Origin of the sequence: Bradyrhizobium sp. 40 (assembly GCF_023100925.1) — a bacterium.
Classification (GTDB): domain Bacteria; phylum Pseudomonadota; class Alphaproteobacteria; order Rhizobiales; family Xanthobacteraceae; genus Bradyrhizobium.
In genome coordinates, this window is sequence record NZ_CP064688.1 from 1 (window position 1) to 454,132 (window position 454,132).

General features: G+C 64.0%; 417 protein-coding genes, 5 tRNA genes, 3 pseudogenes and 1 riboswitch (1 of these 426 cut by a window edge). Of the genes and pseudogenes, 212 read left to right on the forward strand and 213 right to left on the reverse strand.

Features of this window, described 5'->3' with window-relative positions; all coding sequences use genetic code 11:
• Positions 1–855, forward strand: a complete 855-nt coding sequence (locus tag IVB40_RS00005) for a ParA family protein (RefSeq protein WP_007598621.1) — start codon at positions 1–3, stop codon at positions 853–855.
• Between the two features lie 141 nt (positions 856–996).
• Positions 997–1,881, forward strand: a complete 885-nt coding sequence (locus IVB40_RS00010; RefSeq protein ID WP_247817777.1) for a ParB/RepB/Spo0J family partition protein — start codon at positions 997–999, stop codon at positions 1,879–1,881.
• A gap of 154 nt (positions 1,882–2,035) precedes the next feature.
• Here IVB40_RS00010 and holA read toward each other — a convergent pair whose 3' ends face one another.
• Genes holA through leuS form a run of 3 tightly spaced genes read right to left on the reverse strand, consistent with a single transcriptional unit; the run spans position 2,036 to position 6,274 of the window.
• A complete protein-coding gene (holA, locus tag IVB40_RS00015) occupies positions 2,036–3,064 on the reverse strand; it encodes a DNA polymerase III subunit delta (RefSeq protein ID WP_027566255.1) in 1,029 nt (342 codons plus the stop codon).
• A gap of 47 nt (positions 3,065–3,111) precedes the next feature.
• Positions 3,112–3,663: an LPS assembly lipoprotein LptE gene (lptE, locus tag IVB40_RS00020; protein ID WP_027566256.1), complete on the reverse strand. Its 552-nt coding sequence runs from the start codon at positions 3,661–3,663 to the stop codon at positions 3,112–3,114.
• Positions 3,650–6,274 carry a leucine--tRNA ligase gene (gene leuS / locus IVB40_RS00025; RefSeq protein WP_247817778.1) on the reverse strand — a complete coding sequence of 875 codons (2,625 nt, stop codon included), beginning with the start codon at positions 6,272–6,274 and terminating at the stop codon, positions 3,650–3,652. The genes lptE and leuS overlap by 14 nt, the downstream gene beginning before the upstream one ends.
• 191 nt (positions 6,275–6,465) lie before the next feature.
• Between leuS and IVB40_RS00030 the strand changes: the two genes are divergently transcribed.
• Complete coding sequence (locus tag IVB40_RS00030; protein ID WP_247817779.1) at positions 6,466–7,512, forward strand: GGDEF domain-containing protein; 1,047 nt, start codon at positions 6,466–6,468, stop codon at positions 7,510–7,512.
• Between the two features lie 3 nt (positions 7,513–7,515).
• Here IVB40_RS00030 and IVB40_RS00035 read toward each other — a convergent pair whose 3' ends face one another.
• Complete coding sequence (locus IVB40_RS00035) at positions 7,516–9,213, reverse strand: diguanylate cyclase (protein WP_027566259.1); 1,698 nt, start codon at positions 9,211–9,213, stop codon at positions 7,516–7,518.
• A 108-nt stretch (positions 9,214–9,321) separates the two neighbouring features.
• On the opposite strand from IVB40_RS00035, the gene IVB40_RS00040 reads away from it, so the two are divergent.
• Complete coding sequence (locus IVB40_RS00040) at positions 9,322–10,011, forward strand: YggS family pyridoxal phosphate-dependent enzyme (protein WP_247817780.1); 690 nt, start codon at positions 9,322–9,324, stop codon at positions 10,009–10,011.
• A 137-nt stretch (positions 10,012–10,148) separates the two neighbouring features.
• On the opposite strand, the gene IVB40_RS00045 is transcribed toward IVB40_RS00040, so the two are convergent.
• Both IVB40_RS00045 and IVB40_RS00050 read right to left on the reverse strand, forming a co-directional pair.
• The gene (locus IVB40_RS00045) at positions 10,149–10,922 is read right to left on the reverse strand and encodes a fumarylacetoacetate hydrolase family protein (RefSeq protein ID WP_247817781.1); all 774 of its coding nucleotides are present in this window, start codon (positions 10,920–10,922) and stop codon (positions 10,149–10,151) included.
• Between the two features lie 6 nt (positions 10,923–10,928).
• Positions 10,929–11,465, reverse strand: a complete 537-nt coding sequence (locus tag IVB40_RS00050; protein WP_247817782.1) for a L,D-transpeptidase family protein — start codon at positions 11,463–11,465, stop codon at positions 10,929–10,931.
• A gap of 235 nt (positions 11,466–11,700) precedes the next feature.
• Between IVB40_RS00050 and IVB40_RS00055 the strand changes: the two genes are divergently transcribed.
• On the forward strand, positions 11,701–12,387 hold the full coding sequence (locus IVB40_RS00055) for a response regulator transcription factor (RefSeq protein WP_007598630.1): 687 nt from the start codon (positions 11,701–11,703) through the stop codon (positions 12,385–12,387).
• Positions 12,388–12,445: 58 nt separating this feature from the next.
• Positions 12,446–12,889, forward strand: coding sequence for a cyclic nucleotide-binding domain-containing protein (locus IVB40_RS00060; protein WP_007598631.1), 444 nt, complete (start codon positions 12,446–12,448; stop codon positions 12,887–12,889).
• A gap of 123 nt (positions 12,890–13,012) precedes the next feature.
• Here IVB40_RS00060 and xth read toward each other — a convergent pair whose 3' ends face one another.
• The 12 genes from xth to IVB40_RS00120 all read right to left on the reverse strand — a co-directional run bounded on the left by xth (position 13,013) and on the right by IVB40_RS00120 (position 24,932).
• Entirely contained in the window at positions 13,013–13,828 is an 816-nt protein-coding gene (xth, locus tag IVB40_RS00065) for an exodeoxyribonuclease III (protein ID WP_247817783.1), read from the reverse strand.
• 181 nt (positions 13,829–14,009) lie between these two features.
• Positions 14,010–14,765, reverse strand: a complete 756-nt coding sequence (locus tag IVB40_RS00070; protein ID WP_027566264.1) for an outer membrane lipoprotein carrier protein LolA — start codon at positions 14,763–14,765, stop codon at positions 14,010–14,012.
• 151 nt (positions 14,766–14,916) lie between these two features.
• Positions 14,917–17,394 (reverse strand): DNA translocase FtsK, encoded by a 2,478-nt coding sequence (locus tag IVB40_RS00075; protein WP_247461166.1) that lies wholly within the window; start codon positions 17,392–17,394, stop codon positions 14,917–14,919.
• Between the two features lie 9 nt (positions 17,395–17,403).
• Positions 17,404–18,618 carry an aminotransferase class I/II-fold pyridoxal phosphate-dependent enzyme gene (locus IVB40_RS00080; RefSeq protein ID WP_247405213.1) on the reverse strand — a complete coding sequence of 405 codons (1,215 nt, stop codon included), beginning with the start codon at positions 18,616–18,618 and terminating at the stop codon, positions 17,404–17,406.
• A 310-nt stretch (positions 18,619–18,928) separates the two neighbouring features.
• Entirely contained in the window at positions 18,929–19,333 is a 405-nt protein-coding gene (locus tag IVB40_RS00085; protein WP_247357348.1) for a GFA family protein, read from the reverse strand.
• Positions 19,334–19,550: 217 nt separating this feature from the next.
• Positions 19,551–20,999 (reverse strand): ammonium transporter, encoded by a 1,449-nt coding sequence (locus IVB40_RS00090; protein WP_027514843.1) that lies wholly within the window; start codon positions 20,997–20,999, stop codon positions 19,551–19,553.
• A 38-nt stretch (positions 21,000–21,037) separates the two neighbouring features.
• Entirely contained in the window at positions 21,038–21,376 is a 339-nt protein-coding gene (locus IVB40_RS00095) for a P-II family nitrogen regulator (protein ID WP_007598642.1), read from the reverse strand.
• A 435-nt stretch (positions 21,377–21,811) separates the two neighbouring features.
• Positions 21,812–22,414 (reverse strand): ATP-dependent Clp protease proteolytic subunit, encoded by a 603-nt coding sequence (locus tag IVB40_RS00100; protein ID WP_247817784.1) that lies wholly within the window; start codon positions 22,412–22,414, stop codon positions 21,812–21,814.
• Positions 22,415–22,457: 43 nt separating this feature from the next.
• Positions 22,458–22,814: a hypothetical protein gene (locus IVB40_RS00105; protein ID WP_247817785.1), complete on the reverse strand. Its 357-nt coding sequence runs from the start codon at positions 22,812–22,814 to the stop codon at positions 22,458–22,460.
• Positions 22,811–23,125 carry a metalloregulator ArsR/SmtB family transcription factor gene (locus tag IVB40_RS00110; RefSeq protein WP_247405224.1) on the reverse strand — a complete coding sequence of 105 codons (315 nt, stop codon included), beginning with the start codon at positions 23,123–23,125 and terminating at the stop codon, positions 22,811–22,813. Before IVB40_RS00110 ends, IVB40_RS00105 begins: the two co-directional genes overlap by 4 nt.
• Before the next feature lie 41 nt (positions 23,126–23,166).
• Positions 23,167–24,468 carry an ammonium transporter gene (locus tag IVB40_RS00115; protein ID WP_027566271.1) on the reverse strand — a complete coding sequence of 434 codons (1,302 nt, stop codon included), beginning with the start codon at positions 24,466–24,468 and terminating at the stop codon, positions 23,167–23,169.
• A gap of 125 nt (positions 24,469–24,593) precedes the next feature.
• Complete coding sequence (locus IVB40_RS00120) at positions 24,594–24,932, reverse strand: P-II family nitrogen regulator (RefSeq protein WP_007598647.1); 339 nt, start codon at positions 24,930–24,932, stop codon at positions 24,594–24,596.
• A 237-nt stretch (positions 24,933–25,169) separates the two neighbouring features.
• Here IVB40_RS00120 and IVB40_RS00125 point away from each other — a divergent pair, with 237 nt between their 5' ends.
• Positions 25,170–26,060 carry a DUF4339 domain-containing protein gene (locus IVB40_RS00125; RefSeq protein ID WP_247817786.1) on the forward strand — a complete coding sequence of 297 codons (891 nt, stop codon included), beginning with the start codon at positions 25,170–25,172 and terminating at the stop codon, positions 26,058–26,060.
• A 40-nt stretch (positions 26,061–26,100) separates the two neighbouring features.
• Here the strand turns inward: IVB40_RS00125 and tesB are convergent, their stop codons facing one another.
• Positions 26,101–26,964 carry an acyl-CoA thioesterase II gene (gene tesB / locus IVB40_RS00130; RefSeq protein WP_027566273.1) on the reverse strand — a complete coding sequence of 288 codons (864 nt, stop codon included), beginning with the start codon at positions 26,962–26,964 and terminating at the stop codon, positions 26,101–26,103.
• Positions 26,965–27,113: 149 nt separating this feature from the next.
• Here tesB and IVB40_RS00135 point away from each other — a divergent pair, with 149 nt between their 5' ends.
• On the forward strand, positions 27,114–28,334 hold the full coding sequence (locus IVB40_RS00135; RefSeq protein WP_027566274.1) for a ubiquinone biosynthesis hydroxylase: 1,221 nt from the start codon (positions 27,114–27,116) through the stop codon (positions 28,332–28,334).
• Positions 28,335–28,403: 69 nt separating this feature from the next.
• Here IVB40_RS00135 and IVB40_RS00140 read toward each other — a convergent pair whose 3' ends face one another.
• Both IVB40_RS00140 and IVB40_RS00145 read right to left on the reverse strand, forming a co-directional pair.
• The gene (locus tag IVB40_RS00140) at positions 28,404–28,601 is read right to left on the reverse strand and encodes a Trm112 family protein (RefSeq protein WP_027514851.1); all 198 of its coding nucleotides are present in this window, start codon (positions 28,599–28,601) and stop codon (positions 28,404–28,406) included.
• A 61-nt stretch (positions 28,602–28,662) separates the two neighbouring features.
• Entirely contained in the window at positions 28,663–29,193 is a 531-nt protein-coding gene (locus tag IVB40_RS00145; RefSeq protein WP_247285012.1) for a TetR/AcrR family transcriptional regulator, read from the reverse strand.
• A 107-nt stretch (positions 29,194–29,300) separates the two neighbouring features.
• Here IVB40_RS00145 and IVB40_RS00150 point away from each other — a divergent pair, with 107 nt between their 5' ends.
• From IVB40_RS00150 to IVB40_RS00175, 6 genes are all read left to right on the forward strand, one after another.
• The gene (locus IVB40_RS00150) at positions 29,301–29,651 is read left to right on the forward strand and encodes a hypothetical protein (protein WP_247285011.1); all 351 of its coding nucleotides are present in this window, start codon (positions 29,301–29,303) and stop codon (positions 29,649–29,651) included.
• Positions 29,652–29,691: 40 nt separating this feature from the next.
• Positions 29,692–30,495, forward strand: coding sequence for a crotonase/enoyl-CoA hydratase family protein (locus IVB40_RS00155; protein ID WP_247817787.1), 804 nt, complete (start codon positions 29,692–29,694; stop codon positions 30,493–30,495).
• On the forward strand, positions 30,492–30,938 hold the full coding sequence (locus tag IVB40_RS00160; protein ID WP_247817788.1) for a PaaI family thioesterase: 447 nt from the start codon (positions 30,492–30,494) through the stop codon (positions 30,936–30,938). The genes IVB40_RS00155 and IVB40_RS00160 overlap by 4 nt, the downstream gene beginning before the upstream one ends.
• Positions 30,939–30,941: 3 nt before the next feature.
• The gene (locus IVB40_RS00165) at positions 30,942–31,739 is read left to right on the forward strand and encodes an NAD(P)H-binding protein (protein ID WP_247817789.1); all 798 of its coding nucleotides are present in this window, start codon (positions 30,942–30,944) and stop codon (positions 31,737–31,739) included.
• 177 nt (positions 31,740–31,916) lie between these two features.
• Positions 31,917–32,195: a PepSY domain-containing protein gene (locus IVB40_RS00170; RefSeq protein ID WP_027566280.1), complete on the forward strand. Its 279-nt coding sequence runs from the start codon at positions 31,917–31,919 to the stop codon at positions 32,193–32,195.
• 63 nt (positions 32,196–32,258) lie between these two features.
• Positions 32,259–32,852, forward strand: coding sequence for a cytochrome b/b6 domain-containing protein (locus IVB40_RS00175; protein WP_247817790.1), 594 nt, complete (start codon positions 32,259–32,261; stop codon positions 32,850–32,852).
• A 19-nt stretch (positions 32,853–32,871) separates the two neighbouring features.
• Here the strand turns inward: IVB40_RS00175 and IVB40_RS00180 are convergent, their stop codons facing one another.
• Positions 32,872–33,549 carry an LON peptidase substrate-binding domain-containing protein gene (locus tag IVB40_RS00180; RefSeq protein ID WP_247405251.1) on the reverse strand — a complete coding sequence of 226 codons (678 nt, stop codon included), beginning with the start codon at positions 33,547–33,549 and terminating at the stop codon, positions 32,872–32,874.
• Between the two features lie 68 nt (positions 33,550–33,617).
• A complete protein-coding gene (trxA, locus tag IVB40_RS00185; RefSeq protein WP_027566282.1) occupies positions 33,618–34,541 on the reverse strand; it encodes a thioredoxin in 924 nt (307 codons plus the stop codon).
• A 275-nt stretch (positions 34,542–34,816) separates the two neighbouring features.
• On the opposite strand from trxA, the gene IVB40_RS00190 reads away from it, so the two are divergent.
• The 4 genes from IVB40_RS00190 to IVB40_RS00205 all read left to right on the forward strand — a co-directional run bounded on the left by IVB40_RS00190 (position 34,817) and on the right by IVB40_RS00205 (position 38,401).
• Positions 34,817–34,891, forward strand: a tRNA-Gly gene (locus tag IVB40_RS00190).
• 76 nt (positions 34,892–34,967) lie between these two features.
• Positions 34,968–35,954: an NAD(P)-dependent oxidoreductase gene (locus tag IVB40_RS00195; RefSeq protein WP_247817791.1), complete on the forward strand. Its 987-nt coding sequence runs from the start codon at positions 34,968–34,970 to the stop codon at positions 35,952–35,954.
• Between the two features lie 377 nt (positions 35,955–36,331).
• Positions 36,332–37,624 (forward strand): PQQ-dependent sugar dehydrogenase, encoded by a 1,293-nt coding sequence (locus tag IVB40_RS00200; RefSeq protein WP_247357336.1) that lies wholly within the window; start codon positions 36,332–36,334, stop codon positions 37,622–37,624.
• Between the two features lie 183 nt (positions 37,625–37,807).
• A complete protein-coding gene (locus IVB40_RS00205) occupies positions 37,808–38,401 on the forward strand; it encodes a c-type cytochrome (protein ID WP_211394972.1) in 594 nt (197 codons plus the stop codon).
• 12 nt (positions 38,402–38,413) lie between these two features.
• Here the strand turns inward: IVB40_RS00205 and panE are convergent, their stop codons facing one another.
• From panE to IVB40_RS00225, 4 genes are all read right to left on the reverse strand, one after another.
• Positions 38,414–39,337, reverse strand: a complete 924-nt coding sequence (gene panE / locus IVB40_RS00210) for a 2-dehydropantoate 2-reductase (RefSeq protein WP_247405300.1) — start codon at positions 39,335–39,337, stop codon at positions 38,414–38,416.
• Positions 39,338–39,538: 201 nt separating this feature from the next.
• Positions 39,539–40,153: a 2-hydroxychromene-2-carboxylate isomerase gene (locus IVB40_RS00215; RefSeq protein WP_247817792.1), complete on the reverse strand. Its 615-nt coding sequence runs from the start codon at positions 40,151–40,153 to the stop codon at positions 39,539–39,541.
• A gap of 86 nt (positions 40,154–40,239) precedes the next feature.
• A complete protein-coding gene (locus IVB40_RS00220; RefSeq protein WP_247817793.1) occupies positions 40,240–41,589 on the reverse strand; it encodes an MATE family efflux transporter in 1,350 nt (449 codons plus the stop codon).
• Positions 41,590–41,678: 89 nt separating this feature from the next.
• Positions 41,679–42,260, reverse strand: a complete 582-nt coding sequence (locus tag IVB40_RS00225; protein ID WP_247817794.1) for a DUF2239 family protein — start codon at positions 42,258–42,260, stop codon at positions 41,679–41,681.
• A gap of 166 nt (positions 42,261–42,426) precedes the next feature.
• Between IVB40_RS00225 and IVB40_RS00230 the strand changes: the two genes are divergently transcribed.
• Positions 42,427–43,092, forward strand: a complete 666-nt coding sequence (locus IVB40_RS00230) for a glutathione S-transferase (RefSeq protein WP_247284999.1) — start codon at positions 42,427–42,429, stop codon at positions 43,090–43,092.
• A 9-nt stretch (positions 43,093–43,101) separates the two neighbouring features.
• On the opposite strand, the gene IVB40_RS00235 is transcribed toward IVB40_RS00230, so the two are convergent.
• On the reverse strand, positions 43,102–44,397 hold the full coding sequence (locus IVB40_RS00235) for an MFS transporter (RefSeq protein WP_247817795.1): 1,296 nt from the start codon (positions 44,395–44,397) through the stop codon (positions 43,102–43,104).
• 111 nt (positions 44,398–44,508) lie between these two features.
• Positions 44,509–46,260, reverse strand: a complete 1,752-nt coding sequence (gene ggt / locus IVB40_RS00240) for a gamma-glutamyltransferase (protein ID WP_247817796.1) — start codon at positions 46,258–46,260, stop codon at positions 44,509–44,511.
• A 99-nt stretch (positions 46,261–46,359) separates the two neighbouring features.
• On the opposite strand from ggt, the gene IVB40_RS00245 reads away from it, so the two are divergent.
• A complete protein-coding gene (locus IVB40_RS00245) occupies positions 46,360–47,745 on the forward strand; it encodes an MFS transporter (protein WP_247817797.1) in 1,386 nt (461 codons plus the stop codon).
• A 139-nt stretch (positions 47,746–47,884) separates the two neighbouring features.
• Here IVB40_RS00245 and purH read toward each other — a convergent pair whose 3' ends face one another.
• From purH to IVB40_RS00260, 3 genes are all read right to left on the reverse strand, one after another.
• Positions 47,885–49,477 carry a bifunctional phosphoribosylaminoimidazolecarboxamide formyltransferase/IMP cyclohydrolase gene (purH, locus tag IVB40_RS00250; protein WP_247429930.1) on the reverse strand — a complete coding sequence of 531 codons (1,593 nt, stop codon included), beginning with the start codon at positions 49,475–49,477 and terminating at the stop codon, positions 47,885–47,887.
• A gap of 25 nt (positions 49,478–49,502) precedes the next feature.
• Positions 49,503–49,584: riboswitch (ZMP/ZTP riboswitch) on the reverse strand.
• A 59-nt stretch (positions 49,585–49,643) separates the two neighbouring features.
• Positions 49,644–51,362, reverse strand: a complete 1,719-nt coding sequence (locus IVB40_RS00255) for a heparinase II/III family protein (RefSeq protein ID WP_247285459.1) — start codon at positions 51,360–51,362, stop codon at positions 49,644–49,646.
• A 156-nt stretch (positions 51,363–51,518) separates the two neighbouring features.
• Positions 51,519–52,865: an RsmB/NOP family class I SAM-dependent RNA methyltransferase gene (locus IVB40_RS00260; RefSeq protein ID WP_247817798.1), complete on the reverse strand. Its 1,347-nt coding sequence runs from the start codon at positions 52,863–52,865 to the stop codon at positions 51,519–51,521.
• A 187-nt stretch (positions 52,866–53,052) separates the two neighbouring features.
• Here IVB40_RS00260 and IVB40_RS00265 point away from each other — a divergent pair, with 187 nt between their 5' ends.
• Positions 53,053–53,262, forward strand: a complete 210-nt coding sequence (locus IVB40_RS00265) for a DUF1674 domain-containing protein (protein WP_027566297.1) — start codon at positions 53,053–53,055, stop codon at positions 53,260–53,262.
• 57 nt (positions 53,263–53,319) lie between these two features.
• The gene (locus tag IVB40_RS00270; RefSeq protein WP_247817799.1) at positions 53,320–53,910 is read left to right on the forward strand and encodes a thermonuclease family protein; all 591 of its coding nucleotides are present in this window, start codon (positions 53,320–53,322) and stop codon (positions 53,908–53,910) included.
• Positions 53,911–53,965: 55 nt separating this feature from the next.
• On the opposite strand, the gene IVB40_RS00275 is transcribed toward IVB40_RS00270, so the two are convergent.
• Together IVB40_RS00275 and acs are read right to left on the reverse strand one after the other, a co-directional pair.
• Positions 53,966–54,481, reverse strand: coding sequence for a L,D-transpeptidase (locus tag IVB40_RS00275; RefSeq protein ID WP_027566299.1), 516 nt, complete (start codon positions 54,479–54,481; stop codon positions 53,966–53,968).
• 466 nt (positions 54,482–54,947) lie between these two features.
• Positions 54,948–56,894, reverse strand: coding sequence for an acetate--CoA ligase (gene acs / locus IVB40_RS00280; protein ID WP_247429951.1), 1,947 nt, complete (start codon positions 56,892–56,894; stop codon positions 54,948–54,950).
• Between the two features lie 397 nt (positions 56,895–57,291).
• Between acs and IVB40_RS00285 the strand changes: the two genes are divergently transcribed.
• Positions 57,292–58,461 carry a DNA topoisomerase IB gene (locus IVB40_RS00285; protein WP_247817800.1) on the forward strand — a complete coding sequence of 390 codons (1,170 nt, stop codon included), beginning with the start codon at positions 57,292–57,294 and terminating at the stop codon, positions 58,459–58,461.
• Positions 58,462–58,471: 10 nt separating this feature from the next.
• Here the strand turns inward: IVB40_RS00285 and IVB40_RS00290 are convergent, their stop codons facing one another.
• Positions 58,472–58,927: an SRPBCC domain-containing protein gene (locus IVB40_RS00290; protein WP_247817801.1), complete on the reverse strand. Its 456-nt coding sequence runs from the start codon at positions 58,925–58,927 to the stop codon at positions 58,472–58,474.
• Between the two features lie 100 nt (positions 58,928–59,027).
• Between IVB40_RS00290 and IVB40_RS00295 the strand changes: the two genes are divergently transcribed.
• A complete protein-coding gene (locus IVB40_RS00295; protein WP_247817802.1) occupies positions 59,028–60,122 on the forward strand; it encodes an adenylate/guanylate cyclase domain-containing protein in 1,095 nt (364 codons plus the stop codon).
• Positions 60,123–60,203: 81 nt separating this feature from the next.
• Here IVB40_RS00295 and IVB40_RS00300 read toward each other — a convergent pair whose 3' ends face one another.
• The 3 genes from IVB40_RS00300 to tsaD are packed head-to-tail and all read right to left on the reverse strand — an operon-like array spanning position 60,204 to position 62,676.
• Complete coding sequence (locus IVB40_RS00300) at positions 60,204–60,617, reverse strand: EVE domain-containing protein (RefSeq protein WP_247405333.1); 414 nt, start codon at positions 60,615–60,617, stop codon at positions 60,204–60,206.
• Positions 60,618–60,619: 2 nt separating this feature from the next.
• Complete coding sequence (locus IVB40_RS00305) at positions 60,620–61,600, reverse strand: NAD(P)H-dependent glycerol-3-phosphate dehydrogenase (RefSeq protein WP_247461115.1); 981 nt, start codon at positions 61,598–61,600, stop codon at positions 60,620–60,622.
• A 2-nt stretch (positions 61,601–61,602) separates the two neighbouring features.
• Positions 61,603–62,676 (reverse strand): tRNA (adenosine(37)-N6)-threonylcarbamoyltransferase complex transferase subunit TsaD, encoded by a 1,074-nt coding sequence (tsaD, locus tag IVB40_RS00310; RefSeq protein ID WP_247817803.1) that lies wholly within the window; start codon positions 62,674–62,676, stop codon positions 61,603–61,605.
• A 164-nt stretch (positions 62,677–62,840) separates the two neighbouring features.
• Here tsaD and IVB40_RS00315 point away from each other — a divergent pair, with 164 nt between their 5' ends.
• The 4 genes from IVB40_RS00315 to IVB40_RS00330 all read left to right on the forward strand — a co-directional run bounded on the left by IVB40_RS00315 (position 62,841) and on the right by IVB40_RS00330 (position 66,925).
• Entirely contained in the window at positions 62,841–63,587 is a 747-nt protein-coding gene (locus IVB40_RS00315) for a uroporphyrinogen-III synthase (protein WP_247819637.1), read from the forward strand.
• A gap of 69 nt (positions 63,588–63,656) precedes the next feature.
• Positions 63,657–64,913, forward strand: coding sequence for a hypothetical protein (locus tag IVB40_RS00320; protein WP_247817804.1), 1,257 nt, complete (start codon positions 63,657–63,659; stop codon positions 64,911–64,913).
• Between the two features lie 36 nt (positions 64,914–64,949).
• Positions 64,950–66,749, forward strand: coding sequence for a heme biosynthesis HemY N-terminal domain-containing protein (locus IVB40_RS00325; RefSeq protein ID WP_247817805.1), 1,800 nt, complete (start codon positions 64,950–64,952; stop codon positions 66,747–66,749).
• Positions 66,750–66,849: 100 nt separating this feature from the next.
• Positions 66,850–66,925, forward strand: a tRNA-Thr gene (locus IVB40_RS00330).
• Between the two features lie 143 nt (positions 66,926–67,068).
• Here IVB40_RS00330 and IVB40_RS00335 read toward each other — a convergent pair.
• Positions 67,069–67,566 carry a hypothetical protein gene (locus IVB40_RS00335; RefSeq protein WP_247817806.1) on the reverse strand — a complete coding sequence of 166 codons (498 nt, stop codon included), beginning with the start codon at positions 67,564–67,566 and terminating at the stop codon, positions 67,069–67,071.
• A 177-nt stretch (positions 67,567–67,743) separates the two neighbouring features.
• On the opposite strand from IVB40_RS00335, the gene IVB40_RS00340 reads away from it, so the two are divergent.
• Both IVB40_RS00340 and IVB40_RS00345 read left to right on the forward strand, forming a co-directional pair.
• The gene (locus IVB40_RS00340; protein ID WP_247817807.1) at positions 67,744–69,513 is read left to right on the forward strand and encodes a hypothetical protein; all 1,770 of its coding nucleotides are present in this window, start codon (positions 67,744–67,746) and stop codon (positions 69,511–69,513) included.
• A 103-nt stretch (positions 69,514–69,616) separates the two neighbouring features.
• Complete coding sequence (locus IVB40_RS00345; protein ID WP_247817808.1) at positions 69,617–70,006, forward strand: hypothetical protein; 390 nt, start codon at positions 69,617–69,619, stop codon at positions 70,004–70,006.
• 75 nt (positions 70,007–70,081) lie between these two features.
• On the opposite strand, the gene IVB40_RS00350 is transcribed toward IVB40_RS00345, so the two are convergent.
• Positions 70,082–71,128: a polysaccharide deacetylase family protein gene (locus IVB40_RS00350; protein WP_247817809.1), complete on the reverse strand. Its 1,047-nt coding sequence runs from the start codon at positions 71,126–71,128 to the stop codon at positions 70,082–70,084.
• A 253-nt stretch (positions 71,129–71,381) separates the two neighbouring features.
• Here IVB40_RS00350 and IVB40_RS00355 point away from each other — a divergent pair, with 253 nt between their 5' ends.
• Positions 71,382–71,723 carry a hypothetical protein gene (locus tag IVB40_RS00355; protein ID WP_247358098.1) on the forward strand — a complete coding sequence of 114 codons (342 nt, stop codon included), beginning with the start codon at positions 71,382–71,384 and terminating at the stop codon, positions 71,721–71,723.
• 166 nt (positions 71,724–71,889) lie between these two features.
• Positions 71,890–72,102: a hypothetical protein gene (locus tag IVB40_RS00360; RefSeq protein ID WP_007604145.1), complete on the forward strand. Its 213-nt coding sequence runs from the start codon at positions 71,890–71,892 to the stop codon at positions 72,100–72,102.
• A 26-nt stretch (positions 72,103–72,128) separates the two neighbouring features.
• Here the strand turns inward: IVB40_RS00360 and IVB40_RS00365 are convergent, their stop codons facing one another.
• Positions 72,129–73,817 carry an MFS transporter gene (locus IVB40_RS00365; RefSeq protein WP_247817810.1) on the reverse strand — a complete coding sequence of 563 codons (1,689 nt, stop codon included), beginning with the start codon at positions 73,815–73,817 and terminating at the stop codon, positions 72,129–72,131.
• A gap of 172 nt (positions 73,818–73,989) precedes the next feature.
• On the opposite strand from IVB40_RS00365, the gene IVB40_RS00370 reads away from it, so the two are divergent.
• From IVB40_RS00370 to IVB40_RS00400, 7 genes are all read left to right on the forward strand, one after another.
• Positions 73,990–75,357, forward strand: a complete 1,368-nt coding sequence (locus tag IVB40_RS00370) for a hydrolase (protein WP_247817811.1) — start codon at positions 73,990–73,992, stop codon at positions 75,355–75,357.
• A gap of 34 nt (positions 75,358–75,391) precedes the next feature.
• On the forward strand, positions 75,392–76,759 hold the full coding sequence (locus IVB40_RS00375; RefSeq protein WP_247357309.1) for a cytochrome P450: 1,368 nt from the start codon (positions 75,392–75,394) through the stop codon (positions 76,757–76,759).
• Between the two features lie 50 nt (positions 76,760–76,809).
• A complete protein-coding gene (locus IVB40_RS00380; RefSeq protein WP_247357308.1) occupies positions 76,810–78,219 on the forward strand; it encodes an adenylate/guanylate cyclase domain-containing protein in 1,410 nt (469 codons plus the stop codon).
• A 279-nt stretch (positions 78,220–78,498) separates the two neighbouring features.
• Entirely contained in the window at positions 78,499–78,987 is a 489-nt protein-coding gene (locus IVB40_RS00385; RefSeq protein WP_027566318.1) for a TerB family tellurite resistance protein, read from the forward strand.
• 225 nt (positions 78,988–79,212) lie between these two features.
• Positions 79,213–79,992 (forward strand): SDR family oxidoreductase, encoded by a 780-nt coding sequence (locus IVB40_RS00390; protein ID WP_027566319.1) that lies wholly within the window; start codon positions 79,213–79,215, stop codon positions 79,990–79,992.
• 127 nt (positions 79,993–80,119) lie between these two features.
• On the forward strand, positions 80,120–80,914 hold the full coding sequence (locus IVB40_RS00395) for a glutamine amidotransferase (RefSeq protein ID WP_247817812.1): 795 nt from the start codon (positions 80,120–80,122) through the stop codon (positions 80,912–80,914).
• A gap of 99 nt (positions 80,915–81,013) precedes the next feature.
• Positions 81,014–81,826 carry an enoyl-CoA hydratase gene (locus IVB40_RS00400; RefSeq protein ID WP_027566321.1) on the forward strand — a complete coding sequence of 271 codons (813 nt, stop codon included), beginning with the start codon at positions 81,014–81,016 and terminating at the stop codon, positions 81,824–81,826.
• 115 nt (positions 81,827–81,941) lie between these two features.
• Here the strand turns inward: IVB40_RS00400 and IVB40_RS00405 are convergent.
• A tRNA-Ala gene (locus IVB40_RS00405) sits at positions 81,942–82,017 on the reverse strand.
• Positions 82,018–82,205: 188 nt separating this feature from the next.
• On the opposite strand from IVB40_RS00405, the gene IVB40_RS00410 reads away from it, so the two are divergent.
• Genes IVB40_RS00410 through IVB40_RS00420 form a run of 3 tightly spaced genes read left to right on the forward strand, consistent with a single transcriptional unit; the run spans position 82,206 to position 83,756 of the window.
• Entirely contained in the window at positions 82,206–82,496 is a 291-nt protein-coding gene (locus IVB40_RS00410) for a YggT family protein (RefSeq protein WP_007598721.1), read from the forward strand.
• A 20-nt stretch (positions 82,497–82,516) separates the two neighbouring features.
• Complete coding sequence (locus IVB40_RS00415) at positions 82,517–82,861, forward strand: DUF167 domain-containing protein (RefSeq protein WP_027566322.1); 345 nt, start codon at positions 82,517–82,519, stop codon at positions 82,859–82,861.
• A 10-nt stretch (positions 82,862–82,871) separates the two neighbouring features.
• Positions 82,872–83,756: a bifunctional methylenetetrahydrofolate dehydrogenase/methenyltetrahydrofolate cyclohydrolase gene (locus IVB40_RS00420; RefSeq protein WP_247817813.1), complete on the forward strand. Its 885-nt coding sequence runs from the start codon at positions 82,872–82,874 to the stop codon at positions 83,754–83,756.
• A gap of 122 nt (positions 83,757–83,878) precedes the next feature.
• Here the strand turns inward: IVB40_RS00420 and ppa are convergent, their stop codons facing one another.
• Together ppa and IVB40_RS00430 are read right to left on the reverse strand one after the other, a co-directional pair.
• Complete coding sequence (ppa, locus tag IVB40_RS00425) at positions 83,879–84,415, reverse strand: inorganic diphosphatase (protein WP_027566324.1); 537 nt, start codon at positions 84,413–84,415, stop codon at positions 83,879–83,881.
• A 177-nt stretch (positions 84,416–84,592) separates the two neighbouring features.
• Positions 84,593–85,102, reverse strand: a complete 510-nt coding sequence (locus tag IVB40_RS00430; protein ID WP_007598725.1) for a GNAT family N-acetyltransferase — start codon at positions 85,100–85,102, stop codon at positions 84,593–84,595.
• A gap of 262 nt (positions 85,103–85,364) precedes the next feature.
• Here IVB40_RS00430 and IVB40_RS00435 point away from each other — a divergent pair, with 262 nt between their 5' ends.
• From IVB40_RS00435 to IVB40_RS00450, 4 genes and pseudogenes are all read left to right on the forward strand, one after another.
• Positions 85,365–86,264: an alpha/beta fold hydrolase gene (locus IVB40_RS00435; protein WP_247817814.1), complete on the forward strand. Its 900-nt coding sequence runs from the start codon at positions 85,365–85,367 to the stop codon at positions 86,262–86,264.
• Positions 86,261–86,728 (forward strand): annotated as a pseudogene (locus IVB40_RS00440) (DUF2269 domain-containing protein). Before IVB40_RS00435 ends, IVB40_RS00440 begins: the two are co-directional and overlap by 4 nt.
• Positions 86,729–86,736: 8 nt before the next feature.
• The gene (locus IVB40_RS00445) at positions 86,737–88,056 is read left to right on the forward strand and encodes an SDR family oxidoreductase (RefSeq protein ID WP_247817815.1); all 1,320 of its coding nucleotides are present in this window, start codon (positions 86,737–86,739) and stop codon (positions 88,054–88,056) included.
• Positions 88,056–88,463 carry a DCC1-like thiol-disulfide oxidoreductase family protein gene (locus tag IVB40_RS00450; protein ID WP_247817816.1) on the forward strand — a complete coding sequence of 136 codons (408 nt, stop codon included), beginning with the start codon at positions 88,056–88,058 and terminating at the stop codon, positions 88,461–88,463. The genes IVB40_RS00445 and IVB40_RS00450 overlap by 1 nt, the downstream gene beginning before the upstream one ends.
• A gap of 7 nt (positions 88,464–88,470) precedes the next feature.
• Here IVB40_RS00450 and IVB40_RS00455 read toward each other — a convergent pair whose 3' ends face one another.
• From IVB40_RS00455 to IVB40_RS00495, 9 genes are all read right to left on the reverse strand, one after another.
• The gene (locus IVB40_RS00455; protein ID WP_247817817.1) at positions 88,471–89,703 is read right to left on the reverse strand and encodes a type II restriction endonuclease; all 1,233 of its coding nucleotides are present in this window, start codon (positions 89,701–89,703) and stop codon (positions 88,471–88,473) included.
• A complete protein-coding gene (locus tag IVB40_RS00460; RefSeq protein ID WP_346283272.1) occupies positions 89,700–90,161 on the reverse strand; it encodes a very short patch repair endonuclease in 462 nt (153 codons plus the stop codon). Before IVB40_RS00460 ends, IVB40_RS00455 begins: the two co-directional genes overlap by 4 nt.
• The gene (gene dcm, locus IVB40_RS00465) at positions 90,154–91,416 is read right to left on the reverse strand and encodes a DNA (cytosine-5-)-methyltransferase (protein ID WP_247817818.1); all 1,263 of its coding nucleotides are present in this window, start codon (positions 91,414–91,416) and stop codon (positions 90,154–90,156) included. Before dcm ends, IVB40_RS00460 begins: the two co-directional genes overlap by 8 nt.
• Positions 91,417–91,510: 94 nt before the next feature.
• A complete protein-coding gene (locus IVB40_RS00470; RefSeq protein ID WP_247817819.1) occupies positions 91,511–92,755 on the reverse strand; it encodes an NAD(P)/FAD-dependent oxidoreductase in 1,245 nt (414 codons plus the stop codon).
• Positions 92,756–92,928: 173 nt separating this feature from the next.
• Positions 92,929–94,755 carry a translational GTPase TypA gene (gene typA / locus IVB40_RS00475; RefSeq protein ID WP_007598731.1) on the reverse strand — a complete coding sequence of 609 codons (1,827 nt, stop codon included), beginning with the start codon at positions 94,753–94,755 and terminating at the stop codon, positions 92,929–92,931.
• Between the two features lie 256 nt (positions 94,756–95,011).
• Positions 95,012–95,281, reverse strand: coding sequence for a hypothetical protein (locus tag IVB40_RS00480; protein WP_247357300.1), 270 nt, complete (start codon positions 95,279–95,281; stop codon positions 95,012–95,014).
• On the reverse strand, positions 95,278–96,708 hold the full coding sequence (locus IVB40_RS00485; protein WP_247817820.1) for a radical SAM protein: 1,431 nt from the start codon (positions 96,706–96,708) through the stop codon (positions 95,278–95,280). Before IVB40_RS00485 ends, IVB40_RS00480 begins: the two co-directional genes overlap by 4 nt.
• Positions 96,689–97,405: a prolipoprotein diacylglyceryl transferase family protein gene (locus tag IVB40_RS00490; RefSeq protein WP_247817821.1), complete on the reverse strand. Its 717-nt coding sequence runs from the start codon at positions 97,403–97,405 to the stop codon at positions 96,689–96,691. Before IVB40_RS00490 ends, IVB40_RS00485 begins: the two co-directional genes overlap by 20 nt.
• Before the next feature lie 79 nt (positions 97,406–97,484).
• Positions 97,485–98,249 carry a Crp/Fnr family transcriptional regulator gene (locus IVB40_RS00495; protein WP_027566332.1) on the reverse strand — a complete coding sequence of 255 codons (765 nt, stop codon included), beginning with the start codon at positions 98,247–98,249 and terminating at the stop codon, positions 97,485–97,487.
• A gap of 157 nt (positions 98,250–98,406) precedes the next feature.
• On the opposite strand from IVB40_RS00495, the gene IVB40_RS00500 reads away from it, so the two are divergent.
• The gene (locus IVB40_RS00500; RefSeq protein ID WP_027566333.1) at positions 98,407–98,808 is read left to right on the forward strand and encodes a response regulator; all 402 of its coding nucleotides are present in this window, start codon (positions 98,407–98,409) and stop codon (positions 98,806–98,808) included.
• A 10-nt stretch (positions 98,809–98,818) separates the two neighbouring features.
• Here the strand turns inward: IVB40_RS00500 and IVB40_RS00505 are convergent, their stop codons facing one another.
• Positions 98,819–100,360 carry an alkaline phosphatase D family protein gene (locus IVB40_RS00505; protein ID WP_247817822.1) on the reverse strand — a complete coding sequence of 514 codons (1,542 nt, stop codon included), beginning with the start codon at positions 100,358–100,360 and terminating at the stop codon, positions 98,819–98,821.
• 104 nt (positions 100,361–100,464) lie between these two features.
• Positions 100,465–101,910, reverse strand: a complete 1,446-nt coding sequence (locus IVB40_RS00510) for a TAXI family TRAP transporter solute-binding subunit (RefSeq protein WP_247817823.1) — start codon at positions 101,908–101,910, stop codon at positions 100,465–100,467.
• 154 nt (positions 101,911–102,064) lie between these two features.
• Between IVB40_RS00510 and IVB40_RS00515 the strand changes: the two genes are divergently transcribed.
• Positions 102,065–102,367 (forward strand): 4a-hydroxytetrahydrobiopterin dehydratase, encoded by a 303-nt coding sequence (locus IVB40_RS00515; protein WP_247817824.1) that lies wholly within the window; start codon positions 102,065–102,067, stop codon positions 102,365–102,367.
• 91 nt (positions 102,368–102,458) lie between these two features.
• A complete protein-coding gene (locus tag IVB40_RS00520) occupies positions 102,459–102,848 on the forward strand; it encodes a YkvA family protein (RefSeq protein ID WP_247357298.1) in 390 nt (129 codons plus the stop codon).
• 169 nt (positions 102,849–103,017) lie between these two features.
• Here IVB40_RS00520 and IVB40_RS00525 read toward each other — a convergent pair whose 3' ends face one another.
• Positions 103,018–103,992 carry an NADPH:quinone oxidoreductase family protein gene (locus tag IVB40_RS00525; RefSeq protein ID WP_247817825.1) on the reverse strand — a complete coding sequence of 325 codons (975 nt, stop codon included), beginning with the start codon at positions 103,990–103,992 and terminating at the stop codon, positions 103,018–103,020.
• A gap of 232 nt (positions 103,993–104,224) precedes the next feature.
• On the opposite strand from IVB40_RS00525, the gene IVB40_RS00530 reads away from it, so the two are divergent.
• The 6 genes from IVB40_RS00530 (at position 104,225) to argG (ending at position 110,112) form a co-directional block, all read left to right on the forward strand.
• Positions 104,225–105,064: an SDR family oxidoreductase gene (locus tag IVB40_RS00530; RefSeq protein ID WP_247817826.1), complete on the forward strand. Its 840-nt coding sequence runs from the start codon at positions 104,225–104,227 to the stop codon at positions 105,062–105,064.
• A gap of 117 nt (positions 105,065–105,181) precedes the next feature.
• Positions 105,182–105,844, forward strand: coding sequence for an invasion associated locus B family protein (locus IVB40_RS00535; protein ID WP_247817827.1), 663 nt, complete (start codon positions 105,182–105,184; stop codon positions 105,842–105,844).
• A 173-nt stretch (positions 105,845–106,017) separates the two neighbouring features.
• A complete protein-coding gene (gene rlmN, locus IVB40_RS00540; RefSeq protein WP_247817828.1) occupies positions 106,018–107,220 on the forward strand; it encodes a 23S rRNA (adenine(2503)-C(2))-methyltransferase RlmN in 1,203 nt (400 codons plus the stop codon).
• A 132-nt stretch (positions 107,221–107,352) separates the two neighbouring features.
• The gene (locus IVB40_RS00545; RefSeq protein ID WP_247430143.1) at positions 107,353–107,847 is read left to right on the forward strand and encodes a hypothetical protein; all 495 of its coding nucleotides are present in this window, start codon (positions 107,353–107,355) and stop codon (positions 107,845–107,847) included.
• 56 nt (positions 107,848–107,903) lie between these two features.
• Positions 107,904–108,680, forward strand: coding sequence for a phosphatase PAP2 family protein (locus IVB40_RS00550; protein WP_247461068.1), 777 nt, complete (start codon positions 107,904–107,906; stop codon positions 108,678–108,680).
• A 94-nt stretch (positions 108,681–108,774) separates the two neighbouring features.
• Positions 108,775–110,112, forward strand: coding sequence for an argininosuccinate synthase (gene argG, locus IVB40_RS00555; protein WP_247817829.1), 1,338 nt, complete (start codon positions 108,775–108,777; stop codon positions 110,110–110,112).
• A gap of 163 nt (positions 110,113–110,275) precedes the next feature.
• On the opposite strand, the gene IVB40_RS00560 is transcribed toward argG, so the two are convergent.
• The 11 genes from IVB40_RS00560 to sdhC all read right to left on the reverse strand — a co-directional run bounded on the left by IVB40_RS00560 (position 110,276) and on the right by sdhC (position 122,471).
• A complete protein-coding gene (locus IVB40_RS00560; protein ID WP_247817830.1) occupies positions 110,276–112,297 on the reverse strand; it encodes an OmpA family protein in 2,022 nt (673 codons plus the stop codon).
• A 185-nt stretch (positions 112,298–112,482) separates the two neighbouring features.
• Complete coding sequence (locus tag IVB40_RS00565) at positions 112,483–112,725, reverse strand: hypothetical protein (RefSeq protein WP_007604217.1); 243 nt, start codon at positions 112,723–112,725, stop codon at positions 112,483–112,485.
• The gene (locus IVB40_RS00570; protein WP_027566347.1) at positions 112,725–113,210 is read right to left on the reverse strand and encodes a pyridoxamine 5'-phosphate oxidase family protein; all 486 of its coding nucleotides are present in this window, start codon (positions 113,208–113,210) and stop codon (positions 112,725–112,727) included. Before IVB40_RS00570 ends, IVB40_RS00565 begins: the two co-directional genes overlap by 1 nt.
• A 72-nt stretch (positions 113,211–113,282) precedes the next feature.
• A complete protein-coding gene (locus tag IVB40_RS00575; RefSeq protein ID WP_007598770.1) occupies positions 113,283–113,669 on the reverse strand; it encodes a VOC family protein in 387 nt (128 codons plus the stop codon).
• A gap of 21 nt (positions 113,670–113,690) precedes the next feature.
• Positions 113,691–114,515, reverse strand: a complete 825-nt coding sequence (locus IVB40_RS00580; RefSeq protein WP_247817831.1) for an FkbM family methyltransferase — start codon at positions 114,513–114,515, stop codon at positions 113,691–113,693.
• 107 nt (positions 114,516–114,622) lie between these two features.
• The gene (locus tag IVB40_RS00585; RefSeq protein ID WP_247817832.1) at positions 114,623–116,578 is read right to left on the reverse strand and encodes an ABC transporter ATP-binding protein/permease; all 1,956 of its coding nucleotides are present in this window, start codon (positions 116,576–116,578) and stop codon (positions 114,623–114,625) included.
• A 53-nt stretch (positions 116,579–116,631) separates the two neighbouring features.
• Positions 116,632–118,806 (reverse strand): hybrid sensor histidine kinase/response regulator, encoded by a 2,175-nt coding sequence (locus tag IVB40_RS00590; protein WP_247817833.1) that lies wholly within the window; start codon positions 118,804–118,806, stop codon positions 116,632–116,634.
• Positions 118,807–118,995: 189 nt separating this feature from the next.
• Positions 118,996–119,778 (reverse strand): succinate dehydrogenase iron-sulfur subunit, encoded by a 783-nt coding sequence (locus tag IVB40_RS00595; protein WP_247817834.1) that lies wholly within the window; start codon positions 119,776–119,778, stop codon positions 118,996–118,998.
• 42 nt (positions 119,779–119,820) lie between these two features.
• Positions 119,821–121,656: a succinate dehydrogenase flavoprotein subunit gene (sdhA, locus tag IVB40_RS00600; RefSeq protein ID WP_247400591.1), complete on the reverse strand. Its 1,836-nt coding sequence runs from the start codon at positions 121,654–121,656 to the stop codon at positions 119,821–119,823.
• A gap of 3 nt (positions 121,657–121,659) precedes the next feature.
• Positions 121,660–122,076 carry a succinate dehydrogenase, hydrophobic membrane anchor protein gene (sdhD, locus tag IVB40_RS00605; protein WP_007598776.1) on the reverse strand — a complete coding sequence of 139 codons (417 nt, stop codon included), beginning with the start codon at positions 122,074–122,076 and terminating at the stop codon, positions 121,660–121,662.
• Positions 122,073–122,471 (reverse strand): succinate dehydrogenase, cytochrome b556 subunit, encoded by a 399-nt coding sequence (sdhC, locus tag IVB40_RS00610; protein WP_027566353.1) that lies wholly within the window; start codon positions 122,469–122,471, stop codon positions 122,073–122,075. The genes sdhD and sdhC overlap by 4 nt, the downstream gene beginning before the upstream one ends.
• Positions 122,472–122,988: 517 nt before the next feature.
• Here sdhC and IVB40_RS00615 point away from each other — a divergent pair.
• Entirely contained in the window at positions 122,989–123,849 is an 861-nt protein-coding gene (locus IVB40_RS00615) for a sulfite exporter TauE/SafE family protein (RefSeq protein WP_247817835.1), read from the forward strand.
• 126 nt (positions 123,850–123,975) lie between these two features.
• On the opposite strand, the gene IVB40_RS00620 is transcribed toward IVB40_RS00615, so the two are convergent.
• Positions 123,976–125,505 (reverse strand): malonyl-CoA synthase, encoded by a 1,530-nt coding sequence (locus tag IVB40_RS00620; RefSeq protein WP_247817836.1) that lies wholly within the window; start codon positions 125,503–125,505, stop codon positions 123,976–123,978.
• Between the two features lie 113 nt (positions 125,506–125,618).
• Here IVB40_RS00620 and IVB40_RS00625 point away from each other — a divergent pair, with 113 nt between their 5' ends.
• The 4 genes from IVB40_RS00625 (at position 125,619) to IVB40_RS00640 (ending at position 128,846) form a co-directional block, all read left to right on the forward strand.
• Positions 125,619–126,380, forward strand: coding sequence for an SDR family NAD(P)-dependent oxidoreductase (locus IVB40_RS00625; protein ID WP_247817837.1), 762 nt, complete (start codon positions 125,619–125,621; stop codon positions 126,378–126,380).
• 301 nt (positions 126,381–126,681) lie between these two features.
• On the forward strand, positions 126,682–127,236 hold the full coding sequence (locus IVB40_RS00630) for a fasciclin domain-containing protein (RefSeq protein WP_027566357.1): 555 nt from the start codon (positions 126,682–126,684) through the stop codon (positions 127,234–127,236).
• 182 nt (positions 127,237–127,418) lie between these two features.
• Positions 127,419–128,048 (forward strand): cytochrome b/b6 domain-containing protein, encoded by a 630-nt coding sequence (locus tag IVB40_RS00635; RefSeq protein WP_247358199.1) that lies wholly within the window; start codon positions 127,419–127,421, stop codon positions 128,046–128,048.
• A 15-nt stretch (positions 128,049–128,063) separates the two neighbouring features.
• The gene (locus IVB40_RS00640) at positions 128,064–128,846 is read left to right on the forward strand and encodes a molybdopterin-dependent oxidoreductase (protein WP_247817838.1); all 783 of its coding nucleotides are present in this window, start codon (positions 128,064–128,066) and stop codon (positions 128,844–128,846) included.
• Positions 128,847–128,983: 137 nt separating this feature from the next.
• Here the strand turns inward: IVB40_RS00640 and IVB40_RS00645 are convergent, their stop codons facing one another.
• Positions 128,984–130,174, reverse strand: coding sequence for a YbfB/YjiJ family MFS transporter (locus IVB40_RS00645; protein ID WP_247817839.1), 1,191 nt, complete (start codon positions 130,172–130,174; stop codon positions 128,984–128,986).
• A 131-nt stretch (positions 130,175–130,305) separates the two neighbouring features.
• On the opposite strand from IVB40_RS00645, the gene leuB reads away from it, so the two are divergent.
• The gene (gene leuB, locus IVB40_RS00650) at positions 130,306–131,418 is read left to right on the forward strand and encodes a 3-isopropylmalate dehydrogenase (protein ID WP_247817840.1); all 1,113 of its coding nucleotides are present in this window, start codon (positions 130,306–130,308) and stop codon (positions 131,416–131,418) included.
• Positions 131,419–131,537: 119 nt separating this feature from the next.
• On the opposite strand, the gene IVB40_RS00655 is transcribed toward leuB, so the two are convergent.
• Complete coding sequence (locus IVB40_RS00655) at positions 131,538–131,924, reverse strand: hypothetical protein (RefSeq protein ID WP_027566362.1); 387 nt, start codon at positions 131,922–131,924, stop codon at positions 131,538–131,540.
• A gap of 156 nt (positions 131,925–132,080) precedes the next feature.
• Positions 132,081–132,869, reverse strand: coding sequence for a hypothetical protein (locus IVB40_RS00660; protein WP_247817841.1), 789 nt, complete (start codon positions 132,867–132,869; stop codon positions 132,081–132,083).
• A gap of 116 nt (positions 132,870–132,985) precedes the next feature.
• Between IVB40_RS00660 and IVB40_RS00665 the strand changes: the two genes are divergently transcribed.
• Positions 132,986–134,020, forward strand: a complete 1,035-nt coding sequence (locus IVB40_RS00665; RefSeq protein ID WP_027566364.1) for an aspartate-semialdehyde dehydrogenase — start codon at positions 132,986–132,988, stop codon at positions 134,018–134,020.
• Positions 134,021–134,135: 115 nt separating this feature from the next.
• Here the strand turns inward: IVB40_RS00665 and IVB40_RS00670 are convergent, their stop codons facing one another.
• Complete coding sequence (locus tag IVB40_RS00670) at positions 134,136–134,780, reverse strand: carbonic anhydrase (RefSeq protein ID WP_027566365.1); 645 nt, start codon at positions 134,778–134,780, stop codon at positions 134,136–134,138.
• Between the two features lie 111 nt (positions 134,781–134,891).
• Here IVB40_RS00670 and IVB40_RS00675 point away from each other — a divergent pair, with 111 nt between their 5' ends.
• The gene (locus IVB40_RS00675; protein ID WP_247817842.1) at positions 134,892–135,773 is read left to right on the forward strand and encodes a CoA ester lyase; all 882 of its coding nucleotides are present in this window, start codon (positions 134,892–134,894) and stop codon (positions 135,771–135,773) included.
• An 89-nt stretch (positions 135,774–135,862) separates the two neighbouring features.
• Here IVB40_RS00675 and IVB40_RS00680 read toward each other — a convergent pair whose 3' ends face one another.
• Positions 135,863–136,834 carry an AraC family transcriptional regulator gene (locus IVB40_RS00680; RefSeq protein ID WP_247817843.1) on the reverse strand — a complete coding sequence of 324 codons (972 nt, stop codon included), beginning with the start codon at positions 136,832–136,834 and terminating at the stop codon, positions 135,863–135,865.
• 523 nt (positions 136,835–137,357) lie between these two features.
• Here IVB40_RS00680 and IVB40_RS00685 point away from each other — a divergent pair.
• Positions 137,358–139,034 carry a PAS domain-containing methyl-accepting chemotaxis protein gene (locus IVB40_RS00685; protein ID WP_247817844.1) on the forward strand — a complete coding sequence of 559 codons (1,677 nt, stop codon included), beginning with the start codon at positions 137,358–137,360 and terminating at the stop codon, positions 139,032–139,034.
• Between the two features lie 129 nt (positions 139,035–139,163).
• On the opposite strand, the gene IVB40_RS00690 is transcribed toward IVB40_RS00685, so the two are convergent.
• From IVB40_RS00690 to IVB40_RS00705, 4 genes are all read right to left on the reverse strand, one after another.
• A complete protein-coding gene (locus IVB40_RS00690; RefSeq protein ID WP_027566369.1) occupies positions 139,164–139,583 on the reverse strand; it encodes a hypothetical protein in 420 nt (139 codons plus the stop codon).
• Between the two features lie 271 nt (positions 139,584–139,854).
• The gene (locus tag IVB40_RS00695) at positions 139,855–140,640 is read right to left on the reverse strand and encodes a hypothetical protein (protein ID WP_247817845.1); all 786 of its coding nucleotides are present in this window, start codon (positions 140,638–140,640) and stop codon (positions 139,855–139,857) included.
• Between the two features lie 80 nt (positions 140,641–140,720).
• Entirely contained in the window at positions 140,721–141,326 is a 606-nt protein-coding gene (gene leuD / locus IVB40_RS00700; RefSeq protein WP_247439366.1) for a 3-isopropylmalate dehydratase small subunit, read from the reverse strand.
• 89 nt (positions 141,327–141,415) lie between these two features.
• A complete protein-coding gene (locus tag IVB40_RS00705; protein WP_247284941.1) occupies positions 141,416–141,817 on the reverse strand; it encodes a metallopeptidase family protein in 402 nt (133 codons plus the stop codon).
• A gap of 155 nt (positions 141,818–141,972) precedes the next feature.
• Here IVB40_RS00705 and IVB40_RS00710 point away from each other — a divergent pair, with 155 nt between their 5' ends.
• The 3 genes from IVB40_RS00710 (at position 141,973) to IVB40_RS00720 (ending at position 143,278) form a co-directional block, all read left to right on the forward strand.
• The gene (locus tag IVB40_RS00710; protein ID WP_247819639.1) at positions 141,973–142,254 is read left to right on the forward strand and encodes a hypothetical protein; all 282 of its coding nucleotides are present in this window, start codon (positions 141,973–141,975) and stop codon (positions 142,252–142,254) included.
• Between the two features lie 41 nt (positions 142,255–142,295).
• A complete protein-coding gene (locus IVB40_RS00715) occupies positions 142,296–142,553 on the forward strand; it encodes a hypothetical protein (RefSeq protein WP_027514972.1) in 258 nt (85 codons plus the stop codon).
• A 155-nt stretch (positions 142,554–142,708) separates the two neighbouring features.
• Positions 142,709–143,278: a hypothetical protein gene (locus tag IVB40_RS00720; RefSeq protein WP_247817846.1), complete on the forward strand. Its 570-nt coding sequence runs from the start codon at positions 142,709–142,711 to the stop codon at positions 143,276–143,278.
• 122 nt (positions 143,279–143,400) lie between these two features.
• Here IVB40_RS00720 and IVB40_RS00725 read toward each other — a convergent pair whose 3' ends face one another.
• From IVB40_RS00725 to ffh, 7 genes are all read right to left on the reverse strand, one after another.
• Positions 143,401–143,610: a hypothetical protein gene (locus tag IVB40_RS00725; RefSeq protein WP_027566374.1), complete on the reverse strand. Its 210-nt coding sequence runs from the start codon at positions 143,608–143,610 to the stop codon at positions 143,401–143,403.
• Positions 143,611–143,705: 95 nt separating this feature from the next.
• Entirely contained in the window at positions 143,706–145,112 is a 1,407-nt protein-coding gene (leuC, locus tag IVB40_RS00730) for a 3-isopropylmalate dehydratase large subunit (protein ID WP_027566375.1), read from the reverse strand.
• A 324-nt stretch (positions 145,113–145,436) separates the two neighbouring features.
• Positions 145,437–145,823, reverse strand: a complete 387-nt coding sequence (gene rplS / locus IVB40_RS00735) for a 50S ribosomal protein L19 (RefSeq protein ID WP_007598824.1) — start codon at positions 145,821–145,823, stop codon at positions 145,437–145,439.
• A gap of 110 nt (positions 145,824–145,933) precedes the next feature.
• On the reverse strand, positions 145,934–146,689 hold the full coding sequence (gene trmD, locus IVB40_RS00740) for a tRNA (guanosine(37)-N1)-methyltransferase TrmD (protein ID WP_247817847.1): 756 nt from the start codon (positions 146,687–146,689) through the stop codon (positions 145,934–145,936).
• A 117-nt stretch (positions 146,690–146,806) separates the two neighbouring features.
• A complete protein-coding gene (gene rimM / locus IVB40_RS00745; RefSeq protein WP_027566377.1) occupies positions 146,807–147,364 on the reverse strand; it encodes a ribosome maturation factor RimM in 558 nt (185 codons plus the stop codon).
• Between the two features lie 9 nt (positions 147,365–147,373).
• Entirely contained in the window at positions 147,374–147,706 is a 333-nt protein-coding gene (rpsP, locus tag IVB40_RS00750; protein ID WP_007598827.1) for a 30S ribosomal protein S16, read from the reverse strand.
• A gap of 86 nt (positions 147,707–147,792) precedes the next feature.
• Positions 147,793–149,340: a signal recognition particle protein gene (gene ffh, locus IVB40_RS00755; RefSeq protein ID WP_027566378.1), complete on the reverse strand. Its 1,548-nt coding sequence runs from the start codon at positions 149,338–149,340 to the stop codon at positions 147,793–147,795.
• A 332-nt stretch (positions 149,341–149,672) separates the two neighbouring features.
• On the opposite strand from ffh, the gene IVB40_RS00760 reads away from it, so the two are divergent.
• The gene (locus IVB40_RS00760) at positions 149,673–150,737 is read left to right on the forward strand and encodes an MBL fold metallo-hydrolase (RefSeq protein ID WP_027566379.1); all 1,065 of its coding nucleotides are present in this window, start codon (positions 149,673–149,675) and stop codon (positions 150,735–150,737) included.
• Between the two features lie 41 nt (positions 150,738–150,778).
• Here the strand turns inward: IVB40_RS00760 and IVB40_RS00765 are convergent, their stop codons facing one another.
• Positions 150,779–151,498 (reverse strand): SIMPL domain-containing protein, encoded by a 720-nt coding sequence (locus tag IVB40_RS00765; protein WP_027566380.1) that lies wholly within the window; start codon positions 151,496–151,498, stop codon positions 150,779–150,781.
• 5 nt (positions 151,499–151,503) lie between these two features.
• Entirely contained in the window at positions 151,504–152,280 is a 777-nt protein-coding gene (locus IVB40_RS00770) for a GyrI-like domain-containing protein (RefSeq protein ID WP_027566381.1), read from the reverse strand.
• Between the two features lie 219 nt (positions 152,281–152,499).
• Here IVB40_RS00770 and dapF point away from each other — a divergent pair, with 219 nt between their 5' ends.
• Entirely contained in the window at positions 152,500–153,375 is an 876-nt protein-coding gene (gene dapF / locus IVB40_RS00775) for a diaminopimelate epimerase (RefSeq protein ID WP_247358183.1), read from the forward strand.
• Complete coding sequence (gene mtaB, locus IVB40_RS00780; RefSeq protein WP_247817848.1) at positions 153,375–154,628, forward strand: tRNA (N(6)-L-threonylcarbamoyladenosine(37)-C(2))-methylthiotransferase MtaB; 1,254 nt, start codon at positions 153,375–153,377, stop codon at positions 154,626–154,628. Before dapF ends, mtaB begins: the two co-directional genes overlap by 1 nt.
• Before the next feature lie 211 nt (positions 154,629–154,839).
• Here the strand turns inward: mtaB and IVB40_RS00785 are convergent, their stop codons facing one another.
• Both IVB40_RS00785 and IVB40_RS00790 read right to left on the reverse strand, forming a co-directional pair.
• Positions 154,840–155,949 carry a DUF2336 domain-containing protein gene (locus IVB40_RS00785; RefSeq protein ID WP_247817849.1) on the reverse strand — a complete coding sequence of 370 codons (1,110 nt, stop codon included), beginning with the start codon at positions 155,947–155,949 and terminating at the stop codon, positions 154,840–154,842.
• A gap of 136 nt (positions 155,950–156,085) precedes the next feature.
• Entirely contained in the window at positions 156,086–156,787 is a 702-nt protein-coding gene (locus tag IVB40_RS00790) for an RNA pseudouridine synthase (protein ID WP_247400617.1), read from the reverse strand.
• Between the two features lie 60 nt (positions 156,788–156,847).
• Between IVB40_RS00790 and ftsY the strand changes: the two genes are divergently transcribed.
• On the forward strand, positions 156,848–157,795 hold the full coding sequence (gene ftsY / locus IVB40_RS00795) for a signal recognition particle-docking protein FtsY (RefSeq protein ID WP_027566386.1): 948 nt from the start codon (positions 156,848–156,850) through the stop codon (positions 157,793–157,795).
• Between the two features lie 3 nt (positions 157,796–157,798).
• The gene (locus IVB40_RS00800) at positions 157,799–158,401 is read left to right on the forward strand and encodes a septation protein A (protein WP_007598838.1); all 603 of its coding nucleotides are present in this window, start codon (positions 157,799–157,801) and stop codon (positions 158,399–158,401) included.
• Between the two features lie 192 nt (positions 158,402–158,593).
• Here IVB40_RS00800 and IVB40_RS00805 read toward each other — a convergent pair whose 3' ends face one another.
• From IVB40_RS00805 to ccmA, 5 genes are all read right to left on the reverse strand, one after another.
• Positions 158,594–159,190 (reverse strand): DsbE family thiol:disulfide interchange protein, encoded by a 597-nt coding sequence (locus tag IVB40_RS00805; protein ID WP_247817850.1) that lies wholly within the window; start codon positions 159,188–159,190, stop codon positions 158,594–158,596.
• Between the two features lie 10 nt (positions 159,191–159,200).
• Complete coding sequence (gene ccmD / locus IVB40_RS00810) at positions 159,201–159,386, reverse strand: heme exporter protein CcmD (RefSeq protein ID WP_247817851.1); 186 nt, start codon at positions 159,384–159,386, stop codon at positions 159,201–159,203.
• Complete coding sequence (locus tag IVB40_RS00815) at positions 159,383–160,171, reverse strand: heme ABC transporter permease (protein WP_247817852.1); 789 nt, start codon at positions 160,169–160,171, stop codon at positions 159,383–159,385. The genes ccmD and IVB40_RS00815 overlap by 4 nt, the downstream gene beginning before the upstream one ends.
• A 91-nt stretch (positions 160,172–160,262) precedes the next feature.
• Positions 160,263–160,931 carry a heme exporter protein CcmB gene (gene ccmB / locus IVB40_RS00820; RefSeq protein WP_007598845.1) on the reverse strand — a complete coding sequence of 223 codons (669 nt, stop codon included), beginning with the start codon at positions 160,929–160,931 and terminating at the stop codon, positions 160,263–160,265.
• Positions 160,932–161,163: 232 nt separating this feature from the next.
• Positions 161,164–161,766 (reverse strand): heme ABC exporter ATP-binding protein CcmA, encoded by a 603-nt coding sequence (ccmA, locus tag IVB40_RS00825; RefSeq protein ID WP_247817853.1) that lies wholly within the window; start codon positions 161,764–161,766, stop codon positions 161,164–161,166.
• A gap of 242 nt (positions 161,767–162,008) precedes the next feature.
• On the opposite strand from ccmA, the gene acnA reads away from it, so the two are divergent.
• The 3 genes from acnA to IVB40_RS00840 all read left to right on the forward strand — a co-directional run bounded on the left by acnA (position 162,009) and on the right by IVB40_RS00840 (position 166,705).
• Complete coding sequence (gene acnA / locus IVB40_RS00830) at positions 162,009–164,729, forward strand: aconitate hydratase AcnA (protein WP_247817854.1); 2,721 nt, start codon at positions 162,009–162,011, stop codon at positions 164,727–164,729.
• 233 nt (positions 164,730–164,962) lie between these two features.
• Positions 164,963–165,739: a DUF1223 domain-containing protein gene (locus IVB40_RS00835; protein WP_247284924.1), complete on the forward strand. Its 777-nt coding sequence runs from the start codon at positions 164,963–164,965 to the stop codon at positions 165,737–165,739.
• Between the two features lie 597 nt (positions 165,740–166,336).
• Complete coding sequence (locus IVB40_RS00840) at positions 166,337–166,705, forward strand: DUF2794 domain-containing protein (protein WP_027566393.1); 369 nt, start codon at positions 166,337–166,339, stop codon at positions 166,703–166,705.
• A gap of 112 nt (positions 166,706–166,817) precedes the next feature.
• Here IVB40_RS00840 and IVB40_RS00845 read toward each other — a convergent pair whose 3' ends face one another.
• The 4 genes from IVB40_RS00845 to IVB40_RS00860 form a co-directional block, all read right to left on the reverse strand.
• On the reverse strand, positions 166,818–167,348 hold the full coding sequence (locus IVB40_RS00845; RefSeq protein ID WP_247817855.1) for a GNAT family N-acetyltransferase: 531 nt from the start codon (positions 167,346–167,348) through the stop codon (positions 166,818–166,820).
• 223 nt (positions 167,349–167,571) lie between these two features.
• Positions 167,572–168,363: a Bax inhibitor-1/YccA family protein gene (locus tag IVB40_RS00850; RefSeq protein WP_007598855.1), complete on the reverse strand. Its 792-nt coding sequence runs from the start codon at positions 168,361–168,363 to the stop codon at positions 167,572–167,574.
• Between the two features lie 270 nt (positions 168,364–168,633).
• Positions 168,634–171,204: an FtsX-like permease family protein gene (locus IVB40_RS00855; RefSeq protein ID WP_247817856.1), complete on the reverse strand. Its 2,571-nt coding sequence runs from the start codon at positions 171,202–171,204 to the stop codon at positions 168,634–168,636.
• Positions 171,201–171,923 carry an ABC transporter ATP-binding protein gene (locus IVB40_RS00860; protein ID WP_027566396.1) on the reverse strand — a complete coding sequence of 241 codons (723 nt, stop codon included), beginning with the start codon at positions 171,921–171,923 and terminating at the stop codon, positions 171,201–171,203. Before IVB40_RS00860 ends, IVB40_RS00855 begins: the two co-directional genes overlap by 4 nt.
• A gap of 55 nt (positions 171,924–171,978) precedes the next feature.
• Between IVB40_RS00860 and IVB40_RS00865 the strand changes: the two genes are divergently transcribed.
• From IVB40_RS00865 to IVB40_RS00920, 12 genes are all read left to right on the forward strand, one after another.
• Positions 171,979–172,626 carry an arylesterase gene (locus IVB40_RS00865; RefSeq protein WP_247817857.1) on the forward strand — a complete coding sequence of 216 codons (648 nt, stop codon included), beginning with the start codon at positions 171,979–171,981 and terminating at the stop codon, positions 172,624–172,626.
• A 174-nt stretch (positions 172,627–172,800) separates the two neighbouring features.
• Positions 172,801–173,337 (forward strand): RNA 2',3'-cyclic phosphodiesterase, encoded by a 537-nt coding sequence (gene thpR / locus IVB40_RS00870; RefSeq protein WP_007598862.1) that lies wholly within the window; start codon positions 172,801–172,803, stop codon positions 173,335–173,337.
• A 207-nt stretch (positions 173,338–173,544) separates the two neighbouring features.
• Positions 173,545–174,729 (forward strand): cell division protein ZapE, encoded by a 1,185-nt coding sequence (gene zapE / locus IVB40_RS00875; RefSeq protein WP_247817858.1) that lies wholly within the window; start codon positions 173,545–173,547, stop codon positions 174,727–174,729.
• Positions 174,730–174,931: 202 nt separating this feature from the next.
• Positions 174,932–175,900 (forward strand): malate dehydrogenase, encoded by a 969-nt coding sequence (gene mdh, locus IVB40_RS00880; protein WP_007598869.1) that lies wholly within the window; start codon positions 174,932–174,934, stop codon positions 175,898–175,900.
• Between the two features lie 218 nt (positions 175,901–176,118).
• On the forward strand, positions 176,119–177,315 hold the full coding sequence (sucC, locus tag IVB40_RS00885; protein ID WP_027566399.1) for an ADP-forming succinate--CoA ligase subunit beta: 1,197 nt from the start codon (positions 176,119–176,121) through the stop codon (positions 177,313–177,315).
• A gap of 4 nt (positions 177,316–177,319) precedes the next feature.
• Entirely contained in the window at positions 177,320–177,799 is a 480-nt protein-coding gene (locus tag IVB40_RS00890) for a DUF1579 family protein (RefSeq protein ID WP_247817859.1), read from the forward strand.
• A gap of 34 nt (positions 177,800–177,833) precedes the next feature.
• Positions 177,834–178,718 carry a succinate--CoA ligase subunit alpha gene (gene sucD / locus IVB40_RS00895; RefSeq protein WP_027515000.1) on the forward strand — a complete coding sequence of 295 codons (885 nt, stop codon included), beginning with the start codon at positions 177,834–177,836 and terminating at the stop codon, positions 178,716–178,718.
• Positions 178,719–178,855: 137 nt separating this feature from the next.
• Complete coding sequence (locus IVB40_RS00900; protein ID WP_247817860.1) at positions 178,856–181,825, forward strand: 2-oxoglutarate dehydrogenase E1 component; 2,970 nt, start codon at positions 178,856–178,858, stop codon at positions 181,823–181,825.
• Positions 181,826–181,990: 165 nt separating this feature from the next.
• Complete coding sequence (gene odhB, locus IVB40_RS00905; protein WP_247817861.1) at positions 181,991–183,235, forward strand: 2-oxoglutarate dehydrogenase complex dihydrolipoyllysine-residue succinyltransferase; 1,245 nt, start codon at positions 181,991–181,993, stop codon at positions 183,233–183,235.
• 64 nt (positions 183,236–183,299) lie between these two features.
• Positions 183,300–184,049, forward strand: coding sequence for an SDR family oxidoreductase (locus IVB40_RS00910; RefSeq protein ID WP_247439426.1), 750 nt, complete (start codon positions 183,300–183,302; stop codon positions 184,047–184,049).
• 56 nt (positions 184,050–184,105) lie between these two features.
• On the forward strand, positions 184,106–185,503 hold the full coding sequence (lpdA, locus tag IVB40_RS00915; protein WP_247358169.1) for a dihydrolipoyl dehydrogenase: 1,398 nt from the start codon (positions 184,106–184,108) through the stop codon (positions 185,501–185,503).
• Positions 185,504–185,536: 33 nt separating this feature from the next.
• Entirely contained in the window at positions 185,537–186,067 is a 531-nt protein-coding gene (locus IVB40_RS00920) for a hypothetical protein (RefSeq protein ID WP_247817862.1), read from the forward strand.
• A 153-nt stretch (positions 186,068–186,220) separates the two neighbouring features.
• Here the strand turns inward: IVB40_RS00920 and IVB40_RS00925 are convergent, their stop codons facing one another.
• A complete protein-coding gene (locus tag IVB40_RS00925) occupies positions 186,221–186,811 on the reverse strand; it encodes a DUF4337 domain-containing protein (RefSeq protein ID WP_247817863.1) in 591 nt (196 codons plus the stop codon).
• Between the two features lie 117 nt (positions 186,812–186,928).
• On the opposite strand from IVB40_RS00925, the gene IVB40_RS00930 reads away from it, so the two are divergent.
• Positions 186,929–187,501, forward strand: coding sequence for a hypothetical protein (locus tag IVB40_RS00930; RefSeq protein ID WP_027566408.1), 573 nt, complete (start codon positions 186,929–186,931; stop codon positions 187,499–187,501).
• 4 nt (positions 187,502–187,505) lie between these two features.
• Here IVB40_RS00930 and IVB40_RS00935 read toward each other — a convergent pair whose 3' ends face one another.
• Positions 187,506–188,471, reverse strand: a complete 966-nt coding sequence (locus IVB40_RS00935; RefSeq protein WP_247817864.1) for a tyrosine recombinase XerC — start codon at positions 188,469–188,471, stop codon at positions 187,506–187,508.
• 110 nt (positions 188,472–188,581) lie between these two features.
• Here IVB40_RS00935 and IVB40_RS00940 point away from each other — a divergent pair, with 110 nt between their 5' ends.
• Positions 188,582–190,792, forward strand: coding sequence for a primosomal protein N' (locus tag IVB40_RS00940; RefSeq protein WP_247817865.1), 2,211 nt, complete (start codon positions 188,582–188,584; stop codon positions 190,790–190,792).
• Positions 190,793–190,899: 107 nt separating this feature from the next.
• Here the strand turns inward: IVB40_RS00940 and IVB40_RS00945 are convergent, their stop codons facing one another.
• A complete protein-coding gene (locus IVB40_RS00945; RefSeq protein WP_027566411.1) occupies positions 190,900–191,409 on the reverse strand; it encodes a septal ring lytic transglycosylase RlpA family protein in 510 nt (169 codons plus the stop codon).
• A 646-nt stretch (positions 191,410–192,055) separates the two neighbouring features.
• Here IVB40_RS00945 and IVB40_RS00950 point away from each other — a divergent pair.
• The 6 genes from IVB40_RS00950 (at position 192,056) to IVB40_RS00975 (ending at position 198,943) form a co-directional block, all read left to right on the forward strand.
• The gene (locus IVB40_RS00950) at positions 192,056–192,616 is read left to right on the forward strand and encodes a F0F1 ATP synthase subunit delta (protein WP_027566412.1); all 561 of its coding nucleotides are present in this window, start codon (positions 192,056–192,058) and stop codon (positions 192,614–192,616) included.
• The gene (gene atpA, locus IVB40_RS00955) at positions 192,616–194,145 is read left to right on the forward strand and encodes a F0F1 ATP synthase subunit alpha (protein ID WP_007604342.1); all 1,530 of its coding nucleotides are present in this window, start codon (positions 192,616–192,618) and stop codon (positions 194,143–194,145) included. The genes IVB40_RS00950 and atpA overlap by 1 nt, the downstream gene beginning before the upstream one ends.
• Before the next feature lie 153 nt (positions 194,146–194,298).
• Positions 194,299–195,174 carry a F0F1 ATP synthase subunit gamma gene (locus IVB40_RS00960; RefSeq protein ID WP_027515012.1) on the forward strand — a complete coding sequence of 292 codons (876 nt, stop codon included), beginning with the start codon at positions 194,299–194,301 and terminating at the stop codon, positions 195,172–195,174.
• 52 nt (positions 195,175–195,226) lie between these two features.
• A complete protein-coding gene (atpD, locus tag IVB40_RS00965) occupies positions 195,227–196,669 on the forward strand; it encodes a F0F1 ATP synthase subunit beta (protein ID WP_027566414.1) in 1,443 nt (480 codons plus the stop codon).
• Positions 196,670–196,755: 86 nt separating this feature from the next.
• Positions 196,756–197,163 carry a F0F1 ATP synthase subunit epsilon gene (locus IVB40_RS00970; protein WP_027566415.1) on the forward strand — a complete coding sequence of 136 codons (408 nt, stop codon included), beginning with the start codon at positions 196,756–196,758 and terminating at the stop codon, positions 197,161–197,163.
• A 151-nt stretch (positions 197,164–197,314) separates the two neighbouring features.
• Complete coding sequence (locus IVB40_RS00975) at positions 197,315–198,943, forward strand: adenylate/guanylate cyclase domain-containing protein (RefSeq protein ID WP_247817866.1); 1,629 nt, start codon at positions 197,315–197,317, stop codon at positions 198,941–198,943.
• A 77-nt stretch (positions 198,944–199,020) separates the two neighbouring features.
• Here IVB40_RS00975 and IVB40_RS00980 read toward each other — a convergent pair whose 3' ends face one another.
• From IVB40_RS00980 to proB, 10 genes are all read right to left on the reverse strand, one after another.
• The gene (locus IVB40_RS00980; protein WP_247817867.1) at positions 199,021–199,521 is read right to left on the reverse strand and encodes an RNA pyrophosphohydrolase; all 501 of its coding nucleotides are present in this window, start codon (positions 199,519–199,521) and stop codon (positions 199,021–199,023) included.
• Between the two features lie 64 nt (positions 199,522–199,585).
• Complete coding sequence (locus tag IVB40_RS00985; protein WP_247817868.1) at positions 199,586–200,089, reverse strand: RNA pyrophosphohydrolase; 504 nt, start codon at positions 200,087–200,089, stop codon at positions 199,586–199,588.
• 75 nt (positions 200,090–200,164) lie between these two features.
• A complete protein-coding gene (locus tag IVB40_RS00990) occupies positions 200,165–201,397 on the reverse strand; it encodes a divergent polysaccharide deacetylase family protein (protein WP_247358162.1) in 1,233 nt (410 codons plus the stop codon).
• A 144-nt stretch (positions 201,398–201,541) separates the two neighbouring features.
• A complete protein-coding gene (locus IVB40_RS00995) occupies positions 201,542–202,897 on the reverse strand; it encodes a S41 family peptidase (protein ID WP_018459850.1) in 1,356 nt (451 codons plus the stop codon).
• Positions 202,894–204,240 carry a peptidoglycan DD-metalloendopeptidase family protein gene (locus IVB40_RS01000; RefSeq protein ID WP_247817869.1) on the reverse strand — a complete coding sequence of 449 codons (1,347 nt, stop codon included), beginning with the start codon at positions 204,238–204,240 and terminating at the stop codon, positions 202,894–202,896. The genes IVB40_RS00995 and IVB40_RS01000 overlap by 4 nt, the downstream gene beginning before the upstream one ends.
• Before the next feature lie 33 nt (positions 204,241–204,273).
• Positions 204,274–204,756, reverse strand: a complete 483-nt coding sequence (rlmH, locus tag IVB40_RS01005) for a 23S rRNA (pseudouridine(1915)-N(3))-methyltransferase RlmH (RefSeq protein WP_027566421.1) — start codon at positions 204,754–204,756, stop codon at positions 204,274–204,276.
• Between the two features lie 96 nt (positions 204,757–204,852).
• Positions 204,853–205,209 carry a ribosome silencing factor gene (gene rsfS, locus IVB40_RS01010; RefSeq protein ID WP_007604366.1) on the reverse strand — a complete coding sequence of 119 codons (357 nt, stop codon included), beginning with the start codon at positions 205,207–205,209 and terminating at the stop codon, positions 204,853–204,855.
• 238 nt (positions 205,210–205,447) lie between these two features.
• The gene (locus IVB40_RS01015; protein WP_027566423.1) at positions 205,448–206,092 is read right to left on the reverse strand and encodes a nicotinate-nucleotide adenylyltransferase; all 645 of its coding nucleotides are present in this window, start codon (positions 206,090–206,092) and stop codon (positions 205,448–205,450) included.
• A 20-nt stretch (positions 206,093–206,112) separates the two neighbouring features.
• Positions 206,113–207,408 carry a glutamate-5-semialdehyde dehydrogenase gene (locus IVB40_RS01020; protein ID WP_027566424.1) on the reverse strand — a complete coding sequence of 432 codons (1,296 nt, stop codon included), beginning with the start codon at positions 207,406–207,408 and terminating at the stop codon, positions 206,113–206,115.
• A 227-nt stretch (positions 207,409–207,635) separates the two neighbouring features.
• The gene (gene proB, locus IVB40_RS01025; RefSeq protein ID WP_247817870.1) at positions 207,636–208,757 is read right to left on the reverse strand and encodes a glutamate 5-kinase; all 1,122 of its coding nucleotides are present in this window, start codon (positions 208,755–208,757) and stop codon (positions 207,636–207,638) included.
• Between the two features lie 166 nt (positions 208,758–208,923).
• Here proB and IVB40_RS01030 point away from each other — a divergent pair, with 166 nt between their 5' ends.
• Entirely contained in the window at positions 208,924–209,889 is a 966-nt protein-coding gene (locus IVB40_RS01030; protein WP_247817871.1) for a Bug family tripartite tricarboxylate transporter substrate binding protein, read from the forward strand.
• Positions 209,890–210,021: 132 nt separating this feature from the next.
• Here IVB40_RS01030 and IVB40_RS01035 read toward each other — a convergent pair whose 3' ends face one another.
• The 3 genes from IVB40_RS01035 to IVB40_RS01045 all read right to left on the reverse strand — a co-directional run bounded on the left by IVB40_RS01035 (position 210,022) and on the right by IVB40_RS01045 (position 213,472).
• Entirely contained in the window at positions 210,022–211,656 is a 1,635-nt protein-coding gene (locus tag IVB40_RS01035) for an alkaline phosphatase family protein (RefSeq protein WP_247817872.1), read from the reverse strand.
• 194 nt (positions 211,657–211,850) lie between these two features.
• A complete protein-coding gene (obgE, locus tag IVB40_RS01040) occupies positions 211,851–212,891 on the reverse strand; it encodes a GTPase ObgE (protein WP_027566428.1) in 1,041 nt (346 codons plus the stop codon).
• Positions 212,892–212,992: 101 nt separating this feature from the next.
• Entirely contained in the window at positions 212,993–213,472 is a 480-nt protein-coding gene (locus tag IVB40_RS01045) for a MaoC family dehydratase (RefSeq protein ID WP_247817873.1), read from the reverse strand.
• 272 nt (positions 213,473–213,744) lie between these two features.
• On the opposite strand from IVB40_RS01045, the gene IVB40_RS01050 reads away from it, so the two are divergent.
• A complete protein-coding gene (locus tag IVB40_RS01050; protein WP_247439453.1) occupies positions 213,745–214,659 on the forward strand; it encodes a DMT family transporter in 915 nt (304 codons plus the stop codon).
• Positions 214,660–214,804: 145 nt separating this feature from the next.
• On the opposite strand, the gene IVB40_RS01055 is transcribed toward IVB40_RS01050, so the two are convergent.
• The 3 genes from IVB40_RS01055 to rplU all read right to left on the reverse strand — a co-directional run bounded on the left by IVB40_RS01055 (position 214,805) and on the right by rplU (position 216,313).
• Complete coding sequence (locus IVB40_RS01055) at positions 214,805–215,398, reverse strand: GNAT family N-acetyltransferase (RefSeq protein WP_247400646.1); 594 nt, start codon at positions 215,396–215,398, stop codon at positions 214,805–214,807.
• A gap of 155 nt (positions 215,399–215,553) precedes the next feature.
• Positions 215,554–215,823 (reverse strand): 50S ribosomal protein L27, encoded by a 270-nt coding sequence (rpmA, locus tag IVB40_RS01060; protein ID WP_018459863.1) that lies wholly within the window; start codon positions 215,821–215,823, stop codon positions 215,554–215,556.
• Positions 215,824–215,920: 97 nt separating this feature from the next.
• Complete coding sequence (gene rplU, locus IVB40_RS01065; protein ID WP_027566432.1) at positions 215,921–216,313, reverse strand: 50S ribosomal protein L21; 393 nt, start codon at positions 216,311–216,313, stop codon at positions 215,921–215,923.
• Positions 216,314–216,646: 333 nt separating this feature from the next.
• Between rplU and IVB40_RS01070 the strand changes: the two genes are divergently transcribed.
• Together IVB40_RS01070 and IVB40_RS01075 are read left to right on the forward strand one after the other, a co-directional pair.
• A complete protein-coding gene (locus IVB40_RS01070; RefSeq protein ID WP_247817874.1) occupies positions 216,647–217,792 on the forward strand; it encodes an ROK family protein in 1,146 nt (381 codons plus the stop codon).
• Between the two features lie 450 nt (positions 217,793–218,242).
• Positions 218,243–218,332 (forward strand) — tRNA-Ser (locus tag IVB40_RS01075).
• Between the two features lie 44 nt (positions 218,333–218,376).
• Here IVB40_RS01075 and IVB40_RS01080 read toward each other — a convergent pair.
• The gene (locus IVB40_RS01080) at positions 218,377–219,288 is read right to left on the reverse strand and encodes a LysR family transcriptional regulator (protein ID WP_247817875.1); all 912 of its coding nucleotides are present in this window, start codon (positions 219,286–219,288) and stop codon (positions 218,377–218,379) included.
• 113 nt (positions 219,289–219,401) lie between these two features.
• On the opposite strand from IVB40_RS01080, the gene IVB40_RS01085 reads away from it, so the two are divergent.
• The 3 genes from IVB40_RS01085 (at position 219,402) to IVB40_RS01095 (ending at position 223,162) form a co-directional block, all read left to right on the forward strand.
• A complete protein-coding gene (locus tag IVB40_RS01085; protein ID WP_247817876.1) occupies positions 219,402–221,042 on the forward strand; it encodes an FAD-dependent oxidoreductase in 1,641 nt (546 codons plus the stop codon).
• 212 nt (positions 221,043–221,254) lie between these two features.
• The gene (locus tag IVB40_RS01090; protein WP_247817877.1) at positions 221,255–222,121 is read left to right on the forward strand and encodes a tripartite tricarboxylate transporter substrate binding protein; all 867 of its coding nucleotides are present in this window, start codon (positions 221,255–221,257) and stop codon (positions 222,119–222,121) included.
• Between the two features lie 180 nt (positions 222,122–222,301).
• Positions 222,302–223,162 carry a DMT family transporter gene (locus IVB40_RS01095; RefSeq protein WP_247817878.1) on the forward strand — a complete coding sequence of 287 codons (861 nt, stop codon included), beginning with the start codon at positions 222,302–222,304 and terminating at the stop codon, positions 223,160–223,162.
• 7 nt (positions 223,163–223,169) lie between these two features.
• Here the strand turns inward: IVB40_RS01095 and IVB40_RS01100 are convergent, their stop codons facing one another.
• Complete coding sequence (locus tag IVB40_RS01100; RefSeq protein WP_247817879.1) at positions 223,170–224,384, reverse strand: EAL domain-containing response regulator; 1,215 nt, start codon at positions 224,382–224,384, stop codon at positions 223,170–223,172.
• 628 nt (positions 224,385–225,012) lie between these two features.
• The gene (locus tag IVB40_RS01105) at positions 225,013–226,176 is read right to left on the reverse strand and encodes a hypothetical protein (protein ID WP_247817880.1); all 1,164 of its coding nucleotides are present in this window, start codon (positions 226,174–226,176) and stop codon (positions 225,013–225,015) included.
• Between the two features lie 340 nt (positions 226,177–226,516).
• Between IVB40_RS01105 and IVB40_RS01110 the strand changes: the two genes are divergently transcribed.
• Positions 226,517–227,140, forward strand: coding sequence for a helix-turn-helix transcriptional regulator (locus IVB40_RS01110; protein WP_247817881.1), 624 nt, complete (start codon positions 226,517–226,519; stop codon positions 227,138–227,140).
• An 83-nt stretch (positions 227,141–227,223) separates the two neighbouring features.
• On the opposite strand, the gene IVB40_RS01115 is transcribed toward IVB40_RS01110, so the two are convergent.
• From IVB40_RS01115 to IVB40_RS01125, 3 genes are all read right to left on the reverse strand, one after another.
• Entirely contained in the window at positions 227,224–227,472 is a 249-nt protein-coding gene (locus IVB40_RS01115) for a hypothetical protein (RefSeq protein ID WP_027566442.1), read from the reverse strand.
• 123 nt (positions 227,473–227,595) lie between these two features.
• A complete protein-coding gene (locus IVB40_RS01120) occupies positions 227,596–227,973 on the reverse strand; it encodes an Hpt domain-containing protein (protein WP_247358145.1) in 378 nt (125 codons plus the stop codon).
• 158 nt (positions 227,974–228,131) lie between these two features.
• Positions 228,132–228,830, reverse strand: a complete 699-nt coding sequence (locus IVB40_RS01125) for a Crp/Fnr family transcriptional regulator (protein ID WP_197031102.1) — start codon at positions 228,828–228,830, stop codon at positions 228,132–228,134.
• Positions 228,831–229,566: 736 nt separating this feature from the next.
• Here IVB40_RS01125 and IVB40_RS01130 point away from each other — a divergent pair.
• The 7 genes from IVB40_RS01130 to IVB40_RS01160 all read left to right on the forward strand — a co-directional run bounded on the left by IVB40_RS01130 (position 229,567) and on the right by IVB40_RS01160 (position 236,019).
• Positions 229,567–229,989 (forward strand): response regulator, encoded by a 423-nt coding sequence (locus tag IVB40_RS01130; protein ID WP_197031107.1) that lies wholly within the window; start codon positions 229,567–229,569, stop codon positions 229,987–229,989.
• 424 nt (positions 229,990–230,413) lie between these two features.
• Positions 230,414–233,200, forward strand: a complete 2,787-nt coding sequence (locus tag IVB40_RS01135; RefSeq protein WP_247817882.1) for a hybrid sensor histidine kinase/response regulator — start codon at positions 230,414–230,416, stop codon at positions 233,198–233,200.
• A 24-nt stretch (positions 233,201–233,224) separates the two neighbouring features.
• Positions 233,225–233,698, forward strand: coding sequence for a chemotaxis protein CheW (locus IVB40_RS01140; protein WP_247807541.1), 474 nt, complete (start codon positions 233,225–233,227; stop codon positions 233,696–233,698).
• A 31-nt stretch (positions 233,699–233,729) separates the two neighbouring features.
• Positions 233,730–234,116, forward strand: coding sequence for a response regulator (locus IVB40_RS01145; RefSeq protein WP_027568377.1), 387 nt, complete (start codon positions 233,730–233,732; stop codon positions 234,114–234,116).
• Positions 234,117–234,176: 60 nt separating this feature from the next.
• Positions 234,177–235,058 carry a protein-glutamate O-methyltransferase CheR gene (locus IVB40_RS01150; RefSeq protein WP_247817883.1) on the forward strand — a complete coding sequence of 294 codons (882 nt, stop codon included), beginning with the start codon at positions 234,177–234,179 and terminating at the stop codon, positions 235,056–235,058.
• A 2-nt stretch (positions 235,059–235,060) separates the two neighbouring features.
• A complete protein-coding gene (locus tag IVB40_RS01155; protein WP_027568375.1) occupies positions 235,061–235,375 on the forward strand; it encodes a hypothetical protein in 315 nt (104 codons plus the stop codon).
• A 140-nt stretch (positions 235,376–235,515) separates the two neighbouring features.
• A complete protein-coding gene (locus tag IVB40_RS01160; protein WP_027568374.1) occupies positions 235,516–236,019 on the forward strand; it encodes a response regulator in 504 nt (167 codons plus the stop codon).
• 54 nt (positions 236,020–236,073) lie between these two features.
• Here the strand turns inward: IVB40_RS01160 and IVB40_RS01165 are convergent.
• Positions 236,074–236,327, reverse strand: a pseudogene (locus tag IVB40_RS01165) (hypothetical protein).
• 185 nt (positions 236,328–236,512) lie between these two features.
• On the opposite strand from IVB40_RS01165, the gene IVB40_RS01170 reads away from it, so the two are divergent.
• Positions 236,513–237,148, forward strand: a complete 636-nt coding sequence (locus IVB40_RS01170) for a response regulator (protein ID WP_007604420.1) — start codon at positions 236,513–236,515, stop codon at positions 237,146–237,148.
• A gap of 122 nt (positions 237,149–237,270) precedes the next feature.
• On the opposite strand, the gene IVB40_RS01175 is transcribed toward IVB40_RS01170, so the two are convergent.
• From IVB40_RS01175 to IVB40_RS01185, 3 genes are all read right to left on the reverse strand, one after another.
• Positions 237,271–240,867 carry a PAS domain S-box protein gene (locus IVB40_RS01175; protein WP_247817884.1) on the reverse strand — a complete coding sequence of 1,199 codons (3,597 nt, stop codon included), beginning with the start codon at positions 240,865–240,867 and terminating at the stop codon, positions 237,271–237,273.
• Positions 240,845–241,273: a response regulator gene (locus tag IVB40_RS01180; RefSeq protein ID WP_247432811.1), complete on the reverse strand. Its 429-nt coding sequence runs from the start codon at positions 241,271–241,273 to the stop codon at positions 240,845–240,847. The genes IVB40_RS01175 and IVB40_RS01180 overlap by 23 nt, the downstream gene beginning before the upstream one ends.
• A gap of 199 nt (positions 241,274–241,472) precedes the next feature.
• On the reverse strand, positions 241,473–242,189 hold the full coding sequence (locus tag IVB40_RS01185) for a GntR family transcriptional regulator (protein WP_247284743.1): 717 nt from the start codon (positions 242,187–242,189) through the stop codon (positions 241,473–241,475).
• A gap of 94 nt (positions 242,190–242,283) precedes the next feature.
• On the opposite strand from IVB40_RS01185, the gene IVB40_RS01190 reads away from it, so the two are divergent.
• From IVB40_RS01190 to IVB40_RS01215, 6 genes are all read left to right on the forward strand, one after another.
• Positions 242,284–243,303: an ABC transporter substrate-binding protein gene (locus tag IVB40_RS01190; RefSeq protein WP_247363181.1), complete on the forward strand. Its 1,020-nt coding sequence runs from the start codon at positions 242,284–242,286 to the stop codon at positions 243,301–243,303.
• Complete coding sequence (locus IVB40_RS01195) at positions 243,303–244,064, forward strand: ABC transporter ATP-binding protein (RefSeq protein WP_027568369.1); 762 nt, start codon at positions 243,303–243,305, stop codon at positions 244,062–244,064. Before IVB40_RS01190 ends, IVB40_RS01195 begins: the two co-directional genes overlap by 1 nt.
• Positions 244,065–244,075: 11 nt before the next feature.
• On the forward strand, positions 244,076–244,933 hold the full coding sequence (locus IVB40_RS01200; protein WP_027568368.1) for an ABC transporter permease: 858 nt from the start codon (positions 244,076–244,078) through the stop codon (positions 244,931–244,933).
• Complete coding sequence (gene araD, locus IVB40_RS01205) at positions 244,930–246,669, forward strand: L-arabinonate dehydratase (RefSeq protein WP_247817885.1); 1,740 nt, start codon at positions 244,930–244,932, stop codon at positions 246,667–246,669. Before IVB40_RS01200 ends, araD begins: the two co-directional genes overlap by 4 nt.
• 10 nt (positions 246,670–246,679) lie before the next feature.
• Positions 246,680–247,399, forward strand: a complete 720-nt coding sequence (locus IVB40_RS01210; protein WP_247817886.1) for a ribonuclease activity regulator RraA — start codon at positions 246,680–246,682, stop codon at positions 247,397–247,399.
• Between the two features lie 77 nt (positions 247,400–247,476).
• Positions 247,477–248,568, forward strand: coding sequence for an SMP-30/gluconolactonase/LRE family protein (locus IVB40_RS01215; protein ID WP_247817887.1), 1,092 nt, complete (start codon positions 247,477–247,479; stop codon positions 248,566–248,568).
• A 181-nt stretch (positions 248,569–248,749) separates the two neighbouring features.
• On the opposite strand, the gene IVB40_RS01220 is transcribed toward IVB40_RS01215, so the two are convergent.
• Complete coding sequence (locus IVB40_RS01220) at positions 248,750–250,855, reverse strand: S9 family peptidase (RefSeq protein WP_247817888.1); 2,106 nt, start codon at positions 250,853–250,855, stop codon at positions 248,750–248,752.
• Between the two features lie 151 nt (positions 250,856–251,006).
• Between IVB40_RS01220 and IVB40_RS01225 the strand changes: the two genes are divergently transcribed.
• Together IVB40_RS01225 and IVB40_RS01230 are read left to right on the forward strand one after the other, a co-directional pair.
• Entirely contained in the window at positions 251,007–252,443 is a 1,437-nt protein-coding gene (locus IVB40_RS01225) for an MBOAT family O-acyltransferase (RefSeq protein ID WP_247817889.1), read from the forward strand.
• Positions 252,443–253,549 carry a hypothetical protein gene (locus tag IVB40_RS01230; RefSeq protein ID WP_247817890.1) on the forward strand — a complete coding sequence of 369 codons (1,107 nt, stop codon included), beginning with the start codon at positions 252,443–252,445 and terminating at the stop codon, positions 253,547–253,549. The genes IVB40_RS01225 and IVB40_RS01230 overlap by 1 nt, the downstream gene beginning before the upstream one ends.
• Before the next feature lie 211 nt (positions 253,550–253,760).
• Here the strand turns inward: IVB40_RS01230 and IVB40_RS01235 are convergent, their stop codons facing one another.
• From IVB40_RS01235 to IVB40_RS01245, 3 genes are all read right to left on the reverse strand, one after another.
• The gene (locus IVB40_RS01235; protein ID WP_247817891.1) at positions 253,761–254,948 is read right to left on the reverse strand and encodes an aminotransferase class V-fold PLP-dependent enzyme; all 1,188 of its coding nucleotides are present in this window, start codon (positions 254,946–254,948) and stop codon (positions 253,761–253,763) included.
• A 107-nt stretch (positions 254,949–255,055) separates the two neighbouring features.
• The gene (locus IVB40_RS01240) at positions 255,056–255,796 is read right to left on the reverse strand and encodes a thermonuclease family protein (protein ID WP_247363174.1); all 741 of its coding nucleotides are present in this window, start codon (positions 255,794–255,796) and stop codon (positions 255,056–255,058) included.
• A 211-nt stretch (positions 255,797–256,007) separates the two neighbouring features.
• Entirely contained in the window at positions 256,008–257,735 is a 1,728-nt protein-coding gene (locus IVB40_RS01245; protein ID WP_247817892.1) for a hypothetical protein, read from the reverse strand.
• Between the two features lie 425 nt (positions 257,736–258,160).
• On the opposite strand from IVB40_RS01245, the gene IVB40_RS01250 reads away from it, so the two are divergent.
• Positions 258,161–259,009 (forward strand): caspase family protein, encoded by an 849-nt coding sequence (locus IVB40_RS01250; protein WP_247284754.1) that lies wholly within the window; start codon positions 258,161–258,163, stop codon positions 259,007–259,009.
• Positions 259,010–259,261: 252 nt separating this feature from the next.
• Here the strand turns inward: IVB40_RS01250 and IVB40_RS01255 are convergent, their stop codons facing one another.
• From IVB40_RS01255 to IVB40_RS35735, 3 genes are all read right to left on the reverse strand, one after another.
• A complete protein-coding gene (locus IVB40_RS01255; protein WP_247817893.1) occupies positions 259,262–260,149 on the reverse strand; it encodes an HlyD family efflux transporter periplasmic adaptor subunit in 888 nt (295 codons plus the stop codon).
• A gap of 317 nt (positions 260,150–260,466) precedes the next feature.
• Entirely contained in the window at positions 260,467–261,591 is a 1,125-nt protein-coding gene (locus IVB40_RS01260) for a beta-propeller fold lactonase family protein (protein WP_247817894.1), read from the reverse strand.
• Positions 261,592–261,713: 122 nt separating this feature from the next.
• Positions 261,714–261,845 carry a hypothetical protein gene (locus tag IVB40_RS35735; protein WP_256379024.1) on the reverse strand — a complete coding sequence of 44 codons (132 nt, stop codon included), beginning with the start codon at positions 261,843–261,845 and terminating at the stop codon, positions 261,714–261,716.
• 138 nt (positions 261,846–261,983) lie between these two features.
• On the opposite strand from IVB40_RS35735, the gene IVB40_RS01265 reads away from it, so the two are divergent.
• Positions 261,984–262,160 carry a hypothetical protein gene (locus tag IVB40_RS01265; protein WP_155809827.1) on the forward strand — a complete coding sequence of 59 codons (177 nt, stop codon included), beginning with the start codon at positions 261,984–261,986 and terminating at the stop codon, positions 262,158–262,160.
• A 96-nt stretch (positions 262,161–262,256) separates the two neighbouring features.
• On the forward strand, positions 262,257–262,379 hold the full coding sequence (locus IVB40_RS35740; RefSeq protein ID WP_256379023.1) for a hypothetical protein: 123 nt from the start codon (positions 262,257–262,259) through the stop codon (positions 262,377–262,379).
• A gap of 70 nt (positions 262,380–262,449) precedes the next feature.
• Here IVB40_RS35740 and IVB40_RS01270 read toward each other — a convergent pair whose 3' ends face one another.
• The 5 genes from IVB40_RS01270 to IVB40_RS01290 form a co-directional block, all read right to left on the reverse strand.
• Positions 262,450–262,809, reverse strand: a complete 360-nt coding sequence (locus IVB40_RS01270) for a hypothetical protein (protein ID WP_247432770.1) — start codon at positions 262,807–262,809, stop codon at positions 262,450–262,452.
• Between the two features lie 202 nt (positions 262,810–263,011).
• Positions 263,012–263,929: an MBL fold metallo-hydrolase gene (locus tag IVB40_RS01275; protein WP_247817895.1), complete on the reverse strand. Its 918-nt coding sequence runs from the start codon at positions 263,927–263,929 to the stop codon at positions 263,012–263,014.
• A gap of 92 nt (positions 263,930–264,021) precedes the next feature.
• Complete coding sequence (locus IVB40_RS01280) at positions 264,022–265,227, reverse strand: NAD(P)/FAD-dependent oxidoreductase (RefSeq protein WP_247817896.1); 1,206 nt, start codon at positions 265,225–265,227, stop codon at positions 264,022–264,024.
• 101 nt (positions 265,228–265,328) lie between these two features.
• On the reverse strand, positions 265,329–265,619 hold the full coding sequence (locus IVB40_RS01285; RefSeq protein ID WP_027568351.1) for a hypothetical protein: 291 nt from the start codon (positions 265,617–265,619) through the stop codon (positions 265,329–265,331).
• Positions 265,620–265,717: 98 nt separating this feature from the next.
• Positions 265,718–266,677: an AraC family transcriptional regulator gene (locus tag IVB40_RS01290; protein ID WP_247817897.1), complete on the reverse strand. Its 960-nt coding sequence runs from the start codon at positions 266,675–266,677 to the stop codon at positions 265,718–265,720.
• On the opposite strand from IVB40_RS01290, the gene IVB40_RS01295 reads away from it, so the two are divergent.
• Positions 266,655–267,023, forward strand: coding sequence for a hypothetical protein (locus IVB40_RS01295; RefSeq protein WP_247817898.1), 369 nt, complete (start codon positions 266,655–266,657; stop codon positions 267,021–267,023). The genes IVB40_RS01290 and IVB40_RS01295 overlap by 23 nt on opposite strands.
• On the opposite strand, the gene IVB40_RS01300 is transcribed toward IVB40_RS01295, so the two are convergent.
• Both IVB40_RS01300 and IVB40_RS01305 read right to left on the reverse strand, forming a co-directional pair.
• Positions 267,020–269,683, reverse strand: coding sequence for an EAL domain-containing protein (locus IVB40_RS01300; RefSeq protein WP_027568348.1), 2,664 nt, complete (start codon positions 269,681–269,683; stop codon positions 267,020–267,022). The two genes, IVB40_RS01295 and IVB40_RS01300, sit on opposite strands and share 4 nt — an antisense overlap.
• A gap of 138 nt (positions 269,684–269,821) precedes the next feature.
• Positions 269,822–270,538 (reverse strand): hypothetical protein, encoded by a 717-nt coding sequence (locus tag IVB40_RS01305; protein WP_247817899.1) that lies wholly within the window; start codon positions 270,536–270,538, stop codon positions 269,822–269,824.
• Positions 270,539–270,723: 185 nt separating this feature from the next.
• Between IVB40_RS01305 and IVB40_RS01310 the strand changes: the two genes are divergently transcribed.
• Both IVB40_RS01310 and IVB40_RS01315 read left to right on the forward strand, forming a co-directional pair.
• Positions 270,724–271,743, forward strand: coding sequence for a LysM peptidoglycan-binding domain-containing protein (locus IVB40_RS01310; RefSeq protein ID WP_247817900.1), 1,020 nt, complete (start codon positions 270,724–270,726; stop codon positions 271,741–271,743).
• Between the two features lie 144 nt (positions 271,744–271,887).
• A complete protein-coding gene (locus tag IVB40_RS01315; protein WP_247817901.1) occupies positions 271,888–273,177 on the forward strand; it encodes a Spy/CpxP family protein refolding chaperone in 1,290 nt (429 codons plus the stop codon).
• Here IVB40_RS01315 and IVB40_RS01320 read toward each other — a convergent pair whose 3' ends face one another.
• From IVB40_RS01320 to IVB40_RS01330, 3 genes are all read right to left on the reverse strand, one after another.
• Positions 273,178–274,005: a hypothetical protein gene (locus tag IVB40_RS01320; RefSeq protein WP_247817902.1), complete on the reverse strand. Its 828-nt coding sequence runs from the start codon at positions 274,003–274,005 to the stop codon at positions 273,178–273,180.
• 249 nt (positions 274,006–274,254) lie between these two features.
• Positions 274,255–276,702, reverse strand: coding sequence for an adenylate/guanylate cyclase domain-containing protein (locus tag IVB40_RS01325; RefSeq protein WP_247817903.1), 2,448 nt, complete (start codon positions 276,700–276,702; stop codon positions 274,255–274,257).
• A gap of 269 nt (positions 276,703–276,971) precedes the next feature.
• On the reverse strand, positions 276,972–279,050 hold the full coding sequence (locus IVB40_RS01330; RefSeq protein ID WP_247817904.1) for an AsmA family protein: 2,079 nt from the start codon (positions 279,048–279,050) through the stop codon (positions 276,972–276,974).
• A 235-nt stretch (positions 279,051–279,285) separates the two neighbouring features.
• Here IVB40_RS01330 and IVB40_RS01335 point away from each other — a divergent pair, with 235 nt between their 5' ends.
• A complete protein-coding gene (locus IVB40_RS01335; protein WP_027568341.1) occupies positions 279,286–279,960 on the forward strand; it encodes a Crp/Fnr family transcriptional regulator in 675 nt (224 codons plus the stop codon).
• A 204-nt stretch (positions 279,961–280,164) separates the two neighbouring features.
• Here IVB40_RS01335 and IVB40_RS01340 read toward each other — a convergent pair whose 3' ends face one another.
• The 4 genes from IVB40_RS01340 to IVB40_RS01355 all read right to left on the reverse strand — a co-directional run bounded on the left by IVB40_RS01340 (position 280,165) and on the right by IVB40_RS01355 (position 286,725).
• Complete coding sequence (locus IVB40_RS01340) at positions 280,165–283,314, reverse strand: efflux RND transporter permease subunit (protein ID WP_027568340.1); 3,150 nt, start codon at positions 283,312–283,314, stop codon at positions 280,165–280,167.
• Positions 283,314–284,243: an efflux RND transporter periplasmic adaptor subunit gene (locus tag IVB40_RS01345; protein ID WP_027515083.1), complete on the reverse strand. Its 930-nt coding sequence runs from the start codon at positions 284,241–284,243 to the stop codon at positions 283,314–283,316. The genes IVB40_RS01340 and IVB40_RS01345 overlap by 1 nt, the downstream gene beginning before the upstream one ends.
• A gap of 158 nt (positions 284,244–284,401) precedes the next feature.
• On the reverse strand, positions 284,402–285,073 hold the full coding sequence (locus IVB40_RS01350) for an OmpA family protein (RefSeq protein WP_247817905.1): 672 nt from the start codon (positions 285,071–285,073) through the stop codon (positions 284,402–284,404).
• Positions 285,074–285,219: 146 nt separating this feature from the next.
• The gene (locus tag IVB40_RS01355; protein ID WP_247284773.1) at positions 285,220–286,725 is read right to left on the reverse strand and encodes a caspase family protein; all 1,506 of its coding nucleotides are present in this window, start codon (positions 286,723–286,725) and stop codon (positions 285,220–285,222) included.
• Positions 286,726–287,099: 374 nt separating this feature from the next.
• On the opposite strand from IVB40_RS01355, the gene IVB40_RS01360 reads away from it, so the two are divergent.
• Positions 287,100–287,906: an N-acyl homoserine lactonase family protein gene (locus IVB40_RS01360; protein WP_247817906.1), complete on the forward strand. Its 807-nt coding sequence runs from the start codon at positions 287,100–287,102 to the stop codon at positions 287,904–287,906.
• On the opposite strand, the gene IVB40_RS01365 is transcribed toward IVB40_RS01360, so the two are convergent.
• Positions 287,907–288,449: a MarR family transcriptional regulator gene (locus IVB40_RS01365; RefSeq protein WP_247284774.1), complete on the reverse strand. Its 543-nt coding sequence runs from the start codon at positions 288,447–288,449 to the stop codon at positions 287,907–287,909.
• Between the two features lie 110 nt (positions 288,450–288,559).
• Between IVB40_RS01365 and IVB40_RS01370 the strand changes: the two genes are divergently transcribed.
• The 5 genes from IVB40_RS01370 (at position 288,560) to fahA (ending at position 294,217) form a co-directional block, all read left to right on the forward strand.
• Positions 288,560–290,200 carry an FAD-dependent oxidoreductase gene (locus tag IVB40_RS01370; RefSeq protein WP_247817907.1) on the forward strand — a complete coding sequence of 547 codons (1,641 nt, stop codon included), beginning with the start codon at positions 288,560–288,562 and terminating at the stop codon, positions 290,198–290,200.
• Between the two features lie 13 nt (positions 290,201–290,213).
• Complete coding sequence (locus tag IVB40_RS01375; RefSeq protein ID WP_247396352.1) at positions 290,214–290,441, forward strand: DUF2783 domain-containing protein; 228 nt, start codon at positions 290,214–290,216, stop codon at positions 290,439–290,441.
• A gap of 19 nt (positions 290,442–290,460) precedes the next feature.
• Positions 290,461–291,423 (forward strand): MBL fold metallo-hydrolase, encoded by a 963-nt coding sequence (locus IVB40_RS01380; protein WP_247817908.1) that lies wholly within the window; start codon positions 290,461–290,463, stop codon positions 291,421–291,423.
• Positions 291,420–292,766, forward strand: a complete 1,347-nt coding sequence (gene hmgA, locus IVB40_RS01385) for a homogentisate 1,2-dioxygenase (protein WP_247817909.1) — start codon at positions 291,420–291,422, stop codon at positions 292,764–292,766. Before IVB40_RS01380 ends, hmgA begins: the two co-directional genes overlap by 4 nt.
• Positions 292,767–292,942: 176 nt before the next feature.
• Entirely contained in the window at positions 292,943–294,217 is a 1,275-nt protein-coding gene (gene fahA, locus IVB40_RS01390; RefSeq protein WP_247817910.1) for a fumarylacetoacetase, read from the forward strand.
• A 119-nt stretch (positions 294,218–294,336) separates the two neighbouring features.
• Here fahA and IVB40_RS01395 read toward each other — a convergent pair whose 3' ends face one another.
• Both IVB40_RS01395 and IVB40_RS01400 read right to left on the reverse strand, forming a co-directional pair.
• On the reverse strand, positions 294,337–294,648 hold the full coding sequence (locus IVB40_RS01395; protein WP_247817911.1) for a DUF1272 domain-containing protein: 312 nt from the start codon (positions 294,646–294,648) through the stop codon (positions 294,337–294,339).
• A gap of 73 nt (positions 294,649–294,721) precedes the next feature.
• Positions 294,722–295,201 carry an Lrp/AsnC family transcriptional regulator gene (locus IVB40_RS01400; RefSeq protein WP_247817912.1) on the reverse strand — a complete coding sequence of 160 codons (480 nt, stop codon included), beginning with the start codon at positions 295,199–295,201 and terminating at the stop codon, positions 294,722–294,724.
• Positions 295,202–295,322: 121 nt separating this feature from the next.
• Between IVB40_RS01400 and hppD the strand changes: the two genes are divergently transcribed.
• Positions 295,323–296,438 carry a 4-hydroxyphenylpyruvate dioxygenase gene (hppD, locus tag IVB40_RS01405; RefSeq protein ID WP_247819640.1) on the forward strand — a complete coding sequence of 372 codons (1,116 nt, stop codon included), beginning with the start codon at positions 295,323–295,325 and terminating at the stop codon, positions 296,436–296,438.
• Positions 296,439–296,628: 190 nt separating this feature from the next.
• Here hppD and IVB40_RS01410 read toward each other — a convergent pair whose 3' ends face one another.
• From IVB40_RS01410 to IVB40_RS01425, 4 genes are all read right to left on the reverse strand, one after another.
• On the reverse strand, positions 296,629–297,741 hold the full coding sequence (locus IVB40_RS01410; RefSeq protein ID WP_247817913.1) for a CaiB/BaiF CoA-transferase family protein: 1,113 nt from the start codon (positions 297,739–297,741) through the stop codon (positions 296,629–296,631).
• A gap of 207 nt (positions 297,742–297,948) precedes the next feature.
• Positions 297,949–298,749, reverse strand: a complete 801-nt coding sequence (locus IVB40_RS01415) for a xanthine dehydrogenase family protein subunit M (RefSeq protein WP_247363145.1) — start codon at positions 298,747–298,749, stop codon at positions 297,949–297,951.
• A gap of 13 nt (positions 298,750–298,762) precedes the next feature.
• On the reverse strand, positions 298,763–301,105 hold the full coding sequence (locus IVB40_RS01420) for a xanthine dehydrogenase family protein molybdopterin-binding subunit (protein WP_247817914.1): 2,343 nt from the start codon (positions 301,103–301,105) through the stop codon (positions 298,763–298,765).
• An 84-nt stretch (positions 301,106–301,189) separates the two neighbouring features.
• Positions 301,190–301,675: a (2Fe-2S)-binding protein gene (locus IVB40_RS01425; protein ID WP_007599059.1), complete on the reverse strand. Its 486-nt coding sequence runs from the start codon at positions 301,673–301,675 to the stop codon at positions 301,190–301,192.
• Positions 301,676–302,027: 352 nt separating this feature from the next.
• On the opposite strand from IVB40_RS01425, the gene IVB40_RS01430 reads away from it, so the two are divergent.
• The gene (locus IVB40_RS01430) at positions 302,028–304,067 is read left to right on the forward strand and encodes a HAMP domain-containing methyl-accepting chemotaxis protein (protein ID WP_027568324.1); all 2,040 of its coding nucleotides are present in this window, start codon (positions 302,028–302,030) and stop codon (positions 304,065–304,067) included.
• 184 nt (positions 304,068–304,251) lie between these two features.
• Positions 304,252–306,285 carry a HAMP domain-containing methyl-accepting chemotaxis protein gene (locus IVB40_RS01435; protein ID WP_247817915.1) on the forward strand — a complete coding sequence of 678 codons (2,034 nt, stop codon included), beginning with the start codon at positions 304,252–304,254 and terminating at the stop codon, positions 306,283–306,285.
• A gap of 154 nt (positions 306,286–306,439) precedes the next feature.
• On the opposite strand, the gene IVB40_RS01440 is transcribed toward IVB40_RS01435, so the two are convergent.
• On the reverse strand, positions 306,440–306,778 hold the full coding sequence (locus IVB40_RS01440) for a DUF3175 domain-containing protein (RefSeq protein WP_027568042.1): 339 nt from the start codon (positions 306,776–306,778) through the stop codon (positions 306,440–306,442).
• A 182-nt stretch (positions 306,779–306,960) separates the two neighbouring features.
• Between IVB40_RS01440 and IVB40_RS01445 the strand changes: the two genes are divergently transcribed.
• The 3 genes from IVB40_RS01445 to IVB40_RS01455 all read left to right on the forward strand — a co-directional run bounded on the left by IVB40_RS01445 (position 306,961) and on the right by IVB40_RS01455 (position 310,975).
• Entirely contained in the window at positions 306,961–308,448 is a 1,488-nt protein-coding gene (locus IVB40_RS01445; RefSeq protein ID WP_027568041.1) for an MFS transporter, read from the forward strand.
• 3 nt (positions 308,449–308,451) lie between these two features.
• Positions 308,452–309,273, forward strand: a complete 822-nt coding sequence (gene otsB / locus IVB40_RS01450) for a trehalose-phosphatase (protein ID WP_247284786.1) — start codon at positions 308,452–308,454, stop codon at positions 309,271–309,273.
• Between the two features lie 238 nt (positions 309,274–309,511).
• On the forward strand, positions 309,512–310,975 hold the full coding sequence (locus tag IVB40_RS01455) for a trehalose-6-phosphate synthase (protein WP_247468271.1): 1,464 nt from the start codon (positions 309,512–309,514) through the stop codon (positions 310,973–310,975).
• 50 nt (positions 310,976–311,025) lie between these two features.
• Here the strand turns inward: IVB40_RS01455 and IVB40_RS01460 are convergent, their stop codons facing one another.
• Complete coding sequence (locus tag IVB40_RS01460) at positions 311,026–311,367, reverse strand: hypothetical protein (protein WP_247817916.1); 342 nt, start codon at positions 311,365–311,367, stop codon at positions 311,026–311,028.
• A gap of 196 nt (positions 311,368–311,563) precedes the next feature.
• Between IVB40_RS01460 and IVB40_RS01465 the strand changes: the two genes are divergently transcribed.
• Positions 311,564–311,653: transfer RNA gene (locus tag IVB40_RS01465), tRNA-Ser, on the forward strand.
• A 508-nt stretch (positions 311,654–312,161) separates the two neighbouring features.
• The gene (locus IVB40_RS01470; RefSeq protein WP_247817917.1) at positions 312,162–312,647 is read left to right on the forward strand and encodes a hypothetical protein; all 486 of its coding nucleotides are present in this window, start codon (positions 312,162–312,164) and stop codon (positions 312,645–312,647) included.
• Between the two features lie 16 nt (positions 312,648–312,663).
• Here IVB40_RS01470 and IVB40_RS01475 read toward each other — a convergent pair whose 3' ends face one another.
• The 3 genes from IVB40_RS01475 to IVB40_RS01480 form a co-directional block, all read right to left on the reverse strand.
• Complete coding sequence (locus IVB40_RS01475) at positions 312,664–313,107, reverse strand: helix-turn-helix transcriptional regulator (RefSeq protein ID WP_346283273.1); 444 nt, start codon at positions 313,105–313,107, stop codon at positions 312,664–312,666.
• A 161-nt stretch (positions 313,108–313,268) separates the two neighbouring features.
• Positions 313,269–313,550, reverse strand: coding sequence for an HGGxSTG domain-containing protein (locus IVB40_RS35835; RefSeq protein WP_346283274.1), 282 nt, complete (start codon positions 313,548–313,550; stop codon positions 313,269–313,271).
• A gap of 386 nt (positions 313,551–313,936) precedes the next feature.
• Complete coding sequence (locus IVB40_RS01480) at positions 313,937–314,437, reverse strand: hypothetical protein (RefSeq protein ID WP_247817918.1); 501 nt, start codon at positions 314,435–314,437, stop codon at positions 313,937–313,939.
• Positions 314,438–314,812: 375 nt separating this feature from the next.
• On the opposite strand from IVB40_RS01480, the gene dsr1 reads away from it, so the two are divergent.
• Together dsr1 and IVB40_RS35850 are read left to right on the forward strand one after the other, a co-directional pair.
• Complete coding sequence (gene dsr1 / locus IVB40_RS01485) at positions 314,813–318,628, forward strand: anti-phage defense-associated sirtuin Dsr1 (RefSeq protein WP_247817919.1); 3,816 nt, start codon at positions 314,813–314,815, stop codon at positions 318,626–318,628.
• A 361-nt stretch (positions 318,629–318,989) separates the two neighbouring features.
• Complete coding sequence (locus tag IVB40_RS35850) at positions 318,990–320,426, forward strand: alpha/beta fold hydrolase (protein ID WP_346283275.1); 1,437 nt, start codon at positions 318,990–318,992, stop codon at positions 320,424–320,426.
• 685 nt (positions 320,427–321,111) lie between these two features.
• Here the strand turns inward: IVB40_RS35850 and IVB40_RS01500 are convergent.
• Entirely contained in the window at positions 321,112–321,441 is a 330-nt protein-coding gene (locus IVB40_RS01500) for a nuclear transport factor 2 family protein (protein ID WP_346283276.1), read from the reverse strand.
• Positions 321,442–321,900: 459 nt separating this feature from the next.
• Here IVB40_RS01500 and IVB40_RS01505 point away from each other — a divergent pair, with 459 nt between their 5' ends.
• From IVB40_RS01505 to IVB40_RS01545, 10 genes are all read left to right on the forward strand, one after another.
• Positions 321,901–322,917 carry an ABC transporter substrate-binding protein gene (locus tag IVB40_RS01505; RefSeq protein ID WP_247817920.1) on the forward strand — a complete coding sequence of 339 codons (1,017 nt, stop codon included), beginning with the start codon at positions 321,901–321,903 and terminating at the stop codon, positions 322,915–322,917.
• 30 nt (positions 322,918–322,947) lie between these two features.
• Complete coding sequence (locus IVB40_RS01510; RefSeq protein WP_247289165.1) at positions 322,948–323,961, forward strand: ABC transporter substrate-binding protein; 1,014 nt, start codon at positions 322,948–322,950, stop codon at positions 323,959–323,961.
• Complete coding sequence (locus IVB40_RS01515) at positions 323,945–325,540, forward strand: ATP-binding protein (protein WP_247289166.1); 1,596 nt, start codon at positions 323,945–323,947, stop codon at positions 325,538–325,540. The genes IVB40_RS01510 and IVB40_RS01515 overlap by 17 nt, the downstream gene beginning before the upstream one ends.
• Positions 325,537–325,902, forward strand: a complete 366-nt coding sequence (locus IVB40_RS01520) for a response regulator (RefSeq protein WP_247289167.1) — start codon at positions 325,537–325,539, stop codon at positions 325,900–325,902. The genes IVB40_RS01515 and IVB40_RS01520 overlap by 4 nt, the downstream gene beginning before the upstream one ends.
• 56 nt (positions 325,903–325,958) lie before the next feature.
• Positions 325,959–327,044 (forward strand): response regulator, encoded by a 1,086-nt coding sequence (locus IVB40_RS01525; protein WP_247289168.1) that lies wholly within the window; start codon positions 325,959–325,961, stop codon positions 327,042–327,044.
• A 1,194-nt stretch (positions 327,045–328,238) separates the two neighbouring features.
• Complete coding sequence (locus IVB40_RS01530) at positions 328,239–328,709, forward strand: nuclear transport factor 2 family protein (protein ID WP_247289169.1); 471 nt, start codon at positions 328,239–328,241, stop codon at positions 328,707–328,709.
• A gap of 353 nt (positions 328,710–329,062) precedes the next feature.
• Positions 329,063–330,061 carry an ABC transporter substrate-binding protein gene (locus IVB40_RS01535; protein ID WP_247817921.1) on the forward strand — a complete coding sequence of 333 codons (999 nt, stop codon included), beginning with the start codon at positions 329,063–329,065 and terminating at the stop codon, positions 330,059–330,061.
• Between the two features lie 10 nt (positions 330,062–330,071).
• Positions 330,072–330,206 (forward strand): hypothetical protein, encoded by a 135-nt coding sequence (locus IVB40_RS35745; protein ID WP_256379033.1) that lies wholly within the window; start codon positions 330,072–330,074, stop codon positions 330,204–330,206.
• 352 nt (positions 330,207–330,558) lie between these two features.
• Positions 330,559–331,260, forward strand: a complete 702-nt coding sequence (locus IVB40_RS01540) for a DUF1326 domain-containing protein (RefSeq protein ID WP_247289171.1) — start codon at positions 330,559–330,561, stop codon at positions 331,258–331,260.
• A 109-nt stretch (positions 331,261–331,369) separates the two neighbouring features.
• Positions 331,370–332,014 carry a DUF2182 domain-containing protein gene (locus IVB40_RS01545; protein ID WP_247289172.1) on the forward strand — a complete coding sequence of 215 codons (645 nt, stop codon included), beginning with the start codon at positions 331,370–331,372 and terminating at the stop codon, positions 332,012–332,014.
• 417 nt (positions 332,015–332,431) lie between these two features.
• Here the strand turns inward: IVB40_RS01545 and IVB40_RS01550 are convergent, their stop codons facing one another.
• Entirely contained in the window at positions 332,432–332,644 is a 213-nt protein-coding gene (locus IVB40_RS01550) for a hypothetical protein (protein ID WP_247817922.1), read from the reverse strand.
• Positions 332,645–332,713: 69 nt separating this feature from the next.
• Between IVB40_RS01550 and IVB40_RS01555 the strand changes: the two genes are divergently transcribed.
• On the forward strand, positions 332,714–332,953 hold the full coding sequence (locus IVB40_RS01555; RefSeq protein ID WP_247817923.1) for a hypothetical protein: 240 nt from the start codon (positions 332,714–332,716) through the stop codon (positions 332,951–332,953).
• Positions 332,954–333,120: 167 nt separating this feature from the next.
• Here IVB40_RS01555 and IVB40_RS01560 read toward each other — a convergent pair whose 3' ends face one another.
• The 3 genes from IVB40_RS01560 to IVB40_RS01570 are packed head-to-tail and all read right to left on the reverse strand — an operon-like array spanning position 333,121 to position 339,942.
• On the reverse strand, positions 333,121–333,390 hold the full coding sequence (locus IVB40_RS01560; RefSeq protein WP_247817924.1) for a hypothetical protein: 270 nt from the start codon (positions 333,388–333,390) through the stop codon (positions 333,121–333,123).
• 21 nt (positions 333,391–333,411) lie between these two features.
• On the reverse strand, positions 333,412–338,112 hold the full coding sequence (locus IVB40_RS01565; protein ID WP_247817925.1) for a cytochrome P450: 4,701 nt from the start codon (positions 338,110–338,112) through the stop codon (positions 333,412–333,414).
• Between the two features lie 48 nt (positions 338,113–338,160).
• Positions 338,161–339,942, reverse strand: a complete 1,782-nt coding sequence (locus IVB40_RS01570; protein ID WP_247817926.1) for a hypothetical protein — start codon at positions 339,940–339,942, stop codon at positions 338,161–338,163.
• 226 nt (positions 339,943–340,168) lie between these two features.
• Between IVB40_RS01570 and IVB40_RS01575 the strand changes: the two genes are divergently transcribed.
• The 7 genes from IVB40_RS01575 (at position 340,169) to recQ (ending at position 349,840) form a co-directional block, all read left to right on the forward strand.
• Positions 340,169–340,432, forward strand: a complete 264-nt coding sequence (locus IVB40_RS01575) for a hypothetical protein (protein WP_247817927.1) — start codon at positions 340,169–340,171, stop codon at positions 340,430–340,432.
• A 92-nt stretch (positions 340,433–340,524) separates the two neighbouring features.
• Positions 340,525–341,397, forward strand: a complete 873-nt coding sequence (locus IVB40_RS01580; protein ID WP_247817928.1) for a hypothetical protein — start codon at positions 340,525–340,527, stop codon at positions 341,395–341,397.
• Between the two features lie 1,157 nt (positions 341,398–342,554).
• The gene (locus tag IVB40_RS01585) at positions 342,555–344,129 is read left to right on the forward strand and encodes an amidase family protein (RefSeq protein WP_247817929.1); all 1,575 of its coding nucleotides are present in this window, start codon (positions 342,555–342,557) and stop codon (positions 344,127–344,129) included.
• Positions 344,130–344,508: 379 nt separating this feature from the next.
• Positions 344,509–345,810 (forward strand): O-acetylhomoserine aminocarboxypropyltransferase/cysteine synthase family protein, encoded by a 1,302-nt coding sequence (locus IVB40_RS01590; protein ID WP_247817930.1) that lies wholly within the window; start codon positions 344,509–344,511, stop codon positions 345,808–345,810.
• A 12-nt stretch (positions 345,811–345,822) separates the two neighbouring features.
• Complete coding sequence (locus IVB40_RS01595) at positions 345,823–346,824, forward strand: homoserine O-succinyltransferase (RefSeq protein ID WP_247817931.1); 1,002 nt, start codon at positions 345,823–345,825, stop codon at positions 346,822–346,824.
• A gap of 104 nt (positions 346,825–346,928) precedes the next feature.
• Positions 346,929–347,672: a polysaccharide deacetylase family protein gene (locus IVB40_RS01600; RefSeq protein WP_346283277.1), complete on the forward strand. Its 744-nt coding sequence runs from the start codon at positions 346,929–346,931 to the stop codon at positions 347,670–347,672.
• 302 nt (positions 347,673–347,974) lie between these two features.
• Positions 347,975–349,840, forward strand: coding sequence for a DNA helicase RecQ (gene recQ, locus IVB40_RS01605; protein WP_247817932.1), 1,866 nt, complete (start codon positions 347,975–347,977; stop codon positions 349,838–349,840).
• Between the two features lie 51 nt (positions 349,841–349,891).
• Here the strand turns inward: recQ and IVB40_RS01610 are convergent, their stop codons facing one another.
• Complete coding sequence (locus IVB40_RS01610) at positions 349,892–350,905, reverse strand: 1-aminocyclopropane-1-carboxylate deaminase (RefSeq protein WP_247282931.1); 1,014 nt, start codon at positions 350,903–350,905, stop codon at positions 349,892–349,894.
• Between the two features lie 163 nt (positions 350,906–351,068).
• Between IVB40_RS01610 and IVB40_RS01615 the strand changes: the two genes are divergently transcribed.
• From IVB40_RS01615 to IVB40_RS01625, 3 genes are all read left to right on the forward strand, one after another.
• On the forward strand, positions 351,069–351,533 hold the full coding sequence (locus IVB40_RS01615; protein WP_247817933.1) for an Lrp/AsnC ligand binding domain-containing protein: 465 nt from the start codon (positions 351,069–351,071) through the stop codon (positions 351,531–351,533).
• A 45-nt stretch (positions 351,534–351,578) separates the two neighbouring features.
• Positions 351,579–352,739: a PLP-dependent cysteine synthase family protein gene (locus IVB40_RS01620; protein ID WP_247817934.1), complete on the forward strand. Its 1,161-nt coding sequence runs from the start codon at positions 351,579–351,581 to the stop codon at positions 352,737–352,739.
• A gap of 110 nt (positions 352,740–352,849) precedes the next feature.
• Positions 352,850–353,410, forward strand: coding sequence for a carboxymuconolactone decarboxylase family protein (locus IVB40_RS01625; protein WP_247817935.1), 561 nt, complete (start codon positions 352,850–352,852; stop codon positions 353,408–353,410).
• A gap of 13 nt (positions 353,411–353,423) precedes the next feature.
• On the opposite strand, the gene IVB40_RS01630 is transcribed toward IVB40_RS01625, so the two are convergent.
• The gene (locus tag IVB40_RS01630) at positions 353,424–355,007 is read right to left on the reverse strand and encodes a sensor domain-containing diguanylate cyclase (RefSeq protein ID WP_247817936.1); all 1,584 of its coding nucleotides are present in this window, start codon (positions 355,005–355,007) and stop codon (positions 353,424–353,426) included.
• 440 nt (positions 355,008–355,447) lie between these two features.
• Between IVB40_RS01630 and IVB40_RS01635 the strand changes: the two genes are divergently transcribed.
• A complete protein-coding gene (locus IVB40_RS01635) occupies positions 355,448–355,693 on the forward strand; it encodes a hypothetical protein (protein WP_027568028.1) in 246 nt (81 codons plus the stop codon).
• A gap of 48 nt (positions 355,694–355,741) precedes the next feature.
• Here IVB40_RS01635 and IVB40_RS01640 read toward each other — a convergent pair whose 3' ends face one another.
• Positions 355,742–356,677, reverse strand: a complete 936-nt coding sequence (locus IVB40_RS01640) for an alpha/beta hydrolase (protein WP_247817937.1) — start codon at positions 356,675–356,677, stop codon at positions 355,742–355,744.
• A 201-nt stretch (positions 356,678–356,878) separates the two neighbouring features.
• Here IVB40_RS01640 and IVB40_RS01645 point away from each other — a divergent pair.
• Positions 356,879–357,633: pseudogene (locus tag IVB40_RS01645) on the forward strand (branched-chain amino acid aminotransferase).
• Positions 357,634–357,794: 161 nt separating this feature from the next.
• On the opposite strand, the gene phaR reads toward IVB40_RS01645, so the two are convergent.
• Entirely contained in the window at positions 357,795–358,391 is a 597-nt protein-coding gene (gene phaR, locus IVB40_RS01650) for a polyhydroxyalkanoate synthesis repressor PhaR (RefSeq protein ID WP_027568025.1), read from the reverse strand.
• Positions 358,392–358,694: 303 nt separating this feature from the next.
• Here phaR and IVB40_RS01655 point away from each other — a divergent pair, with 303 nt between their 5' ends.
• The 3 genes from IVB40_RS01655 to IVB40_RS01665 all read left to right on the forward strand — a co-directional run bounded on the left by IVB40_RS01655 (position 358,695) and on the right by IVB40_RS01665 (position 361,838).
• Positions 358,695–359,873 carry an acetyl-CoA C-acetyltransferase gene (locus tag IVB40_RS01655; protein ID WP_027515119.1) on the forward strand — a complete coding sequence of 393 codons (1,179 nt, stop codon included), beginning with the start codon at positions 358,695–358,697 and terminating at the stop codon, positions 359,871–359,873.
• Positions 359,874–360,114: 241 nt separating this feature from the next.
• Positions 360,115–360,840: an acetoacetyl-CoA reductase gene (gene phbB / locus IVB40_RS01660; protein WP_247432561.1), complete on the forward strand. Its 726-nt coding sequence runs from the start codon at positions 360,115–360,117 to the stop codon at positions 360,838–360,840.
• Between the two features lie 128 nt (positions 360,841–360,968).
• Complete coding sequence (locus IVB40_RS01665; protein ID WP_247282946.1) at positions 360,969–361,838, forward strand: EamA family transporter; 870 nt, start codon at positions 360,969–360,971, stop codon at positions 361,836–361,838.
• A gap of 34 nt (positions 361,839–361,872) precedes the next feature.
• Here the strand turns inward: IVB40_RS01665 and IVB40_RS01670 are convergent, their stop codons facing one another.
• Complete coding sequence (locus tag IVB40_RS01670; RefSeq protein WP_247282948.1) at positions 361,873–362,295, reverse strand: cupin domain-containing protein; 423 nt, start codon at positions 362,293–362,295, stop codon at positions 361,873–361,875.
• 37 nt (positions 362,296–362,332) lie between these two features.
• Positions 362,333–363,100: a hydroxyacylglutathione hydrolase gene (gene gloB, locus IVB40_RS01675; RefSeq protein WP_247817938.1), complete on the reverse strand. Its 768-nt coding sequence runs from the start codon at positions 363,098–363,100 to the stop codon at positions 362,333–362,335.
• A 108-nt stretch (positions 363,101–363,208) separates the two neighbouring features.
• On the opposite strand from gloB, the gene IVB40_RS01680 reads away from it, so the two are divergent.
• Positions 363,209–363,955: a methyltransferase domain-containing protein gene (locus IVB40_RS01680; protein WP_007599158.1), complete on the forward strand. Its 747-nt coding sequence runs from the start codon at positions 363,209–363,211 to the stop codon at positions 363,953–363,955.
• Between the two features lie 71 nt (positions 363,956–364,026).
• Here IVB40_RS01680 and IVB40_RS01685 read toward each other — a convergent pair whose 3' ends face one another.
• Positions 364,027–364,821 carry a DUF4167 domain-containing protein gene (locus tag IVB40_RS01685; RefSeq protein WP_247432555.1) on the reverse strand — a complete coding sequence of 265 codons (795 nt, stop codon included), beginning with the start codon at positions 364,819–364,821 and terminating at the stop codon, positions 364,027–364,029.
• Positions 364,822–365,283: 462 nt separating this feature from the next.
• On the reverse strand, positions 365,284–366,192 hold the full coding sequence (prmC, locus tag IVB40_RS01690) for a peptide chain release factor N(5)-glutamine methyltransferase (protein ID WP_247817939.1): 909 nt from the start codon (positions 366,190–366,192) through the stop codon (positions 365,284–365,286).
• Positions 366,193–366,269: 77 nt separating this feature from the next.
• On the opposite strand from prmC, the gene IVB40_RS01695 reads away from it, so the two are divergent.
• Positions 366,270–366,689 carry an HIT family protein gene (locus tag IVB40_RS01695; RefSeq protein ID WP_247432549.1) on the forward strand — a complete coding sequence of 140 codons (420 nt, stop codon included), beginning with the start codon at positions 366,270–366,272 and terminating at the stop codon, positions 366,687–366,689.
• Here IVB40_RS01695 and IVB40_RS01700 read toward each other — a convergent pair.
• The 4 genes from IVB40_RS01700 to IVB40_RS01715 all read right to left on the reverse strand — a co-directional run bounded on the left by IVB40_RS01700 (position 366,686) and on the right by IVB40_RS01715 (position 371,550).
• Positions 366,686–367,384, reverse strand: a complete 699-nt coding sequence (locus IVB40_RS01700) for an ABC transporter ATP-binding protein (RefSeq protein ID WP_247817940.1) — start codon at positions 367,382–367,384, stop codon at positions 366,686–366,688. The genes IVB40_RS01695 and IVB40_RS01700 overlap by 4 nt on opposite strands.
• Positions 367,381–369,228, reverse strand: a complete 1,848-nt coding sequence (locus IVB40_RS01705) for a branched-chain amino acid ABC transporter ATP-binding protein/permease (RefSeq protein WP_247282959.1) — start codon at positions 369,226–369,228, stop codon at positions 367,381–367,383. Before IVB40_RS01705 ends, IVB40_RS01700 begins: the two co-directional genes overlap by 4 nt.
• A gap of 11 nt (positions 369,229–369,239) precedes the next feature.
• Positions 369,240–370,115, reverse strand: a complete 876-nt coding sequence (locus IVB40_RS01710) for a branched-chain amino acid ABC transporter permease (RefSeq protein WP_247282961.1) — start codon at positions 370,113–370,115, stop codon at positions 369,240–369,242.
• A gap of 100 nt (positions 370,116–370,215) precedes the next feature.
• Positions 370,216–371,550, reverse strand: coding sequence for a substrate-binding protein (locus IVB40_RS01715; RefSeq protein WP_247817941.1), 1,335 nt, complete (start codon positions 371,548–371,550; stop codon positions 370,216–370,218).
• A gap of 335 nt (positions 371,551–371,885) precedes the next feature.
• On the opposite strand from IVB40_RS01715, the gene IVB40_RS01720 reads away from it, so the two are divergent.
• Both IVB40_RS01720 and IVB40_RS01725 read left to right on the forward strand, forming a co-directional pair.
• Entirely contained in the window at positions 371,886–372,419 is a 534-nt protein-coding gene (locus IVB40_RS01720) for a hypothetical protein (RefSeq protein WP_247282963.1), read from the forward strand.
• Between the two features lie 112 nt (positions 372,420–372,531).
• Positions 372,532–373,002, forward strand: a complete 471-nt coding sequence (locus IVB40_RS01725) for a MarR family winged helix-turn-helix transcriptional regulator (RefSeq protein WP_247819642.1) — start codon at positions 372,532–372,534, stop codon at positions 373,000–373,002.
• 22 nt (positions 373,003–373,024) lie between these two features.
• Here the strand turns inward: IVB40_RS01725 and prfA are convergent, their stop codons facing one another.
• The 3 genes from prfA to IVB40_RS01740 all read right to left on the reverse strand — a co-directional run bounded on the left by prfA (position 373,025) and on the right by IVB40_RS01740 (position 377,959).
• Positions 373,025–374,110: a peptide chain release factor 1 gene (gene prfA, locus IVB40_RS01730; RefSeq protein WP_247817942.1), complete on the reverse strand. Its 1,086-nt coding sequence runs from the start codon at positions 374,108–374,110 to the stop codon at positions 373,025–373,027.
• Positions 374,111–374,166: 56 nt separating this feature from the next.
• Positions 374,167–376,434, reverse strand: a complete 2,268-nt coding sequence (gene ptsP, locus IVB40_RS01735; RefSeq protein WP_247817943.1) for a phosphoenolpyruvate--protein phosphotransferase — start codon at positions 376,432–376,434, stop codon at positions 374,167–374,169.
• Between the two features lie 268 nt (positions 376,435–376,702).
• Complete coding sequence (locus tag IVB40_RS01740; RefSeq protein WP_247363095.1) at positions 376,703–377,959, reverse strand: aspartate kinase; 1,257 nt, start codon at positions 377,957–377,959, stop codon at positions 376,703–376,705.
• Between the two features lie 150 nt (positions 377,960–378,109).
• Between IVB40_RS01740 and IVB40_RS01745 the strand changes: the two genes are divergently transcribed.
• The 3 genes from IVB40_RS01745 to IVB40_RS01755 all read left to right on the forward strand — a co-directional run bounded on the left by IVB40_RS01745 (position 378,110) and on the right by IVB40_RS01755 (position 380,541).
• Positions 378,110–378,577, forward strand: a complete 468-nt coding sequence (locus IVB40_RS01745; RefSeq protein ID WP_027515137.1) for a PH domain-containing protein — start codon at positions 378,110–378,112, stop codon at positions 378,575–378,577.
• 15 nt (positions 378,578–378,592) lie between these two features.
• On the forward strand, positions 378,593–379,366 hold the full coding sequence (gene ubiG / locus IVB40_RS01750) for a bifunctional 2-polyprenyl-6-hydroxyphenol methylase/3-demethylubiquinol 3-O-methyltransferase UbiG (RefSeq protein WP_247817944.1): 774 nt from the start codon (positions 378,593–378,595) through the stop codon (positions 379,364–379,366).
• A 275-nt stretch (positions 379,367–379,641) separates the two neighbouring features.
• Positions 379,642–380,541: an EamA family transporter gene (locus IVB40_RS01755; RefSeq protein ID WP_027568006.1), complete on the forward strand. Its 900-nt coding sequence runs from the start codon at positions 379,642–379,644 to the stop codon at positions 380,539–380,541.
• Here the strand turns inward: IVB40_RS01755 and IVB40_RS01760 are convergent.
• From IVB40_RS01760 to IVB40_RS01775, 4 genes are read right to left on the reverse strand one after another with little or no spacing between them, the layout of a single operon-like run.
• On the reverse strand, positions 380,538–381,023 hold the full coding sequence (locus IVB40_RS01760) for a DUF1178 family protein (RefSeq protein WP_247405697.1): 486 nt from the start codon (positions 381,021–381,023) through the stop codon (positions 380,538–380,540). The two genes, IVB40_RS01755 and IVB40_RS01760, sit on opposite strands and share 4 nt — an antisense overlap.
• On the reverse strand, positions 381,020–381,898 hold the full coding sequence (locus IVB40_RS01765) for a carbon-nitrogen hydrolase family protein (RefSeq protein ID WP_247817945.1): 879 nt from the start codon (positions 381,896–381,898) through the stop codon (positions 381,020–381,022). Before IVB40_RS01765 ends, IVB40_RS01760 begins: the two co-directional genes overlap by 4 nt.
• Positions 381,895–382,170, reverse strand: a complete 276-nt coding sequence (gene grxC, locus IVB40_RS01770; RefSeq protein ID WP_247819643.1) for a glutaredoxin 3 — start codon at positions 382,168–382,170, stop codon at positions 381,895–381,897. The genes IVB40_RS01765 and grxC overlap by 4 nt, the downstream gene beginning before the upstream one ends.
• Positions 382,171–382,217: 47 nt before the next feature.
• The gene (locus tag IVB40_RS01775) at positions 382,218–383,015 is read right to left on the reverse strand and encodes a ComF family protein (protein ID WP_247817946.1); all 798 of its coding nucleotides are present in this window, start codon (positions 383,013–383,015) and stop codon (positions 382,218–382,220) included.
• 64 nt (positions 383,016–383,079) lie between these two features.
• Here IVB40_RS01775 and IVB40_RS01780 point away from each other — a divergent pair, with 64 nt between their 5' ends.
• On the forward strand, positions 383,080–383,928 hold the full coding sequence (locus IVB40_RS01780; RefSeq protein WP_247817947.1) for a methyltransferase domain-containing protein: 849 nt from the start codon (positions 383,080–383,082) through the stop codon (positions 383,926–383,928).
• 114 nt (positions 383,929–384,042) lie between these two features.
• On the opposite strand, the gene IVB40_RS01785 is transcribed toward IVB40_RS01780, so the two are convergent.
• A complete protein-coding gene (locus tag IVB40_RS01785) occupies positions 384,043–384,453 on the reverse strand; it encodes a (deoxy)nucleoside triphosphate pyrophosphohydrolase (RefSeq protein ID WP_247282980.1) in 411 nt (136 codons plus the stop codon).
• 139 nt (positions 384,454–384,592) lie between these two features.
• On the opposite strand from IVB40_RS01785, the gene IVB40_RS01790 reads away from it, so the two are divergent.
• The gene (locus tag IVB40_RS01790) at positions 384,593–385,948 is read left to right on the forward strand and encodes a TadE/TadG family type IV pilus assembly protein (RefSeq protein WP_027567999.1); all 1,356 of its coding nucleotides are present in this window, start codon (positions 384,593–384,595) and stop codon (positions 385,946–385,948) included.
• Between the two features lie 14 nt (positions 385,949–385,962).
• Here IVB40_RS01790 and argJ read toward each other — a convergent pair whose 3' ends face one another.
• Both argJ and IVB40_RS01800 read right to left on the reverse strand, forming a co-directional pair.
• A complete protein-coding gene (argJ, locus tag IVB40_RS01795) occupies positions 385,963–387,204 on the reverse strand; it encodes a bifunctional glutamate N-acetyltransferase/amino-acid acetyltransferase ArgJ (protein ID WP_247817948.1) in 1,242 nt (413 codons plus the stop codon).
• Positions 387,205–387,307: 103 nt separating this feature from the next.
• Entirely contained in the window at positions 387,308–388,255 is a 948-nt protein-coding gene (locus IVB40_RS01800; RefSeq protein ID WP_027567997.1) for a peptidylprolyl isomerase, read from the reverse strand.
• A 361-nt stretch (positions 388,256–388,616) separates the two neighbouring features.
• On the opposite strand from IVB40_RS01800, the gene secA reads away from it, so the two are divergent.
• The gene (gene secA / locus IVB40_RS01805; RefSeq protein ID WP_027567996.1) at positions 388,617–391,457 is read left to right on the forward strand and encodes a preprotein translocase subunit SecA; all 2,841 of its coding nucleotides are present in this window, start codon (positions 388,617–388,619) and stop codon (positions 391,455–391,457) included.
• A 221-nt stretch (positions 391,458–391,678) separates the two neighbouring features.
• Here secA and IVB40_RS01810 read toward each other — a convergent pair whose 3' ends face one another.
• Positions 391,679–392,113, reverse strand: coding sequence for a MarR family transcriptional regulator (locus tag IVB40_RS01810; RefSeq protein ID WP_007599198.1), 435 nt, complete (start codon positions 392,111–392,113; stop codon positions 391,679–391,681).
• Between the two features lie 179 nt (positions 392,114–392,292).
• Here IVB40_RS01810 and IVB40_RS01815 point away from each other — a divergent pair, with 179 nt between their 5' ends.
• The 7 genes from IVB40_RS01815 (at position 392,293) to IVB40_RS01845 (ending at position 399,898) form a co-directional block, all read left to right on the forward strand.
• Positions 392,293–393,480, forward strand: coding sequence for a substrate-binding domain-containing protein (locus IVB40_RS01815; protein WP_247817949.1), 1,188 nt, complete (start codon positions 392,293–392,295; stop codon positions 393,478–393,480).
• 175 nt (positions 393,481–393,655) lie between these two features.
• Positions 393,656–395,170 (forward strand): amidase, encoded by a 1,515-nt coding sequence (locus IVB40_RS01820; RefSeq protein WP_247817950.1) that lies wholly within the window; start codon positions 393,656–393,658, stop codon positions 395,168–395,170.
• A 138-nt stretch (positions 395,171–395,308) separates the two neighbouring features.
• The gene (locus tag IVB40_RS01825) at positions 395,309–396,166 is read left to right on the forward strand and encodes a branched-chain amino acid ABC transporter permease (protein ID WP_063992465.1); all 858 of its coding nucleotides are present in this window, start codon (positions 395,309–395,311) and stop codon (positions 396,164–396,166) included.
• A gap of 4 nt (positions 396,167–396,170) precedes the next feature.
• On the forward strand, positions 396,171–397,388 hold the full coding sequence (locus tag IVB40_RS01830) for a substrate-binding protein (RefSeq protein ID WP_007599205.1): 1,218 nt from the start codon (positions 396,171–396,173) through the stop codon (positions 397,386–397,388).
• 6 nt (positions 397,389–397,394) lie between these two features.
• Entirely contained in the window at positions 397,395–398,489 is a 1,095-nt protein-coding gene (locus tag IVB40_RS01835) for a branched-chain amino acid ABC transporter permease (RefSeq protein ID WP_247817951.1), read from the forward strand.
• Complete coding sequence (locus IVB40_RS01840; RefSeq protein WP_027567990.1) at positions 398,476–399,210, forward strand: ABC transporter ATP-binding protein; 735 nt, start codon at positions 398,476–398,478, stop codon at positions 399,208–399,210. The genes IVB40_RS01835 and IVB40_RS01840 overlap by 14 nt, the downstream gene beginning before the upstream one ends.
• Positions 399,203–399,898 carry an ABC transporter ATP-binding protein gene (locus IVB40_RS01845; protein ID WP_007599215.1) on the forward strand — a complete coding sequence of 232 codons (696 nt, stop codon included), beginning with the start codon at positions 399,203–399,205 and terminating at the stop codon, positions 399,896–399,898. The genes IVB40_RS01840 and IVB40_RS01845 overlap by 8 nt, the downstream gene beginning before the upstream one ends.
• 188 nt (positions 399,899–400,086) lie before the next feature.
• Here IVB40_RS01845 and IVB40_RS01850 read toward each other — a convergent pair whose 3' ends face one another.
• From IVB40_RS01850 to IVB40_RS01865, 4 genes are all read right to left on the reverse strand, one after another.
• Positions 400,087–401,631 (reverse strand): murein L,D-transpeptidase family protein, encoded by a 1,545-nt coding sequence (locus IVB40_RS01850; RefSeq protein WP_247817952.1) that lies wholly within the window; start codon positions 401,629–401,631, stop codon positions 400,087–400,089.
• A gap of 407 nt (positions 401,632–402,038) precedes the next feature.
• Complete coding sequence (locus IVB40_RS01855; RefSeq protein WP_007599220.1) at positions 402,039–403,001, reverse strand: acetyl-CoA carboxylase carboxyltransferase subunit alpha; 963 nt, start codon at positions 402,999–403,001, stop codon at positions 402,039–402,041.
• Between the two features lie 201 nt (positions 403,002–403,202).
• Positions 403,203–404,171, reverse strand: a complete 969-nt coding sequence (gene xerD / locus IVB40_RS01860; RefSeq protein WP_247283005.1) for a site-specific tyrosine recombinase XerD — start codon at positions 404,169–404,171, stop codon at positions 403,203–403,205.
• A gap of 17 nt (positions 404,172–404,188) precedes the next feature.
• On the reverse strand, positions 404,189–404,335 hold the full coding sequence (locus IVB40_RS01865) for a hypothetical protein (protein WP_035669499.1): 147 nt from the start codon (positions 404,333–404,335) through the stop codon (positions 404,189–404,191).
• Between the two features lie 185 nt (positions 404,336–404,520).
• Between IVB40_RS01865 and IVB40_RS01870 the strand changes: the two genes are divergently transcribed.
• The 3 genes from IVB40_RS01870 to IVB40_RS01880 all read left to right on the forward strand — a co-directional run bounded on the left by IVB40_RS01870 (position 404,521) and on the right by IVB40_RS01880 (position 407,686).
• Positions 404,521–405,144 (forward strand): shikimate kinase, encoded by a 624-nt coding sequence (locus IVB40_RS01870; RefSeq protein WP_247363073.1) that lies wholly within the window; start codon positions 404,521–404,523, stop codon positions 405,142–405,144.
• Entirely contained in the window at positions 405,141–406,289 is a 1,149-nt protein-coding gene (aroB, locus tag IVB40_RS01875; RefSeq protein WP_247817953.1) for a 3-dehydroquinate synthase, read from the forward strand. Before IVB40_RS01870 ends, aroB begins: the two co-directional genes overlap by 4 nt.
• A gap of 92 nt (positions 406,290–406,381) precedes the next feature.
• Positions 406,382–407,686 (forward strand): HlyC/CorC family transporter, encoded by a 1,305-nt coding sequence (locus tag IVB40_RS01880; protein WP_007599226.1) that lies wholly within the window; start codon positions 406,382–406,384, stop codon positions 407,684–407,686.
• A 123-nt stretch (positions 407,687–407,809) separates the two neighbouring features.
• Here IVB40_RS01880 and IVB40_RS01885 read toward each other — a convergent pair whose 3' ends face one another.
• Complete coding sequence (locus IVB40_RS01885; protein ID WP_026232423.1) at positions 407,810–408,085, reverse strand: BolA family protein; 276 nt, start codon at positions 408,083–408,085, stop codon at positions 407,810–407,812.
• A gap of 152 nt (positions 408,086–408,237) precedes the next feature.
• On the opposite strand from IVB40_RS01885, the gene IVB40_RS01890 reads away from it, so the two are divergent.
• Entirely contained in the window at positions 408,238–408,873 is a 636-nt protein-coding gene (locus IVB40_RS01890; RefSeq protein WP_027515160.1) for a DnaJ domain-containing protein, read from the forward strand.
• A 198-nt stretch (positions 408,874–409,071) separates the two neighbouring features.
• Here the strand turns inward: IVB40_RS01890 and IVB40_RS01895 are convergent, their stop codons facing one another.
• Entirely contained in the window at positions 409,072–410,166 is a 1,095-nt protein-coding gene (locus IVB40_RS01895) for a citrate synthase/methylcitrate synthase (RefSeq protein ID WP_247817954.1), read from the reverse strand.
• A gap of 75 nt (positions 410,167–410,241) precedes the next feature.
• Here IVB40_RS01895 and IVB40_RS01900 point away from each other — a divergent pair, with 75 nt between their 5' ends.
• Positions 410,242–411,471 (forward strand): citrate synthase family protein, encoded by a 1,230-nt coding sequence (locus IVB40_RS01900; RefSeq protein WP_247817955.1) that lies wholly within the window; start codon positions 410,242–410,244, stop codon positions 411,469–411,471.
• Between the two features lie 132 nt (positions 411,472–411,603).
• Here IVB40_RS01900 and IVB40_RS01905 read toward each other — a convergent pair whose 3' ends face one another.
• Positions 411,604–412,263, reverse strand: a complete 660-nt coding sequence (locus IVB40_RS01905) for a DedA family protein (RefSeq protein WP_247817956.1) — start codon at positions 412,261–412,263, stop codon at positions 411,604–411,606.
• A gap of 309 nt (positions 412,264–412,572) precedes the next feature.
• Between IVB40_RS01905 and cobS the strand changes: the two genes are divergently transcribed.
• From cobS to IVB40_RS01930, 5 genes are all read left to right on the forward strand, one after another.
• Positions 412,573–413,571, forward strand: coding sequence for a cobaltochelatase subunit CobS (cobS, locus tag IVB40_RS01910; protein ID WP_007599232.1), 999 nt, complete (start codon positions 412,573–412,575; stop codon positions 413,569–413,571).
• A gap of 162 nt (positions 413,572–413,733) precedes the next feature.
• Complete coding sequence (gene cobT / locus IVB40_RS01915; protein WP_027567980.1) at positions 413,734–415,638, forward strand: cobaltochelatase subunit CobT; 1,905 nt, start codon at positions 413,734–413,736, stop codon at positions 415,636–415,638.
• Positions 415,635–416,714 (forward strand): esterase-like activity of phytase family protein, encoded by a 1,080-nt coding sequence (locus tag IVB40_RS01920; protein WP_247817957.1) that lies wholly within the window; start codon positions 415,635–415,637, stop codon positions 416,712–416,714. The genes cobT and IVB40_RS01920 overlap by 4 nt, the downstream gene beginning before the upstream one ends.
• Before the next feature lie 121 nt (positions 416,715–416,835).
• On the forward strand, positions 416,836–417,948 hold the full coding sequence (locus tag IVB40_RS01925; protein ID WP_247817958.1) for an NADH:flavin oxidoreductase/NADH oxidase: 1,113 nt from the start codon (positions 416,836–416,838) through the stop codon (positions 417,946–417,948).
• A gap of 283 nt (positions 417,949–418,231) precedes the next feature.
• Positions 418,232–418,639: a hypothetical protein gene (locus IVB40_RS01930; protein ID WP_247363061.1), complete on the forward strand. Its 408-nt coding sequence runs from the start codon at positions 418,232–418,234 to the stop codon at positions 418,637–418,639.
• Between the two features lie 10 nt (positions 418,640–418,649).
• Here the strand turns inward: IVB40_RS01930 and IVB40_RS01935 are convergent, their stop codons facing one another.
• The 3 genes from IVB40_RS01935 to IVB40_RS01945 all read right to left on the reverse strand — a co-directional run bounded on the left by IVB40_RS01935 (position 418,650) and on the right by IVB40_RS01945 (position 421,233).
• Positions 418,650–418,895 (reverse strand): PilZ domain-containing protein, encoded by a 246-nt coding sequence (locus tag IVB40_RS01935; RefSeq protein ID WP_007599245.1) that lies wholly within the window; start codon positions 418,893–418,895, stop codon positions 418,650–418,652.
• A gap of 268 nt (positions 418,896–419,163) precedes the next feature.
• Positions 419,164–420,501 carry a DUF2235 domain-containing protein gene (locus IVB40_RS01940; protein WP_247817959.1) on the reverse strand — a complete coding sequence of 446 codons (1,338 nt, stop codon included), beginning with the start codon at positions 420,499–420,501 and terminating at the stop codon, positions 419,164–419,166.
• Positions 420,502–420,798: 297 nt separating this feature from the next.
• Complete coding sequence (locus IVB40_RS01945) at positions 420,799–421,233, reverse strand: hypothetical protein (protein WP_247817960.1); 435 nt, start codon at positions 421,231–421,233, stop codon at positions 420,799–420,801.
• Positions 421,234–421,289: 56 nt separating this feature from the next.
• Between IVB40_RS01945 and IVB40_RS01950 the strand changes: the two genes are divergently transcribed.
• From IVB40_RS01950 to IVB40_RS01970, 5 genes are all read left to right on the forward strand, one after another.
• The gene (locus tag IVB40_RS01950) at positions 421,290–421,547 is read left to right on the forward strand and encodes a hypothetical protein (protein ID WP_027567974.1); all 258 of its coding nucleotides are present in this window, start codon (positions 421,290–421,292) and stop codon (positions 421,545–421,547) included.
• 1 nt (position 421,548) lies between these two features.
• Positions 421,549–421,845, forward strand: coding sequence for a hypothetical protein (locus IVB40_RS01955; protein ID WP_027567973.1), 297 nt, complete (start codon positions 421,549–421,551; stop codon positions 421,843–421,845).
• A gap of 187 nt (positions 421,846–422,032) precedes the next feature.
• A complete protein-coding gene (locus tag IVB40_RS01960; protein ID WP_007599254.1) occupies positions 422,033–422,311 on the forward strand; it encodes a DUF1488 family protein in 279 nt (92 codons plus the stop codon).
• A 160-nt stretch (positions 422,312–422,471) separates the two neighbouring features.
• Positions 422,472–423,380 (forward strand): hypothetical protein, encoded by a 909-nt coding sequence (locus IVB40_RS01965; protein ID WP_247817961.1) that lies wholly within the window; start codon positions 422,472–422,474, stop codon positions 423,378–423,380.
• 2 nt (positions 423,381–423,382) lie between these two features.
• Positions 423,383–424,969, forward strand: a complete 1,587-nt coding sequence (locus IVB40_RS01970; protein WP_247817962.1) for a DUF262 domain-containing protein — start codon at positions 423,383–423,385, stop codon at positions 424,967–424,969.
• A 133-nt stretch (positions 424,970–425,102) separates the two neighbouring features.
• On the opposite strand, the gene rpmB is transcribed toward IVB40_RS01970, so the two are convergent.
• Positions 425,103–425,414 carry a 50S ribosomal protein L28 gene (gene rpmB / locus IVB40_RS01975; protein ID WP_027567969.1) on the reverse strand — a complete coding sequence of 104 codons (312 nt, stop codon included), beginning with the start codon at positions 425,412–425,414 and terminating at the stop codon, positions 425,103–425,105.
• A gap of 601 nt (positions 425,415–426,015) precedes the next feature.
• Here rpmB and IVB40_RS01980 point away from each other — a divergent pair.
• The 5 genes from IVB40_RS01980 (at position 426,016) to IVB40_RS02000 (ending at position 432,803) form a co-directional block, all read left to right on the forward strand.
• Entirely contained in the window at positions 426,016–426,825 is an 810-nt protein-coding gene (locus IVB40_RS01980; RefSeq protein ID WP_247817963.1) for a DUF3108 domain-containing protein, read from the forward strand.
• Positions 426,826–427,430: 605 nt separating this feature from the next.
• A complete protein-coding gene (locus tag IVB40_RS01985) occupies positions 427,431–430,847 on the forward strand; it encodes a helicase-related protein (RefSeq protein ID WP_247817964.1) in 3,417 nt (1,138 codons plus the stop codon).
• Positions 430,848–430,869: 22 nt separating this feature from the next.
• On the forward strand, positions 430,870–431,139 hold the full coding sequence (locus tag IVB40_RS01990; RefSeq protein ID WP_081747864.1) for an RNA-binding S4 domain-containing protein: 270 nt from the start codon (positions 430,870–430,872) through the stop codon (positions 431,137–431,139).
• A gap of 132 nt (positions 431,140–431,271) precedes the next feature.
• Entirely contained in the window at positions 431,272–431,610 is a 339-nt protein-coding gene (gene fdxA, locus IVB40_RS01995; protein WP_027567965.1) for a ferredoxin FdxA, read from the forward strand.
• A gap of 344 nt (positions 431,611–431,954) precedes the next feature.
• The gene (locus IVB40_RS02000; RefSeq protein WP_247363047.1) at positions 431,955–432,803 is read left to right on the forward strand and encodes a CarD family transcriptional regulator; all 849 of its coding nucleotides are present in this window, start codon (positions 431,955–431,957) and stop codon (positions 432,801–432,803) included.
• A gap of 116 nt (positions 432,804–432,919) precedes the next feature.
• Here IVB40_RS02000 and IVB40_RS02005 read toward each other — a convergent pair whose 3' ends face one another.
• Positions 432,920–433,291, reverse strand: a complete 372-nt coding sequence (locus tag IVB40_RS02005) for a helix-turn-helix domain-containing protein (RefSeq protein ID WP_247817965.1) — start codon at positions 433,289–433,291, stop codon at positions 432,920–432,922.
• Between the two features lie 109 nt (positions 433,292–433,400).
• Here IVB40_RS02005 and IVB40_RS02010 point away from each other — a divergent pair, with 109 nt between their 5' ends.
• Complete coding sequence (locus tag IVB40_RS02010; RefSeq protein ID WP_247817966.1) at positions 433,401–434,111, forward strand: glutathione S-transferase family protein; 711 nt, start codon at positions 433,401–433,403, stop codon at positions 434,109–434,111.
• Between the two features lie 37 nt (positions 434,112–434,148).
• Here IVB40_RS02010 and IVB40_RS02015 read toward each other — a convergent pair whose 3' ends face one another.
• The 7 genes from IVB40_RS02015 to cyoA are packed head-to-tail and all read right to left on the reverse strand — an operon-like array spanning position 434,149 to position 441,082.
• The gene (locus IVB40_RS02015; protein ID WP_027515183.1) at positions 434,149–434,682 is read right to left on the reverse strand and encodes a response regulator transcription factor; all 534 of its coding nucleotides are present in this window, start codon (positions 434,680–434,682) and stop codon (positions 434,149–434,151) included.
• Positions 434,672–436,048: an ATP-binding protein gene (locus tag IVB40_RS02020; protein ID WP_247817967.1), complete on the reverse strand. Its 1,377-nt coding sequence runs from the start codon at positions 436,046–436,048 to the stop codon at positions 434,672–434,674. Before IVB40_RS02020 ends, IVB40_RS02015 begins: the two co-directional genes overlap by 11 nt.
• Entirely contained in the window at positions 436,020–436,880 is an 861-nt protein-coding gene (locus tag IVB40_RS02025) for an SURF1 family protein (protein ID WP_247817968.1), read from the reverse strand. The genes IVB40_RS02020 and IVB40_RS02025 overlap by 29 nt, the downstream gene beginning before the upstream one ends.
• A 13-nt stretch (positions 436,881–436,893) precedes the next feature.
• Positions 436,894–437,286 (reverse strand): cytochrome o ubiquinol oxidase subunit IV, encoded by a 393-nt coding sequence (gene cyoD / locus IVB40_RS02030; RefSeq protein WP_247817969.1) that lies wholly within the window; start codon positions 437,284–437,286, stop codon positions 436,894–436,896.
• Positions 437,283–437,912 (reverse strand): cytochrome o ubiquinol oxidase subunit III, encoded by a 630-nt coding sequence (gene cyoC, locus IVB40_RS02035; RefSeq protein ID WP_247817970.1) that lies wholly within the window; start codon positions 437,910–437,912, stop codon positions 437,283–437,285. The genes cyoD and cyoC overlap by 4 nt, the downstream gene beginning before the upstream one ends.
• Entirely contained in the window at positions 437,913–439,910 is a 1,998-nt protein-coding gene (gene cyoB / locus IVB40_RS02040) for a cytochrome o ubiquinol oxidase subunit I (protein ID WP_247405786.1), read from the reverse strand.
• A gap of 11 nt (positions 439,911–439,921) precedes the next feature.
• Positions 439,922–441,082, reverse strand: coding sequence for a ubiquinol oxidase subunit II (gene cyoA / locus IVB40_RS02045; protein WP_247432450.1), 1,161 nt, complete (start codon positions 441,080–441,082; stop codon positions 439,922–439,924).
• 182 nt (positions 441,083–441,264) lie between these two features.
• Between cyoA and IVB40_RS02050 the strand changes: the two genes are divergently transcribed.
• Positions 441,265–442,590, forward strand: coding sequence for an MFS transporter (locus IVB40_RS02050; protein ID WP_027567954.1), 1,326 nt, complete (start codon positions 441,265–441,267; stop codon positions 442,588–442,590).
• A 122-nt stretch (positions 442,591–442,712) separates the two neighbouring features.
• Here the strand turns inward: IVB40_RS02050 and IVB40_RS02055 are convergent, their stop codons facing one another.
• Together IVB40_RS02055 and IVB40_RS02060 are read right to left on the reverse strand one after the other, a co-directional pair.
• Positions 442,713–444,104 carry a M48 family metalloprotease gene (locus tag IVB40_RS02055; RefSeq protein ID WP_247819644.1) on the reverse strand — a complete coding sequence of 464 codons (1,392 nt, stop codon included), beginning with the start codon at positions 444,102–444,104 and terminating at the stop codon, positions 442,713–442,715.
• A gap of 134 nt (positions 444,105–444,238) precedes the next feature.
• Positions 444,239–445,084, reverse strand: a complete 846-nt coding sequence (locus tag IVB40_RS02060) for a thermonuclease family protein (protein ID WP_247819645.1) — start codon at positions 445,082–445,084, stop codon at positions 444,239–444,241.
• A 270-nt stretch (positions 445,085–445,354) separates the two neighbouring features.
• Between IVB40_RS02060 and IVB40_RS02065 the strand changes: the two genes are divergently transcribed.
• The 3 genes from IVB40_RS02065 (at position 445,355) to IVB40_RS02075 (ending at position 448,229) form a co-directional block, all read left to right on the forward strand.
• On the forward strand, positions 445,355–446,560 hold the full coding sequence (locus tag IVB40_RS02065) for an ABC transporter substrate-binding protein (RefSeq protein WP_247817971.1): 1,206 nt from the start codon (positions 445,355–445,357) through the stop codon (positions 446,558–446,560).
• A 125-nt stretch (positions 446,561–446,685) separates the two neighbouring features.
• Positions 446,686–447,477, forward strand: a complete 792-nt coding sequence (locus tag IVB40_RS02070) for an enoyl-CoA hydratase (RefSeq protein WP_247817972.1) — start codon at positions 446,686–446,688, stop codon at positions 447,475–447,477.
• A gap of 2 nt (positions 447,478–447,479) precedes the next feature.
• Positions 447,480–448,229, forward strand: a complete 750-nt coding sequence (locus IVB40_RS02075; RefSeq protein ID WP_247283050.1) for a hypothetical protein — start codon at positions 447,480–447,482, stop codon at positions 448,227–448,229.
• Positions 448,230–448,406: 177 nt separating this feature from the next.
• Here IVB40_RS02075 and IVB40_RS02080 read toward each other — a convergent pair whose 3' ends face one another.
• From IVB40_RS02080 to IVB40_RS02090, 3 genes are read right to left on the reverse strand one after another with little or no spacing between them, the layout of a single operon-like run.
• Positions 448,407–449,225: an enoyl-CoA hydratase/isomerase family protein gene (locus IVB40_RS02080; protein ID WP_247817973.1), complete on the reverse strand. Its 819-nt coding sequence runs from the start codon at positions 449,223–449,225 to the stop codon at positions 448,407–448,409.
• Positions 449,226–449,240: 15 nt separating this feature from the next.
• Entirely contained in the window at positions 449,241–450,401 is a 1,161-nt protein-coding gene (locus IVB40_RS02085) for an acyl-CoA dehydrogenase family protein (protein WP_008133127.1), read from the reverse strand.
• 17 nt (positions 450,402–450,418) lie between these two features.
• Positions 450,419–451,483, reverse strand: a complete 1,065-nt coding sequence (locus tag IVB40_RS02090; RefSeq protein WP_027567947.1) for an acyl-CoA dehydrogenase family protein — start codon at positions 451,481–451,483, stop codon at positions 450,419–450,421.
• A gap of 236 nt (positions 451,484–451,719) precedes the next feature.
• Here IVB40_RS02090 and IVB40_RS02095 point away from each other — a divergent pair, with 236 nt between their 5' ends.
• A complete protein-coding gene (locus tag IVB40_RS02095) occupies positions 451,720–452,505 on the forward strand; it encodes an SDR family oxidoreductase (RefSeq protein ID WP_247817974.1) in 786 nt (261 codons plus the stop codon).
• Between the two features lie 180 nt (positions 452,506–452,685).
• On the opposite strand, the gene IVB40_RS02100 is transcribed toward IVB40_RS02095, so the two are convergent.
• A complete protein-coding gene (locus tag IVB40_RS02100; protein ID WP_196236584.1) occupies positions 452,686–452,958 on the reverse strand; it encodes a GlsB/YeaQ/YmgE family stress response membrane protein in 273 nt (90 codons plus the stop codon).
• A gap of 31 nt (positions 452,959–452,989) precedes the next feature.
• Positions 452,990–453,571 (reverse strand): YidB family protein, encoded by a 582-nt coding sequence (locus IVB40_RS02105; RefSeq protein ID WP_247283058.1) that lies wholly within the window; start codon positions 453,569–453,571, stop codon positions 452,990–452,992.
• Between the two features lie 159 nt (positions 453,572–453,730).
• Between IVB40_RS02105 and IVB40_RS02110 the strand changes: the two genes are divergently transcribed.
• Positions 453,731–454,132, forward strand: the 5' end (the start) of a protein-coding gene (locus tag IVB40_RS02110) for a 2-dehydropantoate 2-reductase (RefSeq protein ID WP_247432431.1). It continues 600 nt past the right edge of the window; 402 of the gene's 1,002 nt are visible here — the first part of the coding sequence; it begins with the start codon at positions 453,731–453,733; its stop codon lies beyond the right edge, outside the window.

Sequence of the window (454,132 nt, forward strand, 5' to 3'; positions counted from 1 at the left end):
ATGAGCGTGATTGACGAACCGCAGCAGGAACAGACCGCCGCCGTCCCGCAGGGCCATCCGCGCATCCTGGCGCTGGCGAATCAGAAGGGCGGCGTGGGAAAAACAACCACGGCGATCAATCTCGGCACGGCGCTCGCTGCGATCGGCGAACGTGTCCTGATCGTCGATCTCGATCCGCAGGGCAACGCCTCGACCGGCCTCGGCATTGATCGCCGCAACCGCTCCTGCTCGACCTATGACGTTCTGGTAGGCGAGGCGAGCCTGCGGGAAGCGGTGGTGTCGACGGCAGTGCCGCGGCTGCATATCGCGCCCTCGACCATGGATCTCTCCGGCCTCGAGCTCGAGCTCGGCACCACGCCCGGTCGTGCGTACAAGCTGCGTGACGCGATCAGCGCGCTCAACAACAACGTCTCTCCCGACGCCGATTACACCTACGTGCTGATCGACTGTCCGCCCTCGCTCAATCTGATCACCGTGAACGCGATGGCGGCTTCCGACGCAATCCTGGTGCCGCTGCAGTGCGAGTTCTTCGCGCTCGAAGGTCTGTCGCAATTGCTGCAGACGGTGGAGCAGGTGCGCTCGACGCTCAATCCGAACCTGTCGATCCACGGCATCGTGCTGACCATGTTCGACTCGCGCAACAATCTCTCGAACCAGGTCGTGGCCGACGTCCGGCAGTTCATGGGCGAGAAGGTCTACAAGACCATGATCCCGCGCAACGTGCGCATCTCGGAGGCGCCATCCTACGGCAAGCCGGTGCTGGTCTACGATCTCAAATGCGTCGGCAGCGAAGCTTACTTGCGGCTCGCCACCGAAGTGATCCAGCGCGAGCGCGAGCTGCGGACGACGCATTAGAGGTGCTGTAGGGTGGGCAAAGGCGTCTTCGCTGTGCCCACCATCTTCCGCACATGACTAACTGGTGGGCACGCTTCGCTTTGCCCACCCTGCGACAATTCAGTTCTGGAGTGCTGCACCGTGAATCCAAGGGAGCTGGCGATGGCCGACGAAGCGCGTTCGCGACTGGGCCGGGGTCTTGCGAGTCTGATCGGTGACGTCGGCGGCGAGGCTCAGCATGTCGATCGCCCGCGCGCGCAACGCAAGGTGCCGATCGAGTTCATCAAGCCCAATCCGCGCAACCCGCGTCGCACCTTTTCGGAAGGCGAGCTCAGGGAGCTCAGCGATTCGATCAGGCAGCACGGCGTGATCCAGCCGATCGTGGTCCGCCCGGTGAAGGGGGCGCAGGACCGCTTCGAGATCATCGCCGGCGAGCGGCGCTGGCGCGCGTCGCAAATGGCCGGCCTGCACGAAGTGCCGATCGTTCCCGTCGACATCAGCGACAGCGATGCGCTGGAGTTCGCGATCGTCGAGAACGTGCAGCGCGAAGACCTCAACCCGATGGAAGAGGCGCTCGGCTATCACGCGCTCGCCAATGAGTTCAAACGCAGCCAGGACGACATTGCCAAAGTCGTCGGCAAGAGCCGCAGCCATATCGCCAACATGATGCGGCTGACGAAGCTTCCAGCCGAGGTGCAAGCGTTGATCACGAGCGGCGAGCTGACCGCAGGTCATGCCCGCGCGCTGATCGGCGTGCCTGATCCGGTCGCCGCTGCCAAGCGCATCGTCGACGAAGGCCTCAACGTCCGCCAGACCGAGGCGCTGGCGCATGAAGAGGGCGTGCCGGAGCGCAAGCCGCAGAAGGCACGCACGGGGGCGAAGGAAAAGGACCCCGATACAGTCGACCTCGAGAAGCGCGTCAGCGACGCGCTCGGGCTCAAGGTCACGGTGAGCCACCGCGACCCCGGTGGCTCCGTGCAAATCAACTACCGTAACCTCGATCAGCTCGACGAGGTGATGCGGCGGCTGGCGAAGGGCGCGCTGTAGCCGCTTGGTGTCGTCCCGGCGAAAGCCAGGACCTCATGCCGATCCATACGTCATTGCGAGCGCAGCGAAGCAATCCAGAATCTTTCCGCGGAGAGATTCTGGATTGCTTCGTCGCAAGGGCTCCTCGCAATGACGAGCGGACAGAGCGGGAAGCTCAGCCCCGCCGCTTCGCGTTTGCGGCGATCGCCATCAGCGTGCGCTGGGCGATGGCGGCGGCGAGGGTGGATTGCTTGCGGGTGTCGAGCGCGGCGGTCGCGAGCTGCTCGATGATGACGGCGAGCCGCGCCACGCTGAAATTACGCAGTGCGGTTTCGACCGCGGGCTTTCGCGAAAAATGCAGGCGCGGATAACCGCTGTCGAGCACGGCGGAAGCGGGGGTGCCGTCGGCGATCGCGAGCGCCGATTTGTGCAGCCACGCCGCCTGGCGCTGCGCCGCGGAGATGATCACGCCGGGGTAGGTGCCGGCGATCATGGCTTTGGCAAACTCGTTCTCGACGATCTCGGGCCGCCCGGCGAAGGCGCCATCGACGATCGGATCGAGTTTCAGCTCCGACGCATCGGCGACCACGGCCATCACGTCATCCAGCGTGATCTCGCCCTTGCCGTGGGCATAGAGCGTGAGCTTGCGCAGCTCGTTGCGCGAGGCCTGCCGGTCGCCGCCGAGGAACGACATCAGCGCCGCGCGGGCGTCCTGCGCGATGCGCAAATTGGCGATGCGGAGCTCGTCTTCCATCAGCTTGGCGAGGTCGCGCTCGGTATCGGGATAGCAAGCGATCGCGACGGCCGTCTTGGCGCGTTCGCAGGCCTTGCGCAGCGGCGATTCCGGGCGCAGCTCACCGGCCTCGATCACGATGCGGCAATCCCTGACGCCCATCTCCGCCAAGGTGTCGATAGCACTGGCAAAGCTGCGCGAGCCGGCGCGCACGCGGATGGCGCGGCGGCCGCCGAACAGCGGCACCGTCATGGCCTCGTCGACGAGGCGCGACGGCTCGGCGGAGAGCTCGTCGCCATCGACCTTGACCAGCGAGAAAGGATCGTTGGGATCGTCGACAGCCGAGGCGATCAGCGCATCTGCGCGTTCGCGGACCAGTCCGGCGTCAGGACCGTAGAGCAGGATGATCGGACGGCCCGCATCGGGGCGGGCGAGATAGGCGTCGATCTCTTTTCCGCGCAGCGCGACCATGGTGCCTGGGATTCGTTAGTCCGGGCGAACCGGGATGACGGGATGAATTAAGTGCCCGCGGTGAAGAACGAGGCGAGGCGAGTCGTGATGTTCTCGGCGATCTCGTTGGCGGCACGATCCTCGGCATCACGTACCGCGCGGTTGCGGCTGAAACGCTGATAGGAGCCGGGCATGTCGTAGGTCACGCGGGAGAAGGTGGTGCCGGTCATCACCGATTTGCCGCTGACGACCTCGATCAGATTGTACTGGGCGTCGAGGCCGTAGTTTTCACTGCTCGGCAGGCCGGTGTTGGGGTCGACGATCAACGACGACTTGCCGCTCGTGAAGCGGATCTCCAGGCGGTGGGTCGGCGGCATGCCGGTGGCGGTGCCATAGAGCCTGAAGGCCAGCGCGTTGCGAACCTCGACGCCGACGCGGGCTTCGCGCGAGGCATTGGACTTGGCGATCGGGGGCAGATCGACCCCCATCAGCTTCTCGCGCAGGCCGGGCGTGCCGTCGGTGTGCTCGGCATACATCGGGTGGAAGCAGCCGGCCGTCATGGCCGCCAGTGCGGCGACCGCCAGCAAGCGGGCTGCGATGCGGATCCTAGCCGACAACATTCACGATCCTCTTGGGGACGATAATCACCTTGCGGACGGGCTTGCCGTCCAAGGCCAGTTTTACCGCATCGAGGGCCAAAACGGCAGCCTCGATTTCCGGATTCTCGGCCGCTGTTGCAACTGTGACCTCGCCCCGCTTCTTGCCGTTGACCTGAACCACCAGGGTCACACTGTCTTCAACCAGCAAATCGCGTTCGATTTGGGGCCAATCGGCCTCGGAAACCAGCCCGCTGTGGCCGAGAACCTGCCAACACTCCTCGGCCAGATGCGGCATCATCGGGGAGAACAGCTGGACCAGGATCTGGCCGGCCTCCCGGATCGTCCAGGCCAAATCTGGGGCCGGCTGGCCGGGACGCTGCAAGATCTCCGCAAACGCATTGGTGAATTCACGGATATGGGCGAGGCAGACGTTGAAGTGCAGCCGCTCGATCCCGGTGGTGACCTTGTCCAGCGCGCCATGGGCGGCTTTGCGCAAGGCGATGGCGTCCGGGCCGAAGCTGGCCGGCCGGGCCGCCGGCGCACTCTTGCCGTGTTCCGCGGAATCGTTCACCAGCCGCCATAGCCGCTGCACGAAGCGCGAGGCGCCCTGGACGCGCTCATCGCTCCAGATCACGTCCCGCTCGGGCGGGGAATCCGACAGCATGAACCAGCGCGCGACGTCGGCGCCGTAGGTTTCGATGATGTCGTCGGGGTCGACCGTGTTCTTCTTCGACTTCGACATCTTCTCGATCGGGCCGATCTGGATGTCTTCGCCTGACGTCAGTAGCGTCGCGCGGCGGCCATTGGCGCCGGTCTCGACCTTCACCTCGACCGGCTGGACGAAGGTGCCGTCGGCCTTCTGGTAGGTCTCGTGCACCACCATGCCCTGCGTGAACATGCCGGCGAACGGCTCGTCCAGTGCGATGTGCCCGGTCGCCTTCATCGCGCGCGTGAAGAAGCGGCTGTAGAGCAGATGCAGGATCGCGTGCTCGACGCCGCCGATATACTGGTCGACCGGCAGCATCCGGTTGGCGACCTCTGGCGTCGTCGGCGCGTTCTCGTTCCAGGGATCGGTGAAGCGCGCAAAGTACCAGGACGAGTCCACGAAAGTGTCCATGGTGTCGGTTTCACGCTGCGCCTTGCCACCGCATTGCGGACAGGTGACGTGCTTCCAGGTCGGGTGATGATCGAGCGCGTTGCCTGGCTTGTCGAAGCTCACATCCTCCGGCAGCACCACGGGGAGGTCGGCATCCGGCACCGGCACCACGTCGCACTTCGGACAGTGGATGACGGGGATCGGACAGCCCCAATAACGCTGGCGTGAAATGCCCCAGTCGCGCAGGCGGAAATTGACCTGACGCTCGCCGACCGGCGCGTTGCCGCGCAGCTCGGTCTCGAGACGCTTCGCCACCTCGTCCTTGGCCTGATCGATGGTCATGCCGTCGAGGAAGCGCGAATTGATCATGCGGCCGTCACCGTCATAGGCGGTATCGGTGATGACAAAGCTCTTGGGATCCTGGCCTTCGGGGCACACCACCGGCGTGTTGCCGAGAGCGTACTTGTTGACGAAATCGAGATCGCGTTGGTCGTGGGCGGGGCAGCCGAAAATGGCGCCGGTGCCGTATTCCATCAGCACGAAGTTGGCGACGTAGACCGGCAGCTTCCAGCTCGGATCGAACGGGTGGACCGCGCGGATGCCGGTGTCAAAGCCCTGCTTCTCGGCCGTGTCGATGATCTCCTGCGCCGTGCCCATCCGCTTGATCTCGCCGATGAACGCGGCGAGCGCAGGGTTTTTGGCGGCGGCCGCTTGCGCCAGCGGATGATCGGCCGAGATCGCCATGAATTTCGCGCCGAACAGCGTGTCGGGGCGCGTCGTGAAAATCTTCAGCTCGCTCTCGCCGGACGGCGTCGTCGCCGCGTCGAGCGCGAAGCGGATCAACAGCCCCTCGGACCGGCCGATCCAGTTGCGCTGCATCAGCCGCACCTTGTCGGGCCAGCGATCCAGCGTATCCAGCGCCGACAGCAGCTCCTGCGAGTACTTCGTGATCTTGAAGACCCACTGGTTCATTTCCCGTTGCTCGACAACGGCACCCGAACGCCAGCCTTTGCCGTCGATCACCTGCTCGTTGGCGAGCACGGTCATGTCGACGGGGTCCCAGTTCACCTTGCGCTTTTCGCGCTCGGCGAGGCCTTCGCGCAGGAAGTCCAGAAACAGCTTCTGCTGGTGCTTGTAGTAGCTGGGATCGCAGGTCGCGATCTCGCGGCTCCAGTCCAGCGACAGCCCGATCGAGCGGAGCTGCTTCTTCATCGCGGCGATGTTGTCGTAGGTCCAGGCCTTCGGCGCGACCTTGCGCTCGATCGCGGCGTTCTCGGCCGGCAGGCCGAAAGCGTCCCAGCCCATCGGGTGCAGCACGTTGAAACCCTTGGCGCGCATGAAGCGGGCCAGTACGTCGCCAAGCGTGTAATTGCGGACATGGCCGATATGGATGCGCCCCGACGGGTAGGGGAACATCTCCAGCACATAGTATTTCGGCCGCGGATCGTCGTTCCTGGAGACGAAGATCGCCTGTTGGTCCCAGGCGGCTTGCCAGCGCGGTTCGGCGTCGCGGGCGTTGTAGCGTTCGGAGGTCATGGAATCGTTGGGTTTTGGTGGATCTGGCCGTCTAAAGACGGCGGACTAGGCCATAGAAGTCCTCAAGGGGTCAATGGGTTGCCGCAATTTGGGAACCTTCGGCGCTGCACCGCATAACTACTGAGGCCGCGTTGGGGCGTGATTAGGGGTCGATGCGAGTTTGCGGCCAACCAAAATTCTCAAGACTTGTGATGGACGCCAGCTTCGACGATCCCGATTACGACTATGCCGCGTCCGTTGCCGAACGGGCGATGCGGACCATGGCCGAACAGCGGATCCCTGCCACGCCGGCCAATTTCGCCGTCTGGTTCCAGTATTTCGCGGGAAGCCATGACGATCTGCGCAACGCGATCGATCTCCTGATCGATCACAATCGGCCCTTCGACGTCAGGACCAATCAGGATCTGTTCGAGACCTACGTCGCGCCCCAGGTGAGTGCCATCGTCGTCGACACGTCCGAGCGGCTCCACACCCTTATGGGCACGGCGAAGGATTTTCTTGCAACTGCGATTGCCGACAATCACTCCCAGATGCAGGCGATCAACGAGGTCGCGGACCAGGGCAAGGCCTGTGTCGATCCCAAAACGCTGGTCGCCCAGCTCATGAACGAGCTGGGACGCGCCGCCACCCGCGCGACGCGGCTCGAGGCAGGCTTTGCGGAAAAGACCCGCGAGCTCGACGTGATCCGCGCCTCCCTTTCCAAATCCGAGGAGCGTGCCCGGACCGATACGCTCACAGGCCTCGCCAACCGCCGGGCGCTCGATGAATTCCTGCGCAAGGCGCAGGCGACTGCGGACTGGGGCGAGCCGCTCAGCATGCTGATGCTCGACATCGACCACTTCAAGACCTTCAACGACAGTTTCGGCCACGGCGTCGGCGACCAAGTGCTGCGCCTGATGGCCAAGGTGCTGCGCGAAAAGGTCCGCGAGCAGGACCTATCGGCCCGCTATGGCGGCGAGGAGCTGATCGCGGTGTTGCCGGATGCCGATCTCGCCGCCTGCGCCGAGATCGCCGAGCGCATCAGGCGCGCGATCGCGGAATGCAGGATCACGCGCCGGTCGACCGGCGAGGTCCTGCCCCATATCAGCGTATCGATCGGTGTCGCGCAGTACCGGCCCGGCGAAGCGATCACCGATTTCATCGAGCGCTGCGATCGCGCGCTCTATCTCGCCAAGAACAGCGGCCGCAATCGCGTGGTCACCGAGAACGAACTCGATCGCACCGGGGCTGCGGGTTAGCCCTCAACCCGCCATCATCATTTCCGCCGCACCGTTGTCGATCACCGTGATGCCGTGCTCGACGACGTTGTTGCGGCCGCGGTGCTTGGCGGCGTAGAGCGCGGCATCGGCGGCTTCGATCAAATCGCCGGGACGCAAGCTTTCGTTGGGCTTGGTCGCGGCAACGCCGATCGAGACGGTGACGATCATGTGGTCGGAGGTGATGTGCGGCAGGCACAGCTTCAGCACGGCCGCGCGCGCCTGTTCGCCGATTTCGACGGCGCGCGCCACGTCGGTGTTCGGCAGCAACAAGCAGAATTCCTCGCCGCCGTAGCGGGCCGCGAAGCCCATCGTGTCGGCGGCGATGCCGGACAGCGACTCGCCGAGCCTGGTCAGGCAGGAATCGCCTTCGAGATGGCCATAGGTGTCGTTGAACAGCTTGAAATGGTCGACGTCGATCATCAGAAGCGCGAGGTCGCTGCCATATTGCTGCGCGCGCATCCATTCGAAATCGAGGCGGCTCTGGAAGCCGCGGCGGTTGGCGAGCCCCGACAACATGTCGATCGAGGCCATCACCGTGAGCCGGTCATTGCTCGCCATCAGCTCGCGTTCGCGCTGGCTGAGCTGCGCGGCCATCGCGTTGAACGCGCGGGCCAGCGGCACGAATTCGGACGGCAGGCGATTGCGCGCGGCACGCGCCGACAGATCGCCCTCGCCCAGACGCTTGGCCATGTCGGCGAGCATCCTGATCGGCTTGATCACCAGTTTCTCGGCTGCGATCAGCGCCCCGAGCAGCACGAACAGCACGACGAAAGCGAGCTGAAGATAGGCGGTGCGGATGTCGCGGCTCACGGCTGCGGACACCTTGTCCTCGTCGATGCTGGCGATCAGGCGGGCATTGGTCCCGGCGATGCGGATAAAGCTGACCGCGCGGCGGGAGCCGTCGGCTGCGAGGAAAGAGAGTGAGCCTTCGTCCTGGTCAGACCTCAGCGCCTTGTCGGCGATCGCGGACATCAGCGGCATGTTGTCGAGCGGACGTCCGATCGCGCTGTGCTGGTCGGCCGGTGCGGCCAGCACGGTACCCGCGCTGTCGACCAGCACGGCCGTGATGCCGGCGCGACCACCCAGATTGCTCATGACCTTCGACATCCAGTCGAGGTTGACGGTGGCGAGCACGACGGCATCTGCTACGCCGCTGAAGGCGGATACCGGGTAAACCGCCATGACGGTCGGTGTCGGCACGGGGCGCGACAGGATGAAGTCACTCAGCACGAAGCGGCCGGTTTCCTGCGCCTGCTGGAAGTACGGCCGGTCACTGAGGTCGAGGCCGACATACATGTTGTTGGTGGCGCACTGGATGCGTCCGTCCTGGCCGGCGATCAGAAGCGTACGGATCCAGGGGAGATTCGACGGCAGGCTCGCGCGCAGGACGTCGCAGCTCTTGCTGATGCCGCCGGCGGAGGCGCGGATGAAAGCTTCCGATTTCAGGATGGTCTCGACCGACGAGATCACCTCGCGCTGCGCATCGGCGCTGTGCCTTGCAACGGTGGTGAATTCGGTCGTGGCCTGCGCGATCTGCCGCGTGCGCGTGTCTTCGAGCGAGCGGATGCGCTCGAACATCAAAGGCGTCACCAGAATCACCGCGAGCAACGCAAGCCGCGCCCGGATTCCGAGAACCTGCTTGAGTTTCGCTCGTTTGCGGTTGAAACTGACGTTTGCCATCTTCGCTGCCCACCCCGCGGCTAAGGTAAAGCAAAGGGTTCAAAAACTCTTTCTTGAACTCGGTAAAATTAGAACTAGCTCCGCAACAATCAGCTCCGATGCGACATCATGACCGAAGCCAACGCCGCACCACTAACCGGCCATTCACCAAACGCGCTCGCCGCGGTCGAAGCCGAAATCGCGCGCGCCTGCAAGGATGCGCGGCGCGAACGTGCCTCCGTGACGCTGATCGCGGTGTCGAAAACTTTCGCCGCGGATGCAATTACCCCGGTGATCGACGCCGGACAGCGCGTATTCGGCGAGAATCGCGTGCAGGAGGCCAAAGGCAAGTGGCCCGCGTTAACTTCTGTTTACCCCGATATCGCGCTGCATCTGATCGGGCCGCTGCAATCCAACAAGGCGAAAGAGGCGGTCGCGCTGTTCGGTGCCATCCATTCGGTCGACCGCCCGAGCATTTGCCAGGCGTTAGCCAAGGAAATCGAATCCCAGAACAAGCACCCCGAATTGTTCGTCCAGATCAATATCGGTGAGGAGCCGCAGAAGGCCGGCATCGCCCCCGGCGAGGCCGATGCTTTCATCGCGAGCTGCCGCGACACCTACGGGCTAACGATCTCGGGGTTGATGTGCATCCCTCCGGTAGATGAGCCGCCGGCGGCGCATTTCGCGCTGACGGCCAAAATAGCCGCGCGAAATGGATTGAAGAAGCTCTCGATGGGCATGAGCGCGGATTATGCGACCGCGATCATGCTCGGCGCCACCCATGTGCGCGTGGGAAGTGCGATCTTCGGGCATCGGTGAGAGCATCATTGTTGGCAGGGCCCCCTACGAACTCTCGAATTCGTCATTGCGAGCGCAGCGAAGCAATCCAGAATCTTTCCGCGAAGGGACTCTGGATTGCTTCGCTGCGCTCGCAATGACGGCGGTGTCTGGACGGCTCAAGAGAAACTCACCGACACCGTCCCCAGCAAGCCGAAATCCGCCGTGAACTGATCACCGGCCTGGATCGGCAGCGGCGGATGGCACGTGCCCGTGGTCACCACCTCTCCTGCCCGCAAGGTGATGCCGAGGCCACGCAGCTCGTTGGCCAGCCAGACCAGGGCAATTCGGGGATCGCCGAGCACGTTCTTGCCGTGGCCGAGATAGCGCTGGCCACGCAACGTGATCTGCGGCCGCTCCTCGACGAGATCCATGGCGCGCCAGTTCGCATGCGTTGCTGCGCCCAGCACGAACAGATGCGCACAGGCGTTGTCGGCGATCAGCTGCGCCTCGCCGGCGCCGGCGAAATCGGCAAAGCGCGAATCGGGAATCTCGATCGCAGGATGCAAGCTGTCCACGGCGGCGAGCACCTCGTCGACGGTATACGGCGCCGCGCGCGGCGGCAGATCGCGTCCCATGCGGAAAGCGAACTCGGGTTCGCCGACGCGCATCGCGTTGCCTTTCATCGAGGCGGTGCCGCCATCGGCGATCACGGTGTCGCTCATGATCCGGCCGGCCAGCGGTCCCGCGACATTGATGTGCTTCTGTCCGGACTCGCTCGTCGCCGCGATCTTCCAGCCGAACAATGTTCCGCCGAGCGCTGCCTGCACGGCATAGCCCTCGGCGCGGCTCTGTGGCCGCAACCGTGGCTCCAGCGCGTCAAACTTGGTGCCGTCGCGCCAATGTCGGATGAGGACGCGCGATGCGGTGGCGATCTGATCCCTGTCGAGCATGTGTCCTCACTCGATGATGATTTTTGTTTTTGGTCCCAGCCGCTGCAGCAATTGTCGCATCGCCGCTTTGGTCATCGAGACGCAGCCTGCGGTCGGGCCGAAATTGTCGCGCGCCAGATGCAAGAACACCGCACTGCCCCGGCCGGCGATGCGCGGCCTCGTGTTGTGGTCGATTTCGATGACGAAGTCATAGAGATGGTCGGTCCGCTTGAGCCGGTCACCGCCCTGCCCCTCGCCGAGCCGGATTCCCTGATTGTAGTGACGGTCTTTGGGATCCTCGCACCAGGCGTCCTCGCCGGTGATGATCCGGGCCGGCAGAAAGGTCTGCGGGCGGCTGTGCCGGTCGCCCCGCCACCACAATCGCCTGGGACGGAAGCTGCCCCTCGGGGTGCCGCCATCGCCCTCGCGCTTGTTCGCCAGAATGCCGCCGCGTCCGAGCGCCACCGGAATCGTCAGCGCTCCCGCGGTCAGCCACCCCCGGCGCGGATTCCCGGCGGCAGCCTTAACGCGGATCGCCGACAGCGGCCCGGCGCTCCGGTTCATGGTGTAACTAGCTGAAGCAGCTTTATTTTTCATATGAACGTGCGATGTCGAATTCATTACAGGACATTCATCAAAACGGCCTGCTATTCTGGGTTAGAGTGGTTCTGGCTTGTGAATCGGTAACAGCCCACTACTTCAAGACGAACAATAATAATAATTGCGACCCCTAAACTTCCCTCTCGGCTGGGTGCAGCATGGATGCGCGCCGCGCCGGACCCCAAAAGGATGACCCCCTATGGCCAATGCCCGCAAGATCCTGATCGTGGATGACGATACCGATCTGCGCGATACGTTGGTGGAGCAATTGTCGCTGCACGAAGAATTTGAAGCCTCCGCGGTCGATACCGGCGCCAAGGGCGCGAGCGCCGCGAAGGCCAATGCCCCCGATCTCGTCCTGATGGATGTTGGCCTGCCCGACACGGATGGCCGCGAAGTGGTCCGTTCATTGCGCAAGGGCGGGTTCAAGGCTCCGATCATCATGCTCACCGGGCATGACACCGATTCCGACACGATTTTGGGGCTGGAATCCGGCGCCAACGATTATGTCGCAAAACCCTTCCGCTTCGCCGTGCTGCTGGCGCGCATCCGCGCCCAGCTCCGGCAGCACGAAGCCAGCGAGGACGCCGTGTTCTCGGTCGGCCCCTACTCTTTCCGGCCCGGCTCCAAGATGCTGACCGCCGCCAACGCGCGCAAAGTCCGGCTGACGGAGAAGGAAACCGCGATCCTCCGCTTCCTCTACCGGGCCGGCCAGATGCCGGTCTCGCGCGAGACCCTGCTCCAGGAGGTTTGGGGCTACAATTCCGGCGTCACCACCCACACGCTGGAAACCCACATCTACCGGCTTCGCCAGAAGATCGAGAAGGACGCCGCCAACCCGGAAATCCTGGTCACGGAAGCCGGTGGCTACAAGCTGGTGCCGTGATACGCTTCTGGGGCGTGCGAATCGTTTTAGATTGCATGCCCTTGAGCCCCGGACCTGAATGTCAATCGACGACGATGTAGCGCTTCTCGAGCGTGTCCCGACACTGCGCCTGTTGGGAGACGCTTCGTTGCGCATGCTGGCGATCGGCTCCGAGCAGCGTGACTTCGTCCGCGGCGACGTCTTGTTCAATCTCGGCGACGATGCCGATGCCGGCTTCGTGGTCCAGCGCGGCGCCTTCCGGGTCGACGACGGCGCCGGCGCGGAGATGATCGCAAGTCCCGGTGCGCTGATCGGCGAGCTCGCGCTGATCGTGCCGATGAAGCGGCCGTCGAGCGCGATTGCGATCGAGCACGCCTCCGTCATCCGCGTCGCGCGCAGCCTGTTTCAGCGCGTGCTCGAAAGCGACCCCGCCGCCGCCGTTCGTCTGCGCGATGAATTCGCGGTGCGCTCCAGCCAGATCGCCAGCGATATATTGATGGCGGGTGCGAAGCTGACGAGTTGACGTCGTCCTGGCGAAAGCCAAGACCCATTACCCCAAATGTTTCTGGCCTGGTGCGATTGCCGGCGTCCTCGCGCAACGACGACGACTGGTGGTAATGGGCCCTGGCCTTCGCCAGGGCGACGATCATAGATCCAGCGTCACCGTAACCGGCACATGGTCCGACGGCCGCTCCCAGCTGCGCGCCTCGCGCAGAATCTTGAAATCACTGACCGCATCTTTCAGCGCGCGCGAGACCCAGATGTGGTCGAGCCTGCGGCCGCGGTCGCCGACGGTCCAATCGGCGGAGCGGTAGCTCCACCACGTGTAGACCTTTTCCGACATCGGAATGCGCTCCCGCGCGACGTCGACCCACTCGCCGGCGGCGAGCGCGGCTTGCAGCTTCTCGGTTTCGATGGGCGTGTGCGATACCACCTTCAGAAGCTGCTTGTGCGACCAGACGTCGTTCTCATGCGGGGCGACGTTGAGATCGCCGACCAGGATGTGGCGGTCCTCGCCGCGCGGATGCAGCGGCTCGCACGCCTTCATCTCGTCGAGGAAGCGGAGCTTGTGGTCGAATTTCTCGTTCAGCGCGGAATCGGGAATGTCGCCGCCGGCCGGCACGTAGAAATTATGCACCACCAGCGGTTTTGCGATCCCAGCCTTCTCGCCGAACGATACCGAGATGTGGCGTGAATCCACCTTGTCGCAGAAGGTGCGGATATCCTTCGACTCGAACGGGATCTTCGAGACGATGGCGACGCCGTGATAACCCTTCTGCCCGTTCAGCGCGACATGCTCGTAACCGAGCCGCTTGAAGCGCTTCAGCGGAAAGGCGTCGTCGATGCACTTGGTCTCCTGGAGACACAGCACGTCCGGCCGCGCGCCCTTGAGAAATTTTGCGACCAGATCGATGCGCAGCCGCACCGAATTGATGTTCCAGGTTGTCAGGGAAAAACGCATGAGGGATGCGTCTTAGCATGGATTGGGCGTACGCAAATGCGTGTCCACAGGTCTCGTAAGGTGGGCAAAGCGACTTGTCCGCCGTAGCTCGAAGAGCGAAGGCGGAAGCGTGCCCACCATAGTGGCTTAGGATGAGAGATGGTGGCACGGCGCAAGTGCGCTTTTGCCCACCCTATGGCACTCAGCCCGGCGACGGGCCGTAATTGGTAAAATCGATCTTGAACATGCCGGGATCGAGCTTCTTGCTCGTGTCCAGATTGTAGACCGCGATCGTGGTGTCGTAGCCCTGCGGGTCGGTGACGGTCCACTGCTTCAACTGGCCGTCCTTGGCGCCGAACATCAGCAGGAGGCGACTGGTGCCGACCAGCGCCTGCTTCTCCTCGATGGTGACGCTGACGAAGACGTCGTCGGCCGAGACGTTGACGACGTTGGTGTCCTTCATCAGGTCGATGCGGTCGGACAGCAGGAAACGCAGCGGTGTCTGCGACAGCGGATAGACGTCCTGCGTCGCGAGCTTGCGGTCGCGCACCACCAGCGACGAGCCGTCGGCGACGATGTCGATCGGGCTCGGCGCGTCATATTCGAAGCGCACCTTGCCCGGCTTCTGGATGTAGAAGTCGCCTTGCGTCTTGCTGCCGTCGGGGCCGACCTGGACGAAATTCCCGACCAGCGTCGACAATGACGACAAATAGGCGCTGACCTTGGCCGCCTGCGCCTTCTGGTTCGCATCGAAGGTCTGGAAGATGCTGCTCGGCACGTTGCGGCGCGGATCCGGAATCACCGGATTCGGCGGCGTCTGGGTCGCGCCGGTGACCGCGGGCCCTCCACCGGCCGGACCGCCATCGCGGCCCTTCGGCGCAGGCTTCGGCACGGGAACGGTCTGCGCGAATGACGCCGTGATCACCATCGCGGCGGTGACGAGAATCACGCCGGCCATGCGCGCGCTCCGCGCGGCGACAATGGCAGCGAATCGAATGTCCGGATGTCTGATCAACGCGTCGTCCTGTGTGGCTGGGCGCCCTTTTAGCGTGATTTCGGCCAAAAGCAGATAACGTTTTTGCGTGAATGATGGCTTGAGGCGGCTCGCCTCACATATGGCTGTCTTCTTCCTCGACCAGAATCTCGCGCTTGCCGGCGTGGTTGGCGGGTCCGACGATACCCTCCAGTTCCATGCGCTCCATCAGCGATGCGGCGCGGTTATAGCCGATCTGCAGGCGACGCTGGATGTAGCTGGTCGAGGCCTTGCGGTCGCGTTTGACGATCGCAACAGCCTGCGAGAACAGATCGCCGCCGCCATCCGCGCCCATGGCGGACGCGTCGAACACCGCGCCGTCCTCGTCCTCGCTGGGTTCTTCGGCTGTGACGGCTTCGAGATATTCCGGCTGTCCCTGCGTCTTGAGGTGGCGCACCACCTTCTCGACTTCCTCGTCCGACGCGAAAGGTCCGTGCACGCGGCTGATGCGACCGCCGCCGGCCATGTAGAGCATGTCGCCCTGGCCGAGCAGCTGCTCGGCGCCCATCTCGCCGAGAATCGTACGGCTGTCGATCTTGGACGTCACCTGGAACGCGATGCGGGTCGGGAAGTTCGCCTTGATGGTGCCGGTGATGACGTCGACCGATGGACGCTGCGTTGCGAGGATCACGTGCAGGCCGGCGGCGCGCGCCATCTGCGCGAGGCGCTGCACCGCGCCTTCGATGTCCTTGCCGGCGACCATCATCAGGTCGGCCATTTCGTCCACGATGATGACGATGTAGGGCAGCGGGTCGAGCGAGAGCTTCTCTTCCTCGTAGATTGCCTTGCCGGTTTCCTTGTCGAAGCCGGTGTGCACCGTGCGCGTCGGCTCTTCGCCCTTGGCCTTCAACTCGAGCAAGCGCGTGTTGTAACCGTCGATGTTGCGCACACCGAGCTTTGCCATGTTCTTGTAGCGCTCTTCCATCTCGCGCACGGCCCATTTCAGCGCGACCACCGCCTTCTTCGGGTCGGTCACGACGGGCGTGAGCAGATGGGGAATGCCGTCATAGACGGAGAGTTCGAGCATCTTCGGATCGACCATGATCAGGCGGCACTGGTCCGGGCGCAGTCGATAGACCAGGCTGAGGATCATGGTGTTGATGGCGACCGACTTGCCGGAGCCGGTGGTACCGGCGATCAGCATGTGCGGTGTGCGTGCGAGGTCGATGATGACGGGATCACCGCCGATGGTCTTGCCGAGGCAGAGCGGCAGTTTCGCAACCGAATCGACGGTCTCCTTGGCGACCAGCAGCTCGCGCAGATAGACCTTTTCGCGATGCGCGTTCGGCAGCTCGATGCCGATGGCATTGCGTCCGGGCACGACGGCGACGCGCGCCGACAGCGCGCTCATTGAACGTGCAATGTCGTCGGAAAGGCCGATCACGCGCGACGACTTGATACCCGGCGCCGGCTCCAGCTCGTACAGCGTGACCACGGGACCCGGATGGGCCTTCACGATCTCGCCGCGAACGCCGAAATCCTGCAGCACGCCTTCGAGCGCGCGCGAATTGGTTTCCAGCTCGGCCTTGCTGAGCGGCTGGCGATCGCCGGCCTTCGGCGCGGCCAGCACCGACACGGACGGAAGCTCGAACTTGTCGGAGGATTTCTTGGAAGCGGCCTTGGGCGCAGCCTTCTTGCGCGGAGCGCGGGCGGCGGGTTCCTCCTCCTCTTCCTCGTCTTCCTCGACCTCTTCGTGCTCGTCGTCGTAGTCCTCGTCCTGGGCCTGCGGCGAGATCGAGGGCGCGGCGCGGCCGCCACCGAGCTTCGGCTCCTGGCGGCTGAATGCAACGGCCTTGGTCTTCGGTCCGCTTGAGACCAGCGAGCGGTAGGCAGCGCCAAGCAACCAGATCAGCCGCGCCTTCGTGCTCATCAATGCGTGGAACAGCCAGCCCAGCGATACCGAACCGCGATCGCTCTCATCGTCCTGGTCGAGCGGCTTGTCGTCGTCCTCGATCTCCGCGAGTTCGTCGTCATGCTCGCGTGCGCCAAGGCCGCAGGCGATCAGGAAGGTCGCCGCCATCGCGGCGAACAGGATCGTGCCGAGCACCATGCGATAGATCATGCCCGGCGGTCCGAAGATCACCGCAGGCGCGCGAACCAGCGCATCGCCGACAACGCCGCCGAGGCCGGTCGGCAGCGGCCAGGCGCCGCCATGTGGCCAGCAGCTGACGAAGCCCGCCGCGATCACCGTGCAGAGAATCCAGGAGCCGAGCCGCAGTGCCTCGCGGTCGAACGGACGATGGGTCAGCATGCGCCAGCCCCAGACCGCGACCGTCAGAACCAGCATGATCGCGCCGAGCCCGAGAATCTGCATCGCAAGGTCGGCGCCGATCGCGCCGGCATAGCCGAGAATGTTGCGGATCGGCCGCGACGTTGCGTGGCTGAGGCTGGGATCCTGCACCGACCAGGTCATCAGCGCCGCCGAGGCGACGCCCGACAATGCGATCAGGCCGAGACCGCTGAGCTCGCGCACGCGCCGCGCCAGCCCTTCGCGGATCGAGGGCGGCAGATGGCCGACCAAGGGAATGACACGTTCGATTGTCGACATGCTCACGGGCCCCGCCTAACCCAGAGTCTCGACCAGGCGGTGCAGCGCCTGCGCCGTGGTCTCGCCATCCTGCACCAGCGCAAGGCGAATGTAGCCCGCGCCGGGATTGAAGCCGTCGGGCTGGAGCCTCGCCAGATAGCTGCCGGGCACCACGCGCACGCCTGCTTCCTTGAAGAGTTTCAGGCACACGGACACATCGTCGCCGATTTCGGACGTGTTGAGCCAGACGCAGAAGCCGGCGTCGGGCCGGCGATAGCCGTAACGACCGCCGATGATCTGGTCGGCGAGATCGAACTTGATCCGGTAGAGCCTGCGGTTCTCCTCGACATGCGCCTCGTCGCCGTAAGCGACGGTCGCGACATGCTGGAGCGGCACCGGCACCTGCGGCGCCGCGATGTTGCGCAGCTCGAGGAACATGCCGATGAGTTTTTTGTCGCCGGCGGCGAAGCCGACGCGCAAGCCCGGCAGGTTGGAGCGCTTCGACAGCGACTGGAACGCAACCACGCGGGTGAAATCAGGGCCGGCGCATTCAAGCGCGCTGCCGGGAGCTTCGCGGGTGTAGATCTCCGAATAGCACTCGTCGCTGAGGATCACGAAGCCGTAGCGGTCGGCGAGCTGCTTCAGGCGCGTGAAATAACCGCGCGAGGCGACCGAGCCCTGCGGGTTGGCGGGCGAAGCCAGATAGAACGCCACCGTGCGCGCGAGCGTCGCCTCGTCGATGGCGTCGAGATCGGGCAGGAAGCCGTTCTCGGCCGTGGTCGGCAGGTAGACCGGCTCGCAAGCGGCGGCGCGGGCGCCGGCGCCATAGACCGGATAGAACGGGTTCGGCATCAGGATCGCGGGCTTGCCGGGACGCGGGCCGACATAGCGCGCGGCCGCGATCGCGGCGAGGAACAGGCCTTCGCGGCTGCCATTGAGGACGAGAATCTCGCTCTCGGGATCGAGGGTGCGCGGCAGCTTGAAGCGCGACGACAGCCAGGCGCCTGCAGCCTTGCGGAACGGGTCGGTGCCCTTGTTCGCGGGGTAACGGCCGAAATCGGCGATGTGCTTGGCCAGCACCGGGCCGACGAAATCGGGCACGGGATGCTGGGGCTCGCCGACGGCAAGCGAAATCAAAGGCTTGCCGGGCTGATGCGGCGCCAGCAGTTCGTTCAGCCGGACGAAGGGAGAGCGTTCGCTATCGGAGCTTCCGCTGTCCTGCGGCGTACGGGATGAAGCGGTCATAGCCATTCTGGACGCCAGCACTCTTGGAACAGCCGGTCGCGACCAAGGCGCCGGCGGGAAGCGGTTCAGTTCACCATAGATAGGGCGAGGTTAAGACGCGATTAACCATCGGTTCGCCGGCTCCGTCCAGAGCAGGAATAATGAGGCCGGATAACAACGGGATGCGCGGGGGGTCTTGCCTCTCCCCCTTGCGGGAGAGGTCGCGCCGGAGGCGCGGGTGAGGGTTCTCTCCAAACAGCGACTGTCCCGATGTTGAGGCGCCCTCTCCCCAGCCCTCCCCCGCATGCGGGGGAGGGAGCGCGCCGTCATCGCGGCTCTAGTGCGCCGGCAGCTTCTCGAATGTCGCCATGCCCGCGGGGATCGCGTGGAAGTCCTGCTTGTCGCAGGTGTAGATCGCCATCTGGGGATGGAACTGTTTGGGGTCGTCCAGCGTGCCGACCTTCAGGATCGCGGCTGGCAGTCCGGGAACCTTGGTCACCAGATGGGTGCCGCATTCGCCGCAGAACTCGCGCGTCACGGCGCGCTCGAGGTCCTTGCGGGTGAACTGCTTGGGCTGCCCAGTGATGTAGCTGAAGCCGGCCGCCGGCATCGCGATGAAAGTGTTGGGCGCGCCGCCCGAGATGTACTGGCACTCGCGGCAATGACACTGCGCCTGCATCATCGGGTCGCCCTCGGCGACATAGCGCACTTCGCCGCAATAGCATCCGCCTTCCAAACGCATGACGACCTCCCGATTGTTGTTTCTTGTGGTCGATATTTCTGCGCCGGCGGTGTGGAATGGCAATCTTTTTCTTTTTGCGTTTCTTCCGGCCGGCCGGACAAAAAGAAAGGGGCTCCAACTTGCGCTGGAGCCCCTCAACGGTCGGGACATTGCCGGGTATGTGCCCCAAACCGTAGTTGTGGGCGCGACCCCCGAGGAGGCCGCGCCCGGGGGAGACTTACATGTTGTAGGCGCGCTCGGTGTGCTCGGTGATGTCGAGGCCTTCACGCTCGCTCTCGACATTGGCGCGGAGGCCAACGATCACATCGACGACCTTGTAGAGGATCGCCGAACCGATACCCGACCACACCAGCGTGGTGCCGACGCCCCAGACCTGGGAGATCATCTGCGCCGCGAAGTCGTAATCGGCAACCTTCGGCGGGATCGCGGTGTAGTCGATGATGCCCGCACCACCCAGCGCCGGATTGACGAGGATGCCGGTGCCGAGGGCGCCGACAATGCCGCCGACGCAGTGCACGCCGAACACATCGAGGGAGTCGTCGTAGCCGAGCGCGTTCTTCACGACGGTGCAGAAGAACAGGCAGACCACGCCGACCACGAGGCCGAGGACGATCGCACCCATCACGCCGGAGAAGCCGGCGGCAGGCGTGACGGCCACGAGGCCCGCGACAGCGCCGGAGATGACGCCGAGCACCGACGGGTGACCCTTGATGATCCACTCCGCGAACATCCACGACAGCGCTGCGGCTGCGGTGGCGACGAAGGAGTTGGTCATGGCAAGCGCCGCGCCGCCGTTGGCTTCGAGGTTGGAGCCGGCGTTGAAGCCGAACCAGCCGACCCAGAGCAGCGAGGCGCCGATCATCGACATCGTCAGCGAGTGCGGAGCCATCAGCTCCTTGCCGTAGCCGACGCGCTTCCCGATCAGCAGGGCGCCGACGAGGCCTGCGATGCCGGCGTTGATGTGCACCACGGTGCCGCCGGCGAAGTCGATCGCGCCCTTCTTGAAGATCCAGCCTGCGTCGGCGTTGATCTCGTCGAGCTTGGCCTGCGCCGCGGTCTTCGCCGCGCCATCAGCCGCAGCAGCCAGAGCCTTGGCAGCGTCCTGGATCATGTCCGGGCCGGGCCAGTACCAGACCATGTGCGCGATCGGGAAGTAGATCAGGGTGACCCAGAGCGGGACGAACAGCGCGAGCGCCGCGAACTTCATGCGCTCGGCGAAGGCGCCGACGATGAGGGCTGGCGTGATCGCCGCGAAGGTCATCTGGAAGCACATATAGATGAGCTCCGAGATGTTGGCGTCGACCGAGAAGGTCGCGGCCTTCGAGTCGGTGGTGACGCCCATCATGAAGGCCTTGGAGAAGCCGCCGATGAAGTCCGAGCCGCCGGTGAAGGTGAGGCTGTAGCCGTACACGGCCCAGATCACGGTGACGACGCAGACGGTGTAGAACACCTGCATCAGGACCGAGAGCATGTTCTTGGAGCGGACGAGGCCGCCGTAGAACAGCGCGAGGCCGGGGATCGTCATCAACAGCACGAGCACTGTCGATGTCAGCATCCAGGCGTTGTCTCCCTTGTTGACCGTTGGCTCGGCGTAGGCTGCGGTCGCAGCGAACAGGCCGACTGCGAGAGCCGCCAATCCCGCGCCATAGGGACGCTTAAACGTCATTTCATTTACTCCTGATTGAATTTTGATTGAGCGCGAAATCAAAGGGCCGCAGCATCGGCCTCGCCGGTGCGGATACGAACCGCATGGTCGAGATTGATGACGAAGATCTTGCCGTCGCCGATCTGTCCGGTTTTCGCGGCGGTCGTGATGGCGTCGATGGTCTTGTCGACCTGGTCGGAGGCGACAGCGACCTCGATCTTGATCTTGGGCAGGAAGCTCACGGCATATTCGGCGCCGCGATAGATTTCCGTATGGCCCTTCTGGCGGCCATATCCCTTGACTTCCGTCACCGTGAGACCGTGAACGCCGATGGCGGTCAGGGCGTCGCGGACTTCTTCCAGCTTGAATGGCTTAATAATCGCCATAACAATTTTCATGGGTCCTATCCCCGCTTGGGCCCGGTCCGGACGTGGCCGGGCGTTTCTCGACTGGTTCGCCACGAGGGAGAAAGTTCACTACGCGGGCACAGCCAGGACCCATAGAATCAAATGCCGTGCCAGATCGGGCGCGTTGCCTAACGGGCTATGAAAACGGGTGTTTTCGCGTTCGACGCGTATTGCGGTGCAGTGCGCTATTACGCCGCGCTCAATACCTGACCATGGCTGATTAAAATAAAGGCACGTCAAGCTGCCGACACATTGGTGCTCATGCGTCGGGCAGCAGAAAGGTATTTCCGTAAGGCGGACGCCTATTGCAGGGTTTGTCGTGCTGCGAAATATCGGACCCCTCGCACTTGTGCTCACGGAATACGCGCAACCGGCCAACCAGCTTGGGCGAGGCGAGGCTTGCCGGACGGTCGCCGGCAGAAACCGTCAGGCGGCGCTGCGTTCCGCGAACACCCGGTCGATCAACCCCCAGTCGACCGCCTGCTGCGCGGTCATGAAGTGGTCGCGGTCCAGGGTTCGTTCCACGTCCGGCTCGGGGCGCCCGCAATGTTGGGCATAGAGCCGGATGATGCGCCGCTTGGTTTCCTGCATCTCGGTGGCATGGATCAGGATGTCGGACGCCTGGCCCTGAAAGCCGCCGAGCGGCTGATGAACGTGAAGGCTCGCATTGGGCAGGGCGGCGCGGTGACCGGCCTCGCCGGCCATCAGCAGGAACGAGCCCATCGAGCGCGCGGTGCCCATGCATAGCGTATGCACCGGCGCCTTGATGAATTGCATGGTGTCGTACATCGCAAGGCCAGCGGTGACCACGCCGCCATAGGAATTGATGTAGAGATTGATCGGCTTGTTCGGATTCTCCGCCTCCAGGAACAAGAGCTGCGCGCAGACCAGTCCGGACATCGCATCGTTGACCTCGCCGTTGAGGAATATGATGCGCTCGCGCAGCAGGCGCGAATAGATGTCGAAGGATCGTTCGCCGCGGGCGGATTGTTCGACGACCATAGGGACGAGCTGAAGCATGTCGCGCATCGGCGACCTCCGTTTCTGCGGGGTGATGACGTGGTGTCGGGTGTTAGGCGGCCGCGCGCATCAGGCAGCCATTGCTGTTGGCCGGCTGCGGCAGCTTCATGCCGATATCGCAGGCTTGCTGGATGATGCGAAAGCGGGTGCCGCCGTCCTCGTTCGGCTCGATCCGGAAGATGACATGGCTTTCGCGAAACGGCGGTTCGGAATCGCGAAGCCGATAGCGCACCTCTTGACCCGGGATCGATGTCTCCGGCTCGGCGCCCGCAAGATCGCAATCCGGCAGCCAGCGCTCGCGCAAAGCCGGAATGGTCACCGCGCGCCAGACCTTGGCCGGCGGCGCATCGAATTGATATTCGAGCACGAGCGCCGCGTCGGAGGGATCAGGCTTCACGGGGTCACTCATTGATCCATCTCCTTCAAGAGATCGGCGAGGGCATCCATGCGTTTCGGCCAATAGGCGCGGTAGCGCGCAAGCCAGGCCCCGATGGCAACGATTCCTTCGGGATCGACCTCGTAATTCACAAAGCGGCCCTGCCGCTGTTCGCGCACCAGGCCTGCCCCGCGCAGCACGGCGAGATGCTGCGACATCGCCGGTTGGCTGATCTCCAATCCGTCGCGCAAGGCGCTCGCATTCAGGCTTCCGCCGGCAAGCTTTTCAAAGACCTTGCGGCGGGTCGGATCGGCCAGCGCCTTGAAGATATCGGCTTCCATCATGGCAACACATAAGCATGGGCTTATGTGTTGCGCAAGCCCAATTACTGCAGCGCCTCGCCGTGCTGCGAAATATCCAGTCCTTCGAGCTCGTGCTCGCGGGAGACGCGCAATGGCACGAACAGGCCGACCAGCTTGAGCAGGACGAAGCTCACGCCGGCCGACCAGGCGAAGGTGACGGCGACCCCATACAGCTGGATCAGAAGCTGCTGCGGATGGCCCTCGAGCAGGCCGGCGGTGCCGCCGATCGCGCTGGTTGCGAACACGCCGGCCAGCAGGGTCCCGGTCATCCCGCCGATGCCGTGGACGCCGAACACGTCGAGCGAATCGTCATAGTCGAAGCGGTGCTTCAGCCAGGTGCAGGCCCAGTAGCAGACGAGGCCTGCGATCACGCCGATGACGATACCGTGCCAGGGCGCCACGAAACCCGAGGCCGGCGTGATGGTGCCGAGGCCGGCGACCGCGCCGGAGATCATGCCGAGCACGGATGGCTTGCGCCGCGTCGACCATTCGATCGCACCCCAGGTCAGCGCGCCGGAGCAGGCTGCGAGATGGGTCGCGATGATCGCCAGCACCGCGCGCGAATTGGCTGCGCCCGCCGAGCCGCCGTTGAAGCCGAACCAGCCGACCCACAACAGGCCGGTGCCCATCACCGCAAGCGACAGATCGAACGGCGAGAGATTTTCGGTGCCGTAGCCATGACGGCGTCCCATCACCTTCGCCGCGACGAGGCCGGCGGTGCCGGCCGACAGATGCACCACGAGGCCGCCGGCGAAATCCAGCACGCCCATGCTGGCGAGGAAGCCGCCGCCCCAGACCCAATGCGCCAGTGGAATGTATACGAAGATGAACCATGCCACGGAGAACAGCAGATAAGCGGAGAACCGCATCCGGTCAGCCACCGCGCCCGCGACCAGCGCCACCGTGATGATCGCAAACGTCATCTGGTACAGCATGAACAGCGCTTCCGGGATCGTCTTCGCGGCCGGGTTGACGCTGTCCATGGTCATGCCGGCGAGAAACCAGCGGTCGAGCGTGCCGATCCACGGGCCGTCGCCGACGAAGCACAGCGAATAGCCGAACGCGACCCAGAGAATGGAGATGATCGTCACCGCGGCGAGGCTCTGCGCCATGGTCGCGAGCACGTTCTTCTTGCGCACCATGCCGGAATAGAACAGCGCGAGCCCCGGGATCGTCATCATCAGCACCAGCGCGGTGGCGACGATCATCCAGGCAGTGTCGGCGGTGTTGATCTCGGAGCCCGCGGCACGCGCCGGCGAAGCCATGATCGACACAAGTCCGATCGGCGCGGCGATAGCAGCCGCGCGGCGCAACAATCCCGCCATGTCGTTTCCCCCAGCTATTGATTGCGTCGCACGCTGTGGCGCCGTTGCCCGGTGCGATCGAAGAAGAGCGTTTTCGAGCGAAGCGGATACCGGTTCGCGAAAAGAAAAGGCGTCAAAGCAAAAATCTAGAGCGCGTCGCTGTCGGTCTCGCCGGTGCGAATGCGGGTCGCGTGGTCGATTGGCGTGACGAAGATCTTGCCGTCGCCGATCTGGCCGGTGCGCGCGGTCGCGGTGATGACGGCGACGGCCTTCTCGGCGATATCGGAGGCAACCGCGATCTCGATCCGCAGCTTCGGCAGGAAATTCACGACATATTCGGCGCCGCGATAAATCTCGGTGTGGCCCTTCTGGCGGCCATAGCCCTTCACTTCGGTCACGGTCATGCCGTGGACGCCGATCGCCGTCAGCGCCTGGCGGACTTCATCGAGCTTGAAGGGTTTGATGATCGCGACGACGAGTTTCATGGTCAGGCCTATTCCCCGGGTGCGCTGCGCCGTATGTCCCCGGCGCAGCGTCAATCTGGCATCTTTCCGGGCAAATGGCATAAAAAACTTGCAGATTGAAGCGGAAAATCGTTGGGCGATGTGAACGACCGCCTCTGTACAGGGCAGCCGTTCATCCTCCACAATGCGTTTTTGGAATGGATGCGATGAACCCAAGCGTCGCGGCCGGTACAAAACTATGTTCGAGGGGGACGTTTCATGGCGAGTTGGTTCTACGCATCCGAGGGTAAGCAGCAGGGCCCCTATCCGGAAGGGCAATTCCGCGATCTCGTTGCCCAGGGTGTCGTGCGTCCGGATACGCTGGTGTGGTCGGAAGGCATGGCCGGCTGGCAGAAGGCCGCCGAAATCCCCGGCCTGATCGGCGGCGGCGGTGCGCCCCCGATGATGCCGGCTGGCGGCCCGCCGATGATGGGCTCCGGAGGCTACGGCGGCGGTGGCGGCGGAGGATCGCTGGCGGTCGATTTCGGCATCCTCGAGTTCACGTGGCGCAGCATCGTGATGCTGATCGGCATGTGCTTCATCATCCCGGTGCCGTGGGTGTTCGTCTGGTACACGAAATGGATCGTGTCCTGCGTGAAGGTCCCCGGGCGGCCCAATCTCAGCTTCACCGGGAATGCGATGGCGCTGGTGCCCTGGTATTTCGGCTTCATCGTTCTGGCGATCGTGATCGGGTTGATCGGTGTCCCCTTGCTGAGCAATTTGCTGTTCATCGCCCAGATCGCTCTCTACTGGCTCCTGATCAAATGGATGGTCGCGAACCTCGCCTCCAACGGGCAGCCGCTCGGCCTGAGCTTCACCGGCACGGTCTGGGCCTATGTCGGCTGGAGCCTGCTGTTCGCGATCTCCATCATCACCATCATCGGCTGGGCCTGGGTCGCCGCGGCTCAGATCCGCTGGTTCTGCCGCAGCATCGAAGGCACGCGGCGCGAGATCGTCTTCAACGGCAGCGGTCTCGGGATTCTCTGGCGCGGCATCGTGGCCGCATTCCTGTGCGGCTTCATCATCCCGATCCCGTGGGTGTATCGCTGGATCATGAACTGGTTCGCGTCGGAGACCGTCCTGGCTCCGCGGGGATCGCTCCGGGCCTGACCGCGAGAGGCATAAGCGCGATCGATCGTGCTTATGCCTCCTAGGCTCTCCGCTCGCGCACCGAGCCTTCCTGCGCGACGGAAGCCACCAGCGTGCCGTCGGGCTTGAAGATCGAACCACGGGTCAAGCCGCGGCCGCTTCGCGCGCTCGGCGAATCCTGTGCGTAGAGCAGCCATTCGTCGGCGCGGAACGGGCGGTGAAACCACATCGCGTGGTCGAGGCTCGCCGGCATCATGCGCTTGTCGAACAGGGTACGGCCGTAGCGCGCCATGATCGCATCGAGCAGCGAGAAGTCGGACGCGTAGGCCAGCGCGCACATGTGCAGCGCCGGATCGTCCGGCAGCGTCGCCGCGGTCTTGATCCAGACATGGATGCGGCCGTCCTCGATCCTGTCACCGAAATATCGGCCGAGCTCGACCGGGCGCAGCTCGATCGGACGGTCGGATTCATAGTAGCGGCGGATGAACTCCGGCATCTCCTTGAACATCGGCTGCTTCGCGACCTCCTCGGCCGTGAGCTTCTCCGGCGGCGGCACGTCGGGCATCTTGTCCTGGTGATCGAACGCGCTCTCTTCCTCGGCATGGAACGACACCATGATCGAGAAGATCGCGTTGCCGTGCTGGATCGCGGTGACGCGCCGCGTCGAGTAGCTCTTGCCGTCGCGCAGACGCTCGACTTGGTAGATGATCGGAATCTGCGGATCGCCCGGCAGGATGAAATAGCAATGCAGCGAATGCGGCAGCCGGCCCTCGACGGTGCGGCACGCCGCAACCATCGCCTGCCCGATCACTTGGCCGCCGAATACCCGTTGCCAGCTGGTCTTCGGACTGTTGCCACGGAACAGGTTCACCTCGAGCTGTTCGAGGTCGAGGATCGAGATGAGGTCGATCAGGCTCTTGGACATGGAATTCAGCTTTCGCCTTGCCGCCCGGCTTCGCTGCTCCGGAATGACACAATGGGGGCGTTCCGCCCTTGTTTCACCGCACTGTTTCGCCCACCTCAAGTCTGGTAGCAAGACCAAGAAAACGCGAAAGACTTAGCCGGGAATTGGGTATGTCGGTACAGGGTAGCATTGTCATTGGTGGCGGCGCGTTTGCGGGCCTGGCGCTAGCCCTGGCGCTGCGCCAGGGGCTCGGCCCCGAGATCCCCGTCATCGTCGCCGACCCGGCGCTCGGGACACGTCCGAGCCGGGACCCGCGCGCGACCGCGATCGTGGCGGCCTGCCGCCGCTTGTTCGAGGCAATCGGCGCCTGGGACGACGTCAGGGGCGAGGCGCAGCCGATCCTCGACATGGTCGTCACCGATTCCAAGCTGGAAGACGCCACCCGCCCGGCGTTCCTCAACTTTGCCGGCGATGTCGCGCCGGGCGAGCCCTTCGCGCATATGGTCGAGAACCGCCGCCTGATCGATGCGCTGGTGGTACGCGCCGAGGCCGAGGGCATCGATCTCCGCGCAACCACCGTGTCGTCTTACGACGCGCGGGCCGAAGGTATCGACGTGACGCTCGGCGACGGCAGCGTGATTGCAGCGAGCCTCCTGGTCGCGGCCGACGGTGCGAAGTCGAAACTGCGCGAGCGCGCCGGCATCGCCACCCATGGCTGGGAATACGATCAATCCGGCATCGTCGTCACCGTCGGCCATGAGCGCGATCACGAGGGCCGCGCCGAAGAGCATTTTCTGCCGGCGGGTCCGTTCGCGATCCTGCCGCTTTCGGGCAAGCGCTCCTCGCTGGTATGGACCGAGCGCCGCAGCGAAGCCGCGCGTATCGTTGCGTTGAGCGATGAGGAATTTCACGGCGAGCTCGAGCAGCGCTTCGGCCTGCATCTCGGCGAGGTGAAGGCGCTCGACAAGCCGCGCGCGTTTCCGCTGTCCTATTTCGTCGCACGCTCCTTCATTGCCCAGCGACTCGCGCTGGTCGGCGATTCCGCCCACGTCATCCATCCCATTGCGGGCCAGGGTCTCAACATGGGGCTGAAGGACGTCGCCGCGCTGGCCGAGGTCGTCGTGGATGCCGCGCGGCTCGGCATGGATCTCGGCGCCGCCGACGTGCTCGAGCGCTACCAGCGCTGGCGCCGCTTCGACACCATGGCGATGGGCGTTGCCACCAACTCGCTGAACTTCCTGTTCTCCAACCAATCGACGCTGCTGCGCACTGTGCGCGACATCGGCCTCGGCCTGGTCGATCGCGCCCCGCCGCTGAAGAACCTGTTCATCCGCCAGGCCGCGGGTTTGACCGGTGAGATACCGCGGTTGTTGAAGGGCGAGGCGTTGTAGAATTTTCGGTAGCCCGGATTTCGCTGCGCTCCATCCGGGCTACAAGTCTCTCAACGGGCCACAAGTCTCTCAATCGATCTTGCGGGCCTCTTCCGGCAGCATGATCGGGATGCCGTCGCGGATCGGATAGGCCAGCCTGGCGCTGCGCGAGATCAGCTCCTGCTTTGCAGAATCGAACTCCAGCGGACCCTTGGTCAGCGGACAGACCAGAATCTCCAGCAATTTGGGATCGACACTGGCTTCGGGGCGTTCGGTGGGCGCGTTCATGGGGGTCTCCGGCGGTCGGTTGCCTCTAGCATAAAAATTCGTGGCAGCCCATCGCGTCGCCTCAAGCGGAAACCATCCGCAGGATCTCGTCGAGCAGGCCCTCGAGCCGTGCGGCGGGCAATGGCGGGCCCGACAGGGCGAACCCGAGAAACGTCCAGTACAGGATTTGCGCGCGGGCTCGCGCCGTCGCCGCCTCGAACCCGCGCTTCCTCAGCAGCTCCTCGATATAGTCGAGCCTGCGCCGGTCGATGGCACGCACCGCCGTCTGTGCCGCCGCATCGAAGGCCGCCCAGTTCCGCACCGCGCGCTCGAGCTCGAGCCGCGCGCCAAAGGTCCTGCGCAGCAGCGCTTTCAGCGGCTCGTCGCTGTCCGTCTCGACCTCGGCGATGATCTGCTCGGCCGCGATCTCGCGCCAGCGCTTCAAGAGAGCAGCATGGAACGCGCCGAGATCGGCGAAATGCCAATAGAAGCTGCCGCGCGAGACCCCCATGGCTTTCGCCAGCGGATCGGCCTTCAGCGCGGTGAAGCCGTCTCGCGCGAGCGCCTTCAGGCCCTGTTTGATCCAGTCGTCGGCGGTCAGCTGTTCGGTCATGTCGGGTTCCGGATGCAAACCATACACTAGTGTATTGACAGCCGGCAGGCCAGCGCCTATCTCACCATACATAACTGTATGGACGAGATTTGCAGGGAGCTTTGACGATGCGTGATCTCTTGCTCCAGTGTGCCGGGGTCGTGACCATTGCCGTGGCCCTCGTTCATGGCATTCTCGGCGAGACCAAGGTCTTTGCCCGCGCTCGCATCGAGCCGGAACGGCTCCGCACCCTGATCCGCCTGGTCTGGCAGGCCTCTACCGTCGCCTGGATCGGCGGCGGTGTGCTCCTGATCGCGGCGCCTGGAATGCAATCGGAGTCGGCGCGCCACTGGATCGTCGTCACCATGGCCGGTGTGTTCGGCTTCTCCGCTCTCGCCAACGCATGGGCCACCCGCGGCCGGCATTTTGGATGGATGGCGCTCAGCGCCGTCGTCGTCATGGCGGTCGCCGGCTACTGAGCGACGCGCCGACAAGCCACGGACCCACCGGAGCAGTGTCATGGAAAATCGTGTCCGGCTGACCATCGATAACGGCGTCGCCCATGTCCGGCTCAATCGCCCCGACAAGATGAATGCGCTAGACTCGGCGATGTTCGCGGCGATCATCGAGACCGGTACGCAGCTTGGTGCGCGCGACGACATCCGCGCCGTCGTCCTGTCCGGCGAAGGGCGTGCATTCTGCGCGGGCCTCGACCTCGATCGGCTCGTCGCCACCGCGAACGGCGAAGCGCTGATTCCGTCGATCGACCTGACGCGGCGAACGCATGGCATCGCTAATTATGCCCAGCACCTGGTCTGGCTCTGGCGTGAGTTGCCGGTGCCTGTGATCGCAGCGGTTCATGGCGTCGCCTTCGGCGGCGGCTTCCAGCTCGCGCTCGGTGCAGACCTCCGCTATCTCGCACCCGCAACGAAACTCGCAATCATCGAGACGAAATGGGGCCTCGTGCCCCATATGTGCGGCACGCAATTGATGCGTCACCTTGCGCGCGACGACGTTGTTCGCGAGCTGACCTATACGGGCCGCGTCTTCTCGGCCGAACAGGCGCTTGCGTATGGCTTTGCGACGCAGCTCGCTGAAGATCCTGTCGGGGCCGCGCTGGCAACGGCGCATGAAATTGCCGGCCGCAGCCCCGCTGCGATCCGCGCGGCCAAGCGGCTGCTCAATCTTTCTGCGGCCTCCGACGTGGCGACGGGGCTTGCGGCGGAGACCGCCGAGCAGGCAGCCCTGCTCGGATCTGCCAACCATTTAGAGGCCGTGGCGAGCAATCTCGACAACCGGACTCCACGATGGAGCATGACGTGAGCGAAAGCTTCGGATTTGATCTGCCAATGCTCGGCGCTGTGAACGCATCCGCGGCGTTCAACCCCCTCGCTGGCTTTGAAGTGGTTGCGGCCGGCAACGGCGAAGCGACCATCCGCATGACATGGCGTGACGACTTCAGCCAATATTCCGGGCATCTGCACGCCGGCCTGATTGCAGCTCTGCTCGACACCGCCTGCGGCTTTGCTGCCGCGACCTTGGCGGGCTCGGTCACCGCGTCTCATTTTTCCATGAACTGCCTCAAACCGGCCATCGGTCGCCTTTTCATCGCCAAGGGAATGACCCTTCGTGCCGGGCGCCGGCAGGCGTTCGCCCGTGCCGAGCTGTTCGCAGCAGATGAGCATGGCGAACTGTCGCTCGTAGCAACGGGCGAGACCGTCCTCATTCCGACCGGCGAGCCGCCGCGCAAGATTGGCAGGGGCTGACATATGCCGGTCACGCTGGTCACCGGAGGCACGGGTCATCTCGGTCGCGATATCGTCGATCGTCTCGTTCAGGACAGGCGACGCGTCCGGGTTTTTGCGCGAACGCCGGGCGCGCGGCCGGATGTGGAATGGGCGAACGGAGACCTCGCGACAGGCGCGGGACTGCGAGAGGCGTTGAGGGAGGTCGACACGGTCATCAATGCGGCGACCTATTCGCCGATCGCGCGGCGTGGCGGCGTTCGCCCGATAGACTTCTACAGGTCGCCCTCTGCCGTGGACGTCGAGGGCACCGAGCGGCTGTTGCAGCTCTGCGGGCGGGCCGGGGTGCAGCACTTCCTTCACGTCTCGATCGTCGGCCTCGACGAGGCGACGTTGCCCTACGCCCGGGTCAAGCTGGCCGGCGAGCGGCTGGTGCGTGCGTCGGCCCTGTCATGGTCCGTGGTTCGCGCAATGCCGTTCTACTATTTGCTCGACAAGTTCCTCTCGGGCCTCGCCTGGCTTCCGCTCTGGCCGGTGCCGACCACGACGTTCGATCCCGTCGACACGTCCGATGTGGCCGCTCATGTCGTGACTTGCGCGTTCGACGGGCTGCGCGGCGAGCGCACGGAGATTGGCGGCCCCGAAGCGCTCGATCTCGTTACCTTCGCCCGCCAATATCAGGATGCGAGGAAACTGCATCGAAGGATCCTGCCGATCGGCCTTTCGGATGCGAAGGCGCGGGGCATGGGTTTTGTCGTCAGCCGCGGCGTGAGAGGACGTCTCTCTTGGTCGGATTGGCTGCGCGCAAACCGTGAGACGTAAGGCCGCAGTGTCGTCTCAAATGCGCGCTGCATACGGAGAGCGCTGATCTTTTTCGGATCGTTAGAATAACTCTAAAGCGAGCCGGCCGCGAACCGCATTGACTTCATCATGTGCTTTGCTTCCTTCGGTCCCGCTTCGCCCCAGGGCGTAGCGCCCACGACAGAAGAGGAGACGTTCGTGAAGGTTATTCGTGTTGTTGCCGTTGCATTGACGATCGGGATTGGGATGGGATCGGCCGCCTCGGCCGACGGTTTCAAGGACTGCACCAAGCTCGACAAGGCGTCGTGGAAGCCGGCGAGCGAAGCGGAAGCCAAGGCCAAGGCGCTCGGCTACGAAGTGCGGCGCTCCAAGATCGAAGGCTCGTGCTACGAGGTCTACGGCGTCAAGGAAGGCAAGCTTTACGAGCTGTTCTACAGCCCCGAAGATCTCAGCCTGAAGCACACGATTGCGAAGTAGACCGCGCCAGATGGTCTGCGCGCAAATGGTCTGCGCAAAGTCATGCCTGAGGGTGGTCCTCGCTTGATCGAAGAAACGGTGCCGCACGCACGCGGGGAGTCCAACCGGACCCCCGCGGGTCGAACCGCTTCGCGGACAGTCGCGGTCTGGGACCTGCCGCTGCGGCTCTGGCACTGGGCGCTCGCGGCTTGCGTTCTGGCCGCGTGGTTCACGCCGACCATCTATGACGGACTTCACCGCATCATCGGTTATACGGTGCTCGGGCTTGTTGCCTTCCGTCTGGTCTGGGGCCTTTGGGGAAGCCGCTATTCGCGCTTCCGCATGGTCGGCGTCAGGCTTCGGGCCGCGCCGAATTATCTCTGGAATCTGCGCCGCGGCATCACCGGCCGCTATATCGGGCTCAATCCCGCCGGCACGTTGATGCTGGTGGCGCTGCTGGTCTCGCTCGCGGTCTCGACGATATCAGGCGCGATGTCGGTGACCGTGACCTTTTTCGGCGTCTGGTGGGTCGAGGACACCCACCACTATTCATCTGACGCGGTTATCGTCCTGGTCGTGCTGCACGTCTTGGGCGTGCTGATGATGGGGCGTCTTCAGGGGGAGAACCTGATCAGCGCGATGATCACCGGACGCAAGCGCATCCGGCATCATTCCTGAGCAGGCGCGCAGGCACCTGTCACTGCAGCGGCGGATCGCCACTGGTGCGCTTCTTCGCGAGGTCCATCTCGGTCACCGCGATCAAAATTTCGGCGCGGGTCTTCAGGTCGGGCGCTTCCAGCATCGCTTGCTTCTCGGCCACGCCATAGGGCGACATCATCGCCAGCGCGTTGACGAGCGCTTCGTTGGGGGCGGTCTCGACGCCCTCCCAGTCGACCTTGAGGTTGTTGGCCTTCAAAAAATCCGCCAGCACCGTCAGCAGTGCCTCGCGATCGACCTCGTCCTCGCCCATGCGCGGCGTGAAGTCGTCGACGAAGGCAAAGAAATCCACCTTGCACTGCCGGTAGGCGGTGAGCACTTCGAGCTCCTCGACGACTTTGAAGCGCGAGACGCCGGTGAGCTCGAGGATGTAGCGGCCGTCGCCGGATTCGGCGAGCTGGGTGATGCGGCCGACACAGCCGACGCTGAACAGCGAAGGCTTGTCGGAATTCTTGGGAGAGTGCGCGATGTCGGGCTGGATCATGCCGATCAGGCGATGGCCGTCGCGGAAGGCATCGTCGATCATCGCGAGGTAGCGCGGCTCGAAGATGTTGAGCGGCATCTGCCCGCGCGGCAGCAGCAGCGCGCCCGGCAGCGGAAACACCGGAAGGATCTCCGGAAGGTCAGCGGGCCCGCGATATTCGATGTTGATCGGCATCTGGTCCCCATTGTCCGCATCAAGTCATGATGCCTAACGCTCCGCCGGCCGTGATGGATCAATCATCGTCAGGAAAACAGGATGATCGACAAGCGCTTGCGTCCCTCGACGGTTGCATCGTCGGTGCCGCCCCAGGCCTCGAAGAACTGCACCAGCTGCTTGCGGGCGCCGTCGTCGTTCCATTTGCGGTCGCGCTTGACGATCGCGAGCAGCTGCTCGGTGGCCGCGGCCCGGTTGCCTTGCGCGTTCAGCGCGATCGCGAGGTCGAATCGGGCCTGATGATCGAGCGGGTCTGCGGCGACTTTCTGTTCCAACTCGGCGACGGGCCCGAGCTGCTCCGCCTGCTCGGCGAGATCGATCGCGGTCTGCACGGCTTTCACAGCCGGGTCGTTGCGCTTGGATTCCGGCACCATGGCGAGCGTCTGCTTGGCCTGCTCCATCGCACCGGAGACCGCGTAGCATTTCGCGAGCCCGGCAAGGGCGGCGATGTTGGTCGATTCGTGCTGCAGCACTTCCGCGTAGATCTGCGCGGCCGCGGCGGCATCGCCCTCGGCGAGCACGGCCTCGGCCTCCTGGAGGATTTCCGCGACATTCGGCTCACCCGGCGCGGTCACGCCCTTGGTCAGCTTCTCGATGAAGGCGTTGAGCTGGCTCTCCGGGACCGCGCCCATGAAGCCGTCTGCCGGCTGGCCGTTGACGAAGGCGATCACCGCCGGAATCGACTGGATGCCCATCTGGCCCGGGATCGCCGGATGCTGGTCGATGTTCATCTTGACCAGCTTGACCTTGCCCTTGGCGGCCTTGACCGCTTTTTCCAGCAAGGGCGTGAGCTGCTTGCAGGGGCCGCACCACTCCGCCCAGAAGTCGATCAGCACCGGCTGGTGCTTCGATTCCTCGATGACGTCCTTCACGAAGGTCTGGGTGGTCGTGTCCTTGATCAGATCGGCGGCAGCCGGGCCCGCTGCTCCGTTACCTTGGTCGATGATCGTCACGGGATCCCCTCGTCTGATGTATGGAATTGGCGGCTCTTTAGCACGCCGCCAATTCATATGCTTCGCTGTTGGCCCTAAATTGGGCCGAGACGGCCGAATTTCAATCCATGCGCGCCGATTCGGCGGTTCCGGGACCTTTTTGGGTCATTTGGCCGCGTTCGGGTCGATATCGGGCCTCCGATCGCGAATCTATGCCGCCGGTAGCTGTTGCATTCCCCTCCCGCTTTTGGCATACGACAGCCGTTGCCGGCGCAGTCATGCGACCGACACAGGATGCGGGTGTAGCTCAGTGGTAGAGCACGACCTTGCCAAGGTCGGGGTCGAGGGTTCGAGCCCCTTCGCCCGCTCCAATTTTTCCCAAAGCATCCAGCCGGACCGGACGGGCACGTGGTTTTCCACGCCGCTGGCGGCTGTATTGGGTCACGAATGACGATTCTGGTTACCGGCAGCGCGGGCCATCTTGGCGAGGCCCTTCTCCGCACGCTCCGCGGGCGCGGTTCGCCTGCGCGGGGCATCGACCTGAAGGCGTCGCCCTTCACCGACGCCGTCGGTTCGATCGTCGATCCCGATTTCGTGCGGCACCAGATGGACGGCGTCACCGCGGTGATCCACACCGCGACGCTGCACAAGCCGCATGTGGCGACCCACAGCAAGCAAGATTTCATCGACACCAATGTCACCGGCACGCTCAACCTGCTTGAGGCGGCCGCAGCCGCCGGCGTGCGCAGTTTTGTTTTCACCAGCACCACCAGCGCGTTCGGCTCGCAACTCCGCTCCGACGCGGGCCAAGCCGCGGTGTGGGTCACCGAGGACCTGGCGCCGATCCCGAAGAACGTCTACGGCACGACCAAACTGATGGCCGAAACTCTCTGCGAGCTGTTCTGTCGCGAGCGCGGCCTGCCCGTCGTGGTCTTGAGGACCTCGCGCTTCTTCCCGGAAGACGATGACGATCCGGCGATGCGGTCGGCTTACCCGCCGGAGAACGCGCAGGCCAACGAGCTGCTCTATCGCCGGCTGGATATCGCGGACGCGGTGAACGCCCATCTCCTCGCCGCAGAGCGCGCGCCGGACATCGGGTTTGCCCGCTACATCCTGTCGGCCACGAGCCCGTTCGAGCAACGCCATCTCGCGGCGCTGGCACGTGACGCGGCCGGTGTCGTGCGCGAGCTCTATCCGGATTGTGCGGAGCTCTTTGCTGCGCGCGGCTGGCGGCTATTCCCCGCGATCGACCGCGTCTATGTCAATGAGCGTGCGCGGCGCGAACTAGGCTGGCGGCCCGAATTCGACTTCGCGCATGTCCTGAAATGCCTTCGCGATGACCGTGATTTTCGCAGCACGCTCGCGCGCGATGTCGGCTCGAAAGGCTATCATGAGACGATTTTCGACGATGGTCCCTACCCCGTCGCCCCTTAGCCGCCACCTTCGCGAATTCGCTCGACGCGTCAAATGTCTACCCGGCGCCACCGGCAGCAAGGCGGCCAGAGCATTTCTACTGTGCATGGGGTTGTTTCGCGTTTTTTTGTTCCGGACCTCCTGCTGCCTGCAAATTAGCTGCGCGTGATCTTGATTCCGCGCTGCAGCGAGAGCGGTGTCGTCGCGGCATTCGCCATCATTGACTTTACGTCTCAATTTTTACTGAGCGCTATCGCGGCGCACGCGGCGCGCTTCTCACCGCTCGCAGATGTGCTAACCTTCTGCGTCTGTCCTCTCGACAGAGTCCGAACTTCGCCTCTCGATAGCAAAATAAAATAAATGTGCAGCCCTGACGGCTGCCTTAGGGGAGTGACGCGATGAAATTCCATCGATCCGTCTTTCAATCCGCCTTTCAATCCGTCCTGGCGCTTGCAGCGGTTGCCCTTCTCGCGGGGACAAGCGCCGGTCACGCGCAGCAGCAGGACAAGAACAAGCCGCTGAAGAAATACGAATCCGGCACCAAGGAGTTCTGGACCCATCCGCCGGACGACTGGTTCCTCGGCGACGAGACCGAGGCGCAGAAGGGCCTGGCGCCGCCGTCCGGTCCGCCGACCGGCGCGTCCGATTCCGAGCTCGCCAACATCGTCAAGAAGGTCAAGCTGCCACCGGGCTTCAAGATGGAGGTCTACGCCTCCGGTGTGCTGGCCGCGCGGCAGATGGCCTGGGGTGACAAGGGCACGCTGTTCGTCGGTTCGTTCGGCCTCGGCAACGTCTACGCCATCAAGGACAACAACGGAAAGAAAGAGGTCAAGACCATCCTCAAGGGGCTGAACATGCCCACGGGTCTGGCCGTCAAGGACGGTGCGCTCTACGTCATCGCGGTCGACAAGCTGATCCGCTACGACGACATCGAAAACAAGCTCGACAATCCCGGCGAGGGCAAGGTCGTCTATGACGACATGCCGTCCTATGCCGCGCATGGCTGGAAGTACATCGCGGTCGACAAGGAAGGCTGGTTCTACATTCCGTTCGGACCGCCCTTCAACATCGGCGTTCCCCCGACCAGCGTGTCGCAGATCCGCCGCGTCGATCCCAAGACCGGCAATGCGGAAATCTATGCGCTCGGCGTTCGCAACTCGGTCGGCGGCGACGTCGATCCGCGCACCGGCAAGTTCTGGTTCACCGAGAATGCCCGCGATTGGATCAGCGACGATCTTCCCTCGGACAAGCTGAACATGATCAGCAAGATCGGCGAGCACTTCGGCTATCCCTACTGCCACCAGGGTGACCTGCCGGATACCAAGTTCGCGATGGGCCACAAATGCTCCGAGTTCACGCCGCCCGTGCTGAACCTCGGCGCTCACGTCGCTCCGCTCGGCATGAAGTTCTATACCGGCGACCAATTCCCGGCCGAGTACAAGAACAACATCCTGATCGCCGAGCACGGCTCCTGGAATCGTCACAAGTACCAGGGCGGCCGCATCATGCGCGTGATCGTCGGTCCCGACGGCAAGAACGCCAAGCAGGAGGTGTTCGCCTCCGGCTGGATCGAGGGCGACCAGGGCTATCTCGGCCGTCCCGACGATATCATCCTCGCCAAGGACGGCTCGATCCTCGTCGCCGACGATTGGGCCGGCGCGATCTACCGCATCAGCTACAGCAAGAAGTAGCCTAAGACGACACAAGGCTGCGGTGCCGAGGGGCGCCGCAGCCTTTCTCATTTCAATTTCGCACGCTGTCGTTCCTGCTTACGTAGAAGTCCGGAACCCATAGTGACGAACGGGGGTTATCGAACTCCGGGCACGCGCTTCGCCGCCCCGGAATGAGCGTTCGACAGATCGGAAATTCCAATCATGCGCCGGCAGTTCATCTCGCACGCAATCAGCGCGGTTGCGCTTCTCGCGCTCGGTTCTCTCCCGACAAGCGCCGCGGACAATGCCGCGATCAAGGAGAAGGCCGCCGTCTGCGCCGGTTGTCACGGTGAGAATGGCATCTCGCAGACCGAGAACATTCCTTCGCTCGCCGGCCAGCCCGATCAGTTCCTGCAATGGCAGCTGGTGTTTTTCCGCGCCGGCTCGCGCAAGAACGACCAGATGCAGCCCATTGCCGAGGAAATCACCAACGAGGACGTCCGCAATCTCGGCGCCTATTTCGCCGCGCTGACGCCGCCGACAGCGGCGGAGGACAAGGATCCGGACCTGTCGAAAAAGGGCGCCCAGGTCGCCGTCGGCCGCCGCTGCGCCTCATGTCATACGGATAGCTTTGCCGGCACCAAGGCCGTTGCGCGGCTCGCGGGCCAGCGCGAGGAATACCTCGTCAAGGCGCTGCACGACTACAAGAGCAGCCAGCGCGTCGGCGGTGGAGGCGCTGCGATGGCCGATGTCGCCTATCACATGAGTGATGAGGAAATCACCGCCGTCTCGCACTATCTCGCGTATTTCAAATAGCTGAAGCTGCGGTTAGCTAGCTCGCTGCTTCTCATACGCCTTCAAATGCGTGTAGGCGATGCGCAGCTTCGGGACTGGCACCTTGGCGGCGTCGGCGCGCGCGATGAGGTCGCCGATGACGTGATCGGCTTCGACCGGCAGGCCGGCCTTGACGTCACGGAACATCGAGGCCGTCATCGGCGAGCCCTCGGTGGTGAGGTTGCCCTTCACGCGCTCGAAGAACGGCCCGCCCGGCGTGTAGCCAGACGCGGCGGCGATCGCGCTGGTCTCGTCCAGCATGCCGAGCAGGAAATCCCTGCCGCCGGGAGCGGCGAGGATGTTGCCGACAGAGGTACGCATCAGGCTGGTGGACGCCGCCAGCGAGGAGAGGAACACCCACTTCTCCCACATGTCCTGCATGATGTTCTGGCTGGCCGTTGCACCATTGATGCCGCTCTTGAAGGCCTCGTCGATCGCCTTGACCCGATCCGACAGCTTGCCATCGCGCTCGCCGTAATTGATCGACTGCATCGGCTGGAGCTGCACCACCTCGCGCTTCTCGTCGAGCGTTGCGGCGATGGCGCAGAGGCCACCGAGCACGCGCTCCTTGCCGAACTTGTCGTCGAGGATGTCGAGATGCTTCATGCCGTTGAGCATCGGGATGATCGCCGTATTCGGCCCGACTGCTGCCGCGAACGACTTGATTGCGTCGTCGAGGTCGAAGGCCTTGCAGCTGAGCAGCACGACGTCGAACTTGTCCTTGAGCGCGTCGGCCTGAACGGTCGGCGGATTTTTCAAGGTCACGTCGCCGTTCGGGCTCTTGATGACGAGGCCGGCGCTCGCGAGCTCGCTGGCGCGCCGCGGCCGAACCAGGAAGGTGACGTCGCGGCCGGCCTGCAACAGCCTGCCACCAAAATAGCCGCCGATGGCGCCAGCGCCGACCACGAGGATACGCATGGGATCGTCCTTATTGTTTCTTGCCGTCGTCGTTGTTTCTTGCCGTCGTCCTGGCGAAAGCCAACCCATTACCCCGACTGCCTATTGTCGGGCAAGTTGGAGCCCCAGCTCGTCACAGCCACACCCTTCGGTGATTATGGGTCCTGGCTTCCGCCAGGACGACGTTGGAGATGATGGCTCGATCTGTCCATCATACGAAAATCACTTCCCCGACACCATCTCCTCGACCTCGCGCAACTGCTCCTTGCCGAAGAACATCTCGTCGCCGACAAAGAAGGTCGGCGAGCCGAACGCACCGCGCGCGACGGCGTCCTCGGTGTTCTTGATCAGTCTGCCCTTCACCTCGGGTTCCCCGGCGCGGGTGAACAGCTTTTGCGCGTCGAGGCCGGAGGACGCCAGCGCCTTCGCCGCGATTTCCGGATCGTCCATCTTCTTCGGCTCGCGCCACATGTGGTGGAAGGCGGCCTCGACATAGATCTCGAACACGCCTTCGAGCTGCGCCGCGATTGCCGCGCGCATCAGGTTCAGCGTGTTGACCGGGAAGAACGGATTCCAGACATAGGGCTGCACCTTGAAGCGCTTGACGAAGCGCTCGGTCTCGACCGCCTGGAATTCCCGCTTGTTCTTGACGCCGGCAAGCGTCTCGGCCGGCGACTTGTTGTTGGTCGACTTGAAGATGCCGCCGAGCAGGATCGGCACGTACTCGAACTTGACGCCGATGCGCTGCTCGATCGCCGGAATCGCGAGATGACTGAGATAGGCATTTGGACTGCCGAAATCGAACAGGAATTGCGGGGCTGTGCGGGTCAAAATCATTCTCCCTGAGGTCGCTTTTTCGCATTGTGGCGTAGCGCGGCCCGCGGGTCCACCTTTTAATGACGGTCATAATCTCTTGATGTTCGTCAGGACAGACGCCGGATCGTCCGCTTGCGCCACACCAGAAGGTAATAGCCCATCTGCAACAGGAACATGGCGCAGAACACGATCGGATAGGCGGCCCACACACCCTCAAGGCCGATCGTACGGCTCAGGATCACCGCGGACGGTAGTTCGATTGCTCCGATGGCGAAGATCGCGAGCAGCATTGGCGTCAGTGCCACGCCGGCAGCGCGCATCGCGCCGGAAAACACCGTCGCCAGGCCGAACGGCACCGAGCTCCACAGTGCGATGTTGAGCAAGCCCTTCGCCAGATCGAGCACGGTATCATCAGTGATGAACATGCCGAGCACGGCGCGCGGCGCGAGATAGATCAGCGCCACCAGCCCGCCCGTCAGGACGATGTTGAACGCCAGTCCGGTGCGCACGATGCCGTTGAGCCCCGCTCTGTCGCCGCGGCCGACCGCTTGGGCACCGAGTATCGAGACCGCGATTGAAATCGACATCGCCGTGAACTGCGTGTAGCCCATCACCTGGTTGACCGCGCCATAGGCTGCGGTTGCGTTCGAGCCGAAGCCGTTGACGAGGCCGAGCAGCACCAGCTCGGCGATCGCCATCACCACCATACCAATCGCGCTCGGCAGTCCAATGCCGAGGATCTGTCCCAGCACCACACGATTGAGCCGCAGATGGCGCAGCAGTGCAGCGTCCGGTGCCAACTCATGTTTTCTTCGCAGCAGATAGGCCGCCAGCGCGATCAGCGTCAGAACGTTGGCGATCGCCGCGGCCCAGGCCGGGCTGGTGATGCCGGCCGCCGGCAATCCGAACGACCCGCGGATCAGAATCGGCGTCAGAATCAAGCCGATCGCAGTCGACAAGGCCAGCGCCAGCAGCGGCGTCAGCGCGTCGCCGACGCCGCGGATCATCGCCGTCGTCAGCAAGAAGACGAAGCCGAGCGGCATGGTGAGCAGCATGACGCGGGCATAGGCGCTGGCCTGGTCGAGAATGTCCGGAGGCGTTGCGAGCATCGTCATCAATTGGCGGCTGAAGATCCCGCCGATCAGTGCAATTGCAATCGAGAGCAGCAGGCCGATCGCGAGCGTCGTGCCCACGATGAGCTTGATCCGGCCCTGCTCGCCCGCACCATAGGCCTGGCCGATCAGCACCGTGGCGCCGGTGCTCAGCCCCATGACGAAGGCGAACAGGAAGAACATCACCGGAAAGAACACCGAGACCGATGCGAGCGCGTCGATCCCGATCATCTGGCCGAGATAGACGTTGCTGACGGTGCCGAACAGCGATTGCAGCGCGTTGCTCAGCATCAACGGTGCGAGGAAGCGCAGAAAACTTTTCCAGAGCGGCTTGGCGGCGGACATGGATTAGCCTTTCATCAGGGCGTGCGAAACCGTCGCCACGCGAAGTGCGCGTGGCCTGGCCGTCGATGGGGTTGGGAGAAGGCGCGCGCCTAAGCGCGATCACTATAGGCGAGCTTGACGATGTGGTCGCGGATGTCGGCGGGCCAATCTGCGATCAGTCCGGTGAAACGCCGCCGGTCATCCGCAAACAACGCGCGCGATGCCTCCTCGAACTGCGGCAGATTGCCGGCCATGGTCGACATGAAGTGATAGGCCGCATCGCGCGCCTGCCGCTCGCGGTCCTTGTCGCCGCTGGCGCGCCGCGCCTCTTCGACAAGTTTCCGCAGCGCGACCGAAGCGCCGCCTGGCTGCGCGCTGAGCCACTCCCAGTGCCGCGGCAGCAGCGTCACCTCGCGCGCGACCACGCCGAGCCTCGGCCGGCCGCGGCCGCGCGGTTCGCTCGGCGATGGGGTCTCCTCGACCGGCGGCGGCACAAGCTTCGCGAGCCGCGCCAGCACCTCGCGGTCCCCACCGCGCAGATCGAAGTCGATCGACCGGCCCGTGGCGTCCTCGAAGACGACGATGGGCTCGTCCGGCCGCTCCGCCATCCGCTTGATGACCAGCGCGACCTCTCCGGCTGGCCCGGAGACCAGACGGCGATGCCCTTGGAAAGCGGTGAAAGTCTTCTGCATTGGAATCATTGCCAAATTGGTCACGGTGGCGACGTTAATACCCGGGTGAATTACAAAGGTCAATATATCCGGATAAAAATATCCGACCGGATGGCTCGACATTGTGTTCCCGGGCTGGCACGAACGCGCGGCCGATCGACCATGCCTAGCCCCGAGGACCATGCGAATGCTGACCGTTCATCACCTCAACAATTCCCGCTCGCAGCGCGTGCTGTGGCTGCTCGAGGAGTTGGGCGTGCCCTACGAGATCGTGCGCTACGAGCGCCAGCCTGACATGCGCGCGCCGAAGGAGCTTCGCGCCATCCATCCGCTCGGCAAGTCGCCCGTCATCACCGACAACGGCAACACTATCGCCGAGTCAGGCGCGATCATCGAATATCTCATCGCCACCTACGGCAACGGCCGGCTGGTCCCGCCGCCGAACACGCCGGAGCGGCTGCGTTTCACCTATTGGCTGCACTATGCGGAGGGCTCTGCGATGCAGCCGCTGCTGCTCAAGCTGCTGTTCACCCTGATGCCGAAGCGTGCGCCGGCGTTGCTCCGCCCGCTGGTGCGCAAGGTTTCGAACCAGGCGCTCACCGCATTGGTCAATCCGCAGCTCAAGCAGCACATGGACTATTGGGAAGGCGAGCTTGCGAAGAGCGAGTGGTTCGCCGGCAACGAGTTCACCGCCGCCGACATCCAGATGAGCTTTCCGCTCGAAGCAGCCCAGGCGCGCGGCGGGCTCGAACTCGGCCATCCCAAGGCGATGGCGTTCCTGGAGCGCATTCACGCGCGGCCAGCGTACAGCCGCGCCCTCGAAAAGGGCGGGCCGTATCAGGTCGGACGATAGCTGCCTGCATTAGTCCGCGTGCAGCACGCGCCCGCGCGTCTCCGGCAGCGCGAAGGCGGCGATGAAGAACAGCGCGTAAGCCACCACCGCGAACATCGCGATCGCATTCGCAAGCGACGTCGTCGCCGATAGCGCTCCGACCAGGAACGGAAACAGCGCGCCGATGCCGCGGCCGAAATTGTAGCAGAACCCCTGGCCAGAGCCGCGCAGTCGCGTTGGATAAAGCTCGGTCAGGAACGCGCCGACGCCGGAGAAATAGCCCGAGGCGAAAAAGCCGAGCGGGAAGCCGAGCACCCACAGGATTTCGTTGGTGAGCGGTAGCTGCGTGTAAAGCAGCACAACCGCGATCGCGCCGATCGAGAAGGTCAGAAAGAGATTGCGTCGTCCGATCCGGTCGGCGAGCCAGGCGCCGGTGAGATAGCCGATGAAGGAGCCGATGATCAGCGTCGACAGATAGCCGGTCGAGCCGACGATCGACAGATGCCGCTCCTTGGTCAAAAACTGCGGCACCCAGAAGGTGACGGCGTAGTAGCCGCCCTGGCAGCCCGTCGCCATCAGCGACGCCAGGATCGTGGTCTTCAGGATCGGGCCCGAGAAAATTTCCCAGAGCGCCGGACGATTGCCGCTCGCGGCCTGCTTGGCGCGGGCCTCAGCCGCGATCTCCGGCTCGGTCACGGAGCGGCGGATGTAGAACACCAGCAGCGCCGGCAGCGCGCCGATCACGAACATCCAGCGCCACGCTGTCTCCGCCGGCAAAGCCGAGAACAGGATCGCCTGCGACAGCACTGCAAGGCCCCAGCCGACGGCCCAGCCCGACTGCACCGAGCCGACCGCACGCCCGCGATATTGCGGCCGGATCGCTTCACCCATCAGCACGGCGCCCGCCGCCCACTCTCCGCCGAAGCCGAGGCCCAGCACCGCGCGCGCGATCAGGAGCTGTTCGAAATTCTGCACGACCGCGCAGACCAGCGAGAAGAACGAGAACCAGATGATGGTGATCTGGAGCGTTCTGACCCGGCCGATATGGTCGGAGAGATAGCCGCCGAGCCAGCCGCCGATGGCGGAGGCCAGCAGCGTCACGGTGCCGGCGAGCCCGGCCGATCCCGCATCGACCTTCCACAGCGCGATGATGGTGCCGATCACCAGCGGATAGATCATGAAGTCCATGCCGTCGAGCGCCCAGCCTGCGGCGCAGGCCCAGAACGTCCGCCGCTCCGGCGCGTTCATGTCGCGGTAGAAGGCAAGAAGGCTGGTGTCCTCGATCTCGGCGCGTTCGATGCGCTGGTTCGGATCAACTGTGGTCATGTGCGTTTCCCGACAGTGTTTTCTTTCGTAGTTTCTTTAGCCTCGCGGTGGTAGCACGCGCGGCGGCGCGCGCAAGCCGGCCACCGGCCTTCGCGCCATGCAAGGACAGAGTTACTGCCCCGCTGCTTCCGCACCTCGGCTACGCGGATCAGGCGCGCCGAGCGGACCATTGGCGGTCACCGCGATCGAATTCGCCGATGTCTGCCCCATCGGCGCGACGATGAGATGATCCATCGCCTTCAGCTCGAGCAGCACATGATCGGGGAAGCCGCCCTCGACCCGGACCTCGTCGGGCAACCATTGGTGATGCAGCCGCGGTGCGGCCACGGCAGCCGCGACGTCCATTTTGTAATCGAGGACGTTGACGATCACCTGGAGCACGGTCGAGATGATCCGGCTGCCGCCCGGCGAGCCCGTCACCAGAACCGGCTTGCCGTCCTTCAGGACGATGGTCGGCGACATCGAGGACAGCGGCCGCTTGCCCGGCCCGGGCAAATTGGCCTCGAAGCCGACAAGGCCATAGGCATTGGAAGCGCCGACCGCCGCTGTGAAATCGTCAAGCTCGTTGTTGAGCAGCACGCCGGTGCCGTCGGCGACGAGGCCGACGCCGTAGCTGAAGTTCAGCGTATAGGTGTTGCTGACGGCGTTGCCGCTGCAGTCGACGACGGAAAAATGCGTGGTGTTGCTGCCCTCATGCGGTGAGGTCGCGGTGGAAACGAGCTGTTTCGACGGCGTGGCGCGATCGGCGGAGATGGTTGCCCGCAGCTTCGCGGCGTAGTCTTTGGCGGTGAGCGTCCCGATCGGCGCGTTGACGAAGGCGGGATCGCCGAGATAGCGCGCCCGGTCCGCATAAGCGCGCTTCATGGCCTCGATCAGCAGATGCAGCGAGGCCGGCGATCCCTGCTTCAGATCAGCGAGCTGAAAACCTTCGAGAATATTGAGCGTCTCCACCAGCACCACGCCGCCCGACGACGGCAACGGCATCGACACGATGTCATAGCCGCGATAAGTGCCGCGCACCGGCGCGCGGATGACCGCCTGATAGGATTTCAAATCGGCCGGCGTCATGATGCCGCCCGCGTCAGCCACGGCCTTGGCGAGTTTCTCAGCGACCGGCCCCTCATAGAAACCGCGCGGGCCCTGTGCGGCGACGGCCGACAGCGTTTCGGCGAGGTCGCTCTGCACCAGCCTGTCGCCTTCGCCGAGCGGCGTGCCATCGGGCCGCGAGAAGATCCTGGCCGAGGAGGGCCAACGCACCAGCCGCTTGTGCCAGCCCGGCAGCGTGTCGGCAATGTCGTCGCCGACGAGGAAGCCATCGCGGGCGAGCGCGATCGCGGGCTCGAGCAGTTGCGCCAGCGTGAACCGGCCCGAGCCATATTTTTCCAGGGCCAGCGCAAGACCCGCGACCGTGCCGGGCACGCCGACGCCGAGCGCGGAATCCCGCGACTTCGCCGCGTCGGGCTTGCCGTCGGCGCCGAGGAAGATCTCCGGCGTGGTCGCGTCCGGCGCGGTCTCGCGATAGTCGATCGTGATGTCTTCGTTGCGCTCCGTGGAATGAATCACCATGAAGCCGCCACCGCCGATATTGCCGGCGCGCGGATAGGTCACGGCCATCGCAAAGCCGGTCGCGACCGCAGCGTCGACGGCATTGCCGCCGCGCCGCAGGATGTCGGCGCCGACCTGCGCGGAGATTTTCTCCTGCGCCACCACCATGCCGTGCTCGGCGGGAACGGCATGCACCGTGTCGAGCGCGGGCTGCACATAGGCCCGCCGCGCATCCTGCGCGGTCGCGGCCGGAAGTCCGAACGCCAGAGTGGAAAGGAAGGCGAAAAATGTCCGCCGTGTCGAGAAAGACGACATCATCAAACTTCCGCAATGGCCATGGGCAGTTCACATGCAGCGCTGCAATGCTATACGGTTTGCCCCGACAGAGGCAAAACTGTTCGTGATGAGGATTATGGAGTGACGACGATCGCCCCGGATGCGCGCATCGCCGGCGCGCAGCGGACCTATCCGCCGCGCAGCGCCGTGGTCAGCTGGATCTTCTTCGACTGGGCCGCGCAGCCATATTTCACCCTGATCACGACCTTCGTGTTCGCGCCCTATTTCGCCACCGGCATTGCGCCGAATCCCGCCACCGGGCAATCGCTGTGGGGCTTTGCGATGGCTGCCGCGGGCCTCGCGATCGCGCTGATGTCGCCGGTGTTGGGGGCTATCGCCGATGCTTCGGGCCGCAGGAAGCCATGGATCGCCGGATTCGGTGCAGTGCTGGTGCTGGCATCCTGCACGCTGTGGATCGGCAAGCCCGGCGATCCCTCGATCATTCCGCCACTGCTCACCGCGGTCGCGCTCGCCAGCGTCGGCGCGGAATTCGCCACTCTCTTCAACAATGCGATGATGCCGACGCTGGTGCCGCCGGAGCGGATCGGCCGGCTCTCCGGCACCGGCTGGGCGACGGGTTATGTCGGCGGCATCGTCAGCCTGATCATCGTGCTCGGCCTGCTCGCAGCCAATCCCGAGACCGGCCGCACGCTGCTCGGTCTCACGCCTCTGTTCGGGCTCGATCCCGTCAGCCATCAGGGCGACCGCGCCGCCGGACCGTTGACCGGGCTTTGGTTCATCATTTTCGTGACGCCGATGTTCCTGTTCACACCCGACTATCCGGCGAAGCGCCCGGTGCGCGAGGCGCTGCACGAAGGCCTGTCGGAGCTGAAGCAATCGATCAAGGGGCTGCCGCAGCAGAAATCGCTTGCCGCGTTTCTGCTCGCCAACATGATCTACACCGACGGTCTGGTGTCGCTGTTTGCCTTCGGCGGCATCTATGCGGCTGGCACGTTCGGCTGGCACACGATCCAGATCGGCACGTTCGGGATCATGCTCGCGATCGCCGGCGCGTTTGGCGCCTGGTTTGGCGGCAAGCTGGACGATCGCTTCGGGCCGAAGCGCGTGATCGCCGGCAGCATGCTGATCCTGCTGCTGGCGCTGGCGGCGATCCTGCTGGTCGACAAGGATTCGATCTTCTTCATCAAGGTCGCGCCGCCCGCGCCCGGCGGTGCATTGTTCGCCGCTGCGGCTGAGCGCGCTTATCTGGTGCTGGGCTGCTTGATCGGTGCAGCCGGCGGCCCGCTGCAAGCCGCCTCACGCACGCTCCTGGTCCGTCTCGCACCGAAGGACCGCATCGCGCAGTATTTCGGTCTGTTCGCACTGACGGGGAAAGTGACGTCCTTCATCGGCCCGCTGCTGATCGGCGTGATCACCGCGGTGACGGCGAGCCAGAAGGCCGGCATGGCCGTGCTGGTGGTGTTCTTCGTCGCGGGGCTGGCGCTGTTGATGCGGGTGCGGGAATAGCCACGCTACCGCGATTCATTCCCGTCATTGCGAGGCGCGAAGCGACGAAGCAATCCAGGTTTTCTCCGCGGAAAGGTTCTGGATTGCTTCGCTGCGCTCGCAATGACGAATTCGATCGAATGGCCCGTACGCCAATCCATCAGTGCCTGAAGTGCCGCGTGCCCGTGAACACCATGGCAATGCCGTGCTCGTCGGCGGCCTTTATGACCTCGTCGTCGCGCATGGAGCCGCCGGGCTGCACCACGGCGGTGGCGCCGGCCTCGATGCAGGCGAGCATGCCGTCGGCGAACGGGAAGAACGCATCCGACGCCACCACCGAGCCCTTGGTGAGCGGTTCGGCGAGCTTCAGCTCGGCGGCCGCATCCTGAGCCTTGCGTGCCGCGATCCGCGCTGAATCGACCCGGCTCATCTGGCCGGCGCCGATGCCGACGGTGGCGAGATCCTTGGCGTAGATGATGGTGTTGGACTTGACGTGTTTTGCGACACGGAAAGCAAACTTCAGGTCGTGCATCTCGGCATCCGTTGGCGCACGCCTGGTCACGACCTTGAAGGTCATGTCGTCGACCACGGCGTTGTCGCGGCTCTGCACGAGGAGACCGCCCGCCACCGTCTTGGCGGTGAGGCCCGGCGCGCGCGGATCGGGCAGGCTGCCGGCGAGCAGCAGGCGCAGGTTCTTGCGCGCACCGATGATGGCGACCGCTTCCTCGCTTGCGTCCGGCGCGATGATCACCTCGGTGAAGATTTTCGTGATCTCGCGCGCGGTGTCGGCATCGAGTGCCCGGTTCATCGCGATGATGCCGCCGAACGCCGAGGTGGAATCGCAGGCCAGCGCCTTGCGATAGGCACTGACCAGGTCGGAGCCCTCCGCGACGCCGCAGGGATTGGCATGCTTGACGATGACGCAGGCCGCGGTGCGCTTGGCGTCGAACTCGCCGATGCATTCATAGGCTGCATCGGTGTCGTTGATGTTGTTGTAGGAGAGCTCCTTGCCCTGGAGCTGCCGCGCGGTCGAGACGCCCGGCCGCTTGTCGGGGGTCGCATAGAACGCCGCGGTCTGGTGCGGATTCTCGCCATAGCGCAGCGACTGGATCAGCCGGCCGCCGAAGGCGCGGAAATCGGGCGCGTCGATCTCGAGCTGGCGGTTGAACCAGTTCGAGATCGCGGCGTCATAGGCGGCAGTGCGCGCGTAAGCCTTGGCGGCAAGGCGCCGCCGCAACTTCAGCGTGGTCGCACCTTTGTTGGCGGCGAGCTCGTCGAGCACGGCCTGATAGTCCTGCGCCTCGACCACGACGGCGACGTCGTCATGATTCTTCGCAGCGGCGCGGATCATCGCGGGGCCGCCGATATCGATGTTCTCGATGCAATCCTCGAAGCCCGCGCCTTTGTCGACGGTCGCCTCGAACGGATAGAGATTGACGACGAGGAGATCGATCGGCGCGATGCCATGCGCCGTCATCGCGTCCGCATGGTCCTTGTTGTCGCGGATCGCGAGCAGGCCGCCATGCACCTTCGGATGCAGCGTCTTGACCCGGCCATCCATCATTTCCGGGAAGCCGGTCAGTTCGGAGACGTCCTTCACCTTGAGGCCGGCCGCGGCGATCGCCTTCGCGGTGCCGCCGGTCGAGACCAGCTCGACGTCGTGCGCGGCAAGCGCCTTCGCGAATTCGATCAGGCCAGTCTTGTCGGAAACGGAGAGAAGGGCGCGGGTGACGCGGCGGGGATGGTCAGTCATGAGCAAGATCCTCTGTCTGAAGGAGTGTCTATGCCCAGGCGCGCGGCTTCTCAGTCCCGCGCTTCCCGATGGTGCTCCATCCAAGGTCGCCAGTCGCGCGAGCGAGGGCTCGATAGCAGTTTTCGGTCGCTTTCACAACGTTCAGATCGGGCCGAATCACATGCGTCTACAGCGGAAGTTCCGGCTCCCGCCGCGCATTTCTGCGGGCATTCGTGATCGCCGGCGAGGCGGTGGAGCGGACAAAACTCCAGCGGATCGAAGGCGCCTGCCGCGCATCCTGACGGATCACGATCTGCGCGGTGCGGCGCGGGCCGTCATTGCCGGCCAGGGATACGCTGTCCTCCAGCTCGACCTTGTCGTCGAGCGCCTCGAAGGTCCAGACGTCGCGGTTCGGCAGCACCAGCATGACGCCGCGGGCGTCGGACAGCCGGCTCGCCTTCACCGCCGGGTGCAGATGGAATCGCAGCGCGAAATCGGCATCCGGACCCTTGAAGCGTCCGCCTTGCGGCGGCGACAGCGTGTCCTCGCCGTCGATGCGTGCGCCGTCATTGGCGATCATCAGCACGCGGCGGTGGATCGCGCCGAATTTTGTGAGGTAGCCGTCATGCGACGTCGTGAGCAGCGTGCCGTTCTGCACGATTTCGCGATAGCTCTCGACCTCGACGGGGCCGCTGGTGACCGGAGCACCGTGCAACAGCCGCTTCATCGCCGACATCTCCACGAACTGGCATGACGAGGTGTCGTGATAGGTCAGCGTCGAATGCGCCGCCGTGCCGCGTGCGAACGGCCGCCAATTGTCGCGGCCCGTGGTCGGCATGCCGCAATTGGTGACGATGCGGCTGATGCCGGAGGATAGTTCGAACGACAGGCAGCCGGCATGGGCGTCGTGACTGACGCCGGCCGCCGGCGGCGGGCCGGTGTCGATGATCAAAGTGGTCTGGCCGGCATCGAGGCGCTGGAAACCGGTATGCGGCATGTTCGACATCGGCGCGCCGTGGGTGTCGTCATAGGCAAGCAGCGTCGCGAGCAGGTCCGAGGGCGTCGCGCTCATGCCGTTGAACAGCGCGAAATTGCCGTCGCCGTGGCGGAAGAAGCGGAGCATCGGCATCATGCGGTCGATCGCATTGAGCAGCGCGGGCGGCGGCGCGATGTTGCGCGCGGCAAAGGTCTGCCGCAGCGGCAACAGGTCGATCAACAGCTCGATCAGCGCGCCCGGGTTGCGCGAGACATGCCCTCCGTCGGGCAGGATCTGCCGCTGCAATTCATCCGAGAGCTTTTTCGAGGTGCTGCGGATGTGACTTGCCTGGTTGGCGAGGCACAGCGCCGCATAGCACAGCGCGATCAGCACTTGGAGCTTCGGCACACCGTCGGGAATGTTGACCATGGTGTAGCGCAGCAAGCGGATCTCGCGTGCCAGCGCGCGCAGATAGCGACGGTAGAATTTGTTATCGGTATCGTTGAGCACCAGCGGCGCCTGCGACAGCAGGGAGATCACGCGTCGCGCCAGCACGTCGGCGCGTCGCGCGACGGGACGGCGCTTGCTAGCCGGGTTGCCGATCCAGTCCTCGATCAGCGAGCGCGCATTCGCGCGCGTCAGCGCGGTGTCGGCGGCGCGCAAATGGCGCAGCCAGCCGAAGCCGAGCAGCGCAACCTCCCAATCCTCCGACGGCGGCTCGAGATCGAAGATCGAACGGCCGTGGCAGTTGACGATCTTGCCGGCGAAGACGAAGCGGCCGGCATAGATCTCGGCGGCGCGGGTCGCGTCCGCGGTGCGCAGATCATGCGGCGCGATGATCAAGCGGTCGGCGCGGCCGGGCCAGACCCGCGACAGGGCGACGGAACCGCCGCTCGCGCGCGCGAGCATGTTCCGCGCGAAGCGGTTCATCACCAGCGTCGAGATACGTCTGCGTTGAGCGACCGACACGCCTTACCTTGATGGGGGAGAGGATTCCGACGAATCCTTATTAATCCCAAAATCGGACGGCCGACACCACCTTGAACGACGCGAATCAGCGCCGTGGTTGCAAAATCCAGTGCAAAATCAGGATTTAACGAGCCGGGCCGCGAAAAATCCGTCGAGCCCGCCGAGCTTGGGATCAGCGTTTGGCAGATGGCTGGGCAGAGTGCGCAGATCGCCCTCGGCGGTGACGATCTCGCTGAGTCCCGACACCTCGGACGCATCGATCGGAACCCGGCGAAGCCCAGGCTCTGCGGCCAGCAGCGCGGCGACCGCATGCTCGCCCTCTTCGGGTTCCAGCGAGCAGGTACAGTAGACCAGCGTTCCGCCGGGCTTGAGCAGCGAGGCCGATTTTTGCAGCAGCCGCCGCTGGAGCGCGGTCATTGCGGCGATGTCGGATTCCTGCCGAAGCCAGGATACGTCGGGATGGCGGCGGATCGTCCCGGTCGATGTGCAAGGCGCATCAATGAGGATGCCGTCGAAGCCATCGGCAGGGCCGGACCATTCCGCGGCGTCGGCGACGACGGTCTCGGCCTGGAGCGACAACCGCGTCAGATTCTCGCGCAGGCGCGCCACCCGGGCGGGCGAGCGGTCGATGGCGGTGACATGGGCGCCGGCTTGCGCCAGTTGCGCGGTCTTGCCGCCGGGAGCGGCGCAGAGATCGGCGATGGATTTGCCCTTGATGTCGCCGAACAGCCGGGCCGGCAGCGCAGCGGCGGCGTCCTGCACCCACCATTGTCCTTCGGCGAAGCCGGGAAGCATGGTCACTGCGCCGTGCAGCACCGTACGAACCGATCCGGTCGGCAGGACTTCGCCATGGAGGCGGCTCGCCCATTGCGCGGCGTCCGACTTCACAGTCAGATCCAGCGAAGGATCGTGGCTGAGCGCGAGCGCCATGTCTCTTGCGACTGTTTCGCCGTAGTGCGCGCGCCAGCGCGCGACCATCCAGGGCGGCAGGTCCAGCGATTGTGCGGCAACCTCGTCCACCAGCGCTTTGCCCTCGCGGGCGCAACGGCGCAGCACGGCGTTGACGAGGCCGGCATAGCGCGCGGCGCGCCGGTCGGATTGCACGAGGCGAACGGAGAGATCGACGGCCGCGTGATCGGGCACGTCCATCCAGAGGATCTGGGCGGCGCCGATCAACAGCGCGCTCTGCGCGCGCGGCGCGTCGGAGGGAATGCCCTTGTCGAGCAGGCGGGACAGCACATGGCCGAGCGTGCCGAGCCGGCGCAGCACGGTGGCGACCAGGCGGCGCATCAGCGCGCGGTCGCGGTCGGGGAGCGTCTTCAGTCCGGGATGGGCGCCGCTGCCGTCGAGCTGCTCGTCAAGCGTGCGGTGCTTTTGCAGCACGCCGTCGACGATGTCGGCGGCAATCCGCCGCGCCGCGAGACCGGGCACTTCGGATGGAGGAGCGAAACGTTGAGAAGGCATGCGGAAACAAGGTTCTGAGCGAGCGGCAGTTCGCCGTAATGGGCGCATGCCTTGAGGAGGTGATCTCTGGCACGCGAATATGCCAAATGTAAGAATCGCTTCCGGGTTTTTCAGCCCTTTCGGAGCCATTTCAGGAATGCGTTATTGGGCGTCGCGTCGCGGGCCGCCCCGCGCTAGAAAGCCGACGATGAGTGACCAGCCTTCCGTTCCCGACCGCAAGCAGCTCACGCCGGCCGCCCAGCGCGCGCTGGCCGAGGCCGAAGCGCGCCGGCAGGCTGCGGCAGTCCGAGCCAAAAACGACGCCCAGGCGGCGCCTAAGGAGTTGCAGGGGCCAAAAGGACCCGAGCCGACCCGCTATGGCGATTGGGAGCGCAAGGGCATCGCTTCGGATTTCTGAAGCTTGCCTTTCGAGGCTCGCTTGCCGGATTGCCCGACTCAGCCCTAGCGTGCGCGAATGTCGCGTTTCGATCCAAGCCGTCCCTATCGGCCTTCATACAGCGGCTCGCCATTTGGTCGCCGGTTCTCAGGGCTGTTGCCGTGGATGTTCGTGGTCGGAATCGTGGTGGCCGTGGTGTTCACGTTCCGGCACGGGATGAACTGGCCGTTCCCTCACGCGACCGACGGTCAATCACGAGACGCCGAGATTGTACTCCAGCAAGACGGCCATCCCGATCGTCGCGAGCCGGTCGATGTCGTTCGCACCATCGACGGCGACACCTTTCTCGCACGCGTTCGTCAGCATAACGGCCGCGATCTCGTCGTGCGCGTTCGCCTGCGCGGCATCGATGCACCTGAGATGAAAGCCTCCTGCCAGGAAGAACTCGACAAGGCTGAAGCCGCCGCCGCCGCGCTCCGCGACCTGCTCGGCCAGGGTGGCGTGACGATCACCAATCTCGGACCTGACAAATACGGACGCGTTCTTGCTGACGTCGCGACCAAACGCACGGCCAATGTCTCGGCGGCGTTGCTCGCCGGCGGCTATGCGCGGAGCTACAATGGCGGCCATCGTGACGGCTGGTGCGCGCGGAGCTGGCGCTTCTGGTGACAAAAAAGCCGCGTCGAAAGACGCGGCTGTTGTTGTCTCGCCCTGATGCCGGCGATCAGCGCGTCACGACCACCGTCGTGCCGACCGAGACGCGGCTGTAGAGATCGGTGATGTCGTCGTTGAGCATGCGGATGCAGCCATAGGAGACGAAGCCGCCGATCGAGCCCGGCACGTTGGTTCCGTGGATGGCATATTCACCGCCGGACAGCGTCATCGCCGCGACGCCCATCGGATTGCGCGGCGAGCCGCCCGGGATGACGTCCGGGATGCTCGGCTTGTCGCGCTTCACTTCGGCAGGCGGCGCCCAGGCCGGATTGCGGTACTTGCCGTCGATGCGGGTGGTGCCGGCCCACTGCTTGCCGGACTTGCCGACGCCGACCGGGTAGCGCACGGCGTGGCCGTTATCGAGGACGAGATAGAGCCGACGCTCGTTGGTTTTGACCACGATGGTGCCCGGCGAATAGTCAGCCAGGTGCGTCCCCACCATTTCCGGCCGTGCCTGCGCCGCCGTCGACATCAAGACCCCAGCCCCGACGGTGGCGGCCAGCGCCACAGCAATCCTCATCGACATCGATTTTCCCCTTGCCCCGAACGGACCGTCCAAAATTACGCAAAACCGGCAATCGCCGGCCCGCCAAGTCCTTGTTGCAAGTCCTTGTTACAAGTCCTTGTCAGGGGACATTCTTAACCGCGCTTGTTAACCGGATGGTTTCCACGCACGGCAGCCAAGGGCCAGCCAGCAGGGGGAACAAAGGAAATGTTCGAAACAAAGTAAATGACCTGAAAACAACACTCAGCGGGAAAGATGCTCGGGCGCCGGGGCGCCGCCTGACAAGTGCGTGAGGATGTGAACGGCCGTTGTTCGGGGAGCGCTAACGCGGAGATGCGGTCTCGTGTCCCGGACGCGGCGCAGCGCGAAGCGGTGCGACACAGAGCCGGGACCGAGAAAGCCACAGCGTCTGCCGTTGCATGGGGCCCCGGCTCAGCAGCGCACCGCGAAATGCGCGCTGCGCTGCGTCCGGGGCACGAGACTGCCTTTACGCGGACTTCTTGTTCTGCCGGTTCTTGACGAGGTCGTCGACCACGCCGGGATCGGCCAAGGTCGAGGTGTCGCCCAGGCTGCCCGGCTCGTCCTCGGCGATCTTGCGCAGGATGCGGCGCATGATCTTGCCGGAGCGGGTCTTGGGCAGGCCGGGCGAGAATTGGATCTGGTCGGGCGCAGCGATCGGGCCGATCTCCTTGCGCACCCAGGTGACGAGCTCCTTGCGCAGATCCTCGGTCGGCTCGATGCCGGCCATCAGGGTCACATAGGCGTAGATGCCCTGACCCTTGATGTCGTGCGGGTAACCGACCACGGCGGCTTCCGAGACCTTCTCATGCGCCACCAGCGCGCTTTCGACTTCGGCGGTACCCATGCGGTGGCCGGAGACGTTGATGACGTCGTCGACGCGGCCGGTGATCCAGTAATAACCGTCGGCATCGCGCCGGCAGCCGTCGCCCGTGAAATACTTGCCCTTGTAGGTCGAGAAATAAGTCTGCTCGAAGCGGGCGTGGTCGCCATAAACCGTGCGCATCTGGCCCGGCCATGACCGCGTCAGGCACAGATTGCCTGATGTCTCGCCGTCCAGCACGTTGCCGTCGGCGTCGACGATCTCAGGCACCACGCCGAAGAACGGCTGCGTCGCCGAGCCTGGCTTGAGCTTGGTGGCGCCGGGTAGCGGCGTGATCAAAATGCCGCCGGTCTCGGTCTGCCACCAGGTGTCGACGATCGGGCAACGGTCGTCGCCGACGACGCGGTGATACCACTCCCACGCTTCCGGATTGATCGGCTCGCCGACAGAGCCGAGCAGGCGCAAGCTGGCGCGCGAGGTCTTCTTCACGGGCGCGTCGCCGCTCTGCATCAGCGCGCGGATCGCGGTCGGCGCGGTGTAGAAGATGTTGACCTTGTGCTTGTCGATGACGTTCCAGAATCGCGAATTATCCGGGTAATTCGGCACGCCTTCGAACATCAGTGTGGTCGCGCCGTTGGCTAGCGGTCCGTAGAGAATGTAGCTGTGGCCGGTGACCCAGCCGACGTCGGCGGTGCACCAGTAGATGTCGCCGTCGTGATAGTCGAAGACGTATTGATGGGTCATCGCGGCGAACACGAGATAGCCGGCGGAGGTGTGCAGCACGCCCTTGGGCTGGCCTGTCGAGCCCGAGGTGTAGAGGATGAACAGCGGATCCTCGGCGTGCATGTGCTCGACCGGGCATTCCGTCGTCACCATTTTGGCGGCGTCGTGGTACCAGAGGTCGCGCGAGGGATTCATTTCGACCGCGCCGCCGGTGCGCTTGACCACGACGACCCAGTCGACGCCGTCTGCCTTGGCGAGCGCCGCGTCGACATTGGCCTTCAGCGGCACCTTCTTGCCGCCGCGCAGGCCCTCATCCGCGGTGATGATCACCTTGGACTGGCAGTCGTTGATGCGCTGGGCGAGACTGTCGGGCGAGAAGCCGGCGAACACCACGGAGTGAATCGCGCCGATCCGCGCGCAGGCCAGCATTGCGTAGGCCGCCTCCGGAATCATCGGCAGGTAGATGGTGACACGGTCGCCCTTCTTGACGTTCCGGGTGCGCAGGATGTTGGCCATCCGGCAGACCTCGTCGTGCAGCTCCTTGTAAGTGATGTGCCGGGATTGTGAGGGATCGTCGCCTTCCCAGATGATCGCGGTCTGGTTGGCGCGGCTGTGGAGATGCCGGTCGATGCAATTATGGGCGACGTTGAGGATGCCGTCCTCGAACCATTTGATCGAGATGTTGCCGGGCGCGAAGGAGACGTTCTCGATTTTGGTCGGAGCGTGCATCCAGTCGATGCGCTTGGCCTGCTCCGCCCAGAAACCGTTCGGGTCCGAGATCGAGCGGGCGTACATGTCCTTGTACTTGGCCTGGTCGATCCAGGCGCGCTTCGCCCATTCCGCGGGGACGTCGTAGATCTTCTCGGACATGTTTCCCTCCACATACGGCAAGCCGAGCACAGACCACGGGCGAGCCGACTTGATCGTTGAACCGATTATGCGTCGGGCTAACCGGACCCGACAAGGTGCACAAGCTGGACCTTCGGCGAGCAGCCGGCCATGCGGAGGATCAAGCCGCTTCGTGCGACTGTCGCAGTTTTGAAACAGGGCGACGGGGGCTTTCGGGTCTTTACCGAGATCCTCGGAATGGGCCGGCGCAGAGCGCCATGCTCCCGGCAGCGGTATTTAGAGACCGCCCTCACTGATTCGGGACTCGCAATGCGGTTCGGAACACCCTAAATGGCCAACCCGGGCCCAACGAGACCCTTGGAACAAAAATCAGAACAGCGGCATTGACCGATAACAGACAGGGCTAAGGCATAAGGCTATGATGGATCAGCAGAATCTCGGGACTTTGCGGCCCGCTTCAGCCGATCCTGCAGCCATTGCGCTGGCCAAAGCCCTCGGACAATGGCCGAAACCGGCCGGTTCCGGCCATCCCAGCCCGAAAAAAGCGTTCGACACGGCGCCTGCGGCGACGGTCGAGGCCCTCGCCAAGGAACTGGGCCTGCGGCTCGGCGACCAGAACGAGCTGACCATTCGTCGCATCAGGCGCGGCAAGGGCTATTCCTTCGTGCGGCCCAACGGCGTTCACATCCGCGATGCCCGCACCATTCGGCGGCTGCATTCGATGGCAGTGCCGCCGGCCTATCGCGAGGTGCGCTACTCGGCCGATCCGAGCACGCATCTCCAGGCGGTGGGACGCGATGCCGCGGGCCGGCTGCAATATCGCTATCACGCCGATTGGGAGAAGGTCCGCGAGCAACGCAAGGCGCATCGCCTGGAGAAGCTCGTCGGCGCGCTGCCCAAGATCCGGCGCAAGGTCTCGGCGTTCCTGTCGGGCGACGAGCCGACCCGCGAGTTCGCGCTCTCCGCCGTCATCGAACTGATTGCGCGCACCGCGATCCGCCCCGGCAACGAATCCTATGCCCGTCTCAACGGCACCCGCGGCGCCACCACGCTGCTGAAGTCCAACGTCTCGCTGGAAGACGACAGCTTCGTGCTGACCTTCAAGGCGAAGGGCGGCAAGGCTGTGCGCAAAGAATGCGACGCGGCCAAGCTCGTGCGTGCCATTGGGATTTTGCAGGACGTTCCCGGCAAGCGCATGTTCCAGTATCGCGATCCCTATGGCATCGTGCGCGCGGTCAGCACCACCCAGGTGAACGCGTTTCTGCGCGAGATCGCCGGCATCAAGATCTCGCTGAAGGATTTCCGCACGCTGATGGCCTCTGCCGTCGTCGTGGAATCGCTGTCGCGGATCACGCCGGCGACCAGCCAGCGCGGCCGCAAGAAGCAGGTGCTGGAGGCGATCCGCGGCGCTGCCGATCAGCTCTCCAACACGCCGGCCATCTGCCGCAGGAGCTATGTTCACGATACCATCGTCACCGCGTTCGAGGACGGCATCCTCGAACGCTTCGCCGCGACCATGAAGGGCCAGCGCTCGCAGGCCAGGCGCGAGCAACTTTTGCAGCAGGTGGTGGCGACCGCGGCGGTCTGACTTGGCGTCGTTACGCCTTGGTGGGAACGCCGTTGTCGGGACCGGGATTGCTGCCCGCGGCTGCGGTCGTGAGTCGTCCCAGATAATGCGCCCATCCCGTCGCGTGTGCCGCCGCCTGTTCCTCGGTCGGCAGCCCGCTATGGGTCATGCGCAGCAATGTGCCGCCGTCGCGTTCGATCAGGTCGATCTCGATCAGGCTCGAGCCGGGCGGCACTTCCTGGCCGCCCTCCCATCCAAACGTGTAGGCGAGACGATGCACCGGCACGACTTCGCGGAACGCGCCGCGGGCAACGCCGCCGCGGGGGCCGATGCCTTTGAGCAGATACAGCCCGCCGGGATGTGGCTCCGTGGTCGCGTCGGAACCCATCCAGCTCAAAATCTTCTCGGGGTCGGTCAGGTAAGCGAAAACGGTGGCGCGTGGGGCGGCGATCTGGGTCTCGCGTCGCAGTATGAACGGTTCGGTCATCGGCGATCATCCCTGGGCTGCACTGGGACATGGCGGCGCTCGAGCGGCCCGTCAAGGATTGCCCGTGACAAAGACCGCCTGCGTTCGTCATGATCGGGCCATGCACCTCTTGCCGACGCTAACCTGGCTTGTCGATGCCGCCGCCGATAGCACCGGGGCCGACCGCCTGCTCGCGGATCTCGGCGCACATCTGGTCGCCGACGGCGTGCCGCTTGCGGCAGGCAGCCTGACACTCGAGGTGCCGCATCCGCTGATCGCGAAGCGGACATGGTTGTGGCGCGCGGAGAACGGCCGGGTGATCGAGGCGCTCGGCTTCGCACCAGGCGGCCTCGCGCCCGACCCGCCCAACGATGCCGGCCGCCGCTGGCTGCGTGACATCGCGGGCGGTGAGGTGCACGAAGATTTGGTCGGACGGCCCGACGGGCCGTTGCTCGGTTGGATTGGGCCGCGTCCGTTCACCGCGGACGAGACCGAGCAATTGCGCCAGGCCGCGCGCTTTGCCGCAACACCTCTTGCGGTGCTTGCCGCGCGTGCAACCTTGCGCGCGACGCTGGATGCCTATCTTGGCAAGCGCAGCGCGGAGCGGGTGCTGGCGGCACCCCTGCGGCGCGATCTCGGCGAGACCATTCAGGCCGCGCTGCTCTATGCCGATCTGCGCAACTTCACGCTCCTGTCGGAAACCACGCCACCTGCCGGCGTCATCGCGGCGCTCGATGCCTGGTTCGATCGCATCGCCGGCGCGGTTCATGCCTTCGGCGGCGAGGTGCTGAAATTCATCGGCGACGGTGTGCTCGCGATCTTTCCGGTGGTCGGGGCGTCAGCGCGCCAAGCGTGCGATGCGGCTCTGCGCGCCGCGAGCGCAGCCGAAGCCGGAATGACGTATCTCAACGCGGAGCGCCGTGCCCAAAATCTCCCGCCGCTCGCGTTCGGCGCGGCGCTGCATCTCGGCGAGATGCTGTGGGGTAATATCGGCGCCGCCAACCGGCTCGATTTCACGGCGATCGGTCCCGCCGTCAATCTCGCCAGCCGGCTCGAAGGATTGTGCAAGCCGCTCGGCAGAACCGTGCTGGTGTCGGGCGCGCTCGCCGCGGAGACCGACATGCCTCTTGTTGCGCTCGGATCGCATTCGCTGCGCGGCATCGCCGCGCCTTGCGAGGTGTTTGCGCTGCCGGAGAAACAAGCTCCGATATCGTAGCCCGCATGAGCGTAGCGACATGCGGGATCGCAGCAGTAGTCCCGGATATCGCTTCGCCCATCCGGGCTACAGCGCCTAAGCCTACATCCCGCCCATCTTGCAGACGAGCTTCCATTCCTCGGCCGTCACCGGTTGCACCGACAGGCGCGAATATTTCACCAGCGCCATGTCGGCGAGCTTCTTCTCGGCCTTGATCGCCGCCATCGTCACCGGACTCTTCAACGGTTTGTCGGCCTTGATGTCGACGCAGACGAATTTTTCGGTCTTGTCGGTCGGATCCGGATAGGCTTCCTTGACGATCTCCGCGATGCCGACGATTTCCTTGCCCTCGTTGGAATGATAGAAGAACGCCTTATCGCCCTTCTTCATGGCGACGAGATTCTGGCGCGCGGTGTAATTGCGCACGCCGGTCCAGGCTTCGCCCTTGGCGCCTTTCGCCACCTGCTGGTCCCAGGACCACACCGATGGCTCGGATTTCACCAGCCAGTACGCCATGTTCATTCCTCTGCCTTGAAAGGTCGCGTCATGAGCCCCGAGATCGCGGCGTCGATCGTGCTTCTGCCGGTCAGAATCGATGCGACGGCTTCCGATACCGGCATTTCGATGTTTTGCGAAGCCGCGAGCTCGATCAGTACCGGCGCGGTGAATTCGCCTTCGGCAAGCTTGCCGGCGGGCGGCTGCTCGCTGCGGCCAAGCGCCAGGCCGAGCGCGAAGTTGCGCGATTGTGGGCTCGAGCAGGTCAGGATCAGATCGCCGAGGCCAGACAAGCCCGTGAGTGTTTCGCTGCGTGCGCCGAGCGCGCGGCCGAGGCGTGTCAGCTCGGCAAAGGCGCGGGTGGTGAGTGCGGCCTGGGCGGAAGCGCCGAGCTTGCGCCCGACCGCGATGCCGACCGCGATCGCGAGCACGTTCTTGGCGGCGCCGCCGATCTCGACGCCGCGGACATCGGTGGAGTGATAGGGCCGGAACGTCGGCGAGCCCAGCGCCTGCACCAGATGGTTGGCCAGTGTTTCTTCCCTCGCCGCCAGCGTGACCGCGGTCGGCAGGCCACGCGCGACATCGTCGGCAAAGCTCGGGCCCGACAGGATCGCCGGCTGCGCGTGAGGCGCGGCCTCGGCGATCACGTCGGTCATGAATTTATGGGTGCCGTGCTCGATGCCCTTGGCGCAGGCAATGATCGGCACCGGTCTAGCCAGATGCGAGGCGAGCATGTTGACAGCACCGCGCAGATGCTGCGCGGGCACTGCGATCAGCAGCATATCCGCGCGCGCGGCGAGCGCCAGGTCGCTCGTGACGATGATCTCCGGAGCAAGCCGCACGCCGGGCAGCCGCGGATTGTCGCGGCTCGATGCGATCCGCGTCGCGTGCTCGGGATTGCGCGCCCACAGCGTCACGTTCCGTCCGGCCCGCGCCGCCACCATCGCCAGGGCCGTGCCCCAGGCGCCCGCGCCGATCACCGCGACAGATCGGAACGCTGTCATTGCTAGAATCCCGCGCGTGTCTTGCCGTATCCGGCCGGTGCCGTCGCGTTCGCATCGAGCAGCCAGCGCGCGCGAGGCTGTGCTTCCATCGTGTCGATCATGCCGAGCGCGAGACGTTCGGCGCCGGCCCAGGCGATCATCGCGCCGTTGTCGGTGCAGAGCGCCGGCGGCGGCATGATCAATTGTGTACCGGCTTTGCTCGCAACCTCATGCAAGGCGCCGCGGATCGCCTGATTGGCGGCAACGCCGCCGGCCGCCACCAGCGCACGTGGCGCACCGAACTGCTCGCGGAAGAGTTTCAGACCGACGCTCAACCGGTCGGCCGTGGAGTCGAGCACGGCGGCCTGGAAGCTCGCGCAGAGATCGCTGACGTCCTGCGGTGTGATCTCGGCCAACCGACTTACTTCGTTGCGCACCGCCGTCTTCAATCCCGATAACGAGAAGTTGGCGTCGGGGCGTCCCTGCAGCGGCCGCGGAAATGCAAATCGCGCCGGATCGCCGTTGGCTGCCGCGCGCTCGACCTGCGGCCCGCCCGGATAGGGCAGGCCCAGCATTTTCGCGACCTTGTCGAAGGCCTCGCCGATCGCATCGTCGACGGTGGTGCCGAGCCGCACATACTGGCCGACGCCGGTGACGGCAACGATCTGGGTATGGCCGCCAGAGGCGAGAAACAGGCAATAGGGAAATTCGAGTGCGTCGGTCAGGCGCGGTGTCAGCGCATGCGCTTCCAGATGGTTCACCGCGACCAGCGGCGTGTCGTGCACCATCGCGATCGCCTTCGCGGTGGTGAGCCCGACGATGACGCCGCCGATCAGTCCCGGGCCTGCGGCGGCCGCGACACCGTCGAGCTGGGCGAAGTCGATGCCGGCCTCAGTCATGGCGCGGTCGATGATGCCGTCGAGCAGATCGACATGGGCGCGGGCAGCGATCTCCGGTACCACGCCGCCGAAACGGGCATGCTCCTCGACCTGCGACCACACGATATTGGACAGGATCTTGCCGCTGCCGTCCGGCGCACGCTCAATTACCGCCGCGGCGGTCTCGTCGCAGGTGGTTTCGATGCCCAGTACCAGCATTGGCGAATTGTTATTCAATTTGCGCCCTTCTCTCGCCCCTTGCGCTCATCCGCAAAGCAGAGTTCTGGTACGTCCGGTAGCATTCCGGGGTCGGCCAACGCAATCGTCACGCGCGGCCGTTCCTCGTGAAAGCGCCACCGCCACGTGGTTCGGGAACACAAGCGATGTCCATTCTTGTCACACGGCCGCATCCCGACAATGAGGCGACGTCGGAAAATCTTCGTGCACGGGGGCATGTGGCGCTGCTCGCCCCGGTGCTCAAGTTCGAGCCGGTCGCCTTCCATGACGAGAGTGAGACAAGCTACAGCGCCGTCATTGTCACGTCGGCCAATGCGATCCGTGGCGTCGCGCCGCAATTGCGGGACCTTGGTCTCCTGGAGCTGCCGCTGTTCGCGGTCGGTGAGCACACGGCCGCCGCCGCGCGCGATGCCGGCTTTGCCGAGGTGGTCGTCGCCGGCGGTGATGCCGCGGCCTTGCGCGACAAGGTGATGCAGAGCGCGCGCGACAAGCGGCTGAAGAAAAAGAGCACGTTGCTCTATCTCGCGGGCGCGGACCTGTCGCGCGACCTCGGCGGTGAACTGGGCGCCGAAGGCTTCAACGTCGTCACGCAGACGACCTACCGCATGGCGCCGGTCAAGCTGTTGCCGCGCGATGTCTGTGAGGGCTTTGCCGCCCATGGGATCGAGGCGGTGCTGCATTACTCCCGGCGCAGCGCGCGGGCTTTCCTGGAAGCCGCGCGCGCCGAAGGTGTCGAAATCTCGGCTCTGGCGATCCCGCAATGCTGCCTTTCCGAGACGGTCGCGGGCGTGCTGCGCGAGGCCGGTGCCTCGCAGGTTCTGGTGGCGGCGACGCCGGACGAAAATGCCTTATTTGACACCTTGGAGCGTGCTTTGCGCACCCGTTTGGCGTAAGAGGTCGGGCCGAATCCGACGCAATCGGATCCGTTCGTTCAGGGCATGTAAGTGTGAGGAACCGTCACGATGGCCGACGACAAGCCTGAAGACGCAGGATTGGCTCCCGAGTCCGGCCGCGCCAAGCGCATCCCGCCCACCATCGACCTCCAGGCAACCGAGGTCTCGACCCAGCCGCAGGAGGTGGCCGGCGAGCCTGAGGCAGCGACCGAACAGGCCGCGCATGAGCAAGCCAAATCTGAAGAGGGGAAGTCTCAGGAGGAAAAGTCTCAAGAGGCAAAGTCCGAAGAAGCTCATGCCGAGCCGAAGCCCGAGCTTGCCCAGGAAGAATCTTCCGTTGCGTCCGCGTCGGTATCGCCGTCAATTTCACCCTGGGTTATCGCTCCGTTCTCCGGCGCCGTGGCAGCCGCCATCGTAATCGCAGTCGGCTGGATGCTGGGCTGGCCTGCGGTGCAGGCGCCTCCGGCTGCTCCGCAAGTGACGGGCGCAACCGTCGAGGCGCTGAGCGGGCGCGTGGCCGCGGTCGAAGCCAAGGCAGGCAAGCCTGCCGCCGATCCGGCCATGGTGGCGCGGATCGATGCGCTGGAGAAATCCGCAACGAGCCTGCGCAGCGAGATCGCCAGTCTGCGCGCACAGTCCGACAAGACCGCGATCGCCCTGAACGACGCGACATCGGCGCCGCGCGCTGCCGCGCCCGATCTTGCCGCTCTCAACGACCGCCTCGCGCAGCTCGAGCGTGCCAGCAAGACCGAACGTGCCGAACTCGCGCAGCAAAGCGAGAAGATCGCCGACGCGAAGACGATGGACGACAAGCCGCTGCGCCATGTGGTGGCGGCGGCCCTGCTCGACGTCGCCGTTCGCCACGGCGACGCCTACGAATCGCAGCTCGCCGCCGCGCGGTCGCTGGCAGCAAAGCCGGATATGCTGAAGCCGCTCGACACCTTTGCTTCGTCAGGCATTCCGACGCCGGTCGCGCTCAGTCGCGAGCTCCTCAACATCGTGCCGAAATTGTCGCCGCCGGCGGAAGCTCCGGCCAGCGGCACGGGCATCGTCGAGCGCCTTCAGGCAGGGGCGTCGAAACTCGTCCGCATCGAGCGTACCGATGGGGTCGGCAATGATCGCGGCGCCATCGTCGCGCGGGTGACGGCGGCTGCGTTGCGCAACGATTTCGTCGAGGCACGGCGCGAGTTGAAGACGCTGCCGGAGGCCGATCGTGCACCGGCGCAAGCCTGGCTCGACAAGGCCGATGCCCGTGACGCCGCGCTCGCCGCCTCACGCAAATTCGCCGACGCCGCCATGGCGGATCTCGTCAAGCCTGGTCAATAAAGGTTCGCGCAACAATCCGCGCGTATAGGGATCGTCATGCTTCGCATCGTCCTCTTCCTCGTCCTGATCGCGCTGGCGGCGGCCGGCGCGGCCTGGGTTGCCGATCAGCCCGGCGATCTCGTCCTGACCGCAGGCGCCTTCCGCGCCACGACGACGCTTCCCAGATTCGTGTTCTTGCTGGGCCTCTTTGCCGCGGCAGTCGTGCTGGTCTGGAGCCTGCTGACGATGGCCTGGCGCGCTCCGGGGCGTCTGCGCCGCCGCCGTCACGAAAAGCGTCATGCGCGCGGCCGCCACGCCATCACCCACGGCCTGCTTGCGATCGGCCACGGGGACACCGCGCTTGCCCGTCGCCACGTCGATACCGCGCGGCGGCTGGCCGCAAACGATCCGCTCGCGCTTCTCCTGCATGCGCAATCGGCGCAGCTCGAGGGCAATCGCGACGAGGCCCAGCGCGTCTTCCGCGCCATGGCCGAGCGCGAGGACACGCGCCTGCTCGGCCTGCGCGGTCTGTTCATCGAGGCGCAGCGCGCCGACGATGCGGTCGGCGCGGTGATGATCGCCGAGGAAGCGATCAAGCTGTCGCCGTCCTCGACCTGGGCCTCGCATGCGGTGCTCGGCTTCCGCTGCGCGCGCGGCGACTGGAGCGGCGCGCTCGCGATCCTCGATTCGAATCTGTCCGCGGGCCTGATCGACAAGCAGGCCTATCGCCGCCAGCGCGGCGTGCTGCTCGCCGCCCGCGCGCTGGAATTGGAAACGATGGACCGCGACGTCGCGCGCGAGAGCGTGATGCAGGCGGTCAAGCTCGCGCCGACCCTGGTCCCGGCCGCAGTGCTCGCCGCAAAATTCGAGAGCGAGGCGCACCAGGTGCGCCGCGCCATGAAGCTGGTGGAAACCGCCTGGCTCGCCAATCCGCATCCTGATCTCGCGGATGCCTATGCGCATGTGAAGCTCGGGGATTCCGCGCGGCAGCGGTTGCAGCGGGTCGAGACGCTTGCGGCCAAGATTCCTGCCGACAAGGCTGGTTATGTCGAGGGCCAGCTGGCGATCGCGCGCGCCGCGATCGATGCGTCCGAGTTCGCCCGTGCGCGCGCGGTGCTGGCGCCTTACGTCAACGATCCGACCCAGCGCGTGGCGCTGCTGATGGCCGAGATCGAGCGTACCGAGCATGGTGACGGCGGCCGGGCCCGCGCCTGGACCTTGCGCGCGGTGCGCGCCCGCCATGATCCGGCCTGGACCGCGGACGGTTATGTCAGCGACCGCTGGCGTCCGGTGTCCCCGGTCACCGGCCGGCTTGACGCGTTCCAGTGGCAGACGCCGGTCGCTAGTCTTCCTTCCGACAGGGGCGCGATGATCGAATCCTCAGCCTTCGAGGAAGCCATGCTGGCGGCTCCGCCGCCGAAGCGGGTGACGGCGGCCCCGAGCGAAGGCCCGGCGGAACCGGTTGTCACGGCGCCGGATCCGGTGCCTGCCCCGCAGGACAATTCGCCGCCCCTTGAGGACAAGGAAATCTCAAAGGAAATCGCCGGGGAAACTGTCAAGGAAACAGCCAAGGAAGAGCCGGTCGTCACGCCCGCCGAGCCGGTCCAACAGGCCCCCGAGATCGTCGAATCATTGCCGGCGGCGGCAACGCCGGTGTTCCGGACCCGCGCCGACCTCGGCAAGCCCACACCAGCACCTATTCCCGCCGTTATCCCGATCGTCCGCGCCCCTGATGATCCAGGGATCGACGACGAGGGTCCGAGCGACGAATTTACGGAACAAATCGGCACGCCCAGGGACCACGCAAAGGCCCAGGCCGGCGGCTGGCGCGGATTCTGGTCTCGCTGGGGCGGGTGAGCGGCATTTGGGAGCCGGCTCCACCTTGCCAATTCGGGCCATGCCCGATATCAGGAGCGCGCGTAACGGGACCGGCCTCGCGCGGGCCCCGGCAAGGTTCGCCGCAATAGCTCAGTTGGTAGAGCACGTCATTCGTAATGACGGGGTCGGGGGTTCGAATCCCTCTTGCGGCACCAGCGCCCCAGCGTCCGGCCCGAAGATTTTGGTGACGGAACGGACCTAAGTCGAGACGTTGCAGGGTTTTCTGCTCCAGGTCGAAATATCCCAAATCATGCATGAAGCTGACAATGCTTCGCGGCCCGCGTGCCGCGCGCTTTGGTCATTTGCCTTGGATTGACAGCGCGTCCGGACGGCCGAAACTAACGGCAATGCGGCGGCGCGAGGCAGCATGCACGATATCCTGGTGGTTGGGCTCGTCGCGCTCACGAGTGGCGCCATTGGTCTTCCGTTCTCCCTGCTTCTGCCGTCGGACCAGTTTGCTGTGCGCTGGGCGCTCGCGCCGCCGCTTGGCTTCGGCCTTCTCGCCGCAGGAACCGCGGTCCTGTATCTCTCCGGCGTCGCTCCATGGGTGACGCTGCTTGCGATGGCAATCGCCGGTCTTGTCATTGCCGCCGCAATGCGCTTTCCGGCGCTGCGTCGGCGGCCCGAGCCATCGTTCGGACGCCGGCCTGCGATGGCGATCGCGGTCGCGGCTATTGCGATGGTGTGTCTTGCTCCCGGCTGGACCGGAGGCGCGCGCTTCCGCGTTTTCCAGGCCAACGTCTACGATCACATGCTGTACGTGGGCTCCTCGGTTTCGTATCGGGTGCTCGACCACGCAGCCCTGGCAGTCCAGGGCGCCGACGAGACGAACTCCAATCCAATTTCAGTGATGGCGCTGAAGTTCGTCGACCATCGCGGCGCCGTGTCTATGATCCATGCGGCAATCGCCGCCATCAGTCGCGGCGATGTCGTCGATTGCGCCTATCCGTATATGGTCGGCATGCAGCTCAACATGCTGTTTGCGGCGCTGTTCGTCTTTGTCAACGCGCTCTCGATGCGGCGCTGGCTGGCATTTGCGTGCGCCGCGGCGCTTACGATCGGATTCTTCGAGCAGTACGTCTTCGACATCAACGCATGGTCGGAGCTTGCGACGCAGCCAATCTTCCTGCTGCTGCTCGCATTCGTGGCTTTCGCCTTCGACCACAATCGCTTTGGGCAGATGCCCGGCTCGATCATGCGGTTGGGAGCGGTCTTTGCGGCCTTGATGACAGGCGCGTTCTTTCTCTACCCGGAATCGCTGACGATCTACGGTCCCGCCGCGGCGGTTGCGGCTGCGATGGGCTGCTGGCATCGCGCCTCGCGCAAGGCCTTGCCCGTGGCTGCGTCAGGCTTGGCGGCGGGTGTGGGAATATCGCTGCTCGCGTGCATCCCGCTCTGGTCCGGCACGGTTGCCTATGTCGTCCGCCAGCTGAGTCATGCAGCGATCAACCCGCCCGACTGGTGGAAGTACTATCAGCGTTACCTATTTGGCAGCGACGCGAACTTTCTCGCTGTCATCACCAGTCCCGACAGTCGTATCGGAGAACTGGCGAACGCCTGGTTCTCATTGCCCGTCGAATCCGCGCTTGCGGGTCTCGGCCTCTATGCGGTGCTGCCGTCGGCGGGTTGGCCCGTCGCCGCGGCGGTCGCGTGGAAATTGCTGCTCTATGGCTTTCTGTTCGTGCTGTTGAGGGGGATTGCAAGAACAGCCTGGACGATCTGGCGCGCCGATCCGGACGGCAGCGCCGCTCGACTCCTGGCAGGCAGCCTTGCCGGATGCCTCGTACCCATTGCCATCCTCGCGGCCGGTCATGGTTGGGCCGCGGGCAAGGGCCTGGCCATGGCGATGCCGATGCTCTTCACTCTTGTCGTTGCTCCCTTGGCTCCCTTGGCTGCGAAGCGGTGGAATCCAGGCGCCGTTGCCGCCGTTGCCGTCGTCGTGGCTGTTCACCTCGGCCTCGGCATATTGCGGCCGCTGCTGGTGATGCAAGTGGTGGGCGCGGGTCTTCCGGGTCTTCCGACCGCCGCCGCGCAGGTCAACGCGCAAAAGGCGACGTCTCTCGACTGGGACTACAATCGCCTGTCGGCGGACATCAAGAGCTGCAACGGACTTGTCATCGATGTTGCGAATCCGATGATGCACAATTTGTTGCGCCGGCTCGCAGCGGAGCTTCGTGTGCCTTGGGCGGCGCCGCGAATCATGTACTGGCCCGACAGGGCGGGGCGGCCGTATTTTCCCGAAGGCTTTGAAAAGTTCGACTGTCTGGTGGCGTCCGGACGGCTCACGGCCAATCCGGGGCAGCGGCTGATATCCGTGGCCACAGACCGGTCTTCGCGCGAATTCATGGATGGGCAACGCAATGTGCTTGAGGTCGGCGCAGAAGCTCCGCCGGGGATCGCAACGCGCGGCCTTTTCGGCAAGGAAATGACCCCTGGCGGTGCGCTTCAATGGGCATCGCCGAACGCGCGCCTCGAGATTCCGAACAAGCCTTTGATGCCGGCGCGCACGTTGAAGCTCGAATTGTGGCCCATGCCGATCTCCGGAAACGAATTCCTGGTCAAGATCAATGGACGTGAGATCTACAAAGGCGTCGTGCCCGCAGGCCCGTTGTCATTTCCGTTGGATCGATTCGTAAGTGAGGAGACGCTCGTGATCGAATTGGACACCAATGCCGTCACGCATTTTCCGGGCGATCCCCGCGACCTCGGTTTTGCGATCCGGGAGCTGAGCGTTCGCCGGTAGCCAATGACAGATGCGAGGGATGCCGCCGGCGTGATTCGCATCACATTACCCCGAGCGCGGCTCTCCTAGTGTCCAGCTCACGCCAAACACGGGGAGATTTCATATGCGCAAGATCATTCTGGTGGCCGCCATGGTGCTGGTCTCTGCCTCTGCCCAGGCCGGAGGTCCGCGCAGCCTGTCGCTGTCCGCGGTGAGCGAGCCGGCTTCGGTTCAGCAAACGGCGCCGGCGCTTGCTGCCGCGCCGACGCAGGTGAGCGAAGCAGCGCCAGCCGCCGAAGCTCCGAAATATCTCGATCGCCCGCCGGCGGTTTCGCTCACTCCGCCTCCGGCGGCCGCCACACCAACACCGACGACCACCACGGCCTCAGCGCCCGCGACGAAGACCCAACCCGCCGCGAAGACGACGGCCAAGGCAGACAAGCCGAAGCACAAGCGCAGCTGGACCGAAGGCCGCATCATCAGCGAACTGCATCGTCACGGCATCTACTGGTAAGATGCCTGCTCTCAAAAAGCATATGGCCGGGACAAGCCCGGCCATGACGCAAGAGTTTTGGATCGGACTGACGCGTTACTGCGAAACCGTCTGCACCACGCTCCCGATCGGACGCGCGCTCGAGGTCGGCACCTTCAGGTCCTTCAGCAGCGCCTCGTCATATTCCGGCAGCGTCTGGAAGGTCGTCTTGGCCTTCATCTGCACGACCTTGTAGCCGCCGGCCTTGAGACGCGCGAGCAGCGCCGGCATGGCTTCCCCGGTGTGCTTCTGGAAGTCGTGCATCAGGATGATGCCCTTGCCGAGCTTGTCGAGCCTGGTCATCACGGTCTCGATGATCTTCTCCGGCGTCGCGCCCTTCCTGAAGTCGAAGGAGTCGATGTCGGTCGAGAACATCGCGACGTTGCGCGTGCCGAAATAGCTCACGATCGCCGGATTGTGCTGAAGCTGCGGGAAACGGAAGAACGGTGCGGGGTTGGTGCCGAGCGCGAACCTCACTGCGCTAAAGCCCTTCTCGACCTCGTCCTTGGCCATTTGCTCCGTCATCTTCTTGCCGTTCAGATTGACGTGCGACCAGGTGTGCGCGCCGACCGTGTGGCCCTGGGCCAGCACCTGACGCAGGATTTCCGGATGGTAGGTCGCATGCTTGCCGACCGAGAAGAACAGCCCCTTGGTGCATTCATCCGCGAGCGCCTTCAGCACGGCGGGCGTGTTGACCGGCCAGGGGCCGTCATCGAAGGTCAGCACGACCTCTTTGTCGGTGAGGAAGTCGAACTGCTTGAAATGATCGAAGCCGAAGCCCGGACCGCCGGTGGTGTCGATCTCGACCACCCGGGAGACGCCGAGCGCGTTGGGATTGGCGCAGGTCGATTTCTGCTGAACCGGCATCGGCGCGGGTGCGGGCGCCGGGGCGGCTGCGGCCGGCTTGGCCGCAATCGTCGCCGTGGTCGCGACGTCGTCCTTGGCGGCGAGCTTCGCCTGTGCCGACAATGGATCGGCGGCACGGGCGGCAATTGTCTTGGGAGCGGCCTGGTCGGCGCGCGAAGAATAATAAAACCAACCGCCGGCGGCAATCACGACCGCCGCAACTACACTGGCCAGCATCAGGCCCAACGCATTACGCATCGCCATTCTTTCCAATTACGCAACCAAACCGGCGGAATTTCCCGCTCGCCGAGCCATTAATGCGAAGGAACAGTTAACGTGACACCAACACGGCAGCGGATATGAAGGAATTTCAGCGAGGTGCGCCAACGTGACCATAGTCACAGAGGGTGGGCCTCCCGTGACCGTCATCACAGTGGAAACTGTTTTGCTGGAGCATGGTCGATCCCATCAACAACGGGCCCGCTTCCAGCGGTGCCAATGGGAGCTTCAAATGACCAACTCGCTGAACACCAAGTCTCTGAACACCAAGTCTCTGAACGCCAAGTCCTTGAGTAGCAAGATCCGCGACATCAGCCTGGCTCTGGGCTTTGCCGCCATCCTCTCGATCGCCTCGACCGGCTCCAGCTTCGCCTTCTCGTCCGAAGCGCAGCAGCAGTGCACGGGCGACGCCTTCCGTCTGTGCTCGTCGGAAATCCCGAACATCCCGAAGATCACGGCGTGCATGATGAAGCATCGTTCGGATCTGAGCGCCGGTTGCCGCACCGTGATGGACAAGGAACTCGCCAAGGGCGGCGCGTCACGCAAGGTCGCTGACGCCCAGGACAGTCAGTAACAGCAACGATCGCTCGTTGCGTCGGTTCGCTCCCCTCGCGATGTGCCCCGGCGTGAATGCCGGAGCCACGCGGCGGCGCAGGCCCGCCTGTCAATAAAGCCGTTGCGGCCTCGGGATCGTCGCTCTAGCTTCGCCCGCACATCTTCCGGGTAAGAGGCATTACGCGATGACCAGATTTCTTTTCATCATTCCATTGATCCTGTTTGCATCGGCTGCGTCAGCGCAGCAGCCCGGTCACGACGCCTGCGCACGCGACGTCACGCGCTTCTGCCGCCCGGTGATGAACAATGGCGATCAGGCTGTGCTCGCCTGCCTCAAGCAGAACCGTACGCGGCTCACCAAAGGCTGCGACAAGGTGCTGACGGATCACGGGCAATAAGGCGTCGTTACGGACTCGCAAAAACCCTACGTGCTGCTTCCCGCCGCGGTGGCGACCACGGGCAGCACCTCACTTGCGGCCTGGTCCGGCGTCTCCTCTTTCCAGCGCACCGAGCCGAATGGACGCTCGAGCATGCGGCGGATCCGCACCGGGTCGGGGCCGATGTGGAAATTGATCGCCTCCTGATGCAGCGCGCGTTCGGACTGGGTCGAGCGGTTGCGCTGGCGCAGATAGTCGAGCCAGGTCGGACAATGGTAGCGTTCGGTCCACAATTCGGGATCGGCGATGTCGCGCGCGATCGACCAGCCATAGGCGCCGTTGCGCTGCCGAGAGAGCTGCACGTCCTGCATCACGTTGTGAAAGGCGCGCGCGTTCTCTTGGGCGACGCGGTATTCGATCTCGACCACCAGCGGCCCGCTGCGTGCCGTTAGCGACAGCTTGACTTCAGGATCGGCCAGCACATCGGCGTCTTCGTTGCGCGCGCCGACGCGAGGCATCGTGAGCCAGATCCCGAGCACCGGCGAGATCAGCATCAGGCCGGCGGCCGTCAGCAGCGCGACCTCGACGCCGGCATAGTCGGTGAGATGGCCCCAACCCCAGGCGCCGATCGCGATGCCGCCGGAAATCGAGGCCTGGAACGCTGCGAGCGAGCGGCCCGCAACCCAGCGCGGCGCCGAAAGCTGCACGCCGATATTGAACAGCGCAATGGCAGCCATCCAGACCGCGCCGGCGAGCACCAGTGCAGCCGCGGTCAGCACCGGCTCGGTGCTCACGGCAAGAGCGGCCATCGCAAACGCCATCGAGATGGTGCAGGCGCGGATCGCAGCTTCGCCGCTCATGCGCTTGCGCAATTCGTGGATGTTGAGCGCACCGACCACGGCGCCCATCCCGAAGGCACCGAGCATGATGCCGTAGGTCTGCGCGCCGCCATGCAGCAGATCGCGCGCGACCAGCGGCATCAACGCCATGATGGCGCCGCCAATCAGGCCCATCACCAGCGTGCGCAACAGCACGATCTTGATCGGCGGCGAATTGGTGATGTAGCGGAAGCCCGACACCATGGCGCGGTTGAGCTTCTCCCGCGGCAGGCGCGAGGGTTCGGTGTTGCGCCGCCAGAGCAGCAGCACCACCAGCAACGGCAAATAGAGGATCGCATTGCACGCAAACGCCGCCACCGCACCGAGCGCGGCGACGATGACACCGCCGACCGCCGGGCCGAAGCTGCGCGCGATGTTGTAGCTGATGCCGTTCAGCGCGACGGCCGACGGCAGGGCGTCGGGCGGCACCTGCTCGCTGACCGAGGATTGCCAGGCCGGACCGAACAGTGCGTTGCCGCTGCCGACGACGAAGCAGAAGACGAGCAGCGTTTCCGGGGAAATGTAGTTGAGCCAGGCCAGGACCGTGAGCGCTGTCGCGCCAGTCAGCGCGATCACGAGTGCGATCAGGGTCACGATGCGGCGGTCATACATGTCGGCGATGGCGCCGGCCGGCATCGAGATCAGCATGATCGGCAGCATCAGCGCGGTCTGCACCAGCGCCACCTTGTCGGCCGAGGCCGCCATCTGCGTCATGGCCCAGGCGGCGCCCACGCCCTGGATCAGCAGGCCGAGATTGGAGAGCAGGCTGGCGAGCCAGATGCGCCGGAACACGGTGTACCGCAGCGGCGCCATGATGCCGTCGGCCGCAATTTTCTGGCGGTTCGTCTGCTCGGTCATATCCCCTTCCAAATGGGCTGGCAGAAGTGGTCTTGAAGTTGTCTTGAAGTTGTCTTGGAGCGGTCTCTGGGCGATTCCGGCAAGTTCAGTGATGCCTGCGAAAGTCCTTCGCTGTCCAGTGGTTAGGCCGGTATAAGCGGTGCAAATAGATGGTTTTGCCGGGGAGGAACAGATGAAGCTGTCACGACGGATGATCTTGCAGGGGGCCGGCAGCTTGCCCTTCGCAGTTGCGAGCCTGCGGACGGGCGCATTGGCTCAACCTTCACCTGCCGGGCCGGGCGAGGTGCCTCCGATCCTGTTCGTGCACGGCAATGGCGACTACGACGCGCTCTGGATGACGACCTTGTGGCGGATGGAATCCAACGGTATCGCGCGCGACCGCATGGCGGCGATCAATTTCACCGATCCAAATGCACGAAGTGACGACAAGGTCGAACAGGCGGGCCGCTCCTCGACCGAGGACCAGCGCCGCGAGCTCGCCGCCGCCATAGCCGAACTGAAGCGCCGCACCGGCGCGGCCCGCGTGGCACTGGTCGGCAGCTCGCGCGGCGGCTACGCGATCCGAAACGCGATCAAGAACGGCGGCGGCGGCGATGTCAGCCATGCCGTGCTGTGCGGCACGCCCAATCACGGCGTGTTCGCGACCGACGACCAGCCGAACAGCGAGTTCAACGGTCGCGGCGCGTTCCTGCGCAGCCTCAATGAGGGCGAGAGCGAAGTGACACCGGGTGTTGCCTTCCTCACCTTGCGCAGTGACGGCATGGACAAATACGCGCAGGCCGATGGCCGTTTCATCGGCAAGCCCGGTACGCCAACCGGCGTCAGCGTCGAAGGTCCGGAGTTGAAGGGGGCCACCAACCTCGTGCTCGGCGCACTCGATCATCGCGAGGTGGCATTTCACCCCCGGGCCTTCCGCGAGATCTATAAATTCATCGCCGCTCGCGAGCCCGCGCGGATCGCGATTGTGCCGGAGCAGAGCGTCAGGCTGAGTGGCCTCGTGACGGGCACACCGGGAGGCGCGCCGACCAATCGGCCGGTGGCCGGCGCAACCGTCGATGTCTTTCGCGTCGATCCTGAAACCGGGGAGCGCAAGGGTAGCGCCGTGTACAGCGCGAAGACCGGCGCCGACGGCCGCTGGGGACCGGCGCAGGTCGAGCCTTCCTGGTCGCTCGAATTCGCCCTCGTAGCGCCGGATGCGCCGACCACGCACATCTACCGCTCGCCCTTCCCGCGCTCGTCCGACCTGGTGCATCTGCGTGCTGCGCGTCCGCTCGGGCCCGCGGACAAGGACGCCGGGGCTGTCGTGATCATGTCGCGCCCGCGCGGTTATTTCGGCCTGCCGCGGGACGTGGTGCTGCTCGACGGCAAGGAGCCGTCGGACGTCAAATCGGGTGTGCCCACGGATTCGACAGCAACACTGCGCCTTTCGGCCGGCGAGGTCGGGCGTAACATCGTGGCCCAATTTGGCGAAGAACGAATTGTGGCACGCGCCTGGCCTGCCTCCGAGAACAGGATTGCGATTGCCGAGCTGACTTATTAGCTAATTGCCTGCGTCACCTCTGCGGGAGCGAGCCATGAACATCGCCAGCGTGCGTCGGCCCATCGTCCCTCCGACCCCGCCGCGTGCGCCCGACGACATGTCGTTCCTCGGCCGGCTTGCCGTGATCAAGCGGAACATGATCGCGACCTGGGGGCAGCGCGCCTATGAGGAAGACGTCATCGAGGGCCGCTTCTTCTTCCGCAACAGTTTCATCCTGAACCGGCCGGATGCGATCCGGCATGTCCTGCTCAGCAATTACGAGAATTATTCGCGCACCCCGGCCGGCATCCGCATGCTGCGTCCCGTGCTCGGCGACGGTCTTCTGATTGCGGAGGGCCATTCGTGGACGTTTCAGCGCCGCACCCTCGCGCCGGCGTTCACGCCGCGTGCGACCGCAAATCTCGTTCCGCACATGACGGCGGTGCTCGACGAGACCATCGCGAAGCTCGACGCGCAAACGAGCGAGCCGGTCGATCTGCGCGAGATCATGCAGCGGATGACGCTGGAGATCGCCGGACGCACCATGTTCTCGTTCGGCATGGACCGTCATGGTCCGACTTTGCGCAACTTCGTCATGGAGTATGGAGCCCGACTTGGACGGCCGTACTTGCTCGACATGGTGCTGCCGCTGTCCTGGCCAAGCCCGATGGATTTTGCCCGCGCCCGTTTCCGCAAGCGCTGGACCGAATTCGTCGCGATGCTGATCGCCGAGCGGCGTGAGATGGGCAAGAAGGAGGGCGCGCCGCCGCGCGATCTTTTCGATCTCATGGACGAGGCGCGCGATCCTGAGACCGGCAAGGGCTTTTCGGACGAGCAACTCGTCGACGAAGTCGCGACCATGATCCTCGCAGGCCACGAGACCACGGCGACCGCGCTATTCTGGGCGCTCTATCTGCTCGCGCTCGATCCCGATACGCAGGAGGAGATCGCCTCCGAGACCCGTGGCGAGCATCTCGACAGCATGGCCGACATTGATCGCCAGAAGTTCACCCGGGCCGCGATCGAGGAGACCATGCGGCTTTATCCGCCGGCCTTCCTGATCGCCCGGGCCGCGCGCGAGAAGGACAACGCGGCCGGCGTCGAGATCGGCAAGGGCGACATCATCATGATCGCGCCGTGGCTGCTGCACCGGCACGAGAAGCTGTGGGATCAGCCGAACGCGTTCATTCCAAAACGCTTCATGTCGACGGAAGCGCCCGATCGGTTTGCCTATCTGCCCTTTGGCGCGGGTCCGCGCGTCTGCATCGGTGCACCATTCGCGCAAGCCGAATCCGTGCTGGCGCTGGCCCGGCTGATCGGCGCGTTCCGTGTCGAGCTTGCCGATACCAGCCCTGTCATTCCGCTCGGCGTCGTCACGACCCAGCCGGACCGTTCACCGCTGTTCCGCATCACGCGTCGGTGACAGGCATTCGCCTGGCCGACGGCGTGATCCACACCAGATAGAGTTACGCCATGAGCGACATCCAGGCCCAGTTTTCCGTTCTGAAGCAGACCGCCGATGCGAAAGTGGTCGACGCGATCACGCGCCTCATCGAAGACGGTGAGGATCACGAGCTCAACCGCGTCAATGTCCTGGACTTCTCCAGAGAGCACAATCTCGACGAAGAGCGCGTGATCTCGGCGTTCCTGCATTCGGCGCGGCTCGGCCTGTTCGATCTCGGTTGGAACGTGTTGTGCCCGGGCTGCGGCGGCGTGCTGGGCGCGCATTCGACCCTCAAGGCGCTCAAGCCAGATGAGTATCATTGCGCGCTCTGCGCCTGCGGCTACAAGACCTCGGTCGACGATCAGGTCGAAGTCTCCTTCACCGTCAATTCACGTGTCCGGCGCATTGCGGCGCATGATCCCGATACGCTGCCGGTGTGGGAGTATTTCAAGCAGGTGTTCTGGAGCTCCGGCGTCGACTTCAACAAGGAATCGTTTGCGACGCTCGCCAACGAGGTGACGCTGGATACGATGGAGCTGCCGGCCGGCGAGAAGGCGACCATGTCGCTGCAACTGCCGAACGATTTCATCATCATCTTCGAACCGGTGACGCACGCCGCCCATTTCATCGACGTGCAGGGCGAGCCGACCAAGGACCGTCAGCAGCTCGCCATCATGTACAACAAGGTGCAGGCGCCGACGGGAACCACGACCATGCGGCCGGGCCCGCTGCGGCTGTCGCTGGAAAACCAGGCCGGCGTGCGCGTGCTGCCGTCGGTGTTCATCGCGGCCGAGGCACTCCATCACCTCATCGGCAAGCGCAAGCCGTTTCTCACCGCCAAGCGGATGCTGTCGAACCAGACGTTTCGCGACGTCTTCAAGGCGGACAATCTCAGTCTCGACCAGCGGCTCCAGATCACCTCGCTGACCTTCCTGTTCACCGATCTGAAGGGCTCGACCGCGCTCTATGAGCGCGTCGGCGATCTCGCCGCCTTCGACCTCGTGCGCGCGCATTTCCATGCGCTGCTCGAGATCATCTCCTCAGAGAAAGGCGCGGTGGTGAAGACCATCGGCGACGCCGTGATGGCGACCTTCGTCCGTCCCGAGCATGCGATCGCAGCGGGTTTGCGGATGCGCGCGGCGATGGACGAGCTCAACAAAAAGCGCGGCACTGCCGATCTGATCGTGAAGATCGGCATCCACGAGGGTCCGTGTCTCGCGGTGATGCTGAACGAGCGGCAGGATTATTTCGGCCAGACCGTCAACATCGCCGCCCGCGTGCAGAGCCTCTCGACCGCGCAGGAGATCCACATCACCGGCCCGGTGCTGGATGCACCGGCGGTCGCCGAAGTCCTCAAGCAGCGCGAGATCAGGCCGATCCAGAAGCAGGCCGCACTGCGCGGCATCGCCGACAAGATGGTGGTGTACGAGATACCGTGAGGGCGGCGATCACCATGGTCTGCGTCATTGCGAGGAGCACTTGCGACGAAGCAATCCAGACTGTCATCGCGGAAAGATCCTGGATTGCTTCGCTGCGCTCGCAATGACGTTGTGGAGGCAATTTGCGCCAAACCTCTGTCGTCAGCCCGGCAAACGCTCCAGATTGCCGAAACGTAATGCGTCGCGCGGAACTGACGCACGTTGCGCCGGTTGAGTTTCCTGCTCATATAATGCTGGTAGCGGCCGCGCTCCGCGGTTTCATCGATTCGGTAGGACCTTATGCTCGACGGCCTGCGCCAATTCATCGCCGACATTGTTGCTCCCCATGCCCAGGACCGCGCATTCGGTGACAGTGATTACCGGCTGGCGGCGACCGCGCTGCTGGTTCACGTGATCTCGCTGGACGGCCAGCCGACGGCTGCCGAGCAGCGCAAATTGCATAGCCTGATCGAAAGCCACTTCGGGCTCGATCGCGGCACTGCCGATCGTCTGATCGCGGATGCGACGGAGGTCGAGGGCGAGGCGGTCGACCTCTATCACTTCACCAGCATCATGATGCGCTCGCTCGACGAAGAGGGCCGCAAGCGGGTCGTCCAGATGATGTGGGAGCTGGTCTACGCCGACGGCCAGGTCACCGAGTTCGAGGATAATGTGGTCTGGCGCGCCTCCGACCTGCTCGGGATCGCCCAGCGCGACCGGATCGACCTGAAGCACGCGGTCGCAGATCGTGCCGGTGGTCAGGTCAAGGACAGCGCACTCGGTGGGTGATCTCGTCAGCACAACCAATTGGCGGTTGTGGCGACACATGACGAAACTTTAATGTAGCCCCCGGCCGTCTCGACTCCGGATTCGTCCGTAAAATCCCGGGGTTTTGCGCCCCCTGTCACCGGCTCAAGTGGCCATGCTGCCAGCGCCGCTTGCCTGTCGCGCTCGGCCTATGCTCTCGTTCCAGCATTGCGGGGCCAAAAAACTTCAATTGAAGAGATCTCGATCGTGACTGAGCGGGTAACTTTGATCACCGGTGCCTCGGCGGGCATCGGCACGGAGCTGGCGCGTGTGTTCGCCGCGAACGGACATCGTCTTGCGCTGACGGCGCGACGCGCGGACCGGCTCGAGGCGCTCGCGAACGAGCTCGCCGCCAAGGGCGGCAAGAAGCCGATCGTGATCGCCTGCGATCTCGAGGATGCGGATGCCGGCGAGAAGATCGCGGCCGCACTCGTCGCCGAAGGCGTCGAGCTCGACAATCTCGTCAACAATGCCGGCTTCGGCGTATTCGGTGACGCAATCGAGCGAGACCGCGTCGAGCAGCTCGGCATCGTCGATGTCAATGTCCGGGCCCTGACGGACCTGTCGCTGCGCTTTGCCGATCAGCTCATCAAGAACAAGGGCGGTCTTCTCAACGTCGGATCGGTCGCCGGCTTTCTGCCCGGACCCGGCATGGCCGTCTACTACGCGTCCAAAGCCTATGTCATTTCCTTCACCGAGGCCTTGCGGGCGGAGCTTGCACCGCACGGCGTTCGCGTCACCGTCCTTTGCCCGGGCCCAGTGCCCACCGAATTCCAGGCGCGCGCCGGCGTTGGGTCCGGCCATGATACGGCCCTTCTCAATGTTCCTGCCGCCGATGTCGCACGGCAGGCCTATCGCGGCCTGATGGCCAACAAGCGGGCAGTGCTCCCTGGTATGGGCATCAAGATCGTGCCATTTGCGCTGCGCTTCTTCCCGCGCGGCTTCATCCTGTCTGCTACCAGCCGGTTTCAGAGGCAAAGACAGTAAAGAGAGCTCTCGGTCGGTCGTGGCCCGGAGCTTGCTTTCTATCGGGCGTGTGTGTGCGCAAACTCACACGAAATTAACGATCGCTTAGTTATGCTGGCGGTCTGAACCTATAGCACTCGCAGAGACCATGTCGTTCCGGACGAACAGATTTGGTGGCGCAGAAGTGGTGCCCTTCCCCAGAAGGACGCCGAACGTTGCCGCCTCCGAAACCCGGTTGCCGGTTCTGATCATCCTGCATCAGGAATCCTCGACGCCCGGCCGCGTCGGCAATGCGCTGCGCGCGCTCGGGCATCGCCTCGACATCCGCCGTCCCCGCTTCGGCGATCCGCTGCCCGAGACCCTCGACCAGCATGCCGGCGCGGTGGTCTTCGGCGGTCCCATGAGCGCCAACGATCCCGACGACTACATCCGCCGCGAGATCGATTGGATCGAAATTCCGCTCCGCGAACAGCGGCCGTTCCTCGGCATCTGCCTCGGCGCGCAGATGCTGGCGAAGCAGTTAGGAGCTCGCGTCGCGCCGCATGCCGATGCGCTGACCCAGATCGGCTACTACCCGATCCGCCCGACAGAAGCGGGACACCGGCTCTGCCCGAATTGGCCGGCGCGGGTCTATCATTGGCATCGCGAAGGTTTCGAGTTGCCGGTCGCCACTGAACTGCTTGCCGAAGGCGACGATTTTCCGGTGCAGGCGTTCCGCACCGGCAACGCTTTCGGCGTGCAGTTTCATCCTGACGTGACCTACGCGATGATGCATCGCTGGACCACGCGCGGCTATGACGGCCTCAGCGCGCCCGGCGCGCGGCAGCGGCATCATCATTTCGCGGATCGTGCCGTCTACGATGCCGCCGAACGCGCCTGGCTCGATCACTTCATCGACGGCTGGCTGACGCGCCGACCGGTTCTGGCGCAAGCAGCCGAGTGATCGCGCCTTAGCGCAAGCTCTTCTCATCCGTTTGTATGCTAGGCTCATTGTCAACGAGCGCGCGCGCGAACGCGTGCCGGCAAGCAAAGGGAGAGCGCCATGGCCTACGAACACATTCTCTATGAGGTCAGCGACAAGGTCGCGACCATCACGCTCAACCGTCCCGACCGCATGAATGCGTGGACGCCGATCATGGAGCGCGACGTGCGCCATGCGATGGAAGCATCGAGCGCCGATGACAATGTCCGCGTCATCGTGATCACCGGCGCGGGCCGTGCCTTTTGCGCCGGTGCCGACATGGACGCATTGAAGGGGCTCGATCCCGATGATGTCAGGCGCGCGTCGAACCTGCCGCCCTTCGACATGAACCGGCGGCCCGACTGGCAGACGCGCTATGGCTTCTATCCGTCGATCGGAAAGCCCGTCATCGCCATGCTCAACGGCGCGACCGCCGGCATCGGCCTCGTCCACGCGCTCTATTGCGACCTGCGCTTTGCCGTCGACAACACGGTGTTCACGACAGCCTTCGCGCGGCGCGGATTGATCGCAGAGCACGGCATCAGCTGGATGCTGCCGCGAATCGTCGGCCACGCCAACGCGATGGATCTGTTGCTCTCGGCGCGGCGCGTTTCGAGTGACGAGGCGCTGCGGATCGGGCTGGTCAACCGGCTCTGCTCGCCGGAAAAACTCCGCGAGGAGACCTATGCCTATGCGCGCGACCTCGCCGATTTCGTCTCGCCGAGCGCGATGGCCGTGATCAAGCGGCAGCTCTACGAGGTGCCGTTCCAGACGCTGGCGGAGGCGACGATCGCGGCCAACCGGGACATGATGGTGGCGCTGAACGGCAGCGATTTCCGGGAAGGGGTCGCAAGCTTCATGGAGAAGCGGCCGCCGAGGTTTACGGGGAAGTAGGGGGCGGATGGAGCCCGGCTTCGCCCTTCGGGCTACGCCGCGGCAGCCTTCGCTCACTTCGCTGCGAGAGACCTTCCGGGCTTGCCGGGCCGAAGCTCGCGAAGCGAGCGAAGGCTGGTGGAGCCAGGCGGGATCGAACCGCCGACCTCGTCATTGCGAACGACGCGCTCTCCCAGCTGAGCTATGGCCCCTTTTGTAGGCCGCTCTGGTCAATGCGGCCGACAACCGGGCGCCATTTAAGTCCCCGCCAAGGTCAAGTCAAGGACGGCTGTAACCCGGTTTTAGCTATCCCGGCACCGACTTCCCTTGTTTGGACCGGGGGGAACCGATATCTAGAAAAAGACGTCAATCCCGACCGAAGCCAGAGTTTTTAAAAGCCATGCGTGCCGTTCTCGACATCGTCATCATCGTGCTCGACCTCTACGTCTGGCTGCTGATCGCGTCCGCGATCCTGTCCTGGCTGATCGCCTTCAACGTCGTAAATACCCGCAACCAGTTCGTGTCGGCGGTGGCGGAGTTCCTGTACCGAATCACGGAGCCGGTCCTGGCGCCGATTCGCAATTTCCTGCCCAGCCTCGGCGGCCTCGACATCTCGCCGATCATCCTGATCCTGCTCATCATGTTCATCGAGCGGGTGATCCTGTATTACATCTACCCGAACGTGATCTAATCAGGCTGGAGCGCCCCGGGTTGCCAAAGAACCTTGTCATCAAGGAGCCTTGGCGTTACGGGGCCGCAGGAATCAGCATCGCGCTGCGGGTGACGCCGCGCGGGGGCCGCGATGACATCGACGGGATCGAGCAGCTCTCCGATGGCCGCAGCGTGCTCAAGGTGCGGGTGCGCGCCATCGCCGATGGCGGCGAGGCCAACAAGGCCGTTCTGGTGCTGCTGGCGAAATCGCTGGGCGTGCCCAAGGCCAGCGTCAAACTCCTGTCGGGAGCGACCTCGCGGCTGAAGCAGATCGCGGTCGACGGCGATCCGGCGCGGCTCGGCGAAGCCCTGCGCCAGCTCGCATCAGCCAAATCGACGGACTGAGGGAACTGACATGACCGCCAAGATCATCGACGGAAAAGTCATCGCCGCGGAACTTCGCGCCCGCGTCGCGGACGAGGTCGCACGCGTCAAGCGCGAGCACAATCTGGTACCGGGCCTTGCGGTGGTCCTGGTCGGAAGCGACCCGGCGAGCGAGGTCTATGTCCGCTCGAAACACACCCAGACCCAGGTCGCCGGCATGGCCTCGTTCGAGCACAAGCTGCCGGCCGACGTCTCGCAAGCGGATCTCCTGGCGCTGGTCGCAAAACTCAACCGCGATCCCGCCGTGCACGGTATTCTGGTGCAATTGCCGCTGCCCAAGGGCCTCAACACAGAGGCCGTCGTCAATGCCATCGATCCCGCCAAGGATGTCGATGGGCTGCATCCGAACAATGCCGGCCGCCTCGCCGGCGGTTTCGAGGCGCTGTCGCCCTGCACGCCGCTCGGCTGCATCATTTTGACCAAGAGCGTGCATGCTTCGCTCGAAGGCATGAACGCCATCGTCATCGGCCGATCCAACCTCGTCGGCCGCCCGCTGGTGCAGCTGTTGCTGAACGAGAACGCCACGGTGACCATCGCGCATTCGCGCTCGCGCGACCTGCCCGGGCTCGTCAAGCGCGCAGACCTCGTCTATGCCGCGGTCGGAAAGTCCGAGATGGTGCGCGGCGACTGGCTGAAGCCGGGGGCGACTGTGATCGACGTCGGCATCAACCGGATCCCGAAGGACGACGGAAAGACGCGTCTCGTCGGCGACGTTGCCTATCAGGAAGCGCTCGCAGTTGTTGGCGCCATCACGCCGGTGCCGGGCGGCGTCGGTCAGATGACAGTCGCCTGCCTGCTCGTGAACACGTTGCGCGCGGCCTGCGCGATTGCAGGGCTGCCGAAACCGGCGGTGTAACGCCACTCTCGTGTCCCGGACGCAGCGCAGTGCGATACTGAGCCGGGGCCCAGTACGGTGGCGCCATGATCCCGGCTCAGCGTCGCGTCATTTCATGCCGCGCTGCGTCCGGAACACAAGACCTACCCGTTCTTCTTCTTCTCGCGATCTATGCCTTCGAGAATCAGCTTGTGCGCATCCTCGGGGCCGCCCCAGCGCAGGATCTTCACCCACTTGCCGGGTTCGAGATCCTTGTAGTGCTCGAAGAAGTGCTGGATCTGCTGGAGCGTGATGTCCGGCAGGTCGGAATACGATTTCACCTTGTCGTAGCGCTGGGTGAGCTTGGACGAGGGCACCGCCAAGATCTTCTCGTCGCCACCGGCTTCGTCTTCCATGAACAGCACGCCGACCGGGCGCACGCTCATGACCGCGCCTGGGATAATGGCGCGGGTGTTGATGATGAGGACGTCGCAGGGATCGCCGTCATCGGACAGCGTGTGCGGAATGAAGCCGTAGTTTCCGGGGTAACGCATCGGAGTGTAGAGGAAGCGGTCGACCACCAGCGTGCCGGCTTCCTTGTCCATCTCGTATTTGATCGGTTCGCCGCCCACGGGGACTTCGATGATGACGTTGATGTCGTGGGGGACGTTTTTCCCGATCGAGATCGCATCGATACGCATTCAAGGCTCCGTTGTTGCCGAGGTTAAATCGCACCCGGCAGCGATTTTGGCGCTGTCATACGCGGGCTTGGCCCGCTGATCCATCGCGTTTTTGTGAAATAATGAATCCGGCGATCACCGGCTCAAAAGGCAGCGGTATCGACGGAAGGGAAATGCTGCCGGCCGGACTTCAGCAGCTCAATTGGTCCAAGCGAAGGCAACCTTGTCGAGCGACTTCGGCCCGAAACGCTCCGAGGAGCGTGCCACCATGCGGCCGCCCAAGGCGCGGTAGAACTCGGTGGCCGGATCGTTGTCCGAGAGCGCCCACACCACCATGCTCTTCAGGCCGCTCTGCATCAGGTCGCGGCGAGCCGCGGTGAACAGGCGGCGGCCGAAGCCCAGCCCCTGGAATTCGGGACGCAGATAGAGCTCGTAGACCTCGCCGTCGAAATGCAGGCTGCGGGCGCGGTTGCGGCCGTAATTGGCGTAGCCCGCGATCTTGTCGCCGAACACCAGCACGCTGACGCGGCTGCCCTTGCGGATCGCGCTGTCCCACCATTGCGGACCGCGGCGGTTGATCAGCTTTTCCAGTTCGGCGCCGGGAATGATGCCCTGATAGGCGGAGCGCCAGGCTTCGTCATGGGTGGACGCCACCGCAGTTGCATCTGCGGCTTTGGCCGGCCGGACCTCGATCAGGGTTGTGCTCATGGACGTGATCAAACCAAGTCGCCGCGCCGGCGGCAAGACCTATCCTTAATTATCGGTTAACCTGTGGACTTTCTGCATCAGTATTTGAACCATGTTGTACCGAAAAAAGACAAGACGCCGATTCGAATGGCACCGGGGTGCTCTGCGTCGGTGCAAAACTGCTTTGCGGCAACGAATGAACGGCAATGGCAACGCAGAAAGTCTGCCGATATTGATTCGTTCCTACTAGTCTAACTGTCGCTGTTCTCGCCTCCGGCCATTCATGCGGCTCCTCAACATTCTCGTGCTCCTGGCTCTGTTGGCCTTGCTGACTGCGCCGCCTGTGTGCGCTCAGGTCATTTTTGGTTCGTCCGGAGCGGAGGGCGATCCGTTTCGCCGTCAGCAATGGCATGTGCCGTCGCCGGATACCGACATCGCCGCTCATGCCTTGCTGTTTCGCCCGCCGGGTGCCGGCCCGTTCCGGCTTGCGGTGATCGCGCATGCTTCGACGCAAAATGGGTTGCGGCGCGCGCAAATGTCTCAGCCGGAATACCGCGCGCTCGCTGCGTTCCTCATCGCGCGCGGCTTCGCCGTGCTGGTGCCGGAACGGCTCGGCCATGGCGTAACAGGCGGCCGTTATGTCGAGGACCAGGGTGGCTGCGACGAGGCGGACTATGTGCGCTCGGGCCGCGCAACGGCCGACGAAATCGCGCTCGCGCTGGACTATGTGCGAAAGCAGGATTTTATCCGCAAGGACGCAGCAATCGTGATCGGCCATTCCGCCGGCGGTTGGGGCGCGCTGGCGCTCGCGAATGCCGATCCGAAGGCGGTCTCTGCCATAATCGCCTTTGCGCCGGGGCGCGGCGGCCATGCCAACGACGAGCCGAACCGGATCTGCGCGCCGCATACGCTTCTCGCCGCGGCGGCTGAATTCGGCAAGGCCGCGCGCATCCCGGTCACGTGGCTCGTCGCCGCCAATGACAGCTACTTTGCACCGGCATTTTCGCTTGCGTTGGTAGATGCGTTTCGCGGCGGCGGTGGCAAGGTCGACTTCCGGACGACGCCGGCCGTCGGTAGCGAGGGCCACTGGATGATCGAAACTGAGGCCGGCGTCAAAGCCGCGAGTGCCGAGCTTGCGCGTGGGTTGAACCTGCCCAAGCCCGTGGTGACCAAGAAGCCATGACGCTGTATTTCCTCATCAAATATCTGCATGTGCTCGGAGCTATCGTCATCCTCGGCACCGGAACCGGTATTGCCTTCTTCATGCTGATGGCACATCGCACGAACGACGTGGCGTTCATCGCCCGCACCGCTTCGGTAGTCGTGATCGCCGACGCGATCTTCACGTTGTCCGCCGTGATCCTCTAGCCGGTCACGGGCGGCCTGCTGATGATGCTCTCGGCAACGTCGGTCACCGAGCGCTGGCTGCTCGCCTCCCTTGCGCTCTATGCAATTGCTGGCTTGTTCTGGATTCCCGTGATTTTCATGCAGATCGAGATGCGCGATCTCGCGCGGAAGGCCGTCGAGCAGCGTGGCGCGCTTCCGGAGCGCTATTTCGTCCTTTTTCGCCGCTGGTTCGCGTTCGGTTTCCCCGGCTTCGGCGCCACGATGCTGATCCTCTGGCTGATGATCGCAAAACCGTTTTGAGGAACGTCATGAGCCAGCCAACCATTCTCGTGCTCGGCGCCTCAGGCCTGATCGGCCGCTACGTCACCGACGATCTTCGCGCGCAGGGATTTCGCGTGATCGGGGTGGCGCGCAGCCTGTCGCCCGCCCAGAAGATGTGCGCGCTGGACATAGATCTGCCGATCCTCTCCCTCGATGCCGCGGCTCTGGCGCACCTCCTCGGCGAGTACGCGGTCGATGTCGTCGTGAACTGCCTCGGTGTGCTCCAGGACGGACCCGGCAGCGACACCAACGCGGTGCATCGGGATCTCGTCGCACGATTGCTTCAGGCGATTGGCGGCAGCGGCCGTGCGATCCGGTTGGTGCACATCTCGATTCCCGGGACCGCGGGCGAGGATCGAACCGCGTTCGCAACAACGAAGCGTGACGCCGAACGCTTGATCGCGGCTTCCGGCCTTCCCCACGCCATCCTGCGGCCCGGTTTCGTGGTCGCGCCGTCGGCCTATGGCGGCAGCGCGATGCTCCGCGCGCTTGCGGCCTCCCCGCTCGACCTGCCGGAGAAGGAGATGGCGACGCCCTTCCAGCCCGTTGCTGTCGAGGATATTTCCGCCACCATTGCCTGGCTTGCCGCGCGCGATATCGACGACGCATCGGTGAAGGCCGTGAACTGGGACCTGATGCAGCTCGAACCGATCACAATGGCTGGCGTCATCGAGCAGTTTCGTATCGCGTTCGGCACGGTCGGCTGGCTGCGCGTCGCGATGCCGTCCTTCATGCTCGATCTCGGCGCGAAAGGCGGCGACGTCGCCAGCTATCTTGGCTGGATGCCGCCGATGCGCTCCACGGCCATCGCCGAGCTGCGCCGCGGCGTGAGCGGCGATCCCTCGGCATGGATCGCCGCCACGGGCATCGTGCCGAAATCACTGGCTCAGACGGTCGGCCGCCACCCCGCCACGATCCAGGATAAGTGGTTCGCGCGGCTGTTTTTGGTGAAGACGCTGATCTTCGCGAGCCTTGTCGCGTTCTGGTGCGTCTCCGGCTGCATCGCGCTGTTCGTGTCCTATCGCGCCGCCGCCGGGATCCTGACTGCGCACAACTTTCCGTCGGCGCTGGTCGATCCCATCACCATCGGCACCAGCCTGATGGATATGAGCCTTGGCGTGCTGATTGCCGTCCGTCGCACCGCTGCGATCGGACTTGTTGGGGGCATCCTGGCTTCGCTGGGCTATATGTTTGGTGCCGCGATCCTGACGCCGGACCTTTGGATCGAGCCGCTCGGCGCATTGGTGAAGACTGGGCCGGCGATCGTGCTGATGCTTGTCGCGCTTTTGATGTTGGACAATCGCTGATGTCAAATTGGCCTGACGACGACGTGATCCTGTTCGACGGCGTCTGCATTTTTTGCTCGCGCTGGGTCCGCTTCGTCGCCGCGCGCGATACGGGGAAGAGGTTTCGCTTCACGCCGATCCAGTCGGACTATGGCGCCCGGCTCGCACGCACGTTCGGCATCGATCCGGATGATCCCGACACCAATGCCGTGGTTCATGGCGGCGCGGTGTTCATGAAATCCGACGCTGCGCTGACGGTGCTGTCGCAGCTCCCCGGCTGGGGCTGGGTGCGTGCGTTGTTCGCCGTGCCCAAAGCGTTGCGCGACCCGGTCTACAACCTCGTCGCGCGCAACCGCTACCGCATTTTTGGGAAGTATGATTCGTGTTTTGTGCCTGATGCCGACTTGCGGGCGCGGGTGATCGAGTAGGAAGTGGTCAGCGTTGGATCTTCTCTACAAGAGCCACAAACTCTTGCAGGTCCAAAAGGCTTCTTTGTTGAGTCGGCTTGTACGTTTCGTGAAGCTTCTTTGGCAAGACGAGTTGCAACGATTTGGTGCGCATTTCGGATGTTTGATTCTCCGAAATTCCAGGCTCTAACGTCAAGAGATGCTTCGTCTTGATCCGGTTAGCTTCAGCTAACACTTGACGCCATCGATCCTTGCAAGTCGATTTCGCGCCGAGCATTACAAGGCGACCTTCTGAAAACGCCGACGAATTGTATTCCTTCGCCCCCGGAAACAGGAAATCAGGTTTATTGTTATTTTCGGTTCGCGCCCCTCTCTCGAACCTTAGCTTGCGGGCAGAAAAAATTGCGGCGAGATGATGCTCAAGAGCCGATCCGGCGCGTGACTTGCGGCGGTTCTGGACGCTCAGGGAAAATTTAATGAAGCCTTCAACGTCGGCCTTCTTGCTGAGCATAAAACCGTTGGCCAGCCTTTTCGAGACAATGTGCCGCTCTAGGGTGCGAAACAACCTTTCCTCAAATTCGATCCATGTCATGAGTGCGTGATCAGGATCGTCTCTAACACTTGTCTCGGGAGCATGCTTCCTTGCAAACTCAGAGAAGATGCCGGTTGCGGGGAATTCTGCACCAAATTTCTTTAGGAGCGCTTCGAGCCACTCATCCTCAGTAACGATAGCTTCGATTTCGATGAGCTCAAGAATATAGCGAGCCGTGAAAGAAAGTTCCTGACCGCGCTCTCGGCGAAAGTCCCGCTTATTGTCATCAAAACGGTCCCCGGTTGCACGCAGGCCGAATAGCCAAAAGAGTTGCTGCTCAATCGCGCTGCCCGCGGTGCAACTCATCGCAAGCAGTGGGCCAGATTTTGGCTTGCAGAAAAACAGTGTGTCGCCAGCGCGTGCCTTCCGAACGACTTCTTCGGCGGCCGCCGGATAGTATAATCGATATTCAGGCTCCCTACGGGGTTGGTTCTTTCGACTATTGTACCATGTGCCGTCGAGTTCGAGTCGGAGCGGTAACTCGTCATCTTCAAGTCGGATATAAGTAACGTCGATCTTCTTCTTGGTCTCGGGTGAACCAAGGAATTCGCGGAAAGCGTCAACGCCCTGATACTCGTGACCCCGCGACGTGTTGGGATCGACCTCGGTTGCGGCCAGTGTCTTGGCGGCAACTCCTATGAAATACTCCGAGAGATATCCCCGTTTCATCTTTTCGGAATCCCGCGCAACTCAGTTGAGCGCCGATTTGAGCGAAGCCAACTTGAACATCTGTCAAAGAGCAAATGGATTGGAATAGCCCCACGTCCCTTCAGGCTGCATTCCCAAATAACGCAACAACGCCAGCCGGCTTCCTTGAGGGCAACGAGGGCTTTGTGATCGACCTCCCGATTGCGGTTGATCTTCTTGCGCCAGAAATCTTTACGTGTCGTCGGCCATCTAAATAAGTGACAATCATGGCCGTGCCAGAAGCAACCGTGGACGAAGATTGCGGCCCGATATTTGGGAAAGACAAGGTCTGGCTTACCTGGCAGGCGCTTGTCGTGCAAGACGTAGCGGAACGACCTTGCATGTAGCCCTCGCCGGATGATTAATTCAGGCTTCGTATTCTTCCCTCGGATGCCTGCCATCATCCGGCTTCGGACCTCAGCCGATACGACGTCAGCCATAGACAAAGGCTCGGTCAGGCTCCATGGCAAAGGGTAGTTCGGGTTGTTTTGCTGATTTCCTGGCGCCGCGGGTTTCGACAGCGGTCAGAATATGTGGCTTCATCAACTCTGCGACCGAGGCCACAACTGGAACAACGACCGCATTTCCGAACTGCCTGTAGGCCTGCGTGTCTGAGACGGGGATACGGAAATCCGATCCGTCCATATGTCGAAAACCCATAAGCCTGGCACATTCGCGAGGCGTCAGGCGTCGTGGCCTCTTGCCCGGCTGTGCGATCAGAACTTCCGATCCATCCTTGAAGTATCGAGCCGAAAGTGTGCGGGCTACGTCGTCAGGGCCAAACAGGCTGTAACCAAAGCCGTTGCCTTTGGCTGCATGCTTGTCTTTGTAGTCCTTCAGGTAATTCCAGAGGTGGGCCGTCAGCGTATATTTCGGATCGACGCTTTCGTGAGAATCCAGAATTGATCCAAGCTTCGGGCTGCTTTCCGGAACAACGAGGCGATCGAAATCGAAGCTACTTTCCTTCTTGAACCCTACGATGAAAATTCGCTCGCGCTTTTGTGGGACCCATGGCGCCGAATTGATCACGCGATGATGAATCTCGTAACCAAGCTCGTTGCGTAGAACGTTGATGATGGTAGCGAATGTCCGTCCCTTGTCATGTCGCTGGAGGTTTTTCACGTTCTCCAGCAGGAATGCAGAGGGTTGATGATGGGCGATAATTTGCGCGAGATCGAAAAACAACGTGCCTTGCGTGTCGCAGAGAAATCCGTGAGGTCGCCCGAGCGCGTTTTTCTTCGAGACGCCTGCAATCGAAAAAGGCTGGCAGGGAAAGCCTGCAAGAAGAACATCATGCGCAGGGATCATCGAAGGATCTTTCGAGTATTCCCTGATGTCCCCGGCAATCGGATGGTCGTTCCCGAAGTTCTCGCGATAGGTAGCTTGCGAATATTTATCCCACTCGGACGTGAAAACGCACTGTCCGCCGATAGCATCGAAGCCAATTCTCAGGCCCCCAATGCCAGCAAATAAATCGATAAATCGGAAGGCAGCTGGCTTGAGGCGCTTCTCGGGTATTCGGGCCAAATGCTCTTGGAGCCATTTGATAGCAATCGGAGACGGCCGTGAGTCACCGCTCTCATATCGAATGACAGTGCGCTCTGTAACGCCCAAAAGATTGGCAGCTTCGGAGCGCGACAACCCCGTTTTCAGCCGAAGGGCTTCGAATTCGACCGAGTGGGGCGAGCGGGTCATATGAGAACTTTCGCTGGGACAAGAATTGACAAGTTGTCCTTGATTCTTCCCAGGAAGCATAATTGTTCATGGTATGTTCCGTCAAGCCAAGTCGCTAAGGCGTCGCCGTCCCTAACACTTCCCTCGCCGCCCGCTCCCCTGAATCCCGTGCCCCATGCGCCGTCGAGAAAAAGTTCGGCGATGTCGCTTCTCCCGCAAAGAACAGCCGTCCGTCCACCGGTGCCGCCAGCACGGCGCGGTCGCCGGCGTGGCCCGGCAGCGCGTGCGAGTAGGAGCCTCTCGCGAACGGGTCGTGCGCCCAGCGCGACTCGCAGAGCGGCTTCAGCTTTCGCCTGATGTCGTTGCCGAGCAAGCCTGCGATCTCCTCGATGCTTTGCGCGGCAATGGCGCCGTCGCCCGCGTCTTCCAGTTCGCGTGCAAAGCTGCCGCCGAAAAAGCCTTCGATGCAGGGCTGGCCGAACGGGCGGATATGATAGGTGCCCATGTCGGTGCGCATCGTGGCGCCGCGCAAATTACCTTCCTTCGGGAAGGCTTCGGCCTCCTCGAGCGCCAACGTCACCTTGTCGTCGACCCCGAGCGGCAGGCCGGCCGCGGCATCGACCTTGGCGGGGAGAGGTGGCGAGAAGCGGATGGCCTCATTGGCGATAAGATTGGTCGGCACGGTGACGATCACCTTGTCCGCGGTCAGCGTGCCCTGCGATGTCTCGATGCGGATGCGCTTGTCCGAATGATCGATCAGCGTGACGTTGCAGTTCAGCGCAATCGGGCATGGCGCGCCATAGGCCGCGATCAGAGCGCCGTAGCCGCGGCGGACGCGCCAGTTGAGGTCACTGTCCTCATAGGCGTCCCAGTCCAGCGTCGACATGTCCTTCAGTTCGCAACCGTTGATGTAGGTCGAGATCGCGTCGATCATGGGATTCCAGCGATTGCCGGGTTCCAGGCTCAAGCTCGCGGGGACGTCCTTGCCCTTCTGGGCGGCCTTCCACAGCCGCTCATAGAAGGCGTCCATTGCGCGCATGAAATCATCGCGCTCGGCTTTCGGAAACGCATTGCCATAGGCGCGCTCGCGCCAGGGCGGGAGGTCCTTGTTGACCTCGAAATCGAGCTGCTTTGCAATCGCGACAAAGGAGTTGTTGTCTGCCGAGTGCAGCCACCCGCAGCCGACGTCGAAGGTGACTTCGGGCGAGGCCTGCACCGTCCAGGCCCTGCCGCCGAGCCTGTTACGCGCCTCGAGCACGATCACGGAGAGGCCGGAGCCTGCCAGTGCATGCGCCGCGCCGAGGCCGGCGGCGCCCGCACCGATGATCGCGACGTCAACGGATGAGGGAAGGGAACTCATGCGCGGGCTCTAGCACGTTCGCGAAGAGTGCTGAAGCCGCCCCAAGCACAGCTGTCATCACCCGCGCAGGCGGGTGATCCAGTATTCCAGAGACATTTGTGGTCGAACCGATGAGCCGCGGCGTACTGGATGCCCCGGTCGAGCCGGGGCATGACAGAGTTGCGAGCGGTAGCTTAAGCCACCGCTTCCTTGGACTTTTCCGCGCGCTTGCGCTCGTTCGGGTCGAGGTGGCGCTTGCGCAGGCGGATCGACTTCGGCGTGATCTCGACCAGCTCGTCGTCCTCGATATAGGCCAGCGCCTTTTCGAGCGTCATGCGGATCGGCGGGGTCAGGCGCACCGCTTCATCCTTCGACGTGGTTCGGATGTTGGTGAGCTGCTTGCCCTTGAGCACGTTGATCTCGAGATCGTTGTCGCGGGTATGCTCGCCGACGATCATGCCCTTGTAGACCTTCCAGCCCGGCTCGATCATCATCGGGCCGCGATCTTCCAGCTTGAACATCGCGTAAGCCACCGCCTCGCCCTGATCGTTGGAGATCAGCACGCCGTTGCGGCGGCCCTGGATCTCGCCCTTGTACGGCGCGTAGCCGTGGAACAGGCGGTTCATGATCGCGGTGCCGCGGGTGTCGGTGAGCAGTTCGCCCTGATAGCCGATCAGGCCGCGGGTCGGCGCGTAGAACACCAGGCGCAAACGGTTGCCGCCGGACGGCTTCATCTCGATCAGCTCGGACTTGCGCTCGCTCATCTTCTGCACGACGACGCCGGAATGCTCCTCGTCGACGTCGATGACGACTTCCTCGATCGGCTCCAGGGTGGCGCCGGTGGCCTCGTCCTTCTGCAGCACGACGCGCGGACGCGACACCGAAAGCTCGAAGCCTTCGCGGCGCATGGTCTCGATCAGGATCGCGAGCTGCAATTCGCCGCGGCCCGAAACTTCCATCGCGTCCTTGTCGGAGGCTTCGACGACCCGCAGCGCAACGTTGCCCTCGGACTCGCGCAACAGGCGGTCGCGGATCATGCGGCTGGTCACCTTGTCGCCTTCGGTGCCGGCGAGCGGCGAGTTGTTGACGATGAAGGACATCGACACGGTCGGCGGGTCGATCGGCTGCGCCACGAGCGGGGTGTCGACCGACGGATCGCAGAAGGTGTCGGCGACGGTGCCCTTGGTCAGGCCGGCGATCGCAACGATGTCGCCTGCCTCGGCTTCGTCGAGCGGGGTGCGCTCGATGCCGCGGAAGGCGAGGATCTTGGTGATGCGGCCGGTCTCGATGGTCTTGCCGTCGGCGCCCAGCACCTTCACGGCCTGGTTCGGCTTGATCGAACCGGAAGAGATGCGGCCGGTGATGATGCGGCCGAGATAGGGGTTGGCTTCCAGAATGGTGCCGATCATGCGGAACGGGCCTTCCTCGACGGTCGGCGGCGCGACATGGCGCACGATCAGGTCGAACAGCGGCTGCATGCCGGCTTCGTGCGACCCGTCCGGGCTCTCGGCCATCCAGCCCTGCTTGGCCGACCCATAGAGGATCGGGAAGTCGAGCTGCTCCTCGCTGGCGTCGAGCGCCGCGAACAGGTCGAACACCTCGTTGATGACTTCGGTCGCCCGCGCGTCGGGACGGTCAACCTTGTTGATCACGACGATCGGCTTCAAACCGACCTTGAGCGCCTTGGAGACCACGAATTTGGTCTGCGGCAGCGGGCCTTCGGCGGCGTCGACCAGCACCAGCGCGCCGTCCACCATGTTGAGGATGCGCTCGACCTCACCGCCGAAATCGGCGTGGCCGGGGGTGTCGACGATGTTGATGCGAGTGTCCTTCCACTGCACCGAGGCCGCCTTGGCCAGGATGGTGATGCCGCGCTCGCGCTCCAGATCGTTGGAGTCCATGGCGCGCTCGGTCACCTTCTGGTTCTCGCGATAGGTGCCGGATTGCTGGAGAAGGCGGTCGACGAGCGTTGTCTTGCCGTGGTCGACGTGGGCGATGATGGCGATGTTGCGAAGGTTCATGAGTGAGCTTCTTTGCGGTCGGACAATGGGTTAAGCGCGATCTCGCCGGTCAGACCGGGACCTCTTCTCGAAACAACGCTTGAAGACTGGAAACGGGGCGCTTTCCGCCCAAAAGGGAAAGCCCGGCATATCGACCGGGCACCCTACGCGTTGCGGCGCAATATAGGCAAAAACGGCCAAAAAACAATGTGTTCTTTGGCCGTTGGTTGATTGAATTTTGTCCGGGGATTCCCGGGGGTTAGGCGAAAAGCCGGGCTCAGCCGCGCCGGCCCTTGATGGCGGCCCAGATCAGGGCGACCCCGCCCAGCCCCACGACCAGGCCCAGGAACACTAGGGGCGCGACGTCGGAATCGATCCGGCCTCTGTCGGATATGGAGATTCCGCCGAACAGGAGTGCACAGGCGCCGGGCAGCAGCAGGATGATCCCGAAGATCGCCATGAGCGCGGTCAGGCAGCCGCTGCGCTTGTTCGGCGGAGCAGGAGGCGGTCCCGGCGGGGCTGGCGGCGGCGTGTCGCTGATGCTCATGCCTGCAGGGCTCCTTCGGTTGACTGCGCCGCCAGCTCGGCGCGGATGCCGTCGATCTTTCCGTTTCGGTAGAACAGATTGTAGGTGTCGAACGGGATGATCGCGCCGTTCTCGGTGACGAAATGGATGCAGCTGCGCTTGACGTTGCCGACGCAGAAATTGAAGCGGTCGAGAAACTGCACGATGGTGACGCGGAATACGTTCTCGTAAGTGATGCCCTGCGGCACCTCGAAGCTCGGCAGGCAGCACAGCAATTCGCAGACGCGCTCGCTCGTGTTCAGCGGTCCCGAGGACAGCGAAAACAGGTCGATGAATTTCTCCCTCAGCGCCGGATGCTTCTCCGGGCTTATCGTATTGGGCAACAATGCGACGAGCTGCTCCTGTGGGATCAGCGAGGTCAGCGGCAGCACTTTCTCGCCGTTGCGCAGGCCATAACCGATCGAGATGCTTTCGGGGTTGCAGGGCAGCGGGATCATGTCCTTGTCGCCGAATACGCCGGTTTCGACCACGCGTTTCCGAATCTCCGACAGCGTGATGCGGTCGGTGTTCTTGTCGAAATTCTCGTTGCGGCCGGCATCCTGCACCGGCTGCAGCGTGACGCCGCGCACGCATTTCCAGGTCAGCGCGTGGCGAACGATGTCGCCGATCTCGGCATCGTTGACGCCGCGCTTGATGGTCGCGACCAGCGTGGTCGACACGCCGTAATGCTCGAGATTTTCCAGCGCCTGCTGGCGGATCTTGCGCAAATCCGCGCCGCGCAGATTGATCAAAGCGTCGCGTTCGAGCGAGTCGAACTGGAGATAGACCTCGAGCCCGCGCTTGTTCTCGGCGAGCCGCGCCACGAAATCCTTTTCGCGGGCGATACGCAGGCCGTTGGTGTTGATCATGACATGGCGGATCGGGCGCGCGCGCACCGCATCGAGGATCGCGAAGAAGTCCGGATGCAGCGTCGGCTCGCCGCCGGAGATCTGCACCAGGTCAGGTTCGCCTTCGCTCGCGACCAACGCGTCCAGCATTCGCTCGATCTTGGGCAGCGGCGTGAAGCTGGTCCGCGCCGGCGAGGAATCGGCAAAGCACACCGGGCAGGTCAGATTGCAATGCTCGGTGATCTCGATCAGCGCCAGGCAGGAATGCTGCTCGTGGTCGGGGCACAGGCCGCAATCATAGGGGCAGCCGAATTCGGTATGCCGTTGAAACGCCAGCGGCCGGTCGCCGGGCTTGATGAAATCCTTGCACCGGCGCCAATAGGCTGCGTCCGTCGACACAAGCGTGGACTGGACGCCATGCTCCTTGCAGCGCTTCTCGTACCAGACCTCGTTGTCGAGGATCTGGATCTTGGCCGGCACCAGCTTCAGGCAGGTCTCGCAGAGAGATTGGGTCTGGCCCCAGAAGATATAGGGGCGCGACTTACGCAACGGCGCGTTCATGCATGGGTCTCGCTTTGGGCGCCGTCGCCAGCATGACGACGGCGTAGAGCAGGATGGAGAGCGACAGCAGGTGGAACAGCGTGAAGGGGCCGATCAGCGTGCCGTAGGGCTTGAGGAATTCCCACAGGAAGCGCTGTGCACCATAGTAGACGAGGACGAGGTAGAAACCATTGGTGATCACAAACGCGCTCCGGTTCAAGACCGCCAGCACGTAGAGCAGCGCGAACACCCCCATCGCGACGCTTTCGTAGAGCTGCACGGGATGCCTAAGGATGCCGTCGCCGAAATCGTGGCCCCAGGGCCATGCCGTCGGCGTGCCGTAGGTGAAATCGTCGAGGCCCGCGAAATAGCAGCCGAGCCGGCCGATCGCGATGCCGATCGCCAGCGGCAGCGCAAAACGGGCGCCGGTTCGGACGGTGATCCCTGCGGACCATTTGTAGAGCTCGATCGCCACGATGCCCCCGGCGAGTGCACCTTCCACGGAGCGCGCGATGCCGCTCTGGCCCGACAGCCACAGATTGGCGGAGCCGAACAGATAGGCGCCGAGGCCTGCACCGAACACCAAAGCGGCGAGGTAGGACCGTTCGAAGGATTGCGTCGGAAACTGCAAGCCCTGTCGCGACAGCCAGTAGAGCGCCCCGGCCGCAGCCAGCCATGCTGCCACGTCGAAGAGAGTGTGAAGGAAAGCCCCGCTCATGCGGGGACATTAGCCCAGGTTCCCGCCCGGCGGGATAGTGCGGCCCCTTCTTATCCCCGAAGAGGAGCGAGGCGGGCGGCTAGCCGGCTTGCCGCTCCTCGGTCGGATAGACGCCGCGCAGCACTTCCTCGAAGTGCATCTTCACGGCCTCGTTGCACCGGCAGGCGCGCAGGCGCAGGCCCTCGCGGTTACGGACCAGAATCGATCCGCGCCGGGTGTCGAGCACACCTTCCGCCTTGAACGACTGGAGCACGCGGCTGGCATAGCTGCGGCCGACACCGAGCAGTGTCGCGAGCTGTTCATGGGTCAGCGGCACGCTGCTCTCGTCGCCGGTCCGCTCCATCGCCGCCAGCATCCATTTGGCAGTGCGCTGCTCGATCGAGTGAATGGCGTTGCAGGCGGTGGACTGGAAGATCTGCGCCAGCATGCAGTCGGCGTAGCGAGCGAAGACATGGCGCAACGAGGACGAGCGCTGCTTGGCGGCCTCCAGCTTGCTGACGTGAATTCGCGCAAACGGTCCGCCGAATTTCACGCAGATCCGGGTATAGGCCGGCAGATAGCCCTCGCTGACGATACCGCCCACTGCCCCTTCGCGGCCCACCAGGATGGTCTCGACGTCACGGCCGTCCTCATTGGGAACGAGGAAAGTTGCGAGCGATGGTCCGCAGGGGAAATGGACGACCTGGACGTCGTCGCCGGGATTGTAGAGCAGCTCGCTCGCCCCGGCCGTGTCGACGGTAATGTGCGGTGCGAGCAGTGCGTAGTCGGCGTGGCTCAAGCGCCGCAGCAGATTGTTGGTCGGCCGGCTATCGATCTCGGTGGCGTTGCTGGTCCGCGCGTCCATCTTAAACTCCCATCCGCCTCCACATTAGCGAGTTCCGACGAGGTCCTGTGTGCACAAGTAGACAGACCTGACAACTGTGATGTGGTGGTTTCGTTCCGGGAACCCTTCGCGCTGGGTACAGGCGTCGTGACCCGGTATCCCAGTCAGAGAAAACCTCATGCTCCAAGTTACGATGATGGCACCCGCTGTTTCCGATGGTTCAAACTGTCCCGCCGATGTCCTCATCGTCGAGGACGATCCGATCATCGCGATCGACTTCGAGGATCGCCTGCTCGGATTTGGTGTGAAGAGCGTGCGCACGGTAGGTTCAGTCGCGCAGGCGCTGACCGCAATCGCGGCGCATGCCCCCGAATTCGCCTTGCTCGACGTGGGATTAAGTCGCGAGAACAGTTTTGCGGTCGCTGAACGGCTCGCGGCCCTGAAGATTCCCTTCGTCTTCGTCACCGGCTACGGCGCTGACGCGCGCATCCCGCCGGAATTCGCCGGGCAACCGCGATTGCAGAAGCCGTGTTCGAGCGACGCGCTGGAGGCGGCGCTCCAGGTCCGCGCGGCGGACTAGCGATACGGCGTCAGGCCGGCTTCGGATCGAGCGCGGTCGACCACAGCGCGACGTCGGCGCGGTCGCGCAAGGTCACCGTCATCTGGCCGGAAGCGCCGTCGATCTTGACGTGACCGAAGAACTGCATGCCGGCGGACGGCGGCAGGTTCTGGTTGTCTTTCCCCGGCGCCTTGACGAAACGCACCTCCGGCCCAAACGTATTGTCGAGCGCGTTCGGACCGAATGTGCCTGCGTGAAGCGGGCCCGACACGAACTCCCAGAACGGCTCGAAATCCTGGAATTGGGCCTTGTTCGGATCGTAATAGTGCGCGGCGGCGTAATGCACGTCCGCCGTCAGCCATACGGTGTTGCTGACCGGCGCCATCTTGATGAAGCGCAGGATGTCGGCGATCTCGAACTCGCGGCCGCGCACCGGGCCGTCGCCCTGCGCAATGGCTTCCGATCCACCCTTTGCCGTATCTGACACGACGAGGCTGAGCGGCATGTCGGAGGCGATCACCTTCCAGGTCGCGCGCGAATTCAACAGGCCGCGCTTGAGCCAGGCGATCTGGTCGGGGCCGAGGAAATAGCTGGCCGGGTCGTAAGCGGTTTCGAGGTTGGGGCCGTTCGGGCCGCGATAGCTGCGCTCGTCGAGCACGAACACGTCGAGATGAGGACCATAGGAGATCTGGCGATAGACGCGGCCGGGCTCGACGATGCTCTCGCGCATCGGATACATCTCGTGGAAGGCACGGCCCGCGCGGGCCGCAAGCAGTGCGATGTCGCGCTCCTTGTAGGTCGCCGGCAGCTCCTTCGAAAGCGACCAGTTGTTGGTCACCTCATGGTCGTCCCACTGCACGAAGATCGGCACTTCGGCATTGAAGGCGCGAAGATTGTCGTCAGTGAAATTGTATTTGTGCGCGGCGCGGTACTCGTCCAGCGTCTCCGCGACCTTAGCCTTCTCGGGGATCGTGACGTTCTTCCAGATCTTGCCGTCGGCGAGCTTCACCTCGGACTGGATGGGACCGTCGGCATAGATGGTGTCGCCGGAGTGCAGGAAGAAATCCGGACGGTGCTTGCGCATCGCCGAGAAGGTGAACATGCCGCCGTCGTCGGGGTTGATGCCCCAGCCCTGGCCGGCGACGTCGCCGCCCCAGACGAAGCTGACGTCGCGGCGGTCGGCGGGCGCGGTGCGGAAGCGGCCGGTCACCGGTTCGCCCACCACCGCGGTGTGCGAAAGGTCGCGGAAGCGGACGCGATAAAAGATGTCCTGTCCGCCCGGCAGGTTTTCGATCAGCATCTTCGCGGTGAAATCGCTTTCGGGCAGCGCTGCGATCGGCGGCAGCGCGCGAGCATCCCTGAACGACTCCGTCGTCGCCACTTCGACCAGCATCTGCGCGGGACGGTCGGCGCGCGCCCAGACCACGCCACCGTCGACGGTGACGTCGCCCGACTGCACGCCATGGGTCACGGCCGGCCGGTCGGCCGCGCGGGAGAGATGCGGCATTGCGACCGCGCCAAGCGCGCCGGCACTGGTCGTCACGAAACGGCGACGGGAGAATTTGATGTTCATGGGACGGACTCGATATCGCGTGAGACGATCGCTCAGGCGACCGCCACGGTGAAGTCCGACGCTATATTGAGACAATGTGACGCCGCGATTACGCGCGGAAGCTTTTACGCGCTGCCGGCGGCCCTGAACTGTGCGCCGGCGCGCTGCAGGTTCTGCGGCAGGCTGAATAGCACCGCCTTGCGATCGGCGACGGCCGCGTGGAACTGGTCGAGCGCGATGTTGAAGGCGGTGAGCGCGGCTTCCTCGATCGCGCCGTGATCGAAGCAGCGCAGTGTATTGCGCAGGATGTCGTCGGCCTCGGTCTGCATCTGGTCGAGGTCTTCGGTCGTCTCGCTCTTGCGTGCCGCCGCGATCATGTCGAGCAGACGTTCACGCTGATGGTTGTTGTTGTCGCGCTCGTCCTTCTTCAAATAGCCCGCAAACCAGGCGCCGATCGAGCCCATGGCCGAGAGCGCCATCAGCGTCCACCAGATGTAATCGCTGTATCTGTCGAGGAAGGTCTTTTCCTCGCCGTCGACGAAGGCGGCCGCGCCGGGATGCACCGGGATCACCGCGTCCTTGTCGGTGTCGGGTGTTTCGATCTTCGCCGCCAGCGGGAATTCCGTCACCAATTGCTGGCGCACGGCAAAAAGCTGGCGCGTGAACGCGGCGATGTTGGTTTCGGATACGCCTTTCCGCGCCACGATGTGGTGTGAAAAGCTGATCGTCTTGACCTCGTCGTCGGGGCGAACGGGTGAGCCGCCATAGGTGCCGGCCGGAATCTCCGAGGCTTCATAAACCGGATGGTTCTGCGCGATCGCATCCGCGGAATCGATCGCGAGGAAGACCGGCGCCCCGCCCTCCTTGGCCGTGGCGGCGATCGCGTCCGACGTGATCTTGCTGTTGACAGGGCCGGCTGCGAGATAGGCATCGGCCTTCTGGGCCTTGATCGCCTCGGCGGCTTCATTGGCGGGGAACTGTATGACCTCGACCTTGGCAGGATCGACGCCGTATTGCTGGAGGATCACCTTGAGCAGATTGACGTTGGCCTGGGTGCGGCCGATCACTCCGACCCGATGGCCGGCGAGCTGCGCGATCTTGGTGATCTTCGCGCCCTTCTTCTTGCCCTTGCCGGGCACGGACCACAGCGCCACGACGTTCTTGCGCAGGGTCGCGACCGCCTGCGCGTTCTTCGGCACGTCGACGTCGCCGCGCACGATGGCGAGATCAACCTTGCCCTCCGCGAGCGCCTCGGCGCTGGCTGTGGCGCCGTCGGTCTGGATCGGCCGTAGCCGCACAAGACTTTTGTTCTGAGTGAAAGCCTGCGTCAGCGCCTGCACGACCTTGAGGTCATCGCTGTTGGCGGGACCGACCGCGATCTTCAGCGTCACCGGCCGCATCGCGAAATAATAGCCGCCGGCAAGCGTGCCCACGATCGCAAGCACGAGTGCCAGAGACACGAGCGCCGTCTTCCGCGCCGCTGATCGCGGCGAAGGCGGGGTGGGCGCTTCGGCCAGGTCCAATCCCCCGGTCATCGATCTCCCGAACAGTCGCTTGAGGCTCAGTTTCATCTTGGCCGGCGATTTACGCCCGCAAGTGTAGCAAATTTCTTGTCCGGCAGGGTTACATCTCCGTCATGGTTAGCGGATGGGGTCTAATCCCGTATGAACCCGGGGCGTCAGTGCGGTGTTAGGGTAAAGTTCCCCTGAAAGGACGGAGGCGACGATGGCAGAACGGCTCTCGGCGGAGGCGCGCAGGCAGGCGCTGGGCGGACTATCTGGCTGGACCGAGGTTCAGGGACGCGAGGCGATCGGGAAAACCTTTGTCTTCAAGGATTTCAACGAGGCGTTCGGCTTTATGGCCCGCGTCGCGCTGGTCGCCGAAAAGATGGACCACCACCCCGAATGGCGCAACGTCTACAAGACGGTGGAGGTGGTGCTGGCGACCCATGATGCCGGCGGCGTCACCGCGCTCGACATCGAGCTTGCCACGGCGATGAACGCCATCGCCAAGCTGACACCAGGCTGACGTCTTGCGAGGCGCTGCCGCCTCCCCATCTTGTGTTCAGCACGGGATGCGGCGATCTGCCACCCTTGGCTGAACGGGGAGTTTGTCGACCATGGCTGCCGAACACAGCGTTGGTTTCGAGCCGGCCGACCGGCTCGCGGAAGATCGTGAGAGCGTGCGCCGCCGCTTCTGGCGCAAGCTGAAGCGTGTCGCCGCGCAACTGCCGTTCGCGGAGGATCTGCTCGCCGCCTATTACTGCGCCTTCGACCGGCAGACGCCGCGCCATATCCAGGCGTCGCTGCTCGGGGCGATCGCCTATTTCATCCTGCCGTTCGACTTCGTTCCCGACGTGATGCCGATTCTCGGCTTCACCGATGACGCCGCCGTGCTCGCCACTGCGATCCGCATGGTCGCCAGCCACATCACGAACGAGCATCGCGAAGCCGCCCGCGCCGCGCTGAAGCGCGGGGTGGATGAGGTGGACGCCGAAGCCGCGCAGTAGCTGTTGCCTCATCCTCCACTGTCATTCCCCGCGAAGGCGGGGAATCCAGTACGCCGCGGCTTATCGATTCAACAACACTCGTGACGGAGTACTGGGTCGCCCGGTCAAGCCGGGCGACGACAGCTGAGTGTGTGGTGACGATGTCGCGACACTCTACGCGCCGACACCCTCACGGACGCAAAATCACCTTGCCCATGGCCTGACGTCCCGCGAGCACCTTGAGCGCATCCGCCGTCTGCGCCAACGGGAAGACGCGGTCGACATGCGAGGAGATCTTTCCTTCCGCTGTCCACTTCACGAGCTTCTCGAGATTGGTGCGGTTCTTTTCCGGGTTGAGCCGGGTCCAGGCGCCCCAGAACACGCCGCGGATATCGCAGCCCTTCAGCAGCGCGAGGTTCAGCGGCATCTTCGGAATGTCGCCGGCGGCAAAGCCGATCACGAGGAAGCGGCCTTCCCAGGCAATCGAGCGCAGCGCCTGCTCGGCATACGTACCACCAACCGGATCGAAGATGATGTCGACGCCCTTGCCGCCGGTAAGCTTTCGCAAGCCTTCCTTCAAATCTTCCTTGCCGTAATTGAGCGTGAGTTCTGCGCCGTGCGCCTTGGCGAATTCGAGCTTCTCGTCCGACGAGGCGCAGGCGATCACCTTCAGGCCCATCAGCTTGCCGAGCTCGCAAGCGGCAAGTCCGGTGCCGCCGGCCGCGCCGAGCACCGCGAGCGTCTCGCCCGGCTTCGGGCTCGCGCGATCTTCCAGCGCGTGCAGCGCGGTGCCGTAGATGATGATGATGCCAGCCGCGCGGTCATAATCGAGATTGTCCGGGATCTTCACGATCGATGCCGCCGGCAGCGCGATCTTTTCGCGCGCCCCGTTGTGGCCGCAGGAGGCAACGACGCGATCTCCGACCTTCAGATCGGTCACGCCGGGGCCGATGCTCTCGATCACGCCAGCCACTTCGGCGGCCGGCGAGAACGGGAACGGCGGCTTGATCTGGTACTTGCCCTGGATCATCAGGATGTCGAAAAAATTCAGCGCCGCAGCCTTGATCGCGATCACGGCTTCGCCGGGACCGGCCACCGGATCCGGCACGTCGGCCAGAACGAGATCGTCGGGCTGGCAATATTGCGAACAGAGGATGGCTTTCATGGCGGCACCTTCTTGAGAGCACTTGGCGTTTCGAGGCAGAATTATAGTTGGGCTGGTTCTGCCGGATTTAGGGACGGGCGACAATCCGGTTTCTTTGTCTATTAGACCGCACCGGCCTATCCTCTCGTCATTGCGAGCGCAGCGAAGCAATCCAGAATCCGTGCCGCGGAAATAGCCTGGATTGCTTCGCTTCGCTCGCAATGACGGAAGAAGAAAAGGGAGGATTCAAACCATGTTTGAAACAGGCCTGCTCAAGGACAAGCGCATCCTCGTTACCGGTGGCGGTTCGGGTCTCGGTGCTGCAATGGCGCGCCGCTTCCTCGCGCTCGGCGCCGAGCTCGTGATCTGCGGCCGCAAGGTCGATCGGCTCGAGGCGGCGGCGAGCGAGATGCGCGAAGAGACCGGCGGGAAGGTCACGACGATCGCCTGTGATATCCGCGACGGCACCGCCGTCGAGAGCATGATGGAGGCCATCTGGCGCGAGGAGCCGCTCGATATCCTCGTCAACAACGCGGCTGCGACTTTCATTGCGCAGAGCGAGCATCTCTCATTCCGCGCCGCGGATGCGATCCTCGCCCCGACGCTGCATGGTGCGATGTATTGCACGCTTGCCGTCGGCAAGCGCTGGATCGACGCCAAGCATGGCGGCGTCGTGCTCTCTATCCTCTCGACCTCGACCATCACCGGCCGCGCCTTCACCGTCCCGTCGGCGATGGCGAAGTCGGCCGTGCTGGCGATGACCAAAAGTCTCGCCGTGGAATGGGGCCCGAAGGGCATCCGCACCGTCGCGATCGCGCCGGGACCGTTCCCGACCGCCGGCGCCTCGGGCCAGCTCCGTCCCGAGGGTCGCGACGAAGGGTGGGCCGCGCGCAACCCGATGGGTCGCGCCGGCGAGCACGGCGAGCTTGCCGACCTCGCCAGCTTCCTGGTCTCCGACCGTGCCGGCTACATCAACGGCGAGATGGTGGTGATCGACGGTGGCGCGCATTTGCGCAGCTCCGGCGCCGAGGATTTGTTGCGCTGGACCGATGCGCAATGGGCGGAGCAGCGCGCCGCGCGATCCAGGGCCTAGTCGCCGCGAGCTTCGCTAACTGCCTTCCCAAATTGGACTTTCCCGGCTATCCCTGCCCCGGGGACAATGCGCGACCGGGCCATCTTCCAGTCACAATATTGAGGGAACCACTCCAGCATGTGGCGGGTGCTGATTTTAGCTTTGATGACGGGCGTGGCGGCCTGTGGGATCATCGATTCCGCGCGGGCGCAGACGGCGCAACCTGCGCCCAAGGCTGCACCGAAAGAGCCCGCGCCGAAACCGGCTGCGCCGGTGGCCAATACCACCGGAAAGACGGTTGCCAAGCCCGAGAGCAAACCGGCGGCCCCGCACGCGGCGGTTGCGGGCGGCGCCGAGCCAACCCTGATCGGTCAGTTCGGCACCTGGGGCGCCTATTCGGCCGCGCCCAATGGCAAAAAGGTCTGCTTCGCGCTGGCCAAGCCGTCGTCGTCGAAGACCAACCCGCCGAACCGGCCGCGCGATCCTGCCTATGCCTTCGTCTCCACCCGCCCGGCGGAGAAGGTCAACAACGAAGTCTCGGTCATGATCGGCTACGCGCTGAAGCCGGGCTCTGAATCCTCGGTCGAGGTCGGCGGCGCCGCGTTCGCCATGTACTCGCAGGGCGACGGGCTCTGGATCAAGAACGCGGCCGAGGAAGAGCGGATGGTCGAGGCCATGCGCAAATCCGCCGATCTCGTGGTCAAGGGCATCTCGTCCAAGGGGACCGAGACGACCGACACCTTCTCGCTGAAGGGCCTCGCCCAGGCGCTTGACCGGATCTCCCAGGATTGCAGGCGTTAAGCCTGCGGTCGATAAGGTCGCAATCGGCGGTTCCGGTTGCTATATAGGGCGCGTTCCAGGTTTTCTCCCGTCATTCCGGGCCGATGCGCAACATCGAACCCGGAATCTCGCGGTTCCGGGTCCGGTCCTTCGGACCATCCCGGAACGACGAACACAAATTCCAGGTCTATTCAATGCAACCGATGACCGAGCCGCACAATGCAACGCTGGTGGAGAAGACTCCGCTCGAAACCTATGTGCCGCCGGCGAGGCCGTCGCTGATCGGGCTGTCGCGCACCGAGCTTGCCGATCGTCTCGGCGAGATCGGCGTTGCACCGGCGCAGCGCAAGATGCGTGTGCAGCAGCTGTGGCACTGGATGTATTTCCGTGGCGCCCAGAATTTCGAAGAGATGACGTCGGTCTCGAAGGGCATTCGCGCCGAGCTCGCGCAACATTTCACCGTCGACCGGCCCGAAGTCGTGGCCGAGCAGATCTCCAACGACGGCACCCGCAAATGGCTGCTGCGGCTGCCGAGCGGCGACAATGTCGAGCGGGCGCATGAAGTCGAGTGCGTCTACATCCCGGAAACCGATCGCGGCACGCTGTGTGTGTCCTCGCAGGTCGGCTGCACCTTGAACTGCTCCTTCTGTCACACCGGCACGCAGCGCCTGGTGCGCAACCTCACTGCCGGCGAGATCGTGGGACAGGTGATGGTCGCGCGGGATCGTCTGAACGACTGGGCCGATCGCGAAGACGGTACGCGTCGTGTCACCAACATCGTGATGATGGGCATGGGCGAGCCGCTCTACAATTTCGACGCGGTGCGCGATGCGCTGCTGATCGTCGGCGACAACGAAGGCATCGGCATCTCCCGCCGCCGCATCACGCTGTCGACCTCGGGTGTGGTGCCGAACATCGTGCGCGCGGGCGAGGAGATTGGCGTGATGCTCGCGATCTCGCTGCATGCGGTGCGCGACGAGCTGCGTAACGAGCTCGTGCCGCTCAACCGCAAATATCCGATCAAGGAATTGCTGCAGGCCTGCCGCGATTATCCCGGCGCCTCGAACGCGCGCCGCATCACCTTCGAATACGTGATGCTCAAGGGCGTCAACGATTCGCTCGACGACGCCAAGCTGCTGGTGAAGATGCTCAAGGGCATTCACGCCAAGATCAATCTGATCCCGTTCAATCCCTGGCCCGGCACCGCCTATGAATGCTCGGACTGGGACCAGATCGAAAAGTTCTCCGAATACGTCTTCAACGCCGGCTATTCCTCGCCGGTGCGCACCCCGCGCGGCCGCGACATTCTGGCCGCCTGCGGCCAGCTCAAGTCGGAGACGGAAAAGCTTTCCGCCAGGGAACGCCAGACGCTGCGCGCCATGGGGATGACGGATTGAGTTGATGCGCGCACGTGCTCTCGCATCCTCGTCATTGCGAGCGCAGCGAAGCAATCCAGGGTTCCGCGGCGGCAGTCTGGATTGCTTCGTCGCTACGCTCCTCGCAATGACGACAACGGTGACTTTTCCGGCATGTCCCTGATCGGCCGCCTCATCGTCATCTTCATCGGCTTTCTCGCCGCCTGCTTCATCGGCGGCATGATCGTCGTCGTCGCGCTGTTGTTTCCGGAATTCGCCGATCTCGGCGCCGGTCCCGTCGATCAGGGCACGATCGATATCGTGCTCGGGTTCGGCTTCATCTTCGTCTCCGGCTTTGCGCTGGTGCCGGCGGCGGTGATCGTCGCGATCACCGAGGCGCTCTACATCCGCAGCGCGCTTGCCTATGCCGTGGGCGGCGGCGTCGTGGGACTCGCCTGCTATCTCGGCCTGGTCCCGTTTCATTCCGACACGCTGCAATTCGAAGGCATCGTGCGGCGGCATCTGGAGATCATGACCGGCGCCGGCATCGTCGCCGGTGTCGTCTACTGGCTGATCGCCGGCCGCAACGCCGGCGCCTGGCGCAATCCGCCGCTGCCGCGCCAGCCGCCTCCGCCGCTGCCGTCGAATTCAAGACCGGACGTGCGGTGAGTTTCTGACTTGCCCCGGGGTTTTCATCCCCTTCCCACTCGGCTAAACCGCGCGCCATGAACCGGACTGGACTCTTCATCGCCCTGGCGCTGTGGCTCGTGATCGGCGTCGTTTTCGGCCTCTATCCCGAGCTTGATCTCAAGCTCGCCGCGCTGTTCTTCGATCCTGATACCAAGTCGTTTCCGCTCAAGCTGAACGATTGGGCCGGCTTCGCGCGCGATGCCGCGATGTGGGTCGCCTGGGCGTTCGTGCTGCCTGCGCTGGTCGCGCTCGTGGTCAAGATGGTCCGGCCAGACCGGCCACTGATGGTATCCGGGCGCGCGATCGTCTTCCTTCTGGTGACGATCATCCTATCAGCCGGCATCCTTACCAATCTCGCCTTCAAGTCCTATTGGGGCCGGCCGCGCCCGGTGGTGGTGACGCAGTTTGCCGGCGACCAGCAATTCGTGCCGTGGTGGGATCCGCGCGGCGGCTGCGCGCGCAACTGCTCGTTCTTCTCGGGCGAGGGCGCGACCGCGTTCTGGACGCTGGCGCCGGCCGCATTGGCACCGCCGCCGTGGCGGCCGCTCGCTTATGCCGGAGCCGTGGTGTTCGGCCTCGTGACCAGCGGGCTGCGGATGGCCTTTGGCGGCCACTTCTTCACCGACGTGTCGATCGCCGGCCTCGTCACTTTCGTCGTGATCTGGTTTGCCTACGCGCTGATCTACCGCTGGCCGCGGACCCGGTTTTCGGACGAGGCGGTCGATGCCGCCCTGACCCGGCTGAACATGCCCGCCTACCGGCTGCGCCAGCGCCTGTTCGGCAGCAAGTCGAGTGCCGAGCCGTCAGTTTGAGCCATTAAAGGGGTGCCGAGCCCCGCGAAATTTGATATTCGCGCGGTCAACCCCGTGAAACGACACCCGCCCTTCGAGACCGATTGGAAGCCCCATGACCACGATCCTGAAAAGCCTGCCCAAGGGCGAGAAAGTCGGCATCGCGTTTTCGGGCGGCCTCGACACGTCGGCGGCGCTGCTCTGGATGAAGCAGAAGGGCGCGCGCTGCTACGCCTATACCGCCAATCTTGGCCAGCCGGATGAGGCCGACTACAACGAGATCCCGCGCAAGGCGATGGAGTTCGGCGCGGAGAAAGCGCTGCTGGTCGATTGCCGCACGCAGCTCGCCCATGAAGGCATCGCCGCGATCCAGTCCGGAGCCTTCCATATCTCCACCGGCGGCATCACCTATTTCAACACCACGCCATTGGGCCGCGCCGTCACCGGCACGATGCTGGTCGCCGCGATGAAGGAGGACGGCGTCAACATCTGGGGCGACGGCTCGACCTTCAAGGGCAACGACATCGAGCGCTTCTATCGCTACGGCCTGCTGACCAATCCGGGCCTGCGCATCTACAAGCCCTGGCTCGATCAGCAGTTCATCGACGAGCTCGGCGGCCGCGCCGAGATGTCGGCGTTCATGACCGCCCAGGGTTTTGCCTACAAGATGAGTGCCGAGAAGGCGTATTCGACCGACAGCAATCTGCTCGGCGCCACGCACGAGGCCAAGGATCTCGAGAGCCTCGACAGCGGCATCAAGATCGTCAACCCGATCATGGGCGTGCCGTTCTGGCGTGACGACTGCAACGTCAAGGCCGAGAAGGTCGTGGTGCGTTTCGAGGAAGGCGCGCCGGTCGCGCTGAACGGCCAGACCTTCTCCGATCCCGTCGCGCTGTTCCTCGAAGCCAACGCGATCGGCGGCCGCCACGGCCTCGGCATGAGCGACCAGATCGAGAACCGCATCATCGAAGCCAAGAGCCGCGGCATCTATGAAGCGCCCGGCATGGCGCTGCTGCACATCGCCTATGAGCGCCTCGTCACCGGCATCCACAACGAGGACACCATCGAGCAATACCGCATCAGCGGCATGCGCCTCGGACGCCTGCTCTACCAAGGCCGCTGGTTCGATTCGCAGGCCCTGATGTTGCGCGAGACCGCGCAGCGCTGGGTCGCCCGCGCCGTCACAGGCGAGGTGGCGCTGGAGCTGCGCCGCGGCAACGACTACTCGATCCTCAACACGGAAAGCCCGAACCTGACCTATGCGCCGGAGCGGCTCAGCATGGAGAAGGTCGAGGACGCGGCGTTCACGCCGGCCGATCGCATCGGTCAGCTCACCATGCGCAACCTCGACATCAACGATACCCGCGCCAAGCTGAAGCTCTACAGCGACACGGGCCTGTTGTCGGGCAGTGAAGGCTCGCAGATCTTCCGTCTGGAGAATGACAAGGGCTGACGCGCCCGGGGATTGCTGCCTCATTCGTCATTGCGAGCGAAGCGAAGCAATCCAGAGTCTTTCCGCAGCGACAGTCTGGATTGCCTCGTCGCTTCGCTCCTCGCAATGACAGAAACAAAAATGGCCGGGATTGCTCCCGGCCATTTTCATTTTGTGCTTCGCCTCAGCGCGGCGGCGCGGTGCCGGGCGGGGGCGGCGGCAGCGAGGCCTGGCCACCGTTGAGCAGCGGCGTGATGTTGCGGACGGTGACGCGCCGGTTGATCGCGCTTGGCCCTTGCGTCTGCTCCTTCAGGTACTGCTCGCCGTAGCCCTGCGACGTCAGGTTCTCAGACGGCACACCGAATTGCTGGGTCAGCAATTCGGCCGCGGACTGCGCACGACGATCCGACAATGACAAATTGTCGACGTCGTTGCCGACCGCGTCGGTGTGACCTTCGATCAGGAACACCACGCGCGGATTGGCCTGGATCGCACGGTTGAGACCGTCGGCGATCGACTGCAGCTTCGCCGCCTGGTCCGGTGGGATGGTCCACGATCCCGTCTCGAAGTTGATCGTGTTGAGGTCGATGCTCGGCATTTGCATGCGAACATTGGGGCTGTAGCGGATCTCGTCGAGCGTGTAGCGACGATCCACCCGTTGCACCGGCGGCGCCACCATCGTCTCGTAGATCACGTCCGGCGACGCTTCCTGGGCGTCGACGATATAACGATCGTAGGGCATGTTGACGACCGGAGGCGGCGCGTCGACATAGAAGCCGCCGACCGACCGCGGATCGCGGTAGCTGTTGTCTATGATGACGAGCTCGCGCCCGGCAGGGTCCCTGCGGATTCGACGCAGCAGCCGCCCATCCTGACCGACAACCGTAATGATCTGGCTGCCGTCGGGACGGATCACCACGGTGCGGGTATCGGCACCGACAGTCTCGGTGCGGATGTCGCGGGCGCCATAGCGGAAGCGATAGAGATCGTTGCCGCGGACGTATGTCTGCCCGCCCGGATCGCGGATGATGATGCGGTCCGGCTCGGTGTAGACGGTGCGACCGCCTTCGATGCTTTCGCGGCGCTGGTTGCGGTAGTCGGCGATGGTGGCGCCGATCACGGCACCGGCGACGACACCTGCACCGATCGCGATCGGCGTCAGGTCACGCTGCGGCGGACGCGGCGGTGGCGGCAGGGGCGTGGTCGTGGTCGGGGCGGCGCGGAAGGCCGGCGCAACGGTGGGCGTCGCGTATTGTGCCCTGTTGGGTGGCGGGGTCGCAGCCGCCGAGCCCGGGACGGTGCTCGGTGCCGCCGCGCCAGCGGGGGGAGCCGGCGGCCGGGGCGGGGCGCCTGCCTGCGGCTGGGTCGGCGGAGCTCCGGCAGCGGGCGCGCCGGCAGGAGGCGTTCCTCCCTGCTGGCCTGGCGTTGGCGTCGCGGCTGGAGCCGGGGTCGCGCCAGGAGCGGGCGTGGGTCCCGCACCGGGACGTCCGGGCAGGGGCGTCGGAGCGCCACCGGGGGTCGGGGTAGTCGTCGGCGCGGGCGTGGCGCCCGGAGCAGGTGTCGCTGATCCTGCAGCCGGAGGCGCGCCAGGACGTCCGCCGGGGGGCGGCGCACCGGGGCGGCCAGTCGGCGGCGTGCTGCCCGGAGCTGGCGTTGCGGTCGGTGCAGGCGTTGCGGTCGGCGCAGGTGTTGCTGTCGGAGCAGGCGTGGCGGTCGGGGCAGCAGGCGTTGCCGGGCGCGCTGCGGGAGCAGCAGATGCCGGAGGCGTTGCTGTCGGCGCAGGCGCAGGCCGTCCCGAAGGACCGGCCGCAGGAGGCGGCGGAGGTGTCGGTGCGTGCTGCTGCGGAGCGGGAGCGGGCGGTGGTGTGGGAGCCGGACGAGCCGCGGGCGGCGTCGGAGGCGGAGGTGTGGGTGCGTGCTGCTGCGGAGCCGCGGCGGGCGGCGGTGCCGGGGGCGTGGGAGCCGGGCGTGCTGCGGGCGGTGCAGCTGCGGGCGGCGGTGCGGCCGGGCGCGCGGGCGCCGCAGGCGGCGCGGCCGCTGGCGGTCCCTTCGGCGGCTGCTTCGGTTTTCCGTCAGGGCCGGTCTCTTGTGGCTGCGCCTGCGCGACGACGAGCGGCGGCGCGCCTTGCGCATGCGATGCGGAGCTTGCGAATTGCATCGCGGTCAGAGCCGTGGTGGCAAGCAGCACGAAACGAAGGTTGGTCATGTGGTGAACTTCCCCGGAAGGTTCTTTGACGAAGTGTTGGGATGAACAGCTACGCGTTAGGCCGGATTGTGGCGGACGAAGCGGACGCGGCCCGATTTATTTCTGCACGCAAATCACCTCACTATGGTGACGTTCATTGCGCATTCAGACGCAGGTTGCAATTGCCTCGGATGTGATGCGTCGCCTCATGCGCGATCCCGCGGCGGACTTGCATCCGTCGCGGGATTCGGCGTTAGCGGTCCGTTCGGTCCGCGTGATGGAATCTCTTCAGGCATGCGGCCCGGCAATTCGTCGGGCGGCGCTGGCGAGCCGGGCTCGCGCACTGGCGGTGCGATTTCAGGCTGCGGATTGCCCGGCGGAATCCCCGGCGGTGGCTCGGTGGGTGTGCCCGGCGTCGACGGCGGAATCTCGGGCGGCTCAATCGGCATTACATCGAGACCTTGCGGTTGTCGCCGAGATCGGGCCGCGTGTTGGTCACTGCCGCGGCCGCCATCTTCACATAGGAGATCACCGTGCCGGGCGAGTCCCAGAACTCGGCATCGTCGGGCGTGACCTTGAGCACGCGGATGTTGGGATCTTCCGCAGAGTCCCACCACGCCTTGGCCGGCGTCGAGAACAGCTCCTTGATCTTCGCACGGTCGTTGGAGACGACGGCGGTACCCGTCAGCGAGACGTATTTCTGGCTGCCTGCATCCGCGAACGACAGGTTGATGGACGGATTGCGCGCGATCTCCTCGTCCTTGTGACGCCGCGCGTCGGTGAGGAAATATATCGTGTCCGCGTTGCGATCGAGATAGGCGCTCATCGGCCGCGCGCGGAGCTTGTCTCCATCGCGCGTCACCAGCATCGCAAATCCGATCGTCTTCATCAGATCCCATACGCGATCGACGTCGCGGGCATTGTCGTTGGCCATGTCGTGCTCCTTCTTGCAAGGGACGACAACGGCGCGCGCGGAACGAGGTTCCGGCCGGAAGATGGAACTTATCTATTCCGGCGCGTGGCAAACCGCCTCGATGTTGTGGCCGTCAGGGTCGAGCACGAAGGCGCCGTAATAGGTCGGGTGATAATGCGCCCGAATGCCGGGCGGCCCGTTGTCGCGCCCGCCCGCCGCGATCGCCGCCTTGTAGAACGCGTCCACCGTGGCGCGGTCCTTTGCCAGGATCGCGACATGCACCGGCTTGTTCAGCGCGCCCTCGCCGCCGATCCAGAAATCCGGCTTGCCGTCGGCGCCGAAGCCGGCGGCCGGATCGTGTCCGGTCTGCTCCTGCGTGACCTCCATGATCAGGCTGTAGCCGAGCGGGGCCAATGCCTTGGCGTAGAACGCCTTGGCGCGCTCATAGTCGGAGACCGGGAAGCCCATATGGTCGATCATCGTAACCTCCGTCGTTCGTCGTCAACGCGACAGGAACGTATTGCTCCGCGTCTTGCGCGCAACCACAAAACCGCGCGCGACCATGTCAGCGATACAATCTTCCCGCCATTCCTTGTGTGACAAATGCTCGATCACCACCGCGCGCGGCCAGAGCGATTGCGGCGCGTCGCGGAAGAAGCCGATCAGCACGCGATCCTCGAACCCCTCGACGTCGATCTTCAACGCGTCCACCTTGGTGACGCCGGCTTCGTCGAGAATGCGCGTCAACCGCAGCGAGGGCACTTTGATCGCCTCCGTGCTGGCCGTGCCGGTGACGACATGCGTAGCGCCGAGATTGCCGCCCCCGCTCTCGATCATCAGCTCGCCGTCGCTGTCGCCGGCGGCCGCCTGCACCAGACGCACTTGCGTCGCTTGCGACGCGGCCTGGTTGAACGAGAGCCGTCCAAACGTCATCGGATGCGGCTCGACGGCGACCACTTTCCCCGATGGCCCGACCTGTCGCGCCATCACCAGTGCAAAGGTGCCGACATTGGCGCCGACGTCGACGAATACGCCGCCCGCGGGGGTGTGCTGGCGCAGGAAGTCGAGCTCGTCGAGATTGTAATCGGGATTGAACAGCGCACCGCGCTCGGTCGCGCTGCCCTGATGATAGAAGCGGAACGATGCGCCCTGGTACTGCACGTCGACGGGGCCACCGCCCAGCAGGTTCACCAATCGCGACAGCCAAGGCCGGAACGCGCCGCGCTTCAGCCGCGATTGTGTCGCGAGGCGAATGATGGCGGCCTGCGCCGCGTTCGGCGCAAACGCGCCGAACGGCGCGGACGAAGGGGCATTGTCGGTCGCCAAGTCAAAGTCCTCGTTGCAAGCGGCGCATGCATAGCCGGTTTTGCCGAGGACTCCAACGCTCGATCCGGACAACAATCGCCGGGACAACGAAGAAAAGAGACCGCCCCTCACGCCGCCTTTTTCGGCGGCTTGCGCTGCCTCAGGAAGCGGCCGAGCAGCTTGCGCTTGCCCTTGCGCGGGATCAGCTCGATGTCGCTGACGAGCTTTGCGCCGCCCTTGCGGCGCTCCAGCACGATCTTGCGGCTGTGGAAGGCTTCCAGCTCGACGCGATGCGCGACGCTGACGATGGTGGCCTTCGGCAGCTCGTCGGTGATCATCTTCATCATCTTGTCCTGGCTCTTCTCGTCGAGCGCCGAGGTCGCCTCGTCGAGCACGACGATGTCAGGGCTGTGCAGCAACAGTCGCGCGAAGGCCAGGCGCTGCTTCTCGCCGCCGGACAGCGTCTGGTCCCACGGTGCGTCTTCCTCGATCTTCTCCTTGAGATGGTCGAGACCGACCTTGTGCAGGGCCTCGCCGATCTCCTCCACGGTCCAGTCGTCTTCCGCGCCGGGATAGGCGACCGCGCGGCGCAAGGAGCCTGACGGCACGTAAGGTCGCTGCGGCAGCATGAACAGCCGCCGGTCGGGATGGAAATTGACGCTGCCGCCGCCCCAGGGCCAGAGCCCGGCGATGGCGCGCACCAGCGTGCTCTTGCCGGTGCCGGATTCGCCGGCGACCAGCAGCCGCTCGCCAGCCTCGACCACCACCTCGGTCTCGCCGACCACGGCGGTGCCGTCGTCGAGCGTGACGGAGAGATCCTTCAGCTCCAGCATGGCGTCGTTGCTGGTCTCGCCGCGCTTGATGCGGCCGAAGCCGTCGCCCTGCTCGGCGCGCTCGAGACCGTCGAGCGACATCATCAGCGAGGCGATGCGGCGAGCGCAGGCATTCCAGTCGGCGAGCCGCGGATAGTTATCGACCAGCCAGCCGAACGCGCTCTGCACGATGGTGAAGGCGGAAGCCGCCTGCATCACCTGCCCCAGCGTCATGCTGCCGTCGAGGAATTTTGGCGCGCAGAGCAGGAGAGGGACCACGGGAGCAACAAGACTCGATCCCTGCGACACCAGCGTGGTGCGCATGTGCTGACCCGCCAGCCGCGCCCATTGCCGCAGCACGTTCGTGAAATTGCGGTCGATGCCGTCGCGCTCTTCCTCCTCGCCACCGAGCAGCGCGATGCTCTCGCCGTTCTCGCGCACGCGCGTCAGCGTGTAGCGAAAATCGGCCTCGGCCTGGTTCTTGTCCTCGGAGACCTGCACGAATTGGCGGCCGATCACCAGGATCGAGCCCGAGGCTATTCCCGCATAAAGCATCGCGGCGATCACCAGGAAGCCGGGAATGGTCACCGACGATCCCGCAAGCGTGACGGTGAGCGCACCGCCGATGGTCCAGAGCACGACGATGAAGGTCACGGCCGACAGCAGCGCGGACGTCACGCCGGCGAGAAAATCCACCGGCGAATCGGTCGCGACGCGCAGATCCTCCGCGATCCGGTATTCCGGATTCTTGTGGTCGCCGCTGACGAGATTGAGCTGGTAATAGCGGCCATTGCCGAGCCAGCGCGTCAGCACGCTTGCCGTCAGCCAGGCTCGCCAGCGCCGCTGGATGCCCATGCGCGCGAACACTTGTGCCACGCCGAGCACGATGCTGCCGATCGCGAGCGGGAAGAACACCGCGGTGAGATGGAAGACGGTGGACGCCTCGCGCTTCTCGATCGCGTCGAAGATCGCCCGATTCCAGACGTTGATGCCGTATTGGAAACCGACGGTCAGGACGATCAGCACGCCGAGGCCGATGGAGTAGAGCCATGCCAGCCGGTCGCCGTTGCGGCCCCAGAAGCCGCGCGCGCTGATCCAGAAGCGGGTGAGGAGATAGTCCTTGCGGGCCTGCTCGGCCTCTTCGGGCGACAGCGCCGGGTCGGGCTCGACCAGCTCGGGCGGCGGCGGAGCCACTTCCTCGCCGGTCTCGCCGACGATTTCGACAATGGGCGGCTTCTTGCCCGATTCGCGCTTTCCGGCCGGCTTTTGCATGACCGGATAACGCAAGCTAAATCAAAAGGTTCCCGCGAGTTCCAGGTGTCGGTTCATTCGGCGGCGCCGTTGCGGACCCGGCGGCGACGTGCGAGGCGGTGCAGCACGCGCGATAGCTGATCGATCGCGTAGGGCTTTTGCACGAGCTCGAAATCGACCTTGCCGTCCTGGGACAGCGCCTCGCTGTAGCCGGTGGTCAGCACCACCGGCACGCCGATGCCGCGGTCGCGGACGGCCTGCGCGAGATCGAGCCCGGTCATGCCGGGCATCACGATGTCCGAGAAGACGACATCGAAGCGATCGGCATCCATGACCAGCTCGGCGAGTGCGTCGGTTGCATTGTCGACCAGCGTGATGCTGTAGCCGAGCTCGGTGAGGCCGTCGGCCGCGAAATTGGCGAGCTCGATATTGTCCTCGACCAGCAGCACCGACATGCCGCTGCCGGCCACGGCCGGAGCCGTGTTCGGTGCCTGCCGCTGCGGCAGCAAATGCGGCGCCACGCGCGGCAGATAGAGCGCGAAGGTGCTGCCGTGGCCTACCTCGCTGGTGACTGTCACCTCGCCGCCGGACTGGCGGGCGAAGCCGAACACCTGCGACAGGCCGAGACCGGTGCCGTGGCCGACCTGCTTGGTGGTGAAGAACGGCTCGAAGATGCGCCCGAGCCGCGCAGCCGGAATGCCGATGCCGGTGTCACTGACGGCAATACCGACGAAGCCATGTTTGCCAGGAAGCTCATGGTGACCTGAAAGATCAGGGTTGCCCGAGACGGGAGCCCGCGTGTCCGCAATTGTCGCCGCGGCCTCGACCTCGAAAACGATCCTGCCCTTGCCGTGCATGGCATCGCGCGCATTGGTCGCCATGTTGATCACCGCCGTCTCGAACTGGCTCGCATCGGCATTGACGAGGCAGGGCTCGGCCGGCAGCCGCATCGCGATTTCGATCGCGGGTCCGAGCAGCGTCGCGAGCATGTCGTGCAGTGACTGCAGCCGCGCGCCGACGTCGACCACTTCCGGCTTCAAGGTCTGACGCCGCGCGAAGGCGAGCAGCTGCGATGTCAGCTTGGCCGCGCGCCCGACCGCGTCCGCGATGGCGGTGATGTAGCGCTGGCGCCGCTCCTCGCTCAGTTGCGGCCGGTTCAGCAGATCGACCGAGGCGCGAATCACGGTCAGGAGGTTGTTGAAGTCGTGCGCGACGCCGCCGGTGAGCTGGCCGAGCGCCTCCAGGCGCTGGCTGTGCTTGAGCGCCTCCTCGGCTTCGCGCCGCGCGGCGGCCTCGGCCTGGAGATGCTGGGTGCGCCGGAACGCGAACGCCAGCAGCAGAAACAGCAGCGCGGTGGCGGGAATGCCGAACACCAGATGCTGGCCCATGGTGGCGAACCAGCGTGCGCGGATTGCCGAGGTCTCCAACCCCGCGCTGACATAGATCGGATATTCGGCGATGCGTCGGTAGCCGATGCGCCGCTCGACCTCGTCCGATGGCCAGGCGATGGTGATGAGGCCATGCTCGGGATGAGCTGCGACGCTCCGGCCGACCGGCCCGTTAGGATCGAGCCTGAGGTCGCGGTCCAGCCGTGGAAGATGCGCCAGCACCACGCCGTCGGTGCGTCCCATGGCGAGGAAGCTGCCGGCATCGGAGCCGATCCTGGCGTAAAAGCTCTCGAAATATTCCGGCAGGACGGAGGCCTGGATCACGCCGATGAAGCTGCCGTCGTCGGAGCCGCGGCGGCGGCTGACCCCGAAGAAGCGCGCGCCCTGATAGGGCTGACGCGGCGTCAGGGGAGCGCCGATGTAGCTGCCGATGCTCTGGTCGACATGGGCCGCAAAATAGTCACGGTCCGCAAAGCTCTGTGCCGGCGGCGGCGAGGCCAGGCTGTTGACCAGCGACTTTCCGTCCGCATCGAAGATCCAAGCCGATTTCAGCTGCGGCAGCGAATCGGTCAGCTGCTTCAGGCGGCGATGCAAAGCCGGCTCGCGCGAGCGGATGATGTCGTCGGCCATGCCGCGCACCACCTCGTTGATCTCGGCAAGGCTGCGGTCGATGGTCTCGAAGACCTTCAGCGCGTGCTCATGCGCGACATCGAGGGTGCGCTCGATCTCGCGGTCTGCGATGGCTTTTGTCGAGGTGTAGGAGATCGAGGCGGCGATCGCGAACAGCGCAATCGGCAGCGCCAGGGACGCAGCCATCATCCACTTCAGCAATCTCAGCGAATTGCGTTGTGCGCCCTGCACGGTCGCTCCGGTCCCACACCGGAGAGCTTACTTGAATTTCGCGCCGGGAAGGAAGCGGCTTGTAGCGGGAACCAGAGGTTGCAACCTGCCGGCCTGCTCGTGCAGGGGCGGAGGCAAAATCTGCTCGAATACGCGCCCGCCGTAGAATGCCCCGGCCATTCCGGCCGGGGATCGCAGCATAAGTGACGCCTAGATCTGGCGCTCGACCATCTTGAGCTTGAGCTCTGCGATGGCTTCCGCCGGGTTGAGGCCCTTCGGGCAGGCTTTGGCGCAGTTCATGATGGTGTGGCAGCGATAGAGGCGGAACGGATCCTCGAGATTGTCGAGCCGCTCGCCGGTGGCTTCATCCCGCGAATCCGACACCCAGCGGTTGGCCTGCAGCAGCGCGGCGGGACCGAGATAGCGCTCGCTGTTCCACCAATAGCTCGGGCACGAGGTCGAGCAGCAGGCGCAGAGGATGCACTCGTAGAGCCCGTCGAGCTTCTCGCGGTCCTCGTGGCTCTGCTTCCATTCCTTCTGCGGCGTCGGCGAGGTCGTCTTCAGCCACGGCTCGACCGAAGCGTACTGCGCGTAGAAATTGGTGAGGTCGGGGATGAGGTCCTTCACGACAGGCTGGTGCGGCAGCGGATTGATCTTCACCGCGCCGTCCTTCACGTCGTGCATCGAGCGGGTGCAGGCCAGTGTGTTCTGGCCGTCGATGTTCATCGCGCAGGAGCCGCAGACGCCTTCGCGGCAGGAGCGGCGGAAGGTCAGCGACGGGTCGATGTTGTTCTTGATCCAGATCAGGCCGTCCAGCACCATCGGCCCGCAATCATGGGTGTCGACGTAATAGGTGTCGACGCTGGGATTCTTGCCGTCGTCCGGGTTCCAGCGATAGACGCGGAATTCACGAGTTTCAGTCGCGCCCGAGGGCTTCGGCCAGGTCTTGCCGCCTGAAATCTTGGAGTTCTTCGGAAGTGCGAATTCAACCATTTCGATAAAGCTTTCGCTGTTCGTTCAGTACACGCGCGCCGTTTAGTAAACGCGAGCTTTCGGCGGGATGTACTGGACGTCGTTGGTCATGGTGTAGTCGTGAACCGGGCGGTACTCGATCTTGACCTTGCCGGAATCTTCCAGCCAGGCGAGCGTGTGCTTCATCCAGTTCTTGTCGTCGCGCTCGGAGAAGTCCTCGCGGGCATGTGCGCCGCGGCTCTCGGTGCGGTTGGCGGCCGAGTTCATCGTCACCACCGCCTGCGCGATCAGATTGTCGAATTCGAGCGTCTCGATCAGGTCGGAATTCCACACCAGCGAGCGGTCGGACACGGCGATGTCGGTGATGCCGCTGTGGACCTTCTCGATCAGATTCTGGCCTTCGCTCAGGATGTCGCCGGTGCGGAACACCGCGCAATTGTTCTGCATCACGTGCTGCATGCCTTCACGCAGCTTCGCGGTCGGCGTGCCGCCGGAGGCGTAGCGGTAGTGGTCGAGCCGGCCGAGCGCCAGATCCGACGAGTTCGCCGGCAATTCCGGCTGGCTGGCGTTTGGCGTGAGCTTCTCGGCGAGGCGCAGCGCAGCGGCGCGGCCGAACACGACGAGGTCGATCAGCGAGTTGGAGCCGAGGCGGTTGGCGCCGTGCACGGAGACGCAGGCGGCCTCGCCGATCGCCATCAGGCCCGGGATGATGGCGTTGTCGTCGCCGTCCTTCTTGGTCAGGACCTCGCCGTGATAGTTCGTCGGGATACCGCCCATGTTGTAGTGCACGGTCGGCACGATCGGGATCGGTTCGCGCGTCACGTCGACATTGGCGAAGATCTTTGCGGATTCCGAGATGCCCGGCAGGCGTTCGGCCAGCACCGCGGGATCGAGATGGTCGAGATGAAGGAAGATGTGGTCCTTCTTCTTGCCGACGCCGCGCCCCTCCCGGATCTCGATGGTCATCGCGCGCGAGACGACGTCACGCGAAGCCAGATCCTTGGCGGAGGGCGCATAGCGCTCCATGAAGCGCTCGCCCTCGGAGTTGACGAGATAACCGCCTTCGCCGCGCGCGCCTTCGGTGACGAGACAGCCCGAGCCGTAGATCCCGGTCGGGTGAAACTGCACGAACTCCATGTCCTGCATCGGCAGGCCGGCGCGCAGCACCATGCCGCCGCCATCGCCGGTGCAGGTGTGCGCCGAGGTGCAGGACGCATAGGCGCGGCCATAGCCGCCGGTCGCCAGGATAACGGTCTGGGCGCGGAAGCGGTGCAGCGTGCCGTCGTCGAGCTTGAGCGCGATGACGCCGCGGCAGGTGCCCTGGTCGTCCATGATCAGGTCGATGGCGAAGAACTCGATGAAGAACTCGGCCGCGTGGCGCAGCGACTGGCCGTACATCGTATGCAGCATGGCATGGCCGGTGCGGTCGGCGGCGGCGCAGGTGCGCTGCGCCTGGCCCTTGCCGTAGTCCATCGTCATGCCGCCGAACGGACGCTGATAGATCTTGCCGTCTTCGGTGCGCGAGAACGGCACGCCCCAGTGCTCGAGCTCGTAGACCGCCTCGGGCGCGTTGCGCACCATGTATTCGATCGCATCCTGGTCGCCCAGCCAGTCCGACCCCTTCACGGTGTCGTACATGTGCCAGCGCCAGTCGTCCTTGTGCATGTTGCCGAGCGACGCCGAGATGCCGCCCTGCGCCGCGACGGTGTGCGAGCGGGTCGGAAACACTTTGGTGATGCAGGCGGTCCGAAGACCGGCTTCGCTGCAGCCGACCACGGCGCGCAGGCCCGCGCCGCCGGCGCCGACCACGACGACATCATAGGTGTGGTCTTCGATCGGATAGGCTTTGCCGTTGGTGGCGGGAGCGCCGTTGCCCTTGCCATTGGTCTCTGTGGCCATGGGTTAGACTCCGGAGGAAAGTTTCAGGATCGCGTAGGTCGAGGCGAGCGCCACGGCGAACGAGAAGAAGTTGTTGAGCATGATCGAGATGAGCTTGAGCTTCTCGTTATGGATGTAGTCCTCGATCACGACCTGCATGCCGATCTTCATGTGCCAGGCACTGGCGAAGATGAAGAGCAGCAGGATCACCGCGATCGGCAGCGAGCCGAGGATCTGCGCGGCGCCGGCCTGGTTGCGGCCGAGCAGCATCATCACGATCACGATCACGGGGATCATCAGCAGCGTCATCGCGACGCCGGTGATGCGCTGGCGCCAGAAATCGGACGTGCCCGAATGCGCAGCGCCAAGATTGCGCACGCGGCCGAGCGGGGTGCGCATGGAGGAGCCCTTCGGAGCGCCGTGGGATTCGTCGAAACTCATCGGCCGCCTCCGATCGCGTAGGCGATGATCCAGACGAGGACCGTGAGCACGATGCCGCCGATCAACGCGCCCCAGGTCAACGCTTCGCGCTCATTGGCCTTGAAGCCGTAGCCGAGGTCCCAGACGAAATGCCGGATGCCGCTGAGCATGTGGTGCATCAGCGCCCAGGTGTAGCCGAACACGATCAGCCGGCCGATGATGCTGCCGGTGAAGGCCTGGACGTGGCCATAGGCGGCAGGGCCGGAGGCCGCCGCAATCAGCCACCAGGCCAGCAGCAGCGTTCCGGCGTAGAGGGCAATTCCGGTGGCGCGATGGACGATGGAAAGCGCCATCGTCAGCGTCCAGCGGTAGACTTGCATGTGCGGCGAAAGCGGTCGTTCGATCCGTGCGGTCATGGGCTTCGATTGCTTTATTGCGGCCCAGCATGGGCGCGCGGGGATCGCGAAAGGTCGGCTCTATTTACGGAGTCGATTTCACCTGCGCAATCACCAAATCGCCATAGATCGAACTTGGGTTCAGCTCTAGGCCCTTGATGTAACAAGGCCAATCGGCGGCTTGGTATACCAGGGCCATGGCGCACCGGCTAAAGAACGAACACAAATTCATGCCTTGCCGCAGAGCTGCGGCGCATTGAAATTACTATTGGAACGGCTCTAAGCCGCCGCAGGCCAACCAGGGTTCGAACCAGTCATCCAAGACGTTCGAACCGGCAGGGCTGATCGGCGAGCAATCTTCAATTTCCGCGAAGCGCACCGATTTTTCGCGAGACGGGCGGATATGCGCAACCTGCATCCCACCCCAGACCGCCGATGCGGCGGTCGACCCGGCAAATCAGATCGCCTAGAGCATTGCGGGCAGCTGTCCGAGCGATGCATCGGAGAAGTTGCGACCCACCGCCGGGGCAGGTCAGGGGTGATTGCAGGACTCGATATCAAGGAGATCGTCGAGCTCGCGCTGTTGCTGATCGCAACCGGCGCGCTCTCCGGATTCCTGGCCGGCGTGTTCGGCATCGGCGGCGGCGCGATTCTGGTGCCGGTGTTCTACGAGTGCTTCCGCATCGCCGGTGTGCCGCTCGAGGTGCGCATGCCGCTCTGCATCGGCACTTCGCTCGCCGTGATCATCCCGACCTCGATCCGTTCGTTCCAGGCGCACTACAGACGCGGCGCCGTCGATCTTGCGATCCTTCGGGTCTGGTGGCTGCCGATCCTGGTCGGCGTCGTCGCCGGCAGCGTGGTCGCGCGCTACGCACCGGAGCGGCTGTTCAAGATCGTGTTCGTCACCGTCGCCTGGTCGGCCGCGGTACGGCTGATCTTCGCGCGCGAGAGCTGGAAGCTCGGCGATGATTTACCGAAGGGGCCGCTGATGCGATTCTACGGCTTCTGCGTCGGCATTTTGTCGACGCTGATGGGCATCGGCGGTGGATTGTTTTCGAATCTGCTGATGACGTTCTACGGCCGTCCGATCCATCAGGCCGTGGCGACATCGTCGGCGCTCGCGGTGCTAATCTCGATCCCCGGCGCGCTCGGCTACATCTATGCCGGCTGGCCTGCGGCCGCGCACTATCCCGACGTTGCAGCCCTGCAAGTCCCATTCGCGCTTGGCTACGTCTCCCTGATCGGCGCCGTGCTGGTGATGCCGATGAGCCTTGTGACAGCACCGCTCGGTGTGAAGGCTGCGCATGCAATGTCGAAGCGGACGCTGGAGGTCGCGTTCGGGTGCTATCTGTTCATCGTCGGCAGCCGGTTTGTGATGAGTTTGTTAGGCGGACAGTGACCGCCCCAAACTCCGTCATTGCGAGCGAAGCGAGGCAATCCAGGGGTCTTTCTGCGGCGGCACTCTGGAATGCTTCGTCGCAAGAGCTCCTCGCAATGACGACGAGAGTGCTGCGAAACACAGCCCCTATTTCTTCGCGTAAAGATCCTTGTACGTATCGCGCAGCACGTTCTTCTGCACCTTGCCCATGGTGTTGCGCGGCAGCTCGTCGACGACGAAGACGCGCTTGGGCATCTTGAACTTCGCCAGCCGGCCGTCGAGCGCCTTCAGCACCGCGGCCTCGGTCACATCCGCGCCCTTGTTGCAGACCAGCACGGCCGTGACGCCCTCGCCGAAATCGGCGTGGGGCACGCCGATCACGGCGGATTCGATCACGCCGGGCATGGCGTCGATCTCGCTCTCGATTTCCTTCGGGTAGACGTTGAACCCGCCCGAGATGACGAGATCCTTGCCGCGGCCGAGAATGTGGACGTAACCCTTGGCGTCGATCTTGCCGAGGTCGCCGGTGATGAAGAAGCCGTCGTCGCGGAATTCCGCCTTGGTCTTCTCCGGCATGCGCCAATAGCCTTTAAACACGTTGGGGCCCTTGACCTCGATCATGCCGATTTCATCACGGGGCAGCTCCTTGCCGGTCTCAGGATCGGTGACGCGCACGGAAACGCCGGGGAGCGGAAAGCCGACTGCGCCGGGCACGCGCTCGCCGTCATAGGGATTCGACGTGTTCATGTTGGTCTCGGTCATGCCGTAGCGCTCGAGCACGGCATGCCCCGTGCGCGCCGACCATTCGCGATGGGTTTCGGCGAGCAGCGGCGCCGAGCCCGAGATGAACAGCCGCATGTGCTTTGTGGTTTCGCGCGACAGCGCAGCGTTCTGGAGCAGGCGGGTATAGAACGTCGGCACGCCCATCAGCACCGTAGCGCGCGCCATCAGCTTGATGATCAGATCGGGGTCGAGCTTCGGCAGGAAGATCATCGACGCGCGCGCGAACAGCGTCACGTTGGTCGCCACGAACAGGCCGTGGGTGTGATAGATCGGCAGCGCGTGGATCAGCACGTCCTTGTCGGTGAAGCGCCAGAATCCGACGAGCGAGAGCGAGTTCGACGCCAGATTGTCGTGGGTCAGCATCGCGCCCTTGGAGCGGCCGGTGGTGCCCGACGTGTAGAGGATCGCGGCGAGATCGTCGTTTGCGCGCGACACCGTGGTGAATTCGCTGCTCGCCTTGTCGGCGGCGTCCGTCAGCGAGCCCTTGCCGTCAGGCCCGAGCGTCTCGATTTTCGCCTTCACCTTGGCGGCGATCGGGGCAAGCCCGTCCGCCTTGGAGGGATCGCAGACCACCAGCGAGGGTTCGGCATCGCCGATGAAATAGTCGAGCTCGTTCAGCGTATAGGCGGTGTTGAGCGGCAGGTAGACTGCGCCGGCCCGCACGGTGGCCAGATACAGCACGATGTTGGCCACGGATTTCTCGACCTGAACCGCAACGCGGTCGCCCGGCTTCACACCGCGCGCGACCAGCACATTGGCCATTTGCCCGGCCCGGGCGATCAGGTCGCCATAGCTGATGCGCCCTCCGTCATGCGTCTCGATCGCGAGGCGCTTCGGATCGTCCAGGCCGTCGAACAGGCGGGAAAACAAATTGGCGTTGGCAGCTTGGTTCATGCAAGATTTCCTCGACCGCAAGGCTTGACCACAAGTCTCGTCAGACAAGGCCGGTCAAAACCGAGGGCTGGATTAGCAAAAACCGCCCCGATGAAGCAACGGAGACAGTTTGCATGACCAAAAACGGGAAACGCGTGGCCTGGGTGACAGGCGGGGGCAGCGGGATCGGAGAGGCCGGCGCCGAGGCGCTGGCGGCCGACGGCTGGACGGTGGTGGTCTCGGGCCGGCGCAAGGACGCCCTGGATACCGTGGTCGCGAAAATCACTGGGGCGGGCGGAGCCGCCGAGGCCATCGCGCTGGACGTGTCGGTTGCCGCCGAAGCCCAGAAGGCGGCCGATCAAATCGTCGCGAGGCACGGCCGGATCGACCTGCTGGTGAACAATGCCGGCATCAATGTCCCCAAGCGCAGCTGGAAGGACATGGAGCTGGAGGGCTGGGACCAGCTGGTCCAGGTCAATCTCAACGGCGTGCTCTATTGCATGCGCGCGGTGCTGCCGACGATGCGCAAGCAGCAGGACGGCTCCATCATCAACGTCTCGTCCTGGGCCGGCCGCCACGTCTCGAAAATGCCGGGCCCGGCCTACACCACGACCAAGCATGCGGTGCTGGCGCTGACCCATTCCTTCAACATGGACGAATGCGTCAACGGCCTGCGCGCCTGCTGCCTGATGCCGGGCGAGGTGGCGACCCCGATCCTGAAGCTGCGCCCGGTGGTGCCAAGCGAGGAGGAGCAGGCCAGGATGCTGCAATCCGAAGATCTCGGCCGCACCATCGCGTTCATCGCGAGCATGCCGGCGCGAGTGTGCATCAACGAACTGCTGATCAGCCCGACGCATAATCGCGGGTTCATTCAGACGCCGCACACCAGGGATTGAGCGGCAGGTAGATCGTCGAGGCTCGTCATTGCGAGCGAAGCGATGCAATCCAGCGGTGCATCCGCGGTGGCGGCCTGGATTGCTTCGTCGCTTCGCTCCTCGCAATGACGCCCCCTCACGAACACACCCGCACTTAGTTTCACCCATCACAAAGAAGTTTTGTTCGAAACCGCTTCGCAAAACCTCCCGTAATTCGAGCCAACGACGTCGCTGCTGCTTCACGCTCACAGGTCGCAGCCACCGTTGTTGCCCAACTCGAACGCCGGCAATCGCCGGTCACAATCCAATCGGGAGACCCTCCATGTCGAAGCGTATTGCCTATCTCACCGCTGCAGCTTTCAGCGCGCTGGCCATCACCGCGACCGTCGTCGCGCCCGCCCGCGCCGAGGAAAAGACCGTCATGGTCGGCGGCGCCGCGATGTTCCCGTCCAAGAACATCGTCCAGAACGCCGTCAACTCGAAGGACCACACCACGCTGGTGGCGGCGGTGAAGGCAGCCGGCCTGGTGCCGACGCTGGAAGGCAAGGGCCCGTTCACGGTGTTCGCGCCGACCAACGCCGCCTTCGGCAAGCTGCCGGCCGGCACCGTCGATACCCTGGTCAAGCCTGAGAACAAGGCGACGCTGACCAAGATTCTCACCTATCATGTGGTGCCCGGCAAGCTCGAGGCTTCCGACCTCACCGACGGCAAGAAGATGAAGACCGCCGAAGGCGAGGAGCTGACGGTCAAGAAGCAGGACGGCAAGGTCTGGATCGTCGACGCCAAGGGCGGCACCTCGATGGTGACGATCTCCAACGTCAACCAGTCCAACGGCGTGATCCATGTGGTCGACACCGTGCTGATGCCGGCGACCTAACACCGCGCGGCCCGGCTTCATCCCCGAACCGGATGCGACGAAATGGCGAGCCGGGGGTCCCCGGCTCGCTTTATTGTGACCATGATAGCCCGCCGGTATCGATTCGATGCCGGGCAGGGCGTAACGAAAGCGGAAGCATCGGCGTATAATTGCTGTCAGACGATGTTCAGGACGGAACCGCCATGTCGAGCCTCACAGTCACCGACGAGCAGGTCAGCACCACCCCGGCCAAAGTGATCCAACCGGCCTGGGTCCGGGTCATGCACTGGGTCAACGCCCTCGCCATGATCCTGATGATCCTGTCGGGCTGGCAAATCTACAACGCCTCGCCGCTGTTCGGTTTCAGCTTTCCGCGCGACTACACGCTCGGCGGCTGGCTCGGTGGCGGCCTGCTCTGGCACTTTGCGGCGATGTGGCTGTTGATGATCAACGGCCTTGCCTATCTCGTCACCGGTTTTGCCACCGGCCGCTTCCGGAAAAAACTGCTGCCGATCACCCCGTCCGGCGTGCTCCACGATGTCAGGGCTGCGCTGACCTTCAAGCTCGGCCATGCCGATCTCACCGTCTACAATTACGTGCAGCGCGTGCTCTATGCCGGCATCATCCTGGTCGGCGTGATCATCGTGCTGTCGGGGCTGGGAATGTGGAAGCCGGTGCAGCTGCACTGGCTCGTGTCCCTGTTCGGCGACTATCCGACCGCGCGCTATATCCATTTCTTCTGCATGGCCGCGATCTGCGCGTTCCTCGTCATTCACGTTTTACTCGCGCTGCTGGTGCCGAAGAGCCTGCGCGCGATGATCATCGGCCGCTAGAGCGGAGTAAGAACCATGGCCAAGCGCTCATTCCTGATTCCCGGCGTCGACAAGCGGCTGCTGATCAAGGATTCCATCAAGACGATGCCCGAGGTCAGCCGCCGCCGCTTCATCGCGGGCGGCGCCAGCCTCGGCGCACTGACGCTGCTCACCGGCTGCAACGTGATCGACTCGTCCTCCGCCGAGGAGATGCTGAAGTCGGTTTCGAAATTCAACGATGCCGTGCAGGCTTTCATCTTCAATCCCGACGCGCTGGCGCCGACGTTTCCCGAGAGCGCGATCACAAAACCGTTTCCGTTCAACGCCTATTACGATCTCGACGACGCGCCTGACGTCGATGGTGCCGACTGGAAGCTCGAAGTCCGCGGCCTTGTCGACAACAAGAAGTCGTGGACGCTTCCGGAATTGTACAAGCTCCCGCAGGTCACGCAGATCACCCGTCACATCTGCGTCGAGGGCTGGAGCGCGATCGGCAGCTGGACCGGCACGCCGATGCGCGACTTCCTCAAGGTGATCGGCGCCGACACCCGTGCAAAGTACGTCTGGTTCCAGTGCGCCGACAAGGACGGCTACAATTCACCGCTCGACATGCGCACCGCGCTGCATCCGCAGACCCAGATGACGTTCAAATACGCCGGCGAAATCCTGCCGCGCGCGTATGGGTTTCCAATGAAGATCCGCGTGCCGACAAAACTCGGCTTCAAGAACCCGAAATACGTGGTGTCGATGGAAGTCACCAACGACTACAAGGGCGGCTATTGGGAAGACCAGGGGTACAATTCGTTCAGCGGGAGCTAGCTGTTGTCGCCCCGGCGAAGGCCGGGACCCATATCGCGAGGTCTATCGATTTTCGCTAGATGCCAATTCCGAACGACCAGTCTTCGCCAAATGCTCCCTGTGGTTATGGGTCCCGGCCTGCGCCGGGACGACACTTGTTATGAGGCCGGCCCCACCTTCCGCTGGCACAGCGCCGCAACCGCGCCCAGCGCCAGCAGCGCCGCCGAGACGTTCAGCGCGTAACTCAAGCTCCCCAGTGCGTCCGTGATCGCGCCGACCACGATCGGGCCGAGCGTCTGGCCGACGCCGAACGAGATCGTCATCGCCGCGATCGCGGTCGGCCACACCTCGGGCGGATAGTTGAAGCGGACGAAGGCGGTGGTCGAGCCGACCACGGCGAAGAACGCGACGCCGAACACGACGGCCGACACCGCGAGCCATGCCGGCGAATGCCCGAGCATCGGCAGGGCGGCGCCGAGCGCGTTGGTGCCGAGGATGATGGCGGTGGCCAATCCGCCGCGATCGAGCGCGAGCACGCGGCGCCAGGCCCACGGCGTGACGAAGGCGCTCAAGCCGATCAGGCTCCAGAACGCGGCCTGCGCCGCGGCCCCGCCGCCGCCGTCGCGCACATAGGCGATCATGAAAGTCATGTAGGCGATGTAGCCCGCGCCAAAGAGGAAGTAGCCGGCGAGATAGATCAGCACCGGAAAAATGGCGAAGGCGCCGTGGCTGCCTTGCGAGAAACGCACGCCGCTCTCGATGCGGACCAGGAACAGCGGCACGGTCATGACGAGGGACAGCAGTGTCATCGCCCACCACACTATCCACCACGAGCCCGGCCCGAAATATTGCAGCGTGAACGGGGCGATCAGGCCCGATGCGAGAATGCCGATGCCGGGCCCGGCATAGAACAGGCTGAGCAGGAAATTCGCCCGCTCCGGGCGCGACTGCGCGATGGATGCGGCCAGCGCGCCGCCGGCGACGAAACCGGCCGCGGCGCCAACGCCCAGCACGAGACGCGCCAGGCTCAGCGCAACGAAATTCCCGGTCAGCGCGCAAGTCGCGAGCGCGGCGACGCAGGCCAGGGTTCCGCCGCGGATCGCGGCCGACCAGCCGACGCGCTGGATCAGCCGGGACGCCACAAGGGCGCCCGCGAGGTAGCCGACGGCGTTGATGGTGTTCATGAAACCGGCCGCCGAGTAGGACCAGCCGAGGTCCTCCCGCATGTCGGGGAGCACCAGCGAATAGGCGAAGCGGCCGATACCCAGCCCAACTGTCGCAGCCAGCGACAGGGTCAGGATCAACCGTGCGGGGTGGGCATCGGGTGGAGGGCGGTCAGGTGCGTGCAAGGCGTACTCCGGCATGCGCAGTGTGGCAGGCCCTGCCCGCCTTGCACAGAACCGAAGCGGCAATGGTGTCTTGCCAAGCACGCATCGCCGCTCTAGCACTCCGGCCGAAATCGACCTCAGAGGAAACGACCATGGCGACCCACAAACTGCTGCTGCTTCCCGGCGACGGTATCGGCCCCGAGGTGATGGGCGAGGTGAAGCGGCTGATCGACTGGCTCAGTTCGGCGGAGATCGCCAAGTTCGAGACCGACACCGGCCTCGTTGGCGGTTCGGCCTATGACGCACACAAGGTGTCGATCTCGGAAGGCGACATGGCCAAGGCCAAGGATGCCGACGCGATCATCTTCGGCGCGGTCGGCGGTCCCAAATGGGACGCGGTGCCCTACGAGGTGCGCCCCGAAGCCGGCCTGCTGCGCCTGCGCAAGGATCTCGGTCTGTTCGCCAACCTCCGTCCCGCGGTCTGCTACCCGGCGCTCGCGGAGGCCTCCAGCCTGAAGCGCGAGGCGGTCGAGGGCCTCGACATCATGATCGTGCGCGAGCTCACCGGCGGCGTCTATTTCGGCGAGCCCAAGACCATCACCGATCTCGGCAACGGCCAGAAGCGCGCCATCGATACCCAGGTCTACGACACCTATGAGATCGAGCGCATCGGCCGCGTCGCCTTCGAGCTTGCGAAGAAGCGCAAGAACAAGGTGACGTCGATGGAGAAGCGCAACGTCATGAAGTCGGGCGTGCTCTGGAACGAGGTCATGACCCAGGTCCACAAGCGCGAATATCCCGACGTCACGCTCGAGCACCAGCTCGCCGATTCCGGCGGCATGATGCTGGTGAAATGGCCGAAGCAGTTCGACGTCATCGTCACCGACAATCTGTTCGGTGACATGCTGTCCGACATCGCTGCGATGCTGACGGGATCGCTCGGCATGCTGCCCTCGGCCTCGCTCGGCGAGGTCGACGTCAAGAGCAAGAAGCGCAAGGCGCTGTACGAGCCCGTGCACGGCTCGGCTCCTGATATCGCAGGCCAGGGCCTCGCCAATCCGATCGCGATGATCTCGTCGTTCGGCATGGCGCTACGCTACTCCTTCGACATGGGCGCGCTCGCCGACAAGGTCGACGCCGCGATCGCCGCGGTGCTGGCCAGCGGCCTGCGCACCGCCGACATCAAGTCGGAAGGCACCATTGCCGCCTCGACCACGCAGATGGGCGAAGCGATCCTGAAGGAATTGCAGAGGCTGCACGCCTGACGGCGAGCGCAGTGTTTGTAGGGTGGGCAAAGCGAAGCGTGCCCACCCGACAAGGTCTCTTCAAAACAAAAATGGCCGGGCGCGAGCCCGGCCATTTTGATTCGGTCGATAATTCCGCCTCAGTACAGCGGGAAATTCTGCGGATAGCCGCCAACATCCTGCGGCGTACTCAGCGGCTGGCGATCGATCGGGCGGTTGAGATTTTCGCGCGCGAAGGTCGGATAGCCCACCGCCGGCGGAAAGGCATAGTCGGAGAACTTGCGGTCGCCCGGATTGACCTCGGTGCCGCCGTCGAGCCAGGAGCGCTTGCTCACATAGATGCGAGTGCGGCCCTGCTGGTAGCTCGCATTGGGGCCGCTCGGGCCGTAATAGTGACGGCCGCTGTCATAGCGCTGCTTCTTGGTGTCGGCCGAGGCGGGTGTCGCGAAGGCTGAGGACATGGCAATCACGGCGCCGGCCGCAAGCCACATCGCCAGTTTGTTCGCGGCAGAGAAATTCGAGCTCATCACGTCCCCTTCAGGCGGCAAGCCGCCAATCAATTTCACCCTCATACTAACCCGGCCGGGGCGGCTGCAACTAGGTCTATTGGGTCACACCAGCGCTGAATAATCGTGCGCGCCGGCAAAAGTTGCATGGATACAGCCACTTGAGCTTGATGCCGGTCAGAGCGCGCCGCGCAATTGCGCATTGGCGGCGCCGAGCAGCCAGTCCGACGTGCCCGGGAGCGTGCAGGGGCGGCGCTTCAGCTCCGCATGTGCGAACAATTCGGCCAGCCTCGGCTCGTTGCCCGAGGTCAGCAGCGTCAGCCGGTTCAGCGTGCAGGCGATCGCGGCGCGCCGGGCGGGCGGGCTGTCGCCCTGGCAGGAGAATCCGGAGATCTGGAGCGCCGGCTCCTCGCTGCGCTTGAGGTAGCCGAGGCAGGCCCGCGCGCCCTCCGCCGTGCCGGTCGGCTGGAATAGCGCGACGGGGCCGAATTTCGTGTCGATCAGGCCGGCTTGCTCCAGCGGGGTCGCGGTGCCCAGTCCCATCCGGACGGCCAGATCGGCGGCGGCCGGACGGGTGACGTCGAATTCGCCGCCCTCGCGATAGATTTCGAGCTCGGCCATGGCCTTGTCCGCCTCGCCCGCCCACCGCATCACGTCCCTGCGGCCGCCTTCGGGGTGCCTCAAGATAGTGTAAGAGGCTGTTTTTTCTGACGAATCGAGCCGGCTGAGGGCGAAGGCCGGAGGCGAGCGGTCGGCCACGGCCCAACCCGGCTTCAGCGCCGGATCGTCGTCGCGCAAGTTTGGCAGCTGGCCGAGTGCCGCAAGCCCGAGGATGGCAAACAGCACCAAAGCCCCCACATAGGCGAACAGGCGCGCCAGCGTGCCGACGACCTCGTCGGCGAAGGCTGCAAGCGCCAGATGGATCTGGGTGGGGTTTGTGGCCGTGCTGGCCTCAGGTGACTGCATCCACGTCCCTAAGGCATGGTCCAACGTTGTCTTGAGGCCGGTTCTCGCATAGAAGCGCTGCTCTTCCTGTTTAAGCCTCAGCTTCAGGAAAGAGCTTTTTCGTCGGAGAGTGAACGATGGGTTACAAAGTCGCAGTCGTCGGCGCGACCGGCAATGTCGGACGGGAAATGCTCAACATTTTGGATGAGCGCAAATTCCCCGCGGACGAGGTGGTGGCCCTGGCCTCACGCCGCAGCATGGGCGTCGAGGTCTCCTACGGCGACCGCACGCTGAAGGTCAAAGCGCTCGAGCATTATGACTTCTCCGACGTCGACATCTGCCTGATGTCGGCCGGCGGCGAGGTGTCGAAGGAATGGTCGCCGAAGATCGGCGCCGCCGGCACCGTCGTGATCGACAATTCCTCGGCCTGGCGCATGGATCCGGACGTGCCGTTGATCGTGCCGGAAGTGAATGCGGACGCCACCGCGGGCTTCAAGAAGAAGTACATCATCGCCAACCCGAACTGCTCGACCGCGCAGCTCGTGGTCGCGCTCAAGCCCTTGCACGACAAGGCGACGATCAAGCGCGTCGTGGTCTCGACCTATCAATCGGTGTCGGGCGCCGGCAAGGACGCGATGGACGAATTGTTCTCGCAGACCAAGGCCGTCTACACCAACCAGGAGCTGGTCAATAAGAAGTTTCCCGCGCGCATCGCCTTCAACGTCATCCCCCAGATCGACGTCTTCATGGAGGACGGCTACACCAAGGAAGAGTGGAAGATGATGGCGGAGACCAAGAAGATTCTTGATCCCAAGATCAAGCTCTCCGCGACCTGCGTGCGCGTGCCTGTCTTCGTCGGCCATTCCGAGGCCGTCAACATCGAGTTCGAGAACCCGATCAGCGTGGACGAAGCGCGCGACATCCTGCGCAAGGCGCCGGGCTGCCTCGTCATCGACAAGCATGAGCCCGGCGGCTACGCCACGCCGTATGAAGCCGCCGGCGAGGACGCCACCTATATCAGCCGTATCCGCGAGGACGCGACGGTGGAGAATGGTCTCGTGCTGTGGTGCGTATCGGATAATCTACGCAAGGGCGCCGCGCTCAATGCCATCCAGATCGCGGAAGTCCTGATCAACCGCAAGCTGATCAGCGCGAAGAAGAAGGCGGCGTAAGCCGTGCTGCCGTAGGGTGGGCAAAGGCGCGAAGCGCCGTGCCCACCATCTCTCCACGATCGCGATAGAAGTGGTGGGCACGTTACGCTTTGCCCACCCTACAAGAGCTGCGGACCTACGCCACGCTTCGCGCGTTCCTGAATTCCTTCGCCGCCTTGTCCAGCACGAACAGCGATCCCTCCGCGACGCCGAAATAGGCGCCGTGGGTCTGCATCTGACCGCTCTCGACCGCCTTCTGCACGAACGGGAAGGTCATCAGGTTTTCCAGGCTGCGGAACACCGCGGCCTTCTCGATGCGCTCGACGAATTGCGCCATGGTCTCGTGGTCGCGCTGCTCCACCACTTCGCCAGGCTTGATGAACATCTGCATCCATTTGCCGATGAAGTCGCCGGGCGTGAGCGGCTCGATCTTGTCGACGAAAGCACGGATGCCGCCGCACTGGGCGTGCCCGAGCACCACGATGTGCTTCACCTTCAGCACCGTCACGGCATACTCCAGCGCCGCCGAGACGCCATGCGCGTTGCCGTCGGGCTGATACACCGGCACCAGATTGGCGATGTTGCGGACCACAAAGAGTTCGCCCGGCCCGACGTCGAAGATCACCTCGGGCGAGACGCGGCTGTCGCAACAGCCGATCACCATGACTTCAGGGAATTGCCCCTTCACCGACAGCTCGCGATAGCGGGTCTGCTCGGTCGGCAGCCGCTGGGTGGCGAAGGCCTTGTAGCCTTCCAGCAAATGCTCTGGGAATGTGGTCATGGCCTATGCCTAATCATATACCGCTGGGACGAACAAGCCTTTCGAATAGGCAGGCTAGGTGCTATCGGCTTCGGTCGGAAGTGAGACGAGGAAAACGGAAGGAACGCTTGCATGACCCGCCCGCGCCGCAGCCATCTGTTCATGCCCGCCTCCAACCCCCGCGCGCTGGAAAAGGCGCGTAATCTCGCTGCCGACGGCCTGATCCTCGATCTGGAAGACTCCGTCGCGCCCGACGCCAAGGCGGTGGCGCGCGACGGCATCGCGGCCGCAATCGCAGCCAAAGGTTTCGGCAAGCGCGAGATCCTGATCCGGACCAACGGCCTCGACACGCCCTGGTGGGCCGACGATGTCGCGATGGCGGCGAAGGCCTCCCCGGACGGCATTCTGGTTCCAAAGGTTTCAAGCGTCGAAGACCTCGACACGATCGGCCGCCGTCTCGCCGAGCTCGGCGCGGCGCCGACCGTAAAAGTCTGGGCCATGATCGAGACCGCACGCGCGGTGCTGCATGCGGAGGAACTGGCCGCGGCCGGGCGCGATCCAGCGCGGCGGCTGTCAGGCTTCGTGTTCGGCCCGAACGACATTTCGCGCGAGACGCGGATCAAGATGCTGCCGGGCCGCGCCGCGATGATCCCGATGATCACCCATTGCATTCTGGCAACGCGCGCCCACGGCCTCGAAATCCTCGACGGGCCCTACAGCGACATCGCCAATTCCGACGGGTTCGCCACCGAATGCGCGCAGGGCCGCGATCTCGGTTTTGACGGCAAGACGCTGATTCACCCCTCGCAGATCGAAGCCTGCAACGCGATCTTCACCCCGCCCGAAGAGGAAGTCGCGCGCGCGCGAAAGATCATCGCCGCGTTCGAGCTGCCGGAGAACGTCTCGCGCGGCGCGATCCGTCTCGATGGCGCCATGGTGGAGCGCCTGCACGCCGACATGGCGCGGCGCACGATCGAGATCGCGGATGCGATTGCGGCGATGGGCAAGGGCTGAGGGACGTCACCTGCGCGCTGCTGACTTCGACATGATGCTCGCGGCTTGCGGCCGCGCTTTGCTGTGAATCCAGGAACTGCGTCGTCGCGTCACTGTCTCCGTCTCGCATTCTTCAGCGTTTCGGATGGCAGCTCACCGACCGCTCGCCGATATTCCGATGCAAAGCGGCCAAGATTTTGAAAGCCACATTTGAACGCGACGGCAACGACGCTGGTCTGCTCATCCGGATGTCGCAAGAGCTCCGTCGCCCGCTGAAGCCGGAAGCGTCGCGCGCACTGGCCCGGTGATCCCCGCCCCGCCTCGGAGAATTCCCGATAAATCGTCCGCACGCTGACGTTGGCGATTGCGGCAATCTTCTCCAGATCGATTGGTTCGTCCCAATGAGCCTCGATGTAGGATTCGACGATGTCGATGACGGGCCGGTTGGCGCCCGGCGCCGGGCCCTGAAGCCGATCGGTGAAATTGTGCCGGTGCGCCAGAAGGATTCGAACCATCAACGCCCGCTCAAGTTCGCCGATGGCTATGGGTGAGTAGTCCTGGCCGAACCTGTCCAACTCCTCCGCAAATCTGAAGACGTCCTGACGAACATAAGTCATCACCGCCGGATCGGATTCGCCCGGGGCGAAACGCAGCTCCATGTCGCTATCATCGCCCAGGATTGTCTTTAGCAACCGCTCGAGTGCGGCGGCATCGATCCTCAGCACCAATTGGCGATAGCCCGGCGCAAACTTGAGGTCCAGCCTGGCGTCTCCGGAGATGATCGGACTGAAGGCCCCAATTGGCCCGCTGCTCCCTTTGGTGCTGAAGCTCGCAGCCCCTTGGATGGAGAAGAGCTGGCGGAGAACTTGCGATTCAGGAAAGGAGAGCGACGCCGCACCTTCGTAGCCGCAGAAGGCGAGGCCGATTGATTGCAAGCGAGCAAAATTGGCCTGGATACCGAACTCGCGGCCATGCTTGTCGAAACGGTCTGCGCCATATTCGGCGAATAGGCGGTCGCGCGCGAACTCGCTGTCGCGGGACTTAAGCAACGGATACCGGTCGAGATAGGAGACGGCGCCCAAATCAGAATCCTCTAAGGCTCAAATTACTGTATCGCCATTCGGGCGCTACCAATTGGGATTCCGTGGCATGACCCGCGGACGTCGTTGACGCTTGCCGGAGCGTGAACCTGCACGCGAAGTTCGAGCCGCTGCGACAAATTGTCTGGAGAGCCGACGCAATGCCTAAACGTTTTTCTTGCGCCAACGGATCACCCCGAGCCGAGGTGAGGGCGATCGATGCCGGCCCGTTGCCGAATACCGATAACGATCTTGGGCCGGCGTCCGCAATTCAGGCGCGATGGCCTCCTCGGCGTCTGAGCGAGGCTCGGGATGTCTCCGTCCGGCTATCGCTTTGGCAGAATCCGGCCATTGTGTCTTCGGTCGGACAAATGCCCTGATAATTCGATTCGTATACCTCCTTCATGTGCTGGGTCGCACAGCGGACACACAGTTGGTCCTCTCGAGATCCGAGCGAAACCATGAATGCTGCAATCGTTTGGAAGCGCATGCGCTGCAGGCGAAGCATCAATTTCGGAGCGATGAAATGTTCGGTCGTAAATCCCGCGTCGATGCACAAGCTCAGATTGAGGCAATCGGCCGCTCGCAAGCCATGATCGAATTCAATATTGATGGGACGATCATCACGGCCAATAAGAACTTTCTCGATGCGCTCGGCTATCGGCTCGACGAGATCCAGGGCAAGCATCACTCCATGTTCGTGCCGGCCGACCAGCGCGACAGCACCGAGTACAAGGCGTTCTGGGCTGCATTAAACAGTGGCAAGTATCAGGCGCGCGAGTTCAAGCGGATCGCGAAGGACGGCCGCGAGGTCTGGATCGAAGCATCCTACAATCCCGTGCTCGACGGCAACGGCAAGACGGTGACGGTCGCCAAGATTGCGATCGACATCACCGAGAAGAAGATCCGCAGCATGGCCGACGCTTCGAAGATCGCCGCCGTTGGCCGGGCCCAGGCCGTAGTCGAGTTCAAGCTCGACGGCACCATCGTCACTGCCAACGAGAATTTCTGCAAGGCGCTTGGCTATTCGTTGCCCGAAATCGAGGGCAAGCATCACAGCATGTTCATCGCCGAGGCCGAGCGCAACGGCACGGCCTATCGCGAGCTCTGGGCCAAGCTCAACCGCGGCGAATACCAGGCGGGCGAATTCAAGCGGATCGGCAAGGGCGGCCGCGAGGTCTGGATCCTCGCCTCCTACAATCCGCTACTCGACGAGAACGGCAAGCCGTTCGGTGTCGCCAAGTTCGCGACCGACGTCACGGCGGAGAAGCTGAAGAATGCCGACCTTGCGGGCCAGATCGCGGCCATCGAGAAGGCCCAGGCCGTGATCGAGTTCAACATGGACGGCACGATCGTCACCGCGAACGAGAACTTCCTCGGCGCGCTCGGCTATTCGCTGGCGGAGATCAAGGGCAAGCACCACAGCACGTTCGTCGAGCCGTCGGAGCGCGATGGCAATGGCTATCGCGAGTTCTGGGCGGCGCTCAATCGCGGCCAGTACCAGGCGGCTGAATACAAGCGCATCGGCAAGGGCGGCAGGGAGGTCTACATCCAGGCGTCCTACAACCCGATCATGGATCTCAACGGCAAGCCGTTCAAGGTCGTGAAATATGCGACCGACGTCACGAAGCAGGTGCTGGTCCGCATGGGCAACGAGCGCGTCCGCGGCATGATGGAATCGGTCGCCGCGGGTTCGGAGGAATTGAATGCCTCGGTGCGGGAGATCTCCGAGGCCATGACCAAGTCGCGCCAGACTGCCAGCAGTGCGGTCGATCAGGTCGCCGCCGCCGACGCCCAGGCGCAGCGCCTTACCGAAGCCGCGCTGGCGATGAGCGGGATCGTCGAGCTCATCAACAACATCACCGGGCAGATTAACCTCCTGGCCCTTAACGCCACCATCGAATCCGCCCGCGCCGGCGAAGCCGGTCGGGGCTTTGCGGTGGTGGCTTCAGAGGTCAAGAGCCTCGCCAACCAGGCCAAGCAGGCCACTGACAAGATCGGCGCCGAGATCGGCAGCCTCAACGGCATCTCCGGCGACGTCGTCACCGCCCTGGCCTCGATCAAGACGGCCATCAACAACGTCAGCGAATATGTGACGTCGACGGCCGCGGCCATCGAAGAGCAAAGCACCGTGACAAACGAGATGTCGACCAGCATGCAGCGCGCCGCAGCGGAAGCCGCGGCGATGGCCAGCAGTGCCTGATCTGCGCAGACCGCGTTGACGGTCTGTTACGGGATTTGGAAGGCCGGCAGTCGAGCGCCAGCCGGACGGCTGGCAGCCCTGGAGAGCGGCGCTATCCGTTCGCCCGCCGGCGCAGAAGATCTGCGTGCCTTAGCGATGCGCGTGATCCGCCCGATCGAGCGACTCCAGCGTCGACGCATTGGCGCAGAAGCCGTGGTAGTTCTGCACGGCGGTGCCGTCGGCTAGCTCGCGATCGCACTGACCCTTGTGGCTGCAAAGCGCGCAGACCCGCTCCATGTCGCGCAGCAGCAGCGGATGCGCGCGGCCGAGCCCTTCGGCGCTGATGCCGAGCTGCTCCAGCATCTTCGGCAATTCGTCGGCGGCGTGCTTGCCGTGGCGAACCAGCTCTTCGAGATCGTCAGGCGCGATCCGCAAGTCTTGCGCGATGCGATCGAAATCGGCGCGGTCGAGCTGCCGGATCTCGTTCAGCTCGCGGCGATGCTTCAGCCAACTTGCAAAGGACTCGATGAGGTCCTGGACAATGGGATAAGGCCTGGTTGCGGTGCTCATGCGAAGCTCCATTCGAACGGCGGAATTGGAGCGAGATTAGGCACAATGGTGCAGGTGCGCGTTGCGCTGGATCAAATAGCGATGAGGGAGCCCCGAGCTCCGCTGCACCTCTCCCGCTTGCGGGAGAGGTCGGCGCGCCCGGGCGATGCGAAGCATCGTTCCGCGCGCCGGGTGAGGGCTCTCTCGTCTAGGAGATTGTCCCGTTGCGTAGACACCCTCTCCCCAAACCTCTCCCGCAAGCGGGAGAGGGAGCGCACCCCTTGCGCGGCAGTCAGCCGAACCGCTCCGCCGCCCACGCATACAGGCTGCCCGGGATCGGTTTATCGCCGCCGCGGCCCTTGGGCGAGATGTGCAGGCCGATGATCTCGGGGGCGGTTACGAGGCCGAGATAGCTCGAGGGATCGAAGAACAGTTTCGGTTCGGCATGCACGGCGTAGAACGATTGCTTCGGCAAGGCGCAGTGCAGCTCGCCGGTGCGGCGCGCGAGCGCGGTGAGTGCCGCCGGCCCGAAGATCGCAACGCGGATGTCGGAGAGGCGGTTCGAGCCGCCGCGCAGGCGGCGCATCGCAAACGTGACGCGATGGCGCAGCGACAGCCAGTTCGGCGTCAGCTCCTCCTGCTCCATCAGCTCTTCGAAAGCGGCAACGATGCCGTGTTCGGGTGGAAGGTAGATCACGGAATTGCCGAGCTGGCGTGGCCGCTCCCACGCGAAATAGGGCTTTGCCGGATTGATCTCGACGGATTTGAGCAGCAGCACGTCGGCGTCGAGCCAGAGGCCGAGGCCCTTCGCCATCAGCTTCATGCGGAAGAAGTCGCTGAACTGAAGCGTGGTCCAGTCGCGCCAGCTGCCGTCCGGCCGCGGCGGCCGCAATCGTTCGGAGAACGCATGCGGCAGGATCGCCTCGGCGGCCGCATTGCCGACGCCTGCGGGCAGGCCGGGAATGGTGTCGAAACTGTAGACCGTGACCCTGTGGCCGGCAGCCAGCTGCGAGCGCAGACAGGTCTGACGCAGGGCGTCCATCGGGCCATGCCAGAAGGTGACGATGTCGGGCAGCATGGGCGGAGCTATACGGGATATCGAGGGCAAAGAAAAAGCCCCGGCGCTTGTAGCACCGGGGCTCAAACAAAAACTTGGGATCAGGCCCAGGCGCGTTCGCGCTTGAGCTTGTCCTCATAGGTGTCGATCGAGGCCTTCTTCTCCATCGTCAGGCCGATGTCGTCGAGACCGTTGATCAGGCAGTGCTTGCGGAACGGATCGATCTCGAACCTGACCTTGCCGCCGTCGGGACCGCGGATCTCCTGGTTCGGCAGGTCGATCGTCAGCGTCGCGTTGGCGCCGCGCTCGGCGTCGTCGAACAGCTTGTCGAGGTCTTCCTGGGCCACGCGGATCGGCAGAATGCCGTTCTTGAAGCAGTTGTTGTAGAAGATGTCGCCGAACGAGGTCGAGATCACGCAGCGGATGCCGAAGTCGAGCAGCGCCCAGGGCGCGTGCTCGCGGCTCGAGCCGCAGCCAAAATTGTCGCCGGCGACCAGCACCTTCGCGTTGCGATAGGCGGGCTGGTTGAGGACGAAATCCGGATTCTCGCTGCCGTCGTCCTTGTAGCGCTGCTCGGAGAAGAGCCCCTTGCCAAGGCCGGTGCGCTTGATGGTCTTGAGGTACTGCTTCGGAATGATCATGTCGGTGTCGACATTGATGATCTTCAGCGGCGCCGCGACGCCTTCCAGCGTGGTGAACTTGTCCATGGTTGCGATTTCCCGGGGTGGTCTAGGGAACCGGTATTTATCGCGATCGGCGCGGAAATCCTAGGCCGAATTCGGCAGATCTCGTCTGCCTAACCGGGCTCTTGAGCCTCGATCGCAGTCATATCGTCGTCCGACAGGCCGAAATGATGACCGATCTCGTGGATCAGGACGTGGCGGACGATATGGCCGAGGCTTTCGTCGTGCTCGGCCCAATAGTCCAGGATCGGCCGGCGGTAGAGCCAGACCATGTTGGGCAGCCGCGCCACGTCGCCAAAACTCTGCTGCGGCAGGCCGACGCCCTGGAACAGGCCGAGCAGGTCGAACTCGCTCTCGCATGCCATCTCGTCCAGGACTTCCTCGGTCGGGAAGTCGTCGACGCGGATGATCACGCCCTCGCACAGCCTTCGAAACTCCGCCGGCAGGCGTTCGAACACTTCGTGCGCCATCGCTTCCATCTCGGCCAGCGAGGGCGCTTTCAATTCCGTCCACATGGGCTTGTCATAGCGTGGGTTTCGCGGCGATGCATCCGGCTTTATAAGCGCGACGAGGTTGACGGGCGCCGTCAAAACGGGGAGCGTAGGGCCTCGAAGTGGACGTTCAAATGGGCGGAAAAATGCGAGCGAAAACAGCGCTGACGCTACTGTGCATGGGGTTGTTTTCGCAGTTTTGCGTTGGCGCGGAGGCCCAGACCGCGGCTCCCGGGATCAGGCTCGCCCAGGCGGCCTCGCGAGACGATCTCCCGCCGCCGCGCAAGCGGGCCCCGGCGCGCCTGCGCGTCACGCCCTATTACAGTCCGGATGGCGTCTATCCCCGTTACAATCCCGGTCCCGATGCGGTCCGCGAGTGCAACGCCACCTATGTGCAGGAATTTCGGCCGAGCGGCACGGTGATCGTGCCGCATATGAGCTGCTACTGGCGCCGGGGCTGATACGAGCGCGATGCCGTCGCGCGCCTGAGGCGGAGGTCTTCATGACGAGATGGTTCGCATTGGCGGTTGCCGTCGGGCTTGCCGCAGGCCTGCCTCACGCGTCCGCTGCGCACAGGGTGACGAAGCTGCCCGACGCGTCGGCCGGGCGCGCGGTGTTCGACGGGCGCCGACATGTGCGGTCCGACGTTGTGCGATACGCCCCGCGTCCTGATCCGCATTACTACGCGCGGCCTGTCTACTACCGTCCTTATCCTTACGGCGTGCCGGCACCGTTCGTGCTCGGCTTCGGGCCATGGTGACGACGTCGCGGCGCGACGCCGGGCCCGTCGTTCATTCATGAGGCATTCACGTCGCTGTCCCTAATTTAATCTTGGGAGCGACTGCCAATGAACAGGGATGACGCGCGCCGGGAGCGAGCGTCGCAACTCCGCTGTCCAGATTCAGGGAGAAGTCGATGCTGAGAATATTGGGTCTCAGGGCAAGCCCGATGCGCTTGCTCGGGATTGCGGCTGCTGCGACGCTGATGCTGTCGGCCGGGACCACGCGTCCTGCCGAGGCGATGACCCCGATCAATCCGACGGCGTTGCCTGCGGCGAAGGCCGCAAGTGGCGATGTGATCCCGGTTCGCCACGGCGGCGGCGGCGGTGGACATGGTGGTGGCGGTCATGGCGGCGGCTTCCACGGCGGCGGCTTCCACGGTGGAGGCGGCTTCCACGGTGGCGGAGGGCATATCGGTGGCTTCCGCGGCGGTGGTTTCCACGCGGGTGGCTTCCGCGCCGCGCCCGCCTTTCATGGCGGCGGCTATCGCTACGGCGGAGTTCGCCACTATGGCGGAGGCGGATTCCATCGCTACGGCATCTATCGCCCCGCCTATTACGGCCATCGCCATTTCCACCGGCGCTACTATGGCGGCTACTATCCCTATTACAGCCATCCGCGCCGCTGCCGGGTCATCTGGACCTATTACGGCCCGCGCCGCGTCTGCCGCTGGCATCGCTGGCACCATCCGTACCGCTATTGGTGATGTGAGTTGCTGCTAGCTCCGCACGCGTCATGGCCGGGCTTGTCCCGGCCATCCACGTTATTGGGCTTGTGCAGAAAGTTCGTGGATGCCCGGGACAAGCACGGGCATGACGGAGGATGTGCCTAAATCCAATCCTTCAGTTTCCAGGTCGCCGACGTCCAGCGCGTGAGGTTCTCCAGCTTCCATTGCTTGAACATCGCCGGCGGCCAGCGGCTGAGCTTTGAGGTCTCCTCGACCTCGGGCTTGGCGACCATGCGCAGCGGTGCCGCGCGCCGCCGGTGCTGGGGCGTCGCCGCGCTGATCAGATCGACATATTCAGGCTTGCCGGCCATGAGCTCCTGTCCTCGCAAAACCCTCGCGAGGACGCAGTGTCGGCGCTGCCGATTAACGGCGGTTTGCCGCGATCGCTCAAATTGCAGGGAGCGGCTTACCGCCACTCCCTGATGTCGACGAAGTGACCGGCGATCGCCGCGGCTGCGGCCATCGCCGGCGACACCAGATGGGTCCGGCCCTTGAAGCCCTGGCGGCCCTCGAAGTTGCGGTTCGAGGTCGAGGCGCAGCGCTCTTCGGGAGCCAGCTTGTCGGGGTTCATCGCGAGGCACATCGAGCAACCGGGCTCGCGCCATTCGAAGCCGGCCTTGATGAAGATCTTGTCCAGACCTTCAGCCTCGGCCTGCTCCTTCACGAGGCCGGAGCCCGGCACGACCATGGCGTTGACGCCGCCTGCGACCTGCTTGCCTTCCGCGATCTTGGCGGCGGCGCGCAGATCCTCGATCCGGCCGTTGGTGCAGGAGCCGATGAAGATGCGGTCGAGCTTGATGTCGGTGATCTTCGTCCCCGCGGTCAGGCCCATGTATTTCAGCGCGCGGTGCTTCGACAGGCGCTTGGCCTCGTCCGCGATCTTGTCGGGATCCGGCACGCTGCCGGTGACCGAGATCACGTCTTCAGGGCTCGTGCCCCAGGTCACGATCGGCGGCAGCTTCGCCGCATCGAGCCGCAGCTCGTGATCGAAATGCGCGCCCTCGTCCGAGCGCAACTTCTCCCAGTAACGCATCGCGGCGTCCCAATCCGCGCCCTTCGGTGCCTTCGGGCGGCCGCGCAAGAAGTCGAACGCCTTCTGGTCCGGCGCGACCAGGCCGGCGCGCGCACCGCCTTCGATCGACATGTTGCAGACCGTCATGCGGCCTTCCATGCTGAGCGCACGGATCGCGTCGCCGGCGTATTCGAGCACGTAGCCGGTGCCGCCCGCGGTGCCGATCTCGCCGATGATCGCGAGGATGATGTCCTTGCCCGTCACGCCGTCAGGCAATTTGCCATCGACGGTGACGCGCATGTTCTTCGCCTTCTTCTGGATCAGCGTCTGCGTCGCCAGCACATGCTCGACTTCCGACGTGCCGATGCCGTGCGCGAGCGCGCCGAACGCACCATGCGTCGAGGTGTGGCTGTCACCGCAGACGATGGTGGTGCCGGGCAGCGTGAAGCCCTGCTCGGGACCGATGACGTGGACGACGCCCTGACGCTTGTCGAACTCGTCGTAATATTCGATGCCGAATTCCTTGGCGTTGTCGGCCAGTGCCTTGATCTGCTCGATGCTTTCAGGGTCGGGGTTCGGCTTGGTGCGGTCGGTGGTCGGCACGTTGTGATCGACGACGGCCAGCGTCTTCTCGGGCGCGTGGACCTTGCGGCCGGTGGCGCGCAGGCCTTCGAACGCCTGCGGTGAAGTGACCTCGTGCACCAGATGGCGATCGATATAGAGCAGGCAGGTGCCGTCCTCGGCTTCGTGCACCAGATGGTCGTTCCAGATCTTGTCGTACAATGTGGTCGGCTTGGACATGAGCGTCAGCTCCAGGAATGTTGTGTAGAGCGGGTTGCGCGGCTGGCGCGCGGGCAACGAAATCGTCAGCGCAGCTTTTAGGCTGCGCGCGTAAGCTCTGACGTTGCCGAGGTCGCGAAGCGTCCGAAGAACCGGCCGGGCAGCCGCGAGCGATCGTCGATGACGACGCGCTTGACGGGCGAGAGGCTGGTCAAATCTGGAAACATTCCAAGAATATATAGCAGGCCGAACTGAAATCGCGAGGGCTTTGACGCGCACGGCTGACGCAACAAAAAAGCGCGGGGTTTGGCCCCGCGCTCTCGGTAACTCGCCTGTAAGCGGAGCTTACTCGTTGACGGCAGCAGCCGGGCGGTCCTGCTTCTTCTCGACGATGCGGGCCGACTTGCCGCGAAGGTTGCGGAGGTAATAGAGCTTGGCGCGACGCACCTTGCCGCGGCGCACCACCTTGATCGAGTCGATCATCGGCGACATCACCGGGAACACGCGCTCCACGCCTTCGCCGTACGAAATCTTGCGCACCGTGAAGCTCTCGTTGAGGCCGCCGCCGGAACGGCCGATGCAAACGCCTTCATAGGCCTGCACGCGGGTGCGGTCGCCTTCGACGACCTTCACGTTGACGATCACGGTATCGCCGGGACCGAATTCCGGAATCTCCTTGTTGGCGGAGAGCTTGTCGAATTGCTCTTTTTCGAGCTGTTGGATCAGGTTCATGGGTAAATCTCCATCGGCGCGCCCAGCCTTGGAAAACGGGGGCTGCGCGAAATTCGTTTATCCAGCCATTGCGGATGTGGCCGCTGCTATAAGGCAAGCCGGAGCGTTTGTCACCCGTCTGTCTTGTTTTTTGGCGTTTTTTGGCGTCCGGCCCGATTCGGGACTTTGCTCGGGATCTGGGCCCACAAATCCGGTCGGCGGGCCGCCGTCAGGGCTTCGGATTCCGCCCGCCGCCAGCTGGCGACTTTGGCATGGTCGCCGGAGGTCAGGATCTCCGGGATCGGGATTCCCTCGAACAGCTGCGGCCGGGTGTACTGGGGGTATTCGAGGAGACCGTCCGAAAAGCTTTCCTCGGTTCCCGAGGCTTCCTTGCCCATCACGCCCGGCAGCAGCCGAACACAGGCGTCGATCAGGGCCAGGGCTGCGATTTCACCACCCGAGAGCACGTAATCGCCGATCGAGACCTCCTCCAGACCCCGCCCGTTGATCACCCGCTGGTCCACTCCCTCGAACCGCCCGCAGACGATCAGGGGACCCGGACCCTTGGCGAGCTCCAGGACGCGGGCCTGGGTCAATGGCCGACCCCTCGGGCTCATCAGCAGTTTCGGCCGGCCCGGGCCAATCCCGGCGGCATCGATGGCCGCCGCCAGAACATCGGCCCGAAGCACCATGCCCGGCCCGCCGCCGGCCGGGGTGTCATCGACGCTGCGGTGGCGGTCGGTGGCCGAGGCCCGGATGTCCCGCGCCTCCAGCTCCCAGAGCCCGCCAGCCAGCGCCCGGCCGGCCAGGCTCACGCCCAGTGGCCCGGGAAACATCTCCGGAAACAGCGTCAGCACCGTCGCGCGCCAGGGTGAGGAGGTGGTCATTGGATCTCAATTATTGTCGTCCCGGACAAGCAGAGCGCAGATCCGGGACCCATAACCACCGCACTTCGTTTTGCGACGGCTGGAGCGATCAGCTTAGCCAAAAATTCTGGCCTGTGGTTATGGGTCCCGGCCTTCGCCCGGACGACTCGGGGAGGAATCCTCCTCCGTGTCCTCTGCCTCGATTTCCTGCGGCAGCGCGATCACGACGCGGCCGCCTGCGATGTCGACCTCCGGCACCACCGCGTCCGTGAACGGCAGCAGCAGCGTGGTGCCTGTGGGCGGCGCGATCTCGATGATGTCGCCGGCGCCGAAATTGTGGATCGCGAGCACGCGGCCGAGCGCATCGCCGGCCGTGGTGACGGCGGCGAGCCCGATCAGATCGGTGTGGTAATATTCGCCCTCGTCCGTCGCGGGAAGTTTTTCGCGCGCGACGTAGAGCTCGATGCCGTTGAGGCGCTCGGCCTCATCGCGGGTCGTGACGCCCTTGAACGTCGCAACCAGATGATCCTTGGCCGCGCGCGCCGTTGCAACCTCGAACTGGCGCTTGCCGTCCTTGGACGAGAGCAGACCGTAGCTCCGCACGGCAAAGGGATCTTCGGTGAAGGTCCACAGTTTGACCGCGCCGCGCACGCCATGCGCGGCGCCGATCCGCGCGACGCAGACCAGCGCCGGCATGATCTCGCCTTAACCCTTCGCGGCGGCTTCGGCCTGCGCCTTGCGCTCCTTGCGCGGCACGGCCTTCTCCGGATTGTTGCGCACTTCGCGCTTCTTGACGCCGGCGGCGTCGAGGAAGCGCGACACACGGTCCGACGGCTGCGCGCCCTTGGCGAGCCAGGCCTTCACCTTGTCCATGTCGAGTTTCAGCCGGGTCTCGTTGTCCTTCGGCAGCAGCGGGTTGAAATAGCCGAGACGCTCGATGAAGCGGCCATCGCGGGGAAAGCGCGAATCGGCGACGACGACGTGATAGACCGGGCGCTTCTTGGTGCCTGCACGGGCGAGACGGATAACGACGGACATCTAAGTTCTCCTTCAAGGTACGTTTTGTTCGGTTGATTGGTATTCCGCGTTGCGCGAGACCGTTGCGATCTCCCGCGACGAATTCCTCATTTCTTCTTGCCGGGGAAACCGCCGAGACCCGGCAGCATCGGCTTGCCGCTCAGCCCGGTCAGGCCTGGAACGTTCGGCAGACCCTGGCGCAGCCCGGCAGGTAAATCCTTCGGCAGGCTGGGCAGACCTTGTCCGCCGCCACCCTGCATCTTTTCCTGCAGCGCCTTCATCTCTTCCGGCGAAGGCGGCTTCATACCGCCGCCAAAGCCCATCGCCTGCGCGATGCCGGCGAGCGGACCGCGTTTGCCGGAGCCCATGGCCTTCATCATGTCGGCCATGTTCCGGTGCATCTTGAGCAGCTTGTTGACCTGCTCGACACTCTGGCCGGAACCTGCGGCGATGCGCTTCTTGCGGCTGGCCTTGAGCAAATCGGGATGACGTCGCTCGTCGCGTGTCATGGAATCGATCACCGCGACCTGGCGCTTCAAGATCTTGTCGTCGATGCCGGCGGCCGCGATCTGGTTTTTCATCTTGGCGATGCCGGGCATCATGCCCATCAGCCCGCTGATGCCGCCCATATTGGCCATCTGCGACAGCTGCTCGCGCATGTCGTTGAGGTCGAACTGACCCTTGCGCATCCGCTCGGCGGTGCGCGCAGCCTTTTCGGCATCGATGTTGGCGGCAGCGCGTTCGACCAGCGACACCACGTCGCCCATGCCGAGGATGCGGCCGGCGATACGGTCGGGATGGAAATCCTCCAGCGCGTCGGTCTTTTCACCGGTGCCGAGCAGCTTGATCGGCTTGCCGGTCACGGCGCGCATCGACAACGCGGCGCCGCCCCGGCCGTCGCCGTCGACTCGTGTCAGCACGATGCCGGTGAGGCCGACGCGCTCGTCGAAGGCGCGCGCGAGGTTGACGGCGTCCTGGCCGGTGAGGCTGTCCGCCACCAGCAGCACTTCATGCGGATTTGCGGCGGCTTTGATCGCGGCTGCTTCCGCCATCATCTCTTCGTCGAGCGTGGTGCGGCCGGCGGTGTCGAGCAGCACGACGTCGTAGCCGCCGAGCTTGCCGGCCTCGAGCGCGCGCTTCGCGATCTGCGCCGGCTGCTGGCCGGCGACGATCGGCAGCGTCGGAATGTCGAGGTCGCGGCCCAGGACGGCCAGCTGCTCCATCGCCGCGGGACGGTAGATGTCGAGCGATGCCATCAGCACCTTGCGCTTGTCGCGCTGGACCATGCGACGGGCGAGCTTTGCGGTGGTGGTGGTCTTGCCGGAGCCTTGCAGGCCGACCATCATGATCGGCACCGGCGGCACGGAATTGATGTCGATGGTCTGGCTTTCGGCGCCGAGCGTGTTGATCAGCTCGTCGTGGACGATCTTGACCACCATCTGGCCTGGGGTCACCGACTTGACGACGGTGGCGCCGATCGCCTGCTCGCGGACCCGCTCGGTGAAGCTGCGCACCACTTCGAGAGCCACGTCGGCTTCCAGCAGCGCGCGGCGCACCTCGCGCATGGCCGCGTCGACGTCCTTTTCGGTCAGCGCACCGCGCCCCGTCAGACGATCGAGAATGCCGCCAAGCCGTTCCGACAGATTGTCGAACAATGCCGTTGTCCTTTTTCACCTCTGCCCGCATGCGCGGAGGAGGGAGCAGAAAATCCAAACACCTTTACGCCCGAGGGCGCACAGCGCTGTCGGGCGTTGGCCTCTGGCCTCTGGGGCCAGTGGGCGGGTCGAAAAGAAAGCCTTTCCGAGAAAGTGGCCGGGTTAAACGCCGCTGCCGCCCGAAAGTCAAGGAAAGTTAGGGTGGCCGGGGCCGCTTTGGAAGGCAAGGCCTTGAAAAGATGAACTTTCCGGCGGCGGGTTCCTTTTCATCGGAGGCAGCCCATATGAAAGCTTGATGCCCTCCCCCTCAGACCATCCCTGAAGCCAGATCCGTGCCGATCACCCGCCGCCGCCTTTTCGGACTGCTCGCCGGTGCCGGCGCATTGGTCGGCGTGCCCTCCCTTTGGATGTCCCGCATGAAAACCTATGACGGCCCGGTCTCCGACCATTTCGACGGTCTGAACTTCTTCGATCCGGACGGCGTGCCGCCGAAATCGCTTCGAGAGGTCCTGCGCTGGCAATTCGGCGGCAAGCGGCAGCGCGCGAGCTGGCCGGATTGGGCGCCGAGCCCCCATGCCGACACCCCGCCGGACCGCGTCGACGGCGACAAGGTGCGGCTCTCTTTCGTCGGCCACGCCAGCTGGCTGATCCAGACCGGCGGCCTCAATATTCTCGTCGATCCCGTCTGGTCGTCGCGGGTCTCGCCCGTCAGCTTCGCCGGGCCCAAGCGGCACAACGATCCCGGCATTGCGTTCGACAAGCTGCCGAAGATCGATGTCGTGCTGGTCTCGCACGGCCATTACGATCATCTCGACATGGCGACGCTGTCGCGGCTCGCCAAGAATTTTGCCCCGCGTGTGGTGACCCCGCTCGGCAATGACGTCACGATGCGCAGCACCGATGCGACGATCAAGGTGGAAGCGTTCGACTGGCACGATCGCGTCGAGCTCGGCGGCGGCATCGCCGTGACGCTGGTGCCGACCCGGCACTGGTCGGCGCGCGGCATGTTCGATCGCAACAAGGCGCTATGGGCGAGTTTCGTGCTGGAGACGCCGGCGGGGAAAATCTACGTCGTCTGCGATTCCGGCTATGGCGATGGCGGGCATTTCCGCCGAGTCGCCGAGAAGCACGGCCCGCTACGCCTGGCGATCCTCCCGATCGGCGCCTACGAGCCGCGCTGGTTCATGCGCGACCAGCACATGAACCCGGAAGATGCGGTGAAGGCGCTCGCGGATTGCGGCGCGCAAGCCGCACTCGGGCATCATCACGGCACGTTTCAGCTGACCGATGAAGCCATCGATGCGCCGGCGAAGGCCTTGGTCGAGGCGCTCGACGCCGCAAAGGTGCCGCAGGAGCGGTTTGTCGCGATGAAGCCGGGGCAGGTGGTGGAGATTTAGCTTCGCCGGGACGACAATGAGGTCTGTCGCGGCAGCTGCGCCTACTGCTCTTTCGCCTTGATCGCCCAACTCACATTCACCGTCACCGCCAGCGTTTCCTCGCCGGGCGCAACGGCCGCGCCGCCTGCGGCCATCGGCGCTGCGGCCATGCGTCCCTTGAACAGCGGCATCGGGGCGCCGCCTTCGGACACGCTGAGCGGCGCGCCGAGCGTGACGCCGGTGGCCTTGGCGTAGATCTCCGCTTTGCGGCGGGCGTCTGCGACGGCCTTCTCGCGGGCATCGTCGAGTAGTTTCGAGGCCTGCGTCACCTCGAAGGAGATGTTGCCGATATCGTTGGCGCCGGCGCCGACCAACGTGTCGATGATGGCGGCGACCTTGGTCACGTCGCGGATCTTCACGGTGACGCGGTTTGACGCGCGGAAGCCGACCACGGGCGAGGCGCCGGTGGATTTGTTCTGGCCGTATTGCGGCTGCAGCGACAGCCGCGAGGTCTGGTAATCCTTCTCGTCAATGCCTGCGCCCTTCAGCGCCAGCAGCACCTTGCCCATCGCGGCGTTGTTGGCGTCGGACGCTTCCTTCGCAGACTTGGCGTCGTTGGCGACGCCAGCGTCGATCTGCGCCAGATCAGGCGCGCCGGAGATCGTGGCTTCGCCGCTCACCGAAATCGCGGACGGAAAATCGTCGGCAAGCGCAGGCGTTGCCAGCAGCGCGGCGGCAAAGGACGTGACAAGGGAGGTCAAAAGGATGGCAGGCTTTTTCATCGGTCTCACTTCAGCGGCACGAATACATTGATCACGAGCTTGTCCTCGGCCGTCTTCAGGGGATCGGTGAGGTATTCCTCGATGAAGGTGTCCTTGGCTTCCAGCTTCTTGTCGTCGAGGTGATTGGTGATCGCCTCGTAGGTGTTGTCCATGTTGTCGTAGGAGCCGCGATGGACGAATTTCAGCGCCTTGCCCTCCGGCGATTTGCCGACGCTCATGTCCTTGGGCAGGTTCTTCGGGTCCTGCTCGACCGGGATCTCGGCCAGGAAGGTGAAGCCGGTATCGTCGGTCGAGGTGTAGACGATCATCGAATTGCCGGCGTGCTTGATGCCCTGCTTGTCCAGCAGCGTGTTCAGCGCCTTGAAGGCGTCGATCAGCGTGTCGAAGGCCGAGTCCCAATTGGCAGTGCCCTTGACCATCACGACCTTCTTAGGCTCGAGCGTGGTCTCCTGTCCGAACGGATCGGCCGTCTGCACGGGAGCCGGCGTCGCGGCTGCAGCGGGCGGCGGGGCGGGGCTCGGTGAGGCACTGGCTGCGGGCGAGGTTGCAGGGGACGCTGCAGGCGACGTTGAAGGGCTTGGCGAGGCGCTGGCCGCCGGCGAGGGCGTGGCCACGGGTGCAGCGCTCGCGGCCGGGGAGGGCGAAGCTGACGGGACCGGCGAGGGGCTCGCCGATGCGGCCGGCGCCGGGCTCGGCGTTTGGGCCAGCGTGGCCGACAGACCAAACGACAAGGCCGCTGCCGGAATCAGCGCGGCCAAAGCGAGACGACGAAACCTGAACATTTTTATTCTCCCCAATAGCTTATCCGCCATGGCCTTACGTCCCCGAGGCCTTAACCCGGCCGCATGTCCCGGTTGCGCGAATTTCGCCGTTCTAACACGCGAGCGCCGAATTCGTCCCATGACAGATGCGTCATGGCAGCCTCCTGGCTCTTGTCGGCAAATCACTGGCCAAGAGGGCCAAGGATCGCCATATAAGGCAGGCGAAATTCGGGAATTTTCATGAGCGCGCTGGCCAACCACGCATTTGCCAAGATGAACGGCATCGGCAACGAGATCGTCGTTGTCGACATGCGCGATTCCGCCACGACGGTCACCCCGGACGACGCCCGTGCGGTGGCATCGGCGCGAGGCGGTGTGCCCTACGACCAGCTCATGGTGCTGCAGAAGCCGCGCTTCGACGGCACCGAAGCTTTCATCAGCATCTACAACTGTGACGGCTCCGAGGCCGGCGCCTGCGGCAACGGCATGCGCTGCGTGGTGCGGCGCGTCTTCGAGAAGACCGGCCAGACCAATGCGACGTTCGAGACGGCCGCGGGCCTGCTCAATGCCTGGCAGGGTCCGGCGCCGGATCTTTATACGGTGGACATGGGCGCGCCGAAATTCGGCTGGCAGGACATTCCGCTCGACCAGGAATTCCGCGACACCCGCTACATCGAATTGCAGATCGGCCCGATCGACAATCCGATCCTGCATTCGCCCTCAGTCGTCAGCATGGGCAATCCGCATGCGATCTTCTGGGTCGATGACGTCAACGCCTACGATCTCGAGCGTTTCGGTCCGCTGCTGGAGAACCATCCGATCTTTCCGGAGCGCGCCAACATCACGCTCGCCCATATCGTCGATCCCCAGCACATCACGATCCGCACCTGGGAGCGCGGCGCCGGCCTGACCAGGGCCTGCGGCTCGGCCGCATGTGCCACGGCGGTTGCGGCGGCGCGGCTGAAGCGCGCCGAGCGCAATGTCGAGATCGCGCTGCCCGGCGGCAAGCTCGGGATCGAATGGCGCGAGCGCGACGATCACGTGCTGATGACGGGCACGGCGACTTTCGAATATGAAGGCCGTTTCGATCCGGCGCTGTTCGCGCCGGTCGGGTGATGAGCGTCGACATCGTCACCTTCGGCTGCCGCCTCAACGCCTTTGAAGCCGAGGTGATCCGCCGCGAGGCCGAGGGCGCAGGCCTTTCAGATACCATCGTCATCAACAGCTGCGCCGTCACCAACGAAGCGGTGGCGCAGGCGCGCCAGTCGATCCGCAAGCTGAAACGCGAGCGGCCGGCAGCGCGCATCGTCGTCACCGGTTGCGCGGCGCAGACGCAAAGCGGCATGTTCGCCGAGATGGCCGAGGTCGATCGCGTCGTCGGCAATGACGACAAGATGCGGTCGTCCGCATGGCGCGAGGCGCGTGCGGCGTTCGATCTCGGTGCGAGCGAAAAAATCGCCGTCAGCGACATCATGGCGGTGAAGGAGATGGCGCCGCATCTCATCGACGGCTTTGCGAGCGGCCTGCCGCGCGTGTTCGTGCAGGTGCAGAACGGCTGCGACCATCGCTGCACCTTCTGTATCATTCCGTTCGGGCGCGGCAATTCGCGCTCGGTGCCGATGGGCGCGGTGGTCGATCAGGTCCGGGCATTGGCCGAGCGCGGCCATGCCGAGATCGTGCTGACCGGCGTCGATCTCACCAGCTACGGCGCCGACCTGCCGGGTACGCCGAAACTCGGCCTGCTGACGAAGCAGATTTTGCGGCACGTGCCGGAGCTGAGGCGCCTGCGCATCTCCTCGATCGATTCGATCGAGGCGGACAGCGATCTGTTGGATGCCATCGCTGAGGATTCGCGGCTGATGCCGCATCTGCACCTGTCGCTGCAGTCCGGCGACGACATGATCTTGAAGCGCATGAAGCGGCGGCATACGCGCGGCGACGCCATCGCGTTCTGCGATCAGGTCCGTCGCCTGCGCCCGGACATCGCGCTGGGCGCCGACATCATTGCGGGCTTTCCGACCGAGACCGAGGAGATGTTCTCGCGCTCGCTCGACCTGGTCGAGGAATGCGGCCTGACGTTCCTCCACGTCTTCCCCTATTCGCCGCGTCCCGGCACGCCGGCCGCGCGGATGCCGCAGGTGGCGGGCGGGGCAATCAAGCAGCGGGCGAAACGGCTACGTGCGACCGGTGAGGCCGCGCTTCTGCAGCGGCTGCAAGCCGAGATCGGCGCCACGCGCGAGGTGCTGATCGAGAGCGACGGTCAGGGACGGACGGAGCATTATCTGCCGGTGGCGATCGCGGGCGAGCGTGTGGGCCGCATCGTGCCGCTGCGGATCGCCGGTCGTGATGGCGCGCGGCTGACTGCTTAGCCTCGTTGCGGCGAGTGACGACGCGCTGTACCTCCAGCGTCGTCCCGGCGAAGGCCGGGACCCATACCGCGTGATCTATCGGTGATCCGCGGTGCTTGTCCCAACCAAGCAGAGTAACGGACCGTCGTCGCCAAACTTCTCCCTGTGGTTATGGGTCCCGGCCTTCGCCGGGACGACACCGAGGGTGGAGAAGCAGCGCGACCCAAACAGCCTACAACGCCCGCACCTGCCAGAACCGCAGCGTCCGCCGCGCATTCTCCGGGGTCATGCGCGCGTAATGGCTTTGAGCCCTTGCGATATCGGCCGGCTTCATCGCGCCGGTCGCAAAGCGGCTTTGGAGCACGGCGGCGGTGGTTTCCCAGGTGAGCTGCGCCGCCTTGCACGGCACCAGCAGGCCGTCCTCGCGCAGGCTTTGCATCAGCGGGCGAATCACTTCGACGGTCGATCCCGACAATGCGGCCAATGCGGCCACCGCTTCTTCATAACGCCGCTGCGTTGCGAAGCCGAGCAGCGTCGCTTCGCTGAGCTGGCCGGTCGCCTTCAGGCCTGCGACGGCGCGCTTGGCACCTTCGAAATCGCGGACCCCCGACATCTCGCGCTCGACACCGACGGTGACGGCTGCGATCGCGGTCTGGATCTCCTCGAACAGATGCGGCGGAGCGCGCGACAACAGCCGGGTCCGCACGGCATCCGTTGCCGAGCGCAGCAATTGACGACGCAGGTCTGAGGGCAGATCGACGCGGACGCCAACGCTGACCGCGAGCTCGGGGTCGGCCTCGGCCTGTCCGACGATGACGGCAAATCCGTTGCCGGACACGCGCGCGCCGGGATTGGCGGCGAGCCGCCGGCTGACGCTGGGATAGCGCCGCGCCAGCAATGCATCGGTGACGATCTCCTTCAGCCACCAGCGTCCGGCGACCGCGAGCAGATGCGGCTCGCCCTTGCTCGAGGCGATCTGCACCAGCGCGCCGTCGTCGAGGCGCGCGGATTCCTGCAGCACGGGACCGGCGATGCGGATTTCGTCATTGTTGGCGAGCCGGCGAATGACCGATGGCGGCGCCTGCGCGATCGGCGCGAGCTGCGCGCTGATCTCGGCGAGCGCTACGCGCGCGCCCATGTCGGCGATGGCGCGGAGCTCGATGGTGCCGATCAGCCGATCGAGCACGTCGTCGAACAGTGCGATCTGCTCGTCGTCGAAACTGCCAGCGGATGACAGGAACAGGTCGGTGACGCGGCGGGCTGTTGCCAGGCCCTTTTCCGCCGAGCCAGTCCGAAGCGCGGACTCGACCTCGTCGATGATCGATAACTCGGCCGTGGACATGACGCGCAGCTCGTCCTGAGCAGATTGACGGAAGCTTGTTCTAAGCAACCGCTATCATTAGCGACGAGCACTGAACGTTTCGTAAACTATAGGCAGCGCTGCGCGGCCTCCTCACCATGAGGGGCGAGCAGTTGGGCTACTCCCCGTTCCACCCGCAGGCGCGGAGCCGCTCGTGCATGTGGGGCGGGGCCGGCGCCACCACGCGGACCGGCTCCTTGTTGCGGGAGATCGGCACCACGATCTCGCGGGAATGCAGGTGCAGCTTCGGCTCGCCGAAGCGCGGGCCGTTGCCGTAAATGTTATCGCCGAAGATCGGCCAGCCGGTCGCGGACGCATGCACCCGCAATTGATGGGTCCGTCCGGTGACCGGTTCCATGGCGAGCCAGGTCAGGCCGTCGCCCCGGCCCATCACCTTCCAGTTGGTGATGGCCTTCTGGCCCTCGGGATCGGGCTTCTGCCACCAGCCGCGTTCGGCGTTCAGCCGGCCGAGCGGCATATCGATGGTGCCTTCGTCTTCGGTGGGGCCGCCCTCGACGATGGTCCAGTAGGTCTTGCCGATCTTCCCATGCTTGAACAGCAGACCGAGCGAGGCCGTCGCCTTGCGATGGCGGCCGAGCACGAGGCAACCCGAGGTGTCCTTGTCCAGCCGGTGGGCCAGCACCGGCGGCCGCGGCAGGCCGAAACGAAGCGCGTCGAAGGACGTTTCCAGATTGGCACCGCCCTTGGGTCCGCGATGCACCGGCAGGCCGGCCGGCTTGTCGATGACCAGCATCAATCCGTCGCGATGGAGCACGCGCGCCAGGATTTCTTCGGCGGTCAATTCGGGAACATCGAGCAATTGCAGGACTTTCGGTCAAGACTTTCGTTTGCGAGCCGGAACGGCTAACACACCGCCATCATGAACGATACCACCCCCGAGACCCCCAAGCTGAGCTGGTGGCGCCGCCTGTCCGACGGGCTGAAGCGCACCTCGTCCTCGCTCGGGACCGCGGTCGCCGATCTCGTCACCAAGCGCAAGCTCGACCGCGCCATGCTCGACGACATCGAGGACGTGCTGCTGCGCGCCGACCTCGGCACCTCGGTCGCGGTGCGGATCGCGGATGCGGTTGGCACGGGACGCTACGACAAGGCGATCTCGGCGGACGAGGTCAAGGACGTCGTCGCGACCGAGGTCGAGAAGGTGCTGGCGGCGGTGGCGAAGCCGCTCGAGATCGACGCCGGCAGGAAGCCGTTCGTCATCCTCGTGGTCGGCGTCAACGGCTCCGGCAAGACCACCACCATCGGAAAACTCTCGCAAAAATTCGCGTCCGAAGGCCGCAAGGTGATGCTGGCCGCCGGCGACACGTTTCGCGCAGCAGCGATCGAGCAGCTCAAGGTCTGGGGCGAACGCACGAAGACGCCCGTCATATCAGGTGCGCAGGGCTCGGATTCGGCGAGCCTCGCCTTCAATGCGCTGACGGCGGCGAAGGAGCAGGCCATCGACGTGCTCCTGATCGACACGGCCGGGCGGCTTCAGAACAAGGCCGAGCTGATGAACGAGCTCGAAAAGGTCGTGCGCGTCATCCGCAAGGTGGACGCGACTGCGCCGCATGCGGTGCTGCTCGTGCTGGACGCCACCGTCGGCCAGAACGCGCTATCGCAGGTCGAGGCCTTCCATCGCACCGCCGGGGTCACCGGCCTCGTGATGACCAAGCTCGACGGCACCGCCCGCGGCGGCATTCTGGTGGCGCTCGCGGAGAAATTCAAACTGCCGGTGCATTTCATCGGCGTCGGCGAAGGCGTCGACGATCTCGCGCCGTTCACCGCGCGTGATTTCGCCCGCGCGATAGCCGGAATCGAAAGCTGAAGAATGGACAAGACCCAGCCGCATCCGTTGTTCAAGCTTGCCACCGAGCTTGGCCCGCTGCTCGTGTTCTTCTTCGTGAATGCGAAGTTCAATCTGTTCGCCGCGACCGGCGCCTTCATGGTCGCGATCGTCGCGGCGATGATCGCCTCCTATGTGGTGACGCGGCACATCCCGATCATGGCGATCGTGACAGGCGTCATCGTGCTGGTGTTCGGCACGCTGACCCTGGTGCTGCACGACGAGACCTTCATCAAGCTCAAGCCGACCATCATCTACGCTTTGTTCGCCGCGATCCTCGGCGGCGGCCTGTTGTTCGGCCGCTCCTTCATCGCCGTCATGTTCGACCAGATGTTCAATTTGACGCCGCAGGGCTGGCGCATCCTCACGCTACGCTGGGCGCTGTTCTTCGCCGGCATGGCCGTGTTGAACGAGATCGTCTGGCGCACCCAGAGCACCGACTTCTGGGTGAACTTCAAGGTGTTCGGCGTCACGCCGATCACCATGATCTTCGCCATCGCTCAGATGCCGCTAACCAAGCGTTATCACCTCGAGCCGGCGTCGCTGGAGGCCAGCGAGGCCGAGGCGGGCGATGTGAGGAAGGGGTAAGGTCTCTCAAATCGTCATTGCGAGCCCAGCGCAGCTACATACTCGACTGTCATCGCCCGGCTTGACCGGGCGATCCAGTATTCCAGAGACAGTCGTGAGGTACGGAGGAGCTGCGGCGTACTGGATGCCCCGGTCAAGCCGGGGCATGACAGCGGTGTTTGGGGTTGGGTCCTTCTCACACTGACAACGGAGCTAGCTCCCGGCCGCCTTCAACGCCTTCTCCATCTGCGGCAACAGCACCGTCCGCAAATTCTCCGGCGTGATCGGCCCGACCAGCTTGTAGACGATGGTGCCTTCGCGACCAACGACGAAAGTCTCGGGCACGCCATAGACGCCCCATTCGATCGAGGCGCGGCCATTGGCATCGACGCCGACGTGGCCGAACGGGTTGCCGTAGCGCCCCAGGAAGCGCCGCGCATTGTCGGCGGCATCCTTGTAGTTGATGCCGACAAGCTGGAAGCGCTTGTCTTTTGCCAACTCGGTCAGCAGCGGCGCCTCGTCGTGGCACGGCACGCACCAGGACGCCCAGACATTGACGAGACTGACCTTGCCCTTGAACGCGGCGGGATCGAGGCCGGGGATCTGCGTGTTGTCAGCCCGCAATCCCTCGAGCGGCGGCAGCGTGGTTTGCGGCACCGGCCGTCCGATCAGGGCGGAAGGGATCCGCGAGGGATCGCCGCTGCCGAGCCGGAACCAGAACAGCAGCGCCAGGCCGATGAACGCAATCAGCGGCAGCACCATCAGGAAGGTGCGGCGCTGCGGCGGAGCGGACGTCGATTGCTCGCTCATGCTTGATCTCTCATGCCCGATCCGTCGCGCTACGGCCGGAGCGACGGGTCACGCCGCTGCGCTCGAGCTCGCGCAGGCGCTGTGTCTGGCTACGATAATCGAGCACGATCCAGCCGATCAGGATCACGACCACGAGGCCGGCCGCGGCATAGGACGTCACGATGAAAGACGCGTAGGGACCGAGCGACATGATCATGCAGCCCCAGCTTCTTTTGACGTGCTGCCTTCACGCGAGCCGGTGCCGACTTCTGAAAACGCCACACGGCCCGCTTGCATCATCTGCAGGGACCGTACGCGCCGACGCAAGATCTCGTTGCGCATCGCCGCCAGATGCAGCGTGACGAACAGCAGGGTGAACGCGACCGCCATCACCAGCAGCGGAATCAAAAAGGATTTGTCGAGCGACGAGCCGCCCATCCGCATCACCGAGGCCGGCTGGTGCAGCGTGTTCCACCAATCGACCGAGAACTTGATGATCGGCAGGTTGAGCGCGCCGACCAGCGTCAGCACGGCGGCGGCGCGCGCCGCACGGGAAGGATCGTCGACCGCGCGCCACAGCGCCATCAGGCCGAGATACATCAGGAACAGGATCAGCACCGAGGTCAGCCGCGCGTCCCATTCCCAATAGGTGCCCCACATCGGCCGGCCCCACAGCGAGCCCGTCAACAGCGCAAGGAAGGTGAAGCTGGCACCGATCGGAGCAGCCGCTTTGGCGGCGACGTCGGCGAGCGGATGCCGCCACACCAGCGTGCCCAGCGAGGCGATGCTCATCACGCCCCACACGAACATCGACAGCCAGGCATTGGGCACGTGGATGAACATGATCTTCACGGTCGCGCCCTGCTGATAGTCGTCGGGCGCGGTGGCGGACTGATAGAGCCCGATCGCGAGCAGGATGATTGTCGCAGCCGCAAGCCACGGCAGCAGCCGCGCCGTCAGCGTGAGGAACCGTGTGGGGTTGGCGAGGTCGATCAGTGTCATGGTATCCTGATAATCACAGGTAAGCGCTCACGCAATCAGCACGAAAGTCCGCAGCGAAAGTTGATCGGGGTCAAGGTCAGTCCAGTCCATCTCAATCCAGCCCATGCTTCAGGCTCGCCGCAGCTGCGAAGGGGCCGATCACGAGGCTGACCAGCGACAGCGCGCACAGGATCGAGAACGGCGCGCCGAATGTCATGGGGCCGACGATCACCGCCTGCGAGGCCGCGACGCCGAAGATCAGCACCGGGATCGACAGCGGCAGCACCAGGACCGCCATCAGCAAGCCGCCACGATGCAGCGTCACCGCCAGCGCCGCCCCGATCATTCCGGTAAACGTCAGCGCCGGGGTGCCGGCGAGCAGCGTCAGCGCCACCGCGCCGGTCGCGACCATGTCGAGGTTGAGCAGCAGGCCGAGCACGGGGGTTGCGACGATCAGCGGCAGGCCGGCGGCCAGCCAATGCGCCAGCGCCTTCGCCGCGCAGGCGAGTTCCAGCGGGGTCCGGCTCATCGTGATCAGGTCGAGCGAGCCGTCCTCGTGGTCGGCCATGAACAGCCGGTCCAGGGTCAGCAGGCTCGCCAGCAGTGCCCCCAGCCACAGGATCGCCGGCCCGAGCCGCGACAGCAGTGCCAGATCCGGCCCCACCGCAAACGGCATCAGCACCACCACGGTCAGGAAGAACAGCACGCCAATCAACGCCCCGCCGCCGACGCGGAGCGCGATCCGGATGTCCCGGCGAATGAGGGCAGACAGGGCGGTCATGGGGGGCTCCCATCGTGCCTGAGGCACGGTGCGATCCCTCCCCCGCTTGCGGGGGAGGGTTGGGGAGAGGGTGTCTCGACAACGAAGATTCCCCCAGCGGAGAGAACCCTCACCCGGCGCTGCGCGCCGACCTCTCCCGCAAGCGGGAGAGGCGAGGGAGCCCGCGGCGACGACTGCGTCCCGGGTGCGAGAGCGGCGACCGGCCGCTCGAAAAGCTGAGGGTCCACGGGAATCATGCCGTCCCCCCGATCCGCAGCTCCCGCGAATCGATCCCGAGCGGGGTGTGGGTGGCGGCGATGATCAGGCCGCCGCGGCCGAGGTGCTCGCGCATCAATCCGGAAAACATGTCCTGGCCGGCGACGTCCAGCGCCGTGGTCGGCTCGTCCAATAGCCAGACCGGTCGGCGGACGGTCAGCAGGCGGGCCAGCGAGAGCCGGCGGCGCTGGCCGGCTGACAGGAAGGCGGCGGGCAGATCGGCGGCATGGTCGAGCCCGACCGTGGCGAGGCTCTCGTCGGCATCGAAACGCTCCCCGCCGAGAAAATCGGCCCAGAATGTCAGATTCTCCGCCACGCTCAGCGCCGGCTTCAGGGCGTCGCGATGGCCGAGATAGTGGCATTGCTCCGGCAATGTCAGTTCGGAATCGCCTCCGTCCAGCGCGATCGTGCCGCCCGCCGGAATGAGCAGGCCCGCGATCAGCCGCAGCAGCGAGGTCTTGCCCGATCCGTTGCGGCCGACGACCGCCACGGCTTCGCCGGAGACGGCCCCGAAGTCGAGCCTGGCAAACACCTCGCGGCCGCCGCGCACGCATGTGACCCCGCGTCCGGAAAGCTGCATCTCGCCTCGTATCGATCCGCTCAAAGCCAGGCCTCAGGAAAACTTGGGGTAGCGTATGGGAATTTTTGGCTCGCGGATTGCCGCGGCACGTTTGTGGCTGTGGCGGCGCGGTTAGAAAGCTTCTATAAGCCCGGAACTACTTGATGCAGCAACTCAACCTGCCCCTGCAAGCGACTCAGCCTGCCTACGCTGGCGGTGTTAAAATACCCTGCCGGGTATAACTAACAATTGGGATTTCCTACATGACCTCGCTCGACAGCTTCAAATGCAAAAAGACCCTCAAGGTCGGCGCCAAGACCTATGTCTATTACAGCCTGCCCACGGCCGAGAAGAATGGTCTGAAGGGAATTTCGAAACTCCCCTATTCGATGAAGGTCCTGCTCGAGAACCTGCTCCGCAACGAGGACGGCCGCTCGGTCAAGAGGGAAGACATCGTCGCGGTGTCGAAGTGGCTGCGCAAGAAGTCGCTGGAGCATGAGATCGCCTTCCGCCCGGCGCGCGTGCTGATGCAGGACTTCACCGGCGTCCCCGCCGTGGTCGATCTCGCCGCGATGCGCAATGCGATGCAGAAGCTCGGCGGCGATGCCGAGAAGATCAATCCGCTGGTGCCGGTCGATCTCGTCATCGACCACTCCGTGATCGTGAACTTCTTCGGTGACAACAAGGCCTTCGGCAAGAACGTCACCGAGGAATACAAGCAGAACCAGGAGCGCTACGAGTTCCTGAAATGGGGCCAGAAGGCGTTCTCGAACTTCTCCGTCGTGCCGCCCGGCACCGGCATCTGCCACCAGGTCAATCTCGAATATCTCTCCCAGACGGTCTGGACCAAGAAGGAGAAGATGACGGTCGGCAAGAAGACCGGCACCTTCGAGGTCGCCTATCCCGACTCGCTGGTCGGCACCGATTCCCACACCACCATGGTCAACGGTCTCGCCGTGCTCGGCTGGGGCGTCGGCGGCATCGAGGCCGAAGCCTGCATGCTCGGCCAGCCGCTGTCGATGCTGTTGCCCAACGTCGTCGGCTTCAAGCTGAAGGGCGCGATGAAGGAAGGCGTCACCGCGACCGATCTCGTGCTGACCGTGACGCAGATGCTGCGCAAACTTGGCGTCGTCGGCAAGTTCGTCGAGTTCTTCGGCCCCGGCCTCGACCATCTCTCGGTCGCCGACAAGGCGACGATCGCCAACATGGCGCCCGAATATGGCGCGACCTGCGGCTTCTTCCCGGTCGACGCCGCCGCGCTCGATTATCTCAAGACCTCCGGCCGCGCCTCGGCGCGCGTCGCGCTGGTGCAGGCCTATGCGAAGGCGCAAGGACTGTTCCGCACCGCCAAGTCGCCCGATCCGGTGTTCACGGAGACGCTGACGCTCGACCTCGGTGACGTCGTGCCATCGATGGCCGGCCCGAAGCGCCCCGAAGGCCGCATTGCGCTGCCGTCCGTGGCCGAGGGCTTCTCGCTCGCCCTCGCCAGCGAATACAAGAAGGCCGAGGAGCCGGGGAAGCGCTTCGCCGTTGACGGCAAGAAGTTCGACATCGGCCATGGCGACGTCGTGATCGCCGCAATCACCTCCTGCACCAACACCTCGAACCCGAGCGTGCTGATCGGCGCCGGTCTGCTGGCGCGCAACGCCGCCGCGAAGGGCCTCAAGGCAAAGCCGTGGGTGAAGACCTCGCTGGCACCCGGCAGCCAGGTGGTGGCGGCCTATCTCGCCGATTCCGGTCTCCAGGCCGATCTCGACAAGGTCGGCTTCAACCTGGTCGGCTTCGGCTGCACCACCTGCATCGGCAATTCCGGTCCGCTGCCCGAGGAGATCTCGAAGTCGATCAACGACAACGGCATCGTCGCGGCTGCGGTGCTCTCCGGCAATCGCAACTTCGAAGGCCGTGTCTCGCCGGACGTGCAGGCGAACTACCTCGCCTCGCCGCCGCTCGTGGTCGCTCATGCGCTCGCGGGTACCGTCACCAAGAACCTCGCTGTCGAGCCGCTCGGTGAAGGCAAGGACGGCAAGCCGGTGTACCTCAAGGACATCTGGCCGACGACGAAGGAGATCAACGCCTTCATGAAGAAGTTCGTGACCGCGTCGATCTTCAAGAAGAAGTATGCCGACGTGTTCAAGGGCGACACCAACTGGCGCAAGATCAAGACGGTCGAGAGCGAGACCTATCGCTGGAACATGAGCTCGACCTATGTGCAGAACCCGCCCTATTTCGAAGGCATGAAGAAGGAGCCGGAGCCGGTCACCGACATCGTCGAGGCCCGCATCCTTGCCATGTTCGGCGACAAGATCACCACCGACCACATCTCGCCGGCCGGTTCGATCAAGCTCACCTCGCCCGCCGGCAAATATCTCAGCGAGCACCAGGTGCGTCCGGCCGACTTCAACCAGTACGGCACGCGCCGCGGCAACCACGAAGTCATGATGCGCGGCACCTTCGCCAATATCCGCATCAAGAACTTCATGCTCAAGGGCGCGGATGGAAATATCCCGGAGGGCGGTCTGACAAAACACTGGCCCGACGGCGAGCAGATGTCGATCTACGACGCCGCGATGAAGTACCAGCAGGAGCAGGTGCCGCTGGTGGTGTTCGCCGGCGCCGAATACGGCAACGGCTCCTCGCGCGACTGGGCCGCGAAGGGCACCCGTCTGCTCGGCGTGCGTGCCGTGATCTGCCAGAGCTTCGAGCGCATCCACCGCTCCAACCTGGTCGGCATGGGCGTGCTGCCGCTGACCTTCGAGGACGGCACCTCCTGGTCGTCGCTCGGTCTGAAGGGCGACGAGAAGGTCACGCTGCGCGGCCTCATCGGCGACCTCAAGCCACGCCAGAAGTTGACCGCGGAGATCGTCTCCGGCGACGGTTCGCTGCAGCGCGTTTCGCTGCTCTGCCGCATCGATACGCTGGACGAGCTCGAATACTACCGCAACGGCGGCATCCTGCACTACGTGCTGCGCAAGCTCGCGGCGTAAGCGCGGATTTGTGAACGGTGGCTCACTGCGAAGTGAGTAGTAGGTTACACGAAGGCGGCCTATCACAAGGCCGCCTTCACGCGTTTGCGGCAGGCTTCGGATGGCCCGCCCGGCGGAGAACCTCACGCCCTGGACGGCTGCTGTGGCGGACGAATGTGCGAGGCCCGTAAGACTACGGTGACCATCCGGGGGTAAGCTTTCCCTCTCTCGAGCAATGGTGTGCGGCGTTCGACATGACAACAATGACGGCTTCTCATCTGGTTTCACGCTGGTCCGGCGCCCTCTGGTCGGGTGCGCTTGGTCTCTGTGCGATCGTCGCCGTCATTCGTCCTGCCGAGGCTGATCCCCGCGCCGTTGTCGAATTGTTTACCTCGCAGGGCTGCTCGTCCTGCCCGCCGGCCGACAAGATCATCGGCGACCTCGCCCGCGATCCCTCGATCATCGCGCTGAGCATGCCGATCGACTATTGGGACTATCTCGGCTGGAAGGACACATTGGCCGATTCGCGCTTCTCTGCACGGCAGCGTGCCTATTCGCGCATGCGCGGGGACCGCGAAGTCTACACGCCGCAGGTCGTGGTCAACGGCTCCACGCATGTCGTCGGCAGCGATCGCACTGGCATCGAAAGCGCGATCGGCAAAACCGACGCCGGCACTGGTGTGATGAGCGTACCGGTGACGATGTCGCTCGCGGGCAAGCAGATCAACGTCTCGGTGGCCGCGAGCAAGGAGCCGACGGCGTCCCACGGCGAGGTCTGGATCTGCTCGATTGCGAAGTCGGTGCCGATCGCGATCAGCCGCGGTGAAAATCGCGGACAGCAGGTCATCTATCATAACGTGGTGCGCAACCTGCTCAAGGTCGGCGACTGGACCGGCCGTCCGGAAAGCTGGACGGTGCCGATCGAGAACCTCACGCGCGACGGCGTCGACGGTGCTGTGGTCTACGTCCAGGACGGCAGCCGGGAAAAGCCGGGCCCGATGCTGGGCGCGGCGTACACGTCGCTGCACTAACGCGCACACTTCGAATTTTCCGATTCAAGCACAGTCTCAATCCTCATGGTGAGGAGCGCGCTCTTGCGCGCGTCTCGAACCACGCAGGCCCTGCTGAGGCAGCTCGGCCTCGATCCTTCGAGACGCCGCTTCGCGGCTCCTCAGGATGAGGGGAGGGAGTGTTCTCGCTGATGAGGAAGAGATCCGTCGAGGCGGAAACATCCCGACACAAACAAAACCGGCCCAAACAAAAAAGGACCAACTCGCGTTGGCCCTCCTTGTCGTGCGAACAGACCCGATCCTGACGGCCCCGGGGGGCTGGGGGCTGAGGAATCCGGAACCGAAAGGACCGGGTCAACGCACACAGGTCTTTTCGCAATGCAGGGCGGCAGTCGCTTGGCGGAAAAGCGGCGACACTATGATTCCTGCTAACGATCCCGTGACGGTTTGCCGCGACAGAGTTCCACCGCTGCGTGTGGGCGGTTTGCTCCGGTCCAACGTCCTTACAGGGCCCCTTGCAGTGGGGAACAGTTGGCGCGATCATGCAACTGTCATGATCCGCGGTTCCGGGGACGGTCTTCGCGGACGCGGTCATGCTGATACGACAGGAGGCAGCCTATGAGTCTGTCGGAGGATGCTGATCCGAGCGAACAGCGCGCGGCGGCGCGCCCCGCCGCTTCGAATGCGCAACCGAGCCGCGTAACGTTCAACCGGCTCGAGCTGCACCGTATTCTCAATCTCTACGGCCGGATGGTCGCCGACGGCGAGTGGCGCGACTACGCCATCGACTTCCTCAAAGATCGCGCCGTGTTCTCGGTCTTTCGCCGCGCTTCGGAAGTGCCGATCTATCGCATCGAGAAGGATCCGCGCCTCGCGCGCAAGCAGGGCATGTACAGCGTGATCTCGGCGACGGGCCTGATCCTGCGCCGCGGCCACGAGCTGGAGCGCGTGCTCCTGGTGATCGATCGCAAGCTGGCGGTGGTGTAGCGGCGCGCTCGGTGCTGTAGGGTGGGCAAAGGCGCATCGCGCCGTGCCCACCATCTTTCGTCAAACGCGTTGGTGATGGTGGGCACGCTTCGCTTTGCCCACCCAACGAGACCTATTTTGTCGGCACGCTCTTCGCGCCCTCGCCAAGATCTCGCTGCATCATCACCGTGTCCAGCCAGCGGCCGAATTTGAGCCCGACGCTGGGATGCGTGCCGATCATCCTGAAGCCGCCCTTGGTGTGCACGCCGATCGAGCCGGCATTGGCGGAATCGCCGATCACGGCGATCATCTGGCGGAAGCCGCGCGCCTCGCATTCGACGATCAGCCGCTCCAGCAGGAGCGCTCCGATGCCGCGGCGGTGAAAGGACGGATCGAGATAGATCGAGTTCTCGACCGTGAAGCGGTAGGCCGGCCGTGGCCGGTAGGCGCCGGCATAGGCGTAGCCGGCGACGCGCCCGTCGAGGATGGCGACGAAATAGGGATAGCCGCCGTCGATCAGCGTGCGGCAGCGGCGCGTCATCTCGGCGAGGTCGGGCGGCTCCAGCTCGAACGTCGCGGTGCCCTCGCGGACAGCCTGCTGGTAGATGGCGGTGATGGCGGGAAGGTCGGCCTCAGTGGTGGGCCTGATATCGGGTGCGGACATGCCGCAAGATTAGAGCCTTCCCGGGACGACTGGAAGAGGCAACGGCCTCCCCACGCCGCCATTGCGAGCGGAACGAATCAATCCAGAAATGCGTCCGTGGAGGGACTCTGGATTGCTTCGTCGCAAGAGCTCCTCGCAATGACGGTGGTTGAGGGAACATCACGCCCAAACAAAAACCCCGGCCTTTCGGCCGGGGCTGGTGTCGTTCGCTCTGGTCTGACGCTTAGTCGCGCTGGCCGAGGAGCTGCAGGAGCAGCGTGAACAGGTTGATGAAGTTCAGGTACAGCGACAGCGCGCCGGTGATGGCCGCACGCTCTGCGATGTCACCGCCGGCCGAGGCGTAGCCGTAGATGTAGTCGTTCTTCAGCCGCTGGGTATCCCAGGCGGTGAGGCCCGCGAACACCAGCACGCCGACCACCGACACGACGAACTGCAGCACCGAGCTCGCCAGGAACAGGTTCACCAGGCTCGCGATGACGATGCCGATCAGGCCCATGAACAGGAACGAACCCATTCCGCTCATGTCACGTTTGGTGGTGTAGCCGTAGAGGCTGAGCGCGCCGAAGGTCGCCGCGGTGATGAAGAACACCCGCACGATCGAGGTGTGGGTGAACACCAGGAAGATCGAGGACAGCGAGACGCCCATCAGCGCCGCGAACACCCAGAACAGGATCTGGGCGGTCGAGGGAGCGAGACGGTTGATGCCCGCCGAGATCACGAACACCATGGCGAGCGGCGCGAGCATGAACAGCCACTTCAGGGGGCTGACGAACATCGCGTAGCCGAACGGCGTCAGGAACAGCTTGCCGACGCGGACGGCTTCCGGGGTCGGAACATCCGTCACGGCGGCCATGTAGACGCCGAGCGCGGCCAAGCCGGTGATGGCCAGGCCGATGCTCATGTAGTTGTAGATGCGCAGCATGTAGGCGCGCAGGCCGGCATCGACCGTCGCGGCGTCAACACGCCCGGCGGCCCTGCCGAAAGGAGAAGCGTAATTGCGGTCTAGGTCCGACATGGTCGAATTCCCGTTGGTTGGTCCGGTCCGGCATGAGGGTCGCCACGCCGCCGGTTCGTCAAATTCTATCTCGGATACCGATGTCTGCCGACTAAATTTTGGCTAACAATCGGGGCTCCGAACCCATTCGATATGTGGGAAACTAACACATCCGCTGCAACCGTCCACGCGCGGCTGAATGTCGCCCTTCCCTGCAATCCAGACGAGCGGACGTGGTTAATCGCCGGAATCGTGCGATTTCGCTCCCGTGCCGCCGCCCGCTACCATTTGTCACAAATTCCGCAACACCGTGGCGGGCTTTTTGTTCAACGCCAGCAGCGTGCCGGCGAGACCCAGGCCGACCGTGACGACCAAGGCAGCCGCGACCACGCCGGCGGCGCTGCCGCCCTGCCAGACGAAGGTGAGGGTCATCAGTCGGGTTACGATCATCCAGGCCGCGACGCTGCCCGCGAAAACGCCGAACATTGCGGTGGCAAGCCCGATCAAGAGGTATTCGAGCGCATAGGCGCCGAGCAGCCGCAGCCGGGTCGCGCCGAGGGTCTTGAGGATCACCGCATCGTAGACCCGGTGGCGGTGGCCGGCGGCGAGCGCGCCGCCCAACACCAGGATCGCCGAGATCAGGGTCACCGCGCTGGCGCCGCGGATCGCCAGCGCCAGGTTGGTCACGACCGAGCCGACCGTCTCCATCACCTCGCGCACGCGCACGCTCGTCACCATCGGATAGGCGTCAGCGACCTCCTTGATGATCTTGCCGTCGCCGGCCGCATCGCCGCCGGCTTCCGTCAGCGTCGCGATATGGGTGTGCGGCGCGCCCTTGAAGGCGTTTGGCGAGAACACCAGGACGAAATTGATGCCGAGGCCCTGCCAGTCGATGCTGCGCAGATTGCTGATCTTCGCGGGGATGTCGCGGCCGAGGATGTTGACCACGACCTCGTCGCCGAGCTTGAGGCCGAGTCCATCCGCGATCTTCTTCTCCATCGAAACCAGCGGCGGGCCGGCATAATCGGCGCTCCACCACTCGCCCTCGACCACCTTGGAGCCTTTCGGCAGCTCGGCGGTATAGGTCAGGCCACGGTCGCTCTGCAGCACCCACTCGGAATCGGTGCTGGGCTTGAGCTCTTCGGCGCGGACGCCACGGGCTCCCACGATGCGCCCGCGCAGCATCGGGACGTCATCGACCGTCGCGCCAGGAGCGATCTGGCGCAGATACGAGTCGAACTGCTCGGCCTGCGTGCTCGGAATGTCGATGAAGAAGAACGATGGCGCGTGCTCGGGCAGTGCGGCCAGGAACTGCCGGCGCAGATTGCCGTCGATCTGGGTGATGGTGACGAGCACGGCGAGCCCGAGGCCAAGCGACAGCACGACCGAGGGCGTCAACGCGCCCGGCCGGTGGATGTTGGCGATCGCAAGTCGCAGCATTGGCCAGCGCGTGCGCGGCAGCCGCCGCGCGATCGTCATCAGCAGCGCGGCAATGCCGCGCAGCAGCGCGAACACGACCACGGAGGAGGCCACGAACACGGCGGCGATGCGCTTGTCGAAGGACAGCCCGATCACGACCGCGATGAGCAGCGCGATCACGACGGCCATGAAGATGAGATAGCTCCAGCGTGGCCGATGCCATTCGGAGCTGATGGTGTCGCGGAACAGGGCGGCCACCGGCACGTCGTGCACCCGCCCGAGCGGCCACAGGCCGAAGGCAAGCGCCGTGAGCAGCCCGTAGACGAACGACAGCGCGAGCTCGTCGGCATGCACCGCCGGCACCACCGGCAGCGGCAGCAGCTTGCCGAACAGGCCGACGATCGCGAAAGGCATCGCGGCGCCGAGCGCGAGGCCGATCGCCGAGCCGATCGCGGCGAGCAGGAGCACCTGGGCGAGATAGATGCCGAACACGTCGCGCCCGGTGGCGCCGACGGCCTTGAAGGCCGCGATCACCTCGAGCTTGTGGTCGATATGGGCCTTGACGGCATTGGCGACACCGACGCCGCCGACCAGCAGCGCGGCGAGGCCGACCAGGGTCAGGAACTGCGTGAAGCGGTTGATGTTGCGCTCGAGTTGCGGCGAGGCATTGGAGCGGCTGCGGACCTCCCAGCCGGCCTGCGGCGCGGCGTTGCGGGCGTCCGCGATGAAGGCGTCGGTGGCGCGCTCGCTATTGGCGATCTCCGGCAGCTTCACACGATAGACCCAGCGCACCAGGCTGCCGGGCTGGACCAGCCCCGTGGCGCGCAGGCCCGCCTCGCTGATCAGGAAGCGCGGGCCGAAGCCGATGCCGCCGGCGAGCTTGTCGGGCTCGGCTTCGACGGCGCTGCGGATCTGGAACGTGGCAGCCCCGACGGTGACACGATCGCCGGTCTTGAGCGACAGCCGCGCCAGCAGTGTCGGATCGGCGGCCGCGCCGAACGCGCCGTCGCGCTCCGCGAGCAGGTCGGACATCGGCAGCGGCGGCGCCAGCGTCAACTGGCCGAGCATCGGATAGGTGTCGTCGACCGCCTTCATCTCGACCAGCGCCAGCTTGCCCTCGGCCGAGCGCGCCATGCCGCGCAGTGTGGCGGCGCTCGAGACGGTGCCGCGCGAACGCAGGAAGGCGACTTCCTCCGGCTTCGCCTCACGCTGAAACAGGACGAACGACACGTCGCCGCCGAGCAGCGTACGGCCCTCGCGGGCGAGGCCGTCGCTCAGGCTCGCCGAGACCGAGCCGACACCGGCGATCGCCATCACGCCGAGCGCGATGCAGGCAATGAAGACGTAGAAGCCGCGCAGGCCGCCGCGCAATTCGCGCAGCGCGTAGCGCAGCGACAGCGCGACGCCGTTGGGCTTCGCGAACGGTTCGGCAGCGGTGCTCATGCCGGCGCCGACTGCGTGTCGATGCGCCCGGAGCGCAGGCGGATCACGCGATCGCAGCGATGCGCGAGCGACGAATCATGCGTGACCAGCACCAGCGTCATGCCGCGCTCGGCATGCTTGCTGAACAGGAGGTCGACGATCTGTTGTCCCGTGGCTTCGTCGAGATTGCCGGTCGGCTCGTCGGCAACGAGGATCGCGGGATCGGGTGCCAGCGCGCGGGCCAGCGCGACGCGCTGCTGCTCGCCGCCGGAGAGCTGCGTCGGATAATGATGCAGACGGTCGCCGAGCCCGACCGATTGCAGCTCCTGCGCCGCGCGCGTTGCGGCGTCGGGATTGCCCGCAAGCTCGAGCGGCACGGCGACGTTCTCCAGCGCGGTCATCGTCGGGATCAGGTGGAAGGACTGGAAGACGATGCCGACCTGGCGGCCGCGGAAGCGGGCCAGCGCGTCCTCGTCGAGGGCATTGAAAGGCGTGCCGCTGACCACCACCTCTCCGCTATCAGGACGCTCCAGCCCCGCCATCACCATCAGCAGCGTGGATTTGCCCGAGCCTGACGGGCCGATCAGGCCGATCGTCTCGCTCCGGCCCACGCGCAAGCTGATATCCTTGAGAATGTGAACGCGTGCCGCGCCCGTACCCAATGACAGATTGACGTTGGAGATGGCGATGGTGTCCGCCGAACTGTCGGCGAGCGAAGAGGAAGAGATGCGAGTGTCCATGGTCCGGTCATATGGCAACTCCGCACGCGCGGTCGAGAGGCGTTACGGATTGTTCATGCACATAGCCGTGTTGATGTTCGCTTTGATGACGGTCGCAAATCCGGCGTGGGCTCCGGCATGGGCCGAGGCGGCGAAGCCGATCAAGCTGGTGGTTCTCGGCGATTCCCTGAGCGCCGGCCTCGGCCTCCCGGCCCAGCAAGCGTTCCCCACAAAGCTTCAAAAAGCTTTGCAAGACAAAGGCATAGAGGTCGATATGACCAATGCCGGGGTCTCCGGCGACACCTCCTCCGGGGGCCGTGACCGGCTCGACTGGTCGGTCCCCGACGGAACCGACGGTGTGATCATCGAGCTCGGCGCCAACGATGCGTTGCGCGGCATCGATCCCGATTTGACACGCGCCGCGCTGACCGAGATCGTCCAGCGCCTCAAGGCGCGCAAGATCGCGGTGATGCTGTGCGGCATGCTGGCGCCGCCGAATTACGGCGCGGACTATGCCGCGCGCTTCAATTCGATTTATCCGGATCTGGCGAAAAAATTTGGCGTGCCGCTCTATCCGTTTTTTCTCGACGGTGTCGCGGCCGATGCCAAGCTCAACCAGGCCGACGGCATTCATCCGACCGCGGCCGGCGTCGACATCATCGTCAAGAATATCTTGCCCACGGTTGAGGCATTCATTGGCACGATAGCTGAGCAGCGGCGTTGAAAAGCAGGCAGCGCCGCCCGTAATTCCCAGGGTTTTACCGGGGTGAGGCGCGCGATGCTTCGCAGAGTCACACAACTGCGATAGAAATTAAGGTACCGGTGATTCGTCGCCGGCTCTAAAATTTGGACATGGTCTTTCCCAAAGGTCATGTCCAAGCATCGGGAGTGCGAAACGATGCCGCGTTTGTTCACTGGTCTGGAAATTCCGGCCGAGATTGGCCAGTCGCTTTCCAATTTGCGCGGCGGCCTTCCCGGCGCCCGCTGGATCGATCCCGAAAATTACCACGTCACCCTGCGCTTTATCGGCAATATCGACGGCATGTCCGCCAACGAAATCGCCTCGATGCTGTTTCGCGTCGATCGCAAGCCGTTCGAGGTGAAGGTGCAGGGTTTGCAGAGTTTCGGCGGACGCAAGCCGCGCGCGGTGGTCGCCACCATCGTGCCGAGCAAGCCGCTGATGGAATTGCAGGCCGAGCTCGAGCGCCTGATGCAACGGATCGGCCTCGACCCGGAAGGCCGCAAGTTCATCCCGCATGTCACGCTGGCCCGGCTGCACGACGCCACCGACCGGGATGTCGCCGATTATCTCTCGCTGCGCGGCTATTTTCCCAGCAAGGCGTTCACGGCCGAACGTTTTGTTTTGTTCTCGTCCCGCGCCTCAACCGGGGGCGGCCCGTATGTGGTCGAGGACGCGTACGAGCTATGTGAGTAGCGAAGCTCTCGTGCCCCGGACGCTGCGCAGCGCGAAGCGGTGCGCTGCAGAGCAGAGGCCCATCGCTCCACGATCGATGTACCAAATGGTGGGTCCCGGCTCTGCGCAGTAGCGTTGCACGCTGTAGCGCGTCCGGGACACCGAACGCATAGCGCCCCGCCCCAATTCACGGCTTGCAATTTCCGCTCATCTCTGGCGGTAAAGAGCATGCTCTCGACCCCCAGTTCCTCATTTCGCGAGGCCTATCAGGCCCAGATCGCGTCCGGCGCGATCGAGCCCGATGCTGCGCAGGCCGAAATTGCCGACGCCTATGCGGCGCTCGACCAGCGGCTCGCCGACTACAAGCCGGCGCGCAAGCAGGGCCTGCTCAGCCGCCTGTTCAGCAGCGACAAGGACGAGGCGCCCCACGGACTCTACGTCCATGGCGAGGTCGGTCGCGGCAAGACCATGCTGATGGATCTGTTCTTCCAGCACTCGACCGTCGAGCACAAGCGGCGCGCGCATTTCCACGAATTCATGGCCGAGGTGCACGAGCGCATCTACGATTTTCGCCAGGGCATCGCGCGCGGCGAGATCGCTGACGGCGACGTCATCGCGCTGACCGCGCATGCGATCTTCGAGGAGAGCTGGCTGCTTTGTTTCGACGAATTCCACGTCACCGACATTGCGGACGCGATGATCCTCGGCCGCCTGTTCGCAAAGCTGCTGGAGCTCGGCACCGTGGTGGTCGCGACCTCCAACGTCGCGCCTGACGACCTCTACAAGGGTGGTCTGAACCGTTCGCTGTTCCTGCCCTTCATCAGGCAGATCACCGATCACATGGACGTGCTGCGGCTCGACGCGCGCACCGACTTCCGGTTGGAAAAGCTTCAGGGCGTGCCGATGTGGCTGACGCCGGCAGACACTGAGGCGGACGCCGCGCTCGACCGTGCCTGGTCGAAGATGTCAGGCGGCGCCAAATGCAAGTCGCGGGATATTTCGATCAAGGGCCGCACCCTGCACGTGCCGCGCTCGGCCCACGGCGTGGCGCGCTTCGCGTTCGCCGATCTCTGCGAGAAGCCGCTCGGGGCGTCGGACTATCTCAGGCTGGCGCACGATTATCACACCATCCTGGTCGACCATATTCCAGTGATGGATTTCTCCCAGCGCAACGCCGCCAAGCGCTTCATCACGCTGATCGACACGCTCTATGACAATGCCGTGAAGCTGATGGCCTCGGCCGATGCCAACCCGATCTCGCTCTATCTTGCCAACGAGGGCAACGAGGCCAACGAGTTCAAGCGCACCGCCTCGCGCCTGATCGAAATGAGCTCGGAATCCTATCTGGCGCTGCCCCACGGCCGCAAGGATTCCACCGCCAGCGGCTCGACCAAAGGTTTGGTTGAGACGTAAAGGGCTTGGGCGGGACTTAAGTCCTATTTGCCAGCGCTGTCATTCCGGGCGCGACGCTTCCCAAGCCCCGGAATGACGAGGTTGCGCTCGAATACGCGGCAAGCCCGACAATTGGGCAAGCCGTGACTTGAACGGGGGAGGCGAAAGGGATAACCACCCGTCTCAGTTTTCCCCTCCTTACGTGTCTAAAGGACAGGCTCACATGGCGCGCGACAAGATTGCTTTGATTGGCTCCGGTCAGATCGGCGGAACGCTGGCTCATCTCATCGGCCTGAAAGAGCTGGGCGACGTGGTGATGTTCGACATCGCCGAGGGCGTGCCGCAGGGCAAGGCGCTCGACATCGCGCAGTCCTCGCCGGTCGACGGCTTTGACGCGCACTACACCGGCGCCAACTCCTACGAGGCGCTCGACAACGCAAAGGTCTGCATCGTCACCGCCGGCGTGCCGCGCAAGCCCGGCATGAGCCGCGACGACCTCCTCTCGATCAACCTCAAGGTCATGGAACAGGTCGGCGCCGGCATCAAGAAATACGCCCCCGACGCTTTCGTCATCTGCATCACCAACCCGCTCGACGCGATGGTCTGGGCGCTGCAGAAGGCTAGCGGCCTGCCGCACAAGAAGGTCGTCGGCATGGCCGGCGTGCTGGATTCGTCGCGCTTCCGCTACTTCCTGGCCGACGAGTTCAACGTTTCGGTCGAAGACGTCACCGCCTTCGTGCTGGGCGGCCATGGCGACACCATGGTGCCGCTGGTAAAATACTCCACCGTCGCCGGCATCCCGCTGCCCGATCTCGTCAAGATGGGCTGGACCTCCCAGGCGCGCCTCGACGAGATCGTCGACCGCACCCGCAACGGCGGCGCCGAGATCGTCAACCTGCTCAAGACCGGCTCGGCCTTCTACGCGCCGGCGGCTTCCGCGATCGCGATGGCCGAGAGCTATCTGCGTGACAAGAAGCGCGTGCTGGCCTCGGCCGCCTACCTGAACGGCGAATACGGCGTGAAGGACATGTATGTCGGCGTGCCCGTCGTGATCGGCTCCAAGGGTGTCGAGCGCGTCGTCGAGATCGAGCTCGTCGGCAAGGACCGCGAAGCCTTCGACAAGTCGGTCGGCGCGGTGCAGGGTCTGGTTGACGCCTGCAAGAAGATCGCACCCGACCTTCTGGGCCGCTAAGGTCAAAACATTCCGCCGAAGACCGAAGCCCGGTCTTCGGCGGTTTCATTTCCGGGGTTCCGCCAAACCTTGTTTAAGGTTGCGGCGGGTCCTGGTCCGCAAGTCCAGAGATCGATGTCAGAGAATCCGGGTTGCAGTTCCTGTGGTATATGGTATGCCAGCCACAAGACTGAGGTGGGCCTACGAGGTCACCGCCCGCGGGTTCAGGGAGCGACCATATGAATATCCATGAATATCAGGCCAAAGCGCTGCTGAACGAGTTCGGCGTCGCGATCTCCAAGGGCGTTCCGGTCCTGAAGGCGGCCGACGCGGACGCGGCGGCAAAGGCACTTCCGGGCCCGGTCTGGGTCGTGAAGAGCCAGATCCACGCCGGCGGCCGCGGCAAGGGCAAGTTCAAGGAAGCCTCGGCCGGCGACAAGGGCGGCGTCCGCATCGCCAAGTCGGCCGCGGAAGTTTCCGAATTCGCCAAGCAGATGCTCGGCGCAACGCTCGTCACCATCCAGACCGGACCCGCCGGCAAGCAGGTCAACCGCCTCTACATCGAGGACGGCTCCGACATCGACAAGGAATTCTACCTCTCGATCCTGGTCGACCGCGAGACCTCCCGCGTCTCCTTCGTGGTGTCGACCGAGGGCGGCGTCAACATCGAGGACGTCGCGCACAACACGCCTGAGAAGATCGTGACCTTCTCGATCGATCCCGCGACCGGCATCATGGGCCATCACGGCCGCACCGTCGCGAACGCGCTAAAACTCTCCGGCGATCTCGCCAAGCAGGCCGAGAAGCTCACCGCGCAGCTCTACGCGGCCTTTGTCGCCAAGGACATGTCGATGCTGGAGATCAACCCGCTGGTCGTGACCAAGCAGGGTCAGCTCCGCGTGCTCGACGCCAAGGTGTCGTTCGACGACAACGCCCTGTTCCGTCACCCCGAGGTGCTCGCGCTGCGCGACGAGACCGAGGAGGACGCCAAGGAAATCGAGGCGTCGAAATACGACCTCAACTACGTCACCCTCGACGGCAATATCGGCTGCATGGTCAACGGCGCCGGCCTCGCGATGGCGACGATGGACATCATCAAGCTCTACGGCATGGCGCCGGCGAACTTCCTCGACGTCGGCGGCAGCGCCAGCAAGGAAAAGGTCGCGGCCGCCTTCAAGATCATCACCGCGGATCCCAACGTGAAGGGCATTCTGGTCAACATCTTCGGTGGCATCATGAAGTGCGACGTGATCGCCGAGGGCGTCACCGCCGCCGTGCGCGAGGTCGGCCTCAGCGTGCCTCTGGTGGTTCGCCTCGAAGGCACCAATGTCGAGCTGGGCAAGAAGATCATCCGTGAATCCGGCCTGAACGTGGTGCCGGCCGACAATCTCGACGACGCCGCGCAGAAGATCGTGAAGGCCGTCAAGGGAGGCTGAGGCCATGACCCAGGACCATCTCGCTGCATCATCCCCGCTGCCGGAGCACGCGCGTCTTGCCGCGTTCGCCGGTGAATGGAATGGCGAAGAGGTGGTCTTTCCGTCGCGGTGGACGGAGGGCGGGACGGCGACTTCTCGCGTCGTGGCCCACATGGATCTCAATGGCTTCTACCTGATCCAGGACTCGGTCCAGACCCGCGAGGGCAAGCAGAGCTTCGCCACCCACGGCATCTTCACCTTCGACCGCGAAGACCGGACCTACAAATTGTTCTGGTACGATTCGCTCGGCTACACGCCGCCCTCGCCCGCCTCCGGCGGGTGGGTCGGCAAGACCCTGACGCTGGTGCGCGGCTCGCTCCGCGGCAATGCGCGCCACGTCTATGAAATCATCGACGACGATTCCTATTCGTTGAAGATCCAGTTCTCGCCGGACGCGGAAGGCTGGGCCGACGTGCTCACCGGCGTCTACCGCCGCATCCACTGACCTCTCACTCGTTAGTTTCGCGAAAGCAGACCTCATGTCCATCCTGATCGACAAGAACACCAAGGTCATCTGCCAGGGCTTTACCGGCAAGAACGGCACCTTCCATTCGGAGGCCGCGATTGCCTATGGCACCAAGATGGTCGGCGGCACCTCGCCCGGCAAAGGCGGCGCGACGCATCTGGGCCTGCCGGTGTTCGACACCGTGCGCGAGGCGCGTGAGAAGACCGGCGCCGATGCATCGGTGATCTACGTGCCGCCGCCGGGCGCGGCCGATGCGATTTGCGAAGCCATCGACGCCGAGATCCCGCTGATCGTCTGCATCACCGAAGGTATCCCGGTCATCGACATGGTCAGGGTGAAGCGTTCGCTGGCCGGCTCCAAGTCGCGCCTGATCGGGCCGAACTGCCCAGGTGTCATGACCGCCGGCGAGTGCAAGATCGGCATCATGCCGGCCAACATTTTCAAGACCGGCAGCGTCGGCATCGTCTCGCGCTCCGGCACCCTGACCTACGAAGCCGTGTTCCAGACCACCCAGGAAGGCCTCGGCCAAACCACGGCGGTCGGCATTGGCGGCGACCCGGTCAAGGGAACCGAGTTCATCGACGTGCTGGAAATGCTGCTCGGCGATCCCAAGACCGAGTCGATCATCATGATCGGCGAGATCGGCGGTTCCGCCGAGGAGGACGCCGCCCAGTTCCTTAAGGACGAGGCCAAGCGCGGCCGCAAGAAGCCGATGGTCGGTTTCATTGCCGGTGTCACGGCCCCTCCCGGCCGCCGCATGGGCCACGCCGGCGCGATCATTTCGGGCGGCAAGGGTGACGCTGGTTCCAAGACCGACGCGATGAAATCGGCTGGAATTACAGTGTCGCCGTCTCCCGCTCGTCTTGGCCACACGCTTGCCGAAAAATTGAAGGGCTGATTCACATCTTCGTAATTTTCCGGGCGAAGTTTCGCAGCAAATAGGGTAAATGGTGCCTGTCGCGCTGGTCCTCTGCCGGGGAGCCCAGCGCCAGCGCCGTTTGTTATGCGCGAACCGAAATCGCCAGGAACTCAAGCATGTCTCGCCAAGACGCGAACGCAGCCTTTGCCCTCTCCTCCTTTTTGCAGGGCACCAACGCCACCTACATCGACGAAATCTACGCCCGCTACGAGAAGGACCCGTCCTCGGTGGATGCCGAGTGGCAGGACTTCTTCAAGAGCCTCAACGACCAGCCGGGTGACATCAGCAAGAACGCCCAAGGCCCGTCCTGGGAGCGCGCCAACTGGCCGCTGACCCCGCAGGACGATCTGACCTCCGCGCTCGACGGCAATTGGGCGGAAGTCGAGAAGACGGTCGGCGCCAAGATCGCGGCCAAGGCGCAGGCCAGGGGTGGCGACAAGGCCGGCGGCCTTTCCTCCGCCGACCTGCTCCAGGCCACCCGCGACTCGGTCCGCGCGCTGATGCTGATCCGCTCCTACCGCATGCGCGGCCACTTCCACGCCAAGCTCGATCCGCTCGGCATCGAAGCCCAGCGCAATCGCGAAGAGCTCGACCCGCGGACCTACGGCTTCAGCGAAGCCGATTTCGACCGCAAGATCTTCCTCGACCATGTGCTCGGTCTCGAATACGCCAGCTTGCGCGAAATCACCGCGATCTGCGAGCGCACCTACTGCCAGACGCTCGGCGTCGAGTTCATGCATATTACGAACGCGGCGCAGAAGGCGTGGATCCAGGAGCGCATCGAGGGGCCGGACAAGGAAATCTCCTTCACCCGCGAAGGCCGCCGCGCCATCCTGATGAAGCTGGTCGAAGCCGAAGGCTTCGAGAAGTTCTGCGACACCAAGTTCACCGGCACCAAGCGCTTCGGCTTGGACGGTGCCGAATCGCTGATCCCCGCGCTCGAGCAGATCATCAAGCGCGGCGGCAATCTCGGCGTGAAGGAGGTCGTGCTGGGCATGCCGCATCGCGGCCGCCTCAACGTGCTGACCCAGGTGATGGGCAAGCCGCATCGCGCGCTGTTCCACGAGTTCAAGGGCGGTTCGGCCAATCCTGATGCGGTCGAAGGCTCGGGCGACGTCAAATATCACCTCGGTGCGTCCTCGGACCGCGAGTTCGACGGCAACCGCATCCATCTGTCGCTGACCGCCAACCCCTCGCATCTCGAGATCGTCGATCCCGTCGTGCTCGGCAAAGTCCGCGCCAAGCAGGACCAGCACGGCGATCCGCCGGATATGCGCATCTCGGTGATGCCGCTGTTAATGCATGGCGACGCAGCGTTCGCGGGCCAAGGCGTGGTCGCGGAATGCTTCGGCCTGTCGGACCTGAAGGGCTACCGCACCGGCGGCTCCGTGCACTTCATCGTCAACAACCAGATCGGCTTCACCACCTATCCGCGTTATTCCCGTTCGTCGCCTTACCCGTCCGACGTGGCGAAGATGATCGACGCGCCGATCTTCCACGTCAACGGCGACGATCCGGAAGCCGTCGTGTTCGCGGCCAAGGTCGCGACCGAGTTCCGGCAGAAATTCCACAAGCCCGTCGTCATCGACATGTTCTGCTACCGCAGGCATGGCCATAACGAGGGCGACGAGCCGGCTTTCACCCAGCCGGTGATGTACAAGAAGATCGCAGCCCATCCCTCGACGCTCGAGCTCTACGCCCGCCGTCTCATCAGCGAAGGCGTGCTGACCGAGGGCGAGGTCGAGAAAGCCAAGGCGGACTGGCGCGCGCGGCTCGATGCCGAGCTCGAAGCCGGCTCCGGCTACAAGCCCAACAAGGCCGACTGGCTCGACGGCAAATGGGCCGGCTTCAAGATCGCCGATCAGGAAGAAGACGCGCGGCGTGGCGTCACCGGCGTCGACATCACCGCACTGAAGGACATCGGTCGCAAGATCACCAAGGTGCCGGATGGTTTCCGCGTCCACCGCACCATCCAGCGCTTCCTCGAAAACCGCGCCAAGGCGATCGACGGCGGCACGGGCATCGACTGGGCGACCGGCGAGGCGCTGGCGTTCTGCACGCTGCTCAACGAGAACCACCATGTCCGCCTGTCCGGACAGGATTCGGAGCGCGGCACCTTCTCGCAGCGCCACTCGGTCCTGATCGACCAGGAAGATGAGAGCCGCTACACGCCGTTCAACCATCTCGGACACGAGCAGGGCCATTACGAGGTCATCAACTCGCTGCTGTCGGAAGAAGCCGTGCTCGGCTTCGAATACGGCTATTCGCTCGCCGAGCCGAACACGTTGACCCTGTGGGAAGCGCAGTTCGGCGACTTCGCCAACGGCGCGCAGGTCGTGTTCGACCAGTTCATCTCCTCGGGTGAGCGCAAATGGCTGCGCATGTCCGGCCTCGTCTGCCTCCTGCCGCATGGCTATGAAGGCCAGGGGCCGGAGCACTCCTCGGCGCGTCTGGAGCGTTATCTCCAGATGTGCGCGGAAGACAACATGCAGGTGGTCTATCCGACCACGCCGGCGAACTACTTCCACGTGCTGCGCCGGCAGCTCCACCGCGAGATCCGCAAGCCGCTGATCGTGATGACGCCGAAGTCGCTGCTGCGTCACAAGCGGGCGGTGTCGCGCCTCGAGGAGCTCGCGAAGGGAACGACCTTCCACCGCATCCTCTATGACGACGCCCAGATGCTGCCGAGCGAAGCGATCAAGCTCGTCCCCGACGAGAAGATCCGCCGCATCGTGCTCTGCTCGGGCAAGGTCTATTACGACCTCTACGAGGAGCGCGAGAAGCGCGGGATGGACGACATCTATCTGATGCGCGTCGAGCAGCTCTATCCGGTGCCGCTGAAGGCGCTGGTGGCCGAGCTGTCGCGCTTCAAGAAGGCCGAAGTGGTGTGGTGCCAGGAAGAGCCCCGCAACATGGGTGCCTGGCACTTCATCGAGCCCTATCTGGAATGGGTGCTGAACCAGGTGAACGGTGCGAGCCGGCGTCCGCGTTATGTCGGCCGCGCCGCCTCCGCCGCGACCGCGACCGGTCTGATGTCGAAGCATCAGGCCCAGTTGAAGGCGTTCCTGGACGAAGCATTGAGCTGAGAAGTTTTTTAGGACGCTGTCATCGCCCGCGAAGGCGGGCGATCCAGTACGTCGTGACGGCCGTGATGACCACGAACGCCGCGGAGTACTGGATGCCCCGCCTTCGCGGGGCATGACACCTGTGAAATTCCCGACCGCATTGGCGATCTCCTTAAGGAAAAAACCATGACTGAAATTCGTGTGCCGACCCTCGGCGAATCCGTCACCGAGGCCACCATCGGCCGCTGGTTCAAGAAGGCCGGCGATCCCGTCGCCGTCGACGAGCCTCTGGTGGAGCTCGAGACCGACAAGGTGACCATCGAAGTCCCGGCGCCCTCCGCCGGCACGCTGAGCGAGATCATCGCCGCCGACGGCGCCACCGTCGCGGTCGGCGCGCTGCTTGGCCAGATTACCGAAGGTGCCGCCGGCGCTGCCAAGCCGGCGCCCGCTGCGTCTGCAAAGCCCGCGGCTGCCGCTCCTGCTGCCGCCGCTGCGGCTGCTCCCGCTGCGGCGAAGGCGCCGCCGGCGGATGCGCCGCTCGCCCCGTCCGTGCGCAAGCTCTCGGCCGAGACCGGCATCGACGCCTCGACCGTTCCCGGCTCCGGCAAGGATGGCCGCGTCACCAAGGGCGACATGCTCGCCGCGATCGAGCGTGCGGCCTCGGCGCCGACCCCGGTCAACCAGCCGGCCGCAGCGGTTCAGGTCCGCGCACCCTCGCCGGCCGATGACGCCGCCCGCGAAGAGCGCGTCAAGATGACCCGGCTGCGCCAGACCATCGCGCGCCGCCTCAAGGACGTGCAGAACACCGCCGCCATGCTCACGACCTTCAACGAGGTCGACATGACCAACGTCATGGCGCTGCGCGCCCACTACAAGGATGCGTTCGAGAAGAAGCATGGATCGAAGCTCGGCTTCATGGGCTTCTTCACCAAGGCCGTCGTGCAGGGGCTGAAGGATATTCCGGCCGTCAACGCCGAGATCGATGGCACCGATCTGATCTACAAGAACTACTATCACATCGGCGTCGCCGTCGGCACCGACAAGGGCCTCGTCGTGCCCGTGGTGCGCGACTGCGACAACAAGTCGATCGCCGACATCGAAAAGGGCATCGCCGATTTCGGTCGCCGCGCCCGTGACGGCCAGCTCAAGATCGACGAGATGCAGGGCGGCACCTTCACCATCACCAACGGCGGCATCTACGGCTCGCTGATGTCGACCCCGATCCTCAACGCGCCGCAGTCCGGCATCCTCGGCATGCACAAGATCCAGGAGCGGCCGATGGTCGTCGGCGGCAAGATCGAGGTCCGCCCGATGATGTATCTGGCGCTGTCCTACGATCACCGCGTCATCGACGGCAAGGAAGCCGTGACCTTCCTGGTTCGCGTCAAGGAGAGCCTGGAAGATCCGGCGCGTCTGGTGCTCGATCTCTGATCCCTGATGCTCTGCGAGCGCCGTCGCCTTTCGCGACGGCGCGTGTCGAACCATGGAGGCGCGCGTGACGGATAAAGTCGTTGTCATCACCGGCGGCAGCCGCGGCATTGGCCGGGCGACCGCGATTGCGGCAGCCAAGCGCGGCTTCCGAATCGTCGTCGGCTATGCCAGCAACAAGACGGCCGCCGACGAGGTGGTCGCGGAGATCGCGGCCAGCAACGGCAAGGCCATCGCGGTGAAATGCGACGTGGCCGAGGAAAGCGACATCCTTGCGTTGTTCAAGGCCGCGGACGCGTTCGGCACGCTCGGCGCGCTCGTCAACAATGGCGGTATCGTCGGAACCAGCGGCGTGCGCGTCGACGAGATGTCGGCCGAGCGCATCCAGCGCGTGATGGCGGTCAACGTCACCGGCTCCATCCTCTGCGCGCGCGAAGCGGTGAAGCGGATGTCGACCAGGCACGGCGGCCAGGGCGGCGTCATCGTCAATCTGTCATCGGTTGCCGCCAAGCTCGGCGCGCCGAACACCTATGTCGACTATGCCGCGTCCAAGGGCGCGATCGATTCCTTCACCGTCGGCCTCGGCTATGAGGTTGCCGGCGAGGGCATTCGCGTCGCGGGCATCCGGCCCGGCCTGATCGACACCGAAATCCACGCTGCAGGCGGTGAGCCCGACCGCGCCCATCGTCTGGCCCATATGGTGCCGATGAAGCGCGTCGGTACTGCCGATGAAGTCGCCAATGCCATCGTCTGGCTGATGTCGGACGAGGCCTCCTACGTCACCTCAGCGATTCTCGATGTGTCCGGCGGACGCTGACGCGCTGCGCGGACGCTGACACATCCCTCAACGCTAAACTTACGGGACTTTCTCTCATGGCATACGATCTCGTCGTCATCGGCACCGGACCGGGCGGTTATGTCTGCGCGGTGCGTGCAGCGCAGCTCGGCATGAAAGTCGCCGTGGTCGAAAAGAACGCGACGCTCGGCGGTACCTGCCTCAATGTCGGCTGCATGCCGTCCAAGGCGCTGCTGCACGCCTCCGAAATGTTCGAGGAGGCCGGGCATTCCTTCGCCAAGATGGGCGTCAGCGTCTCCGCGCCGAAGCTCGATTTGCCTGCGATGATGAACTTCAAGCAGCAGGGCATCGACGGCAACGTCAAGGGCGTCGAGTTCCTGATGAAGAAGAACAAGATCGACGTGCTCAAGGGCGCCGGCAAGATCCTCGGCACCGGCAAGGTCGAAGTCTCCGCCGACGGCAAGTCGCAGGTGATCGAAACCAAGAGCATCGTGATCGCGACCGGCTCGGACATCGCGCGCCTCAAGGGCATCGAGATCGACGAGACGCGCATCGTGTCGTCGACCGGCGCGCTGTCGCTGGACAAGGTCCCGGGCAAGCTGCTGATCGTCGGCGCCGGCGTGATCGGGCTCGAGCTCGGCTCGGTCTGGCACCGTCTCGGCGCCGAAGTCGTCGTCGTCGAATTCCTCGACCGCATCCTGCCCGGCATGGACGGCGAGATCGCCAAGCAATTCCAGCGCATCCTGGAGAAGCAGGGCTTTGCCTTCAAGCTGGGTGCCAAGGTCACGGGCGTGGACACCTCCGGCAAGACGCTGAAGGCGACGGTCGAGCCCGCCGCGGGCGGCGCTGCCGAGACGCTGGAAGCCGACGTCGTTCTCGTCTGTATCGGCCGTGTGCCGTACACGGAGGGGCTGGGCCTGAAGGAAGCCGGCGTCGCGCTCGACAATCGCGGCCGCGTGCAGATCGATCCGCACTTCGCCACCAGCGTGAAGGGCGTCTATGCCATCGGCGACGTCGTCGCGGGCCCGATGCTCGCGCACAAGGCCGAGGATGAAGGCGTCGCTGTTGCCGAGATCATCGCCGGGCAGGCCGGCCACGTGAACTACGATGTTATCCCAGGCGTCGTGTATACCACGCCGGAAGTATCCTCCGTCGGCAAGACCGAGGAGGAGCTGAAGCAGGCGGGCGTGGCCTATACCGTCGGAAAGTTTCCCTTTACCGCCAACGGCCGCTCCAAGGTCAACCAGACCACCGACGGCTTTGTGAAGATTCTCGCAGATGCGAAGACCGATCGCGTGCTCGGCGTGCACATTATCGGCCGCGAAGCCGGCGAAATGATCCATGAGGCGGCCGTTCTCATGGAGTTTGGCGGCAGCGCGGAGGATCTCGCGCGCACCTGCCACGCGCACCCGACCCGCTCGGAGGCCATCAAGGAAGCCGCGCTTGCAGTCGGCAAGCGGGCCATCCATATGTAGGTCGCGCCCAGCGCCGAATCGGGCGGGAAACACATGCTACGCCGCCTGCTTCAACCGGTCTGGGTCCTGCTTGCGATCACCTTCCTGATCGAAGCCTGGCTGTGGGACCATCTCGAACCGATCGTTGCGCGCGTTGTCGCAATTGTTCCGCTCGCGCGGTTCAAGCAATGGCTGTCGGACCGCGTCGATGCGCTGTCGCCGGCGATGACGCTGATCGTGTTCGCCGTGCCCATCATCCCGCTGTTTCCGCTCAAGCTGGTCGGCCTGTGGCTGCTCACGCACGAATACTGGACCAGCGCGGTCTTCACCATCGTGTTCGCAAAGCTGCTCGGGGTCGGCGTCACCGCCTTCGTGTTCGACGTGACGCGCGACAAGCTGATGGAGATGGCCTGGTTCGAGCGGCTCTATGATCTGGTGCTGAAGCTGCGTGCCAAGGCCGCGGAGCTGGTCGATCCTATCAAGCGGCGCATCAGGGAGCTGATCGCCGGCGACGGCGAAGGCTGGTCCTCCCGCACGCTCCGCCTGATCCAGCGTTTTCGCAAGAGCGTGCACGAAGCGCGCTGAGCGTCGCCACTTGTTCAGTGTCATTGCCCGCGAAGGCGGGCAATCCAGTATTCCAGAGACTGCGATGGGATACGGAGGAGCCGCGGCGTACTGGATGCCCCGGTCAAGCCGGGGCATGACAGCGCGCATGTCGCGCGATAGAGCGTCAACGCCTCAATGCAAATGCAGCAGATGCGGCAACCACAGGCCGAGCCCGGTCATGATGAGCCCACCGATCGTCAGCAGGCCCGCGATCCAGGCGAGCGGCAGCATGCCGGTGATGATTGTGGCTGAGGCCAGCACGATGCCGATCTGGAAGGCGGCGGACGCCAGCTCGAAGTGATGATATTTCGCAGTCGCCTCGTCGCGCTCATGCTCGGCGTGCTTGGCCTTTTCGGCCAGCTGCTCGGTGCCTTCGCCGGTCTCCGGCTCGGAGCGGTAGCGCTGCGCGGTCTTCTGCCAGTCCTCGATCTGCTTCTGAGCCGCGGCCTTGGTGGCCTCGTCGGTCGCGGCGCCGAACGTCAGCTTGCCCTGCTCGGCCGCGGTCTGCACCACCGTGCGGCGGATGCTCTTGGCCTGGAAGAAGGCCCAGAGGTTGGAAGCCTCGACGTTCTTGCTGATCGATTCGGTCTGGGCGCCCTTGCCGAGCGTCTCGGAGATCGCCAGGAAAAGCGCCAGAACGGCGATCAGGAGCGCGATCTTCTTGTTCGAGCCGGACGCGTGTTCGGCGTGCTCGGCATGCTCCATGCTTTCATGTGCGCTCATAAATCCCTCCTGCCTGTTTACCAACGATTGACCGAACCGCGCGACGGGCGCAAGTGGCAAGCCGCGATGCCCGTTGCAATTAAGGGTTTCGCGTCCGGGCTGATCTAGTCCTGTCCTATGACCACAGCGGAATTCATCGCAGCCTGCGTCTGGCCTTCCATCCTCGCCTCCGCGTTTGCGCTGCTGAAGGCCCGCAACACCGCGGCCTTTCCGTTCGTCGGCAAGATTGTCCTCGCGCTGGGCCTGATCTACATCGGCCTGTTGCGGCTTTATGACAAGAGCTCGATCATCGCAGTCAACGACGTCCATATCGGCCTCGTTGTTCTGGGCCTGATTATCGTCGGCTCGCAGCTGCGACAACCTCCGCTGTACGGCTCATGGGGCGACAAGGCGAAGGCGTTCGCCTCGATGATCCTGATCGTGCTGCTCGGCAGCGGTCTTGCATGGTATGCCGGACGAATGCTGTTTCTCGATCACCTGACGTCCCGCCTTGTGATCGAAGGCCGTGTCGATCGTGCGTGGAGGTCAGGTAGCCGTCGCAAGGCGGACTATTTCGTTCGCATCGCGGGCCAACCGGTGAAGGTCACGGCGCCGCTGTATGAGCGGCTGGAGACGTTCAGGCCGATGGTCCGCGTCGAGGTCGGGCGCGGCTCGAACTACGTCTACGATATCGAGTATCTCGCCAACTGAGCCGCTATCGTCGCGGATGCGCGCTGGCATAGACTTCCAGCAGCCGCTCGGCATCGATGCCGGTATAGATCTGCGTGGTCGAGAGCGAGGCATGGCCGAGCAATTCCTGGATCGCGCGCAAATCGCCGCCGCGTGACAGCAGATGCGTCGCGAAGGAATGGCGGAGCGCGTGCGGCGTGGCGCTGTCGGGCAGGCCGAGCGCGCCGCGCAGCCGCTCCATCGCGAGCTGGATGATGCGCGGGCTCAAGGGCCCGCCGCGTGCGCCAACGAAGATCGGGCCTTCGGCCGGCAGCGGATACGGGCACATCGCGACATATTCTTGCACCAGCTCGAGCACGTTCTGGAGCACCGGCACCATGCGGGTCTTGTTGCCTTTGCCAGTTACGATCAGCACGTCGCCCTCGCCGGGACGCGGCACCTCGCGGCGCGTCAGCCCCAGCGCTTCGGAGATGCGCAGGCCCGAGCCGTAGAGGAGAGCCATCACCGCGGCATCGCGCGCCAAAATCCAGCTCTCGCGATCCTCGCCGGCGCGCTCGTCGGCGTCCGCAAGACGTTTGGCCGACGCCATCGGCAGCGGCTTTGGCAGGCTCTTGGCGACTTTCGGCGCGCGGATCGCCGAGAGCGCCCCGACCTTGCCTTTGCCTTCGCGTTCGAGGAAGCGGCCGAACGAGCGCAGGCCCGCGAGTGCGCGCATCAGCGAGCGCCCGGCAATATCGTCGGCACGGCGCATCGCCATGAAGGCCCTTATATCGGTGGCCTCCAGCGCAGCGAACCGCTTCAGCGTCACCCGCTCGCCCCAATGGCCGCAGAGGAAATTCAGGCACTGCCGCAAATCGCGGGCATAGGCTTCCAGCGTCTTCGGCGACAGCCGCCGCTCCGCGCCGAGATGCGACAGCCAGCGCATCATCTCCTGCGCGATATCAGGATCGGCGCTGGCGAGCTCGATGTATGGGACGGCCGCTTTGCTCATGCGCTCTGGACGTGGTGATTCCACTCAGTATATCGCATCACACTCGTTTATCGTTCGCTAAGGCCGCCTCAGGGCGCTAGCCTTGAGGCCCCTGGTTCCGATTCCCCCCCATGGATCACACGTCGCGCAGCAACGCCGTCTCCGCCAACGCGACCCGCATGGTCGACGTGCTGGTGCCGGTCGCGCTCGACCAGACCTATTCCTACAAGGTGCCGCGCGGGATGGAGCTGAAGGCGGGCGACATTATCGGCGTGCCGCTCGGCCCGCGCGAGGTGCTCGCCGTGGTCTGGGCCGAAAACGCCAATCCGGATCCGCGCCTGCACAACCGCCTGAAGGAGGTCAGCGAAAAGCTCGACATCCCGCCGCTGAAGCCCGAGTTGCGTGCGGTCGTCGACTGGATCGCCAATTACACGCTGAGCCCGCGCGGCATGGTGCTGCGCATGTGCCTGCGAATGGGCGAGAACCTCGGCCCCGAGCGGGTGCGCGCCGGCGTGCGCCTGGTCGGCGATCCGCCAAAACGTCTGACGCCGGCGCGGCAGCGCCTGATCGAGGTGCTGTCGGACCGGCTGCTGCACGGCAAGTCGGAAGCCGCCAAGGAGGCCGGCGTTTCGGCCGGCGTGATCGACGGCCTCGTCGACGAAGGCACGCTCACGGTCGAGCCGATGCCGCCGGCTCCGCCGCCGCCGGCACCGAATCCGGATTTCAGCCGGCCGGATTTTTCGCCGCTCCAGCGCGCCGGGGTCGATGCCATGCGCGCGCTCGCGGCCAACGGCAGCTTTCACGTCGCGCTGCTCGATGGCGTCACCGGCTCGGGCAAGACCGAGGTTTACTTCGAAGCCGTGGCCGAGGCGATCCGACGCGGAAAGCAATCGCTGATCCTGATGCCGGAGATCGCGCTCACCGGCCAGTTCCTCGACCGCTTCGCGCAGCGTTTTGGCGTGCGGCCTCTGGAATGGCATTCCGAGCTGACGCCGCGCACTCGCGCGCGCAATTGGACGGCGATCTCCGAGGGCAGCGCGCCGGTCGTGGTCGGCGCGCGCTCGGCGCTGTTTCTGCCCTACGCCAATCTCGGCCTCATCGTGGTCGATGAAGAGCACGACCAGGCCTACAAGCAGGACGAGGGCGTGCATTATCACGCCCGCGACATGGCGGTGGTGCGCGCCCATATCGCAAAGGTTCCGATCGTGCTGGCGTCGGCGACGCCGTCGGTCGAATCCGAGGTCAATGCGCGCAAGAACCGCTATCAGCGCATCGCGCTGCCGTCGCGCTTCGGCGGCCAGCACATGCCGCATATCGAGGCCATCGACATGCGCCGCGAGCCGCCGGCGCGCGGCCGCTTCATCTCGCCGCGGCTGGCGTCCGAGATCAGGACCGCGATCGAGCGGCGCGAGCAGGCGCTCTTGTTCCTCAATCGCCGCGGCTATGCGCCGTTGACGCTGTGCCGCGCCTGTGGCCATCGCTTCGCCTGCACCATCTGCGACGCCTGGCTGGTCGATCATCGCTTCCGCCAGCGCCTCGTCTGTCACCATTGCGGTTTCTCGATGCCGCGCCCGCAAACCTGCCCGCATTGCGCGGCGGAGGAATCGCTGGTCGCGGTCGGGCCCGGTGTCGAGCGCTTGCAGGAGGAGGCGGCGGCGCTGTTCCCGGAGGCGCGCACCATGGTGCTGTCGAGCGATCTCATCACCTCGGTCGAGACGATGCGCTCCGAGCTGAATGACATTGCGGAGGGCCGCGTCGACGTCATCATCGGCACCCAGCTCGTCGCCAAGGGCCACAATTTCCCGCGGCTCAACCTGGTCGGCGTGGTCGATGCCGATCTCGGCCTGTCCAATGGCGATCCGCGCGCCTCCGAGCGCACCTGGCAATTGCTCAACCAAGTGATCGGCCGCGCCGGGCGCGAGCAGGGCCGTGGCATCGGCTATCTCCAGACCCACCAGCCCGATCATCCCGTGATGAAGGCGCTGATCGCCTGCGACCGCGAAGCCTTCTACGACAGCGAGATCGATTTGCGCGAACGCACGCTCTATCCGCCGTTCGGGCGGCTCGCGAGCCTGATCATTTCCGCCGGCGACCGGCCGAGCGCCGAAGGCTTTGGCCGCCACCTCGTCGCGCTCGCGCCGCGCGATGAGCGCGTGGTGGTGCTGGGCCCGGCGGAAGCCCCGCTCGCGGTCATCAAGGGCCGCTACCGCTTCCGCATTCTGGTGAAATCAGCACGCGGCTTCGACCTGTCGGATTATCTGCGCAACTGGCTTGCCGCATGCCCGAAGCCGAAGGGCAATCAAAAGCTCGAAGTCGACGTCGATCCGCAGAGCTTTTTGTAGGCCACCGCTCTCTCCCCGTCGCTGCGCTCCTCGCAAGGACGGCGGAGGAACAAACAAAAAGCCCGCCGTCCCCCAAGACGGCGGGCTTGTTTCACGCGTCGCGCGTCTTAGGAGACGACTTCCGCGGTGACGCGGCCGACGCCGGCGCCGGTGAGGCCGATGGCACGGGCAGCGCCCGTGGAGAGGTCGAGGACACGGCCGCGAATGAACGGGCCACGGTCGTTGATGGTGACGATGACGCTCGAGCCGCCATGGGTGACCCGCAGCTTGGTGCCGAACGGCAGCGAACGGTGCGCCGCGGTCATGGCGTTCTGGTTGAAGCGCTGGCCCGAGGCGGTCCTGCTGCCGGACTCGTTGCCGTAAAAGGAAGCCATGCCGGAGAAGGAACGTCCGGTACCCTGCGACGGTGTCATCGACGCATTGGCGTTACGCCAATCAGAGGTCGTGTTGGCATCGTTCTGGGCGTGGTGGCGGTGATGATGGTGGGAATACCGATGGTGATGGCGGGATTTGGCGGAAGCTTCGGTGGCAGTTCCACCGATGAGAAGAGTTGCGGCAACAAAGGCGATCGCCGTACGCGGCCGGGTCACAGAGCCCAGCGTCTTCAAACAAAGCATATATTGGTCCCTAAGCTAGTATTGCCACATATGTGGCAAGTGGAGCCCCCGTAAGTTTGCGAGCGGGACCGCGTTTCGATTCCTAATGAGGCGTGAATTGGGCAGTAAATCCGTTCTGTGTCTTCATGTAATATCTTGTTACCGGCGGGGATATTCGGCCGATATTCCGTAATCTTGGATTTTAACGATTCATTAACCTCTATATTACTTACAAATACTGTAAAATGAAGTCATCGCTTCCCGCATTTAGAATTGGGTAAGTATTCGGCGAGTGAAGCGGATGCGCCCGGAATCACGCCTCAGCGATCCGTGTTCATGGCCGCTATGCGCTGAGGGCAGGAACAAATCGCCGGTGTCGGCTCATGGGCTGGCTTAAGCGCTGTGGCAATTCCGCGGCGTGGCAGGTCGTCGTCGCGTCGTCGCGGACTGCGACGAACTGGCGACAGAACGTCATGCCTTTAATTTGGCGTCATGTTGCACGTGCGCGCCTGCTATGTTAGCAAAGCCGCGATTTTAACGAGCCCGGCACTTCCGTGCGGGGTCGAAAATCGAAGTCCCGCTTGAATTCCAAGGGCTTGGATCGCTAGGCGCCGCTTTGTGGCGACGGTTTTTCCCTTGCGAGTTTGACAGCAAAAAGAGCACGTCTGTGGCTGCAGAAGATACGTCCGTTTCCGGTGTGTCGGGCCGTTATGCAACGGCCTTGTTTGAACTGGCCCGCGACCAGAAAGTGGTCGACGAGGTCAAAGCCGATCTCGAGAAATTCGAGGGCATGCTCAACGAAAGCGCCGATCTGAAGCGCCTCGTTCGCAGCCCGGTTTTCGCGGCCGACGCCCAGTCCAGGGCCCTCTCGGCCGTGCTGGACAAGGCAGGCATCGCCGGCATCTCCGCCAATTTCCTAAAAGTGCTGACCGCCAATCGCCGCCTGTTCGCGGTGGCTGACGTCATCCGCGCCTATCGCGCCCTGGTCGCCAAGTTCAAGGGCGAGGCGACGGCCGACGTCACCGTGGCGGAGGCGCTCTCGGACAAGAATCTCGACGCCCTCAAGGTTGCCCTGAAGTCGGTGACCGGCAAGGACGTCGCGCTCAACGTGAAGGTCGATCCCTCGATCATCGGTGGCCTCGTGGTCAAGCTTGGCAGCCGGATGATCGATAGTTCGCTTCGCACCAAACTCAATTCGATCAAGCACGCGATGAAAGAGGCAGGCTGATGGACATCCGCGCCGCGGAAATTTCCGCGATCCTCAAGGACCAGATCAAGAATTTCGGCCAGGAAGCTGAAGTCTCCGAAGTCGGACAGGTGCTGTCCGTCGGCGACGGTATCGCCCGCGTTTACGGTCTGGATAACGTCCAGGCCGGTGAAATGGTCGAGTTCGAGAACGGCACCCGCGGCATGGCGCTGAACCTCGAAACCGACAACGTCGGTATCGTTATTTTCGGCGCCGACCGCGAGATCAAGGAAGGTCAGACCGTCAAGCGCACCCGCGCCATCGTGGACGCGCCGGTCGGCAAGGGCCTGCTCGGCCGCGTCGTCGACGCGCTCGGCAATCCCATCGACGGCAAGGGCCCGATCCAGGCCGACAAGCGCATGCGCGTCGACGTCAAGGCGCCCGGCATCATTCCGCGCAAATCGGTGAACGAGCCGATGGCGACCGGCCTCAAGGCGATCGATGCTCTGATCCCGATCGGCCGCGGCCAGCGCGAGCTGATCATCGGTGACCGTCAGACCGGCAAGACCGCGATCGCGCTCGACACCATCCTCAACCAGAAGCCGCTCAACGCGCAGCCGGACGAGAACATCAAGCTGTATTGCGTCTACGTCGCGATCGGTCAGAAGCGCTCGACCGTTGCCCAGTTCGTGAAGGTGCTGGAAGAGCAGGGCGCGCTGGAATATTCGATCATCGTCGCCGCCACCGCGTCCGATCCGGCGCCGATGCAGTACATCGCGCCGTTCACCGGCTGCACCATGGGCGAGTACTTCCGCGACAACGGCATGCACGCCGTCATCATCTATGACGATTTGTCCAAGCAGGCCGTCGCCTACCGCCAGATGTCGCTGCTGCTGCGCCGCCCGCCGGGCCGCGAAGCCTATCCGGGCGACGTGTTCTATCTGCATTCCCGCCTGCTCGAGCGCGCGGCGAAGCTGAACAAGGACCAGGGCTCGGGCTCGCTGACGGCGCTGCCGGTCATCGAAACCCAGGCCAACGACGTGTCGGCCTACATTCCGACCAACGTCATCTCGATCACCGACGGCCAGATCTTCCTCGAAACCGACCTGTTCTTCCAGGGCATCCGCCCCGCGGTGAACGTCGGTCTGTCGGTGTCGCGCGTCGGCTCCTCGGCGCAGACCAAGGCCACCAAGAAGGTCGCCGGCAAGATCAAGGGCGAGCTGGCGCAGTACCGCGAAATGGCGGCGTTCGCGCAGTTCGGCTCCGACCTCGACGCCTCGACCCAGCGCCTGCTCAACCGCGGCTCGCGTCTCACCGAGCTGCTGAAGCAGCCGCAGTTCGCGCCACTGAAGATGGAAGAGCAGGTCTGCGTGATCTGGGCCGGCACCAACGGCTATCTCGATCCGCTTCCGGTCAACAAGGTGCGTGCGTTCGAGGACGGTCTGTTGTCGCTGCTGCGCGGCAAGAATGTCGAGATCCTCAACGCGATCCGCGACAGCCGCGATCTCTCCGACGACACCGCCGCCAAGCTGAAGTCGGTGGTCGAAGGTTTCGCCAAGAGCTTCGCATAAGAGAACGGTCGCAAGGCCGGGCTTCTTGTCCCGGCCTTCCGTGCCTCACTGCATGGAAACGAAGACGTGGATGCCCGGGACACGCCCGGGCATGACGACTGGGATAGGCTAGCGGCTTGATCCAAGGGATCGAACCGCCGGGGTGAACGAAGAATGGCGTCACTTAAAGACATGCGCGTCCGCATCGCCTCCACCAAGGCGACGCAGAAGATCACCAAGGCCATGCAAATGGTCGCGGCATCCCGATTGCGCCGCGCCCAGCAAGCAGCCGAGGCGGCGCGGCCCTATGCCGACAAGATGAGCGCGGTGATCTCCAACATCGCCAGCGCTGCCGCCGGTTCGCCCGGCGCGCCGGTGCTGCTGGCCGGCACCGGCAAGGACCAGGTTCACCTGCTGCTGGTCTGCACCGGCGAGCGCGGCCTGTCCGGCGCCTTCAACTCCTCGATCGTGCGCCTCGCGCGCGAGCGCGCCCAGTCGCTGATGGCGCAGGGCAAGGAGGTCAAATTCTTCTGCGTCGGACGCAAGGGCTACGAGCAACTCCGCCGCCTGTACGACAAGCAGATCGTCGAGCATCTCGACCTGCGCGGCGTTCGTCAGCTCGGCTTCGTCAACGCCGAGGACATCGCCAAGAAGGTTCTGGCCCGCTTCGACAACGGCGAATTCGACGTCTGCACGCTGTTCTACGCGCAGTTCAAGTCGGTAATTGCCCAGGTCCCGACCGCGCAGCAGATCATTCCGCTGACCGTGGAAGAAAAGGCGGCGAACGCGCCGTCGACGTCCTACGACTACGAGCCGGAGGAAGACGAACTCCTCTCCGGCCTGTTGCCGCGGAATATCGCGGTGCAGATTTTCCGTGCGCTGCTGGAAAACAACGCCTCGTTCTACGGCGCCCAGATGAGCTCGATGGACAACGCCACCCGCAACGCGGGCGAAATGATCCGCAAGCAAACCCAGATCTACAACCGAACCCGTCAAGCCCAGATCACCAAGGAGCTGATCGAGATCATCTCCGGCGCCGAGGCGGTCTGACGCACGAACCAAACGACGGTCGTTCAAGTAAAGAATTTCGAAGGAGAGCTTCATGGCTACAGCAGCTACCCAGGTCGGTCGTGTCACCCAGGTCATGGGCGCCGTCGTCGACGTTCAGTTCGAAGGCCATCTGCCGGCCATTCTGAATTCGTTGGAAACCAGGAACGGCAACATCCGCCTCGTGCTGGAAGTTGCGCAGCATCTTGGTGAGTCCACCGTGCGCACGATCGCGATGGACGTGACCGAAGGTCTGGTCCGCGGCCAGGAAGTGACCGACACCGGTCAGCCGATCTCGGTTCCCGTCGGTGCGGGCACGCTCGGCCGCATCATGAACGTGATCGGCGAGCCGATCGACGAAGCCGGCCCGATCCAGTCCGAGGGCACGCGCGCCATCCATCAGGAAGCGCCGAGCTACACCGACCAGTCGACCGAAGCTGAAATTCTCGTCACCGGCATCAAGGTCGTCGACTTGCTCGCGCCCTATGCCAAGGGCGGCAAGATCGGCCTGTTCGGCGGCGCCGGCGTCGGCAAGACCGTGCTGATTCAGGAGCTGATCAACAACGTCGCGAAGGCGCACGGTGGTTACTCCGTGTTCGCCGGCGTGGGCGAGCGTACCCGCGAGGGCAACGACCTCTATCACGAGTTCATCGAGTCCAAGGTCAACGCCGATCCGAACAATCCGGATCCGAGCGTCAAGTCGAAGTGCGCGCTGGTGTTCGGCCAGATGAACGAGCCGCCCGGCGCCCGCGCCCGCGTCGGCCTCACCGGTCTGACCGTCGCCGAGCACTTCCGTGACCAGGGCCAGGACGTGCTGTTCTTCGTCGACAACATCTTCCGTTTCACCCAGGCCGGTTCTGAAGTGTCGGCGCTGCTCGGTCGTATCCCGAGCGCCGTGGGTTACCAGCCGACGCTCGCCACCGACATGGGCGCGCTGCAGGAGCGCATCACCACCACGCAGAAGGGTTCGATCACTTCGGTGCAGGCCATTTACGTTCCGGCCGACGACTTGACCGACCCGGCGCCCGCGACCTCGTTCGCGCATTTGGACGCCACCACGGTGTTGAACCGCGCGATCTCGGAAAAGGGCATCTATCCGGCGGTGGATCCGCTCGACTCGACCTCGCGCATGCTCTCGCCGCTCGTCGTCGGCCAGGAGCACTACGACACCGCGCGTCAGGTCCAGCAGGTGCTGCAGCGCTACAAGTCGCTGCAGGACATCATCGCCATTCTCGGCATGGACGAACTTTCGGAAGAGGACAAGCTGACGGTGGCCCGCGCCCGCAAGATCGAGCGCTTCCTGTCGCAGCCGTTCCACGTCGCCGAAATCTTCACCGGCTCGCCCGGCAAGTTCGTCGACCTCGCGGACACCATCAAGGGCTTCCGTGGCCTCTGCGAAGGCAAGTATGACCACCTGCCGGAAGCCGCCTTCTACATGGTCGGCACCATCGAAGAGGCGATCGAAAAGGGCAAGAAGCTGGCGGCCGAGGCGGCCTAAGCTGCGAAGGGCGAGCAGGGAGTAGCGAATAGTCGCGCTGCTCCCCCTCCATTCGCAATTCGCTACTCACCATTCGCAGGTTTCCAATGGCCACCTTCCACTTCGATCTCGTCTCGCCGGAAAAGCTCGCCTTCTCGGGCGAGGTCGACCAGGTCGATATCCCCGGCGTCGAAGGTGACTTCGGCGTGCTGGCGGGACATGCGCCGGTCGTGGCCGCGATCCGGCCCGGCATTCTCACCGTAACCACCGGCGGCAAGCACGAGAAGATCATCGTGCTCGGCGGTATCGCCGAAGTTTCCGACAAGGGCCTGACCGTGCTCGCCGACGTCGCGACCTCGCTGGCCGAGCTCGACCGCGCCCAGTTCGCCGCGACCGTCTCGGAGATGGAAGAGGGATTGAAGGAGCACGAAGGCAACGAGCTCGATCAAGCCATCGCGCGGCTCGACCACTTCAAGAGCATCCAGCAGCAGCTCAACAGCACGGCGATGCACTAAGCCCCGGTGCACTGCGCCGGGGCTCAAGCTACAAATTCCTGAATAAGTTCAGCGCTCGTCACGGAAGTGGCGGGCGCTGAAACTTTGTTGCACCGCGCCGCCGATAGCGCCATTCTGCGCCCGCGAACTTTGTTCCGGGGGCCGGCCGCAGATGAAACGCAAGATCGCAGCGATTTTCGCAGCCGATATTGCCGGCTATTCACGACTGGTCGCGGAAGACGAAGAGGAGACGCTGCGGCGTCTCGCCTCCTATCGCGAGGTCGTCGACGATTTCATTGCCAGGGCGGGCGGACGCATCTTCAACACCGCGGGCGACGCCGTGCTCGCGGAATTTCCAAGCGCAGTCGATGCGGTGCGCTGCGCGATTGATATCCAGGAATCCCTGCGAACCCGCAACATGGCCTATCCGCCAAGCCGGCAGATGTCGTTCCGCATCGGCATCACCATCGGCGACGTGGTCGAGCGCGACGGCGATCTGCTCGGTGACGGTGTCAATATCGCCGCCCGGCTCGAGGGCCTCGCCGAGGTCGGCGGCATCTGCGTCTCCCGCGCCGTGCACGAGCAGGTCGCCAACAAGCTGTCGGTGCAGTTCGCCGATATCGGCGCGCAGGAGGTCAAGAACATCCCGACGCCGGTGCACGCCTACATGGTGGCGATGCGGCGCGGGGACGGCAGCTACGCGACGCCGCAGATCAAGAAGGTGACGACGGCCGAGCCCGCGCCGAACTGGATGTGGCCGCTGGTGGTCGGTGTCGTCTCCATCGTCGCCATCGGCGTCGGCGGCTTCCTCTATTTCACCAAGCTCGAGACGACGAGGGCGCCGGCGATCGCAGCGATCGTGCCAAGCCCTGTATCGAGCCCTGCGCCCAGCGTGGTTGCATCAACAGCGCCAAGCCCATCAGCCATGGCGGCGAAAGCGCCGATGCCCATGCCGGCACCATCGGCTTCGCCGATGCTCGGAAAGTTTCCCGCCGACAGCGTCCCCTTCATCAACGAGCGCATCCGCAACTACCTGGCTGGCGACTATTCCGCTGCCGGCGACTACAAGGCGTTCGCGCTCAATGTCGGCGGGTTCACCGGCGCGTCGTTGAATCAGCCGAACGAGGAAGCCGCGCGCAACGCCGCACTCGATCAGTGTCAGAAGCGCGCCGATGCCGCGCAGTCGCCGCGGCGCTGCGAGCTCTATGCGGTCGGCAACAACGTCGTCTACACGCACGGCAAGCCGCCGATGCCGCCGCAACCGTTCGTCCGGCATGATGCCATGACCGAGCGCGCCTTCGCCTCGAAAGACTTTCCGATGGTGCGCGATCCCGCCAAGGTCCGGCTCGAGAACATGTACGTGCCCGCGGCAAAATCCCGCGCGGTCGCGCTCGGCCCGGGCGGTCAATATTTCATGGTGATGGGCGCGTCATCCGCCGACGATGCCGCGCGGCGTTCGCTGGAATCGTGCGGCGCGATCGCCGGCGTCGCCTGCCTGGTCGTTGCGGTCGACGAGAATTTCGTCGTGCCGATCCCGACCCTGCTCCGGATCACCGGCTTCTTCCACGCGGCGTCCAACGCCTCGATTGTCGCCGATGCGCGCGACGAGGTGGTGCGCAAGCTCGCCGATGGCATGGGCTGGAACGCCGTCGCAGTCGGCACCGCGGGCCGGCCGGGCCTCGGTGTGAGGGCCGCCGACGAGCAGTCCGCCGTCAATTCCGCGCTCGCCGACTGCTCCAAGCGCGACAGCGATTGCCACGTCATCGCGATCGGCCCGTTCACGGTGGGACCGATCAACTAGGCTTTCGCAAATTTCCGGAAAAAGTTCTCTAATGATTTCAACCCCGTTCTACTGTGCATGGGGTTGTTTTCGCGTTTTTAGTTCGCGAAAGGCGCAAACTGCTGCGCCACGGCGCTGTACACGTGGCGGCGGAACGGCACCACGACGTCGGGGACGCGGTCGAGCCGCTCCCAGCGCCAGGCGTCGAACTCGGCGGGCTGGCCGTTGCGCGGCGTCAGCGGATCGATCTCGTCATCCTTGCCGGTGAAGCGCAGCGCGAACCACTTCTGGCGCTGGCCGCGGAATTTCGCCAGCCGATGCGTCTGCGGCCCGTCATAGGGCGGGAATTCGTAAGTCAGCCAGTCGGTCTCGCCGAGATAGGTTGCGCTCTTGACGCTGGTCTCTTCCCAGAGCTCGCGCAGCGCGGCGTGGCGCAAATCCTCGCCCTCGTCGACGCCGCCCTGCGGCATCTGCCAGTCCAAGCCCGGCAGGATGATCTCGGGGCCGTCGCCCTTGAAGCGGTGCCCGATCAGCACGCGGCCATCGGCGTTGAACAGCGCGATTCCGACATTGGGACGGTAGGGTTTTTCAGTGGTCACACGTGGATCTCTCGTCGTCATTTCAGGCGATGCATTAGCATCAAGCTGGAACGGCGACTTGAACTTAATCCTGCGCCAGCGGGGAAAATTCCTTCACCACGCGCTCGTAGACCGGGCGCTTGAACGGGACGATCAGCCCAGTCAGGTTCCTCATCGGCTCCCAGCGCCAGCTCACGAACTCGGCCTTGTGGCCGCCGCCGGGCTTTTCGACGTTGATCTCGCTGTCCTTGCCGGTGAAGCGGACCGCGAACCATTTCTGGCGCTGGCCGCGGTAGCGGCCCTTCCAGGTGCGCCCGGCGACCGTGCGCGGAATGTCGTAAGTGAGCCAGTCCGGAACCTCGCCGATCCGCTCGACCGAACGCACGCTGGTCTCCTCATAGAGCTCGCGCTTGGCGGCCTCCCAATTGTCCTCGCCGGGATCGACGCCGCCCTGCGGCATCTGCCAGACGTGGGTGTCGTCGACATGCTCGATGCCGCCGGCACGCCGGCCGATGAACACCAGTCCGTCCTTGTTGAGCAACATCACGCCGACGCAGGTCCGGTAGGGCAGATCCTCGTAACGCGCCATTCCGCCAGACCTCTCGCATGCTGTCGGTAAGGCTGAAGCAGGCCCCGCGGGTCTGTGCCGTACCAATCCGTTGATTTAGCTGGATTTTGATTTCAGCATCGCGGTTGTCAATGGCACCAAAAGGATACCTCGGTCGCCCAATGTCTTGGTCCAGGCGCCAATGCGCTCGATCGAGACCGGGAGGGCGGAGGCGGTGCCCACGGCCACGCCGCGCTCGCGCGCCGCCGCTTCGAGCTTGGTCAGGGCGCGGTCGATCTCGGCCGGGGTCGGCACCGCGTCGATCGCGATATCGCCCTTGCCGAACGGCATCGCCAGGCTGCCGGCGGCCTGGGGCGCGATGCTGCGCGGCGAGGAGCCGTCGTCGAAGAAGCCGAGGCCGCGCTTGGCCGCCTCGCGGATGATCGGCTGCATCGCCGGCTCCGTTGCGATGAAGCGGGCGCCCATGAAATTGGTGAGGCCGGCATAGCCCTGCATCCGGCTCAGATGCCAGTACAGCCGGTCCATGTTCTGGTCCGCACTGAGCGACGTCAGCAGCGTCTGCGGCCCCGGATCGTTGTCGGGGAAGTCATAGGGCTCCATCGGGATCTGGAGGAAGATCTCGTGGCGCTGGGCGCGGGCGCGCTCGGCGAGTTTTCCCGGATCGGACCCATAAGGCGTGAAGGCCAGCGTCACCGCCGCTGGCAGCCGCATGATGGCATCGGTGGTCTTGGCGGCGCCGACGCCGAGGCCGCCGATCAGGATCGCGACCACCGGCATCTTGGCGGCCTTGGCGCGGTCGGCATCCGCCGCATAGACGTTGAACGGCTTGAGGTCGCCGGAAATCGCGGGGATCATGCCGTAGCGCGATTTCTCGAGAAGTTTTGGGTCGATCCCGGCCATGACGGGCGGCGGTGCGGAGGCCGAGGCCGCCTCGCTCTTGCCGGCGGGATCGCCGCCGATCACCACGTCGTGGCGCGTGCCGGTGGAACCGTCGATCATGGTGACGGTCTTCTGCTCGCCCGCCTGCTTCGGCGCCTCCTTGGTCTCGTGCTTCGTCTCCTGCTTGCTGTCCTGGCCGTGGCCGGAAGCGGCCGGCTTGTCATCGCCCGCCTTGTCTGCGGCATTGGGCTCGCGGATCGCGAGTCGTGTCATCGGCTCGCCGCCGAGCGGATCCTTGTTGAAGATGGCGAAGCCGGCAAAGCTGACCAGGAACAGGCCGAGCAGGACAGCGAGCAGTTGCATGGCCGTGAACGGCAGCCGCAGCCGGCGTTTCCGGCGCGGCTTGTCCCGTCCGAGCGGGGCGCTCAGATCATCAGCCGTTTCAGTCATGCGCGATCCCGAATCACTCGAGACGACGATACCACGCCGAGGTCAAGCGGCGGCAGGCCGGGATAGGCCGGGGATAGCAGGAATTCCAAGCAAAAAGGGCGGCTCCGGGAGCCGCCCTTTTTCGTCAGATCGTGATGCGCCGACCTAGTTCGCCGCTTTGGGCTTGTCGGTCGTGGCCTTGTCGCCGCCCGGGGTGGGCGCCGCGGAGGCGCTGTTCTTGATGCCGTGGAGCAGATCGTCGGCGAGCTTGAGCGCCTTGTCGTCCTTGGCGTCCGGCGGAACGTAGGACTGCGAGCCGGTCTTCTCGTCGCCGTCGTTCTTGAGGTGACCGCGCAGTGAAGCTTCGCCCTTGGTGTCGGTGCGCGACTTCAGCTCGTCCGGCACGTCCTGCAGCACTTCGATGTCGGGCACGATGCCCTTGGCCTGGATCGACTTGCCCGACGGCGTGTAGTAGCGCGCCGTGGTCAGACGCAGCGCGCCGTTGCCGCTTCCGAGCGGAATGATGGTCTGCACCGAGCCCTTGCCGAACGAGCGCGTGCCGACGATGGTCGCACGCTTGTGGTCCTGCAGCGCACCGGCGACGATCTCCGACGCCGAAGCCGAGCCGCCATTGACCAGCACGATGACCGGCTTGCCCTTGGTGAGGTCGCCCGTATGCGCGGTACGGCGCTGGGTCTCCTCGGCATTGCGGCCGCGGGTCGAGACGATCTCGCCCTTCTCCAGGAAGGAGTCGGAGACGGTGACCGCTTCCTCGAGCAGCCCGCCCGGGTTGTTGCGCAGGTCGATGACGTAGCCCTTCAGCTTGTCGCCGATCTGGTTCGAGAGGTTGGCGACCTCGCGCTTCAGGCCTTCGGTGGTCTGCTCGTTGAAGGTGGTGATGCGGATATAGGCGATGTCGTCGGCCTCGACGCGGGCGCGCACCGAGCGGACGCGGATGTTGTCGCGCACCAGCGTGACGTCGATCGGATTGTCCTGGCCCTTGCGGATGATCTTGAGCTTGATCTTGGTGTTGACGGGGCCGCGCATCTTCTCGACCGCCTGGTTCAGGGTCAGGCCCTGCACCGCCTCGTCGTCGAGATTGGTGATGATGTCGTTGGCCATGACGCCGGCGCGCGAGGCCGGGGTGTCGTCGATCGGCGAGACCACCTTGATCAGGCCATCTTCCATCGTGACTTCGATGCCGAGGCCGCCGAACTCACCGCGGGTCTGCACCTGCATGTCGCGGAAGCTCTTGGCGTCCATGTAGCTCGAATGCGGATCGAGACCGGTGAGCATGCCGCTGATCGCGGATTCGATCAGCTTGGTGTCGTCGGGCTTCTCGACATAGTCCGAGCGCACGCGCTCGAAGACGTCGCCGAACAAATTGAGCTGGCGATAGGTGTCCGCGGTGGCGGCTCGCGCGCTGGAGCCCATGAAGACTGCGCGCGGTTGCGTCACGAACAGCGTCAGCGCCGCACCGGTGGCCGCGCTGAGGAGGATAACTGAAGTCTTGCGCATCATCCGCGAACCTTCTCGCCTTCATTTGCGGCCCACCATGGGCCTGGATCGATTGGAGTGCCGTCTTTGCGGAACTCGACATAGAGCACAGGTTGACTCGCGTTCGTGGCGAGAATGGAGGCGACTTGAGAAGTCGACCCCATGGTCGCGACAGGCTCCCCCGTGAGCACAAACTGACCGATGTTGACCGAAATGCGCTCCATCCCGGCGATCAGCACATGATACCCGCCCCCGGCATTGAGGATCAAGAGTTGTCCATAGCTGCGGAACGGGCCGGCATAGACCACCCAGCCGTCACACGGCGTCGTGACCTGGGAGCCGGGCCTGGTCGCCAGCGAAATGCCCTTCTGGACCCCGCCGAGCCCGTCAGAACCGCCGAAATCCCTGATCTTGTTACCGTTAACCGGAAGAGGCAGGAGACCCTTGGCCGCAGCGAAGGCCATCGCAGGGGTGGTCCGGGAACGATCCTTGAAAGCGCCGGGGCCGGTCTTGGCGCTGGCGGCCGCGTTTGCAGCCGCCTTGGCCTCGGCCTGCCTGGCGGCCTCGGCCGCCTTCTCGGCTGCCTTGGCGGCACTTTGCAGATCCTGCTCCATCTTGGCGATCAGCCCCTGGAGATCGCCGACCTGTCTCGAGAGCGCGACGGCGCGCGCATTCTCGGCGTCGAGGTCCTTTTCGCGCGACGCCTGCTGGCGCTGCCGCTCGTCGACCAGAGCCGCGAGCCGGGTCTGGTCGTTACGCACCTTGTCGCGGTCGGATGCGAGCTGGTCGCGCTCGGTCGCGATGGTCTTGCGCAAGGCCACGAGCTCGCCGAGCTCGCTTGCGATCTTCTCGGCACGACCGCGTAATTCCGGCACGACGGCACCGAGCAGCATCGCCGTGCGCAGCGATTGCAGGGCATCCTCGGGCCGTACCAATAGCGCTGGCGGCGTCCGCCTTCCGGCGCGCTGCAAGGCCGCCAGCACCTCGACGATGTCGGCGCGGCGTAAATCGAGCGAGCTGCGCATCGCCTGCTCGCGGCCGTTCAGCGATCGCAGCCGCACTTCGGCCTCGTCGATCTTGGTCTCGACGGTGCGCACATTGGCAGCGGTGTCGATCAACTGTTGATTGAGCTGGGTGCGGTCGTGGCCGAGCGAGGTGATCTCGGCCTTGAGCTTGGCCTGCGCTTCCTCCGCGCTCTTCTTGCTGGCGCGCGCGGCTTCGAGCTCCTGCTCGCGCTGCTTGATCGCATCGGGCGCGACGGCCGCAGTCTGCGGTGCAGGCGTCTGAGCTTGCGCGAGGCTTGCGCCCAAAATATTTGAGCCCAAAACGCCGGCGATCAGCAGCAGGTTGAGAATTGGCGCTCGCATCGCTTTAAGCAAAGGTGCTCGTTGTGGCGCGGATCACGCGCGGTGATAGGGGTGGCCGGCCAGAATGGTGGCGGCCCGATAAAGCTGTTCCAGAAGCATGACGCGGACCATTTGATGCGGCCAGGTCGCAGAGCCGAACGCGATCGCGAGCTTGGCCTTACGGCGCAATTCGGGCGAAAGTCCGTCCGCCCCTCCGATCATGAAGATAGTATGACCGGCACCTTCGTCGCGCCAGCGCCCGAGATGCCGTGCGAATACGGTCGAATCCAGATTCTGGCCGCGCTCGTCCAGCGCCACCAGGACCGATTTTTCGGGAACATGCGCGGAGATCGCCGCCGCCTCTTCGGCCATCCGCGTCGCGGTATCGCGCGCACGGCTTTCGGGCAATTCGTGGATGGCGAGCTCGCGGAATCCGAGCTTGCGGCCGGCCTCGTCGAACCGCTCGAAATAGCGCTCGGCAAGCTCCCGTTCGGGGCCCTGCTTCAGCCGGCCCACCGCAATGACGGCTATGCGCATGATATGTTCAGGGTCGCGTTTTCTGGACCGCGCGCGATCTGCGCGCGCACGACGCTAGCATGCGCGTCAGCCGATTCGAAATCGGCCAGCAGCCTCTCAGATCGCCTTCGCCGCCCCTGGGCCCTGCGTGTACAATCTCTCGAGACTGTAGAACTCGCGGACCTCGGGTCTGAACACGTGCACGATCACATCGCCGGAATCGATCAGCACCCAGTCGCAATTGGGCAAGCCCTCGACGTGGATGTTCTTGATGCCGTTTTCCTTGAGGCCTTTGGCGACGTTCTCCGCGATCGCGCCGACGTGCCGGTTGGCCCGGCCGGTGGTGACGATCATGTAGTCGGAGTAGGCCGATTTGCCGCGAAGGTCGATGGTGACCGTCTCTTCCGCCTTCATGTCGTCGAGGCGGGAGAGGATCAGGCTCAGCGTCTTGTCGGCGTCGGGTTGCGCCTTCAAGGCCGCAGCTTTGGTCGATGTTTTACGCGTCGGCTTGGCAACCTTGGGTAAAACAGACTTCGGTGAAGCCGTCTTGGGTGAGGCTGTCTTGGACAATACAGATGTGGTCAGGGACCATTCCTTTCACTGTATCGCGAACGCCGAATCCGGCGCTCACTGGTTACACTACATCATGTGGGGTTAAGGGTTTCAATATGCCAGAGAGCCCGAAGGCCACATGGCGTTCGCACAATCTGACTCACTTCGTACCTTTCCAGCTTCCGTCCGGGTTCCGTAAGCCGGTCGACGAGAGATTCAGCTTCATTCCGGTCAGGAACACCCAGGCCGGGGCGGCCCGATCCGCAAGCAATGGCGCCTCATTCTCCGGCATCCGATAGCGCCTGAGCGCCTGGGCGGCGGGAGAGGCGAGCGCGCGAAAACTCTGCGGCGGGCGGTCGATGACCGCGATCGGTACCTGATCGGCGATGCGCCGCCAGTGCTGCCAACGATGGAATTGAGCGAGATTGTCGGCGCCCATGATCCAGACAAAGCGCAAGCCCGAGAGGCGGCGGCGCAAGGTGTTGATCGTGTCGATGGTATAGCGCGTGCGAATGACGGACTCGAGACAGCTCACCTCGATCCTGGGATCGTCGGCCATTTCGCGTGCCGCCTGCATGCGCTCGCCGAGCTCATGCAGCGTGCCGTTCTCCTTCAGCGGATTGCCTGGCGTCACCAGCCACCACACGCGATCGAGCTGGAGACGTTTCAGCGCGAACTGGCTGATCGCGCGATGGGCCTGGTGCGGCGGATTGAACGAGCCGCCGAGCAGGCCGATGCGCATGCCAGAGGTATGGGTCGGTATGGCCTGCGCGAAGAAACGTGGCGCGACGAAATTGTTGCTCAATGCCCCGCGCCCTGCGTCGTCTACGGCCGCGTCTGCCCGGTGCCGTGAACGCGATATTTGAAGCTCGTCAGCTGCTCGGCGCCTACCGGGCCGCGGGCATGGAATCTGCCGGTGGCGATGCCGATCTCGGCACCGAAGCCGAACTCGCCGCCGTCGGCGAACTGCGTCGAGGCGTTGTGCAGCACGATCGCGGAATCGACCTCGCTCAGGAATCTTTTCGCAACGGTCTCATCCGCGCTCACGATCGCATCGGTATGATGCGAGCCGTGGTTCTGGATATGCGCGATCGCGCCGTCGACGCCGTCCACTACCTTCGCTGCGATGATCGCATCGAGATATTCGGTGTCCCAATCGTCCGCGCTCGCGGGTTTGACTCGCGGATCGGTCTTTTGCACGGCGTCGTCGCCGCGCACTTCGCAGCCGGCCTCGATCAGCATCTCGATCAGCGGCTTGAGGTTTTTACCGGCAGCGGCGCGATCGACCAGCAGCGTCTCGGCGGCGCCGCAGACGCCGGTGCGGCGCATCTTGGCGTTGAGCACGATCGATTTCGCCATGGCGAGGTCGGCGCTGCCGTCGATATAGACGTGGTTGACGCCTTCGAGATGCGCGAACACTGGCACGCGCGCTTCCTGTTCGACGCGTGCGACGAGGCTCTTGCCTCCGCGCGGCACGATCACGTCGACGGCGCCGTTCAATCCCGACAGCATCTGGCCTACCGCCGCGCGGTCGCGCGTCGGCACCAGCGTGATTGCGGCCTCGGGGAGGCCCGCTTCGCGCAGGCCCTGCACCAGGCAGTCGTGGATCGCGCGGCAGGAGCGGAAACTGTCGGAGCCGCCGCGCAGGATCACGGCATTGCCGGACTTCAGGCAGAGAACGCCGGCGTCCGCCGCAACGTTCGGCCGGCTCTCGAAGATCACGCCGACGACGCCGAGCGGCACGCGCACGCGCTCGATGGTCATGCCGTTCGGCCGTTGCCAGCTCTCGGTGACGATGCCGACCGGATCGGCAATGCCGCGCACGATGCCGATGCCCTCGGCCATGCTCTCGACCCGCGCCGGCGTCAGCGTTAGGCGGTCGATGAAGGACGAGGTGGCGTTGCCGGAGGCGCGGGCCTCTGTGACGTCCTCGGCATTGGCGGCAAGGATCGCGGCCGCGTTGTTGCGGATCGCCCGCTCCATGGCCTCGAGCGCTCGGTTCTTCTGCTCCGGCGGCGCCAGCGCCAGCACGCGCGCGGCAGCGCGGGCACGGGTACCGAGATCGGTCATCAGCGCCTGAAGATCGGCATTGCCGTCGACGGCTTTGAGGGGGGCGGCCATGGGAGTTTCAACCTTCTGCTAAGGCAGTGTCCTAGCACGGAAATCCCGCTTTTGCGAAGGGTCGGCAGGGTATGGCAGGTCTCCCGGTGTTGTGCCACCTCGGCCACTGGCCCAGCTCCGACGTCATGGCCGGGCTTGTCCCGGCCATCCACGCCTTGCCGCCAGCAAGAAGGAACGTGGATGCCCGGGACAAGCCCGGGCATGACGGTTTGGGCGCCTGCCGAGCGTTACCCGCCCATCACCAGATCATCGCGGTGGATCATCTCGGACCTCCCGCTGATGCCGAGGATGGCCATGACATCCGGTGAGGAGCGGCCCTTGATCCGCTCGGCATCGTCGGCGTCATAGGCGATTAGGCCGCGGCCGACCTCGCTGGTGTCGGGGCCGCGCACGATCACGGCGTCGCCGCGGGCGAACTGGCCCTCGACCTTGACCACTCCGGCCGGCAGCAGGCTGGCGCCCGCGCGCAGCGCCGCGACCGCGCCGGCGTCGATGGTCAGCGTGCCTTTCGGCTCCAGTGAGCCCGCGATCCAGCGTTTTCGCGAGGTGATGGGATTGGCCGGCGTCAGGAACCAGGTGCAGCGGCCGCCATCGGCGATCGCTTGCAACGGATGCTCGATCTTGCCCGAGGCGATCAGCATATGCGTGCCGCCGGTGGTCGCGATTTTTGCGGCTTCGACCTTGGTGCGCATGCCGCCGCGCGATAGCTCGGACTCGGCGTCGCCTGCCACGGCCTCGATCTCCGAGGAGATGCTGTCGACGACGGGAATGAGCTTGGCGTTCGGGTTGTTCTTCGGCGGGGCGTCGTAAAGCCCGTCGATGTCGGACAGCAGCACCAGCAGGTCGGCGCTCGCCATGGTGGCGACGCGCGCGGCGAGGCGGTCATTGTCGCCGTAGCGGATCTCGTTGGTGGCGACCGTGTCGTTCTCGTTGATCACGGGGATCGCGCGCCACTCCAGCAGCTTGCCGATGGTGGAGCGTGCGTTGAGATAGCGGCGGCGCTCCTCGGTGTCCTGCAGCGTCACCAGGATCTGGCCGGCGCCGATGCCGTGGGCGCCAAGCACCTCCGACCAGATGCGGGCGAGCGCGATCTGACCGACGGCAGCGGCCGCCTGGCTCTCCTCCAGCTTCAGCGGGCCGCGCGGCAGTTTCAGGCGGCTGCGGCCGAGCGCGATCGAGCCGGAGGACACGACGAGCACGTCACGTCCCTCGCGATGCAGCTTGGCCATGTCGTCGGCGAGCGCGGCAAGCCAGGACGCGCGCACCTCGCCCTTGTCGGAATCGACCAGCAGCGCGGAGCCGACCTTGACGACGATGCGGCGGAATTGACTGAGTTCGGGGCTGGCCATCTGTGTATGTGGTGTGTGTATGTGCTGGAGAGCGGCGCCGGTAAGGCCCGCTTTTGCAGCAGGACGATGGCCGGCGCAAGGCGGCAGGTCCGGTAAACGGCGCTTGTCCGGAGCGCTCGTCTGGCTCTAACTGTCGCCAACCAAAATGGGCTCAAAGAGGAAACCAATGGACCGCCGCAACTTCATCGCCGGATGCCTCGGGTTGCCGTTGTTGGCGCAGGCGGGCGGGTCGCAAGCTCAGGCCGGGCTGACAAAAATGATCTTCCCGTTCGCGGCGGGAGCGGGCGGCGACACGCTGTGCCGGCTGATTGCGCAGGAGATGGCGCCGGCGCTGCAGCGGACAATGGTGGTCGAGAACCGCACCGGCGGTGACGGCCTGATCGGAATAAAGGCGGTGAAGGGGGCCAGCCCCGACGGCAGCATGGTGCTGGTGACGACCGGGCCCACGATGTACCTGCTGCCGATGGTGGAGACGACCCCGAGCTTCGATACCGCAAAGGATTTCGTCCCGGTCTCGCTGCTGGCGCGGTTTGAGTTCGCCGTCGTGATCAGCCCGGCGATCGATGCCGCGGATTTCAAGGGATTCGTCGCTTGGCTGAAGGCGCATCCGGACAAGGCGTCGTTCGGCGTGCCGAGCAACGGCACCATCCCGCATTTCATGGGCTCCAAGCTCGAGAAGGACCTCGGCATTGCCATGACGCGCGTGCCCTATCGCGGCAGCGCGCCCATCCTCAACGACATCATCGGCGGTCATGTCTCGTTCGGCATCGTCACATTGGCGGATGCGCTACCGCAGCATCGTGCCAAGGGCGTGAAGATCATCGCGGTCGCGAGCGCCGAACGTTCACCCTTTGCTTCGGAGGTGCCCACCTTGAAGGAGAGCGGCATCGATCTCGTCGCCTACGCCTGGTACGGCATGTGGCTTCCTGCCGGCAGCTCGCCGGAATTCGCGAGCAAGCTCGGCGCTGCCGCAAGCGCCGCGCTCGCCAAGCCCGAGGTGAAGGAGAAGCTGACGGCGATCGGGCTGATTCCGGTCGGCAGCAGCGCGGAAGGTTTGACGAAGGAGCTCGCCGCAAACACCGCCTTTTGGCAGCCGATCGTGAAGGCGACGGGATACAAGATCGAGAATTAGTTTCTGTTTCCGCTCTACGCCGTCATGGCCGGGCTTGTCCCGGCCATCCACGTGCACCGCCACTTGACGCAAGACGTGGATGCCCGGGTCGAGCCCGGGCACGACGAGCCGAGAGAGCGTCGTTCCGCTCACCTACAGCTTCGCGCGCTGTTCAATTCCGTCCTTGATCGACGCCAGCTCGGCTTCGTCCCAGATCCCGATCAGGATCCCGCCCTTCACCTGCAGCTGGTTGTCGGCATAGGCCGCGATCTTCTCGCGCGGCGTGGTGATGTGGTCGTTCGGGTGCAGCGCCCAGTCGAACAGCTCGGCCTGCAACCGCGCGATGATGCCGGCGCACTCGGGGTCGTCGCCGCGATCCAGAAACTCTTCCGGATCGGTTTCGAGGTCATACAGCATCGGGCGGAAGCCCGAGGCGTGGATGTATTTCCAGCGGCCGTCGAACACCATGAACAGGCGGCAGCGTTCGATCGGCTGGTTCAGCTTCAGCCGCACGTCCTGCATGACATAGTCGTATTCGGAGAACGCTACCTTGCGCCAATCCGGCGGAGTCTCGCCCCGCAGCAAAGGCAGCAGCGAGCGTCCCTCGAGGATATGGCCCGGCACCTTGCCGCCGAAATAGTCGACGAAGGTCGGCGCGAGATCGATGGCTTCGACCAGAGCATCGTTGCGCGTGCCGCGCGTCGCATCCGCCTCCTTCGAGGGATCAATGACAATCAACGGAATCTTCGCCGATTGCTCGTGGAACAGATCCTTCTCGCCCATCCAGTGATCGCCGAGATAATCGCCGTGATCGGAGGTGAATACGATCATGGTGGTGTCCAGCAGATCGCGCTCCTCCAGGAACTTCATCAGCACGCCCATCTGGTCGTCGATCTGGGTGATCAGGCCCATATAGGTCGGGATCACCTTCTCGCGGGCATCGTCGCGCGCCATGTTGCGGGAGTAGCGCATGTCCATATAGGCGCCGAACACCGGATGCGGATTCTGCCGCTCGCGCTCGGAGCGAATCACCGGAATCATGTCTGATGTCGAATACATGCTGGCGTACGGTTCGGGCGCGATGTAGGGCCAGTGCGGCTTGATGTAGGACAGATGCAGGCACCATGCCCTGCCGTCGGTCTCGGCCTCGCTGATGAAGTCCATGGCGCGTCGCGTCATGTAGGGCGTCTCGGAATGCTCATCCGGCACGCGCGCGGCCTTGTCGGCATGCACGAGCAGCCAGCCGTTTTGCAGCGAGCCGTCCTCGGCCGCGCCGGAATTGGCCCAATGCTCCCAGGGATTGGGCGCATCAAAACCCTGCTGGCGCAGATATTCGTCGTATTTCGGACGCGGCCTCCCGGTGGGATGAAGGCCGTCGTCACGCTCATAGGGCTCGAACCCGCATTCGGCGACGTGCACGCCGATCATCGATTCCGGCGGGATGCCGAGCGCCTTCATGCCTTCGAGATCGGGCGCCATGTGGGTCTTGCCGACCAGCACGTTGCGCACGCCGAGCTTCTTGAGGTGATCGCCGAGCGTGGGCTCGCCGACGCGCAACGGCCAGCCGTTCCAGTGCGAGCCGTGCGAGCGCATGTAGCGCCCGGTGTAGAACGACATCCGCGAGGGACCGCAGATCGGCGACTGCACATAGGCCTTGCTGAACAGCACGCCGCGCTTCGCCATGGCGTCGATGTTCGGCGTCTTCAGCGTGGGATGGCCGGTGCAGCCGAGATAGTCATAGCGAAGCTGGTCGCACATGATCCAGAGAACGTTCTTCGCGCGCGCCATGAATCATCCCTGCCGTTTCTTGATTGCTGGATGCTGCGCTATCGGAACGCCGGTGACAACCTCTCCTAACGTCGTCCCGGCGAAGGCCGGGACCCATACTCCTCAGCAGAAGTCGTGGCGCAAGACGGCAATGACCAATCTTCGCCAAATCGCGTTCGGTGGCTATGGGTCCCGGCCTTCGCCAGGACGACGAATCAAACCGACCAAGGCTCCGCTTCGGCCGCGCTCTTCGCTTTCGCAGAGACCGGGCTCTCGCCGATCACATCCGCCAATGCGCGCAGCGCTTCCTGCACGCCGTCGCCAGTGACGGCGGAGAGCAGCAGTGGCGTCTTCTTGGCGGCGCGCTTCAGCCGCTCCTTCTGCTTCTTCAACTCGTCCGGCTCGACCGCGTCGATCTTGTTCAGCGCGACGATCTCGATCTTGTCGGTGAGCTGTCCGGCATAGGCGTCCAGCTCGGTTCGCACGGTCTTGTAGGCCTTGCCGGCGTGCTCGCAGGTCGCATCGATGAGATGCAGCAGGACGCGGCAACGCTCGACATGGGCGAGGAAGCGGTCGCCGAGACCGACCCCTTCATGCGCGCCTTCGATCAGGCCGGGAATGTCAGCCAGCACGAATTCGCGGCCGTCGGCATTCACGACGCCGAGCTGCGGATGCAGCGTGGTGAAGGGGTAGTCGGCGATCTTCGGCTTGGCCGCGCTGACCTTGGCGAGGAAGGTCGATTTGCCGGCATTGGGCAAACCGACGAGGCCGGCATCCGCGATCAGCTTCAACCGCAGCCAGATCCAGCGCTCCTCGCCGGGCTGGCCGGGATTGGCATTGCGCGGCGCGCGGTTGGTCGAGGTCTTGAAATGGGCGTTGCCGAAGCCGCCATTGCCGCCTTCGGCCAGCACGAATTTTTCGCCCACCGTGGTGAAATCGTGGATCATGGTCTCGCGATCTTCGTCGAAGATCTGCGTGCCCAAGGGGACCTTCAGCACGATCGACTTGCCGTTGGCGCCGTGGCGGTCCGAGCCCGAGCCGTTTTCGCCCTTCTGGGCCTTGAAGTGCTGCTGGTAGCGATAGTCGATCAGCGTGTTCAGCCCGTCGGCGACCTCGATGATGACATTGCCGCCGCGGCCGCCATTGCCGCCGGAGGGGCCGCCGAATTCAATGAATTTTTCGCGGCGGAACGCCACGCAGCCGTTTCCGCCGTCGCCGGAGCGGATATAGACCTTTGCTTCGTCTAGGAATTTCATGGGCCATAGGTAGGCCAGCCGGTCCCGCGCGGCAACCCGGATAGACCCGCAAATCGGCCGAAACCCGGCGATTTGTGGCCTTGCTTAACCACAGGCCGACGTCAGATGGGCCGGCGCCGGATCAGGAATTTCTGCGTGCCATCCAGCACCAGCTCCTTGCGCTGGTTGAACACGGTGCTTTTGAGCGTCACCGCGCCGGTCGAGCGTCCCGGCACCAGCTCGATGACCTCGAGCGCGGGATAGAGTGTGTCGTCGGCGAATACCGGTTTGAGGAACCGGCTGGATTGCTCGAGGAAGCCGACCAGGGAGTCCTCGACCATGAACGGAAACAGGCCTGCGCCGGGTGCGGTGTGGATCAGTGTCTGGAAACCGTGGGCGAGCAGATGCGGCATGCCGCGGCTGCGGCAATACTCCACATCGTAATGCACCGGATGGGTATCGCCGCTCGCGGTCTGGAATGCCGCGAACACGGCCGTCGTCTGCGTGCGGCTCGGCAGCACGAAGCGCTCGCCGACCACGAAATCCTCAAACCAGCGTTGCGCGGGGATCATGCGATGCCGGGCCGGGTCGAAGTCGGTCATGGCTAAGCTCTTTCCTGGCTCTTTCGTTCGGTGTCGCCCATCGCTACCGCGACGCGAAGACTGCGGCAATCCGTTCAATTCGTCTTGCCTGGGCTTGTCGCGGGCGCTCACGTCATTAAAACGACCGCAAGCGACTCTGGTCGCCGTTTCGACGCTCTCTCCGCTCGTCATTGCGAGCGAAGCGAAGCAATCCAGACTGTCTCCGCGGCAACAGTCTGGATTGCTTCGTCGCAAGAGCTCCTCGCAATGACGAGTTTCCACGAACGACAGCAATGCCCCTTTTCAAAAATCTCTCGGCCTATGACGAACGCTCGGCGCGGCTGGCCGGGATTGCACTCATGGTGCTGTCGATCTTCATGTTCTCGTTTGGCGATGCCATGGGCAAGTTCCTGGTCGGGACTTATTCGGTGGGGCAGCTGCTGTTCCTGCGCGCCTGCGCGGCGCTGCTGCTGCTGTCGCCGCTGGTCTGGCGGCAGCGTCACCAGTTCCTGCATCTGGAGCGCCCGGGCCTTCAGCTCTTTCGCGTCGTGTTGTCGACGCTGGAAGTGGCGGCGTTCTTCCTGGCTACGGTCTACCTGCCGCTCGCCGACGTCATCACCTATTATCTCGCCGGGCCCATCTTCGTCACCGCGATGTCGGCGATCTTTCTCGGCGAGAAGGTCGGCTGGCGGCGCTGGACGGCGATCCTGGTCGGCTTCTGCGGCGTCCTGATCGCGCTGCGGCCATCGGCACAGACCGTGAGCCTGCCGGCGCTGATCGCGCTTGGCGGCAGTCTTTCCTTCGCAACGCTGATGCTGATCACGCGCAGCCTGCGCAAGACGCCTGACATCGTGATGGCGTCGTCGCAATTCGTCGGCACGTTCTTGCTGGGTGCGGTGCTGTCGGCGTTCCACTGGGTGCCGCCGACACCGGGCAGCCTCGTGATCTTCGCGCTGGCGGGATGCGTCTCGGTCACGGCGCTGTTCTGCGTCAACCGCTCGCTCAAGCTCGCGCCGGCCAGCGTCGTCGTGCCCTATCAATATTCGATGATCGTCTGGGCGGTGATCTTCGGCTTCGTCGTGTTCGGCGACGTGCCCGAGATCGCCACCATCATCGGCGCCGCCATCATCATCGGCGCCGGGTTCTATATTTACTTGCGTGAGCGCGATCTCGGGCGTGGAGGCGGAGAGGTGAATCCGCCGGCGTAATATTCCGCGTCGTCCCGGCGAAGGCCGGGACCCATACCCACAGGGTGCAGTTTTGCGAAGATTCGGAGTGGGAGCCTTAGCGTCACAAACAGTTGTGGTTATGGGTCCCGGCCTTCGCCGGGACGACATGTGGTGAGCGTTGGGCCTACCTCACGCGCCTCGCACTGCTCCAGCTCTTCAGCGAAGCCCAGACGCCGCGTGACAGCCGGAAGCAGTCGACCGGCGTGGACGAGCCCAGCGCCAGGAAGCGATGCAGCTGGACGCCGCTCCACTGGAAGCCGCACTTCTCCAGCACGTTGCGCGAAGCCGGGTTGGTGACGCGCGCGCCTGCATAGAGATGATCGTCCTCGAACTCCTCGAAAAAGAAGTCGATCGCGCCGCGCGCGGCCTCGGTGGCAAAGCCGCGGCCCCAATGCTCGACGCCGAGCCAATAGCCGAGCTCGGCATTGCCGGGCGTCGAGCAGTCGATGCCGACCATGCCGATGGGGCCGCTGTCATGCTCGATCAGGAACACGGTCTCGCCGCCGGGCACGGCGGTCGTGCGGACGAAGGCGACGGCGTCGTCCTGCGAATAGGGATGCGGGAGGCGCCTTGTGTTTTCGGCAACGCGAGGATCGTTGGCGAGGAGGGCGATGGTCCTGACGTCGGCGAGGGTCGGTCGCCGCAACGTCAGCCGCTCGGTGGCGACGACGCTGGGTCTCGCCTCCCGCAAGGTCACGCTCGAAAAATCCTGCAACATGTCCGGCTCCGTCGAAGTCACTAAAGTGAAAAGTGAGCACGCAAACGAAAGGGGAGGCCGGTTTCCCGCCTCCCCTGGAGCCTTCGATCTCTTTGATCTCAAGGACTCCGCCGGTTCGGTCTGGGACCCGGCGGACTCCAAATTTGATCCACCGTCTATTCAGCCGCCTCTGCGAGCGGGAGCACCGAGATGAAGGTGCGGCCGTTGGCTTTGGCCTGGAACGTTACGCGGCCCTCGATCTTGGCGAACAAGGTGTGGTCCGTGCCCATGCCGACATTAAGGCCGGGATGCCAGGTGGTGCCGCGCTGACGCGCAATGATGTTGCCGGGAATCACAACTTCCCCGCCGAACGCCTTGATACCGAGGCGCTTGCCCTTGGAATCGCGACCGTTGCGCGATGAACCGCCTGCTTTTTTGTGAGCCATGGCTCGTCTCCGAAATCCTGAGTATTTCTAGATCAATTCCTTGACGGAATCATTTCACAATTTCTCACGCATCACTTCGTGATTGCGCGTGATCAAATTATGCGGCGGCCTCTTCGGTCGTGGTCTCTGGCTTGACGACCTTTTCCCGCTTCGGACGCGGCCCCTTGGTGGGCTTGGCGCCGTCCGTCAGGATCTCCGAGATGCGCAGCACGGTGATCTCGTCGCGATAGCCGCGCTTGCGGCGCGAGTTCTTGCGGCGGCGCTTCTTGAAAGCGATGACCTTGGGACCGCGCTTGTGGTCGAGCACCTCGACCGCGACGGAGGCGCCGGCGACCGTGGGCAGACCCAGGATCGGCGTGTCGCCGCCGACCAGGAGAACTTCATTGAGCTGCACGATCGAGCCGACTTCGCCTTCGATCTTGCCTACTTCCAGGACATCATCCGGAACGACGCGGTACTGCCGGCCGCCGGTTTTGATGACTGCGAACATCGTTGTTTTCCTTCGTGTTCATTCCCGGCCTCGCGACATGGTGTCGGGGCCGGCTTTTTGTCAGTCGTTATGGGTTTATGCGAGTCTTGCGCGGGCGGGAGTTATCCCTTTGAAAACCCACGCAAAAACAAGCGGCGCGAGAAACGCCCCGCGCCGGTTGCGGGATTTATAGCCGCTGACCGCACGGAGTCAAGGAAAAGCCCGCGAAAACGGCCCGATTTGAAGCATTTAGGCCCGATCCGGCCCCGCAGGCGAATTTCGGACCGCGCCGCAACCAACAGGTTCCCCCGCCGTTGTCTCCGCGAATTCAGTCAGACGGGCAAGGGGCTTACCATGGCGACAGACGAGCTGGTCAAGACGACGACGGGCATCGCCCATCACGGCGCCGAGCGGCTGCCCTCGGTGGATATCGACAGCTTCAACATCGAGATGAAGGACGAGGACGGCTTCATCGGCGACCGCGCCAGCAAGGGCGCGTTCCGCGAGATCCTCGAGCGCTGGCGCAAGCCGCTGCGCAAGTCCGGCGAGGACCCGTTCGGCAAGGAGGCATCGGACGAGATCAGCAAGAAGACGCTGGACGCCATCCTGGTCGGTGACGACACCGAGGCTTGGGCGGTGGTGCATAGCGCCATCGAGGACTTCGCCCAGGAACTCGCTTACGTCACCCGCCGCTTCCTCAAGTCCAAGGCCTGGGCCAAGACCGAGCGCATCGTGGTCGGCGGCGGCTTTCGCGATTCCCGGCTCGGCGAGCTCGCGATCGCGCGCACCGAGATCATCCTCATGTCCGAGGATTTCAAGATCGACATGGTGCCGATCCGTCATCATCCCGACGAAGCCGGCCTGATCGGCGCGCTGCATCTGGCGCCGTCATGGATCTTCGAGGCCCATGACAGCATCCTCGCCGTCGATATCGGCGGCACCAACATCCGCTGCGGCCTGGTGGAGACCAGCTGGAAAAAGGCAAAAGACCTGTCGAAAGCCAAGGTCGTGAAGTCCGAGCTGTGGCGTCATGCCGACGACGAGCCGACGCGCGAAGGCGCGGTGAAGCGGCTCACCAAGATGCTGAAGGGGCTGATCACCGAGGCCGAAAAGGAAGGCTACAAGCTGGCGCCGTTCATCGGCATTGCCTGTCCCGGCGTGATCAACGCGGACGGCTCCATCGAGAAAGGCGCGCAGAACCTGCCGGGCAATTGGGAGAGCAGCAAGTTCAACCTGCCGGCGAGCCTGCTCGAGGGCATTCCGCAAATCGGCGAGCACGACACCGCGATCCTGATGCACAATGACGGCGTGGTTCAGGGCCTCTCCGAGGTGCCGTTCATGCAGGACGTCGATCGCTGGGGCGTGCTCACCATCGGCACCGGCCTCGGCAATGCCCGCTTCACCAACCGCCGCAAGGACAGCGGCAACGGAAAAGACAAAGACAAAGAGCGCGATTCTACGGAGAACGGGAAGAAAAAGGCCAAGAGCGACAAGGAGTAACCTTGACTGGTTAGGTTAAGGACCGGATTGCGTTGCGGTGCACGGGCCGCACGCTACGGTCGGAACCGTCGCCTCACCTGGCCGGCGAAGCCGCCCTTCCCAGCCAGTATTTTAATGAGCGGCACCGGGACCGCCAGTGTTTACCGCGTCTGGCGGTCCCACCCCTTTTCGGGTTCGCGCTTGGGGCATCCTTGGGCTTTCCGGGAGCCCGGTGATTCGGGCCTCGATGGCGCCGCCCCGGGCTTGACGCGGGGGCATTGGCCAACGGCTCACGCCCATTCCCGCGCAAACCGCCGCCAAAATCCGAGGGTCGCCCCATCGCCACCGCGACATCGTGGGGTTCGCCCGGAAAACCGGCCCGATTTTCGCCCTGCCAGCCTTGTCTGGCCCGCCATCCTCGCCTATTAACGCCCGAACCACAGGGGCCATGCTCCTTACTTGGCGCCTTCAGGAGAGGTGGCAGAGTGGTCGAATGCACCGCACTCGAAATGCGGCATAGGTGCAAGCCTATCGGGGGTTCGAATCCCTCCCTCTCCGCCAACATCATCCGCCACAACAAAACGGCTTACAGAAAGCTCGGTAGATCAGTCTGATCTTGCCGGCTCTCGCTCCGCCAGCACCGTCCGTGCCGTCGCCACAAACGCCTGCGCGGCTGGCGACAACGTCCGCCCCTGGCGCTGCAGCAGCGACACCGGGCGGGTGATGGCAGGGCGTATCAGCGGCTTTGCGATCAGAGTCGGAAATTGATCCGCCGGCAGCATCGTCGCAGGAAGGATCGCGAGGCCGAGGCCCTGCGCCGTCATGGCGAGTGCGGTGTTGATCAGCGTCACTTCATAGGTTGGGTTGAGGTGCTTGCCCTGGGTGCCCAGCGCCTGATCGATCTGCATGCGAATCCGCGTTTCGCGTCGCATCGCGATCGTGGGCATCTGAGCCAACTCGTCCCATGTCAGCGAGCGGCGTGCCGCAAAGTCGGCGGTGCGCCGGCCGATGGCGCTCAGGCGGCCGCGGGTCAGCGTCTCGATCGTCAGCTCCGCGAATTCTCCCTCGACACTGCCGATCGCGAACTCCGCATCCGTCGCGCTCAGACGCGGAACGAGATCGTCGGCGGCGACGTCGCGCATGTCGATTTCGATGTCGGGATAGCCTGCCCGGAATTTAGCGAGCACCGAGGGCAGCAGTGCCGATGCGGTACCGGCTGAGGCGAGAAACGCGACCCGGCCGGCGCGCGCCTGCGCCAGGTCGCGCATGCGCCGCGACAGGCCCAGCGCGTCGCCCAGCATGCGTTCGGCGGCATGAACTGCCTCGTCAGCAGCCAGCGTCGGCTGCACCGAACGCGTGGAGCGATCGAACAGTTTGACGCCGAGCTGCGCTTCGAGCTGCTGGATCAATAGGCTCGCCGCCGATTGCGTGATTCCCAGCTCGCGCGCGGCCCGCGTGATGCTGCGCGTCCGGTACACGCCGGTGAAGGCCTGCAATTGCCGCAAGGTGACGTTCATAGGCAAAGCTCATGAATTGATGAGTTCTTTCCGGCTTATCACATAAGCGAGCATGCAATAAAATGCATGCCGTGGACGGTGAAGTCGCGATCGCCAACGGATCGGAAACGAACATGAGAACACAGGTGCTGGTGGTGGGCGCCGGGCCCGTCGGATTGACCGCGGCGATGGATCTGGCTTCCCGTGGGATCGACGTCGTGGTCGCGGAGATCCGCCATGCCGGCGATCCGCCCAGCGTCAAATGCAACCACGTCTCGGCGCGTTCGATGGAGATCTTCCGCCGGCTCGGCGTCGCCGCAAAGCTGCGCGACGCGGGCCTGCCCGCGGATTTCCCGAACGACTGCTCCTACCGGACCACGGCGACCGGCATCGAGCTGTGCCGCATCGACATTCCCTCGCGCGCACGCCGCTACAACGCCACCGGCGGTCCCGACACCTGGTGGGCGACGCCCGAGCCGCCGCACCGGATCAACCAGGTCTATCTCGAGCCGATCCTGTTCAGCCATGCCGCCGCCCAGTCGCGCATCACTATTCTGCCGCGCACGGAAATCACGGACATCGAGCAGAATGACGACCATGTGGTTGCACTGGCGCGCGACCTCGACAGCGGAAGCTCGCTCCGCATCGAGGCTTCCTTTGTGATCGGTTGCGATGGCAGCCGTTCCTTGGTTCGCAAATCGATCGGTGCCAACCTGTCCGGCACGCCGGTGATCCAGCGGGTGCAATCGACCTTCATCGAAGCGCCGCAGCTCAAGGAGCTGATGGGCGCGCACAAGCCAGCCTGGATGGTGCTCTCGCTCAACCCGCGACGTTCAGGCACGACGGTGGCGATCGACGGTCATGACCGCTGGCTGATCCACAATCACCTGAAGGCAGACGAACCCGAATTTGATTCGGTCGATCGGGATTGGGCGATCCGCGCCATTCTCGGCGTCGACGAGCGCTTCGAATACCGCGTCCTCAGCAAGGAGGACTGGGTCGGCCGCCGGCTTGTCGCCGATCGCTTCCGCGACCGCAGGGTCTTCATCTGCGGCGACGCCGCGCATCTGTGGATGCCATATGCGGGCTACGGCATGAATGCGGGCATTGCGGATGCCGTCGACCTGTGCTGGCAGGTGGCGGCGCATCTGAACGGGTGGGCGCCGGCTTCGATCCTCGATGCCTACGAGGCGGAGCGTCAGCCCATCACCGAACAAGTGTCGCGCTTTGCCATGGAGCATGCGATGAAGATGATGGCGCAGCGTGGCGGAGTCTCCGCGGAGATCGAGGACGACACGCCGCGCGGCCACGCGGCGCGCGCAGCGCTGGCCAGGGCGGCCTACGATCTCAACGTGCAGCAATATTGCTGCGCCGGATTGAACTTCGGCTACTATTACGATGCCTCGCCGATCATTGCCTATGACGGCGAGACGCCGCCGGCCTACGCGATGGGCAGCTTCACGCCCTCCACCGTGCCGGGCGCTCGCGCGCCGCACCTGTTTCTGCGGGACGGGCGATCGCTCTACGATGCCTTCGGCGCCGGCTACACTTTGCTGCGGTTCGATCCGGCGATCGATGTGGCGCCACTGAAGTCTGCCGCAGAGCAGCGCGGCATTCCGCTCGCGCTGGTCGACATTGCGCCGGACGAAGCGAACGGCGCGTATGCCGAGAAGCTGGTGCTGGCGCGGCCCGATCAGCACATCGCCTGGCGCGGGCAGGCTGCGCCCCCGGACCCACAAGGCTTGCTGACGCGCATTACTGGCGCTTCGGCGTAAGGCGATTTGAAGCGGACGGTCTCGCGGCGAAGTCCGTCAGGACGTGGTTTACAAAGTCGTGGTTCACAAACAAGAACGCACCGGGGAGGGAAACGTGTTTCACGTTGTAAGCCGCCGCATTTTGGCCGTGCTGACGGCCGCGAGTTTCGCCGTGCTGCCGTTGGTAGCGAGCGAGCCGAGCGGCCTATCCCGAGCAATTGATCAAGATCATCGTGACCTTTCCGCCCGGCGGCAGCGCCGATACCGTCATCCGCGCGCTCGAACCGCTGGTCACTGCCGAGCTCAAACAGGGTCTCGTGATCGAGAACCGCGCGGGTGCTGGAGGCAACATCGGCATGGCCGCGGTCACGCAGGCCAAGCCTGATGGCTATACGCTCGGCGTCGCGCCGGCAGGTAGCCTGACGGTGAATCCGCATCTCAATTCGTCGATGCCGTTCGATCCGAAGGATCTTGCGCCGATCACCCTGCTCGCGGAAATTCCCTTCGTGCTGGTTGCGTCAGCGAACGTGCCGGCGCATACGGTCGCGGAAACGATCGCGCTTGCCAAGGCCAAGCCGGGCGCATTGTCGATCGGGCATGGCGGCAATTCGACCGCCATGCACTTGACCGCGGCACTGTTCACGCAGAAGACCGGGATCGCCATGGAGCTGGTCCCTTATCGCGGGACCGCGCCGGCGACGGTCGACGTTCTCGCAGGCCATGTCCCCTTCGCGGTGCTGGATATCCCCGCATCGAGACAACTGATCCTCGAAGGCAAGCTTAACGCCATCGGTGTGTCGTCTGCCCAGCGTCTTTCGTCCTTGCCCGATGTGCCGACACTCGCCGAGAGCGGGATTGCGGGTTTCGAATCCGTTGGCTGGTTCGGGCTGGTTGCTCCGGCCGGCACGCCAGCCGATATCGTCGGCCGGTTGAACGAAGCCTTCGGAAAAGCCCTGAAGGACCCTTCGGTGGTCGAGAAGATCCGGACGCTTGGCGCAGAGCCTGCGCCGACCTCGCCCGAGCAGTTCAGCCGCTTTATCCAAAGCGAAAGCTCGAAATGGGGAAAGCTGATCAGTGAAGCGGGCATCAAGGCGAATTAAGTGTCGCCCAGTCAGACGATTCCGCCCCGCGTAAGTCATTGATCTTGCAGCCCCGGTCTACTGTGCATGGGGTTGTTTTCGCGCTTTTTGTTGTTGGGCGTTGGAAAGCTTACAGGTAATCGTCACGCCGCCCCCGGCTGGTCTCTCCAGTTGGGATCCACCGACAAGGGCGAGACGGGCATGCAATCTTCCGGCAGCGGCTGGGGCAACGGGCTTCTTGGCGTCATCATCTTCAGCGGCTCGCTGCCGGCGACGCGCGTGGCGGTCGGCGGGTTTTCCGCGCTGTTCCTGACCTCGGCGCGCGCGGTCATCGCGGCGCTGATCGGCGTGGCCGTGCTCGGCCTGCTCCGTCAGGCGCGGCCGGCGCGTGGGGATCTCGTCTCGCTCGCCATCGTCGCCATCGGCGTCGTGGTCGGTTTTCCCTTGCTGACGGCGCTCGCGCTCCAGCACATCACCTCGGCGCATTCGATCGTCTTCATTGGCCTGCTGCCGCTGTCCACCGCGATCTTCGGCGTGCTGCGCGGCGGCGAACGGCCGCAGCCGATGTTCTGGCTGTTCGCGGTTCTGGGCAGCGCCACCGTCGCGGGCTTTGCCCTGTCCAACGACGGCACCGCATCGCTCACCGGCGATCTGCTGATGGTCGCGGCGATCGTGCTGTGCGGGCTCGGCTATGCCGAAGGCGCAGCGCTGTCGCGCCGGCTCGGCGGCTGGCAGGTGATCTCCTGGGCGCTGCTGCTGTCGCTGCCGCTGATGGTGCCGGTCGCGATTTGGACCTGGCCGTCGACATGGAGCGGCATCAGTGTGCCCGCCTGGATCGGGCTCGCCTACGTCTCGATCTTCAGCATGTTCGTCGGTTTCATCTTCTGGTATCGCGGGCTCGCGATCGGCGGCATCGCGCGTGTCGGCCAGTTGCAGCAGCTCCAGCCGTTCTTCGGCCTCGCGCTCGCAGGCTGGCTTCTGCACGAACCGGTCGCCTGGAGCATGATCGTGGCGACCGCGCTCGTGGTCGCCTGCGTGTTCTTCGCGCGGCGGTTTGCCTGAGGCCGCCTCACGCGCCTCCCATCACCGTCCGCGTCAGCGTACTCCGCGCAAACTTCTTCAGCGGCATCGGCTTGCCGAACAGAAAACCCTGCACGAGGTCGAAGCCGAGCTCGTTCGCGGTGACCAGGTCGGCCCGGCTCTCGACGCCCTCGGCGACGGCGCGCACGCCATAGCCATGCGAAAGCTCGACGATGTGGCGACACACCGTGCGCTTGAGACGATCGGTGCCGCTGCCGGTGACGAAGTGCCGGTCCGCCTTCAGCTTGATGAAGGGAATTTTGTCCTTGTCCATCAGCGACGGCCAGTTGGCGCCGAGATTGTCGATCGACAGGCCGATATTGTGCAGCCGCAGTTCGCGGGCGACCTCGACCAGGAGATCGAGGTCGCGGATCGCTTCCTCGCTGTCAATCTCGATCGTCAGCCCGCCGAACGCCGGATGCGTCGGCATGCGGCGGCAGAGATCGCGCACGGCCTGCGGCTCCTTCAGATATGACGCTGGCAGATTGATCGCGAGATCGACCGGGCTCTGCTGCTCCAGCAGATAGTGCCAGTCCTGCATGGCACGTTCGATCACGAATTCGGAGAGGTCGCGCATATTCGGGTCGTGCTCTTCGGGGATGAAATAGGCGGGCGGCACCACGCCCCAGGTCGGATGCCGCATCCGCACCAGCGCCTCGGCGCTATTGCGGACCAGCGTGCGCGCGTCGATCTTGGGCTGGTACCAGAGCTCGAGCCAGCCGGCGTGCAGGGCCTCGCCGACGTGCACGGCGGGGCTCGGCGCCGGCTCCTCGGGCAACAGCATCGCGACGCGGCCGCGCAGCGTCTCCGCGGCAAAGGGCGTGGTCAGCGGCGGCAGCATCTTGAGGCCGTATTCCTCGCCGACCTGCTGCACGGCCCTGACGATGATCGACTCGCGGGCGCCCACAGTCAGAACCCTGCCGTCGAAGGCCTCGCGCACCAGCGTCTCCAGAAATGTGCCGGGCTCGATGCCGTCGGCGGCGATGCCGAGCAGGATCAGGTCGGGCAATTCGCTCGTCAGCACGCTCTGCAGCTCCTCGGCGCTGGCGCATTCGGTGGTGACGAAGCCGAGATCCTCCAGCACTTCCGCGAGAAACGCGCGAAGATGGCGCTTGCCGTCGGCGACGCATGCGCGCGGCTTCACCTTTCGCCGTCCGAAGGTCTTCGGCCTTCGTTCGGCGAGTTCTACAATTTCGTTGTTCATCGCAAGCACTCCCGTTCCGTGCCGGTGTGTTAGCGACGTGAGCAGTTTCAAATATGGAAGGCTTCAGTCGATTGTCGAATTATCTGGGTAACGTTAAAGCACCCATCATGTCTAAAATTGTCTGGGTCTCGTTCGGGAAGTTTTTACGTCTGCCCGCGCATCGGGCGCAGGGTTGCGACAATCACGAGAGATTTCGCGACGTGCAGTAAGGCTGCATGCGCGCGCACTGTCCTGCAATTGGACCAAGCCGCGCGCGCCTCGCCCAATTGAATAATGGAGCGCCTCAATTGCGCGTCATGCGCGCATTTTTCCCGGTTCGCTCGTGACGGTTCTGCGACAATGCGTCGGTGCGCGCTGGCGCCAATGTGAAGCACATCACAAGCGGATTGCTGCACGTGCGCTATTGCTCGGGGCAGCCGGTGGTGGGCTGTCGAGGATCGCAGCAATGACGTCGCGGCGAATAATGTATTGGTGGTTCAGGTTCGTGCTGTCAGGACGATTTCTCGATCGCTTCCTGTGCCTGCCGCGCGCGCACTGAGCATGATCCGGAAAAGTGTGCAGCGGTTTTCCGACAAGATCATGCTCAACTGACAAGCTAAAGCGCGCCAGGCGCGCTTTAGTCGCGGGATCAGGTTTGGCCGATCAGCTTGCGCAACGCGGCCGCGCCGTCCTCGATCACATCGCGTCCCTTCCAGGCCAGATAGGACAGCTTTCCGCCGAGCGTGTCGTGGCTGCGTAGCCGGCGCGAGCCGAGAATGTGGCCGACATTGGAGGGGAAGCGGCTCACCTCGGCGGACACCAGCGCCGCGATCGCGTCCATCGATTGCTGGAGCCGAATGCCCCATTCGCAATGCTCGATGCCGTCGATCCGCACCTTGAGCGCATATTCGGTGTCGTAGATCTCGGCGAGCAGGTCGCGCGCAATCAGCACCCGGTTGTGCCGGAGCGCGATGCGCAAGGCAAGGCGCCTGTCGTCGAGCTGGTCGAGCACCATGTGAACGACGCAGGCATAGGGCGTGGCTGCGACATCGGCGGCGCTCTTGCTCGCGGCGGCCTTGGTGGCAAGGCGCACCAATTGCCAGAACGTCTTCAGCCGCTTGGCCACCAGCGTGAGCGCGAACGGCAGCGCCTCGGGATGGGCCTTCTTGAAGGCGTCCAATCGTGCGGTGATCTGATCAACCGTGCCGTCGTCGAATTTCGCGATCTTCTCGGGCAGCTTTTCACTGAACTTCGGCAGCGCGGCGCCGGCGCGCAGCACATGTTGCATCTTCTTCACGTCGTCGAAGGCGGTGCGCGATGCCGTATATTGCGCGAGCTTGCCGCGCGCGAACTCGGTGCTCTCCGCCGATGCGAGGGTGCTCTCGAGAACCTTGACGACCTTGGTCTGGAAGGTCGATGCGATCTTCAGCACTTCCTTCTGGTTGTTGGCGGCGACCTGGTCGCTGATCGCCTTGATGTAGTCGCGCGCCATGGTCGGCAGCAGGTCGCGGCAGATCCACTCCCAGATCGGGGTGAGGGTGTTGCGCGAGATCCGCCCCATATTGGCATGCTCGGGCGCGCCGTCGATCAGAAGCAGCTCGAGCGGCGCAAAGAAATGGCGCGAGGGACTGGTGGCGCGCGCCTGGTTCGATCCGTCCTTGCGAAACTCGGCGCGCAACCGGGACTGGAGGTCGGACGAGCCCGGCATGTCGATGCCGCAAAGCTCAAGCCGTTCGAGTTCGCTGAGCAGGCAGCTGCGCGACAGGGGCGTCAGCTTCTGCAAGAAGTTCGATAGCTGGTCGATCTCGTTCATGGCACGCAATCTTCCGCAACGATTCCAGCAGGCCTATCGGCTGCATGCATGGAGGCATTTGCGCGCTCTCAATTGCGACATAGAGAAGCAAGTCGCCGTTAATATATCGGTAAAATCCGGCGCCGGAGGTATTCGGCGCCGATGTGATCGTTAAGACGGCGTCGGTTCATCAGCCCATCATTTGCGCAGTTTCGGCAACCTGAGACTGTTGAGGGGCGTTGCCACTCAAGCATAAAGTGTGCCTGTGCCGGCGTTTCAGCACAAAACTGCCAAATTCACCGTAGTCTTACGGAGCAAAAAGTTAACTACAGACCGCGTGGGGTTCCGCTAAACGAGTGACATGGGGTCACAGAATGACACGGCCACTGATTCGCGGCCGTCGGAATGGTACGAAAGCAGCGTCGCTCCAACTGAAGAGCTCGATGTCGTCCGCCTGAACGCCGCCCGCGCCAAGGCCGCCGACGAAATGGCCGCCGCCATCGCTCGCGAGCTCAACGGTCCCCTCACGGCGCTCCTGCTCTACATGGGCGAGATCAAGCATCACAGCGATCAGCTCGCGCCGGTGACGGGTGATCGTGCCTATTTGCAGCGGGTCGTGGAGAATGCGCTGGTGCAGACCGAGCGGGTTTGTGGCCTCGTCAAACAGCTTGCCGGTTCTCACACGGGTGGCCTGCCGATCGCGTCCAGGGCCGAGGACGCCGAATCGAAGCTCGCGCGCGCACCACAGCCGCAGCGCCTGCCGAGCGCCGAAATGCTCGGCCTGTCAGGCCAGAAGCGGCTGACCAAGCGCGAGCGCGAGGTGCTGAGGCTGATCAGCGAGGGATATTCGAACAAGCAGGGTGCGCTTCGGATGCAGATCAGCCCGCGCACCTTCGAGAGCCATCGCGCCGAGGCGATGCGCAAGCTCGGCGCGCGCAACACGGCGGACCTCGTCCGTGCGGCGCTGCTGCATTCGATCGACTGAAGGCTCTTGCCTCGGCCAGCCCGCCAGCGGCGAGGGCCACGCGTGAGAGATTTCTCGAGAAAAACCCGCGGCTCCGATCGTGCTCAGAAATAATCTTCGGCGAAGGGACGCGTGCGCGACGAGGGCCGCAGCGGCTTGAGCTCTTCCTTCGGCGCGTTGGGAATGATCGTGATGGTCCAGCGGGGCGGCATGCTCGATTCCTGCTCCAGCACCGAGCGCACGAAGCCGGTCACCGTCTCCTCGCCAGCGGCCACCGTTGCCATCCGGCCGTTGAACTGTGCGATGCGGAAGCGACGAACTTCTTTCTGGTCCGCGGTCTCGTAGGTGAACATGGAAACCCTCCTGGTTTCCGGCGACTATCGCTGCCTATGATTAGCCATCTGTGAAAATCCCAAGCCGTAGAAGTACGGCGGGCATGCACGCGTGAGTGGTTACGGCGTTTTCGAGCGAGCGCGTCAGCCCTCCGGCTCCTGCGCGCGCCCGGCGGCATAGGCCGCGTCCATCAGGTCCAGGAGGTCGCGAAATCCGGCGTCGCCAAGGCTCTCCGCGGTCTTCTCCAGCCGCAGCGCCAGCGCCGCGAGCCGGACATAGCCGAACGTCCCGGCCGCGCTCTTCAGCGAATGCGCTTCGCGCGCGATCCTGCCGTGATGTTGCGCGAGCGCGAGCGTGCGGAACAATTGCAGGCGCGCGCAGGTGTCGCTCCAGAACACGTCGCGCACTTCGCAAGCACCGTCCTCGCCAATCTCGCGCACCAGCGCCTGATATGCGCCCGGCTCGCGCGCGGGCTCGGCATCAAGCGCTGTCTGCGCCGGCGCGGCGGTGACTTCGAACATGGTTTGGCCTGCCTTGAACACGGTTCGTTTGCCGCCGGCCCGGACAGGCGCGCGCGGCACGTTGCGTGTCTACGGCATCCGGATTTCAGTTCCGGTAGCAGGACAATCCGTGTTTGCGGGCCGGAATTAGCGGACGGTTTACCACGCCGCAGCACCAGTCAGCGCGGGCCGAGCAGCCGGTCATACTGCGCCTTCACGGTGGCGTAGCATTCGCACGCCGTCTGGCGCAGGCCGTCCAGGTTGAGGATCTGGATGTGTCCGCGGCTGTAGTGAATGAAATTCGCCTGCTGCAGGGTATTGGCGACCAGCGACACGCTGTTCCGCCGAGCGCCGATCATCTGCGCCATCGCCTCCTGGGTCAGCAGCAGCCGGTAATCGCCGGAGAGGTCGTGGGTGTGCAGCAGGCAGCGCGACAGCCGCGCCTCCACCGGATGAGCGGCGTTGCACCCCGCGGTCTGCTGCACCTGCGCGTAGACCGCCAGCCCGTGACGCGTGAGCAGCGTCCGCAGAGTGCCGCTCTGGTCGGCCGCGACGCGCAGCCGATCGAGATCCATCATCGAGGCGGAGCCGGGAACCAGCACGATGGCCGTGTTCAGCGCGCAGGCATCGCCCATGGTCGAGAGCGTTCCGAGCAGGCTGTCGCGGCCGATCATGGCGACTTGCACGTGCTCGCCCCTGGCGAGCTCCACCACCAGCGAGATGACGCCGCGATGGGGAAAGTAGGCGCGCTTGAGCGTTTCGCCGGTCTCGACCAGCACCGCCTCATGCGGCAGGTCGCCCGTACGCAGGTGCGGACGGATCAATTCGTAATCGTCTGCCGACAGCGCGGACAGGAAACCGTTGGAGGAACGCACCATCGTTTCCAAAGTAGCCTCCCGTCTTCCGGACCAGCGGGCCGCAGCACACGAAACTGCTTGCCGCCCGGCCAAGTTCCATCATGTTCCCGTCGGGATATGTTGGCAATTGGGACAAGTTGTCCGATCGGTGATCGCCGCCGCGACGCTGCCCTCCCCCAAGACAGATTCCCTGACCATTCCCCGGTACCGATCCGGGAACCCAGCAGATCCAGATTGTCGGCTGGCGCATCGGGTTTGGAGGATGGTCGCGGTCATGGCTGATCCGACGCATTTCGAAGTGATCCGCGCCGCGTCCGATTCGTCATTCAGTTGCGCGACAACAAAATGTATTATAATGGTTGTGTTGCTCCGCGTATACCTGTTGGGGGCAGACGGCCGGTGCATTTGCGGCGGAAATGAGAATGGCACGCTGATTCGCTCATAAGCCTGCGCGCCAGCCTGCAAGGGTTGCGCAGGTAAAAGCGGCAAGGGGCCTTCATGAGCCGGAAGCATTGCATCCGCACTGCCATCGGACGCCGGGCGATCCGTGCACCCTCGCTGGTCGGACGAGTGGCTACCGTCCTCAAACATTGCTTCGAATCTTGGTGCCGCGTGGCCGCAGATTTCGCGCCCATCGTCTTCCCCGCTCCGCCAAGCAGGTTCTCAACAGTCCATTTCTCGAGCAAAGGAGCATGGCGTGCGCCACGGTTCAATTATTGAATCGCCAAATCGGGAAGCTCAAACGGGGACAGAAGGTCTGCGCCATATTCTCGTCGTCGACGACGACCCGATGGTCTGCATGGCCATCGAGGTCTATCTCCAGCGCAACGATTTTCGGGTGACGATCGCCGAAGGAGGGGAAGCCGGACTTCGCGCGCTCGAACACGAGCAGTTCGATCTGATGATCATCGATATCTTCATGCCGCACATGCGCGGGTTCGAATCGGTCAGGATCTTTCACGAGCGGGCGCCGGCCGTTCCGCTGATTGCGATGTCCGGCTACGCGTTCGCAAATCTGAATTCGCCAGCTCCCGATTTCCTCCGGATGGCGCTGGAGCTCGGTGCGGCGCGGTGTCTGCGCAAGCCGTTCACGCCGCACGCGCTGCTCGCCGCCATCACCGATTGCCTGGCGGAGCACCGTCCTCATGGCGACCTCGCCTCGGCCGCGCGCCTGGGTTAGCGCCGACACCGGCCGCAGTGGAGGCGGGTAACGGTTCGTTTACCGCAAATGCGGGTCTTGCGTATCCCGGCAGAGCACCAAGCGAACGTGGCGGGACCGCTCCGGATTGCAGGCGGCTCGATACAATTCCGCGAAGACCGCGCATATCGTCCTTCACGAGCTGGGCTTTCCCGCGCGCCTGGTCCCGCTGTTATCGGCACGTTCACCTCACGCGTCTCGCCGTTGCGGCGTGGTGACGGTTTGCCGAAAAACGCTGTCGTATGCGATCGAACGGCAAACTTGTCTTCAATATCCGTATTAGCACGGAGGATGAAATTAACGGGACCGTGAAAGGGGATGTCTAACGATCCAAGGCGGGGACTTCCGTTCATGCCAAGCGCGGCTCGGGCGTCGAGTCCAGATCCAGGTCAGTAAGGCGTAGCTCATGGATGATCTGTTGCGGGAGTTTTTGACGGAAACCAGCGAGAGCCTGGACACCGTGGACAATCAGCTGGTGAAGTTCGAGCAGGAGCCGAACAACGCCAAGATCCTGGATAACATCTTCCGCCTGGTTCACACCATCAAGGGCACGTGCGGCTTCCTCGGATTGCCGCGACTTGAAGCGCTGGCGCATGCCGGCGAGACGTTGATGGGCAAATTCCGTGACGGCATGCCGGTGACCGGGCAGGCGGTGACGGTGATCCTGTCCTCGATCGACCGCATCAAGGAAATTCTGGCCGGGCTGGAGGCGACCGAAGCCGAGCCCGAGGGCACCGACCGCGACCTCATCGACAAGCTGGAAGCGATGGTCGAGCAGGGCATGGCGGCCATGGTCGCTGGAAGCGCTGCTCCCGTTGCCGAAGCGCCGCCGCTGGTGCCGGACGCACCAGTTGCAGTGGAAGCCGCGCCCGCCAGCCAGGATGTGCTGGCCGACCTGAGCCTGGAGCGTCCGCTGCGTCCGGGCGAAGTCTCGCTCGACGAGCTCGAGCGCGCCTTCCGCGAGACCGCGATCGAAGCGCCGATCCCCGCGCCCGTTGCCAAGGCTGAAGTCAAGGCCGAGCCGGTCGCTGAAGTGCCTGTTGCCAAGGAGGCCAAGGAGGCCAAGGCGCCCAAGGACAAGGCCGCGCCGAAGAAGTCGATCGCCGACGAGGGCGCCGGCGAGGGAGCCAGCATCGCCAACCAGTCGATCCGCGTCAACGTGGATACGCTGGAGCATCTGATGACCATGGTCTCCGAGCTGGTGCTGACCCGCAACCAGCTGTTGGAGATCTCCCGCCGCAACGAGGACACCGAGTTCAAGGTGCCGTTGCAGCGGCTGTCCAACGTCACCGCCGAGCTGCAGGAAGGCGTCATGAAGACGCGCATGCAGCCGATCGGCAATGCCTGGCAGAAGCTGCCCCGCATCGTTCGCGACCTCTCGAGCGAACTCGGCAAGCAGATCGAGCTGGAGATGCACGGCGCCGACACCGAGCTCGATCGCCAGGTGCTCGACCTGATCAAGGACCCGCTCACCCACATGGTGCGCAACTCCGCCGACCATGGCCTGGAGACCCCGGCCGAGCGTCTCGCCGGCGGCAAGGGCGAGCAGGGCACCATCCGCCTGTCCGCCTATCACGAGGGCGGCCACATCATCATCTGCATCGCCGACAACGGCCGTGGCCTGAACACCGACAGGATCAAGGCCAAGGCGATCTCCTCAGGTCTGGTCACCGAGGCCGAGCTCGAGAAGATGAGCGAAGCCCAGATCCACAAGTTCATCTTCGCGCCGGGCTTCTCGACCGCTGCCGCCATCACCTCGGTGTCGGGGCGTGGCGTCGGCATGGACGTGGTGCGCACCAATATCGACCAGATCGGCGGCACCATCGACATCAAGTCGGTCGCCGGTGAAGGCTCCTCCGTCACCATCAAGATCCCGCTGACGCTCGCCATCGTCTCCGCGCTGATCGTGGAAGCCGCCGGCGACCGCTTTGCGATCCCGCAGCTCTCCGTGGTCGAGCTGGTGCGGGCCCGCGCCAACTCGGAGCACCGCATCGAGCGCATCAAGGACACCGCGGTTCTCAGGCTGCGCAACAAGCTGCTGCCGCTGATCCATCTCAAGAAGCTGCTCAAGATCGACGACGGCGCGGTCTCCGATCCCGAGAACGGCTTCATCGTGGTGACGCAGGTCGGCAGCCAGACCTTCGGCATCGTCGTCGACGGCGTGTTCCACACCGAAGAAATCGTGGTCAAGCCGATGTCGACGAAACTGCGTCACATCGACATGTTCTCGGGCAATACCATCCTGGGCGACGGCGCGGTCATCATGATCATCGACCCCAACGGCATTGCCAAGGCGCTCGGCGCCGCCGGCTCCTCGGCCCATGACATGAACAACGAGAACGGGACGCACAGCATCGGATCGGGCGAGCAGACCACCTCGCTGCTGGTGTTCCGCGCCGGCTCGTCCCAGCCCAAGGCGGTCCCGCTCGGGCTCGTCACGCGCCTGGAAGAGCTCCCGGCCGACAAGATCGAGTTCTCGAACGGCCGCTACATGGTGCAGTACCGCGAGCAGCTGATGCCGCTCGTCGCCATGGAGAGTGTCACCATCGCGAGCCAGGGCGCCCAGCCGATCCTGGTGTTCTCCGACGACGGCCGCTCCATGGGCCTCGTCGTCGACGAGATCATCGACATCGTCGAGGAGCGGCTCAACATCGAGGTCGGCGGATCCTCCTCCGGCATTCTCGGCTCGGCCGTGATCAAGGGCCAGGCCACCGAAGTGATCGACGTCGGCCACTTCCTGCCGATGGCGTTCTCCGACTGGTTCACCCGCAAGGAGATGAAGCCGTCGCTGCACTCGCAATCGGTGCTGCTGGTCGACGATTCGGCGTTCTTCCGCAACATGCTGGCGCCGGTGCTCAAGGCCGCCGGCTACCGCGTCCGCACCGCGCCGACCGCGCAGGAGGGCCTGGCCGCGCTGCGCGCGCAGACCTTCGACGTGGTCCTGACCGACATCGAGATGCCCGACATGAACGGGTTCGAGTTTGCCGAGACCATCCGCTCCGACAGCAATCTGGGCGCGATGCCGATCATCGGGCTCTCCGCGCTGGTGTCGCCGGCGGCGATCGAGCGCGGCCGTCAGGCCGGCTTCCACGACTATGTCGCCAAGTTCGACCGTCCCGGTCTGATCGCGGCGCTGAAGGAACAGACCGCGGGCGCCGCCGGTGCCTCCGAGCTGAGCCGCGCAGCAGCGTAACCAGCGGGATCAGGAGATACGCACATGACCAAGAAGACCCAGTCCGGCGAAGGCGCCATGGTCGAATACGTCACCGCGATGATCGGCGGCCAGCTGTTCGGCCTGCCGATCTCCCGCGTCCAGGACGTGTTCATGCCCGAGCGCGTCACCCGCGTGCCGCTGTCCTCGCGCGAGATCGCGGGCGTGCTGAACCTGCGCGGCCGCATCGTCACCGTGGTCGACATGCGCGCCCGGCTCGGCCTGCCCAAGCCGGAGGACGGCAAGGTCCCGATGGCGGTCGGTGTCGACCTGCGCGGTGAATCCTATGGCCTGTTGATCGACCAAATCGGCGAAGTGCTGCGGCTCGCCGAGGACGGCATGGAAGAAAACCCCGTCAATCTCGACCCCCGCATGGCCAAGCTCGCCGGCGGTGTCCACCGTCTCGACGGCCAGCTCATGGTCGTCCTCGACGTCGATCGCGTCCTCGAGCTCAAGACCGAAGTGCAAATGGCTGCGTGAGCCCCAAAAACATCGAAGCCGGAGAACCAAAATGAAGACGTGTTTGGTGGTCGATGATTCCAGCGTCGTGCGCAAGATCGCACGCCGGATCCTGGAAGGCCTGGAATTCGAAGTCACGGAAGCCGAGGACGGCTCCAAGGCGCTTGAAGTCTGTCAGCGCAAGCTGCCCGACGCTGTGCTGCTGGACTGGAACATGCCGGTGATGGACGGCTTCGAGTTCATGGGCCACATGCGCCGACTGCCCGGCGGCGACCAGCCCAAGGTCGTGTTCTGCACCACCGAAAACAACGTGGCTCATATCGCTCAGGCGCTCAGCGGCGGCGCCAACGAGTACATCATGAAGCCTTTCGACAAAGACATCATCGCCGACAAATTCGCTGAAGTCGGCTTGATCCCGGTCGGACAAGCCATGGTCTGAGTTATCTGGCGGAGTGTTCCGGCCAGAGTGTTCCCAGTACAGCTTCCGAGAGGCCTATCAGTGACCCCGACCGAGTATGAGTATCTGCGTAAGTTCCTGAGGGATCATTCCGGGCTCGATCTGTCCGCAGACAAGCAATATCTGATTGAAAGCCGGCTGTTGCCGCTGGCGCGCAAGGCCGGGATCTCCGGCATCGGCGAGCTCGTGCAGAAGCTGCAAGGCGCTGGCTCGGGCGCGCTCGTCACCAGCGTGGTCGAGGCGATGACCACCAACGAGACCTTCTTCTTTCGCGACAAGGTCCCGTTCGACCATTTCCGCGACACCATCATGCCGGAGATCATCAAGGCTCGCGCCGGCCGCCGCAGCGTGCGCATCTGGTGCGCCGCCGGCTCGACCGGGCAGGAGCCCTATTCGCTGGCGATGAGCCTGAAAGAGATGGGGGCGGCCCTGACCGGCTGGCGCGTCGAGATCATCGCGACCGACCTGTCGCAGGAGGTGCTCGAGAAGGCCAAGGCCGGCATCTACAGCCAGTTCGAAGTGCAGCGTGGCTTGCCGATTCAGATGCTGATGAAATATTTCAAGCAGACCGGCGAGACCTGGCAGATCAATCCCGAGCTGCGGGCGATGATCCAGCACCGGCAGCTCAATCTGCTGCACGATTTCGCTCAGCTCGGCACCTTCGACGTCATCTTCTGCCGCAACGTGCTGATCTATTTCGACCAGGACACCAAGATCAACATCTTCAACCGCCTGGCTCGCCAGATCGAGGGAGACGGCTTCCTGGTGCTGGGCGCGGCCGAAACGGTGGTCGGACTGACCGATACGTTCAAGCCGATTCCGGAGAAGCGCGGTCTCTACAAGCCGAACGACCCGCGTGCCGCGACCGCCAAGCCGGCTCTTGCCGGCGCCGCGCCGCGCGTAGCGGTCATGGCAGGACGATAGGCATGGCCGAGGATGGCAAGGGCGCGGAACGCGTGACGTTCAGTCGCGGCTATGATGTCTGCATCATGGCCATCGACGGCACTTGGCGCCGCGACTGCAAGCTCAACGCGATCTCCGACACCGATGCCGTCCTGACGGTGGAAGGCTCGATTCAGGGCCTGAACCTGAAAGAGTTCTTCCTGCTGCTGTCGTCCACCGGCCTTGCCTACCGCCGCTGCGAACTGGTGCGCGTCAACGGCGTCGAAATGGACATCCAATTCCTGCGTGGCAAGAACCGGAAGAAGCGGGCCGCCGGTGGCCGTGACGAAGCGGCGTGATCTTCACCTGGTCTCGTCGCCGTTTGCCGCGAGGTTGGTTCACATTTGCTGAAACAACCGACTGAATTTGCCGTCGCGGCTTTACGTCGCCTAAGCGCGAACCGTGTATCCATTGCCGGTCTCAATCTCAGGATACCGCAATGCCCAGAAGCTCTTTCTCACCTCTCCCGTCAAACCTCCCTGACGGCGCCGAGCGGCGTGCGCTTCAGCTTCTGGTGGTCGATGACGACGCCACGCAGCGCAGCCTGATCACGGTCGCGGCCAAGCAGGCCGGCCACGAAGTCAGCGTGGCGCCGTCCGTGGCCGAAGCGATCGAAAAGCTCCGCACCGCGCGCTTCGACTGCGTGACACTCGATCTCGTGCTGGAGGATGGCGACGGCATCGACGTGCTGGGCGAGATGGCGAAGGCGAAATTTGGCGGCGCCGTGATCGTCATCAGCGGCATGGACGGCAAGCGCCGCAGCGCCGCCCGCAGCTTCGCCCGTTCCGTCGGGATCGAGCTCCAGAGCCTGCCCAAGCCGCTGGATCTCGCCGCGTTGCGCATCAGCCTCGCCAATCTTGGCAAGACCGCAATGGGCCTGCCGGCGATCCACACCTGGGGTGGTGTCGCCACCGACGCGATCGTGGAGCGGCACCGCGCCTGAGCCGCGTGCCTGCCATGCAGTGAAATGCGGTCGTCGCGCCGCAGCAACCGCGATCTATACCGTGCTGCCGGTTTCCGACAGGCAGTTAACGGCGTGGCCAAGGCCGGCCCGGCAGGCGTCGAGAGCGGCGATCGCCGTGGATACCGCGGTGTGACATCGAAGAGCACGAAGACGTCGGCGGAACCTTCCGGATCGCTCCCGTGTTCTTGATCCATGGCTGTGGCGGTCCGGCGCATGGTGGTCTCGATCTGCGAGATCAGCATGCGAAGGTCAGCCGCAATCAGCTCACGGCTCTCGACCTCGGGCATTGCCACGAGAGGCGGCATAGCGGTCAAATTAGCATGGATATTCTCCGTCCTCTGCAATTAGGCGCCTCGCCGCTACTTGTGCGTTAAGTCCGTGTCCCGTACAAATACGGTGGGCCGAATCCGCGCCGAACGCCATAACGGTTGGGGCGGACGCGAGTCCTTCATGCCAACCGGATGTGTGGCACATGGCCGAACAAAGCTCTCGCGGTGAAATCTTCGTGGTCGACGACGACGCTGCCGTTCGCGACACCTTGTCGATGGTGTTGAAGGCGGCTGGCTATGAGGTGATCTGTTTTGCGGACGGCGCAGCATTGCTCTCCGTCGCGCGAAGCCGCACACCTGCAGCGGTCCTGCTCGACGTGCACATTCCCGGCAAGTCGGGCCTCGATATTCTCAATGAGCTGCACGGGGAAGACTATCCGGCACCGATCTTCATGATCTCCGGACAGGGCGATATCGCGATGGCGGTGGGAGCCATCAAGAGCGGCGCGCTCGACTTCATCGAGAAGCCGTTCCGCGGCAGCGAGATCGTCGGCCGGCTCGACGAGGCGATCGGTGCTTATGCACGCAGGCAGTCAGAGAACGCGGCGCCGAAGTTCGGCTCGCTGCATTTCCCCGGGCGCGAGCCGTTGACGCGCAGGGAGCGGGAGGTGCTCGAGCAGTTTGCCGCCGGCGCCTCCAACAAGGAGGCCGGCCGCACGCTCGGCATCAGCCCGCGCACCATCGAGGACCATCGCGCCAACATCATGAAGAAGCTCGGTGCGCGCAATGCCGCCGATCTGATCCGCATCGTGATGACCGCGGCCCAGCGCGCGTCGTAAATTCCGTAGGTGACATTTCGTAGCCCGGATGAGCGAAGCGACATCCGGGACTTGGCTCGGAGTGTTTCCGGGTATCGCTTCGCTCAGCCGGGCTACGGGCTCTCACCCAGCCCGACGCGCTATCAACTGCTCAACGCCTTGCGGACGGCCCGCGCCAGATCCGATTTGCGATAGGGCTTCGCCAGCAGCAGAACGCCCGAATCCAGCCGGCCGTGATGGATGATCGCGTTCTCGGTATACCCGGACGTGTAGAGCACCCTGAGATCGGGGCGCGTTCTCTGCAGTTCGTCGGCGAGCTGCCGTCCGTTCATCTTGCCGGGCATAATGACGTCGGTGAACAGGAGGTCGAACGGCTTTTTGGCGGCGACGATTGCGAGCGCCTCCGCGGCGTTCGCAGCCTGCAAGGTGACATAGCCGAGCGAATGCAGCTGCGCCAGCACGTAGTCACGCACCAGCCGGTCGTCCTCGACCACCAGGATCGTCTCGTGTCCGCCTTCGATGGTCGCCGGCGTCACGCTGTCGCCGACCAACGTCGGCGTCTTGCCGGGCGGCAGATACATCTTGATCGTGGTGCCGTGGTCTTCCTCGCTGTAGATCTTGATGTGGCCCGCGGACTGCTTGATGAAGCCGTAGACCATCGAAAGCCCGAGTCCGGTGCCCTTGCCGGGTCCCTTCGAGGTGAAGAAGGGGTCGAACACCCTGGCCAGCATGTTGGCGGGAATTCCGCTGCCGGTGTCGCTCACGGCGATCATCACGTAGTGGCCCGGCGGGACGTCGTTTACGCTGGCATAGACCTCGTCGAGATAGGCCGCCCCCGTCTCCACGATCAGCTTGCCGCCGCCGGGCATGGCATCGCGGGCATTGAGCGCGAGGTTGAGGATCGCGGTGGTGAGCTGGCTGGGATCGACGATCGCGACGCAGTTCTCGTCCTCGAACACCGATTCGATATGGATCTGCTCGCCCAGCGTCGGCCGCAACAGTTTCGCGGTGTCGATGATCAGTGCGTTGACGTCGATCTCGCGCGGCTGGAGCGGCTGCTTGCGCGCAAACGCCAGCAGGTGCTGCGTCAGCTCGGCGCCACGCCCGGCGGCCTCGTCGATCATCTTCGTGATCGCGGCGAGCTCTGGCTCCTTGGCCACCGCGTCGGCCAGGATCTCGATCGTGCCGGTGATGACGGTGAGGATGTTGTTGAAGTCGTGCGCCACGCCGCCGGTGAGCTGGCCGACCGCCTCCATCTTCTCGGCCTGGCGGATGCGCTCGTCAGCCGCGATCTTGTCGGTCAGGTCGCGGTAGAACGAATTGAAAAGAACGCCTTCGCGTCGCCGGAGCGCCGTGACACTGAGTTCGGCCCTGAACTCCTTGCCGTCGCGCCGCCGTACCAAAAGTTCGCGCCGTGGATTGGCCAGCGATTGTTGCTCGGATTCGAGAAAGAGCTTCAGTCTGGCCCTGACGCTTTCGCGCTCGCTGGGGGCGACGAAAAGCTCAATCGCATTCTCGCCGATCGCCTCCTCACGCGTCCATCCGAAGAGCTTCTCGGCCTGCGAGTTCCAACTCAGGATGGCACCGGTGTGGTCTGTCTGGGTGAAAGCATCGAGCGAGGTCTCGACGATGTTGCGCGCAAGCTGTTCGCTCTCCCGCAAGGACTCCTGTGCAAGCCTCGCCTCCGTCATGTCGCGCCCGACAAAGAAGTAGCGCTGGGCCTGGTCGGACCAGCTGCCGAGCCAAGACAGCCAGACCTCGCGGCCGTCCTTGTGGAAGCAGCGGGTGTCGGCGAGCTTCAGCCGCTCGCCGCGCCTGAGCGCGCGCATCTCGTCGCGCGACTGGTCAAGATGGCCGGGATGAATGAAATCGGCGCCGCTGCGGCCGATCATCTGCTCCGGCCGGTAGCCGATAATGGCCTCGCTGCTCGGACTGATCTGCGCGATGTGCCCGCGCGCGTCCATCACCATGATCAGGTCCTGCGAGGTCTCGAAGATCTGTCGCCGTTCCTCGAGCTGCTGCTGCAGCGCCCGCTCGGCACGCCGCGCCTCGGTGAGGCTGCGCGCGGTGCCGGAGGCGCCCACGATCTCGCCTGACGGGCCCCTGATCGGCGATAGGCTGAGTGAGATTTCGACCGGCGTGCCTTCCTTGCGCAGGCGCACGGTCTCGAAGCGTTCGATCGGTTCTCCTCCGGCGATCCGCCGCAAATAGTCCTTGCCTTGCTCGCGTCGGTCGGGTGGGACGATGATCGAGGTGGATTGCCCGATCGCCTCATTCGCCGAATAGCCGTAGAGACGCTCGGCGGCGGCATTCCAGCCGGTGATGATGGCGTCGAGCGATTGCATCACGATCGCGTCGTCGGAGGATTCGACGGCGGCGCTGAACAAGCGCTCGCGCGCTTCATGATGGCTTCGCGCGGCCTCGGTGCGGCGATGCTCCTCGATCTCGCGTTCGAGAGCGGCCGTCTTCGCTCTCGTTTCTTCGACCATTTGCGCAAAGGCCCGCGCCAGCACGCCTGTCTCTCCGCTCGCATCGACGGGAATATCGGCGCGCCGTCCGCTGCCGATCGCCTCCACCGCCGCGGTCAAGCGCCCGATCGGCCGCGTTAAAGAGCGCGCCAGCAGCACCGCAAGCAAAGCTGCGGCAAGGACAGCAAGCAGGCCGACCAGCGAGGAGGTTTTTTGAATGGCCGCCGGAACGCGGCTGAACACGGATGCGGGGGCCGTCTCGATGATAGCCAACCACTCCTTGCCAGCCAGCAGCGCCGGTGCGATCGCCGCTCCACTCGGCCGGCCAGACCGGTCGCTCGTGAGCTGCGTGGATCCTTGCGGCTGGCCGGCCCGGGCTGCAAAGAAAGGAAAGTCCCGGCGCCAATCGTTGGCGTTGCCAAGCAATGCACCGCATTCCCGCGCGCGATCGGGGTGGACAAGATAGTCGCCACGCGAATTCACGACATAGATTTCTCCTCCTGCGCTCGCGGTTGAACGAACGCGGTCGAGCGCGGGACGCATGTCGATGTTGGCGATGATGATGCCGAACGGCTTGCTATCAGGCGTGAACAGCGGCGTCGCGACGCGCAACGTCGGAATGTGAGGATCCGTGGTTCCTCCCTGCCGGGTGGCGAGATCGATGGGCGAAACATAGATGTCGCCCGGCGCCAGTCGAATCGTCTCCTGGAAGTAGGTTCGTTCGCTCTTGCGTTCGAGTTCGCCGTTGGGAACAATCCGTGCTGCTCCGTTCTGGCCGGCGCGATCGACGCGGACCAGTTCGCGTTGATCGTCGTCAAGGCCGATGATTCGAAATTGCCCGTAGCTTGGTTTCGCGTCGATCTCGGCTGCGAACCGCGCTGCGATGCGCTCGCGCCAGGTTTGCTCCGAAACGCCGTCGACTGCGTCGATGCCCCCACCGACATGGGCGCGGATCAGGCCATTGATGGCAGCGGCGGAGCGATAACCGAGCAGATCGCCACGGGCGCCGGCAACGTAGGATTCAAGATGGGTGGCCAGCAGGCTCGACTGGGCTTCAATCCGTTCCAGGACACGCGGAATGACGGCCTGGGTGATGTTGCGATAGCCGAGCCAGCCGACTGCGGCCACGGTGACCGCCACCAGCAGGATCATCGCGATGGCGAGCCGCGTAGCGAGGGTCATGGGGAAATTTGCACCGCTTCCTGAATGGCCGTGCCCGGGCTCCGTTGGAATAGAATGAAGGTTCTTGTCATCGGCGGCCGGTGCTGACATCCGGATTCCTCACCGATGCCGTCCGCGCCGTGTCCAAGCAGCCAGCGACCGCAGCGAGCAGCGCGTCGGCTCGGAACGGCTTCTGCAGGCTCGCGACCGCGCCGAGCTTGGTCGCCATCTTGAGGAAGTCCGGCTCCGCATGGGCGTCCGGCGTGAACGAACGGCCGGAAATGACGACGATCGGAATCGCTGGCTGCAGCGCCCGGATGTGGCGCATCGTCTCCAGGCCGTCCATGCCGGGCATGAAGATGTCGAGAAACAGCAGGTCGAACTGGCTGGCCTCGAACAGCGCAAGTCCCTTGCGGCCGTCTCCGGCGACGGTGATGTGATGACCAGCCCTCTCCAGGAGCAGCCGAATCGTCATCTGCACGGCCGGATCGTCATCCACGATCAGGATGTTGGCCACGTCTGGTATCCTCCGGGCCGGATGGGGTTTCCCAGCGACCGCAAATCAAACCATCAACTCTGAAATTGTTGCGCGGATTGCATCCGGCCTGCAAGCACTTCGCCATCGATCCGACGATTGCTCGCGTAAGGCAAATCGGTTGCGTCAACTTATGCACGGTGACGTGCACAAGTGCTCGCGACGACCGCGCGCCATAGGCTTAGTCGGTCAAATATTCCGGATAGTGGCTCCGGATCGTATCGAGCTCGCTCAGCGTGCCCGACAGGTGCTTGCGCAGATGCTGTTGCGCAGCATCTGCGTCGCCGGCCTCGACCGCGCGCGTGATCAGCTTGTGGTGGCGGACGATGTTCTGGGCCTTGCCCGGTGAGGGCAGATGCAGCCGGCGCAGCCGGTCGATATGTCCGCTGCGGCTGCGCACCAGCGTCCAGAGTTCCTGCTTGCCGGCCGCGGCATAAAGCTGCGCGTGAAAATCATTGTCGCCGGCGATGAAGCTCTCGAAGTCTCCGGCCTTGGCGAATTGCTGCTGGAGCGCGATCGTGTGGTCGAGGCGTATGACCAAAGCGTCGTCATGTTGCTCCGCGAGCAGCCGGACGATTTCGAGTTCCAGTGCCTGGCGCAGGAAATGAGCCTGCTCGGCCCGGCCGACGTCGACTCGGCTGACGACGGTGGCGTGCTGCGGAAACACGTCGACCAGACCTTCTTCCTCCAGCCGCATCAAGGCGTCGCGGATCGGCGTCGAGCTGACGCCGAATTGTGCGGCGAGATCCGTGCGCGACAGCGGCGAGCCGGGCGGCAGTTCGAGCGCGAGAATGGCGTTGCGCAGGCGCTCGAACACTTGCGGTGCGGCCTGGCGGGCCCGGTCGAGCCGCGCGCCGGGGCGGACGGCCGCGCGCGATGCGGGTTGGGCTGTTTCCATGCGAAGGGCTCCGGCGGCCTTGCCTTTGAGGCACTAATGCATTAGTGCATCAGTGAGATCGCTCGTCAATGGCGGCCGGAGGAAACGAACAACAATGATCAAGCAATTGCAGTGTGGCCTCACGGCCGTCGCCCTGATCGCCGCCACGGCGCTGACGGTTTCGTCCGCGTCAGCGCAGCAAAAATCCGAGATCTCGCTGTCGCGCCAGCCCGGCATTTTCTACATGCCGAGCCACATCATGGAAAAGCAGAAGCTGATCGAGAAGCACGCAGCTCAGCTCGGGGTGGCCGGTGTCACCACCAAATGGGTCACCTTCTCCGGCGGCGGTGCGCAGACCGATGCGCTGCTCGCGGGCGGCGTCGATATTCTCAACACCGGCACCGGCAATCTCTTGTTGCTGTGGGATCGCACGCGCGGCGGTGTCAAGGGCATCGTCGCGACCTCGGCGCAGCCGATGACGCTGATCAGCCGCGACGCCAACATCAAGTCGATCAGGGATTTCGGCCCCAGCGACAAGATCGCCGTGCCGACGGTGAAAGTCTCGACCCAGGCGATCGTGCTCCAGATCGCCGCCGCCGAGGCTTTTGGTGCCGACCAATGGTCGAAGCTGGACGTCAACACGGTGCAGCTCGGCCACCCCGACGCCTATGCGGCACTGTCCAACGCCAAGCATGAGGTGCACACCCATTTCTCGATCCCGCCGTTCACCTTCCTCGAGCTGAAGAACGTGCCGGGCGCGCATGTCGTGCTGTCGTCGCCGGACGTAATGGGCGGCCCGCTCAGCCAGGCGCAGTTCTTCACCACCACGAAGTTCGCCGATGCCAACCCGAAAATCATCCAGGCCGTGCGTGATGCGACCAAGGAAGCGCAGGATCTGATCCGCAGCGACACCAGACAGGCGGTCGAGATCTACAAGGAGATCACAGGTGACAAGACCTCGGTGGAAGAGCTGCTCGACCTCCTGAAGGAGCCCGGCATGATGGAGTGGAATCTCGAGCCGCAGGGCACGATGAAGTTCGCCGCGCATCTGTTCAAGACCGGTACGCTAAAGACTCAACCCAAGGCCTGGACCGATTACTATCTCCCCGTCGCCCACGATCTGAAGGGCAACTGATGGCGCTGCTCGACGTCAGCTCCGTGACGCTGCGTTACAAGACCTCCAGCGCCGTCGTCACCGCCACGGAAAGGGTCAGCTTCACCGTCGACAGGTCCGATCGCTTCGTGCTGCTCGGGCCGTCCGGCTGCGGCAAATCGACCCTGCTCAAGGCCGTCGGCGGCTACATGGCGCCGAGCGAAGGTCGCATGACCATCAACGACCGCGAGATCCACGGTCCCGGCGCCGATCGCATGATGATCTTCCAGGAGTTCGACCAGCTGCTGCCCTGGAAGAGCGTGCTGGCCAACGTGATGTTTCCGCTGCTGACCGCGCGAAAATTGTCGCGCAAGGACGCCGATGCGCGGGCGCGGGCCTATATCGAGAAGGTCGGCCTGACCCGCGTCGTCGATGCTTATCCGCACACGCTCTCCGGCGGCATGAAGCAGCGCGTCGCGATCGCGCGCGGCATGGCGATGGAGCCCGACATCCTGCTGATGGACGAGCCGTTCGCCGCGCTCGACGCGCTGACGCGGCGAACCTGCCAGGACGAGCTACTCCAGCTCTGGAGCGAGACCAAATTCACCGTGCTGTTCGTAACCCACTCGATTGCGGAAGCGATCCGCATCGGCAACCGCATCCTGCTGCTGTCGCCGCATCCCGGCCGCGTCAAGGCCGAGGTGGTCGACGTCGACAAGGTCTCCAATGACGATGGCAGTGCCGGCCGGCTCGAGAAGGAGATTCACGATCTCCTGTTCGCCTCCGAAGCCACGGCGCATTGAGGGAGCCTCTCATGGGCGAAGCCAGAATCCTGCTGCGTGAGGCGCCGGTCGCCGGCAGCGCAGCCGAAGTCGAGCGCAAGCTGAGCGTGCCCGAGCTGTTGTGGAACGATGGTTTTGTCCGCAAGACCGTCATCATCCTGTTTCTCGCGGCGGTCTGGGAGGCCTACGGCCTCACGCTCGACAATCCCCTGCTGTTTCCGACGCTGCACGACACCGTCATCACGATGTTCGAGCGTGTGAAGGACGGCACCATCCCGATGCGCGCCTGGGCCTCGCTGAAGGTCCTTTTCATGGGCTATTCGGCCGGCATCGCGCTCGCCGCGATCTTCACCGTGCTCGCGATCTCGACCCGCATCGGCACCGATTTCCTCGAGACTGTCACGGCGATGTTCAATCCGCTGCCGGCGATCGCGCTGTTGCCGCTCGCTTTGATCTGGTTCGGTCTCGGCAATGGCAGTCTGGTGTTTGTGCTGATCCATTCGGTGCTCTGGCCGGTCGCGCTCAACACCCATTCCGGCTTCAAGAGCGTGTCCAACACGCTGCGCATGGTCGGTCGCAATTACGGCCTGCGCGGGCTGCCTTACGTGGCGAAAATCCTCATCCCCGCGGCGTTCGGCTCGATCCTGACCGGCCTCAAGATCGGCTGGGCCTTTGCCTGGCGCACGCTGATCGCGGCCGAGCTGGTGTTCGGCGTGTCCTCGGGGCAGGGCGGGCTCGGCTGGTTCATCTTCGAAAACCGCAACCTGCTCGACATACCTGCGGTCTTCGCCGGCCTCTTGACGGTGATCATCATCGGGCTTTTTGTCGAGAACCTGATCTTCCGCGCCATCGAGCGGAACACCGTACAGAAATGGGGCACCCAATCATGACCAAGAAGAAACTAACGCCCGACCAGCTCCGCAGCGCGCGCTGGTTCGCACCCGACGATCTCCGCTCATTCGGCCACCGCTCCCGCACCATGCAGATGGGCTACGCGCCGGAGGAGTGGAAGGACCGCCCGATGATCGCGATCCTCAACACCTGGTCGGACGCGCAGCCCTGCCACATGCACTTCAAGTCGCGCGTCGACGACGTCAAGCGCGGCATCCTGATGGCCGGCGGCCTGCCGCTGGAGCTGCCGGCGTTGTCGCTGTCGGAGTCGCTGCTCAAGCCGACCACGATGCTCTATCGCAATCTGCTGGCGATGGACGCCGAGGAGCTGCTGCGTAGCCATCCGGTCGACGGCGTGGTGCTGATGGGCGGCTGCGACAAGACCACGCCGGCGCTGCTGCTGGGCGCCACTTCGATGAACATTCCGGCGATCTATCTGCCGGCAGGTCCGATGCTGCGCGGCAATTGGAAGGGCAAGACGCTCGGCTCGGGCTCGGACGGCTGGAAATACTGGGACGAGCGCCGCGCCGGCAAGATCTCCGACAAGGACTGGCTCGACATCGAAGCCGGCATTGCGCGCAGCTACGGCACCTGCATGACCATGGGCACGGCTTCCACCATGACCGCGATTGCGGAGGCGATCGGCATGACGCTGCCGGGCGCCTCCTCGATTCCTGCCGCCGACGCCAACCATATCCGCATGGCCTCCGAATGCGGTCGCCGCATCGTCGAGATGGTCTGGGAAGATCTGACGCCGAAGACGATCCAGACCCGCAGGGCGTTCGAGAACGCGATCGCAGTGGCGATGGCGATGGGCTGTTCGACAAATGCGATCATCCATCTGATCGCGCAGGCTCGCCGCGCCGGCCTCGACATTGGCCTCGACGATTTCGAGATTGCGAGCCGCAAGGTGCCCGTCATCGCCAATGTGCGGCCGAGCGGCGATGCCTATCTGATGGAGGACTTCTTCTATGCCGGCGGCTTGCCGGCATTGATGGGCCAGATCAAGCCGCATCTGCATCTCGACTGCATCACCGTCACCGGCAAGACCGTGGGCGAGAACATCGATGGCGCCGAGGTTCACAACGACGACGTGATCCGCTCGATCGACAATCCCATCTACAAGGAAGGCGCGCTCGCCGTGCTCAAGGGCAATCTCGCGCCCGACGGCTGCGTCATAAAACCCTCCGCCTGCGCGCCGCGCTTCCTCAAGCACACCGGGCCTGCGCTGGTGTTCGACGACTATCCGTCGATGAAGAAGGCAGTCGATGATCCCGGTCTCGATGTCACCGAAGACCACATTCTCATCTTGCGCAATGCGGGTCCGCAGGGCGGACCGGGCATGCCGGAATGGGGCATGCTGCCGATCCCGACCAAGCTCGTGAAGCAGGGCGTCCGCGACATGGTGCGGATCTCCGATGCGCGCATGAGCGGCACCAGCTACGGCGCCTGCATTCTGCACGTAGCCCCGGAATCCTATGTCGGCGGACCGCTGGCGCTGGTGCGGAACGGCGACCGCATCACGCTCGATGTCGCTGCCCGCACCATCAATCTCGATGTGTCGGAGGCCGAGCTCGACAAGCGCCGCGCCGCCTGGAAGCAGCCCGAACGCCGCTTCGAGCGCGGCTATGGCTGGATGTTCACCAAGCACATCAAGCAGGCCAATGACGGCTGCGACTTCGACTTCCTCGAGACCGATTTCGGCGCGCCGATCGGCGAGCCCTCGATTTACTAGAGAGCGTGACATGACCAAACTTACCGAAGCCACCCGCAACAAGCTCAAATCCGTCTCCACCGCCACCGTCGCCACCGCGTTGTTCAAGCGCGGCCTGCGCATCCAGATGATCCAGGATGTGCACCCGCTCAGTGCCGACCAGCCGACCATGGTCGGTGAAGCCTTCACGCTGCGCTATATGCCGGCCCGCGAGGATCTCAACACCATCGAGGTCTTCAAGGACCGCTCCCATCCGCAACGCAAGGCGGTCGAGGATTGCCCGCCAGGCAGCGTGCTGGTGATGGACAGCCGCAAGGACGCGCGCGCCGCTTCCGCCGGTGCGATCCTCGTCACCCGCTTGATGAAGCGCGGTGTCGCCGGTGTCGTCACCGACGGCGGTTTTCGCGACTCGGCCGAGATCGCCAAGCTGGGTATCCCCGCCTATCACCACCGTCCGAGCGCGCCGACCAATTTGACGCTGCATCACGCCATCGAGATCAACGTTCCCATTGGCTGCGGTGATGCGCCGGTGTTTCCCGGCGACGTCATTCTCGGCGACAGCGACGGCGTGATCGTGATCCCCGCGCATCTCACTGAAGAGATCGCCAACGAGACTTTCGAGATGACCGCGTTCGAGGACTTCGTCACCGAGGAAGTCAACAAGGGCCGCGGCATCTTCGGTCTCTATCCGGCGACGGACCCGCAGACGCTCACCGACTTTGCCGCATGGCGGAAGGCGAACGGAAGGTAAGGGCCACGCGCCGGCAGCACCAAGAAAACAGGCCGGCCGCAGCAAGCGCCGGCCTTAAATCACCCGGGGAGGATTCCATGAATTTCACACGACGCAATCTCTTGGCTGGCGCTGGCGCGGCGGCGGCTTCCACGTGTCTCGCCCGCGCCGCCGGTGCCCAGTCGTTTCCGTTCACGCCGAACCAGCGCTATCCCGATCCCGCCATCCAGATCCTCGATCCGAGCTTCGGAAAATACCGGCTCTATTCCTCGACGGTCGAGCAGGTCGCGTCAGGCATGCGCTGGGCCGAAGGCCCCGCCTATTTTCCCGAGGGCGGCTATCTGCTGTTCTCGGACATTCCCAACAACCGGATCATGAAGTTCGACGAGAAGACCGGGCAGACCAGCGTGTTCCGCGCCAATGCCAACTACGCCAACGGCAATGCGCGCGACCGCCAGGGCCGCCTCGTCAGCTGCGAGCACTCGGTGACCCGCCGCATCACCCGCACCGAGAAGGACGGCAAGATCACCGTGCTGGCCGACAAGTTCGAGGGCAAGCGGCTGAATTCGCCGAACGACATCGTGGTGAAATCCGACGACAGCATCTGGTTCACCGATCCCCTGTTCGGCATCAACGGCGAGTGGGAGGGCAAGAAGGAGAAGGCCGAGCAGGCCACCACCAACGTCTACCGCATCGCCAAGGACGGCAAGATCAGCGCTGTTCTCACCGACCTCGTCAATCCGAACGGCCTCGCCTTCTCGCCGGACGAGAAGAAGCTCTACGTCGTCGAGTGGAAGGGGACGCCCAACCGCAGCATCTGGAGCTACAATGTCGGTGACGACGGTTCGCTCAGCGGCAAGACCAAGCTGATCGACGCCGCCGACCAGGCCTCGCTGGATGGTTTTCGCGTCGACCGCGACGGCAATCTCTGGTGCGGCTGGGGCTCCAACGGTGCGCTGCAATCCGAGCCGACCGACCTCGCCGGGCGCAAGGTGTTTCAGCCCAAGGGCAAGTCGGAGGATCTCGATGGCGTGATGGTGTTCAACGCGGACGCCAAGCCGCTAGCCTTTATCAAGCTGCCCGAACGCTGCGCCAATCTCTGCTTCGGCGGGCCCAAGAACAATCGCTTGTATATGGCCAGCAGCCACTCGGTGTATGCGCTGTATGTGGAAGCGCACGGGGCGGTATAGGTTTTGTGGGGCGATAGTTGGCGCCTCAATTTCGATGTCGTCCCGGCGAAGGCCGGGACCCATAACCACAGGGCGGAGTTTCGCGAAGATTCGTAATTAAGAGATTCCACGGTACGAATATCGTGCTTCATCGATCAATCACGCGGTATGGGTCCCGGCCTTCGCCGGGACGACGCTGGGCCTACACCCCGGCCTCCGCCATCCCCGCCGCCCACAGCGCGAACGCATAGACGATCGCGACTTCATCGAGCCGATTGAAGCGTCCCGAGGCGCCGCCATGGCCGGCGCCCATGTTGGTGCGGAGCAGGACCGGGCCGCCGCCGTTCATGGTCGCGCGCAGGCGCGCGATCCATTTGGCGGGCTCCCAATAAGTGACACGCGGATCGGTCAACCCGCCCATCGCCAGGATCGCCGGATAGTCTTTCGCCGCGACATTGTCGTAGGGCGAATACGACAGGATGGTGCGGAAATCCTTTTCGCTCTCGATCGGATTGCCCCATTCCGGCCATTCCGGCGGCGTCAGCGGCAGCGTGTCGTCGAGCATGGTGTTGAGTACGTCGACGAACGGCACTTCGGCGACGATGCCGGCGAACAATTCGCCGGCGCGGTTCGCCACCGCGCCCATCAGCATGCCGCCGGCCGAGCCGCCATGGCCGACGATGCGCTTTGCGCTGGTGTATTTCGTATCGATCAGTGCGCGGGCGCTGGCAGAGAAGTCGTCGAACGAATTCGTCTTCTTCTCGCGCTTGCCGTCGAGGTACCAGCCCCAGCCCTTGTCGGCGCCGCCGCGGATATGGGCGATGGCATAGACGAAGCCGCGATCGACCAGCGACAGCCGGTTGGCGCTGAACGAGGCCGGCATCGCCATGCCGTAGGAGCCGTAGCCGTAGAGCAGCAGCGGCGCCGCGCCATCGAGCGTGAGCCCGCGGCGATGGAGGATCGAGACCGGCACCTCGGCGCCGTCCTGCGCCTTCGCCATGATCCGCGTCGTGACGTAGTCGGCCGCATTATGGCCCGACGGGATCTCCTGCCGCTTGCGAAGGGTGCGCGTGCGCTTGACCATGTCGTAATCATAGACTTCCGACGGCGTCGTCATCGACGAATAGGCGAAACGCAAATTCGTCGTCTCGAACTCGTAGGAGCCCATCGTGTCGAGCGAATAGGCCGCCTCGTCGAACGCGATGGCGTGCTCGTCCTTGGTCGCGAGGTCGCGGATCACGATCGACGGCAACGCATTGGCGCGCTCCAGCCGCACCATGTGGCCGGCATAGAGATCGAGGTCGATGATGTAGATGCCGGGACGATACGGGATCAGATCGCGCCAGTTCTTGCGCTCGGGTGATGCGAGCGGCGCGGTGACGATCTTGAAGTCGATGGCGTCGTCGGCGTTGGTGAGGATGAAGAGTTCGTCGCCACGGTCGGCGAGCGAATATTGCACGCCTTCCTCGCGTGCCGCGACGAGGCGCGGCGGTGCGTCGGGATGGGCGAGGTCGATCAGCCGCTGCTCGGAGGTCTCGTGGTCGCCGCCCGCGATCACGCAGAAGCGGCCGCTGGTGCTCTCTTGCAGATGGGTGAACCAGCCTGAATCCTGTTCTTCGTAGACCAGCGTGTCGTCGGCCTGCCCAGTGCCGAGCTTATGCCGCCACACCTGCATCGGGCGGTGATTGTCGTCGAGCTTCACGTAGAAGAACGACGCGGCGTCCTTGCTCCAGACCACGCCGCCGTCGGTCTCCTCGACGACGTCGTCGAGGTCCTTGCCGGTCGCCCAGTCGCGCACGCGGATGGAGAAATATTCCGAGCCCTTGGTGTCGGCGCTCCAGGCCTGCAGCCTGTGGTCGTTCGAGTGCCGGCTGCCGCCGAATTTGAAATAGGTGTGGTCCTTGGCGAGCGCATCGCCGTCGAGCACGATGTGGCCCTCGCCGCCATCGCGCGGCATGCGGCCGAACAGCTCGTGCTGGCCGCCTTCGCGGAACTTGCGGAAATAGGCGAAGGGACCATCCGGCGACGGCACGCTGGAATCGTCTTCCTTGATCCGCCCCCGCATCTCGCGCACCAGCGTCTTCTGGAGGGCTGCGGTATGGCCGAGCAGGCTCTCGGTGTAGCTATTTTCTGCGTCGAGATATTTGCGGATGTCGGGATCGAGCACCGCGGGGTCGCGCAACACCTCCTGCCATTTCTCGTCCTTCAGCCAGGCATAGTCGTCGGTCACGGTGATCCCGTGCCGCGTGAAGGAATGCGGCCGGCGCGGGGCGACGGGGGGCTGGGAAGGTGTTTTGGCCTGTGTCACTCGATCCTCACTCAGATGCGTGTTTCACCTTATATCGCCCCGATTCCTCGAATTGCCAGCGCCACTGCGGCAAGGACTGCGCCAGCCGCCGGGTTGTTGATCGGTCCCTTCTATGCTTTAGGCTTCCTAATCCCGCCGCCGGTCCAGCCTGATGCTGTTCAATTCCTACCCGTTCATCCTGCTGTTCCTGCCGGCCGCGCTGGCTGGCTATTTCTGGCTCGGGCGGCGCAGCAATCTGGCCCCGGTGATCTGGCTGGCGGCGGCCTCGCTCGCCTTCTACGCCATCGGCAACTGGCAGTTCGTGGCCCTGTTGCTGATATCGATCGCCTTCAACTACGGCATTGGCCATCTCCTCATCGTGGCGAAGCTTGCTCCGTCGCAACGAAAGGCGGCACTTGCTCTCGGCGTCGCCGGCGATCTCCTGGTGCTTGGCATCTTCAAATATGCCGGCTTCGTCGTCGAGAACATCAATGCGCTGGCCGGCACGCATTTTGCGGTCCACATCCTGCTGCCGGTCGGCATCTCCTTCTACACCTTTACCCAGATCGCGTTCCTGGTCGATGCCTGGCGCGGACAGGTCGCGGCCTATGCGCTGCCGCATTACGCGCTGTTCGTGACCTACTTTCCGCATCTGATCGCGGGACCGATCCTTCACCACAAGGACATGATCCCGCAATTCGAACGGGAGGAAACCAAGCAGCCGCACGCGCATCTGATCCTGTGCGGAATCATCATCTTCGCAATCGGGCTGTTCAAGAAAACGTGCCTCGCCGACGGCATCCAGCCGCTGGTCGCGCTCGCCTTCGATGCGCGCGCGCCGAGTTTCGACCAGGCATGGCTTGGTGCACTCGCCTACACCTTCCAGCTCTATTTCGACTTCTCGGGCTATTCCGACATGGCGATCGGAATATCGCTGATGTTCGGCATCTTCCTGCCGGTTAATTTCAACTCGCCCTACAAGGCCACCAGCATCGTCGAGTTCTGGCGGCGCTGGCACATGACGCTGTCGCACTTCCTGCGCGACTATCTCTACATCCCGCTCGGCGGCAACCGTCGCGGCCGCGTGCTGCGCTACGTCAACTTGCTGCTCACGATGTTGCTCGGCGGGCTCTGGCATGGCGCGGCCTGGACGTTTGTCATTTGGGGCGCGCTGCATGGCGCCTATCTCTGCGTCAATCACGCTTTCAATGCGCTGGTGCCGAATGTTCCAAAACTGCTCGCGCGCCCAGCTCGCGCCGCCGGAGCCGTGCTGACATTTCTCGCCGTTGTTGTCGCCTGGGTATTCTTCCGCGCCGAACGGGTTGATTGGGCCATGCGGATTCTGAATGCGATGGCCGATCCCTCGAATATCGCCTTCGGGCGCGAGGAGATTGCGGCGTCGGTGATGGTTGCAATTTATGCCGCGCTGGTGTGGCTGGCGCCGAACACGCAAGGAATCATGGGGTACGACCACGCCAATCGCAGGGTCGGCGAGGGCCTCATGGCCGGACGGATGCGGCCGCTGGTCCTGTATGGTGCGTCGCTGGTGCTTGCGTTCGGGATTTTGGGCATCCAGAGCCACAGCGAATTCATCTATTTCCGGTTCTGATGCGAGGCGCGTTCACACATCCAGGGCGTCTTCTCCTCGCGAGCATCGCGTGCGTGCTAGGCGCGGCTGCGCTCACCTATGTCATCGATCCCCTGCAACTGTTTCGCCCCTCGCGCCTCGTCGCGCCGTTCTATTCCGATGACACGCGCGTGCAGAATGCCGGGCTGATCCGCAGCCAGCCGTTCGACACCGCCTTCATGGGCACCTCGCTCGCGATCCATTTCCGCCAGAGCGATATCGACCATGCGCTGGGCGTGCACTCGCTCAAGCTGGCGATGACCGGCTCCAATTCGCGCCAGCAGGGGTTTGTGCTGGAGCAGGCAATCGACCGCGGCGCAAAGCGCGTGATCTGGGCGATGGACGATTTCATCTTTGTCGATGCGGCCGACATCGAGACCGATCCTTATCTCTCCGCCGATCTCTATCGCGGGACGGCAAAAGGCATCGCGTCCTACCTGTTCAGCGCGGCGATGGCGAAGGAATCCCTGTTTGCGCTGCTGCGGTCGGTTCCGCCGCTGCGGCAGCCGCTGACTCGGGCCGCGCCTTATCTGCCGATCAAGTTCGCGCTGCCTGATGTCGATGACATCTATGCGTTGCCGCGCGATATCGACGTGGCGCGCGCCTACAATGCGAAAAGGACGCTCGCGGCTTTCGCCTATATCACCGATCCCGTACGCAGCCGCTTTCTTGGTGAAGGCTATCGTCATGACGCCATGGTGCGGCATTTCGAGCGTGACGCCGTCAGTCTGATCGCGCGCCATCCGGACGTGACCTTCGACATCTACTTCCCGCCCTATTCGATCCTGCAATTCGTCGCGATGCGCGATGCTTCGCCTGCGACGCTGAAGATCGTCACCGATCTCACGGCCGTCATTGCGCAGCGCCTGACGCAGCTCCCCAATGTGCGTCTATACGATTTCCGGGCGATCAAGGACGTGACGCACGATTTCGACAATTACGGCGACGTCATCCACCATTCGCCGGTCATCGATGCGAAGGTGCTGTCGTGGCTGGCGCGTGAGCAGTATCGGGTCGATCCGAAGGCGCCGCTTGCGTCATTGGAGGCGTTGAAGGCGCAGGTCGAGGCGTATCGCTTGCCGCGGTGAAGCGTTGGCCGCTGCCAATATGAAGCCACAGCGCAGCCAAACAGTCCGCCGTCGTCCCGGCGAAGGCCGGGACCCATAACCCCAGGGAGGAGTTTGGCGAAGATTCGCAGTTAAAGCTCTTTCCGCGGTACGGACACCGTACGTCACGGATGGATCACGCGGTATGGGTCCCGGCCTTCGCCGGGACGACAGCGGAGTTTCCGGCTTGCGCCTACACCGCCACCTCTTCGCCGAGATATGCGACCGCTGCCTCGAGCCCGCCTTTGCCGTGCGGGATCTTCAGCGCGTTCAGCCCGACCTCGATCACCCCCAACGTGCCGAGCAGCATCGGGGCGTTGACGTGGCCCATATGGGCGATGCGGAAGGCTTGCCCCGAGAGATCGCCGATGCCGGTGCCGAGCACCACGCCGCACTTCTCCTTGCAATAGCGTTGCAGGATTGCCGGATCGTGGCCATTGCTCATGGTCACCGTGGTCACGGTGTTAGAGCGTTCGCTGGCTTCCGCGACGTTGAAGCCGAGCACCTGGCCTTCGGACCACGCGCCAACCGCGCGTCGTGCGGCCTCGCCGAGCAGGCTGTGGCGGCGGAAGGCGTTCTCCAGTCCCTCCTCGTGCAGCAGGTCGATCGCCTGGCGCAGCGCGAACAGCAGATGGACCGGCGCGGTGCCGGCATATTTGCGATAATGCTCGCTGCCCTCGCGCTCGCTCCAGCTCCAATAGGGCGTGCTCATATTGGCCGTCTTCTGGACCTCGAGCGCACGCGCGTTGGCCGCGACGAAGCCGAGGCCGGGCGGCGTCATCAGGCCCTTTTGCGAGCCCGACATCGCAACGTCGATGCCCCATTTGTCCATTTCGAACGGCATGCAGCCGAGCGAGGCCACAGTGTCGACCATGTACAGCGCCGGATGGCCGCTCGCCTTGATCGCCTTGCCGATCGCCTCGATGTCGTTCTGCACGCCGGACGCCGTGTCGACCTGGACGACGACGACGGCCTTGATGGTGTGCTCCTTGTCGCGGCGCAGGCGCTCCTCGACTTCGTGCGGCCGCACCGCGCGGCGCCAGTCGCCCTTGAGCACCTCGACCTCGGCACCCATCAGCGCTGCGGCATGGCCCCAGCCGATTGCAAACCGTCCGCTTTCGAGCACCAGCACCTTGTCGCCGCGCGACAGCACGTTGCTCAATGCTGCTTCCCAGGCGCCGTGACCGTTGGCGATGTAGATGTAGGACTTGCCCTTGGTCGCAAACAGTTTCGAGATGTCGCTGAGCAGGCTCTCGGTCAGATCGGTCATCTGTTTGGAGTAGATGTCGATCGCCGGACGATGCATCGCCCGCAGCACCTCGTCGGGCATATTGGTGGGCCCGGGGATGGCCAGAAATTCCCGGCCCGCGCGAACGGTCATTGCTGTTGGTCCTTGTTGCCTGAGAACAGGATGGTGGGTCGCTGATTCACACTTTTACGCGGCGCTGCGGTGCAAGAAAAGGCCGGAAAACGCAGGTCTGACGTGGGTTATCTCTTAGTCTCGCGGCAGCCCGCATCTTCGGCTTCCTCCACCGAGCAGAACCAGCGCGTGCCCTTGCTGATCTTCATCTTGATCTGCGCATACCAGCGGCTGGTCGGCCGGTGATAGATGCACTCGCCGGCGGAGTTGACATTGCCCTTGATGGTGCAGTCCGGCGAGGGCGCGACCGGGCCCGAGGCCGAAGCGAGCAGGATCGCATGCGCGCCGTCGGGCGGCTTGGTGGCGCCGAGGATGGTGGTCTTCTTGTTGCGCTCGCGCCAGTCCCAGGGCGCGATGAAGGCGCCCTGCCACATACCGGCCTTGGCCTCCCGCGCGGCCTTCTCGTCCGCCTCATAGTCGTGCGACATGCGGGTGTAGGCCAGCGCCCAGCCTGCGCGCACCAGCCATTTCTGGATATCCTCGCCGCCGACATCGCAGCGCGCCACGGTGCGGCCGCGCCGGTCGATCGACCTCGCATGGCAGACCCAGTTCTTGCCGTCGGCGTATTTGGCGAGCTCGTCGCGGGCCGCGATGCCGCATGTCCAGCGCTCGCCCTTGTTGTTGAGGCAGAGCTGGTCGACCGCGGGCGCGTCGATGCCGCCGAGCCTGATCCGCGTGTTGCCGATCGTCACGGCGTCGCCGGCGCGAACCTTAGCGGTGCCGGTGATGTCGGCGGCCTCAGCCGGCGACGGCAAGCCGGGCAAGGAGAAGCCAAGCAATGACAGCGCAATCAGGAATTTTCGCAACATGCCGGTCCGCGTGTGATGAAAATTGCGATAGACCTCGCAATTGTGGTCGGCTTTTGTCCGCCCGGCCAGCATATGCCTGGCAGTTGGGCTTTCAACTTACTGTCATCGGGCGAAGTTTGTAGGGCGGGTTAGCCGAAGGCGTAACCCACCTCTTTCGTCTCCACGGTGGCGGAAGTGGTGGGTTACGCTTCGCTAACCCGCCCTACGAAACCTAGCCCCGCGCCATCGCCCGCTTGGCCACCGCCAGCCCCATCAGCACGAACGCCGACGTGACCTCAGGCCCGCCGACCAAAATCCGCGTCGGCGTCTTCATCTTGTTCCATTCATAAGCGCGGAACGGGCCGCGGCGACCGCCTTCGCCGAGGCTGGCGACGATCACGTTCAGCGCCGGTGCAAAGGCGCGCGGGTCGGCGCCGAGATGGCCGAGCGCGATCAGGGCGAGCGCTGCGTCGAACACGTTCATCTCGGCGGCCATCAGCTCGCTCTTGACGTAGGAGAGCACGCGGTGGCGGATGAAATCGAAATCGCCGTCGGGATCGATGATCGCCTGCGCCGCCAGCGGCAGCGCCAGGAAGGCGGCGTAGCAGCGGCCGAAATAGGCGCTGTAGAGCTCCGGCAAATAATAGATGTGCGAGCGCGGATTGGCGAAGGCGCCGCTCGCCGCCAGCCGCTTCTGGAAGCCGATGATGCGATGAACGGTGGCAAGCCGCGCCGGCGTTTCCAATACTTTCCAGCGCGCGAGATTGCGGAAGCTGACCTCGAGAATGTCGAGATTGAGCGTCGGATCGAGATCATTGCCATAGGGCCGCTCGCCCTTGAGATTGTCGATCCAGGTCGCAACCCCGCCCTCATAGTCGATATTGTCGTTGATCGGCACGGTCACGCGCGGCTCGTTGACGCCCGCCTGTACCTGATAGCCCGCGTAGAAATCCAGCAGCGGCTGGTCGAGGATCGGATCGGTGCAGCCGGCTTGCGTCGCCGCGGAGATCGAGCACGCCGTGGTGTCGCAATCCGGCACGTAGACGCCGAAACCGAGGTCCTGCTTGATCTGGGCGAAGTAGCGCGAGAAGCGCGGATGCGGAGCGGGCGCGAGCGCGGTGATGACGTTGAACCGCGCGCCGTCGATGCCCTCGACCTCTTCGCGGCTGATGTTGACGCAGAAATCGACCATGTCGGCGACGGCGCGCTCCGCCGACATCTTGTCGGCGGACGAGGCCAGACCGGTCTCGACGTAGCTCAACAGCGCCTCGATGAAGAACGCGTCGTAATAGGCCGAGCGGTGGCGGATCTGCACCGGCTCCCACATCGGTTCGGCAACCCCTCGCCAGGGCGGATTGACGACTGCGCGCGCCGGCGATCGCGCGATGAAGACGCGGGCGAGGTTGAACAGCAGCGAGGAGTTCTTGTAGCCGCGCGCGTTGAGGCCCGTGAGCGCCAAGGTCAGCTCGCGCCCGCGGAAATCGGGATCGCCGATCAGGTTGAACGCGGCGTAGGTCGGCAGAAAGCCATTCTTGCGGTACGAGCCCAGCAGATGCTGGGCGCAGTCGCGGATCACGCCGTCGATCTGCGATGGTTGCGGCATGGCGCCGGTGAACATGGCCGGCGGCGGCTTGGGATGATCAAGCGCGATGCTGTCGACGAGATCGGCGACGGGCTGGCCGACCGCCGCCCAATCGGGCTCGGCCTCGTCGCGGGCGCGCACCAGCGCGTGGCGCAGCTGGGCCAGTTTGCCTTCGTCGCGCAGCTCGGGCAGTCCGGCCCGGCGGAGCAGCACCCGCAGTGCGGGATTGCCGAGCGCGGTCTTGTAGAACTTGGCCAGATGCGGATCGCCGCTGGCCGCAACAGACAGTACGGGATCGCAGACGTCGTAAAGCGAGGGGCCGTCCTTCCGCGCCGTCAGCGCCCGGCAGGCGGCGCCGGCAAAATATTGAAAGCTCATGAAATAACCTGGTCGCGGGAATTGGCCGGGGGGCCGGCCGGCACGCTCCCAGCCGCGTGCCACCCCCTGCAAGTCGTTGAAAAAGCTACCCGGATTCGCAGGAAATACAAATGTGATAACAGTCACAGAAAAAGCCGGCACGGAGCCTGCATAATCGGGCTCCGGAAGGCTACGGGGACGCAAAAAAATCACATATTGGGCGATGAAAATTAATCCACGTTTCCAGAGACTTAGGTCAAATTTTCGGCGATCTATTGCGGGGGAGGCGATATCCGGTTAAGGCTTTGTTTGGTGCGGCGCCGCAAATTGCGCGCAATTCGGGGGCACACCCCCGGCCAATCCCTCAAACCCAAAGACGCTATCGCGCTACTCAAACAGTGTGCGCGTGCTTGGCTGGTCTTTGGCACTGACAGGAATGACGCGAGATGAATGTAACGCAGCTCGACATTTCCCGACGCACGATCGCGGTGGCCGCAGCCCTCATCGGCACGGTCTCGCTCGTGATCGGCGCCCATGCTGCCCTCAACATGCGGGCGCTCGATGCCGCCAAGGCCGTTTCGACCGACCAGGTCACCGGCTCGATCGGCCAGGCCTCGCGTCTCGCCCTCGTCATCGGCAATGGGCACTACCCCGACGCCAACGCGCCGCTGACGCAGTCGATCAACGACGCCCGCGCGCTGTCCTCGTCGCTGCGCAAGAACGGTTTTGACGTCGACATGGTGGAAGACGCGACCAAGGACGACATGGTCCGCGCCGTCAATCGCCTGAAGTCCCGGATCAAGCGCGACACCGTCGTCATGCTGTTCTTCGGTGGCTACGGCGTGCAGGCCGGCCGCGAGAGCTACATGCTGCCGGTCGATGCCGTGATCTGGAAGGAAAGCGATGTCCGCCGTCACGGCGTCTCCATCGAGGGCGTGCTCGACATGATGAAGGAGCAGGGCGCCAAGGCCAAGCTCGTCGTGGTCGACGCCTCCCGCCGCAATCCCTATGAGCGCCGCTTCCGCTCCTACAGCCACGGCCTCGCGCCGATCAGCGCGACCGACAATGCGCTGATCCTCTCCTCGGCTTCGCCCGGCAAGGTCGTCGACGACGGCAAGGGCGAGCACAGCGTGCTGGTCAGCGAGTTCCTCAACAACCTCAATGCGCAGGGCAGCGCCGAGAGCGTCTTCAACAAGACCCGCCTTGCGATCTCCCGCGCCAGCGAAGGCGACCAGGTCCCGACCGTCTCCTCCTCGCTGCTCGAGGACGTCCATTTCGGCGAAGCCGGCGGCTAGTTTTTCTTAGGTCTTGTAGGGTGGGCAAAGGCGCAACGCGCCGTGCCCACCATCTTTCCAACATTTCGATAGAAGACGCGGTCGATAGAAGACGTGGGGACGCTTCGCTTTGCCCACCCTACGATCTGCGTGTTTAACGTACATCTGCCTCTCCACCGTCATTGCGAGCGCAGCGAAGCAATCCAGAATCTTGCCGCGGAAAGATTCTGGATCGCTTCGTCGCTTTGCTCCTCGCAATGACGATCGTGGCGATTACTTCGCCGCTTCCGCGGCCATCACCGTGCGCACCGGATCGCCTTCGCGCAGCAGCGCGCCGGCGCGGGCGACGACGATATCGCCTTCGTTGAGGCCGTCGCGGATCTCGATATTGCCGCCCGACATCAGTCCGACCTCGACGCGCTTGGTCTCGACGCGGTTGCGGCGGATCACCTGCACGACGGTGCCGGCGGAGGAATACTGCACCGAGGTCAGCGGCACCGCGACGTTGCAGCTCTGGCCCGACTTGATCAGCGCACGGCCGCTCGCATTCAGCAACAGCCGCTTCTGCGCGGAAATGCCGATATAGACCATGCCCTGCTGGATGTTCGGCTCGACCGTCGGGCCGATGCGGCGCACCTTGCCGTCGATATCGCCGGCGCCGGCGATGCGCACGGTCGCCACCTGGTTGACCGCGAGCTTGCGCATATCGCTGGTCGCGACGAGGGCGACGAGATCGTACTCGCTGCGCGCCACGATCGTGAACAGCGCCTCGCCCTTGGCAGAGGCGAGGTTGCCGATCTGCGCGGTCGACGTCGCGATCACGCCAGCGACGGGGGCGGTGACCTGAAGCGTGCCGCCCTCGGGCAGTGCGAGCCGCGCCAGCACCTGGCCTGCGGTGGTGGTGTCGCCGGCTTCCGCCAGCACCTCCGTCACCTTCAGGCCGGGCCGCTCCGGCCGCACCGAGCTTGCCTCGCGCGCGATGATCGTGCCGGTGCCCTCGACGATGTCGGAGAAACAGGATTTTGCGACCTTCAGCACCGTGACCGCCGGCCCCTTGGGCGCGTCGTCATCGGCGGCGGCAGCGGGCCGGGCCGACAGCAACAGCAGTCCGGCGAGCGTAACGAGATGTCTGGAAACAGAACGCGCAGGCAATGAACGCATGGGTCATTCCGGTTGGGGCCTTGACGGCCTCATCGTTAGCAGAAGCGATCGCTGCGAGCCAATGGCACATCAGGGCCGGCCGGATGAGAATGCCGCCGCAGCACGGGCGGCGCGATGTCGCCCGTTGATTTAGTCTTCGGGACCGGCGCCAAGGTTCGCTGTCTTCTACCGTCCCGGCGGCCATCCTTCGAGACGCCCGCCTGCGGCGGGCCCTCGGGATGAGGTCGTGCTTCGCGGCGCGATGTCAGGCCCTCATGGTGAGGAGACGCGGGCGTCTCGAACCATGCAGGCCGAACTCGTCCCGCAGGGGAGCGGTCTCACGGCAGGCTCAAGAACTCCACCCAGTTCGGCTTCTTGCCGGTGGCGTAGGATTTCAGCTTGGCGAGTGCCCCGCTGCTCTGGTCGATGGCATAGACCGTCATGCTGTCGGAGAGCTCGCCCACTGCGGCAAGGTAGCGCCCGCCGGGATCGATGTGGAAGCCGCGCGGCTGCTTCTCGGTCGGCACGCTGCCGATCGTGGTCAGCTTGCCATTTGTCGCATCGACCTTGTAGGCGGTGAGCGTGCTGGTGGTACGCTCGGAGGCGTAGAGGAAACGGCCGTCGGGGGTGACGTGGATGTCGGCGGCCCAGGGCTTTCCGGTAAATCCTTCTGGCAACGCGCTGGTGCGCTGGATCTCGTCCCATGCGCCCCCCTTGGCCTCATAGGCGAACGCCGCGACGTCGCCGTTCAGCTCGTGGAGGAGATAGACGAACTTGCCGTTGGGGTGGAACACGAAATGCCGCGGCCCCGATTTCTCCGGCACCTTGTGAGCCGGCGGATCGCTCGGCGTGAGCGTGCCGGTCGTAGCATCGAACGTGAAGGCCAGGATCTGGTCGGAGCCGAGATTGGTCGCGAACGCGAAGCGGTTGTCGGGCGAGGGCAGGAAAGCGTGCGCGTTCAGCCCGGTCGGGATCACCTGCTTTGGCTCGCCTGCGACGCCGTTGGCGAGCAGCGGATTCAGCGCGACCTTGTTGCCGCCATAGGAGGCGCTGAACAGGAATTTGCCGACGCGGTCGATGGCGATATTGGCCATGCTGTCGGCGAGTGGGCCGTTGCCGATATGGCTGAGCTGGCCCGTCTTGGGATCGATCGCAAAGCTCACCGCAACGAACGGTTGCGAGCGGACACCGGCGATCAGCACGCGATGATCGGGCGTGATCGCGAGCGGCGTCGAGGAGCCGGGCTTTTCGACGCCGGTGAAAACGGCCGTCTGCACGGGCGTCATCTCGCCGCTCTCGGCCATCTTGAACACACTGATGTCGTTACTGTCGGCATTGCCGACATAGGCGAAGGTCTCGGCCATGCCGGGGCGGACTCCAGAAATGAGAGTGAGGAAAGCGAGCGTGGTGGCGATCGCGGCACGGGGTACGCCGGATCTGATGCGTCGGGTCGATCTCACCATGGGGGTCCTCCTGGATGCCGGTGCGGCATTTGTCGTTTTGCCGGCGAGGATAGCGGCAGCCGCCCCGCCGCACCAAACTCCAATTGGGATCGATCGATGCCGAAATGGTATCGGTGGGAGATCTACCGTATCGCCGCTGTGCGGGAGGGCAGATGGGGCCCGGGCGGGACGTGGGGCGGCCCGAGCACGGTCCACACGGTGACCGCGAGCAGCGCGCAGGTCAGGATCGTCCAGGCGACGAGTGGCTTCCGCATCAGGCCGTATCCGTCAGTCATATGAATGAGAATGCTCCCGGGGGCGGGTGTGGCTATCGTGCACTGCAAATCGCGGCGATCCTATGAACTCGTTCACAGCCGAACCGAACCAATGCCGCGCGAGCGCATTGAACCGGCATGCCCCGTGAAAACGATCTCGAAGGTAAGCCCGACATGGGCGGCAAGCATGGCGGTCAGGCCGGCCAGCCCAAGCTGCCGCCGCGCCCGCGTCAGGGCGAGCGCGACGAGGACGTCGTGGCAAAGCGCCACACCGGCCAAACCGATCCCAACTCCGCGCCGACCAAACCAAAATAGCACCTCGCCCGCGCCGCCCGCGCACTGGGAACGGCAGCCTCGCCTTGCCGTTACCCTGATCCCGCGGGCGGAGCAGATCGAAACGGAGGCTGGCACGTGTTTTGGATTTATTGGGACACCGCCTGGTCGCTCATCATCAGCGGCATCATGTTCGCGACCATCGTCGCGCATCCCGATGCCGAGTTCGTCGAGATCCACGCGGCCAAGCAGGTCAAGTGAGCCCGCGCCGGCCGATTCAGCGGCGCATCATCGTATGCTGGGCCGAGCCGGGACATCAGAACTCAAAATCTCAAGTCATGCTGCCCGGCATGAAGCAGCGGATCTTGGCGCGGCCGTTGACGTAATACGGCCAGACCATGGTGCGGCCGGCGCGGTTCGGCTCGGTGATCACGGTGTCGTCGGGCACCTCGATCCAGTCGCCCAGGAGTCGCACGCGATAATGTCCGTTGCTCGTGTCCCAGTCGACATCGTCCAGCGCGGTGCCGTCGGCGTCGGCGCAGCAGGGACCGCCGCCCTTGCTGTGCAGGCTCTCGAACCAGCCCTTGAGGGGAGAGTTTGCGTAGCGACCGTCGTCACGGGCCTGCACGGATGGGCCGATCATGGCAGTTACCGCTACGAGAGTGACCATCCTGAATGCCGCGATCGCCATATCGCCTCGCTCGATCTCGCGCGCGCACGAGCGCAGACGAAGAGCCGCCTGCGCGGCACGTGACGCAATGCTGGCTGTCGCCGCCGACCGGTTCCAGCCGTCTCAGCGGGGCGATAACCGCGAGGGTCGATGTTTGATCCTATTTTCAAGGGCGCGGACCTATCGAGTCCGCGCCCTGCTTCAGCTCTGACCCGGCAAGCGGTCAATAGTCCCAGAACACCGGCACCCAACGGAAGGCGTCGCCGTCGGCAGCCACCCGACCCACGGACGGGAACGGCAGGTGCGTGGCCACCAGCATTTCGCCGGTCTCGGCAAGCTGTCGCAACAGACGAACGCGAACGCGCGCGGCCTCCTCGGGGTCGTGCTCGAAACCGTTGTGCCAGTCGGGTTGCTCGAACCCGACGGCAAACACGGCGTCGCCGGCGAATGTCAGCGCGTCGTCGCCGGCCGCCATGCGAACCACGCTGTGTCCGGGGGTGTGACCGCCGGTGCGACGGGCGACGACGCCAGGCGCAATCTCTTGCTCGTCATCGAACAGCCGCAGCTGACTGCCGTACTCCTTCAGGAACCGCTTGGCGGTCGATCGCAGCGCGTCCGGGAACCCTTCCGGCATGGCAGTGCGGGAGAAATCAGGCGCTTCCCAGAACTTGACCTCTGCGGCCGCGACGTGAATCCGCAGGTCCTTGCGCAGCTGCTGCTTCACGCCGTCGACCAGCAGCCCGCCAATGTGGTCCATGTGCAGATGGGTGAGCACCAGATCGGTTACCGCCGAAAGATCGATGCCCGCGGCCGCCAGTCGCCTGATCAACTGCCCGGCGCGCGGCAAGTTCAAGTTCGGGTCCGAGCCCAGCCCGGCGTCGATGAGGATGGTCTTGCCGCCGCTGCGGACCATGACGGCGTTCAGCGCCCAGTCGAAAGCATCCTGCGGCAGGAACATGTCGTGCAGCCAGGTCGCTCGCACCGCCGGGTCGGCGTTGTGCGCGAGCATTGTGGTCGGCAGCGGCAGCACGCCGTCGCTCACCACCAGCACGTCGATCTCGCCGATCTTCAGCGCGTAGCGCGACGGAACGAGCTCTTCGGGTCCCGATGACACGGGATACGAGGTGTTGTGCAGATTCATGTTGGTCTCCTGTTTCAAAGATAGGGGCTTCCGGCTGGTGGTCGAGCAGGCAGCGCCGCCGGGGGAGTGCGCAGCCGTGATCGCTTGGTGCGCTAGAGGCTGGTCACTCGTTCCGGATCGGCCGACGCGAGCGCCAGGGCGCGCTCCGCCTTCGGCGGATAGATCCAGACGGTGTTGATCTCACGCTTGGTCTTCTTGGCGACGTCGCCGACCAGCTCGACCTTGCGCTCCCATCCGCGTGTGAACAGCGCGCCGGCTTCGCCGAGGTCCAGGCAGGTGACGTAGGCCTTCTGGTGGTAGGGCCTGGTCGGAACGCCAAGCAATTCGGCCGCGGCATTGTTGCCGGCAAAGGCGCCCATTCGCGTGGCGTGCTGGCACGACATCAGTGCGTAACTGCCCTCGTCGTCGCAGGCGGCGCGTGCTGCGTCGCCGGCCGCGAAGACACCCTGAACGCCTGGCACCTGCAAGCAGCGATCGACCAGCAACCGTCCGAAATTGTCGCGCTCGGCGGGAATCTGCCCGGTCAGCGGCGCTGCACGCATGCCCGCCGCCCAGATCACCGTCTCGGTTTCGATGTGCTCACCGCTGGACAAGGTGACGCCGGTCTCGTCGAGCGCGGCGACGCCGGCACCGAGCCGTGTCTCGACGCCAATCTTGCGCAAGGCTTCCTCGATGACGGGGCGGGCGCTTGCACCCATGTCGGGTGCGATCGCAGTGTTGCGATCGACGATGACGACGCGCGTCCTGGCGTTGGGGCCCAGGATTTCGCGCAGTCGCGCCGGTATTTCGGTGGCCGCCTCGATCCCGGTGAAGCCGCCGCCGGCGACGACGACCGTGTCGCGTCCGTTCACGGCAGGCCGCTCCGCGAGGCCATGCAGATGCTTGTCGAGCGCAACGGCATCGTTGAGCGAATCGACGCTGAAGCCGTGCTCGGCGAGGCCCGGAATGTTCGGACGGAATAGCCGGCTGCCGGTGGTCACAACCAGGCGGTCGTAGGACACCGTCCTTCGCGGGCCCTTCGCGGGCGTGATCTGCACCGTTCGGGCCTCGGTGTTGATCGTCTCGGCGCTGCCCTGAATGTAGTCGACGTCGATCGCCTCGAGGACCTCGAGCAGCGGGGCCGTCAGGGTTTCCGGCTTCGGCTCGTAGAGCCGCGGACGGACCACCAGCGTCGGCTCCGGGGAGACGATCGCGATCTGCAGATCTTGCGGCGAGACGCCCCGGATGTCGCGCAGTCGCGCTGCGGAAAGGGCGGCGTACATGCCGGCGAAGCCGGCGCCGATGATGACGAGTCGCATGGATTTTCTCCTTGGTTGCTGTTCGAAAGACCGCGCGCGACCGCGCTGCTGCGTTCAGGGCAGCGGCCGGCGTCGGCGCGTGGGTGGGTAGGGTCGCTGGCTTAGGGCCCGATGCAGCGTGCCATCACCGATCTCGGCGGCTGGCCGTAGCCCAAGACGACGGGCTGAAGCTCACCTCGACTCCAGTCCTGATAGGGAAGCCCGGGGCCATTTCGGATCATGATGGAAACGGGCGGCTGTGCCGGGTGCATGTTGTAAGCCGGAATTTCCACTTCCTCGCCCGTCGCCGACGTGAAGCGAACGGCCAGCGAGAGTCCGTACAAGGTCGCGGTTGCGAGGCTCCGGCGGCGTGATGAGATCAACCGTCGACTGACGAAGTTTTTCCAGGTCATCTTTGGTCTCCCTCGATTGGTCTGGACATGGAGATGATGTAGCCGACCCGATTTGCCGTTGCCCCAGCGCGATTGCCGTCGCTGTCGAGAGATTGCTGCTAACGCATGCGCCTGCGCCAATCGCTCGGCGTCTCGCCCGTCAGCTTCTTGAATGCCGCGGCGAAGGCGGTCTGCGAGGAATAACCAAGCGCCGCGGCGACCGAGACGATCGATTCGTCGCTCTCCCGCAGCATGTTCATGGCCTGCTCGAGCCGGTGCTGGCGAAGCCAGGCATGCGGCGACAGCCCGGTGCTCTCCTTGAAGGACCGGCAGAAATGAAAGCGCGACAAACCTGCATCGGACGCCAGCGCATCGAGCGAGACGTCCGCTTCGCTGTCGGAGCGCAATCGTTCGATCGCACGGAGCAGGACCTTCGGCGCCAGTCCGCCCATGGTCGGCTGGAACGTGGTTGGCGACCCTACATGCGCAGCCAAAAGGCGCGTGGCCAGAAGATCCGTGAGCTGATGCCGGAATAGCGTATCAAGGACGCCATGGCTCTCTAGCGAATCCGCCGCGCTCAGGAGCAGTCGGGACGTGATCGTGTCGGGATGCGCCGTTCGCTCAATCAATTCGGCGGGCCCGGCGGTCCCGGCCTCGCCGGCGATGCGCTGCAGCGTTGCGTCGGGAAGGTAAAGCTGCACGACGTCGACGGGCTTCGGAATGTCCCATCGGGAGCTCGACCCTTCCGGAACGATGTTCACGACCCCCGGACGAAACGTGCCGATCGCGATCGATCTTCCCGAGCGCCGCTCTATGCGCTGCATCACGCCTTTATGCGCCATGATCACGTGGTGGCGCATGGGCTCGACGACGTCGTGCAGCGGATCATGCTTCCAGTGCGCGATACCGGCACCGGAGGAGTCCAGCGCCATGCGAAACGGCTGGGTCCTGAGCACGCGCGCCATCTCCCCGTCGGCGGCGCGCCGCTCGGACGTCGAGCGGTCGTCAGGCTGTGCGTCGGGTGCGGGCGGCAAGCCCTTGTGCGAGGGATTGCGCATGAGTGCAGTGTTCCCGGTCATGGTGTGGCTCCTGCTGATCAGCTCGGGCTTTCGATCAGTCGTCCGTATTTGTACGGAACGGCGCGTGTTCTATGCGCCGCGGTTGCGGTGCGTATTTCCTGAACCCGCCATGCTTTGTCCGATCCTGCTCCAAGCCGGCCCGCGCTTTCGCGAACGCACGGTGAGCGGCCGGGGAGGAGAAGTGCTTGTGAGAAAAGGGCGCAGGCCGCCACACGGCCGCCACATCGATGTCGCGATCGGGCACGCTCGTGGCGTGGAACGGTTGGATTTCAAGACGGACAAGCCTTGCCCGGCGCGGCGACAAATCCTCCAAACGGAGGCGACGGCGATGACCGGGGTGCGCTAGGCCGCGGCCGCCTGTGCCGACAACAGCTGCTTCAGTTTCGCCGCCGGCACGGCCGGGCTGAACAGCCAGCCCTGCATCTGGCTGCATCCGAGCTGGAGCAGCACCGCGCGCTGCGCTTCCGTCTCGACGCCTTCGGCGGTCGTCGCCATGTGGCGGGCGGCGGCCATGTGCACCACCGCCTGCACGATCGGCGAGGAATCTTCAGACTGGCCGATGTCGCAGATGAAGCTGCGGTCGATTTTGATCTTGTCGAACGGGAAGCGATGCAAATAGCTCAGCGACGAATAGCCGGTGCCGAAATCGTCGAGCGCAATGCGCACGCCGAGCTCGCGCAGCTGCTGCAGGATCGTCAGCGCCTCCTGGTCGTCGCGGATCAGGACCGTCTCGGTGATCTCGAGCTCGAGCCGTCCGGGTGCGAGACCGGACTCGGCGAGCGCGGCTGCGACCTTCAGCGCCAGCGTCCGCGAGCGGAACTGCACCGGTGAAACATTGACCGCGATGTGGATGTCGCCGGGCCAGGAGGCGGCCTCGGTGCAGGCCTGCCTCAGCACCCATTCGCCAATCTCGCCGATCAATCCGGTCTCTTCCGCAACCGGGATGAAGTCGGCGGGCGAGACCATGCCGCGCTCCGGATGGTGCCACCGCAGCAGCGCTTCGCAGCCGGTGACCACGTTGGCCGCAAGATCGACCAGCGGCTGGTAGTGCACCTCGAACTCGCCGCGGGCCAGCGCCTGGCGCAGATCGAACTCGAGCTGGCGGCGCAGCCGCGCCTTGGCGTCGTATGCGGGCGCGAAAACGCGGAAGGTGCGGCGGCCCTCGGATTTCGCCGCATACATCGCGAGATCCGCGCGCTTGAGCAAATCGTCGAGATTGTCGCCGTGGTCGGGCGCGATCGCGATGCCGATGCTGGCATCGGTCGGGATTTCCTGGCCATTGTAGTTTACGGGCGCGCGCAGCGCCTTCAGGATCTGCTCGGCCAGCGCCGTCAGCTCGGCCACGTCGCGGGTGCCGGCCTTGACGATTGCGAATTCGTCGCCACCCAACCGTGCCACCATGTCGTTGCCGCTGATGCAGGCGCGCAGGCGGTTCGCGACCTGGCGCAGCAGCTCGTCGCCGACCTCGTGTCCCAGCGAATCGTTGACGCCCTTGAACTCGTCGACGTCGATATAGAGGATCGCGAACGGCTTGCCCTGGGCAAGCTCCGCGACACGCCGCTCCAGATGGCCGCGCATCAGCACGCGGTTGGGCAGGTCGGTCAGCGCGTCGTAATGCGCCATATGCGCGATGCGCTCGTCGGCGCGAATGCGCTCGGTGACGTCGTCATGGGTCGCGAGCCAGCCGCCGGCGGCGCCGGGCTGGTTCTTGATCTCGATCAGGCGGCCATCGGAGGTCTCGACGATCGTGCTCTGCGTCTGCCCGGCATTGCCCAAAATGCCGTCGCAATAGGAATCGACGTCGCCGTGGAACGAACCCGTGTCGTGGCGGTGCTGGATCACTTGGCGGAAATACGCGCCGGGCTTCACCACGTCGGCCGATAGGCCATACATCTCGATGTAGCGCCGGTTGCAGACGATCAGCCGCTCGTCCTGGTCAAACATCAGGAGACCCTGCGTCATCGTGTTCATCGCGGTGTCGAGCTGGTGCTTCTCCACGGCGAGCCGGCGGGTCATCTGGCGGAAGATGAAATAGAGCGTGAGCACGAGTAGGCCGATCGACAGCACGGCTACGGCCACGAAGAATTTGGTTTGCGTGTGCCATGTCGCCAGCGTCGCATCCAGCGACCTGGTCGCAACCACGACCAGCGGCTCGCCGGTCAGGAGGCGTGCGGCGACGATGCGATCCTTGCCGTCGATCGGACTTGCGAGCTGGGTCGTGACGAAGGTGCGCTCGAACACCGCCATCTGCTCGGACGTTCCATTGCGGAAATTCTGCCCGATCATCGCGTCCACATGCGGAACGCGCGCGAGCAACTGGCCGTTCTGGTGGTGCATCGCGATCGAGGATTCCTCGCCGAGCCCGCTCGAGGCGAAGAAGGATTCGAGTTGGTCCGGCGCGATCGCGCGCGACACCAGCCCAAGGAATTCGCCGTGAGGACCGGAGACGCGGCGCGCGAACACGATCGCCGGTCCGCTGCCCAACCGTCCGGGCACGACCTCGACCTCCTCCTGCGAAGCCGGGTCGTTCTTGAGGCGATTGAAATAGCCGCGGTCGGCGACCGAGACATCGGCGACCGGCCAGCGCCGCGACGAGTTGATCAGCACGCCCTTGGCGTCGAACAAATTGGCGCCGGCAACGTCCGACCAGCCGCTGGCTCTGGCGCGCAGCACTTCGTGCACGGCGAGCGTGCCCATCTCGCTGCGGAAGACATCAGCGGACTCGATGCCGTGGCTTTCGAGCTCGGCGATGATGCTCTTCTGCAGCACCGCGAAGTCCTCGAACTCGCGGTCGAAATGGCGGGCAAGCAACCGGACCGCGCTCTCAAGGCTGTCGCGGCCGCTTTCGATTGCATTCTGCCGGAAGCGGTCGACGGTAAGCGCGGTGCCGATCGCCATTGCGGCCATCAGCACGAAGCCGCCTGCGATCAGCCATGTCAGCGGCGCGCCGCGCCAACGGCGCAGCAACGCGCGCATGCGCGCGCTCCATCGGATCGATGTGCCCATGCAGCCCTCCCGTGGGATGCAAGATGCGGCAAAACCGACAAGACCGCGTTACCAGTAAGGGTTAGGAAAACATGAATCGAAGCGTAATCAGAGGGTTGGTTCCATCGCTGTCTGAAGGCGCGGTGGGCCATGGTTCCCTCAGCGTCGGATTTCCCATCTCAACGCTTCCGCATTGGTCTTGTTCAACATCGCCGGCACGTCGAAGGTCCCGGTCTTGAGATCATAGCGGCAGCGCCAGTCGGCCAACCCCTTCACGGCGACGTTCTTCGGGTGCTTGTCCATTTCACCCGACAGCGAGATGACGAGGTAACGGTTGTCCGGCCAGTGCACGCCGAGGCCGCGATAAGCCTCTTCGGTGCCTTTCACGAGATTGGCCGAAATGTGGTAGTCGAGCTTCATCTTCCCGGTGTCCGGGCGGCTGTGGAAATAGGCCCAGGCCAAGTCGCTGAACGGCGTCTTCGTCGCGCTGACGAAGGCGCCTTTCTCGACATGGTAGAGATAGAGGTCCTGCTCGCCGGAGCCGGTCTTCTGCATCCGCACCAGCCATTGCGAGTCGGGCGTGAAGCGGAAGCCGGCGCCGTAACCCTGCTCGGGCTTCAGCTCCGTCATCTGTTCGCCACGCCTCGCCCAGGCCTGCCATTTGACGTCCAAATCCCCGCTGTCCTTCATGTACTGCTCGATCCCAGTGGCGCCGTCGGGCGAGGTGAAGGCGAGATCGGCATTGTCGGTGAGGATGTAATCCGGCGGCGGGCCGGACGCGGCGAGCCCCGGAGTTGCGGCCAGCGTCGGGGCAAGCGCGAGCCCCACCACCAGCCCAAGTACCGGCAATTGTGCGGGACGGCAAAATGCGTTCACGGTGAAAATTCCTCGAGAAAAATACCGCGATGCGGCCTCGATCATTTGACGTCGGCGGGGGTGCGCCGGTTCATCCCCGGCGCCGGCTCATCATCCTATCGACCGTCTTGCTGCCGTGGCTAAAACGGCGCACCTTGCCGGCTCGATTGATTTGCAAGGTTCTTCCTGATCAAGGCTCGTTTCCGATGGTGACCGCATCCAAGGCCTTCATTGCATTCTGTCTGCTCGCGGTGGGCGGCACCGTGCTGGTGATCGGCCCCACCGAGCTGCGTCGCCTGCTGCCGATAGGGGCGAAGACCGACATCGCCGCCAAGCCGGAACCCAAGGTCGAGCCCAAGGTCGAATCCAAGCCGGAACTCAAGCCGGAAGAGCCCAAGCTCGCCGCGGTCGCGCCGCCGGCGCCAGCTGCATCTCCGGCGCCGGCCCCCGAACCGAAGGCGGGTGCATTGGCTGAAACCCAGAAGCAGGTCACGGCCGCGCTTGCCGATCTTGCACCGGTCAAGCCGCCGCCGGCGGTTGCCGATACCGGCCCCCGTTTCGACGTCGCGCGCGTCGATGACCACGGCGAGGCGGCGGTGATCGCGGGCCAGGCGACGCCGGGCGCCAAGGTCGAGCTGCTGCGCGACGGCAAGCCGATCGACACGGTGGTGGCGGATGCGTCGGGCCAATTCGTGATGATGCCGCCGCAGCTTCCCGCCGGTTCCTATGAGCTCACCCTGCGGGCGAAATCGCCTGACGGCACCGTCACGCAATCCGGCCGCAGCATGCCGGTGGTGATCGCCGAAGCCGCGCCGCCGCCCGCGCGCCCTGCACCGGCCGCGAGGCAAGAGACGAAGCAGGAAGCGAAGGCCGAGAAGCCCGACGACAAGTCGGATGTGGTGGCATCTTTATCGGACAGGCCTGCGGCCCGGCCGAGATTGATGGGCGCACCGAAACCAAAGGGCGGGTCGGGGGTCATGGCGCGGGCGCCCGCGGCCACGACCGTTGCATCGGCCTCGCCGGCGGAAATCGTCAGTGGTGCACCGGCGGAAACAGGCGGCAGCCGGGTAATCTCCCGCGGCGACAGCCTGTGGGCGCTCAGCCGGCTCGCTTACGGCGACGGCGCCCGCTTTGCCGTGATCTACAACGCCAACCGCGCCAAGATCCATAATCCGAATCTGATCTATCCCGGCCAGACCTTCGTGCTGCCGCAGAAGGCGGAGTGACGGCGCATCGGCTCTGCCCCGGTGCGCGTTGCGACGCTTTGCCCTGTGCGCTTCCGGAACATTTGGTTCCCTCGCGCGTCGTTGTGATGCGACGCGATGCGCGCTTGGCGCCGGAGGAGGGCCAAGGTGGACAGGTCAGTGGTCATGTCGAGATCACGCTTGGCGCTCAGGCCAAGGCTGGGGCCGGCGCTATCAGGCGCAACCCTCGTGATTCTGGCGGTTCTGTTGCCAGGTCGCGCCGAGGCGCAGTTCGGCTTCCGCGGCGGCCCGCTCGGTGTTGCGCGCTTTGCCGTCGGCCACATGATCGGCATGTCTCGCTTGCGCCATGCCCGCATGGCGGTGCGGGGCAGCCGATACCGCTCCGCAGCGTTGAGGTCGCAAGATCCTCGCGGCGCAGAGCGCGGCCAGCCTGCGAATCCTTACGTCCTCCGTGCCGCAATGACGGCGCAAGCTGCTTTGGCGGGATGGCACGGCGGCCGCCGTCCGCAGGGCTGGTGGCGTCATCCCGACGGCAGCTACGGCTGGGTCGGCCCGGTGTTCTGGCCGTTCGCGCATGACGATCTCACCACCGCAATCATCCTCGGCGATACGACCAGCCTCTCGCTCTATGGCTATGGCGACATCTATGCCGCGATCTTCGCGCCCTATGCGGCCACCCAGCTTGCCGCCTACACCGCGCCGCACGGCCGGCGCGGACGGCGAGTCCCGACCGCGGAGACGGTCTGCGATGCCAGCGACACCGGCGGCCTGCCGGTCGATCGCATTGCCGCTATCGTGCAGCCGAATGAATTGCAGCGCACTGCGCTCGACGAGCTCGCGACCGCGTGGGCATCCGCGCGCGACACCATCCGCGCCGCCTGTCCGGCGCAGGTCCCCGCGACGGCGATGGAGCGCCTCGGCCTGATGCGCGAGCGCATCGAGGCCATGATCAAGGCGACGGACGCGGTCGCACCTTCGCTGGCAAAATTCGTCGATCTCCTCGACGACGACCAGAGAGCCAAGCTCGACGGCCTGGCCAAGGACCGCCGCGCCGCGCTTGCAGCGATGCAGCAAAAGAATCCCCAGGCGGCATCGGCCTGCCAGGCGGACAGCGATCCCCGCTACGACGAGAAGCTGCAGCGCCAATACGAGCAGCTCATTCAGCAGCAATGGCCCGCGGCCGAGATCGCCTCCACGCTCAAGCTCGACGACACCGCCCGCGCCCGCCTCGACGTGCTCCAGGATACCACGCTGCGCACCATGGAAACGCTGAGCGCCTGTCCGTCACAGGCCGCACCGACACCACAGGCCCGCCTCACCGCCGCGAAGGCGCGGCTGGAGACTATGCTGCAGGCGGTGAATGGCGTCAGTGACGCGCTCGACGATTTCGAGGCCGACTTAAGCGACGAGCAGAAGGCGGGGTTCGAGGCGATCGGGCCGAAGCGCGGCGTGTGATCACCCGCAGGCCCACTCGAACTTCATGTCCTTGAAGTCGAGCTGCGCGTTGCCGCTGCCGAAATTGTAGCCGCCGAAATATTCCTCGAACTCGATGTAGAACGGGCTCATCTCAGGCACCGCCTGGCAGGGCCGCATGGTGCCGCCGAGATGGTTGTGGGCGTGGTCCTTGCCCCAGTCGTGCGAGCGGAAATTCTCGGTGGTCGGGACGCCGTCGATAAAGTAGTAGTAGGACTGATAGTCGCTCGGCGGATTGCGCGGGAGGTGCGGGTCCTGCGGGGCCTTGCCGGCATTGGGATCGGTCGCGCGCGGCATCAAGGCGATCGCGAGGTTCTCCGCCAGGTCACCCCGCGGAGGGCCGGCGAACATCTTCTGCGCGTAAGGCGCCGCGGATTCGAAGAAAGCGCTGGCGCCGCCGACATCGAGCCAGCGCGGCCGCTCCGCCGTCGCAAGCGGAAGCGGCGCGGGCGGCGTCGCGAACGGGCCCTCGTACTCATGCTTCGTCAGCAGCAGCGCGGCATATTCGTAATCAAGGATGTCGGTCATGCGCGAAAGCCGCGGATGCGCTGGTCGCGCCAGCACGGCCTCGCGAATCTCGGGATCGTCGGGTGCCCCGCCGTCATTGTGATCTGGTGCGGTAGCGAAGAACGACACCGCGACGATATCCTCGCCGTGTACGCGATAATCCTTCGGCAGCAGAAGTGTAAAACCATGCATCAGCGGAAACCCGGTGACTGGGTCGAGCGGCCATTGCTCGCTCGTGATGCCCGGCGGCAGGCCGTAGACCCAGCCATGATCACGCGCGCGATCGGCGGGCCGGTCCAGCATCTGCAAATCATACGCACGCGACGGCAAGGCAAGCGCCACAGGTCGGCTCCATCCGAACTTTCGCCTCGACGCGGAGGCGATCGTTAGTCGCGAGGACGAGAGATGTGGTTCGTGGGGATGATGCCATCCTGCCGGTGTTTTGCCCGACGAGTCAAACGGCTTCCGGCCAATTCCGTGCCCGCGTAACCCATTGATCTTGCGGGCCCCGGCTACTGTGCATGGGGTTGTTTTCGCAGTTTTTTGTTTGGGCTACCCGCGCCGCCTTGCCGCGGCGGCATCCACCACGTTCTCGACCTCCTCGCGCCACGACAGGATCTCCATCGCAAGCACCGGGTGGTTGAAGCCCTTGAGCACGAGATCGTCGAGTGCGCGGGCTTCGACCCAGGGCTCGACCATGCCGTAGACGCGGCGGCTGACGACGACCTGGCCGGCCTTGGCTTCGTCGCAGAGGCGGGAGGAGAGATTGGTGACGCTGCCGATCGCGGCATATTCGAGCCGCTGCTCGAAGCCGATCTGGCCGAGCGTGGCGTAGCCCATGGCGACGCCGACGCCGAAGCCGAGCGAGTGGCCGCGGTTCTTCCACTTCTCGGTCAATTGGCCAATCACATCGCGCATCTCGACCGCCATCTTCACCGCGCGATTGGTATGGTCGGCAAATTGAATCGGCGCGTTGAACAGGATCATCACGCCATCGCCGGCAAAGCGGTCGAGCGTGCCTTCATAGCGGTGGATCAGCTCGCCGAGCGCGGCGTGATATTCGCGCAGCACGTTCATCGCCTCTTCCGGCTCGGTCGCCTCCGTGAACGAGGTGAAGCCGCGCAAATCGCAGAACACGACGGTGACCTCGCGGCGGTGGCTGTCGAGCAGTGCGTCGTGGCCGTCGGACGAGGCGATCAGCTGCGCGACTTGCGGGGCGAGGAAACGTTCGAGCCGCTTGATGCGGCCGATCTCGCCGAGTTGTTTCTCGACCCGCTCTTCCAGCGAGCGATTCCAGTTGCGCAGCTGCTCGGTCTGCTCCTGGAGCTTGGCGGCCTGCTGCTGCACGGTTTCGTGCGCCGCCGCGAGCTCGCGGCCCTTGTGGTCGACCTCGGTGAACAGCCGCGCATTGCGCATCGCCAGCACGGCCTGGTTGGCGAAGGTGCGCATCAGGCCGATGATGCTTGAAGCGAACTCGCCGCCGGCGCGGCGCAGCACCACCAGCGAGCCGAGCGTGCCCTGCTGGTCCACCAGCGGCACCACCAGCACCGAATGGAAGCCGGCCGCGATCGCGACGTCGCGCAGCGGCTGCTCGGAGGCCTGGTCGAGATCTGAAATCGCGATCGGTTCGCCGCTCCCGGCCGCATCGCTCAGGATATCCTGGCCTTCGTCGATGGTGACATGGGCGCCGTCGGCGGATTTGTCGATGCCGTTGGCCTCGACCAGATTGAAGCGGCGCGCCTGCGCGTCATAGCCGTAGATCAGCACGGCGTCGGCATGGGTGATCTCGATCGCGCGCGCGGCGATCGTCGGCAGCACGGCGTTGAGATCGAGCGAGGCGGCGACCGCGCGGCCGACCTCTTCCAGCACCTTGAGCTCGTTGATCGACTGCGCGAGATCGCGGGTGCGCTCCTCGACCTTGGTCTCCAGGTCCGAATAGGTTTCCTGGATCTGGCCGGCCATGCGGTTGAACTGGCCGGCGAGATCTTCCAGCTCGTCTGAGGTGTGCACCTCGATGCGATGGCTGAAATCGCCCTCGCCGAGCTTGTGCGCGCCGTCGCGCAGCGCCGTGATCGGGATGATCATGCGGCGCGCCAGAAGCGTGCCGGCGAGGATCGCGACCAGCAGGCCCATGCCGATCAGCAGCGCGATGCGCACCAGCTGGTCGCGGATCGGCATCAGGGCCTGCGTGGTCGGCTGCTCGAACATCACGCTCCAGCCGAGCTTCGGCACGGTGCTCGCGGCGCTCATCACCGCATGGCCGTTGAAGTCGGTGCCCGAATTGTCGGGCGCGTGGCCCGGTGCGACCGCAGCCGCGACCTGCGGCAGCTTCGACAAATCCTTGCCGATTTCGGGCCCCTTCGACGACGTCGCCAGCACGCGGCCGCGCGGATCGACCACATAGGCGAAGGCAGCCTTGCCGACCTGGGCGTCGGAGAGGTACTCGGAGAGAAAGCTGAGATCGAGCTCGGCCACGGTGACGCCGGCGTTAAAACCGGAATGCGCCACCGAGATCGACATGAACGGCGTCCGGTCGGAGAACCAGGCCGGCGCGTAGCTGACGCCGCGGGCGACGGTGTCGGTGAAGCGCATGTCGCGGGAGAGGTCGGCGTTGCTGCCGGTCGTGGTCGACTGGCGCGAGACGCGCAGCACCTCGCGGCCGTCGCCGTTGAGCTGGAACAGCTGAGTGACGACCGACACCTGGTGCAGCAGCTGGGCGTAGTCGGCGCGGCGCTTCTCGAGCGTGTCCTGGCTCGCCCGCGTCACCCAGCTGATCTGGCGCTCGAGCTCGGAGATCGACTGCTCGATCCGCCGCGCGGCAGCCTGTGCCTTGTCCTCGAGACCGTCGGTCAGCTGTGTCTTGGTGGCGCGGTAGGAGATCCAGCTCTCCATCGCGCCGTTGACGGCGAGCACGAACACGACGAGGCCGACGAGAGAGACGACGTATTTGGCGAACAGACCCTCGCGCAGAAACCGTGTCTTGTCGCTCGCTCCTGCCATCCCGATCCTCTCGCGCCGCCATCGGCGCCGGCGCTACGGGCCGCACGGACCCTGCGAGCCTTCTAGCACAATTTGGTCCAACGGACTGTGAAGGGACTGGTCGGGGCCGCCTGACCGGCCGGTGTGGTTACCCGCCTGGACGCTGGGCAGGCGAAGCATGGTGAATTGTCGCAGTCTCATCCGTTTGGAGGAAGCCGCCGCCGGGCCAGCCGATGTAAGGGGATGGCTTGGCAAGGGAGGGCTGGGAGTCCAGCGCTTTGGTCCTGCAATCATCGATTAAAGAGCTGCCGCAGCACGTCGTTCATCGGCTGGCTGTCCTGCTGCGCCGCCGGCGGGTCCTCCAGGGCGGGGGACGTTGGCGAAGCTTGCGGCATCAATGTGGACGGTGCTGCAGGCAGGCTGCGGCTGCGCCCGGCGGCAGTGCCGGTGCCGGTGGCAGTCCCAGTGCCGTTTCCCGCGCCACCGGAAAGTCCCTGCTGGATCAGATTGCCGATCGCCTCGCCCAAGGGGCCGCCGAGCGGGTTGTTCTGTCCGGGCTGCTGGGTTTGCGGATTGGCATTGCCGGTCGCATTGCCGCCACCCGGCGCGGTGGCTCCCCCGAGGCCAAGGCTTCCCAGAATATTGCCGAGCCCAGCCCCATCAGCGCCGAACAGGCCCTTGCCCATCTCGCGCAGCTTGGCATAGGCGGCGTCCGGATTGTCCAGCATGCCGGCCATGTCAGGATAGATCCGCGGTTGCGACCAGGTACCCTGGATCATCACGGGAATGCCGAAGCCGACCGGCTCGGCGGCGCGGCCCTGGCCTTCGGTCGTCATCACCAGCTTCGGCTCGACGCGAAAGCCCATCATCTTGGTGTCGAGCGCGATCGTGCCGGCACCGGTCACGCGGACCAGCGGTTCGGTCAAGCTGAGATCAGTGGTCACCGCCTGGCCCTTGTCGATCCGGAACGACGCCGAGAGCTGCGACAAATCCGTGCTCTGCTCCCGACCGTTGTCCTGGTTTGCCTGCCAGCCGGACAACGTGCCCGAGGTCAGCGAGCGGATCATCTGCGCGACGTTGATGCCGCGAATGGCCCCGTCCTGGAAATTGACGAAGGCCGTGCCCTGCATGTTCGCCATCAGTGCGCGCTGGCTGGTGCCGGCGCTGCGCAGCGCGAGCTTGGCCTGCAGCTTGCCGTCGATCCGGTCGAATTCGGCGAGGCCCTGGAGCAGCGGCAGCGCGCGCACGCCGGCGAGGTCGGAATGCATCGCAAAGCTCGGCGCGCCGCTGGTCGCATCCAGGATCAATTCGCCCGAGACCTGGCCGCCATAAGCGCCGAGATTGGCGGTGCCGGCCTTCAGCACGCCGCCGGCGAGTTTTGCATCAACCGCCAGCGGCGCGAGACGCGCATCGCCGATCACCGCCTCGTGCGCGGAGATCCTGATTTGCGCATCGACATAGTTGAGCCCGGACACGTCGATCGGCGCATCGCTCCAGGGTTGCCCGGACGCGCCTTCCGGCGATTTCGCCAGCGGGATCGCGAGCCGCTGGAAGTCGAGATCGACCTTGACCAGAGGCTTGCTCGCGATATCGACCGAGGCCCAGCCGTTGAATGCGCCATCGCCGAGCGTGCCATTCAGGCCGTTGATCATCACGACATCGCCGCTCAGCCGCATCTCGGCATGGCCCGCGAGCCGAGACTTCAGCACGTCCGGCACGTCGATGGCGAAATCCACCGGAATGGTCGGGCGGTCGGCCGGCGGCGCCGGCGTGGTCGCCTTGATGTCGAACTTGGTCGGATGCTCGCCGACCCGTGCGGTGCCGGTGATGCTGATCTTGCGGTCGCGACCGACGATCGCATCGGCATTGACCGCGCCGATGCGGCTCTCGACGCGATCGCGCACGCGCGTGAATGCGATCTCGCCATCGGTGACCTTGATGCGGTCGATGGCGGCGCCGTCGGTATCAAGCGCGACCGGCTTCGATGTGCCGCCGGCATTCGGCAGGCGCTCGCGCAGCAGCGGCTGGTAGAGCACGGGATGGGTGACGACGAGCTCACTGATCTTCGGGCGGCCCGACCAGACGCTCGAGAGCGACATGTCGGCCTGCACGCTGTCGATGGTCAGGCGGGTGATGCCGCTGCGGTCCTTGGGGTCGGCAAGCGTGAGGTCGTTCAGCGTCACGTTCAGCGTCGGCCACAGGCTGATTCTGATGGTGCCGTCGATCGACAAGCGATAGCCGGTCGCGCTCTCGACCCGCGAGGCAATCGTCGACGTCAGGAAGCCCGAGGGGATCCCGACCACCAGCAGGAGTGCGATCACGATGACGATTGCGGCCACAGCCGCGCCGGCGAATTTCACGGCTCTCATGTCGACTTTCCAGCGGCGGACAACCGGCGTCGAATCCGGCAGATGACCGTCATTTGCACGCGTCCTTTACGCCTGAGTTTATCCCGGGACGGGAAGCGGCTCCAAGCACGTAAAAATAGTCTGGGGGTGCTGCAAAGTTATGTGACTTATGGCACACTTCCCCGGCGTGGTTTTACGCGATCCTGATGTTGATGGTTCCAAGCGATTTGCCAACGAAATTCACAAGGACATTGAAATGAGCAAGCAGGCCGAATTTGCGGTCATCCTCAAGATGAATGCGATGTTCGCCGATCTCGGCGTAGACGAGCTCCAGCGGCTGGCAAATCTCTGCCACACCCAGCATCTGGGGAATGGCGAGGTGCTGTTCCAGAAGGGCGACGCAGGCGATGCGCTGTTCGGCGTGCGCCGAGGCCAGGTCCGCATCGAGACCGGTGCCTCCGACGGCAGCCGCCTGACGCTGAACTTCATGGGGCCGGGCGACCTGTTCGGCGAGGTTGCGGTGCTGGACGGCCAGAGCCGCACTGCGGACGCGACCGCTGGCGAAGCCAGCGAGCTGTTCGTGCTGCGGCGCGAAGACTTTCTCGCTTTCCTCGAACGCGAGCCGAAGGTCGGGATCAAGATCATCGCGCTGCTGTGCCAGCGCATCCGCTGGCAGAGCGAGCGCATGGAAGAGTCCATGCTCCAGCCGCTGCCGGTTCGTCTCGCGCGGCGCCTCTGCGCGCTCGCCGCCGATTTCGGCTCGGAGGTGCACATCTCGCAGGAGCAACTCGGCGTGTTCGTCGGCGCCGCCCGCGAGAGCGTCAACCGCCAGCTTCAGGCCTGGCGCAAGGAAGCGATCCTCGATCTCCAGCGCGGCCGCATCCTGCTGCGGAACATGACCAAGCTGACGGCGATCGCGCGGAACGAGTAGGGGGCCGTTAGGCTGGGTCGCTACAATCGGGGCGAAGGAGTTCGTCAGAAGAGTCCCAACTCGCAACCCACGCTTTAACGGCCTCGATCGGCACAGCACGACCGGTACGTCTGAATGCTTGGTAGCGAAGACGATCCTCCGCTATGTCGGGTTCGCGGATGGCGCTCGCTGAACTGCCTTGTGTACTTGACGCTTGTGCCATAGCTACTCCGCCGCGGGGTGCACGATGCTCTTCGGCGCTGGTGCCGCTCCCGCCGGCGCAGCTCCGTGGTGACCGGCGCCCTCCGCATCTTCGCTGTGCACGACCAGCCGCTTGGCGAAGCGCCAGATCAGCGCGCCGAGATCGTCCATCACCATGAACATCGCGGGCACGAACACCAGCGACAGGATGGTCGAGAAGATCAGGCCGCCGATCACCGCGAGCGCCATCGGCGAGCGGAACTCGCCGCCGGCGCCGACCGCGAGTGCGCTTGGCATCATGCCCGCGGCCATCGCGATCGTGGTCATCACGATCGGACGAGCGCGTTTCATGCCTGCGTCGATCATGGCTTCTTCGCGCGGTGTGCCGGCGTGAATGGACTCGATGGCGAATTCCACCAGCATGATCGCATTCTTGGTGACGATGCCCATCAGCATCAGGATGCCGATCCACACCGGCGTCGTGAGCTGCTTGCCGGTGATCAGCAGCGCCGCGATCGCGCCGCCGATCGAGAGCGGCAGCGAGAACAGGATGGTGATCGGCTGCAGGAAGGTGCCGAACAGCAGCACTAGCACGGCGTAGACCATCATCAGGCCCGCCGTGATCGCGGTGGCAAAGCCTTCGGACAGTTCGTTCAGGCTTTCGGCATCGCCGGAGGGCGAGACCTTCACGCCCTTCGGCCGGCTCTTCATGACCGGCAGGTCGTAGATCTTCTTGGTGGCGTCGCCGAGCGCGGCGGAGCCGACGAGATCGGCCGCGACGGTCGCCTGTCGCTCGCGATCGTAGCGGTTGATGCTGGTCGGACCCTGGTCGAGCTTGACGTCGGCGATGACGGAGAGCGGCACGCCGCCCTTCTCGCCGTGCTCGCCGAGCGGCACGCGCAACTGTTCGAGCGTCTTCAGATTGCCGCGCGCGGCATCCTCGAGCTGCACGCGGATCGGCACCAGACGGTCGCCGACGTCGAACTTGGCGAGCGCGGGGCCGACGTCGCCGATGGTGGCCACGCGGATGGTCTGCGACAGGCTTTCGGTCGACACGCCGAGCCGTGCGGCAAGATCGGCGCGCGGTTCGACGCGCAGCTCGGGCCGCTCCAGCGTGGTTTCCGAGATCACGTTGGAGATGGTGGGAATCCGCTTCATCTGCGTCGCGAGTTCGCTGGCGACGTTGTTGACGATGTTGGCGTCTGCGCCGGTCACGACCAGCGAGATGGCGCGCAGGCCGTTCTCGTCGAGGAACCAGAAGCGGATGTCTGGAATGTTCTCCAGCTCCTGGCTGATCGAGAATTCGAGCTCGCGCTGGGTGATGTCGCGGCTGTCCTTGGGCGTGTAGTTGATGATCAAGGCGGCGCGCCGGACTTCCTGGGTCCCGGGTGGAACGCGGCCGCCGTCGACGAAGATGCTCTTCACCTCGGGCCGCTTGCGCAGGCGCGCGACGATGTCTTCGGTGACTTTTTCGGTGTAGGCGAGCTGCGTGCCCGGCGGCAGCTCGAGCGCAACCAGCGAGCGCGAGCTGTCCTGCGCCGGCAGGAAACCCTGCGGCAGCAGCGTGATGCTCCAGATCGAGGCGGCGAAGACGCCGAAGCCCGCCAGCACCGTGATGAAATAGTGCTTCACCGACCAGGCCACGAGCCTGTGATAGGACCGCAGCACGCGGCCGGGCGGCGGCTCTTGGTGATTGCCATGTTTGAGGAAGTAGGCGGCGAGCACCGGCGTGACGAAGCGCGCCGCGAGCAGCGAGAAGAACACCTGCACCGAGACGGTGATGCCGAACTGCTTGAAGAACTGTCCGGCGATGCCCGACATGAAGCTCGCGGGTGCGAAGATCGCGATGATCGTCAGCGAGATCGCGATCACCGCGAGGCCGATCTCGTCGGCGGCTTCGAGGGCGGCACGATAGGGCGACTTGCCCATGTTCATGTGCCTGACGATGTTCTCGATCTCGACGATGGCGTCGTCGACCAGAATACCCGTCGACAGCGTGATGGCGAGGAAGCTGACGAGGTTGAGCGAGAAGCCGAGCAGGTCCATCGCCCAGAATGCCGGGAAGATCGACAACGGCAGCGAGATCGCGGCGATGATGGTGGCGCGCAGGTCGCGCAGGAACAATAACACGATCACGACGGCGAGGATGGCGCCTTCGAACAGGGTCGAGATCGCCGCGTGGTAATTGCCATTGGTATATTCGACCGAGGTGTCGATCACCTTCAGGTCGACGTCGGGATAAGTAGCCTTGAGCGTGTCGATGCGCTTCTGTACCGCCTCGGCGACCTTCACGTCGCTGGCACCCTTGGAGCGCTTGATGCCGAGCGCGACGATCGGCTCGCCGTTGAAGCGGGCGAAGGTACGGCGGTCGGCGATGGTGTCGGTCACGGTGCCGAGATCGTCGAGCCGGACCTCGCCGCCGCCGAACAGCGGAATCATGGTGCCGGCGAGGTCGCTCAGCGTCTTGGCGCCCGCGAGGGTGCGGATCGCCTGGTCGTTCTTGCCGATCTCGGCGCGGCCGCCGGCGACGTCGACATTGGTGCCGCGCAGGCTCTGGCTGACATTGACGGCCGTCAGCCCCATCGACTGCAGGCGGTCGGGATCGAGCGAGACCAGGATCTCGCGCTCGACACCGCCGATGCGCTCGACCTGGGCGACGCCGCGCACGCCCTGCAGCGCGCGCTTGACCACGTCATCGACGAAATAGGAGAGCTGTTCCGGCGTCTTGCCGGGCGAGATCGCGGCGTAGGTGACGATCGGCAGGCCGATGACGTCGACGCGCTGGATCAGCGGCTCGGTGACGTTCTGCGGCAGATTGGAGCGCACGCGCGTCACCGCGTCCTTGACGTCGTTGAGCGCGCGGTCGGTGTTGGTTTCCAGCGCGAACTGGATCGTCGTCACCGACAGGCCGTCGGTGATCTGCGAGGTGATGTGCCTGACGCCTTCGACACCGGAGACGGCGTCTTCAACCGTCTTGGTGACCTGGGATTCGAGCTCGGCGGGTGCCGCGCCGAACTGCGATACCGCGACCGAGATCACGGGAATGTCGGCCGAGGGTAGCCGCGTCACCGCGAGCTTGGTGAAGGACACCCAGCCGAGGATCAGGAGGATGATGGAAAAAACGACCGACGGCAGCGGATTGCGAATCGACCATGCCGAGATATTGAGAGCCATCAGCGTACCCGCGTGCGATCGAGTTCATCAGCGAACATGGTCTTGATCTGGTCGCCATCATGCAGCGAAGAGCCGGCGTCGGCGACGACGATTTCGCCGACGTTGAGGCCTTCCAGGATTTCCGTCGCGCTGTCCGACGACAGCCCGACCCGTACCTTGCGCGTCTCGACAATGTTGCCTTTGACGACCTGCACGGTGAGATGGTCTATCGCGGTCTTGGGAACCGCGACGCCGCAGCTTCGCTTGGCGTCGATCGAGGCGCGGGCGAACACGCCGACTTTCAGCGAGGGATTGTTGGTGACGCTGATGCGCACGCGGCCGAGCTGGGTGGCGCGATCGATTTCGGGCGCCACCAGCCTGACCCGCCCGATCAGATCGGGCGCGTCGTCGCGGCTGATGCGAACGGTCGCGCCGGAGCTGAGCTTGGCCATGTGCACCGCCGGGACCTGCGCGTCCAGCTCGATCTCGTTGTTGACGGCGATTCGGAACATCGGGCCAGCCTGCGGCGAGGCCGGCGCGCCGACGATGGTGCGGACCTCGGTGACGAGGCCCGGCGCAGAGGCCTTCAGGGAGACCGGACCTTGCGGGCCGGGCCGCTGCGGCTGGCCCGGGATCTGGGGCGGTGCGGTCAGGCGCGCCAGCTCCTGATTGTCGGTGACGAGGGTGCCCTCGGTGACGAAGAGGTCGGTGACCCTGGATCCCTCCTGGTCGGCGACGACCACGGCTTCGCGGCGCGGCACGAAGAAGCCGGTCACCCGAACCAAGTCCGAGAAGCAGGCATTGGTCGACTTGGTTACGATGACCAGGGCCTCGCTCGGCGTTTCCTTGGGCTCGGCGCGATGCCGGTGCTCGAACAGATAATAGCCGACGCCGAGCGCGACGACGAAGACCACCGTTCCGGCCGGCTTGAGATATTGGGAGAGGTTCATCGCCGGATTGTCCTGGCCTGGCTCACGGCCATCCGCGCGCGGCCCATGGAGAGCGTTTCCCTGAAATGAAGCAGCGTCCCGCAAGGCTGCGGGACGCGCGCTGGAAGCAGGACTTTACACCACATCACGACTTGTCACTTCAAAGGATTACGTCGTGCTCACTTCGATGCGGTGGTCTTGTTTTCCATGTTGACGACCTGCACGCGACGATTGACCTCGGCCATCGGCTGGGCCGGGTCCTTCAGCTTGCTCTTGCCGTAGCCGACCGTGACGAGGTCGGTCGCGGAGATGCTGTACTTGTCGACCAAATAGCGCTTGATCGAATCCGCGCGGCGCTCTGACAGGTCCTGGTTGTAGCTCTCGCCGCCGGCGGCGTCAGTGTGGCCGGCGACCACGAAGGTCGAGCCCTTCAGGTCGGGGCTGGTCAGCGCGCGGCCGAGCGCCTGGACCGAGGCAAGCGATTTGGCGCTGATATTGGCCGAGTTGTAGTCGAACGTGATTTCCAGATCGATGTTCGGCTTGTCCTTGGCCGCCGAGGCGATTTCTTCACGCTCGACCGACGAAAGCGAGCGTGTCGAGCGGCCGCGCACGGACTGGATCAGCTTGGACTCAGCCGCACTCGGTGCGGGATCGGCCTGCGGAGCGACCGAGAGGCCGCGGGTCAGCGGCTTTTTCGGCGGCGGCGCCAGCGCGCGGACGATCTCGTCCTCGGTGACGTTCTTGCTGTTGCCGTCGTCGGCCGCGAAGGCAAGCGGGATCGTCAGCGACAGCGCGGCGCCGACGGTGATGATGGACAGGATTGCGGTAAGTCCTTTTGCAGCCAATCTCATAGCCAGTCCCTCCTGCGCAGCCAGCTGGCGCGGTTCGAAAATCCTGCAGTAAGCCGCCCCGAAAAGGCGGGCGGCGGCATCCGTTCAATTAGTCTTCGCCAGGCCGTCGCGGGTTCGAGGCACATCGGCCCCGCTTCAAAAAAATATCAACGCACTCCGTAGCTTGCGAATTCCTGAACAATGTTCGGGTCCATCGCCTTGGCATTGGCGATGTCGAGCGCACCTTCCTGCGCCGAGCCGTTGCGCTGCTTGGCGATCCCGCGTCCGAACAGCGAGGAGGTCAGGCGCGGATTGATCCTCAGGGCGGCCTCGAAATCGGCGATGGCGTTCTTCACCGCCCCCGATTTCAGATTGACGAGCCCCCGGCTGTCCAGCGCGTCGACGAAGTTCGGCCGCAGCCGCAGGGCCTCGTTGCAATCCTTCAGCGCGCCCTGGAGGTCGCCGACCACGGTGCGGGTCCAGCAGCGATTGTTCAGAGCCTCGACGTCCTTCGGGTTGATCCGGAGCGTCTCGTCAAAATCCTTGATGGCCAGGCTGTAGGCGCCCTTGCTGGCATAGACCTGACCGCGCCGGTAAAGCGCGTTCACGTCATCCGGATTGGCCGCGATCTTGGCGGTCAGCCCCTTGATGGTGGGGTCCTCGGCCAGGACGGCCGCACTCGGCCCGCTCTCCATGCTCGGAGCGGTCGCGGGATCGGCCGGAATCACAGGCGGAGGCGGCGGTGGTGCCGGTGGCAAGGCAGCCTCGACCTGCGGCTTCGGTGACGGAGCGGGCGCGGCCACTGTGTCGGCCGGTTTCGGCGGCGGAGGCGGTGAAGGTGCGGGCGGGGCCGGCTGCGGGTTGTTGGCGACGACCGGCGGCGGCGCGGGTGGCGGAGTCGTTGTTGGGCGCGACCCGCCGGCCCCTGGAATGAACGAGAAATCCTCGGCCAGTGAAGAGGAGATCCATGGCACCTGCTCGCCCCGGGAGGCACGGGTGACGCCCATCTTGGTGCGGTTCAGCGTCTCCTCGGCCATCAGGTCGGGGACGCGGATTTCCTTGAGAAGTTCCTGGACGAACAGGCTGTGCTCGCCGCCGGCGTCCGAGACCACCGAGGCCAGCGCCGCCGAATACATCACCAGCGTGCCGTTCGGCGCGATGACGGGGGTCAGGCCGGCCGAGAAGCTGCGGAACCGGCGCTCGAACGGGTTGCGCCTGGAGGCGTCGACCAGCGCGATCTTGACACCGGCGCCGCGGGTATTGAGCTCGCCGAGCACGGTTTCGAGGCTGATGCCGTCGCGCCGCACGTCGGATTCGGTCCAGATCTGCGCATCGATCGGCAGCAAATAGCTCTGCCGCGCGGACTGGATGCCGAAGCCGCTGAAGAACACCAGTGCCACCGACCCCGGCTTGATCTTGCCGTAGAGCTTGTCGAAAGCACGGCGCATGCCGTCACCGGTCAGGTTCTCACCGGTCTCGACGGAAAAGCCGTCGCGCTTGAGCTCGTCGGCGACGTCGCGCGCGTCGTTGAGCGGTTCCTTCAGGGGAGCGTCGGCGTCCGGGTATTTGGCGTTGCCGATGACCAGCGCAAAGCGATCGCCGGCCGCAAGTGACGGAGCGGTCGGGATGAGCGACACGAGCAAGGACAGAACGAAAAGCAGGCGAATTTTCATAATTAGCGCGATCCAGCCAAAAAGGCGCCGTTTCCAGCTTGCGCCGCGGCGACCTTAACTTACGCAATGTGCATTATCAAACCGGGGAAGGGGGGCGTCAACCGCTTGCGGATTCGGCGCGATCGCGACAATTGACCGCGACGCATGGGCATGTTGCGGGGGAATAAACGGTCGGTCACGATTGCACGCGATGCATTCTGGTTGTCATTGCGGCTGCACGTTAGGGCAGCCATGGCGACAACAATGTGATTGGTCTCACATTGCGGACGGGCCTCCTTCGCAACCTCCGGTGTTTGACCTTTGCGGCGGACGATGGCTTGGTGCGGGTCGATCGTGCCTGAAGGTCCACCCAGAAAAAGAGCAAGATCAAAACCATGGGAAACGCCTACGAAATCTACGCCCTGCGCTACGCGACGATGTCGCCGCGCACGCCCAACATGAACTTCCTCGCGCCCGACCCGCATGACAGCGCGGCGCAGGACCTCGACTATTTCGTCTGGCTGATTCGCGGCAACAGCCGCGACATCCTGGTCGATACCGGCTTCAATGCCGAGGAAGCGTCCGCGCGGGCCCGCAAGCTGACGCTCAATCCGGTCGACGCGCTGGAGCGCTTTGGTGTCGCGGCAGCGGGCATTCGCGACATCATCGTGACGCATCTGCATTACGACCACGCCGGCAATCTGGATCGCTTCCCGAACGCGCGCTTCCATATCCAGGAGCGCGAGATGGCCTACGCGACGGGGCGCTGCATGTGCAACGGACTGCTGCGACATCCGTTCTCGGTCGAGCACGTCACCCAGATGGTCCGCCATGTCTATGGCGAGCGCGTCAATTTCTATTCCGGCGACGGCGAGGTCGCGCCCGGCGTCACCGTGCACCGCGTCGGCGGCCATTCCGACGGCCTGCAGGTGGTGAGGGTCGAGACCGCCCGCGGACCGGTGGTGCTGGCGTCCGATGCGGCGCATTATTACGCCAATCTCCAGCGCAGGAGCCCATTCCCGATCGTCTACAATGTCGGCGACATGGCAGTTGGCTGGGAGACGATCGAGCGTCTCGCCGGCCATCCCGACCGGTTCATTCCCGGTCACGACCCGATCGTGACCGAGATCTATCCGCGCGCCAGCGACGATGGCGATGTCTGGGCCCTGCATTTGCCGCCGTCGCGATCGTTCGCCAAGTGATCAATACGCCTGCTTGGCGTCGGCCTCTTCGCTGGTCTGGATCAAATCGAGGCTCTGTTCGATCTTGCCGAGCAGCGTCGATAGCTGTTTGCGCTCCTGCGCGGAGAGGCAGGCGAGGATCTCGTCTTCCCGCCGCAGCAATTGCGGAAACAGCTCCTCGTAGAGCGTGCGGCCTTTCCTCGTCAGTCGCAGGCGGAATTCGCGGCGATCGGCTTCGTTCTCGACGCGCTCAATCAAACCCTGCTGCAGCAGCATGGTCACCGCGCGGCTGATGGTGGATTTGTGCGTGCGGGTGCATTGCGCGACGTACTGCGCGCTGCAGGCATCGTTGCGGAAGCCGAGCGTCGCGATCACGCGCCAGGCCGGGATGTCGAGGCCGTGACGTTCCTGATATTCGACCGAAAGCGCGGCGCTGACCTCCGCCGCGAGCCGGTTGAGGCGGAACGGTACGAACCTGAACAGGTCGAGCCGTGTTTGTGGCCGCGCTGAGGCCGCATCGGCCTCACGTGTCTTCAGCGCGATGTCGCTGGATGTCCTCGCCAAGGAGAGCGCTCCGAATTCCAGTTGACGGCCGGCCGGCTCCGGTCCAAAATAGTTGCACGTGAGACTATCTAGCAGATCAGTCCTCTTCTGACCAGAGCCGAGGTTAGCGCATGGCGCAGGCCAATACGCATCAGGCCAAAACCCAGTTCGGCTATCGCCGCCACCCCGATCAGGATCGTCCCGGGCAGGGCGCGGCCGAGCATCCCGTGGTGATCGTCGGCGCTGGCCCGGTCGGGCTGTCGCTGGCGATCGACCTTGCCCAGCGCGGCCAGCACGTCGTCCTTCTGGATGATGCCGACCGCATTGGCGAGGGCTCTCGCGCGATCTGCTTCTCGAAACGGTCGCTGGAATATTGGGACCGGCTCGGCGTCGGCGACCGCATGGTCGACAAGGGCGTGGTCTGGAGCGTCGGCCGCATCTTCCACGGCGATCAGCAGCTCTACCAGTTCAATCTGCTGCCGGAGGACGGTCACAAGCGGCCGGCCTTCATCAATCTCCAGCAATATTACGCAGAGTCCTATCTGGTCGACCGCATCAGCGAGCTGCCCGAGATCAATCTGCGCTGGCGCAACAAGGTGACGGCGCTGGAGCGCCGCAACGATTCCGTCGCGCTGACGATCGAGACGCCGGAGGGCGCCTATCGCCTGCACGCGCAATATGTCGTCGCCTGCGACGGCGCGCGCTCGTCGCTGCGGCAGATGGTGGGCGCCGACTTTGCGGGACAGGTGTTCGAGGACCAGTTCCTGATCGCCGACGTCAAGATGACCGCGGAATTCCCGACCGAGCGCTGGTTCTGGTTCGATCCGCCGTTTCATGCCGGGCGGTCGGCGTTGCTGCACAGGCAGCCTGACGATGTCTGGCGGATCGACCTTCAGCTCAATCGCTATGCCGACCCCATCGTCGAGAAGAAGCCCGAGAACGTGCGGCCGCGGATTGCGCGCATGCTCGGCCACGACAAGTTCGAGTTCGAGTGGATCTCGCTCTACAAATTCCAGTGCCGGCGGATGGACCGCTTCGTCCATGGCCGCGTGATTTTTGCAGGCGATTCCGCGCACCAGGTCTCGCCGTTCGGCGCGCGCGGCGCCAATTCGGGACTCGAGGACGCCGAAAACCTCTCCTGGAAGCTCGACCGCGTGCTGCGCGGCGCCTCACCCGCGAGCCTGCTCGAGAGTTATCATGTTGAGCGCAGTCTGGCGGCCGACGAGAACATCCGCGAATCCACCCGTTCGACCGACTTCATGGCGCCGAACTCGCATCAGGAAGCGCGGCTGCGCAAGGCAGTGCTGTCGCTGGCCAAGGAAACGGAGTTCGGCAAGCGCATGGTCAATGGCGGGCGGCTCTCGGTGCCGTGCAGCTATGACTCGCCGCTGTCATCGCCCGATGCGGATGCGTGGCGCGGTGGCCCGCTGCCGGGTTGTTCGATGCTCGATGCTCCCGTCACGCCGCGCGCGGGTGAGCAAGCCTATTTGACCGATGCGTTCCGCAAGGGTGGGACAGACTTCACCTTGCTGTCGTTCAGCAATGGCGTGGCGATTGAGGCGCCTGTTGGTGTGAAGGACATCTGCATCGGCGGTGAGGATGGGCTCGCAGATCCGGCGGGGCTCACCGCAAAGCGCTATGATGCGGAACCAGGCTCAGCCTACTTACTCAGGCCGGACGGCTACGTTGCAGCGCGCTTCCGCCACCCCACGCGCGCTGGCGTCGCGGCGGCGCTGTCGCGGGCCCAAGGCGTGAATTCAGGATTGGCTTGAATTGAGGACTCGCATGCCGCTCTCCACCAGCTCCAACTTCGCGCGACCCGACGACGCCTTTCGCGCCATCGTGGAGGCGCATCGCGGCTTCACCGACGAGCAAAGCGCCGACTTCGACGCGGCGCTGGTGCTGATCCTTGCCAACCATATCGGCGATATCGACGTGCTGCGAGAGGCGATCCTGCTCGCCAAGCGGCGCATGATCGACGGCCAGCAGCAGCAACAGCAACAACAGCAATAATGTCCAAAGGAACGAATTGATGGCGAAGAACTTCGCATCCACCGGCGACCTCTCCGAGAAGAAGATCACCTTCTCCGAGATTGGCACCGATCTCTACGCCTTCACCGCGGAGGGCGATCCGAACACCGCGATCATCGTCGGCGACGACGGCTGCCTAGTGTTCGACGCCCAGTCGACGCCGGCGATGGCCAACAAGGTGATCGAGCGCGTCCGTACCGTCACCGACAAGCCGATCAAATATGTCGTGCTGTCGCATTATCACGCCGTGCGCGTGCTCGGTGCCTCCGCCTACAAGGCGCAGGGCATCGTCGCCTCGCAGGAGACCCATCGGCTGATCGAGGAACGTGGCCAGCAGGATTGGGATTCCGAGTACGGCCGCTTCCCGCGCCTGTTTCAGGACGCATCGAGCATTCCCGGTCTGACCTGGCCGACGCTGACCTTCGAAGGCGAGATGTCGATCTATCTCGGCAAGCGCGAGGTGCGCCTGATGCAGCTTGGCGCCGGCCACACCTCCGGCGACATCGTCGCCTGGGTGCCCGATGCCGAGGTGATGTTCTCCGGTGACCTGATCGAATACCACTCGGCCTGCTATTGCGGCGACGCGCATTTGCGCGAATGGCCGCTGACGCTGAACGAGATCCGCAACTTCAATCCCAAGGCGATCGCGCCGGGCCGCGGCGATGCGCTCAAGGGTGTCGCGACGGTGCGAGAAGCCATCGCGATGACGCGTGACTTCGTCACCTCGCTCTATGGCGCCGCCGAAATCTCGGTCGCCAGGGGCCGCACGCTGAAGGAATCCATGGCCGCGACGCGCGAGGTCATGGATCCGAAATTCCAAAGCTTCGCCATCTACGAGCACTGTCTGCCGTTCAACGTGTCGCGCGCCTATGACGAGGCGTCGGGAATCGACGACCCCGTGATCTGGACCGACAAGCGCGACCAGGAGATGTGGGCCGCCCTGCAAGGAGGAGGATCATCATGAACATCAATACCTCGCCCGATCAGATCATTCGCAGCACGGCCCAGGTCACGCCGGGCTACATGTCCGGCTTCGGCAACAGCTTTGAGACCGAGGCGCTGCCGGGCGCGCTGCCGATCGGGCGCAACTCGCCGCAGCGCTGTGCCTACGGCCTCTATGCCGAGCAGCTTTCCGGCTCTCCCTTCACCGCGCCGCGCGGCAGCAACGAGCGCTCCTGGCTCTATCGTATTCGCCCGTCGGTGAAACATTCGGGTCGCTTCGAGAAGGCCGACGGCGGCCTGTGGCGCTCGGCACCGTGCCATGAAAACGATCTGCCGATCGCGCAATTGCGCTGGGATCCGGCGCCGATCCCGAAGGAGGACATGACATTCCTCCAGGGCGTGCAGACCATGACGACGGCCGGTGACGTCAACACCCAGGCCGGCATGGCCGCGCATGTTTATCTCATCACCAAGTCGATGGTGGACCAGCACTTCTACAACGCCGACGGCGAACTGATGTTCGTGCTGCAGCAGGGCAATCTTCGCATCGTCACCGAGTTCGGTCGCATCGATGCCGAGCCCGGTGAGATCGTGGTGATCCCGCGCGGCGTCAAATTTCGCGTCGAGATTCCGAACGGGCCGGCGCGCGGCTATCTCTGCGAAAATTACGGCGGCGCCTTCACGCTGCCGGAGCGCGGGCCGATCGGCGCCAACTGCCTCGCCAATGCCCGCGACTTCCTGACACCGGTCGCGCACTACGAGGACAAGGACACGCCGACTGAGCTGTTCGTGAAGTGGGGCGGTGCGCTGTTCAAGACGCAGTTGCCCCACTCGCCGATCGACGTCGTCGCCTGGCACGGCAATTACGCGCCGTACAAGTATGATCTGCGTAGCTTCTCGCCGGTCGGCGCGATCGGCTTCGATCATCCCGATCCATCGATCTTCACCGTGCTGACCTCGCCGTCGGAGACCGCGGGCACGGCGAACATCGACTTCGTGATCTTCCCCGAGCGCTGGATGGTCGCCGACAACACCTTCCGCCCGCCGTGGTATCACATGAACATCATGAGCGAGTTCATGGGCCTGATCTACGGCGTCTACGACGCCAAGCCGCAAGGTTTCGTGCCGGGCGGCATGAGCCTGCACAATTGCATGCTGCCGCACGGCCCCGATCGCGATGCCTTCGAACACGCCAGCAACGGCGAGCTGAAGCCGGTGAAGCTGACCGGCACCATGGCCTTCATGTTCGAGACCCGCTACGCGCAGCGCGTCACCGCGTACGCCGCGAATTCCGCCACGTTGCAGGACGACTACGCGGATTGCTGGAAGGGTCTGGAAAAGCGGTTCGATCCGAGTAAGCCGTAGCCTTCTTACCCTCTCCCCTTGTGGGAGAGGGTGGCTCGCCGCATAGCGGCGAGACGGGTGAGGGGTCTCTCTCCCCACGTGAGCCTCTCGCAGTATCAATTGTCGATACAACCCCTCATCCGGCGCTTCGCGCCACCTTCTCCCACAAGGGGAGAAGGAAAAAGGACTGGCGAAAAGTGACAACGCACCCCAACGACCCCAGCCTCCGCTCCTTCATCGACGTCGATCCCGCCTCCGATTTCCCGATCCAGAACCTGCCTTACGGCGTGTTCTCGACCGCGGCCAACCCGACTCCGCGGGTCGGCGTGGCGATCGGCAAATATGTGCTCGATCTCTGGGAACTCGAGCAGGATTCGCGGCTCGACGTCGGCCCGCTCGGCGTGTTCTCGACGCCGTCGCTCAATGCTTTCATGGCGTTGGGGCCAAAGGTCTGGACGAAGACGCGGGCGCGGATCAGCGAGCTGCTGCGCGCCGATCATCCAGAACTGCGCGACAACGAGGAGCTGCGCAAGCAGGCTCTGGTGCCGATGCGCGATGCGAAACTGCATCTGCCATTCGCAGTCTCCGGCTACACCGATTTCTATTCGTCGAAAGAACACGCCACCAATGTCGGCGTGATGTTCCGTGGCAAGGACAATGCGCTGCAGCCGAACTGGCTCCATATGCCGATCGCCTACAACGGCCGTGCCTCGACCGTCGTGGTCTCCGGCACCAAGGTGAAGCGGCCGCGCGGGCAGCTCAAGCCGCCGAATGTGGAGGCGCCGAGCTTCGGACCGTGCAAGCGGCTCGATTTCGAACTGGAGATGGGCGTCGTGATCGGCCAGCCCTCAGCCATGGGCGGCATGCTCACGGAGCAGCAGGCCGAGGAGATGATCTTCGGCTTCGTGCTGCTCAACGACTGGAGCGCGCGCGATATCCAGCAATGGGAATATGTGCCGCTCGGCCCGTTCCTCGCCAAGGCGTTCGCGACCTCGATCAGCCCGTGGGTGGTGACGCGCGAGGCGCTGGAGCCGTTTCGCCTGAGCGGGCCGGAGCAGGAGCCGGTGCCGCTCGACTACCTCAAGCAGGGCAAGCCGCAGAACTACGAGCTTGAGCTCGACGTCTCCTTGCGTGCCGCAGGAGCCAACGCGCCGGCCGGTGTCAGCCGTACCAATTTCAAGTACATGTACTGGTCCTCGGTGCAGCAGCTGATGCACCACGCCTCCTCCGGCTGCGCCATGAATGTCGGAGATCTCCTGGGCAGCGGCACCATTTCCGGCCCGGAGAAGAACCAGCGCGGCAGCCTGCTGGAGATCAGCTGGAACGGCACCGAGCCGGTCGAATTGCCCGGCGGCATCAAACGGACGTTCCTGGAAGACGGCGACAGCCTCGTCATGCGCGGCTGGTGTCAGGGCGAAGGCTATCGCGTCGGTTTTGGTGAGGTCGAAGGGACGATTCTGGCGGCGGAGTAGGGCGCCGCCGCTTCCACAAACTCCGTCATTGCGAGCGTAGCGAAGCAATCCAGAATCTTTCCGCGGAGGCGTCTGGATTGCTTCGTCGCAAGGGCTCCTCGCAATGACGTGGAGAGAGTTCACCGCTTCTCCGGCGGTACATCCTTGACCCGCGCGCAATGCGCCGCGACGTCCTCCAGGCTGTACTTCAGATGCACCCGCTTGTCCGACGGCGCCTGCTTGGTCGTGCACACGCCCGGTCGCCATTGCTGCGTTGGCCTGATCGGGCGCGGCGCAAAGCCGCCGCCGCAGTTCGGGCAGACGTTGGAGAGTTTCGTCTCCACGCAGTCCGCACAGAAGGTGCATTCATAGGAGCAGATCCGCGCATCGGTTGCGTTCGGCGGCAGGTCTCGGTCGCAATATTCGCAGTTCGGTCGAAGCTGGAGGGCCATGGCTCAGTCTCCACAGATTGGCCGGATCATCGCAGATAGCACGTGCAGCGCGAATGCCGGATTTCCCTCGATTTCAGCCGGGCTTGATTTCCTTCAGCGGCAGACGCGTGCTTTCCTTCAGCTTGTCGAGCACGATCGATGAGCGCACATGCGCCACGCTCTGGTGCGGCATCAGCACGTCGTTGACGAGATTGGAGAGACCCTTCAGGTCGCGCAACACGGCTTTCAGCACATAGTCGGCGTCGCCCGTGAGCGAATAGGCCTCCTGGATCTCGTCGATTCGATTGACCAGCGTTCGGAACCGTTTCGAGTTGTCTGGTGAGTGGGTCGCCAGCGTCACCTGGATGAAGGCGACCACGCCGAAGCCGAGGGCCTCGCTGGAGAGATCGGCGTGATAGCCTGATATCACCTTCTCCTCCTCCAGCCGCATCCGTCGCCGCGAGCATTGCGAGGCCGAGAGTCCCGCGAGGTCGGCCAGTTCCTGGTTGGTGAGGCGGCCGTCGTCCTGCAGCGCGCCCAGGATCTTGAGGTCGAAGGCATCCACCAAAGTCATGCGCAATTGTCCCGTTTTATGCTCAGATCGTGCGCAGGATAAGCAAATGACGTCCCATTTGCACGCTCATTGCAAGCGCCATGAAGGATAGTTCATGGCAGCAGCAATTTGGGAGAGCACCATGGGTCCGTTTCCGCACGATGCACCGCCGGCCACGATCAGCGCCGACAATCCGATGGGCACCGACGGGTTCGAATTCGTCGAATATGCGCATCCCGATCCGGAACAGCTGCACGCCCTGTTCAAGCTGATGGGCTATGCGCCCGTCGCGCGCCACAGAACGAAGAAGATCACGGTCTATCGCCAGGGCGACATCAATTATCTCGTCAACGAGGAGCCCGGCACCCACGGTCACGATTTCGTCGCTGCGCACGGCCCCTGTGCGCCGTCGATGGCGTTTCGCGTCGTCGATGCCAAGAAGGCCTATGACCGTGCGATATCGCTCGGTGCCGAACCTGCGGATGTGTCCTCCGCGCAGAAGACGCTCGACGTCCCCGCGATCAGGGGCATCGGCGGCAGCCTGCTCTATTTCGTCGATCGCTACGGCGCCAAGGGTTCGGCCTATGACAACGAGTTCGTATGGCTCGGCGCGCGCGATCCGCATCCCGCCGGTGCCGGCCTGTTCTATCTCGATCACCTCACCCACAACGTTCATCGCGGCCGCATGGACGTGTGGACCAGCTTCTACGAGAAGCTCTTCAATTTCCGCCAGATCCGCTTCTTCGACATCGAGGGCCGCGCCTCAGGCCTGTTCTCGCGCGCGCTGACGAGCCCTGACGGCAAGATCCGGATTCCGATCAACGAGGACGCCGGCGATTCCGGCCAGATCGAGGAATATCTCAATATCTATCGCGGCGAAGGCATCCAGCACATCGCCTGCGGCTGCCGCGACATCCACCGCACCATCGAGGACTTGCGCGAAGCGGGCCTGCCCTTCATGCCGGCGCCGCCCGCGACCTATTTCGAGCGGATCGACGCCCGGTTGCCGAAGCATGGCGAGGACGTCGCGCGCCTGCAGAAGAACGGCATCCTGATCGACGGCGAAGGCGTGGTCGACGGCGGTCAGACCAAGGTGCTGCTGCAGATCTTCTCGGCCAATGCGATCGGCCCCATCTTCTTCGAGTTCATCCAGCGCAAGGGCGACGACGGTTTTGGCGAGGGCAATTTCAAGGCGCTGTTCGAATCGATCGAGGAGGACCAGATCCGGCGTGGGGTGCTGAAGGTGGATGCGGCGTAAGTCGCGCACTTTACGTACACTGCCACATCAAAACAGGTGTCGTCCCGGCGAAGGCCGGGACCCATACCGCGTGATTTATCGATCTCATCGGTGAGGGTACCGAACTCCGAGTCTTCGCCAAACCACTCCCTGTGGTTATGGGTCCCGGCCTTCGCGAGACGACAGCGGAGGTTGTTGTAACGGCGGGGGTCTAACGCCCCGCCTTCCACGCCTTCGTCACTGCGCCGATCTCCGCCCCTTCCGGCTCGCGCACCGCCGATGGCGTCCGTGAAAAGCGCGGCGCCGGCGCCGGCTGCTTGACGCCGTGGCGCTCGACGAACACCTGTCGGGCGACCATATGCGGATGCTCGGTCGCTTCCGACATGGTCAGCACCGGCGCAAAGCAGATGTCGGTGCCTTCCATGATCTTGCACCAGTCCTCGCGCGTCTTGCTCTTGAACACCGTCTTCAGTTTCTCCTTCAGCGCGGGCCAGGCCTTGCGGTCCATCTGCGCGTCGAAATCGGCGTCGGTCAGACCGGCGTGCTCGCGCAGCAGCGCGTAGAATTGCGGCTCGATCGAGCCGATCGAGACGAAATGGCCGCAGGCGCATTCGTAGACGCCGTAGAAATGCGCGCCGCCGTCGAGGAAGTTCTCGTTGCGGCCTTCGGTCCAGCGGCCGAGCGTGGTCATGTCGAAGAAGAACGACATCAGCGATGCCGCGCCGTCACACATCGCGGCATCGACGACCTGACCCTTGCCTGACCGCGAGGCCTCCAAGAGCGCCGCAAGCACGCCGACGACGAGATAGAGCGCGCCGCCGCCGAAATCGCCGACCAAATTGAGCGGCGGCACCGGCGCTTCTTTCGTGCCGATCGCGGCGAGCGCGCCGGTGATGGAGATGTAGTTGATGTCGTGGCCGGCGGCATTGGCGAGCGGGCCTTGCTGGCCCCAGCCGGTCATGCGGCCGTAAACCAGCTTTGGATTGCGCGCGAGCACGACGTCAGGCCCGAGGCCGAGCCGCTCCATCACGCCGGGACGGAAACCCTCGACCAGCGCGTCGGCATTCGCAAGCAGATCGAGCACCTCCGCGATCGCCGTCTTGTCCTTGAGGTCGAGCTCGACCACCTTGCGGCCGCGGCCTGCGACGGACTTCATGCTCTTCCTGGCGCCGACACGATCGAGCGTGACGACATCGGCGCCCATGTCGGCCAGCAACATGCAGGCGAACGGGCCGGGTCCAATGCCGGCGAATTCGACGATGCGGAAACCTGCGAGCGGACCGGAGGTGCGAACGGAGGAGGTGGGGGCTGATTTGTCGAGCACGTCGTTGTTTCCTCGGGTCGCGGGCGGATGCCGATTGTTCGGCAATCGCCTCGGACATTCCTCTGCGGGCGAGTTAATTGGCTGATTAACTTTTCTCGCCTTCACGCCAGCGAGGCAAGCGCTTTTCATCCGCACGGCCAAATAAAAACGGCGCGCACCGAAGTGCGCGCCGCGGAAGATTTGTGTTGAGGCGCTAAAGCGCGATCATCAGCGTGCGGCAGCCACCGCGCGCTGCGCCATCACCTTGATGAGGTTGGCGCGGTACTCCGCCGTGCCGTGGATGTCGGCCAGCAGATTGCTCGCCGAGATGCTCACGCCATCGATCGCCGACGGTGACCAATTCGCCTTCAGCGCCGTTTCGATGGCCGCGACCCGCATCACGCCGCTTTGCGAGGCGCCGGTGGCGGCTACCCGAATCTCGCCCGACTTCGTCTGCGCGACGAACACGCCGGTCAGCGCGAAGCGAGACGCAGGGTGGCGCATCTTTTCGTAGCCTGCCTTCGCCGGAACCGGGAACGACACGGCGGTGATAAGCTCGCCGTCCTCCAGCGCCGTCGTGAACATGCCCTGGAAGAAATCATCCGCCGTGATCGACCGCTTGTTGGTCTTCACGGTGGCGCCGAGCGCGAGCAGCGCGGCGGGAAAATCCGCCGCGGGATCGTTGTTGGCGATCGAGCCGCCGATCGTGCCGCGATAGCGCACGGCGGGGTCGCCGAGCACCGAGGTGAGATAGGCGATTGCGGGGATCGCCTTCTTCACATCGGCATTCTGCATGATGTCGAAATAGGTCGTGCCGGCCTTGATGGTCAGCACGTCGCCCGAGAGCTCGACGCCCTGCAGCTCCTTGATCTTGCCGAGGTCGATGACGTCGGTCGGGCTGGCGAGCCGCTGCTTCATCACCGGCAGCAGCGTCTGGCCGCCGGCGAGGAACTTTGCTTCGCTGCTCTTGGAAAACAGGGCGACGGCTTCGTCAACCGAGGACGCGCGATGATAAACGGTCTGGTACATCTTCGTTCCTCCCTTAAGCCGCGTGGATCGTGCGCCACACCCTGTCAGGGGTTGCTGGCATTTGCAGATTGTTCTTGCCGATCGCGTCCGTGATCGCATTGATAACGGCCGCAGAGGCGCCGATCGCGCCGGCCTCACCGCAACCCTTGATGCCGAGCGGATTGCCCGGACACAGCGTCGTGGTGTGGGAGAGGTTGAACGAGGGAACGTCGTCGGCGCGCGGCATGGCGTAGTCCATGAACGAGGCCGTGACTGGCTGTCCGCTGGCGTCGTAGATCGCGTGCTCGAGCAACGCTTGTCCGATGCCTTGCACAAGACCGCCATGGACCTGGCCTTCGACGATCATCGGGTTGATCAGCCGGCCGAAATCGTCGGCCGCGACGAAGTTGACGAAGGAGGTCTTGCCCGTACCGGGATCGACCTCGAGCTCGCAGATGTATGTGCCGGCCGGGAAGGTGAAGTTGGTCGGGTCGTAGAAGGCGCTCTCCTTCAGGCCCGGCTCCATCCCGTCAGGCAGATTGTGCGCGGTGTAGGCTGCGAGCGCGACCATCGGGAAGGCGATCGCCTTGTCGGTGCCGGCCACCTTGAACTCGCCGTTCTCGATGACGATGTCGCCTTCCGAGGCTTCCAGCGCATGCGCGGCGATTTTCTTGGCTTTGGATTCCATCTTCTCCATCGCCTTCAGGATCGCGGTGAGGCCGACGGCCGCGGAGCGCGAGCCGTAGGTGCCCATGCCGAACTGCACCTTGTCGGTGTCGCCATGGACGATCGAGACCTGGCTGATGGGAACGCCGAGGCGCTCCGCAACGAGCTGGCAGAACGTGGTCTCGTGACCCTGGCCGTGGCTGTGTGATCCCGTCAGGACCTCGATGGTGCCGACCGGGTTGACGCGGACTTCGGCGGATTCCCAAAGACCGACGCCGGCGCCCAAGCTGCCGACGGCCTTCGACGGCGCGATGCCGCAGGCCTCGATGTAGCAGGACACGCCAATGCCGCGCAGCTTGCCGTCGGCCTTCGCCTTGGCCTTGCGCCCGGCAAAGCCGGCATAGTCGATCGCCTTCATCGCGGCGTCGAGCGAGGCGTTAAAGTCGCCGGTGTCATAAGCCATGATCACCGGCGTCTGGTGCGGGAACTGGGTGATGAAGTTGGTCCGGCGCAGCGCGGCCGGATCGACCTTCAACTGCCGCGCCGCCGTCTCCATCAGACGTTCGATCAGATAGCTTGCCTCGGGGCGGCCGGCACCGCGGTAGGCGTCGACAGGCGTGGTGTTGGTGTAGACCCCGACAACCTCGGCATGGATCGCCGGGATGTTGTACTGGCCCGATAGCAGCGTCGCGTAGAGATAGGTCGGCACCGAGGACGAGAACAGCGACATGTAGGCGCCGAAATTGGCGTAGGTCTTCACCTTCAATCCGGTGATCTTGTTGTTGGCGTCGAACGCCATCTCGGCATGGGTGACGTGGTCGCGGCCATGCGCATCGGTGAGGAAGGCTTCGGTGCGGTCGCCGGTCCATTTCACGGGACGGCCGACCTTTTTCGAGGCCCACAGCGCCACCATCTCTTCGGGATAGATGAAGATTTTCGAGCCGAAGCCGCCGCCGACATCGGGTGCGATCACGCGCAGCTTGTGCTCGGGGGCGATGTTGTAGAACGCCGACAGCACGAGGCGGGCGACGTGCGGATTCTGCGACGTCGTGTAGAGCGTGAAGTGCTCTTCCGCTGAATCGTAGTCGGCGATCGCGGCGCGCGGCTCCATTGCGTTCGGCGCGAGGCGGTTGTTGGTGACGTCGAGCTTCACCACGTTGGCGGCCTTGGCGAAGGCAGCATCGGTGGCGCCCTCGTCGCCGATCACCCAGTCGTAGACCTGGTTGCCGGGAGCTTCGGGATGCAGCTGTGGCGCGCCGGACTTGATCGCGGCGTGGACGTCGGCGACCGCGGGCAGCTCTTCGTATTTCACGACCACGGCTTCGGCCGCGTCGCGTGCGAGATTTTTGGTTTCGGCGATCACGACCGCGACGGCCTGACCGACGAAGCGCACCGTCTCCGGCGCCATCGCCGGCCATGCGCCCATCTTCATCGGGCTGCCGTCCTTGGAGGTGATGGCCCAGCCGCAGATGAGGTTGCCGACCTTGTCGTCGACGATCTCTTGTCCAGTCAGCACCGCGACCACGCCCGGCATCTTCAGCGCGGCGGAGGAATCGATTCCCTTCACCTTGGCATGCGCGTGCGGGCTGCGGATGAAATGGGCATGGGTCATGCCCTGCAATTTGATGTCGTCGACGTAGCGGCCCTTGCCGGTAATGAAACGCTTGTCTTCCTTGCGCACGACGCTCGCGCCAATACCTTCAACACCCATGTCTGGTCCTCCCGACCGGAATTTGTCTTGACCGCGCTTTCCCTCGAAAGCAGCGGCGATCGTTCTTATTTCGAGGCGGGCCGCTTACTCGGCCGCCTGCGAGACCTTCATGCGGCCTGCCGCGTCCAGCACGGCTTTGACGATGTTGTGGTAGCCGGTGCAGCGGCAGATATTGCCTTCGAGCTCGTGGCGGACGGTGGCCTCGTCGAGCTGGCCGCCATAGCGGTGCACGATATCGATCGCCGACATGATCATGCCCGGCGTGCAATAGCCGCACTGCAGGCCGTGATTGTCGCGGAAGGCCGCCTGCATGGGATGCAGCTCGTCGCCCTTGGCGATGCCTTCGATCGTGGTGATGCTGGCGCCGTCGGCCTGTCCCGCCAGCATGGTGCAGGATTTGACCGCCTTGCCGTCCATATGGACGACGCAGGCGCCGCACTGGCTGGTGTCGCAGCCGACGTGGGTTCCGGTGAGGTTGAGGTGGTCGCGCAGCAGCTGAACCAGCAGCGTGCGGTCCTCGACGTCAACGGCAACAGCCTTGCCGTTCACCGTCAGTTTGACTGTAGACACGGTTGAAGTCCTCCCGGGGTCGATTTTGATTGTTTCTAATTAGAGACAGCGACCCGGAACTTTGCAACTACGATTTTGATCGCCCGCGTCATGGAAAAGTCATTGATCCAGAATGCCCAACATTGGTTGGGGGGGCGAGTCGGCCAGATCGGGTGCGGCGCCGGGGCGCAGCTGGGATGCCAGCCTCTATATCCTTGCGCGGTTCGCCTTTTCAGTTCGCTGGGCTGATAGAGCCTGAACTCTGCGGGCCCACCGAATTTACCGCCCCTTATCGATTCTGCCTTAGTTTTGCGCAGCCAGGTCAGGGGGCGGGGCGCCACCGGATCTCGGCTGAATGAAAATGGGGGTGGGAATGTCCGGGCGTATCGCGTCGTCGTCGAAGCGCACAATAATGCCGACCCTCAGGTTCCGCGCCAAGATCATTCTGGGCTTTGCCGCGGTGCTGGTGATCTCCGCCGGCAGCATGGCTTTCTCCTATTTTGGCTTCGAGCGGGTCTCGTCCGGGGTCGGGTCCTACCGCAGCAGCGTCACCGAGGCCGATCTCGCCCGTAATATCGACCGGGAGCTGCTCGCCTATCGCTCGGCCGTCAAATATTTCGTCGTCACCGGCAAGGAGGACGACGCCAAGACGGCGCTGGACGCGGAGACCGGCCTGAAGGGCGCCATCGACCAGGCGGTCAAGAGCGCCAAGAAGCCGGCGCGGCAGGAAAGTCTGGGCAAGCTCTCCAAGGAGTTTTCCAACTTCTCCGCGACCTTCGCAAAAGTCCTCCAGGCCAAGCGTGACAGCACGCTGCTGGTGCAGAACCAGCTTACGCGCAACGCCAACCTCCTGAAATACAAGCTCGACGACATCGGCAACAATGCCTCCGATTCCGAGGCGCAGGCGATCGAGTTCGGAACCAAGCAGGTCAACGCCCAATTCCAGACCGCGAATGCGGCAGCGACCAATTTCGTGCTGACGTCCGACCAGACGATTGCTACCAGCGCGCTGGCGCGGCTGAAATTCGTCGAGAACTCGCTCAACGCAGTCTATTCGATGGACGACAAGATCGTCGCCGGCCTGAAGGATGCCAGAGGATTGCTCGGCGCCTATCGGGAATCGCTGGAAAAACTGATCGCCAACGCCAAGATGATCGACGATCTCGTCACCGAGATGAGCGGTTCGGCCGGCGCGATCCTTCAGGGTGCTACCGCCATGAAGGCGGACCTCGTTGCCGAACAGCAGCGGCTGGAGTCCGAATCGGAAGCGACCATCGGGAAGACCGAGCAACTGGTGCTGATGCTGGCCGTCGGCGGCACGCTGCTCGGCGCGATCCTCGCTTTCCTGCTCGGCACCGGCATTTCGCGCCCGATGATCGCGATGTGCAAGGCGATGCGCGAGCTTGCTTCGGGCAATTTCGACGTCGTGCTGCCGGGCCTGGGGCGCAAGGACGAGATCGGCGAGATGGCCGGCGCGGTCGAGGAATTCAAAGTGCAGGCCGTGGCCAAGGCCGAGCGCGATGCCGCCGCCAACGAGGCCCAGAACAAGGAAGCGAGCGCTGCTCGCCGTTCCGAGCTGATTCGTTTCGCCGACGATTTCGAGAGCGCGGTCGGCGCCATCGTCTCCAACGTCTCGGCTTCTGCCGTGCAGCTGGAATCGGCGGCCTCGACGCTGACCCGCACCGCCGAGACCACCCAGAGCCTGTCGAGCCAGGTCGCCGACGTCTCCGAGCAGGCCTCCAGCAACATGCAGTCGGTCGCGACCGCGACCGAAGAGCTCTCGGCCTCGGTCGAGGAGATCGGCCGCCAGGTGCGCGATTCCAGCCGCATTGCCGAAGCCGCCGTGGTGCAGGCAAAGGAGACCGATAACCGCATCGGCAAGCTCTCGCATGCCGCCCAGCAGATCGGCGAAGTCGTCAAGCTCATCACGGCGATCGCCGAGCAGACCAATCTTCTGGCGCTCAACGCGACCATCGAGGCGGCGCGCGCCGGTGAAGCCGGCCGCGGCTTTGCAGTGGTCGCCAGCGAAGTGAAGTCGCTTGCGAGCCAGACCGCAAAGGCCACCGACGAGATCTCCTCGCACATCACGGGCATGCAAGGCGCGACAGCCGAATCGGTTGCGGCGATCAAGGAGATCGGCGCGACCATCGGCCAGATCTCGTCGATCTCGACGTCGATTGCGAGCGCAGTGGAGCAGCAAGGCGCAGCGACGCAGGAAATCGCGCGCAGCGTCCAGACCGTCGCACAGGGTACTCAGACCGCTGCCACCGACATCGGCCAGGTCAACCGCGGCGCCGCCGAAACCGGCTCGGCCTCGGAAGAGGTGCTGCACTCGGCCAAGACGCTGTCATCCGAAAGCACCCGCCTGCGCGCCGAGCTCGACCGCTTCATGGGCAATATCCGGGCGGCGTAGGGGCATCCGCGCCAATGTCGTCCTGGCGAAAGCCAGGACGACGAGACCCTGCGTCACCTAACCGCCGGTTGCGGCGCCACAAATTTACCGCCGCTTATCCTTTGCCATTTACCGTGCTCACGCGTCAGGAAGCGGGCTGCTTCCGGGCTGCGCCTGGTTTTCCGCGAATGGAATGGGGTGGGGAATGCCCGTCAAGTCGAAGCCGACCACATCGAAGCTGCTCACCTTGCGTTTTCGCGCAAAAATCATCCTCGGCTTCGTGGCGGTGCTCGCCATCCTCGCCGTCAGCATGGCTTTCGCGTATTTCGGCTTCGAGCGGATCCAGGCCGCCGTGGCCTCCTACCGCTCCAGCGTCGCCGAAGCGGACCTCGCGCGGACGGTCGATCGCGAGCTGATCGCCTACCAGGGGTTGGCGCGGGCCTACACGCTGACCGGCGCGGCGGATGATGAGACCGCCGCCAAAGCGGCCGAAGAGAATTTGAGGGCCGCGATCGCCAAGTCTGCGGCGGCCACCACGGGCGCCGCGCGCCGCGAGCAGGTCGGCCGGCTCGAGGCCGACTTCAAGAGCTTTACCAAGGTGTTCGGCGAGATCATCACGTTGACGCGCGAGAACGGCAAGATCGCGACGGATGAGCTCAACAGCGTCGGCAACAAGATCCGCTTCAAGTTCGACGATCTTGCCGATACCGCGGCATTGGCGGGCCTGAACTCGGTTCAGGGCACGGCCAAGGACATCACATCGCAATACCTTGCGGTTTCCACCTCGGTCAGCGCCTTCGTCGCCAAGCCGGAGCCGAAGACCGCCGACGGCGTGACCGCCCGCATCAAATTCCTGGAGACCTTGCTGGTCTCGATCTATGCCAACGACCAGAAAATCACCGACCGCGTCACCGAGATCAGCAATCTCCTCAAGCAGTACCGCGCCTCCTTTTCGAAGCTGACCGAGAACGTGAAGGTCATCGTCAAGCTGAACGGCGACATGACCAAGACGGCCGCGTCCATTCTCAAGCTCTCGGGTGAGCTGCGGTCGGAGCTGACGGCGGATCAGCAGCGCATCGAGGTGAGCGCCAATGCCACCATCAGCGAGACCGAGCGGACGATGCTGATGATGGCGCTGGGCGGCCTCGCCATTGGCGCCGCGTTGGCCTGGATGCTGGGCAATGGCATTTCGCGCCCGATGATCGCGATGTGCAAGGCGATGCGCGAGCTTGCTTCGGGCAATTTCGACGTCGTGCTGCCGGGCCTGGGGCGCAAGGACGAGATCGGCGAGATGGCCGGCGCGGTCGAGGAATTCAAAGTGCAGGCCGTGGCCAAGGCCGAGCGCGATGCCGCCGCCAACGAGGCCCAGAACAAGGAAGCGAGCGCTGCTCGCCGTTCCGAGCTGATTCGTTTCGCCGACGATTTCGAGAGCGCGGTCGGCGCCATCGTCTCCAACGTCTCGGCTTCTGCCGTGCAGCTGGAATCGGCGGCCTCGACGCTGACCCGCACCGCCGAGACCACCCAGAGCCTGTCGAGCCAGGTCGCCGACGTCTCCGAGCAGGCCTCCAGCAACATGCAGTCGGTCGCGACCGCGACCGAAGAGCTCTCGGCCTCGGTCGAGGAGATCGGCCGCCAGGTGCGCGATTCCAGCCGCATTGCCGAAGCCGCCGTGGTGCAGGCAAAGGAGACCGATAACCGCATCGGCAAGCTCTCGCATGCCGCCCAGCAGATCGGCGAAGTCGTCAAGCTCATCACGGCGATCGCCGAGCAGACCAATCTTCTGGCGCTCAACGCGACCATCGAGGCGGCGCGCGCCGGTGAAGCCGGCCGCGGCTTTGCAGTGGTCGCCAGCGAAGTGAAGTCGCTTGCGAGCCAGACCGCAAAGGCCACCGACGAGATCTCCTCGCACATCACGGGCATGCAAGGCGCGACAGCCGAATCGGTTGCGGCGATCAAGGAGATCGGCGCGACCATCGGCCAGATCTCGTCGATCTCGACGTCGATTGCGAGCGCAGTGGAGCAGCAAGGCGCAGCGACGCAGGAAATCGCGCGCAGCGTCCAGACCGTCGCACAGGGTACTCAGACCGCTGCCACCGACATCGGCCAAGTCAACCGCGGCGCCGCCGAAACCGGCTCGGCCTCGGAAGAGGTGCTGCACTCGGCCAAGACGCTGTCGTCCGAAAGCACCCGCCTGCGCGCCGAGCTCGACCGCTTCATGGGCAATATCCGGGCGGCGTAGGGGCATCCGCGCCAATGTCGTCCTGGCGAAAGCCAGGACCCTTAGCTCAAGCAGCAGTTATCGGGCGAACTACTCACTCCGAGTCATCGCCAAATTGCTCCCTGGGGTAATAGGTCCTGGATCGGCGCTGCGCTTGTCCAGGACGACGTGGCACTCACTCCCTCCCGAATGCCCGCTTCAGCTCCACCTTTGCCCGCTCCAGCCGCGTGCGCTGCGTCTGCGGCAGCGTCTTGCCGGCGCGGTTGATGTAGAACGTCAGCATCGACAGGGCCGAGCGGTAGGCGCCGGTCTTGCGGCGCGCGCTGTGCTCGGCCGAGCGCTTCAACGAGGTCGCGATCTTCTTCGCGCTGGTCAGCTTGAACACGCCTTGTTTGAGGTCGAGCGCGTCGCTCTCCTTCGTCACGCGCTGCGACCAGCGCTTCGGTGCGGCGCGTTTGGTGCTCTTGCGCGCCGCTGTTTTGCGAGAATGTGTCGTCTTTCTGACATGAGCCATGCGTCAACTCCTTGCGGCTCCAGCGAAAACCAGCGGCGCGAACGGTCGTTCCTGCGGGAACCTGCCCTCGCCGCAGACGTTGTCGCAGGTGGCAGGCGGAATGCCGCACCCCCTCGATCGGATCGCCCCCGTCCACGCCACGTGAACCGGGGCCATGTCCATTGGTCAGATGCAACAACGCGATGGAATTGCAGCGAAGCCCAGCGCCGAACGATGGACCTGTGGTCTCCACCGCGACCGCGGCCGATCGCATCATCGAAACCAGCATTCCCGCGCGACTTGATGCGCTGCCGTGGAGCGGCTTTCACACCCGCGTCGTGCTCGCGCTCGGCATCACCTGGATTCTGGATGGCCTCGAGGTGACGCTGGCCGGCGCGCTCTCCGGCGCGCTGAAGCAAAGTCCCACCCTGCATTTTTCCAATCTCGATCTCGGCGTCGCCAATTCCGCCTATCTCGCGGGCGCGGTGCTCGGCGCGCTCGGTTTCGGCTGGCTCACCGACCGCATCGGCCGCAAGAAGCTGTTCTTCATCACGCTCGCGCTCTATCTCTCGGCAACGGCCGCGACCGCTCTGTCATGGAATGTCGCGAGCTACGCGCTGTTTCGCTTCCTCACCGGCGCCGGCATCGGCGGCGAATATACCGCGATCAATTCGACCATCCAGGAACTGGTGCCGGCGCGCTATCGCGGCTGGACCGATCTCGTCATCAACGGCAGCTTCTGGATCGGTGCCGCGATGGGAGCCGTAGCGGCCATCGTGCTGCTCGATCCCGCGGTGATCGGCCCCGATCTCGGCTGGCGTCTCGCTTATCTCATCGGCGCGGCTATCGGCCTCGTCGTGCTCTTGATGCGGATGTGGATTCCGGAGAGTCCGCGCTGGCTGATGATCCACGGCCGTCCCGACCAGGCCCACGCCATCGTCGACGAGATCGAGCGCTCGGTGCTCGGACACGACCAGGATACGAGCGATGGGCGCTTCGCCAAAATCCGCCTGAAAATGCGGAGTCACACGCCGATCCGCGAGGTCGTGCACACGCTGTTCTCGGTCTATCGCCAGCGGGCGATGGTCGGCCTCGTGCTGATGATCGCGCAGGCCTTCTTCTACAACGCCATCTTCTTCACCTTTGCGCTGGTGTTGACCGATTTTTACGGCATCAGCGCCGATCATGTCGGCTGGTATCTGCTTCCGTTCGCCGCCGGCAATTTCCTCGGTCCGCTGCTGCTCGGTCGCCTGTTCGATACGCTCGGCCGCCGGACCATGATCATGTTCACCTATGGGGTGTCGGGCCTGTTGCTGGCGCTGTCGGGTTATCTGTTCTCGATCGGCGCCTTGAGCGCGCAGGGGCAGACCATCGCCTGGATGGTGATCTTCTTCTTTGCCTCGCCGGCCGCGAGCGCCGCCTACCTCACCGTCAGCGAGACCTTCCCCTTGGAGGTCCGCGCGCTGGCGATCGCCGTGTTCTATGCGGTCGGCACCGGCATCGGCGGCGTGATCGGCCCCGCGTTGTTCGGTGCGCTGATCGACACGGGGTCACGCACCAGCGTGTTCGCAGGCTATCTACTGGGGGCATTCCTGATGATCGCAGCCGCGATCGTGGCGTGGCGCTATGCCGTCTCGGCGGAGCGCAAATCGCTCGAAGAAATCGCGCGGCCGCTGGCTTCCATGGAGTAGACTATGAAATCGGAACTGGCTGAATTGGATCAAAAGCGCGCCATGGTCGACGATGAAGCGCCCGATGCGGTGCCGGTGCCTCACGCACTCGTACCGCATCTCAATGAAACAGCGATCCTGCTCGACATCGACGGTACGCTGCTCGACCTGATGCCGACGCCGCGCGAGGTGTGGGTGCCGCCAGGCCTGTCGGAAACACTGAACCGGTTGACGGAGCGCACGTCGGGCGCGCTGGCGATGGTCAGCGGCCGTTCGCTCAACGACATCGACCTGATCTTCGCGCCCGATGTCTTTCGCGCCGTCGCCGGCCACGGCGCGGAAATGCGGCTTTCCATTGACAATGAAGCCGATGCCGTCAGTGCGCCGCCGCTGGACAAGGAGTTGAAGCGGCGGCTCGCGGCGGTTGCCAAGCTCAGTCCCGGCATTCTGCTCGAAGACAAGGGCTATTCGCTGGCGCTGCATTACCGCCTTGCGCCGCATGCGGAGAAGGCGATCTATGAATCCGTTTCGCTGATCCGCGCCGACCTGCCCAACGCGCCGATCGAGGTGCTGCCCGGCAAGTTCGTTTGCGAGATCAAGCATTCCGGTTTCACCAAGGCGACCGGCGTGCGCGAGTTGATGAAGCACGAGCCTTTCAAGGGGCGCCGTCCGATCTTCATCGGCGACGACGTCACCGACGAGACCGTGTTCGCGATCATGCCCGACATGAACGGGCTCGCCTTCTCGGTCGGCCGCCGCGCCATGGGTGTCAACGGGCACTTCGACGCGCCGAACGACGTGCGCGCGTTCCTCGCGCGGCTGCTCGACGACTCAAGGTTGGAATAAGGCACGGACATCTCGGAGCCACATATCGCGCGCGTAACTCCCCAGCGCGTCGGCTTCATGCTGCGCGTGCCACGGTTCCAAAGCCGACTTTGTGTAGCGAAATCGTCGGGTTGCCTTGAGGTAAACCGGTTCCAACGCGCGCGCCCGATTTTGGTTTCAATTGGTGCAAAGGATGATCAGGAACCATATTGATGAACGGCAGTTAAATGGGGTGGAATGAAACAGGAGGGGACGACCTGTGAACTTAGTCGTCGTTTCGAATCGCGTCGCGCGCGGCAAGCCCAACGAGCCCATGACGGGCGGTCTCGCGGCGGCGTTATTGCCTGTCGTGGAACATTCGGGCGCGATCTGGGTGGGTTCCTCGGGCCGTGTGCGTGACGGTCATCAAAAGGAGCCGTTCGCCGAGATCGAAGCACTGGGTTCTGGCGCGATTGCGACGCTGGATCTGCCGGCGGCGCACTATGGCGGCTATTACGAAGGCTTTGCCAATTCGGCGCTGTGGCCGGCGCTGCACTCGCGCAGCGATCTGATCCGCGTCTCGCGTGACGACTATGTCAGCTATCGCGAGGTCAACGCCTTCATGGCGCGCGCCTTGATGCGTTTCCGGAAAGCACAAACCGCGTTCTGGGTGCAGGATTACCATTTCCTCGCGCTCGGCGCGGAGCTGCGCGACCTCGGTGTCGACGACCCGATCGGCTTCTTCCTCCATACGCCGTGGCCGGTCGCGGCGGTGATGCAAGGCGTACCCAATCATCGCGAGCTGATCACGGCGATGTTGGCCTACGATCTGATCGGCTTCCAGACCCATGACGATTGCCAGAATTTTCTCGGCTATGTCGCGGGCGAACTCGGCCTCGCCGTCGAAGACGGCGTTGCGACCTCGCAGCATGGCCGAACGCGCTGCGAGGTCTTCCCGATCGGCATCGATGCCGAGAAGTTCGCGCAATACGCAGCGAAATCGGCGTCGCATCCGGATGTGTCGCGGCTGCGCCGCAGCCTCAACGGTGAGCGGCTCGCGATCGGCGTCGACCGGCTCGACTATTCCAAGGGCCTCGTCAACCGCATCAGCGCGTTCGATCGGCTCTGGACCGAACATCCGCAGTTTGCGCGCAGCATCTCGCTGCTGCAGATCGCAAATCCCTCGCGCGGTGCCATCGAAGCCTATGGCAATTTGCAGAACGAGGTCGCGCGGCTCGTGTCCGACGTCAACGGCCGCCACGGCGAGGCCGACTGGACACCGATCCGCTATCTCAACAAGGGCTTTAGCCAAGCCGTGCTCGCGGGTCTGTATCGCACCGCGCAGATCGGCGTGGTGACGCCGCTACACGACGGCATGAACCTTGTCGCCAAGGAATACGTCGCCGCGCAAAACCCGGCCGATCCCGGCGTGCTGGTGCTGTCGAAATTTGCCGGCGCGGCCAACGAACTCGACGCCGCGCTGCTGGTCAATCCGCACGACATCGACGGGATGGCGCGCGCGATCGCGGTCGCGGCCGCGATGCCGCTCACCGAGCGCAAGATGCGCTGGGATGCGATGATGAAGAAGCTGCGCGGCCACACGATCCAGCAATGGTCGGCGGATTTTGTCGCCGAGCTGGAGAAGTGCCGGACGGAGAAGGCCGCGGTCGCGCCGCTCGCCAACCAGCCGCCGCAAGCGCTGCGCTGGCTCAAGTCGGCGATCTCAGGCGTGCGGTTGATCTAGTCTCCTTCTCCCCGTTCCTTACGGGGAGGGCAGGGCCGAAGACGAGAGCCTCAATAGCAATACGACACGCCTTCCAGAATCGCGCACTGCCGCTTGTTCGGCGCGTTCGGATCGTCCAGCGGCACCATGCCCTTGCCCTGGCCGACGAACACGCCGGGCCCGACATGCACCGAGCTCTTGTTGCCGATGATGACGCTTTGATGCGGCGTCGCGCTCGAGCGCGTGCCGTCCGGCCAGAGGATGGCATCGCCCGAAAGCATCCCGCGCCGTCCGTCGTCACAGCTGACGTCGATCCCTTGTCGGGTGCAGACCTGTGCGGCGGCCGGTCCGGCAAAGGCGGCGCCAACGGCCGAAACCAGGCTCAGCGCGGCGATGGTGTTGCGGATGGTCATGGTGCCCCCGGACGTGTTTGACGGTCTTGAGTGAATCGTCGCGCCAAACCCGCCGCCGGTTCAGTCGGCGGACGGTTCCGAACGGTGTGATGGCGCCTGATATTATCCATGAAATACAACATCTTAGGGAAAAATCACCCGATTTCCCCGCGATCCCTTGCAAAATCATCGGCGCCCCTTCAAGAGAGTGCGCTCCGGAGAGATGGCCGAGTGGCTTAAGGCGCACGCTTGGAAAGCGTGTGTGCGGGAAACCGTACCGTGGGTTCGAATCCCACTCTCTCCGCCATCAAATCAGTCTAAGCTACTGGTATAAATGAATTTACTTATGATAGAGGTCGGTAGGTCCCCAGACTAGCCCCCAAGCCGTCTCATGTTTCGCGTAATTGACTCGGTAGTGGTTTCAGTCAAACTCGTCTTTGGGGGGAATTTATCATGATGAGGGCTGCTTTTGGGCTGCTGTGCAGCTTCACGTTGGCGGGTTGCGCGGCCAACTCTAGCGTTGCTCCAACGGGGCCGAATAGCTTCATGGTTTCCCGGCAAGCGGCAACGGGTTTCTCAGGTGCTGGGACTTTGAAGGAAGAAGCTCTCACCGAGGCAGGACAATTTTGCGCTGCCCGTCATCAAACAATACAGCTGACCAACCTGACCGAGGCCCAACCACCGTATGTGATGGGTAACTTCCCGAGGGCCACCGTTCAATTTAGCTGCGTTTAGTTTTTATGCGCATCCTTACTAGCTAGATCGATAGGCTGTTGGCCTGCTGCAGACTGCCCAGCAGCAAGCGGGACTGTGACGTGAGCGAAATTGTCGGCGTTGCGTTCATCGCGCTGGGTGCCGTGGTCCTGTTTGCCATGGGAATGCGTTTGCCTAAGAGACGCAGCCTTCTTCACGTAGGACCGCCGCCGATCCCAGAACCGGAGACGCCGCTCGCGGACGTACTTCAACAATTCGAGCGGCAGGCAAATGAACAAGCTCAGCTCAATGAGAGGCGTAGAAAGTGGCTGCGACCGTTTAGTATATTCGGACGCTTAGCCGTGTATGCTGTTCTCTTTCTGGTTCTCTACGCCTATTGGCCGGAGGATATTTCGCACAAGCCCTTTGCAAACCTGACGCTGTCGGACGTTACCAAAACTGTCGCCGCAGTCGTCATTGCCTTGTTGCTGATCCGTGCTGTTTTTGAGCCGAGCGACGACGATGGTATCAAAGACGCTTGGGGCTGGATCGGCATTTTGATCGTGGGCGGGGTCGGAATTGGCGCAATCCTGCTGCTCAAGCAATAGGGCGACTATCGCGTCTCTAAACCAGCGTCAGTTTGCTTTCCCTTGGACAGGGAAGCGTCGACAAGTCGATTTGTTTGCACTGCTTAGCCCGTGCGCGCGTTTGCGAAGGCAGCTCCCCAAAAGCGCGACAGTAGACGCGCGAGAAATCCCCCAGGTGCCAAAAGCCATTGGCGAGTGCCGCCGCCTTGACGCTAAACGCGCCCGTCGAAAGTTGAAGCCGCACACGTGTTAGCCTCGTTAAACGAAGGTAAGAATGCAAGCTCATGCCAACGACGGAGACCGACGCCGAGTTCAACGTTCGTACGGACGTGCCAATTTGCTCCGCTAGTTCTTTGCTGTAGAGCGGCCTTGAAGGCGACTGTGCGCGGACCATCGCGTCTAGCTCGGCAATGATGGCGGTGTGCCGTTCACGCGAAGGGAGCTTATCGAAGGGAGTGGCTGGCATCGCCCAATGAACCATCAGGAGCGATCAGCCAAATGATCTAGTGATGTGCGACAACATCACAGTCGCCGCTCGTGAATAGCGGCCGTTGTTGTATTGCTCGTCCACGAAATTGAGAGCTAGGAGAGCAACGATAACTGCGCCCGCCATTTTCATGCCGAAATCGTGCATCTTACCCTTTAAAATTCAGTTAACCCCGTCCAAGTTTGGCCATTCTCAGCCAGTGGCGGGCCGATCGAACTGCTGGCCATTCGAAGAAGCGCGGCAATGGCCTGCCGACGAAAGATTGCTTCTGTCGTATAACGACCGTGCTTCAATGCGTTTCGATTGCCCTTCGGTGCCCCGGGTGACGGTCCACCGTGCATCCTGCATCTACCGTTCGGCATTGCCGGCGACTGGCACGGCTTCCCGCTCCTTGTTCGTGCTCCACAACGTTTCGCCCGGCGCATATCCAAGAGCATGGGGTTGATTCTCCGATTTGGTCCGTACCCCACCCCCTCGACGTTGCCGACGATGGCTTGTCCGCCGCTGTGGACGTGAACGTGCTCGACCGTGACCTTCTGTTGTCCCTTCAGCAGTCGCCAACGAGACGCGATACCGGCCAGCGATCAGTAGACTCCCCTCATCCTCGGTCCGAAAGCCTGGATCAGCGAGCGCGGGATCTACTTCTCCTCCGAAGCTCAACTCAAGTATGCGTTCAGCCAGCGACCCAAGCTGCCGACGAAGGACCCACTTCCCGAACCTTGTCACTGAACGCAAGGAGGATCTGCAAGACATCAGTTTCACATTCGATCGGCCTTTTCAGTAAGTCTTAGCGCAAAACGCCGTCGCACAGAGTTTCACCGGCTCAATCTAGCATGGGCAGTCCTAGTGCCGTACACTGATCGAGGAACGCTTTACCGAGTTCTGCATCTGTCATTCGCGCAATAGCGCCAGACTGGCCGATTTCGGGTCTATGGATCAGCAGGCCCGCAATCTTCGCCGCCAGCTTCAACCCGCCTATGGCAGCATTGAGGTCGGGCTTAAAGGTTCCGGTCGCCTGGCCATCGCGGTCGTATATTGGGAGCCCGCGAAGCGACAAATCAATTACATGCTTCAGCCGGACAATGATCCACTCTTCCGTAAGAGCAGCTCGTGCTATTCCGATTTCTCGTGCCTTGGTCTCGCTGTTGGCGCGCTCGCTTATGATCTCTCGAACTCGTGCTTCGATGGATGGAGTCCTGCAGAGCCTACTCGCATTCGCTGGTTTATAGACGTAACCAGCCGCCCGGTAGGCATCCGCTTGGCTCATCCCTGACGCAAGGGAGTTGGCGATAATTTCGTGCTTCGGCTTCGATAGTGTTGGCATCGGGCGTCTCGTTGTCCTTATCCAGCCTTATCACGAAATTATCTGATCCAAGTCCTTAGTCCTCTCGATTCGAGTTAACGGCCGACGTAGTGACGTGTCGCGGGTATTTCCGTTCTACTTCCGATTTTGTTGCAAAAGCAGGACGCGACTGTGCGAGCGCGCATCCCGAGAGAGCGCCTAGCGATCCGCGGCGCTCTACCCACGCTCCGCATGTGCCCCGACTTTCGAAAACTGTGAATTAGCTGGATAAGCGAGCAGGTGCCGGCCAACGCTCGTCTAACGTGTCATTCTCGAAGCCGTACGAATCACCCGTCCTAAGGGGTAGTAACGTAGAGCACGGCTCGCGCTGCACGCGCCTAACAATGATTGAAGCTCATGCAATTTGTCGCTAACGGCCCCGACATTCCAGACGCTCTTTTGCAAGCACATGAGGAAGGCCGGGTTGTTTTCTTCTGCGGCGCAGGGATTTCCTATCCTGCTGGCTTGCCAGGTTTCAAGGGACTGGTCGACGAGATTTACAGGCGCGTTGGCACCAGCCGCTTGGCCATTGAGCAAGAGGCCTACGAGCGCAATCAATTCGACGCCACTCTCGATCTGTTGGAACGCCGACTACCTGGAAATCGAATCCCAGTTCGACAAAAGCTGGCGGAAGCCCTCAAACCTAAGTGGCGCCGCAAGGGTGCCGCGGATAGTCACGAGGCGCTGCTTGAGTTAGCGCGCTGTCGCGATGGCTCACTGCGTCTGGTGACTACCAATTTCGACCGCGTGTTCGAACGAGTAGGAAAACGTCCCGGCAAGGCATTCGACGCCTACGCCGCGCCGATGCTTCCTATACCGAAGAACAGCCGGTGGAACGGACTAGTTTATCTACATGGTTTGCTACCAGCCAAACCGGACGATACCGCGCTCAACCGGCTGGTGCTCACCAGCGGCGATTTTGGCCTAGCATATCTGACTGAGAGGTGGGCGGCGCGGTTTGTCGGCGAGTTGTTCCGAAATTATCTCGTATGTTTCGTCGGCTACAGCATCAACGATCCGGTACTTCGCTACATGATGGACGCACTAGCTGCCGACCGCATGCTGGGCGAATTCATTCCGCAAGCCTATGCCCTCGGCGATTGCGAGCGGGGGCAAGAACACGCAAAGACGATTGAATGGGCGGCGAAGGGTGTCACACCCATCCTTTACGAGGTCCGCTCGGGCAGTCACTCGGCGCTGCACGATACATTGAAGTTGTGGGCCGCCACCTATCGGGGCGGCACGCTCGGCAAGGAGGGGATCGTCGTTGCGCACGCTCTTGCGCGACCATCCGGCAGCACTCAGCAAGATGACTTTGTGGGGCGAATGCTTTGGGCAGTGTCCGACGAGTCAGGCTTGCCTGCGAAGCGATTCGCGGACTTTAATCCCGTACCGGCGCTCGAATGGCTAGAGGCGTTCTCGGATCAACGATACCTGCACATTGACTTGAATCGCTTTGGGGTCCCTCCACGTAGAGAGGCCGATGACAAGTTACGGTTTAGCCTGGTCCAACGCCCTGCGCCGTATCGACATGCGCCATGGATGACAATCGTCTCAGGTGGAGTTGGCGGCAGCCAATGGGACGACGTGATGTTCCATCTGGCCCGCTGGCTAACCCGACATTTGAACGATCCAGCATTGCTGATTTGGCTGGCGCAGCGCGGCGGCCAATTGCACGAGCGCTGGACGTGGCTGATCGAGCAACAATTGAACCGCTTTGCTCAATTACTTCGGGAAGGAAGGACGGCCGAACTGGACGAAATCCGTTCCCAATCGCCAAACGCCATTCCCAGCCCATTGATGCAAACAATCTGGCGCCTGCTGCTCACGGGCCGCGTAAAAGCACCATGGCGCGAGCTAGATTTTTACCGCTGGAAGGATCGTCTTAAACGCGAAGGACTGAATACACCGCTGCGGCTGCAACTCCGCGAGCTACTGTCGCCGAAGGTTACGTTGAAAAAGCCTTTCCGTTGGGGCTCAGAAGAGGGCACGGAAGAGGCAACGCGCATTAAGGAGTTGGTCGACTGGGAACTCGTGCTCGCCGCGGATCACGTCCGTACGTCCCTTCGTGATCTGGCGGATGACCAATGGCAAACGGCGTTGCCCGCCGTTCTGGATGACTTTCAGCAATTGCTGCGCGATGCACTGGATTTGCTGCGGGAGTTAGGCGAAGCGGATGACCGAGATGACCGTTCGTACTGGGATTTGCCATCGATCACGCCACATTGGCAGAACCGGGGTTTCCGCGACTGGGTGACGTTGATCGAGTTAGTGCGGGATGCGTGGCTTGAAACCCGCAAATCCGCGCCCGAGCGCGCCCGGCACATAGCGCTAGCATGGTTCGATGTACCCTATCCGACATTCAAGCGGTTGGCACTGTTTGCCGCCAGCCAGGATGACGTTATCAATTCAGAAAAGTGGGTCGAATGGTTGGCTTCGAACAATGGTTGGTGGCTATGGTCCGGGGGCACGAAGCGCGAGACAATGAGATTGCTAGTGCTTCAAGGATCGGAGCTGTCGCCTGCAAATAGAGCCACATTGGAGACGGTAATTTTGGCCGGCCCGCCACGTCACATGTATCGAGAGGGCCTCCCCTCGGGGGATTGGGAATCGATCGTAGGGGACGCAGTTTGGCTGCGTCTCGCCAAACTACGCGAGAGCGGCGGCTTGGGGCAAGACGCTTCTCTGCGCCTCGAAAGCTTGACGGCCGCAGAGTCTCGTCGCCGATTGGCTAAAGATGAACAGGACGAATTCTCCCACTGGATGAGTGGAACGGGCGACCCCGACTTTGAATCGAAGCGGCGTGTCGACATCGCACCTCGTAAGCGGGCGGACTTGGTTCAATGGCTCAAGCAGCCGCAGCCGAAGATGTCGTCCTTTTATGATGAAGACACATGGCTGGATACCTGTCGGACTCGGTTTTTTCATAGTCTCTTTGCTTTATGCGATCTAGCCAGCGAGGGAATTTGGCCTGCCGGGCGTTGGAGAGAGGCGCTACAGGCGTGGAGCGAGGGGATCCTAATTGCTCGGTCGTGGCGCCATGCGGCCCCCCTGCTGGCCAGGATGCCTGACGCGGTTATGCAGGCGACCGCTCACAGCCTTACTTGGTTGATGAGGGCGGCCTCTAAGAGCGCTGATCCACATGAGACGGTCCTGCTCGACCTTTGCGGACGCCTGCTCTCGGTATTTCAGGACCCGGATACTGGGATCAGTAAGGACGGAAAGCCAATCAACGAACCTGTGACGGATGCCATCAATCATCCGATCGGCCACGTCGCGGAGGCACTGCTGAATCTTTGGTTCGAACGCAAGCCCAATGACAATGAAGGGCTGCCTGCTGACATCGAGCCGTTTTTCACAGCGATGTGCGATATTGGAGTCGCGCGCTTCCGTCACGGGCGGGTGTTGTTGGCGTCACACCTGATCGCGTTGTTTCGGGTAGATCGTCCATGGACCGAGAAGAATCTGCTGCCTCTTTTTGACTGGGAGCACAGTTCGAGCGAAGCAAAGGCAGCTTGGGAGGGGTTTCTGTGGTCACCTCGGCTGTACCGCCCCCTCCTCATTGCTTTCAAGCCGCAATTCCTATCTACGGCGCATCACTACCAAAGTCTCGGCGATCATGGCCGACAGTTTGCAGCATTCCTCACCTACTCCGCCTTGGAGCCGGCGGAAGGTTACACGTCCAAGGACTTCCAAGACGCTGTTGGATCCCTGCCAGTCGAGGGCTTGCAGGAAGTGGTGCAGGCCCTCTCGCAAGCGCTTGGAGGTGCTGGTGCGCAGCGGGAGGATTACTGGACAAATCGAGTTCAACCCTTCTGGCAACAAATTTGGCCAAAGTCGCGCGACATAGCGTCGAACAGCCTTTCTGAGTCACTCGCCATCATGTGCATCGCGGGGGGAGATACGTTTCCTTCCGTGCTGGCTGCTATCGCGGATTGGTTACGTCCGATCGAGCACCCTCACTACGCTGTGCATCAGCTCCATACATCAGGACTATGCGCCCGATTCCCAGAAGCTTCACTACGCTTGCTCGCGGCGATCTTAGCGGATCAGTTTTGGGCACCGAGTGAGCTAAAGGATTGCTTGGAAGCTATAACACAAGCGAAGCCGCCTTTGCTTAATGACCATCGGTATCATCGGCTAGCTGATTACGCCCGACGGCGTGGGCATTAGTCGCGATAAGGCTCACATTGGGGTGCGCGCTGCTAACCGGCTAATCGTGGGGACGCCGGGCTGGGTTCTCGATGTAAGTGCAGCCGGTGTGCTCCGCGCCAGCAATTCCAGCAAGGCCCACGCCATGAGGTCTGCTGACCGAGGTATAGCGGACCAGATTTGCTCACCTTGAGTTTTTCGCATTCTGACCCTTTTGCGAGGTGGCTGCCGAACCGACTACGTGCGATTATCGGGGTAGACCGGAAGTGCGCGGCAAAACCAAAACCGCGCTTTGATCCGCGGCGGATTCCGCCGGCCCGTTCAGCCTTGTCGCGGCCACTGATTGCGGGCAGACTGGCAGTGGCATGAGAGGGCAAGAGCCATGCAACGCCGGCTTGCGGCCATTCTAGCGGCGGACGTGGTCGGCTACAGCCGGCTAATGGGCGCCGACGAGATGGGGACCCTCAATTCCCTCAAGTCGCACCGCCGAGAACTGGTCGACTGCGGCATTTCCGATCACCACGGCCGCATCGTCAAAACCACCGGCGATGGGATGCTGGTGGAATTCGCCAGCGTCGTGGATGCGGTCGCCTGTGCGGTCAAGATTCAGCGCAGCATGGTGGGGCGCAACGCAGGGGTCGCTGCGGAACGGCAGGTCGTGTTCCGGATTGGGATCAACGTCGGCGATATTATCATCGACGGCGACGATATCTTCGGCGACGGCGTCAACATCGCGGCGCGCTTGGAAACGCTCTGCGAGCCCGGCGGCGTATGCATATCCAGGGCGGCGAACGACCAGATCCGGGACAAGCTGTCGATGGCTTTTGCTGATTTGGGCGAGCAGGCTGTGAAGAACATCTCGCGCGCGGTCGGCGTGTTCGGGCTCACTGCCAAGGACATCGAGGCGATTCCAGACGCCGCGATTCCCTCGTCTGCGGAAGACACGGTCGCGGCGTCAACCGTCCAACACAAGCAGGAAATTCACTTCTGCCAGACCGCCGACGGCGTGCAGTTGGCCTACGCCAGGACCGGCCAAGGGCATCCGCTGGTGAAGACGGGGCACTGGATGACCCACATCGAATTCGACTTCGAAAGTCCAATCTGGCGGCATCTCTACCGGGAATTGTCCCGCGAGCACCTTTTCATCCGATATGACGCAAGGGGAAATGGGCTTTCGGATCGTGACGTCCCCGACGTAACATTCGAGCGGTTCGTCGATGACCTCGAAGCGGTGGTCGACGCCGCGGGCATCGAACGGTTCGCGCTGCTCGGCATATCCCAGGGGTGCGCAGTCTCGATTGCCTACGCGGTCCGGCATCCGGAGCGAGTGTCGCATCTGATTCTCTACGGAGGTTATGTTGTCGGCTGGAAGAAGCGCGCCAGGACCGAGGCGGAGAAGGCGGCCGGAGATGCGATGCTGACGCTGATGCGGCTGGGATGGGGACAGGAAAACCCGGCTTTCAGGCAGATGTTCACGTCGCTGTTTATTCCGGACGCTAACAAGGAGCAGGCCGACTGGTTTAACGAGCTACAGCGTATATCGAGCTCGGCCGAAGACGCAGCGCGCAATTTACTGGCAAATGGCGAAGTGGAGATCAGCTCACTACTGCCGCGGGTCAAGGTGCCGACCCTTGTCATGCATTGCCGCAACGACGCCAGAGTGCCGTTCGAGTCGGGCCGTCGGCTGGCCGCGGGGATTCCCGGCGCCCGATTTGTCCCGCTCGAAGGCCGGAATCATATCATGCTGGAGGGCGAGCCGGCTTTGGCACGCTTTCTCGACGAGCTACGATCATTTCTTGCCTCCGATACTCAACACTAAAGGTACTGGGTACGGCGGCTCCGTTTAGCCGCCAATATGCGCCACGGGTTGCCCGTTGATCTCTTTCTTGGGCCGGTTGGAGACGTGCCGGTCCGGTCTGACCACGTCCGTTTATCCGCTTCGAACGCTGGTCATCGCCTCACGGGCAAACCGACGCGATTGACCCGCAGCGGACGCGCACTTCAGTCATCAGCCACCGCCAAACTTGGATGGATCATCGTAGGCAGGAGGATCGTCGTGATCGGTCCGGAGACCTCCCGGAACGGAATCGTCGCGATAGATGCGCACGCCCCGTGGAGTGGTATAGCTCGGGATGACCGCCTGGCCAGGACGCATGATGGCTTGCCGCGAGTTGTGATGCCACCTTGGCGCGGCGTTCGCAGAAGCACACGACGCGATCCCAAGGCATAATCCGAAGATAAAACGCATTGCATTTTCTCCAAAGCAAGCCCTGTTGTATGTGGTGCGCGCGCCACTCCTTGCTTTCACATTCGAACGAGGCTTTAGGCCCGTTTACGAATTCAATCCGGCCGCTTGGATGTCCGGTCACCGAGATCATCGGTCCAGATTTGCCCAAGGGAGTTCTTCGCATTTTGACTCGAAGACGACTTTGGAGTTCGCGCAGCCCGCTTCCTGATCCGGTCTGGCTGCCGAGTTGCCCCCAAAGCCCCAGCGGATTGTGGGCTTAATTGGATAGACCGCAGGTTTGGGATGAGATTTGTCCGAGAGCATCAAACGTTAGAACTACACTGACGACGCCGTGCCTCGCGACATATGTGATTAGAGTTCCATCATCCGATGGATGCAGGTTGTCCAGCTCCGAAGCTGGAAATTGCCGAACCCGGTCCGTCCAATAAGCGTGGAGGCCCTCTCTGCCAGTGATGGGAGCTTTCATGCTACCACAGCCGCAATGGACTGTCGCATCGTCAGCATACATCTCCAGGATAGTTTCAATCTCGCCAGCGCGGTAGGCGTCGAGCCAATCAACCGCAGCGGCCATCGGGTCGAAGGACATTGTTCCTCACCTACATGCCGTGATCGACGGCAGATGTAGGATTGAGCTCATGAACGCAAGATCAAAATCCAGAGTTCCGCGTCTGTAGTTCTCCGGCTAATCAACGAATTTGGGCAGAGCAATATTGATGAGTGCCTCTCATCCCGTCGCACCAGCAACATCGCCTGTTGGCCCATCTACCGTTGGAGCGGTGCCGCGACATGTCGGCTCAGAGGGTTAGACCGGAAGTTTCCAGCCTGGCGCCAATCGCCGCTTGTGACCCTAAGCCGACCAGGGGGGACCCAAGAAAGATAAATTAGTTCGGCCGAGGATTGTCTGGAATTGCAGACACGTCAGGTACTCGGTCATATCCGACCTGGCACAGCGGTGATATGTTTATCGAGGGCGGGGCCTTTCCCGCAAATCACGCGGCCTGACGTTCGGCCCCCGAAGCAACCCTAAGGTTTCGAGGAGGTCCCGATGCATCCAAACCGTCGCGACTTGCTGTTGGCGGGATGCTGCGCCGCCTCCACTCCGCTGCTTTGGAGCACTACGACTCGGCTCAGGGCCGAAGAGCTCGATCCGCCGCCAGAAACCACGACAATTCGCCTTGCGAAGCTCCCGGGCATCTGCATCGCTCCGCAGTACGTAGTAAGCGACCTGCTGAATGCCGAGGGCTTCACGAACGTCGTGTACGTCCAATCTAGTACTGGCGGGGTCGAGGTAACCAAAGCAGTCGCGAACGGCGATATCGACTTTACAATGAATTTCTCTGGTCCGCTCCTTCTTGAGGTCGATCGGGGCTTGAGCATTACTCTTCTGGCCGGTATTCACGTCGGCTGCTTCGAGCTGTTCGCTAAGAAAGACATACGCAGCGTCGCCGATCTGAAGGGTCGAACCGCCGGCGTTCAGGCGGTTGGGACCAGCCCGCACGTCTTCATCAGCGCGATGGCGACCCTTGTCGGACTTGATCCCGCCAAGGATATCGAGTGGGTGACGAGTGCGTCGGTCAAACCGATCGAGTTGTTTGCTGAGGGTAAGATTGATGCGTTCCTTGGCTTCCCTCCGGAGCCACAACGTTTGCGCTCGCAGAACGCCGGTCATGTCATCGTCAACAGCGCGCAGGATCGACCGTGGTCGCAGTATTTTTGCTGCATGTTGGTGGGAAATCGCGAATTCGTCCGAAGGAATCCCATCGCAACTAAACGTCTGGTTCGTGCCATGCTGCGGGCGACCGATTTGTGCGTGAGCGAGCCGGCCGTTGTCGCGCAACGTATAGTAGATAGCGGTTTCGCCGTTCGCCACGATTATGCAGTTCAGACTTTTGCGGACGTGCCGTACAACCGCTGGCGCGAGTACGATCCTGAGGACACAATCCGCTTTTACGCGCTTCGTTTACGTGAAGCTGGGATGATTAAATCGAGCCCTGCCAAAATTATCGCAGATGGAGCCGACTGGCGATTCCTCAACGAGGTTCGACGTGAACTTGGAGGCTGATTGATCTAAAGCGTTTTCGAGGAGGTCCCGATGAATACGAACCGTCGCGACTTGCTGTTGGCTGGGGCCTGTGCCGCTACCACTGCCCTGTTTGCAAGCGCGGCGGCGCGCCTGGCGGCCGAAGAGTCCGCTCAGCCGCCAGAGACCACGACAATCCGCCTTGCGAAGAACGCAAGCATTTGTATCGCTCCGCAGTACGTGGTGAGCGACCTCTTGAATGCTGAGGGGTTTACAAACGTCGTTTACGTCGAGTCTGACGCCGGCGTGGAGCAAACCAGAGCAATCGCGAAGGGCGACATCGATTTCACCCTGCATTTCTCCGGTCCGCTTCTTCTTGAGATCGATCGAGGCGCGAGCATTACTGTTGTGGCTGGGGTTCATGTCGGCTGCTTCGAGCTGTTCGCCAAGGAAGGCATACGTAGCGTTGCCGATCTGAAGGGGCGAACCGTCGGCCAGCAGGGGGTTGGCAGTAGCCCGCACGTTTTCATCAGCGCGATGGCGACCCTTGTCGGACTTGATCCCGCCAAGGATATCGAGTGGGTGACGAGTGCGTCGGTCAAACCGATCGAGTTGTTTGCGGAGGGTAAGATTGACGCGTTCCTTGGCTTCCCTCCGGAGCCACAGCGTCTGCGTGCCAAGAACATCGGGCATGTCATCGTCAACAGTGCGCAGGATCGCCCATGGTCGCAGTACTTTTGCTGCATGTTGGCGGGGAATCGGGAGTTCGTCCGAAAGAATCCCATCGCGACCAAACGTGTAGTTCGCGCTATGCTTCGGGCGACGGATTTGTGCGTAAGCGCGCCGGCCCTTGTTGCGCAGCGGATGGTAGATGGATATTTCACGCCTCGCCACGACTATGCGGCTCAGACGCTTGCGGATGTGCCGTACAACCGCTGGCGCGAGTTTGATCCCGAAGACACAATCCGCTTCTACGCTCTTCGTCTGCGCGAAGCGAGGATGCTGAAATCGAATCCTGCAAAGATTATCGCGGATGCAGCCGACTGGCGGTTCCTGAACGAGGTTCGACGTGAACTTGGAAGCTGATTCGACGTCTTTTCTTGGTCAGCGCCCGCTCCCTGCAACGTCGCGAGGAAATGGCGACGAGACGTCAGCGAAGAGCGGTCTTCTCGGGTTTGAGTTGCGCCCCTCGTTGCGCACGAAATTGCTGATGGCCTTCTTCGTCATCGAAATGCTCTTGGTCTCGGTTGGGCTAATCGGCCTCCTTTCGCTCCGCGAAGCGGACCAGCGGGCGAACCAGGTCGTTGGCCTGCAGCAGAAGATCGAGGCATATCGGCAGATGCAACACAATACGCTTCGACAGCTTTATGGCGTATCCACAGCGCTCGCATTTCCGAACGAAACGACATTGGCAGTTGTATTGCGGCAGATCAACCAGTTTGGGTACGACCTTGACCGCGTCTCGTTCGTCGCAAAGGACGAGGTGGCGCTGCTCAACCAGGTGCGCGAAGAATATGCGCGCTTTATTGCCGTCGTTTCACACATCGTCGATCTCATCCGCGGCGGGCGAGGGGCTGAGGCCAAACAGAGCGAACTCGCGGCGCTCGGGCCTCTCGCGGACAAGCTCGAACGACTGACCAATCAATTGGTCAACCGGGCTGAAGCGGACATGGTGGCCGGCATAGATGCGAGCCGACAAACCTACACCAAGTCGCAGATACTTGTCGCTGCGGTCGCGCTCGCAAGTTTCGTGCTTACGCTAGTCTTGGGACAAGCGATCTCCCGGTCTGTGATCGAACCAGTGCGCATCATTCATGACGGACTGAATCGGATAGCCGCCGGCGATTTCGCCCAGCGTATTGAGCTTCCCAATCGGGACGAACTCGGGGAGCTTGCGGCGCACGTCAATTCGACCTGCGAAGAGCTGCAGGAGCTCTACCGAAGTCTTGAGGAGGCCAGCCATCACAAATCGCAATTCCTCGCAAACATGAGTCATGAGTTGCGTACGCCACTGAACGCAGTACTCGGCTTTTCAGAGCTCATGCTCGACGGTATATACGGCAATCCTCCGGAGAAAATGCGATCCGCCATCGAACGCATCCAACGAAACGGCAGACATCTGCTCGGGCTCATCAACGATGTCCTTGATCTCTCCAAGATTGAAGCCGGACAGCTTCGACTTTCTCTGACCGATTACTCAGTAGAGGAATTGATAAACGTTGTTCATACCTCCGTTGAGTCGCTTGCCGCGGAGAAGAAACTAAGTTTGAGAGTTGCTGTTCCGCCTGGCTTGCCGCCGGCGCGCGGAGACGAACGCAGGCTCGCTCAGGCCCTGTTCAATCTCGTTGGTAATGCGATCAAATTCACAGACGCGGGAGAGGTCCGGATAGAAGTGGAAACGAGGGGAGATTCCTACGTCTTTTCCGTTCAGGACACCGGACCGGGCATCGGCTCCGCCGACCAGGCCAGAATCTTCCAGGAATTCCAGCAGGTGGATAACTCGATCACCAAGACGAAAGGAGGCGCGGGATTGGGGCTCGCCATCGTAAAGCGCATTGTGGAGATGCATGGTGGTCGAATCTGGATAGAATCCCGCCTCGGCCACGGGGCGAGATTCTCTTTTCTGGTGCCGGCTCGGCTCGAGCAGCAGGCCATGCAGACATGAGTAAGCGCATACTGGTGGTCGAAGATCAGGAGGACAATCGGCAGATTCTGCGCGATCTGCTTGCAAGCGTCGGTTACGAAATGATCGAGTCGCACGACGGCGAAGGAGCGCTCGTGGCGGCGCGAACCCAAAGCCCGGACCTGATCCTTATGGATATCCAACTGCCTATTCTTGACGGATACGAGGCGACACGGCGCATAAAGGCGCAGTCAGATCTCCGCCATATTCCAATCATCGTCGTTACCTCCTATGCGCTTGGCGGCGATGAAGAAAAGGCACGCGCGGCAGGCTGCGATGCCTATGTCGCAAAGCCCTACAGCGCAAGAAAGCTACTTGAGACGATCAATCGATACCTGACATGAAGTCCAGCGCATGCTGACGTGGAGCAGAGATGCATGTCCCACCCCGAATCTTAATCGTGGATGACAACGAAACGAACCGCTGCCTTCTTACAGCTCGCCTCGATGCCGAGGGTTATCAGACCATGGAGGCTGAAAGCGGCGAGAGGGCGCTCGCGGTCGTGCACGAAGTCGCGCCGGACGTTGTCCTCCTCGACGTCATGATGCCGAAGATCGATGGCTTTGAGGTCTGCCGGCGACTGAAGGTCGATACGACGCTCGGATTTGTTCCAATCATCATGGTGACGGCGCGAACCGACTCACAGGATGTCGTCACTGGACTTAACGCGGGTGCCGACGAATATCTGACCAAGCCGGTCGACCATGCCGCTCTCGTTGCGCGTGTTCGTTCCATGTTACGCATTAAGGAGTTACATGACCGAGTTGAAGCTCAGGCGATCGAACTCGCCGCGTGGAATAGAACGCTCGAGCAGCGTGTTGCGGAGCAAGTTGTGCAAATTGAACGGGTCAGCCGTCTAAAGCGCTTTCTCTCGCCGCAGATAGCGGAATTGATTCTTTCTTCATCGACATATGAGCCGTTAGCGAGCCACCGCAGACAGGTGACAATAGTCTTCGGTGACCTTCGAGGTTTCACGGCGTTCGCAGAGATTGCCGAGCCTGAAGAGGTGATGGCGGTGATGCAGGAATATCATGCCACCTTAGGCTCCCTTGTCCACGAGTTTGAAGGCACATTGGAGAGGTTCCTGGGCGACGGAATCATGGTGATTTTCGGCGATCCGATTCCTTGTACAGATCCATGCAAGCGAGCTGTCCAAATGGCTATCGCGATGCGAAGCCGCCTGCTGGAATTATCGAATAAATGGCGGCGTGCAAGACACGAACTTGGTTTTGGAGTCGGCATTGCATTTGGATATGCGACCCTCGGACCTATCGGTTTTGAGGGACGTTCTGAGTACAGCGCGATCGGAACCGTGGTAAATCTTGCTGCCCGTCTTTGCGCGGAGGCGCGCGACAGTCAGATTCTCGTGGATAGCAAGGTACGGGAAGCGCTTGACGCGAGGGTGACCGCGGAGCCCGTGGGTGAACTGACGCTCAAGGGGTTGCATCGTCCGATAGCGGCATACAACGTCCTTGAGATGACTTAGTCCGCTCGAATCGGCCGGCTAGAGGTCCGGATCTTGTCCGGCCGACCAGAGTTGATCCCGCAAACTATCTGAAAGGGCTACGCCGCCTGAGCTTCTTTGACCCGCGCGAAAGCGATCGAACGGATCAGCTTGGTCAGCTTGTGGCCCGTTACCGACCTCCGCCAACACAGCCGCTATGTCTGCCTTCAGGAAATAAGCCGACCCCAGCTCAAGTCGGGCGGAAGTCAGCCTGTGACCCGAAGCGGTCCTTGGACGGAGCATGCGCTGACCTCTATGGAGAGCGCACCTACGATCGATAAAATCCACTCTCTAAGAGAGACGTGCCTTTGCGACCAAAAAACAATCCTACACATCGTCGCGGGCGTTTGGCGCGGCAAAATGACGCCCGAGTACCGAACGAACGTAGATTACGGTCGCCGCGCAGTGAGATCGCCCGCGGCTATGTCGAAGATGTTGGCAAACTGTGAGGTAGTTTATATCCCTGCATTCTTGGCCCACGCTAATGTGGCAGAGGCTTCTTACTTTAAAGGAGGCATCCAATGCTCGCCGCAATCAAATGGAACTCCCGATATAGCGCTCGCGAATGGGTGATGATGGCTGGGGTGCTCGTCGTCCAACTCCGCGCACTAAATGCAAACCGACAGAACGGTGAAAGCAAGCCAAAGCGACCACTCTGGAAACACTTCGACGACACTCATCATTGGGACTCAACCGCGGAGGAATGGGTCCCCGACAAGATCAGTGATAGTCTAACGTATTATGCGTCCCGCAGGCCGAGTTCCGAGACTTCCTCTCACTAGCGGGCCTATCGAGCGGTGCGGTCGCGCACAAGTAGCTGGATCGGGATGTGCGTGCCTTCGGCCGCTTGATTGCGATCAGCAATTGCTTGGGCCGTTTGCCGGCCGCTTTGGTGAACAATCTGGATAACAAGGTCGGCCATCGCGCGCGTCGAGCAAGACACTTTCATCTGTCACATGCGTCAACTTGCCTGTCTTTCCCGATCGCATTCGCCGCCCGCCCCGCCATCGATGATCAAGGTTGGCGCGTGCCAATCCGTGCAAATGGCATATACTCACAAGCCGGTAGTATTACAGCCTAACGAAAGAATGCCCCTCGGAACAAATGCAACGCGACGTCCTACGTCAGGAGGACGTCGCGATGCAATTGTGCATCACAACCAGAGGGGAAGTTGCTATGAAGCGACGTTCATTGCTCTTGGCATTGTGTTCTTCCGCCTTCATCTCTGCACCGGCACTGGCCGATGAGGTCAAGCAGGAGGCCGAAAAATTAGCCGTCGCCTACACCGACTGCGTCTCCAAGAAAGACGCGGCCTGTGTCGCTGCGCTCTATACAAAGGACGGCGTCCAGATCAACCCGGGCGGTGTGTTTTCCGATCTCAAGACCGAATACGAAAACAACTTCAAGAACGGCACCGATCATATCGAGATCAGAGTCGGCAACATGTCGGTCATCAACAACGATCTGGTCGTTGCCAACGGCGAGACCGACATCTTCGGTAAGGACCCTAAGAGCGGCGACGCCACCAAGGTCACAGTCTTCTGGGGCGCCATCGACATACGTGAAGGCGGCGCTTTAAAAATCCGCCAGTTGACCGTCGGCATGAAGCCGCCTCCAGCTAAGGAAGCCAGCGCCGAGAAGAAGTAGGACGTCATCATGTCGTAAGTCACCACGCGCCCATCCTCTTTGAGGGTGGGCGTTTGATCTTGCTGCACGTCGGTCCGAAAGCGAATAAGTTGCCTCGAAATGCACACCGCTCGCGCGATGTCTGCAAGTGGCCCATCCACGAAGTGGCAGCACGTCTCATTGAGGTCCGTTCCATGGAGCTTAGCGGACTGAATATGCTCGCGTTGAGTTTTTCGCCTTTGAACCCGCACCGCACATCGCGCGGCTGGCAGGCGTACTCGAGAATCTGTGGCAGAGATCATGGCCGGACGGCCCCAATGTGTTAGTTTGGGGCGAGTGATAGGTTGTCTCTAGGCTTTGCAGAGGCATCAGACATGAAGCGGCGCGAGTTCATAACGGCACTCGGCGGCGCTGTGGTGTGGCCGCTGGCGGCTCAGGCACAGCAATCTAAGAAGAGTTACCGAATTGGATATCTGACGGCTAATTTGAGCAGCTACCGTTGGGTAAAAGGCTTCGTTCGCGAATTAGGTGATCGCGGCTATTCGGAGGGCAACAATCTCAGCATCGAATGGCGGGAGGCGAAAGGACGTTCGGAACTTCTGCCCGAAATGGCTGCCGATCTCGTCCGGCAGAATGTGGACGTGATCGTGGCTGTGGGAAATTACCCCGGACTTTTAGTGCAGAAGATTACTGCGACAATTCCCATTGTCGTGCTTTCGAGCCGCGGCGGCGTTGAAACCAAATTATACTCGTCTCTTTCACATCCTGGAGGGAACCTTACGGGCATCGACAATCTCTCGCCTGACCGCGATGTCAAACGTGTCGAGTTCTTGAAAGAAATTGTTCCAACACTCTCGCGGTTGGCAGTTCTTTACAATCCGCTTCCCTCTTACGCCGGCAATCATCTCAACAGTATTTCCTCGGCATTTGAAAAACTGGGAATTGAAGCGCAGCCGTTTGAAGTTCGTTCACCGCCGGAATTTGAGCTCGCGTTTACTTCAATCCTGCGCGAAAGGCAGGATACGAGGATTGATGCAATGACTACTGTCACCGATCCGATGTTCGTCTTTGATCGCAAGAGGATTGTCGACTTCGGAATAGAAAACAAAATCCCGAACGCCCATGAATATCGAGAATGGGTGCAGATCGGCGGACTGCTTGCCTATGGTCCGACAATTGATGGAATATGGCGCCGGGGCGCATATTTCGTTCAGAAGATCCTCAACGGGGCAAAGCCAAGTGATTTGCCCGTCGAAGGGCCGAGCGAATTTCATCTTGCGATCAACCTCAAAGCTGCCAAGGATATGGGCCTATCTGTTCCTCAGCATTTGGTCGCGAGGGCTGACGAGTTGATTAAAGCGGACGTGCGCTAAGTGCTCAGCGATGTCCGCTAATGACCACCCATTGCAGACCTCCGGGTTGAGGACCGGGAGCATTCCGATGTTCTCGAAGGTCAAGGCGCTCGGCATCGATCTCCCTGCGACGCTGCTCGGCCGCGCCAACGAGGTGATTGAATAACGATCTTCTGCGCTGCACGAGTCTGCAGTTGGCCCATCGCGTCCTTTGCGGTGTGTCGCTGGATTGTCGGCTCGCGAGGGCGGACCGGAAATTTGCTGCCGGAACGCCAGTTGGACGACTTGTGACCCCAAAGCAGTCCTCACATTGGGATCGCATTCGCTTTTAGCAAAACAACTACGTCAAAGCTGCTGCCCGTATCGCCTTCTAAGGGCGCTGGAAAAACTGCTACCCGACTATCGTCCACGGGACTATAGTCACTTCAGCGCCCCTCCGTCACCAACGCCAAGTGACTCTAACCTTTGCTATTGGTAGCGCGTCTAATACGCTGATCAGTATACGTGGGGAGGTTACGATGACACCATTCTCCCGTCGCCGTTTGCTCGACATTGCTGGCTCCATAACAGCTGCGTCCGCTCTTAGCGCGCTGCTCCCTGTCCGAGTTGCGCAAGCCGCGGAGGAGAAGAGCACTTGGAACGTCAAAGGCCTTTTCATGGAAGCCTGCAATTGCGAAGCGATGTGTCCTTGCGTCGTGGGTAATGCCCCGACGCCCGGCACATGTGGGGTCCTTCTTGGCTACCATATCGAATCCGGTCGGAAGGGCGATGTCGCGCTCGATGGACTGAATGTGGTGAGAATGAACTTCTTGCCGGGCCATATTGCTAAAGGCAATTGGCGGGGGGCTTTCTACATCGACGAGCGCGCAAGCCCGGAGCAGCGCGAGGCACTGAGCGCGATCTTCTCCTTCAAGCTTGGTGGTGCGTTTGCGGCGCAGGCCCAATTGGTCGCCGAAGTGCTCGGCGTCAAGTTCGTACCAATCACCGTCGAGGGCCAAGGACGGCAGTGGAAGATGACCATCGCTGGAATCGGAGATGCTGACATCATTGCGATCGAGGGGTTCGGCGGCAAGGAGATCCGTGTCGAGAACTTGCAAGGAAGAGCGTTTCCACACGTGGTGGCGAAATCGACGCATACCGCGTACAAAGACTTTGATCTCCAGTGGGAGATCAGTGGCAAGAATGGATTCTATGCGCCTTTCGCCTTTAGCTCGGCCTGAGAGTCCTCGCCCACGTTTAGTGGAGGCTTGGCGCCTTCTGCCGGTGGGAACCTTGCTCGGGCTCTTTATCGGAGCGGCATGGACGTACCTTGTCTACATGGATTGGGGCATGCGCCACATGGATGTCGGCATGGACATGTGGATCATGCCTCAAATGGTAGACTGGGACGTGACAGATTTCAGCCTCGTGGTGCTGATGTGGGCGGTGATGATGGCTGCAATGATGCTGCCATCGGTTCTGCCAGTGATCGTGGTCCTTATCCGCATCGGCGGCTCCGCGCATGCCGCGGGGTTCATCGCAGGATATCTCATGGCGTGGGGCGGTTTCAGCGTCGGCGCAACTCTCTTGCACTGGGCACTGCTCAAGGCGGCTCTTGTCTCGCCGATGATGGAAAGCGTTAGCGTACCATTAAGTGCCACTGTGCTGGCCACCGCTGGCCTTTTCCAATTCACGCCATTGAAGCACACCTGTCTCACGCGCTGCCGTTCGCCATGGGGTGCGGTGCTCAATCCGTCGAGAGCTACAATCGCGATGCATGAGGGTCTGCGCCATGCCGCTTTTTGCGTCGGGTGCTGCTGGGCGTTGATGGCGCTGCTGTTCGTCGCAGGCGTCATGAATCTGATTTGGATCGCGGTCATTTCCGCCTACGTCATCGCAGAGAAATGGGCGCCGGGCGCGGAATGGTTTAGCCACGCGGTCGGTGCACTGTTGTGCCTAGCGGCGGTTGTGATGTTCGGCGTTGGCGCAAGCTAAACTAAAGACGTTTCAGGTGCTGGCGAAGAGCATCAGATCCCGGTGCTCCATTCGATCACCCTGTCTTGCGGAGATCGCTGCTCCCGGCGGGCATAAGTCTTCGGTTCGAAGCCTCGAGTTCGGCTTGTGGCCCTTTTCGGACGTCCCAGTTGCCCTGGGGGATGTCCGCTGTTGAGGCTCTATCGGACGCAGAACGGGTTTGCCCGCGACTTCCGTTTGCCCTTGGTCGGATCGATCCGAGGTGATCGGGGAATGTCTTCTTTGTTGGGGGGCTCGCCCACTGGTCTTCAGTCGCCGCCACTGACTCCGCTGTCACGCCGAGCATTGGCGGGACCGCAAAATATCGCTCCGCCGAAGACGAGCAGGGAGGCGCACCTGGGCGTTTACCGCGTCCCTGATGAGGGGTGGGGCTACCATCTAATCAAAACGTACCAGCAGGGCTAGTAGATCCATTGAGAGGGTGTTGGCAATGCGATCGTCGGTCGTCGTCGCTTTTTCAACGAACAAGTGTTCGCCATCGTCCGCCCATGTAAACACAAATACGACGCTTACGCTGCTGCCGAAGTACTTCTCAAGGGACCTGAAGAGCGCCTTCCAGATGGGCGATCCTTCAAAGACAGACAGGGCCATACGCGTCACGAGGTGCGGCTGCGCTGGTGGGACCCTCGCGCCACGACCCTTCGGAGAGCTGCACTTGGAATGGAAGGCGATGAAGCAAGTCTGCCTGACCTCGCCGTGAAAACAACGTACCAGTATTTCGAGGAAATACCGGTGTTCTTTGGCCACTACTGGCTGCGGGGAATGCCTGTTATCGCTGGCGAGTACGCAGCCTGTCTTGATTTCAGCGTTGCCAAGCAGGGATTTCTTGCGGCCTATCGATGGTCTGGTGAGCGGGTGCTCTCGCCGGGCAACATCGTCTATGTCAGTGCTGTTCAGTAGGCTAAGCGATTGATTTTGACCGCGATTGCGGGAGAAACCATGGTTATACTCCGGGGGTAAACCGCCCACGTGAGTTCCGGCCGGAGTTTTGGAGGCACAGCGGACGTCGACATTGCATAACGCGGCATACGCGAAGGCGGCCAAATCGATTTAATTGCCGTCCAGGCTTAGGTTGCACTGGCCTCGGATTTGGTGATCCGCTGGAATTCAAATAGCAATTCCTGAAAATGCGAGATAGCCGCCAACCCGGCCGTCGCGCAGCAATTTGAGACGTAGCCGCCCGCGAGCACCAGATCGAGATGGTCGGCCCCGCAGGTCTCTGGACGCGGTAGACCTTCTGCTGTCAGGTTATCGGGTCGCACGTCGGCGGTCCGATTGCCGTCGCAGCGCTTGACTGATGTTCTGCAGCGCAACGTTCGGCCCTGTTTGAGAATCACTGGTGTCCGGAGCAACCCATGTCAACGATGACCTCGTTTGGTGCCGGCCAAATTTGCAAGGTGCTTGAGCGCTGAGCGGCTGGGTAGGAAGAAATATCCTCCGGCACGTACCGTGACGAAATTCTGCATTTCGTCGAGTCGAACCGGTCCCGAAATAGTTGGGATGGTAAAGCGGCTCTCCTTCGAATGCCATGCAACGAGTGGATCGGGCTCGTTTCTCAAACCGTGGAAAGAGGAAGAGTTCACCCAGGTCTGCTGAACGAACTCGAATTGACGATCGAGGTCCGCACATAGACAGGTAAACAGCAGTCCTTTTTCGAGCTTGTCGCCGGCCGATTTCGGTTGATAGGTATAGGTTCGTCCGCGCCTCAGCAGCCGATGACGATTGGTTATCGCCTGCTGGGAAGGATCATCGGGCTGCATGCTGTCGCGGGGATTGGCGCGTCGGATATGTGCACCAAACGGACAGCTTAATCCTTGGGGATCGTCTGTCCCAAAACTGAAATCATTGTAGGACATTTCGGTGCTCTTCGGACCAAAGGGGCCCATGCTCGATTCTGGGCGTTCAACCAGAGCTGTCCCGTTCGGCCACCGTCCCATCATCTTCGCGGCGATCCATTCGGCAGTCACGGGAGTGCCCGTCGCCTCTTCGAGTTTCGGGTAGTTTGTGGTGACTTGCAGTACCTTTGCATGGAGGAACGTCGAGAACTTTTCGACATCCTGTTCGAGCTGCCGAATGACGAGAAAGCTTCCATTGCGGCCAAAATCGCGCGCGGCCGTGTTGGCTCCCTCGAACGACGGGAAGCGGCTCGGAATCTCCTGCAGAACCACTGGCAGATATTTGCTCGGATCGGATTCGGCGCGGACCGAGGCAGTCGGTGGGTAGTAGCCCTGGTTGTTGCGATAGCCAAGGATAAATTCGCCTGGCTCAAGGACGTCGCGTTCTGGCGGACGTATCAGGAACCGCTTCGTTCCCCGAATCACTGGCTGGGACACGCCATCGCGGAAACCGAAATGCTCAAACTTGAGCAGGTTCCGGTTTCTTTGTGCATCTCCAACTCCATGTTTGGTATCGCTGTGACCGCGTTCGTCATGCCTCTTGTAGACGTCATTCTCGTCGCCCCTCACCGCCGCAACGGCGGCGCTGCCCTCGCCGTAGACGATCCGCTCAGTCAATGGCTCAGCGACGATCGAATGGAGCAGGGCGTGGTCCGGACCGCCCAGCTTCCCAAGATGGTAATCCAGTATTTGGCCACATTGCTCCGGATCCTTGCCATAGATGAGTAGGACGGCATCAGCCGCCTTGATCCCGTCATCGCTTGCCCCTTGGCCATCAATCTGGGCATCTCGCCAATGCCAGTGTGCTGATGGCGAGACCTCGTCGTCGCCGAGGCTGCGCCCGCGGTTGGCCATTCCCATATTGAAGGTCGCCGGGAACGTCGCCAGGCCATCCTGCTGGTCTGGCCCACTCAAGCCCAGCTTGGCAAGGCCCTGCGCGGTGAAGGCGACGAAGACGGCGCTGCGCGCCTGCTCCGAATTGGCAGGGAAAATATGGTCGCCAAACGTGATTGCTCCGGTTTCAGGAGCAAGTTCTTCGCCAATCCGCTCCGGCACGAGACTATCGAGCCACGAGGCGCGGGCCATGCGACCAATTTCGTCGTCCGGAAGCCTAATCAGCGCATAGTTCACGCAGTAGAGGTGCCGCTGCGCGCTGAATACGAGCGACTGGACCTCGCTGCTCTCGATTGCATGGTCGGGCCGCGGGATCGAGCCAAAGCAGTCCAGCCAAGCACGCGCCTTCTCTTCGGTCATGGCCCGGGCGAGTCCATCACGGATGAGTGCGTTGTTGCGGATCTGGTCGGTCGTGAGCTTGGGAAACCGGCTGTACCAGAACGGGGCGAGCACCTGTTGTCGCCGCACCCAACGCTTGAAGCGATCACCATCTTGCGCGCCAGCATAGATCAAGAACTTCGTGCGAGGGAATCCTATCCCGTTGCTCCACGCGGCGGTCTGCCCTTTCTGAGCTCTCATGATGAAGTCTTCGAGATAGCTTTCCCAGCTGCCATCATAGTTCGCCTGAAAGATCAGTTTCTCATCACCTGGCAGGCGGAACCATTTTGCGTAATGGATAGTGCCCATGTTGAGCACGAAGCCGGGACGGAACCAGTGCACGACCATCTGCTTGATGACCCACAGTGAAAGCGCCAGGGTCAACCGCCTGAACCAGCCGCGCTTCAGCTCGGTCACAGCCATGAAATGATTTTGCACGAAGCCGGGCGGGTCTTCGACGCGCGCAACCGCGCGAATCGCCTGCAGGGATGGATCCCTGTCGTCGGGGACATCGTGGAGGTCGTGATAGTAGAGTAGTCCGACGAAGCCCGCAGCAACGAGACCGACTAGTAGGGCCGTGGCTGCGATGCCGCCGGTCATCGCGAGAAGCAGCCGGCCTGGAAGGCCGAACCAAGTTGAGCCGACCGCCTGAAATATCGCCGCCGACAGCAGCAGATCAACTACGCCGAGGGCAAGGGCAAACCACCAGAACGTCGGTGAGCCGGCGAACGCAAGCACCGCCTCGGTCTCGGTGCGCGGCGTATAGTCTGAGATCAACAACCGCTTGCGGCTCGGCACGATCAGATAATCGGCCAACTCCGTGCCCGGCGGCAATTCCAGTGGATTTTGGAAGTTGGTGGCACGCGCGATCATATACTCGGGGTACCGAACGAAATCCCGGACATAAGTCAGCGCCACCATTGCGAGGTTCCCGTATCGGGCGTGGTTTGACATCGACGAGTCTAGCGCCGCCCTTGCGAAGGCTGCCAGCTTGTCCTGCATCGCAATGTCGGCTACGGAGAATTCCGACGTGCCGGCGAAGTTCAGTCCTATCGTTCCCCATGGACGGGTTTGCAGGTCGCGCGCGTAATGATTGAGCACCGTTTCCAGCGTCTCTTCACCGCGCGGCACGTCCTTTTTGAATCTCGTGTTCCCGAAGATTGCCTTCAGAGGTCCGCCCACGGCCTCGTCAGCCTTGACAAGGGAAGAAATGACGGCCTCCCGCGATCCGTCCACGTTCATCTCCAGCAATAGCATTGGGGACGGCGATGTTGCATCGCCGGCGTCGATCAGCGAGAGCGATGCAAAATGAACGACGTTGGTGGCATCCAGCTGCAGACGCAGATCGTGACCGGCGGAAGCGTCCCCGCCGCTGCCGGCGGGATTACCAAGCGCGCTGATCCGCGCCTCGATGTCCGCCCGCGGCGCGTTGTCGGCCAACGGAGCGCAGATCGTCAGCATCGTTTGCGTGCCGGGCGACACCGCGGGATCGAAATCCATATCCAGCCACCGTGGAAATGGTCCGACCCATTTGATGCCGCCCCACCAGCCCCAGCTGGTCCTGCGGCGCCGCAGGTCCTTCTGCGACAGCAGGACCATGAAAAGCTCCGTGATCTGCTCGATCGCGAGATATTTGCCGAGGCATTCATGGATGCAGATGCCGAACAGCAGGTCGCTCGACGACGCCCGACGATCCGGATCGAACTGGCCTGGAGACGTTACCTCGCGGCCGTCGCGCAGCGCCGACATCGTCGAGACAACCACCGTCTTGCCCTGGGGGACCGAGCGGCGAAACCACCCTTTTCCCACCTCGCCTTGCTGCCTTGCGTATCGCCATTGTCCCGGCGCGAGCGCTGGGTTGAGGCGTGCCGCTTCCAGTAGAATGGACTGCAACCGCTGTCTTTCCGGATGGCTCAGCTTGCCGACCTGCTGATCATCCCCTTCATCGGCGCTGCGGGCCGCGCACGCCCTCCGCATGGCTTCGCGCATCGCGTCGGGCCGGCGCAGCAGCTCCTGCAAGATCTTACCGGCAGCCAGAGTGTTGGTCGGAATAAAGCCGGTGACCAAGCCAACTAGGATGGCGCAAATCCTCGCATCGGTAACGGTCACTGGATCCTTCTGCTGCTCGCGCAAGAGCCTGCCGAGAACGGTATTCGAGATATCGGCGCCCTTCGTTTGCCCCTTCCTGATCGCGTCAATGGAACGCTCGATGACGCGGCGGACGCGCGAGGCACCGTTGAGGGCCAGCCGGCGGGTAGCCGGAACGCCGGTCGGGTCGGCGAATAGCAGCGCCGAGATCGACATTGTCCATTCGGCGAAGGCGTCCGGATCCTCGACCTTCAGTCCGAAATATTCGATGCAGGTTTCGCTTGCTATCCTCGTGATATAGTCCTTCATCACATCGATGCGTCCGCCGGACGATCGGATCAGTGCTTTGGCAAACCGGTTGCTGAGCAAGGCGATCCGCTCGTGATCGCTTCTGTCGACAACGGATCGCAGCAGCCTCTGGTCCTCCAGGCCGAGGACGGTCTTGATGAGCGCTCGTTGTTGATCGTGGCGACACCCTTCGAGGCCGAGGACGAAATTCTCTCCACCAAGTTTTTCCATCTCCGGGCCGAACGGCACCTCGAATGTTTCAGGCTGCGCCAGTACCTTGCGGACGTCTTCGGCGCGCGTGACGATGACGTAGGGACCGATTTTGGCAACGGGCCAGAATGTGCGAAGCAGGAACAGCCCCGGTGGTAGCACGGCGCCAGTCAGCCAGACCTTGAAACGATGAGACCAGGTGTCTGCGCCGATCTCGTCGAGATTGAAGGGCGGGAACCGAACGCCTTCCTTCGGGTCATTAGCCTGGGCCTGCTCGATAGAGGCGTAATATTTCGATTTCAACATCGGTCTCCCAACCAATTTGCAGGAATGAATGAACAGATATGACGAGCTTCATGCGTTTGCGTCCTGATCATTGTTCGTCAACCAGTCCACCGGACTTCCGGAAACGCGCTTTAGGCCTTCGATAAAATGATCATTCCAGCTGCGATCCACAAACGGCAGCCAATCAACGTAGAGACGTGAAAAATTTGGCTTCACACGCAGCAGCTCTGTCAATGCATCACGGGCGTCGTTCAGCTGGCCCGCCCTCGACATCGCGTTGATCCGTATCATGTGCGCGTACCAGTAAGCCGGACGACGGGCGATCGCATAGTGCGCGTGCTCGATCGCGTCGCTCCAGCGGCCGAGCAGGGTGAAGGAAAGTGCGAGCTCCGCAAGCGTGTAGAAATCATGAAGGTCATTTGAGTTCAGGCGTAGTGCAGCGTGAAGGTGCGGCAGCGCCTTCTCCGGCTCGGCCGAAAGGTTGAAGCTTCCCCCCAGGTGCGCGCGCGCAAGGGCGAGGCTCGGGTTACGCGCGATCGCGCTATGCAGCAGTTCTCGCGCGGCGATCGGGTGCCGAAGCCACATCTCGGCGATACCGGCAAGCATGTAACTCCGGCCGTCGTCGGGGTCGGCATAGATCGCCTCCTGCGCGAGCCTTCTCATCTGCAGGATGCGATCTTCCGACTGGCGCTCGGCCCAAATCGCCCAGCCCATTGCGAATGTCGACTGAATGAGGGCTTCTGAGGAGTGCGGGTCGAGCTCACGAGCCTCGGAAAAGAGCTTCTGCGCGATTTCCGAGTCGGCACGGGTCAGCCGGTTCAAATGCCAGCGCCCGCGCCAGATCAGCTCGCTGATCGAAAGGCTATCGTGCCGCTTGCTCCGCGTGCGGACCTGTTCGGCATGATCTATGCGGGTCTCCAGATGCGCGACCAGCTCCGTCACGAATTGCGCGAAAGCATCCATTGAGGTGAGTGACTTAAGTTCAAAACGCTGGGTCCACACCGTATGCTCGGTAGAAGCGTCGACCAGGCTGGCGGCAATCAGATACCCATCGCGGTCGGGGCGGACGCGACCTTCCAGAAGGTACCGGGCACCGAGGCTTTTGCTGACGAGCTTTCGATCGACACCATCTGGAAATGAAAAGCTGGAATTGCGCGCGATGACCGGCAGCCAGCGAATGCGCGACAGACGGTCGATCAGCTCTTCGCTGATGCCCTGCGCCAGATAGTCATACTGTGCATCTCCAGTCATATTGATGAAGGGCATCACGGCCAGCACCGAACTACCCTCGAACCCGTTCGGCGGCTGCGCCGTGTCGATGATATGGGCAGGCAGTGCCGGGGTTGAGGTGGGGCCGTCAATGCGGGGATTGACTGTAGGGATAGTTCCGGGCTGGTCGCGAGCTGCGCGCGCCAGCACGGCCCTCTGTTCACGGAGCCATTCCTCGAAACTATCCTCGCCGGCGATATCGAGGCCCTCGAGGAATTCGTCGGTGAGCGCCTTTTCCGGCTCGCGCCAGACGTCGACATCGATCAGGTCGAGCCGAAGCCTGACCCGATCGCGTTCGCAAATCAGAAGCTCGGCGGAATCGCAGTTGAGCAACTTGCGCAGGTTCGACAGTTCGCGCCTCAAGCTTCCCCGGCCCTCGGTGTGCTGGCGCTTGCCCCAGAGCTTGTCTTGCAGCCAGCTGCGCGTGCGTTCGCCGTGCTTGGTCATGGCAAGCATAGCCACCACCGCAATTGCCTTCTTGCTAGGGATTTCTATGCGCTCACCTTCTGGTCTCAAGAGCCGGAAGGGTCCCAAAAGCCCTAGGGAAAACCTATTTGCCGCCGCCATCATCGTCGACTTCATCCTCGCGCCAAAGGCGAGGATAGCAGTTTTCACATCTTGATCACGCTTTTTTCACGATGTCGGAACCCTTTGTTCGCGGATCGCGAGCGGGGGAGGGCGAGAGTAGAGCAACCACGCGCGCAGTAGGTCGATCTATCTCACGCGAAGAAAAAGGGCGCTTCGACGTCGGCCGCGGCGTCCGCAACCTGCAGCATGAGACAACCACGCGGTCATATAGAGGAGAAGGATGATGCGTTACAGCGTTACAGCGCTCGCACTTGCGGCGCAAATTCTCACAACCACAGCCTATGCTATCGACCTGAATCCGCATTATGTCCCGCGGCCTCAAACGGACAGTGAGAGGCTTCAAAACTTCCAACCTCCGCCTCCGCCTCCCAAGTCAGACACGATCTTGGATAAGGCCGCACGGGCCTATGACAATGCGCCGGTGCGCCCGAGCTTTGATCCGGTCCACAAGGTGCCGACCATCGAATACAACAAGAAGTTCTGAAGGCTTGCAACGGCTGGGGCCGTCACCCTGACGGTCCCGGGCGTCGCCGCGTCGTTTCGTTTCGGCAACTTATCTTCCAGAAGGAGACAATCATGAAATTGATGTGTGCGTTGATCTTGGGTCTGTTAGCAATAACCCTGAACGAGGCAGCTGCGATTGAGCCCGACGATTTCCTGGTTGGCCCCATCGAATATCAGCAGGACGTCAACGGCGTTCCGGTGACAATCGTGGCGAAGACGTATTTCAAGATTCAAACTCTAGAGAACAAGCTGTACCTCAAGGCACAAGTGATCGGTGACTTGGGGGACTTGCAGCGTAAAATCGGCTCTATCGTAGATAGTTTCAAGCTCCCCTGGGAGAACTGTCGCAGCTACAGCCCAAACAATCCCGTGGTTGACATTCCTCGCAAGGAATTGCCGTTCCGAGAGGGCGCCGCAGTGTTTTCGATCGGGGGGAAAGTCACGATGTGGGAATGTCTGGAGAACCCGATTCCTAACACCAAAGTCGAGTGGCAGTTGCGGAATGTGGGCTTGGGCATAAAAACAAAGGTGCCGGTGGTCGTGACCTGGCCGGGAAGTCCAATCAAGACGATCTTGCTTACGCAACCATTCGAAGCGGATCTCCCAATTACTCTTGTACGCAACAACGAGTCGACCGTCTCGCTGAATGTCGGTAGCCCGGACATAGAGTTGAAGGGCTCGCTTGCCTTCATCACTAAGGGTGTGCTCAGCGTTGCCGGTATTGATATCAACCAGAAGGCGGCCGATGCCTTGAGGAAAGCCATTGATCCTGAGAAACTCAAGCTGACGATCCCTGAACAGTTCCAGGAGTTCAATCCGAAGATCGACAGTGCTCGCTTTATCGATCATGAAGGAAGGCTGGCCATAGAGATGAATCTGTCGGCGCTAATTCCGGCTGCGAAAGTCACGGATATGGTCAAAGGACTCATCGACAAGAAAGTTTAGTTGATCAGGCTCCACATCGATAGATCCGATGGCGCTGCAGACGGAATGCCATCGTTTGCAGCGTCGGATTGAATGTATTTCCCAGTCGTTCGGAGCTGTTAAAGCTGGTAATTGCAATCGCAGGCTGGGCGCTTACGGCACACCTTGGTCAATGCAGTGAGAAAGGTGCAACCCAGGAGATTGTGCTAAAACGTGCCGCTGTTTACGGTACTCAGCAGTTTCATCTAACATTTCGGTGCAGCGCGGCCTGAAGACACCGACCGGGTGTCTGCCACTTCTATCTGCTGCAAAATCTTTCGCCGCGATAGTAACCGGTTGAAACGGGAAGTAGGCCAGTTCCTGCGGTAGCGGTGTGCCGGAAGGCCGCTTTGTCGGGGATCTTGGGTCGACGTCATTCGCCGCACGCTTTGGTGCTGCTACTCCGTCGACGAGAAGCCGCTTTCGTCGCCCAAATGAGTCTGAACGTTTCGATGGAGTTTCACTGCCCATGAGATATCCCACCTGGGGACCACCAGATGGCCATGGCCGCGCGATTTTACCGGATCACGTCGCCTTCACGTCTCGCGAGGTGACACTCCCGGCCGCTCGCCAGGTGCGCCGCAGCGAGGGCGCGTCCATTTTCGGTCCGGAAGTTGGCTTGCCAAAGAGCTAACCTCGTGCCGCCCAGGGGCAGCTACGAGCGGCCCAGCCGTAGGGATCACCCACAGAGACGGCGTTTTATCGGAGCATCTGATCTGGTTCTCTCGCCAGCCGAGAGCACCTGGACGGAATGCTGTGAGGAAGTTTTATTCTAGATTCTCTCCCTCCGCCATCAGCCCCGTCCGGCCAATCTATACCTCCCGTCCCTCGGGCCCGTCCGCGACACCCTTCCATCGGTGGTCGCTGCCGGCATGGCGATGCGGCTGCAGGCAGATGCTCTAGTTTGTCGCTGTCCAAATAGCCGCGTCAAAAGCTAGTCGCGATGCGGAAGCCTCGGCGCTAGTTCGCTACGTCATTCAATCAACATGTGGGTCATGGGAAGACCCAAAGCTCATGAGCGTCTCTCCCCGCGCCTTCGGCCGCCACAACGCGCCGTGACGGGTGCGCCATGCAGAAACGCGCCTGTACACGGTCGCGTGACCTCCATAACTTCCGCGGCGCAATTGAGGAGATGCGACGTGGCGAAGAAGACGGCGACCAGGAAGAAAACTGCTGCGAAGAAAGCAGCGCAGACCTCCGGCAAGAAAAGCGCCGTGCGCAAGGGCAAGGTCGCGAAGGCTGCAACCAAGCCGGTGAAGAAGGCCACCACGCGAAAATCGTCCGCACTGCGCCGTCCCAAGGGCCCGGCCTGGCAATGGTCGGCGGTCGAGACTGCAGCCGCAATCCGCTCCGGCGCCATCTCCGCAGTCGAGACCGTGGAGGCGCATCTCGACCGGATGCGTGCGGTCAACCCGAGGCTGAACGCCGTTGTCGTCGATCTCTCGGAAGAGGCGCTGGCTGCGGCCCATGCGGCCGACAAGCGGCGCGCGAAGGGCGGCGAGCTCGGCCTTCTGCATGGCGTACCGATCACGATCAAAGAGAATGTCGACTACGAAGGCCGTCCGAATTTCAATGGCGTTCCCGCCAACAAGGACCTCGTCGCGCCGTCGGACTCGCCCGTGGTGCGCAACCTGAAGAAGGCCGGTGCGATCGTCATCGGCCTCACCAACACGCCGGAATTCTCCTTCCGCGGCTTCACCGATAATCCCCTGCACGGGCTGACGCTCAATCCCTGGGATCCCGATATCACTTGCGGCGGCTCCTCGGGCGGTGCGGGGTCGGCCGTCGCCGCCGGCATCGGCACCATCGCGCACGGCAACGACATCGGCGGCTCGCTGCGCTGGCCCGCGCATTGCAGCGGCGTTGTGACTATCAAGCCGACGCAGGGACGTATTCCCGCTTTCAACGCGAGCGCAACCGCCGAGCGGCCGATGCTGGCGCATCTGATGTCGGCGCAGGGGCCGCTTGCCCGCCACGTCGCCGACGTCAGGCTCGCGCTGGAGGTGATGAGCCAGCGCGATCCGCGCGATCCCTGGTGGGTGCCGGCGCCGCTGGTCGGGCCGAAGCCGAAGGGGCCGATCAAGGTCGCGCTCGCCAGGATTCCTGAGGACATGGACGCCGATCCGCACGTCGCGGCGGCGCTGCGCCAGGCCGCCGATCATCTGGAGCGTTCCGGCTATCGGGTCAGCGAGGTCGATGTGCCCGACATCGACGGCGTCTGGCAGACTTGGTGCGACATCATCACCAACGAGACGATGGTGATGCAGGAGGCCGGCATGCTGAAGGTGACCTCCGAAGACTTCCACAAGGCGTGGGGCGGCATGAAAGCCAAGGCCAATTTGCTCGACCTCAAGGCCTGGATGCAGGCGACCGCCGCGCGCAACGGCCACATCCGCGCCTGGCAATTGTTCTTCGAGGAGTATCCGGTGGTGCTGGCGCCGACCACGGTGAAGCCGATTCCGGGCCCGCGCGAGGACACCGTCAGCGCCGAGCGCGTGCGCGAGATCTTCTGGGGCGAGATCCGCTTCATCTCCGCGATCAACGTGCTGGGCCTGCCCGGCGCCGTGGTGCCGGTGGCGCTGCACGATGGCAAGCCGATCGGCGTGCAGCTCATCGCCGGGCGCTATCGTGAGGACCTCGCGCTCGATGCGGCGGCCGCGATCGAGAAGCGCGCCGGCGTGCTCGCCCATCGACTCTGGGAACAGATGGACTGATAGGGCGCGGAGGGTGTTTCCCTCTCCCCTTGTGGGAGAGGGTGGCTCGCCGCGCAGCGGCGAGACGGGTGAGGGGTCTCTCTCCGCTAACGCAAGCTTGGTCGTATGGATAGAGACCCCTCATCCGGCGCTTCGCGCCACCTTCTCCCACAAGGGGAGAAGGGAGTGCAGCGTGCTCGCTGCCGCCAACCGCAAAACTTCATTAATCCAATTTAACTCGAATTTTAGCCAATTCCCCAACAACCGTTAGGGTTACTTCCTCGATCTCTAGACGAATTATTGTCCGCTTTACCACCCGCCTCTAACAGAGGGACGGCGGACAACGCACATGCCTCATACAGGCCAATAAGTGCGGCCCGCTCCACGCGGAGGTGGCACGATGCGCAACGAGACGATCGCTATTCACGCCGGCTACGAGCCCGAAGCCACCACGCACGCGGTTGCCGTGCCGATCTACCAGACCGCGGCCTACGCCTTCGACAGCGCCGATCACGGCGCGGCGCTCTTCAATCTCGAGACCGAAGGCTATCGCTACAGCCGCATCGCCAATCCGACCAGCGCGGTGCTGGAGAAGCGTATCGCCGAGCTCGAGGGCGGCGTCGGCGCGCTTGCGGTCGCGACCGGACAGGCTGCGCTGCATTTCGCCTTCGTCAATGTCGCCGATCACGGCGGCAACATCGTTTCCGTGCCGCAGCTCTACGGCACCACGCATACGCTGCTCTCGCACATCCTGCCGCGGCAGGGCATCACCGGTCGCTTCGCCGAGAGCGACAAGCCCGAGGCGGTCGAAAAGCTGATCGACGAGAACACCCGCGCCGTGTTCGCCGAAACCATCGGCAATCCCGCCGGCAATGTCTGCGACATCGAAGCGCTGGCGAAGGTCGTCCACGCACATGGCGTGCCGCTGATCGTCGACAATACCGTTGCAACCCCAATCCTGCTCAAGCCGTTCGATTACGGCGCCGACATCGCCGTGCATTCGCTGACCAAGTTTCTGGGCGGTCACGGCACCACGCTCGGCGGCGCCATCGTCGATTCCGGAAATTTCCCCTGGGCCAAGCACGCCGATCGCTTCCCGGGCTACAACAAGCCGGATGCCTCCTATCACGGCCTCGTCTACGCCGAGCGCTTCGGCAAGACGGCCTATATCGAGCGCGCGCGCAGCATCTATCAGCGCACCATGGGTTCGGTGCTGTCGCCGTTCAACGCCTTCCTGCTGCTCCAGGGCATCGAAACCGTCGCGCTGCGCATGGAGCGCCACTGCGAGAACGCCCGCAAGGTCGCCGAATTCCTGCGCAAGGATCCGCGCGTGGCCTGGGTCAATTACACCGGTTTCCCGGATAGCCCCTATTACCCGCTGGTGCAGAAGTATCTCGACGGCAACGCCTCGTCGCTGTTCACCTTCGGCATCAAGGGCGGGATGGAAGCCGGCAAGTCGTTCTACGATGCGCTGAAGCTGATCACGCGCCTCGTCAATATCGGCGATGCCAAGTCGCTGGCCTGCCATCCGGCCTCGACCACGCACCGGCAGATGTCGGCGGAGCAGCAGCGGGTCGCCGGCGTGCTGCCGGAAACGATCCGCTTGTCGATCGGTATCGAGCATTGCCAGGACCTCATCGAGGACCTCGACCAGGCATTGGAAAAGGCCTGCCCGTCCGCGCGCCTCCAGGCCGCGGAGTAGGCGGCCGCACCGATGACGATCCTGATCGATAGGGATCAAGCCATATCGAGCCCGGCGCTGGTGCCGGGAGCGGGCGATCTGGCGCGCGAGCCCGGCGGCACCGAGCTCACCATCGGGTTGATCAACAACATGCCGGATCCGGCGCTGAAAGCGACCGAGCGGCAGTTCATGAAGCTGCTGCAAGCCGCGGCAGGTCCGCACCGCATCCGCTTTCACTGCTTCTCGCTGCCCTCGGTCAATCGCTCGCCTGAAGCGAGATGGCATGTCGAGAGCGAATATTCGGACGTCACCGAGCTCAGGCGCCACAAGTTCGACGGCTTGATCGTGACCGGCGCCGAACCGGTTGCGCCCGAGCTCGACCAGGAACCGTACTGGCGCGATCTCACCGAGTTGATCGATTGGGCCAAGGTCAACACGCGCTCGACGATCTGGTCGTGCCTCGCTGCGCATGCCGCGGTGCTGCATCTCGACCGCATCGAACGGCGGCCGCTCGCGGTCAAATGTCATGGTATTTTCGACTGCGAGGCCGTGACCAGCGATCCGCTGACGCGGGCCGCGCCGGCGCCGCTCAAGGTCTCGCATTCGCGCCTCAACGAAATCGCCGAGAGCGATCTCGCGCAGGCCGGCTACCAGGTGCTGACGCGTTCGGCAAAGGCCGGCGTCGACATTTTCGTCCGGCAATATGCCAGCCGCTTCTTGTTCTTCCAGGGCCATCCGGAATACGACGCGCTGTCGCTTCAGCGTGAATATCTGCGCGACATCGGTCGTTATCTTGCGCGTGAGCGCGACAATTATCCGAATTTGCCGGTGAGCTATTTTGACGCTGCGACGGAAGAGAAGCTGGTCCGCTTCGAGAAACAGGCAAGGCATCAGCGCCACCCCGCGCTCAGCAACGAACTGCCGCCGCTGACTTTGCGTGCCGATATCGCCGCCGGCAGCGCGGCGGCGGCATTGTTCCGGAACTGGCTGCAATATCTCGGCGCGGGGACCGACGCTTCGGTGCTTGCACGTTAGGTCGGGACGACGGGGTCGACGTTAGGACTAACGAAGTGTGAAGCTTGCCTCGAGCCGCGCACGAATGCTTCAGTGAGGGGCGGGGCAGACAGGAAATGCGAGTCGTGTGGTCGGCACTCCAGGGACGCGTGAGCAATCGGCTGGCCCGGCATTTCCGCGCCGCGCCGCACCGGCTGCCCGCGCATGCGCCCATGGTGAGCTTCACTTTCGACGATGCCCCCGATAGCGCCGCAGGCGAGGGCGCGGGACTTCTGGAGCAGCATGGCGGCCGCGGTACCTTCTATCTCGCGGGCAGCCTGGTCGATCGTCCCTCGGACCACTGGCACGGTCTGTCGAACGACGCGATCGTGCGGCTTCACCGGGCCGGACACGAGATTGCCTGCCATACTTTCTCGCACCTGAGTGCGGTCGGTCTCGACGAGGCCACCATGGCCCGCGAGATCGAGCGAAACCGCAGCCATTTTCGCAGCATCGATTCCTCGATCACGCTGGAAAATTTCGCTTACCCCTATGGCATCGCGTCGGTGTGGCGCAAGCCGCAGCTCGCCAAGACCTTCCGCTCGGCGCGCGGCATCCTTCCCGGCGTCAATCGCGACGTCATCGACCTCCAGTTCCTGCGCGCCTCGCCCCTGGTCGATCGCGAGATCAATACGACGGGTGTCGATCGCTATTTCGACGAGGCGGTCGAGAGCGGCGGATGGCTGATCTTCTACGGCCATGACGTCGCCGACGCGCCGAGCCCATATGGTTGCACGCCGGACCTGATGCGCCATGCGCTGCAAGCGGCCGGGAAGCGCGACATGCCGATCGTGACGGTCGCGGAAGCGCTGCGAAGGATCGGGGCGTAGCTTACTCTTCCCTTCTCCCCTTGTGGGAGAAGGTGGCGTAGGCCTTCGGCCGCCGTTCTTAAAACAAAACGCCGATGCTTCGCATCGGCTATGGCGCCGGATGGGGTATGCCTCGGTGAAGCAATCTCTATCGAATGTGGGGACAGAGATCCCTCACCCGTCTCGCCGCTACGCGACGAGCCACCCTCTCCCACAAGGGGAGAGGGGAAGACTCGCGTTCGCTCCGCAAACAGTCTTGCCACGCCTGCGCGGTCATGCGACTGGCCTTGTGACGAATCTCACGGCCTCACCCCGACATGCCCATGTCCTCTCCTTCCACCGCTCCGCTGCCTGCGCCGGCCCAGGGCCGCGATGCGCTGTCGGTGCTGCGTTCGGTGTTCGGCCTGCCCGGGTTCCGCGGCGCGCAGGGCGAGATCATCCGGCACGTCACGGACGGCGGCAATTGCCTGGTGTTGATGCCGACCGGCGGCGGCAAGTCGCTGTGCTATCAATTGCCGGCGCTGCTGCGCGAAGGCTGCGGTGTCGTGGTGTCGCCCTTGATTGCGCTGATGCGCGACCAGGTCGCCGCCATGCTCGAAGCAGGCGTCAACGCCGCCGCGCTGAACTCGTCGCTGACCCCGCAGGAAGCCTCCGACATCGAGCGGCGCCTGATCGCGGGTGATCTCGACCTGCTCTATGTCGCGCCGGAACGGCTGGTGACGCCGCGCTGCCTGGCGCTGCTGGCGCGGGCGAAGGTGGCGCTGTTCGCGATCGACGAGGCGCATTGCGTCTCGCAATGGGGCCATGATTTCCGCCCCGAATATGTCGGCCTGTCCATCATCGCCGAGCGTTTTCCCGACGTGCCGCGCATCGCGCTGACCGCGACCGCCGACGAGTTGACCCGCAAGGAAATCGTCGAGCGGCTTCAGCTTGCAGACAGTCCGCACTTCGTCTCCAGCTTCGATCGTCCCAACATCCGTTACGAGATCGTCGACAAGCGCAACGCGGTGTCGCAGCTCAAGGATTTCATCCGGGAGCGTCACGCAGGCGATGCGGGCGTCGTCTATTGCCTGTCCCGCAAACGGGTCGAGGAGGTCGCCGCCGCGCTCGACGACGCCGGCATTGCGGCGTTGCCCTATCACGCCGGGCTCGACAGCAGCGTGCGCTCGCGCAACCAGGACCGCTTCCTCAACGAGGACGGCATCGTCATCGTCGCGACCATTGCCTTCGGCATGGGCATCGACAAGCCCGACGTGCGCTTCGTCGCGCATCTCGATCTGCCCAAGAGCATCGAGGCCTATTACCAGGAGACAGGGCGCGCCGGCCGTGACGGCAAGCCGTCGGCGGCCTGGATGGCCTACGGTCTCTCGGACATCGTGCAGCAGCGCCGCATGATCGACGAGTCGAGCGGCTCCGAGGAATTCAAGCGGGTCTCGATCGGCAAGCTCGATGCGCTCGTTGGCCTTGCCGAAACGCCGCACTGCCGGCGTCGGCGGCTGCTCGCCTATTTCGGCGAGATCGTGATGGGCGAGGGCTGCGGCAATTGCGACAATTGCCTGACGCCGCCGAAAATGCGCGACGGCAAGGTGCTGGCGCAAAAGCTTCTGTCCTGCGTCTATCGCACCGGGCAGCGCTTCGGCGCGATGCACCTCATCGACGTGCTGATCGGACGCCTGACCGAGAAGGTGACGCAGTTCGGCCACGACAAGCTGACGGTGTTCGGCATCGGACGCGAGCTCAACGAGAAGCAGTGGCGCACGGTGCTGCGGCAGCTCGTGGCGATGGGACATCTGCTGAGTGACAGCGAAGCGTTCGGCGCGCTGAAGCTGACGGATTCGTCGCGCAGCGTGCTGCGGGGCGAAACGGAAGTGTGGCTGCGCGAGGAAGCGCCCGGCACCCGGATCCGTTCGAGCCGCGCCAAGTCCCGCCGCGGTGATCTGGCGCCGGCGGCCGGTGCGCCGCAGGGCGATGTCGATCCTGAATTGCGCACGCGGCTAAGAGCTTGGCGCTCCGACATTGCCCGCGAACGTGGCGTGCCGGCCTACGTGGTGCTGCACGACGCCACCATCGACGGCATCGTTCGCGCATGGCCGACCACGATGGACGAGCTGCGCAATGTGCCCGGCATCGGCGACAAGAAGCTCGAGCACTACGGCGAAGAGCTGCTGCAGATTGTCAGGACGCGGTAGGGGCTCGGTTCGTACCCCGGATTGCGCTGCGCTCCATCCGGGCTACCGACCTCAGCCGTTCCGGAACGCATACCCGTAGCCGTTCAGCGCCGGCGCGCCGCCGAGATGGGCGTAGAGGATCTTCGCGCCCTTCTCGAAATAGCCCTTCTGCGTGAGATCGATCAGGCCCTGCATCGACTTGCCCTCGTAGACGGGATCGGTGATCATGGCTTCGAGACGCGCGGTGAGGCGGATCGCCTCCTTGGTCTCTTCCGACGGCACGCCATAGGCGGGATAAGCATAATCCTCGATCAGCACGACGTCGTCGGCGACGAGATCCTGGCCGAGCTCGACGAGCTTGGCCGTGTTCTGCGCGATCGAGAGTACCTGCGCCTTGGTCTGCGCCGGGGTGAAGGACGCGTCGATGCCGATCACCTTTCGCGCGCGGCCATCGGCGGCGAAGCCGACCAGCATGCCGGCATGGGTGGAGCCGGTGACGGTGCAGACCACGATGTAGTCGAACTTGAAGCCAAGTTCGGTTTCCTGCTTGCGCACTTCCTCGGCGAAGCCGACATAGCCGAGGCCGCCGAATTTATGCACGGAGGCGCCGGCGGGAATCGCATAGGGCTTGCCGCCCGCCGCCTTCACCTCCTTGATCGCCTCCTCCCAGCTCTTGCGGATACCGATGTCGAAGCCGTCGTCGACCAGGCGCACGTCGGCACCCATGATGCGCGACAGCATGATGTTGCCGACGCGGTCATAGACGGCATCCTCGTGCGGCACCCAGGCCTCCTGCACGAGGCGGCACTTCATGCCGATCTTGGCCGCGACCGCCGCGATCATGCGGGTGTGGTTGGACTGCACGCCGCCGATCGAGACCAGCGTGTCGGCGTTCGAGGCGATCGCGTCGGGGATGATGTATTCGAGCTTGCGCAGCTTGTTGCCGCCATAAGCGAGCCCGGAATTGCAGTCCTCGCGCTTGGCATAGACCTCGACGTTGCCGCCGAGATGCTTTGACAGCCGCTCCAGCTTCTCGATGGGCGTCGGACCAAAGGTCAGCGGATAGCGCGCGAATTTTTCGAGCATCGTCAGGTCATCCCGATTGGCGTTAATGTCTCCAAAGATGGTAGCATCGCTCTTCCAGAAGGTGCTTTCATATGCTGCGCCTCTATTGCGGGTTGTCTTGCGATGATTGACAAAGTCTTTAGTATTCCTTTCGAAATCGGGACCATGTACGGAAGATCCTTCCATGTCTGCTCGTCTTGACCGTATCGACCTTAAGATATTGAGATTGCTGCAAAATAACGGCCGGCTGAGCAACGCCGAGCTGGCCGAAACCGTCGCCATCAGTCCCGCCACCTGCCATCGCCGCACCCAGCGCCTGTTCGAGCACGGCTTCATCGCCGCCGTCCGCGCCATGATCGCGCCGAAGAAGGTGGCAAAGGGCACGCTGGTGATGGTCGGGGTCGTGCTCGACCGTTCGACGCCGGAGAGCTTTGCGATCTTCGAGCAGGCGATCACCAGGCTGAAATTCGTGCTCGACTGTCACCTCGTCGCCGGCGACTTCGACTATTTCCTCAAGATCCGCGTCGGCGACATGGAGGACTTCAATCGTATCCATGGCGAGCAACTGATCGCACTGCCCGGCGTGCGCCAGACCCGCACCTTCTTCGTGATGAAGGAAGTCGTCGACAACGCGCCGCTGGAGTTTTGAGCGGAAGCTATTGATGCGCGATCCGCATCATGAGAGATTCAGGTGATGCAGCCATTTCCCTTCCGCCACCTCAATCCGGCCGGACCGGCCTATCGGCGCGGTTGGGTCGACGAGGCGGTCGCCGCGATCGAGGCCGACCAGTGCCGCACGGCCGACACGCATCTGATCCGGCTGATCGTGCCGGCGCTCGCTGGCATCGACATCTATCTGAAAGATGAGTCCACGCATCCGACCGGTAGCCTGAAGCACCGGCTCGCGCGCTCGCTCTTCCTTTACGCGCTCTGCAACGGCCACATCCGCGAAGGCACGCCTGTCGTCGAGGCGTCGTCGGGATCGACCGCGGTGTCGGAAGCCTATTTCGCGCAGATGATCGGCGTGCCCTTCTACGCCGTGATGCCGCGCACGACCTCGGCGGAGAAGATCGCCGCAATCGAGCATTACGGCGGTAACTGCCATCTGATCGACGACGGCCGCGCGCTGTATGCGAAGGCCGGCGCGCTGGCCACACGGCTGGGCGGCCACTACATGGACCAGTTCACCTTCGCGGAGCGCGCCACCGACTGGCGCGGCAACAACAACATCGCCGAATCCATCTTCACGCAATTGCAGGGCGAGCCGCGCCCGCTGCCGGACTGGATCGTGATGGGCGCGGGCACCGGCGGCACCTCGGCCACCATCGGACGCTATTTGCGTTATCGCCAATATCCGACGCGGCTGTGCGTCGCCGATGTCGAGCATTCCGCTTTCTTCGACTGCTTCAGCTCGCAGGACCGCTCCCATGTTTGCGACCGCCCCTCGCTGATCGAAGGTGTCGGGCGGCCACGCTGCGAGCCTTCCTTCGTGCCGGGCGTGGTCGACCGCATGATGAAGATCTCGGATGCGGCGACGATCGCGGCGATGAACGTGCTGTCGCGCCGGCTGCGCCGCGCGGTGGGGGGCTCGACCGGCACCAATTTCCTGGCGCTGTGCCGGCTCGCCTCGGACATGCGAAAGGCGAATCAGACGGGATCGCTGGTGACGCTGATCTGCGATTCCGGCGAGCGCTACCGGCAGACCTATTATGAGCCCGCCTGGCTGAAAGCGCGCGGACTCGATCCAGCGCCGTTCGAGGCGGCCTTGTCGTCGTTCCTCGATACAGCGCAGCCACTGGCGCTTGAGTTCGAAGACGTAATGAATCCGCAGAACTTGCGAAATCCTGAGGCCTGATAGCTGGCGCTTCCCTGCCATTGCAAGATTGCACGGCCGTCACGGCAACTTCACTTGCCTTGCGCGCGCCTGCGGGCGAGTTTCGCGGCTTCTCAACGAGGAGACCTGCCGTGCGCCTTCCCATTCTCGACCCGAAAGACCTGAGTGCCGAACAGAAGCCGCTCTATGACGACATGCGAGCGGGCATCAAGGATCACTTCAAGGGCTTTGTGAACATGCGCGACGATGGCGCGCTGCTCGGGCCCTGGAATCCCTGGATCCGTGAGCCGCGCTTCGGCAAGCCGGTGTGGGAGCTGGTCAAGGGGATCGCCGCGAACCCGCTGCTGCCGGCGCCAGTGCGTGAGGTCGCGATCCTCGTCACCGGCTCGCATTTCCGCTCCGGCTACGAGCTCTATGCGCATGTGCTGGTCGCCGAGCAGCGCGGCCTCTCCGACGAGAAGCTCGCGACCATCGTCGCCGGACAGCGGCCGGTCGATCTCACCAAGCAGGAGGCCGTCGCCTACGACGTGGCGTCCGCATTGGTCAGCGGCGGCGTGCTGCCGGAACTGACTTATCGGGCCGCGGTCAAGGAATTCGGCGAGCACGGTGCGGCCGAACTGTCCTATCTCGTCGGCGTTTACTGCATGGTGTCGGTCACGCTGAACACGTTCGACGTGCCGGTGCCGGACTAGATCTGCGGTGCGATCACTCCGCCGCCTTGTTCATGGGCGGCGGAGGCGACCAGGCAATACAGCGATTGCGACCTTCGGCCTTCGCCTGGTAGACCGCGTGATCGGCCGCGCTCATCAAGGCGTCGATGCCGGACATGCTGACACTTGCTTCCGCAATGCCGATGCTCACGGTGACGCCGAACTGAATTTGGTCGGCGGCGATCTGTGCGCTCATCACGCGTTTGCGGATCCTCTCGGCGACGATTCTTGCACGCGACAGGCTGGTTTCGGGCAGCAGAATCGCGAACTCCTCGCCGCCGAAGCGGCCGACGACGTCCGATTTGCGCTTGCCATCGAGGCATGCGGCCGCCACGGCCTTGATCGCTTCGTCTCCGACCGCGTGACCATAGCGGTCGTTGACAGACTTGAAATGGTCGATGTCGAGCATCAGGACCGAAACGGAGCGGTAGTAGCGCTGGAAGCGGCTCCATTCTGCGTCGAGCGAGCCCAGCAAATGGCGGCGATTATAGAGGCCCGTGAGCGGGTCGGTAGTGGCCAGGCGCTCCAGCATGTTGGCCTTGTTGGTGAGATCGGTAATATCGACATAGGTCAGCATGCGGCCGCCGTTCGACATCGTGGTGCAGTGGGCCCTGATCCGCCGCGCATCCGGCGTCTGGAGGTCGCGCACATGATCGCCCGCCTTGACTTCGGCGACGCGCTTGACGGGAAATTTCGCCAGTTCGTTCGCCGGCAGATCGGGCGCGCTCGCACGGTGCACCCGGCTCACCAACGATGCATAGGTCGGGCGGGCGGCGGCTTCCTGTTCGCTCACCTCCCAGAACCGCCGCATGCGCCGGTTCATGAAGCTGGCGTTCAGGTCGCGGTCGAGCAGCAGCACGCCGTCCTCGACGTTCTCGAGGGCGTCGCGCAGCAATTTCAGCTCGTCGGAGTAGCGCACGATGTCGGTGACCGGCGTATAGGTCAGCATCCGCCCGCCGTTGGGCAGAGGCGTGCATTGCATCCGAACGACGTCGCCGCTGGTACGGCGCAGGTCGCGCGGCGACGCATCGCCTACCTGTATTTGACGGACGCGCTCCGCGACATAAGCCTCCAGCTCGGCCGGCGGAATCTCGTAGGCGAGCGTATCGCGGCCATGATGCATCAGCGTCACAAATGACGGGTTGCTGTTGGCGACTTCATCCGGCAACAGCCACATCTGCCGGAACGCCCGATTGATCAATTGCGCGCGGAGATTGGCATCCAGCAGCACGATGCCCAGTGGGACGAAATCGAGTGCCGCGCGAAGCGCCAGCATCTGTCCGCGTATCAGCGAATCGGTCCCCCGCTCCTGCTCGTCCACGGCCTTCGGATCGACATGATCTTCCGCTCCGAGCGCAACCCCGACCTGACGGTCCGACCGCCAGAGCACACGGCAGGAGAGGATCTCCTGGCCTGCGAGCCGGAGCTGGAACCGATCGGGCACGCCGAGGCTGCTCTGCATCTCCAGCGTCGCGCCGTCTTCGGACATCCGGCGCACGACGCAATCGATCGTCGACTGACCGAAGTTGAAGAAGATCTGGCCGGCGAGGAACGTTCGTTCCGATACCAAGCGGGGCATTCCCAACCTCCCAAGCGGAATTGGCTCAGTTTGCCGCAAGCTTATTTGCCGAAAGGTAAGGCGGTGGGCGATTGCGCGAGAGGGCTAACAATTGGTTCACGCATCCGGCGTCGTTTACGTCAGCGGAGAACGCGAAAAGCCCTTCATCATCAACGATGAGCGGGAGCGGCCTTGCTCCGATATGCGTGAAAATGCGGACGCTCCGCTTTACGGAAAATCCACCACGGTCCGCAGTCAGCCGCGCACCGCGTAGAGCGGCGTCCGCAACGTCACGCGTTTGCCCTGACGGCGGAACTGCCTGTTGGATGGAATGTGATCGCCCGCGTGGTCAAGCGGTGTCCGCAATCGGTGGACGGTGCGAATGCACGCAGGTACGTTGCCGTGACCGCACGGACACAATCCGCGCCAGAGTGCAGGCCGGACAATGGAGAACTATAGCCATGGACACGTCACGCCGCATCCTGCTCGCCGGACTGGCGGGATTCGCCGTTGCGCCGACCGCCGCTGGAGCCGCGCCCTCGATCGCGGCCGATGACGTGACGGTCGCCGAAGAGCGCTTTGCGCGCATGATCGCAGCTGCGCATGCGCCCGACGTCACCTGCGTGCGACAGGCCGAGCGTTATGCGGACGCGCATTGGCCAAACTACGTCGCGGCGGCGCGTTCCGTCATCGCGGCGAGAGCGTGAGGCATTCTCTTTCCTCTCCCGTTGCGGGAGACGGCAACACGAGGTGTTTCACGTCCCCACCGCCCGCCTGACCTGCTCACCGATCTGCGACAGCACGAGCTGCGCCTGCGGCAGGATGGCACCCATGGCGTGGAAATTGTGAACCATGCCCTCGTGGCAGACGTGCTCGACCGTGACGCCCGCGGCGAGCAGCTTGCGCGCATAGGCATTGCCCTCGTCGCGCATCGGGTCGTACTCGGCGGTGTGGATGATGGCGGTCGGCAGGTCCGCAAGCCGTGTCGCGCGCAAGGGCGAGATGCGCGGATCGGCGGCATCCAGGTCCTCGGGCAGATAATCGGCGAGATCGGCTTCGATCGTGACGCGGTCGATCAGGTGGCCCTCGGCGAATGCCTCGCGCGAAGGCGAGGCCTCCTCGAAATCCAGCACCGGGCAGATCAGGCATTGCGCGACGATGGAAAGGCCCGCGGCCTGCGCCGCCTCCTGGCACACGATCGCAGCGAGCGTTGCACCGGCGGAATCGCCGCCGAGCACCAGACGCCCGGGGTCGATGCCGAGCGATGCGGCCTCGCGCGCCACCCATTCGGTGGCAGCGATCGCATCGTCCACGGCAGCGGGGAATTTGTGCTCGGGTGCCAGCCGGTAATCGACCGAGACGAGACGGCAGCCGGTCGCATGTGCCAGCGCCGCCGCGATGCGGTCATGCGTGGCGATGCTGCCGGCAACGAGCCCGCCGCCGTGAAAGAACACGAAGCCGGGCGCGCGATCGTCGGCGCCTGCGGGTGAATAGAGGCGATAGGGCAGCGCGCCGCCGGGACCAGGCAGCATGCCGTCGGACGTCGTCACGTCAGGCGCATCGGCGCGCGCAAACTGCATCAGCTTTGCCAATGATTGCCGCCGTGCCTCCACGCTGGGCCGGCTCCGTGCCTGCGGCGCAGCCGCAGCCATCATGGTCAACAAACGCTTTGCGAGCGGATCGAGCGGCATGGTGCTTCCTTTCCCCTTCCGGGAGGGTAACTCACCATTTTCCCGCAGGGAATCATTTAGAAATTGCGCCCAATAGTGGCGCTATAATGCGGCGCCACGCCAAGGGAGAGGCCGGTCATGGCCGAGATCAAAAAGCCCATCGCTTATTCGCCGAGCTGGACCTTCTTTGAGGGCAAATGGCATGACGGCAATGTGCCGATCATGGGTCCGCGCACGCATGCGGCCTGGCTCGGCTCCGTCGTGTTCGACGGTGCGCGGGCGTTCGAAGGCGTCGCGCCCGATCTCGACCGTCACGTCGCCCGCGCCAATCAATCCGCGATCAGCTTTGGCCTGAAGCCGCTGGTCGATACCGGGACCTGGCTGACACTCGCAAACGAGGGCATCGCACGCTTCGCGCCGAATGCCGAGCTCTACGTCCGTCCGATGTACTGGGCGCGGAACGGCACGGGCGGCGGCGTGCTGTTCGATCCCGAGACCACCGATTGGTGCCTGTGCATCTACGAGGCGCCGATGCCAAAGCCGGTCGGCAACGCGATCACGCTGTCGCCGTTCCGCAGGCCCACAATTCGCGCGCGCTTGCCGAAGCCGCCTCGCGCGGCTTCCAGAACGCGCTGATGCTCGACATGCTCGGCAACGTCGCGGAGTTCGGCAATTCCAACGTGTTCATGGCCAAGGACGGCGTGGTCTACACGCCGGTGCCGAACGGCACCTTCCTCAACGGCATCACCCGCCAGCGCGTCATCAGCCTGCTTCGCGCCGACGGCGTCACCGTGGTCGAGAAGACGCTGCGCTATGCCGACTTCCTCGCCGCAGACGAGATCTTTTCCACGGGCAATTTCGCGAAAGTCGCGCCGGTGATCCGCATCGACGATCGCGAGCTGCAGCCGGGCCCGCTCTACACCCGCGCGCGCAAGCTCTATTGGGACTTTGCCCACGCGGTGAAGCTGGCGGCATAGCTTCCGCAGTTTCCCCGTCATTGCGAGCAAAGCGAAGCAATCCAGGCTGCCTCCGCGGAGGGATTCTGGATTGCTTCGCTGCGCTCGCAATGACGAGGTGGGGGACTGCTGAGGAAATCAGCGGGCCGCGGCGCTCGCGACGCGAGCGCGAACGAGAGGACCTACTCGTCCTTCTTCGACATCCGCTCGAGGCGTTCCTGCATGTCCTTCATCTGCTGGCGCAGATCGTCGATATTGCTGTCCTTCGGGGCTTCTGCGGTCGGCTCGGGCGCCGGCTCCGCGGAGCCGGCGGGGCGGCCTGCGCCGGGCGCGAAAGGCTTGAACATCGAGAAGGTCTGCTGGAACAGCTCCATGTTGCGGCGAACCTGTTCCTCCAGCGGCGCAAACGGGGTCCCGGACAGCGAGGTGGCGATCTGCTTGCGGAACTTCTCCTGCTCCTGCGTGAGCGACGCGATGGCCTGCTCCAGATATTTCGGCACCACCATCTGCATGCTGTCGCCGTAGAAGCGGATGAGCTGGCGCAGGAAAGTGGTCGGGAGCAGGTTCTGGCCGGCCTTGTTCTCCTGCTCGAAGATGATCTGGGCAAGTACGGAGCGGGTGATGTCGTCGCCGGTCTTGGCGTCGTAGACCAGGAAATCTTCGCCGTCCTTGACCATGGAGGCGAGGTCTTCCAGCGTCACGTAAGTGCTCGTCCCGGTGTTATAGAGCCGGCGGTTCGCGTATTTCTTGATGGTGGTGGGTTGGTCTGATTTCGCCATGGGCTCTCACTTGCAAGCGCGGAGAACGGGAACCTGACGGGCTATGCCGCAGGGCGGGAAGAGTACGCAACGCAACAAAATAAGCATTTTCAAAGGGGTCACGCTACCGTTTTGTGCGCCACGGTTAATCGGGCAGCAAAAACGTGCTTGCGAAAGCGCCAAGAACGCTATTTTGAATGCGCTGCGGGATGAATTCGGCCGTCGGCCGATTGACATGCCTCAACGACGTTAACAGGATGCCGTCCGAGACTGGCGAGCCGTTTCCCCAGCCCCGTCTGCCCCCATTCAACCCAGGAGATGCCCATGTCAGACGATGTCGTCATCGTCAGCGCCGCCCGCACCCCGGTCGGAAGCTTCAACGGAGCGTTCGCAACCCTTCCCGCCCATGATCTCGGCGCCATCGCCATCAAGGCCGCGCTGGAGCGCGGCGGCATCGAGCCCGGCCGGGTCTCCGAAGTCATCATGGGCCAGATCCTGACCGCCGCCCAGGGTCAGAACCCGGCCCGCCAGGCCTCGATCAATGCCGGCATTCCGGTCGAGAGCCCGGCCTGGGGCGTCAACCAGCTCTGCGGCTCGGGCCTGCGCACCGTTGCGCTCGGCTATCAGGCACTGCTCAACGGCGATTCCGAGATCGTGGTCGCCGGGGGCCAGGAATCCATGAGCATGGCTCCGCACGCCCAGTACCTGCGTGGCGGCGTCAAGATGGGTGCAGTCGAATTCATCGACACCATGATCAAGGACGGTCTGTGGGACGCCTTCAACGGCTATCACATGGGCAACACCGCCGAGAACGTCGCGCGGCAGTGGCAGATCACCCGCGCCCAGCAGGATGAGTTCGCGGTCGCCTCGCAGCAGAAGGCCGAAGCCGCGCAGAAGGCCGGTAGATTCAACGACGAAATCGTTCCCGTCACCATCAAGGGACGCAAGGGCGATGTCGTCGTCAGCGCCGACGAATATCCGCGCCATGGCGCAACGGTCGACGCGATGGCGAAGCTCCGTCCGGCCTTCGAGAAGGACGGCACGGTCACCGCGGGCTCTGCGTCGGGTATCAATGACGGCGCTGCGGTCGTGGTGCTGATGACCGCCAAGCAGGCTGCCAAGGAAGGCAAGAAGCCGCTCGCGCGCATCGTGTCCTGGGCGCAGGCCGGCGTCGATCCGAAGATCATGGGCTCGGGCCCGATCCCGGCCTCGCGTGCCGCGCTGAAGAAGGCCGGCTGGAATGTCGGCGATCTCGACTTGATCGAGGCCAACGAAGCCTTCGCGGCGCAGGCCTGTGCCGTCAACAAGGATCTCGGCTGGGATACCTCCAAGGTCAACGTCAACGGCGGCGCGATCGCGATCGGCCATCCGGTCGGTGCCTCCGGCGCGCGCGTTCTGGTGACGCTGCTCCACGAAATGCAGAAGCGGGATTCAAAGAAGGGTCTCGCCACGCTGTGCATCGGCGGCGGCATGGGTATCGCGATGTGTGTGGCGCGCGACTGAAGATATTTGCCGCGTCATTTGCGCGTGCGCTGCACACGTGACTGAGTGCGTTGCACGCGATTAAAAAGGCGGCGGTTGCAAATCAAATATTCTTCGCAACCGTACAAGCCTCGACTAAAGAGAAACGCCCGGCTCGACGCCGGGCGTTTTGTTCTTGATGTCCGTCAAACGTGCCCCATAATCCGCGCTTAAAAACGATCACTCAGAAACGTCCGAAGAGTCCAAGGGAAGGAAATACGATATGGCACGTGTTGCATTGGTGACGGGTGGTACGCGGGGCATCGGAGCTGCGATCAGCAAGGCGCTGAAGGCGGCCGGCTACAAGGTGGCGGCGAGCTATGCCGGCAACGACACCGCGGCGGAGAAGTTCAAGGCCGAGACCGGCATCGCCGTCTACAAATGGGACGTCAGCAGTTTCGATGCTTGCGCCGAGGGCGTGAAGAAGGTCGAGGCCGAGATCGGCCCGATCGACGTGCTCGTCAACAATGCCGGCATTACCCGCGACACCGCCTTTCACAAGATGACGCTCGAGCAGTGGAACGCCGTCATCAATACCAACCTCGGTTCGCTGTTCAACATGACGCGTCCAGTCATTGAAGGCATGCGTGCGCGCAAGTTCGGTCGCATCATCTCGATCTCGTCGATCAACGGCCAAAAGGGACAGTTCGGCCAGGTCAACTATTCCGCGGCAAAGGCCGGTGACATCGGCTTCACCAAGGCACTCGCGCTCGAGAACGCCAAGGGCGGCATCACCGTCAACGCGATCTGCCCCGGCTACATCAACACCGAAATGGTGCAGGCCGTGCCGAAGGAGGTCCTGGAAAAGAACGTGATCCCGCAGATCCCGGTCAATCGGCTCGGCGAACCGGAAGAGATCGCGCGCGCGGTCGTGTTCCTGGCGGCGGACGAGGCCGGCTTCATCACCGGCTCGACGCTGACCATCAATGGCGGCCAATATCAGGCCTGATGGCGCCAATTCTCTCCGCTGAACGTCGCTGAGCCAAATGCCTGTAGCTTCAGGCGCGACAAGGCGATAGTGAAGACGAAAATGCCCGGCCTCGTGCCGGGCATAAACGTCCTCAGAGCCTTTGATCGATGACTCCCCGCACGGCAACGCTGATCGGATTGACCGCGATCCTGATGTGGTCGCTGCTGTCGGTGATGACGGTGGCGACCGGAAAGATCCCGGCGTTCCAGCTGGCCGCGATGACGTTCGCAATCGGCGGTCTCGTCGGCCTGCTCACCTGGATCGGCCGCGGCGAGGCGGCCAAAAGCCTGCGTCAGCCGCTGGCCGTGTGGACCGTCGGTGTCGGCGGATTGTTCGGCTATCACGCGCTGTATTTCCTCGCGCTGCGCTTTGCGCCGCCGGCTGAAGCCGGCCTGCTGAATTATCTGTGGCCGCTCCTGATCGTGCTGTTCTCGTCGTTCCTGCCGGGCGAGCGGCTTGCCGTGCATCACGTCGTGGGCGCCGTGCTCGGCCTCGTCGGCACCGTGCTGCTGTTCGCTGGGAACACCTCCGGCTTCACGCAGGGTCAATTGCCGGGATTGGCCGCGGCCTTCATCGCAGCGTTCGTGTGGGCGACCTATTCGGTGTTGTCGCGGCGATTGAAGGCGGTGCCGACCGATGCGGTCGCGGGATTTTGCCTCGCCACCGCGGTGCTCGCCGCGCTGATGCATGGACTGCTCGAAACCACGGTGTGGCCGGACACGACCTTGCAATGGCTCTCCGTGATCGCGCTCGGCATCGGTCCGGTCGGTGCTGCGTTCTACGCCTGGGACATCGGCATGAAGCGCGGCGACATCCGCGTGCTCGGCGCCGCGTCCTACGCGACGCCGCTACTCTCGACCGGCTTCCTCATCGCCGCCGGATTCGCCAATGCCAGCGCCAATATCACCATCGCGGCGATCCTGATCGCCGGCGGCGGCCTGATAGCCGCGAAGGACATGGTGCTGCGAAAGCGGTAGCGTCATTGCCGGCGCAAGCCGAAGCGACGGGGCCTTAGGGCTCCCAGCCCTTGGGCGCGAGCTCGAACTTCGCGAACTCGAAGGCCGGCGCCACAGTGCAGCCGACCAGGGTCCACTCGCCGGTGGTCTCCGCCGTCTGCCAGGCATCCGCCGGCACGATCGCCTGTGGCCGCTCGCCGTTCAACAGGTCCGCGCCGAGCCGCACCTCGTGCTGGGAGCAGCCGTCATGGGCGATGCGCAGCGTCAGCGGGCTGCCGGCGTAATAGTGCCAGCTCTCGACCGCATCGATGCGGTGCCAGTGCGAACGCTCGCCGCGCGCCAGCAGGAAGTAGATCAGCGTCGAGCGCGCGCGGCCGTTGGTGTCGGTGGTCTGATCGCGAAACGTCTCGCGATAGTGCCCGCCTTCGGGATGCGGTCGGAGTTCAAGGCGCGCGATGATCTCGGCTGCGGTCGGCATCGATTCCCGTCAGGATTTGATCTTCAGGACTTGTTCCTCAAGATTTGTTCTTGCGCTCGCGCAGCTCGCCGAACACCGCGGTGGCATCCGCGCCCTTCATGTGCAGCCTGGCTGCGATCGAGGGTTCATCAGCGCGCAGGAATACGTTTGTCCGCTTTTCATCACCAAGCAGCGAGGGAATGGTCGGCTTGTTCTCGGCCCGCAGCCTCGCCACCTCGGCCGCGCGCGCCTGCAGCGCCGCATTGTCGGGGTCGACGGTCAGCGCGAACTTGACGTTGGACGCCGTGTATTCATGGCCGCAATAGACCTTGAAGTCGTCGGGCAGGGCACGCAGCTTCAGAAGCGAATCCCACATCATCGGATAGGTGCCCTCGAACACGCGGCCGCAGCCGATCGAGAATAGCGTGTCGGCGGCGAACAGCGCTTTCTCGGTGTCGAACACGTAGGAGATGTGGTCGAGCGTGTGGCCGGGCGTCTCCAGCACGCGCCCCAACAAGCTGCCGACCTTGACGATTTCGGCGTTGGCGACGCGCAGGTCGACGTCTGCGATCTCAGTGGTCTTGTCATGCGGCGCGACGACGCGGCAATTGTATTTCTGCTTGAGTTCGGCGACCCCGCCGACATGATCGCCATGATGATGGGTGATCAGGATGTCGGTGAGCTGCCAGCCCTCGCGCTCGAGCGCCTTCAGGATGGGGCCGGCCTCCGGCGCGTCGATCGACGCCGTCGCCTTGGTTTCCACATCGTGGATCAGGTAACCGAAATTGTCGTTTAAACAGGTGAAAGTACGAATTTCGGCGGCCATGTCATCTCCGATCGCGCTCAGCTCCGTCAGACAAATATGGCGTTAACGTTGCGCAGGCAATGCAATATTCCGCGCGCGGGGCCGCCTCGTGCATGTTACATTGCGATCATGACCATTGATGTCGTCGACCTCCGCGAGTTCTACTCCCGTCGCCTCGGGATTGTGGCGCGGCAAATGATCAATCGCGGCATTCGGGAGCGCTGGCCGCGCGTCGATGGCCAGCGGGTGCTCGGCTTCGGCTATCCCACGCCCTATCTCGGGTTGTTCCGCGAGGACGCGGAGCGCTGCATCGCCTTCATGCCGTCGGCCCAGGGCGTCCTGAAATGGCCGACGGGACGGCCGGCGCTCGCCTCGCTGGTGGACGAGTTCTCGCTGCCGCTTCCCGACGCCGCGGTGGATCGCATCCTGCTGGTCCACGCACTGGAAATGTCGGACGATCCGGCCGCGCTGCTGCGCGAGGCGTGGCGCGTGCTGTCCCCGTCCGGTCGCGTGATTGCGGTGATCCCGAACCGGCGCGGGGTGTGGACCCGCACCGACAGCACGCCGTTCGGTCACGGCCGGCCCTATTCGCGCTCGCAGATCACCGATCTGTTGCGCCAGACTTGGTTCACCCCGACCGCCTGGGGCGAGGCGCTGTTCATGCCGCCCTATGCTGGCGGCTGGGTGCTGAAATCCGCGCAGATGTGGGAGCGCGCCGGCGCGGCGCTGTCGCTGCCCTTTGCCGGCGTGCACATCGTTGAGGCGACCAAGCAGGTCTACCGCGCGATCCCCGCCAAGCGCGAGCGGGCGCGGCTGATTCCCTCACTGGCGAAGCCGGTGCTGGTGCCGTCATCGACGACGGCGACGCGCGGCTAAAAACAAATCGTCCCGGACATGCCGGGACGATTCAGGTCAGGGTATCTGGCGAAGGATGTCCGGCGAAAGGTTTACTCGCCGGGGGCCACTTCGTCGCTCGAGGCGGCCGGAGCGGCTTCGCGCTCGGGGCGCGGGCCATTCGGGCGGCGGCGCCGCCGCGGAAAGCGCTCGCCACCACCAGCACCTTCGAAGCCGGCCTGGCCGGGCGCGCCACTGTTCACCTGCGGCTGCGGACCGGTGATGAAGGACGGCAGACGATCGACGCTGACCGCGTCGGCGACGACGGGCTGGGGCTGGTTCAGCGGCAGCGGTTGCGGCTGGGGCTGATATTGCGGCTGCGGACGATGGTCGCGTTCGCGATGCTCGCGCGGCTGCTGATTGTCGCGCTGATAGTGGTTGTCGCGGGGCTGATGATCACGCGGCTGATGATCGCGCGGGCCGTCGCGGTCGCGCGTGAAGGGCGGCGGTGGTGGCTGTGGGACAAACCCCGGCTCCTGGCCGAAATTCGAGAAATTCTCGCCGTCGTCCTCGCCGTCGTCGCCGCTGCTGTTGATGGGCTCATCGCCGCGCGGCTGCTGGTTCTGCCGGAACTGCTCCTGAGCCGTCGCGATCAGGCGAAAATAATGCTCGGCATGCTGGTAGTAGTTCTCGGCCGCAACGGGGTCTCCGGAGGAGCGCGCGTCGCGCGCGAGCTGGAGATATTTTTCAGCAATATGCGAAGCCGTGCCGCGGATCTTGATGTCGGGTCCGTTGGACTCGTAGACCCGGGTCATCGGGTTCTGGCCGCGCCGGTTATTATTGTTGTTATTGTTATTATTATTATTGTTGCGGTTGCGCATCCGCTGCTTGTTCTGACCGTTTCTCATGTCCTGCCTTTAATTCCAGCCCTAAAGGTTGCACGCATTACTGATTGCCGAGAGTGACCTGATGACAGCGGTTCACATCGCTTGCGCGCAACCGCACGCAAGAGCGGCTTGATCCCTGCCGATGTTTGTCGACCGTCGCGTTCAACAAAAGACGCGTTCCCCACCGCCAGCATCCATCGCCAGCGAACCCATTCATATCGCCTGCCGAAACAAGCCCTGCTTTGTTGCGTAAGTCTTCAAGCGCAATATCAGGCTTTCGTTCACGTTGCGGTCGGTAAGCAGCGCAGCTCAAATGGCCATCGCGCTCAACAGGACCTGCGGCTTGGAACCTTTATCAGTAAGCTCTCGCCCGAGAGCCCGGCTTTCGCCCGTAAGTCTACGGGGCCGGCACCGATGTGTTGATCGGAAGGTAGTCGTTCCCAAGGGATATTCCAAGAGGTTTTTTGCAGCCCAATCCGGCTTTTATGGGGGCATTTTCCGGGCCGAAACCGCCCGCGGGATGCCCGCCAGATCGGCCTTGGGCGACCTGTCCACGACCAACGCGGCAGCCGTCAGCAAGGTTTCAATATTTCGGGCCTGGCCCTGTCCGGCCTCGACGATCAGTGCTCCGCCGGGGGCGAGACGTTCAGCCGCCTGCGGGATCAGGGCGCGATAGGCGTCGTAACCGTCATTGCCGCCGTCGAGCGCCAGATGCGGATCATGCTCGCGCACCTCGATGCTCAGTTTCGGAATTTCAGCCGACGGGATGTAGGGCGGATTCGACACGACGAGATCGAACGGGCCGCGGAGCGCCGTTGCGTAGGAACAGGCGACGAAGCTGGCGCGGTCGGCGAGGCCGAGAGCCGCGGCGTTGTCTCTCGCGGTCTTGAGCGCGGTCAGACTGAGATCGGTGCCGACCCCGAACGCGCCGGGAATCTCGTGCAGCAGCGCGAGCAGGATGGCGCCGGATCCGGTGCCGATATCAGCGATGCGCGGGCGCTGTCCCGATATCGTGAGCCCACGAAAGATCTCGAGCGCGAGCTCGACCACCGTCTCGGTATCGGGACGCGGCACCAGGGTCGCCTCGGACAGCTGGAACGGCAGGCCCCAGAATTCCCGAGCGCCGAGAATGCGGGCGACCGGCTCATGCGCGAGCCGGCGCTTTGCGTACGCTTCCAGCCGCGCAGCCTCTTCGGGTGCGAGTTGCCGGGCCGCCTGCGTCACCATGCCGGTCAGATCAAGCCTCAGCGCAGCCCCTACGAGCAGGCGCGCATCGAGAGCGGGCTGCTCGATGCCGGCCGATTGCAGCCGAGCCGCAAGCGCGCGCCGCGCACTCTCGATGCTGTGTCCGGGATCGAAATCTGTCGCCAATGGAACTATCCTGCCTGGCATCGTGGATAGGCCGGCTGGCTTGCTTGCGTCAACGGAAAGGAGCGCGTCAGATCGCGCCTCGCAACGAAGGAGGGTCCATGACGCCCTACGACGATCAGAACGTCTTCGCAAAAATCCTGCGCGGCGAGATCCCCTGCTTCGAGGTTTTCAGGGACGACCGTAGCCTCGCCTTCCTCGATATCATGCCGCGCTCGCCCGGGCACACGCTGGTCGTTCCCCGGGCGCGGGCACGCGGCATCCTCGACATCGCGGATGACGACCTCGCCGCGGTCGCCCGAACCGCCAAGCGGATCGCGATTGCCGCGATGAAGGCGTTCGACGCCGAGGGCATCATCCTTCAGCAGTTCAGCGAGCCGGCCAGCGGCCAGGTGGTCTTTCACCTGCACATGCACGTCATGCCGGTCAGGGCCGGGACCGAGCTGCTGCCGGCGCAGACGCGCAAGGAGGACATGACGGTGCTCGCCGCTCACGCCAGGCGAATGATCGCCGCTCTCTAGACGCCGAGATAGCGCTGGAGCAGCTCCGGCTGGGCCTTGAGCTCCCGCGCCGGCCCCTCGTGCACGATGTGCCCGTTGTTGATGATGTAGATCCGGCTCGCCAGCGCCAGCGTCGCCGCCAAATTCTGCTCGACCAGCACGATGGTCTGGCCGGCGGCGGCGAGCTCGCGGCAGGCCTTGACGAGATCGTGAACGATGACGGGCGCGAGCCCCTCGAACGGCTCGTCCAGCAGCACGATCTTGGGGTCGCGCACCAACGCCCGTGCGATCGCGAGCATCTGCTGCTCGCCGCCGGAGAGCTCGGTGCCGCGGTTGTTGCGCCGCTCCTTCAGCCGCGGAAACATTTCGTAGATCCGATCGAGCGGCCAGCGTTTCGGCGCAGTGATGCCGGCGAGGACGATGTTTTCCTCCACCGACAGGCTGCCGAAGATGCGGCGTTCCTCGTGCACGAGCTGCATGCCGGCCTGGGCGATTCTGTGGCTCTTGCGCCCGGCGATATCGATGCCGTCGAACTTCACGCTGCCGCTACGCGGCGTCACGACCCCCATCAGGCTCTTCAGCGTGGTGCTCTTGCCGGCGCCGTTGCGACCGAGCAGCGCCACCACTTCGTGACGCGCGACGTGCATGGCGACGTCGAACAGGATGTGGGAGTCACCGTAATAGCTGTTCAGGTCGTTGACCTCGATCAGGCTCATGCGGCGATCTCCCCGTGAACTCCGCCGAGATAGGCTTCCTGCACGGCGGCGTTGGCCTTGATTTCCTCCGGCGTGCCGTCGAGCAGAACCTTGCCTTCCTGGAGCACCGTTACGCGTTCGACCAGCTCGAACAGCGAATCCATGTCGTGGTCGATGATGATCATGGTGCGCCCTCGCGCGATCGATTTGAGCAGCTTGACGGTCTCGACGCGCTCGCGTGGGCTCATGCCCGCAAGCGGTTCGTCGAGCAGCAGCAGGCGCGGCGAGGTGGCGAGCGCGAGGCCGATTTCGAGCCTGCGCTTCTCGCCATAGGCGAGCTCGGATACCGGCGTATCGGCCCGGCGGCTCAAATTGACGAGGGCAAGCGTGTGCTCCACCTGCTCGGTCAGGCCCTTGACGCTGGAGAGCTTGCGGAACAGGTCGAGCCGAAATTTTCCACGGAGCTCGGCCAGCGCTGCGATCGTCAGGTTCTGCCGCACCGTCAACCCGGTGAAGAGCTGGTTGACCTGATAGCTCTTGGTGAGGCCGAGCTGGCAGACCTCGGTCACCTTCAATCCCGTGATGTCTCGCCCCTCGAATACGATCTGGCCGGAGCTCGGCGCGATCTCGCAGGTCAGCATCTTGAAGAAGGTCGATTTTCCGGCGCCGTTGGGGCCGATGATCCCGCGCAGCTCGCCCTGATTGACGCTGAAATCGATGTCGCTGTTGGCGACGAGACCGCCATAGCGTTTGGTCAGGCCGGTGGCTTTCAGGATCGGCCCGGAATATGCGGGATGCGCGACCTCCTTGGCCTGCATCGGCGCCGGTGGGGGTTGCAGTGTGGCCTCGGCGTCAGCGGCCTCCTGCTCCATCTCCGCATCCGTTCGCTTTCGCTTGCCCGAGACGAGGCGGTAGAGATCGGCAAGACCGCCGATGATGCCGCCGCGCAGGAAGCAGACCAGCAGCACGAAGACGACACCCAGCACCAGCTTCCAGGCTGCGCCGAGGCCCAGCGCGGACTGGAGGAAGTCCTGAAGGAAGAGCCAAACGGTTGCGCCGACCAGCGGTCCGAACAGCGTGCCCCTGCCGCCGATGGCCGTCTGCATCACGAGCTGGCCCGAGGTGTCGAAGGTGAAGGCGTCGGGCGGCATGAAGGCCTGGAGCACGCCGAGCAGTCCGCCGGCGAAGCCCGCGTAAGCGGCTGCGATCACGAAGGCGGTCAGCTTGTAGCCATGGATGTTGTGTCCGACGGCCGTGGCGCGCAGCGGATTGTCGCGGATCGCACTCAGAATCGCGCCGACCGGCGAGCGCACGATCCTGAGGGCGATGACGACGCCGACGAAGTAGCACAGCGCGATGAACTGATAGAGCGACCAGCCATTGGTGAAGTGGATGGAGGTGAAGCCGAGATCGAAGCTCGGCGTCGGTACCCCCGGCAGGCCGTTCTCGCCGCCGGTGAAATCGGAAAGTGGATTGAACTCGACGAAGAAGAACACCTCCGCGATCGCCACGGTGATCATCGCGAAATAGATGCCGGTGCGGCGCAATGCGATCAGGCCGATCAGGTAGCCGGTCGCGGCCGCCGCGATCATGCCGATGATCAGCGCGCCCAGCACGTTGCCGAAGCCCGCGCGGGTCAGCAGGTAGGCGGCGACGAAGCCGCCGGTGCCGTAGAAGGCGGATTGGCCGAACGAGAGCAGGCCGGTGAAGCCGAACAGGATGTCGAAGCCGAGGCCGAACAGGCCCCAGACCAGGATCCTGTTCACGGTGTTCGGCGCGAAGCCGAGATGAGGCAGCACGAAGGGGGCTGCGATCAAGCCGATCGCGGTCAGGGCTTCGATCAGGAAGGGGCGTTGCTTGAGCATCAGGAGATCGCTTACTCGCGGCCTTGGACGCCGAGCAGGCCATGCGGTCGTACCACGAGCACGAGCGTCATCGCCGCAAACAGCATCACATAGGCGTAGCCGGGGTTGAACATGGAGGTGACGCTGATGATCTCGCCGGCGATCAGGCCGCCCAGAATTGCGCCGGGGAACGAGCCGACGCCGCCGATCACCACCACCACGAAGGTCTGGACCAGGATGTCGTCACCGATGCCCGGTGTCAGCGACACCACCGGCGCGTTGACGATGCCGGCAAAGCCGGCGGCCATTGCGCCGATGCCGAACACCACCATGAAGACGCGATAGACATTGATGCCGAGCGAATCGACCATCACCGAATCCTCGATGCCGGCGCGCACAATCATGCCCAGCCGGGTCCGGTAAAGGACGATAAAAAGTGCGCCGAGGGCGACCGCGACGATGCCGACGACGGCGAGGCGGTAGGTCGGATAGAACATGAAGCCGAGATTGGTGATGCCCCGGAACAGGGCCGGCGGCGGCACCAGCTGCGACTGGCTCGAGAAGATCAGGCGCACGAGCTCGACGAAACAGATGCCTAGCCCGAAGGTCACGAGCAGCTGATCCTCGTGCGGGCGGTGATAGAAATGGCGGATGATGACGCGTTCCATGAGAACGCCGAGCAGCATCACGAACAGCGAACCCGCGATCACGGCGAGGATGAACGACTCCGTGTACTGGTAGGCGACGAAGCCGGCATAGCCGCCGATCATGAACATCGCGCCGTGCGCGAGGTTGAGCACGCCGAGCGTGCCGTAGATGATGGTCAGGCCGGAGCTGATCAGCGCGAGCAGGGCGCCGAGCGCGAGCCCGTTGAAAAGCTGCGAAACGAGGTTGGGCCAACTTATCATGCGACAATCGCTGTTGTGGCGCGCGATGGTGCGCGTCCAAAAAAGGGTGACGCCGCAGGACCGGAGTGCAGTCCGCGGCGTCACAGGGGTTAGCGAGGTCTCAGCTGTAGTCGCCGAGATGGCAGCCGAAGGCGTCCGGCTTCTGCATCAGGCTTTCCCCCGGGACGATCTCGACGACGTCGTACCAGTCTTCCTTGTTCTTCATGTCCTTTTGCTGCTTGCCCTTGACGATGATCACCGGCCGGACGCACTGATGGTCCTCGGGACGGTAATGCACTTCGCCCACCAGGGAGGGGATCGTCTCGCCCTTCTCGTAGGCCTTGATCACGTCGGGCGGGCTGAAGCTGCCGGCCTGCTCGCACATGTGCGCCCAATGCGCGAAGCTGACATAGGCGTTCTCCGCGCCCCATTCGGGCTTGTAGCCGTACTTCTTCTCGAATGCTTCGTTGAACATCTTGGCGAGCGGGAATTTGTCTTCGATGGTCCACCAATAATCGGTGGCGGCGTAGACGCCCTGCATCAGGCCGCCGGTCTCGCGCGCGATGAAAGGCACCTGGTAGGGGACGACCAGCTTCATCTTGTCGAGCACGCCGAACTGCTTGGCCTGTTGTGTCGACAGCACGGCGTCGTGTCCCCAATTGACGTTGATGAGCACATCGGCGCCTGAATTCGCGACGTTCAGCAGATAGGAGGAATAGTCGGGTGCGCCGAGGGGCGCCACCTGGTTGGTGGTCGTCGTCCAGCCCGCTGTTGCGAGGAAATCCTGCATGGATTTGGTGACGGTGTGGCCGTAGGTGTAATCAGGCGTGAGATACGCGGCCTTCTTGCCCTTACCGAACTCACGTACCATCACCGGGCCGATCGCTGCAGCCGCAGTCTGGCCGTAGAAGTTCTGGCGAAAGCCGTAGCGGACGCAATCCTTGCCAGTGGTATCGTTCGAGCCGGAAATGCCACACACGAAAATGACGTGTTCGCGCTGGGCGAGTTTGTTCAGCGCCACTGCAACGGCGCTCGACGTGCCGCCGGTGATCATGATCGCCTTGTTCTCGCTGATGAAGCGCTGCTGCGCCTGCACCGCCTCGTTTGGCTTGGCCGCGGAATCGGCGACGCCGAACTTCAGCTCCTTACCGAGCACGCCCTTGCTGGTCTTCGGCGATATCTTCTTGATCAGGTCGTGCCCGCTGTTGATGTGCTCGATCGCGAGCTGATAGCCCTTGAGCTCGTCTTCACCCTGTACGGCATAGGTGCCGGTGCGCGGCACGGAGATGCCGATGAAGGCGGTGGAGCCCGAGACCCCGGCGGGGTAGGAGCCGATCGCCAGCTTGTCCTCGGCAAACGCCGGCATCCCGGGCAGAACCGCGCCGCCGATGAGGCCCGCGGTGGTCTCAAGCAGGCCACGGCGCGAGAGGCCGCGGCGGATGAGATTGTCAGTCATGATCGTTTCCTCCGAACATCGTTCTTGTTTGCAGGCAAAGCACGTCCTGTCCGGGGGCAGCCGGCCTCAAGGGCCTGCCCGCGCCGGGCACGTCACATCCGCGTGTAGCTCTTGGACGCAAGCATTGCTTGTGAACGCCTTCTGTCAATTTCGTCTTTGGTCGAACGCCGAAAATTATCTCGTGAAAACATATCGCATCACGATATATATTAGTCTTTGTGAGTACGAGGCTGGCGGGTTCGGCGAGAGAAATGGCGCGGCAGACGACGGTGGCGGGTACCCGGAAGCGACGGTCTTGGCCGCAAGGTGCGGAGCGGCAGGAGGCGGGGTGGCCAGTGGAAGAGGCGAACGGACAGCGAGCGACACCGCAGTCCGGCGATGCCTCGCGCATGCCCGATCCGCGCAACTGGCCGGCCGGCCGGCGCGGGCCCGCCGTCGGCCCCGTTCAGGCGAAGCGCGCACCCGGTCCGATGCAGAAGCTGAGCGTGCGCGCCCAGAACGTCCTCAAGGAGCTCGCGGTCGAGCTCACTGCCGAGCAGCCGCCGAAGGGGAATTGGTCGCCCTCGCGCGAATTGCTGCTTGCTCTGACGGCTGAACGCCTCGCCACCGCGCGCAATTGCGGCCCTCACACGATGAGGGAGATCATCGACTGGGCGCAGGGCTGCGGCGTGACCATCAAGCCGGTGATCCCACCCGGCGGCTCGCTGTCGCAGATGTGGGCGGAGATGATTACCAATGCATCCGCCGGTACCTTGACCAGCTCCGAGATTGCCGGCGCGCTGCAGCGCTCGATCCGGCGGAAGAGCGTCCGCATCCCGATCGCGTTACAGGTCATCCTGGTGAAGATCCTGCTGTCCAGCTTCGAATAGGTGGCGATATTTGTGCATCCGGGGCGCCGGTCGGTTGGTTCGGCCTGACCTTCCTTGCTAGTCTCGGTGAGGCCGCCCGTTGCACCGGCTGGCTCGACGTCGCAGGCAGGGAATGGCCCCATCGAAGCGGAAGACGACACGCCCGGCGCGTGCTGTGCCCACAAAGAGTGGCGCGATGCGCGAGGCCGACTACGCGGCGCTTGCGCAGTTTCGCTATCAGCTCCGAACCTTCCTGGCCTTCAGCGAAGCCGCGGCTCAGAGCGCCGGGTTGACGCCGCAGCAGCACCAGGCGCTGCTGGCGATCAAGGGATTGGCTGCCCCTGATGGCGCCAGCGTCGGCGACATCGCGCGCTTCCTGCTGATCCGGCACCACACCGCGGTGGAGCTGGTGGATCGCATGGCGAAACTGAAGCTGATTGGCCGGGAAGCCGACCCCAATGATGCGCGGCGCGTCCTGGTCAAGCTGACAGCGAAGGGCGAGCGGAAGCTGCGATCCCTCTCGCGCATCCATCTGGACGAGCTCAGCGCCGCCGCGCCCGGTTTGGGCAAGATCCTGCGAGCGTTTCGAGCCAAGAGACGCTGAAGAAAGCGCGAAGCCGCGAGCTCTACGCCGCCGCGCCCTGGGCGGCGAGCTGCGCGGCCTGGTGCTCGGTGGTCAGCGCGTCGGTCAGTTCGCCCAGCGCTTCGCCCGCGATCACCTGCGGCAGCTTGTAGAGCGTCAAATTGATGCGGTGATCGGTGACGCGTCCTTGCGGGAAATTATAGGTGCGGATGCGCTCGCTGCGGTCGCCGGAGCCGACCTTCTCCTTGCGCTCGGCCGAGCGCGCCGCGTCGAGGCGCTGCTGCTCGGCGTCGTAGATGCGCGAGCGCAGGATGTTCATGGCGGACGCGCGATTTTTGTGCTGCGAGCGGCTGTCCTGCATCATCACCACGATGCCGGTCGGGATGTGGGTGATGCGGATCGCCGATTCGGTCTTGTTGACGTGCTGGCCGCCGGCGCCTCCGGCGCGCATCGTCTCGATACGCAGATCATCGTTCCGGATCTCGACATCGACCTCCTCGACCTCGGGCATCACGGCGACGGTGGCGGCGGATGTGTGGATGCGCCCCTGCGTCTCGGTGTCCGGCACGCGCTGCACGCGGTGCACGCCGGACTCGAACTTCAGCTTCGAGAACGCGCCGCGGCCCTGCACCTCCGCGATGATTTCCTTATAGCCGCCGACGCTGCCTTCGCTGGCCGAGATCACCTCGACCTTCCAGCCCTGCAGGGCCGCGAAGCGCTCGTACATCCGGAACAGGTCTCCGGCGAACAGCGAAGCCTCGTCGCCGCCGGTGCCGGCGCGGATTTCCAGCACCACGTTGCGGTCATCCATCGCGTCCTTCGGCAGCAGTGCGACGCGGATCTTCTGGACCAGCTCCTCGATCCTCGGCGTCAGCTCGCCGCGCTCGGATTCCGCCATGGCGCGCATCTCGGCATCGGTCGCGGGGTCGGCGATCAGCGCCTCAGTGTCGGCGAGCTCCTTGACGGCCGATCGATAGGTCTTGACCGCTTCGATCAATGGCGTGAGCTCGGCGAGCTCACGCGTGATCTGCACATAGCGTTCGGAAGCGAGCTGACCGAGCGATTCGGCCTCCAGCGAGGCGTGATGCGCGAGCAGGACGTCCAGTTTGGCTTCGGGGAGTGACGACATCGGTTCAGTCTCAAAATGCGGGAAAGGCGAGGCGGCGGGAAGCGGCGACAGGCCCGCTACAACGCCAGGCCTTCGGCCTCGGCAAATTCCGTCAGCTTCTGCCGGATCGAGACGCTGCCGGCGGGCGCGTCCAGCAACGGGCCGAGCATCGCTTCGGCCTTCTTGGCGTCGAGATCGATCACCATCGCCTTGACCGGGCCGAGCGCGGTGGCCGAGAGCGACAGCGAGCGATAGCCCATCGCGATCAGCGCCAGCGCGCCGATCGGCTTCGACGCCATCTCGCCGCAGAGCGACAGCGATTTCTTCGCGGCCTGCGTCTTGCGTGCGATGTCGCGAAGCGCGCGCAGGATCGGCGCCGACATGGTGTCGAAGCGCTCGGAGACCTTTGCGTTGCCGCGGTCGACCGCGAACAGGAACTGGAACAGATCATTGGAGCCGACCGAGATGAAGTCGACCTTCTTGAGGAGCTCGTCGAGCTGATAGAGCAGCGCCGGCACCTCGACCATGGTGCCGATGTCGATTCTTTCAGGCAGCGTGTGGCCGTGCTGGCGCAGATAGGTCAGCTCGCGCTCGACCAGCGCCTTCGCCGAATCGAATTCGGCGACCTCCGAGATCATCGGGAACATGATGCGCAGCGCGCGGCCACCTCCGGCGCGCAGCAGTGCGCGGATCTGGCCGCGCAACAGGCCGGGACGGTCGAGCCCGAGCCGGATCGCGCGCCATCCGAGCGCGGGATTCTCCTCGATCACTGCTTCCATATAAGGCAGCGCCTTGTCGCCGCCGATGTCGAGGGTGCGGAAGGTGACGGGCTTCGTGCCGGCGGCATCCAGCACGGTGCGATAGAGCGCGAGCTGGTCGCTGGTGCGCGGCAGGCTCTGGCCGACCATGAATTGCAGCTCGGTGCGGAACAGGCCGATGCCGGCGCTGCCGGTGTCTTCGATATGCGGCAGGTCGATCGCGAGACCCGCATTGATCATCAGCTCGACCTTCTGGCCGTCTTTGGTGACGCAGGGCAGGTCGCGCAGCGCCAGATACTGCGCCTGGCGGCGGGCGCGGAAGCGCACGCGCTCTGCGAAGGCCGCTTCGACCTCCTGCGATGGGCGCACATAGATCATGCCGGAGGTGCCGTCGACGATGACGGCGTCGCCGGGATCGGCGATGCCAGGCGCGTTCGGGACTTCGCCGACCGCGGGAATGCCGAGCGCGCGCGCCACGATCGAGACGTGGGAATTGGCGGTGCCTTCCTCCAATATGATGCCGCGCAGGCGCTTGCGGTCGTAGTCGAGCAGCGCCGCCGGACCCATCGCGCGCGCGATGACGATGGCATTGTCGGGCAATTGTTCGCGTGACGGCGCGTGATCCTGGCCGACCAGCTGCCGCATCAGGCGATAGCCGAGATCCTCGAGATCATGCAGCCGGTCGCGCAAATAGGGATCGGTCGAGCGCAGCATGCGCGCGCGGGTATCGGATTGCACACGCTCGACGGCGGCCTCCGCCGTGAGGCCGGTGGCGACCGCCTCGTGCAGCTTGTGCGACCAGCCCTGGTCGTTGGCGAACATGCGGTAGGCTTCCAGCACTTCGCGATGCTCGCCGCCTTCCGCGACGTCGCCGCGCTCCAGCATTCGGTCGAGATCGGCGCGCAGCTTGGCGAGCGCGGTGTCGAGCCGCTTGATCTCCTTCGGCAGGTCCTCGGCGATGTAGTCCTTGATGACGACGCGCGGCTCGTGCAGCACGACATGGCCGAGTGCGATGCCTTCCGACAGGATGGCGCCGACCTTCTGCGACGAATGGCGCGCCGCGGGCTCATGGCCCGGCTGGGCCAGCGCAGACAGCTCGCCGGAGGCGATCAGCTCCGCCAGCACCATCGCTGTGGTCTGAAGCGCCTCGAGCTCCTCCTCGACATAGTTGCGCTTGGCGCGGTTCTGCACCACCAGCACGCCGAGGGTGTTGCCGGCCCGCAGGATCGGCACGCCGAGGAAGGAGTGGTAGATCTCTTCGCCGGTCTCCGGGCGGAACGAGAAGGCCGGATGGCTCTGCGCATCGCTCAGGTTGAGAGGCGTTGCCTCGCTGGCGACCAGGCCGACAAGGCCCTCATGCGCGCTGAGCACGGTGTGGTGCACCGCCTCGCGGTTGAGGCCTTCGGTGGCATAGAGCTCGAGCGTGTTGTCGACGCGCAGCACATAGACCGAGCACACCTCGGCCACCATGTTGGCGGCGATCAGCACCACGATCTTGTCCAGCCGCTCCTGGGCCGAGACCTGCTCCGCCATGGTTTCGCGGAGCCGTCTCAACAAGACGCGGGGACCTCCCGACGCGCTCCGCATGAACCGTCAATCTCCTCCGTCTGCCGGGGCCGAAAGGGCCCGCGGCGGCTCGCCCAGAAATCCAGAAAAACAACAAATTTGCTCGTCCGGCACCGGCCCCGGCGGTTGCCTGGGCCGAATCAGCACCGCCTCAACTGGGGCACAGTTTCCGGCAGCCCACCCTGTTCGCCGTATAGCGAATTGGGGTTTGTTTTGCCAAGCAAAACGCCTGCCAAACGCGAAAGTGTGGACACTTCGCGTTTGCTGCGACCGCTAAGAGAAAATTAGCCTAAGCCTGATCGAGACCGTAGAGCGTGTGCAGGGTGCGCACCGCAAGCTCGGTATAGGCGGTGTCGATCAGGACCGAGAATTTGATCTCGGAGGTTGTAATGGCCCGGATGTTGATATTCCGTCCTGCGAGGGCCGAGAACGCTTGGGCGGCAACGCCGGCATGGCTGCGCATGCCGCTGCCGATCACCGAGATCTTGGCGACGTCGGTCGCGGTGTCGAGCCGGGCATAATTGATCTGGCCCTTGGCCGCGGTGATCGTCTCCTTGGCCCTGGTGTAGTCGGCGGCCGGAACCGTGAAGGTGAGGTCGGTGGTCTTGCCGTCCTCGGAGACGTTCTGCACGATCATGTCGACGTTGATGTTGGCCTCCGCGAGCGGGCCGAAGATCGACGCCGCCACGCCGGGCTTGTCCTCGATCTGGCGTACCGAGATCTGGGCCTCGTCCTTCGAAAAGGCGATGCCGGTGACGACGTGGCTTTCCATGATCTCCTCCTCGCTGCAGATCAGCGTGCCGGGCGGCTGGTTGGCATGCGGATCGATATCCTCGGGCTTGTCGAAGCTCGAGCGGACGAAAATCGGCATGTTGTGGACCATACCGAGTTCCACGGAGCGGACCTGGAGCACCTTGGCGCCCTGGGAGGCCAGCTCCAGCATGTCTTCGAACGCGATCTTGTCGAGCCTCTTGGCCTTCGGCACGATTCGCGGATCGGTGGTGTAGACACCGTCGACGTCGGTGTAGATGTCGCAGCGGTCCGCCTTGACGGCGGCGGCGATTGCCACGGCCGAGGTGTCGGAGCCGCCGCGGCCGAGCGTGGTGATGCGGTTGGTCTCCGGGTTGATGCCCTGGAAGCCGGCGATCACGGCGACTTCCTTGCGCTCCCTGAAGCGCTTGATGATCTCGCTGCCGTCGATGCCCTCGATCCGGGCCGAAGCATGGGCGTCGCTGGTCGTGATCGGGATCTGCCAGCCCTGCCAGGAGCGGGCCTGGATACCCATGCCCTGAAGCACGATGGCAAGCAGGCCGGAGGTCACCTGTTCGCCCGAGGCGACCACGGCGTCATATTCGCGCGCGTCGTGCATCGGCGAGGCCTCGGTGCACCAGGCCACCAGCTCGTTGGTTTTACCGGACATCGCCGAGACGACCACGGCCACTTCATGGCCGGCGTCGACCTCACGCTTCACATGGCGTGCGACGTTGCGGATACGTTCGATGTTGGCGACGGACGTGCCGCCGAATTTCATCACGAGGCGGCTCATGACGACGCGTGCATTCCTTCATAAGGATCAGTATGGTGGCCCGCACGGGACGGGCCTCGCGGACACCGACCGCGCGTATACATAGCGTCGGGGCCGGGGGCAAGCGGGTTCCTGCGGGGCAGGGTGCGGGGTAGTGGGTTAACCGAGATCATGGCGCGCTATATCGACGAGATCCTGCAGCCTGGCGAGAAGGTGTTGTATTCGACCAATGCGCACTGGATCTTCTATTTTCCGGCGATCCTGGCCTGGATCGTGGCGCTGGTCCTGTTCGTCCTGTCCCGGCAAACCATCGTCGAGGGGCTTGTCCTGCTCTGTCTCGTCGCGGCCGGCCTGGTGGCTCTGGCGGCGCTGTACTGGACCGTGAAGGGCTGGTTCCATCGCTTTACCACCGAGACCGACGTCACCAATTTGCGGGTCGTGCACAAGACCGGCTTCATCAAGCGCCGCACCTTCGAGATGGCGCTGGACAAGGTCGAGAGCGTCGATGTGAATCAGACCATTCTCGGACGTATTCTCAACTATGGCGACGTGACCATCAACGGCGTGGGGGAAGGTCGCGAAACCATCCGGACCATCGCCTCGCCGCTCGCCTTCCGCAGTTCGATCACCACGCGGTAGGACCGCGCGCAACCCATGAGCATGCAGCAAGATACTTCCGCAACCGCAACCACCCCGCCGGGCTCGACCGTCGACGCCGCCGAGATCGCGAAATTCTCAAAACTTTCGGCCGAGTGGTGGGACCCCAACGGCAAGATGGCGCCGCTGCACCGGATCAACCCGCTGCGGCTCGGCTACATCCGCGATGCCGCCTGCCGCAAGTTCGAGCGCAACGTGCGCAGCCTCAACTGCCTCGGCGGTCTGCGCGTGCTCGACATCGGCTGCGGCGCCGGCCTGCTCTGCGAGCCGCTGTCGCGCCTGGGCGCGCAGGTCATCGGCGTCGATCCGTCGGTCAGCAACATCGCGGCCGCGAAGCTGCATGCCGACAAGGCGCATCTCGCGATCGACTATCGCTGCACCACGGTGGAGGAGATCGACCCGCGCGAGCGCTTCGACATCGTGCTGGCGATGGAGGTGGTCGAGCACGTCGTCGACGTCGGCGTTTTCCTGAAGCGCTGCGCGGCGATGCTGAAGCCGAACGGCCTGATGGTGGTCTCGACGCTGAACAGGAACTGGAAGAGTTTTGCGCTCGCCATCGTCGGCGCCGAATACGTCCTGCGCTGGCTGCCGCGCGGCACCCACGAGTGGAACAAGTTCGTCACCCCCGACGAGCTGACGAAATACCTGCTCGACAACCGCCTGGTCATTACCGAGCAGACCGGCGTCGTCTACAGCCCCTTCGCCGACAGATGGACCGTCTCGTCAGACATGGACGTGAACTACATGGTGGTCGCGGAAGGCATGGTGTGAGGCCGCGCCGCTCGCGGCGGCCTAGCTGTCTCCGCAAATATAGGTGTCGTCCCAGCGGAGGCCGGGACCCATACCCTCAGGAAGAAGTTGCGGCGCGAAGCAGGCAACCACGAATCTTCGCCAAATCACTCCCTGTGGTTATGGGTCCCGGCCTTCGCCGGGACGACACTGAGTTTGTGGCGATAGCATCGCTCCCATGACGTTCGTGTGGTTGACCCATTGAACAGCTAGCGGCAGGTTGGCCGCGATCTCTGGCCCCCCGCACCCCATCCCCCATGTTCACCATCGCCAGCCTCTGGATTCCCTTTACCGTCATTGCCGCGCTCGGCCAGGTCGCGCGCAATGCGATGCAGCGATCGCTGACGAAGCCGCTGGGGACCTGGGGCGCAACCAATATCCGCTTCCTGTTCGGCTTTCCGTTCTCGCTGCTGTTTCTCACGGTGGTGCTGGTCGCGACCGGCGATCATCTCGGCATGCCGTCCGGCGTGTTCTGGCCGTGGCTCCTGCTCGGCGCCCTCAGCCAGATCGTCGCGACCGGCCTGATGCTGCTCGCCATGAACGACCGTTCCTTCGTGGTGACGACGGCCTATTTGAAAACCGAGGCGATCCAGACCGCCATCTTCGGCTTCGTCTTTCTCGGCGATCATCTGACATGGCTCAAGGTGCTTGCGATCGTGATCGCGACCATCGGCGTCGTCATCACCGCGCTGCGTCCCGGTGGCGAGAAGAGCTTTGCCGAATTGAAGCCGACCATCACCGGCCTCGTCGCGGCGGCAGCGTTCGCGTTGTCAGCGGTCGGTTTCCGCGGCGCCATCATCAACGTGCCTGATGTCTCGTTCGTGACGGCGGCATCGTTCACGCTGGTGCTCGGCCTGTTCGTGCAGACGCTGATCCTGACGATCTACCTGCTCTGGCGCGCGCCAAAAGTGCTTCAGGGCATCCTCTCGATGTGGCGACCCTCGATGCTGGCCGGCTTCACCGGCGCCTTCGCCTCGCAGTTCTGGTTCCTCGCCTTTGCGCTGACGGCCGCCGCCAATGTCCGCACGCTCGCCTTGATCGAGGTACTGTTTGCGCAAGGCGTGGCCTATTACTCGTTCAAGCAGCCGATCGCGCCGCGCGAGATCATTGGCATCGCGCTGATCGTGCTCGGCGTCGCAGTGCTGGTGGGAGCCTAATTCCGATCTTCCGGCAGCGTCGGCAGCGGCGACACCTCGATGCCTTCGTCGATCAGCGACTTGGCCTCGTCGGGTGAGGCCTCGCCGTAGATCGGACGGTGCTCCTTGTCGCCGTAATGCATCGCGCGCGCTTCGGTGGCGAATCGCTCACCGACATTGTCGGCGTTCTTCACGATGTGATCGCGCAGCTCTTTGAGCTTGGCACGCAGCTCGCGCTCCTGCGCCATCAACAGCGAGGTCGGTGCGGATTGCGCAGCCTCGGGCGCGGGCGTCGTGGCGGTGGGCTCAGGCGGCGGCGTGGCGCGTCCGCGGCCCTTCTTGCCGACGACGCGCGGCGCCATGATCGCCTTTTCGACCTTGGCCGAGCCGCAGATCGGGCAGGTCACGAGCTTGCGCTTCACCTGAGAATCGTACGCGGCCGAGCACTGGAACCAACTCTCGAAGTCGTGGCTCCGGTCGCAGCGGAGCGCGTAGCGGATCATGCCGATCCCCGCACCAGGTGCAGATGGTCCGGCCCCGCCTTGGGGTCGGCGACGCCGAAGCGGCGGCCGTGCTGGAGCGAGGGGATCGCGCGGCGCGCGGTCTCGACCTTGGCCGGGTCGATTTTTGCCATGATGATGCCGGGCTCGACGTCGCCTTCGGCGAGGATCTCGCCCCAGGGATCGATGATCAGCGAATGGCCATAGGTCTCGCGCTTGTTCTCATGCAGGCCTGCCTGCGCCGCGGCGAAGATGAAGCACCCGGTCTCGATCGCGCGCGCACGCAACAGCACGTGCCAATGCGCCTCGCCGGTCTTGCGGGTGAAGGCCGAGGGCACCGTGATGAAGTACGCGCCGCTTTCGGCCAGCGCGCGGTAGAGCGCGGGGAAGCGCACGTCATAACAGATCGTCAGGCCAACGCGGCCCCAGGGCAGGTCGGAGATCACGGCCGTCTCGCCCGGCTGGTAATTGGCGGATTCGCGATAGCTCTCGCCGTCCGGCAGCTCGATGTCGAACATGTGGATCTTGTCGTAGCTCGCGAGCACATTGCCCTCGGGCCCGATCAGGAAGGAGCGGTTGACCGCTTTTTCGTCCGAAAAGCGCAGCGCCAGCGAGCCGACATGGATGTGGATCTTCAGTTCGGCCGCGAGCGCCCGGTAGGTCCTCAGCGAGTTGTCGTCGTCTTGGCTCTGAAGGTGCTCGAACAGTGCCTTGCGGTTGAGCTGCATCATGTTGCTGACTTCGGGCGTCTGCACGTAGTCGGCGCCATTGGCCGCAGCCTGGCGGATCAGCCTGGTGGCCTGCGCGAGGCTCGGCTCGGGCATCAGGCCGGTGCGCATCTGCACCATCGCCGCCGTGAAGGTCCTGGTGTCGCTCATGACTCCGCCTTGACGCTTTCGAGCATGGCGTCGAGCTTGCCTTCGCGATCGAGCGCGTAGAGCTCGTCGCAGCCTCCGACATGGGTTCCGCCGATCCAGATCTGCGGGAAGGTCGAGCCCTCGCCGGCGCGATCGTACATCTCCTGGCGCCAGGACGGGTTCTTGGCGATATCGAACTCCGTGAAGGTCGCCTTCTTGCGGGTCAGCAGCGACTTGGCGGCGGAACAATAGCCGCAGCCCGGCCTCGTGTAGATCTCGACAGCAGCGGTCATCTTGTCTGGCGCTCTCATGTCATGAATTCATTGAATTATATGGGACTTCACCGGCTCTCGACAACCCGGGCAAACACCAGCACATCCACTTGCGCCGCCTTGGCCCGGAGCAGGGCCCGCGCACAGGCATCCAGTGTCGCACCGGACGTCAGGACGTCGTCGACGAGGACAATGCGCCGACCCTGGACCTCCGCCTGACGGTCGGGGGATACCTGGAATGCGCCCTGCACATTGGTGGCGCGCTGGGCCCGCGACAGGCCGATCTGCTGCTCGGTCGCGCGTACCCGGCGCAGCACCTCAGCCTTCGCTTTCACCCCGCTTTGCCGCTCGATGATCCGCGCCAGCGCCCCGGATTGGTTGTAACGGCGGCGCCAGGCCCTTCGCCAATGCAGGGGAACGGGCACCAGCATGTCGGCCTCGGCGAGCAACTCGCCGCCCGCGCGCGCCATCCAGCGGCCCATGGCAGGCGCCAGATCCGTGCGGTCCTGGTATTTCAGCGCATGCACCAGGGTGCGCGCGACGTCGTCATAACGCACCGCAGCGCGCGCACGCTGGTAGGCGGGCGGGCTCGCGATCGCCTCCATCGACAGCATGTCGGGGCCCGGATCGTACACAAAAGGAATACCGAGCCGCGGGCAGTAGGGCCGTTCGATGAACGACAGCCGCGCCCAGCACGCCGCGCACACGCCCTCGCCGTCAACCGGCTCGCGGCAGGACACGCATAGCGTCGGCAGCGCGATGTCGAGCGCAAGCCGTGCCGCACGTGACAGCACGTGCCGGCCAGCCGTCCATGCGGCACGCAAGGGGGCGGCGATGGAACGAGAAGGGGCGGCGTCGGATGCCATGGCCGAAAGCTAGCGCCCCACGCACCGGATTGCCAGAACCGTCGCGATCGGCGTAACCAGCGGCATGGCTCAAGATCCGCAAACCCCGCCCGCTTTGTTCGATCGTGCTTTGCTGCATGCGCGACAGCGCCGCGCGCAGGCGCAAGGTGCCGTGAGCTTCCTGCTGCATCGGGTCGCCGAGGACATGTCCGACCGGCTGGCCGCGGTGATGCGGGAGTTTCATACAGCGGTCGATCTCTGGACGCCCGGCGAGGGTCTGGCGGTGCTGCGCGCGCGACTGCCCTCGATCGAGCGCATTGAGCTCGATGCGTCGGGTGCGGAGAAGCTGCCCTTTGCGCCCGAAAGCCTCGACCTCGTGCTCTCGGCGCTGGCGCTGCAATTCGTCAACGATCTGCCGGGGGTACTTGCGCAAATCCGTCGCGCGCTGAGGCCGGACGGGCTGCTGCTGGCGGCGATGATCGGCGGCGACAGCCTGACCGAGCTGCGCCAGGCTTTTGCCGCCGCCGAGGCCGAATGCGAGGGCGGCGTGTCGCCGCGCGTCGCACCGTTTGCCGATCTGCGCGACGTTGGCGCGCTGTTGCAGCGGGCGGGGTTTGCGCTGCCGGTCACCGACGTCGACCGCGTCGTGGTGCGCTACGCCAACGCGTTCGCGCTGATGCAGGATATCAGGCGCATGGGCGCCGCCAATGTGCTGATCGAACGGCGGCGCACGCCGAGCCGGCGATCGACGCTGCTGCGGATGGCGGAAATTTACGCGGAACGCTTTGCCGATGCCGACGGCCGCATCCGTGCGACATTCGATATCATCTGGCTCTCCGGCTGGGCCCCGCATGCGAGCCAGCAGCAGGCGCTCAAGCCCGGCTCAGCGAAGGCGAGTCTGGCGGAGGCGGTGAAGAAGGCGGGGAAAGAGTAATCCTCATGGTGAGGAAGCGCGTCAGCGCCGTCTCGAACCATGCAGGCCCGGCTCTCATCCGCAGCCATCCTTCGAGACGACCGCTGCGCGGTCTCCTCAGGATGAGGTCTGAGCTCACATCAGCAGATCAATCAAATGCGGGATCAGCGGAATGTCCGCGGGCGGCATGGGATAGTCGCGCAGCTTGTTGGCGCGGACCCAGGCCAGGGTCTGGGCTTCGCGTGGCATGACCTGTCCCTCCCAGCGCCGGCAGATGTAGAGCGGCATCAGGAGGTGAAATGTCTCGTAGCCGTAGCTTGCGAATGTCAGCGGCGCCAGGCAGGGCTCCGCGACGGTGATGCCCAGCTCCTCGTGGAGTTCGCGGATCAGGCTCTGCTCCGGCCGCTCGCCGGGCTCACACTTGCCGCCGGGAAATTCCCAGAGGCCGGCCAGCGTCTTGCCCTCGGGGCGCTGCGCGATCAGGACGCGGCTGTCGGCGTCGACCAGCGCGCAGGCCACCACCAGCGTCAGTTTGAGATCAGCCATGCCTGGAATGTCGCTCGCTGAAGGTCATTCGCAACAGTTCGTTAACCCTGTTAAGGCCCGTATTTCCGAGGTCTCCATAAGTCATATTTAATCCACGGTTCCTAGAGTGGAAACGCCGAAATCAATCCGGGCCAGATCCATGCGCGCTGAGTGTCGTACCATCTTCCGCCGGTTCCTCCGCGACCGGCGCGGCAATGTGGCGGTGATCTTCGCAATCTGCTGCGTGCCTCTGATCACGTTCGTCGGCAGTGCGATCGACTACTCCCGCGCGACGCAGGTCCGGGCGAAACTTCAGGGCGCGGCCGACGCGGCCAGCGTCGGTGCCATCGCCAAAGCCTCGCCGGGGTTTGCCGCCGCGGGCTCGATGACCACGGACGGCTCGATCGCGGTCGGCGTCACCGACGCCCAGAAAATCTTCGATGCCAATCGCGCCAACTTGACCGGCTATACGCTCAACAGCGTCACCCAGACCGTCGTCAAGACCGGCTCGACCATCAACTCGACCGTCTCGTTCACCGCCTCCATCAACACCATGTTTCTCGGCTTGATGGGCAAGACCACGCTGACCATGAGCGGCACGTCGGCGTCGACGGTCAATATGCCGCTCTATGTCGACTTCTATCTCCTGCTGGACAATTCTCCGTCGATGGGTGTCGCAGCGACACCGACCGACATCACGAATTTGCAGGCGAAGACGGGTGGATGTGCATTTGCCTGTCACGACACCACCAAGGCGGCCGGCACAAGCAACTACGACATCGCCAAAGCAAATGGCATCACGACCCGAATTGACGTGGTGCGCCAGGCGAGCGCGAACTTGATGGACACGGCCCAGAGCACGCAGACCTACGCGAACCAGTTCAGAATGGCGATCTACGATTTCGGCGCTTCGTCGGCGACGATCGGATTGAGAAATCTGTTCGCGCTCTCGTCGAGCCTGACCTCCGCCAAGACGGCGGCGGGAAACATCGACCTGATGGCGGTTGCCGGTCAGAATGACGTGTACACTATCGACAAGGATACTCCCCTCACCACTATTTTTCCCGCAATCAATAGCGCAATCGCCTCGCCTGGAGCAGGTACGTCCGCGTCACCGCTGAAATATCTGTTTTTTGTATCCGATGGGGTCGCTGACGAAGCCAACTCCGGCACGACGATGTGTAGTGTCTCGTCTTCTTCGTATCCTCTCGCGTCATCGAACCGCTGTCAGTCGCCGATCAATCCGGCGCTCTGCACGACCATCAAGAACCGGGGCATCAAGATCGCGGTGCTGTACACGACATACCAACCGCCTACTGACGGCTGGTACAACACATGGATATCGCCCTTTAATTCCGGGCCGTGGGGGCCGTCTCCGAACAGCAAGATCGCGCAGAACATGGAGAGCTGCGCTTCGCCGGGATTCTATTTCGAGGTTAGCCCCACCCAGGGCATTTCGGCCGCGATGAACGCGCTGTTCAAGAAGGCGGTCGCCGACGCGCGGATTGCGGGGTGAGGCAGCCGTAGACTCTACGACCTGTAGTCCCCGTTGATCGCGACATACTCCTTGGTGAGGTCGCAGGTCAGCACGCGGTCACGGCCCTTGCCGAGGCCGAGCGAGACCTTGATCGCGATCTCCGGCGCCTTCATCGCTTCCGACACCTGCGCCTCGTCATAGGACGGATCGCGTGCGCCGTTCTTGGCGACGCGGATGCCGTTGAAGGAGATCGAGAGCTTGTCGCGGTCCGCCGGCTCGCCGGCCTTGCCGACCGCCATCACCACGCGGCCCCAATTGGCGTCCTCGCCGGCGATAGCGGTCTTCACCAGCGGCGAGTTCGCGATCGACATCGCGATCTTGCGCGCCGAGGCCTTGGTCTTGGCGCCCTCGACGGTGATCTCGACCAGCTTCCGCGCGCCTTCGCCGTCGCGGGCCACCTGCTCGGAAAGATTGGCGAGCACCTGGTTGAAGGCCTTGACGAAGGCTTTCAGGCGCGGGTCGCTGGCCCGGCTGATCTTCGGCGCGCCGTGTTCTGCAGCAGCGCCGGTGGCGAAGGCCAGCAGCGTGTCCGAGGTCGAGGTGTCGCCGTCGATCGTGACCGCGTTGAACGAGTCCTCGACGCCGCTCTTGAGCAGCGCCTGCAGCGCGGCAGGCGCGATCGGCGCGTCGGTGAAGATGAAGGACAGCATTGTCGCCATGTCGGGGGCGATCATGCCGGCACCCTTGGCCATGCCGTTGATCGTGACCTTGGCCTTGCCGAGCTTCACGGTCGCTGTCGCGACCTTCGGGAAGGTGTCGGTGGTCATGATCGCCTTGGCGGCGGCGAGATAATCGCCGGCCTCGGCGGTTTCAGCGAGCCGACCAAGCACGCCGTCGAACTTGGTCGCATCCAACGGCTCGCCGATCACGCCGGTCGAGGCCAGGAAGATTTCTCCCTCGGTGCAGCCGACGGCCTTGGCCGCGATCTTGGCGGTCAGTGCGGTGGAGCTGCGGCCGGTCTTGCCGGTGAAGGCATTGGCGTTGCCGGAATTGACCACCAGCGCGCGCGCCTTGCCGCCCTTGAGCTTGGCGCGGCACCATTCCACCGGCGCGGAGGGGCATTTCGACTTGGTGAAGACGCCTGCGACCGCGGTGCCCTTGTCCATCACCGCGAGCAGCACGTCGGTGCGGTTCTTGTAGCGGATGCCGGCCTCGGCCGTCGCGAGATGGACCCCCGCGATCACGGGCATGTTCGGAACATTCTTCGGGGCGAGGGGAGAGACGGAGGAGGACATCGCGGGCGCCTTGATGGGATCTGGATATGCAGATGCCCGGCGCGGGGGCCGGGCATCACAAAGGCTTAGATACTCTTCACGTCACCGAAGTGACAGCGAATTCTTACTTCTTCGCGGGCGGAGCCATCTTGCTGTCGGACGGCTTCGCATCGGCAGGCTTGGCATCGGCAGGCTTGGCCGCATCAGCCGGCTTGGCGTCCTTGGCCGCATCCGCCGGCTGGTCCAGCCGCTCGACCTTGGCTTCCGCGCGCAGCTTGGCGACGTAGTCGGCCTGGGCCTTGCGGGTGACATACTGCTCGATCTGCGCCTTGACCTGCTCGAAATCAGGTGCCTTGCGGCTGCGCTTTTCCTCGACCTTGATGACGTGCCAGCCGAACTGCGACTTCACGGGGTCGGAGATCTTGCCCGGCTCGAGCGCGAAGGCGATTGCCGAGAATTCCGGCACCATCTGCTCCTTGGTGAAGAAGCCGAGGTCGCCGCCGTCGGCCGAGCCCGGATCCTTGGACTTCTTCTTGGCGAGCTCGGCGAAGTCGGCGCCCTTGTCGAGCTCGGCCTTCACCGCCTTGGCCTCGTCCTCGGTCTCGACCAGGATGTGGCGGGCGTGCACTTCCTGCTCGCCGGTGATCTGCTTGGAGGCCTCCTCATAGACCTTCTTCATGGCATCCGGGGTGGTGGCGGCCTTGCCCTCGCCGGCGAGCAGGCTGTCCATCAGCAGGCGGTTGCGGGCGAACGCGAGCCGCTTCTTGAACTCCTCGCCGTCAGCGAGCTTCTTGTCCTCGGCGGCCTTGCCGACGATCTTCATGTCGATCAGGAAGGACAGGACGTTCTCGTCCTTGGTCGCCGGGTCCATCTGGGCGAGGCTCGGCCCGAGTTCCTCTTCGGCCATGGCGACGTCGCTCTTCTTGATTTCAGCGCCATTGACCTTCGCCAGCACCGGATCGTCGGCAGCCCGGCCGGGACCCGCGATCAGCGCCAGCGCAAGGCAGCCCACGAGGGCGGTGGCGAGGCCGAAGCGCAGGCCGGTTTTGGTTACCGGGAACGAGGTGGTCATGAAAAATCCTTTTGTTGAAGCAGGGGGCTGCTCGAGCGGGGCGGACACTCGCCCAATTCAGGGGGCCTTGGCAACGCGAAAAGTCTGTCAAAATGATGAATTAGCCGCAATGCACCCGCCGTTGACAAGGCCCTGACCGGGCCATATCTCTGCCCGGTCGCGTCCATGCGATGGCGTTTATTTTGCTGCGTTTTTGGCCGTTGAACCCAGACTTGCCCAACTCCCACCCATATGGCGGATGGACCCCCCGCAGACGGGGCTCCGGCGCCCAGCAGGCGTCACGGTGAGTTGATAGGCAGGCGGGTGACAACCTCTTGGCTGCAACGCGAACGCGGTTGAATCGCGAACACAGGAACTAAGCATGATCGGCGCGCTCGCCCGTAAGTTTTTCGGCTCCGCCAACGACCGGCGGGTGAAGGGATATCAGTCCCGCGTCAACGCGATCAACGCGCTGGAGCCCGAGGTCTCGAAACTCTCCGACGAGGCCCTCAAGGCCCGCACCGCCGAGTTCAGGAAGCAGCTCGCCGAGGGCAAGACGCTGGACGACCTCCTGGTCCCCGCTTTCGCCACGGTCCGCGAAGCCGCCAAGCGCACGCTCGGCCAGCGCCATTTCGATGTCCAGCTGATCGGCGGCATGGTGCTGCACGAGGGCGACATCGCCGAGATGAAGACCGGCGAAGGCAAGACCCTGGTTGCAACGCTCGCGGTCTATCTCAACGCGCTCGCCGGCAAGGGCGTCCACGTCGTCACCGTCAACGACTACCTCGCCCGCCGCGACTCCGACTGGATGGGCCAGATCTACGGCTTCCTCGGCTTGACCACCGGCGTGATCGTGCACGGCCTCGACGATTCCGAGCGCAAGATGGCCTATGCCTGCGACATCACCTACGGCACCAACAACGAATACGGCTTCGACTATCTGCGCGACAACATGAAGTACCGGCTCGAGGACATGGTCCAGCGGCCGCACTTCTATGCGATCGTCGACGAAGTCGACTCCATCCTGATCGACGAAGCGCGCACGCCGCTGATCATCTCCGGCCCGCTCGACGACCGCTCCGACTTCTACAACACCATCGACGGCTTCCTGCCCAAGCTCGACAAGTCCGACTACGACGTCGACGAGAAGCAGCGCACGGTGACGCTGACCGAAGCCGGCATGGAGAAGATCGAAACGCTGCTGCGCGATGCCGGACAGCTCAAGGGCGAGTCGCTCTACGACGTCGAGAACGTCTCCGTCGTGCACCACATCAACCAGGCGCTGCGCGCCCACACGCTGTTCACGCGCGACAAGGACTACATCGTCCGCGACGACGAGGTCGTCATCATCGACGAGTTCACCGGCCGCATGATGCAGGGCCGCCGCTATTCCGAAGGCCTGCATCAGGCGCTGGAAGCCAAGGAACACGTGCAGGTCCAGCCCGAAAACCAGACGCTGGCCTCGATCACCTTCCAGAACTATTTCCGGATGTACGAAAAGCTCGCCGGCATGACCGGCACGGCGCTGACCGAAGCCGACGAACTGTTCGACATCTACAAGCTCGAGGTCGTGGAGATCCCGACCAACCTGCCGGTCGCCCGTCTCGACGAGGACGACGAAGTCTATCGCACCCAGAACGAGAAATACGCCGCGATCCTGGCCGAGATCGAGCGCGCCAATGCGCGGCTGCAGCCCGTGCTGGTCGGCACCGCCTCGATCGAAAAATCGGAAGTGATCGCCGAATATCTCAAGAAGCACGGCTATCGGCAGATCGATTTCGGCAACGAAAATTCGATGCAGAAGCTGTACGCCGCGGCCCGCGCCGGCAAACCGGCAAAGCTGTTCGCGGTGCTGAACGCGCGCTTCCACGAGCAGGAAGCCTACATCGTCGCGGAAGCCGGCGTCCCCGGCGCGATCACGATCGCGACCAACATGGCCGGCCGCGGCACCGACATCAAGCTCGGCGGCTCGCTGGAAATGCGCATCCAGCAGGAGGCCGCTTCGATCGAGGACCAGGCCGAGAAGGCCTTGAAGATCGAGCAGATCAAGGCCGACATCGAGCACTTCCGCGAGATCGTGCTGAAGGCCGAGGAAGAGGTCGAGATCGAGCCGGCGAAGGGTTCGAAGCCGGCCAAGACCGTGAAGAAGCCCGGTGGCCTCTACATCATGGGCTCCGAACGCCACGAATCCCGCCGCATCGACAACCAGCTCCGCGGCCGTTCCGGCCGTCAGGGCGACCCCGGCCGCTCCAAATTCTTCCTGTCGCTGGAAGACGATCTGATGCGCATCTTCGGCTCGGATCGCCTCGACAGCATGCTGCAGCGTCTCGGCCTGCAGGAGGGCGAGGCGATCATCCATCCCTGGATCAACAAGGCGCTCGAAAAGGCGCAGCAGAAGGTCGAGGCCCGCAACTTCGACATCCGCAAGAACCTGCTCAAGTTCGACAACGTCCAGAACGACCAGCGCAAGGTGATCTTCGACCAGCGCGTCGACCTGATGAAGGACGACAGCGTCGCCGAGACCGTCGCCGACATGCGCCACGCCTTCATCGACGACCTCGTCGCCAAGCACGTGCCCGAGCATGCCTATGCCGAGCAGTGGGACGTCGCGGGCCTGAAGGAAGAGCTCAAGCGCGTGCTCGATCTCGACCTGCCGGTCGAGGACTGGGCCAAGGAAGAGGGCATCGCCGACGAGGAGCTGCTCACGCGCATCGAGACCCGGGCCGACGAGCACATGGCGGCCAAGGTCGGGCAATGGGGCCCCGACGTGATGCGTTACGTCGAGAAGACCATTCTGCTGCAGACGCTCGACCATCTCTGGCGCGAGCATCTGATCATGCTCGACCATCTGCGCCAGGTCATCGGCCTGCGCGGCTACGGCCAGCGCGATCCGTTGCAGGAGTACAAGACCGAAGCGTTCAACCTCTTCCAGGAGATGAGCGCGCATCTGCGCGAGGCCGTCACGGCGCAGCTGATGCGGGTCGAGATCGTGCCGCCGGAGCAGGAAGCCCCGGTGCTGCCGCCGATGGAAGCGCACAAGTTCGATCCGAACACCGGCGAGGACGAAATGGCGCTCGCCAGCGTCACCCTCGGAGCGCAGGCCACCGACGCCGCGTTGCGCGATCCCAAGAACCCGGCAAGCTGGGGCAAGATCGGCCGCAACGAGGATTGCCCCTGCGGCTCAGGCAAGAAGTACAAGCACTGCCACGGGCGGTATGCCTAAGGCTTGAATGTGAGGCGCCGACGTCGGTGCCTCACTCTCCGCTGTCGTCGCCCGGTTTAGCCGGGCGACCCAGTACGCCGCGGCTTCTCGGTTCAAATCACATCAGTCTCTGGAATACTGGATCGCCCGATTAAATCGGGCGATGACAGCGAGTATGTGGCGCGCAGCTCCATCTCCATCGTCGGGACGACCGTGTCGAGGGAGCTAGCTAAACGCACCACTCAGTTCGAACTATCGATCAAGCTCTCCAGCAGCCGCTTTAATTCGCTCGTCGACTTGTCGCCGTAGCTCTCCAGGATGTGCTCCTCCTGGTCGACCGCGAGCGAGTTGAGCTTCTTGCTCAGCACCTTGCCGCGATCGGAGATGAACATCAGAACCTTGCGGCGATCGTTCGGGTCCTGCACGCGGTAGACCAGCGTGTCGGAGACCATGCGGTCGATCATCTTGGTCAGTGTCGGATGGTTGAGCAGCACGGCGTCCGCGAGCTCGCCCATCGAATGGCCGTTGCCATCCGACAGGACTTTCAGGATGCGCCACTGCTCGACGGGCACGCCTTCCTTGCTCAACCGCAGTTCGAGCTGCCGGTTGATCTCCCGGTTGGCTTGCGCGAGCAGGTAGGCGAGGTGTTCGGTGATCGGGGTGTTCGGTTTTGCCACGGCTAAGACTTTGTCTTGACCCAAATGAGTGAATGTCTTGCAATCGATGCTGCATCTATATGCACTTCAATTCTTGAATATTCAATATTTTCAAAATAGGATATTGCCCAACAATAGGGCGGGGTGCCGCGGCCGCCTCTCGAATGAGCTTTCAAGTCTGGTCTCAGACAGGAGTTGGCGTGCGCGCGACGGTAAACTTCCCGGCTCACGGCGGTCCGGCGTTACCGCCGTCCTTGCTGTTCAGGAATCTGTCGTCCGCGGCAGCGGATTTCGACCTGTCGCCGACTGACGCGCATTTCATGAAGCGCCGCGGCGCACACAACAAGCTCCGCATCGGGGGCTTCATGTGCTGCACCGGCTCGCCCGGCGTTTGGGGCCCGTGCGCGACAAGCAGCGCGCAGCTCGCGGTCGCCGAGATCAACAAGCGCGGCGGCATTCTCGGGCGCGAAATCGAGCTTTCGATCTATGACGCGGGCGGCCCACTCGACGGGATTCTGAGCCGCGCCGAGCAGGCGATCGCTTCGGATGAGATCGACCTCATCGTCGGACTGCATACCAGCGCGGTGCGCGTGGCGCTGCGCAAGGTCACCACCCGTCACCGCATCCCCTACATCTACACGCCCGTTTACGAGGGCGGCGAGCAGACGCCGGGCGTCATGGCGATCGGCGAGACGCCGCGCTGGCAGAGCCGCCCCTCCATCCACTGGCTTGCCGACGTCAAGAAGGCGGCGCGCTGGTACCTGATCGGCAGCGACTATGTCTGGCCTTGGCAGTCGCACCGCGCGGTGAAGCGCTACATCAAGGAGGCCGGTGGCCATGTCGTCGGCGAAGAGTTCGTTCCCCTCGGCGAAGACAACCACGAGCCGCATCTGGAGCGCATCCGTGCCGCGAGGCCGGACGTCGTCCTGATCTCATTGATCGGCACCGACAGCATCACGTTCAATCGCGCGTTCGGCGAATGTGGTCTTGGCGCCGCGACGCTGCGGCTGGCGGGGGCGATGGACGAGACCGTGCTGCTCGGAATCGGCGCCGACAACAGCGAGAACCTGTTCTGCGCCTCCGGCTATTTCCCCGGCATCGGATCGCGGGCCAACGACGACTTCCAGAGCCGCTATCGCGCGATGTTCGGACCGAACGGCCCCCCGATCGGCTCGCTCGGCCAATCCAGCTATGAGGGACTGCGCTTCCTCGAGGCCGTGGCGAACAAGGCGGGCACGTTGGCGATGGGGCCGATGCTCGCGGCCGGCCGCAACATCGTCTATGGCGGCGCGCGCGGTCCCGTCACCGTCAGGAACGGTCACACCCGGATGCAAATGTATCTCGCCGGGGCGGATGGCCTCGATTTCAAGCTGATCAAGCCGATCTGATGCGGGTGCGGCCATCTGCAAACGCCCCAATCCAAAATAATACTTGAAAAGGAAAATATTTCCGTCTGTAATATCGAGATGAAGCCGATGGGCTCGCGCCGTGCACGCGCGCCCATGAGGCTCCAATGCCAAGGATTCCAATTCCGGGGATCAAGAAGCTTTTGAGGAGAGCGCCGTGACAGTTGTCCTTCCCACGCCAGCCCAATTGCGCAGTGTCGCCGACCAGTGCGGCCTTTCGCTGACCGACGACGACGTCGCCTCGTTCCGCGGCCTGATGCAGGGCTCGATCGAAGCCTACAATCTCGTCGGCGCCATGCCGGACGAGGTGCCAGAGGTCAAATATCCGCGCACGCCGGGCTATCGGCCCTCGCCGGAAGAGAACCCGCGCAACGCCTGGTATCGCAAGTCGACCGTGAAGGGTGCGGCGAGCGGCAAGCTCAAGGGCAAGACGGTCGCACTGAAAGACAACATCATGCTCGCCGGCGTGCCCATGATGAACGGCTCGGCGACGCTCGAAGGTTACGTCCCCGATTTCGACGCCACCATCGTCACCCGCATGCTCGATGCCGGCGCCGAGATCGCCGGAAAAGTCCATTGCGAATCCTTCTGCATGTCCGGCGGCAGCCACACCAACGCGGTCGGCGCCGTCCACAATCCGCACAAGATGGGCTATTCGGCCGGCGGCTCGTCGTCAGGCTCAGGCGTCGTCGTCGCGCTCGGCGAGGTCGACATGGCAATCGGCGGCGACCAGGGCGGTTCGATCCGCATGCCGTCCTCGTTCTGCGGCACCTATGGCATGAAGCCGACCTGGGGCCTCGTGCCCTACACCGGCATCATGCCGATCGAGGTGTTCGTCGATCACACCGGCCCGATGACGGCGACCGTCGCCGACAACGCGCTGCTGCTGGAGGTGCTGGCCGGCGACGACGGCTACGATCCCCGCATCAAGGCGCCCAAGGTCGAGGAGTACACCAAGGCGCTCGGCCAGGGCGTCAAGGGCATGAAGATCGGCATCCTCAAGGAAGGCTTTGAGCAGGCGAACGCGGAGGCCGCCGTGAACGAAAGCGTGCGGGAGGCCGCAAAGCGTTTCAGGGATCTCGGCGCCACGGTCGAGACCGTTTCGATCCCGATGCATCTCATGGGTCCCGCGATCTGGACGCCGATCGGCACCGAGGGCATGACCCAGACCATGATGTATGGCGACGGCTATGGGCTGAGCCGGTCCGATCTCTATTCGACCACGTTGATGGACTTCCATCGCGGCTGGCGGCGGCAGGCGGATTCCCTGTCCGAGACCACAAAGCTGTTCCTGCTGCTCGGCACCTACATCAACAACACTTTTGGTCCGCGCTATTACGGCAAGGCGCTCAACATCTCCCGGCGCCTGACCGCGGCCTATGACAAGGCCTTTGGGGATTACGATCTGCTGCTGCTGCCGACCACGCCCATGAAGGCGACGAAACTACCGGAGCCCAACGCCAGCCGCGAGGACTATGTCGCACGTGCGCTGGAGATGATCTCCAACACTGCGCCGTTCGACATCACCCATCATCCCGCGATGTCGCTGCCCTGCGGCATGGTCGACGGCCTGCCCGTCGGCCTGATGCTGGTCGGCCGCATGTTCGAGGAATCCATCATCTACCGCGCCGCCCACGCCTTCGAGCAGATCGGCGACTGGAAGAAGATGTGAGCGAGGCATTGATGCGGGCCAACGGAACAGGGAAGCGTTTCCGCGCGACGTGGATACCGGTTCGCGCCAGGAAAACGTGTCAAGACAACAAGCCTGAGCCCCGTTCCGATTCCATCGGAACGGGAAAGGCGCTGGCGCATGGCTAACGCGTTCGTCGCGGCGTTCGAGATCCTGAGCTTCGGCGCGATCATCGTCCTGATCGTGCTGGGGCTCGGGATCATCGCCAGCATGATGGGCATCTTCAACTTCGCGCAGGGCGAGTTCGTTCTGCTCGGGGCCTACATTACCTATCTCGCCTATGCCAAGGGCCTGCCGATCTGGGCCGGCATGGTCGCCGCGCCCTTCGTCGTCGGCGCGCTCGGCTTCGTGCTGGAGGCGCTGATCATCCGACGCTTTTACGCAGCCCCCATCGTCGCCATGCTCGGCACCTATGCGCTCGGCTTGATCATCCGCGAATCCGTGCGCGGCCTGATCGGCGGCTTCTATCTCACCGTGCCGGAGCCGATCGGCGGCTCGATCGACATCGGCGCCATGCATATCTCGGCCTGGCGCTTCACCATCATCGTCATCACGGCGCTGGTGATGGGCGGCTGCTATCTGCTGCTGGCGCGCACCAGCTTCGGCCTGCGCGTGCGCGCCACCCTGGAAAATCCGTCGCTGGCACGCGCCTCCGGAATCTCCACGCCGCTGATCTACGGCGCCACCTTTGCGTTCGGCGCGGCACTTGCCGGCCTTGCCGGCGCGCTGATCGTCCCCGTGTTCAGCCTGTTCGCCGATCTCGGCCTGCGCTTCCTGATCCAGGGCTTCGTCGCGGTCATGGTTGGCGGCGTCGGTTCCTTCATCGGGCCGGTCGCGGGCGCCGGCGTCATCGGCACGCTCAGTGCCGCGCTGCCCTGGGTGATGGCGCCCGTCGTGGCCGATGTCCTCGTCTTCGTTCTCGCCATCGTCTTCATCAAATTCCGGCCGCAGGGCCTCATTGCTGGAAAAGGGGTTTAGTCACATGTCCGATCGCACTCAGCTCTCCCGCCGCCGCTTCCTCTCGAATTTCGCCTTTGCCTCCGGGGCGGTCGCAACCGGCGTCGGCAGTTGGGTGATCCCGGCGCCCTGGGCCAATGCGGCCGAAGCCCCGATCAAGGTCGGTATCGCCACCGACCTCACGGGGCCGATCGCCTATGCCGGCAATGCCGACGCCAACGTCGCCAAGATGGTGATCAAGGAGATCAACGCCGGCGGCGGTCTGCTCGGCCGCCCGCTCGAGCTCTACATCGAGGACACCGCCTCGAACGAATCCGTCGCGGTCGGCAATGTCCGCAAGCTGATCCAGCGCGACAAGGTCGACATGGTGCTCGGCGGCATCACCTCGTCGATGCGCAACGCGATCAAGGACCCGATCGTCGCGCGCGGCAAGACGCTCTACATCTATCCGCAGCTCTACGAGGGCAAGGAGTGCACGCCCTATCTGTTCTGCACCGGGCCGACGCCCGCGCAGCAGTGCGACGAGTTCATTCCCTGGCTGATCAAGAACGGCGGCAAGAAGTTCGCGCTGCCGAGCGCCAACTACGTCTGGCCGCACACGCTCAACGTCTATGCCCGCAAGGTGATCGAGGCCAATGGCGGCGAGGTCGTGTTCGAGGAATACTATCCGCTCGACCAGGTCGACTTCTCCTCGACCGTCAACCGCATCATCTCCAACAAGGTCGACGTCGTCTTCAACACCGTCATCCCGCCGGGCGTCGGCCCGTTCTTCAAGCAGCTCTATGAAGCGGGCTTCCTGAAGAACGGCGGACGGCTGGCTTGCGTCTACTATGACGAGAACACGCTCAACATCAATCAGGCCGCCGAGATCGAGGGTCTCGCCAGCTGTCTCGACTATTTCAAGGTGCTGACCAAGGAGAACCCGTTCGACGCAAAAATCCAGGCCGCCTACGAGAAGGATTTCCCGGGCAACTTCCTGTTCGCCGCCGGCAGCGCCGCCACCGGCACCTATCGCGGGCTGAAGCTGTGGGAAGCCGCCGTCAAGGAAGCCGGCAAGATCGACCGCGAGTCGGTCGCGGCTACGCTCGACCACGCCAAGATCGCCGAGGGCCCGGGTGGACCGGCCGAGATGGTCCCGGGCAAGCGGCACTGCAAGATGAAGATGTACACCGCGGTCGCCAAGGGCGGGAATTACGAGATCGTCGGACGCAGCGACGGGCTCGTCGACCCCAAGGAGTGTTAAGCCGGAATGCTGAAGTCGATGGGCGCAGTGAAACAGGCGATCCCCGCCGAGATCGGCGGGGAGGCGGACGTCGCCATGACTGAGCACGGACCAACGAAGCAAGCCGCTTCGGGCCGAAAGGTCTTGCCGATCGTGGAGGGCGTCGTGCTCGCCGCGGCGCTGCTCGCGCCGCTGCTGCTGCAGGACTACCTCACGGTGTTCGCGACGCGGGTGATCATCCTCGCGCTGTTCGCGCTGTCGTTCGATTTGGTGTGGGGCTATGCCGGCATCATGAGCTTCGGCCAGGCGCTGTTTTTCGGCTCGGCCGGCTATGGCGTGGCGCTGCTCGCGCGCGACCTCAACATCACCAACATCTTCCTGGTGCTGCCTGCGGGCACCATCATCGGCCTCACCTTTGCGCTGCTGCTGGGCGGCTTCCTGCTGCTGGGACGGCATCCCTCCAGCGTGATCTTCGTCTCGCTGGGCACGCTGACCGGATCCTACGCCGCCGACCGGCTGGCGCGCGGCTGGTACTATCTCGGTGGCCAGAACGGCATTCCCTCGATCTCGTCGATGACGCTCGGCAGCTACGAGTTCTCGGAAGGGCCGCCGTTCTATTATCTCGTGCTTGGCCTTCTTGTGGTGGTCTATCTGCTTTGCCGTTTTCTGGTGCGCTCGCAATTCGGGTTGGCGCTTGCGGGATTGCGCGAGAACGAGCAGCGCATCGCCTTCTTCGGCTACAAGACGCAGCACCTGAAGGCGATCATCTTCGCGATCGGCGGCGCGGTGGCGGGTCTTGCCGGCAGTCTTTACGCCTTCCACGAAGGTTTCGTCTGGCCCAACATGGTCGGCGTCGTGGTCTCGACGCAAGTCGTGCTCTATGTGCTGTTCGGCGGTTCCGGGACGCTGATCGGCGCCGTCATCGGTGCCGTCATCGTCGAGGGCGTCAGCTTCTGGCTGTCGGACAATTATCGCGAGGTCTGGCCGATCATCCTTGGCGTGCTGCTCCTGCTCGTGATCCTGTTCCGGCCGCTCGGCCTGATCAGTTTCGTGCTCGGCGAACGCGAGCGGGTCGGCAGTTTCGGTGGCAAAGCGAAGGAGAAGCGCGATGCCGCTCCTTGAAGCCACCGGCGTCAAGAAGATCTTCGGTAAGCTCACCGCGCTCGATGGCGCCGCGCTGACCGTCGGCGAGAACGAGTTTCACGGCCTGATCGGCCCGAACGGCTCCGGCAAGAGCACGCTGATGAAGTGCATTGCCGGCGCCGAGGTGCCGACGCAGGGCAAGGTGAGTTTCATCAACACCGACATCACCGCGTTCACGCCGACCGAACGTGCCCGCGCCGGCATGAGCCTGAAATTCCAGATCACCAGTGTGCTGCCGACGCTGACGCTCTATGACAACATCCTGCTCGCGCTGCAGGCGCAGTCCTCGCTGTTCGATCTCGTGTTCTCGCGCACGCGCGGGCTCCTGCACGATCAGGTCATGACCATGCTGACGCAATTTCGCCTTGCCGGCCGCGCTTTCGACGCGGCGGCTGCGCTGTCGCATGGCCAGCAGCAATGGCTAGAGATCGCGATGGCGCTTGCCTGCAAGCCGAAGCTTCTGCTGCTGGACGAGCCCACCGGCGGCATGAGCCTGGAGGAGCGCCGCGTCACCGGCGAACTGTTGCAGCCGATCAAAAAGCATTGCTCGCTCGTCATCGTCGAGCACGACCTCGATTTCATCCGCGACATCTGCGATCGCCTCACCGTGCTCGACCAGGGCAAGGTGCTGGCATCCGGCACGGTGTCGGAGATCCAGGCCAACAAGGCCGTCCAGGAGATCTATTTGCGCCGTGCCTGAATTTTTGGACATCAAGCATCTCGACGCCGGCTATGGCCGCAGCCAGGTCCTGTTCGACGTCAACCTCGGCATTCCCTGGCGCGGCGGCGTCGCCGTGCTGGGCCGCAACGGCGCCGGCAAGACCACGCTGATGAAGACCATCGTCGGCGAGCTGCCGGCGTGGAAGGGCGAGGTCGCCTTCGACGGGCGCGACATCAGCCGCCGCGCGACCCAGGAGCGCGTGCGCGCCGGCATCGGCTACGTGCCGCAGGAGCATTCGGTGTTCGCGCGCCTGTCGGTGCGCGACAATCTTGCGGTCGGCTCGCTCGCGAGCAGGAAGGCCGACGCGGTCGACCACGTGCTGACCATCTTCCCAAAGCTCGGCCAGCGCCTCGACCAGCCCGCCGGCACGCTGTCCGGCGGCGAACGCAAGATGCTCGCCATCGGCCGCGCGATGCTGGGCGATCCAAAACTGCTTCTGCTCGACGAGCCGACCGAAGGCGTCTGGATCGGCGTGATCGAGGAAATCACCGAGCGCCTGATCGAACTCGCGAAAACCATCGCCGTCATCATCGTTGAGCAGCACCTCGACCTCGCACTGCGCGTCGCCGATTACGCCTACGTGCTCGACCGCGGCCGCGTCGCGCTGCAAGGCGAGGCAGGCGAGGTGAGGGGCAATCCGGAGCTGCTGCGGTATCTGGCGCCGTAGGAGAGCGCGCGTGAAGCGCGCCGCTCTCACACCGAACTCGGCTGTCATGCCCCGCGAAGGCGAGGCATCCAGTACGCCGCAGCTTCTCGATCGATAAGGAGTGCCTCTGGAATATTGGATTCCCCGCCTTCGCGGGGAATGACGGCGTCAGGCTGGGATGGATCGGAGAGATTAAGCGGAGCGCCCGCTTACTTCACCGCCCCGAACCGGCTGTCGAACGAGTTCGACTGCACGACCGGCGCGGCGCCCATGATCTGGGTCGCTTCACCCGCGCCATCTGATACCGACGGCTTCAGCGTCGGGCGGGTCGCGGCGAGGCGGGTGTCGGGCTTCACAGGTTCGGCGGGTTTGGCAGCGGCAACAGCCGGCTTCGGCGCATCCTTCGCTGGATCCTTGGATGTGTCGCGACCCGGCACGAACCGGGTCACCGCGGCCTTCAGCCGGGACGCTGCGGTGGGCGGCGTCGTGGTCGTCGTGGTCGGGGCGACGGATGCCGTGGCCTGCGGCGGCGGCGTGGTTGCCGTGGCGTCGGCGTTGCCCATGCCCATCTTGCGGCCGAGGTTGGAGAAGAAGCCGGATTTCTCAGGCGCAGCTGCGGTGGCGACGCGGGCGTTGGCGGCGGGCGCGCTGACGGCGACGACGGGCTCTTCCTGCGGCGAGGGCGCGGCCGCATCGAGATTCGGCTTCGGCGGATTGACGTGCCCAGGGATCGTGCCCGGCGCCTTCGCCATCGCCAGCATCTGCAAGGTGGTGCCTTCAGCGCCCTCCGACAGGCCGGTCGAGCCTTCCGGAATCTTCGCGGCGAAGATCTTGTTCATGCCGCCGTCGATACCGGTGTTCATACGCGCAACGGGCGTACCGCGCGAAACCAGCTTGTTGTACTCAGCCTGGTCGCGCGCATCCTTCTCGCGCACGGCGCTGACGATCTCCTCGGGGACCACATAGGCCGGACATTTCGCGGACGCGTCGAACACCGGATCGCGCTTGGCGTCAGGCGCCTTCGCCGCGTCGAACACGTACTTCTTCTCGCAGAAATCGACCTTCGGCTCCTGCCGCGTCACCTCGAAATGATCATAGCCTTCCTTGATCATCTTCCAGAACGGCATGTTCGGATTGTTCCGGTGCTTGGCCATGTTCACCGGGGTCATCTTGAACGGATAGGCTTGCAGCTGGAACGCCTTCTGGCCGCCGAAGAAGGATTCGCGCCCGAGCGAATAGATCTCGGCGATCTGCTCGTCCGTCATCGCGTAGCAGCCGCGCGACGAACAATCGCCATGCACCATCAGCTGCGAGCCGCTGCGGCCCAAAGCCTTGTCGAACGCGTTCGGATAGCCCGTGTTGAACGACAGATAATACGCCGACTGCGGATTCATCTGGCCCGGATTGATCGAGTAGAATCCTTCCGGCGCCTGGCGGTCGCCTTCGCGGACCTTCGGGCCGAGGTCGCCCGACCAGCGACAGATCGGATAGGTCTTGAGCAGCGCAAACTGGCCGTTGCGGGTCTGCTTCCAGACCTCGAGCTCGGCCTCCTGCTTGAACAGGCGCACCAGGATAGGTGATTGCAGATCCATGTTCTTCTCGACCATCGCGGCGAGAAGCTTTGGCGGCACCGGCTGGTTGGCCTTGGCATTGGTCGCAAGCGAAACCTGGTCAGTATCGCAGCCGGCCAGCACAAAGCTGGCGGCAAGCGCCACCGAAACCAGAAACGCGCGAGCAAGCGAACGAGAAATCAAGATGGACCCCACACCGTCCAGGGCAGCGCGCGCAAACCCCAATCTTGAAGCATGATCCGACCGGAGACCGGGACCCGTCGCGACGGGCTTTTTCGCAATCACGCTCCAGCGCTTATGCCCTGAAGCCATTGATTAAAATTCTAACCTCTGGGTCATGTGGTCGCAACCCGAACGGGGATCACGAGCCCGTTGGCCCAAAGGCGTGGTCAACGAAGACTTAAACTGGGCCGTAACTTGGGCCTCGCGGCCAAACCGGTACAGAGATCGCTGATTTGGGCAAAAAAAGGGTTAACGCGGGGTTACCGGACGCCTGCGGGGCTTGGCCGGCCTCAAATCCAGCGTCGTCCTGGCGAAAGCCTGGACGACGGCGGAGGGTAACGCGTCCAACGGGTCCCAAACCGCCCGAATCAGCCCAGTTTCCGGCCGATATCGAGGAATTTCTGCCGCCGATGCTTGCGAATGGCGTCACCGTCGAGGCCCCGGAGTTCGTCGAAGGCCTTGGCGATGGCATCGCCCGTGGTGGCGATCATGGCGGCGGGGTCGCGATGGGCGCCGCCGACCGGTTCCTTCAGGATGCTGTCGATTACGCCGAATCGGAGCATGTCCTGTGCCGTGATCTTCATGTTGTTGGCGGCTTCCTGCGCCTTGGAGCCGTCGCGCCAGAGGATCGAGGACGCCGCCTCGGGCGAGATCACGCTGTAGATCGCGTGCTCCAGCATCAGGACCTTGTTGGCGGTGGTGATGGCGATGGCGCCGCCCGACATGCCCTCGCCGGTGATGATGGCGACGTTCGGCACGGTCAGCGCCATGCAGGCATCGGTCGAACGCGCGATCGCCTCGGCCTGGCCGCGCTCTTCCGCACCGATGCCGGGATAGGCGCCGGCGGAATCGGCGAGCGACAGCACCGGCAGGCCGAACCGCTCGGCCATCTCCATCAGCCGCACGCATTTGCGATAGCCCTCGGGCCGCGCCATGCCGAAATTATGCTTGATGCGGCTCTCGGTGGAATCGCCCTTTTCCTGGCCCATCACGCAGATGGCCTCGCCGCGGAAGCGGCCGAAGCCGGCTACCAGCGCCTCGTCCTCGCCGAACTTGCGGTCGCCGGCGAGCGGGGTGAACTCGGTGATCAGGCCCTTGATGAAGTCGTTGAAATGCGGCCGCTGCGGATGCCGCGCGACCAGCGTCTTCTGCCACGGCGTCAGGTTCAGATAGAGGTCGGCCATCGCCTGCGCCGCCTTGTCCTCGATCCGCCCGATCTCCTCGGCGATGTCGCTGCCGGAGGCCGCAAGCGTCCGCAATTCATCGAGCTTGGAATCGAGCTCGGCGACGGGCTTTTCGAAATCGAGATAGCTGCGCATCTGGTCTGGCATCAACTCAATATAGGGAGGACGGGGCGAGGCGGCGAAGCGGATTCGATGTCGTGGAAAGAAATGTAGGTCCGTCAATGAGTTGGCTTGTGTGTTCGCAACCAGCGCAGGCCAATCATCGTGAGGCCCCGGCTCTTTCTGCGGAGATGTGGCCGAAGTCAAGGCGGTTTCGGCCTTGGCCTGCAGCGGGGCGACGCGCCAGACCTACTTCTCCGCCAGCGGGTGCAGGTCGCGGACCAGGCTCTTCAGCCGCTCCTCGACCACGTGGGTGTAGATCTGGGTGGTCGAGATGTCGGTATGGCCGAGCAGCGTCTGCACGATGCGCAAATCGGCCCCGTTGTGCAGCAGGTGGCTGGCGAAGGCGTGGCGCAGCACGTGGGGGGAGACCAGCCGGGCCTGCAGCCCTGAAGCGACCGCAAGCTCCTTCAAGTCGCGGGCAAAATGCTGCCGCGTCAGATGTCCGCTCTCGCCGAACGAGGGGAACAGCCATTTCGAGGCCGCCACGCTGTTCTTCTTGTCGGACTTGTTGTTGTCCTTGGCGGCCTCCGTCGCCGCGAGATAATCAGCCATCGCCTGGCGCGAGGCCTCGTTGAGCGGCACCAGCCGTTCCTTGTTACCCTTGCCGCGCACCACGATCATGCGGGCGTCGCGCTTCGCGGCCGTGCGCGGCAGCGCCACCAGCTCGGAGACGCGCAGGCCGGTGGCGTAGAGCACCTCGAGCAGGCAATAGAGTCTCAGGGCGCGCAGCCGTTTCGAGGGCGAGGCATCCTCCGCCTCGCTCAATTCCTTGGCGCGGCGGAGCATGCGGTCGACATCGGCGATCGACAGCACCTTCGGAAGGCCGCGGCCGCGCTTGGGGCCGGACAGGATCGCCGCGGGATCGTCGGTTCTGATGCGTTCGTTCAGGAGGAAGCGATAGAGATGCCGCATCGCCGACAGCCGCCGCGCGACGCTGGTGGACTTGAAGCCGCGCGTGTCGAGATCGGCGAGATAGTCGCGCAGCGTCTGTGTCTCCGCGTCCGCGAATGCATGGCCGACACGGCCGAGAAACTCGGAGAAGTCGGTGAGGTCGCGGCGATAGGCATCGAGCGTATTGGGGCCGGCGCCCTGTTCCGCCGCGAGCATGTCGAGGAACAGGCCGGTGAGTTTTGTGTCTGAGGGCTTTGCACGCATGCCCCGGAGGCTACCTCCTATTTCTTGAGAAACTTGTCCGGCGGGATCGTCACGGTCATTTCCCGCGGCTTGGGATTGACGAAGTTCGCCAGCGCGAAGACCACGCCATAGACGATGCCGGCGATCACGGCGACGACCGTCAGGAAGCGGAACAGGCTGGGCATCGGCAGGATCTCGGAGAGGGTCTCGGTCAGGCGGCTTGGCGGGCAAATTAACCAATGAAATCATCCAACACGTTCGCCGTTTCGTGGCAAGAGTCCTCTGGCGAGGCCCCGTTTGGGGTCGTATAGGTGGCCAAAGGATGCCGCCTTTGGCGGCAGATCGAGCGAGACCCATTCGAGCGAGACAAATGCCCGACGCCGCGTTGCCGATCCAAGCTTCGCCCGAGGCCGACATCCTGTCGGCGCTGGGGACGCGCTCGATCGTGCTCGTCGGCATGATGGGGGTGGGCAAATCCACCATCGGCCGCCGCATGGCTCTCAGGCTCAAGCTGCCCTTCGTCGATGCCGACACCGAAATCGAGGCCGCGGCCGGCATGACCATACCGGAAATCTTCGAGCGCCACGGCGAACCGCATTTCCGTGACGGCGAGGCCCGCGTGATCGCGCGTCTGCTCGACGGCGGCCCCATCGTGCTGGCGACCGGCGGCGGCGCCTTCATGCGCGAGGAGACGCGGAGCCGTATCGCGGCAAAGGCGATCTCGATCTGGCTCAAGGCCGATCATGACGTCATCATGCGCCGTGTGCGCCGGCGCGCCGACCGTCCGCTGCTCCAGACCGCCGATCCCGAAGGAACGGTGACGCGCCTGCTCACCGAGCGCGAGCCGGTCTACGGCCATGCCGATCTCACCATCGCCTCGCGCGACGTGCCGCACGACAAGATCGTTGAGGAGACCATCGAGACGCTACGCGCGCATCTTTGCGGCGAACGGGCGTCCCCGCCACCAGCCGACGTCGCGAGTGCCGCACGATGACCGCGCCTTTGAAACATTCCGATCCCGTCAACGTCGAGGTCGCGCTGGAGAATCGCGCCTATGACATCGTCATCGGCCGCGGCGTTCTGGCTTCGCTCGGCGAACGCGTCGCGCGCCTGCGCCCCGGCGTGCGCACCGCGATCGTGACGGATCGCACCGTCGCGAAATACTGGCTCGAACCCGCCGAGGCCTCGCTCGCAGCCAGCGGCATTGCGACATCGCGCATCGTCGTCGAGGAAGGCGAGATCTCGAAGACCTATGCCGGTCTCGAAAAGGTCAGCGAAGCCCTGATCGCCGCGAAGATCGAGCGCAACGATCTCGTCATTGCGCTGGGCGGCGGCGTGGTCGGCGATCTCGCCGGCTTTGCGGCGGCGATCCTGCGCCGCGGCGTCGATTTCGTGCAGGTGCCGACCTCGCTGCTGGCGCAGGTCGATTCCTCCGTCGGCGGCAAGACCGGGATCAACTCGCCGCAGGGCAAGAATCTGCTGGGCGCCTTCCACCAGCCGGTGCTGGTGATTGCCGACACCGCCGTGCTCGACACGCTGTCGCCCCGGCAATTCCGCGCCGGTTATGCCGAGGTCGCCAAATACGGCGTGCTCGGCGACGAGGCCTTCTTCGCCTGGCTCGAGAAGAACCATTCCGACATCTCCAAAGGCGGTTCGGCGCGCGAGCATGCGATCGCGACCTCCTGCCGCGCCAAGGCCGGCGTGGTCTCGCGCGACGAGCGCGAGACCGGGGAGCGCGCGCTGCTCAATCTCGGCCATACGTTCGGCCATGCGCTGGAAGCCGCGACCGGCTTCTCCGACCGCCTGTTTCACGGCGAGGGCGTTTCGATCGGCATGACGCTGGCGGCGCAGTTTTCGGCGAAGCTCGGCATGATCGGCGAAGCGGATGCGACGCGCGTCGAGCGTCACCTCGTTGAGGCAGGCCTGCCGACGCGCTTGCAGGACATCGCGGGCTTCGCGCAGGAGGGGCTTGCCGATGCCGACGCGCTGATGGCGCTGATGACGCAGGACAAGAAGGTCGTGCGCGGCAAGCTCACCTTCATCCTGCTGGAGGCTGTGGGACGCGCCGTCGTCGCGAAGAACGTCGAACCGGCTCCGGTGCGCGACTTCCTCAAGGACAAGCTCGCCCACAAGGCGTGACACGCGGTTGAACGGCGCTAAAGCGTTTTCGAGCGAAGTGGGTACCGGTTCGCGTCAAGAAAACGCGTCAAAACAAGAAACCAGAGTGGTTCATGGATTGGCTCGGATTCACCATCGTCATTCTCTGCCTGCTCGTCTCCGGCTTCTTCGCCGCGAGCGAGACCGCGTTGACCGGCGCCTCGCGCGCCAGCATGCTGCGGCTCTCCAAGCAGGGTAATCGCGACGCCGACGTGGTCTCGCAGCTGCTCGACATGCGCGAGCGCCTGATCGGCGCGCTGCTGCTCGGCAACAACATCGCCAATATCAGTGCATCCGCCCTGGCCACCAGCATCTTCACGGCCTGGTTCGGCGACGTCGGGGTGCTCTATGCCACCGGCTTGATGACCGCGCTGGTCGTGATCTTCGCCGAGGTGCTGCCCAAGACCATTGCGATCAACGCGCCTGATCGCATGGCGCTGGCGGTGGCACGCCCGATGCGGCTGACGATGTACGTGCTGGGGCCGCTGCTGCGGATCGTGGAAGTCATCGTGCGGCTGTTGATGCGCCTGTTTGGCCTTGCCGGCGAGCACCAGGCGATCCTGTCGCCGACCGAGCGCCTGCGGGGTGCGGTCGACCTGCTGCACCATGAGGGCAAGTTCGAGAAGCACGACCGCGACATGCTCGGCGGGCTGCTCGATCTGCGCGAGCTCCAGGTCTCCGACGTCATGATCCATCGCACCGAGATGACGATGATCAACGCCGACCTGCCGCCGGAGGATCTGGTGCGCGAGGTGCTGGCGGCCGAATACACCCGCATTCCGCTGTGGCGCGAGAAGCCGGAAAACATCATCGGCGTGCTCCACGCCAAGGATTTGCTGCGCGCGATCCGCGCGGCCGACGGCGAGACCTCGCGCATCGACGTCTCCACCATCGCGCTGCCGCCGTGGTTCGTGCCCGAGATGCGGCCCGTCTCCGAGCAACTCAAGGCGTTCCGCCGCCGCAAGACCCATTTCGCCCTGGTCGTCGACGAGTACGGCGAAGTTGAAGGTCTCGTGACGCTGGAGGACATTCTGGAAGAGATCGTCGGCGACATCTCCGACGAGCATGACGTCGTGGTCGCGGGCGTGCGCGCCCAGCCGGACGGCTCGGTCGTCGTCGACGGCTCGGTGCCGATCCGCGACCTCAACCGCGCCATGGACTGGCACCTGCCTGACGAAGAGGCAACGACGGTCGCCGGCCTCGTCATTCACGAGGCGCGCTCGATTCCCGACCGCGGCCAGAGTTTCACCTTTCACGGCTTCCGCTTCCGCGTCCTCCGCCGCGAACGCAACCGCATCACCGCACTCCGTATTTCACCGGTGCCGCGCGAGACGGAGATGGAGGAAGCCAAGCGCCGGCGGGCCGGGACGTCGTTTTGACGCGGTAGCTGTCATCGTCCGCGAAGGCGGACGATCCAGTACGCCGCAGCGGCTCGATTCTAGCCGCGTCGCCTCGGAGTACTGGATGCCCGCCTTCGCGGGCATGACAGCCGTATCGGCGAGCTAGCTCCCGCCTTCTCCCGGCGCTTGCGCGTGGATCGCCAGTGCGTGCACGCTGCCGGAGAGTTCCGCGGCGAGCGCCGAATTTATCATGCGGTGCCGATCAACCCGGCTCTTCCCTTTGAAGGCGGAAGACACAATATAAACGCGGAAGTGCGTCTCGCCGCTCGGCCGATGGCCGGCGTGGCCCTCATGCAAATGTGACTCGTCGACGACTTGCAGGCTTTCCGGCGTGAAAGCTTCCTGCAACTTGTTGCTGATAGTGTCTCTGATGGCCATCTGGGTCATTACGGTGCGAGATCGCTCTCCGTATTGCATAGGCCGCCTCTGGCGGTCGTTCAAGGACGCCTCAGCATAGTTTCGGCTATGCTTTTCAGCTAATTGCAATGTCAAGACTTGAAGGTTTTTGCATTGCGTAGTCAAAGTCAGCCATGCCGATCGATTCATCAAAGTTCTTCGACTCCATCCGGATCAAGCCGAAAGGCAAGCAGCCGGAAGTGAAGCCGCGCGACGCCGTGGTCAATTGCGAATGGACCGGGTGTCAGAACAAGGGCGCGCATCGTGCGCCCAAGGGTCGCGACAATCAGCGTGAGTACTGGCACTTCTGCCTGAATCATGTGCGCGAGTACAACCAGAACTACAATTTCTTCTCCGGCATGAATGCCGACGCTGTCGCGCGCTATCAGAAAGATGCGCTGACCGGTCATCGTCCGACCTGGAAGATGGGCGCCAATGGCGGCGTCAAGAAGGGCGCCGAGGCCGAGATCGACGGCGCCTTCGATCCGTTCAGCATGTTCCAGGAGCTCAACGGCCGCACAGGCTGGCGCGCCGGCCCGCAGGCCGCGCCCAAAGCCGAGACGCGCAAGATCATGAACGCCGAGCGCAAGGCGCTCCAGGTGATGGGCCTCGGCCCCGAGTCCACGCTCGCCGACGTCAAGTCCAAGTACAAGGCGCTGGTGAAGCAGCACCACCCCGACGCCAACGGCGGCGACCGCTCCACCGAGGACCGCCTGATCGAGATCATCAAGGCGTATAATTATCTGAAGACCGTGGTGCGCGAGGCCTGAGGCCGCGCCACTGTCTTCCCTTCTCCCCTTGTGGGAGAAGGTGGCGCGAAGCGCCGGATGAGGGGTTGCTTCCTCAAATTCCAATGCAAGGGATTGTGCGGGGAGAGAACCCCTCACCCGTCTCGCCGCTGCGCGGCGAGCCACCCTCTCCCACAAGGGGAGAGGGAAAGAACGCCGTTCCATCCAGGCTACGTTTCATCACGCCTCCGGCATCGCCCCCACATATGACGAGCTCGGCCGGATCAGCCGCCCCGTCCGCTGCTGCTCGCGCGCATGCGCCGTCCAGCCGGCGGCGCGCGCCACCGCGAAGATCGGCGTGAAGGCCTGCCTCGGGATCGCCAGCGCATCGAGCAGGATCGCGGTGAAGAACTCCACATTGGTCTCCAGCGGCCGGTCCGGATTCTTTTTGCGCAGCGCGCTGCGGATGTAGGCCTCCACCTCGCCGGCAAAGGGCAGGTCGGCGCCGTCCGAGGCCAGCGCCTCGATCGCGGTCTTGAGCACGTCGGCGCGCGGATCGCGCACGCGATAGACGCGGTGACCAAAACCCATCATCCGCTCGCCGCGGGCGAGTGCCGCATCCACCCAGGGCTGGATGCGCTCGCACGAGCCGATGGCGTCGAGCATTTCCAGCACCGGCTCCGGCGCGCCGCCATGCAGCGGACCCGTCAGCGCGCAATAGCCGGCGGTGACGGCGGCAAACAGGTCAGCCTGCGTCGAGGCCACCACGCGCGCGGTGAAGGTCGAGGCGTTCATGCCGTGGTCGCTGGCGGTGACGAGATAGGCGTCCAGCGCCGTGACCTCGCGTGGTTCGGGCGCGCGTCCGTGCAGCATGCGAAGCGTATCGGCGGCGTGGCTCGCGTTCGGATCTGGCGCCACGGGATCGAGACCCCTAGCGCGGCGGACGAGCGCGCCCGCAATTACCGGGAATGCGCCTACGATCGTCGCCTCATGGGCTAGGCCGTGCTCGGCGCGAAGTCCCGCGACCGCCGCGCGAAACCCGTCGACGACGCCCATGCCGCGCGTTGCCGGCAGCAGTTCATCCAGCCGCGCGAAGGCGCGCTCGCGTGCCGCGCCGAGGCTCGCGCGCACATTGGCTTCGCTCAGCGTGGTCGTGCTGGCGCCGTTCCAGAGCCGGGCGGTGACGCCCTCAAAGCTCGACTGACTCGCCAATCGGCCGACATGCTCGCCGGCGATGATCAACTCGCCGCGCTCGCCGTCGACATGGCTCAGCACGGTTTCGGCCGCGGGAACGCCGTCCAGCCCGATCTGGCTCTTGGTGAGGTGGATGTTCATGGCCCAAATCTCCTTTGCACCAGCCAAAGGTCGGGCCTCTCGACAGATTGATCAATCTTGATTATATAAATCAATATGAAAAATTCCGAGGGGCTTTACCTCTCCGCCCGGGAAGCTGCCGCCGAACTCGCGATCTCGCCGGCCACGCTCTACGCCTATGTCAGCCGCGGCCTGGTCCGCTCCGAGCCGACGCCGGACTCGCGCAAGAACCGCTATCGCGCCGAGGACGTCCGGGCCCTGAAGGAGCGGCGGGTGCCGTCGCCGGAGCCGCGCGGCCTGCGCAGCTTCGATGCCGATCTGCCGGTCATGGACACGGAAATCTCCACCATCACCGAGGACGGCGCGATCTATCGCGGTGTCAATTGCGTCGATCTCGCCGAGCACGACACGCTGGAGCACACGGCGACGCTTCTGTGGGACGTCTCCGGCGTCGATCCGTTCGCGCCGGATAATCAGCCCGCGGTGTCCGACGAGATGCGCGCGATCGCACAGGCCGCGCGCCGGGCGGCACCGATCGATCGCGCCATTGCCGTGCTGGCGCTCGCATCGAGCGCCGATCCCCGCGCGTTCACGCGTGCACCGGATGGCCGCGCCATGGTCGGTGCGCGCATCGTCCGGCTCCTGGTCGCGACCATGCTCAACACGGAGCCGTCCGCCGAGCCGCTACACCAGCAGATCGCGAGGGCCTGGGCGCCCGAGAACAAGCACGCGGCCGATCTGGTACGTCGCGCGCTGGTTCTGCTCGCCGAGCATGAGTTGAACGCGTCCACCTTCACCGCGCGCTGCGCGGCCTCGACCGGCCTCAATCTTTATGACTCCGTCATCGCCGGCCTCGCCGCGTTGAAGGGACCGAAGCACGGCGGTGCTGGCGTGCTCGCCTCGCAGCTTGTCAAGGCGCTGGTGGATCGTGACGTCGAGCCGTTGGTCCGCGAACGCGTCGCGCTCGGCGAACGCTTTGCCGGCTTCGGTCACGGCGTCTACAAGCGGGGCGATCGGCGCGCGCAGTCGCTCCTGAATGCCCTGGCCCGCGCCGGCGCACCCCGCAAATTCACCAAGGAGGTGCCGGAGCGGATCGCGGAGGCGACCGGCGAGCTCGTCAACATCGATTACGCGCTCGCGGTGCTCGTGCACGCGTTGCGCCTGCCCGGCGGCAGCGAGCTCGCCTTGTTCGCGATGGCCCGCAGCGTCGGCTGGATCGCACATGCGAGCGAGCAGCTACAGCACGGCAAGCTGATCAGACCGCGGGCAAGGTATGTCGGGCCTGCGCCGGGGCGGAGGGCGGGGGTTGCGGATTCCAAGGGATGATCAAAAAACCTCATGGTGAGGAGCGCGGAACGCGCGTCTCGAACCATGCAGGCCCCGCTGTCGCCCGCGGCCATCGTTCGAGCCGCCCATCGTTGGCAGGCCCGCAGGATGAGGGTGGTGTGCTTGGATAGATCACCCTCGCGGCTTCGCCACCGCGACGCCGCCGCCGTTCCGGCGGCGATAGATCCAGACCGCCAGGCCCAGAACGATCGCGACGCCGATCACGGTCAGGATCCAGATGTGCTTGCCGACATGTCCATGGTGGTGCAGCCCGGCATATTCGTGCAGCGCTGAGACCGCCAAAACACCCGGCAGCACATGCGCCGGCGCCCAGACCAGGATCGCCGGGATGTTGATGGCATAGAAGCGGGCCGGGGGCATGCCCAGCGCGCCCGCGGTGACCGGGACGAAGGCACGGATCGGCGGCACGAAGCGGGCGAAGAACACCGCCCAGGTGCCGAAGCGGTGGAAGAAATTCTCGCTCTGCTCGACCACGCGCGGATAATTGGTCAACGGCCAGGTGTTGAGGATCTCCCGTTGCTGCCGGTGGCCGATCCAGTAGGCCGAACCGTCGCCGAGCACTGCGCCGAGGGCTGCCGCCAGCAACACCCATTGCAGCCTAAGCTCGCCGCCCGGGACCAGGGCGCTCAGCGCCAGGATGATGGTCGAGCCGGGGATGACCGACCCCACCACCGGAACCGCCTCCAGCAGGGCCGCCAGGAACAGGGTCAGATAGGCCAGCCACGCATGGGCCGAGACGAATGAAATGAGGGGATCGAGAAAGGACGTCACGTCGTCTCTGTGGTGGGATTGGGCCTCGGGGTTCGGGCCCTGCATTCGGACCCTACATAAGTAACAAGCGGCGGTAAAAGTGCCACCCGCGTGGGCAGGACCGCGCCCTTGGCACGAAATTCAGGCGTGATTCGCAGGGCAGCCTTCCAAAAATCGCGTTCCTTGCCTATCTAAATGAAAAGACAACGGAACTTTGATTGGGTCGCGGGCTTCTGCCCGCACGTTGTCTCTGATAGGTTCGCGATCGCACCCAGCCGCAGCCAACGTGCAATAACTGGTCTCGGGATCGCCCGGGACCTCGGAGGATTGATGACGACCGCCGCGATGTCCAAAGTTGAGGAAGTTTCCGGTTTGCCCGACATGAAGGTGTCGGTGCGCCAGGTGTTCGGGATCGACAGCGATCTCGAAGTCCCCGCTTATTCCGAAGTCGATCCTCACGTCCCCGAAGTCGATTCCGATTACCGCTTCGATCGCGCCACCACGCTCGCCATTCTCGCCGGCTTCGCGCACAACCGCCGCGTCATGGTCACGGGCTACCACGGCACCGGCAAATCCACCCATATCGAACAGGTCGCCGCGCGACTGAACTGGCCCTGCGTGCGCGTCAACCTCGACAGCCACATCAGCCGTATCGACCTCGTCGGCAAGGACTCGATCGTGGTCCGCGACGGCAAGCAGGTCACTGAATTCCGCGACGGCATCCTGCCCTGGGCGCTCCAGCATAATGTCGCGCTGGTGTTCGACGAATACGACGCCGGCCGCCCGGACGTGATGTTCGTGATCCAGCGCGTGCTGGAAGTCTCCGGCCGACTGACGCTGCTCGACCAGAACAAGGTGATCAAGCCGCACCCGGCATTCCGCATGTTCTCGACCGCAAACACCGTCGGCCTCGGCGACACCTCAGGCCTCTATCACGGCACCCAGCAGATCAACCAGGGCCAGATGGACCGCTGGTCGATCGTCACCACGCTGAACTATCTCAGCCATGACGAGGAAGTGGAGATCGTGCTGGCCAAGGCCAAGCACTATCGCACCACGGAGGGCCGCGACATCGTCAACAAGATGGTTCGCCTCGCCGATCTCACCCGCAACGCTTTCGCCAATGGCGACCTGTCGACGGTGATGAGCCCGCGCACGGTGATCACCTGGGCCGAGAACGCCGACATCTTCAGCGACATTGGTTTTGCGTTCCGGGTCACCTTCCTCAACAAATGCGACGAGCTCGAACGTCCCCTCGTCGCCGAGTTCTACCAGCGCTGCTTCAACGCGGAGCTGCCGGAATCGGCGGTGAACGTGGCGCTCAGCTGATCTCTCTCGGTGTGTCGTCCCGGCCGAGTGCGCAATTGCGCACGGGGGCTGGGACCCATGCCGCGAGGTCTCTCGGTGAAGCGACGCTGATAGTTTTCCCTGACGCAACAACCGTCGGTGGCTATGGATCCCGGCCTTCGCCGGGACGACGGTGAGATCGAGATGAGCACCACCTCCAACTCCAAATTCCGCAACACCAAGGAAGCCCCGACCGAGCCGTTCAAGCGCTCGGTGGCCTCCTGCCTGAAGGCGATCGCCAAGGCGCCAGAGCTCGATGTCAGCTTCGCCGCCGAGCGTCCCGGGCTCGCGCCGGGCAAGGCGCGGCTGCCCGAACCCGCGCGAAAGATGACCAGGCGTGATGCCGCGATCGTGCGCGGCCACGCCGATTCCATCGCGCTCAAGCTCGCCTGTCATGATCCAAAGGTGCATCGCAAGCTGATGCCGGGCAATCCGCAGGCGCGCGGCGTGTTCGAGGCGGTGGAGCAGGCCCGTGTCGAGGCGATCGGCGCGCGGCGCATGGCGGGCGTTGCGAAAAACCTCACCGCGATGCTCGACGACCATTTCCATCGCGGCAAGTTCGACGAGATCACCGATCGCGCCGACGCGCCGCTTGCCGACGCGCTGGCGATGCTGGTGCGCGAACGCCTGACCGGCATGGCGCCGCCGACGGCCGCCAAGAAGATGGTCGATCTCTGGCGTCCCATCCTCGAAGACAAGATCGGCAGGCGGCTCGACCGGCTCGATACCGTGGTCGAGGACCAGACCAGGTTCGGCGATGCCGTGCATGATCTGCTGACGGCGCTCGAAATCGGCGACGAGCGCAGCGCCGACAGCGAAGACAATGACGAGAACGACGAGAACCAGGACGGCGACAACGATCAGTCCGGCGCCGAGGGCTCGCCCGATTCCGACGCCGCGCAGGAGATGAGCGCCGACCAGGCGCAGGCCTCGAGCGAGGAGATGAGCGAGAGCGCGATGGAAAGCGCGCAGGCCTCGACCTCCGACACCTTCGACGACGGCGAGCTCGGCGACGACGAGACGCCGGGTGAGGCGACGCGGCCGAATTCGCACGGCAAGAACGAGCCGCGCGGGCCGGAATATCATGCCTTCGCGCCGAAGTTCGACGAGGTCATCGCCGCCGAGGACCTCTGCGACCATGACGAGCTGGAGCGGCTGCGTGCCTATCTCGACAAGCAGCTCGCGCATCTGCAGGGCATCGTCGCCCGTCTCGCCAACCGCCTCCAGAGGCGCTTGATGGCGCAGCAGAACCGCGCCTGGGAGTTCGATCTCGAAGAGGGCATTCTCGATCCGGCGCGCCTGTCGCGCGTGGTGACCGATCCCTATCACCCGCTGTCCTTCATGCACGAGAAGGAGGCGACGTTCCGCGACACCGTGGTGACGCTGCTCTTAGACAATTCCGGCTCGATGCGCGGGCGCCCGATCACGGTCGCGGCGACCTGCGCCGACATCCTCGCCCGCACGCTGGAGCGCTGCGGCGTCAAGGTCGAGATTCTCGGCTTCACCACGCGCGCCTGGAAGGGCGGGCAATCGCGCGAGGCGTGGCTTGCCGCCGGCAAGCCGGCCAGTCCGGGCCGTCTCAACGATCTCCGCCACATCATCTACAAGTCGGCGGACGCCCCGTGGCGCCGTGCGCGAAAAAATCTCGGCCTGATGATGCGCGAGGGGCTGTTGAAGGAGAACATCGACGGCGAGGCGCTCGACTGGGCGCACAAGCGCCTGCTCGGCCGGCCCGAGCAGCGCAAGATCCTGATGATGATCTCGGACGGTGCGCCGGTCGACGATTCCACGCTGTCGGTCAATCCCGGCAACTACCTCGAGCGGCACCTGCGCCACATCATCGAGGAGATCGAGACCCGCTCGCCGGTCGAGCTGATCGCGATCGGCATCGGCCACGACGTGACGCGCTATTATCGCCGCGCGGTGACGATCGTGGACGCCGAAGAGCTCGGCGGCGCCATCACTGAAAAGCTCGCCGAACTGTTCAGCGAGACCAACACCGCGCCCACGCAACCGGCCGGCCGCCCGCGACGCAAACTGCATTCGTGAGCAACCATCGATCCCGCCGCAGCTTTATCGGCCACGCGGCGGCGGGATTTTCCACTTTCGCACTGTCTCGCCTGGCGCAGGCGCAGGCGCAGCCCGCGCCGAAGCCGGCGCTGATCGAGCACGCCGTCGCCGCGCCCGTTGGCATCGAGGTCAACGCGCGGCCGATCCCCAATTTCGAGCCGCGCGACCGCGCGCGCACGCGGTTCGGTTCGCTGGACTATCGCGGCGGCCTGGTGCTGACCTCGCCGCATCGCGGCTTCGGCGGCCTGTCCGGCTTCCGCTTTCTCGACAGCAAAGGCGAGCGCTTCCTCGCGATCTCCGACCAGGGCACCTGGTTCACCGGTCGCATCCGCTATTCCGGGCGGCGCATGACGGGTCTCGACGACGTCGTGGCCGCGCCGGTGCTCAATGCGGAGGGGCGGCCGATCACGGAGAAGCGGCTGTGGTACGACACCGAAGCGCTCGCGCGCGACGGCGACCTCGTCTATGTCGGGCTCGAGCGCGTCAACCAGATCATGCGGTTCGATTTTGCGAAGGGCGGCACAAGCGCCCGGGGCGAGGTGCTGCCGACGCCGCCCGCGGTGCGAAAGCTGCCCTATAACAAGGGGCTCGAGGCGCTGGTGTTTGTCCCCAGGGACATACCAAAGGGGCAGCCGCTCGCGGGGACCTTGATCGCGCTGTCGGAAGGCGGCTTCGATGCCGACGGCAATCTGATCGGCTTCTTGATCGGCGGCCCGACGCCGGGCCAGTTCAGCATTCGCCGCACCGACCAGCAGCTCATCAGCGACGCCGTGCTGCAGCCCTCGGGCGATCTCCTGATCCTCGAACGCAAATTTTCCTGGTTCACCGGCGTCGATATCCGCATCCGCGCGATCCCCTTGAAATCGATCGCGCCGGGCGCATTGGTCGACGGCCCCGTGCTGTTCAAGGCCGATCTCGGCCATGAGATCGACAACATGGAAGGCATCGACGCCCACGTCACGGCCGACGGCGAGACCGTGCTGACGCTGGTGTCCGACGACAATTTCTCGATGCTCCAGCGCACGCTGCTGCTGCAGTTCGCGCTGGTGGAGTAGGGCGGCGCGGCCGCAATGCATGACGCTACGGGCCGCCATTCCCCCCGCGCGGCTGGCAATCCGCGTTTCCCTCACTACACTCCCCTGCATCGCCCTCCCTCCCTTCCGGAACTCCCCCTGCATGAGCGCCCTGTTTTCCCCGATCAAGCTGCGCGGCCTGAATTTGAAGAACCGCGTCGTGGTGTCGCCGATGTGCCAATATTCGGCCGAGGACGGCGTTCCCACCGACTGGCACTTCACCCACATCAACAATCTCAGCCTGTCGGGCGCGGCGATGTTCTGCATCGAGGCGACCCATGTCGAGGCGATCGGCCGCATCACGCCGGGCTGCCTCGGGCTCTACAGCGATGCCGCCGAGGCCGCGCTGAAGCAGATCCTCGCCTCGGTGCGGAAGCATTCTTCCACCGCCGTCGCGATGCAGCTCGCGCATGCGGGCCGCAAAGCCTCGAGCGCGCGGCCCTGGGACGGCGGCCAGCTGATCCCGCAGGACGCGGGCGGCTGGCAGACCGTGGCGCCGTCGGCGCTGCCGCACAAGGAGGGCGAAGCCGCGCCGCTGGCGCTCGATGCCGCCGGCCTCAAGCGCATCCGCGACGCCTTCGTGGAGTCGGCGAAGCGCGCCGATCGCATCGGCATCGACGCGATCGAGCTGCACGGCGCGCACGGCTACCTCCTGCATCAGTTCCTGTCGCCGATTTCGAACAAGCGCACCGACGAATATGGCGGCTCGCTGGAGAACCGCATGCGCTTCCCGCTGGAGGTCTACGACGCGGTGCGCGCGGTGTTCCCGCACGACAAGCCGGTCGGCATGCGGGTGTCGTCGACCGACTGGGTCGAGGGCGGCTGGGATCTGGCGCAGACGATTGAGTTCGCCAAGGCGCTGAAAGCGCGCGGCATCGACTGGATCGATGCCTCCTCCGGCGGCGTCTCGCCGCTGCAGAAGATCGCGCTTGGCCCCGGCTACCAAGTGCAGTTTGCCGAGGCCATCAAGCGCGAGACGGGTTTGCCCACCATCGCAGTCGGCCTGATCACGGAGCCGAAGCAGGCCGAAGAGATCGTCGCATCCGGAAAGGCCGACATGATCGCGCTCGCCCGCGGCTTGCTCTACGACCCGCGCTGGGCCTGGCACGCCGCAGCCGAACTCGGCGGCGAGGTCGAAGCGCCGCCGCAATACTGGCGCTCGCAGCCCTCGACCCAGAAGGCGCTGTTCGGCAAGACCACGTTCGGGGCGCGGTGAGGGGGTGCCTGATTGTGGTGCGAGAGCCGAGCCACAAACTCGTCATTGCGAGGAGCCCTTGCGACGAAGCAATCCAGACTGCGTCCGCTGAAAGAGCCTGGATTGCTTCGCTGCGCTCGCAATGACGGTCGGGGAGGCATGCGCCCACGCAAAGGTCGCCGCGCTGTGCGTCCTTTGGTCCTGAACCACCCCCCGCCTCACGCATCCGTAAACCCTCTCAGCTTCCACCCCCGCCAAATCTGGCCTAACCTCGCGCGCGTCCAACTCCTCGCGGAGGCCCGCCATGCGGTTTCGTGTTCGAAAGGCTGCCCACGTCATCGAGCGCGTGGGGCTTGCGATGGCGGGCGCGGCGTGCGGGCTGTTCGTCGGCGCTTACGTGGGATCTGCGATTCCCGCGCTCACCACCGAGGGCTTCCTGCTGCTGATGATGGTGCTGGGCTTCGTCGGCTTCTATCTCGGCATCGACACGCCGCAGCTGCCGTTCGACGAGGCTCACGGCGACATCGACGCCGCGGAACTGTTGAGCGCCGCCGGCACGCTCTGCGCCACGCTCACCGCGCTCGCCTCCGTCGCCATCATCGTGCTCCGCCTCGAACCGCACATCGCCTGGAGCTGGTTCGCCCTGTTCGGCTGGATCGCCGGCGTCGCGATGCAGATCGTCGCGGGCGCAAAGGCGCGGATGCGGACGTAGGGAGACCGTCTTAAAACACCACGCCCACCTTCGTGCCGCGCTTCCACGCCACGCGGCAGCGCTTCTTGGTGTTGACGTGCAGCAGCTCGAAGCGATCGGGAATCTTCACCTGGCCGCCGAGATCGACGCAGGCCCCGCCGGGCGAATAGTCGATCAGCGTGCAGGGGATCACCGGCGCGCGCGGGTCGGTGATGATCTTGGCCTGGCGGGACACCAGGCCTGCGGGTTTGACGCGGGCATGTCGGCGCGGATGCATTGGCACTCTCCTCCAATTTCCGCGGATGGCGCGGGTGGTCAGGGCACCATGATGAACGAGAGGTGATTCGATCCGGCTAAAGCGGGGGCGATAATTTTAATGAATATTGGTGGTAGCCTGGTGGGGTGGGCGGGGCCTGCTTCGCAGGCACGAGGGATGGTCGTGCGACGCTGCCTCCACCATCGTCATTGCGAGCGCAGCGAAGCAATCCAGACTGCCTCTGCGGAAATTCTGGATTGCTTCGCTGCGTTCGCAATGACGAGTGGGCTCACCCCACCACGATCTCCCCCGCCTCCGCCGCCATGCCCACATGGGGCGGCAGCGGCATCGGCACGGTCACATAATCCTTCGGCAGATTCACCGGCCGATAGCCCGGCTCCACCGCCATCCGCTTCACCACGCTCTCATGCACATGCGCGCCTTCGGGGATGGGGCGCGGTTCGCAATCGGGGATGTAGAAACCCCATAACACCTTGCGTTCCGGCCATTCCTTGTAGGTCGCGCTCTTCGGCAGATACTCCAGCACGCGCCACAGCGCCGTCATCGAATCATGCAGCTCGCCCGTCTTGCCGGTGTAAGCCGGCGGCACGTATTGGAACGGCGAGTTCGTGCGCTGGATGCCCCAGGCGAGCTGGTTCACCGTGCGCGGGTTGAAGTTCAGCCCGGCCTTGGTCGCCTCCTCGATCATCCAGAGCAGCGGATATTTGGACTCGCCGCTCTCGGCCTCCGGATAGCCGCCGCCGACGTCGCAATGCACGCCGGCGAACCACACCTGCAGGATGTCCTGCGGCTCCTTCTTGTCGTCGGGCACGAAGCGGTTGCGCCAATAATCCTGCGGCTCGTCATACTGCTTGAGGCGGAACATGCAGCGCCGCTCGTCGATGGCGATCGCCTGGCGGAAGATGTTGACGCTGGGATTGCGCAGCGTGAAGGCGAGCTCCTCAAAGCTCGGCAAATAGAGCCGGTCGGCGCGCGGCACGATCACGCTCGCCACCGTGTCCCAGACGCCGATGAAGTGGATGGTCGGCCAGCGCGACGAAGTAATGCGTGCGAACTGTGCGGCGAGATCGAACTTGTTTTTCGGCAGCGGCCCGTTGTCGTCAAAACCCTCATCGATGAGGTCGCTGACATCGTTGCCGCGCCCGGTGCCGGAATATTGCTTGTAGGCGACGAGGCCACTGCCTGCGAGGTTGGCCTGCTCCGGCGAGATCAGGCCGACCTTGTGGATCAGCCCCGCCAGCACCCGCACCGTATAGGCGCCGCGCGAGAAGCCGAACAGATAGATCCTGTCGCCCGGCGCGTAGTGCTGGACCAGGAAGCAATAGGCCGACAGCGTGTTGTCATCGAGCCCGTAGCCGGTGGCGAGCCCCAGCACCAAATTGACGTTGGCTTTCCAGCGGTGCCACGTCGACGGCTCCGTCACGGTGCCGACCCCGGGATCGTAGAACACCAACTGCCGCGGCTTCGTCTTGTCGGTCTTGCGCAGGCAGCGATAGAGCTTCAGGACGTTGGAGATGTTTTCAGAAATCTCGTTGCCGGTGCCGTCACAGCAGATGACGAGGTTCTTCGGCTCGGATGTGTGGTCGGCGTTGCGCTCGTGATCCACAGGATGCCCCTCCCGCTGATGCTACCCGGGCGAGTATAGCGGAAAAGGGCGGGGAGAGGGAAATGTCGCTTCTTCCCCTCTCCCCTTGTGGGAGAGGGTGGATCAATCGCGCTCCGCGCGATTGAGACGGGTGAGGGGTCTCTCTCCGCGCGCGAATCTCCCGCGTCGGAGCTCCGCGGAGACAGACCCCTCATCCGGCGCCATAGCCGATGCGAAGCATCGGCGTTTTCAAGAACGGCAGCCGAAGGCCGCCTATGCCACCTTCTCCCACAAGGGGAGAAGGGAAAACAGCGCCCGCTACTTCTTCTTCTGACCGATCTCCGGCTGCCACGCCGCATCCTTTCGGCTCGGCGCTGCGGCGCTGGTCTTGATCTTGTCCTTCTTCGGCTTCTTGGTCTCGCGGTTGCTGCGTTGCTGTCCCTTGGCCATGACGTCGTCTCCTCCTGGGTTTCGAGTTCGTCCGCGTGCGAGATCGGCGCTGCAATGGTCACTGGCGGGGCTGTAAGATGCGTCCGCCGAGCCATTGAAGATCGCCGCCGCGCACACGAGGCGCGAAAGATGCAGCGCAACATCGACGCGCGGCAATTGCGTGAGCTGCGCTGACGTGGTCGAGCGTACGCCCGCGCCATGCCGATTGCGAGGACTAAAACGCCGCGTGCAAGCGCCGCGATTGCGCCTTAAGTCCCGGCCCGCGCTGACATAATGCTGGCTATTGCCGCGCAAGAAGCGCATGCTTCGCCACAGCTGGCGTCGGTTCGGGGCCCCTTCTTTGCGAAAGGCAGGCGCGCATGACCATCCGCTCGCGGCGAGAAACCATCACCTTCAAGCATCCATTCCACATCCGCGGCCTCGATCGCGAATTGCCGGCCGGCGCCTATGAGGTCATCACCGACGAGGAGATGATCGAGGGCCTGTCGTTCGCGTCCTATCGCCGCGTCGCCACCATGATCACGGTGCCCTCCGAAGGCGTGCGCGGTGCGACGGAGATGCTGTCGATCGGCTCGGTCGACCTGGCGGATGCCCAACGTATCGACGCGAGTGCCTGAAATGACTGACATCCCGGTCGATCTCGACAGCCACCGCGGCATGGCCGCCCAGAAGGCAACCGATCTGCGCCGCGCGCTGGCCGATGTCGAGGCCCAGGTCAGGGAGCTGCGCGAGCGAGAGGCCGATCTCGAAAACCGCATGATGTCGGTGCCGGCCGCCTCCTGGCCGGAGGCCGCCGTGAAGGCCCGCCATCTGCTCAACCTCTATGCCGCGGGCCTGCCCGCCGAGGACACCCGCCACCGCGCGCTGGTGACCGCGCTGTTCGACGATTTCGCAAGGCTCAACGGCGACGGCTGAACGCGAGCCAACTCAGGCGTCGTCCCGGCCGAGTGCGCTATTGCGCACGGAGCCGGGACCCATAACCACCGAAGCGCATTGTTGTGCACCCTTGTGCCACAGCGTGCTTCGATAACGCTGATCCTCGTCCGCCGTGCGCCATCGCGCACAAGGCCGGCACGACGCGCGGACGCAAAAGGAGTACCCCATGACACTCACCACCAGCCGCTTCATCGCCCACGACCAGGACCGCGGCATCGTCCAGTTCTCGATGCAGGACGGCAGTAAGGAGATCGCCTGCGCGATCTCGACCTCCGCCATGGACGACCTCGAGCGCGGCCCGCGTGCCCGGCCGAGCGAGCGCGAAGAGCAGTTCACGCGCCTGCGCGAACGCATCGAAGCCTGCACCGGACGCAAATATCAGGCGACGGAGTTCGAAGGCACCCCGCCGGGGATCGTGCTGCGGAGCATTGATTTTCGGGGGTAGGGGGGAAGGCTACGCCCGCGTAGTCTCGGCTTCTCTTACATTAGATCGAACGCGAAACGGCATGGCTGCGTCCTGACGGAGTTTAGATTGATTGAGGCTGGGTTCGGCGCGCATCACTGGACGCGTGGCGAAAAAGAGGTACGCTTGCCGCAGCTGTCGCGTGCAAAAGGCATTTCGGGTGGCTGATCGACCTTCGTCCGAAGTTTATAAGAGCAACGTTATTTCCGAACTCGGCTTTGAAGACTTTCAAGCGGCTGAGCGCGCTTATCGCGTTAACATGATCGTCGCGAAGCAGTCGGCGACGTCTGGTGCCGTGCTGGGGCGAGTCATGGCTCAGTTGAAGTCGATGCCTGCTCGCTATGCTCCGGGACGAGATCACCTTCTGTTTTACCCCGCACTGCTCAACGAGCTCGAGCTGCAGGTCAAACCGTTCGACAGCGTCATAGATAAACTCCATCGGTCAAATGTTCTCTACAACAGGCATTTTCCAAAGTTAGCAGAGGGGACAGTTGGGCCTGCAAAATTCTATGAGGGAGTTGAAGATCTCTTGCGGACTCGTTTGGTCTGCAAATACATGGATGGGCCGCGGTTCGTTTGTGAGGATCTCAAGCGATTCTGCGACCAGAACGATGTGGAGAGCAAGTTTAGGGAGCTGAGTACGGATGCTGGCTACTATGCTTGGCATTACTACTTTCGAGTGCCGGTCGAGTTGATGCTAAATGGCGCGGTTGTCGAGAAAAAAATGTGGGTTGAGATTCAACTCTCCACACAGCTCGCCGAAGTCATAACTACGCTGACACACGAGTTGTACGAGACGAGACGCGCGCTGGGTCCAGCAAAAAATAACAACGATTGGCGTTGGGACGCGAGCTCGCAGCAGTTCCGTTCTGCCTACCTTGGGCACGGGCTCCACTTGCTTGAAGGGATTATCCAGAACTTGAAGGACGATTTGCTACGCCGGCCCGCGATCAAGAAGGCTGGCGGAGCCCTTCATGTCGCCGCTCTGCATGAACCTAGAGGCGAAACTACAAAAGATGCTGCGGCTGAAGTTGGTGAGAAGGAAGGATAGGAATGGCCATTAGCTCACCTCAACCCTCCGTCGTGCACCTCGTAACTCTTTTCAGGCAAATAACGTCTGGGGACATTAGAATTCCAGCGTTCCAACGAGAGTTTGTTTGGAAGGAGAAGCAGATCATCGAGCTTCTCGATAGCGTGGCGGAAGGCTTTCCTATTGGCAGCCTGCTTCTGTGGGGCGTCGATAATAAGATGCTGAGGATCGCGCCGACCGACATGACTTCCTTCCCGAATGTGCCCGAGCATTATCCCACGAGTTACATACTCGATGGTATGCAGCGCCTCTCGACCCTCTATGGGGTCTTCAATTTTGGGGTCTCCACAAACGATCCTCGTTTTGATGTGTTTTACGATCTCGAAGGTAAGGCCTTCGCTCATAGAGATGGAGCGGCACCGATTCCAGAAAGTGCCATACCCCTATCTGCGCTCTTTACCCCTCGCCAGCTCTTGGAACATCAATCGCGTCTATCGAATTCGAACGACGGTGACGTGCTTATTGAGAGGCTGTTGCAGCTCCAAGCGTCTTTTCAAGAATATATGATTCCAGTCGTCGTAATCAAAAGCGGCGACGTTCATCGCATCGTTGGCATCTTTGAAAAGATAAATTCGACAGGGACTCGTCTTGATCCTGTTGATTTTATGCGGGCGATCACTTGGGCGGAGGACTTTGATTTAAATCACTACTTAGACGACGCAACTTCAGCTTTGTCTGAGATGAGAATGGAGTTGAGCGCCGAAACAATTATCAAGTGTGTGGGACTTGTTCTGGGGATTCCTCCCACGACAGACGATCTGCTCAAATTGCGGAATGAGGAGCCGAGGAAACTTGCTGAGGCCTTTGCGAAGACCATCTTGTGTATGAGGCGTGTTTCTGAATTTCTTCGCGAGTCTTTTCAAATTTGGTCGTCGGACTTGGTCCCGTACGAAGGGCAATTATTGCTCCTATTTAAGACGATCGGAATGGAAGAGGCCGACAAGGCATATTGGGCTCAAATTGCTCGTTGGTATTGGGCGACCGGGTTTAACGAGAGCTTGCGGGGGAAGCCTGACCACTACGTGGTGCGAGCACTAGAAAATTGGCCTGCGTTAATTAGAGGCGAACTGAGAGGCCTGGAGCCTCGACTCAAGCTTACGCAAATTGATCTGTTTGAGAGGCGTCTCGTTAGCCGAGGCGCGCTCTCAGCCACGTTCGCTGCAATGTTCGCTGTTACGGGCACGAAGAGCCTTGTTGACGGTAAGGCGATCGATCCCGCCACCTATATGGCCGGGTCAGAGACGAACTTTTTTGAAACGGTTTATTCTCGGGCCGAGCTCACTTCCGGTGGCTTAGCAAATGCAATATCCGCTCGCCTGTTTGGTAACGTTGTTCTTGCGGACCGAACGCTACTAAAGCAACAGGGACTGCAAGGTATGCGTCTTTGGATCAACGCCGCAGCGGAAGCTGGGGCATGGGACGTGCTCGCATCACAGTTCATTGACGCAGAGGCCGTAACAGCAATGCAGGTGAACGATCCAGTTGGGTTTATGTCGCGCCGCGTATGGTTGATGCGTCGCAGAGCGTTAGAATTGGTCGGAGCAGAATAGCATTCAGCGAATCTTGGGTTGAGCATCTGGCATAAACAAAAACGGCCGGATCTTCCGATCCGGCCGTCACGCAAACTCTTACTCGGCCAAGCCTACGCCTCGCAACGTAAGCCCTCGCCCAATCCTAAAATTCTTAGCTGGCCTTCTTCGCCGGCGCGGGCGTCGGGCCGACCTTCTTCTGGATGGCGCGCTTCAGCTCGAGGGCGCGCGGCGACAGCAGGTCGGCCTTGACCTTGAGCAAATAGGGATCGAGGCCGCCATTGTGGTCGACGCTCTTGATCGCGTTGGTGGAGACGCGCAGGCGCACGTTACGGCCCAGCGCTTCGCTGATGAAGGTCACGTTGACCAGGTTCGGCAGGAAGCGGCGCTTGGTCTTGATGTTGGAGTGGCTGACCGTGTGGCCGACCTGGGGGCCCTTGGCCGTCAATTCGCAGCGGCGAGACATGGTAAAATCCTCAATCTTTCCCAACGATGTGCGGCCGCCATTCGGGGCGCCACGGGCAAATTCTCTGTCCTTGCAGGGAGCGGGCGGACGTATAGGGGGGAAGGGGCGGGACGTCAAGGTTTTGGGGCGGCTGGGACGCCAGTTTCGCGCCCGGCACTCGGTGTCATCGCCCGCCTTGTGCGCACTCGCGCACTGGGGCGGGCGATCCAGTACTCCGCGCCGGTGCGGCTGACCAGAGGGGCCGCGGCGTACTGGATGCCCCGGTCAAGCCGGGGCATGACAGCGGTGGAGGTGGCGGGGTGAGGTGCGCGCTTCTGACCCGTCTGGATCACCAAAACGGCAATGATTATCGCGCCTTACCATCACATAAAGGGCGTATTCGCGCCCGAAGAGTCCGGTGGAGTTCCGGCGCGGATAGGCCCGGACGCATTGCTTGGCGCGGTTTTTGGCTTAAGTAACAACCGTTCGCGCCCGATTGGATTGTTTCGTGCTCACAACGCCTCATCTTGCGCCGAGCCTGCGCCCGAAGGAGCTGCGCTTAGCGGAGCGGCGCGCAAGGAATCCGCGCGCAAATCATCCGCGCTCTGCCGGTCGCTGGGTCATGGCGGCCCTTGGCGGGCTGGTTTTGGCGTGGGCGGCGGAGCCCGCGGCGGCGCAAGGCAAGCTCGAGGCGCAGTACGAGGCGACGCTGGCGGGCATTCCCGTCGGCAAGGGCGCCTGGAACATCGACATCCAGGACGACGTGTTCGCGGCCGCGGCCTCCGGCGGCACCTCGGGGCTGCTGAAATCGTTCGCGGGCGGGTCCGGCACCGGTGCCTCGCAGGGCCGCGTGGTCAACGGCGCGCTGGTCGCGACCGGCTATCAGGCCTCCACCACCACCTCGAAGAAGACCGAAGAGATCCGCATCACGCTCGACAAGGGCAATGTGAAGGATTTTGCCATCGTGCCGGAGCCTCCGGTCGATCCCGACCGCATCGTCGTCACCGACGCGCATCGCCGCGGCGTCTGGGACCCGATGACGGCCTCGCTGGTGCGCGTATCCGGCACTGGCGACGTGCTGTCGGCGGACGCCTGCCACGGCAGCGCCGCCGTGTTCGACGGCCGCATGCGCTACGAGCTCAAGCTCGATTTCAAGCGCATGGAGAACGTCAAGGCGGAGAAGGGCTATCACGGCCAGGTCGTGGTCTGCTCGCTGTATTTCGTGCCCATTGCCGGCTACATCCCCGACCGTCCCGTGATCAAATATCTCGCCGCCCAGCGCAACATCGAGGTCGCGTTCGCGCCGATCGCCGGCACGCGCATCCTGGTCCCGTTCTGGCTGAAAGTGCCGACGCCGCTCGGGCCGGCCATGCTGGAAGCCACGTCCTTCATCACCAGCGCCCAGCCGCCCAAGGTCGCGAAGACGCAGTAGGCCGGGCGTCCCGCCCTGAACCTCGCTTTCTGGCGAAAATAAACACGAATGATTTCAACGACATGCCTACTGTGCATGGGGTTGTTTTCGCACTTTTGTTTGGAGGGGGTCGAGGAGCGGGAATCCATTTGACTCCTCCCCGATTCTGATTCGACTCCGCGCCGTCCCCAGCTTTAACGAATCCGCCATCGAAACGTCGCTTGTGCGGCGGGGCAAAACTCCATCTAGTGCGAACCCATAAGCCTCCCGCGACATGTTGCGTGAACGGAACAGGACTCACGGGGGAGTCTGCGATTCGGCCGCGATTCGTTCTCAACTCGTTCCGAAGCTTAAAGCCAACGGGAAAAGCGTCGCAAAGTGAGACAGTTGCGCGAGGTTCGGGGAGAATGCTCCCACACTCTCGGTGTCATCGCCCGGCTTGACCGGGCGATCCAGTACACCGAGGCGTCTGTGATTGAGCCGAGAAGCCGCGGCGTACTGGATGCCCCGGTCAAGCCGGGGCATGACAGCGGAGAAGCCGAAGCCGGGTGACTTCCAGGCGCTTCGCGCCACCGCCCCAAAACAGCACTGACATTCGCCCCAATCGCCATTACCTAATCCCCCAGATGCCTTTTTCCTCCTCCCCCTTCGCTTCCGAGCGACTCCCCGGCGCCGGCGTCACCGCGGTGCTTGGTCCCACCAACACCGGCAAGACCCATCTCGCCATCGAGCGGATGCTCGCGCATCCCTCCGGCATGATCGGGCTGCCGCTGCGCCTGCTGGCGCGCGAGGTCTACAACAAGATCGCAGCAAGGGTCGGCCCCGATGCCGTCGCGCTCGTGACCGGCGAGGAGAAGATCAAGCCGAAAGCGCCGCGCTACTGGGTCTCCACCGTCGAGGCGATGCCGCGGGATCTCGACGTCTCGTTCCTTGCCGTCGACGAGGTGCAGATCGCATCCGATCTGGAACGTGGCCACGTCTTCACCGACCGCATCCTCAACCGCCGCGGCCGCGACGAGACGCTGCTGCTCGGCGCTGCGACCATGCGTCCGATCATCGAGCGGCTGCTGCCGGGCGTCTCCATGATCACGCGGCCGCGTTTGTCGCAGCTCGAATTCGCCGGCGACCGCAAGATCACGCGGCAGCCGCGCCGCACCGCCATCGTCGCCTTCTCGGCCGACGAGGTCTACGCCATCGCCGAGCTGATCCGTCGCCAGCATGGCGGCGCCGCCGTGGTGCTGGGCTCGCTCTCGCCGCGCACCCGCAACGCGCAGGTCGCGATGTTCCAGGACGGCGAGGTCGATTACCTCGTCGCCACCGACGCCGTCGGCATGGGCCTCAATCTCGACGTCGACCATGTCGCCTTTGCCTCCGACCGCAAGTTCGACGGCTACCAGTTCCGCCGGCTGACGCCGTCCGAATTCGCCCAAATCGCCGGCCGCGCCGGCCGCGCCACCCGCAACGGCACCTTCGGCACCACCGGCCGCTGCGCGCCGTTCGAGCCCGAGCTCGTCAATGCGCTGCAGAACCACACCTTCGACCCCGTGAAGGTTTTGCAATGGCGCAATTCGAAGCTGGATTTCGCTTCCCTCGGCGCGCTCCAGGTCTCGCTGAACCTCGCCCCCGGCCATGAGGCGCTGACGCGCGCGCCCATCGCCGAGGACATGCGCGTGCTCGATCACGCCGCCCGCGACGCCGAGGTGCGCGATGTCGCACATGGCAAGGACGCGGTGGAACGGCTGTGGGAGGCCTGCCAGGTCCCGGATTATCGAAAGCTGTCGCCGGCCGCCCATGCCGAGCTGGTCACGACGCTGTACGGCTTCCTGATGCGGAAGGGATGCATCCCCGACGCCTGGTTCAGGACCCAGATCGACCAGGCCGACCGCGTCGACGGCGATATCGACACGCTGTCGGCCCGGATCGCGCAGATTCGCACCTGGACCTTCGTCGCCAACCGTCCCGACTGGCTGAAAGACCCCGAACGCTGGCAGGGGATCGCCCGCGAGGTCGAAAATAAATTATCGGATGCGCTCCATGAACGCTTGACTGAGCGTTTCGTTGATCGCCGGACCAGTGTATTGATGCGCCGCCTGCGGGAGAACACGAGCTTGAATACGGAAATCGGCAAGACCGGCGAAGTCATCGTCGAAGGCCATGTCATCGGCCGCCTCGATGGCTTCACCTTTGCACCGGATGCGGCGGAAGCCGGCTCCGATGCGAAAGCGTTGCAGGCTGCAGCGCAGGCCGTGCTCGCCGGCGAGATCAACGCGCGCGCCGAAAAACTGGGCAATGCGCCGGACGAGCAGTTCGTGCTGACCTCGGAAGGCATCATCCGCTGGACCGGCGACGCCGTGGCGCGGCTGTCTGCCGCAGAGGACGCGCTGCATCCGCGCATCCGCATCATCTCCGACGAACGCCTCACGGGCGGCCCCCGCGACAAGGTGCAGGCCCGGCTCGAGCTCTGGCTCAAGACGCATATCGAAAAGCTGCTCGGGCCGCTGTTCGAGCTCAGCAAGGCCGAGGACGTCACCGGCATCGCCCGCGGTATCGCCTATCAGCTCGTCGAGGCGCTCGGCGTGCTGGAGCGCCCGAAGATCGCCAACGAGCTGAAGGACCTCGACCAGCCCTCGCGCGCGACCTTGCGCAAATACGGCGTCCGCTTCGGCGCCTATCACCTTTATTTCCCCGGTCTGCTCAAGCCGGCCGGGCGTGCGCTGGCCGCGCTGCTCTGGGCGCTGAAGCAGGACAATGTCGATCCCTCCGCGCTGTCGGGCGCGCAGCATCTGGCAAGCTCCGGCCGCACCTCGTTCCCGGTCGACAAGCAGCTGCCGCGCGATGCCTATCGCGTGCTCGGCTACAAGCAGGCCGGCGAGCGCGCCGTGCGCGTCGATATCCTCGAGCGCCTGGCCGACCTGATCCGTCCGGCGCTGGCCTGGCGCGAGAACGCGTCCGGCGAAAAGCCCGCCGGTGCGTTCGACGGCCGCAGCTTCGTGGTGACGCAGGCGATGACCTCGCTCACCGGTTCGGCCGGCGAAGACTTTGCGTCGGTGCTGCGTGCGCTCGGCTATCGCATGGACAAGCGCCCGCCGCTGCCGGCGAAGCCCGCTGCGGCTGTTGCCGAGACCCCTGTTGCTGAAGCCTCCAGCGAAGAGACACCCGCAACCGAAGCGCCGGTGGAGGACGCCGCCGCGCCCGCGGACACCGCGATCGAAGCCGCCGCCGAGCCTGTGACCGTCGAAGACGCGCCCGGCATGGAGCAGCACGACGAGCCCGCGCCTGAAGAGCCGGCGCTTGAGGCTTCCGTCACGCCCGAAGACGCTCCCGGCATCGCGCCACCTGCGGAAGATGCTGCGGCAGCCGTTGAAGCTGCTGAAACCGTGCCCGCTGAAACCGCGTCTGCCGAAACCGCGCCTGCAGAGACTGTTGCAACCGAAGCCGCTGCGTCGGCCGATGCGGCAGCACCCGTGGAGGCCGCGGCGACGTCCGCCGAGCCCGAGCTCATCGAGGTCTGGCGTCCCGCCGGCCGTCACGACGATCGCAAGCCGCGCCACGAGCGCCATCGCAACCCGCGTCACCAGCCGCGTCCGCAGGCAGCTGCTGAAGCCGGCGCTGCGCCTGCCGAAGGCGAAGCCCAGCCTGCCGCCGACGGCGAGAAGCGCGGTGAGCGTCATCGCCATGGCGGCGGTCATCGTCGCGATTCTGGTCGCGATGGCGGCAGGGATTTCCGCAAGCCGCGCGAAGGTGGCGCCGAAGCCGCGCCGCGTCCTGAGGACAAGAACCGCCGGTTCGAGGGCAAGAATGGCGGCAACAAGGACCGCGACAACAAGGATCGCAACAAAGGCAAGTTCGGCGGCGATCGCGACAAGGGCCGCGACAACCGTGGCCGCGACCGCGACAAGGGCCGCGACCGCCAGGGCGGGCCGTCGCTGCGTCCCTACGCATCGAGCGCCACCCCGCGCGAGCGCGATCGCCCGGTCGATCCGAACTCGCCGTTTGCAAAACTCGCTGCGCTAAAGGAGCAGCTGTCAGGGCGTAAGGAGTGAGCCCACGACCGAGCGGCAGCGCATTGACAAATGGCTATGGCACGCGCGGGTGGTGAAGGCGCGCACCTCCGCTGCCGAGCTTGTCGAGTCGGGCCATGTTCGCGTCAACGGCGCACGCGAGAAATCGCCAGGGCATGCGATCAAGATCGGCGACGTGCTCACCGTCGCGCTCGATCGCACCGTGCGCGTCTTGAAAGTCATCGCCTTCAACGAGCGCCGCGGCGATGCCGCCTCGGCCCGTGTGCTCTACGAAGAGCTCAGCGAAGGCCATCCGAATTCTCAGCGCAATTAATTGCGCTTTGAATTCATTTCTTGGTCGATCAAGCGCATAAAGCCGTCATGATCGGCCGTTCCTGAGCTTGCGGCGCCGGGCCATCCGCGCTACGCAAGCCGCGACTTTTAAAAGAGCTTTTCGGAGCGTTGGATGACTTACGTCGTCACTGAAGCGTGCATCAAGTGCAAGTACACCGACTGCGTCGAGGTCTGCCCGGTCGACTGTTTCTACGAGGGCGAGAACATGCTCGTCATCCATCCTGACGAGTGCATCGACTGCGGCGTGTGCGAGCCCGAATGCCCCGCCGATGCCATCAAGCCGGACACGGAACCGGGCCTGGAAAAGTGGCTCACGGTCAACGCCGACTACGCCAAGAGCTGGCCGAACATCACCCAGAAGAAAGAATCACCTGCCGACGCCAAGGATTTCGACGGCATGGAGGGCAAGTTCGACAAGTATTTCTCCTCGAACCCCGGCTCCGGCGACTAATTCGGGTCAAACTTAACCCTATTAGCGGCGTTATCGCTGAAAACCAGCCCTTAAGACCCCTAAATCATTGATTTTTGCGGGAAATGTGCTATATTGGGCACATTGAGCCGAACCCTGGTTAGCCCCGTCGGCCCCGTTGGGTTCCCGTGAAACCAAATGTCGAACAGGGGCGTGGCAGTTTCCGCGCGCAGGCTGTGTCACAGAAAACGCGTAAAAAGAGTACTTCAGCGAAGGCTTCCCATAAGGACGCCAAGAAAGTCGCCGCGGCCAGCCGTAGCGCATCCAAGGGTCGGACCGCGACTAAGGCGCCGGCTGCAAAGTCCTCGAAGAACAAAAGAAGCGCAATGCCTAACAAGACTGCCAAGCCGGCCGCGAAAGCGACCGTTGCCAAGCCTGTTGCCGCCAAGCCTGCCGCCAAGCCCGCTGTTGCAAAGACGCCCGCTGCCAAGGCTCCCGCTGCCAAGCCCGCCGCGCCGAAGGCTCCCGTTGCTGCTGCTCCTGCCAAGGCCCCTGTCGCTGCCGCCAAGCCGGCCGTGAAGCCCGCGGCTGTCGCGCCGAAGGTCGAAGAAAAGAAGGTCGTGACCCAGCGTCAGGGCTTCAAGGCCAACGAATTCGTCGTCTATCCTGCTCACGGTGTCGGCCAGATTCTGGCGATCGAGGAGCAGGAGATCGCCGGCGCGAAGCTCGAGCTGTTCGTCATCAACTTCATCAAGGACAAGATGACGTTGCGCGTGCCGACCGCCAAGGTCGCCAATGTGGGCATGCGCAAGCTGTCGGACCCCGCGCTGGTGAAGCGTGCGCTCGAGACCCTCAAGGGCCGTGCCCGCGTCAAGCGCACCATGTGGTCGCGCCGCGCCCAGGAATACGAAGCGAAGATCAATTCGGGCGACATCGTCGCGATCGCGGAAGTCGTGCGCGACCTCTATCGCTCCGAGTCGCAGCCGGAGCAGTCCTACAGCGAACGCCAGCTCTATGAAGCCGCGCTCGACCGTCTCTCCCGCGAGATTGCGGTGGTGCAGCACTCGACTGAGACCGAAGCGGTCAAGGAGATCGAGGCCCAGCTCGCCAAGAGCCCGCGCCGCACCGGCGCCAAGTCCGAAGCCGCCGAAGGCGAAGGCGAAGGCGATGCGGACGCCGAGGGCGATAGCGACGAGACCGATGGCGGCGCTACGGTCGCCGACGAGGCCGCGTAAACCTCTCGCGCGTTCATCGCAACAAATCAAAAGCCCGGCCGTTTGCCGGGCTTTTTGTTTCGGAGGGACGGTCAGCGGGCCGAATTGCTTCTGAGCCTAAGCGGTCCTGAACGGCATCAAACCCGCGATGCGCTTCCCGAAGCGCCGCGCCCGGTCTCGCGGCCGTCTCCGCCCGCGTCAGTCGCAACTGTCGACCACCAGGCGCCCAACGCATCGATCAACGGCACCAAGGTGTGGCCGGCGGCGGTCAGATCGTACTCGACCCTCAACGGGTATCCGCCGAATTCCGTGCGGGTCACGATACCGGCGTCCTCCAGTTTGCGAAGCTCGAGGGCGAGCATCCTGTGCGAGATGGTCGGATTGTCCCGACGCAAGTCGCTGAACCGTTTGGTGCCCTGTTTCAAATAGTAGATCAGAAGCGTAGGCCACCGGCCGCTCAGGATCTGCATCACTTCCTCGATGGGACATCTCGAAACGAGGTCTTTCATCGGCGGACTCCAGGTTACAAAAATGTTCGCAATTTACTTGATGGAGCGAGCGACTAGGGTTCGGGACCGCTGCGCAGCGTGATCATCAGAAATCACGGAGAATAGATCGATGGATCCAATCCTACTCTACGGCTTCCCGATGGGAAGCTCCATGGGACTCGTTGCAACTCTTGAATGGCTTGGCAGGCCATATCGCCTGTGTCGCGTCGACATGCTGGGCGAGATGCTGAGCCCGTCATACGCCAGGATCAATCCGCGACACGAGACGCCTGCACTCATCACGGAGCAGGGTGATGTACTGACGGAAACCATGGCGATCGCAGCTTGGCTCGAAGCCAGGGATACCGAACGGCGCATCAGCTTTGATCCGGTGTCGCCGAAAGCCGATCGCATGCATCAGCTGATGGCGTTCGTGAATACCGGCTTTACCGGCGCGTTCGCACCGCTTTGGGTCGCAATGGAAGGCGCGGCGATGGACGACGCCATGCGCTCGGCCTTGCGGGATTTCGGAAGGAGAAAGGTGATCGAACGCCACGACAAGCTCGAAGGCATGATCGAGCCGGCGAGGTTCCTGCTCGCCGACCGGCCGACCCTTGCGGACGCCCTGCTGGCAGGTGTGGCGCGCTGGCTCGACTTCCACGCCGTCGCGGAGAGGAGCCGCTGGCCAAAGCTGTCGGCGCTGCGCCAACAACTCGAGGCCGATCCCGGGGTCATCTATGCCACCGCCGTGGAGAGCGGGAGCAATGATCCGGGAGCAGGATCCTGTGCCGGCCATATCGCGCTGGCCGACGTCATCGCGCGATATGGCAAGCAATCCTAACCAGTGGAGAGGAGGAGCGGCTTCGATCCGCTCCTCCTCACTTCACCGGCCGCTTCTCGAGCTTCCTTGCCAGCGTGCGCCGGTGCATCCCGAGCCGCCTCGCCGCCTCCGAGATGTTGAAGTCGGTCTCGATCAGCGTCTGGTGGATGCGTTCCCATTCCAGCGTTTTGATCGATGTCGGCCGGGCGTCGAGTGCGACCTCGGCATTGCCTGCAGCCTTGTTGAAGGCGGCCTCGATGTCGTCGGTGTTCGACGGCTTGGCCAGATAGTGGCATGCGCCGAGCTTGATGGCCTCGACCGCGGTGGAGATGCTGGCAAAGCCCGTCAGCACCACGATCAACATCTCCGGATCGTGCGTGTGCAAAAGCTCGACGCAGGCCAGCCCCGAAGCGCCGCCGAGCTTGAGGTCGACGACGGCATAGCCGAACGATCGCTCCTCCAGGACTTTCCGCACCTCCTCGATTGAGGCGGCGAGCACGACCTCGTAGTCGCGGCGCTCGAACGAACGCTTCAGGGTGCGCGCGAAGCCGGCATCGTCCTCGACGACGATGAGCGAACGGTCAGGCGTCAAAGCTGCCTCCGATCGCCAGCGTTGCGAGCGGCAGCGTGAGGCGCACCGTGGCGCCGCGCTTCCTGTGGTTCTCGGCGGTCACGCTGCCCCCTAACTTGCGCACCACGTTCACCACCAGGAACAGGCCGAGCCCGCCGCCGGCGCGGCCCTTGCTCGACTGATAAGGTTTTCCGATTTGTGCCAGCATCTCCGGCGCAAAACCGGGGCCGCGATCGCTGATCGACAGCACGAGATTGTCGCCCTCGCGCCCGGCAACGAGCTCGACCCAGTCGCGCGAGACCTCGTAGGCGTTGTCGAGCACGTTGAAGATCACCTGCTTCAGCGCGACGTCCGAGACGATCGCGACGTCTTCGCCGAAGGTGTTGACGAAATACAGCGTGCGCGCCGAGCGCGCGTCGCGCCACTCCTCCACCAGCGCGGTGACGAAAGCCGCAACCGTCGTCGGCGACGATCCTTCGCCGCGGGCCTCGCCCGCTGAGACCAGGATGCCCGTCACGATCGACTTGCAGCGTTGCAGCGAGGTCTCCATCTCCGCCAGGTCCTCGGCCAGCTCCTGATCGGCGGCGAGGTCGGGCATGCGGCGCCAGTCGCCGAGGATGACCGAGAGCGAGGCGAGCGGCGTGCCGAGCTCGTGCGCCGCGCCGGAGGCGAGCAGGCCCATGCGCACGATATGATCCTGCTCGGCGGCATGCTGGCGCAGCGCCGCCAGATGCGCGTCGCGCTCGCGCAAATTCCTGTTGATGCGGGTGACGAACACCACCAGCAGCACGGCGTTGAGCACGAAGCCCAGCAGCATGCCGGCGACCGTGAGCGTGTAGGTCTCGCTCAGCGGGTTCGGCGGCAGCTCGAGCGGCCGATAGGCGACGGTCAGCCAGACGAAGCTCGCGCAGGTCAGCGCGACCAGCGACCAGGTCGAGCGGCCATCGAGCAGCACGGCGCCCAGCGTCACCTGAAGCAGGAACAGCGAGGTGAAGGGATTGGTGGCGCCGCCGCTGAGGTAAAGCTGCGCGGTCAGCGCGGCGACGTCCAGCATGAGGGCGACGAGCAGCTCGTTGTTGGTGATCGCGGCGCGATGGCGCACCCAGACCAGGCTGGAGATGTTGAGAAATATCAGGGCGCCGATCACCGCGCTCATCCGGGTGAGGGGCAGGGGAATGCCGAGCCAGACATGCACGCCGCCGATGGTCACGATCTGGCCGACCACTGCGGTCCAGCGCAGCTGGATCAGCAGCGCCATGTTCTTGCGGTTGGTCTCGTCGTCGGTCGGCGCAGCGCCGATCAGCTCGCTGCGCGCGTCCGCCTGCGATTGCAGCGTGACGGCGTCATGCGTCCTTTCGTCAGGTGGGCTCGACGAACGTTCCAGCATCTGATCCCGTCCTGCGGGCGACGGCATCAGAACCGCCGGCCGCTTCGTGGACGAAGCCGCTCCAGGGCTCCTTGCGGCGGAACAGCCCGCCGCCGAATGTGACGAAAAGTTTACCGGCCAGCATGAAAGCCAGGGCAAACCACGTCAGCGCGTAGATCAGGTGGTTATTGGGAAAGCTGATCACGGTCAATCCGCCGATTGGGCTGCTGCCGGATTGTGATCGAGCGTCGGCATCGATGAAAAAGGGCGCGACGTGGTCGAGGCCGCGTGCCGCCGCAATCGCGGCGACATCCCGCGAGTACCAGCGATTGTGCTCCGGCACGTTGGTCCTGAGGAATCCGCCTTTTGGCTCCGTCACGCGCAACAGGCCGGTGATCTCGACCGGGCCTTGCGGATTGCCGTCCCGGCGCGTCGAGGCGTCGCGCCGCTCGGACGGCACGAAGCCGCGGTTGACCAGGACCAGCGTGCCGTCGCTACGCTGAAGCGGCGTCAGCACCCAATAGCCCGGGCCTTCTTCGGTGATGGCCTGAACCAGCGTCTCGCGGTCATGCAGGAAATGGCCGGTGACGCTGACGTGCCTGTACTCGTCGTTCGCGGCGGAGACGGTGGGCCATGTCGCCGGCGAGGGGATCGGCTGGGCCGGAGCATGAACGCGCTGCTCGACGCGCTCGATCAGCGCCAGCTTCCAGGCGCGGCGCTCGATCTGCCAGACGCCGAGCGCGATCAGAAGCGCAAAGGCCGTGAGCGAGAGGACCGCGAGCCACAAGGGCGGGCGCGCAGCGTCGCGGTGCGCCCCGTTTGCCTTGCTCGTCACGGTCCGGGTCTTGCTCACTTCAGAGCCTCGCTCATTTCATCCCGGTCATCTGGTGGATCGGCATCATGTTGCTGTTGAGGTGGTTCATCACCCACAGCGAACCCGACAGCGCGATCACCACCATGACGATGGTGAAGATTAGCGCCATCATGCTCCAGCCGTTCTCGGACGTCGTGTTCATGTGCAGGAAGTAGATCATGTGCACGACGATCTGCACGACCGCGAAGGTCATGATCACGAGCGCGGTGATCTGCTTGCTCGGAAGCGCGCCGCTCATCACCAGCCAGAACGGGATCGCGGTGAGCACGACCGAGAGCACGAAGCCAAGCATATAAGTCGAGAACGAGCCGTGGGCGTGGGCTTGCGCGTGGCTGTCGCCGTGGTGATGATCGCCCGCATGGGCGGCGTGAGTATCGGTGTTCATCGCAGAACTCCCAGGAGATAGACGAAGGTGAAGACGCCGATCCAGACCACGTCCAGGAAGTGCCAGAACATCGACAGGCACATCAGGCGGCGGCGGTTGGCCTCGATCAGGCCGAACTTCCAGACCTGCACCATCAGGGTCACCAGCCAGATCAGGCCGCAGGTGACGTGCAGGCCGTGGGTGCCGACCAGGGTGAAGAAGGCGGACAGGAAGGCGCTGCGCTGCGGCGTCGCGCCCTCATGGATCATGTGGGCGAACTCGGACAGCTCGATGCCGATGAAGGCGGCGCCGAACAGGCCGGTGATCGCCAGCCAGATCTGGGTCTGCGCGATCTTGTTCTGCTGCATCGTCAGCATGGCGAAGCCATACGTGATCGAGGACAGCAGCAGCATCGAGGTGTTCACCGCGACCAGCGGCAGCTCGAACAAATCTTTCGGCGCGGGACCGGCGGCGTAATTGCCGCCGAGCACGCCGAAGGTGGCGAACAGGATCGCGAAGATGAGACAGTCGCTCATCAGATAGATCCAGAAGCCGAGCGAGGTGCTGTAACCTTCCGGATGCGGCTGTTCGTCGGCGAGGTAGAAGGTCGGCTCGCCGGTTTGCGTGGGATTGACAGCGACAGTCATTTACTTGGCTCCGGCGAGCAGTTTGGTGCGCGCGTCCTCGGCCCGGATGACGTCCTCGGCCGGAATGTCGAAATCGCGGTGATAGTTGAAGGTGTGACCGATGCCGACGGCGAGCATCGCGATGAAGCTCGCGGCCGCCAGCCACCAGATGTACCAGATCAGGCCGAATCCCATCGCGGTAGCGAAGCCGGCCAGGATGATGCCGGTGCCGGTGCTGCTGGGCATGTGGATCGGCTTGAACCCGGTGAGCGGGCGCTGATAACCGCGCCTCTTCATGTCCCACCACGCGTCATTGTCGTGAACGACGGGGGTGAAGGCGAAGTTGTAGGCCGGCGGCGGCGAGGAGGTCGCCCATTCCAGCGTACGCGCATCCCAGGGATCGCCGGTGACGTCCTTGAGCTGCTCGCGCCTGAGGAAGCTGACCGCGAACTGCATCAGCATCGAGAGGATCCCGAGGAAGACCAGGAAGGCGCCGATGCCGGCGACGATGAACCAGATCTGCAGGCTCGGGTCGTCGAACACACGGAGCCGGCGGGTCACGCCCATCAGACCGAGGACATAGAGTGGCATGAAGGCGAGGTAGAAGCCCGTGACCCAGAACCAGAACGACAGCTTGCCCCAGAACGGATCGAGCTTGAAGCCGAATGCCTTCGGGAACCAGTAGCCGATACCGGCGAACGCGCCGAACACGACGCCGCCGATGATCACGTTGTGGAAGTGCGCGATCAGGAACAAGCTGTTGTGCAGGACGAAGTCGGCCGGCGGCACCGCAAGCAGCACGCCGGTCATGCCGCCGAGCACGAAGGTCAGCATGAACGCGATCGTCCACATCATCGGCAGCTCGAAGCGGATGCGGCCGCGATACATCGTGAACAGCCAGTTGAACATCTTCGCGCCCGTCGGGATCGAGATGATCATCGTGGTGATGCCGAAGAAGGAGTTGACGCTGGCGCCCGACCCCATCGTGAAGAAGTGGTGCAGCCAGACCAGGTACGACAGGATGGTGATGACCACCGTGGCGTAGACCATCGAGGTGTAGCCGAACAGCCGCTTGCCCGAGAAGGTCGAGGTCACTTCCGAGAAGATGCCGAAGGCGGGGAGAACCAGGATGTAGACCTCGGGATGCCCCCAGATCCAGATCAGGTTCACGTACATCATCGGGCTGCCGCCGAAATCGTTGGTGAAGAAGTTGGTGCCGACGTAGCGGTCGAGCGAGAGCAGCGCGAGCACGACGGTCAGAACCGGGAAGGAAGCGACGATCAGTACGTTGGTGCAGAGCGCGGTCCAGGTGAACACCGGCATCCGCATCATGGTCATGCCGGGGCATCGCAGCTTGACGATGGTGCAGATCAGGTTGATGCCGGACAATGTCGTTCCGACGCCCGCGACCTGTAAGCCCCATATGTAATAGTCGACGCCGACATCCGGACTGTAGCCGATGTTCGACAGCGGCGGATAAGCCAGCCAGCCGGTGCGGGCGAATTCGCCGATGAACAGCGAGGCCATCACCAGCACCGCGCCGCCGACCGTCATCCAGAAGCTGAAATTGTTCAGGAACGGGAACGACACGTCGCGCGCGCCGATCTGGAGCGGCACGACGAAGTTCATCAGGCCGGTGACCAGCGGCATCGCCACGAAGAAGATCATGATCACGCCGTGGGCGGTGAAGACCTGGTCGTAGTGATGGGAATTGAGGTAACCCTCGGAGCCGCCGAAGGCGAGCGCCTGCTGCAATCGCATCATCAGCGCGTCGGCGAAGCCGCGCAGCAGCATCACGATGCCGAGGATCATGTACATGATGCCGATACGCTTGTGGTCGACGCTGGTGAACCATTCGCTCCAGAGATAACCCCAGACGCGGAAATAGGTCAGGCCGGCAAGCATGATGAGGCCGCCGGTCGCCACCACGGCAAAGGTGCCGACGACGATCGGCTCGTGCAGCGGCAGCGATTCGAAGGTGAGCCGGCCGAAGATGAGCTTGAGAAGATCAGGAGACATGCGGGATCTCTTTACGAATCTGACTTCGGACGTTGTCCGAGGAAGAAGGACGAGGACTTCAGCGGCGTGAAAGTTGGCCGCTTCAGGCCGGCGCCGAGCAGCGGCGCGGTGTCGACAGGTGCCGTGATGGAGGCGGTGGTCCTGCCCTGCGGCGCATCGGGCGTGCAGGTGCCGGCGACGAAGGTCGGCTCCGGGCCAAGCGCCGTGCCGCGGCGGGCGTACTTGTCGTAGGCCAGCGGCAGGGTGTTGTTCAGGCCCTCATGGCCGAGGCCGCCCTTGGCGTCGATCGCCATCATCTCGCTCTGGCACATCTTGCCGGTCTCGACGCACATGTTGAGGATCAGGCGGTAGAGATCGGAATCGACCGTGCCGTAGCGCCGCACCGGCTCGTTCTGGCTGGGCTTTTCGAGCTGGAGATACTCGGCGCGGCCGAGCGAGCCGCCGCCGGACTTGGCGCTGGCGATCCAGGCGTCAAAGCCCTTGTCATCGAGACCCTGGAAGTTGAAGTGCATGCCGGAAAAGCCGGCGCCGCTGTAGTTCGCGGAAAAGCCCCGGTAGGTGCCGGCGTGGTTCACGACGGCGTGGAGCTTGGTCTCCATGCCCGGCATCGCGTAGATCTGGCCGGCCAACGCGGGGATGTAGAACGAGTTCATCACCGAGGACGCGGTGATGCGGAAATTGATGGGGCGATCGACCGGAGCTGCCAGATCGTTGACGGTGGCGATGCCGTAGTCCGGATAGATAAAGAGCCACTTCCAGTCGAGTGCGACGACGTCGACCTCGAGCGGGGCCTTGGATTGGTCCACGGCGCGGTCGGCATGGATGCGGCCGAGCGTGCGATAGGGGTCGAGCAGATGCGTGCCCATCCAGGTCAGCGCGCCCAGGCAAACGATGATCAAGAGCGGCGCCGACCAGATCACCAGCTCGAGGCTGGTCGAGTGGTCCCATTCCGGCTCGTAGCGGGCGTCGGTGTTGGACTGGCGGTAGCGCCAGGCGAACAGCACCGTCAGCGCCATCACGGGGACGACAATCAGGAGCATCAGGACGGTGGAGATGATGACGAGGTCGCGCTGTTGCGCTGCGATATCGCCGGCCGGCGCCAGCACGACGTAGTTGCAGCCGCTGAGCGCAACCACCAGGGGTAGCAGCGCCAGGATCTTGAAACGGGACACGGGCCGAGCCTTATGAGAATGAGTTTCTTTTGCGAGGCCAAGGGGTAGCTGCGGCGCAGCAATCCGGACATTGGACAATTTGTCCAATGTTGCGGTGCGGGATGTTGCGCCAGACAGGGCTAGATTGCCTGGCGCCTCGCCGGGCGGTCGGCTTTGGTTTTCAGGACGTTAAGGGCGCACGAATGGCGACGGCACAGACCCCCGCAATGGCAGACCACTCGGGCGAGCACGGCCACGACCAGGCCAGTCCCGGCGAGATCGCTATCGGCGTCATCATCGGCCGCACCTCGGAATTCTTCGACTTCTTCGTCTTTGCGATCGCCTCGGTGATCGTCTTCCCGCGCCTGGTGTTTCCGTTCACGAGCGAACTGACCGGCACCCTCTATTCCTTCATGGTTTTCGCGCTGGCCTTCATGGCCCGGCCGATCGGCACCGTCATTTTCATGACGGTCGACCGCGGGTACGGCAAGACGGCCAAGCTGATCTCGGCGCTGTTTCTGCTCGGCACCGCCACCGTCGCGATCGCGTTCCTGCCCGGCTATCACGAGATCGGCGCTGCCGCGATCTGGCTGCTGGCGCTGGCGCGCATCGCACAGGGTCTGGCCTGGGGCGGCGCCTGGGACGGCATGGCCTCGCTGCTGGCTCTGAACGCGCCGCCTTCGCAGCGCGGCTGGTACGCGATGGTGCCGCAGCTTGGCGCGCCGCTCGGTCTGATCGTGGCGAGCGGCCTGTTCGCCTATTTCGCTGGGAATCTCTCGGCCGACGATTTCTTCGATTGGGGCTGGCGCTATCCGTTCTTCGTCGCCTTTGCCATCAACGTCGTGGCGCTGTTCGCGCGCCTGCGCATGGTGACGACGGAAGAATATGCCTCGCTGTTCGAGACCCGCGAGTTGCAGCCCTCGCGCATCTCCGAGACGGTGGCGCGCGAAGGCCAGAACATCATGCTCGGTGCGTTCGCGCCGTTGGCAAGCTTCGCGCTGTTCCACATGGTTACGGTGTTTCCGCTGTCCTGGGTGTTCCTGTTCACGCGCGAAAGCCCGGTGCGCTTCCTGATCATCGAGATCGTCGCCGCCGTGTTCGGCGTCGGCGCGATCGTGCTCTCCGGCGTCATCGCCGACCGCGTCGGCCGCAAGTCGCTGCTGATGGGATCGGCGATTGCGATTGCGATCTACAGCGGCTTTGCCCCGCAGCTGCTCGATGCCGGCGCGTTCGGCGAGACCATCTACATGGTGATCGGCTTCATCCTGCTCGGTCTGTCGTTCGGCCAGTCGTCGGGTGCGATCGCATCGAACTTCAAGCAAGCGTATCGCTACACGGCCTCGGCGCTGACCTCCGACATGGCCTGGCTGTTCGGCGCCGGCTTTGCACCGTTGGTCGCTCTGCTGCTTGCCACCAATCTCGGCGTCATCGCCTCGGGTGCGTACCTGCTGTCAGGGGCGTTCTGGACCTTGCTTGCGCTCTGGCTCAGCGGCCAGCGCGAGGCCGGCGATATGGATGCGGGGCGCTGATCGGGCGGAGCTTGAAGGGTGGGCAAAGGCGCGTAAGCGCCGTGCCCACCACCTTTCGACAATCCTGACTGGAAATGGTGGGCACGCTTCGCTTTGCCCGCCCTACGGCAGTTTAGTGTATGTCAATCCGCCACGACCTTCACACGATCGCGCACCTTCACCTGCGCGTTGCGATCGAGCCCGTTGAGGACGCGAAAACGCTCGGCGGGGTGGTCGACGCCGGCCATGCGGTGGGAGAGCGATTCCACGGTGTCGCCGGGCTGCACGGTGATGACCTTGATGCGCAGCGGGCGCGCGGCCTGGATCTCGTCGAGCGTCAGCCGGCGGAATGAACCGACGGTCTCGCGCGCATTGCGCTCGCTCTCGGTCGATTTCTGCCGGGCCGCGAAGATGAAGCGGTAGACGTCGCTGCCGAAGCGCAACGCATAGACCTTGAACTGCCACTGGTCACCTTTCGCGGTCGCGGACGCAGCCGGAAAACCGTTGATAGTGATGTCCTCGGTGGAGGCCTTCTCGACGCCCTCCATCCAGCCGGAATTCAGGTAATCGCCGAGCGACTGTTCGGCCGGCACCCGCACGACGTCGAACCGCATCGCCTGCGAGCCGCCGTCGCGCACGCCGATCACGGCCTGCGCGGTGTTGTCGAGCGTGAAATTGTCCGGCGCCTGGAAGGTGAAGCCGAGCTTCGGATGCAGGAAGCGCCGGCCGCGGACAAAACCTTCGCTGGGGTCTTCGCCGTAGACGAGATTGTCGATCGCGGCGAGATAGGTCTCGCGGTCGCGCTCGCCGCCCTCTGGCGCTGCGTATTGCCGCGCGATGGTCTGCGCGTTCTGCACGCGCTCGGGCGTTGCCGGATGCGACGAGGTGAAATCCTGCGCGCGCGGATCGAGCGAAGTCTTGCCGACCTTCAGCTCGGCATTGCGCTCCATCGCCGAGAGAAAGCGTGCGGCACCATAAGGGTCGAAATGGGCCTTGGCGGAGATGCCGACGCCGACGCCGTCGGCCTCGAACTCCTGATTGCGCGAAAAGCTCGCCATCGTCAGCTTGGTCTTGGCGAGCGCGAGCGCGGTGAGATCGGGATCGTTGCTCATGTCGGTGACGACGCGGGTGACGATCGCCGCCTGGCGGGCCTGGTCCTCACGCATCGCGGCGTGCTTGGACAGCACATGCGCCATCTCGTGGCTGAGCACGGAGGACAATTCCGACGTATCGCTCGCCAGCGCAAGAAGGCCGCGCGTGACATAGAGCTGACCGTTCGGCAGCGCGAAGGCGTTCACCGCGCCGGAATTGAGGATCGTGACCCGGTAACCCTGATCGGGGCGGTCGGACGCCGCGACCAGCCGGTCGACGGTCTTGGTGACGAGCGATTCGAGCTTGGGGTCGTCGTAGGTGCCGCCATAGCTCGCCAGGATGCGCTCGTGCTCCTTCTCGGTGGCGGGGGTCTGCGCGACGGCCGGCTTCGGCTTGGGCATCGCGACGGTCGGCGGGGCCGCCGCGGTCTGGAACCGGCCCATATCGCCGCAGCCGGCGAGGGCTGAACCCAGCACGAGGCATAGCGCAGCCGGCGCTGCCCGCAGGCGGCGGCGTTCACCTCGTCCGTGCCGTCCTAGCACCCCATTCACGTCGCTTAACCCGTGCCTGGCCCCTTTTAGGGCCTTACCCCTGTCGGCTCGTTTGCGCCCAGCAACTCGATCTGTCCCACGAGGCGTACATCGATACGCGGCCCCGTATTCCCCTCAGCCCAGCCCCGGACACGAATACGTTTATTTTCCAGAGACTTAAGGACGATCCCGGCGCCTTCGAACGCGGGTACCATGCGCTTTGAAATAGTCACGGCGAAGCCGCGTGTCCAGTTCCGTCCGAAGTTGAGGTAGGTCATTGCCCCAGCTTGCCGGACCGACAGGACTTTGCCCTCGACCACCACAAAACGCCCGATCCCCGCCAAAATATCGTCCGGACTTTCCGCGTTTTTTATGGCCGACGGGTCAGCCCAGCTGCCCTTTTTTTGGCGCCTCGCCTCGGCCTCCGACGCCATCAGGGCGGCCGCGCAGTCCTTATCGGCGATCTCGGCGGAGACGATGGCGTCGCCCTGGGCGAGGAGCGTCGCCTGCACGGAGATGTCACCCTCGCCGACAAAGACCAGCGCGCCCTGACGGCCATAGCGGTCGGGCGTGTCGTCAGCGCTGCGCAAAATAACGTCGCGACCGACGAGCAGCGTGGTCAGCGCCTGCTTCGTGGTCGCGGTCGGCTCGATGCCGGTCAAGCGGATTTCCCGGCCGTCATCGAGACGCAGACTGCGCGCATCGATCGCGGCGACGCGGCCTTCGCCCTGGGACTCGAACTGGCACGGGCTCGCGAATGCGCTCTGACCCGCGAAGAGAAGGATTGCGATCAGGTGAAGCCGTTGGGTCACGTTGCCCGGTGAGGTTGCGTTACGCACCAGTTTTAACTCAAGCGCGGCGTGTCGCGAAGAGCCTTCCTCACACGCGGTCATTGCGAGCGCAGCGAAGCAATCCAGAATCTTTCCATGGAGGGACTCTGGATTGCTTCGCTGCGCTCGCAATGACGGACAAACGTTTATCCTGACCGAGCCATTCCGTTTTGCGGAAAACGCGCGATACAAGCGCGACCTGCGTCGCAGCTCGCGCTTGCTGCGCTCTTGTGCATGCGGCATGATTGCGGCAACAGCTTTAGGCAACAGCTTTAACCAAGAGCAATAACCAAGCCGCCATCAGAGTACGGCGCGATAAGGGAGATCTTTTCCATGAAGCATGTTTTGTCGGGCATTTTCGCTGCTGCGCTGGCGCTGAGTACAAGCGCCGTGCAGGCGCAGGACAAGCCGCCACTGAAGATCGGCGGCATTCTCGACATGTCGAGCCTCTATGCCGACATCACCGGCCCCGGCAGCGAGACCGCGGCCAAGATGGCCGTGGAGGACTTTGGCGGCGAGGTGCTCGGCCGCAAGATCCAGGTTCTGGCTGCCGACCATCAGAACAAGGCCGATCTCTCCGCCAACATCGCTCGCGACATGCTCGACAATCAGGGCGTCGAGATGATCTACGACGTCGCGGCCTCCGCGACCGCGCTCGCCGCCGGCGAGATCGCGAAAGCGCGCAACAAGATCATCATGTTCAACGGCCCGGGCTCGATCCGCCTCACCAACGAGGCCTGCGGTCCCTATACCATTCACTACGTGTTCGACACCTACGGCCAGGCCAATGTGACCGGCCTTGCGGCCGTGAAGTCCGGCCTCGACACCTGGTACTTCCTCACCGCCGACTACGCCTTCGGCCAGGATCTGGAGAAGGACACCAGCGCCGTCGTGACCAAGACCGGCGGCAAGGTGCTCGGCAGCGTGCGCCATCCGCTCAATACGTCGGATTTCTCGTCGTTCCTGCTCCAGGCCCAAGCCTCGAAGGCAAAGGTGATCGGGCTTGCGAACGCCGGCGGCGACACCGTCAACGCCATCAAGCAGGCGGCCGAGTTCGGCATCACCAAGGGCGGCCAGAAGGTCTCGCCGCTGCTCGCCTTCGTGACCGACATCGACTCGATCGGGCTGGAGACCGCGCAGGGCCTGTTGCTGGCGGAAGCCTTCTACTGGGATCTCAACGACGACACCCGCGCGTTCTCGAAGCGCTTCCAGGAACGCATGAAGCGGCCGCCGACCTCGGCGCAAGCGGGCGTCTATTCCTCCGTGACTCACTATCTGAAAGCGGTGAAGGCGGCCGGGACGACCGACGCTGCGACGGTGATGAAAGTGATGAAGGAGACGCCGATCAACGACTTCTTCGCCAAGAACGGCAAGATCCGCGAGGACGGCCGCATGTTGCACGACATGTACCTGTTCGAGGTCAAGAAGCCGTCGGAATCCAAGGGCCGCTGGGACGACTACAAGCTGCTCGCCACCGTGCCCGGCAGCGAAGCGTTCCAGTCCCTGGAGCAGTCGCGCTGCCCGTTGGTGAAGAAATAAACCTCGTCATTGCGAGGAGCGAAGCGACGAAGCAATCCAGGCTGTCTTCGCGGAAACATTTCTGGATTGCTTCGCAATGACGAGCGTCGATAGACCGAAGCAAAGAACAGCAAGGGAGACGTCCCATGAGCAACGACATGGTCCTGCAGAAGCTCGAAGGCGGGCTGCTCACCATCACCATGAACCGGCCCGAGCGGAAGAACGCGCTCAACCCGGACATGGTCGCCGGGCTGGTCGTGGCGGCACGGCGCGCGGCTGATGATCCGGAGGTGCGTGCGGTCTTGTTCAAGGGCGCGGGCGGCAGCTTCTGCGTCGGCGGCGACGTCAAGTCGATGGCCGAGGGCCGGGCGCCGCTGCCGTTCGAGGTGAAGATGGCGAACCTGCGCCGCGGCATGGAGGTGTCGCGCATCCTGCACCAGATGCCAAAACCCGTGGTGGCGCAGCTCGACGGCGCTGCCGCCGGCGCGGGTCTGTCGATGGCGCTGTCGTGCGACCTCCGCGTCGCCTCCGAATCCTGCAAGATCACCACCGCGTTCGCAAAAGTCGGCTTCTCCGGCGATTACGGCGGCACCTATTTCCTCACCCAGCTGCTCGGCAGCGCGCGGGCGCGCGAGCTCTATTTGACCTCGCCGGTGCTTTCCGCGAGGGAAGCGCATGCGATCGGCATGGTGACCAAGGTCGTGCCCGACGCCGAGATCGACGCGGCCGCGCACGAGCTCGCACTGTCGCTGGCACAGGGGCCCTCGATCGCGCTCGGCTTCATCAAGCGCAACATCAACAATGCCGAGCATCTGGCGCTGGAGGATTGCTTCGACGGCGAGGCGATCCACCACACCCGCTGCAGCGACACCGAGGATCACAAGGAGGCCGCCAAGGCGTTCGTCGAGAAGCGCAAGCCGACCTTCAAGGGCGCATGACGATGGCGCCCTATATGCGGTTGCGGCAGATCTGCCTGGTCGCGCCGCAGCTCGCGCCCGTGATCACCGATATCGCTGATATCATGGGCCTCGCTGTCTGCTACCGCGACGGCAATGTCGCAAAGTACGGCCTGGAGAACGCGCTGCTGCCGGTCGACACGATCCTGCTGGAGGTGGTCGCGCCGTTCAAGGACGGCACCACGGCCGGCCGCTTCATCGAGAAGAGCGGCGGGCGCGGCGGCTACATGGCGATCTTCTGCTGCAACGATCCCGACGAGCGCGGTCGTAACGCCAACGCGCTTGGCGTGCGCACCGCCAACGTCATTGACCACGCGCCCTATCACGGCGTGCAGCTCCATCCCCGCGACTGCCGCGCCGCCTTCATCGAGTTCAACCACACCGAAGGCAGCGACGACATTTTGGGTCCGTATCCACCGGCGGGGCCCGACTGGCAAAAATTCATCCGCAAGGACGTGACGCAGGCGTTGACGAGCGTGGAAATGCAGAGCCCGGATCCGCAAGGGCTGGCCGAGCATTGGGGCAAGATCATCGGCGTTGCGCCGAGCGGCGATGCTGAACTGAAGTTGCCCAACGCGACCTTCCGTTTCGTGAAGGGCGCCAGCGAAATCATGAGCGCGCTGGAGTTTCGGGTCGCTGATGTTGCCGGTGTGTTGCACGCCGCGAGGGCGAAGGGACATGCCGTGGCGGGCAACGAGTTCTTGCTCGGCGGGGTGACGTTCCGCGTCAGTTGAGTGCTTGGTAGTGATCCGTCACCCTGAGGTGCTCGCCTCTTGGGCGAGCCTCGAAGGGCGACGGCCACCAGCGGGGCCGCTCATCCTTCGAGGCTCCCAGCGCGATGCTAGGCATCGCGCTACTCGCACCTCAGGATGACGGATTGAGAGAGGGCGTGCGGCGCGACCCTGCCGCAATCACCTGCCCTTGAAATTCGCCGTCCGCCGCTCTTCCGTGGCTTTCACGCCTTCCTTGAAGTCTTCCGTCGCGCGCAGGCGGGTCTGCTCCTCGAGCTCGTGATTGGTCGCCGCCATGACGCGGTCGGCCAACCCCGCGCGCATCGTGGCGCGGGTGGAGACGATGCCAAGCGGGGAGCATTCGGCGATTTCGCTGGCGAGCTTCAGTGCCGCCGTCTTGACCTGGTCCTGCGGCACCAACTCGTTGGCGAGGCCCCATTTGAAGGCTTCCTCGCCGGTGACGCGGCGGCTGGTGTAGAACATCAGTTCGGCGTTGTTCTTGCCGATCAGCTCGGGCAGCGTCACGGTCAGGCCGAAGCCGGGATGGAAGCCGAGCTTGGTAAAGTTCGCGGAGAAGCGCGCTTCGGGGCAGGTGACCCGGAAGTCCGCCGAGACCGCGAGGCCCAATCCGCCACCGATGGCGGCGCCCTGCACGGCCGCGACGATCGGCTTCTTGGCGCGGAAGATGCGCACGGCCTGGATATAGAGATGGTTGATCGCCCCGAGGCTGTCGGCCGGATCGCCCTTTGCCGTCTTGTCGGCTTCGCGTGCCTCTTGCGCCTGCCGTGCCGGATCCTGGAAATTCGCGCCGGCGCAAAACGCCTTGCCCTGCGCCGACAGCACCGAGGCGCGAATCTCGATGTCGCGATCGAACTCGTCGAGCGCGTCCGCGATCTGGTTGATCAGCGAAATGTCGAAGAAGTTCAGCGGCGGGCGGCGGATCTCGATGGTGCCGACGTGACCAACTTTCTCGACGCCGATATCTTTGTAAGTGCTCATGATGTCCTCGGAGAGTTAGCGCAGACCAAGCCCGCGGGCGATGATGCCGCGCAGCACCTCGGTGGTGCCGCCCTGGATGGTGAGTTTCGGCGCGGTCTTGATCGCGAAGTCGAGCTGCCGCTCCAGCGTCTCGCGGTTGGTCGCGGTCTCCTCGACGAAGGCGGCGAGATCGCGCACGCGATGCGGCAGCTGCTGCTCCCACACCGTGCCGATGTCCTTGACGATGGACGCTTCCACGACCGGCTCCTTGCCGGCCTGCAACATGCCCGCGACCGAGACCGACATGCGCCGCATGGTGTGGAGCTGCGCCACCAGCCGGCCGATGCCTTCGGCGCTGCGCGTATCCGGATTGGGGCCGACCGCGCGAACCAGCTCGGTCAGCACGTAATAGGTCTCCAGAAAGCGCTCGGGGCCCGAGCGCTCATAAGCGAGCTCGCTGGTGGCCTGCTTCCAGGCGCCGTCGACTTCGCCGAGCACATGATCGTCGGGCACGAAGAAATCGGTGAAGACGACCTCGTTGAACTCGTACTGGCCGGTGATCTGGCCGATCGGGTTCACCTGGATGCCCGGCTGCTTCATCTTGACCAGGAACTGGGTCAGGCCGTGACGCCGGTTTTCCTTGGTCGGCTGCGAGGTCCGGAAGATCGCGATCATGTAGTCGGCGATGTGCGCCGACGAGGTCCAGATCTTGGTGCCGTTGATGAGATAGCCGCCGTCGGTCTTGGTCGCGCGCGTCTTCGCGGCGAACAGGTCCGAGCCGGAGTTCGGCTCGCTCATGCCGATCGCGAAGCAGATCTCGCCGCGGCAAATGCGCGGCAGGATGTCCATCTTGATGTGCTCTGGCGCGTATTTGATCAGCACCGGCCCGCTCTGGCGGTCGGCGACGAAGAACCGCCGCGTCGGCGCGTTGGCGACGCGCATCTCCTCCGTCACCACGTAACGTTCGAGGAAGGAGCGCTCCTGGCCCCCATATTTTTTCGGCCATGTCATGCCGAGCCAACCCTTGGCGCCGACCCGGCGGGAAAATTCCGGCGCGTCGGTGTCTTCACGGTTGGGCTTGTGCGGATCGAAGGTGCCGGCGGCGATTTCCTCCGCGAGGAAGGCGCGCACTTCCTTGCGCAACTGCTCGCATTTCTCGGGCAGGCGGATCGGATCGAAACGAAGGGCAGCGGTCATTGTTGTCTCGTCCCTTATCAGCGCGAAGCCACGAGCGGCCACAATTCGTCGGCGCCGCGGTTGGCAATGAGCTTACCGAGCTCGACGGCCCAGTGGCTTTCCGAACCGAAATCGTCGCGCCAGGCCAGCGCCCGCAACGAATAACGGTGCAGGATGTGCTCCAGGGTGAAGCCGATCGCGCCATGAACCTGATGCGCGATGGCGCCGCCCTTTTCCGCGGCTTCCGCGCAGCGGATCTTTGCCGAGGCGGCTTCGAGATAGACCGCGTCGTCGAACGACTTTGCATTGGCGATGGCGTCGGCCGCGGAGGTCGCCGCGGCAAGGGCGGCAGCCGACTCGCCGGCAAGGCGGGCGAGATTGTGCTGCACGGCCTGGAATTTCGAGATCTTCTTTTCGAACGCGACGCGCTCGTTGGAATAGCGCACGGAGATGTCGAGCATCGATTCCAGCGCGCCCGCGATCTGAAGGCTGCGCGCGACGCCGCCCATCAGCATCATTGTGGTCTGGTCAAAGCCGCTCGGGGCGGGCTTGACGGTGACGGGCTGCACCTTGTCGAGCGTGACGGTGTCGCTGTGGTCGTAGCCGACATTGAGCCCGGTCTCGATCCGGCCCTTGCTCGCATCGACCAGCGCGATCGAGGCGCCGTCCTTGCCGTGGACCAGCACTGCGAAGTGCTTTGCCGCCTTTGCGAAGGGCACGCCGCGGGCGCGGCCGGAGAGCGCGCCGTCGGCGTCGCGGGTGATGCGATCCTTGGGCGACGCCGGCAGCACCGTCATCTCCCCTTCGGGGGATGCGATCTTCGCCTGCGCCAGCAGCCAGCCCGCCAGCATGGTTTCGGCCAGGGGAACCGCGACGGCGAAACGGCCGGCGGCGTTCAGGAGCGCAAAGCCGTCGGCAAGGCTCGCGCCGGAGCCGCCGAGATCGTCCGGCACCCAGGCCAACGGCAAACCGGCTTCGCTCAGCGCCTGCCACAGCGGCGCCTGCCATGAATCCTTCTTGTCGTTGTTGACGGTCTGCGGATCGGCGAGATCGGCGAAGATTTTCTCCGCGGTCTCGACGACGATATTGTCACTCTCCGCCACAGCGTTCCCCGTGTTTTGCCATTGGCGCTTCCCGCCCCGTGGGCGGACGCGCAGGTTCTTCTTGCGCCCGATGATCCAAAAAAGCCATGGCCCTGACAAGCGCTGATCGCAGGTCAACCTGCGGCGCGGGCATGGGCGATGAGCTAATTCCGCTTAGCGGAGTTTGCTCGATTTGCAGGGCGCGGCAAACTCGCTAAACAGAATGTCGATACTCAATCAAGGGGAAGGAAATCCGGATGGCAAAGGACAGTTTGTGCGCAGTCGTGACGGGGTCCGCCTCCGGCCTGGGTGCTGCGACCGCGGAAATTCTCGCACGGAGCGGAGCGCGGCTCGTCATCAACTATTCCTCGAGCCAGAAGGAAGCGGAGGCGACCGCTGAGCTGTGCCGCAAAGCGGGCTCACCGGAAGTTCTGGTCGCGCAGGGCGACGTCTCCAAGGATGACGATTGCCGCAAGATCGTTGCGGCAACTGGCGCCTGGGGCCGGCTCGACGTGCTCGTCAACAATGCCGGCACCACCAAGCATGTCGCTCATGCCGATCTCGATGGATTGTCGGCGGAAGATTTCCAGCGCCTGTACGGCGTCAACACCATCGGCCCGTTCCAGATGGTGCGCGCGGCGCGCAGCCTGCTCGAGGCGGGCGCCAAGGCCTCTGGGCGGCCGTCCGCCGTGGTCAACATCTCCTCCGTCGCCGGCATCAGCGGCGTCGGATCGTCGATCGCATACGCCGCGAGCAAGGGCGCGCTCAACACGATGACGCTGTCGCTGTCGCGCGCGCTGGCGCCGCTGATCCGTGTCAACACGGTATGCCCGGGCTATATCGATACGCCCTGGTTCACCAAAGGCCGTGGCGAGGCGGGCGCCAAGCAGGTGCGCGACAGCGTCGTGGCCAAGGTGCCGCTGAAGGTCGCATCATCGGCGGAAGACATCGCGCAGCTCGTCTGCTTCCTGGCGATGCCGGCCTCCAGCAACATGACCGGCGAGGTCGTGCGCATGGATGCGGGGATGCATTTGGTGACGTGAGGGCGCGGCTAGCGCGGCAAATACGGGCGTCGTCCCGGCGAAGGCCGGGACCCATAACCACAAGAGGTAGTGAGGCGCGAAACCGGGAATTGCTAGTCTTCGCCAAACTGAATTCGGTGGCTATGGGTCCCGGCCTTCGCCGGGACGACACCGAGTATGTTGATAGCTCCCACTGGCGCGCTACCCCTTGATCACGCCGCTCGCCACCAGCCGGTGCCAGATGAACAGCACCACCACGGCGCCGATGGTGGCCATGATGAATCCCGCGCCCTGGTCGGGACTGTAGTGCCCGATGGCCTGGCCGATGAAGGTCGCGAGAAACGCGCCGGCGATGCCGAGGATGGTGGTGAGGATGAAGCCGCTCGGATTGTTCGGTCCCGGCGCCAGCCAACGCGCGATGAGGCCGGCGACGAAGCCGACGACGATGATCCACAACAAGCCACCCATGCTCATGTCCGTGCTTCCCTCGTTTGACTAAACTAACTCAGACTCTGCCCGCGATCTCATGCTCGGTCGGCAGCCGTCCGTCCGGCGTCAGATGATCGACCACCTGCGGCAGATACTGGCTGAGACCCGAGAGCAGCTCGTCACGCGACAAGCCGCTTTGGGCGGACAGGCTCTCGATCTGGTCGGCGCCGAGCGCATTGGCGAGATCGCCTGGTGCGATCGCCTTGTTCTCGCCCTTGCCGACCCAGGTGTTGGCAGCGTCGCCATGACCGCTCTGCTGGAGCTGGTTGAGGAGATCGCCGAGCCCGCCGCTGAGCACGCTGCCGGCCGCGCCGCCCGCGAGCAGGCCGCCAAGGCCGCCCTTCAACAGGTCACCGAGGCCGCCGCCAGCACCCGCATTCACCGGCGGGGGGAGATGCGTCGGCGTCGGTGCTGGGGACGGCTGCGGCGCGCTGCCGGTCTGGTTGCCGCTCAAATGCTTGAATGCCTTCCAGGCGAGCAGGCCAAGCAGCGCCATGGTCATGGGCGACATGCCGCCGCTGGATGAGGATTGTGAACTCGGCGTGCTTGGGCCGCGCGGGCCGTTCTGCATGCCGTTGAGGACGTCGAGCAAACCCATGGCGTTCTCCTTTGGCGCTTTCTTGCCGGTAACAAGCCCCGTTCGAAAACATATGAGGCTGTCATGACGGTTACAAGGCGATTGCGCTGCAACTGCGGGAATGGGCAGCAGGCACAGCCTCTGCTATCGAGGGCAGATCGTTAAAGGGGGCAGGCCGAGGTGATGGCGGATCGACCGATCGTGGTGGCCGGCGCAGGCGCCATCGGATGTTTCGTCGGCGGCACCTTGGCGGCTGCCGGCCGCCGCGTCGCGTTCCTGGTGCGGCCGCGGGTGAAGACCGAGATCGAGCGGTTCGGCCTGGTTCTGACCGATTTCGTCGGCTCCGAGACGAAGCTCGACCCGGGCCAACTCGCGCTGTCGGAAGATCCCGCGATCTTCCACAGTGCCGGCATCGTGCTGGTCACGGTGAAGAGCGCCGACACGGCCGGTGTCGCCGACCAGATCGCGCAGCATGCGCCGCAGGACGCCGTCATCGTCTCGCTGCAAAACGGCGTCGGCAATGTCGCGGTGCTGCGCGAGCGCCTCGGCGACCGCCGCGTGCTCGCCGGCATGGTGCCTTTC

Excerpts from the sequence above, each read along its gene's own strand:
- IVB40_RS00005 (WP_007598621.1), top strand. The coding sequence starts at position 1 with ATGAGCGTGATTGACGAACCGCAGCAGGAACAGACCGCCGCCGTCCCG.
- IVB40_RS00010 (WP_247817777.1), top strand. The coding sequence starts at position 997 with ATGGCCGACGAAGCGCGTTCGCGACTGGGCCGGGGTCTTGCGAGTCTG.
- holA (WP_027566255.1), bottom strand. The coding sequence starts at position 3,064 with ATGGTCGCGCTGCGCGGAAAAGAGATCGACGCCTATCTCGCCCGCCCC.
- lptE (WP_027566256.1), bottom strand. The coding sequence starts at position 3,663 with ATGTTGTCGGCTAGGATCCGCATCGCAGCCCGCTTGCTGGCGGTCGCC.
- leuS (WP_247817778.1), bottom strand. The coding sequence starts at position 6,274 with ATGACCTCCGAACGCTACAACGCCCGCGACGCCGAACCGCGCTGGCAA.
- IVB40_RS00030 (WP_247817779.1), top strand. The coding sequence starts at position 6,466 with ATGGACGCCAGCTTCGACGATCCCGATTACGACTATGCCGCGTCCGTT.
- IVB40_RS00035 (WP_027566259.1), bottom strand. The coding sequence starts at position 9,213 with ATGGCAAACGTCAGTTTCAACCGCAAACGAGCGAAACTCAAGCAGGTT.
- IVB40_RS00040 (WP_247817780.1), top strand. The coding sequence starts at position 9,322 with ATGACCGAAGCCAACGCCGCACCACTAACCGGCCATTCACCAAACGCG.
- IVB40_RS00045 (WP_247817781.1), bottom strand. The coding sequence starts at position 10,922 with ATGCTCGACAGGGATCAGATCGCCACCGCATCGCGCGTCCTCATCCGA.
- IVB40_RS00050 (WP_247817782.1), bottom strand. The coding sequence starts at position 11,465 with ATGAACCGGAGCGCCGGGCCGCTGTCGGCGATCCGCGTTAAGGCTGCC.
- IVB40_RS00055 (WP_007598630.1), top strand. The coding sequence starts at position 11,701 with ATGGCCAATGCCCGCAAGATCCTGATCGTGGATGACGATACCGATCTG.
- IVB40_RS00060 (WP_007598631.1), top strand. The coding sequence starts at position 12,446 with ATGTCAATCGACGACGATGTAGCGCTTCTCGAGCGTGTCCCGACACTG.
- xth (WP_247817783.1), bottom strand. The coding sequence starts at position 13,828 with ATGCGTTTTTCCCTGACAACCTGGAACATCAATTCGGTGCGGCTGCGC.
- IVB40_RS00070 (WP_027566264.1), bottom strand. The coding sequence starts at position 14,765 with ATGGCCGGCGTGATTCTCGTCACCGCCGCGATGGTGATCACGGCGTCA.
- IVB40_RS00080 (WP_247405213.1), bottom strand. The coding sequence starts at position 18,618 with ATGGCTATGACCGCTTCATCCCGTACGCCGCAGGACAGCGGAAGCTCC.
- IVB40_RS00085 (WP_247357348.1), bottom strand. The coding sequence starts at position 19,333 with ATGCGTTTGGAAGGCGGATGCTATTGCGGCGAAGTGCGCTATGTCGCC.
- IVB40_RS00090 (WP_027514843.1), bottom strand. The coding sequence starts at position 20,999 with ATGACGTTTAAGCGTCCCTATGGCGCGGGATTGGCGGCTCTCGCAGTC.
- IVB40_RS00095 (WP_007598642.1), bottom strand. The coding sequence starts at position 21,376 with ATGAAAATTGTTATGGCGATTATTAAGCCATTCAAGCTGGAAGAAGTC.
- IVB40_RS00100 (WP_247817784.1), bottom strand. The coding sequence starts at position 22,414 with ATGCGCGACATGCTTCAGCTCGTCCCTATGGTCGTCGAACAATCCGCC.
- IVB40_RS00105 (WP_247817785.1), bottom strand. The coding sequence starts at position 22,814 with ATGAGTGACCCCGTGAAGCCTGATCCCTCCGACGCGGCGCTCGTGCTC.
- IVB40_RS00110 (WP_247405224.1), bottom strand. The coding sequence starts at position 23,125 with ATGATGGAAGCCGATATCTTCAAGGCGCTGGCCGATCCGACCCGCCGC.
- IVB40_RS00115 (WP_027566271.1), bottom strand. The coding sequence starts at position 24,468 with ATGGCGGGATTGTTGCGCCGCGCGGCTGCTATCGCCGCGCCGATCGGA.
- IVB40_RS00120 (WP_007598647.1), bottom strand. The coding sequence starts at position 24,932 with ATGAAACTCGTCGTCGCGATCATCAAACCCTTCAAGCTCGATGAAGTC.
- IVB40_RS00125 (WP_247817786.1), top strand. The coding sequence starts at position 25,170 with ATGGCGAGTTGGTTCTACGCATCCGAGGGTAAGCAGCAGGGCCCCTAT.
- tesB (WP_027566273.1), bottom strand. The coding sequence starts at position 26,964 with ATGTCCAAGAGCCTGATCGACCTCATCTCGATCCTCGACCTCGAACAG.
- IVB40_RS00135 (WP_027566274.1), top strand. The coding sequence starts at position 27,114 with ATGTCGGTACAGGGTAGCATTGTCATTGGTGGCGGCGCGTTTGCGGGC.
- IVB40_RS00140 (WP_027514851.1), bottom strand. The coding sequence starts at position 28,601 with ATGAACGCGCCCACCGAACGCCCCGAAGCCAGTGTCGATCCCAAATTG.
- IVB40_RS00145 (WP_247285012.1), bottom strand. The coding sequence starts at position 29,193 with ATGACCGAACAGCTGACCGCCGACGACTGGATCAAACAGGGCCTGAAG.
- IVB40_RS00150 (WP_247285011.1), top strand. The coding sequence starts at position 29,301 with ATGCGTGATCTCTTGCTCCAGTGTGCCGGGGTCGTGACCATTGCCGTG.
- IVB40_RS00155 (WP_247817787.1), top strand. The coding sequence starts at position 29,692 with ATGGAAAATCGTGTCCGGCTGACCATCGATAACGGCGTCGCCCATGTC.
- IVB40_RS00165 (WP_247817789.1), top strand. The coding sequence starts at position 30,942 with ATGCCGGTCACGCTGGTCACCGGAGGCACGGGTCATCTCGGTCGCGAT.
- IVB40_RS00180 (WP_247405251.1), bottom strand. The coding sequence starts at position 33,549 with ATGCCGATCAACATCGAATATCGCGGGCCCGCTGACCTTCCGGAGATC.
- IVB40_RS00195 (WP_247817791.1), top strand. The coding sequence starts at position 34,968 with ATGACGATTCTGGTTACCGGCAGCGCGGGCCATCTTGGCGAGGCCCTT.
- IVB40_RS00200 (WP_247357336.1), top strand. The coding sequence starts at position 36,332 with ATGAAATTCCATCGATCCGTCTTTCAATCCGCCTTTCAATCCGTCCTG.
- IVB40_RS00205 (WP_211394972.1), top strand. The coding sequence starts at position 37,808 with ATGCGCCGGCAGTTCATCTCGCACGCAATCAGCGCGGTTGCGCTTCTC.
- panE (WP_247405300.1), bottom strand. The coding sequence starts at position 39,337 with ATGCGTATCCTCGTGGTCGGCGCTGGCGCCATCGGCGGCTATTTTGGT.
- IVB40_RS00215 (WP_247817792.1), bottom strand. The coding sequence starts at position 40,153 with ATGATTTTGACCCGCACAGCCCCGCAATTCCTGTTCGATTTCGGCAGT.
- IVB40_RS00220 (WP_247817793.1), bottom strand. The coding sequence starts at position 41,589 with ATGTCCGCCGCCAAGCCGCTCTGGAAAAGTTTTCTGCGCTTCCTCGCA.
- IVB40_RS00225 (WP_247817794.1), bottom strand. The coding sequence starts at position 42,260 with ATGCAGAAGACTTTCACCGCTTTCCAAGGGCATCGCCGTCTGGTCTCC.
- IVB40_RS00230 (WP_247284999.1), top strand. The coding sequence starts at position 42,427 with ATGCTGACCGTTCATCACCTCAACAATTCCCGCTCGCAGCGCGTGCTG.
- IVB40_RS00235 (WP_247817795.1), bottom strand. The coding sequence starts at position 44,397 with ATGACCACAGTTGATCCGAACCAGCGCATCGAACGCGCCGAGATCGAG.
- ggt (WP_247817796.1), bottom strand. The coding sequence starts at position 46,260 with ATGATGTCGTCTTTCTCGACACGGCGGACATTTTTCGCCTTCCTTTCC.
- purH (WP_247429930.1), bottom strand. The coding sequence starts at position 49,477 with ATGACTGACCATCCCCGCCGCGTCACCCGCGCCCTTCTCTCCGTTTCC.
- IVB40_RS00255 (WP_247285459.1), bottom strand. The coding sequence starts at position 51,362 with ATGAACCGCTTCGCGCGGAACATGCTCGCGCGCGCGAGCGGCGGTTCC.
- IVB40_RS00260 (WP_247817798.1), bottom strand. The coding sequence starts at position 52,865 with ATGCCTTCTCAACGTTTCGCTCCTCCATCCGAAGTGCCCGGTCTCGCG.
- IVB40_RS00265 (WP_027566297.1), top strand. The coding sequence starts at position 53,053 with ATGAGTGACCAGCCTTCCGTTCCCGACCGCAAGCAGCTCACGCCGGCC.
- IVB40_RS00270 (WP_247817799.1), top strand. The coding sequence starts at position 53,320 with ATGTCGCGTTTCGATCCAAGCCGTCCCTATCGGCCTTCATACAGCGGC.
- IVB40_RS00275 (WP_027566299.1), bottom strand. The coding sequence starts at position 54,481 with ATGTCGATGAGGATTGCTGTGGCGCTGGCCGCCACCGTCGGGGCTGGG.
- acs (WP_247429951.1), bottom strand. The coding sequence starts at position 56,894 with ATGTCCGAGAAGATCTACGACGTCCCCGCGGAATGGGCGAAGCGCGCC.
- IVB40_RS00285 (WP_247817800.1), top strand. The coding sequence starts at position 57,292 with ATGATGGATCAGCAGAATCTCGGGACTTTGCGGCCCGCTTCAGCCGAT.
- IVB40_RS00290 (WP_247817801.1), bottom strand. The coding sequence starts at position 58,927 with ATGACCGAACCGTTCATACTGCGACGCGAGACCCAGATCGCCGCCCCA.
- IVB40_RS00295 (WP_247817802.1), top strand. The coding sequence starts at position 59,028 with ATGCACCTCTTGCCGACGCTAACCTGGCTTGTCGATGCCGCCGCCGAT.
- IVB40_RS00300 (WP_247405333.1), bottom strand. The coding sequence starts at position 60,617 with ATGGCGTACTGGCTGGTGAAATCCGAGCCATCGGTGTGGTCCTGGGAC.
- IVB40_RS00305 (WP_247461115.1), bottom strand. The coding sequence starts at position 61,600 with ATGACAGCGTTCCGATCTGTCGCGGTGATCGGCGCGGGCGCCTGGGGC.
- tsaD (WP_247817803.1), bottom strand. The coding sequence starts at position 62,676 with ATGCTGGTACTGGGCATCGAAACCACCTGCGACGAGACCGCCGCGGCG.
- IVB40_RS00315 (WP_247819637.1), top strand. The coding sequence starts at position 62,841 with ATGTCCATTCTTGTCACACGGCCGCATCCCGACAATGAGGCGACGTCG.
- IVB40_RS00320 (WP_247817804.1), top strand. The coding sequence starts at position 63,657 with ATGGCCGACGACAAGCCTGAAGACGCAGGATTGGCTCCCGAGTCCGGC.
- IVB40_RS00325 (WP_247817805.1), top strand. The coding sequence starts at position 64,950 with ATGCTTCGCATCGTCCTCTTCCTCGTCCTGATCGCGCTGGCGGCGGCC.
- IVB40_RS00340 (WP_247817807.1), top strand. The coding sequence starts at position 67,744 with ATGCTGTTTGCGGCGCTGTTCGTCTTTGTCAACGCGCTCTCGATGCGG.
- IVB40_RS00345 (WP_247817808.1), top strand. The coding sequence starts at position 69,617 with ATGCGCAAGATCATTCTGGTGGCCGCCATGGTGCTGGTCTCTGCCTCT.
- IVB40_RS00350 (WP_247817809.1), bottom strand. The coding sequence starts at position 71,128 with ATGCGTAATGCGTTGGGCCTGATGCTGGCCAGTGTAGTTGCGGCGGTC.
- IVB40_RS00355 (WP_247358098.1), top strand. The coding sequence starts at position 71,382 with ATGACCAACTCGCTGAACACCAAGTCTCTGAACACCAAGTCTCTGAAC.
- IVB40_RS00360 (WP_007604145.1), top strand. The coding sequence starts at position 71,890 with ATGACCAGATTTCTTTTCATCATTCCATTGATCCTGTTTGCATCGGCT.
- IVB40_RS00365 (WP_247817810.1), bottom strand. The coding sequence starts at position 73,817 with ATGACCGAGCAGACGAACCGCCAGAAAATTGCGGCCGACGGCATCATG.
- IVB40_RS00370 (WP_247817811.1), top strand. The coding sequence starts at position 73,990 with ATGAAGCTGTCACGACGGATGATCTTGCAGGGGGCCGGCAGCTTGCCC.
- IVB40_RS00375 (WP_247357309.1), top strand. The coding sequence starts at position 75,392 with ATGAACATCGCCAGCGTGCGTCGGCCCATCGTCCCTCCGACCCCGCCG.
- IVB40_RS00380 (WP_247357308.1), top strand. The coding sequence starts at position 76,810 with ATGAGCGACATCCAGGCCCAGTTTTCCGTTCTGAAGCAGACCGCCGAT.
- IVB40_RS00385 (WP_027566318.1), top strand. The coding sequence starts at position 78,499 with ATGCTCGACGGCCTGCGCCAATTCATCGCCGACATTGTTGCTCCCCAT.
- IVB40_RS00395 (WP_247817812.1), top strand. The coding sequence starts at position 80,120 with ATGTCGTTCCGGACGAACAGATTTGGTGGCGCAGAAGTGGTGCCCTTC.
- IVB40_RS00400 (WP_027566321.1), top strand. The coding sequence starts at position 81,014 with ATGGCCTACGAACACATTCTCTATGAGGTCAGCGACAAGGTCGCGACC.
- IVB40_RS00410 (WP_007598721.1), top strand. The coding sequence starts at position 82,206 with ATGCGTGCCGTTCTCGACATCGTCATCATCGTGCTCGACCTCTACGTC.
- IVB40_RS00420 (WP_247817813.1), top strand. The coding sequence starts at position 82,872 with ATGACCGCCAAGATCATCGACGGAAAAGTCATCGCCGCGGAACTTCGC.
- ppa (WP_027566324.1), bottom strand. The coding sequence starts at position 84,415 with ATGCGTATCGATGCGATCTCGATCGGGAAAAACGTCCCCCACGACATC.
- IVB40_RS00430 (WP_007598725.1), bottom strand. The coding sequence starts at position 85,102 with ATGAGCACAACCCTGATCGAGGTCCGGCCGGCCAAAGCCGCAGATGCA.
- IVB40_RS00435 (WP_247817814.1), top strand. The coding sequence starts at position 85,365 with ATGCGGCTCCTCAACATTCTCGTGCTCCTGGCTCTGTTGGCCTTGCTG.
- IVB40_RS00445 (WP_247817815.1), top strand. The coding sequence starts at position 86,737 with ATGAGCCAGCCAACCATTCTCGTGCTCGGCGCCTCAGGCCTGATCGGC.
- IVB40_RS00450 (WP_247817816.1), top strand. The coding sequence starts at position 88,056 with ATGTCAAATTGGCCTGACGACGACGTGATCCTGTTCGACGGCGTCTGC.
- IVB40_RS00455 (WP_247817817.1), bottom strand. The coding sequence starts at position 89,703 with ATGAAACGGGGATATCTCTCGGAGTATTTCATAGGAGTTGCCGCCAAG.
- IVB40_RS00460 (WP_346283272.1), bottom strand. The coding sequence starts at position 90,161 with ATGGCTGACGTCGTATCGGCTGAGGTCCGAAGCCGGATGATGGCAGGC.
- dcm (WP_247817818.1), bottom strand. The coding sequence starts at position 91,416 with ATGACCCGCTCGCCCCACTCGGTCGAATTCGAAGCCCTTCGGCTGAAA.
- IVB40_RS00470 (WP_247817819.1), bottom strand. The coding sequence starts at position 92,755 with ATGAGTTCCCTTCCCTCATCCGTTGACGTCGCGATCATCGGTGCGGGC.
- typA (WP_007598731.1), bottom strand. The coding sequence starts at position 94,755 with ATGAACCTTCGCAACATCGCCATCATCGCCCACGTCGACCACGGCAAG.
- IVB40_RS00480 (WP_247357300.1), bottom strand. The coding sequence starts at position 95,281 with ATGAGCATCAGCGACACGCCGCCGCCAGCCCCGCCGGGACCGCCTCCT.
- IVB40_RS00485 (WP_247817820.1), bottom strand. The coding sequence starts at position 96,708 with ATGAACGCGCCGTTGCGTAAGTCGCGCCCCTATATCTTCTGGGGCCAG.
- IVB40_RS00490 (WP_247817821.1), bottom strand. The coding sequence starts at position 97,405 with ATGAGCGGGGCTTTCCTTCACACTCTCTTCGACGTGGCAGCATGGCTG.
- IVB40_RS00495 (WP_027566332.1), bottom strand. The coding sequence starts at position 98,249 with ATGGACGCGCGGACCAGCAACGCCACCGAGATCGATAGCCGGCCGACC.
- IVB40_RS00500 (WP_027566333.1), top strand. The coding sequence starts at position 98,407 with ATGCTCCAAGTTACGATGATGGCACCCGCTGTTTCCGATGGTTCAAAC.
- IVB40_RS00505 (WP_247817822.1), bottom strand. The coding sequence starts at position 100,360 with ATGAACATCAAATTCTCCCGTCGCCGTTTCGTGACGACCAGTGCCGGC.
- IVB40_RS00510 (WP_247817823.1), bottom strand. The coding sequence starts at position 101,910 with ATGAAACTGAGCCTCAAGCGACTGTTCGGGAGATCGATGACCGGGGGA.
- IVB40_RS00515 (WP_247817824.1), top strand. The coding sequence starts at position 102,065 with ATGGCAGAACGGCTCTCGGCGGAGGCGCGCAGGCAGGCGCTGGGCGGA.
- IVB40_RS00520 (WP_247357298.1), top strand. The coding sequence starts at position 102,459 with ATGGCTGCCGAACACAGCGTTGGTTTCGAGCCGGCCGACCGGCTCGCG.
- IVB40_RS00525 (WP_247817825.1), bottom strand. The coding sequence starts at position 103,992 with ATGAAAGCCATCCTCTGTTCGCAATATTGCCAGCCCGACGATCTCGTT.
- IVB40_RS00530 (WP_247817826.1), top strand. The coding sequence starts at position 104,225 with ATGTTTGAAACAGGCCTGCTCAAGGACAAGCGCATCCTCGTTACCGGT.
- IVB40_RS00535 (WP_247817827.1), top strand. The coding sequence starts at position 105,182 with ATGTGGCGGGTGCTGATTTTAGCTTTGATGACGGGCGTGGCGGCCTGT.
- rlmN (WP_247817828.1), top strand. The coding sequence starts at position 106,018 with ATGCAACCGATGACCGAGCCGCACAATGCAACGCTGGTGGAGAAGACT.
- IVB40_RS00545 (WP_247430143.1), top strand. The coding sequence starts at position 107,353 with ATGTCCCTGATCGGCCGCCTCATCGTCATCTTCATCGGCTTTCTCGCC.
- IVB40_RS00550 (WP_247461068.1), top strand. The coding sequence starts at position 107,904 with ATGAACCGGACTGGACTCTTCATCGCCCTGGCGCTGTGGCTCGTGATC.
- argG (WP_247817829.1), top strand. The coding sequence starts at position 108,775 with ATGACCACGATCCTGAAAAGCCTGCCCAAGGGCGAGAAAGTCGGCATC.
- IVB40_RS00560 (WP_247817830.1), bottom strand. The coding sequence starts at position 112,297 with ATGACCAACCTTCGTTTCGTGCTGCTTGCCACCACGGCTCTGACCGCG.
- IVB40_RS00565 (WP_007604217.1), bottom strand. The coding sequence starts at position 112,725 with ATGCCGATTGAGCCGCCCGAGATTCCGCCGTCGACGCCGGGCACACCC.
- IVB40_RS00570 (WP_027566347.1), bottom strand. The coding sequence starts at position 113,210 with ATGGCCAACGACAATGCCCGCGACGTCGATCGCGTATGGGATCTGATG.
- IVB40_RS00575 (WP_007598770.1), bottom strand. The coding sequence starts at position 113,669 with ATGATCGACCATATGGGCTTCCCGGTCTCCGACTATGAGCGCGCCAAG.
- IVB40_RS00585 (WP_247817832.1), bottom strand. The coding sequence starts at position 116,578 with ATGCAAAAGCCGGCCGGAAAGCGCGAATCGGGCAAGAAGCCGCCCATT.
- IVB40_RS00595 (WP_247817834.1), bottom strand. The coding sequence starts at position 119,778 with ATGGTTGAATTCGCACTTCCGAAGAACTCCAAGATTTCAGGCGGCAAG.
- sdhA (WP_247400591.1), bottom strand. The coding sequence starts at position 121,656 with ATGGCCACAGAGACCAATGGCAAGGGCAACGGCGCTCCCGCCACCAAC.
- sdhD (WP_007598776.1), bottom strand. The coding sequence starts at position 122,076 with ATGAGTTTCGACGAATCCCACGGCGCTCCGAAGGGCTCCTCCATGCGC.
- sdhC (WP_027566353.1), bottom strand. The coding sequence starts at position 122,471 with ATGACCGCACGGATCGAACGACCGCTTTCGCCGCACATGCAAGTCTAC.
- IVB40_RS00620 (WP_247817836.1), bottom strand. The coding sequence starts at position 125,505 with ATGAACCAAGCTGCCAACGCCAATTTGTTTTCCCGCCTGTTCGACGGC.
- IVB40_RS00625 (WP_247817837.1), top strand. The coding sequence starts at position 125,619 with ATGACCAAAAACGGGAAACGCGTGGCCTGGGTGACAGGCGGGGGCAGC.
- IVB40_RS00630 (WP_027566357.1), top strand. The coding sequence starts at position 126,682 with ATGTCGAAGCGTATTGCCTATCTCACCGCTGCAGCTTTCAGCGCGCTG.
- IVB40_RS00635 (WP_247358199.1), top strand. The coding sequence starts at position 127,419 with ATGTCGAGCCTCACAGTCACCGACGAGCAGGTCAGCACCACCCCGGCC.
- IVB40_RS00640 (WP_247817838.1), top strand. The coding sequence starts at position 128,064 with ATGGCCAAGCGCTCATTCCTGATTCCCGGCGTCGACAAGCGGCTGCTG.
- leuB (WP_247817840.1), top strand. The coding sequence starts at position 130,306 with ATGGCGACCCACAAACTGCTGCTGCTTCCCGGCGACGGTATCGGCCCC.
- IVB40_RS00655 (WP_027566362.1), bottom strand. The coding sequence starts at position 131,924 with ATGAGCTCGAATTTCTCTGCCGCGAACAAACTGGCGATGTGGCTTGCG.
- IVB40_RS00660 (WP_247817841.1), bottom strand. The coding sequence starts at position 132,869 with ATGCAGTCACCTGAGGCCAGCACGGCCACAAACCCCACCCAGATCCAT.
- IVB40_RS00665 (WP_027566364.1), top strand. The coding sequence starts at position 132,986 with ATGGGTTACAAAGTCGCAGTCGTCGGCGCGACCGGCAATGTCGGACGG.
- IVB40_RS00670 (WP_027566365.1), bottom strand. The coding sequence starts at position 134,780 with ATGACCACATTCCCAGAGCATTTGCTGGAAGGCTACAAGGCCTTCGCC.
- IVB40_RS00675 (WP_247817842.1), top strand. The coding sequence starts at position 134,892 with ATGACCCGCCCGCGCCGCAGCCATCTGTTCATGCCCGCCTCCAACCCC.
- IVB40_RS00685 (WP_247817844.1), top strand. The coding sequence starts at position 137,358 with ATGTTCGGTCGTAAATCCCGCGTCGATGCACAAGCTCAGATTGAGGCA.
- IVB40_RS00690 (WP_027566369.1), bottom strand. The coding sequence starts at position 139,583 with ATGAGCACCGCAACCAGGCCTTATCCCATTGTCCAGGACCTCATCGAG.
- IVB40_RS00695 (WP_247817845.1), bottom strand. The coding sequence starts at position 140,640 with ATGCTGCCCGACATCGTCACCTTCTGGCATGGCCCGATGGACGCCCTG.
- leuD (WP_247439366.1), bottom strand. The coding sequence starts at position 141,326 with ATGGACAAGTTCACCACGCTGGAAGGCGTCGCGGCGCCGCTGAAGATC.
- IVB40_RS00705 (WP_247284941.1), bottom strand. The coding sequence starts at position 141,817 with ATGTGGACGGAATTGAAAGCGCCCTCGCTGGCCGAGATGGAAGCGATG.
- IVB40_RS00710 (WP_247819639.1), top strand. The coding sequence starts at position 141,973 with ATGGGGTTGTTTTCGCAGTTTTGCGTTGGCGCGGAGGCCCAGACCGCG.
- IVB40_RS00715 (WP_027514972.1), top strand. The coding sequence starts at position 142,296 with ATGACGAGATGGTTCGCATTGGCGGTTGCCGTCGGGCTTGCCGCAGGC.
- IVB40_RS00720 (WP_247817846.1), top strand. The coding sequence starts at position 142,709 with ATGCTGAGAATATTGGGTCTCAGGGCAAGCCCGATGCGCTTGCTCGGG.
- IVB40_RS00725 (WP_027566374.1), bottom strand. The coding sequence starts at position 143,610 with ATGGCCGGCAAGCCTGAATATGTCGATCTGATCAGCGCGGCGACGCCC.
- leuC (WP_027566375.1), bottom strand. The coding sequence starts at position 145,112 with ATGTCCAAGCCGACCACATTGTACGACAAGATCTGGAACGACCATCTG.
- rplS (WP_007598824.1), bottom strand. The coding sequence starts at position 145,823 with ATGAACCTGATCCAACAGCTCGAAAAAGAGCAATTCGACAAGCTCTCC.
- trmD (WP_247817847.1), bottom strand. The coding sequence starts at position 146,689 with ATGACCACCTCCTCACCCTGGCGCGCGACGGTGCTGACGCTGTTTCCG.
- rimM (WP_027566377.1), bottom strand. The coding sequence starts at position 147,364 with ATGCCGGCGCTGGTCTGCGTCGCGCGGATCGGCGCCGCGCATGGCGTG.
- rpsP (WP_007598827.1), bottom strand. The coding sequence starts at position 147,706 with ATGTCCGTCGTTATCCGTCTCGCCCGTGCAGGCACCAAGAAGCGCCCG.
- IVB40_RS00765 (WP_027566380.1), bottom strand. The coding sequence starts at position 151,498 with ATGAAAAAGCCTGCCATCCTTTTGACCTCCCTTGTCACGTCCTTTGCC.
- IVB40_RS00770 (WP_027566381.1), bottom strand. The coding sequence starts at position 152,280 with ATGTTCAGGTTTCGTCGTCTCGCTTTGGCCGCGCTGATTCCGGCAGCG.
- dapF (WP_247358183.1), top strand. The coding sequence starts at position 152,500 with ATGAGCGCGCTGGCCAACCACGCATTTGCCAAGATGAACGGCATCGGC.
- mtaB (WP_247817848.1), top strand. The coding sequence starts at position 153,375 with ATGAGCGTCGACATCGTCACCTTCGGCTGCCGCCTCAACGCCTTTGAA.
- IVB40_RS00785 (WP_247817849.1), bottom strand. The coding sequence starts at position 155,949 with ATGTCCACGGCCGAGTTATCGATCATCGACGAGGTCGAGTCCGCGCTT.
- ftsY (WP_027566386.1), top strand. The coding sequence starts at position 156,848 with ATGAACGATACCACCCCCGAGACCCCCAAGCTGAGCTGGTGGCGCCGC.
- IVB40_RS00800 (WP_007598838.1), top strand. The coding sequence starts at position 157,799 with ATGGACAAGACCCAGCCGCATCCGTTGTTCAAGCTTGCCACCGAGCTT.
- IVB40_RS00805 (WP_247817850.1), bottom strand. The coding sequence starts at position 159,190 with ATGAGCGAGCAATCGACGTCCGCTCCGCCGCAGCGCCGCACCTTCCTG.
- ccmD (WP_247817851.1), bottom strand. The coding sequence starts at position 159,386 with ATGATCATGTCGCTCGGTCCCTACGCGTCTTTCATCGTGACGTCCTAT.
- IVB40_RS00815 (WP_247817852.1), bottom strand. The coding sequence starts at position 160,171 with ATGACACTGATCGACCTCGCCAACCCCACACGGTTCCTCACGCTGACG.
- ccmB (WP_007598845.1), bottom strand. The coding sequence starts at position 160,931 with ATGACCGCCCTGTCTGCCCTCATTCGCCGGGACATCCGGATCGCGCTC.
- ccmA (WP_247817853.1), bottom strand. The coding sequence starts at position 161,766 with ATGCAGCTTTCCGGACGCGGGGTCACATGCGTGCGCGGCGGCCGCGAG.
- acnA (WP_247817854.1), top strand. The coding sequence starts at position 162,009 with ATGACCTCGCTCGACAGCTTCAAATGCAAAAAGACCCTCAAGGTCGGC.
- IVB40_RS00835 (WP_247284924.1), top strand. The coding sequence starts at position 164,963 with ATGACAACAATGACGGCTTCTCATCTGGTTTCACGCTGGTCCGGCGCC.
- IVB40_RS00840 (WP_027566393.1), top strand. The coding sequence starts at position 166,337 with ATGAGTCTGTCGGAGGATGCTGATCCGAGCGAACAGCGCGCGGCGGCG.
- IVB40_RS00845 (WP_247817855.1), bottom strand. The coding sequence starts at position 167,348 with ATGTCCGCACCCGATATCAGGCCCACCACTGAGGCCGACCTTCCCGCC.
- IVB40_RS00850 (WP_007598855.1), bottom strand. The coding sequence starts at position 168,363 with ATGTCGGACCTAGACCGCAATTACGCTTCTCCTTTCGGCAGGGCCGCC.
- IVB40_RS00855 (WP_247817856.1), bottom strand. The coding sequence starts at position 171,204 with ATGAGCACCGCTGCCGAACCGTTCGCGAAGCCCAACGGCGTCGCGCTG.
- IVB40_RS00860 (WP_027566396.1), bottom strand. The coding sequence starts at position 171,923 with ATGGACACTCGCATCTCTTCCTCTTCGCTCGCCGACAGTTCGGCGGAC.
- IVB40_RS00865 (WP_247817857.1), top strand. The coding sequence starts at position 171,979 with ATGCACATAGCCGTGTTGATGTTCGCTTTGATGACGGTCGCAAATCCG.
- thpR (WP_007598862.1), top strand. The coding sequence starts at position 172,801 with ATGCCGCGTTTGTTCACTGGTCTGGAAATTCCGGCCGAGATTGGCCAG.
- zapE (WP_247817858.1), top strand. The coding sequence starts at position 173,545 with ATGCTCTCGACCCCCAGTTCCTCATTTCGCGAGGCCTATCAGGCCCAG.
- mdh (WP_007598869.1), top strand. The coding sequence starts at position 174,932 with ATGGCGCGCGACAAGATTGCTTTGATTGGCTCCGGTCAGATCGGCGGA.
- sucC (WP_027566399.1), top strand. The coding sequence starts at position 176,119 with ATGAATATCCATGAATATCAGGCCAAAGCGCTGCTGAACGAGTTCGGC.
- IVB40_RS00890 (WP_247817859.1), top strand. The coding sequence starts at position 177,320 with ATGACCCAGGACCATCTCGCTGCATCATCCCCGCTGCCGGAGCACGCG.
- sucD (WP_027515000.1), top strand. The coding sequence starts at position 177,834 with ATGTCCATCCTGATCGACAAGAACACCAAGGTCATCTGCCAGGGCTTT.
- IVB40_RS00900 (WP_247817860.1), top strand. The coding sequence starts at position 178,856 with ATGTCTCGCCAAGACGCGAACGCAGCCTTTGCCCTCTCCTCCTTTTTG.
- odhB (WP_247817861.1), top strand. The coding sequence starts at position 181,991 with ATGACTGAAATTCGTGTGCCGACCCTCGGCGAATCCGTCACCGAGGCC.
- lpdA (WP_247358169.1), top strand. The coding sequence starts at position 184,106 with ATGGCATACGATCTCGTCGTCATCGGCACCGGACCGGGCGGTTATGTC.
- IVB40_RS00920 (WP_247817862.1), top strand. The coding sequence starts at position 185,537 with ATGCTACGCCGCCTGCTTCAACCGGTCTGGGTCCTGCTTGCGATCACC.
- IVB40_RS00925 (WP_247817863.1), bottom strand. The coding sequence starts at position 186,811 with ATGAGCGCACATGAAAGCATGGAGCATGCCGAGCACGCCGAACACGCG.
- IVB40_RS00930 (WP_027566408.1), top strand. The coding sequence starts at position 186,929 with ATGACCACAGCGGAATTCATCGCAGCCTGCGTCTGGCCTTCCATCCTC.
- IVB40_RS00935 (WP_247817864.1), bottom strand. The coding sequence starts at position 188,471 with ATGAGCAAAGCGGCCGTCCCATACATCGAGCTCGCCAGCGCCGATCCT.
- IVB40_RS00940 (WP_247817865.1), top strand. The coding sequence starts at position 188,582 with ATGGATCACACGTCGCGCAGCAACGCCGTCTCCGCCAACGCGACCCGC.
- IVB40_RS00945 (WP_027566411.1), bottom strand. The coding sequence starts at position 191,409 with ATGCTTTGTTTGAAGACGCTGGGCTCTGTGACCCGGCCGCGTACGGCG.
- atpA (WP_007604342.1), top strand. The coding sequence starts at position 192,616 with ATGGACATCCGCGCCGCGGAAATTTCCGCGATCCTCAAGGACCAGATC.
- IVB40_RS00960 (WP_027515012.1), top strand. The coding sequence starts at position 194,299 with ATGGCGTCACTTAAAGACATGCGCGTCCGCATCGCCTCCACCAAGGCG.
- atpD (WP_027566414.1), top strand. The coding sequence starts at position 195,227 with ATGGCTACAGCAGCTACCCAGGTCGGTCGTGTCACCCAGGTCATGGGC.
- IVB40_RS00970 (WP_027566415.1), top strand. The coding sequence starts at position 196,756 with ATGGCCACCTTCCACTTCGATCTCGTCTCGCCGGAAAAGCTCGCCTTC.
- IVB40_RS00975 (WP_247817866.1), top strand. The coding sequence starts at position 197,315 with ATGAAACGCAAGATCGCAGCGATTTTCGCAGCCGATATTGCCGGCTAT.
- IVB40_RS00985 (WP_247817868.1), bottom strand. The coding sequence starts at position 200,089 with ATGGCGCGTTACGAGGATCTGCCCTACCGGACCTGCGTCGGCGTGATG.
- IVB40_RS00990 (WP_247358162.1), bottom strand. The coding sequence starts at position 201,397 with ATGACTGAAACGGCTGATGATCTGAGCGCCCCGCTCGGACGGGACAAG.
- IVB40_RS00995 (WP_018459850.1), bottom strand. The coding sequence starts at position 202,897 with ATGATGCGCAAGACTTCAGTTATCCTCCTCAGCGCGGCCACCGGTGCG.
- IVB40_RS01000 (WP_247817869.1), bottom strand. The coding sequence starts at position 204,240 with ATGCGAGCGCCAATTCTCAACCTGCTGCTGATCGCCGGCGTTTTGGGC.
- rlmH (WP_027566421.1), bottom strand. The coding sequence starts at position 204,756 with ATGCGCATAGCCGTCATTGCGGTGGGCCGGCTGAAGCAGGGCCCCGAA.
- IVB40_RS01020 (WP_027566424.1), bottom strand. The coding sequence starts at position 207,408 with ATGGCCGCCCCCCTCAAAGCCGTCGACGGCAATGCCGATCTTCAGGCG.
- proB (WP_247817870.1), bottom strand. The coding sequence starts at position 208,757 with ATGGCCAGCCCCGAACTCAGTCAATTCCGCCGCATCGTCGTCAAGGTC.
- IVB40_RS01030 (WP_247817871.1), top strand. The coding sequence starts at position 208,924 with ATGGACCGCCGCAACTTCATCGCCGGATGCCTCGGGTTGCCGTTGTTG.
- IVB40_RS01035 (WP_247817872.1), bottom strand. The coding sequence starts at position 211,656 with ATGGCGCGCGCGAAGAACGTTCTCTGGATCATGTGCGACCAGCTTCGC.
- obgE (WP_027566428.1), bottom strand. The coding sequence starts at position 212,891 with ATGAAATTCCTAGACGAAGCAAAGGTCTATATCCGCTCCGGCGACGGC.
- IVB40_RS01045 (WP_247817873.1), bottom strand. The coding sequence starts at position 213,472 with ATGACCGACTTCGACCCGGCCCGGCATCGCATGATCCCCGCGCAACGC.
- IVB40_RS01050 (WP_247439453.1), top strand. The coding sequence starts at position 213,745 with ATGCCCCTTTTCAAAAATCTCTCGGCCTATGACGAACGCTCGGCGCGG.
- IVB40_RS01055 (WP_247400646.1), bottom strand. The coding sequence starts at position 215,398 with ATGTTGCAGGATTTTTCGAGCGTGACCTTGCGGGAGGCGAGACCCAGC.
- rpmA (WP_018459863.1), bottom strand. The coding sequence starts at position 215,823 with ATGGCTCACAAAAAAGCAGGCGGTTCATCGCGCAACGGTCGCGATTCC.
- rplU (WP_027566432.1), bottom strand. The coding sequence starts at position 216,313 with ATGTTCGCAGTCATCAAAACCGGCGGCCGGCAGTACCGCGTCGTTCCG.
- IVB40_RS01070 (WP_247817874.1), top strand. The coding sequence starts at position 216,647 with ATGGCGACAGACGAGCTGGTCAAGACGACGACGGGCATCGCCCATCAC.
- IVB40_RS01080 (WP_247817875.1), bottom strand. The coding sequence starts at position 219,288 with ATGAACGTCACCTTGCGGCAATTGCAGGCCTTCACCGGCGTGTACCGG.
- IVB40_RS01085 (WP_247817876.1), top strand. The coding sequence starts at position 219,402 with ATGAGAACACAGGTGCTGGTGGTGGGCGCCGGGCCCGTCGGATTGACC.
- IVB40_RS01095 (WP_247817878.1), top strand. The coding sequence starts at position 222,302 with ATGCAATCTTCCGGCAGCGGCTGGGGCAACGGGCTTCTTGGCGTCATC.
- IVB40_RS01100 (WP_247817879.1), bottom strand. The coding sequence starts at position 224,384 with ATGAACAACGAAATTGTAGAACTCGCCGAACGAAGGCCGAAGACCTTC.
- IVB40_RS01105 (WP_247817880.1), bottom strand. The coding sequence starts at position 226,176 with ATGAACGAGATCGACCAGCTATCGAACTTCTTGCAGAAGCTGACGCCC.
- IVB40_RS01110 (WP_247817881.1), top strand. The coding sequence starts at position 226,517 with ATGGGGTCACAGAATGACACGGCCACTGATTCGCGGCCGTCGGAATGG.
- IVB40_RS01115 (WP_027566442.1), bottom strand. The coding sequence starts at position 227,472 with ATGTTCACCTACGAGACCGCGGACCAGAAAGAAGTTCGTCGCTTCCGC.
- IVB40_RS01120 (WP_247358145.1), bottom strand. The coding sequence starts at position 227,973 with ATGTTCGAAGTCACCGCCGCGCCGGCGCAGACAGCGCTTGATGCCGAG.
- IVB40_RS01125 (WP_197031102.1), bottom strand. The coding sequence starts at position 228,830 with ATGGTGCGTTCCTCCAACGGTTTCCTGTCCGCGCTGTCGGCAGACGAT.
- IVB40_RS01135 (WP_247817882.1), top strand. The coding sequence starts at position 230,414 with ATGGATGATCTGTTGCGGGAGTTTTTGACGGAAACCAGCGAGAGCCTG.
- IVB40_RS01140 (WP_247807541.1), top strand. The coding sequence starts at position 233,225 with ATGACCAAGAAGACCCAGTCCGGCGAAGGCGCCATGGTCGAATACGTC.
- IVB40_RS01145 (WP_027568377.1), top strand. The coding sequence starts at position 233,730 with ATGAAGACGTGTTTGGTGGTCGATGATTCCAGCGTCGTGCGCAAGATC.
- IVB40_RS01155 (WP_027568375.1), top strand. The coding sequence starts at position 235,061 with ATGGCCGAGGATGGCAAGGGCGCGGAACGCGTGACGTTCAGTCGCGGC.
- IVB40_RS01160 (WP_027568374.1), top strand. The coding sequence starts at position 235,516 with ATGCCCAGAAGCTCTTTCTCACCTCTCCCGTCAAACCTCCCTGACGGC.
- IVB40_RS01170 (WP_007604420.1), top strand. The coding sequence starts at position 236,513 with ATGGCCGAACAAAGCTCTCGCGGTGAAATCTTCGTGGTCGACGACGAC.
- IVB40_RS01175 (WP_247817884.1), bottom strand. The coding sequence starts at position 240,867 with ATGTCAGCACCGGCCGCCGATGACAAGAACCTTCATTCTATTCCAACG.
- IVB40_RS01185 (WP_247284743.1), bottom strand. The coding sequence starts at position 242,189 with ATGGAAACAGCCCAACCCGCATCGCGCGCGGCCGTCCGCCCCGGCGCG.
- IVB40_RS01190 (WP_247363181.1), top strand. The coding sequence starts at position 242,284 with ATGATCAAGCAATTGCAGTGTGGCCTCACGGCCGTCGCCCTGATCGCC.
- IVB40_RS01195 (WP_027568369.1), top strand. The coding sequence starts at position 243,303 with ATGGCGCTGCTCGACGTCAGCTCCGTGACGCTGCGTTACAAGACCTCC.
- IVB40_RS01200 (WP_027568368.1), top strand. The coding sequence starts at position 244,076 with ATGGGCGAAGCCAGAATCCTGCTGCGTGAGGCGCCGGTCGCCGGCAGC.
- araD (WP_247817885.1), top strand. The coding sequence starts at position 244,930 with ATGACCAAGAAGAAACTAACGCCCGACCAGCTCCGCAGCGCGCGCTGG.
- IVB40_RS01210 (WP_247817886.1), top strand. The coding sequence starts at position 246,680 with ATGACCAAACTTACCGAAGCCACCCGCAACAAGCTCAAATCCGTCTCC.
- IVB40_RS01215 (WP_247817887.1), top strand. The coding sequence starts at position 247,477 with ATGAATTTCACACGACGCAATCTCTTGGCTGGCGCTGGCGCGGCGGCG.
- IVB40_RS01225 (WP_247817889.1), top strand. The coding sequence starts at position 251,007 with ATGCTGTTCAATTCCTACCCGTTCATCCTGCTGTTCCTGCCGGCCGCG.
- IVB40_RS01230 (WP_247817890.1), top strand. The coding sequence starts at position 252,443 with ATGCGAGGCGCGTTCACACATCCAGGGCGTCTTCTCCTCGCGAGCATC.
- IVB40_RS01235 (WP_247817891.1), bottom strand. The coding sequence starts at position 254,948 with ATGACCGTTCGCGCGGGCCGGGAATTTCTGGCCATCCCCGGGCCCACC.
- IVB40_RS01240 (WP_247363174.1), bottom strand. The coding sequence starts at position 255,796 with ATGTTGCGAAAATTCCTGATTGCGCTGTCATTGCTTGGCTTCTCCTTG.
- IVB40_RS01245 (WP_247817892.1), bottom strand. The coding sequence starts at position 257,735 with ATGAGCTTTCAATATTTTGCCGGCGCCGCCTGCCGGGCGCTGACGGCG.
- IVB40_RS01250 (WP_247284754.1), top strand. The coding sequence starts at position 258,161 with ATGAATGTAACGCAGCTCGACATTTCCCGACGCACGATCGCGGTGGCC.
- IVB40_RS01255 (WP_247817893.1), bottom strand. The coding sequence starts at position 260,149 with ATGCGTTCATTGCCTGCGCGTTCTGTTTCCAGACATCTCGTTACGCTC.
- IVB40_RS01260 (WP_247817894.1), bottom strand. The coding sequence starts at position 261,591 with ATGGTGAGATCGACCCGACGCATCAGATCCGGCGTACCCCGTGCCGCG.
- IVB40_RS35735 (WP_256379024.1), bottom strand. The coding sequence starts at position 261,845 with ATGCGGAAGCCACTCGTCGCCTGGACGATCCTGACCTGCGCGCTGCTC.
- IVB40_RS01265 (WP_155809827.1), top strand. The coding sequence starts at position 261,984 with ATGCCCCGTGAAAACGATCTCGAAGGTAAGCCCGACATGGGCGGCAAG.
- IVB40_RS01270 (WP_247432770.1), bottom strand. The coding sequence starts at position 262,809 with ATGGCGATCGCGGCATTCAGGATGGTCACTCTCGTAGCGGTAACTGCC.
- IVB40_RS01275 (WP_247817895.1), bottom strand. The coding sequence starts at position 263,929 with ATGAATCTGCACAACACCTCGTATCCCGTGTCATCGGGACCCGAAGAG.
- IVB40_RS01280 (WP_247817896.1), bottom strand. The coding sequence starts at position 265,227 with ATGCGACTCGTCATCATCGGCGCCGGCTTCGCCGGCATGTACGCCGCC.
- IVB40_RS01285 (WP_027568351.1), bottom strand. The coding sequence starts at position 265,619 with ATGACCTGGAAAAACTTCGTCAGTCGACGGTTGATCTCATCACGCCGC.
- IVB40_RS01295 (WP_247817898.1), top strand. The coding sequence starts at position 266,655 with ATGAGTGCAGTGTTCCCGGTCATGGTGTGGCTCCTGCTGATCAGCTCG.
- IVB40_RS01290 (WP_247817897.1), bottom strand. The coding sequence starts at position 266,677 with ATGACCGGGAACACTGCACTCATGCGCAATCCCTCGCACAAGGGCTTG.
- IVB40_RS01300 (WP_027568348.1), bottom strand. The coding sequence starts at position 269,683 with ATGGGCACATCGATCCGATGGAGCGCGCGCATGCGCGCGTTGCTGCGC.
- IVB40_RS01310 (WP_247817900.1), top strand. The coding sequence starts at position 270,724 with ATGGTGACCGCATCCAAGGCCTTCATTGCATTCTGTCTGCTCGCGGTG.
- IVB40_RS01315 (WP_247817901.1), top strand. The coding sequence starts at position 271,888 with ATGTCGAGATCACGCTTGGCGCTCAGGCCAAGGCTGGGGCCGGCGCTA.
- IVB40_RS01320 (WP_247817902.1), bottom strand. The coding sequence starts at position 274,005 with ATGCTGGACCGGCCCGCCGATCGCGCGCGTGATCATGGCTGGGTCTAC.
- IVB40_RS01325 (WP_247817903.1), bottom strand. The coding sequence starts at position 276,702 with ATGGCAGGAGCGAGCGACAAGACACGGTTTCTGCGCGAGGGTCTGTTC.
- IVB40_RS01330 (WP_247817904.1), bottom strand. The coding sequence starts at position 279,050 with ATGAGAGCCGTGAAATTCGCCGGCGCGGCTGTGGCCGCAATCGTCATC.
- IVB40_RS01335 (WP_027568341.1), top strand. The coding sequence starts at position 279,286 with ATGAGCAAGCAGGCCGAATTTGCGGTCATCCTCAAGATGAATGCGATG.
- IVB40_RS01340 (WP_027568340.1), bottom strand. The coding sequence starts at position 283,314 with ATGGCTCTCAATATCTCGGCATGGTCGATTCGCAATCCGCTGCCGTCG.
- IVB40_RS01345 (WP_027515083.1), bottom strand. The coding sequence starts at position 284,243 with ATGAACCTCTCCCAATATCTCAAGCCGGCCGGAACGGTGGTCTTCGTC.
- IVB40_RS01350 (WP_247817905.1), bottom strand. The coding sequence starts at position 285,073 with ATGAGATTGGCTGCAAAAGGACTTACCGCAATCCTGTCCATCATCACC.
- IVB40_RS01355 (WP_247284773.1), bottom strand. The coding sequence starts at position 286,725 with ATGAAAATTCGCCTGCTTTTCGTTCTGTCCTTGCTCGTGTCGCTCATC.
- IVB40_RS01360 (WP_247817906.1), top strand. The coding sequence starts at position 287,100 with ATGGGAAACGCCTACGAAATCTACGCCCTGCGCTACGCGACGATGTCG.
- IVB40_RS01370 (WP_247817907.1), top strand. The coding sequence starts at position 288,560 with ATGGCGCAGGCCAATACGCATCAGGCCAAAACCCAGTTCGGCTATCGC.
- IVB40_RS01375 (WP_247396352.1), top strand. The coding sequence starts at position 290,214 with ATGCCGCTCTCCACCAGCTCCAACTTCGCGCGACCCGACGACGCCTTT.
- IVB40_RS01380 (WP_247817908.1), top strand. The coding sequence starts at position 290,461 with ATGGCGAAGAACTTCGCATCCACCGGCGACCTCTCCGAGAAGAAGATC.
- hmgA (WP_247817909.1), top strand. The coding sequence starts at position 291,420 with ATGAACATCAATACCTCGCCCGATCAGATCATTCGCAGCACGGCCCAG.
- IVB40_RS01395 (WP_247817911.1), bottom strand. The coding sequence starts at position 294,648 with ATGGCCCTCCAGCTTCGACCGAACTGCGAATATTGCGACCGAGACCTG.
- IVB40_RS01400 (WP_247817912.1), bottom strand. The coding sequence starts at position 295,201 with ATGACTTTGGTGGATGCCTTCGACCTCAAGATCCTGGGCGCGCTGCAG.
- hppD (WP_247819640.1), top strand. The coding sequence starts at position 295,323 with ATGGGTCCGTTTCCGCACGATGCACCGCCGGCCACGATCAGCGCCGAC.
- IVB40_RS01415 (WP_247363145.1), bottom strand. The coding sequence starts at position 298,749 with ATGTACCAGACCGTTTATCATCGCGCGTCCTCGGTTGACGAAGCCGTC.
- IVB40_RS01420 (WP_247817914.1), bottom strand. The coding sequence starts at position 301,105 with ATGGGTGTTGAAGGTATTGGCGCGAGCGTCGTGCGCAAGGAAGACAAG.
- IVB40_RS01430 (WP_027568324.1), top strand. The coding sequence starts at position 302,028 with ATGTCCGGGCGTATCGCGTCGTCGTCGAAGCGCACAATAATGCCGACC.
- IVB40_RS01435 (WP_247817915.1), top strand. The coding sequence starts at position 304,252 with ATGCCCGTCAAGTCGAAGCCGACCACATCGAAGCTGCTCACCTTGCGT.
- IVB40_RS01440 (WP_027568042.1), bottom strand. The coding sequence starts at position 306,778 with ATGGCTCATGTCAGAAAGACGACACATTCTCGCAAAACAGCGGCGCGC.
- IVB40_RS01445 (WP_027568041.1), top strand. The coding sequence starts at position 306,961 with ATGGAATTGCAGCGAAGCCCAGCGCCGAACGATGGACCTGTGGTCTCC.
- otsB (WP_247284786.1), top strand. The coding sequence starts at position 308,452 with ATGAAATCGGAACTGGCTGAATTGGATCAAAAGCGCGCCATGGTCGAC.
- IVB40_RS01460 (WP_247817916.1), bottom strand. The coding sequence starts at position 311,367 with ATGACCATCCGCAACACCATCGCCGCGCTGAGCCTGGTTTCGGCCGTT.
- IVB40_RS01475 (WP_346283273.1), bottom strand. The coding sequence starts at position 313,107 with ATGGTTCATTGGGCGATGCCAGCCACTCCCTTCGATAAGCTCCCTTCG.
- IVB40_RS35835 (WP_346283274.1), bottom strand. The coding sequence starts at position 313,550 with ATGCTCTTGGATATGCGCCGGGCGAAACGTTGTGGAGCACGAACAAGG.
- IVB40_RS01480 (WP_247817918.1), bottom strand. The coding sequence starts at position 314,437 with ATGCCAACACTATCGAAGCCGAAGCACGAAATTATCGCCAACTCCCTT.
- dsr1 (WP_247817919.1), top strand. The coding sequence starts at position 314,813 with ATGCAATTTGTCGCTAACGGCCCCGACATTCCAGACGCTCTTTTGCAA.
- IVB40_RS35850 (WP_346283275.1), top strand. The coding sequence starts at position 318,990 with ATGCAACGCCGGCTTGCGGCCATTCTAGCGGCGGACGTGGTCGGCTAC.
- IVB40_RS01500 (WP_346283276.1), bottom strand. The coding sequence starts at position 321,441 with ATGTCCTTCGACCCGATGGCCGCTGCGGTTGATTGGCTCGACGCCTAC.
- IVB40_RS01505 (WP_247817920.1), top strand. The coding sequence starts at position 321,901 with ATGCATCCAAACCGTCGCGACTTGCTGTTGGCGGGATGCTGCGCCGCC.
- IVB40_RS01510 (WP_247289165.1), top strand. The coding sequence starts at position 322,948 with ATGAATACGAACCGTCGCGACTTGCTGTTGGCTGGGGCCTGTGCCGCT.
- IVB40_RS01520 (WP_247289167.1), top strand. The coding sequence starts at position 325,537 with ATGAGTAAGCGCATACTGGTGGTCGAAGATCAGGAGGACAATCGGCAG.
- IVB40_RS01530 (WP_247289169.1), top strand. The coding sequence starts at position 328,239 with ATGAAGCGACGTTCATTGCTCTTGGCATTGTGTTCTTCCGCCTTCATC.
- IVB40_RS01535 (WP_247817921.1), top strand. The coding sequence starts at position 329,063 with ATGAAGCGGCGCGAGTTCATAACGGCACTCGGCGGCGCTGTGGTGTGG.
- IVB40_RS35745 (WP_256379033.1), top strand. The coding sequence starts at position 330,072 with ATGTCCGCTAATGACCACCCATTGCAGACCTCCGGGTTGAGGACCGGG.
- IVB40_RS01540 (WP_247289171.1), top strand. The coding sequence starts at position 330,559 with ATGACACCATTCTCCCGTCGCCGTTTGCTCGACATTGCTGGCTCCATA.
- IVB40_RS01545 (WP_247289172.1), top strand. The coding sequence starts at position 331,370 with ATGCGCCACATGGATGTCGGCATGGACATGTGGATCATGCCTCAAATG.
- IVB40_RS01550 (WP_247817922.1), bottom strand. The coding sequence starts at position 332,644 with ATGGCCCTGTCTGTCTTTGAAGGATCGCCCATCTGGAAGGCGCTCTTC.
- IVB40_RS01555 (WP_247817923.1), top strand. The coding sequence starts at position 332,714 with ATGGAAGGCGATGAAGCAAGTCTGCCTGACCTCGCCGTGAAAACAACG.
- IVB40_RS01565 (WP_247817925.1), bottom strand. The coding sequence starts at position 338,112 with ATGTTGAAATCGAAATATTACGCCTCTATCGAGCAGGCCCAGGCTAAT.
- IVB40_RS01570 (WP_247817926.1), bottom strand. The coding sequence starts at position 339,942 with ATGAAGTCGACGATGATGGCGGCGGCAAATAGGTTTTCCCTAGGGCTT.
- IVB40_RS01575 (WP_247817927.1), top strand. The coding sequence starts at position 340,169 with ATGATGCGTTACAGCGTTACAGCGCTCGCACTTGCGGCGCAAATTCTC.
- IVB40_RS01580 (WP_247817928.1), top strand. The coding sequence starts at position 340,525 with ATGAAATTGATGTGTGCGTTGATCTTGGGTCTGTTAGCAATAACCCTG.
- IVB40_RS01590 (WP_247817930.1), top strand. The coding sequence starts at position 344,509 with ATGCGCAACGAGACGATCGCTATTCACGCCGGCTACGAGCCCGAAGCC.
- IVB40_RS01595 (WP_247817931.1), top strand. The coding sequence starts at position 345,823 with ATGACGATCCTGATCGATAGGGATCAAGCCATATCGAGCCCGGCGCTG.
- recQ (WP_247817932.1), top strand. The coding sequence starts at position 347,975 with ATGTCCTCTCCTTCCACCGCTCCGCTGCCTGCGCCGGCCCAGGGCCGC.
- IVB40_RS01610 (WP_247282931.1), bottom strand. The coding sequence starts at position 350,905 with ATGCTCGAAAAATTCGCGCGCTATCCGCTGACCTTTGGTCCGACGCCC.
- IVB40_RS01615 (WP_247817933.1), top strand. The coding sequence starts at position 351,069 with ATGTCTGCTCGTCTTGACCGTATCGACCTTAAGATATTGAGATTGCTG.
- IVB40_RS01620 (WP_247817934.1), top strand. The coding sequence starts at position 351,579 with ATGCAGCCATTTCCCTTCCGCCACCTCAATCCGGCCGGACCGGCCTAT.
- IVB40_RS01630 (WP_247817936.1), bottom strand. The coding sequence starts at position 355,007 with ATGCCCCGCTTGGTATCGGAACGAACGTTCCTCGCCGGCCAGATCTTC.
- IVB40_RS01635 (WP_027568028.1), top strand. The coding sequence starts at position 355,448 with ATGGACACGTCACGCCGCATCCTGCTCGCCGGACTGGCGGGATTCGCC.
- IVB40_RS01640 (WP_247817937.1), bottom strand. The coding sequence starts at position 356,677 with ATGCCGCTCGATCCGCTCGCAAAGCGTTTGTTGACCATGATGGCTGCG.
- phaR (WP_027568025.1), bottom strand. The coding sequence starts at position 358,391 with ATGGCGAAATCAGACCAACCCACCACCATCAAGAAATACGCGAACCGC.
- IVB40_RS01655 (WP_027515119.1), top strand. The coding sequence starts at position 358,695 with ATGTCAGACGATGTCGTCATCGTCAGCGCCGCCCGCACCCCGGTCGGA.
- phbB (WP_247432561.1), top strand. The coding sequence starts at position 360,115 with ATGGCACGTGTTGCATTGGTGACGGGTGGTACGCGGGGCATCGGAGCT.
- IVB40_RS01665 (WP_247282946.1), top strand. The coding sequence starts at position 360,969 with ATGACTCCCCGCACGGCAACGCTGATCGGATTGACCGCGATCCTGATG.
- IVB40_RS01670 (WP_247282948.1), bottom strand. The coding sequence starts at position 362,295 with ATGCCGACCGCAGCCGAGATCATCGCGCGCCTTGAACTCCGACCGCAT.
- gloB (WP_247817938.1), bottom strand. The coding sequence starts at position 363,100 with ATGGCCGCCGAAATTCGTACTTTCACCTGTTTAAACGACAATTTCGGT.
- IVB40_RS01680 (WP_007599158.1), top strand. The coding sequence starts at position 363,209 with ATGACCATTGATGTCGTCGACCTCCGCGAGTTCTACTCCCGTCGCCTC.
- IVB40_RS01685 (WP_247432555.1), bottom strand. The coding sequence starts at position 364,821 with ATGAGAAACGGTCAGAACAAGCAGCGGATGCGCAACCGCAACAATAAT.
- prmC (WP_247817939.1), bottom strand. The coding sequence starts at position 366,192 with ATGCCAGGCAGGATAGTTCCATTGGCGACAGATTTCGATCCCGGACAC.
- IVB40_RS01695 (WP_247432549.1), top strand. The coding sequence starts at position 366,270 with ATGACGCCCTACGACGATCAGAACGTCTTCGCAAAAATCCTGCGCGGC.
- IVB40_RS01700 (WP_247817940.1), bottom strand. The coding sequence starts at position 367,384 with ATGAGCCTGATCGAGGTCAACGACCTGAACAGCTATTACGGTGACTCC.
- IVB40_RS01705 (WP_247282959.1), bottom strand. The coding sequence starts at position 369,228 with ATGCTCAAGCAACGCCCCTTCCTGATCGAAGCCCTGACCGCGATCGGC.
- IVB40_RS01710 (WP_247282961.1), bottom strand. The coding sequence starts at position 370,115 with ATGATAAGTTGGCCCAACCTCGTTTCGCAGCTTTTCAACGGGCTCGCG.
- IVB40_RS01715 (WP_247817941.1), bottom strand. The coding sequence starts at position 371,550 with ATGACTGACAATCTCATCCGCCGCGGCCTCTCGCGCCGTGGCCTGCTT.
- IVB40_RS01725 (WP_247819642.1), top strand. The coding sequence starts at position 372,532 with ATGGCCCCATCGAAGCGGAAGACGACACGCCCGGCGCGTGCTGTGCCC.
- prfA (WP_247817942.1), bottom strand. The coding sequence starts at position 374,110 with ATGTCGTCACTCCCCGAAGCCAAACTGGACGTCCTGCTCGCGCATCAC.
- ptsP (WP_247817943.1), bottom strand. The coding sequence starts at position 376,434 with ATGCGGAGCGCGTCGGGAGGTCCCCGCGTCTTGTTGAGACGGCTCCGC.
- IVB40_RS01740 (WP_247363095.1), bottom strand. The coding sequence starts at position 377,959 with ATGAGCCGCCTCGTGATGAAATTCGGCGGCACGTCCGTCGCCAACATC.
- IVB40_RS01745 (WP_027515137.1), top strand. The coding sequence starts at position 378,110 with ATGGCGCGCTATATCGACGAGATCCTGCAGCCTGGCGAGAAGGTGTTG.
- ubiG (WP_247817944.1), top strand. The coding sequence starts at position 378,593 with ATGAGCATGCAGCAAGATACTTCCGCAACCGCAACCACCCCGCCGGGC.
- IVB40_RS01755 (WP_027568006.1), top strand. The coding sequence starts at position 379,642 with ATGTTCACCATCGCCAGCCTCTGGATTCCCTTTACCGTCATTGCCGCG.
- IVB40_RS01760 (WP_247405697.1), bottom strand. The coding sequence starts at position 381,023 with ATGATCCGCTACGCGCTCCGCTGCGACCGGAGCCACGACTTCGAGAGT.
- IVB40_RS01765 (WP_247817945.1), bottom strand. The coding sequence starts at position 381,898 with ATGAGCGACACCAGGACCTTCACGGCGGCGATGGTGCAGATGCGCACC.
- grxC (WP_247819643.1), bottom strand. The coding sequence starts at position 382,170 with ATGACCGCTGCTGTCGAGATCTACACGAGGCCGGGCTGCGGCTATTGT.
- IVB40_RS01775 (WP_247817946.1), bottom strand. The coding sequence starts at position 383,015 with ATGGCATCCGACGCCGCCCCTTCTCGTTCCATCGCCGCCCCCTTGCGT.
- IVB40_RS01780 (WP_247817947.1), top strand. The coding sequence starts at position 383,080 with ATGGCTCAAGATCCGCAAACCCCGCCCGCTTTGTTCGATCGTGCTTTG.
- IVB40_RS01785 (WP_247282980.1), bottom strand. The coding sequence starts at position 384,453 with ATGGCTGATCTCAAACTGACGCTGGTGGTGGCCTGCGCGCTGGTCGAC.
- IVB40_RS01790 (WP_027567999.1), top strand. The coding sequence starts at position 384,593 with ATGCGCGCTGAGTGTCGTACCATCTTCCGCCGGTTCCTCCGCGACCGG.
- argJ (WP_247817948.1), bottom strand. The coding sequence starts at position 387,204 with ATGTCCTCCTCCGTCTCTCCCCTCGCCCCGAAGAATGTTCCGAACATG.
- IVB40_RS01800 (WP_027567997.1), bottom strand. The coding sequence starts at position 388,255 with ATGACCACCTCGTTCCCGGTAACCAAAACCGGCCTGCGCTTCGGCCTC.
- secA (WP_027567996.1), top strand. The coding sequence starts at position 388,617 with ATGATCGGCGCGCTCGCCCGTAAGTTTTTCGGCTCCGCCAACGACCGG.
- IVB40_RS01825 (WP_063992465.1), top strand. The coding sequence starts at position 395,309 with ATGGCTAACGCGTTCGTCGCGGCGTTCGAGATCCTGAGCTTCGGCGCG.
- IVB40_RS01830 (WP_007599205.1), top strand. The coding sequence starts at position 396,171 with ATGTCCGATCGCACTCAGCTCTCCCGCCGCCGCTTCCTCTCGAATTTC.
- IVB40_RS01835 (WP_247817951.1), top strand. The coding sequence starts at position 397,395 with ATGCTGAAGTCGATGGGCGCAGTGAAACAGGCGATCCCCGCCGAGATC.
- IVB40_RS01840 (WP_027567990.1), top strand. The coding sequence starts at position 398,476 with ATGCCGCTCCTTGAAGCCACCGGCGTCAAGAAGATCTTCGGTAAGCTC.
- IVB40_RS01855 (WP_007599220.1), bottom strand. The coding sequence starts at position 403,001 with ATGCCAGACCAGATGCGCAGCTATCTCGATTTCGAAAAGCCCGTCGCC.
- xerD (WP_247283005.1), bottom strand. The coding sequence starts at position 404,171 with ATGCGTGCAAAGCCCTCAGACACAAAACTCACCGGCCTGTTCCTCGAC.
- IVB40_RS01865 (WP_035669499.1), bottom strand. The coding sequence starts at position 404,335 with ATGCCCAGCCTGTTCCGCTTCCTGACGGTCGTCGCCGTGATCGCCGGC.
- IVB40_RS01870 (WP_247363073.1), top strand. The coding sequence starts at position 404,521 with ATGCCCGACGCCGCGTTGCCGATCCAAGCTTCGCCCGAGGCCGACATC.
- aroB (WP_247817953.1), top strand. The coding sequence starts at position 405,141 with ATGACCGCGCCTTTGAAACATTCCGATCCCGTCAACGTCGAGGTCGCG.
- IVB40_RS01880 (WP_007599226.1), top strand. The coding sequence starts at position 406,382 with ATGGATTGGCTCGGATTCACCATCGTCATTCTCTGCCTGCTCGTCTCC.
- IVB40_RS01885 (WP_026232423.1), bottom strand. The coding sequence starts at position 408,085 with ATGGCCATCAGAGACACTATCAGCAACAAGTTGCAGGAAGCTTTCACG.
- IVB40_RS01890 (WP_027515160.1), top strand. The coding sequence starts at position 408,238 with ATGCCGATCGATTCATCAAAGTTCTTCGACTCCATCCGGATCAAGCCG.
- IVB40_RS01895 (WP_247817954.1), bottom strand. The coding sequence starts at position 410,166 with ATGAACATCCACCTCACCAAGAGCCAGATCGGGCTGGACGGCGTTCCC.
- IVB40_RS01900 (WP_247817955.1), top strand. The coding sequence starts at position 410,242 with ATGAAAAATTCCGAGGGGCTTTACCTCTCCGCCCGGGAAGCTGCCGCC.
- cobS (WP_007599232.1), top strand. The coding sequence starts at position 412,573 with ATGACGACCGCCGCGATGTCCAAAGTTGAGGAAGTTTCCGGTTTGCCC.
- cobT (WP_027567980.1), top strand. The coding sequence starts at position 413,734 with ATGAGCACCACCTCCAACTCCAAATTCCGCAACACCAAGGAAGCCCCG.
- IVB40_RS01925 (WP_247817958.1), top strand. The coding sequence starts at position 416,836 with ATGAGCGCCCTGTTTTCCCCGATCAAGCTGCGCGGCCTGAATTTGAAG.
- IVB40_RS01930 (WP_247363061.1), top strand. The coding sequence starts at position 418,232 with ATGCGGTTTCGTGTTCGAAAGGCTGCCCACGTCATCGAGCGCGTGGGG.
- IVB40_RS01935 (WP_007599245.1), bottom strand. The coding sequence starts at position 418,895 with ATGCATCCGCGCCGACATGCCCGCGTCAAACCCGCAGGCCTGGTGTCC.
- IVB40_RS01945 (WP_247817960.1), bottom strand. The coding sequence starts at position 421,233 with ATGCGCTTCTTGCGCGGCAATAGCCAGCATTATGTCAGCGCGGGCCGG.
- IVB40_RS01950 (WP_027567974.1), top strand. The coding sequence starts at position 421,290 with ATGACCATCCGCTCGCGGCGAGAAACCATCACCTTCAAGCATCCATTC.
- IVB40_RS01955 (WP_027567973.1), top strand. The coding sequence starts at position 421,549 with ATGACTGACATCCCGGTCGATCTCGACAGCCACCGCGGCATGGCCGCC.
- IVB40_RS01960 (WP_007599254.1), top strand. The coding sequence starts at position 422,033 with ATGACACTCACCACCAGCCGCTTCATCGCCCACGACCAGGACCGCGGC.
- IVB40_RS01970 (WP_247817962.1), top strand. The coding sequence starts at position 423,383 with ATGGCCATTAGCTCACCTCAACCCTCCGTCGTGCACCTCGTAACTCTT.
- rpmB (WP_027567969.1), bottom strand. The coding sequence starts at position 425,414 with ATGTCTCGCCGCTGCGAATTGACGGCCAAGGGCCCCCAGGTCGGCCAC.
- IVB40_RS01980 (WP_247817963.1), top strand. The coding sequence starts at position 426,016 with ATGGCGGCCCTTGGCGGGCTGGTTTTGGCGTGGGCGGCGGAGCCCGCG.
- IVB40_RS01985 (WP_247817964.1), top strand. The coding sequence starts at position 427,431 with ATGCCTTTTTCCTCCTCCCCCTTCGCTTCCGAGCGACTCCCCGGCGCC.
- fdxA (WP_027567965.1), top strand. The coding sequence starts at position 431,272 with ATGACTTACGTCGTCACTGAAGCGTGCATCAAGTGCAAGTACACCGAC.
- IVB40_RS02000 (WP_247363047.1), top strand. The coding sequence starts at position 431,955 with ATGCCTAACAAGACTGCCAAGCCGGCCGCGAAAGCGACCGTTGCCAAG.
- IVB40_RS02005 (WP_247817965.1), bottom strand. The coding sequence starts at position 433,291 with ATGAAAGACCTCGTTTCGAGATGTCCCATCGAGGAAGTGATGCAGATC.
- IVB40_RS02010 (WP_247817966.1), top strand. The coding sequence starts at position 433,401 with ATGGATCCAATCCTACTCTACGGCTTCCCGATGGGAAGCTCCATGGGA.
- IVB40_RS02020 (WP_247817967.1), bottom strand. The coding sequence starts at position 436,048 with ATGCTGGAACGTTCGTCGAGCCCACCTGACGAAAGGACGCATGACGCC.
- cyoD (WP_247817969.1), bottom strand. The coding sequence starts at position 437,286 with ATGAACACCGATACTCACGCCGCCCATGCGGGCGATCATCACCACGGC.
- cyoC (WP_247817970.1), bottom strand. The coding sequence starts at position 437,912 with ATGACTGTCGCTGTCAATCCCACGCAAACCGGCGAGCCGACCTTCTAC.
- cyoB (WP_247405786.1), bottom strand. The coding sequence starts at position 439,910 with ATGTCTCCTGATCTTCTCAAGCTCATCTTCGGCCGGCTCACCTTCGAA.
- IVB40_RS02050 (WP_027567954.1), top strand. The coding sequence starts at position 441,265 with ATGGCGACGGCACAGACCCCCGCAATGGCAGACCACTCGGGCGAGCAC.
- IVB40_RS02055 (WP_247819644.1), bottom strand. The coding sequence starts at position 444,104 with ATGGGCCGGTTCCAGACCGCGGCGGCCCCGCCGACCGTCGCGATGCCC.
- IVB40_RS02060 (WP_247819645.1), bottom strand. The coding sequence starts at position 445,084 with ATGACCGCGTGTGAGGAAGGCTCTTCGCGACACGCCGCGCTTGAGTTA.
- IVB40_RS02065 (WP_247817971.1), top strand. The coding sequence starts at position 445,355 with ATGAAGCATGTTTTGTCGGGCATTTTCGCTGCTGCGCTGGCGCTGAGT.
- IVB40_RS02070 (WP_247817972.1), top strand. The coding sequence starts at position 446,686 with ATGAGCAACGACATGGTCCTGCAGAAGCTCGAAGGCGGGCTGCTCACC.
- IVB40_RS02075 (WP_247283050.1), top strand. The coding sequence starts at position 447,480 with ATGGCGCCCTATATGCGGTTGCGGCAGATCTGCCTGGTCGCGCCGCAG.
- IVB40_RS02080 (WP_247817973.1), bottom strand. The coding sequence starts at position 449,225 with ATGAGCACTTACAAAGATATCGGCGTCGAGAAAGTTGGTCACGTCGGC.
- IVB40_RS02085 (WP_008133127.1), bottom strand. The coding sequence starts at position 450,401 with ATGACCGCTGCCCTTCGTTTCGATCCGATCCGCCTGCCCGAGAAATGC.
- IVB40_RS02095 (WP_247817974.1), top strand. The coding sequence starts at position 451,720 with ATGGCAAAGGACAGTTTGTGCGCAGTCGTGACGGGGTCCGCCTCCGGC.
- IVB40_RS02100 (WP_196236584.1), bottom strand. The coding sequence starts at position 452,958 with ATGAGCATGGGTGGCTTGTTGTGGATCATCGTCGTCGGCTTCGTCGCC.
- IVB40_RS02105 (WP_247283058.1), bottom strand. The coding sequence starts at position 453,571 with ATGGGTTTGCTCGACGTCCTCAACGGCATGCAGAACGGCCCGCGCGGC.